We start from the raw sequence: 421,513 nt of genomic DNA, 5'->3' as shown, positions 1-421,513 counted from the left end.
TTGCCTGCGATAGGGCCAGTGACCATTCCGAAAAAATCACTGGCAAAACCCCACAGGTCTATGCGCCACTAGCGCCATTCCTTAATAGTGCGTAAAGGTCGGCGCCCATCGCCGACCCGTCTGGAGATTCCCGTTATGAGCGAGAGTGTGTTTGCCGATCGCATCGTGCAGAACTTGCTCGACACCGACTTCTACAAGCTGACCATGATGCAGGCGGTGCTGCACAACTACCCGAATGTGGAAGTTGAATGGGAGTTTCGTTGCCGTAACAGTGAAGACCTGCGCCCGTACCTGGCGGAAATCCGCTATCAGATCGAACGCCTTGCCGAGCTGAGCCTGAGCCCGGACCAGCTTGGTTTTCTTGAACGCATCAGCTTTATGAAGCCGGATTTCCTGCGCTTCCTCGGGCTGTTCCGCTTCAACCTGCGCTATGTGCAAACCGGCATCGAGAACGGCGAGCTGTTTATCCGCCTGCGTGGGCCGTGGCTGCACGTGATCCTCTTTGAAGTGCCGATGCTGGCCATCGTCAGCGAAGTGCGTAACCGCTACCGCTACCAGACCGTGATCCTTGAGCAGGCCCGCGAGCAGCTGTACCGCAAGTTCGACTGGCTGACGGCGAATGCCAGCAGCGACGAGCTGTCGGAGCTGCAAGTGGCCGACTTCGGCACGCGTCGGCGCTTCTCGTACCGGGTGCAGGAAGAAGTGGTGAGCGTGCTCAAGCACGACTTCCCCGGCCGTTTCGTCGGCACCAGCAACGTGCACCTGGCCCGCGAGTTCGATATGAAGCCGCTGGGCACCATGGCCCACGAATGGATCATGGCCCACCAGCAACTCGGCCCGCGCCTGATCGACAGCCAGATTGCCGCGCTCGACTGCTGGGTCCGCGAATACCGAGGCCTGCTGGGCATCGCCCTGACCGACTGCATCACCACCGACGCTTTCCTCGGCGACTTCGACTTGTACTTCGCCAAGCTGTTCGACGGCCTGCGCCACGACTCCGGCGACCCGGTGCAGTGGGCCGAGAAAGCCATTGCCCATTACCACAAGCTCGGTATCGAGCCGATGAGCAAGACGCTGGTGTTCTCCGACAGCCTGTCGCTGCCCAAGGCCCTGGAGATTTTCCGCGCGTTGCGTGGTCGCATTAATGTGAGCTTCGGTATCGGTACCAACCTGACCTGTGACATTCCAGGTGTCGAGCCGATGAGCATCGTGCTTAAAATGACCGCCTGCAATGGCCAGCCCGTCGCTAAAATCTCCGATGAAGCGGGCAAGACTCACTGCACCGATCCGAATTTTGTCGCCTATTTGCGCCACGTTTTCAAAGTACCTGCCCTACCCAGCAAGGAGTGAATCATGCAAGCCGTACAGCGTGAGATTGCGCAGCAGCTCAAGGTCCAAGCACCGTTCAACGACCAGGCCGCGCTTGAAGCCGAAGTGGCCCGCCGCGTGGCGTTTATCCAGGATTGCCTGCGCAATTCCGGGCTCAAGACGTTGGTGCTGGGCATCAGCGGCGGCGTCGACTCCCTGACCGCAGGCCTGTTGGCCCAACGCGCCATGAAAGAACTGCGCGCCAGCAGCGGCGATGACGCCTACCGTTTTATCGCCGTGCGCCTGCCCTACGAAACCCAGTTCGACGAACACGACGCCCAGGCCTCGGTGGACTTTATCGAGCCGGACGAGCGCCACACCGTGAACATCGGCCCAGCGGTTAAATCCCTGGCCAATGAAGTGGCGGCGTTCGAAGGCAAGGCGGCGGTGTCGCGCGATTTCGTGCTGGGCAACACCAAGGCGCGCATGCGCATGGTGGCGCAATACACCATCGCCGGCGCGGCCGGTGGCCTGGTGATAGGCACCGACCATGCAGCGGAAGCGGTGATGGGCTTTTTCACCAAGTTTGGTGATGGCGCCTGCGATTTGGCGCCGTTGAGCGGGCTGGTGAAAAACCAGGTACGCGCCATTGCACGGCACTTTGGTGCGCCGGAGTCGCTGGTGGAGAAGGTCCCGACGGCCGACCTTGAAGACCTGTCGCCGGGCAAGCCGGACGAAGCGTCCCATGGCGTGACCTACGCCGAGATCGACGCCTTCCTGCATGGCCAGCCGGTGCGTGAGGAAGCGTTCAAGATCATTTGCGATACGTATCGCAAGACTGAGCACAAGCGGGTCATGCCATTTGCGCCGTGAGGTAGATCGCTATCGCAGGCAAGCCAGCTCCCACAGTTGACCGAGTTCCAGCATGAGAATGGGATCGAATGTGGGAGCTGGCTTGCCTGCGATGAACGATCACGCGGTGCTACCGACCGCCCACAAAAAAGCGCCCCGAGAGGCGCTTTTTTTTTGCAGCTGGAACCTGATTATTTCAGGGTCACAGTGCCTTTCATCATCGAGATGTGGCCTGGGAACGAGCAGAAGAACGCGTAATCCGTACCGGCAGTCAGTTTCGACACATCAAAGGTCACGGAATCTTTCTCGCCAGCACCGATGATCTTGGTGTGGGCGATGATGCGGGTGTCGCCGTCTTTCAGGTAGTTCTTGTCGATACCGGCGGCCATGCCGTCGCTGGCAACGCCCGGCATGTCGGCGGCCGAGCTCAGCACCCAGTTATGGCCCATGACGTTTTTCGGCAAGCTGCCGGAATGGGTCAGCTCAACGGTGAACGTCTTGCAGCTTTTGTCGATTTCAATGGCCTTGGTGTTGAAGGACATTTGGTCGGTGGAGTCGACGGTGACCTTGCACTCTGCAGCAAGCAACTGGCCGCTCGCCAGAGTCAGCAGGGAAACAGCAACGAGTTTGGCAAACATGTGAATCTCCAAGGCAGGGTTTAATAAACGCGTATTGCGACAAGGGTGCCTCAAGCAGGCTTGAATTCTTATGATCTGCATCAACAGATTGTATACAACTTTAGGCTATCAGACTGATCAACACAATCTACCAGCCAAAGTTCGCCTGCCTGTTTATGATCGGCTCATCACCCCTCGGAGCCCGCGCCATGCATCTAAATCAACTGTTCAACGGCCTGCTGGCTGCGTACGCCTGCGGTAAGTGAAGGCCACGCGCGGTGCTAAGCTGCTACCATAGCGACCCAAGGCAGCTGCGCGCCGCCCACCCTCACCTTCGACCCTAGAGGATCGCCCATGGCCAAACCTAATTACTCCTTCGCCAAACGTCAGAGAGACTTGGCCAAGGAGCAGAAGAAAGAGGAAAAGCTGCAACGCAAGAAAGCCGCTGCAGATGAAGAAGCTGGCGCACTGAACCCGGATGCTGAAGGTGAAGTGGCGACTGACGAGACCGAGACACCGAAAGACCCGGCGGAATAAATGATCGTTCCCACGCCCTGCGTGGGAATGCAGCCTCGGACGCTCCGCGTCCCGGCGCACCGCAAGGTTCGAAGCCTGTGCAAGCGTGACGCAGAGCGTCACAACAGGCATTCCCACGCAGAGCGTGGGAACGAGCCTTGAGGTTCTATTCCAGCGGCATCACCGTCACCCGCACCTCCGGGTCATGGCTCCCACCTCCCAGAATCACCCCCCGCAACGGCGACACATCCGAGAAATCACGGCCCCAGGCCAGGGTGATGTGCTCCAGTGCCGGCTGCACATTGTTGGTCGGATCAAAATCTACCCAGCCCGAGACCGGGCAATACACCGAGACCCACGCGTGGGACGCATCGGCGCCGATCAGCCGTGGCTGGCCGGGCGGTGGCTGGGTGAGCAGGTAGCCGCTGATGTAACGCGCCGCCAAACCGCGCGAGCGCAAGCAGGCGAGCATCAAGTGGGCGAAGTCCTGGCACACGCCGCGACGGCGCTCCAGCACTTCCACCAGCGGCGTAGCCACCTGGGTGGCTTCGGCATCAAAGGTGAATTCGCTGAAAATCTTCTCCATCAACGCCTGCACGCCCAGCAGCAATGGCTCGCCGGGTGGAAAGCAGCTTTCGGAGAACTCGACGAAGGTTTTTTTCAGGTGCACGTAGGGCGATTCGAAGCGATAGCGGCAGGCTTCGATCAGCTCGGCGGACATGGGCAGGCTGCTGTAGGTCAGGCTGTCGCGGGTCTGGTCCCAGGCGGGTGACTGCTGGAAATCCAGCGCAGGCCGCGCCAGCACTTCCACGGTCAGCCCGGCATTGACCAGCAGCTCGTCATGGGGCCGCTCGAACGCCAGGCGGGTGATCGGGTTGCCGAATACGTCCAGCTCGTCGCGGCGCGCAGTCGGCTCGGGGCTGATTTCCAGTTGCTGCGAACTGCAACGCTGCCAGGCGCACGGCCGTGGCCACAGGTGCGCCAGCTGCTGGGCCAGGGACACCGGGCTGTCGTAGTGGTAGTGGGTATCGTGGAAAATCTGGTAGCGCGCACTCATCACACCGACACCGTTTGCTGGCTGACATCATCCACATGGGCAAAATGGCGCAAGGCCAGGCGATCCGACACTTGCCCACTCTCATCGGCGACCGCTTGCAGCAGGTCAGCCAGGCCATCCAGCGCAGCACGCACGCTGGACTCGCCGAACAACGGGTTCTCCAGGCAGCCGAGGTCGAAGCGCGCCAGACGGTCGACCAACGGCGCCAGCCCGGTTTCACGTGGCACACCAAAGTCATCGTTGAGGCGTCGCAACGTGCGGCTGACCAGCTTCAGCTGGAACAGCACCGCGTGCGGGTTCTGCTCATCCAGCAACAACAGGTCGAGTACCGGGATTAATTGCGGCACCGCCAGGTAGCGCGAGCGATAGGTGATGCTGCTGTTGCCCAGCTCAAGCAACCACTCAAGCCCGGCCTGATCAAACACCGCCACGCCGCGCAGGAACGCCGCAAGGCTGCTACTGAGGAATTGCAGGCGCTCGATACGCCGTCCCATCATCAAGAAGCGCCAGCCTTCGTCACGGGTCATGTCGTCCAGGGCAAAGCCGGACAGTGCCGCCAGGGACATCACCAAGCGGTTGAGGAAATCCAGCAGCTCGCCGAAGTCCGGGCTTTCGCGTTCCAGCTCCAGGGCTTCGCGCTGCAGCTCGACCAGGGCCTGCCAGTTTTCCCGGGACAACTTGCCGCGCACCTGCGACGCCGCCCACTGCAAGCGCTGCAGGTTGGCTCGCAGGCTCGACGGCCAGTCATCGCCAAGCAAGGCAGCCAGCAGACGCTCGGGTAACTCGCCCTCCTCCGGCAACAAGCGCAAGGTCTCGCCCAACTCCACAGCGGCTTGCAGCGCCCGCGGGTCGTCGCCGTCGACATACCGCGCCAGCACAATGCGCAGCCAGCGCGCGCTGTCATCACAACGTTCGCAGTAGCGGCCAAACCAGAACAGGTTTTCCACCACGCGCGACGGCAGATACGGATCGCGGCGCACCAGGTCGTGTGCACCAATGGGCCGCTGCGCACGCCAGTGTTCGCCACCGGCAGCGCGCTCACCCAGCACCCAGGTGTCTTTGCTCGCGCCACCGCGCTGCATCGACACCACTTCGGCATCGGCCTCGGCGGCCACGCGGGTCAGGCCGCCAGGCAGCACGCGGTAGCCTTCATCGCTGGCCACGGCGTACACGCGCATGCCGATGGCGCGGTGTTGCAAGTGGTCCTCCACGGTGTGCCACACCGGCGCCTGGGACAATTGCGCCAGCTCCTGGGCGACATACGCATAAGGCCGCGCGCGCATGCGTTCGGCCAGCGCCTGGCGTTGTTCGTCGTTCAAATCGCGGCCAAATACCGGCGTGAAGCTCTGCGACGGAAACGCGGGTTTGATCAGCAATTCCGGGAGTTTTTCCAGGGCTTCGGCGAGCACCGGCGCCTCACCACACCACCACGTGGCGATGGACGGCAGGATCAATTCTTCGCCAAACAGGAACTGGTTGATCTTCGGCAAAAAGCCGAGCAACCCCGGCGACTCCAGCACGCCACTGCCAAGCGCGTTGGCCACCAGCACATTGCCTTGGCGCACGGCATCCAGCAGGCCGGGTACGCCGAGGGCCGAGTCGGTGCGCAGCTCCAGCGGGTCGCAGAAGTCGTCGTCCAGGCGGCGCATGATCGCGTGCACCCGGCGCAGGCCACTGAGGGTTTTCAGGAACACGGTGCTGTCGCGCACGGTGAGGTCGCCACCCTCCACCAACGGGTAGCCGAGCTGGCGTGCGAGGTAAAGGTGTTCGAAATAGCTTTCGTTGAAGCGCCCCGGCGTGAGCAGCACGATCAGCGGCGACTGGTCATCACTCGGTGCCTGGCGGGCCAGGGTTTCCTGCAGCGTGCGGAAGAAACCGGTGAGGTGCTGCACTTGCAGGTCGCGGTACAAATCCGGGAATGCGCGGGACACGATAGTGCGGTTTTCCAACGCGTAACCTGCGCCCGACGGCGCTTGGGTCCGGTCGGCCGTGACCCACCAGCAACCGTCCGGCGTGCGCGCGAGGTCCACGGCGTACAGATGCAGGAACGCACCGTCGGGCGGCTGGATACCCTGGCACGGCCACAGGAAGTTGTTGTGGCCGAACACCAATTCCGCCGGCAACAAACCTTCTTTGATCAGGCGTTGCGGGCCGTACAGATCAGCCAATACGGCATTGAGCAGGCGCGCACGCTGGGCGATACCGGCTGACAGGTGCTGCCACTCTTCAAAGGCCAGTACATGCGGGAGCAAATCCAGTTCCCACGGGCGGTCGGCGCCTTTGGGGTCGGCGTAGACGTTGTAGGTCACGCCGTTTTCCTGGATCTGCCGGGTCAGCAGCGCCTGGCGCTGGGCCAGTTGTGCGGGCGTGCTGCGTTGCAGGTGATCGAGCAAACGCCGCCAATGGGCACGCACCGCGCCACTGTCGTCGAGCAGTTCGTGATAAGTGCCCGCAGTCAGCGGGTAACGGTCGAGCAAGTCGGGCATGGAACGCTCGGCAGGGGCAAGGGAGTTCAGTTTAAATCAAATTCACCGCAATCTATTGTGGGAGCTGGCTTGCCTGCGATAGCGGTTTCGCTGTCAGCTTGTTGGCTGATTGATACACCGCTATCGCAGGCAAGCCAGCTCCCACATTTTTGATCGCGTTTAGTCTTTTTTATTGGGGAAACGCCGCAAATCCAGGGTCATGGGTAGTTCATCATTGATGACTAAAGGGGGCACGGGGAGTTTGCCCGGGCTATGCCCCAAGCGGAAAAACCGCGCCATGCGCCGACTCTCCGCCTCATTGGCATTCACCGGCAAGCTGTCGTAATTACGCCCGCCCGGATGGGCGACATGGTACTGGCAACCGCCCAGCGAGCGCTGCATCCAGGTATCCAGCAAGTCGAACACCAACGGCGCATGCACCGGGATAGTCGGCTGCAGGCAGTTGGCCGGTTGCCAGGCGCGATAACGCACGCCGGCGACGAACTCACCAATACGCCCGGTCGGCTGCAACGGCACCGGGATGCCGTTGCAGGTCAGCAAATAGCGCTGCGGCGGCAGCCCGCTCAACTTCACCTGCAAGCGCTCAAGGGATGAATCCACGTAACGCACCGTGCCGCCCACCGCGCCTTCCTCGCCCAGCACGTGCCAGGGTTCCAGGGCTTGGCGCAGTTCCAGTTCGATACCGCTGACGGCGTAGTCGCCGACCTTGGGGAAACGAAACTCCAGGTGCGCCGCAAACCACTCGGCCCGCAGCGGGTAACCGGCGGCATTCAGCTCGACGATCACGTCGGCAAAATCCTGCTCGATAAAGTGCGGCAGCAGGAAGCGGTCATGCAGCTCGGTGCCCCAGCGCGCCAGTTTCGGCGGCGCGTACGGCTCACGCCAGAAGCGCGCGACCAAGGCGCGCAGCAGCAGTTGCTGGGTCAGGCTCATGCGCGCATGGGGCGGCATTTCAAACGCGCGCAGTTCCAGCAGGCCCAGGCGGCCGGTGGCACCGTCCGGCGAGTAGAGTTTGTCGATGCAGAATTCGGCGCGGTGGGTGTTGCCCGTCACGTCGATCAGCAAGTTGCGCAGCAGACGGTCGACTAACCACGGCGGGCACTCTTCGCCGGGTTCGGGCATTTGCGCGAAGGCAATTTCCAGCTCGTACAACGCGTCGTTACGCGCCTCATCCACCCGTGGTGCCTGGGAGGTCGGGCCGATAAACAACCCGGAAAACAGGTACGACAGCGACGGGTGGTTATGCCAGTAGCTGATCAAACTGCGCAGCAAATCGGGGCGGCGCAAGAACGGCGAATCCTTGGGCGTCGCGCCGCCGAGCACAAAGTGGTTTCCGCCGCCGGTGCCGGTGTGGCGGCCGTCGATCATGAATTTTTCAGTGGTCAGGCGGGTTTGCCGCGCTTCTTCGTAGAGGAATTCGGTGCGTTCGACCAACTCGTCCCAGGTCGCGGACGGCTGCACGTTGACCTCAATCACGCCCGGATCCGGCGTGACGCGGAAGTTGCTCAGACGCGTGTCGAACGGCGGCTCGTAGCCTTCCAGCAACACCGGGCAATGCAACTCCTCGGCAGTGGCTTCGATGGCGGCCACCAGCTCCAGGTAATCCTCGACGCGCTCCAGCGGCGGCATGAACAAGTAGAGGCGCCCTTCCCGCGCTTCGGCACACAAGGCGGTGCGGGTCAGCCAGTCGGCGGATTCGTCGACTTTTGGCACGCGCTCATCGCTCGGCGCGGGTTCGCCATGACTTTGCAGCTGCGCGGTGGTCGGCAGCTCCGGCTGATCCTGGTTCGGGTCGGTCGGATGCACAAACGGATACTCCGCCGCCGTCACCCAAGGCTGCGAAGCCAGGGGCAGGCGATAGCCCAGCGGCGAGTCGCCCGGCACCAGGCGGCAGTGGTTGTCGCGCAAGTACCAGCGCCCGCTCTGCCAGCGATCATTGGCGGCGGTGCGTGCCAGCGGCAGCACTTGGCCGATGATTTTATCCAGGCCCTGGCTGAACACTTTACGCAGGCGTTCGCGCTCCAGATCGTCACTCAGGCGCGGGTCCTGGGCAGTGACGTTTTGCGGCAGCGCACCTTCGCGCCACAGGTAGTAGAAGTTGTCTTCGAAGGCCGGGAATACAAAGCGCGCGGGCAGCTTCAGGCGCTCGGCGACACTGGCCAGGAAGCGCCCGGCCATCTCGCCGTCGGCGCCGTAATCCTGCTGCTCATCGGCGATCAGCGCGCTGTTGTGCCAGATCGGCAACCCGTCGCGGCGCCAGTAGCAGTTGAGCGACCAGCGCGGCAGCTGCTCGCCGGGATACCATTTGCCCTGGCCGAAGTGCACCAGGCCCTCGGGCGCATAGTGCTTGCGCATGCGCTGAAACAGCTCGGCGGACAGGCGACGCTTGTCCGGCCCCAGCGCGGCGGTGTTCCATTCGGCGCCGTCGGGGTCGTCGATGGAGACGAAGGTCGGTTCGCCGCCCATGGTCAGGCGTACATCGTCTTTAAGCAGGTCACCGTCGATCTGCCGGCCAAGGGCCTGGATCGCCAGCCACTGTTCTTCGGTATAGGGCTTGGTGACGCGCGGCGCTTCCCAAATCCGCTCAACCGACATTTCGTGGGTAAATTCGCACTCGCAAGGTTCCACCAGCCCACTGATCGGCGCGGCGGACGATGGATCAGGACTACAGGCCAACGGGATATGCCCTTCACCGGCGAACAACCCGGAAGTGGCGTCGAGGCCGATCCAGCCGGCACCGGGCAAATACACTTCGCACCAGGCGTGCAGGTCGGTGAAATCCACGTCGGTGCCGGACGGGCCGTCGAGGGCTTTGACATCGGCGGTCAGCTGGATCAGGTAGCCGGACACAAAACGCGCGGCCAGCCCCAGGTTGCGTAGCAATTGCACCAGAAGCCACGCCGAATCGCGGCACGAGCCGGACGCGTTTTCCAGGGTGAATTCCGGGGTTTGCACGCCCGGCTCCATGCGGATCAGGTAGCCGATATCCGCCGCCAGGCGCTGGTTCAGCCCTACCAGGAAATCCACCGCAGGCAGTGGCGTGCGGTCAATGCCGGCCAAGTAGGCGGCAAACTTCGGCGTCAGCGGCAAGGTTTCCAGGTACGGCGCCAGCTCACGCTGCTCATCGGCGGCGTAGCTGAAGGGGATTTTTTCGGCGTAGGGTTCAAGGAAAAAGTCGAATGGGTTGAACACCGCCATCTCAGCGACGAGGTCGACTTCGATGCGCAACTCGTCAGTCTTTTCCGGGAACACAAGACGCGCCAGGTAATTGCCCTGGGGGTCTTGCTGCCAATTGATGAAGTGCTGCTCGGGCAACACTTTCAGTGCGTAGGACAAAATCCGCGTGCGGCTATGGGCGGCCGGGCGCAAACGCACGATCTGTGGGCCGAGTTCGACAGCGCGGTCATAGCGGTAATGCGTAACGTGGTGCAACGCGACATGAATCGACACGGCGGCCTCCTGCGAGCCAGGGCATGGAAACAAAGCGCGCAAGACTTATGCCAGTGCGGCCGTCATTGCGCTTTATCGTAAGACCCGGTGCAGTACAGCACCAAAAGGGCGCCACCGTGGGGACTGTGGTGCAAGCGTTGCACATATTTGTGGCGTAAGTGTGAGGCCAGGTGGCGAATCTACCCAGTCAGCGTGCTTTGTGCTTGGCGATAATGGCTTCGCGCAGGTGGCGGACTTCAAGCAGTTTCTGGCGCATTTCGCGGTGGCGTTTACTGTTGATTAACAACAAACCCAACAATGGGAAGAACATAGCTGAGCCATAAACCAGCTTGTGTACTGGGTACTGGATCATCGGCAGCACAAACAGCAGGCAACATCCCAAGTAGCCCGCCACCAGGCTCGTGGCCCACGCGCGGCCCCGTGCAATCATTACGTTGCCAAATACCAGCACCGCCACCAGCAGCAGAATCGCCAGGCCGGAGTAGTCGGCTTTGAGCGCCGGATCCACGCCACGCAAATAGGTCACGCCGGCGAGCGATACAGCGGACGCCCCGGAAAAGATCGCCATGAAGATCGTGCCGATGAACACCGGAAAATAGCGGGCGAGGAAGCTGCCCATGTCGGGGAAGCCTTTCATTCCGTGAGGTCCTCATACAAGCCGATAGCAATAGTGCTGGCGCTGCCCACGCTGCCGGTGCGGTAGCTGCCCCATATGCCCAATAGGCCGCCCAGCGCGTCTTTCATTTGCGTCAACGTCGCATGACGGATTTCGGTGGAGCTGTAGCTTTTGGTCAGTTTCCCGGCACGTTGCTGCAACTTGAGCAGTTTGGGCGTGAGGCTTGGGTCGCGCAGGCTCAGCAACTCCTTGGTCAACTTTTTGCGCTCCTGCCGGCTCAAGCCCTTGAGCAGTTCAAACCAACTTTTGCCCAGCGCCGCGGCCTTTTTGGCTTTCAAGAGTTTTACCGTGGTCAGCGCGCCGGTTCCAATCCCCACCAATGACGCTGCATCAAGGATCGGTGAGACAGCGCCATACCATTCGGCGTCGTCCATGCGGTCGTTTGCATCAGGGTCAAGGATCTCGTTGTAGGTACGCGCCACGCCAAATCCGCACTGCGCACTACTGGCCAATGCCGCCGTCACGCCAATACCCACTACAAACGCACTGGCACCCGCCGTGAAGGGCACGGCTACGCTGCCACTGAACACCACAATCCAACCGATAATAGCGGCGGTGCAAGACAACCCCATATCAAACGCCTCTTTCCTCAGGCGCCCTTCCCGTGGGTCGGTCTTCACTTGTTCCACAAACTGTGCAGGCGAAATGTACTTTTGCGCTTCACGAAGAATGATGCGCTTGGGCTTGATGCTGCAGAGGGGTTTGAATTCGCGCAGGGTGACGACGTTGAAGTCGGCGTCGATATAAACCACGCCCGCGCCGACAATGCCGGGGTCGGCATCAATGGCCGCAAACAGCCGTGGCAGGTTGATCTGGCTTTCGATGCGCTGGCGCGCCATGAATTGGGAGCGGTTGAAGTCCATGCCGATGTTGAGCAAGGGGTTGCTCATAAGTGTTCTTCCTTGTAGGTGATGGTGGCCGGGCGGGCCTCATCGCGGGCAAGCCCGACTCCCACAGGGGAATGCATTCCAATGTGGGAGCTGGCTTGCCTGCGATGGCGATCTAATGGGCGCCACCTTAACAAACAGGCTACCCACCGGCTAGAAAGCAAAACGCCAGCACGAGGCTGGCGTTTTGCATATCAGGCTACGATCAACGCGGCACGACCGGCTTACGGGCGGGCTTGCCACCCTTGCCCTTGGCCGCATCGGCGCGCTCCTTGGCCGCCTGCTTGTTGCGCGCCATGGCCGCGGCCTTGGCTTGTTCGCGCTTGTCCCACGGGTTGCTGCCATCACTGCCACGCGGCGGCAGGCCGGTGTGCTGGGTGAGGATCTTGGTGGTGGTTTCCTTGGCGACCTTGTGGCTGCCGGCCGGCGTCGAGTTCTTGCGACGCGCGCTCTGGTAGCTGTCGGTGGCAGGCTGATGCAACGGGATCAACTGGTCCTTGCCCGGCCCGATCAGGTCGGCGCGGCCCATGCGGGTCAGCGCTTCACGCAGCATCGGCCAGCCTTTCGGGTCGTGGTAGCGCAGGAACGCCTTGTGCAGACGGCGCTGCTCTTCGCTCTTGACGATGGTCACCGCGTCGCTCTTGTAGGTGACCTTGCGCAGCGGGTTCTTGCCCGAGTGATACATCGCGGTAGCAGTGGCCATCGGCGACGGGTAGAACGCCTGCACCTGGTCGGCGCGGAAGCCGTTGCCCTTGAGCCACAGGGCCAGGTTCATCATGTCTTCGTCGGTGGTGCCCGGGTGGGCGGCGATGAAGTAAGGAATCAGGTACTGCTCCTTGCCCGCTTCCTTGGTGTATTTCTCGAACATGCGCTTGAACTTGTCATAGCTGCCAATGCCCGGCTTCATCATCTGGTTGAGCGGACCTTCCTCGGTGTGTTCCGGGGCGATCTTCAGGTAGCCACCGACGTGGTGGGTGACCAGCTCTTTCACATACTCCGGCGACTCGACGGCAAGGTCGTAGCGCAGGCCGGAAGCGATCAAAATCTTCTTCACGCCCGGCAGGGCACGGGCGCTGCGGTACAGTTGAATCAACGACGAGTGGTCGGTGTTCAGGTTCGGGCAGATGCCGGGGAATACGCACGATGGCTTGCGGCACGCGGATTCGATTTCCGGGCTCTTGCACGCGATGCGGTACATGTTCGCGGTCGGGCCGCCGAGGTCGGAAATCACGCCAGTGAAGCCTGGCACTTTGTCGCGGATCTCTTCGATTTCGCGAATGATCGACTCTTCGGAACGGTTCTGGATGATGCGGCCTTCGTGCTCGGTGATCGAGCAGAAGGTGCAGCCGCCGAAGCAGCCACGCATGATGTTCACCGAGAAGCGAATCATGTCGTAGGCCGGGATCTTCTCCTTGCCGTACACAGGGTGCGGGACACGGGCGTAAGGCATGCCAAACACGTAGTCCATTTCTTCGGTGGTCATCGGAATCGGCGGCGGGTTGAACCACACGTCGACTTCACCGTGCTTCTGCACCAGGGCGCGGGCGTTGCCTGGATTGGTTTCCAGGTGCAACACGCGGTTGGCGTGGGCGTAGAGCACCGCGTCACCACGGACTTTCTCCACCGACGGCAGGCGGATCACGGTTTTGTCGCGGGTCATCTTCGGGCTGGCCAGGATTTGTACGACCTTGGCTTCTTCCGGGTCTTCAACCGGCCCCTTTTCCTGCTCGATGGCGCAGGCCTGGGTGTCCTGGGTGTTCACGTACGGGTTGATGATCTTGTCGATCTTGCCCGGACGGTCGATACGCGTGGAGTCCACTTCGTACCAGCCCGCAGGCGTATCACGGCGAATGAACGCGGTGCCGCGCACGTCGGTGATGTCTTCGATCTTGTGGCCCCACGACAGGCGCTGGGCGACCTCAACGATGGCTCGCTCGGCGTTGCCGTACAGCAGGATATCGGCGGTGGCGTCGATCAGGATCGAGTTACGCACACGGTCCTGCCAGTAGTCGTAGTGGGCGATGCGGCGCAGCGAGGCTTCGATGCCGCCGAGCACGATCGGCACGTTCTTGTAGGCTTCCTTACAGCGCTGGCTGTACACCAGGCTCGCGCGGTCCGGGCGTTTGCCGGCCATGCCGCCTGGGGTGTAGGCGTCGTCGGAACGGATTTTCTTGTCGGCGGTGTAGCGGTTGATCATCGAGTCCATGTTGCCGGCCGCGACGCCGAAGAACAGGTTCGGCTCGCCGAGCTTCATGAAGTCGTCTTTGGACTGCCAGTTCGGCTGGGCAATGATCCCGACGCGAAAGCCCTGGGACTCCAGCAGCCGGCCGATGATTGCCATGCCGAACGAGGGGTGATCCACGTACGCATCACCGGTAACGATGATGATGTCGCAGGAATCCCAGCCAAGCTGATCCATCTCCTCCCTGCTCATTGGCAGGAATGGCGCAGGACCGAAACATTCGGCCCAGTACTTGGGATAGTCAAATAACGGCTTGGCTGTTTGCATGACGGTGACCGGTGTTGAGATGAAAAATCGCGGGCGCGGAATATAGCACAAAATTTGACCAATTCCGACGGTAATGGTCGGAATTGTGCTGACGCCATCGCAGGCAAGCCAGCTCCCACATGTGAACTGTGAACACCTTCAAATGTGGGAGCTGGCTTGCCTGCGAAGAGGCCCTTACAGGCGCTGGGGAATTACTCGTCGTCGTCGAAGTTATAGCTGCCCGGCGCGAGGTTCTCGAAGCGTGTGTACTTACCGATGAATGCCAGGCGGATAAAGCCGATCGGCCCGTTCCGCTGCTTGCCGATGATGATCTCGGCAATGCCTTTGTGCTCCGTCTCGGGGTGATACACCTCGTCGCGGTACACGAACATGATCACGTCAGCATCCTGCTCGATCGCTCCGGATTCCCGCAAGTCGGAGTTCACCGGGCGCTTGTTGGGGCGTTGTTCCAGGGAACGGTTGAGCTGGGACAGCGCCACTACCGGGCAGTTGAATTCCTTGGCCAGGGCTTTCAGGGACCTGGAAATTTCAGAAATCTCGTTGGTCCGGTTGTCACCGCTGGAACCGGGGATCTGCATCAACTGCAGGTAGTCGATCATGATCAGCGCGATGTCACCGTGTTCACGCACCAGTCGGCGAGTACGCGCACGCATCTCCGACGGGCTGATACCGGCGGTGTCATCGATGAACAGCTTGCGGTCGTTGAGCAGGTTGACGGCCGAGGTCAGGCGCGGCCAGTCGTCGTCTTCCAGGCGGCCGGCACGCACTTTGGTCTGGTCGATACGGCCGAGCGACGAAAGCATCCGCATGATCAGCGATTCGCCTGGCATCTCGAGGGAGTAAACCAGCACCGTCTTGTCGCTGCGCAGCACGGCGTTTTCCACCAGGTTCATCGCAAAGGTGGTTTTACCCATGGATGGACGGCCGGCGACGATGATCAAGTCGGACGGCTGCAGGCCGCTGGTCTTCTCGTCGAGGTCGGTGTAGCCGGTGGAAATGCCGGTGATGGCGTTATCGGTGTTGAACAGCGTGTCGATACGGTCGATGGCCTTGGTCAACAAATCGTTGACGCTGACCGGGCCGCCGGTTTTCGGCCGGGCCTCGGCGATCTGGAAGATCTGGCGCTCGGCTTCGTCGAGGATTTCGGCGGCAGTGCGGCCTTCGGGGTTGAAGGCGCTGTCGGCGATTTCGGTGCTGATGCCGATCAACTGGCGCAGGGTCGCGCGTTCGCGAACGATCTGGGCATAGGCCTTGATGTTGGCGACGGACGGCGTATTTTTCGCCAGTTCACCCAGGTAGCCCAGGCCACCGACTTGGGAGGTCTGGCCTTCCTTGTCCAGTTGCTCGGCCAGGGTCACCACGTCGATCGGCGAGTTCTGGTCGGCCAGCTTGGCGATGGCGCGGAAGATCAGGCGGTGGTCATGGCGATAGAAATCACCGTCCGAGACTTGATCCAGCACGCGTTCCCAGGCGTTGTTGTCCAGCATCAAGCCACCGAGCACGGCCTGTTCGGCCTCGATGGAATGCGGCGGCACCTTCAGGGCAGCGGTTTGCAGATCGTATTGCTCAGGAGCTGAAATATCGTTCATGGCCACTTGGAATTAGGGATTCGTAGAAAAACAAAAGGCACGACCTGTAAACAGGATCGTGCCCGATGTTAACCGCCCGGCACGCGAGGTGCCAGTCAGTTAGGTACTGCTTAAGCAGCTACCACAACAACGCGTACGGTTGCTTCGACTTCAGCGTGCAGGTGCACGGCTACATCGAATTCGCCAACGTTGCGGATGGTGCCGTTCGGCAGACGAACTTCGCTCTTCTGCACTTCAACGCCGGAGGCGGTCAGTGCATCAGCGATGTCGTGGGTGCCGATCGAACCGAACAGCTTGCCTTCGTCACCGGCGGTGGCAGTGATAGTCACTTCCAGCTCAGCCAGTTGGGCAGCGCGAGTTTCGGCCGAAGCTTTTTTGTCTGCTGCTGCTTTTTCCAGCTCAGCACGACGCTCTTCAAACGCAGCCAGGTTGGCAGCGGTTGCAGCGGTGGCTTTGCCGTATGGCAGCAGGTAGTTACGACCGTAACCGGCCTTAACGTTCACTTTGTCGCCCAGGTTGCCCAGGTTGGCGACTTTTTCCAGAAGGATCAGTTGCATGTGAAAATCCTCTAACTTTTAACCTTCACCGTTCGCGTTATCGGCGTCTTTCGACGCTAGACGACCGCGAAAATCAATCAGGCCGTCGACAATGGCCAAAACCACGAGTAACGGATAGATCAGCTGCATGAATACCAACAGCACTACGTACAACCCCACCAGCCAGAACGTGGCCAGGCGCTTTCGCGCCACCAGCCCATGAATCAGGGCCAGCCCGGCAAACACCAGCGGTACGCTGCAAATCGGCGCCAGCAAGGCCATCTGTGGGCCGAAATTCGGCCCGACAACCATGCACGCCAGCAGCAACATCGCCGGCCCCGCAGGGATTCTGATACTGCGAAATTCGCGACCAAAACCACCCGGGTTGTACAACAACGCCTGCCAATAACGCCCAAGAATCAGGCTCAGCACGCTGAGGACCTGCAACAACGCCGCAATCAGGCCGGTCAGGACCGGGGCAATCAGTGAAGCCAACCGCGCTCGCTCATCTACCGACAATTGCTGGTAGAGATCCCCGAGGGCCAATGGCAGGATCTTGACGATTTCCTGCGACAGCACCTCGATTTGCGGGCGGAAAGCCGCGCCAAGCATCACTGAGTACACCAACCCCAATGCCACGCTGACCAGCAGCGTGCGGACCCAGGACTCACTTGCGCGCAAAACCAACGCAAGGCTCGATGAACCCAGCAGTACCAGAAGTACCCGTGGATCACCCATTTGCAGCCACCAGATCAAGGCCGGCAACAATCCCAGGGCAAGAACGCCAAAGGCGTCCTTCAAACCGCGCCGCAGCAGCACAAGGCAAACCGCAGCAGCACCCAACCAATAAAGCAACGGCAATGCCGCACATCCAGCCACTACGAGAGTGGCTTGCACGCGACCGCGCATGATGAACTCAGCTAAGGCGCGCATGCATTCAATCCCTTACTACTTGTCGACTGCCCGGTCTCAGCGGCCGTGGCTGTCGGTGTAGGCCAGCAGGGCCAGGAAGCGGGCGCGCTTGATAGCGGTGGCCAGCTGACGCTGATAACGTGCTTTAGTACCGGTGATACGGCTTGGAACGATTTTGCCGGTCTCGGATACGTAGGCTTTCAGAGTGTTGAGATCTTTGTAATCGATCTCTTTCACGTCTTCAGCGGTGAAGCGGCAGAATTTACGACGACGGAAGAAACGTGCCATTTGATAGGCTCCTTAAAAGGTCCGTGGATTACTCGTCAGCGTTATCGCTGTTGTCGCTGTCATCACTATCAGCGCTTTCAGCGCCTTCGTGCTCAGGACGGTCGCGACGCTCACGGCGCTCACTGCGGTTTTCTTCAGCCTTGAGCATCTCGGATTGGCCGGTAACGGCTTCTTCGCGACGGATGACCAGGTTACGGATCACTGCATCGTTGTAGCGGAAGTTGTCTTCCAGCTCGGCCAGGGCCTTGCCAGTGCACTCAACGTTCAGCATCACGTAGTGAGCCTTGTGAACATTGTTGATTGCGTAGGCCAGTTGACGACGGCCCCAATCTTCCAGACGGTGGATTTTGCCGCCGTCTTCTTCGATCAGCTTGGTGTAACGCTCAACCATGCCGCCGACTTGCTCGCTTTGATCCGGGTGGACCAAAAAGATGATTTCGTAATGACGCATGAATGCTCCTTACGGGTTGTAGCCTGCCGCTCAAAAACGGTCAGACAAGGAGTGAATGACACTTATGGATCTTGCCGCAGGGAGGCACATCGGTGCCTGCCAGGAAGGCAAGGGGCGCAATTGTAGAGAAGGGGGAGAAACGGCGCAAGGTGATTGGTGATTATTTGAACAATCACCACCCGCTCAAGCGATCGCGTGACGCGGAGCGTCACAAGAGGCATTCCCACGCGGAGCGTGGGAACGATCAACACAAAACAAATGTGGGAGCTGGCTTGCCTGCGATGACAATGGCACAGGCAACATCTCTGCTGACTGACACACCGCCATCGCGGGCAAGCCCGGCTCCCACAGGGTTAAGCCTTATTTCTTGGCTTTGGCCTTGGCACCACGCTGGCGCTGGGCCTCAAACAGGCAGACGCCAGTGGCAACCGACACGTTGAGACTGCTGACGCTACCGGCCATCGGCAAGTGCACCAGGTAATCACAATGCTCACGGGTCAGGCGACGCATGCCTTTGCCTTCGGCGCCCATGATCAGGATGGTCGGGCCGGTGAGGTCCTGGTCATAAATGCTGACCTCAGCCTCGCCTGCCGTACCCACGACCCACAGGCCGCGCTGCTGGAGTTTCTCCAGGGTGCGCGCCAGGTTGGTCACGGCGACCAGCGGAATCACTTCCGCCGCGCCGCACGCCACTTTACGCACGACGGGCGTCAGGGTGGCCGATTTGTCTTTGGGCACAATCACCGCCAGCGCGCCGGCAGCATCCGCCGAACGCAGGCAGGCGCCCAGGTTGTGCGGGTCAGTCACGCCGTCCAGCACCAGCAGCAACGGCGCGCCTTCGGTGCGATCGAGCAACTCGTCGAGCATCGCCTCGCCCCAGACCTGGCTCGGGCTCACGTCCGCCACCACGCCCTGGTGAACGCCTTCTACCCACACGTCCATTTCGCGGCGCTCGGCCTGGCCGATGGCAACCTTGTTTTGGGTGGCCAACTCGACCAGCGCTTGCACGCGTGGCTCGCTACGGCCTTCGGCCAACCACACCTGCTTGACGCGCTTGGGGTGATGACGCAGCAGTGCTTCTACGGCGTGAACGCCGTAGATTTTTTCCAGACTCATGACTTGGCCTTAGGTTTGCGCGACCCGCCGCTTTTCGCGGGAGCCGAACCCGCTTTTGGCGGGCCTTTACGGTGTTTACTCGGTTTGCTCGACGGCTTTTCCGCCTCGCGGGACTTTCCCCCAGACGCCGCTTTACCACCGCTTTTGGCTTCGTTGAGCAACTGCTGCTTCAACTCGCGACTGCGGCGCAGCTCGGCGTTTTTCGCCGCTGCATCGCTTGGGCGGTAGGCTTCAGGCGCCTTTTCCTTGGCCGACGAGCGACGACCCGCCTTGGCAGGCGCTGGCTCGGCGACCGCTGCTTTCGCAGGAGTACCTTTGCCTTTGGCGGCCGGCGCTGCGGTTTCGCCGCCACGTTTTTTGCGGCCAGTCGGTTCGGCGGGTTTATCAGGCATGCCGAAGTCGATCTTGCGTTCGTCGAGGTCGACGCGCATGACCTGCACTTCCACCGTGTCGCCCAAACGGAAGCTGCGACCGGTGCGCTCGCCCGCCAGGCGGTGATGCACAGGGTCGAAGTGGTAGTAATCGCCCGGTAAGGCGGTGACGTGCACCAAGCCTTCGACGTAGATATCCGTCAGCTCGACAAACAGGCCAAAGCCGGTCACCGCGGTGATCACACCTGGGAACGTCTCGCCCACGCGGTCTTTCATGAACTCGCACTTGAGCCAGTTCACCACGTCGCGGGTGGCTTCGTCGGCGCGGCGCTCGCTCATGGAGCACTGCTCGCCCAGCTGTTCCAGGGCCGCTTCGTCGTACGGATAGATCCGCGCTTTCGGAATGGTCATGGCACCGGCGCGCTTGACGTGCGGGGTGTTCTGCTTGGAATGGATCACGCTGCGGATCGCCCGGTGCGTGAGCAGGTCCGGGTAACGACGAATCGGCGAGGTGAAGTGGGTGTACGCCTCGTAATTCAGGCCGAAGTGGCCCTGGTTATCGGCGCTGTACACCGCCTGGCTCAGGGAGCGCAGCATGACGGTCTGGATCACGTGGTAATCCGGACGGTCCTTGATGCTCGCGAGCAGTGCCTGGTAATCCTTCGGCGTCGGGCCGTCCTTGCCTTTGTGCAGGGACAGGCCGAGCTCACCGAGGAACGCGCGCAGCTTCTCCAGACGCTCCGGCGGCGGGCCGTCGTGCACGCGGTACAACGCAGGAATCTCGTGCTTTTTGAGGAACTCTGCAGTGGCCACGTTGGCCGCCAGCATGCATTCCTCGATCAGCTTGTGCGCATCATTACGGGTGGTCGGGGTGATTGCGGCGATCTTGCGCTCGGAACCGAAGACAATCCGGGTTTCCTGGGTTTCAAAATCGATCGCGCCACGCACGTGACGTGCGCCCAGCAGCACCTTGTACAGCGAATACAGCTGCTTGAGGTGCGGCACCACGCCAGCGTATTCGGTACGCAGGGCCTTGGCTTCGCTGGTCTTCGGCGTTTCCAGGATGGTGCTGACCTTGTTGTAAGTCAGACGTGCCTGGGAGTGGATCACCGCTTCGTAGAACTGATAGTCGGTCATTTCGCCGGTTTTCGAGATGGTCATCTCGCACACCATGGCCAAACGGTCGACTTTCGGGTTCAGGGAGCACAGGCCGTTGGACAGCTGCTCAGGCAGCATCGGAATCACGCGCTCAGGGAAGTACACGGAGTTGCCGCGCACCTGAGCTTCGTTATCCAGGGCCGAACCGATCTTCACGTAGCTGGACACGTCGGCAATCGCGACGAACAACTTCCAGCCGCCGGAGAACAGGCGCAGCTTGCCAGGCTTGGCTTCGCAGTAAACCGCATCGTCGAAGTCGCGGGCATCTTCGCCGTCAATGGTGACGAACGGCAGATGGCGCAGGTCGATGCGTTTTTCTTTGTCTTTCTCTTCCACTTCCGGCTTGAGCTTGGCGGCTTCTTTGAGCACAGCCTCAGGCCAGACGTGAGGGATATCGTAGGTGCGCAGCGCAACGTCGATTTCCATGCCCGGCGCCATGTAGTTGCCGACCACTTCAACGATATCGCCTTGCGGCTGGAAGCGCGCAGTAGGCCAGTGGGTGATTTTCACCTCGACGAACTGGCCGACCTTGGCAGCGCCATTGCGGCCCGGGGTGATCAGCACTTCCTGCTGGACCTTCGGGTTATCCGGCACAACAAAGCCAATACCGCCTTCTTCGAAGTAACGGCCAACGATGGACTCGTGGGCACGCGACACCACTTCGACGATCACACCTTCACGACGACCGCGACGGTCGAGGCCGGAAACCCGCGCCAGGGCACGGTCGCCATCGAACACCAGGCGCATTTGCGCAGGGCTCATGAACAGGTCGTCGCTGCCGTCATCCGGGATCAGGAAGCCGAAGCCATCACGGTGACCGGCGATGCGGCCAAGGATCAGGTCGAGCTTATCCACAGGCGCGTAAGTGCCACGGCGGGTGTAGATCAGTTGAGCATCGCGCTCCATGGCACGCAAACGGCGGCGCAGGGCTTCGAGCTGGTCTTCGGTGGTCAGACCGAATTCTTCAACCAGCTGCTCGCGGCTAGCAGGCGAGCCCCGATCGGCGAGGTGCGCCAGGATCAGTTCGCGGCTAGGAATAGGGTTTTCATATTTTTCCGCTTCACGAGCGGCCTCGGGATCGAGGGACTGCCAATCGGCCATTAGAGAGTTTTCACCTTGTCTATATGCGGGTTAGTTTGGCATACGCGTATTGAAACGGGAAATTTCAGTCCTCAACAAGCGTTTTAAAGGCCTTTGTCGCCCTCGTAACGCACCTTGGACGACCATTGGCGAAATTTTCCAGACTTTTTTCATAGCAGGGCTTTACAGCTCAAAATCGCCTCCGTATAGTGCGCGCCATCGACGACGGCAACGTTGTTGATGCTGCCCAGGTGGTGAAATTGGTAGACACGCCAGCTTCAGGTGCTGGTGATCGCAAGGTCGTGGAAGTTCGAGTCTTCTCCTGGGCACCAATTTCAAACTCAAGGTTCTGCCTCGAGTCTCCAAAAACCCGCGAAAGCGGGTTTTTGCGTTTCAGGCCTTTGATTTTTAACGAGAATCTTGATTTATATTTTTGAATCAGGGGTTTACAGATCAAAAAGCCCTCCGTATAGTTCGCTCCATCAACGGCGCAAGCGTTGTTGATAATGCCCAGGTGGTGAAATTGGTAGACACGCCAGCTTCAGGTGCTGGTGATCGCAAGGTCGTGGAAGTTCGAGTCTTCTCCTGGGCACCAAATTCAGATCAAACCCGCGAAAGCGGGTTTTTTCGTTTCCGGGGTTTGAAAACCTGCCTGCCGATTTCCCCCTTGTCCGCACTTGAGAAGTTTTATCGTTTATCCTTGTAAGGATTTGTTGCACTCAAGTGAGGAAAACCCCGGATGATGATCCGCGATACCCGTCTCAAGACATCCCTTCTGCGTGGCCTGACCATCACTCTGCTCGGCCTGACCCTGCTCTCGCCCGCCGCCTATTCCGCCGACAAGGTCTCACTGACCCTGTACAACGGCCAACACAAGGAAGTCGGCGATGAACTCGCCAAAGCCTTCGAAGCCAAGACCGGCATTCACGTCAACGTGCGCAAAGGCAGCAGCAACCAGCTGGCCAGCCAAGTCGTCGAAGAAGGCGACCGCTCCCCCGCCGACGTGATCTACACCGAAGAATCGCCGCCGCTGAACAAACTCGGCGAACAAGGCCTGCTCGCCAAGATCGACGCCAGCACCCTCGACGTATTGCCCAAAGACTATGTCGGCAGCAACGGCGACTGGATGGGCGTGACCGCACGCACCCGCGTCGTGGCATTCAACCCGAAGCTGATCGCTGAAAAAGACCTGCCCAAATCGGTGCTGGATTTCGCCGGCCCCGAGTGGCAAGGCAAAGTCGGCTTCGTACCCACCAGCGGCGCATTCCAGGAACAAGCCGTGGCGATCATCAAGCTGCACGGTCGCGAAGCCGCTGAAGAATGGCTGACCGGCCTGCGCGCCTTCGGCAAGGTCTACAGCAACAACATGGTTGCGCTCAAAGCCGTGGAAAACGGCGAAGTCGCCACCGTGCTGGTGAACAACTACTACTGGTTTGCCCTGAAGAAAGAAAAAACCAACCTGGATTCGCAACTGCACTACTTCACCAATGGTGATGCCGGCGGCCTGATCACCGTGTCGTCCGCTGCCGCACTGAAATCCAGCAAGCACCCGAAAGAAGCCCAGCAGTTGCTGGCCTTTATGGCCAGCGAAGAAGGCCAGCGCGTGATCACCAACACCTCGGCCGAATACCCGCTGCGCAGGGGCATGGAATCGAGCCGCGGCCTCAAGCCTTTCAGCGAGCTGCAACCGCCGAAAGTCACGCCTGCGGACCTTGGCAATGCCGAAGAAGCCCTGGACCTGGAACGTGACGTTGGCTTGAACTGATGAACCCATCGCTCCCCGCCCTCGCCTTGCGCGGGGGTTTCAGCCCGCGTCGCAAGCGCCCATCGATCTGGCTGCTGATTCCCGTCCTGTTCCTGGTCTGCTTGAGCCTGCTGCCCTTGGTGTATGTCGGGACCAAAGCCTGGCAAGCGGGTTGGGCGGAAGCGGTGCATCTGCTGTGGCGGCCCTATGTATTCGGGCTGCTGCGCAACACCCTGGCGTTGATGATTGGCGTGACGGTGGCTTGTGGCGTGATCGGCCTGTCCCTGGCCTGGCTGCTGGAACGCAGCAACCTGCCGGGGCGACGCATCTGGGGCGTAATCCTGTGCCTGCCATTTGCGGTGCCGGCGTTTGTCAGCAGTTTTACCTGGGTGTCGCTGAGCGCCAACTTCGAAGGGCTGGGTGGGGCGATCCTGGTGATGACCCTGTCCAAGTACCCGCTGGTGTTTCTGCCGGTGGCGGCGACGCTGCGCAATCTTGACCCGTCCCTGGAAGAATCGGCCCGCACCTTGGGGCTGAATCGCTGGGGCGTATTTTTTCGCATCACACTGCCCTTGCTGTGGCCTTCATTACTGGCCGGGGCGCTGCTGATTGCTCTGCATATGCTGGTGGAATTCGGCGCGTTGTCGATCATCGGCCTGCAGACTTTCACTACCGCGATTTACCAGCAATTCGAATTGGAATTCAGCAATGCCAACGCCGCGATGCTCTCGGCGGTATTGCTAGTGATGTGCCTGACGCTGCTGTGGCTTGAGCTACGCGTACGCGGCAAAGGCCGACACGTGCGCATCGGCCAGGGCGCGGCGCGGCATGCTGAGCAGGTCAAGCTGGGCAAGTGGGCGCCACTGGGCCAAGTGTATTGCCTGGCGCTGGCGATCATTGGCAGCGGCATTCCGCTGGGGATGCTCGGGTATTGGCTGGCGGTGGGTTCGTCGGCGGCCTTTCCCGTGGCCGAGATCGGTGAGGCACTGCTGTCTTCACTGGCACTGTCGCTGGGTGGCGCAGCCCTTTGCCTGGTGTTGGCCGTGCCTGTGGGGCTTCTGGTGGTGCGCTACAAAGGCCAACTGGCGATCTGGGCCGAGCGCCTGCCGTACCTGCTGCATGCCCTGCCCGGCCTGGTGATCGCATTGACGCTGGTGTATTTCGCACTGCATTACGTGCCGGCGCTTTACCAGACGTCCGCGCTGCTTTTGATCGCCTATGCGCTGCTGTTCCTGCCACTGGCGCAGGCGCCGATTCGCACGGCCCTGAACAAGGCTGCACCGCAGCTGGAAGAGGCTGCGCGCACACTGGGGGCGTCGTCGTTCAGCGCGTTTTGCCGGGTGACGTTGCCGATTATTTTCCCGGCTTTGGGCGCGGCGTTTGCGCTGGTATTTCTGGACGCGATGAAGGAATTGACGGCGACATTGCTGCTCAGCCCGACGGGGTTGAACACCCTGGCCACCGCCGTGTGGGCGCATACCTCGAATGTGGAGTTTGCGGCGGCAGCGCCTTATGCGGCGCTGTTGATTCTGGTGTCGGGGTTGCCGGTGTATTTGCTCACGACGCGGATGTATCTGAGCCGCTGAAACAGCGATCGCAGGCAAGCCTGCTCCCACAGCTGACCGAGTTCCAACCTTGGAATGCAGGCAAATGTGGGAGCTGGCTTGCCTGCAATAGCGCCGGTACAGGCACCACTAAGCCCGAAACTGCCCCAAACTCGCCTTAAGCTGCGCCGCCAACCCATCCAGCACCTTGCCACTCGCCGTGGTCTCCACCACCGCCTGCGCCGCACGCTCAGCCTGGGCATGAATCACCTCGACCCGGCCACGCACCGCATGCGCGCCTTGCGCCTGATGCTCAGCCGCACGCGTCGCCAAGCCAATCGCCGCATGCACCTGTTCCACTGAAGCCTGCACCGTCTGCTGCAGGCGCACACTGTCACGCAACACCAGCAAGCCTTCGTTGGCTTGCCGCCCGGCCTTGCTGATGGTTTCCACCGCCTCACGCGCGCCCTGCTGCAACGCCACGATATGCGCCTGGATATCACCCGTGGAGCTCTGGGTTTTACTTGCCAGCGCACGCACCTCGTCAGCCACCACCGCAAAACCACGCCCGGTCTCACCGGCCCGCGCAGCTTCGATGGCCGCGTTCAGCGCCAACAGATTGGTCTGCTCGGCGATGCCATGAATCACCGTCAGCACCACTTCAATTTGCTCGCTTTGCTGGGCCAGGCGCTCAATGACCTGGGAGCCGGCCTGAACCTGCCCAGCCAAGGCCTCGATCAAGCTGCCGACCTCCGCCGAGGTGCGCGAGTTTTCATCCGTAGCCTGGCGAATGTCCACCACTTGCTGCAACGCCGCCTGCATCGCATGGCTTTCGGCCTGAGCCTCATCGGCCATCTGCGACAGCGCGCGCAGGCTCTCGGCCACCTCATCGCGCTGCAAACCGGCGGCCTTGTCAGCGCCGGCATTGCGCAAGGTCATGGCACCGATTTCCACGCCCGTGCGCTGGGCCACATCACCTGCCTCACGCACGATGGGCTGCAACTTATCCACAAAGCGATTGACCGCCGAAGCCATGTCGCCGATCTCGTCCTTACTGCTGATTTGCACGCGCTTGGTGAGGTCGCCCTCGCCCGCCGCCAGGTCATCCATGGCCGCGATCAACAGCTTCAGGCGATTGACCACACGCCGGCCCAGCACGATGGCGATCAGCAGTAATACACCGAACCCGACAATCGCCAGCCCCATGCCGATGCGCCAGCGCAAGGTGCCTGCAGCCTCCTGCACGGCGCTGGTGGTGTTGGCGGTCATCTGCGTGGCGGTGGTTTGTGCAGACTGCAGGCGCGCGCCCATGGCCGCTGCGCTGTCGGCAGCCGCGCCCTTGAGGCTGTCACCCACCAACTGATCACTGCTGGCAATCAGCGCCGCAAACCGCTTGTCCAGCGCCGCCAGGTCTGTCTCGACCGCCGTGGTCGAAACCCCCATGCGGACTTTGCCGATCTCTACGCCGTTAGGGCTGATGGAGGCCTCGACGTAAAACACCGAAGGATCATTTTTCGCCGCATCCAAGACCTTATCCAGGGCACGGTCGCCCTGACCTTTGGCCAGCAATGCCTGGTTGATCGGGTTGTCACGGTTCAGATAGCGGGTCAGATGCTCCCCGGCGGCATCGTCGTAGACCACGAACAATACGTTGGGATTGCGCTGGGCACGCCGGGCGAATTCCGACAACGTCGGCACGTCGCTGTCCCACATGGCGCGCGGCGCCACCGAGGCCAGCAGTTGCGCCATGTCGTTGGCAGAGTCTTGCAGGTCTTTTTCCAGCGTCGCACGCAGTTGCTTCTGCTCATCTTTCAGACGCGTCGAGAGCCCTCCGGTCAGACGTTGGCGCGTGCTGGAAGACAAGCTGTCCAGACTGGAGGTGACTTCCTTGCCGGCTTGCGCCAGCTCACCGGAAAGTTTCTGGCTGTCGACGCCCAGGCGGTTGCCCAAATCAGCTTCCAATGCAGTCACAGTGCTTCGCGTCAGGGCGACGGCCACCAGCACTTGCACCAAAAGAGCGATACCTAGGGTAACGAACACCGGCCGCAACAGTCGGCTTTGTAACAATGAGAGAACGGCAGACACTGGGAATCCCTCCACCACGGGTGCCATTAATTTGATAGCACCGCGAAAGAAAGAACCATAGCAAGGGTCGTGCCGTTTGCCAGCCAGACACGACAAAGGGCTCCCGAAGGAGCCCTTTGCTTTTTACATCAACAGCTTATTAAGCGAACGGGTGACGCAGAACGATGGTCTCGTTGCGGTCCGGGCCCGTCGAAATAATGTCGATTGGCGCGCCGATCAGCTCTTCAACGCGCTTGATGTAAGCACGCGCATTGGCAGGCAGCTCTTCCAGGGTTTTGGCGCCCACGGTCGATTCGGTCCAGCCTGGCACTTCTTCGTACACAGGCTGCAGGCCTACGTAGCTGTCAGCGTCGGTTGGGGCAACATCTTTACCGTCTGCATCTTTGTAGCCGATGCAGATGTTGATGGTTTCCAGACCGTCGAGCACGTCCAGCTTGGTCAGGCAGATGCCCGAGATGCTGTTCACATCGATAGCGCGACGCAGGATAACGGCGTCGAACCAGCCGCAACGACGAGCACGGCCAGTGGTAGCACCGAACTCGTGACCTTGTTTGGCCAGGTGTGCGCCAACGTCGTCGAACAGCTCAGTCGGGAACGGGCCCGAACCTACGCGAGTGGTGTAAGCCTTGGTGATGCCCAGGATATAGTCCAGGAACATCGGGCCAACACCCGAACCGGTCGCCACGCCACCAGCGGTGGTGTTGGAGCTGGTCACGTACGGGTAGGTGCCGTGGTCGATGTCGAGCAACGAACCTTGGGCGCCTTCGAACATGATGTCTTTGCCGGCGCGACGCAGGTCGTGCAGCTCAGCGGTCACGTCGAGCATCAGCGGCTTGAGCAGCTCAGCGTATTCCTTGCACTCGGCCAGGGTCTTTTCAAACTCGATGGCCGGCTCTTTGTAGTAACCGACCAGCATGAAGTTGTGGTAATCCACCAGTTCACGCAGCTTGTCTTCAAAGCGTGGCATGTTGAGCAGGTCGCCCACACGCAGGCCACGACGTGCAACCTTGTCTTCGTAGGCCGGGCCGATGCCGCGACCGGTCGTACCGATCTTCAGCTCGCCACGGGCCTTTTCACGGGCCTGGTCCAGCGCAACGTGGAAGGACAGGATCAGCGGGCAGGACGGGCTGATACGCAGGCGCTCACGCACCGGTACGCCTTTCTCTTCCAGCTTGGTGATCTCACGCAGCAGGGCGTCAGGTGCAACCACCACACCGTTGCCGATCAGGCACTGCACGCCTTCGCGCAGTACGCCCGACGGGATCAGGTGCAAGACGGTTTTTTCGCCATCGATGACCAGGGTGTGGCCAGCGTTGTGGCCACCTTGGTAGCGCACTACGGCGGCAGCATGTTCGGTCAGCAGATCAACGATCTTGCCTTTGCCCTCATCACCCCATTGGGTGCCCAGGACTACGACATTCTTACCCATAACACTTGTCCTCATTCGCGCAAACTTGGTGCCGGCGATGGCCGGCAGGAAAACTCAAGAAGCCAGTGGCGATACTTGCCAAAGCCCGTTCTGCAGAATCAATTGCCGGTCGCAGTCCGCATCACGGGCGGCGGCCAATGGCTGGCCAGGCAACGCCTGGACAACACGCTGACCCTCACTGCGCAACTGGCAAACCTGCTGCCAGAGTGCTGCGTCCGTACTGTCGGGCATCCAGATGCCACCAGACGGCAGCTCGACCTCAGCACGCCCCAGGGTCACCAGGGTTTTCAAATCGGTGGAAAAGCCAGTCGCCGGACGCGCGCGACCGAAGTCGGCGCCGATATCGTCATAACGACCGCCTTGGGCGATGGCCTGGCCAACACCCGGTACAAACACCGCGAACACCACACCGGTGTGGTAGTGGTAGCCGCGCAATTCACCCAGGTCGAAATACAGCGGCAACTCCGGGAACCGCGCCGACAAACGCTCGGCAATCGCCAATACGTCATCCAGCGCGGCCAGAACTGGCGCCGGCGCATTGGCCAGACGCTCACGTGCAGCCACCAGCACTTCACGGCCGCCGCACAGGTTCACCAGTGCGCGCAGCATGTCAGCCAGATCGGCAGGCACGCCAGCGGTCAGGGCAATGACTTCATCGATGGCCTTGCGCTGCAGGGCATCGAACAATTGTTGCTCCACTTCACCGGACAAACCGGCCGCACGGGCCAGGCCACGGTAGATACCCACGTGGCCCAGGTCCATGTGTACATCCGGCACATCCGCCAGTTGCAGCATGGCCAGCATCAAGCTGATCACTTCTACGTCGCTGCTCGGGCTGGCATCGCCGTACAACTCGGCACCCAACTGGATCGGGCTACGCGAAGACGACAAGGCACGCGGCTGGGCATGCAGCACGCTGCCGGCGTAGCACAGACGGCTCGGGCCTTCGCGACGCAGGGTGTGCGCATCGATACGCGCCACTTGCGGCGTGATGTCGGCACGAAAGCCCATTTGCCGGCCCGATTGCGGGTCGATGACCTTGAAGGTGCGCAGATCGAGGTCCTGGCCCGCGCCGGTCAGCAGGGATTCCAGGTACTCGATATGCGGGGTCACGACAAACTCGTAACCCCAGCTCTGGAACAGATCCAACACCTGGCGACGCGCTACTTCAATGCGCGCAGCTTCTGGTGGCAGTACTTCTTCGATGCCATCTGGCAGCAGCCAGCGGTCTACCGTTGCCATTACGCCATTCCCCTATGATCCGGGCGACCAGCCTTCGGCCGAGCCCTGAGTGAAGCAGAAAATGCCCGGCCCCTGCATAAACAACGCGCAAGAACGACGTGACGAAATGGCCTGCTAGCGGCCTCGTCGGGAACTTTCCTCGAAAAACCTGTCACGCCTGCCGAATCCAACATGCAGACGCAAAAAAGCCGGGAATTTCCCGGCTGCCGCATCATACACCCGTTTTCTGAAAGGATCACCCCGCCAGGCATTTTAGCCGCCCGACGGAGTGGGCCCTACAGAATCACCGGCTGGTTACTTGGACTTTTCCAGGTAGCGGAAGAAGTCGCTGCTTGGGTCCAGCACCATGACGTCGGTTTTGTTCGCGAAGCTTTCACGGTAGGCACGCAGGCTACGGTAGAACGCGTAGAACTCCTGGTCCTGGCCGTAAGCCTTGGCGTAGATCGCCGCGGCTTGAGCGTCGCCATCACCACGGGCCTCTTCAGACTCGCGATAGGCTTCTGCCAGCAGTACACGGCGCTGACGGTCGGCATCTGCACGGATACCTTCAGCCAACTCGTTACCCTTGGCGCGGTGCTCACGGGCTTCACGCTCACGCTCGGTGCTCATACGCTCGAACACGCTGCGGTTCACTTCCTTGGGCAGGTCGATCGCCTTGACCCGGACATCGACAACTTCGATGCCCAGCTCTTTTTCAGCCATGGTGTTCAACGAACGCGTGATATCCGCCATCAGCGCATCACGCTCACCGGATACCACCTCGTGCAGGGTGCGTTTACCAAACTGGTCACGCAGACCCGATTCCAGACGGCGCGACAAACGCTCGTCGGCAATCTGCTTGAGGCCGGAAGTCGCGGTGTAGAAGCGCTCGGCATCCTTGACGCGCCACTTGGCGTAGGCGTCAACCATCACGGCTTTCTTTTCCAGGGTCAGGAAGCGCTGTGTCGGTGCATCCAGGGTCATCAGGCGGCCATCGAACTTGCGCACCTGGTTCACGTAGGGGACTTTCACATGCAGGCCCGGCTGGACATCCGCCTGGACCACACGACCGAATTGCAGCAACACCGCGCGCTCGGTCTGAGACACGATGTAGAAGCAGTTCCAGGCAGCGATGACCACGACGACGCCCACAATCAGGGCGGTCAGCGATTTATTGCTCATCAACGACTCTCCCTGGTACGTGTTTGCTGTTGCAGCAAGTCAGCGGCCGCACGGGCACTGGCTTCATTGGCAGCCGACGTAGAACTGCTGGACGGCGCATTGCTGCCGCCACTGCTACGACCACCTTCGATCATCTTGTCCAGCGGCAGGTACAGCAGGTTGTTCTGCCCACCTTTGCTACCGGTCACGAGAACCTTGCTGGTGTTGCTGAAGACTTCCTGCATGGTGTCCAGGTACAGACGCTCACGCGTGACTTCCGGAGCCTTGCGGTACTCGGCGACCAGCTTGGTAAAGCGATCCGCCTCACCCTTGGCGCGGGAGACCACTTCGTCGCGGTAACCGTTGGCATCTTCAAGGATACGCTGGGCCTGACCACGGGCTTCCGGCACGACGCCGTTGGCGTAGGTTTCAGCCTGGTTGCGCGAACGCTGCTCGTCTTCACGGGCACGGATCACGTCGTCAAAGGCTTCCTGCACTTCGCGCGGTGCAGCTGCGCTCTGTACGTTCACCTGGGTGACGGTGATACCGGTGCGATACGTATCGAGGAACCGTTGCAGGCGCTCCTTGATCTCGCTGGCCATCAATTCACGACCTTCGGTCAGCACCTGGTCCATGGCGGTGGAACCCACCACGTGGCGCAGGGCACTTTCGGTTGCGTGTTGCAGGCTAATCTCTGGCTGATCAACGTTCAGCACGAAATCCTGCAGGTTGCTGATCTTGTACTGCACGGTCAGCGGCACTTCGACGATGTTCTCGTCTTCGGTCAGCATCTGGCCCTGCTTGGTGTAGGCACGCTCACGCGTGACGTTCTCCATGTACTTCTTGTCGATCGGGGGGAAGTAGATGTTCAGGCCCGGGCCGACAGTCTCGTAGTACTTGCCGAAGCGCAGCACTACGGCTTGCTCCTGCTCGTCGACTACGTAAACCGCGCTGTACAGCCACACGGCTGCGAGCACGACAAGACCCAGGCCCAGCAGGCCATAGCCACCGCCCTTGCTTGTGCGACCGCCGTCGTCACCACCACGTTTTTTCCCACCACCGAACAACCCATTCAGGCTTTCCTGCAGCTTTCGGAAGGCCTCGTCGAGATCTGGTGGCCCCTTGCGGTCGCCATTATTGCGGCGTTTACCACCCCAAGGATCCTGATTATTCGAGTTGCCACCCGGCTCATTCCAAGCCATAGCGCTCTCCATCTGATAAAGCAAAGACGCACCCACGGCGCGCCGACCAATGCTACAGAATGCCTGCTGCTGCGGCACAACCGCTTTAGAAGGCTTTTATTGCAAAGTGTGTTGTTCGATGAACTCCGTCGGCACAACGCCTTCACGGCTGACCAGCCGATTCAGCTCCGAGCGCGGCAATCGAACGGCCAGCAAGCTGACACCCTCTTCGTCGTATTCTTCTTTCTGTACCGCGCCCAACTCGAAAAACTGTGCACGCAGTCGAGCAAAACGCTGAGGCAAGCGCAAGGTGCCGACAAACAAATCGCTGCCCAGCAGCTCGGCAATGGCTTGTTCAAGCAATTCCAAACCACTGCCGTCACGTGCCGACAGCCAGACCCGCTGGGGCTTGCCCTCTTCGTCGCGCTGGATTTGTGGCTCAACGCCTTCAAGCAAATCGAGTTTGTTATAGACCTCGAGGATCGGCAAGTCCTGTGCACCAATCTCGCCCAGTACCACCATCACCTGTTCAATCTGCAGCATGCGATCCGGTTCGGCCGCATCGATCACGTGCAACAGCAGGTCGGAATTGCTCGACTCTTCGAGCGTAGACCGAAACGCCTCGACCAGCTTGTGGGGCAGGTGACGAATGAAACCCACGGTATCGGCCAGGACAATCGGCCCCAGGTCGTCCAGTTCCAGACGGCGCAAGGTCGGGTCGAGGGTAGCGAACAGTTGGTCGGCCGCGTAAACGTCCGATTTCGTCACGTTATTGAACAGTGTGGATTTACCGGCGTTGGTATAGCCCACCAGGGAAACGGTAGGGATATCCGCACGCATACGGCCACGGCGCGATTGTTCGCGCTGGCTGCGGACTTTTTCCAGGCGGCCCTTGATCTGGCGCAGGCGAACCCGCAGCAGACGGCGGTCGGTTTCGAGCTGGGTTTCACCCGGCCCGCGCATGCCGATACCGCCACCCTGACGCTCAAGGTGAGTCCAGCCGCGAACCAGCCGGGTGCTCATGTGGTCAAGCTGGGCCAGTTCTACCTGGAGCTTGCCTTCATGGGTACGGGCGCGCTGGGCGAAAATATCGAGAATCAGACCGGTGCGGTCGATCACGCGACACTCGAAAACACGTTCGAGGTTACGTTCCTGACTGGGCGTGAGGGTGTGATTGAAGATCACCAGATCGGCTTCTTCAGCGTGGACCAGGTCGCGCAATTCCTCGACCTTGCCGCTGCCAATCAGAAATTTGGCGGTTGGCCGATGACGCGGCACGTTAAAAAACGCAACGGTCTCGGCGCCGGCCGAATTTGCCAACTCCTGAAACTCCTGCGGATCTTCGCGCGCCTCAGGGTCCTGTCCATCCAAGTGAACGAGGATTACTCGCTCACCACCACCGTGGCGCTCAAAGAACAAAGGAGACTCCTATCAGGCGTTACCTGGCTCAGCGTCACCGGCTTCGTCACCCGCTGCGCTAGGCAGACGGATAGGACGAACTGGAACGACTGTCGAGATAGCGTGCTTGTAAACCATCTGGCTGACGGTGTTTTTCAGCAGGATCACGAACTGGTCGAACGACTCGATCGTGCCTTGCAGCTTGATCCCGTTGACCAGGTAGATGGAAACCCCCACTTTCTCTTTACGTAAAGTATTCAAGTAAGGGTCTTGTAGCGAATGCCCTTTTGACATGTGCCGCACTCCTTTAAGGATCAATAATAAAATTCGGAAAATAGATAGCTTATGGCCGTCACACCCCCAAGGATAGACGGCAATTGCAAGGACTCAGCTCAATATGGAGACCGATCCCAAGTATTTCAAGGCGCGTGACAGATTGTCGCTGTCCAGGCTGTCCAGCCAGTGCAAATCGCTCCAGCTGCGCAACCAGGTGAACTGGCGTTTCGCCAATTGGCGCGTGGCAATGATGCCGCGCTCCTGCATTTCGGCTGACGTCAGCTTGCCATCCAGATGATCCCAGACTTGGCGGTAGCCAACAGCACGTATCGACGGCAACCCAGCATGCAGGTCACCTCGGGAACGCAGTGCTACGACCTCGTCCACAAACCCCTGTTCCAACATAATTGTGAATCTTTGTGCAATTCGTTCATGCAACACCTGGCGATTTGCCGGAGCAATGGCCAGATTCGCCACAGTATAGGGTAATACTGCCTGCCCAGATGCGCCTGCGTCAGCACTTTGCGCAGTTTGTTTCAGCCGATGTTCAGTCATGGTCTGGCCGCTGACCCGCCAAACTTCCAGCGCGCGAGTAAGGCGCTGCGGGTCATTGGGGTGAATACGCGCTGCCGACACCGGGTCAACCGCCGCCAATTGGTCGTGCAGGGCTTGCCAGCCAAGGCGTACAGCCTCTTCCTCAAGCTCAGCACGCACCTGGGCGTCTGCCGGCGGCATATCCGCCAGGCCTTCCTGCAAAGCCTTGTAATAGAGCATGGTGCCGCCCACCAGCAGCGGAATATTGCCCCGCGCGGTGATTTCGGCCATGGCCGCCAGTGCATCCGTGCGGAAATCCGCGGCGGAATAGCTTTCGGCCGGGTCGATGATGTCGATCAGCTTATGCGGATACTCGGCCAGCAGGGCTTTGGAAGGCTTGGCCGTGCCGATGTCCATGTCCCGGTAAACCAGGGCAGAGTCGACACTGATCAGCTCGCACGGCAACACCTTGGTCAGCTCGATAGCCAGGTCAGTCTTGCCGGCGGCCGTAGGGCCCATCAGGAAGATCGCGGGGGGCAAGGCGCTCATCAACGGCCGCGCAAAAACAGTTTGTCCAGATCGTCCAGGCCCATTTGGGTCCAGGTCGGTCGGCCATGGTTACATTGCCCACTTCGCTCGGTGTTTTCCATATCACGCAGCAAACCGTTCATTTCCGGCAAGGCCAGGCGGCGGTTGGCGCGGATCGCACCGTGGCAGGCCATGGTGCCGAGCAGTTCATTGATGTGGGCCTGGATGCGGTCACTGGTGCCGTATTCCATCAGGTCCGCCAGCACGTCTGCGACCAGACGGTTGGCTTCGGCCTGCTTGAGCAGCGCGGGAATCTGGCGGATTGCAAGGGTTTCCGGGCCCAGGCGCTGCAATTCGAAGCCGAGTTTCTGGAACACGCCGTGGTGTTCTTCTGCGCAATCGGCTTCACGCTGGCTGACGGCCAGGGATTCAGGCACCAGCAACGGCTGACCACTAAGGCCTTCGCTGGCCATGGCGATCTTCAGGCGCTCATACATGATCCGCTCATGGGCGGCATGCATGTCCACCAGCACCAGGCCGTGGGCGTTTTCCGCAAGAATGTAGATGCCCTTGAGCTGCGCCAGCGCATAACCCAGTGGCGGGATATCACCGCCGCCTTCCGGCAACGCGACCGCACTCGGCTCGGCACCCGGCAGCGGCGCAAAAAATTCGCGATAGGCCGCCTGGGCTTCTGCCACCGGCACTGCCGATTGCGGGCGCGGCGTGTATTGATACTGATAGCCCGCACCAGAACCGGAACCCGCCGGCGTCGTATAGCTCGGCTGCGAATGTGGCGACTGCAGCAAGTTGGCTGCCAGGCTCATTTCGCCTTGCGGGCCAAACTCACCGGCCTGCGGGCCACTCGGCCGCACCACCGCCGTTACGATCGGCGCAGACAGCTGGTCATCCGGCCGCACATCGCCCAAGGCGCGGTGCAGCGTGCCGTAAAGGAAGTCATGCACCATGCGCCCGTCACGGAAGCGCACTTCGTGTTTGGTCGGGTGCACGTTGACGTCGACCACCGACGGGTCGACTTCAAAAAACAGTACAAACGTAGGATGCCGCCCGTTGAACAGCACGTCGCGGTAGGCCTGGCGCACCGCGTGGGCCACCAGCTTGTCGCGTACCGCACGGCCATTCACGAAGAAATACTGCAAGTCCGCCTGGCTACGCGAGAAGGTCGGCAAGCCCACCCAACCCCACAGGCGCAAGCCATTGCGCTCGATTTCAATCGGCAGCGCCTGCTCCAGGAAGCCCGCGCCGCAAATTGCCGACACACGCCGCGCGCGTGCTGCGTCGTCATGGGCTTCGTGCAGGCAGAGGATGGTCTTGCCGTTATGGCGCAGGTGAAACGCCACGTCGAAACGCGCCAAAGCCAGGCGTTTGATGACTTCTTGCAGGTGATCGAATTCGGTTTTTTCAGCTTTGAGGAATTTGCGCCGCGCCGGGGTGTTGAAGAACAAGTCCCGCACTTCCACCGAGGTGCCCACCGGGTGCGCCGCCGGCTGCACGCGGGGCGCCATGTCGCGGCCTTCGGTTTCCACCTGCCAGGCCTGCTCGGCGCTGCGGGTGCGCGAGGTCAGGGTCAGGCGTGCCACCGAGCTGATCGACGCCAGGGCTTCACCACGAAAACCCAGGCTCATCACCCGCTCAAGGTCTTCGAGGTCGCGAATCTTGCTGGTGGCGTGACGTGCGAGTGCCAGCGGCAGGTCATCAGACGAGATGCCGCTGCCGTCGTCGCGCACGCGCAGCAGCTTGACGCCGCCCTGCTCCACATCCACATCAATGCGCTTGGCGCCGGAGTCGATGCTGTTTTCCAGCAGCTCCTTGATCACCGACGCCGGGCGCTCAACCACCTCACCCGCGGCAATCTGGTTGGCCAGGCGCGGGCTGAGCAGCTCAATGCGCGAACCGCTGTTCAAGACTGATTCGCTCATTATTGCGCCGCCAATTCGGTGCCAGGGATAGTCAACACCTGGCCGACTTTCAACTCATCGGTTTTCAGGTTATTGGCGCTGCGCAAGGTAGCGGCCGAGACCTGGAAACGCACGGCCAGCATAGCCAGGGTGTCGCCGGGCTGCACGCGATGGTCACGCGGGCCCTGGGCGATTTTCCCGGAGTCGCGCAGCCAGGCAATGTAGGTGCCCGGTGGCGGGTTCTGCTGGAAGAACTGGCGAATGCCCGCGCTGATCGAACGCGCCAGCGCCTGCTGGTGGCTGGCACTGGCCAGCTTCGAGGCTTCGTTGGAGTTGGAGATAAACCCGGTTTCCACCAGGATCGATGGAATGTCCGGCGACTTCAACACCATGAACCCGGCCTGTTCCACGCGCTGCTTGTGCAAGGACGTGACACGACCGATGTTGCTCAGGACTTTCTGGCCGACGTTCAAGCTGGAAGTCAGCGAAGCGGTCATCGACAGGTCGAGCAGTACACCGGCGAGCATTTTGTCTTTGTCGTCGAGGGACACGTTGCCGGCCCCGCCGATCAAGTCGGAACGGTTTTCGCTGTCGGCCAGCCAACGCGCAGTCTCGGACGTGGCACCGCGATCCGACAGCGCAAACACCGAGGCACCGAAGGCCGCGGCCGAGGGTGCGGCGTCGGCGTGGATCGACACGAACAGGTCGGCGCCCTTCTTGCGCGCGATTTCGGTACGACCGCGCAACGGGATGAAGTAGTCGCCGGTACGCGTCAGCTCGGCGCGATAGCCTTTCATGCCATTGACCTGACGCTGCAGTTCACGGGCGATGGCCAATACCACGTCTTTTTCATGCTGGCCGCGCGAGCCGGAGGCGCCCGGGTCTTCACCGCCGTGGCCGGCGTCGATCACCACGATAATGTCACGCTTGCCCGCCGGCGCTGGCGGCGGCGGTGGCAGCTTAACCTGCGGTTGCGACGGGTTGACCGGCACGGCCGGCACCGTGGCCACGCTCGGGGTTGGCGCAGGCGGCGGCGCGGCATCGGCGGCGTTGTCGAACAGGTCGACCACCAATCGGTTGCCGTATTGGGCGTTAGGCGCCAGCACAAAGCTTTTCGGGGTCACGGCCTTTTTCAGGTCGATGACCACACGCAGGTCGGTGGGCGTGCGCTGGGCCGAGCGCATCGCGGTAATCGGCGTGTTGGCCGTGGAGACCTTCAGCGGCGCGGCCAGGGTCGCACCGTTGATGTCGATCACCAGGCGATCAGGCGCCGTCAGGGTAAAGACGCTGTGCTGGACCGGGCCAGACAGGTCGAACACCAGTCGCGTGTTATCCGGCGCTCGCCACAGGCGAACACTTTTCACCTGTGAAGCAGCCAGAGCATTGAAAGTCATTGCCGCAAGCAACACCCCTACGACAGCAACCATCGCGCGAAAGCGCATACCTAACCCCACCAATTATTTGAATTCCAATGCCAAAGCGGCGCACCACGACTGACCGCGCGCGCTTTGGGGCAACAACTTCAGCTGACGTCCAGATTCATGCGGCGTAATGGTAATGGTCAGGTCCGGCTTTGGCAAAAAGCCTGTGCCTTTATCTGGCCACTCGATCAGACACAACGCGTCTTCGTCGAAGTAATCACGGATACCCATGTACTCCAGCTCTTCGGGGTCGACCAGGCGATAGAGGTCGAAGTGGAAAGCCCGCAGCTCACCGATTTCGTAGGGTTCGACCAGGGTAAACGTCGGGCTTTTTACCGCGCCCGCGTGGCCCAACCCGCGAATAATCCCCCGCGACAGCGTGGTTTTACCGGCGCCCAAGTCGCCTTCAAGAAAAATCAGCCCAGCGCCCTTCGTCACCTGGGCGATGCGCTGACCGAGCGCAACCATCGCGTCTTCGTCGGCCAGAAAAAGGGTTACTTCAGACACGGTGACTGCTCCTCCAGCAATTGACGAATGGCAGGTATCAGGTCGCTGGCAGCCAGCCCGCGACCGAAAGTGCCTTGGCGATCCCCCGCCGTGGCGTGCAGCCACACGGCCAGGCAGCTGGCCTCATAGGCTGGCATGCCTTGGGCCAGCAATGCGCCGACCAGCCCGCTCAATACATCCCCCAGGCCCGCCGTGGCCATCGCCGGGTGGCCCTGGTCGCAGCGTGAAACCCGCCCGTCCGGGCTGGCAATCAAACTGCCAGCACCCTTGAGGATAGCCACTGCATTGAATTTCTGGCTCAACGCGCGCGCCACCTTAAGGCGATCGGCCTGAACCTCGGCTGTCGTGATGCCCATCAAGCGCGCGGCCTCACCAGGGTGTGGCGTGATCACCGAGTGGGCCGGCAAGCTGACACTGCCCGTGGCCAGCTGGTTCAAGGCGTCAGCATCCCAGACCTGCGGCTGCTTGGCGTTGGCGGCAACGGACAACAGGCTTTTACCCCAGGAAGCATCACCCAGCCCTGGGCCGATGACGATCACCGAGATTTTTTCCAGTAGCCCCATCAACTGGTTGGCCGAACTCACGCCCACCGTCATGACTTCCGGCAAGCGCGCCAACGCGGCCGGCACGTGTTCAACACGGGTCGCCAGCGAGACCATGCCCGCGCCACTGCGCAGGGCACTTTCTGCGCTCAATAGCGCAGCGCCGCCAAAGCCGCGGTCGCCACCGATGACCAGCAAGTGGCCGAACTGGCCTTTATGGGCGTCCGGGGAACGTGCCGCCAGTTGCGGCAAATGGCCGTGCAATAAGGGTTGTACGTCGGTTATTGCGTGTTTTGTCTGCGGCATGCGTCTTCAAGCTCCGATGTCTGGCAGAATTATACCTATCTAACCTGCGGTTTCCCTTGTCTCATGCCTGCCATCACCACCGATCTGCCTGCCCTCGCCCAATCGATCAAAGACTGGGGCCGCGAGCTGGGCTTTCAACAAGTCGGCATCAGCGGCCTGGACCTGGCCGAGCATGAGCAGCATCTGCAACGCTGGCTCGACGCGGGCTACCACGGCGAGATGGATTACATGGCCGCCCATGGCAGCAAACGCTCGCACCCCGACGAGTTGGTGCCCGGCACGCTCCGTGTGGTGTCGCTGCGCATGGACTATCTGCCTGGCGACACCCAAATGGCGCAATTGCTGGCCAAGCCAGAAAAAGCCTACATATCCCGTTACGCCCTCGGCCGCGACTACCACAAGCTGATCCGCAAACGCGTGCAGCAACTGGCCGACCGCATTCAGGCGCAGATCGGCCCGTTTGGCTTTCGCGCGTTTGTCGACAGCGCGCCGGTGCTGGAAAAAGCCATCGCCGAGCAGGCCGGTCTCGGCTGGATCGGCAAAAACACCCTGGTGCTCAATCGCAAGGCCGGCAGCTATTTCTTCTTGAGCGAACTATTTGTCGATTTGCCCTTGCCGGTCGACGCCCCGCACAGCACCGAGCACTGCGGCCGCTGCACCGCGTGTTTGGACATTTGCCCCACCAATGCCTTCGTCGGCCCCTATGTACTGGACGCGCGACGCTGCATTTCCTACCTCACCATCGAACTCAAGAGTGCCATCCCTGAAGACTTGCGCCCGCTGATCGGCAATCGCGTGTTCGGCTGCGATGACTGTCAGATCGTTTGCCCGTGGAATCGTTTCGCCCGCGCCACCACTGAGGGCGATTTCAAGCCACGGCATAATCTGGATAACGCCGAGCTGGCCGAACTGTTTATGTGGGACGAGGATAAATTCCTCAGCAGCACCGAAGGCTCGCCCCTACGCCGCGCCGGTTACGAGCGCTGGCTGCGCAATTTGGCGGTCGGCCTGGGCAATGCGCCGTCGAGTATTCCGGTGCTGGAAGCCTTGAAGGCGCGCCGGGATTATCCCTCGGACTTGGTGCGCGAACACGTGGAGTGGGCGCTCAACAGGCACGCTACGCGTTAGTGCACGTCGTCGTTGTAGACGAACTTGGGCATTTCCCAGTGAAAACGAATCGCCAGTAGACGCAGTAGAAAGCCACTGAACAACGTCAGCAGAATCGCTTGCTCGCTCGGCAGCTCCAGGTAAAGGCACAGCATGTAGAACCACGCGGCCAGGAACGACACGCTGGCATACAGCTCACGGCGGAAGATCAGCGGGATGTCGTTGCAGAAAATATCTCGCAGGATGCCGCCGAACACCCCGGTGATCACGCCGCTGACCGACGCCACCAACATGCCGTGGCCCATTTCCAGGGCGGTCATGCAGCCGATCAAGGTGAACGCCACCAGGCCGACGGCGTCGAGCGCCAGGAACAGCGAGCGCAGGTGGCGCATCAACGGCGCGATAAAGATCGTCACCAATGCCGCGATGGAGGTCAGCACCAGGTATTCCGGGTGCTTGACCCACGTCAGCGGGTAATGCCCCAACAGCACATCGCGCACCGAACCACCGCCCAGGGCGGTGACGCAGGCGATCAGCACCACGCCAAACCAGTCCATACCGCGCCGCCCGGCGGACAGGGCGCCGGTCATGGCTTCGGCGGTGATGGCGATGAGGTAGAGCATCAACAGCATGATGGCGATCCTTGCAAAGAGGCGCGCAGTCTAATCATTTGGTGATGGCACCAAAAGGGGGCGTTTGGCGAAAGACCGAGGCGCCCCTATCGCAGGCAAGCCAGCTCCCACCTTTTGATATGTGAATACATTCAAATGTGGGAGCTGGCTTGCCTGCGATGAGGCCAAAGCAGGCCCTGCAAACTTAAGCCTTGATGAAATGCTTGCGGTAATGCTGCAGCTCGGCGATCGACTCGCGAATATCATCCAGCGCCAAATGGGTGCTGCCCTTATGGAAGCTGTCTTTAACTTCCGGCGCCCAACGTGCAGCCAGCTCTTTCAAAGTGGACACATCCAGGTTGCGGTAGTGGAAGTAGCTTTCCAGCGCCTTCATGTGCGTATAAAGGAAGCGGCGATCCTGGCAAATGCTGTTGCCGCAGATCGGCGACTTGCCCTTGGGCACCCACTTTTCCAGGAAGGCGATGGTTTCAGCTTCGGCGTCAGCCATGCTGATGCGGCTGTCGCGCACGCGCTGGGTCAGGCCGGAGTTGCCGTGGGTGCGGGTGTTCCACTCGTCCATGGTGGCGAGGACGGCGTCGCTGTGGTGAATGGCGATCACCGGACCTTCGGCCAAGGTGTTGAGGTTGCTGTCGGTGACAATCGTCGCCATCTCAATGATGACGTCGGTGTCGGGGTTCAGACCGGTCATTTCCAGATCGATCCAAATCAGGTTCTGTGGGTTTTGCATGGCTTGATTCTCTTGGCACCTTGGCTTAGCTGCGCAGTTTAGCAGGCGGGGCCGTGCTAGACTCGCGACCGTTTTACCCAACCTTTGCATTATCGACACGGAACACCAATGGCCAAACGCCAGCTCAACCGTCGCCAAAACTGGCGCATCGAAAAGATTCAAGGTGAACGCGCCGCTCGCGCCGCCAAACGTGAATCCTCCGCCGTGGAAGCGCTCGAGGGCGGCGACCTGGGCCCCGAACAAACGGGCCTGGTGATCGCGCACTTTGGTGTGCAGGTCGAAGTCGAGGCGCTCGAAGGCGAACTCGCAGGCTCTGTTTCCCGTTGCCACTTGCGCGCCAACCTGCCTGCGCTGGTCACCGGCGACAAGGTGGTGTGGCGTGCCGGCAACCAGGGCATCGGCGTGATCGTCGCCCAGTTGCCACGTACCACCGAATTGCGCCGCCCCGACAGCCGCGGCCAGCTCAAGCCGGTGGCGGCCAACGTCGACATGATCGTGATCGTGTTCGCACCGCTGCCAGAGCCGCATGCCAACCTGATCGACCGCTACCTGGTCGCAGCCGAACATGCGGGCATTCGCCCACTGTTGCTGCTGAACAAATTCGACCTGATCGACGAGCAGAACGCCCCGGCGCTCAACGCGCTGCTGGCGGTCTACCGCACGCTGGGTTACCCGGTGCTGGAAGTTTCAGCGCATCACGGCAATGGCATGGAACAGCTGCAACAGCAGTTGGACGGGCGCATCAGCGTGTTCGTCGGCCAGTCGGGCGTCGGCAAGTCGTCGCTGGTCAACAGCCTGCTGCCGGAAGTCGACACCCGCGTCGGCCCGCTGTCGGAGCTGTCCGGTCAGGGCACCCACACCACCACCACCGCGCGGTTGTTCCACTTCCCCGGCGGCGGTGAGTTGATCGACTCCCCAGGCATCCGTGAATTCGGCCTCGGCCACGTCAGCCGCAGCGACGTGGAAGCGGGCTTCATCGAGTTCAACGACCTGATCGGCACCTGCCGCTTCCGCGACTGCAAACACGACCGCGAGCCGGGCTGTGCGCTACTCAAGGCCCTGGAAGACGGCCGCGTGCAGCAGCAGCGGATGAACAGCTACCGATCGATTATTGCGAGCTTGCCGGAGAGCAGTTACTAAACCGCACCTACAAAAAGGCCGCGATCATCGCGGCCTTTTTGTATCTGGATTACGACCCAGGCGCAGGCACCGTCGGATCTTTCACCCCACCGTCATCAAACAGGTTCAGCTTCTGTCGCAGCTCATGCGCCGGCAGCGGTTCCTGCCCTGGCGGGATGGCGTTCGGGTCGGCCGGCACTTCGCCTGGCGCGCCTTCGCCTTGGGTCGGTGCCGTCGGCGCTGCGCCTTGATCGCCTTCAATCGCGCGCTGGGCCTTTTTGGTCAGCACGACGATATCGATACGACGGTTGATCGGGTTGAACGGATCCTTGGGATCAAACAGCTGCGAGGACGCAAAACCCACCACGCGGGCCACTTGCGGGTCCGGATAGCTGCCCGCGACCAGTGCTCGGCGGGCAGCGTTGGCGCGGTTGGCGGAAAGCTCCCAGTTGCCGAAGTCGCCCTGGCCCGCATACGGCTTGGCGTCGGTGTGGCCGCTGATGCTGATCTTGTTCGGCACCGCCTTGATGGTGTCGGCCATGGCCAGCAGGATGTCCTCAAAGTACGGCTTCAAGCGCGCGCTACCGGAATCGAACATCGGCCGGTTGGCGGCGTCGGTGATCTGGATGCGCAGGCCTTCCGGGGTGATTTCGAAGGAAATCTGGTCCTTGAATTTCAGCAGCTGCGGGTTCTCTTCAACCTTGGTCTGCAACTCCTGCAGCAACAGCTCCAGGCGCTCTTGCTCAACCTGCTCGGCCATGGCCTCGACGGTGTCACGCTCAATCGGGATTTTTTCCTGCGGTGCTTCCGTCTTGACCTCGGGGTTGATGGTGCGCTCAGGCGCCAGTTGCGGCGAGCCGCCCAGGTCGATCACAAACGGGGTGCCGCTTTCCGAGAAGCCAATCGGGTCTTTGAAGTAACCGGCGATGGCGATCTTCTGTTCGGGCGTGGCGGTAGACATCAGCCACAGCACCAGGAAGAACGCCATCATCGCCGTCGCAAAGTCGGCGAAGGCGATTTTCCAGGCGCCGCCATGGTGCCCCGCAGCGAAGCGCTTGACGCGCTTGATGATTATCGGCTGGTTGTTTTCCATGACTTAGCGACCGCGAACCGCTTGTTCCAGCTCGGCAAAACTCGGGCGATGTTTCGGGTACAGCACCTTGCGCCCGAACTCCACCGCCAGCGACGGCGGCATGCCGGATGCCGAAGCCACCAGGCACGCCTTGATCGCTTCGTACAAATTCACTTCTTCCTTGGCATCGTGGGCCAGGGAAGTCGCCAGCGGCCCGAAGAAACCGTAGGCGGCGAGAATACCGAAGAAGGTACCTACCAGTGCCGCACCCACGTGCATGCCGATGGCCTTCTGGTCGCCCTCACCCAGGGACGCCATGGTCACCACGATACCGAGTACCGCCGCAACGATACCGAAACCGGGCATGCCGTCGGCAACGCCGGTCACGGCGTGGGATGGGTGTTCCAGCTCTTCTTTAAGGCTGAACAACTCCATGTCGAACAAGCCTTCCAGCTCGTGCGGCGCCATGTTGCCGGAGGACATGATGCGCAGGTAATCACAGATGTAGGCGGTCATGCGCTCATCTTTGAGCACTGCCGGGTACTTGGCGAAAATCGGGCTGGCGGCGGCGTCTTCGATGTCGCCTTCGATGGCCATCATGCCTTCGCGGCGGCTCTTGTTGAGGATCTCGTAGATCAGCCCCAGCACTTCCAAATAGAAGGTGTGGGAGAAGCGCGAGCTGAACATGCCCAGCGACTTCTTGATCACGTGCATGGTCATGTAGCCGGGGTTGGCCTGCAGGAATGCGCCAAACGCGGCACCGCCGATAATCAGCACTTCGAAGGGCTGGATCAGCGCAGCAATTTTACCGTGGGACAGGACGTACCCACCGAGCACACTTGCGATGACGACGATGATGCCGATAATTTTAGCCATAGGAGATTGGTACTTGCGCCGTCGGGTTCATGGACATATTGGGTGAAGCTGAAAACTCTTGTTCTACTTATCGGCAAAACTGCGCCAGACTATAGCCCGTTAAGGCGAAAAGCCAATTCGGCCCGTTCCGGGCGTGTTGAATGCAAGTGATGATCGCGCCCCAATCATGGCTAATGAAACGACAGTTCCAACGACAAAACCCACCACACTCGCCGCTTGGATCAAGCGCCTGGACGAGGTGCTGCTGCCCGTTCCCCAGGCCAGCCACGAGCGTGTGTGCAAAGCCATTCGCGATAGCCGCAGTTCATTGCGAGATATTGCCGAGCTGATGCAAAACAGCCCGGCGCTGGTGCTCAGCGTGATGCGTGAGGCCAACAGCCACACCCACGGCAGCATGGCCGAACCGGCGGAAAACCTTGAAGTGGCGCTGAACCGCCTGGGCCTCAAACGCGCCGAAGAGTTGCTGGCGCGCCTGCCCTCGGTGCCGGAAAAAGACATCCCGGTGGCCCTGCGCCAATTGCTGCTGGTGAGCCAACACGCGTCCCAGCAAGCCAACGGTTTGTTCGCCAGCCGCCTCGCGCGGTTGTGGCAGGACATTCACTGGGGCAGCCTGCTGTTTCTGTCGCCACTGTGGCCGATGGCCGTCGCCTTTCCCAAGCTCCTCGAAGAATGGGAATTGCGGGTGATCCACAAAGGCCAGCCGGCACGCAAGGTCGAGCAGGAATTGTTCGGTGTGCGCCTGCTGGACCTGTGCCTCGGCTTGACCGAAGCCTGGCACCTGCCGATCTGGGTCTCCCAGGGCTACAACCTGCTGCTGACCGAACAACGCCTGCTGGTAAAAGCGCTGCACATCGCCCGCGAAGACGACGCCTTGCGCCACCAGCAATTGCTCGACGCCGAACCCAACCTGCGCCGCTGGCTCAACCAACCAGCCAACACCGTGCTGCTGGCGAACGGCCTGGCGATGTCGGCCCAGGAATCCTGGACCTGCCCGCACACCGAGCGCTGGCAATACCTCACCGCGCTGTACCTGCAAGCGCCGCTGGGCGACGTGCAGCAGCAGGTTCACCAGCAAGCGGTGACCAGCGCGCGCAGCACCTTGATGCCGGACCTATGGCACCCGGCGCTGTCGCTGATCTGGCCGTGGCATGTGCAGAAAATCCATCGCGGCCTGCTGCCGGCGCCGCCGCCCACTGCCGAAGCACTGGCCGTGTGGCGCAAGCGCTGCACCGAGCTGCTGGTGGAGCCGAGCCGTTTTGCCAACGCCATGCACCTGACTACGTGTGCCAAGGAAGCCTTGGTCGCCAGCGGCATGCAGCGGGTTTTGCTGTTTATGGCCGACCGTGCGCTGAGCACCTTGCGCGTGCATCAAGCCGATGGCTTGCCCAAGGACGCCGCCAACCTCAGCCTGGACGTGGTCAACAGCACGCTGTTGCAACGCCTGCTGGAGAAGCCTGCCCAGGTGCGCCTCACGCCGGACAATCACGCACAGTTCTCGGCATTGCTGCCGCCGATCCTGCGCCGCCTGTTCACCGGCGAACACCTGTTGCTACGCTCCCTGAGCTGCAACGGCAAGGTGGTGATGCTGATGGTCGCCGACCAGGGCGGCGGGCCGTTCTCGGAAACCACCGTGCAGGCGTTCGGCAAAACCGCTCAATGCATCGAGAAAGCCCTGCACAGCTTTACCAACCGCAGCGCTTGATGCTTGCGCTACAATCGCCCTCTTTTACCGCCAACATTTGTGCCCAGGAGACCTCACATGCCTGACTTCTCTGGCTTGCCGCTGGTGATCGAGTCCAGCGACCTGCTCGGTCAACTGGATGCCGAACACCTGATTCTGGTGGACCTCACCAGTGCCGCCCGCTACGCCGAAGGGCATATCCCCGGCGCGCATTTCGTTGACCCCAAGCGCACCCAACTGGGCCAGCCACCCGCGCCCGGTTTGCTGCCGAACAAGGCCGACCTGGAAAAACTCTTCGGCGAACTGGGCCACACCCCGGACGCGACCTACGTGGTCTACGACGACGAAGGCGGTGGCTGGGCCGGGCGCTTCATCTGGATGCTCGACGTGATCGGCCACCAGAAATACCACTACCTGGACGGCGGCCTGCTGGCATGGCTGGACGGTAACCACCCGCTGTCCACCGAGGTGCCCGCCCCGGTCGGCGGCCCGGTCAGCCTGACCTTGCACGACGGCCCCACCGCCACCCGCGAATACCTGCAAAGCCGGCTCGGTGCTGCCGACCTGGGCATCTGGGACGCACGCGGCCCGCTGGAGTATTCCGGCGAAAAAGTCCTGGCGGCCAAGGGCGGCCACATCCCCGGCGCCGTGAATTTTGAATGGACCGCCGGCATGGACAAGGCGCGCAACCTGCGCATCCGCCGCGACATGCCGCAGATCCTCGAAGACCTCGGGCTGACCAAAGACAAAGAAATCATCACCCACTGCCAGACTCACCACCGCTCTGGCTTCACCTACCTGGTGGCCAAGGCGCTCGGTTATCCGCGAGTCAAAGGTTATGCCGGTTCCTGGGGCGAATGGGGCAACCACCCCGACACCCCCGTTGAGATTTAAGGTTTAAAGGACAGTTAATGAAAAAGCAGTTGTTTATCCTCAGCCAGTATTTGCTGCCGCACCACTTGCTCTCGCGCTTGGCCGGCTGCATTGCCGAGTGCCGCGTGCGCTGGTTCAAGAACGCCTTCACGGCGTGGTTCGCCAAGCGCTACCAAGTGGACATGTCCCTGGCGCTGGTTGAAGACCTGACCGCCTACGAGCACTTCAACGCCTTCTTCACCCGCGCGCTGAAAGACGGCGCCCGCCCGCTGGATCAAACCCCAGGCGCGGTATTGAGCCCGGCCGACGGCGCCGTCAGCCAGTTGGGCCCGATTGAACATGGCCGGGTGTTCCAGGCCAAGGGCCACAGCTTCAGCGTGCTGGAACTGCTGGGCGGCGATGCGGCAGTGGCTGCACCGTTTATGGGCGGCGACTTCGCCACCATCTACCTGTCGCCGAAGGACTACCACCGCGTGCACATGCCGCTGGCCGGTACGCTGCGCGAGATGGTTTATGTGCCGGGGCGGATTTTCTCGGTCAACCAGACCACCGCCGAAAACGTGCCGGAGCTGTTTGCACGTAACGAGCGTGTTGTCTGCCTGTTCGACACCGAACGCGGCCCGATGGCGGTGGTGTTGGTGGGTGCGATGATCGTCGCGTCGATTGAAACCGTGTGGGCCGGGCTGGTAACGCCGCCGAAACGCGAGCTGAAAACCTTCCGCTACGACGAAGCCGCACGCGCGCCGATTCACTTGGAGAAAGGTGCCGAACTGGGCCGCTTCAAGCTGGGTTCGACTGCAATCGTGCTGTTCGGGCCAGACCAGGTGAAGTGGGCTGAAGAACTGGTGGCGGGTACGCCGGTGCAGATGGGCCAGGGCATCGCCGCGCCTAAAGCCTGATTAAAGCCGATTGAAGATCAAAATGTGGGAGCGGGCTTGCCCGCGATGACGGAGTATCAGTCGATACATCATTGACTGATCCACTGCTATCGCGGGCAAGCCCGCTCCCACATTTTTTACTGCATTTCTACAGTGCGAACCGCTTACAGCTGACCGTCGCGGTCGCGAAAGCCCAGCAGATACAACACACCGTCCAACCCCAAGGTCGAAATCGCCTGCTTGGCCGACTGCTTGACCAACGGCTTGGCGCGGAACGCCACACCCAGCCCGGCAATCGCCAGCATCGGCAAGTCATTGGCGCCGTCGCCGACCGCAATGGTCTGCTCCAGACGCAAGCCTTCCTTGTGGGCCAATTCCTTCAGCAGATCCGCCTTGCGCTGTGCGTCGACAATCGGCTCCACCGCCACGCCGGTCACCTTGCCATCCACCACTTCCAACTCGTTGGCGAACACATAGTCGATGCCCAGCTTGGCCTGCAATTGCTTGGCGAAGTAGGTGAAGCCACCTGACAGTATGGCGGTTTTGTAGCCCAGGCGCTTGAGTTCGGCGAACAAGGTTTCGGCGCCTTCGGTCAGGCGCAGCGACGCACCGATCGAGTCCAGCACGCTCACATCCAGGCCTTTGAGCAACGCCAGGCGCTCCTTGAAGCTCGCGCGAAAATCCAGCTCACCAGCCATGGCGCGCTCGGTGATTTCCGACACCTGCTCACCCACACCGGCAGCCTTGGCCAACTCATCGATGACTTCGGCTTCGATCAGCGTGGAGTCCATGTCGAATACCGCCAGGCGGCGGTTGCGGCGGAACAGCGAGTCTTCCTGGAAGGCGATGTCGACATTCAGCTCCTGGGCCACGCTGAGGAATTCAGCGCGCAGGGCTTGCGGATCAGCCGGCTCGCCGCGCACCGAGAACTCAATGCAGCCCTTGCCCTTGTCGGCTGGCGTATCCAATGGCATGCGACCCGACAAACGGTCGATGTGGTCGATATTCAAACCGTATTGCGCAGTGATCGAACTCACGCGCTGCAACTGTTCGGCGGTGACTTTGCGGGTCAGCAGCGTGACGATGTGGCGTTTTTTGCCCTGGCCTTCCACCCAATGCTGGTAATCGGCTTCGGACACCGGCGTGAAACGCACCTGTTGATCGAGCTTATACGCCGTAAACAGGATGTCCTTGAGCACCGACGAAGCCTGCTCGGTGCTCGGGATTTCCACGAGGATGCCGAACGACAGGGTGTCGTGGATCACGGCCTGGCCGATGTCGAGAATGTTCACACCACCCTGGGCCAGCACACCGGTAATGGCTGCGGTGAGACCCGGGCGGTCTTCGCCAGTGATGTTGATCAGGACAATTTCGCGCAAAGCGCACCCCCAGGCTGGAAAAAAACCGCATTCTACCCACTTTCAGTGACCATCGGGCACAGCCAGCGCTTTGCCGGTCCCAGGCCTGTCGCTATACTGCGCGTCAACTTCACGGACTAAAGAGCCGAGCTCAAGTGAACCGGCCTACGCCAGTAAAAACCGATAACTTCTTCCTGCTGATCTTCCGGGCACTGCGCCACCGCCGTGTACCGATCGCATTACGCATCGCCAGCCATAACGTGATCCTGGTCGCTCTGGCCTTGGTGATCTACGCCTGTGTGATGGGTTTGCAGTTCAAGCAGGCCATGCACGAGCAAGCCGACGCCCTGGGCGAGAGCTTGACCACTCAGACCGCCACCTCGGCGACTGAGCTGCTGGTGTCCAATGACATCCTCAGCCTCAACGTGCTGCTCAATAACCTGACCAAGAACCCGCTGGTGGCTCACGCCGCTATCTATAGCGTGGACAACCGGATCATGGCCGAAGCCGGGCAGCGCCCGAAAAACGGCCTGTTGGGTGAGGCCGAAGGCCTGTACCAGAGCAACATCACGTTTCAGGATGTGAAGGCCGGCCAACTGCGCATCAGCCTCGACATGCAGCAATTCCAGCAGCCGATGACCATCAGCCTGCAGAGCATGGGCATCCTCAGCGCGATCCTGCTGGCCTTGGCCCTGGCCCTGAGTTTGCGCCTGGGTCGGCATATCTCCACGCCGTTGATGCAACTGCGCATCTGGCTGCGCGATATCGACGAACACACCCCGGCCACTGACCGCCAGGATGAGATCGGCGACCTCGCCCGCCAACTCCACGCCAGCTTCGCCCCGGAACCGGTAGTGCCCGAGGTTGAACCGGAGCCTGAGTACGACGACACCGACTACGACGAAGACGAACCCGAGTTTGAAGTGCGCGACTTGCGTGACCCGGGCTTTGACGAAAGCGCGCCGGTGGCCGGCCTCAAGCCTGCAACGCGCCAGATCATCAAGGCCGAGGAAGATGAACTGGATGATGAAGATCCGTTCTCCGACCTGCGCGACACTTCGGCTGCCGCCCCGGCCGTTGCGCCAAAGCCTGCACCGGTGAAGAACACCGAACCTCAGCACAGCGCCGTATTGGCCGTGCAACTGGGTGCCCAGGACCAATTGCGCCGCCTGCCGCGTGCGCGCTTGACCGAACTGCTGGAACGCTACCGTGACTGCCTGGACCAGGCTGCTTCGCTGTATCAGAGCGAGCTGCACACCCTGAACGATGGCAGCACGCTGATGTTGTTCCATAGCGAAGACAGCGGTGAAGACTATCTGACCAACGCGATCTGCTGCGGCGAGTTGTTGCGCGCCCTGGGCCATGCCCTGCAGATCGAAGTGGCCGACAGTGGCATCACCTTGCAGCTGCAGCTTGGCCTGACCGTGGGCGATGATCTGTTCGGCATGAGCCAGATCGACCTGCTGCTGACCGAGATCGCCCAGGACGCACTGGCCTTGTCGCAACACAGCCGCAACCTGTTGCTGGTGGAGCGCAAGATCAGTGAAGACACCTTGATCCGCCAGCGCGCGCGTATCCGCCCGATCGCCAGCCCTGAAGGCGCGAGCTGTGTGGAGCGGTTGATGGAGCCGTATCCATCGATGCTGGAACGGCAGTTGGCGCGGATGCATGAGACCCGTACAAAACTCTAAAGACCACCCGCTGATCGTTCCCACGCTCTGCGTGGGAATGCCTCTTGGGACGCTCAGTCCCAGGCCATGTGCGAGGGTGACGCAGAGCGTCACTGGCTGCATTCCCACGCAGAGCGTGGGAACGATCAACAAAAAGGCCCGCTGAGTAAGCGGGCCTTTTGTTTGTGCGCTATTCAGATCAGAACCTGAACACTTCCATATCCGTACGAATCGGCGTAGCCATGGGCATCTTCGGCTTTTCCGGGGCTGCCGGCTTGGCCTGCGCCGGCGCCTGCTTACGCGGAGCTTCGGCAACCGACGGCTGGTTAGCCAATGGCTTGAGCGCCACCGATAACTGCTGCGCGAGATGCTGCAACAACACGCCCTGGGCCTGGACCTGGGACGCGGTAGTGCCGGTGTGTTCTTCCTGCAGGTGCACGATGCGGTTATCGCGCACCTGGCCACGGCGGTCGATCAAGCGCCACTGCGCATCCAGGATCGCCGGCTGCGAAGCACCCGAGTCAAGTCGGGTAATGGTCAGCAACACCTGCACATCCGGGGTGAACCCGGCTGGCGCAGGCGCCAGCACCACGCGCTGGCTGTCCAAATGACCCGCCACCTGACGCAACATCAGCTGGTTGATATCGGACGACAAACTGCCCGCCCAACGGCCATCGGTGGAACCTTGCAAGCTGCCGTCGTTCTGACGTTGCAGCAGGGTTTCGCGTTGCAGGTAGTCAGCAACCACTACCGGACCCAACAACACAGCCATGCCAGCGGATTGGGCTGGCTGAGCCGGACTTCCGCTGTCCAGCTGGTACAGCGACACCGGCTGGTGTGTGCTGCAACCCGCCAGCCCCAAAAGGCCAGCGAGCATCAAAAATAGAGGAAGGCGTGGAGCAGTCATCATCCCATCCAGGTGGCTGCCACAAGGCGAACCACAATGTAATACTAAAAATAACCTAAACACGCTCGGCCACGCCGGCGCTGGAAAGGCCATATCATCCGTGAATATGCGCCATGACTCCAGCGCGAAAGCGTCGATCTACGCGTTAAATCGTAGATCGAGGGCTCTAATACGCTTTAAACCGGCGTTTCAACCAACAAAGCGTCCACTCGCTGGAAGCCGCGCGGCAGTTTGTTACCGCGTCGGCCACGCTCACCCTTGTAATGTTCCAGGTCGTCGGGGCGCAACGACAGTGTGCGTTTGCCTGCCTGGAGTACCAGGGTAGAGCCTTCCGGGATCACCGCGATGTCGGTCACGTACTCTTCGCGACTGGCCACTCGCTCCCCGGGAATGCCAATAATCTTGTTGCCCTTGCCCTTACCCAGCTGCGGCAAGTCACTGATCTTGAACACCAGCAAACGCCCTTCGGTGGTCACCGACGCCAGCCAGTTGCTCTCGCGGTCTTCCACCGTACGCGGCAGGATCACCTTGGCGTTGTTCGGCAAACTCAACAATGCCTTGCCCGCCTTGTTCTTGGCCTGCAGGTCTTCACCCTTGACCACGAAGCCGTAGCCCGCGTCGGAGGCGATCACATACAGCGAATCATCGTCCGGCAGCAGCACACATTCGAAATTCGCCCCCGGTGGCGGTGTGAGTCGCCCGGTCAGCGGTTCGCCCTGGCCACGTGCTGAAGGCAAGGTGTGCGCCGGCACCGAGTAACTGCGCCCGGTGGAGTCGATAAACACCGCAAACTGGTTGGAACGCCCGGCAGCAGCGGTCTTGAAGCCATCACCGGCCTTGTACGACAGGCCGGTGGCGTCAATATCATGCCCCTTGGCGGAACGAACCCAACCCTTTTCCGACAGAACGACGGTAATTTTCTCGTTAGGCAACAGCTCGGTTTCTGTCAGAGCTTTCGCTTCAGCACGCTCGACGATTGGCGACCGACGGTCATCACCATAGGTTTCGGCGTCTTTGATTAATTCAGTGCGCACCAGCTTCTTCAGCTTGGCTTCGCTGCCCAACAAGGCTTGCAACTTGGCTTGTTCCTTAAGCAGTGCGTCCTGCTCATCACGCAACTTCATCTCTTCCAGTCGCGCCAACTGACGCAAACGGGTGTCGAGGATGTAGTCGGCCTGGATCTCGCTCAGCTCGAAACGCGCGATCAGCTCGGCTTTCGGGTGCTCGGCGGTACGAATGATGTGGATCACTTCATCCAGGTTAAGGTAGGCAATCAGCAAGCCGTCCAACAGGTGCAGGCGGCGCTCGACCTTGTCGAGGCGGAATTGCAGGCGGCGGCGCACGGTCTGTACGCGGAACTCCAGCCACTCCACCAGCAAGTTGCGCAGGTTTTTCAGCTGCGGCTTGCCGTCCAGGCCGATGATGTTGACGTTGACCCGGTAGCTCGACTCCAAGTCGGTGCTGGCAAACAGGTGCTGCATCAGCACTTCGTGGTCGACCCGGCTGTTGGTCGGGATGATCACGATGCGGCACGGGTTTTCGTGGTCGGACTCGTCACGCAGGTCGGCAACTTGCGGCAGTTTCGACGGCTTGGCCTGCATCAGTGCGGCGATCTGCTCGAGCACTTTGGCGCCGGACACCTGGTGCGGCAGCGCGGTGACAATAATGTCGCCGTCTTCGATGTGGTACACGGCGCGCATGCGCACCGAGCCTTTGCCGGTTTCGTACATCTTCAGCAGGTCGGCGCGCGGCGTGATGATTTCCGCTTCGGTCGGGTAATCCGGGCCCTGAATATGCTCGCAGAGCTGCTCGACCGTGGCCTTTGGCTCATCGAGCAAGCGCACGCAGGCGGTGGCGACTTCGCGCAGGTTATGCGGCGGCACGTCAGTGGCCATGCCGACCGCGATGCCAGTGGTGCCATTGAGCAGGATATTCGGCAAACGTGCCGGCAACACCAGCGGCTCGTCCAGCGTGCCGTCGAAGTTAGGGCCCCAGTTCGCGGTGCCCTGGCCCAACTCGCTGAGCAGCACTTCCGAGTAACGCGACAGGCGCGCTTCGGTGTAGCGCATGGCGGCGAAGGACTTGGGATCATCCGGCGCACCCCAGTTACCCTGGCCGTCTACCAGCGTGTAGCGGTAGCTGAACGGCTGGGCCATCAGCACCATGGCTTCGTAGCACGCCGAGTCGCCGTGCGGGTGGAACTTACCGAGCACGTCACCGACGGTACGCGCCGACTTCTTGTGCTTGGAATCTGCGTCCAGGCCCAACTCACTCATGGCGTAGATAATGCGCCGCTGTACAGGCTTCAGGCCGTCGCCGATATGCGGCAAGGCACGGTCCATGATCACGTACATGGAGTAGTTGAGGTAGGCATTTTCGGTGAAGTCAGCCAGCGACCGGCGTTCTACGCCATCTAAGCTGTCTGCGAGGATGTCACTCATGCGGGCCTCATCATTGTTTGGTCTGGCGCAGCAGCAATGTGCCGCTGCGCTGGGTAAATTCAAGTTGTTTCAATGCACTCATGCCCAGCAGCACCTGTTCCCCGTCCAAGCCCGGCGCGACTATCGCGCGCACGTCCTGCAGGACGATATCGCCCAGTTTCAGGCGGTCGAGGTGGGTGCGATAGCCCTGGACACGGCCGTTGGCGGTGCTCAAGGTCACCGGCAGGCCACGCTTAAGCCCGAGGTGGTCGGCCAATTCGGCCGGCACCGCCACATCGGTCGCCCCGGTATCGAGCATAAACACCACCGGCTGAGCGTTAATCTGGCCGCTGGCAACAAAATGCCCCTGGCCATTGCCCAGCAATTTCACTTCGATGTAACCCTCATGTTGCTCCGAGGTCACCACGGCATTGGGATTTTCCTGACGCGCCTCCCACTGCCCAAAAAACCGCGTAGCCAAAAACAGCCCGGCGCCCCACGCCACAAACATCAATACGCGTCCGGCGCGCTTGCCAGGCGGTTGCCCGCTCATGGCTGGGCGCTCCAACCACCTGCAGGGGCGGCGAAACGATAGACCACAGGGCGTTTTTCACCATCGGCGCGCGGGCCGAAATTGTTGTCGATACCCAACCAGGCGCCGTCGGCATCTACCACCAGGGCTTCGGCCAGGCCATACGGCTGAGCATAACGCCGGTTTGGCGCCAGGGTTTCATCGGCAAACGACCAGCACAGCTCGACTTTGGCCGTGACCGCATCGCGCCGGCAAATCTGGAACGCATTGCGTTCCAGGGTAAACAGCTTGCCGTTGAACAGCACCAGGTCGGCGAAATCCTTGGACACCGCCTTGGCATTGGTGAACTGCGCCGGCTGCACTTCCTGGCCGGCTTCGCTCAACAACACGCAAGGGCCGTCGCAATCCCAGACGCTTTGCCCGCGCTTGATCGAGATCAGGCCACGCCGCTCACGCTCGGCCGCCAGCCAAATCTGATTGCCTTGCGGGTTAATCGCCAGGCCTTCAAACAACGCGTTGAAATGCAGCAACATGCCGCTGGCCCGGGCTTCACGCACCATGCTCGGGGCAATCTTCAACCACTGCACCGCGCCCTCCACCGGCACTTGCAGCACGGCCGCGTGGGCCTCACTGACAATGTAACGGTTACCGGCTGCGTCACAGGTGATGCCTTCAAAATCCAGGTCGCCACCACGAATGAACGACGCGGCCTTGGTGCGCGAGCGCAAACCCCAGGGCAAACCGGACTCGGGCACCGGTGGCACGTCGATCTTTACCGTTTCGGCTTGCCAGGTCGGCGCGCTGATATCCAGGCGATAGATTTGATCGTCATCGCGGTCTGAAACCGTCCACAAGTCCTTGCCACACAGCGCCAGGCCCGAGAGGTTGCCGCCGCGCATGCCGTCCACCGGGTGTTCGGAAACCAGCTTGAGTTCAGCCACGGGCGCGGCAGCCACTGAGGTGGCCGCCAACCCGCTTAACATCAGGATCGCCAGGGCGAAGCCTGTGCGCATCAGCCCAGAACCTCGGCCAGGTTGCCTTTGGATTCCAGCCAGGCTTTACGGTCCGGGGCACGCTTCTTCGCCAGCAGCATGTCCATCATTTCCGAGGTGCCGGCGAAGTCTTCCAGGGTCAACTGCACCAGGCGCCGCGTGTTCGGGTCCATGGTGGTTTCGCGCAGCTGCGGCGGGTTCATTTCACCCAGGCCTTTGAATCGCGTGACCTGTGGCTTGCCGCGTTTTTTCTCGGCGACCAGGCGGTCGAGGATGCCATCGCGCTCGGCTTCGTCCAGGGCGTAGAAAATCTCTTTGCCGAGGTCGATGCGGTACAGCGGCGGCATGGCGACGTAGACGTGGCCGGCATCCACCAACGGGCGGAAGTGCTGGACGAACAGCGCGCACAACAAGGTAGCGATGTGCAAACCGTCGGAGTCAGCGTCGGCGAGGATGCAGATTTTGCCGTAGCGCAGCTGGCTCATGTCCGCCGCGCCGGGGTCAACGCCGATGGCCACGGCGATATTGTGCACTTCCTGGCTGGCGAGGACTTCGCTGCCATCGACTTCCCAGGTGTTGAGGATCTTGCCGCGCAACGGCAGGATCGCCTGGAACTCCTTGTCCCGCGCTTGCTTGGCGGAACCACCGGCGGAGTCACCTTCCACCAGGAACAGCTCGGAACGCATTGGGTCTTGCCCGGCGCAATCGGCCAGCTTGCCAGGCAATGCAGGGCCTTGGGTGATGCGCTTGCGCTCGACCTTCTTGCTGGCTTTCAAACGACGGCCGGCGTTGTTGATCGCCAGTTCCGCCAGGGCCAGGCCCAGTTCCGGATGCTCGTTGAGCCACAGGCTGAACGCGTCCTTGACCACACCGGAAACAAACGCCGCCGCCTCACGGGACGACAGGCGTTCCTTGGTCTGGCCGGAGAATTGCGGTTCCTGCATCTTCATCGACAGCACGAACGCGATGCGCTCCCACACGTCTTCCGGCGCCAGCTTCACGCCGCGCGGCAACAGGCTGCGGTATTCGCAGAATTCGCGCATGGCATCCAGCAAACCCTGGCGCAAACCGTTGACGTGGGTGCCGCCCTGGGCCGTGGGGATCAGGTTGACGTAGCTTTCCTGCACGCTGTCGCCACCTTCCGGCAACCACAGCAGCGCCCAGTCGACGGCTTCTTTATTACCAGCCAGGCTGCCGCAGAACGGCTCGTTGGGCAGGCGCTCGAAGTCGCTGACGGAGTCTTCCAGGTAGGAGCGCAGGCCATCCTCGTAATGCCACTCGACCTTTTCGCCGGTGCCTTTGTCTTCAAAGCTGACGAGCAAGCCCGGGCACAACACGGCCTTGGCCTTGAGTACATGCTTGAGGCGGCTGATGGAGAATTTGGGGGAATCGAAGTATTTCGGGTCCGGCGCGAAGTACACGCTGGTGCCGGTGTTGCGCTTGCCAACAGTGCCGACCACTTCCAGGTCGGTGGCTTTGTAGCCATCGGCGAACGTCATCTGGTACTCGTTGCCGTCGCGCTTGACCTTGACCCGCACCAGGGTCGACAGGGCGTTGACCACGGAAATGCCCACACCGTGCAAGCCACCGGAGAACTGGTAGTTCTTGTTGGAGAACTTGCCCCCGGCGTGCAGCTTGGTGAGGATCAGCTCGACGCCCGACACACCCTCTTCCGGGTGGATGTCCACTGGCATGCCGCGACCATCGTCGGACACTTCCAGGGAGTGGTCGGCGTGCAGGATGACCTGCACCGACTTGGCGTGCCCGGCCAAGGCTTCGTCGACACTGTTGTCGATGACTTCCTGGGCAAGGTGGTTCGGCCGGCTGGTGTCGGTGTACATGCCGGGGCGTTTGCGCACCGGGTCGAGGCCCGAGAGGACTTCGATGGCGTCGGCGTTATAAGAGCTAGCGCTGGGAGTGGCCATGGGGTCTCGTCGTGAGTCGTTCGATTAAAAAGTGACCTGCGATTTTTACAGTGAAGAAAAATCGAAGGATTGATACTGATCTGCGCCAATGCCGGCAAAGCTCAACATGGCCGGCAATTGCTGGGCGAAACCTTGGTAACCGTGGTCGCCACCCGCCTGGATGCGCAAGGCACAGGCCCGGTAATACTGCTGGGCGAGGCGATAGTCCAGGGTTTCATCGCCGGTCTGCAACCACACCTGGTAACGCCCGGCGTCCTGCGGGGCCGGCACTTCCAGTTCGGCCAGGGCCGTGACGTGGTCGTGGGTCAATTCCCAGGTTTCATCGGTGTAGAGGTTCTTCTGGGTGCCCAGGTAACCGTCAAACATCCGATGAGGGCTGACCGCCGGGTTGACCAACAGCGCCTTGAGGCCATGGCGTTCGGCAAGATGGGTTGCATAGTAGCCGCCGAGTGAGCTTCCGACCAGCAGCGGCCGCCCCAGTTGCTCAATGGCCTCCTCCAATTGAGGAATCGCCTGACGGGGATGATGATGCAGGGCCGGCACGCGCAATTGGTCGGCCAGGCCGAGGCTGTCCATCACAGTGATCAACTGGCTGGCCTTGTTGGAGGCTGGCGCGCTGTTGAAACCGTGGATATACAAGATCGAAGCAGACATGCCGGGCTCTCCGTGCTTCAGCCAAAGAGGCGCAGTTTACAGGGATCGGGGTGGTGTGTGAGACCCTCTATCCAAAGGACACAGAAGATCCACTGTGGGAGCAGGCTTGCCTGCGATGACGGTGTATCAGTCACACATTTATCAACCGGTGCACCGCTATCGCAGGCAAGCCAGCTCCCACACTTTTAACCAGTGTTTGCAGTGGTTAGTAGCCGTTGCTGCCGTAATCGATGGTAAATGCGAAACCTTCGACCCGCTCTACCCCGGTCTCCAACCGTCCGTCGGCATGCAGGCGCAGCCAGCGGTAACCCGGCGCTTGTTCGCTGACCTTGAAATCTTCACTGCCCGGCGCGAATTGGATGCACGTCGACGGCGACGCCAGCAGGCGAACGCCGTTGCGCTCGCGGTCGATTTCCTGGTGCACATGGCCCCAAAGCACCGCCTTGACCTGCGGAAAGCGGTCGAGCACGGCAAACAAAGCGTCGGGGTTGCGCAGGCCGATGGGCTCCATCCACGCACAGCCGATAGACACCGGATGGTGGTGAAAGCACACCAGATGGTGGCGGCTCGGCGCTTCGCTCAAGGCTTGCGCGAGCAATTGCAGTTGCTGGTCTTGCAAGTAACCCGGCACCGAACCGGGCACGGCAGAGTCGAGCAGGGTCACGCGCCAATTGCCGATGTCGACCACCGACTCAAGCAAATCACTGTGCTCGGCGGCGTGGGCCATGATCTGCGGCTCGTCGTGATTGCCGGGGATCCAGCGCGCCGGGGCATCGATCTGCCGGGTCAGCTCGCGAAACTGTTGATAGGACTCAAGTGTGCCGTCCTGGGACAAATCCCCCGTGGCCAGCACCAAATCGATCTGCGGTTGCTGCTCGCGCACCAACGCGATCACCCGCTGCAGGCTCTCGCGGGTGTTCATGCCCAGCAGCGCGCCGTCGGCCTCGGCAAACAGGTGGCTGTCGGACAGCTGCACCAGCAGCGCCGACGCGTCAGGGTTCACAGTGGATACGCTCGGCAAGGCGCTCTCCCAAGGCAATCACAGGAATGGATGTGTGGCGTGATTATGCTAGGGCAGGACACAAAGAGGAAAGACGCAGTTCACATCTACCGCACGACTTCAAACTCGTGCCCCAGGGCCAGGCAGTGGCTCAACCATTCACCGAGGAACACATTGAGCTGTGCTTTCTCATCGGGCTGGTGCATGAACACATTCGGGTAAGGATAGATGCTGCGAAAGCGTCGCGCATGTTCGGCGCTGATCACTTCGGCCATGCGCGCATCGTGATACACCTGCACTTCCAGCTGCGGCACCGGCAGCCACGGCAGGCTGTGTTCCTGGCGCACACGCAAGGTGGTGGTGTACGGGCAGTTGACGATGACCTCAAGGGTCAGCACGCCGAGCATCTGGTCGCCGTGGGTCACGGCAATGCGCCGCGCCTCGGGCGTGTGGCGCATGTCGGGAAGCAAGCGCATCAGCCGCGCATAGTTGGCCTCGCAGGCGGCTTGCAGCCCGATCAGGTCGACTCGATAACGTTCCCGTTCCTTTACTGCCATAACCCCCTCACTTCCGCGCGATTAAGCGCAAGCCATTGCAGGGCGATGATGCTGGCTGCGTTGGAAATTTTGCCGTCACGCACCGCTTGCAGGGCATCTTCGAACGCCCAGGTGTTGACGCGGATATCTTCTGCCTCTTCTTCCAGTCCATGGACGCCACCGGCCCCCGAGCTGTCGCAACGGCCAAGGTACAAGTGCACGAATTCAGTACTGCCACCGGGCGACGGAAAATATTTGGTGATCGGCCACAGCGCAGAGAACGTCAGCCCAGCTTCCTCCTCGGCTTCGCGGTGTGCAACCTCCTCCGGTTCTTCATCCTTGTCGATCAGGCCGGCGACCATTTCCACCAGCCACGGGTTATCGGTGCGGCCCATGGCGCCGACACGGAACTGCTCGATCAGCACCACTTCATCGCGCTGCGGGTCGTAAGGCAGCACGCACACGGCGTCATGACGCACGAAGACTTCGCGATTGATCACCCGGCTCATGCCGCCATCGAATTTTTCGTGGCGCAGCTGCACGCGATCGAGCTTGTAGAAGCCCTTGTAGGCATTGTCGCGCTGAACAATTTCGATTTTGTTCGGCGTCGATTTGGCAATGTCCGTCATATTCTTCCTCGTTAAGGCCGTGCGATTCGCGCCATCCTAACGCGCCCATGCCGGTTGGTGCAGCCCCTTTGCAGTTGCCGGGATAGACGGCGGGCGTCAAACTCACTCTAATAAGCTTAGTGGCGAACTGACTGCCTTGTCGGTAGTCGAAGCTCCACTCTTTTCGCTTTCCATCGATTTCCGAAGGACACACATGTCGCTTTTAAAAATCGCCTCCGTGGCCTGTATCGCCTTGACCCTGGGTGCCTGCCAAAGCCTGTTCCAGCCCAGCTACCTGAAGCCGCTGGACGCCAAACCGGACGCCTCGGAACAGATAAAGCCCGGCTGTGACAGCCCGGATTGCCCGCTGGTGAACATCGACACCGTGCATTTCCCCAGCGAGCCGCAACTCGACACGATTGTGGAACAACGCCTGCTGCAAATGACCCGCACCACGCCCGGCGCCAGCGTGCCGCCGACGCTGAATGCCTACCGGGACAAGTTCCTGCGCGAGTCGCCAGACCGCAACAGCATGTACTTGCAGGCCAAGGTACGTGATCAGCATGACGGACTGGTGATCATTGAAGTGTCCAGCTACCTGGACACCGGCGCCGCCCACGGCGAGCCCGGCCGTGGCTTCATCAACTATTCACGCTTGCTGCACAAAGAGCTGAGCCTGACCGACATGTTGCTGCCGGGCCAGGAACAAGCGTTCTGGAACACTGCGAAAGTCGCCCACAACAGCTGGCTGATCAACTCGCAAATGGACCGTGACCCCGAGTTCGTGAAGAACTGGCCGTTCCAGAAAACCCCGAACGTGGCCCTGACAAGCGCCGGCGTGGTGCTCAAGTACAACGTGGCCACCATCGGCCCGTACGCATTGGGGCTGATCGAAATGACCATCCCCTATGCGCGCCTCACCGGCGTGCTCAAGCCTGAGCTGATGCCCGCGCGCCACTGACGGCCCGCCCCAGGATCAACTGCAACAGCCCTGCCAGCAGCAATGCCGGCAGGGTTGCGCCAACATCCGGATACAGGTTGGCGAGCAGGTGATACGTGGCGATGCCGCCCAGCCAGGCCACCAGCGCCGGCCAATGCAAAGTGGCGACTGCGCCCTGGCCACGCCGGCGCAGGATGAAATGATCCACCAGCACCACGCCAAACAACGGCGCAAACACCGAGCCAATCAGCAACAGGAAGTTCTGGTACTGCGCCAGCGGTGCAAAGCAGGCGATCAAGGTGCAGATCACACCAATGGCCAAGGCCAGGTGCTCGACTTTCAAACGCAGCAAGATCCCACTGGACACCGCCGCCGAGTGAATATCGGCAAAGGCGTTTTCCGACTCGTCCAGCAGGATCAGCAGTAGCGGAATGCCCAGGCCGGCACCGGCCAGCGCCAGCAACAGCGCATTCACTTCACCGCTTGGTGCGAACGCCAGGGTGTAGGCCACGCCCAGGCTCATCAGCCAGAAATTACCGATAAAGAAGCCCAGCGCCGTGCCGCCGAACACGCTTTTGGCACGCTTGCCGAACCGTGAGTAGTCGGCGATCAGCGGCAGCCACGACAACGGCATGGCGATGGCGATGTCGAAACCCACCGCAAACGGCATCGAGCCGTCGCCGGACTTGGCCCACAGCGCAGCGAGGTCAGCCTTGGCAAACAGGTTCCAGGTCAGCCACAGGCAGGCGGCGAGCAGCAGCCAGATGCCCCACTTGCGCAGGATTTGCCGCACGAACGTCAGCGGGCCGCTGACGGCGAGCAACGTTGCCAAACCACCGAAAAACACTGTCCACAGCAACGGGCTGGCCAACAGGCTGCCCTCGCTGAATGCTCGCGTGCCCAGCAGGCTGGCGGCGTCACGCATCACGATGATTTCGAACGAGCCCCAGCCGATCAGCTGCAGCAGGTTCAGCAACGCCGGCAGGCTTGCGCCTTTGGCGCCGAGGCTGAGTTTGAGCGCAGCCATGGCGGACAGGCCGGTGTCGCTGCCGATCACGCCGACGGCGGCCAGCAAAAGCACGCCCACCAAGGTACCGAGGAAAATCGCCAGCAACGAACCGGACAAGCCCAGGCCCGGCGCAAGCAAGGCGCCGGTTTGCAGGACCATCAGGCCGATGCCGAGGGAGAACCACAGGGAAAACAGGTCGCGGGCGCCGAAGACGCGTTTGTCGCTCGGCACTGCGATATCAGGAGAGTAGGTACTCGGTTGAATGCTCAAGGGTGTTATCTCTGAGGGGCTGATCGTTCCCACGCTCTGCGTGGGAATGCCGCTATGGACGCTCTGCGTCCGCCTTTGTGACGCAGAGCGTCACGGGATGCATTCCCACGCAGAGCGTGGGAACGATCATCGGGGTCAGACCTTTTTGTAAAGCTGGCTGCCTTCCTGCTTGAACCGCTCCGCCTGCTCGGCCAAGCCCTTGGCCACGTCCACATCCACCGCTTCAATGCGCTGGTTGGCGGCGTACTCACGCACTTCCTGGGTGATTTTCATCGAGCAGAATTTCGGCCCGCACATCGAGCAGAAATGCGCGACCTTGGCCGAGTCTTTCGGCAAGGTTTCGTCGTGATAGGAACGCGCAGTGTCCGGGTCCAGGCCGAGGTTGAACTGGTCTTCCCAGCGGAACTCAAAGCGCGCCTTGCTCAAGGCGTTGTCGCGAATCTGCGCGCCGGGGTGCCCCTTGGCCAGGTCCGCTGCGTGGGCGGCGATCTTGTAGGTGATGATCCCGGTCTTCACGTCATCCTTGTTCGGCAAGCCCAGATGTTCCTTGGGCGTGACGTAGCAGAGCATGGCGCAACCGAACCAGCCGATCATCGCCGCGCCGATACCGGACGTGATGTGGTCGTAGCCCGGCGCAATGTCGGTGGTCAGCGGGCCGAGGGTGTAGAACGGCGCCTCGTCGCAGCACTCCAGTTGCTTGTCCATGTTCTCTTTGATCAGCTGCATCGGCACATGGCCGGGGCCTTCGATCATGGTTTGCACGTCGTGCTTCCAGGCGATCTTGGTCAGCTCGCCGAGGGTTTCCAGCTCACCGAATTGCGCGGCGTCGTTGGCGTCGGCAATCGAGCCTGGGCGCAGGCCGTCACCGAGGGAGAAGCTGACGTCATAGGCCTTCATGATTTCGCAGATTTCGTCGAAATGCGTGTAGGTGAAGTTCTCTTTGTGGTGCGCCAGGCACCACTTGGCCATGATCGAACCGCCACGGGAAACGATGCCGGTGACGCGCTTGGCGGTCAGCGGCACGTAGCGCAGCAGCACGCCGGCGTGGATGGTGAAGTAATCGACGCCCTGCTCGGCCTGTTCGATCAGCGTGTCGCGGAACAGCTCCCAGGTCAGGTCTTCAGCGGCGCCGCCGACTTTTTCCAGGGCCTGATAGATCGGCACGGTACCGATCGGCACCGGCGAGTTGCGGATGATCCACTCGCGAGTTTCGTGAATGTGTTTGCCGGTGGACAAGTCCATCACCGTGTCCGAACCCCAGCGAATGCCCCAGGTGAGTTTCGCCACTTCTTCTTCGATGGACGAACCCAAAGCACTGTTGCCGATGTTGCCGTTGATCTTCACCAGGAAGTTACGGCCGATGATCATCGGTTCGAGTTCGGTGTGGTTGATGTTGGCCGGGATGATCGCGCGGCCACGGGCGATTTCTTCGCGGACAAATTCCGGTGTGATGATTTTCGGCACGCTGGCGCCGAAGCTGTGGCCGGCGTGTTGCTGGTCAAGCAGGCCGCTGGCGCGGGCTTCTTCGAGCTTCATGTTTTCGCGGATGGCGACGTATTCCATCTCGGCGGTGATGATGCCTTTGCGCGCGTAGTGCATCTGCGTGACGTTGGCGCCGGCCTTGGCGCGGCGCGGGTTCTTCACGTGGGCGAAACGCAGCGCGGTCAGTTCGGCATCGCTGAGACGCTGCTGGCCGAAGTGCGAACTCAGGCCGGACAGGCGTTCGGTGTCGCCGCGCGACTCGATCCACGGCGAGCGCACATCGCCCAGGCCTTTGCGCACGTCGATGATGACGTTTGGGTCGGTGTAGGGGCCGGAGGTGTCGTAGACCACCACGGGCGCGTTTATTTCACCGCCGAAATCGGTGGGGGTCACGTCCAGGCTGATTTCACGCATTGGCACGCGAATGTCCGGGCGAGTGCCGGGTACGTAGATTTTTTGCGAGCGGGTAAACGGCTGCACGGAACCGGAGTCGACCTTGGCCGATTCACTCAGGTGCACGGTGTTTTTCGGTTTTGTACTTTTTATTTCTGCGTTCATCACGGGCTCTCCAACTATCCAGGCGGTGGATTTTTGTCGGAGCGAACCTGTGACGGATGGACGCACTGAAACCAGTGCTGTGCTGACGCACGAGGGCTGTTCGATTGTCGAACAACATCCCGGACGAAGCACAAGAGGACTCGCCGGGTGACGAGAAATCTTGTTCCCTACGCAGGCGCTAACCTGATCAGGTTCAACGGGATCCGGTATTTACCGATCTCAGCCTTCCAACAAGGCACCCCGACAAGAACGCGGCCAGTCTAGACCATGGCGTGGGGAAATTGCCAATGGCGGTGCATTCAGCGTGATGAATGGCGTGATTGCGGGATTGTTGCGCCGGGTCAGCAACACTACACTCGGTTGCCGCCACAATGGCTTGACGCCAGAAATGGCCCGCCTTAGCCTTGGGCGCTAAATTATCGCCGTAATATTCACACTAGGGATCGCCTCATGCTGCGCAAACTCTCACTGGCTCTTGCCGTGTCTTGTGCGACCAATGGAATGGTCTGGGCAGCTGAAGCGCCCTTGTCCGCCAAAACCGACTTGGTCAGCGTCTACCAGGAAGCGGTGAACAACAACGCCGACCTGGCCGCCGCCCGCGCCCAATATGGCGCGCAAAAAGAAGTGGTGCCCCAGGCCCGTGCCGGCTTGCTGCCGAACCTGTCGGCCGGTGCCGACAGCAATAACGTGCGTACCCAGATCGACCAACCGGCGGCCACCGTCAACCGTGACGCCCACTCCTGGCGTGCGACCCTCAGCCAGCCGCTGTTCCGCGCCGATCGCTGGTTCCAGCTGCAAGCCGCCGAAGCCGTCAACGAGCAGGCCTCGCTGCAACTGTCGGCCACCGAGCAGAACCTGATCCTGCAAAGCGCCGAAAACTACTTCGCCGTGCTGCGCGCCCAGGACAACCTGGCCTCGACCAAGGCCGAAGAAAATGCCTTCAAGCGCCAGCTCGACCAGTCCAACGAACGCTTTGATGTGGGCCTGTCGGACAAGACCGACGTGCTGCAATCCCAGGCCAGCTACGACACCGCGCGCGCCAACCGCATCGTCGCCCAGCGCCAGGTCGACGACGCCTTCGAAGCGCTGATCACCCTGACCAACCGCGACTACAACGCGATCCAGGGCATCGTGCACACGCTGCCGGTGCTGCCACCGGCGCCGAATGACGCCAAGGCCTGGGTCGAAACCGCCGGCCGCCAGAACCTCAACCTGCTGGCCAGCAACTACGCCGTCACCGCCGCCGAAGAAACCCTGCGCCAGCGCAAGGCCGGCCACTTGCCGACCCTCGACGCCGTGGCGCAATACGAAAAGGGTGACAACGACGCGCTGGGCTTCAGCAACCCGAACCAACTGCCGATTCCTTACGGCGGTGATGTGTCGCAACGCACCATCGGCCTGCGCCTGAACATCCCGATCTACAGCGGCGGCCTCACCAGCTCGCAAGTGCGCGAATCCTATTCGCGCCTGGACCAGAGCGAGCAGCAACGCGAAGGCCTGCGCCGCCAGGTGGTGGAAAACACCCGCAACCTGCACCGCGCGGTCAACACCGACGTGGAGCAGGTACAGGCACGCCGCCAGTCGATCATCTCGAACCAGAGCGCGGTCGAAGCCACGGAAATCGGTTATCAGGTGGGTACGCGCAACATCGTCGACGTGCTCGATGCACAGCGCCAGCTTTACTCGTCGGTGCGCAACTACAACAACAGCCGCTACGACTACATCCTCGACAACCTGCGCTTGAAACAGGCGGCGGGCACGCTGAACCCAGGGGATTTGCAGGACTTGTCGCGTTACCTCAAGTCTGACTACAACCCGGACAAGGACTTCCTGCCGCCGGATTTGGCCAAGGCTGCGGCCGAGCAATTGAAGGCCCGCCCCGGCTACTAAGCACACTACAAAACCAATGTGGGAGCTGGCTTGCCTGCGATGCAGACACCTCGGTACTGCTGATACACCGAGGTGATGCTATCGCAGGCAAGCCAGCTCCCACACAAGCCCGCTCCCACATTTGGATCAGCGTTGAATCAGCCTGTCCAAGCCATCCAGCAAACGCTTCAGCGCGCCCTGGTTGGCCTGCATCACCGCAAGCCCCGCCTGCGCCATCTTGCGCGCATCCTGCGGCAGCTCGAACAGTTGCCGCACGGCTTCGGCCAAACCCTCGGCGTCATCCACCTCACGCAGCGCCCCGGCGTCGCGCATCATCGCGCTGATTTCGAGGAAGTTGAACAGGTGCGGCCCCATGATCACAGGCTTGGCCAGCGCTGCCGGCTCCAGCGGGTTATGCCCGCCAGTCGGCACCAGGCTGCCACCGACGAAGGCACTGTCGGCCAAGGCATAGAGAAACAACAACTCGCCCATGGTGTCGCCGAGCAGCACCGAAGTTTGCGCCGTCACGGGCTCGCCACTGGAGCGACGCACCGTGGTGAATCCTTGTTGCTCGCATAACTCAAACATCGGGCCGAAGCGTTCCTGGTGACGCGGCACCAGGATCAACAATGCATTGGGATAGCTTTCGAGCAGTTGGCGATGCGCAGCCAGTACCACGTCGTCTTCGCCTTCATGGGTGCTGGCCGCGATCCATACCGGGCGCTCGCTGGCGCCCCATTGCTCACGCAACGCCGCTGCCCGCACGGGAAGCTCTGGGTCGATGGCCAGGTCAAACTTGATCGAGCCGGTGACGTCGACGGTTTCCGCACGCGCGCCCAGGCTGAGGAAACGCTGGGCTTCGGTATGCGTCTGCACCGCGAACAGGCTCATTTCAGACAGCATCGGCGCCGTCAGCTTGGCAAAGCGTGCGTAACCTTTGGCCGAACGCGCCGACAGCCGCGCATTGGCCAGTGCCACCGGAATACCGCGCTGAGCGCAGGCGTGAATGTGGTTAGGCCACAGTTCGGTTTCCATGATCACCGCCAGCCTGGGCTGTACGCGGTCTAGAAAACGCTTGGCCGCGCACGTCAAGTCGTAGGGCAGGTAGCAATGCTGAATGCGCGGCTCATTGGCGAACAACGCCTGGATGCGCTCGGAACCGGTCGGCGTCATGCAGGTGACGGTGATCGGCAACGTCGGATGCCGCGCCAGCAGCCCACGAATCATCGGCGCGGCGGCGATGCTTTCGCCCACCGACACGGCGTGCACCCAGATCCCGCCCGGCTGCATCACCGGCAGGCCGTAGGAAAAACGCTCGCCAATGCGTTGGGCGTAGGCCGGCGCCTTGCGCGCACGCAGCCACAGACGTAAAGCCACCAACGGCAGCGCCAGGTAAAACAGACAACTGTAGAGAGTTCTATTCATGGCGGCGGAGTTTATCGGCTTTTTCAGTCGATCGCCTGCAAGCACTCGGCAAATCGCTCGGCCAGGAAGCGCGCGGCAGGGCCGAGGTGTTCGTCGCGACGCCAAACCAGCTCCACCACCAACGCGGGCGGCGTCCATTCGCTGTCCAATTCCACCATTTGTTGTTGATAGGTCGGGTACTGCACGATGTGCCGCGGCAGCCAGGCCCAGCCCAGGCCGCTCATCAGCCATTCGGCCAACACGTAGAAACTGTCGGCACGCCACACCAGCGGGCTTGCGGCTTCGCTGCCGGGGTAGACGCTGGTCTGGGTCGACATCAACAGCTGGCGAAACTGCGCCAAGTGCTGGCAGGTCACGTACTGTTCCTTGGCCAGCGGATGGTTCACACCGCACACGGTGACCATTTCCACACTGCCGACCACGCGCCGCTCAAGGGCTTCGGAGATTTGGTCGTGATAGAACAACAGGCCCAGGTCGGCTTTGCGCTCGACCAACTTGCGCGCCACATCGCCCTGGGCGGCACTGGACAACTGCACCTCCAGCAGCGGGTATTGCCCGGCCAGCGCTTCGAGGCTGTCGAGCACTGGTTGGAACAGCATGGCTTCGTCCTGGGCCAGGCGCAGGCAGGCTTCTTCGCCGCGCGTCAGTGACAGCGCGCGGCCATTGAGCCGCTCACACTGGCGCAGCACCTCGCGCGCTTCTTCCAGCAGCACGCTGCCGGCTTCGGTCAGGCGCGGCTGGCGGCCACTGCTACGGTCAAACAGGCTCAGCCCAAGGTCAGCCTCAAGCAAGGCAATGCCATTGCTCACCGCCGATTGTGCCTTGCGCTGGTCGCGCGCCACCGCCGAAAACGAACGCTGTTCGGCGACGCTGACAAACAGGCGCATCTGTTCCAGGTTCCACTGCACGCTCATGGCTCAACCCATCTTTAAATCGGATAGGTAATGACTTTACCCCATCTTTTCAGGCGTTAGAATGCCGACCTTATCAAGCACGCCCACACCGAGGATTACCCCATGAATATCGCCTATGTTTACCTGGCCATTGCCATTTGCTCGGAAGTGATCGCGACCGTGTCCATGAAAGCGGTCAAGGGTTTGAGCACGCCGATCCCGCTGCTGCTGATGATTGTGGGTTATGGCGTCGCGTTCTGGATGCTCACGCTGGTGGTGCGCACCGTGCCGGTGGGCGTGGCCTATGCGGCCTGGGCGGGGCTTGGGATTGTGATGGTCAGCGTCGCCGCGCTGTTTATCTACGGCCAGAAGCTGGATGTTCCGGCGATGCTGGGCATGGGCCTGATTGTGCTGGGCGTGGTGGTGATTCAGCTGTTCTCGAAAACCGCCGGGCACTGATCAGCGCTCAACAGCCTGTATACTGCGCCTCTTGTCTTGAACACTGAGGTCGCCCATGCCATCCGTTATTTCCACCGACGTTCTGATTGTCGGCGCCGGGGTTGCCGGCCTCTGGCTCAATGCGCGCCTGCGCAGCCAGGGGTTTTCCACGGTGGTGGTGGAAAGCGCCACCTTGGGTGGCGGGCAAAGTGTGAAGTCCCAGGGGATTATTCACGGTGGTGCGAAATACGCCCTGCACGGCGCCCTCACCGGCGCCTCCGAAGCGATTGCCGATATGCCGCGCCGCTGGCGCGAAGCCCTGGCCGGTAACGGTGAGCTGGACCTGTCCGGTGTGCGCTTGCTGTCCGAAGCCCATTACCTGTGGTCGCCCGGCACCATCGCCGGCAACCTCACCAGCTTTTTCGCCAGCAAGGCCGTGCGCGGCCGTGTCGATCAGGTCAAGGGCGATGAATTGCCGCCTGCCCTGCAAGACCGTCGCTTCAAGGGCAAGGTCTATCGCCTGGCAGAGCTGGTCATCGATGTACCCAGCCTGATCGAACGCCTGGCGCAACTGGCCGGTGACGGCTTGCTCGCCGGGCAACACATCGAACCGCTGCTGGAAGGCGACACGCTGGTGGGCTTGAAGGTGGATGGCCGCGAGATCCGCGCCCAGCGCATCGTGTTGAGTGCCGGTGGCGGCACAGCTGACCTGCTCAGCGCCCTGGGCCTGAGCCAGCCGGCCATGCAAAAGCGCCCGCTGCACATGATCATCGCCAAAGGCCCGGGCCTGAAGCCGTTGTACGCCCACTGCCTGGGCGGCGGCACCAAGCCGCGCCTCACTATCACCACCCACCCGGCGGCCGATGGCAATTGGGTGTGGTACATGGGCGGCGACATTGCCGAGGCGGACGGCGTAGCGCGCACGCCTGAAGAACAGATCGCCACCGCGCAAAAAGAGCTGGCGCAATTACTGCCGTGGATCGACATGAGCCAGACCCAGTGGGCCACCCTGCGCGTCGACCGTGCCGAGCCGCTGCAATCGGGCCTGAGCCGCCCCGACAACGCTTTCCTCGCCGAACAGGGCCGCCTGTTAGTCGGCTGGCCGACCAAACTGGCCCTGGCGCCGGACTTCGCCGACCGCGTGCTCAGCGCGCTGGAGCGCGACGGCATCCACCCGAGCGCCAACAGCGAAGCCCTGCCCGACCTGCCAAAACCGGCCATTGGCCAACCTGCCTGGGAGCAACTGTTGCCATGAGCCTGCCCACTCTGCATGACCTGCATCGCCCTTTGGGCAGTACCGGCCTGATGGTCTCGCCGCTGGGCCTGGGCACCGTCAAGCTCGGTCGCGACCAAGGGGTGAAATACCCCAACGGTTTCCAGATTCCCGACGACGACGAAGCACGGATGTTGCTGCGCCAGGCCCGCCAGTTGGGCATCAACCTGATCGACACAGCCCCGGCCTATGGCCGCAGCGAAGAACGCCTGGGACCACTGCTGCGCGACCAGCGCAAGGATTGGGTGATTGTCAGCAAGGTCGGTGAAGAGTTTGCCGATGGCGTGTCCCGGCACGACTTCAGCGCCGCCCATACGCGGATGTCGATCGAACGCAGCTTGAAACGACTTGAAACGGATTTTATCGACCTGGTGCTGGTGCATTCCGACGGCAATGACCTGCATATCCTCAATGATTGCGAGGTGTACCAGACCCTGGCCGAGCTGAAAAAAGAGGGCAAGATTCGCGGCTACGGCTTCTCCGGCAAAACCGTCGAAGGCGGCGTTAAGGCTCTGGAACAAGGCGATTGCGCCATGGTCACCTACAATTTGAACGATCAGACGGAGAAAGCCGTCATTGATTACGCAGCGGCTCACGGCAAAGGCATCCTGGTGAAAAAAGCCCTGGCCAGCGGCCACGTGTGCCTGGAGCCAGGAATGGATCCAATTCACGCCAGTTTCATGTTGTTGTTTGCGCAAACGGGCGTCGCCAGTGCTATTGTCGGGACCATTAATCCGCTGCACCTGGCCCATAACGTGGCGACCGCTGCCAAGGTCATTCGTCAACTCTGATGCCGCCCACGCGGCCGACCCCGTCGCAAGAAGGAGCCGACATGCCGCGCACGCTTATTAGAAAAAACCCCAGCAACTTTAAAACACTGCCGCTGCACGTCGAAGCCACACCCGAAGGCCTGAGCTACCAAAGCGTGGGCATGCCGCTCAACTTTGCCCAAACCCTGCAGCGGCGCAAGCCGGTGGAAGTGGCAGACCCCGAGCGTTTCGCCCTGGAGCTGGCGAACCTCGGCGTGTCGGTGCGCCTGACACTGCATTGGCAAAACAAGGATTATTGGGTGCTGGTGCGCCAGCGTCGCCAGGACCGTGGCGACGTGGTGCTCAAGCTGATCTCCGGCTACGTGCCGGCTCACGAACTGAACCTGCCGCTGCACACCGCCATCCAGGAAATAGCCGAAGAGTGCCTGCTGGAAACGCCCGAAGGCTGGCTGGGCGGGCGCTTCAATGACACCTGGCTGCCGGCGCCCTACTCCGCCGCCCTGCATTACCGCGAAGCCCTGCCGTTTCGCTTGAGCCCGTTGTCGGGCGCCGCACGCCCGGTACGCTGCGCGACCACGCAACTGATCGAACGCCCACGGGCTTACGTGCACCTGCCGACCGCATCGCTGCAATTGATTTATGACTTGCGTTTGGAAGTGCCGAAGGAAGCCAAGTCCCTGAGCCTGTTTCATGTGGATGAGCGGCTTGAAGGTGACCAGTTAGTGGCGCGCCTGGACCGCCAGCGGCCCGACCTGTACCTGATGCCGCTCAAAGATGGGCAACCGTTGGCCGAGCTGTACACGGTGAAGAAAGACCAGCTGTATCCGGCCAGCACCCGCGGCTTATACCTGGCCGAGAGCTTTGCCCAGCAGGAAGGCTGGCTGGTGCGCGATGAGCGGATTCGCTGGAAGGATTGGCTGAGGCAGCAAGGGCTGGCCGAGCCGGAGAAAGAATCGAAACTCAAGCGCCTGACCGGCAAGGCGCGGCAGATGTTGCGCAAGATTGTGCCGAAGAAAAAAGCCAGCCGCTGACACCCGTCGATCGTTCCCACGCAGAGCGTGGGAACGATCACAAGGCTCAGCCGTTGAGTAACCGCTCCAGCCCGACCTTCAACGGGGTCGGTTCAGGCAGCTTGAAGCTCGCCAACAGCCGCTGGTTATTCGCCCGCGAATGCCGAATATCCCCTGAACGCGCCGGCCCGTAAGTGATCGCTGGCAACTGGCCGACCACTTCTTCCAACGCCTGCAACACCTGCTTGAGCGTGGTGGTGCGGTTCCAGCCGACGTTGATCGCCCCCAGTGGCGCTTCAGGCGCTTCGATGGCCTGCACCAGCACATCCACCAAGTCTTCCACGTACATGAAATCACGGGTTTGCTCGCCGTCACCGAACACGGCAATCGGCAAGCCCTGCTGCACCCGCTCACTGAAGATGCTGATCACCCCCGAATACGGCGATGACGGATCCTGGCGCGGCCCGAAGATATTGAAGAAGCGGAAGATCACCGGCTCCAGGCCATGCTGGCGGCGGTAGAAATCGAAGTAGTGTTCACCGGCCAATTTGTCGGAAGCATAGGGTGTCAGCGGCGCCTTGGTGGTCGCTTCGTCAATCGAATCGCCCTCGCCGTTGTTGCCATACACCGCCGCACTGGAGGCGTACACCACACGCTTGACGCCCGCCTTGCGCATGGCCTCGCAGACATTCAGGGTGCCGACGAAATTACTCTGGTGAGTGCTCACCGGGTCGTCCACCGAGGCTTGTACCGACGCCACTGCTGCCAAGTGCACCACGGCGCTTGCGCCAACGGCGGCTTGCGCCACCCGCTCGGCATCGGCCACATCACCTTCAATCAACTGTACGCGCGGGTTATCCAGCGGCAAGTTGCTGCGCTTGCCGGTCGACAGGTCATCCAGCACCCGCACGGCATAGCCGTTGGCGAGCAAGGCATCGACCAGGTGCGAACCGATAAAGCCGGCGCCGCCGGTGATCAGGACCCACTTATCAGCGTTACTCATTGTTGCGAATCTTCTCGACAATCGCCGTGGTCGAGCTGTTCTCAACCAGCCCCAGCACTTTGACCGTGCCGCCGTAGGCGCTGACGATATCGGCACCAACGACCTGGTCGACGGAGTAGTCGCCGCCTTTTACCAGCACGTCAGGCTTGACCTGGGCCAGCAGGTTTTCCGGGGTGCCTTCAGAGAAGCTGATCACCCAGTCCACCGCGCCCAAACCCGCCAATACGGCCATGCGCCGGTCGACACTGTTGATCGGACGGCCCGGGCCTTTGAGGCGGCTGACCGAATCATCGTCATTGACGGCAACGATCAGGCGGTCGCCTTGGGCGCGCGCCTGTTCCAGGTAAGTCACGTGCCCGGCATGCAGGATGTCGAAGCAGCCATTGGTGAACACAATGCTTTCGTTGTGAGCACGCGCATCGTCAATCGCCAGCAGCAACTGCTCGATGGTCAGCACACCGCGCTCGGAGCCTTCGGAGCGCTGGATCGCGCGGCGCAGCTCAGGCGCGCTGATGGCGGCAGTACCCAGCTTGCCAACCACGATGCCCGCCGCCAGATTGGCCAGGGCCACGGCGTGGGGCAACTCTTCGCCGGCTGCAATCGAGGCGGCCAGGGTAGAAATCACCGTGTCGCCGGCGCCGGTCACGTCGAACACTTCCCGCGCACGCGCCGGCAGGTGCATCGCCGGGTGGCCGGGGCGCAGCAGGGTCATGCCGTGCTCGCCCCGGGTGACCAGCAAGGCGCCCAGGTCGAGATCGGCCATCAGCGTGGCGCCCTTGGTCACCAGTTCGTGCTCATCGGCGCAACCGCCGACAATGGCTTCGAACTCGCTGAGGTTTGGCGTGATCAGGCTGGCGCCTCGATAAATCGAGAAATCCTTGCCCTTGGGATCAGCCAGCACTGGAATGTTGCGGGCCTTGGCGGCCTTGATCAGTTCCTGGTGGTTCTTCAAGGCGCCTTTGCCGTAGTCGGACAAGACCAGCACCTTGATGCCTTCGAGCAACGCGTCGACCTGGCCGCTGAGGGCCAAGGCGTCGGTGGCGAAGGGTTCTTCAAAATCGATACGCAGCAGTTGCTGGTGACGGCTCATGACCCGCAGCTTGACGATGGTCGGCTGATGGGCAATGCGCTGGAACAGCGCGCGCACGCCGGCGCCGCGCAGGCTGTTGGCCAGGCTGTCGGCGGCTTCGTCGTCGCCGGTCACACCCACCAGGGAGGCCGGGGCGCCGAGGGCGGCAATGTTAAGGGCAACGTTGGCAGCGCCGCCTGGACGGTCTTCGATTTGCTCGACCTTGACGACCGGCACCGGTGCCTCAGGGGAAATCCGTGAGGTTCCGCCATGCCAGTAACGGTCGAGCATGACATCGCCGACCACCAAGACAGGGGCTTGATCGAATCGCGGCATGGACAACTTCATGGAGCAACCCACATACAAAATGAACAGGGGCGCGATATTAGCACAGGGTTATGGAAGGCTTGTGGAGGGTGTGCACAGAAGATAGTGCGACGGGCCTGCCATTGAATCCACTGAGGAACACCTGTGGGAGCGGGCTTGCCCGCGATGGCGGTGAATCAGTCGAAACATTCGGTGACTGATACTCCGCTATCGCGGGCAAGCCCGCTCCCACAAGGTTTTAGGTGATGTCGGCCGGGACCGGTGCATCCAGGCCCATGGCATGCAGGCGGGCGTAATAGCCGTTCTGCGCCAACAGCTCGCCGTGGGTGCCGCGCTCGACAATCCGACCGTCGTCCATCACCAGGATCAAGTCGGCCTGCTCGATAGTGGACAGGCGGTGCGCGATCACCAGGGTCGTGCGCCCTTGCATGACCTTGTCCAGGGCCGCCTGAATGTGCCGCTCCGATTCGGTGTCGAGGGCCGAGGTGGCCTCGTCGAGAATCAGCAGCGGCGCGTTCTTCAGCAAGGCCCGGGCGATTGCCAGGCGCTGGCGTTGGCCGCCGGACAACAGCACGCCGTTTTCGCCAACCTGGGTATCGAAGCCTTTGGGCAACTGGTCGATGAAGTCCTTGGCGTAGGCATCTGCCGCAGCCGCTTCAACGTCCGCCCGTGGCGCGCCAGCCAGGTCGCCGTAGGCGATGTTGTTGGTCACGGTGTCGCTGAACAAGGTCACGTGCTGGGTCACCTGGGCAATGTGCTTGCGCAGGTTGAGCAGCTTGTAGTCTTCGATCTCTACGCCGTCGAGCAGGATGTCGCCGCTTTCATGATGGTAGAAACGCGGAATCAGGCTGGCCAGCGTCGACTTGCCGCTGCCGGAACGGCCCACCAGGGCGATCATCTGCCCAGGCTCAGCGGTAAAGCTGATGTCCTTGAGCACATGGCGTTCGGTGCCGGGGTAGGTGAAGTTGAGGTTGCGCACTTCGAGGCGGCCACTGACCTTGTCGCGCTCGACGGTGCCGCCGTCAACTTCCTGCTCTTCGTCCAGCTGTTCGAAAATGCTTTCAGCGCCGGCCACACCCTTCTGGATGGTCGAACTGACTTCCGACAACTGGCGGATCGGCTTGGGCAGCAAGCCGGCCAAGGTGATGTAAGCCACCATGTCACCGGCCGACGCGTCACCGCGAAGGTAAAGCACCAGGAACATCAACACCGCCATGGCGGTGTAGATCACCAGTTGCAGCAACGGGGTGTAGATCGCCCCGGTGCGGGTCATGCGCAGTTGCTTGTCGGTATTGCCCTGGCTGGCCTTGAGGAAACGTTTTTCCTCGTAGACTTCGCCGCCGAAGCTGCGCACCACGCGGTAACCCTGGATGGTTTCGGAGGCAACGTGCGTCACGTCGCCCATGGCCACCTGGATCTTTTTGCTCTGCTTGCGGAATTTCTTACTGGCCGTGCTGACCATCACCGCAATCAACGGCAGGATGGCGATCATCACCAGCGTCAGGCGCCAGTTCATGAACAGCAGCGAGGCGAACAGGAAAATCACCGTCATGCCTTCGCGGATCACCACCTTGATGGCATCGGTCGCAGCCCCCGTGACCATGGTCACGTTGAAGGTGATGCGCGAAATCAGGTGCCCGGAGTTGTGGTTGTCGAAGTAGCGGTTGGGCAGCGTCAGCAGGTTGTTGAACAGCTGCACCCGCAGGTCGTGGACCAGGCCCAGGGAGACCTTGGCCAACAAATAGTTGCCCAGGAACGAACCCAGGCCCTGCCAGGCTGCGATCAGAATGATCAACAACGGCACGGCTTGCAGCAATTGCAGGTCACGCAGGAACGGTACGCTGGGGAACAGCACCGCTTCGGGGTTGGATAGGCCGTCGACGAAGTACTTGAGGATGTACCCCAGCATGGGCTGGGTCGACGCGAAAATCAGAAATCCGACGATACTCAGCGCGAACAAGCCGGCGTAGGGCTTAACGTACATGAGCAGGCGGAAGTATATTTTCAAGCTCGAAGGGCTTGCGCTCGGACTGGAGTCGGTCATATCACGCGGCGTTTTGAAAAAGGAGGCTGACTTTAGCACAGCTTCTCTGTTGTACTTGCACCCGGCATGACCCCCGGCCCGGTTGGATCCAGCCGGCGACATTATATAGCCACTACTTTAAGATGGTCGGCTTTCTCTTTCTGGAATGGCTTTATCGTATGCACTCCAAGCGCCTTACCTATGGCTCAAATCGCGTTTTCGACTTCCTGGTCCTCTGGATTTTGCCCATTGGCTTGTTGTTGCTGCTGAGTTCGCTGTTCTACGTCACCAATCGCAATGTCATGCACCGGTTCTACTCCGGCTTCTTCAGCGTGCCGACCTTGCTGTTGCTGTGCCTGCGCCCGCGAGAACTCAAGGAGCTGTTGCGTGAGCCGCTGGTGATTGCCTTCGTGGCGTTTTGCGCCTGGGCGATGACCAGCGTGTTGTGGAGCCCGGAACCTACCGGCGACTCCAACCTGTTCAAGGTGCCGCTGCAAACGTTCATGCTTTTTGCCGGCTGCGGGATGTTGCTGCATTACCGCAACGAACTGTTCAAGCCGATCTTTTTCAGTGCTGCCGCGATCGCGCTGGTGGTGTGCCTGTGCAACCTGGTGGCATTCGTCAAAGGCTTTCAGCCGGGCATGCGCATGATCGGCGGCTTGGGTGCCCTCGACAACCCGCTGCTCAGCTCGCACATGTTCGGCTTTTTCTGCGTGTACTGGCTGTACGTCTGCATGACTACCCGGCGCTTGCAGGTGTTGTGGTTCAGCGTGCCCGCCCTGGCGATCATGGCGGCTGCCATCCTGGCTACCGGGTCACGCACGCCGCTGGTGGCGCTGACACTGACTATCCTGTGGATGAGCTTTATCAGCCGCAATCGACGCTCTGCGCTGCTGATCGCCGCCATGGTCGCGGGGGCAGCCGGGCTGCTGTTGATCTATCCCGAGGCGATCACCGAACGCGGCAGCTCGTTGCGCTTTGAATTGTGGGGCATGACGCTGGAGCGCATTGCCGACCACCCCTTCATCGGCCACAGCTACGACTCCGAGCTGTACCTGACTCTGGGCGATGGCTACGAACTGCGCGAACCCCATAACTTCGCCCTCGGCGTGCTGTATTACGTCGGCATCATCGGCTTTATCCCATGGATCTACATGCTCGGCTGGGGCTTGTACAAAGGGCTCAAGGAGCGGGCACAGCCGTTGTTTATCCTGGCATCCTCGCTGCTGGCGTACGGCATCGGCGCAGGCCTGACCGAAGGCGGTGGCATTCTGTCGCGGCCCAAGGAGCACTGGTTCCTGTTGTGGATTCCACTGGCGCTGATCGCCGGCCTGAGCATCGCCCAACGCCGCCACAGCCTGCTGCGCAGGCCAGTGGAAATGCCCAAGCCACAGGCCTTTGAAGCACTGTGCAACGGCGCCCACGTCGTCGAAGAAGATGGCCTGGGACCGAAGGTGCTGCGCCTGGAGGATGGCAGCTTCCTCAAACTGTTCAGGGCGCGCCGCTGGTACACCTCGGGCCGGTTTAATCCCTATTCGGAGCGCTTCGCCAGCAACAGCGAACAGCTGCAACAAACAGGTATTGCTTCACCGTCGATTCTCAACCTCTACAGCCTGCACGACGGCAGCAGCGCCGTGCGTTATCAGCCGCTGCCGGGGCTGACGCTGCGCCAAGCCTTGCAAAGCCTGGACAGCAGCCTGCGCGAATCGCTGATCGAACGGTTTGGCCGCTTCATGGCGCAGTTGCACGAACGCGGGGTGTACTTCCGCTCACTGCATCTGGGCAATGTACTGCTGTTGGAAGATGGTGAGTTCGGGCTGATCGATGTGGCCGACATGCGCATTTACCCGTCAGCACTGCGCAACACGCTGCGCCAGCGCAACTTGAAGCACATGCAACGTTACCCACAGGACCGCAATTGGCTGTTCGAAGCGCACTTTGAGCAATTGGCCAAAGGGTATGCCTGCGTTGCGTCACCGCAAGCCACGATGAAAATCCGTGAGCAGGTGCTGACACTGGCGCGCCCGACCGCCTGATCGGCGAGGTTGTGCGCCCCAGGGCGGGGCGCACACAACGCGGTCAGTCTTTTTCCAGCGGGGAGAAAAACAACCGGCTCAAGCCGCGCCAGGTTTTCTTGTTCCAGGCCCGGAACGGGATCTGTGCCAGCAGCTCGCGCGCCAACTTGCGATCACGGTTGGCGGTCTTGAGGAACATGGAGCTGAGGAACTTGTAACGCACCTCGTCATAGAGCGGGTGGTCGCTGAACAACGCGTAGGAACGCAGGATATTGTCGATCATGAATCGATGGTTCTTGTACGAGTTGGTGGCGTGCTTGCGATAGCGGGCCATGACCAGGTTCAAGCCATCGATGAAGTACCCGGCATGGGTAATCTTCAACTCGATCAGCAAATCTTCCAGACGTATCTCAGGATCAAACCCACCGACCTTTTCCAGTGCTTCGCGCCGGATCATCAGCGTCGGTGCAGGCGGATAAGGCTTGCGCTCCAGGAACATGTCGTCGAAGTCCAGGCGCCGAAACGGCACGTCGCGACGCTGGCGCTTCTCGGGAAACAACTCGCCCTGGGCATCGATCAGCTCGATGTTACCCGCGCAGATACCGACCTCCGGCTTGCCATCCATGTAGGCCACCTGGGTCGCAATCCGCTCCGGCAACATGATGTCATCGGAGCCGAACGGCACGATCAGCGGGCCCTGGGAGCGTGCAATCGCGCCGTTGAGCGTGTTGGTCAGCCCCTGGTTCTGCTGCACGCGAAAATCGAAGCTGTGCTGCTCCTGCAAGCGACGAATACGCTCGACGCTGTCGTCTTTGGACCCGTCGTCAATCACCAGCAGTTCAATATTGGGGTACGTCTGGTTCAAGACGCTGAGGATGCTTTGCTCGATGTACGGAGCATGGTTGTAAGACGCAATGATCACCGTGACCAAGGGTTGACTCTGGTTCATACATTGTTCCTGCGCACTTGAGCCAATCCCGAATCAATCAATTCCAGGTATTCCTGGCGGAACACCTCAATGTCGTGTTGCGCCTGCAAATACTGGTAGGCCTGCTCGCCCTTCTGCGCCAGCGCTTCGTCGGGCAGTGCCAGGTAGGTGTCCAGCGCCTGGGTCAGCGCGGGCACGTTGGCCGGCTCTACCGCCAGGCCGCCTGCGCCTTCAATCAGCGGCAGCATGGCCGGAACGCTGGAGGCGATCACCGGCAGGCGCCCACTCATGCCTTCCAGCAGCGCCAGGCCAAGGCCTTCGGCCAGCGAAGGCATGGCCCAGATGTCGAAGGCACGCACGTACTGCAGGGCGTTTTCCTTGAACCCCAACAAGTGCACGCGCCCATCAAGGCCCAGGCTGCGGATTTGAGCGGCCAGGTTGGCCTCTTCACGGCCCGCGCCAATGATGGCGAGCTGCGCCGTGGGGTACTTGTCTTTAAGTGCAGCGAACGCCTGCAGCAAATACGTGTGGCCTTTGACCGGCACCAGACGGCCCAAGGCGCCGATCAAGCGCACCGAAGGGTCGATGCCCAGCAATTCGCGCGCGCGTTCACGCGAATGCTGCAAGGCTTCGGCCTGCTCGATGTCGATGGCATTGGTAATGGCGAAGGTATTGCTGTCGGTAAACCCGCACTTGCAGTCCAGCAGGTATTGCTTGACCGCCGGCGACACACCGACAAAACGCCAGTGCGCGTCGATCCAGCGCTGCGCCTGCTTGCGGCGGTACAGGCGGTCATATTCACCGAAGCCGTGGGAGATGCCGATACACAGCGGAATCTTCAACCAACGGTTCAGTTGCAACATCATGTTGACCGGCTTGAAGCGATTGCACACCACGACGTCAAACTTTTCCCGGCGGCAGAACTTGTACAGCTGCCACATGGCCCGCAGCCTCAAGCCCTTGAGCGACTTGTCGGAGAACTCGAAGTAGACCGAGGTGGCGGCGCGACTGACCGGGCCACCCGGCGCAGGCCGACCGCGCAGGAACGCGGCGGTGACTTCATAGCGGTCCGCAGGCAATGCCTTGACGATCTGTTCGGCCAGGTCGGCAAAATCATGGGATTTAACATTGTAGTCAGGCTGCAATTGCAGAACCTTGAAACGCCGACTCATAACTCTCCTCGATGGAATCCTGTGGCATCAACGACCCAGGATGTCTCGGCGGCCAGCGCCTCGATGTACTCGGCACTTGGCTGTGGTACCAGCGGCCATTGATTACGCTTCCAGCAGACAAAATGGAAATACGGAAATTCCCGGTCGCCGTCCCTGTCATTGGTCAAGCGACCGTTGTTCCAGAACCATTGGTGCGGAAAACGATCAGTGCCATCGTGCCACTTGATCACACCACCCGGCGTACTGAACGCCTCGGTGAACTCACTGCGACGGCGCCACGGGTTGAGCTTGCCGACCAGTTCGAACAACGGCTTCGGGAAGTTCTTGCGCCACAGGAAAATCCTGCTGAACGCGCCTTCATCCAGCGCATGATGCTCCTGATCGGTGAAACGTGCTTCCCAATCCTTGATCTGCATGAACACCTGGCGCTTTCGGGCGGTGTTGCGCATCAGGCACAAATGGCCGGCGACCCGCCGCTCATGGGTCGAAAACAAGTCATAGCCCGCCAGGCGGTCAGCGGTGAAATACCGGCGCAGGTTGCCATAGATCAGGTCCAGGTCGCCAAACGCCCAAAAATCGTAGCCGTCGAGGCGATCAACATGGATATGCCCCAGCGCCGGCTTGATGTCACACAGTTTGTAAGCCGCCTGAGGCGCAAAATTGATCTTCAGCCGCTGTGAGACCAGCGCGCAGTAATCGGCAAAGGTGATGCTTTCAATCCTGACGTTGCCGGGCACGTTGTCGGGTATCGGGCAGTCGCTGAACAACAGCCAGTCAATATCCGCATTGTGCCGGCAGCTTTCGAGGAAAAACGGCATCCAGAAAGGCCATTGGCCAAAGTAAGGAATGATGAAAAGGATGCGGGGGCATGGATTGATCACTGGGGACTCACTGTCATTTTTACGGGAGCACTCAGCGCTCCACCACGTTGTTTAACGTTACTTGTGCTTGATGAACCAAAAAAGTTCATGCCGCCGAATGGCCTTGCGGAAAAACTCATTCTCACCCCAAGGCGAGACAGCCCTCCCCGCCAGCAACCGCTGGATGACCCGGCGTAAACGCCGCTTGAACGGCATACGGGGTTGCAAGTCATGCATCATGCCCAGCGACATGGCCTTGTCACACTGCCGATCTTCGGACAACGGCAAGCAATAAGGCTGCAAAGTGTACGTCGAATCAAAGGATGGTGGCAAAGCGACACCAGCGCCCGAATCACCCATCGGCCACCGGTCATTGTCGTGCAGGTGATTGGCGTAACCGAGCAACGTCGTCGGCTGCCATTCAAGCCCCTGCAAGGCTTCCAATACGGCTTGCTGCGCGCAGATATGATCCGGGTGTGGGTCGAGCACCGGATGCGGCAGCACGATGACCTCGGGGCGAGCCATCAACAGCACGGCGCGCAGGTCGGCCAGCAGATTGTTCCAGGTGGGCTGGCCATCGGCATCCGCCGGCAACGGGAACGGGTTGAATTGGCGGAATACACGGATGTCGCTCAACTCGGCTTCTCGGGAAGCCACGGCCCGTTCAGGCTCGGCCTTCATTGCCGCCAATTGCAGGCAGAAATACCCCAGCTGTACGCAATGTTCCTGCGCCACACCCGCCCAACGCGGCACCGCGATGCTGTCCCAGGCGCGCAAACGGCCCTTGAGGCGTGCAGCCTCGGGCTTGCCCAGGCCCATGTGCTGATAGTGTTCGGCTTCGATTTCGCCGGCAGTCAGCGTTACGATCCAGGGTTGCGTCGCCTGGCTGTACAGGCCAAAGGCGGCCAGTTCGGCGTCATCGGCATGCGGCGCAATGACCATCACCCGTTGCTTGCGCACATCGGGCTGGCGGAACACCGACAGCACCGGCGTACCCTGCACACGGCAGAAACGAGGCTGCAACAGCAGTTGCCCATCGAGCAGCGCTTGCGTCTGGCCGGTGAGGTTCAGGTAGCGCAGGCCACTGACGCCGCGTTCGAAGACCTGGCGATCAGCGCCCGGCAACGCAATAAACGGGTCGATAAAGCGGCCCAACAGACTGCTCTTGAGGCGCAGCGCGAGGATCAGGGTCTCATTGCCCGCCAGCGCCAGCGCCTCGTCCAATACCAGCCGGCCGTTGGCCAGAGTGACCTTGGGCTGCTCGGTATCCGCCGCGAATTGATACTGGTAGTCGTCCTTGGGCGAGTAAAACAGGTGGTCGGCAAACCACGCTTCATGGGCCACCCAGGCCAGCACGGCCAGCACCAGCGGCAGCCACCAGGCCACCAGCACACCGACGCCAATCAACAGCAGCAGGCCAATCAGCAAGCTGATGCGTTTGTTGCGGCGATGGCGCTTGAGCAGCGCCTGTTTACGGCTTGTCGACTCACTCATACATTGAATACCGGTACAGGGTTGCACCAACGGTCCTTGTACTCGCGATCCGCTCGGCCAAACGAAAAACGCAGTGGCTTGCCCGCTTCACGCGCCTGCTCCCAGGCACTTTGCGTGTTGAGAAAACTCAGCACGCTGCCCGGGCTGAACGCGCGGGTTTCAGGGTCAACGCCGCCATTGATGTACTCGACGCTGATCCACTCCGGGGCTTCAACGCGGTAGACCAACTGGATAGCTATCGGCGCATCGTTGAGGAAAATCACCGAGCCGATCAACCATTCACGCAGCAACTCGATAACCTGCGCCATGCGCTCGGCGCCCGTGGCAGGGAAGCCCCAGCGGCGCTGGAACAAATCGCAATAGATCGCCGCCAGCTCGGCACTGGAAAACCCCTGCACCGGCCGCACCACACCGCCCGCCTCTTCCAGCAGGCGCAGCTCGCGGCGCTGGTTATAGCGAAACTTTTTCGACAATTCTTCCGGGGTGCGCGCCATGGCCAACTGCTCGGCCTGCAGCTTGAGGCCGGCAAAACGGCCTTCGTTCAGCGCCGACAGGTAGCGCGCGCGATGCCGCAAAGGCGCCTGGGCATCCGCGGCGGCAGGCAGGATCAACTCGGCGTTGCCCAAGTCGAACAAGCCCTTTTTGCCATGCCGCTTGAGCACGTCCTTGGACAAGGCCAGGTCGCGCCCCCACGTCGCAATGCACGCCTTGAGTTCGCCGCCCTGCTCCCACGCCAGGTAGCGCACCGGAATATCGGCCAGCCCGGCCAGACGCTCAACCACCTGCGGATGGGTGGCAACACTGCCGCCATAACGCTGCCAGGCATCGCTGTAGGTGGACGCATCGACGACGGACCAGCCACGCTCGCGCCAGCCTTGGAATCGATTGAGCATCAAGCCCCCGCGGTCAGTTCAGTAACGTGCGGCAGTGCCCAGAAAGCAGTACGAACCGCCTGATCCGAGAAGCGCTCATGCAAGCGCTCCAGCATCATCTCGGCGCATTGCTGCTGTTGTTGACGGTCCATCGCCGCCAGGTGCCGAAGCCCCTGGCCCAGGTGTTCGGCGTCAGCGAAGGGAAACAGGATCCCCACGCCTTCGACCACTTCCCGCGCGCCGCCACACGCCGTTGCCAGCAACGGCACGCCGGCGGCCATGGCCTCCAGCAACACCATGCCGAACGGTTCGTGATCGGAGCTCAGGGCAAAGGCGTCGAACGCACGGAAATACCGGCGCGCATCCGGCACCTGGCCGAGGAACAGCACCTGCTCGGCAATGCCCAACTCGCGTGCCAAGGCCTTGAGGTTTTTCTCCAGTCGCCCGGTCCCGAGGATCGCCAGGCGGCTTTGCGCCGGCAAATGCGGCAACGCCAAGGCAAAGCCTTTGAGCAAGGTGGCCTGGTCTTTGTCCGGGTGCAGACGACCGACGTTGCCGACCACCCACTCATCCGGCGACAGCCCCAGGGCATCGCGCGCCGCGTCGGCCGGAACCTGCAGCGCCTGCATGGCGTCGACATCAATGCGGTTGTACAAGGTCTGGATACGCGCCGCAGGCCAAGCCGGCAGGCAGCGGCGCATGTCATCACGCACCGCATCGGAAACACCGAGCAGGCTCAGGCGTTTGCGGAATATCGACGCAAACAGCTTGCGGCTGCGGCGCTGGTAATCACCAAAGGCGTGATGCACGCCGATCACCGGCAGGCGCGTGCCGAGCAAGGCGATATAGATCGGCTTGAACCGGTGGGCAATGCAAAAACTGAAGTTGCGCGACGCGGCGATCTTGCGCAGCTCGCCAATGGCACCCAGCTTCAGGCCACGAATGGCCTTGGAGCTGAATTCCATAAACAACACTTCGTCCGAGGCACAACCGGCGGCAACCTCGGGGTCAGCGACCCCGGTGAGGAACACCGTGGTCACTTTATAGCCGGAGCCTGCGAACAGGCTGGCGTATTGCCGCGCGCAGTCCAGAAACGGCCCGTCATAGCCGTGGCAGAACTGCAGGACGTGGCGCTCAGCCGACCGAGTCATAAGGGTCCACGCCGTCTTTGACGACCAGGATGTCTTCCATGATCAGGTATTGCAGGTCGGAGCCGAAGAACATGTTCAGCGCGTCGGTCGGCGAGCAGATCATCGCTTCGCCACGGCGGTTGAGCGAGGTGTTCAGCGACACGCCGTTGCCGGTCAGTACTTCCAGCTCTTTCATCATGTCGTAGTAGCGCGGGTTGTATTCGCGCTTGAGCACCTGGGCACGGGAAGTGCCGTCTTCATGCACCACTTCCGGTACACGAGTCTTCCACTCTTCCGACACTTCAAAGGTGAAGGTCATGAACGGCGCCGGGTGATCGACCTTGATCATCTGCGGGGCCACGGTGTCGAGCATCGACGGGCAGAAAGGCCTCCAGCGCTCGCGGAACTTGATCTGGTGGTTGATGCGATCCGCCACGCCGGTCGCGCTCGGGCAACCGATGATCGAACGACCGCCCAACGCACGCGGGCCAAACTCCATGCGGCCCTGGAACCAGGCCACCGGGTTGCCGTCGACCATGATCTTGGCAATGCGCTTAGGCATGTTTTCGATCTTGCGCCACACCGGCTTGCTTTCGTGCTTGGCGCACGCGGCGATCACGTCTTCGTTGCTGTAGGACGGGCCGAGGTAGACGTGTTCCATCTTCTCAACCGGTACACCACGGGCGTGGGACACATAGGCTGCCGCGCCAACCGCGGTGCCGGCATCGCCGGACGCCGGCTGCACGAACAGTTCTTTGACGTCGTCGCGAGCAATGATCTTCTGGTTCAGCTTGACGTTCAGTGCACAGCCACCGGCGAAAGCCAGCTTGCCGGTGTCTTTGAGGATGTCGCCCAGGTAGTGGTCGATCATCTGCAACGCCAGCTTCTCGAACAGCGCTTGCATACTGGCCGCGTAGTGGATGTAAGGCTCGTCGGCGATGTCGCCTTCGCGCTTGGGACCCAGCCACTCGATCAGTTTTGGCGAGAAGTAGAAGCCCTTGCCCTTCTCTTTGTAGCGGCGCAGGCCGATGACGTTGGCGTAGTCGGTGTTGATCACCAGCTCGCCGTTTTCAAACGAGGCCAAACGCGAGAAATCGTATTTGCTGGCGTCGCCATACGGCGCCATGCCCATGACCTTGAACTCGCCGTCGAGCATCTCGAAGCCGAGGAACTCGGTGATCGCGCCGTATAGGCCGCCGAGGGAGTCCGGGTCGTAGAATTCCTTGATCTTGTGGATCTTGCCGTTTTCGCCGTAGCCGAAGAACGTGGTGGCGTACTCACCTTTACCGTCGATGCCGAGGATCGCGGTTTTCTCCTGGAAGCCGGAGCAGTGGTAGGCGCTGGAAGCGTGGGCCAGGTGGTGTTCAACCGGCTCGATCTTGATTTTCTTCGGATCGAAGCCCAGTTGTTCCAGGCACCAGACGATCTTGTTGCGATAGCGCTTGTAGCGACGGTTGCCCATCAGGATCGCGTCGAGGGCGCGGTCCGGGGCGTACCAATAACGCTTGGCGTAGTGCCAGCGCGCCTCGCCGAACAGGCTGATCGGGGCGAACGGAATCGCCACCACGTCAACGTCGGAAGGCTTGATGCCGGCTTGTTCCAGGCAGAACTTCGCCGATTCGTAGGGCATGCGGTTCTTTGCATGTTTGTCGCGTACGAAGCGCTCTTCTTCGGCGGCCGCGATCAGCTTGCCGTCGATATACAAGGCTGCGGAAGGATCATGGCTAAGGGCGCCGGACAGGCCAAGAATCGTCAATGCCACAGGGGTCTAGCCTCTTTTAGTCTGCATGCAGGCGGGTTGCGCCTGAAAAAAGTGTGCCTCTCGCCTGGACGAGAAACAGCTAAAGGGCGGGATTATAGCGTAAACCTGATGGGAATATCCCTGTGGTAATTAGCCCCGTGTCGAGGGCAATGGCCGCGCCCGGCCTTAGCGGATGATGATGCTGCCGTCGGCGCTTTGCCGGTAAATCGTATACGGCAGCAGGGCAGTATCCAGAATCCCCGAAATCAAAGAGTCTACGAATACAAACGGGACAAAGTTCAGGTGGCCGTCAAACGTTCCGTCAGGATTCGGCTCTCCATTGAGCCGGCAGAAGTTGTAACTGACACCGCTGTACACACGGGGAATCGACTGGCAGTAGGTTTTCTGGCTTTTGAGGTCGCGGGCAGCGACACCGTCCTCACGCATGACGGTATTGATCGTCCCGCACCCGGCAAGCGCCATGCACACTGCAACCCATAAGACGTTCGACGCACTCCTCACGAACCACTCCTTTATGACCTTTCGGCCCTTTCTCATTAGCGGGGCTGACCACGCTACCATCGAAGGTGCCGGAGCCCCAGCGAGGATGATGCCGTTACAACGTAGGACGATTCTCAAATGCTAAAAATCGCCTGAACCACTAAACTCGCGCGCTTTTGCGCGTTTATGTCCTACGCGCCCCGTATTTCGGCTGCCCCGATGAAAACCCTGACCCGCTTCACCCTGTTGCTGCCCAGCCTGCTCGCCCTGTGCGACACCGCCCAAGCGGACGACGCGCCCCTGATCCTCGACCCCAGCGTGGTCACCGGCTCACGCAGCGCCAGCCCGACCTTCGACCTGCCGTATTCGGTGGACAGCATCAGCCATGCGCAGATCAGCGACGGCCAGCTCGGCATCAACGCTTCTGAAGTACTCGCGCGCGTGCCCGGCCTGGTGGTGCAGAACCGCCAGAACTACGCGCAGGACCTGCAGATTTCCTCGCGCGGCTTCGGTGCCCGTTCGGCATTTGGTGTGCGCGGCATCAAGCTGATTGCCGACGGTATCCCCGCCAGCACCCCGGACGGCCAGGGCCAGGCCGCCACCTTCAACCTCGACACCGCCGAACGCATCGAAGTCTTGCGTGGCCCGGCGGCCACCTTGTATGGCAGCAACGCCGGCGGCGTGATCCAGATGTTTTCCCGCGACGGCGAAGGCCCGCCGCGCATCGGCGCCGAAACCCTGGTGGGCAGCGACGGCCTGAGCAAGCACCACCTGACGGCCGAAGGCGCCGCCAACGGCGCGGGCTTTGTGCTCGACGCCTCGCGCATGGACACCGACGGCTACCGCGACCACAGCAGCGCCCGGCGCGACCAGACCTTTGCCAAGCTCAACATCGAGCCGGATGACGACAGCAAGCTCGCGCTGATCTACAGCAGCCTGGAGCAGAACGGCACGCAGGACCCGCTGGGGCAGACCTGGGCAGCGTATAAGGCGGACCCGCGCTCGGTGGCGCCCGCCGCATTGCAATACAACACGCGAAAAAGCATCGATCATCAGCAATTGGGCCTGAATTACGAGCGTTATATCGGTGATGCGACGTTGCAGGTGAATGCCTATACGGGGCGGCGGAGTGTGATTCAGTACTTGTCGATTCCGGACAAAATCAAGGGCCAACCCAACCCTGCCAATGCACGCGGCGGCGTGGTGGACTTCGACCGCACTTTTTACGGCGGCTCCGTCCACTGGCTGCAACCCATCACCAGCGCCCCCGGCGACCTGACCCTGATCACCGGCCTTGACTACGACCGCAGCCAGGATGATCGCCAAGGCTATTCCAACACCCTCAACGGTGTGCACGGCGTCAAAGGCGCCCTGGGCCGCGACGAACTCGACACCGCCACGAGCCTCGACCCGTTTGTGCAAGCCAACTGGCTGCTGGGCGACTGGACCCTGCAAGCCGGCCTGCGCCACAGCACCATGAAGATGGACGTGGACGACCACTTCCTCAGTGACGGCAACGACAGCGGCAACAAGACCTACCAGAAGAACACGCCTTCGGTCAGCGTCATGTATGCCTTCACGCCAGACCTGCATGGCTATGTGAGCGCGGGCAAAGGCTTCGAAACCCCGACACAGGCCGAATCGGCCTATTCCAGCACCTCAAACGGCTTCAACTTTGTGCTCAAGCCATCGGTCAGCAAGCAGTATGAAGTCGGGTTGAAAGCGCGGATTGGCCAAGATACGCGCCTGAACGCTGCCCTTTTCCAGATCACCACCGACGATGAATTAGTGGTGGCGCAATCCAAAGATGGGCGCACGACCTATCAGAACGCCGGCCGCACCCTGCGTCGCGGGTTAGAACTAGGCATCGAAAGCCAGCTCTCGGAACAATGGAGCACCAACATCGCCTACACCCGCCTGCAAGCCACGTATGACAGCGACTTCATCGGTGGCGGCAAACCCATCGACAAAGGCAACTACCTGCCCGGCGTGCCGCAAACCACGCTGTTCGCCGAGCTGAACTGGAAGCCCCGCGACTGGGTCAGCACCGCCATCGAGGGCATGTACCGCAGCAAGGTGTATGTCGAAGACACCAACCAGCAACGCGCCGCACCGGGCTACAGCGTGTTCAACTGGCGTGCGCGCTTCGAGCAGAAGGTCGAGCACTGGACCTTCCACCAGACCCTGCGCCTGGACAACCTGCTGGACCGCCAATACGTGGGTTCAGTGATCGTCGGGGACGGTAACTTCCGCTACTACGAAGCCGTGCCGGGCCGCTCGTGGTATGCCGGGGCTGGCGCGGAATATCAGTTCTGACGCGCACCGTTCAAGAAGCCTGGGAGTCAGCCGAAAGGTTTGATCGCCACGGAACCCTTCTGATCGTCCCACGCTCTGCGTGGGAATGCCGCCCCGGACGCTCTGCGTCCCGCCTTGTGCAAGGTGACGCAGAGCGTCACCGGATGCATTCCCACGCGGAGCGTGGGAACGATCATGCAACCGTTGTCGGCAGGCGCTGATCTATCAGTTGGTACAACGCGCTGCTCTGGGGCCAGTTGCGCATAAACCGCGCGCGGTCCTTGGCATACGCCGGCGCGAAGCTGGCGACTGAGCTGTGTTGGCACATGGCGTCGAGGTCGATCAATGCCCAGCGGTCTTCGTGCCAGAACAGGTTGTGGCCTTTGAAATCGCCATGGCTGATGCGCTCGCGAATCAGCTCGGCAAACAGATGGTCGAGCGCCAGCAGTTCGTTTTCGGGCGCATCACCGTGTTCAACATACGGCGCAAAACGCTCGATGATGTCCGGCCCCGGCAGGAACTCAGTCACCAGATAGGCCCGGCTGCGCAGCCAGAAAAAGCGTTTTTCCAACACCGCCAGCGGTTTGGGTGTAGCAATGCCCAGGAACGCCAGGCGATTGCCTTCGCACCACGAATGCCAGGCACGGCTTGGGCGCCAGAAGCGCTTGAGCCAATGGGCAAAACCCTTGATGTTGTAGCGCTTGATCACCAGCGGCCGACCGGCCACCTCGACCTTGCCGACACTGGCCGCACCACCGGTTTTGTACAGGTGGCCTTGATCGAGCAACGCATCAGCCTGTTCCAGCACCGGCAGCATCGCGGCCTCTTCCTCGCGACGAATCGCACGCAAGGCAAAGGGGCCACGCACCACGCTGAACAGCGTGCATTCACGGCCGACTTTGTTCAAAAAGTCCTTCAAGCGCCAGGCGCTGACTTTGCGCACCTGCTTTTCCAGGGCTTCCAGCGGCAAGGCGTGCTCGCCGTTGCTCAGCAGGTAATACACCAGCAATTCTTCGGTGAACGGCGCGAGATTTTTGGGCAGCTGGGCGAAGAACACGCCGAGGTTTTCCAGCACGCGGTTGCGCGACAGCGGTTTGCCCGCCTCTTCCACGCGAATTCCGGCACCGTCAATCAGGTACAGCTTGCCGTCTTGGCGTAACAGGTTGTCCAGGTGCAGGTCTTCCTGCCACAAGCCCTTAATATGCATCTGCGCAATCGCCGCCAATGCTTCAGCGAGCACGGCGGTTTGTTCGTCGGCCAGCGGCGGCAGGCCTTCGACGGCCTGCCAGGCATCGGCAAGGCTTTCGGCGCCTTCGATAAATTCGAACAGCAACCAGCCACCCTCGCCTTCCTGCAGGCCATCGGCAAGCAACAGGGGCGTGGTCAGGCCTTGCTCGGCGAGCAAGCGCACACCGCTGAGCTCACGCTGAAAGTGACGTGCGGCCTTGCTGCCCACCAGCAACTTGGCCAGCACCGTGCGCCCGCGCCAGACGCCAGCGCCCACATAGCGCTCGCCCGGCATCACGCGCAACAGGCTGAGCAGTTGCAACTGCCCGGGGCCTGCGGCGTCTGCCAGTTCGATGGTCAGCGGCAGGCCGGGCGTGCGGCCGGCTTTTTTCAGCTCGGACAAACGCATCAGCGCTTCTCCTTATGGCTGCGCCGCGCCGTCAGACGCTCAAACCAGGCGCTGACCAGCGAGCTGTCTTGCGGTTGATCAAGATAGGCCGCCAGCAATTGCCGCACCTGCGCATCCGACCACTGCGGCGCGCGGCGCAACAGCGGCTCCAGGTCCTTGACCCGGTCACGTCGGCCGAACAGCAGCGGGCGGGTTTTCTCCAGGTCGATCAGTTGCGCGGCGTAACCGTCGCCGACCGCCTGCAGGAAAATATGCTTGGGGTAAAAGCAGCCATGCACCTGCCCGACGCTGTGCAGGTGTCGCGCCAATTGACCACAGGCCAGCAGGATCGCGCGGTGCTGGGCGTCGCTCAGTTGCGACCATTGCTCCAGCAACGAATCCAGGTCATTCCAGCCGTCGAGGGCACGCGTAAGCAGCATCGCATGGCGCTCGCCGTTGACCTTGCGCTCACCAAAAAACGCCGCCTGCAACGCCGGAATACCGAGCTGCTGGTAACGGCTGATATTGCGAAATTCGCGGGCAAAGGTGGGTTCGCCAAATGGCGAATGCAGCGTGCGCGTCAGGTAGTTGCTCTGGCGCTTGAGGTAGTAACCCTGGCCCTCAAGCTCCAGGCGAAACACGCTGCTCCAGCCGCCCTCACTGGTATTGGGCTCATCCACCGCGTCCAGTTGCCTGGCCCACAGGGCGTCGAAGGTTGCGAGGCCGTGGCGCTCAAGCAGAGCGCGGTCTTCGGCCGCCAGGAAATCACTCATTCGCGTCCCTCGAAAAACTTCACCACATGGCGAATACGCTGTTTGTCTGACGCCGTCAGGTGGGTGCGTTGGCGGTATTGCATGTAGAAGCGCAAGCGCTGGGTGGCCGACAAGTGATACTTGGCGACCTTGTCCAGGCAGGCCAGGTCCTTGGTAATCCGGTACTTGAGCCAGAAGCCGCGCCAGAAATCGCCATTGGGGCAGTCGATCAGATACAGCGTTTGCTGGTCGTCGACCAACAGGTTGCGCCACTTCAAATCGTTATGCGTGAAGCGGTGCTCGTGCATGGTACGGGTGTATTCGGCGAGCTGGCGGCTGACTGCGTTGACCCATTTCGGGTCTTTCAAACAGGCATCGTGACGGTCGGCCAGCGCCGACAGGTCTTCGGTTTTCGGCAGCTCGCGAGTGATCATCGCGCCACGGTCATAGGCCAGGCCCTTGCGTTCCAGGCCCCAGGCCACCACATCGGCCGTGGGAATGCCCCACTTGGCGAAGCGCTTGAGGTTCTGCCACTCGGACTTCACCCGTGGCTTGCCCAGGTAGCGGCGCAGGCCTTTGCCGGCGCCGACGTAGCGCTTGACGTAGTAATTGACCCCGTCGCGCTCGACCCGAATCACTTCCGACAGCGGGTCGCGGGTCAGGCGTTCGCCTTGCAGGGCAAACACCGCCTCAAGGCTGCCAAAGTCATCCGCCAGGGCGGCGTAAGCAGGTTCCAGGTTCCAACCCGCCATCAGATCGCATCCCCTAAGCGCTGCTTGCGCGCGTACAGCTGGTCGGCCTTGCGCTGCAGCAGGCTCAAGGACGCCGACTGTTCGACCAGGATCTGGCGCAGTGGCTGGCGGAAGTAACCTTTGAGGAAGCGCAGCTTGTCACGCTGCGTCAGGCCGATATCCAGCGCCGAGTAGTACAGCGCGGACAAGTCTTTGTCACGCCAGCGCAGCGGCAAGTGGGCACGCAATTGGGCGCGGTGCAGGTCGATCACCGACAGCTTGATGTTACGGGCGTCGATGGGTTGCGCGGTGTCGAGCAGGAAGTGGCACAAGTAGCAGTCGCGGTGATTGACGCCGCCACGGTGCATGTCGCCGACCATTCGGGCCAGTTCGGCCGTGAGCGCCAGGCGCAAGGCGAACGCCGGCGGCTCGGCCACCCAATTGACGGTCAGGTCTTCCAGGCTGATCGTCGGGGCCAGTTCTTCGGTGATGATGAACGAGTGCTGGTCCGCCGGGTTGCTGCCCTTTTCGCCGAACGCCACGCCGGTCATGGTCGGCACGCCGAGTGCTTGCAGGCGGTGAATCGCCGCCCACTCAAGGCCGGCGCCGAGCACCGGCAGTTTGGCGGTGATCAGGTTCTTGAAGATTTCGCCCCAGCCGATGCCACGGTGGATTTTCACGAAATACGGGCGGCCCTCCACCTCGGTGCGCAAGGTGCGACGCGCAGCCAGTTCGCGAAATACCTGGCCTTGCAGTTTTTCGACTTCGGCAAAGGCGTCACGCCCCGCCCATAAAGTCTTGAACGGTTCGGCAAGAATCAACTTCATCGTTTTGGCTCCGCCAGAATCACATCCGCCGCGTGCTGCGGCATGCTGTAGAGGTCGGCCGTCTCGGCGAAGGCCAACCCATTGCGGCTCCAGGCCGCGCGCTGTGCAGTGTCAGTGAGCATTTGGGTCAGGTACCCGTTGAGCTGCGCTTGTTCGAACGGCTCATCCAGCACCAAACCACTGTCGGCTTCAGCGATGTAATGCGCATAACCGCACACGGCCGAGACCAGCACCGGCAAGCCGGCCACCAGGGCTTCGAGCAACACGGTGCCGGTGTTTTCGTTGTACGCCGGGTGGATCAACAGGTCGGCGCCCAGCAGGAAACGCGGGATATCGCTGCGCCCCTTGAGGAACTGCACGTTATCGCCCAGCCCCAACGTGGCGCTCTGCAATTGGAATACTTTGGGGTCGTCCTGGCCAATTACAAACAGCCGGGTGCGTTTTTTCAGTTCCGACGGCAGCGCGGCCACGGCCTTGAGGCTGCGGTCGACGCCCTTGGTCTTGAAGCCCGAACCGATTTGCACCAGCAGCAAGTCGTCGTCGGCGAGGTTGAATTCCTTGCGGAAACCTTCGCGGATTTCGGCGGCATTCGGCGGCGCGCGGCGGTCCTGGGCGATGCCTGGCGGCAGCAGGTGGAAGCGCTCCAGCGGCGTGTCGTAGTGCTTGATAAACAGCGGTTGCTGTACTTCGGAAATCATCAACACTTCGGTCTTGGCGTCCTTGGCAAACACCGCGCGCTCGTACTCGGCGAAGTGCTTGTAACGGCCAAAACGTTTGTACAGCGAATGACGCAGGTTTTGCGCCTTGTCTTCAAAGCAGCCGTCGGCGGCGTAGTACACGTCCAGGCCGGGCATTTTGTTGAAGCCAATCAGGCGGTCGACCGGGCGCTTGGCCAGGTCGGCTTCCATCCACGCGCTGAGTTTTTCATTGCGCCGATGGTTGAAGAACGCCTTGACCGGCGCCACCAGCACTTCGAAGCCGGGCGGGATGTCGCCTTCCCAGATCAGCGTGTAGACACGAATCTGGTGGCCGCGCTGCTGGCACTCCAGGGCGATGCGCATGAAGTCGCGCTGCAGGCCACCGAAGGGAAAATATTTGTACAGAACAAAAGCCAGTTGCATCAGTGCAGCTCCTCAGCCAGTAACAACGTGCTCAGCCGGCTTGCCACACGCTCAGGGTTCAAGCGCGTGAAGCACAGGGGCGACTCGCGCTTGATGTCGAACCGACGCGCATCGTCGGCCGTGGGTTGATAGGTACAGTGTTTTTGCAGGCACGGCGCGCACGGAAAATCGCTGGCCAGGTGAATCTGGCCCTTGCCGTAGGCGCCGGTGAGGCCAGGGTTGGTGGGGCCGAACAGGGAAATGGTCGGCACGTCCAACGCGGCGGCCAAGTGGCCGAGGCCGGTGTCGACCGCCACGCAGGCGCGGGCGCCGGCCAGAACACGGGCGACGCCGGCCAGGTTCAGCTTGGGCAGCACTTCGGCGTTGGCCAGGCCTTGGGCCAGGCGTTCGGCGCGGGCTTTTTCGGCGGCATTGCCCCACGGCAACTTCACGTCCACGCCCAGGCGGCCCATGCGCTCGGCCAGCTCGCGCCAATAGGCTTCGGGCCAATGCTTGGTGTCCCAGGTGGTGCCGTGCAGCAGCAAGACGAACGGTTTTTTCGGTGGCAGGCCGAGCAGTTTGTCGACGCTCAGGCCATAGTCACCAAGGCCTTTGGGCAAGTCATAGCCCAGTGCCACGGCGAACAGCTGGCGCAACCGCTCCACCGCGTGCTGCCCACGGGCCACGGCCAGGCGGCGCGAGTAGAAACGCGCAGCGATGGGTTCGCGTGCGGAATGCTTGTCGAAACCTGCCACCGGCGCACGCACATAGCGCGTCAGCCATGCACTTTTCAGCAGGCCCTGGGCGTCGATCACCAAGTCGTATTTAGTCGACTGCACGCGCTGCTTGAAACGCCGCCACTCGCCGCTCTTGATGGTTTGCCAGATATTTTTGCGCCAGCGACGAATCGCCACCGGGATGACCTTGTCCACCGCCGGGTGCCAGGTGGGGATCTCGGCAAAGCCTTCTTCCACCACCCAATCAAAGCGAATGCCGGGGATCGCCCGCGCTGCGTCGGTGAGTGCCGGCAAGGCGTGGATCACGTCGCCCAGGGATGAGGTCTTGATTACCAGAACGCGCAAACTAACGAACCTCGACCACAGAGCCCTGCAACCGCTGCAAGGCATCGCTGACCGGTTGCGGCAGCAACTGGCGCAGGCAATTGTAGTGGCCGAAACGGCAGGTGCGGTCGAAACACGGGCTGCAGTCCAAACCCAGGCGCACCACTTCGACCTTGTCGGCCAACGGCGGGGTGAAACCCGGCGAGGTCGAGCCGTACACCGCCACCAGTGGGCGGTTCAACGCGGCGGCTACGTGCATCAGGCCGGAGTCGTTGGACACCACCGAATCGGCGCAGGACAACAGGTCGATGGCTTCGGCCAGGGACGTGTCGCCACTGAGGTTCACGGCTTCTTCGCGCAGGCCGGGAATCAGGCGCTGGCGGATGTCCTCGCCCACAGAGTGATCGTTTTTCGAGCCGAACAACCACACCTGCCAGCCTTCGCGAATCTTCATCTCGGCGACTTTGGCGTAATGCTCCGACGGCCAGCGTTTGGACTCGCCAAACTCCGCGCCTGGGCACAGCGCCAGCACCGGGCGGTCGAGCTGCAGGCCGAACTTGGCCAGCGCCGCGTCGCGGGTCACCGGGTCGATCTGCAGGCTCGGGCGCGGGTATGGCGTAGGCAACTCGGCACCGGGTTCGTAGGCCAGGGCCATGAAGCGTTCGATCATCAGCGGGTAGCGGGCTTTGTCGAGGGTGCGCACGTCGTTGAGCAATACGTAGCGAAACTCGCCGCGCCAGCCGGTGCGCTTGGGGATGCCGGCAAAATACGGCACCAGCGCCGACTTGAGCGAATTGGGCAGCAGGATCGCCTGGTCGTACTCGCCGACCATGGATTTGCCGATGCGTCGACGCGTCGACAGCTCAAGGGCGCCGTGGCCGAGCGGGAAGCTCAAGGCCTTGCGCACCTCGGGCATGCGTTCGAGGATCGGCCGGCTCCACTCAGGGGCGAGCACGTCGATTTGGCAGTCGGGGTGACGCTGTTTCAGGCACTGGAAGAGTGTCTGCGCCATCACCATGTCACCGACCCAACTGGGCCCAACGATCAGAATATTCATGTAGTTTCCACAAACGATGCGGGGAGGCTTATGCCTCCCCGCATCGACAATGATTGTAGATCGCGCTTTTTGTGGGAGCTGGCTTGCCTGCGATGGCATCGCTTCGGTATGGCTGAAGTACCGAGGCGCCTGCATCGCGGGCAAGCCCGACTCCCACATAAAGCCGATTTCCACATTAAATTGGAGCCACTTAATTAATCAGCTTAAACCCAGTTCATTCCAGATTCGCATCACCTGACGCCGTTCGTCGGCGAACTGATCCCCAGCCACTGTGCCGGCCTCATTTTGCAAAGCCTGGCGGTGTGCGGCGGAACGGTAGGCCTTATACACCTCACGCAACAGATGGGCATCGGCGGCGGGCATCAGCCCGACCTGCTCCAGGCCCTCCAGAATGCGGATATTGTCGGTATAGCGCAGCAACGATGGATGTTGCGCAGACCACGCCAAAGCCGCGTATTGCACCATAAATTCAATATCGACGATACCTCCGGCGTCCTGCTTGAGGTCGAACGCCGCCGTGGGCTCGAAGGCATTGACGCCGGTGCCGGCCGCCGTCGACTTGGTGCCCAGGTTGTCGCGCATCTTGGCGCGCATCTCGCTGACTTCCTGGCGCAACTTGGCCAAGTCGCGCTCACGCCCGAGTACTCTAGCGCGGACCTGCTCGAATGCATGGCCCACATCCTGGCTGCCCACCAGCACCCGCGCGCGGATCAGCGCCTGATGCTCCCAGGTCCAGGCTTCATTTTCCTGATAGCGCTCGAACGCCCCCAGCGAACTCACCAGCAAACCGGACGCGCCGGAAGGCCGCAGGCGCATGTCCACTTCATACAGCTGGCCGGAGTTGGTCTGGGTGGTCAGCAAATGGATGATCCGCTGGCCCAGGCGCGTGAAGAACTGCGCGCCGTCGATCGGCTTGGCGCCGTCGGTTTCGGCTTGCGGGTCGCCGTCGTGGACAAATACCAGGTCCAGGTCGGAGCCATGGCCCAGTTCGATGCCGCCGACTTTGCCATAACCGACGATGATAAAACCGGGGTCGCACAGCGTGCCGTCGACCCGCTGCGGCGAGCCGTAGCGCGCCACGGTCTGGCGCCACGCCAGGGCCAGCACTTGTTCAAGGATGGCTTCGGCCAGCCAGGTCAGGTAGTCGCTGACTTTCATCAGCGGCAGGCTACCGGCGATTTCCGACGCGGCCACACGCAGGCGGTGGGCCAGCTTGAAGTGGCGCAAGGCCTCCATCTGCTGTTCAAGGTCATCTTCAGGGATGCGCGTAAGGCGCTCGCGCAGTTCGGCGGCGAGTTCCGGCGCCAATGGCGGCTTGAACAGGCGGCCTTCGTTGAGCAGTTCGTCGAGCAACAGCGGGAAGCGCGTGATCTGCTCGGCGATCCACGGGCTGGCGGCGCACAGGGTCAGCAGGCGACGCAGGGCGTCGGGGTTTTCCGTGAGCAGCACCAGATAAGCCGAACGGCGCGCGACGGCTTCGACCAGCGGCAATACACGCTCCAGCACCAGGTCCGGGTTGGCGTGTTCGACGGCCTGGGCCAGCAGGCGTGGGATAAACGCATCGAGCCGTTCGCGGCCCAGGCGCTGCATGGCCCGCAGTTGCGGGCTGCCGCGCAGGCCAGTCAATGCTTTGAGGGCTTTGGGCGCATCGGTAAAACCACCTTCGGCCAATTGGCGGCAAGCAGCGTCTTCGTCCTGTGACTCTTCCCACAGCGGCAGCCATTCGCCGCCTACGACCAACTCGCTTTCTTCGCCCTCTTCTTCGTCAGGGTCGGCGATCACTTGGCGGAAGTGCCAGTCCACCCGGCCACGCCAGTACATCAGGCGCTCGTGGAAGGCGGCCCAATCGGCGAAGCCGAGCATAAAGGCAATGCGCGCCTGGTCTTCGGGGCTGTCGGGGAGCATTTGCGTCTGGCGGTCGGCAATTGCCTGGATCGCGTGTTCGGTGTAACGCAAGAATTCGTAGCCATTGCGCAGCTCGGCGATCACCGCCGGCGGCAAATAGCCCTGGCCTTCCAGGGTGCCGAGCACTTTGAGCAACGGCCGCTGTTGCAGGCTGAGGTCGCGGCCACCGTGGATCAGCTGGAACGCCTGGGCGATGAATTCCACTTCGCGGATGCCGCCCGAGCCCAACTTGATGTTGTCGGCCATGCCCTTGCGCCGCACTTCCTGCTGGATCAGCTGCTTCATGGTGCGCAGCGCTTCGATGGCGGAAAAGTCCAGGTAACGGCGGTAGACGAACGGGCGCAGCATATCCAGCAGTTGCGCACCGGCCACCTGGTCGCCGGCGACGACGCGCGCCTTGATCATGGCGTAGCGTTCCCAGTCGCGGCCCTGGTCCTGATAGTACTGTTCCAGGGCGTTGAAGCTGAGCACCAAGGCGCCGGCCGAACCGTAAGGGCGCAGGCGCATGTCGACGCGGAACACAAACCCGTCGACCGTCATCGGGTCGAGGGCCTTGATCAATTTTTGACCAAGGCGAATAAAAAACTCCTGGTTATCCAGGGCGCGCTTCACGCCCACCGTCTCGCCGCCTTCGGGGTAGGCGAAGATCAGGTCGATATCGGACGACAGGTTCAGCTCCACCGCACCGAGCTTGCCCATGCCGAGGATGACCATGTGCTGGGCTTCGCCGCTGCGCCGGCCGGTAGGCGTGCCGAATTGCACGCAATGGCGTTGGTACAGCCATTGATAAGCCTGATCGATGCTGGCGTCGGCCATGTCGGAAAGGTCACGGCAGGTTTGCACCAGGTCGGCCTGGCGCGTCAGGTCGCGCCAGATGATGCGCACTTGCTGGCGCGTGCGTTGGCGGCGCAGAACGCGGCCCAACTCATCTTCTGTTTCGGCCTGTTGCACGGCGCCGGCGATCTGGCCGCACAGCTCACCGGGCGCAAAGCCGCGGTCCAGCTCGCCCCAGGCCACCAGTTCGAGCAACATCAAAGGGTCACGCAAGCTCTGTTCAATGACGAAATCACTGGCGGCGCACACGCGGACGAATTCAGCCCACCGTTGCGGCGTCCACTCAGAAAGGCCATGATCGGCGTCCAGCGCGGCCACTGCGTCACGAAATGACTGCTCGGCCCGCTGGGCGAAAGGCAAGAGAATGGCCGGTAGTTCGGCCAGCGTTGGAAGGCTCATGGTCTATCCTTGATCGGCGCGTAAATGGCGTGTTGCTGTGAACGCAAGAACCACGCTCGGTGAAGGACTGTCGAACAAAGGTTATAAATAGCTGAAATTAAATTAATCTTGGCAGGCAACATCAAACTTTCACCTTTTCTTGTTCGCAAAAGATCAACAATAACGATTATGCTCACCAGCCAGACCGAGCCATACGCTCAGTCTTGTGTAGTTTTACTACTCGTATATACATTCGAAAGGCTGAAATGGCCGACGATTTGTAGTAAAACTACAGGACGCCGAAGCAACCTTCGGCCATCCAAGAATTTATGTCGTCTGCCCACAAGGCCAGTCGCAAACTTCAGGCAACCGATTCTGGTAGCCTTTCCGCCCTGGAGCAAGCCATGCAAGACCTCGATCCCGTCGAAACCCAGGAATGGCTGGACGCCCTGGAATCGGTTCTCGACAAAGAAGGCGAAGACCGTGCTCACTACCTGATGACCCGTATGGGCGAACTCGCGACCCGCAGCGGCTCGCAACTGCCCTACGCCATCACCACGCCATACCGCAACACCATCCCCGTTACCCACGAAGCACGCATGCCTGGCGACCTGTTCATGGAACGCCGCATTCGCTCGCTGGTACGTTGGAACGCCATGGCGATGGTAATGCGCACGAACTTGAAAGATTCTGACCTGGGCGGTCACATCTCCAGCTTCGCTTCCAGCGCAACCCTGTATGACATCGGCTTCAACTACTTCTTCCAGGCCCCGACCGACGAACACGGCGGCGACCTGATCTACTTCCAGGGCCACACTTCTCCAGGCGTTTACGCCCGTGCGTTCATGGAAGGCCGCATCACCGAAGAACACATGAACAACTTCCGCCAGGAAGTGGACGGTAACGGCCTGTCGTCGTACCCGCACCCTTGGCTGATGCCTGATTTCTGGCAGTTCCCGACTGTATCCATGGGCTTGGGCCCGATCCAGGCGATCTACCAGGCTCGCTTCATGAAGTACCTGGAAGCGCGTGGTTTCATCCCTGAAGGCAAGCAGAAAGTCTGGTGTTTCCTGGGCGACGGCGAGTGTGACGAGCCGGAATCCCTGGGCGCAATCTCCCTGGCTGGCCGCGAGAAGCTCGACAACCTGATCTTCGTCATCAACTGCAACCTGCAGCGCCTCGACGGCCCGGTTCGCGGCAACGGCAAGATCATCCAGGAACTCGAAGGCGTGTTCCGCGGTGCTCAGTGGAACGTGACCAAAGTCATCTGGGGCCGTTTCTGGGACCCACTGCTGGCCAAAGACGTCGACGGTATCCTGCAACGTCGCATGGACGAAGTCATCGACGGCGAGTACCAGAACTACAAGGCCAAAGACGGCGCGTTCGTACGTGAACACTTCTTCAACACGCCTGAACTCAAGGCGATGGTTGCCGACTTGTCCGACGACGAGATCTGGAAACTCAACCGTGGCGGCCACGACCCGTACAAGGTCTACGCGGCGTACCACGAAGCGGTCAACCACAAAGAACAACCGACCGTCATCCTGGCCAAGACCATCAAGGGTTATGGCACCGGTGCCGGCGAAGCGAAAAACACTGCGCACAACACCAAGAAAGTTGATGTTGAAAGCCTGAAGCTGTTCCGCGATCGTTTCGACATCCCGGTCAAGGACGAAGAGCTGGAGAACCTGCCGTTCTTCAAGCCGGAGCCTAACAGCGCCGAAGCCCGCTACCTCAGCGAGCGTCGCGCTGCACTGGGCGGTTTCGTGCCACAGCGCCGCGCCAAGTCCTTCGATATTCCGACCCCGCCACTGGATACCCTCAAGGCTATCCTCGACGGCTCGGGCGACCGTGAAATCTCCACCACCATGGCCTTCGTGCGGATCCTCGCGCAGCTGGTCAAGGACAAGGAAATCGGCTCGCGTATCGTGCCGATCATCCCGGACGAAGCCCGTACCTTTGGTATGGAAGGCATGTTCCGTCAGTTGGGCATCTACTCGTCCGTCGGCCAGCTCTACGAGCCAGTCGATAAAGACCAGGTGATGTTCTACAAGGAAGACAAAAAGGGCCAGATCCTCGAAGAAGGCATCAACGAAGCGGGCGCCATGAGCTCCTTCATCGCTGCCGGTACTTCGTACTCCAGCCACAACCAGCCGATGCTGCCGTTCTACATCTTCTACTCGATGTTCGGCTTCCAGCGTATTGGCGACCTGGCGTGGGCAGCAGGCGACAGCCGTACCCGTGGCTTCCTGATCGGCGGCACCGCCGGCCGTACCACGCTGAACGGCGAAGGCCTGCAACACGAAGACGGTCACAGCCACATCCTGGCTGCCACCATCCCGAACTGCCGCACCTTTGATCCAACCTACGGCTATGAGCTGGCGGTGATCATCCAGGACGGCATGAAGAAGATGACCGAAGAGCAGCAGGACGTTTTCTACTACATCACCGTGATGAACGAGTCCTACCAGCAACCAGCCATGCCGGCCGGTGTTGAGGAAGGCATCATCAAGGGCATGTACCTGCTCGAAGAAGACACCAAGGAAGCGGCGCACCACGTGCAGCTGATGGGCTCCGGCACCATCCTGCGTGAAGTGCGTGAAGCGGCGAAGATCCTGCGTGAGGAGTTCAACGTCGGTGCTGACGTGTGGAGCGTAACCAGCTTCAACGAACTGCGTCGCGACGGCCTGGCCGTAGAGCGCAACAACCGCCTGCACCCAGGTCAGAAGCCAGCGAAGAGCTACGTCGAAGAATGCCTGGCCGGCCGTAAAGGTCCAGTCATCGCCTCTACCGACTACATGAAGCTGTTTGCTGAACAGATTCGCCAGTGGGTCCCGTCCAAGGAATTCAAAGTCCTGGGCACCGACGGTTTCGGCCGCAGTGACAGCCGCAAGAAGCTGCGTCACTTCTTCGAAGTTGACCGTCATTTCGTGGTGTTGGCAGCCCTGGAAGCCTTGGCTGACCGTGGTGAGATCGAACCCAAGGTGGTGGCTGACGCTATCGTCAAGTTCGGGATCAACCCGGAAAAACGCAACCCACTGGACTGCTGAGGAGATTTTTTGTGAGCGAACTCATTCGCGTACCTGACATCGGCAGCGGTGAAGGTGAAGTAATCGAGCTGTTTGTGAAGGTCGGCGACAAAGTCGAAGCCGACCAGAGCATCCTGACCCTGGAATCGGACAAGGCGAGCATGGAAATCCCTGCTCCCAAAGCCGGTGTGGTCAAGAGCCTGAAAGTGAAGCTGGGCGACCGCCTGAAAGAAGGCGACGAACTGCTGGAACTGGAAATCGAAGGTGCCGCTGATGCGGCCCCTGCGCCAGCGCCTGCTGCCGCTGCTGCACCCGCACCGGCTGCTGAAAAACCTGCTGCTGCCGAGGCTGCTCCAGCCCCGGCCGCTGCACCTGCCGCCGCCACCGTTCAGGACATTCATGTTCCGGACATCGGCTCGTCGGGCAAGGCCAAGATCATCGAGCTGCTGGTCAAGGTCGGCGACACCGTCGAAGCCGACCAGTCGCTGATCACCCTGGAGTCCGACAAGGCCTCCATGGAAATCCCTTCGCCGGCTGCCGGCGTGGTGGAAAGCATCGCGGTCAAGCTGGAAGACGAAGTCGGCACTGGCGACTTCATCCTCAAGCTCAAAGTACAAGGCGCTGCGCCTGCCGCCGCACCGGCACCCGCCGCCGCTGCTCCGGCTGCCAAGGCTGAAGCGGCTCCGGCTGCTGCGCCTGCGCCAGCTGCAAAAGCCGAGGCCGCACCGGCCCCTGCGGCTGCCGCACCTGCGCCAAGCGGTGCCAAGGTTCACGCCGGCCCTGCCGTGCGTCAGCTGGCCCGTGAGTTCGGCGTTGAGCTGAACGCTGTGTCGGCCACTGGCCCACACGGTCGTGTGCTGAAAGAAGACGTGCAGGTTTACGTCAAAGCCATGATGCAGAAAGCCAAGGAAGCGCCGGCTGCTGGCGGCGCGACCGGTGGTTCGGGCATTCCGCCGATCCGCACCGTCGACTTCAGCCGCTTCGGCGAAATCGAAGAAGTGCCGATGACCCGCCTGATGCAAATCGGCGCGGCCGGTCTGCACGCCAGCTGGCTGAACATCCCGCACGTGACCCAGTTCGACCAGGCCGACATCACCGACCTGGAAGCTTTCCGCGTTGCGCAGAAAGCCGTGGCCGAAAAAGCCGGCGTGAAACTGACCGTGCTGCCGCTGCTGCTCAAGGCCTGCGCGCATTTGCTCAAGGAGCTGCCGGACTTCAACGCCTCGCTGGCGCCAAGCGGCAAGGCGATTATCCGCAAGAAGTACGTGCACATCGGTTTCGCGGTAGACACCCCGGATGGCCTGCTGGTACCGGTCATCAAGAACGTCGACCAGAAGAGCCTGCTGCAACTCGCTGCCGAAGCCGCTGCACTGGCTGCCAAGGCCCGCGACAAGAAGCTCACCCCGGACGACATGCAGGGCGCGTGCTTCACCATCTCCAGCCTCGGGCACATTGGCGGCACTGGCTTCACGCCAATCGTCAACGCGCCGGAAGTGGCGATCCTGGGTGTGTCCAAAGCAACCATCCAGCCTGTGTGGGACGGTAAAGCCTTCCAGCCGAAGCTGATGCTGCCGCTGTCGTTGTCCTACGATCACCGTGTGATCAACGGCGCCGCTGCTGCACGCTTCACGCAGCGTCTGAGCCAACTGCTGAACGACATCCGCACCATCTTGCTGTAAGCCTCAACGGGCCTCTGCTTCACCGCAGAGGCCTGGTTGCACCGATTTTCGAGCGCCACGCTCGTACCTCAACCCCGCCAATTGGCGGGGCTTTTTTTGGCCGGCTGTTTTGTAGGGGCAAAGGGCTTCGTACCTGCGTCAATGCGCCACCCATCACCTGGATTGTAGAAACCGCTCCGGCGGCCGATAACAGCCATATAGCACTTAGCCTTCATCCTCTCTTGTCAGTGCGTGCTGCATGATGCAACCTTGCCGCTGGCGACAGTAAAGAGGGCGTGAGCCCGGCGCCGTGCGCATTTTCCCAAGCGAGTTTCCCCATGAAAAGCCAACCCGATGTCGCCCGTATGGCGGCCGAGGTAGTGACGCAGTTACCGGTGCCCTCGCGCCTCGGTATGCTGCGTTTCGAGCGGCTTAATGAGGCAAGCTGGGCGCTGCTGTACCTCGACCCCAATTGTGAGCGCCAATTCGGTCTGCCGGCGATGGAACTGTGTGCATTGGTCGGCACACCCTACGCCAGCTTGATGGAACCTCAAGCGCGCTACCAGCTGCACGATGCGATCCAGCAGCAACTGACCCAGACCCCGAATTACCTGGTGCGCTACACCCTGCACACCAACGACGGCCCGCTGAGCCTGCTGGAAATGGGCGAGGCCTACAAACAACACAACCGCCACCTGCTGCGCGGCTACCTGATGGTGGTCGACGGGCTGTTCAGCGAAATCCCCACCGCCGCCCCGACGGCCGACCTGGAAAACCAGAACAGCCGCCTGCAGATCGCGCTGGAACTCAACCAGCGCGCCCAGCAGGAACAATTGCAGCATCTGGAACGCGTGCGCGCCCAACAGGAGCTGATCCTGCTGCTGGCGCGCCAGCGCTACACCACGCCCAATTCGTTGCAGGAAGCCGCCGAGCTGATCACCCGCAGCGCCTGCGATATCTACCAGATCGATTGCGCGAGCATCTGGAACCTTGAAGGCCAGCGCCTGGTGCCGATCTCGGCGTACCACCGCGACGACCAACAGCACCACTTGCCTGAAGCGATCGACGCCAGCGGCTTCCCGGACTACCTGGAAGCCCTGCATTCGAGCCGCGCTATTGACGCCACCCATGCGATGCGTGACCCGCGCACCCGGGAAATGGCCGAGAGCCTGCGCGCCAAAGATGTGCACGCCATGCTCGACGCGAGCATCCGCGTCGATGGCCAGGTGATCGGCGTGTTGTGCCTGGAGCAACGCGGCAGCTCGCGTGCCTGGCAGGCCGATGAGATCGCCTTTGCCGGCGAGCTGGCGGACCAATTCGCGCAAGTGATCAACAACCACAACCGGCGCACCGCCACCAGCGCGCTGCACCTGTTCCAGCGAGCCGTGGAACAAAGCGCCAACGCCTTTTTGCTGGTCAATTGCGACGGCGTGGTGGAGTACGTCAACCCCAGCTTCACCGCGATCACCCAGTACAGCGCCGAAGAAGTCCATGGCCATCGCCTGGCGCAGTTGCCGGCCCTGGAGAACCTCAGCGAGCTGCTGTTCGACGCGCCGTCGAGCCTGGCCAAGAGCAACAGTTGGCAGGGTGAGTTCAAGAGCCGACGCAAGAACCTCGAACCCTACTGGGGCCAGCTGTCGATTTCCAAAGTGTATGGCGACAACCGTGAGCTGACCCACTACATCGGCATCTACGAAGACATCACCCAGACCAAGCTGGCCCAGCAGCGCATCGAGCGCCTGGCCTACACCGACAACCTGACCAACCTGGGCAACCGCCCGGCGTTTATCCGCAACCTGGACGAGCGCTTTGCCCGCGACAGCGACAGCCCGATCAGCCTGTTGCTGGTGGACATCGACAACTTCAAGCGGATCAACGACAGCCTTGGCCACCAAACGGGCGACAAGCTGCTGATCAGCCTGGCGCGCCGCCTGCGCAACAGCCTGAGTGCCAGTGGCAGCCTCGCGCGGTTTGCCAGTAATGAGTTTGCGGTGTTGCTCGACGACACCGACCTGGAGACTGGCCAGCAGGTCGCCAGCCAATTGCTGGCGACCCTCGACAAACCGATGTTCGTCGACAACCAGTTGATCAGTGTCACCGGCTCCGTGGGCCTGGCCTGTGCGCCTCTGCATGGCCGCGACCCGCAAACCCTGATGCGTAACGCCGGGTTGGCGCTGCACAAGGCCAAAGCCAACGGCAAACACCAGGTACAGGTGTTTACCGAGGCACTGAATGCCGAGGCCAGTTACAAGCTGTTCGTGGAAAACAACCTGCGCCGCGCCCTGACTCAGAACGAGCTGGACGTGTTCTACCAGCCCAAACTGTGCCTGCGCAGCGGCCGCTTGCTGGGCATGGAAGCGCTGCTGCGCTGGAACCACCCGGAAAAGGGCATGATCCGCCCTGATCAATTCATCAGCGTGGCAGAAGAAACCGGCCTGATCATCCCGATCGGCAAATGGATCGCCCGCCAGGCCTGCCGCATGAGCCGTGAGCTGACCGCCGCAGGCATGGGCAATTTGCAGGTGGCGATCAACCTGTCGCCCAAGCAGTTCTCCGACCCGGACCTGGTGGCCTCGATTGCCACCATCCTCAAGGAAGAAAAGTTGCCGGCCAACCTGCTGGAGCTGGAGCTGACCGAAGGCCTGCTGCTGGAAGCCACCGAAGACACGCGCCTGCAACTGGACCAACTGAAGAGTTTTGGCCTGACCCTGGCCATGGACGACTTCGGCACCGGTTACTCGTCACTGAGCTACCTGAAAAAATTCCCCATCGACATCATCAAGATCGATCGCAGTTTTATCCACGAAATCCCGGACAACCAGGACGACATGGAAATCACCTCGGCGGTGATCGCCATGGCCCACAACCTCAAGCTCAAGGTGGTGGCCGAAGGCATCGAGACCGCCGAGCAACTGGCGTTCCTGCGCCGGCATCGCTGCGATGTGGGCCAAGGCTACCTCTTCGACCGGCCGATCCCCGGTGCAGAGCTGCTGGAGAAGCTTAAACGCTACCCGCGCGGGCCAATCGCCTGACAGCGCTGTAACACTCGGGCACACTGGCTGTCTGAATCTTTACCGCTAACTCAACCTGACGAGAGGACTGATCATGGTCTTGCGCTCGGAAATTCTGGTGAATAAAAACGTGTTGCCCACTCAAGAACAAGCTTTGCCTGGCCGTGAAACCCCGATGGCGCTGCCAGAGACGCATTTCGTCAACGGCAACCCGCTGCTCGGCCCGTTTGTCGACAACGTAGAGTTCGCGATCTTCGGTCTCGGGTGCTTCTGGGGTGCCGAACGCCGGTTCTGGCAGCGCGACGGCGTGGTCAGCACCGTGGTCGGTTACGCCGGTGGTTACACGCCGAACCCGACGTACGAAGAAGTCTGCTCGGGCCTGACCGGCCATAGCGAAGTGGTACTGGTGGTGTTTGATCAAGACAAGATCAGTTACGAAGAGCTGCTCAAAATGTTCTGGGAACTGCACAACCCGACCCAGGGCATGCGCCAGGGCAACGACATCGGCAGCCAGTACCGTTCGGTGATCTACGCCGTGAAACCTGAGCACCTGGAAGCGGCCAAGGCCAGCGCCGAGGCGTATCAGGCTGAGCTGACCAAGGCTGGCCTGGGCACCATCACCACGGAAATCGAAGAAGCGCCGACGGTGTACTTCGCCGAGGCGTATCACCAGCAGTACCTGGCGAAAAATCCGCAGGGGTATTGCGGGATTGGCGGCACCGGCGTGACCTGCCCAATCTAAGATTTGCGCAGTTGATCGTTCCCACGCTCCGCGTGGGAATGCCGACAGGGACGCTCTGCGTCCGCTCTTGAGGCGTGACGCGGAGCGTCACAAGATACATTCCCACGCAGAGCGTGGGAACGATCAGTTACTCAGCGATAAGCCAGTCCATCTGCCACCCGCCTTGGGTCTGGCCAAGTTTCTTGGACAGCCACGGCAGCAGCTCACGCAACTCCTCTTCCAGCCCCCAAGGCGGGTTGGCAATCGCCAGGCCCGAGCCCGTCAGGGTATTGGGCGTGTCCAGCGGATGCACCAATAACTCCACCCGCAGCAACTTCGGTGCACCCGTTCCGGCCAGGTCCTGGTAGAAGCGACGCAACATGCGCTGGTCTTTCACTGGATACCAGATCGCTGCAACAGTCTGGCGCATGCGGCTGACTGCTTCCTTGAGGGACGCTGCACAGCGCTGCATTTCGTCGAGCTTTTCAAACGGCGGATCGATCAGCATCAACGCGCGCTTTTCCGGCACCGGCAGCAAGGCGCGCGGCACATGCCAGCCTTCGCCCAAATGCACTTTGACGCGGCGATCGCCCTTCATGTTGTCCTTGAGCAGCACGCCGTCTTCCGGGTGTTTTTCATTCAGCAGCACACGGTCCTGAGGCCGTGTGAGGCGGCGCGCCAGCTCCGGCGAACCAGGGTAATAGCGCAACTGGCCATCCGGGTTCATCTCGTGCAGCACGCGCATGTAGTCGGCCGTCAGCGGCGGCAGGTCACTCTCGCCCCACAGGCGGGCGATGCCTTCCAGGTATTCACCGGTGCGGTTGGCCTGATCACCTTGCAGGTCGTACAGCCCGATCCCGGCGTGGGTGTCGAGGTAGGCGAACGGCTGCTCCTTGCGCGACATCAAGGCGATGAGGCGGGTCAAGGTCAAGTGTTTGAAGACATCGGCGTGGTTGCCGGCGTGAAAGGCGTGACGATAATTCATGGTTGCTCCTGCGCAGGGGGCGAAGTTTACCTTCTACCGGAGCAAAGGGGCAGAGTGTGGCGAGCGGGCTTGCCCCGCGCTGGGCTCAATTCATCTCTAAGGTCAGGTACTCAGTCAGTGCTTCATGACTGATACCCGGCCTGCGCGCAAAGTAGGCGACCTTGTGGCGCAAGGTTGCAGGCGTGAAGGCGGTATACAGGTCGGGTCGCTGTTCTTCGAGCCATTGCAGCAGGTTGTCGATCAGCACGTAGGGTGATTGCTCCGCCAGATGCGCCAGTAACGAGGCAGGCACTTGCCACCATGGGCTGGTGTTGGCGGCCGTGACCGGGCCAGTCGCCACGACCAGCGGTTGGCCATTGATCAGATAGCGCTGGAATACCGGCAACACCTTCCCCGCCGCGTCGCCCAAGGTTTGCACAATCGGCAGCCATTGAGCGCCATCCCAGAAACGTAAAAATACCTGCTGGCCGTCAGGCAGCAGAACCTTGGTCAGGCTTTGCAGGTGCGCCACCACGGTTTCCAGCGGGCTGGATGATACTGCCAGCCAGCCCCAATCCGTTGAGTCGGTGGTGGCGACCCAGTCGAGAAAGGCGCTGCCGGGCTCGATGACAGCAACGTAGGGCATTACTTCATTCCATTGCGCGTAGGCGCTGCCTGCCCAGATTGACTGGGGCGGCAGTCCGACGGCCATGGCTTGCCAGGCGGCATAGGGTTTAGCGTCGCTGGCACTGCCCAATACCGCGAAAATTCGCTCATCGGGCAGCAAAGGAAATTCGGCCAGCCAGGTGTGTGGAGTCAAGGAGTGACGCATACGGGTAAATTCCTTTTAAGGGCGAACCTGGGTGTGGTCGGCGATATCACATTGGCCGTTCTTGCACCGCTCACACTCTTCGCAAAATGGCGCGCTGCGTTTCAGGCTGGCCACTTGCACGCGGCTGAGCGGTGCGGGAACAACCGCCGCCAGCGCTTCCTTGATGCCCGGTAGTAACGGCACAGCTGCAGCAGCGGGTGCACCACCCAGTTGAATCGGCACGCTGCTGAAAATGCCGCCCGCCGACAACGTGATCGACTGCCCGCCCGCCTGGATCGTAACGCTGGCACCGGCGTCGATAACAACGCTTTGCCCTGCTCCGATCTGAATCGTCCGCCCCGCGCGCATCTGCTGCGAACCTCCGACCATCAAGTGATCATCCTGCTTGAGCTCGGTGAGGCGGTTGCCATGGGTAATGCGCTGCTCTTCGCCTTGCAGCTCGTGATGCGACTCGCCGCCCACCTTCACCCGGCGCACGTTATCGACCTGCACCTGCTGGTCATTCAGCACGTGCTGGGTCCAATCGCGCTGGGCACGCAGGTAGATTTCCTCGGCGCCCTTGCGGTCTTCAATGCGCAGTTCGTTATAGCCACCACCGCCAGGGCTGCTGTGGCTGCGCAAGATGCTGCGGGTCTTGTCCGCCGGCAGGTCGAGGGGCACGGGGTTGGCCGCGTTGGGCAGGCAACCCATCACCAGCGGCATATCCACGTCGCCGTTGGCGAAGCCGACCAGAACCTCCATGCCGACCCTGGGAATCAACACCGCACCATAACGGTCATGAGCCCAGGCACTGGCGACGCGCAGCCAGCAGCTGGAATGCTCGTTATGCTCGCCGTCACGGTCCCAGGCCAGCTGTACTTTGACCCGGCCGTATTCGTCACAGTGAATCTCACTGTCGGCGGGGCCGGTGACTACCGCGTTCTGGTAGCCGGAGATCTGCGGCCGCGACAGGATCAAGGGCGATCGAAACTGCACGTCCCAAGGCGTGGCAGTAAAATCGTTGTCGTAGCCCTGAGGCAACTTATCGCCATATATTTCCGGGGCAGACTCCTCCAGCACTTGAGGCTGATGCCCCACGTGGTACACATGGGTGACCAACCACAAATCATTCCATTCCTGACGCGGATGCCCGGCCATCTTCAGGAACTGCCCGGTGACCAATGCCGGTTGGTTGCTGGAGCCTCTGGCCAGCCGATAATCGCTGCGATGGCGCTCCAACCGGCGCTGCGCCAGGTACTTGCCATGCTCACGATCCGTAAAGTCTCCAGGGTAGCGCTGCTCATCCAGGGAGGGGCGTTGCCCACCGGACGCTGCGCTTTCCAATGCCAGGCTCGGTTTCTTGAAGTCGTAGTCGCGCAGGTTCACACCCGTTGTACGGGTTTCCAACCGCAGGCTGAAGCGCTTGATCGCGGGCGTATCGGCCACCATCCCGGTGCCGGGCGAGTACGGGGTGGCTTGATCCTGCCGGACAAACACGCTTTGGTCATCGCCAAATACCAACAGGTGGCGCTCGGGGCTGTGCTGGAAGTGGTAGTGAATGCCCGACTCGTCACATAAGCGTTGAATGAACTCCAGATCGTTTTCGCCGAACTGAACACAGTATTCACGCTCCGGATACTTTCCACTCAGCTGAAACGTGAACGTGTCGGCCTGGATAGCCTGGGCTTCCAGCACCAACGCGATGATCTGGGGCACGGTTTTGTTCTGGAAAATCCGCTGGTGCGTACTGTTGTGCAGATACGCCAACTGCGGTACCAGGCTGATCTGGTAACGGGTAAGACGCTTGCCCGCATCGCCTTGGGCCACTTGATAGACCAGGCCGTGAATACCATGACCTTCAGCGTCAAACCCCAGGAACGCCTGCCGGTGCATCAGGCTCTCGAGGTCCAGATCGGCCTGTTCGCTGACCAACTCCAGGTCAAAACGAAAAGGCAGGCTAATAAACTCATCACCTGTGAACCCATGGACCTTCAGATCGCTGGGCTGCCCATCGAGGGTCAGGGTAAACGCGCTTTCATTGGCAGGAGCGAACATCCGGTGTTTCTCTGCGAGGGGGTGGGCGGTCGATTCTGCACCAGCTTTTTGCCCTCCTGAGCGCCGCGCGGCCAAATCAGTATGTTCCTACGCCATGAGTGCCCGATTCTTCATGTTCCCTGCGTCGAAAGCACGCCAACGCCGTGCTAGCGTAATTGTCCCTTTCTCGCCGGATCACTGGAAAAAGCATGGCCATCCGCTACGCAAAAATCATCTTGACCCTCGCCCTCGCCGCCTTCGCCAGCATGGTTGCGTTCAACAACATCACGGACTACGGCTCCAACTTCGCCTTCGTCCAACACGTGCTGAGCATGGACACCACGTTCCCCGGTAACGCGGCCATGTACCGTTCAATCACCACGCCATGGCTGTGGCACGCGGCCTATGCGCTGATCATCCTGGGAGAGGCGCTCTGCGCGCTGCTGCTGGCCTGGGGTGCGCTGTCACTGTGGCGCGCGCGGCACGCAAGCGGTGGCGACTTCAACCGCGCCAAAGCCCGCGCAACCAGCGGCCTCGCCCTCGGTTTTGTGGTGTGGTTTTTTGGTTTTATGGTGGTGGGCGGGGAATGGTTCTTGATGTGGCAATCCCATCAGTGGAACGGCCAGGAAGCGGCGTTCAAGTTCTACATGGCGATTCTGGGCGTGCTGATTTTTCTTAATCAAGCGGATGCTGACTGAACCCGCCATAAAAAAGGCCCGCCATCCGTAGGATGCGGGCCTTTTCTTCAACTCAACGGGCGCTAGGCACCCGAAGAATTACTTGTTGAGGTTGTAGTCTTTTTCCGCAGCATCAAAACGCTCGACCATACCGGCAGTCGGTGCGCCCAGCTTGCTGACGACGTAGATCGCCAGGCTGGCGAAGATGAAGCCAGGGATGATTTCGTACAGGCCCAACAGCTCGAAGTGCTTCCACACAATTACCGTGACCGCGCCGACCAGGATGCCGGCCAGTGCGCCGTTGCGGGTCATGTGTTTCCAGATCACCGAGATCAGCACCACAGGCCCGAACGCGGCGCCGAAACCGGCCCAGGCGTAGCTCACCAGGCCCAGCACGCGGTTGTTCGGGTTGGCGGCCATGGCGATGGCGATCAGCGCAACCAGCAACACCATGGCGCGGCCGACCCACACCAGTTCAACCTGGGAGGCGTTTTTGCGCAGGAAGGTTTTGTAGAAGTCTTCGGTCAGCGCGCTGGAGCACACCAGCAGTTGGCAGCTCAGGGTGCTCATCACCGCCGCCAGGATGGCCGACAGCAGCACACCGGCAATCCATGGGTTGAACAGCAGCTTGGCCAGCTCGATGAACACACGTTCGTGGTTTTCATTAACCGGGCCAGCCACTTCCGGGTGCGCCGAGAAGTAAGCGATACCGAAGAAACCCACCGCCACGGTGCCGCCCAGGCACAGGATCATCCAGGTCATGGAGATGCGGCGTGCCTTGGCAATCGACTTCACCGAATCCGCCGCCATGAAACGCGCGAGGATGTGCGGCTGGCCGAAGTAACCCAGGCCCCAGCCCATCAGCGAGATGATGCCGATGAAGGTGGTGTTTTTCAGCATGTTGAAGTTGTCAGGGTTCTTGGCTTCGATCGCCAGGAAGGTGGTGTCGACGCCACCGGTGGCCAGCAGCACGATGATCGGCGTGAGGATCAGCGCGAAGATCATCAGTGTGGCTTGCACAGTATCTGTCCAGCTGACTGCCAGGAAACCACCGACGAAGGTGTAGGCAATCGTCGCGGCAGCACCGGCCCACAGCGCCGTCTCGTAGGACATGCCGAAGGTGCTTTCAAACAGACGGGCACCGGCGACGATGCCGGACGCGCAATAAATAGTGAAAAACACCAGGATCACCACGGCAGAGATGATCCGCAGCAGGCCGCTTTTATCTTCGAAACGGCTGGAGAAATAATCCGGCAGCGTCAGGGCGTCCCCGTTGTGTTCGGTCTGCACCCGCAAGCGGCCAGCCACGAACAACCAGTTCAGGTATGCGCCGACGATCAGGCCGATGGCGATCCAGCTTTCCGACAGGCCGGACATGTAGATCGCGCCCGGCAGGCCCATCAACAACCAGCCGCTCATATCGGAGGCACCGGCCGACAACGCGGTGACCACGCTGCCGAGGCTGCGACCGCCGAGGATGTAATCGGAGAGGTTGTTGGTGGAGCGATAGGCCATGAAGCCGATCAGCACCATTGCTGCGATGTAGATCACAAACGTGATCAGGGTGGGGTTGCTAACGCTCATAAGAAGTGACGCCCTGGCTTTGTTTTTATGTAGCGACGGTCTGAGTCAGACGGCCACCCGTGGATAACCGGGTAGACGAAACTGCGTGCCGTGCATTTATGACTGGCGTTTCCCCAGGAAAGCCGCCAGCCGATGAACCGAACCTTGCAGCTGGTTGCACCTTGGGCGCGAATGCTATTCAACAAAGTAAATAAGGTGCAACCAGTTTCTTGAGAATAAGTTGCACCTTAGTATGTTTAGGGCAAAACATCGGTTTTTTGCTCCTTTTCGGAGCAAGAACAGCCGATCTCAGAAGTAAACGCACCAAGGGGGAGCGGATTCCGTCGAAGGCCGGATTTTTTCCCGATCACGATCAAAAAAATCCTGAACAATTTGGGTTGCACCCGGTTGCACCTCTGCATGCGCAAAGCTAATCTTGCCGCCAGCAGATGCCACGCAGTAGTGGCACCCATGAGGATAAAAAGATGGCTACGACCACCCTTGGGGTCAAACTCGACGACCCGACCCGCGAACGCCTCAAGGCCGCCGCGACCTCCATTGATCGCACGCCGCACTGGCTGATCAAGCAGGCGATTTTCAATTACCTGGAGAAACTCGAGGGTGGTGCAACCCTGACCGAGCTCAATGGCTCGGGCAGCAAGGACGCTGAAGACGCAGGCGAAGTCCAGCCGGACCACGCCCACCAGTGCTTCCTGGAGTTCGCCGAAAGCATCCTGCCGCAGTCCGTACTGCGCGCCTCGATCACCGCCGCCTACCGCCGCCCCGAGCCGGAAGTGGTGCCGATGCTGATCGAACAGGCCCGCCTGCCACAGCCGATGGCTGAAGCGACTAACAAGCTGGCCGCCTCGATTGCTGAAAAACTGCGCAATCAGAAGAGCGCCGGCGGCCGTGCCGGTATTGTTCAGGGCCTGCTGCAAGAATTTTCCCTGTCGTCCCAGGAAGGCGTGGCATTGATGTGCCTGGCCGAAGCGCTGCTGCGCATCCCGGACAAGGGCACCCGCGACGCGCTGATCCGCGACAAGATCAGCACCGGCAACTGGCAGCCGCACCTGGGCAACAGCCCGTCGCTGTTCGTCAACGCCGCCACCTGGGGCTTGCTGCTGACCGGCAAACTGGTGGCCACGCACAACGAGGCAGGTTTGACCTCGTCCCTGAGCCGTATCATCGGCAAGAGCGGCGAGCCGATGATCCGCAAGGGCGTCGACATGGCCATGCGCCTGATGGGCGAGCAGTTCGTTACCGGCGAAACCATCGCCGAAGCCCTGGCCAATGCGAGCAAGTTCGAAGCCAAGGGCTTCCGCTATTCCTACGACATGCTCGGCGAAGCTGCACTGACCGAACACGATGCCCAGAAGTACCTGGCCTCGTACGAACAAGCCATTCACTCCATCGGCAAAGCTTCTCACGGCCGTGGGATTTATGAAGGCCCGGGCATTTCCATCAAGCTCTCCGCCCTGCACCCGCGTTACAGCCGCGCGCAGTACGAGCGCGTGATGGATGAGCTGTACCCGCGCCTGCTGTCCCTGACCTTGCTGGCCAAGCAGTACGACATCGGCCTGAACATCGACGCCGAAGAAGCCGACCGCCTTGAGCTGTCGCTGGACCTGCTTGAGCGCCTGTGCTTCGAGCCGCAACTGACCGGCTGGAACGGCATCGGTTTCGTGATCCAGGCGTACCAGAAGCGCTGCCCGTATGTGATCGACTACGTCATCGACCTGGCGCGCCGCAGCCGCCATCGCTTGATGATCCGCCTGGTGAAAGGCGCGTACTGGGACAGCGAAATCAAGCGCGCCCAGGTCGAAGGCCTGGAAGGCTACCCGGTCTACACCCGCAAGGTGTACACCGACGTTTCCTACATCGCCTGTGCACGCAAACTGCTGTCGGTGCCGGAAGCCATCTACCCGCAGTTCGCCACGCACAACGCCCACACGCTGTCGGCGATCTACCATATTGCCGGTCAGAACTATTACCCCGGCCAGTACGAGTTCCAGTGCCTGCACGGCATGGGTGAACCGCTGTACGAGCAGGTTGTAGGCAAAGTTTCCGAAGGCAAGCTGAACCGTCCGTGCCGCGTGTACGCACCGGTCGGCACCCACGAAACATTGCTGGCTTACCTGGTGCGTCGCCTGCTGGAAAACGGCGCCAACACCTCGTTCGTCAACCGCATTGCCGACCACACCATCTCGATCCAGGAGCTGGTGGCCGACCCAGTGGCCAACATCGAGCAGATGGCAACGCTGGAAGGCGGCTTCGGCCTGCCGCACCCGCGTATTCCACTGCCGCGTGACCTGTATGGCAGCGACCGCGCCAACTCGGCGGGCATCGACCTGGCCAACGAACACCGCTTGGCGTCGCTGTCCTGTGCCTTGCTGGCCACCGCGCACAACGACTGGAAAGCCGCGCCGATGCTGGGCTGCGCGTCCAGCAATGAAGCCGCTGCACCGGTGCTGAACCCGTCCGACCTGCGTGACGTGGTCGGCCATGTACAAGAAGCCACTGTTGAAGACGTCGACAACGCGATCCAGTGCGCCATCAACGCCGGCCCGATCTGGCAGGCCACCCCGCCCGCCGAGCGCGCCGCGATCCTGGAGCGTGCCGCCGACTTGATGGAAGGCGAGATTCAGCCGTTGATGGGCCTGCTGGCCCGCGAAGCCGGCAAGACGTTCGCCAACGCCATCGCCGAAGTGCGTGAAGCCGTGGATTTCCTGCGCTACTACGCCGTGCAGGCGCGCAACGACTTCACCAACGACGCCCACCGCCCGTTGGGCCCGGTGGTCTGCATCAGCCCGTGGAACTTCCCGCTGGCGATTTTCAGTGGCCAAGTTGCTGCGGCACTGGCTGCCGGTAACCCGGTATTGGCCAAGCCTGCGGAGCAAACCCCGTTGGTGGCGGCACAAGCCGTGCGCATCCTGCTGGAAGCCGGTATTCCGGAAGGCGTGCTGCAACTGCTGCCGGGCCAGGGCGAAAGCGTCGGTGCGCGCCTGGTGGGTGATGATCGCGTCAAAGGCGTGATGTTCACCGGCTCCACCGAAGTCGCGCGCCTGCTGCAACGCAGCGTCGCCGGTCGTCTGGATGCCCAGGGCCGCCCGATTCCGCTGATCGCCGAAACCGGTGGCCAGAACGCGATGATCGTCGACTCTTCGGCGCTGACCGAGCAAGTGGTGATCGACGTTGTTTCGTCGGCCTTCGACAGTGCCGGCCAACGCTGCTCGGCTCTGCGCGTGCTGTGCCTGCAGGAAGATTCGGCAGACCGTGTAATCGAAATGCTCAAAGGCGCGATGGCTGAATGCCGCCTGGGCAACCCGGAGCGCCTGTCGGTAGACATCGGGCCGGTGATCGACGCCGAAGCCAAGGCCGGTATCGAGAAACACATCCAGGCCATGCGCGACAAAGGCCGCAACGTCTACCAAGTGGCAATCGCCGATGGCGAAGAAATCAAGCGCGGCACCTTCGTGATGCCAACCCTGATCGAGCTGGAAAGCTTCGACGAACTGCAACGCGAGATCTTCGGCCCGGTGCTGCACGTGGTGCGCTACAAGCGCAAAGAGATCGACCAGCTCATCGCGCAGATCAATGCCTCCGGCTATGGCCTGACCCTGGGCGTGCACACCCGCATCGACGAGACCATCGCCAAGGTGATCGACAACGTGCATGCCGGTAACGTGTATGTGAACCGCAACATCGTTGGCGCAGTGGTTGGCGTGCAGCCATTCGGCGGCGAAGGCCTGTCGGGCACTGGCCCGAAAGCGGGCGGGCCGTTGTACCTGTACCGTTTGCTGTCGACCCGTCCTACCGATGCCATCGAACAATCCTTCGTAAGGGGCGACAAGTTGGCCGCGCCGGACGTGCGCCTGCGCGATGCCATGAGCCAACCGCTGACCGCCCTGAAAACCTGGGCCGACAGCAATAAGTTCAGCGAGCTGAGCGCGCTGTGCAGCCAGTTTGCCGCGCAGTCGCAAAGCGGTATCACCCGCCAACTGGCCGGCCCGACTGGCGAGCGCAACAGCTACGCGATCCTGCCCCGCGAGCACGTGCTGTGTCTGGCGGACGTCGAAGGCGACCTGCTGACGCAACTGGCGGCAGTGCTGGCCGTCGGCGGTTCGGCGGTATGGCCGGAAACTGACCTGACCAAGGCATTGTTCCCACGCCTGCCGAAGGACGTTCAGGCGAAGATCAAGCGCGTGGCCGACTGGACCAAGGACGAAGTGGTGTTCGACGCAGTCTTGCACCACGGCGACTCCGACCAACTGCGTGCGGTGTGCCAGCAAGTGGCGCAACGCGGTGGCGCGATTGTTGGCGTGCATGGTTTGTCGCAAGGTGAGACGGCGATTGCGCTGGAGCGCCTGGTGATTGAGCGGGCGTTGAGTGTTAACACCGCTGCGGCGGGCGGTAACGCCAGCCTGATGACCATCGGCTAACTGACGAAACGCGGTCAAAATGTGGGAGCTGGCTTGCCTGCGATAGCGGCGGGTCAGTGACAAAGGTGTCGGCTGGTACTGCCTCATCGCAGGCAAGCCAGCTCCCACATTGACCGCATCCCACCTTCGACCCTCGTTCTGCCTCTGCATCACGCAAATCAATCTTGCTATCCAGCCTCTATTCGCGCACTTAGACTCAGGCCTATCCCCACACAGGTAAGCCGCCATGTCCGAGACGCTGCTCAGTTCCCGCAATCTGGCTTTCGAGCTGTACGAAGTCCTCGATGCCGAGGGCCTGACCCAGCGCGAGCGGTTTGCCGAGCACAACCGCGAGACCTTCGATGCGGCCATCAGCACCGCGCGTAGCATTGCCGAGAAGTACTTCGCGCCGCATAACCGCAAGAATGACGAAAACGAACCGCGCTATGAAGACGGCCAGGCGATCCTGATTCCGGAAGTGAAACCGGCCGTGGACGCGTTTCTCGAAGCGGGCTTTCTCAACGCCGCGCGCAGTTTCGAAGCAGGCGGCATGCAGCTGCCGACGTTGCTGTCCCAGGCATGCTTTGCGCACTTTCAGTCGGCCAACGCGGCTTCGACCTCCTACCCGTTCCTCACAATGGGCGCGGCCAACCTGATTGAAAGCTTCGGCACCGAGGAGCAGAAGCAGCGCTTCCTGCAACCGATGATCGACGGCCGCTTCTTCGGCACCATGGCGCTGACCGAGCCGCATGCCGGCTCGTCCTTGTCGGATATTCGTACACGGGCAGAGCCTGCGGCTGACGGCACTTATCGGCTCAAGGGCAACAAGATCTTCATCTCCGGTGGCGACCATCCGCTGTCGGAAAACATCGTGCACATGGTGCTCGCCAAGCTGCCGGACGCGCCGGCCGGGGTAAAGGGCATTTCGCTGTTTATCGTGCCCAAGTTCCTGGTCAACGAGGATGGCAGCCTGGGCGCGCGCAATGACGTGCTGTTGGCCGGGCTGTTCCACAAGATGGGCTGGCGCGGCACCACGTCCACGGCGCTTAACTTCGGCGATAACGGTAATTGCGTCGGCTATCTGGTAGGCAAACCGCACCAGGGCTTGAGCTGCATGTTCCAGATGATGAACGAGGCGCGCATCGGCGTGGGCATGGGCGCAGTCATGCTAGGTTATGCCGGCTACCTCTACTCGCTGGAATACGCCCGCGAACGCCCGCAAGGTCGCCTGCCGGACAGCAAAGACCCCAGCACCGCGCCGGTCTCGATCATTCAGCACGCCGATATCAAGCGCATGCTGCTGACTCAAAAAGCCTACGTGGAAGGCGCCTTCGACCTTGGCCTGTATGCCGCGCGGCTGTTCGATGACACCACAACCCTGGAAACCGACGCCGAACGCAAGCAAGCCCACGAACTGCTGGACCTGCTTACGCCTATCGTCAAATCCTGGCCATCGGAGTTCTGCCTCAAGGCCAACGAGCTGGCGATCCAGATTCTCGGCGGCCATGGCTACACCCGCGAATACCCGGTGGAGCAGTACTACCGCGACAACCGCCTGAACCCGATCCACGAAGGCACCCACGGCATCCAGTCGCTGGACTTGCTCGGGCGCAAGCTCGCGCAGAATGGCGGTGCGGGCCTCAAGCAACTGATCCGTTTGATCGCCGAAACCGGCGCACGGGCGCAGCAGTACCCGTCACTCATGGCCCTGCGAGAACCTCTGGAGCAGTTGGTTAATCGCCTGCAAAGCGTGACGATTGGCCTGCTGACGGATCTCGCCCAGGGCAAGGTCAACAGCAGCCTGGCAAATTCGGCGCTGTACTTGAAGGTGTTCGGGCACACGGTGATTGGCTGGCGCTGGCTGGAACAGGCGATTCGCGCCGAGGAAGGCTTGGCCAAGGGCCATACGGCGGATGTTGCCTTCTATAAAGGCAAGCTCCAGGCCGCTCGGTACTTCCTGACCTGGGAAGTGCCGAGCTGCCATCATGAACTGGCGATTCTGGAGGCACGCGATGACACGTGCCTGGGGATGCAGGATGCGTGGTTCTAAGGCGTTCCGATCGCCTTGGAAATCACTTCGACCGTGGCGCTGACTTGCTCTTGGTAACGGTCGAGTTCCTGCTGGTGATGCTTTTGCATTTCGATCTGCTCGGCGCACAGGTTCAGCGCGGCCAGTACCAATAATTTGTCACCGATCAGGGTCGGGTACTTTTTCTTGGTGGTGGCCAGGGAGGCCTTGAGCATGGTCACGGCGTGCATCAGGGTTTGATCTTCCCCTTCCGGCGCCTTGATCGAGTAATCCTCTCCGAGAATCGAAACGACCTTTATCCCTTCATTCATGCGCCGACAGGACCTGCGCTCACACGCTCAACCAGGGCCTGGATGCGCGCGGCAGTGGCGCCGTGTTTTTCTTCCTGTTCCATCAGGTTCAGTTGCAGGCTGTCGTTTTCATCCTTGGCACGGGCCAGTTCCGCCTTGAGGGATTCATTGCTGCCGAGCAGGTCCTGGTTTTGTTGTACGAGGTCAGTGACAAGCTGTTCAAGCTGGCTGAGGGATGCTTCTAACATTTTGATTTCTCGGGCTTTTTCAAAGGGCGGTGACGATAAAGAAAAATCACCTCGGAAGCCAGGGTTATCCCCGGCGCGCAGCCCGATTTTTAAGGGCCGGGCCGCGCTTTCGAGCCTTAGTGACTGCATTTACCCCATCTGGTTCCTGAATCCGTCCAACCCCTCGTCAGATGCGACAAAAGCGCGCGCCCCCTTAAGACTTTAGTCGCATGGCCGATAGAAGATGCACACCCCGTCTCATGGCCGCACGGATCGCGCTTCTCCCCAGGACTCCAGCATGTCTCTTCGTAATATGAATATCGCGCCGCGCGCCTTTCTTGGCTTTGCGTTTATTGGTGCACTCATGTTGTTTCTCGGTGTGTTCGCCCTGAACCAGATGAGCAAGATCCGTGCTGCCACCGAAGACATCACCCAGTCCAGCGTGCCAAGCATTCGCGCCCTCGACGAATTCACCCAGCTGACCCTGCGCCTGCGCGTGCTGTCGTACCGCTTGCTGACCAACCGCGAGCCGGACGTGCAGCAAAAAACCCTGGAAGCCTTTGAACTGCGCAACCAGCAGATCCGCACCGCCCAGGGCGTGTACGAAAAACTCATCGAGAGTGGCGAAGAGCGCGCGGCCTACGACGAATACGTGCGTTTGCTCGGCCAGTACCACCAGATCGAAGAGCGCATGAAGAGCTTGTCTCGCGCCAACCAGATCGACGACCTGCGCAACTTGCTCAACACCGAATTGCTCAGCAACTCCGAGCAGGTCAACGCTGTGCTGACACGCCTGCTGGACATCAACAACAAGATGGCCAACGCCACCAACCAGCAAGCCAAAGACCAATACGACATGGCGTTTGAGCTGGTGGTGGGCCTGCTGATCGTGGCCACGGCGCTGACCTTGTTGTTCGCCTGGCTGCTGACCCGCAGCATCACCGTGCCGATTTCCCAGGCACTTGAGGCCGCCGAGGAAGTCGCCGAAGGCAACCTGACGCGCCCGATCAAGGTCGACGGCAACGACGAAGCCGGCCGCCTGCTGGCCGCCATGGCCAAGATGCAGGACAAGTTGCGCGACACCCTGCAACGCATCGCCGGTTCCGCCACCCAGCTGGCGTCGGCGGCCGAAGAGCTGAATGCCGTCACCGACGAAAGCGCCCGTGGCCTGACCCAGCAGAACAACGAAATCGAACAAGCCGCCACCGCCGTCAACGAGATGACCAGCGCCGTCGAAGAAGTCGCGCGCAATGCGGTCAGCACCTCCGAAGCCTCGCGCGCCGCCACCACTTCTGCTGGCGATGGCCGTGATTTGGTGCAGGAAACCGTCAGCGCCATCGAACGCATGAGCGGCGACGTGCAAGCCACGGCCACCTTGATCGGCGACCTGGCGAATGAATCGCGGGATATCGGCAAGGTACTCGACGTGATTCGCGGCCTGGCCGACCAGACCAACCTGCTGGCGCTGAACGCCGCCATTGAAGCCGCGCGCGCCGGTGAAGCCGGGCGTGGGTTTGCCGTGGTGGCGGATGAAGTGCGGGCCCTGGCTCATCGCACCCAGCAGTCGACCAGCGAGATCGAGCGCATGATCGGCAGCATTCAGGCCGGCACCGAGCACGCGGTGGATTCGATGCGTAACAGCACCGAGCGGGCCGAATCGACGCTGAACATCGCCAAAGGCGCCGGGATGTCGCTGGACACCATCAACACCGCAATCGTGGAGATCAACGAACGCAACCTGGTGATCGCCAGCGCAGCCGAAGAGCAGGCGCAGGTGGCGCGGGAAGTGGACCGCAACCTGGTGAACATTCGTGATTTGTCGGTGCAATCGGCCACGGGCGCCAGCCAGACCAGTGCGGCGAGCAGTGAGCTGTCGCGCCTGGCGGTGGATTTGAATGGGATGGTGGGGCGTTTCCGTCTGTAACCGACACCGGTGATTGATCGTTCCCACGCTCCGCGTGGTAATGCAGCCTGTGACGCTCCGCGTCACGCCTTAAAAGCGGACGCAGAGCGTCCAGCGAAGCATTCCCACGCAGAGCGTGGGAACGATCTTTTGACAGCGCAGCAATTCAACAGGTTAGAATCGCTGGCACGCAGACTGCATGGTCAGTTTGCGCCCCGTCTTCCCAGCTCTGGAGTACTGCCTTTGAATGCGACGACCATCAACAGCCTGTTCTTGATCGGCGCGTTGCTGGTGGGTGCGAGCATTCTGGTGAGTTCTCTTTCGTCCCGCCTGGGGATCCCGATTCTGGTGATCATCCTGGCCGTGGGCATGGTCGCCGGCGTCGACGGCGGCGGCATCATTTTCGACAACTACCCGACCGCCTACCTGGTGGGCAACCTCGCCTTGGCAGTGATCCTGCTCGACGGCGGCTTGCGTACGCGGGTGGCGAGTTTTCGTGTAGCACTCTGGCCGGCGTTGTCGCTGGCGACGGTGGGGGTGTTGATCACCACCGGCCTCACCGGCATGGCCGCGGCCTGGCTGTTCGACCTCAATATCATTCAAGGCTTGCTGATCGGCGCCATCGTCGGCTCAACCGACGCCGCCGCGGTGTTCTCGCTATTGGGCGGCAAAGGCCTGAACGAACGGGTTACCGCCAGCCTCGAAATCGAATCCGGCAGTAACGACCCGATGGCGGTGTTCCTCACCGTCACCCTGATCGACATGCTCGCCACAGGCCAGACCGGCCTGCACTGGAGCCTGCTGACCCACCTGATCCGCGAATTCGGCATCGGCGGCATCGTCGGCCTGGGCGGCGGCTGGCTGATGCTGCAGATGGTCAACCGCATCAACCTGGCCACCGGCCTGTACCCGATCCTGGTGATCGCCGGTGGCCTGGTGGTGTTCGCCCTGACCAACGCCTTGCACGGCAGCGGTTTCCTCGCCGTATACCTGTGCGGCCTGGTGATCGGCAACCGCCCGGTGCGCAGCCGTCATGGCATCTTGCATATGCTCGACGGCATGGCCTGGCTGGCACAGATCGGCATGTTCCTGGTGCTGGGCTTGCTGGTCACGCCCCATGACTTGCTGCCCATTGCCCTGCCGGCGTTGGGCCTGGCGCTGTGGATGATTCTGTTCGCACGGCCGCTGTCGGTGATGGTCGGCCTGCTGCCGTTCAAGGCGTTCCACGGGCGCGAAAAAGCCTTTATCGCCTGGGTCGGCCTGCGCGGCGCGGTGCCGATCATTCTGGCGGTATTCCCGCTGATGGCCGGCCTGCCCCACGCGCAGCTGTACTTCAACCTGGCGTTCTTTATCGTGCTGGTCTCGCTGCTGGTACAGGGCACCAGCCTGCCGTGGGTGGCCAAACTGCTGAAAGTCACCGTACCGCCCGACCCCGCGCCGATTTCCCGCGCGGCCCTGGAAGTGCACGTCACCAGCGAGTGGGAGCTGTTCGTCTACCGCCTGGGCGCGGAAAAATGGTGCATTGGCGCAGCCCTGCGAGAATTGAAAATGCCCGAGGGCACACGGATCGCAGCGCTGTTCCGTGGCCAGCAACTGCTCCATCCGTCGGGTAGTACGGTGCTGGAAGTCGACGATTTGCTCTGCGTGATCGGCCACGAACACAACCTGCCGGCCCTGGGTAAACTGTTCAGCCAGGCGCCGCAACGTGGCCTCGACCTGCGCTTCTTCGGCGATTTCGTCCTCGAAGGCGACGCCCAGCTGGGCGCGGTGTCGGCGCTGTACGGCCTCAAGCTCGAAGGTATCGACCCGGATATGCCACTGAGCCGCTTCATCACCCAGAAGGTCGGCGGTGCGCCGGTGGTGGGCGACCAAGTGGAGTGGAACAACACGCTGTGGACCGTCGCGGTCATGGACGGGAACAGAATCGGAAAAGTCGGCGTCAAATTCCCCGAAGGAAGTCGTCCAGGCCCTGGACTCTTCCTCTAAACTGCGGGGCTAGGCGCCACGCCCCCACCTTCTTTACCTTGCTCGACCGGTATCCATGACAACTCTGCGCACTTTTTTAGCCACTGCCCTGCTAGGCCTGACCCTTTGTGTGGGCAGCGTTTACGCCGCCGATGCGCCCAGCGCCGAGGCCATCCAGCAAACCCTGGACAAGCTGCCCGACCGCAAGCTGCCCGACGCCGACATGAAGGCGCTGCAGACCATCCTGCAACAGACCCTGACCTACCTGGGCAACAAGCAGGATTACGAGCAGCGCCTCACCGACCTCAAGCGCCAGCTGGAAGACGCCCCGCGCCAGACCACCGATAACCAGCGCGAACTGGTGCGGCTCAAGGCCACCAAAGTCATCCCGGTGGCGCAACGCTATGCCACGCTGCCCGTGCCGCAGCTCGAACAATTGCTGGTGCAGCGCACGACCCAGCAAGGCGACCTGCAAAAGGACATGGCGGATGCCAACAGCATGTCCATCGCCGCCCAGACCCGCCCCGAGCGCGCCCAAACCGAAATCAGCAACAGCCAGACCCGCATCCAGCAGATCAACGCCACCCTTAAAGCCGGCAAAGATAACGGCAAGCCCCTCACGGGCGACCAGCGCAACCTGCTGAACGCCGAACTCGCCGCCCTCAACGCCTTGATTCCGCTGCGCCGCCAGGAACTGGCGGGCAACAGCCAACTGCAAGACCTGGGCAATAGCCAACGCGACCTGGCGACCGAGAAGACCAGCCGCCTGGAACAGGAAATCCAGGACCTGCAAACCCTGATCAACCAGAAACGCCTGGCCCAGTCCCAGCAGACCGTGACCCAGCAGTCCATCGAGGCGCAAAAAACCGGCGGCAGCAGCCTGTTGGCCACCGAAAGCGCGGCCAACCTGAAGCTCTCCGACTACCTGCTCAAGAGCACCGACCGCCTCAATGACCTGACCCAGAAAAACCTGCAGACCAAGCAGCAACTGGACACCGTGACCCAAAGCGACTCGGCACTCGATGAGCAAATCAACGTGCTCAAGGGCAGCCTGCTGCTCTCCAAGATTCTTTATAAGCAAAAACAGGCACTGCCGCGCCTCACCGTGGACCGCGACCTGGCGGACGACATCGCCAACATTCGCCTGTACCAGTTCGAGATCAACCAGCAGCGCGAGGCGATCAGTTCGCCCAGCGCCTATGTGGATAACTTGCTGGCCAACCAGCCGCCGGAAGACGTCACCCCGCAACTGCGCCGCACCCTGCTGGAGCTGGCAATTACCCGCAGCGACCTGCTGGAGCGCCTGAGCCGTGAGCTGAGCGCGCTGCTGAACGAATCGATCACCCTGCAACTGAACCAGAAACAACTGCTCAGCACCGCCACCACTCTGCGCGCGACGCTGGACGAGCAAATGTTCTGGATCCCCAGCAACAAGCCGTTGGACACCGAGTGGCTGGAAACCGTACCGGCACACCTGAGCAAGCAAATCACCACCCTGCCGTGGGCCTCCAGCGTCAGCGAACTGTACGACGGCCTGACCCAGCGCCCGCTGCTGTTCCTGCCGTTGCTGCTGTTGATCGGCGCACTGCTATGGCGGCGCAAGGCGCTTTACCAGCGCCTCAACAAAGTCCACCTGGACATCGGCCACTTCAAGCGCGACAGCCAGTGGCACACGCCGCAGGCCATCCTGATCAATATCCTGCTGGCGATGCCGGTTTCCCTGGGCCTGGCGCTGTGCGGCTACGCACTGCAGATCGACGCCCGTGGGCAGAACGCCAACCTCGGCTCGGCCCTGCTGCAGATCGCCCAGGCGTGGCTGGTGTTCTACACCGCTTACCGGATCCTCGCGTCGGGCGGCGTGGCGGAACTGCACTTCCGCTGGGAAAAACCCCAAGTCGAATTCCTGCAAGGCTGGGTGCGCAAGCTCGGGCTGGTGGTACTGGCCCTGGTGGCCGTGGTGGCCATTGCCGAACACCAACCGGCGGCGCTGGCCGACGACGTGCTGGGTATCGGCGTGGTGCTGACCTGCTACGCGCTGATGGCCTGGCTGCTGGGCCGCCTGCTGCTGCACAGCCCGACCCACGAAAAAGCCTCGCTGTTTCGCAAAGCCGTGGGCCTGGTGTTTACCGCCCTGCCCGTCGCCCTGTTTATCGCTGTGTGCTTTGGCTACTACTACACCGCGCTCAAACTCAGCGACCGCCTGATCAACACCCTGTACCTGCTGATGTTCTGGCTGGTGATCGAAGCCACCTTCGTACGCGGCCTGGGCGTCGCCGCACGGCGACTGGCTTACGCGCGTGCCCTGGCCAAACGCCAGGCGGCCAAGGAAGCCGGTGATGGCGAAGCGGTGATCGAAGAACCGACCCTGGACATCGAACAGGTCAACGAACAGTCGATGCGCCTGATCCGCCTGGCCTTGCTCGGCGGCTTTATCGCCGCGCTGTACTGGGTGTGGAAAGACCTGATCACCGTGTTCTCCTACCTGGACAACGTGACGCTCTACGAATACACCAGCGGCACCGGTGCCAATATCAGCATGGTGCCGATCAGCATCGGCGACTTGCTCGGTGCGTCGATCATCGTCGGCATCACCTTCGCCCTGGCGCGCAACTTGCCCGGTTTGCTGGAAGTACTGGTGCTGTCCAAGCTGGATTTGGCCCAAGGCAGCGCCTACGCCACCACCACCTTGCTGTCGTATGTGATTGCCGGCGTCGGCTTCGTCTCCACCCTGTCCACCCTCGGCGTGAGCTGGGACAAGTTGCAATGGCTGGTGGCGGCGCTGTCGGTGGGGTTGGGTTTCGGGATGCAGGAGATCTTCGCCAACTTCATCTCCGGCATCATGATCCTGTTCGAGCGCCCGGTGCGTATCGGCGACACCATCACCATCGGCAACCTGTCGGGCACGGTGAGCAAGATCCGCATCCGCGCGACGACCATCACCGACTTCGACCGCAAGGACATCATTGTCCCGAACAAGACGTTTATTACCGGGCAACTGATCAACTGGTCGCTGACCGACACCATCACCCGAGTCACGCTGAAACTCGGTGTGGACTACGGCTCCGACCTCGACCTGGTGAAGGAACTGCTGCTCAAGGCCGCGCGCGAAAACCCACGGGTGCTCAAAGAGCCGGAACCCCACGTGTACTTCCTCAACTTCGGCGAAAGCACCCTCGACCACGAACTGCGCATGCACGTGCGCGACCTCGGTGACCGCAACCCGGTGATCGACGAGGTGAACCGCTTTATCAACCGCGAGTTCAAGAACCACCACATCAACATCTCGTTCCGCCAGATGGAGGTCTACCTCAAGAACCTCCATGGCCAGGAATACAAACTGGTGGAAGTCGACACCCCGGCCAAACCCGCCAACGACGGCGGCGTGCAGGAACCGCCGCCGAGCAAACTCGACTAACGCGCCTATCCCCAGCAGAATGCTCGGACATTCTGCTGGAGATGGCCGGTGAAAGCCCTCGACGAACTGACCTTCGACAACCGCTTCGCACGCCTGGGCGACGCGTTCTCAACCCACGTATTGCCTGACCCCCTCGACGAACCGCGCCTTGTGGTGGCGAGCAGCGCCGCCATGGCCCTGCTCGACCTCGACCCGGCCGTGGCCGAAACACCAGTGTTTGCCGGGCTGTTCAGCGGGCACAAGCTGTGGGCCGAAGCGGAACCACGGGCGATGGTCTATTCGGGGCACCAGTTCGGTGGCTACTCCCCGCAACTGGGCGATGGCCGTGGGTTGCTGCTGGGCGAGGTGTACAACGAGGCCGGCGAGCATTGGGACCTGCACCTCAAAGGCGCCGGGCTCACGCCTTACTCGCGCATGGGCGATGGCCGCGCGGTGCTGCGCTCTTCGATCCGTGAGTTTCTCGCCTCCGAAGCCCTGCACGCCTTGGGCATCCCCAGCAGCCGCGCCTTATGCGTGATCGGCTCCGACACGCCGGTGTGGCGTGAGAAACAGGAACGCGGCGCCATGGTGTTGCGCCTGGCGCACAGCCATGTGCGCTTCGGGCATTTCGAGTATTTCTACTACACCAAGAAGCCCGAGCAGCAGAAAGAATTGGCTGAACACGTGCTTTCGTTGCACTACCCCGAGTGCATGGAGCAGCCCGAGCCTTACCTGGCAATGTTCCGCGAAATCGTCGAGCGCAATGCCGAGATGATCGCCAAATGGCAGGCGTACGGTTTTTGCCACGGTGTGATGAACACTGACAACATGTCGATCCTGGGCATCACCTTCGACTTCGGGCCGTTTGCGTTCCTCGATGACTTTGACGCGCACTTCATCTGCAACCACTCCGATCACGAAGGCCGTTACTCCTTCAGCAACCAGGTACCGATTGGGCAGTGGAACCTCAGCGCACTGGCCCAGGCACTCACGCCGTTTATCAGCGTCGACGCCTTGAAAGAAACCCTTGGCCTGTACCTGCCGCTGTACCAGGCCCACTACCTGGACCTGATGCGCCGCCGACTGGGGCTGACCACGGCTGAAGACGATGACCAGAAACTGGTGGAGCGCCTGCTCAAGCTGATGCAGAACAGTGGCGTGGACTACACGCTGTTCTTCCGCCGCCTGGGCGATGAACCTGCAGCGCTGGCCGTGGCGCGGCTGCGTGATGACTTCGTCGACCACGCCGGTTTTGACGCCTGGGCCGAACAGTACACAGCCCGCGTTGCACGAGACGGGGACTACAGCGAAGCGCAACGCCGCGAGCGCATGCACGCGGTAAACCCGCTGTACATCCTGCGCAACTACCTGGCACAAAACGCCATCGCTGCCGCCGAGTCAGGCGATTACAGCGAAGTGCGGCGGCTGCATGAGGTACTGAGCAAGCCGTTTGAAGAGCAGGCGGGGATGGAGCAATACGCCCAGCGGCCGCCGGATTGGGGCAAGCATTTGGAGATTAGTTGTTCATCGTAATGCCTCAGATGATCGTTCCCACGCTCTGCGTGGGAATGCCACCTGGGACGCTCCGCGTCCCGCCTTTGGCAATGATCTGCATCTGCGCACGGGTGACGCGGAGCGTCACGGGATGCATTACCACGCGGAGCGTGGGAACGATCATATAACGGCACTAAATAAAGGTTTCTACTGTTACGCCAAAACGTTCGGTCAACCAACGAATTTGCCGCTGGTTGAGCTTACGCTTACCGCTCAAAATTTCCGAAACAACCGACTGTGTTCCTACTCCTGGCAGATCACTCTGGTTCAAACCGTGCTCGCGCATCATTGCGCGCAGCACGTCGACACCACTGGCGACAGGCATTGGGCGGTGCTCGTGATCGTAGGCTTCGATCCAGTCACCGATGAGGTCCACCAACCCCATAAGAGGATGAGTTTCGTCTTCCCCAACGATATCCAGTAATTCATCGAGCGCCTCGGCCAAGGTGTCGTAGTTCGCCTCGGACTGGGGTTTGCTCAGCAGCGGCGAGACAAAGGGCCAGTGTTCAATCACCCGCTTCAAGTTGTCGTTCATGTTTCATCCTTTTCATCTGGTCTTGATAAACCTCGTTGCCGGCTCCAGATTGAACCTATTGGCCACATCCAAGGAGCCCCCGATGTCCGAACCTCTTGTAATCCCCTGCCCACATTGCAACGGCCTCAACCGCATCCCCGGCGAACGCCTGGGTGATGCGCCCAAATGCGGGCGCTGCAAGCAGCCTGTGTTGCTGAGCAAGCCTTTTGAATTGAAACAAGGCGACTACGCCAGTCAGATCAAGGGCGACCTGCCGCTGCTGGTGGATGTGTGGGCTGACTGGTGCGGGCCGTGCAAGTCGTTTGCGCCGGTGTTTGAGCAGGCGGCTGGGCAGTTGGAAGGCAAGTGCCGGTTGGCCAAGCTGGACAGTGAGGCCAATCAGCAATTGTCGGCGCAGTTGGGGATTCGCTCGATTCCCAGTTTGATTCTGTTCAAGAACGGCCGCGAAGTGGCGCGCCAGAGTGGGGCGTTTCCGTTGCCGCAGTTGATGAGTTGGTTGCGTAGCCAAGGGGTGTAAACCAGTCCGCCCATCAACTGGATCAACTGTGGGAGCTGGCTTGCCTGCGATGGCATCACCTCGGTGTACCTGGCAGACCGAGTTGCCTGCATCGCAGGCAAGCCAGCTCCCACAGTGATTGTGTTTTAGGCTTGGGCTAAGGGGGCTTCGCGGTCCATCATCTGGCCTACGAGTTGTACGCCGAGTTCGCTTAATTGATGGATGGCCAGGGCGACATCGCGGTGTTCGCCGGTGAGGTCGTTGGATAGTTTGAGTAGTAGCGTGCGCACGGAAGAGAAGGTTTCGTAGCTGTTAAGCACGAGGGTTTCGGTGGGGAGGTTGGGTGCAACGGTATAAAGGTTAACCATGGATCGTCTCCGAGTAGGGGGACGTCTCACCACGGGCTACTAAACCCGATCACTGAACATTCAGCGACCGAAGAACCTTAAAGACGCCCATCCAGACGCACAAGCCGGGCGATTCTGGCTTATCTGTAGGCAGCGAGACAAGGCACAACCCCGCTTGCCAGACGCTTCCTACAGCCTTTGTGGGAACAATCCAAATCCCCTATCGGAATGCAAAACCAAAATGTGGGAGCTGGCTTGCCTGCGATAGCATCACCTCGGTCTAACTGGCAGACCGAGTTGCCTGCATCGCAGGCAAGCCAGCTCCCACAGAGGGATGGGTGTAGTGTTTAGATCAGGCGTTTTCCAGCAGGTTATGCAACTCCACAAACTGCTGCGTCAGCTTGTGCCGAGGGTCCAGGTGGATCAGCGGTTTGTTTTCCTGATGCGACTCGCGCATGCGCACGGAGCTGGCCAGGTACACCGGCAGCACCGGCAGGCCTTCGGCAATCAGTTCGTCGAGCATCTGCTGCGGCAGGCTCGCCCGAGCCTGGAACTGGTTGACCACGATGCCTTCCACTTCCAGGCCTTCGTTGTGGTCTTCCTTCAGTTCTTCGATTTCCGCCAGCAGGCCATACAGCGCCTGGCGCGAGAAGCTGTCGCAATCGAAGGGGATCAGCACACGATCAGCGGCAATCAACGCCGAAACCGCATAGAAGTTCAGCGCCGGCGGGGTATCCAGGTAAATCCGGTCGTAATCCTCGCTCAGCTCATCCAGCAGCTTTCGCAGCTTGTTGATCTTGTGCTTGGCCTCAAGCTTGGGCTGCAGGTCCGCAAGCTCCGCGGTCGCGGTGATGACGTGCAGGTTATCGAACGGCGTTTCGTAGATGTCCACGCGGTTTTTCTTGGAGAACGGCCCGGAAGACAGGGTTTGCTTGAAGAACTCGGCAATGCCCATCGGGATATCGTCGCCGGTCAGCCCGGTGAGGTACTGGGTTGAGTTGGCCTGTGCATCGAGGTCCACCAACAGGGTTCGATAGCCTTCACTGGCGCTGACCGCCGCCAGGTTGCAGGCGATGCTGGACTTGCCAACGCCGCCTTTCTGATTGAACACCACACGCCGCATGGAAAAACCTCCGTGTATCAATGAATGTCCGAGTGTAGAGGGCAAAAGCGCCTGTTAGCTACCTCGTTCATCCATGCACGGCTGCATCGGTGGGCCAATTCGCTTCGACCGTCATACGTCGCCTACACATGAACAGGAACTGTCCTACAACCCAAATCAACCCCGGGTAAAGGACAATCTGTAAATCCTTGCCGCCAAATTGTAATCAGCCGTGAACAATTCTTTACCAAAGTTTGCTAGAACCCCGCAGCACCGGGATAATGCGCGCCATTCGGCGATTGCTCCCTGTCCCGGTATTCGGGGCCAATGGCCGCACATGGAAGCCCGCAGGGGCGGGATATCTTCTCAGTGATCACTTTCAACATCGCCCAATGGCGCGCCTGGGCGCCCAGCCTGGAAAGTGCGGACGACTGGCACGCCTGGTGCCAGGCCCCGGTGTTGCTGCCCGCCAGCGAAGAATCCCCCGATGTGTCCTTCCTGCCGGCCATGCAGCGTCGGCGCCTGAGCCGCCTGGCGCGCATGGCGTTCAGCGTGGGTTGGCCGCTGGCCGAAGGCCGTGAAGACCTGCCACTGGTGTTTATTTCCCGGCACGGCGAAACCCCGCGCACCCTCGACATCCTCAGCGACCTGGCCAATGAGCAGCCGCTGTCGCCGACCCAGTTCAGCCTGTCGGTGCATAACGCAGTGATTGGCCTGTGGTCGATCCTGCGCAATGAAACCAGCGAAATGACCGCCCTCGCCGCCGCCGGCGATGGCCTGGAGCACGGCATGCTTGAGGCCGCCGCGCTGCTCAACGAAGGCGCCCCGGCAGTATTGCTGGTGATTACCGAAGAACAGCCGCCCGCGGCCTACGCCAGCTGGATTAATGACGTGCCCTTCCCCTACGCCGTCGGCCTGCTGCTGACACCGGGCGACGAGTGGCGATTGGAACTAAACAGCGGCGCTGTCCAACTCACTCAAACAACTCAGTGGCCCCATGCCCTGAACCTGCTGCGCACCCTGCTCACTGAACAGGTCGCCTGCCAACATGCCTGGAAGAACCGTGTATGGAACTGGCAACGCAAGCCCTGACCGACAAACCACGGGACGCCTACTACTGGCGCCTGTTCGCCACCGCCGCCAGCTTCTTCATGTTCGGCGTCGGCGGGCTGTGCCTGCGTTTACTGGTGTTCCCGTTGCTCAGCTGCCTGCCGGGCAGCGCGGCAAAACACCAGCGCCGCGCTCGCCACACCATCAGCAAACTGTTCTGGTTCTTCATCCGCCTGATGCAACGCGTCGGCGTGCTGACCTACAGCGTCGAAGGCGCAGAAAAACTCGGCCGCCCAGGCCAGATGATCATCGCCAACCACCCGTCGCTGATCGACGTGGTGTTTTTGATCGGCCTGACGCGCCAGACCAATTGCGTGGTCAAGCAAAGCCTGTTCCAGAACCCGTTCACCCGCGGGCCGGTGCGCGATGCGGGCTATATCAGCAATGACGGCAGCGCCGACATGCTCGATGCCGCCGCCAGTGCCCTGCGCGAGGGCCAAACCTTGATCATCTTCCCCGAAGGCACCCGTACCACGCCCGGCGCGGCACCCGCCTTTCATCGCGGTGGCGCCGCCATTGCACTGCGCGGTGCGACAATCATCACCCCAGTGGTGATCAAGGTCAGCCCCACCACCCTGACCAAGGCAGAACCCTGGTACCGCATTCCCAAACGTCGATTTCATTTCAGTTTGCGCGTGGGTGCCGATATAGAACCACACGCCTTTGCCGCACTCGGGCCCGCGCCCCAGGCTTCACGCAAGCTCAACGATTACCTGCACCACTATTTTATTAAGGAGCTCGCCGAAGATGAGCGACCAACACCGCCTTGAGCACGACATAAAGACGCTGATCATCGAGGCCCTGGGCCTGGAAGACATCAGCGTCGACGACATCGGCAGCGAACAAACCCTGTTCGGCGAAGGCCTGGGCCTGGATTCGGTCGACGCCCTGGAATTGGGCCTGGCGATCCAGAAAAAGTACGGCATCAAGATCGATGCCGACGCCAAAGACACGCGCAATCACTTCACCAACGTGGCCAGCCTTGCGGCGTTCGTCACGGCCAGACAGGTAGCTTGAGACCGGACCATGCAAACTCGTGACGATATTTTCAACACCCTGCGCGACGCCTTGGTGGAACTGTTTGAACTGGAACCCGAACGCGTCACGCTCGACGCCAACCTGTACCAGGACCTGGAAATCGACAGCATCGACGCCGTTGACCTGATCGACCATATCAAGCGCCAGACCGGCAAGAAGATCGCCGCCGAAGAATTCAAGACGGTGCGCACCGTAAACGACGTGGTTGAGGCGGTGTACCGTCTGGTCACGCCTGCCGCATGAGCCGGCTGATCGGCCTTGGCCTGTTGCTGGCGGGGCTGCTGTACCCTTTTGCGGTGTATTACGGCACCGAGCACTTTGCGCCGTGGCAATTCGGCCTGTTGCTGGGCAGCCTGTGGCTGTTGCGCGTGCTGACCGGTGCACGGCGCCCCGGCAGCCGCTGGATGGCAGTGGCGGTGATCGTGTTTTGCCTGTTGCTGGCCTGGTTCGACAACCCGCAGTTGCTGCGCTGGTATCCGAGCCTGGTCAGCGCGTTCATGCTGGCGCTGTTCGGCCTGAGCCTGAAATACGGCCCGCCGATGGTCGAGCGCCTGGCGCGCATGAGCGACCCGCAACTGCCGCCCAGCGCGGTGGTGTATACGCGCCAGGTCACCGTGGTGTGGAGTGTGTTTTTTCTGTGTAATGGCCTGCTCGCCGCCGCCCTCACCCTGTGGGCGCCGCTGAGCTGGTGGACGTTGTACAACGGCCTGATCGCCTACGGGCTGATGGGGTTGTTGTTTGCCGTGGAATGGCTGGTACGACAAAGGGTTCGAGGCCGCGTATGAAAGGGTTGAAACTTGAGCACCTGTTGCTTGAGCCGCTGGAACACCGTTTGGTCACCACCGAACCTGAGATGAATCACGCCCAGCTATGGGAGCAATCCCTGAGCCTGGCGGCGGGCCTGCAGGCGCGCGGCATCCAGCGTTTGGCCGTGCACCTGGAAGACGCAGGCACCCTGGCCATCGCCCTGCTGGGCGCCTGGCGCGCCGGGGTCAGCGTGTTGCTGCCCGCCGACCTGCAAGCGCAAACCCGTCAGCGCTGGGACGCCGCCGTGGACGCCTGGCTGGTTGAAGCCGCCGACCTCGACGCGCTGTATCAGGCGCCGTTGAGCGCTGCGGCTCTCGACCTGGACACCTGCCAACTGAGCCTGTGCACCTCCGGCTCCAGCGGCGAGCCCAAGCGTATCGACAAAACCCTGCGCCAATTGGCCAACGAAGTAGAGGCGCTGGAAGCCTTGTGGGGCGCCGACCTTACCGACGCGTGCATCATCGGCAGCGTTGCCACCCAACACATCTACGGTTTGTTGTTCCGGGTGCTATGGCCGCTGTGTGCCGGTCGCACCTTTGTGCGCAAACAACTGGCCTTCCCCGAAGACCTGCAGCGCGCCAGCCGCGAGCACTCACAATTCGCCTGGGTCGCCAGCCCTGCGCTGCTCAAGCGCATGGGCGACAACCTCGACTGGCCGGCGCTGAGCCAGGTGTCGCGGGTATTTTCGTCCGGTGGCGCGTTGCCGATTGAGGCGGCTGCCAGCCTGTACGACCGCTTGCAGCAATGGCCGACGGAAATCCTCGGCAGCTCGGAAACCGGTGGCATTGCCTGGCGCCAAGGCGCACAGCCGTGGCAACCATTTGCCGAGGTCGAGCTGAGCCAGGATGCCGACGGCGCGCTGCGCATTGCCTCGCCTTACCTGCCGGCCGGGCATATCGAACAGACCGCCGACGCCGCCCGCATTCATTCCGATGGCCGCTTTGAGCTGCTCGGCCGCCTGGACCGCATCGTCAAGCTGGAAGAAAAACGCATCTCCCTGCCGATGCTCGAACAAGCGCTGATGGCCCACGCCTGGGTCGCCGACACCCGCCTGGGCGTGGTACAGGAAAACCGTGCCTCCCTCGGCGCGCTGGTGGTGCTGAGCGCCGACGGCCTGCATGCCCTGCGCAATCAGGGCCGCCGCACCGTCACCCAAACCCTGCGCCAGCATTTGAGCCAACATTGCGAAGCACTGGCGCTGCCACGTCGCTGGCGGTTGCTGCGCCAGTTGCCGCTGAACAGCCAGGGCAAGCTGCCGCAGGCCGAGGTAGAGGCGTTGCTGCTGGCACCCCGGCCAAAAGCGCCGGAAGTGCTGGAGCAAGTCGAGGCTGACGGCGAATGGACCGTGCAACTGAGTATCCCGCCGGACCTGGCGTATTTCAGCGGCCACTTCCCGGTCACGCCGGTGTTGCCGGGGGTGGTGCAAGTGGAATGGGCGTTCAACCTCGGCCAGCAACTGCTGGATGTGCCCACGACCTTTGCCGGCATGGAAGTGCTCAAATTCCAGCAACTGGTGCGCCCCGGCGACCAGGTTGAACTGCACCTGCGCTTCGACCCGGCACGCGGCAAGCTGTACTTCGCCTACCGCAACGGCGTGGCGGCCTGCTCCAGTGGCCGCATTCAACTGGTGGCCGTGCATGCATAATCCAGGTGAGCGCTTCGCGCTCAATCGCGGGCAAGCCCGCTCCCACATGTTGCCGTGTGAACACATTCTAATGTGGGAGCTGGCTTGCCTGCGATGCAGGCGACTCGGTCCATCAGGTGCCCACCCTCATGCATAACCCCTGCGCCCTGATCCCGGTCTACAACCATGAAGCCGCCGTGCCCGCCGTGGTCCACAGCCTGTTGAACAGCGGCCTGCCATGCCTGCTCGTCGACGACGGCAGCAGCCCGGCCTGCGCAGCGGTACTGGCGCAATTGGCGACACTCGAACACGTCACCCTGCTGACCTTGCCCAACAACCAGGGCAAAGGCGGTGCGGTGATGGCCGGTTTCCGCGAAGCCGCGCGCCTGGGCTTCAGCCACGCCCTGCAAGTGGACGCCGACGGCCAGCACGACCTGCGCGAAGTCGAGAGCTTCCTCGACGCCTCGCGCACGCACCCAGACGCGGTGATCTGCGGCTACCCCGAATACGACGACAGCGTGCCCAAAGGCCGCCTCTACGCACGCTACCTGACCCACGTGTGGGTGTGGATCAACACCTTGTCACTGCAAATTCGCGATTCGATGTGCGGCTTTCGCGTGTACCCGCTGGCGCCCACATTAGCCTTGATGAACACGGCCTACATCGGCACGCGCATGGATTTCGACTCCGACATCCTGGTGCGCCTGGCCTGGCGTAACCAGCCGATGCGCTGGCTGCCGACCCAGGTGCATTACCCCGCCGACGGCTTGTCGCACTTCCGCCTGTTCCGCGACAACGTGCGCATTTCGGCCATGCACACGCGGCTGTTCTTCGGCATGTTGGTACGCGCGCCGATGATCCTGTGGCGACGGTGGCAGGCATGAGCGACAGCAACAAACACTGGGCGGACCGCGAAGAGCGCGGCAGCTTCTGGCTGATGAAACTCACCGCCGTCGCCGCCAAAGTCCTCGGCCGCCGCCTGCTGAGCCCGCTGCTGTATGGCATCGTGTTGTACTTCTTCCTGTTCGGCCGCACCGCGCGCCACAGCGCCTGGGAATACCAGCAGCGCCTGGCCGCCTGGAGCGGGCGCGATGAGCTGCGGCCTTCGCATAAAAGCGTCTTCGGCCAGTTCATGGCATTTGCCGACTCGTTGCTCGACAAGCTCGACGTGTGGAACGGCAAGCTGCGCATCGAACAGATCGAAATCAACGACCCGGCGCAGTTGCGCGGGCAACTGCGCGGCGAGCGCGGGCAGATGCTGGTCGGCGCGCACTTGGGCAACCTCGAAGTGTGCCGTGCGCTGGCCGAGATCGGCGAACAAGTCACCATGAATGTACTGGTGCACACCAAGCACGCCGAGCAATTCAACCGCCTGCTGGGCGAAGCCGGGGCCACGCATTTGCGCCTGATCCAGGTCAGCGAACTGGACCCGGCGACCATGCTGCTGCTCAGCCAGCGCCTGGACGACGGCGAGTGGCTGGCGATTGCCGGCGACCGCGTGCCACTGCACGGCGGGCGCAAGGTGCGCGTGGATTTCCTCGGCCATGACGCGGCGTTCCCGCAAGGTCCGTGGCTGCTGGCCGGGCTGCTCAAATGCCCGGTGAACCTGCTGATGTGCCTCAAGCACGACGGCCGCTATCGCCTGAGCATCGAGCCGTTCGCGCAATTGATCGAATGGAAGCGCAGCACCCGCGAGCAGGTCATCGCCCTGTGGACCGCGCGCTACGCCGCACGCCTGGGCCAGTTCTGCCTGCAAGCGCCCCAACAATGGTTCAACTTTTACCCTTTCTGGAAGACCGATGACGACGCATCTTGAGCCGGTAACCTTTGGCGAACGCGCTTTGCGCATTGAAGACGTGCTGGCCTTGGCCAACCGTCAGGCGCCCACGCAGTTGCAGGGCGACGCTGCGTACCGCCAGCGCATTGCCAAAGGCGCGCAGTTCCTCGACTCGCTGCTGGACAAGGAAGGCGTGATCTACGGCGTCACCACCGGCTACGGCGACTCGTGCGTGGTGGCCGTGCCGTTGCAGCACGTCGAGGCGTTGCCGCGTCACCTGTATACCTTTCACGGTTGCGGGCTGGGCAAGTTGCTCGACGCCCAAGCCACCCGCGCGGTGCTGGCGGCGCGTTTGCAGTCGCTGTGCCACGGCGTTTCCGGCGTACGTGTGGAGTTGCTGGAGCGCCTGCACGCGTTTCTCGAACACGATGTGCTGCCGCTGATTCCGGAAGAAGGCTCGGTGGGCGCCAGCGGCGATTTGACGCCGCTGTCCTACGTGGCCGCGACCTTGTCCGGCGAGCGGGAAGTGATGTTCCGTGGTGAGCGCCGCCAGGCCGCCGATGTGCACCGCGAACTCGGTTGGGAGCCGCTGGTATTGCGCCCCAAAGAAGCCCTGGCCTTGATGAACGGCACCGCCGTGATGACCGGTTTGGCCTGCCTGGCCTTCGCCCGCGCCGATTACCTGCTGCAACTGGCCACGCGCATCACTGCGCTGAACGTGGTGGCGCTGCAAGGCAACCCGGAACACTTCGACGAACGCCTGTTCGCCGCCAAGCCGCACCCAGGCCAGATGCAAGTTGCCGCGTGGCTGCGCAAAGACCTGGCGATTGATGCGCCGACCGCGCCGCTGCACCGCCTGCAGGACCGTTATTCGCTGCGCTGCGCGCCCCACGTGCTGGGCGTGCTGGCCGACAGCCTGAACTGGCTGCGTTCGTTTATCGAAATCGAACTGAACAGCGCCAACGACAACCCGATCATCGACGCCGAAGAAGAGCGCGTGCTGCACGGCGGGCACTTCTACGGCGGGCACATTGCCTTTGCCATGGACAGCCTCAAGACCTTGGTGGCCAACGTCGCCGACCTGCTCGACCGCCAGCTCGCCTTGCTGGTGGACGTGCGTTACAACCACGGCCTGCCGAGCAACTTGTCTGGCTCACCGGCTGACCGCGCGATGATCAACCACGGCTTTAAGGCCGTGCAGATCGGCACCAGCGCCTGGACCGCCGAAGCGTTGAAAAACACCATGCCGGCCAGCGTGTTCTCGCGCTCCACCGAGTGCCACAACCAGGACAAAGTGAGCATGGGCACCATCGCCGCCCGCGATGCGATCCGCGTGCTGGAGCTGACCGAACAAGTCGCCGCCGCCACGCTGCTCGCGGCCAACCAAGGCGTGTGGCTGCGCGCCCAGGCTGAAGATGCACGCGCCCTGCCGCCGGCCTTGGCCGCCATGCATGCAGAACTGGCCAAGGACTTCCCGCCGGTCATCGAAGACCGTGCGCTGGAAGGCGAACTGCGCCTGTGCCTGAAACGTATCGCCGAGCAACACTGGAGGCTGCATGCGTAGCCAGGGCGTGCTGCATTGCGACACTGAAATCCTCGTGCCGTTTTTCGACGTCGACACCATGAACGTCGTCTGGCACGGGCATTACGTGAAGTACCTGGAAGTGGCGCGCTGTGCGCTGCTGGACAAGCTCGGCCACAACTACACGGCAATGCTCGAATCCGGCTACGCCTGGCCGGTGATCGACATGCAACTGCGCTACGTGCGCGGCGCGGTGTTCGGCCAGACGATCAATGTGCGCGCCAGTTTGGTGGAGTGGGAGAACCGTTTGAAGGTCAATTACCTGATCACCGATTTGGCCAGCGGCGAACGCCTGACCCGCGCCAGCACCGTGCAAGTGGCGGTAGAAATCGCCAGCCGCGAGATGCAACTCGCCTCCCCCAAAATATTTACAGACGCCGTAGAGAGAGCCCTGAAATGCTGACTCCTGTGGGAGCGGGCTTGCCCGCGATGGTCGTTAACGATAACGCGAACCGCCTGACACTGCGCAGCGCCCTCAGGTACATCGCGGGCAAGCCCGCTCCCACAAGGATCCTGCTAATCCTGTTGTTGAGCATTCCAGGCCTGGCCCACGCTTTTGATCTACAGCAGCTCAGCGATCAACTGGCAAAACCGTCCGTCATCCACGGCACCTTCACCCAGGAAAAACACCTGCGCGCCCTGCCCCAGCCCCTGGTCAGCAAAGGCACCTTCGTGCTCGCCAAAGATCACGGCCTGCTGTGGCTGCTGAAAACACCGTTGCAACAGGACTACCGCATCAGCGCCCAGGGCATTGCCCGGCGCGATGTCAACGGCTGGCAACTGCTGCCGAACAAGAGCGCCGGTGCCGAGCAGAACCGTCTGTTCCTCGCGGTACTCCAGGGTGACAGCAGTGGATTGCAGCGCGACTTCGAACTGCAACTGCAGGGCGAAGCCAACCAGTGGAAGCTGACGCTGATCCCACGCTCACTGCTGCTCAAACAGGTCTTCACCCAAATCAATATCGACGGCGGCGAGCTGGTGCAAACCATCCAACTGCTGGAAACCCAAGGCGACAGCACTGTGCTGCGCATGCAGGACAGCACGGCCGACCAACCGTTGAGCGACGCGGAGCAACATGACTTTGCCCAGTGAGCGCCTGCTGCCGCGCCTGTTCCTGATCCTGCTGGTGGCCGTGCTGGCCCTGGCCGGTTGGCAGTGGCGCCATGGCGCGCCGCTGTCGGCCAACCTGATGGAACTGGTGCCAGGCAATACGCCAGACGCGCTGGAGCTCAAGGCCGAACAGCGCATGCAGGAACCGCTGAACCGCGAAATGCTGGTGCTGGTGGGGCATGCCGATCGGCAAAAAGCCGTGGCGGTCGCGCAACAATTGGGCGAGCGCTGGCAGGCCAGCGGGCTGTTTGAAAAGGTGCAGTGGAACCTGCAAGCCGACTTGCCGGCGCTGCGCGAGCAACTGCTGCGCGGGCGCCTGGCGATGCTCTCGGCCAAGGACCGCGAGCAACTGATCGAGCAACCCGCGGCGTTTATCCAGCAGCGTGTACAGGCACTGTTCGACCCCTTCACCGGGTTCAGCCTGGTGCCCAGCCAGGACGACTGGCTGGGCCTGACCGGGCGCATCCAGAACAGCCAGCCGCAGCATGGTTCGGTGCAGCTGGACATCGGCAGCGGCGCGTTGATCGCCGATGCCGACGGCAAAAGCTGGGTGCTGCTGCGTGCGCGCACCACCGGCAACGCCTTTGATATGAAACTGCCGGTGCAAGTGGCGGATTTGCTCCAGGCCAGCCGCACGCAGGCCAGTGAGCAAGGCGCGCAGCTGCTCGCCGCCAGCGGCTTGCTCTATGCCGCTAATGGGCAGCAACAAGCGACGCGGGAAATCACCTGGGTCGGCGGCGGCGCCACCCTGGGCATCCTGTTGCTGCTGTTGCTCGCCTTCCGCCGCTGGCGGGTGTTGCTGGCATTTGTGCCGGTGCTGGTGGGCATGCTGTTTGGCGCGGTGGCCTGTGTGGCGCTGTTCGGCCATATGCATGTGATGACCCTGGTGCTGGGCTCCAGCCTGATTGGCGTGGCCGTCGATTACCCGCTGCACTATCTGTCCAAAAGCTGGAGCCTGCAGCCCTGGCGCAGTTGGCCGGCGTTGCGCCTGACGCTGCCGGGGTTGAGCCTGAGCCTGGCCACCAGTTGCATTGGCTACCTGGCGTTGGCCTGGACGCCGTTCCCGGCGCTGACGCAAATCGCGGTGTTCTCTGCCGCAGGTCTGGTCGGCGCCTACTTGTCGGCCGTGTGCCTGTTGCCCGCGCTGCTCAAGGGCGTGGAACTGCGCCCGGCGCAATGGCCGCTGCGCATCGCCGAAGGCCTGTGGCTGTTGCGCGCCGCCTTGATCAAACGCGTACCGAGCCCGCTGCTGCTGGCACTGGTGCTGCTGTTCTGCGCGGGCGGCCTGTGGCACTTGAACAGCAAAAACGATATCCGCCAATGGATCGGCGCCCCGCCGCAGTTGCTCCAAGAGGCGCAGGCCGTGGCGCGCATCACCGGGTTCCAGCCCACCAGCCAGTTTTTCCTGGTGCGCGCGGATAACCAGCAGCAGTTGCTGGAACGCCAGGCGGCCTTGGGTCAACGCCTGGACCAACTGGTGAACATGGACAAGCTGCAGGGCTACCTGGCGCTCAATCAACTGGTCAACTTGCCCGCCGAGCAGCAACAGTTGCGTGATGCGCTGAACCAGCTGCCGCAACACTGGCAACCGCTGCTGGACCTTGGCGTGCCCGTCAGCGCCTTGCAGGCCGAAGTTGCGCAGCTGCAAGCGCTGCCCACCGAAGACATCGACGCCGCGCTGGTCGGCCCGCTCGCCGAACCCTGGCGCACACTGTGGCTCGGCCCGGTGGACGGCGGCGTGGCGGCGATGGTCAGCCTGCAAGGCTTGAACAACCCGGCGCTGCTGCGCGTGCAGGCGCTGGATTTGCCCGGCGTGCAATTGGTCGATCGCCTGGGCGACTTGAACCGGGTGTTCGCCGACACGCAGATCAGCGCGGCGGAATTGAAATTGATGTCGTGCGTGCTGATCGTGCTGTTGCTGATCCTGCCGTTCGGCGTTGGCGGTGCCTTGCGCATCGTCGCCCTGCCGTTGCTGGCCGCGCTGTGCAGCCTCGCCAGCCTCGGTTGGCTGGGCCAGCCGCTGACCCTGTTCAGCCTGTTTGGCCTGCTGTTGGTCACGGCCATCAGCGTCGACTACGCGATCTTGATGCGCGAGCAAATCGGCGGCGCTGCCGTGAGCCTTTTGGGAACGCTGTTGGCGGCGCTGACGACCTGGTTGTCGTTTGGCCTGCTGGCGGTGTCGAGTACGCCAGCAGTGAGCAATTTCGGCCTGTCGGTCAGCCTGGGCCTGGCGTTCAGCTTTATGCTGGCGCCGTGGGCCGGGCATCAGAAGCACGCCTTATGAATGTGATTATCGCCATAGCGGCAAGGAGCCCTCGTGCCCACAGTTGAAATGGAACGTCGCCAGGTGGTGGTGATCGGTGCCGGTCCGTCCGGTGCCATCGCCGCCGCGCTGTTAAAGCGCAACGGGCATGATGTATTGATTATCGAGCGCCAGCATTTTCCGCGTTTTTCGATTGGTGAGAGCCTGCTGTCGCACTGCATCGATTTTATCGAAGAAGCCGGCATGCTCGACGCCGTGCAGGCGGCGGGTTTCCAGGTAAAAACCGGTGCCGCGTTTGCCTGGGGCGAGCGCTACAGCGCATTTGATTTTGGTGACACGTTCAGCAACGGCAAGCCCACCACCTTCCAGGTGCAGCGCGGCGAATTCGACAAATTACTGGCCGACCAGGCAGCGCTGCAGGGCGTGGACATTCGCTACGGCGAAACCATCGTCGGCGTCGACTTTGGCGGTGAGAGCCGCTACCTGCACGTGCGCCGCGAGAACGGCAGCGAGTACCACCTCAAGGCCAAGTTCGTGCTCGACGCCAGCGGTTACGGCCGTGTGCTGCCGCGCCTGCTGGACCTGGAAGCGCCGTCGAATTTCCCGCTGCGCCAGGCGGTGTTCACCCACGTTGAAGATCACATCGAACATCCCGGCTTCGACCGCACCAAGATCCTCGTGACCACGCACCCCACCCAACGCGATATCTGGTTCTGGACCATCCCGTTCAGCAACGGCCGCTGCTCGGTGGGCGTGGTAGCGGCCAAAGAGCATTTCCACGGCCGCGACAGCGACCTCGACGCCTGCCTGCGCAGCTTTATCGACGAAACCCCAAGCCTGGCCGGCGTGCTGCAAAACGCCGTGTGGGACACACCTGCGCGCACCATCGGCGGCTACTCGGCCAACGTCAAAACCCTGCACGGCCCTGGCTTTGCGCTGCTGGGCAATGCGGCGGAGTTTCTCGACCCGGTGTTTTCTTCCGGGGTGACTATCGCCATGCGTTCGGCGAGCATGGCGGCCGGGCTGTTGCATCGCCAGCTCAAAGGCGAGACCGTGGACTGGCAAACCGAGTTCGCCGTGCCGTTAAAGCGTGGTGTCGACACCTTCCGCTGTTACGTCGAAGGCTGGTACGCGGGGACGTTCCAGGATGTGATTTTCCACCCTGGCAGCTCGCCAGAGATACGCCGGATGATCAGTTCGATCCTGGCCGGTTATGCGTGGGATGAGCGCAACCCGTTTGTCAGTGAGCCCAAGCGGCGGTTACGGATGTTGTCGGAGATTTGTGCAGGGGATGCCGCGTGAGCAGTCAGTATTTAAGTAACAACTACGTCGAAGAAACCAGGTTCGGCTTCTGGTTCCTGCGCAGCCACACGTGGCAGCACCATGTGTTGCGCGTGGCGATCAACGACCTGCGCAGCTTGTTCACCGAACCGTTGCCGGTGGCGCCGGTGTTGCTCGACGCCGGTTGCGGCCAGGGCAAGTCGTTCCAGTATTTGCAACAGGTGTTCGCGCCGCAGCGCCTGATCGGCCTGGACGCCGACCCCCACAGCCTGGAACTGTGCCAAGCCGAGGCCGCGCGCCAAGGCCTGGCCATCGAGCTGATCGGCAGCGACTGCGCGACCCTGGCGGTGCCGGACGAAAGCGTCGACATCCTGTTCTGCCACCAGACCTTCCATCACCTGGTGGAACAGCATCGCGCCTTGAAAGAGTTCTACCGTGTGCTCAAGCCGGGTGGCTACCTGCTGTTTGCCGAGTCCACCGAAGCCTACATCGACACCTGGGTGATTCGCTGGCTGTTCCGCCACCCGATGCACGTGCAGAAAAGCGCCGAAGAGTATTTGCAGATGCTGCGCGAGCAGGGCTTTGAGTTTGGCCCGCAGAACGTCTCATACCCGTATTTGTGGTGGAGCCGTTCCAGCGATTTCGGCCTGTTGGAGCGCTGGGGCCTGCGCAACCCGCCACCGGTGGGCCAGCGTGAAGAGACCCTGGTCAACTGCGTGGTGCGTAAACCGTTAGAGAGTGCTGCGCCATGATGCGGATGCTGTTGATCGGTTGCCTGTTGCTGCTGAGCGCCTGCGCCAGCCAGCCGCCGCTGCCCGAGAAAACCCCGGCGCTGGCCTTGCCGATGCAGCTGCACGTGCAGCGCCTGGCGGACGGCCAGAGCCAGGACTGGTTGCTGGTGATTCAACGCGAAGGCGCTGGGTTGCGCTGGTCGATGATGGACCCGCTGGGCATTCCCCAGGCCCGGCAAAAACTGATCAACGGCCAGTGGCAGGCTGACGGCCTGCTGCCGCCTAACCCGGCGGCCCGCGAGCTGTTTGCCGCGCTGCTGTTTGCCCTGACCTCGGCGGATGACGTGCGCGCGCTTTACCCGAGTGCCCAGGCCATGGACCTTACGCGCACCCTGCCGGGCCACTGGCAGATCGTCTACCAGTCTTCAGAGGTGTTCAGCGTGAACATGGCGGGCCAGCCGTTGAGCTATCGCATCACCCCGCTTGGGGTTGCTCGATGACCGCCTATCTCAATGCCCTCGGCGTGATTTGCGCCCTGGGCCGCGGCCAGGACGAAGTCAGCCGCAACCTGTTTGCCGGCGACTGCTCCGGCATGCGCGCCGAAAGCGGCTGGGTGCCGGAACGCGTGTTGCCGGTGGGCGGTGTGCACGGTGAACTGGCGAGCATTCCCGCGGAACTGAACCAGCAAAGCAGCCGCAACAACCAGTTGCTGCTGGACGCCGCGTTGCAGATTGAAGGCCAGATCCGCCAGGCGATCCACACCTACGGCCCCTCGCGGGTCGGCATTGTGTTGGGCACCAGCACCTCGGGCATCGACGAAGCCAGCCGGGGCATCGCCCATTACCTGCGCGACCAGCAGTTCCCCGGCAACTACGACTATCAACAACAGGAACTCAGCGCGCCAGCCAACTTCCTCGCCGATTGGCTGCAACTGAGCGGCCCGGCCTATGTGATTTCCACCGCTTGCACCTCCAGCGCCCGCGCGTTGATGAGTGCTCAGCGCCTGCTGGCCCTGGGCGTGTGCGATGCGGTGATTTGCGGCGGCGTCGACAGCCTGTGCAAGCTGACGCTGAACGGGTTCACTTCGCTGGAGGCCGTCTCCAGCGAGCGCTGCAATCCGTTTTCGGTGAACCGCAACGGCATCAATATCGGCGAAGCGGCGGTGCTGTTCTTGATGACTAAAACACCGGCACCGATTGCACTGTTGGGCAGCGGCGCCAGCTGCGACGCACACCATATCTCGGCGCCCGAGCCCACCGGCAAAGGCGCGTTGCAAGCGATGCGCAAGGCCTTGGCCAGCGCAAAACTTGCGCCCGAGCAGATCGGCTACCTGAACCTGCACGGCACCGCCACCCAACACAACGACGCCATGGAAAGCCTGGCCGTCGCCAGCCTGTTTCCCGACGGCGTGGCCTGCTCATCGACCAAACCCATGACCGGCCACACCCTCGGTGCGGCCGGTGCATTGGAAGCGGCGTTCTGCTGGCTGAGCCTGTCCCACGGCTTGGTCCCGCCACATGTGTGGGATGGCCACGCCGACCCGGCCCTGCCTGCGTTGCAGTGGGCGCAGGCCGGCGACACCTTGAAAAAGCGCTGCCTGATGAGCAACTCGTTTGCCTTCGGCGGTAACAACGTCAGCCTGATAATCGCAGAGGCCCCATGATCGATTGGCCACTCGCCGAACTGCTGCCCCACGCGGGCGACATGATCCTGATCGACCAGGTGCTGTCGTTCGATGAAGAGCAGGTGCACACCCGCGCCACCGTCAAGCCCGGCGGCCTGTTCAATCGCCCGGACGGCAGCCTGCCGGCGTGGGTCGGTATTGAACTGATGGCGCAAAGCGTCGCCGCTTATGCGGGTTGCCGCGCGCGCCAAAAAGGCGAAGCGGTGGAACTGGGTTTCCTGTTGGGCACACGTAAGTTCGAGTGCAACGTGGAACATTTCCCGGCCGGTGCCGAGCTGCGCATCCACGGCCTGCGCTCGCTGGAAGACGACAACGGCATGGGTGTGTTCGAATGCCACCTGACCGGCGACGGGATCCAGGCCAGCGCGCGCTTGAACGTATTTCGACCGCCCCAGGCGGCCAACTATTTAGATGAATCGAAGGACGAAACGCCATGACTGAATCCGTACTGGTCACCGGCTCCAGCCGTGGCATCGGCCGCGCCATTGCCCTGCGCCTGGCGCAGGCCGGGCACGACATCGTGCTGCATTGCCGCAGTGGCCGCGTTGAAGCGGACGCGGTCCAGGTCGAGATCGAAGCCCTGGGCCGCAAGGCGCGAGTGCTGCAATTCGATGTGGCGGATCGCGCCACGTGCAAGCAAATCCTTGAGGCCGATGTGGAGCAGCATGGCGCCTATTACGGCGTGGTACTCAACGCTGGCTTGACCCGTGACGGCGCGTTCCCGGCCTTGTCCGAAGATGATTGGGACGTGGTGATGCGCACCAATCTGGATGGTTTCTACAACGTGCTGCACCCGGTGATGATGCCGATGATTCGTCGTCGCGCGGCGGGCCGTATTGTGTGCATCACGTCTGTGTCGGGGTTGATCGGCAACCGTGGCCAAGTGAATTACAGCGCCTCCAAGGCTGGCCTGATCGGCGCGGCCAAGGCGCTGGCCATCGAGTTGGGCAAGCGCAAAATTACCGTCAACTGCGTGGCACCCGGCTTGATCGACACCGCCATGCTCGATGAAAACGTGCCGGTGGAAGAGCTGATGAAAATGATCCCGGCGCAGCGCATGGGCACCCCGGAAGAAGTCGCCGGTGCGGTGAATTTCCTCATGTCGGCCGAGGCCGCTTACATCACGCGCCAAGTCTTGGCGGTGAACGGGGGCCTGTGCTGATGAAACGCGTCGTCGTCACCGGCATGGCCGGCATGACCTCCCTGGGCTGCGACTGGGACACCATCGCCGCCAACTTTCGCGCCAACCGCAGTGGCATTCGGCGCATGGACGAGTGGGACCGTTTTACCGAATTGAACACGCGCCTGGCCGGGCCGATCGATGATTTCGTCGTGCCTGCGCACTGGACGCGCAAGCAACTGCGCAGCATGGGCCGCGTCTCGCGCCTGGCTGTTTGGGCTGCGGAGCAGGCGTTGCAGGACGCCGGTTTGCTCGGCGACGAGTCGATCAAGGACGGGCGCATGGGCGTGGCCTGTGGCTCGTCCACCGGCAGCACCGATGAGATCAAGGCCTTCGGCAATATGCTGCTGAACTCGGTGGCCGAGGGGCTTAACGCCAACTCCTATGTGCGCATGATGCCGCACACCACGGCGGCGAATATCAGCATTTTCTTTGGCCTCACCGGGCGCCTGATCCCCACGTCCAGCGCCTGCACCAGCGGCAGCCAGGGCATCGGCTATGCCTACGAGGCGATCAAGTTCGGCCGCCTGCCGTTGATGCTTGCCGGCGGCGCCGAAGAGCTGTGCCCCACTGAAGCGATGGTGTTCGACGCGCTCTACGCCACCAGCCTGAAAAACGACGCGCCACAGACCAGCCCGCGCCCCTATGACAGCGGCCGTGATGGCCTGGTGATCGGCGAAGGCGGCGGCATGCTGGTGCTCGAAGAGCTCGAACACGCGCTGGCACGCGGTGCGCACATCCACGCCGAGCTGGTCGGTTTCGGCAGCAACGCCGACGGCCAGCACACCACGCGCCCGGAGCAGAAAACCATGCGCCGCGCGATGGAGCTGGCGCTGGAAGATGCCGGGCTTGAGCCTTCGGCCATCGGCTACGTGAACGGCCATGGCACCGCCACCGATCAAGGCGATATCGCCGAAACACTGGCCACCAGCAGCCTGTTCGGCAGCCGCATGCCGATCAGCTCGCAGAAGAGTTTCCTCGGCCACACCTTGGGCGCGTGCGGCGCGCTGGAGTCCTGGTTCAGCATCGAAATGATGAACCGCGACCAGTATGTGCACACCTTCAACCTCGATTCGGTCGACCCGCAATGCGGCGAGCTGGATTACCTGCAAGGCGGGTTTCGCGAGATGCACAACGACTACGTGATGAACAACAATTTTGCGTTTGGCGGCGTCAACACTTCGCTGATTTTCCGCCGCTGGTCCTGAATTTTTAATCGATTGGAGAAAACGGAATGTCTTCCTTGCTACGCGCCACCCTGATCACCCTGGCCCTGCTGACCACCGCCGGGTGCACCAGCAAACCGGTGCTCAACACCCAGCACGCGCTGCCGGCCGACGCTCAAGTCAGCGAAGAAAAAATGAAGCAGGTGATCGTCACCGCCCTGCAAAAACGCGAGTGGACCGTGCAACGTTTCGGCCCGCAACTGGTGCAGGCCGAGATCACCGTGCGCAACCAGTACTACGCTGCAATCGACATCCGCTACACCCGCAACAGCTACGCCATCACCTACCGCGACAGCCGCGACCTGGGCTACAAGGACGGCAAGATCCACCGCAACTACAACCGCTGGGTGAACAACCTGGACAGCGACATCATGGCGGGTTTGCGCAGCAATGGCGTGAATGAGGCCGGGTCGGCGGCGCAGTTGTTTGAACAGACGGGGACGTCGAAGTAGAACTGAGCATTTCAGTTCACTGGTGGCGAGCGGGCTTGCCCCGCGTTGGGCTGCGTAGCAGCCCCAAAACCTGCCCATGAGATCTGACAGAAAAAACGCGGTGACTGTATCAGGGCCGCTTCGCGCCCCAACGCGGGGCAAGCCCGCTCGCCACCAGTAGCTCCACAAACGCCTTGGCCATCGGGGTTTGCGCGCCTTGGCGCTGCACCAACCACACGGCCGTCACCGCGTTCTGATCGAGCAACGTGCGATACACCACCCCATCAATTCGAATCCGCTGGTAAGACGCCGGCAGCACCGACACTCCCAAGCCCGCCGCCACCAACCCGATGATGGTCATTGCCTCCCCGGCTTCCTGGGCGAAGTGCGGGCTGAAACCGGCGTCACGGGCCAGGTTGAGCAGTTGGGCGTACAGGCCGCTGCCATAGGTGCGCGGGAAGAATACAAACGGTTCCTGCGCCAGTTGCGCCAGGTGCAGGCCGCGCTCGCTGCCGTCCACCAGCGGGTGACCGGCGTTCAGCACGGCGACCAGCGGTTCGCGCATCAGCTCGATGACATTCAGCGAATCCGGCAACGGCAGCGGGCGCATCAGGCCCACTTGGATCGACTCATCCACCAGCGACTCGGCCACTTCGGTGCTGCTCATCTCCTGCAGATTCAGATGCACCGCCGGGAACGCCTGGCGAAACGCGAAGATCGCTTGGGGAATACTGGCGTTGAACGGCGCCGACGAGGTGAAGCCGATCTTCAGCTCCCCCAGTTCGCCCAACTGCGCACGCCGCGCCACGTCCGACGCCTTGTCGACCTGCGCCAGCACCAATCGCGCCTCGTGCAGGAACAAACGCCCCGCCTCGTTCAGCTCGACCCGACGGTTGGTGCGCTCAAACAAGCGCGCGCCCACCTCGTGCTCCAGCGCCTGGATCTGCTGGCTCAACGGCGGCTGCGAGATGCCCAGCACCTGCGCGGCGCGGCCAAAATGCAGTTCTTCGGCGATGGCGATGAAGTACCGCAGGTGACGCAATTCCATGCAAGCCTCATTAAGTCGTAAAAGCTATCAAACAGGTCGAACAATATATTGGAAAGAATCATTAGGCAGCTATATTCTTTTTTGCATTGCCAGTTCTGGCAGGCTTTCCCTCGCCGAGGTCCCCGTGAAATCTGCTGTCGCTCCATTTGCTCAAAAAGTCCCGCCTACCGCCCTGGATGAGGTGGTGGCCCAGCTCAACGAGGCGTACATCGAAAAAGGCACGCCGATGTTCATGCGCACGGTGCTGGCGCTGTTTTCCGGGGGGTTCGCCACCTTTGCGCTGCTGTATTGCGTGCAGCCGATGATGCCGGCGCTGTCTCACGAGTTTTCCATCAATGCCGCGCAAAGCAGCCTGATCCTGTCGGTCGCCACGGCGATGCTGGCGTTAGGCTTGCTGGTCACCGGGCCGATTTCCGACCGACTGGGGCGCAAGCCCGTGATGGTGTCCGCGCTGTTCTGCGCCGCGCTGGCGACCATCGCCAGCGGCCTGATGCCGACCTGGGAAGGGATTCTGCTGATGCGCGCGCTGGTGGGTTTGTCCTTGAGCGGCCTGGCCGCCGTGGCGATGACCTACCTGAGCGAAGAGATTCACCCGCAACACATCGGCCTGGCGATGGGCCTGTACATTGGCGGTAACGCCATTGGCGGCATGAGCGGGCGGTTGATCATCGGCGTACTCATCGACTTCGTCAGCTGGCACACCGCAATGCTGATCATCGGCGCGCTGGCGCTGATCGCGGCGACGGTGTTCTGGAAGGTCCTGCCCGAATCGCGCAACTTCCGCACCAGCAGCCTCAAGCCGCGCAACCTGCTGAATGGGTTTGTCATGCACTTCAAGGATGCGGGCCTGCCCTGGTTGTTTCTTGAAGGCTTCCTGCTGATGGGCGCTTTTGTCACGATGTTCAACTACATCGGTTATCGCCTGCTGGCAGAGCCGTACGGGCTGAGCCAGGCGGTGGTCGGCCTGCTCTCGCTGGTGTACCTGACCGGCATCTACAGCTCGGCAAAAATCGGCTCGCTGGCCGACCGCCTCGGCCGCCGACGCGTGTTGTGGGGCACGATTGTGTTGATGCTCGCCGGCATGAGCCTGACCCTGTTCACCCCGTTGTGGCTGGTGGTACCGGGCATGCTGATCTTCACCTTCGGCTTCTTCGGCGCGCACTCGGTGGCCAGCAGCTGGATCGGCCGCCGCGCGGTCAAGGCCAAGGGGCAGGCGTCGTCGCTGTATTTGTTTTGCTACTACGTGGGGTCGAGTATTGCCGGTACGGCGGGCGGGTTCTTCTGGCACTTTGCCGGGTGGAACGGGATTGGCGGGTTTATCGTGGCGCTGTTGATTGGCGCGCTGTTGGTGGCGTTGAAGCTGGCGAAGTTGCCGCCGCTGCAACAGGCCAAAAGTTAGTTACACCTGCGCCTCTGGCGGTTCTGACCGGCCAAGGTACACTGACGGCATTCGTCAGTCATGGTAAAGGAAAGCCAGAATGCGCCTGGACCAGCTTCATATTCAGAATTTTCGTTGCTACGAAGATGCCACTTTCAACTTTCAGCCGGGTTTCAATCTGGTGGTAGGGGTTAACGGGAGCGGTAAGACTTCATTGTTACAGGCAGTAGCTGCCATTTTTGAGGACTTCGCCGCCTCAACTGGTGTTCATCAAGACTCGCTCAACGAAAAAGATGCCCGTTTTATCATCGATAACTACAACGGACGAATTCGCTTTGAACGCCAATACCCTATTTTTCTTGAGGCGAACGGTTACGTATTCGGAAACCGCTCTTGGTCGAGAAAAAAACTGAGGGGTGAGGAGCACGCCCATCCAGACGGAGATCTTGTTGCCGCTGTTCACCGGAAAACTGATGAAATTAATCAAAGTAAGCCTATAAATCTACCCCTGCTGTCGTTCTATCAAGCCAATCGTCGCTGGACCACTGCAAATGTATCCGCCGAATTTTCTGCAACTCAGAAAATATCGAGATTGGACGGCTATAAAAATTGGTATGACGCAGCATCTGACATTAAGGACTTTGAAAGCTGGCTTATTGGGAAGACTCTTGAACAGCTCCAGTCTGTACATCGATCTCCCAATGTAATGTCAGTCTTTGACGATGAACTGTGCTGGATTAACACAGCACTAAAATCCGTCTTACCAAATTCAACTGGCATCTATTACGACCTTCCTCTCAGAAGCCTTCTCGTCAACCTGGAGGGGTATGGTTTCTTGCCGTTCAACGAATTAAGTGATGGTCAGCGGGGGTTAGTGGCTCTAATCGCGGACATCGCCCGCCGAATGTGTATCCTCAACCCGCACATGGGTAAGAACGTCCTGAAAAACACATCAGGCGTAGTCATCATCGACGAACTGGACATTCACCTTCACCCAGCATGGCAGCGCGGCATTGTTCCAGCACTGAAAGAAGCATTTCCCAAAATTCAGTTCATCGCTGCAAGCCACTCTCCACAAATCATTGGCAGCCTAAAACCCGAAGAAGTCATTGTTCTGAACAACGGCGGTGCATCCCACCCACGAGTCACATACGGCCTCGACTCCAGCAGTGTGTTGGAGGAGGTCATGGGCGTGACACAACGTGAGCCCGAAATTGAAAAACTGCTGTCAGAGTTGTTTTCAACGCTGGAAGACAACGACGTCAAAAAAGCAAAAATCCAGCTTGAAGCGTTGAAGAAAAAAGCACCTGACCTCCCAGAGTTTGCGGGAGCCGAAGCGCTGATGAGGCGCAAGGAGATTCTCGGAAAATGAAGCGAGTGCTCAAAGGAACTGAACCCACTTCATTTACAGAATGGAAAAACTCGGCAAACGACGAATGGTGCCCCACTTACCCTGCGTTGCGAAACCCGGAAAAACAGGCTCTTCACAACAGCCTCCTACTCGAACAAGGTTTCTTTTGCTGCTACTGCGGTAGAGAAATAGATGCTTCCGACAGCCATATCGAGCATTTCAGGCCTCAAGAACAGTTCGAAGAATTGGCATTGGACTATCAGAATCTCCATGCCTCTTGTCTGCGCGAGACAAAACCCGGCAACCCATTGCACTGCGGCCATCGCAAGAGCAACTGGTTCGACGAAGCGCAGCATATCTCTCCAATGGACGAACGATGTGAACTGCGCTTCCGTTATCTGAGAACTGGTGAAATCCAACCTAAAGACTCTGAAGACCTGCCCGCTTCGAAGATGATTGAGGTCTTGGCTCTAGACATTTCCTATCTGAATAATCGTCGCCAAAACGTAATCCGGCTGCTGTTCGATGAAGAGTTCCTGAGCCAGGCAAGCGAGGAAGACCTGACTCGACTTGTTACCGCAATTCGCTCTGCAGATATCCACGATCAAAAACCTTTCGACCACATCATCGCCCGCTACGCCGAACAGCTCCTTGACCTTTAAAACCAACACAAACAAAAAACGCCCGGCATAAGCCGGGCGTTTTTTATTCGGTTGTACTCAGTCGTGGTACTGCGCCGACAGCTCATGCACCGCGCGCAGGAACGCACCAGCATGCTCCGGATTCACTTCCGGCGTAATGCCATGGCCGAGGTTGAACACGTGCCCGCTGCCCTTGCCGTAGCTGGCCAGGATGCGGCCGACTTCGGTGCGGATTGCTTCCGGCTTGGCGTACAGCACGGTCGGGTCCATGTTGCCTTGCAGCGCGACCTGGCCGCCAACGCGGCGGCGCGCTTCGCCAATGTCGCAGGTCCAGTCCAGGCCCAGCGCGTCAGCGCCAGCATCGGCGATGCTTTCCAGCCACAGGCCGCCACCTTTGGTGAACAGGATGACCGGCACTTTGCGGCCTTCGTGTTCGCGGATCAGGCCACTGACGATCTTGCGCATGTAGGCCAGGGAGAATTCCTGATAGGCCGCCGACGACAGGTTGCCGCCCCAGGTATCGAAGATCTGCACCGCTTGCGCGCCGGCCATGATCTGGCCGTTGAGGTAGCTGGTGACCGATTGCGCCAGTTTATCCAGCAGCAGGTGCATGGCTTGCGGGTTGTCGTAGAGCATGGCCTTGGTCTTGCGGAAGTCTTTCGACGAACCGCCTTCGACCATGTAGGTGGCCAGGGTCCAAGGGCTGCCGGAGAAGCCGATCAGCGGCACGCGGCCGTTGAGCTCGCGGCGGATGGTGCTGACGGCGTCCATCACGTAACCGAGGTCTTTGTGCGGATCAGGGATCGGCAGCGCTTCGATGTCGGCCAGGGTGCTGACAACCTTTTTGAAACGCGGGCCTTCGCCGGTTTCAAAATACAGGCCTTGGCCCATGGCGTCGGGGATGGTGAGGATATCGGAGAAGAGGATGGCCGCGTCCAGTTGTGGGTAGCGGTCCAGCGGCTGCATCGTGACTTCGCAGGCGAACTCCGGGTTCATGCACAGGCTCATGAAATCACCGGCATTGGCGCGGCTGGCGCGGTATTCCGGCAGGTAGCGACCGGCTTGACGCATCATCCATACAGGCGTGACGTCTACAGGTTGCTTGAGCAGGGCACGAAGGAAACGGTCGTTCTTGAGGGCAGTCATGTCGGCATCCGCAAAAAAAGTGCGGGCATTTTCTCAGAGCGCGACGCAAAAGGCACGGAGTGAGCCGTGCCTTTTGTCTATCGGGTCAATTTGTCGCGGTGATGGAACGTCACACTTGAGCTTCTTCTCTGCAAAGATTTGAAACTAAGGGTCACATTTGCTCGCACTCTTCCAACCTCGGTTTAACCGCAAATTAACTGCTCGTTCCTAGCATCCATGCCTCTTTATGGAGGCATGTCGATGTATAGAAAGCTGCGTTTCGCATCCGCTTCAGTGGTGTTGGCCATTGCTGCGAGCGGTTGCACCCAGGCACCCGAGCCGCAGGCATCCGCCCCCGTAAAGGTGAGCACAGAAACCCTGCAAGCCAAACCCATTTCCATCAGCAGCGAGCTCAGTGGGCGCATTGCCGCACCACGAACGGCCCAGGTAAACGCTCGGGTGGCTGGGGTGGTGCTCAAAAGTGTGTTCGCGCAAGGCGGTGACGTGAAACAGGGTGACGTCCTGTTCTACATCGACCCGGCGCCGCTGCAGGCGGATCTGGACAGCGCCCTGGCCGGGCTTAAACGGTCGCAAGCCGATACTTTGCGCGCACGTCAGCAAGAACAGCGTTACCGCCAGTTGATCTCAGCCAAGGCGATCAGTGCCCAGGAGTATGACAACGCGCGCGCGGCCGCACGGCAGGCTGAAGCTGACGTCGCAGCCAACGAGGCCAAGGTGCAACGCGCGCGCCTGAATTTGAGTTATGCCACCGTGACCGCGCCCATCTCCGGGCGCATCGGGCGTGCCCTGGTGACCGAAGGTGCCTTGGTCGGACAGAACGAATCAACCCCGCTGGCGCTGATCCAGCAGTTGGACCCGGTCCATGTCGACCTGACGCAATCGACCCGTGAACTCAACGAACTGCGCCGCGCATTCCGCTCCGGCCAGTTGCAACAACCGGGCCCGGGCCAGGCCAAGGCCACCTTGCTGCAGGACGACGGCAGCGCGTACCCGTTGCCCGGCAAGCTGCTGTTCAGCGACATCTCAGTAGACCCCGGCACCGGCCAGATCATCCTGCGCAGCGAGTTTCCCAACCCCGACCTCGATTTGCTGCCCGGCAGCTTCGTGCGAGTGCGGCTGGAGCACGCCATCGACCAACAAGGTATCAGCGTGCCGCAGCGCGCCATCCTGCGTAACAGCGCCGGGCAGGCTCAAGTGCTGCTGGTGGATGAGGAACTGCGTGTGAGCCTGAGAACCGTGGAACTGGGCGCCGTGCACCAGAACCGGTGGATTGTCACCGACGGCCTCACATCCGGCGACCGAATCGTCGTCGAAGGCTTGCAACATGCCCGCCCAGGCGAACACGTGGTGATCGACAACGGCGCTCTTCCACTCGACCAGGCTATTGGTCAGTCAAAAGGACGCTAGCGCATGCCGCAATTCTTTATTGACCGCCCGGTATTCGCCTGGGTGATTGCCCTGTTTATCCTGCTGGCGGGTGTTCTGGCGATTCCACAGCTCCCCGTGGCGCAGTACCCCAACATTGCGCCGCCGCGCATCGAAGTCGTCGCCAACTACCCCGGTGCTTCGGCGCAGGCGATGGACCAAAGTGTCGTCAGCCTGATCGAAGAAGAGCTCAGCGGGGCTGATCACCTGCTGTATTTCGAATCAAGCAGCAGCCAAGGCACCGCCACGATCACTGCGACATTCAAGCCAGGCACCTCTGCGGATCTTGCGCAGGTCGATGTGCTCAACCGCCTGAAAGCCGTCGAATCGCGCCTTCCACAAGCAGTGATCCAACAGGGCTTGCGCGTGGAGAAAGCGTCCACCGGCTTTCTGCTGTTCGTTTCGCTTATCGGCACCGACGAGAATGTCACCAGCATTGACCTCAGCGATTACTTGGCACGTAACGTCATCAACGAAATCAAGCGCGTGGAGGGGGTTGGGAAAGTCCAGTTGTTCGGCGCTGAGCGAGCCATGCGTATCTGGGTCGACCCGCAAAAGTTGATCGCTTTCAACCTGACACCCGCAGAAGTCAACGCAGCAATCGCGGCTCAAAACACCTTGATAGCCGCCGGCAGCCTGGGCGAGTTACCCGCTGCCAATACCCAGGAAATCACCGCGACCGTCCTGGCTGAGGGCCAACTGTCGAGCCCGCAAGCGTTCGCCGACATTGTGCTGAGAGCCGAGCCCAACGGGGCTGTCGTGCGCCTTGGCGATGTTGCCCGGGTTGAAATCGGCAGCCAGGAATACCAGTTCGGCACCCGACTCAATGGCCGACCGTCCAGCGAATTGGGCGTGCAATTGACGCCTGACGGCAATGAGTTGAGTACGGCAACACGCGTGCGCGAGAAGATGGACGAGTTGTCACGCTACTTTCCTGCCAGCATGAAGTACCAGATCGTTTACGACAGCTCGCCGTTCGTCAAAGCCTCAATTACTAAAGTGGTGTACACACTGCTCGAAGCCATGGTGCTGGTGTTCGCGGTGATGTACTTGTTCCTGCAAAACATTCGTTACACATTGATTCCGACCCTGGTTGTACCGGTCGCATTGATGGGCACCTTGGCGCTCATGTTACTGATGGGATTTTCCATCAACGTGCTGACCATGTTTGGCATGGTGCTGTCGATCGGCATCCTGGTGGACGACGCCATTGTGGTGGTGGAGAACGTTGAACGCATCATGCTGCAGGAGCGGCTCTCGCCCAGGGAAGCCACGCGCAAGGCGATGAAACAAATCAGCGGGGCTATCGTCGGCATTACTTTGGTGCTGGTGGCGGTATTTATCCCGATGGCATTTATGCAGGGGTCCGTCGGGGTCATTTACCAGCAGTTTTCGCTGACCATGGCCACCTCCATTCTGTTCTCGGCGCTCCTTGCGCTGACGCTCACACCCGCGCTTTGCGCAACCCTGCTCAAGCCTGTGGCCGCGGGTGATCACACCTCTGCACGGTTCTTCGCCGGGTTCAACCGCCGGTTCGAACAACTGACCGAGCATTACCAAGGCTGGGTGACTCATGCCTTGAAACGCAGCGGGCGCTATTTGTTCATCTATGCAGCCCTTCTGCTCGTGCTGGCAGTGAGCTTCAGCCAGCTGCCCGCCTCGTTTCTTCCGAAAGAAGACAAGGGCTTTGTGATCATCGACATTCAACTCCCCCCCGGAGCGAGCCAAAGTCGCACGTTAGAGGTCGTCAAACAGGTCGAAACACATTTCGCCACGGAGCCTGCCATGGACAACAGCACATTCGTTCTCGGCTACAACTTTTCCGGCAATGGGCAGAACGCGGCGTTGGGTTTCGCGGTGCTCAAGGGTTGGTCCTGGCGGGGCAGTAATGACTCTGCAGCCGCAATCACCGACCGTGCCAACGCGGCCTTGAGTCAAATCAAGCAAGCCGAGGTGCTGGTGGTGTCGCCGGCACCGATTCGCGGTCTCGGCAGTTCCAGCGGTTTCGAGTTGCGTTTGCAGGATCGTGGCAGCCTTGGCTACGCAGCCTTGATGCAGGCTCGCAACAATTTACTGGAAGCGGCGCAAGCCAGCCCGATCCTGACAGATGTGCGCGAAAGCGCGCTGGCCGAAGCCCCCCAGGTCAAACTCAATATTGACCGCCGACATGCTAACGCGCTCGGTGTCTCCTTCGCCGACATTGGCAACCTGATGTCCACCGGCATCGGTTCGGCCTACATCAATGACTTTCCCAACCAGGGCCGTATGCAACGGGTGGTGGTGCAGGCCGAAGGCGACCAACGTCAACAGGTTAATGACTTGCTGAAGATGCACGTACGCAACAACGCAGGACAAATGGTGCCCCTTTCAACATTCGTTAAAGCCACATGGACTCAAGGGCCTGCGCAATTGAATCGTTACAACGGCTACCCCTCGGTGAGCATCTCCGGCGAACCCGCGCCCGGCTACAGTACCGGCGAAGCCATGGCCGAAATCGAACGCCTGGTGGCCCAGGGGCGCGCGGGCATTGGGCAGGAATGGACGGGGTTGTCTTTGCAGGAGCGCTTGTCCGGCAACCAGGCGCCGATCCTGATCGGCCTATCGCTGCTGGTGGTGTTCCTGTGCCTGGCGGCGCTGTACGAGAGCTGGTCGATTCCCACATCCGTGTTGCTTATCGTGCCGCTTGGTGTGCTGGGCGCTGTTCTGGCAGTCACGCTGCGCGGGATGCCCAACGACGTATTCTTCAAGGTCGGTTTGATCACGATCATTGGCCTGTCGGCGAAGAACGCAATCCTGATCATCGAGTTCGCCAAGACACTTTACGATGAGGGCTACGACCTGATCGACGCCACGCTGCAAGCCGCTCGGCTGCGCTTACGTCCAATTGTGATGACTTCGATGGCGTTTATTCTAGGCGTGGTGCCGCTGGCCATTGCCACCGGCGCCGGCTCGGCAAGCCAGCAAGCCATTGGTACGGCCGTGATCGGCGGGATGATCAGCGCAACACTGGCCGTGGTGTTTGTACCGGTGTTTTTTGTGGTGGTGATGAGGCGCGTTAAAAAACGTAAGCAATAAAACGCAAAAGCGGGCTTGTCCGTAAGGAACAAGCCCGCTTGTGTTAAGCGTACCGAGGCTTAAACGCAGAGGTAATCCAGGATCCCTTCAGCGGCATTGCGGCCTTCGAAGATCGCCGTCACCACAAGGTCAGAACCACGCACCATATCGCCACCGGCGAAGATTTTCGGGTTGCTGGTCTGGTGCTTGTACTGGCCTTGTTCCGGGGCGACGACGCGGCCCTGGCTGTCGGTCTGGATTTCGAACTGCTCGAACCACGGCGCCGGGCTTGGGCGGAAGCCGAAGGCGATGACCACGGCGTCGGCCGGGATGATCTCTTCGGAGCCCGGGATCGGCTCGGGGCTACGACGGCCACGGGCGTCCGGCTCGCCGAGACGGGTCTCGACCACTTTCACGCCTTCGACGCGGTCTTCACCGACGATGGCGATCGGCTGGCGGTTGTAGAGGAATTTCACGCCTTCTTCCTTGGCGTTCTTCACCTCTTTGCGCGAGCCCGGCATGTTGGCTTCGTCACGGCGGTACGCACAGGTCACCGACTTGGCGCCCTGGCGGATCGACGTGCGGTTGCAGTCCATCGCGGTGTCGCCACCGCCAAGTACCACGACCTTTTTGCCTTTCATGTCGACGAAATCTTCCGGCGACTTTTCAAAGCCCAGGTTGCGGTTGACGTTGGCGATCAGGAAGTCGAGCGCGTCATACACGCCCGGCAGGTCTTCACCGGCAAAGCCGCCCTTCATGTAGGTGTAGGTGCCCATGCCCATGAACACCGCATCGTATTCGGCGAGCAGTTGTTCCATGGTGATGTCTTTGCCGATTTCGGTATTGAGACGGAACTCGATACCCATGCCGGTGAACACTTCACGACGGTTGCTCAGTACGGTTTTTTCCAGCTTGAACTCGGGAATACCGAAGGTCAGCAGGCCGCCGATTTCCGGGTTCTTGTCGAACACCACCGGGGTCACGCCGCCACGCACCAGCACGTCGGCACAGCCCAGGCCAGCCGGGCCTGCGCCGATGATCGCAACGCGCTTGCCGGTCGGTTTGACCTTGGACATGTCCGGGCGCCAGCCCATGGCGAACGCGGTGTCGGTGATGTATTTCTCGACCGAACCGATGGTCACCGCGCCGAAGCCGTCGTTGAGGGTGCAGGCACCCTCGCACAGACGGTCTTGCGGGCACACCCGGCCACACACTTCCGGCAAGGTGTTGGTCTGGTGCGACAGCTCGGCGGCGGCGAGGATGTTGCCCTCTGCCACCAATTTCAGCCAGTTGGGAATGAAGTTGTGCACCGGGCACTTCCATTCGCAATACGGGTTACCGCAACCCAGGCAGCGGTGGGCCTGGTCGGCCGAGTGCTGGGGTTTGAAGGGTTCGTAGATTTCCACGAACTCTTTCTTGCGTTGACGCAACAGTTTCTTCTTCGGATCTTTGCGCCCGACATCGATGAACTGGAAGTCGTTATTCAGACGTTCAGCCATGTTAAAACCTCATCAAACTGTTCAGGCGCATATCACTGCGGGTTGGCACGGATGCTGGAAAGCAACGATTTCAGGTTGGCAGCCTTGGGCTTGACCAGCCAGAAACGACGCAGGTAATCATCGAGGTTTTCGGCGAGGTTACGACCCCATTCGCTGCCGGTTTCCTCGACATACTCATCCAGCACGTGCTGCAAGTGGTTCCGGTAGGATTCCATGGCTTCGCCGCTGATCCGCTGGATCTCGACCAACTCGTGGTTGACCTTGTCGACGAAGGTGTTGTCCTGGTCGAGCACGTAGGCGAAACCGCCGGTCATGCCCGAACCGAAGTTGTAACCGGTCTTGCCCAGTACCGCGACAAAGCCTCCGGTCATGTACTCACAGCAGTGATCGCCAGTGCCTTCCACCACGGTGTGGGCACCGGAGTTACGCACGGCGAAACGCTCACCGGCCGTACCGGCGGCGAACAGCTTGCCACCGGTGGCACCGTACAAGCAGGTGTTGCCGATGATGGCACTGTCCTGGGTCTTGTAGATGCTGCCTTTAGGCGGAACGATCACCAGCTTGCCGCCGGTCATGCCCTTGCCCACGTAGTCGTTGGCATCGCCTTCAAGGTACATGTGCAGGCCGCCGGCGTTCCACACGCCGAAGCTCTGGCCGGCAGTGCCGTTGAAGCGGAACGTGATCGGCGCTTTCGCCATGCCTTGGTTGCCGTGCTTGCGCGCGATTTCGCCGGAGACGCGTGCGCCGATCGAACGGTCGCAGTTGCAGATATCCAGGGCAAAGTCGCCACCACTCGCATCGTTGATCGAGGAACTGGCCATTTCGACCATCTTCTCGGCCAGCAGGCCTTTGTCGAACGGCGGGTTGCGATCCACCTGGCAGAATTGTGGCTTGTCTGCCGGGATGTGATCGCTGCCCAACAGCGGCGTCAGGTCCAGGTGGTTTTGCTTGGCGGTCTGGCCTTCGAGGATTTCCAGCAGGTCGGTACGCCCGATCAGCTCTTCCAGCGAACGCACACCCAGCTTGGCCAGCCACTCACGGGTTTCTTCGGCGACGTAGGTGAAGAAGTTCACCACCATGTCGACGGTACCGATGTAGTGATCCTTGCGCAGCTTCTCGTTCTGAGTGGCGACGCCGGTGGCGCAGTTGTTCAGGTGGCAGATGCGCAGGTATTTGCAGCCCAGGGCGATCATCGGCGCAGTCCCGAAGCCGAAACTTTCGGCGCCGAGGATCGCGGCCTTGATCACGTCGAGGCCGGTTTTCAGGCCGCCGTCGGTTTGCACCCGCACTTTGCCGCGCAGGTCGTTGCCGCGCAGGGTCTGGTGGGTTTCCGCCAGGCCGAGTTCCCACGGTGCACCGGCGTACTTGATCGAGGTCAGCGGCGAAGCGCCAGTGCCGCCGTCGTAGCCGGAGATGGTGATCAGGTCGGCATAGGCCTTGGCCACGCCAGCGGCGATGGTGCCCACGCCGGCTTCTGCTACCAGTTTCACCGAGACCAGCGCCTGCGGGTTGACTTGTTTCAGGTCGAAAATCAGCTGCGACAAGTCTTCAATCGAATAGATGTCGTGGTGCGGCGGCGGCGAAATCAGGGTCACGCCCGGCACTGCGTAACGCAGCTTGGCGATCAGACCGTTGACCTTGCCGCCTGGCAGTTGCCCACCTTCACCGGGCTTGGCGCCCTGGGCGACTTTGATCTGCAGCACTTCGGCGTTGACCAGGTATTCCGGGGTTACGCCGAAACGGCCGGTCGCCACTTGCTTGATTTTCGAGCTCTTGATGGTGCCGTAGCGCGCCGGGTCTTCGCCGCCTTCGCCGGAGTTGGAACGCGCACCCAGGCGGTTCATGGCTTCGGCCAGGGCTTCGTGAGCCTCAGGCGACAAGGCGCCAAGGGAAATACCCGCGGAGTCGAAACGCTTGAGGATCGATTCCAGCGGCTCGATCTCGCTGATGGCCAGCGGCGTGTCGAGGGTTTTCACCTTGAACAGGTCGCGGATCATCGACACCGGGCGGTTATCCACCAGTGCGGTGTATGCCTTGAACTTGGCGTAGTCGCCCTGCTGCACAGCGGCTTGCAGGGTGCTGACCACGTCCGGGTTGTAGGCGTGGTATTCGCCACCGTGGACGAACTTGAGCAGGCCGCCTTGCTGGATCGGCTTGCGCGCGCTCCAGGCTTCGGCTGCCAGGGCTTTTTGCTCGGCTTCGATGTCGACGAAACGCGCGCCCTTGATGCGGCTCGGCACACCACGGAAGCTCAGCTCGCAGACTTCTTCGGACAGGCCGATGGCTTCGAACAGTTGCGCGCCGCGATAGGAGGTGACGGTGGAAATGCCCATCTTCGACAGGATCTTCAACAGGCCCTTGGTGATGCCCTTACGGTAGTTCTTGAACACCTCGTAGAGATCGCCCAGCACTTCACCGGTACGGATCAAGTCACCGAGCACTTCGTACGCCAGGAACGGGTACACCGCCGAGGCGCCGAAACCGATCAACACTGCGAAGTGGTGCGGGTCACGGGCGGTGGCGGTTTCCACAAGGATGTTGGAGTCGCAACGCAGGCCTTTTTCGGTCAGGCGGTGATGCACCGCGCCGGTGGCCAGCGAAGCGTGGATCGGCAGCTTGCCTGGGGCGATGTGACGGTCGGTCAGCACGATCTGGGTACGACCGGCACGCACCGCCTCTTCGGCCTGATCGGCGACATTGCGCACAGCGGCTTCAAGGCCGAGGCTCTCGTCGTAATTCAGGTCGATGATCTGACGGTCGAAGCCCGGGCGCTCCAGGGTCATCAGCGAACGCCACTTGGCCGGCGAAACCACCGGCGAGCTGAGGATTACGCGGGAAGCGTGCTCAGGCGATTCCTGGAAGATGTTGCGCTCGGCACCGAGGCAGACTTCCAGGGACATCACGATGGCTTCGCGCAGCGGGTCGATCGGCGGGTTAGTCACCTGGGCGAACTGCTGGCGGAAATAGTCATACGGCGTGCGCACGCGCTGGGACAGCACGGCCATTGGCGTGTCATCGCCCATGGAGCCGACGGCCTCGTAGCCTTGTTCGCCGAGCGGTCGCAGCACTTGGTCGCGCTCTTCGAACGTGACCTGATACATCTTCATGTACTGCTTGAGCTGGTCGACGTCGTAGAAAGCCGAACCGTGGTCGTTATCTTCCATGGTTGCCTGGATGCGCAGGGCGTTCTTGCGCAGCCATTGCTTGTACGGGTGACGCGACTTCAAGCGGTTGTCGATGGCGTCGGTGTCGAGGATCTGCCCGGTTTCGGTGTCCACGGCCAGGATCTGGCCGGGGCCAACGCGGCCTTTGGCGATCACGTCTTCAGGCTTGTAGTCCCACACGCCGATTTCCGACGCCAGGGTGATGAAACCGTTAGTGGTGGTGACCCAACGCGCCGGGCGCAGACCGTTACGGTCGAGCAGGCACACCGCGTAGCGGCCGTCGGTCATAACCACGCCGGCCGGGCCGTCCCACGGCTCCATGTGCATCGAGTTGTACTCGTAGAATGCACGCAGGTCCGGGTCCATGGTCTCGACGTTCTGCCACGCAGGCGGAATGATCATGCGCACGCCACGGAACAGGTCGATGCCGCCGGTGACCATCAGCTCGAGCATGTTGTCCATGCTGGAAGAGTCGGAACCCACGCGGTTAACCAGCGGGCCGAGCTCTTCGAGGTCCATCAAATCGTTGGCGAACTTGGTGCGACGGGCCACAGCCCAGTTGCGGTTGCCGGTGATGGTATTGATCTCGCCGTTGTGGGCGAGGAAGCGGAATGGCTGGGCCAGCGGCCATTTCGGCAGGGTGTTGGTGGAGAAGCGCTGGTGGAACACGCAGATTGCGGTTTGCAGGCGCTCATCGCTCAGGTCTGGATAGAAGGCGGTCAAGTCCGCCGGCATCATCAGGCCTTTATAAATGATGGTCTTGTGCGAAAAGCTGCAGATGTAGTGGTCGGTGTCGGCAGCGTTGGCCACTGACGAGCGACGACGCGAGGTGAACAGCTTGATCGCCATGTCCTGATCGCTCAGGCCATCGCCTGCGATGAACACTTGTTCGATCTGCGGCAGGCGCTCCAGGGCCAGGCGGCCGAGCACGCTGGTGTCGATCGGCACTTTGCGCCAGCCGACAAGTTGCAGGCCGGCAGCCAGGATCTCGCGGTTCATGTTCTCGCGAGCGGCTTCGGCTTTCACCGGGTCCTGGTTGAAAAACACCATGCCCACGGCGTATTGCTTGGGCAGGTCGACTGCAAATTGTTGTTTTGCGACAGCGCGCAGGAACTGGTCGGGCTTTTGAATCAGCAAGCCGCAACCGTCACCGGTTTTGCCGTCGGCGTTGATCCCACCGCGGTGGGTCATGCAGGTCAGGGCCTCGATGGCCGTTTGTAAAAGGGTATGACTGGGCTCGCCCTGCATGTGGGCTATCAGGCCGAAACCGCAGTTATCCTTGAATTCATCGGGTTGGTACAGACCTGCTTTCATAGACACTTTCTCACCAGGCTGCCTCTTATACCGAGGCAAATTTCTTTTCAATTCAACCGGTTACCTTCCACGCCGAACGTACGCCGGCTTAGCGGGGGCAAAAGGGAGGTCATTGTACACACCGACACTAACGCTCACAAATTTAGCGACGAAATGTCGCAAATCTATGTCGCATTTATGAAAGGTTTAAAGCGATATGCTGTGCTAGTCAAAACTTTTTTAATTCTGACCGCTACGACTCAAAAGCTACGTGACGCAGACACCACAAAGCGCGCGGCCTTCAGGGCTGCACGCTTTGTCGTTTTTTTGAGGTGCCGGGAGAGGCGGCCTGGGTAAGGCCGCCGAATCTTCAGCGAGTTGTTGCGAGTTCTTGTTGAACGCTGGCAACAGTGCGAGGCCAAGGTTTACCAGCCTGGACCTTCGCTGGCAAGGCCTTGATAGCGGATTCAGCTGCGGTACGGCTGGAGAAGTTGCCGTAAGTGATCACGTAGAGAGGCTTGCCGTTGAGCACTTTCTTGAAATAACGGTACTCGCCGCCCTGCTCTTTTACGAACGCCTGAGCGTTGGCTTCGGAGCTGGTGCCGAGGATCTGCACCACGAAGTTGCCAGTCGGCTGGCTGGCGTACCAGCTGCTGCCAGCGGCGCCGGCCTTGGCGACAGTGGCCGCTGGTTTCTCAGCAGGCTTGGCAGCCGGTGCCGGTTTGGCGGCTGGCGCAGGTGCTACAGGCTTGGCAACCGGCGCCGGCTTGGCGGTGGCAACGGTCGGAGCCGGGGTCGGCTTGGCAACCGGAGCCGCTGGTTGACCGGCTGGTACGCCCGCAGGCGGCGCGGTCGTGGTCACGGTCGGCGGCGTGGCGCTGGAGCCTTCTACCGGCACACCGTCGTCGCCTTCGGAGATGCCACCGGCTTCTTGGGCGAGCGGGCCGCGCATGACAGGCTGGCCAACCATTGGCAGATTGGTCGGTTGGCCGGAGTTGGCGAATTCGACATTTGGCGTGGGCTTGCCCAGTGGCAACTGCGCCTGTTCGGTTGGCGCGCCGGCGGTGGCGGGTGCCTTGCTGCGACCTGGGATCAACCAGGCGGCGGCGACAGCGACCACGACAACGGCGGAAATAGCCAATACGTGCTTCTTAGGCATAGTAAACCCCATCTTTGGACGCTTAACCGCAGAGCGGCTTGCAATCATGGCTTCGATCAAGGCATCCCGGGCAACCTGGTTGATGGTGCCAGGCCAGCCGTCGGAGCTTTCGTGAATATCAGAGATCTGCGCAGCGGAGAAAAGTTCGATACCCGCCCCAGCGCCCTCAAGGCGTTGAGCCAGGTATTCGCGGGTTTCTTCCTCTTCATATGGCTGCAATTCGATGACGTGAAACAGCTCCTGGTCGCCACTGATCTGCTCCAGATCGGCGATCAACGAAGACTCGCCAAACAGGAACACATGCGGGCGGCCCTCAGGCGTACCCGCCGCCAGCGCCAGCAGCGCTTCCAGGGCGGATTCGTCGAGCTGCTCGGCGTCGTCCACCAGCAGGTAGACTTCCTGCCCGGTCAGGCCCAGTTGCACCACTTGCTTGAGGATCGCGTTCGGCTCGGCGGTCGCCACGTTCAGCGCCTGGGCAACCTGGCGCAACACGCCCGCCGCATCACCCGCACCACGGGCCGACACCACCACGCTCTGTACCGATTGCTTGTTGGTGCTGGCAACCAGCGCCTGGCGCAGCAATGTCTTGCCGCTGCCCAACGGGCCGGTGACCACCAGCAGCAGCTGGCTGTAGCGCGCCAAATGGTGCAACTGGCCGAGCACCGGCTTGCGCTGGGCAGGGAAAAATTTGAAGCCCGGCACCCGCGGAGCAAAAGGGTCGTGGCTTAACTGGTAATGGCCGAGGAACGCCTCGTCGGCATGCAAACTAGTCATCGGGATCTTATTAACCTTTAAGCTGGGCCAGGGCGCGGTAATCCGCTCCCAGCGTGGCCTGTAAAATCTCTTTCGGATAATCGTCGGTCACTACCGCTTCGCCGATGTGGCGCAGCAGCACCAGTCGCAGGCGACCGTCGATCACTTTCTTGTCTATTGCCATATGTTCGAGGAAATCCGCCTCGGTCATCTCCGTAGGTGGAACGACAGGCAAACCGGCGCGCTGGAACAGGCGGATGCCGCGATCGCGCTCTTGGGCGCTGATCCAGCCCAGGCGCTGCGACATGTCCAATGCCATCACGGTGCCAGCCGCCACAGCTTCCCCATGCAACCACACACCATAGCCCATGTGCGTTTCGATCGCATGGCCGAAGGTGTGGCCCAGGTTCAGCGTAGCGCGTACGCCGGACTCCCGTTCGTCGGCATTCACCACCAGCGCCTTGGCGGCGCAGGAACGGGAAATCGCTTCAGTGAGCGCCACTTGGTCCAGGGCGCGCAGGGCGTCCATGTGCTCTTCCAGCCAGGTCAGGAACGGCTCGTCGCAGATCAACCCGTACTTGATGACTTCGGCCAGGCCCGCCGACAACTCGCGCGGTGGCAGGGTGTTGAGGGTCGCCGTGTCGATCAGCACGGCTTGAGGCTGATAGAACGCACCGACCATGTTCTTGCCCAGCGGGTGGTTGATGCCGGTCTTGCCGCCCACCGACGAATCAACCTGGGACAACAAGGTGGTTGGCACCTGGATAAAGTCCACGCCGCGCTGATAGCAGGCTGCCGCAAAGCCGGCCATGTCGCCGATCACACCGCCGCCCAGGGCAACCACGGTGGTTCGCCGGTCATGGCGCGCAGTCAGCAGGCCATCAAAGATCAGTTGCAAGGTTTCCCAGTTCTTGTGGGCCTCGCCGTCAGGCAAGATCACCGAAATCACCGAGTACGCCGTAAGGCTGCGGCTCAGACGCTCAAGATACAGCGGCGCGACCGTTTCGTTGGAGATGATCGCCACCTGCCGCCCGGCAATATGCGGTGCAAGCAGCTCAGGCAGGTCCAACAAACCTTCGCCAATATGGATTGGGTAGCTGCGCTCGCCTAGATCGACCTTAAGTGTCTGCATGTGTCCCCGCGTGAAGATATATGTACGATCGGCAACGCTCGGATCTGACGTCGCCTGATGGCTCTGCGCCACACCCCGAAGGCTGATAGCGCGCCGCCGAGAATAGCGCATTTCGGGTCTGGCTTTAACGGGGTGGCAACTGCTGCAAGCGCTCAAGAATGTCGAGAACCACCATTCGTGGCGGCCGCTCATCGGTTTCCACCACCAGATCGGCGATTTCCCGATAGAGCGGATCGCGCAGCGTCAGCAAATCCCTGAGGGTTTTGGCCGGATCGGCAGTGCGCAACAACGGGCGATTGCGGTCGCGGGCGGTGCGGCCCACCTGCTGCTCGACCGACGCATGCAGGTAGACCACGCGCCCACCGGCGTGCAGCGCCCGGCGGTTTTCATCGCGCATGACTGCGCCGCCGCCGGTGGCCAATACCACGCCGTCGCAGCCGCACAGCTCGGCAATCATCGCCTGCTCGCGGTCGCGAAAGCCCAGTTCGCCTTCCTTATCGAAGATCCATGGGATATTGGCACCCGTGCGCAATTCAATTTCCTTGTCGGAATCTTTGAATGGCAGGCGCAGCTCTTTGGCCAGCAAACGGCCGATGGTGCTTTTTCCAGCCCCCATCGGTCCTACAAGAATCAAATTTCGCACAGAATCAACGACTCACAGCAATCGCCTGGTTATTCATAATACGCGGAGTCAGGAATACCAGCAGCTCGGATTTTCTTTGCGCCACAACATCGCGCCGGAAAAGGCGGCCAAGATACGGCACATCGCCCAAAAATGGCACTTTATCTACCACTTTGCTTTGGGTATTGGAGAAAACCCCGCCGATGACGATGGTCTCGCCGTCCTTGACCAGCACCTTGGCGTTGACTTCGTTTTTCTTGATCGGCGGCACGTCGTTGAGCTTGTTCAGGTAGTCGGGCTCATCCTTGGTGACCTTGACCTCCATGATCACCCAGCCATCCGGCGTGATTTGCGGGGTCACCTCCAGCGACAGCGAGGCTTCCTTGAAGGACACCGACGTGGCGCCTCTGCCGGTGGATTCCTGATAGGGAATCTCGGTGCCTTTGAGGATGCGCGCGGTCTCCTTGTCGGAGGTGACGACCTTGGGCTGCGAGACGATTTCGCCGTTGCCGGTTTTCTCCATGGCCGTCAGTTCCAGGTCCAACAACAGGTTGTCGGTGATATAGGCAATGCCCAAACCAGCAGTGCCGGTGAGTGAGCCCAAGTCAACAAACGGCGAGCTGGACGGGCTCGCCGGTGGTTCAACGCCCTCGGCCAACGGCTTGCCGATGCCGCCCGCGCCCCAATTGCCACGATTAAGGCGCCCGCCCCAGCGCACGCCCAGGCTTTTGTCGTAATCGACATTGGCTTCGACGATGCGCGCCTCAATCATCACTTGGCGCACTGGAATATCCAGCTGCGCCACGATCCGCCGCAGCTCTTCGAGCCGCTCGCCGGTCTGGTAGGCAACGATGTTGTTGGTGCGGTCATCCACCGCCACCGAACCGCGCTCGTCGGTGAGGCCATCCAGGGTCGTCACCGACTGAAACAGCTTGGCCAGGTCCGCGGCCTTGGCGTAATTGACCTGCAACAGCTCCCGGCGCAATGGCGCCAACTCGGCCATCTGCTTGTTCGACTCCAACACCAGCAACTCACGGGCAGCCAATTCTTCAGCGGGCGCCACCAGCAAAACGCCGGCTTTCACGCGCTTGTCCAACCCTTTGGTTTGCAACACCAGGTCCAGCGCCTGATCCCAGGGCACATCCTTGAGTCGCAGGGTGATCGAGCCTTGCACCTCGTCGCTGGTGACCAGGTTGAGCCCGGCCACATCCGCTATCTGCTGCAATACCGCACGCAACTCGATGTTCTGGAAGTTGAGGTTCAGCTTGTCACCGCTATAGGTGCTTGGCACCGCGCTGCCAGGCGGCGGCAGTTGGATCAGATCTACACGGTTGGGCACAGCAAGGGCCATCGGTGTCGTGAACGCTATCCATAGCGCCACACCGAAGGACGAAAAAGTCCTTTTCATTGTTTGATTCCGTTATGAGTTGACGTTTAACACCAGGGTTCGCGAGCGCTCCAGCCAGGCGCCTTGCTCATCCGGGAACAGTTCGGCCAGTTCGATGTGGCCTGCATGAATGGCCATGACTCGACCATGGTTGGGGCCCAGGTAGTCGCCGACCGCCAGCCGGTGCACGCCAGAGGCTGCGCGCAGCAGCGCGAAGGTCTGCACACCACGAGATAACGTGCCGACCATTTCGAACCGGTCGACGGGCACGGCTTCCAGCGCCCCGCGCTTACGCGCTAAATCCGGTGCACGTGTCGGCCGGCCAGGCGCGTGATCGGCCTGTGATGTGGGCGGCTGGAACGGATCGCGCAAGAAAGCCGCGTCGTAGACAAATCGCGGCCCCTGCTCGACAGCCCTGCCAGCCCTGCCGGACGGCAATGTGCTCCGATAAGTCTTGGCCAGAAAATCAAGGCGCAGTAACGGCCCATCAGACCGAAGCACAACGTCGTGCACAGTGACGATCCGCGACAGCCCGCCCAAGCCACTCAAGAATGCTGCCAGGTCGTGGTAGGCGCCAAAAGCACCGAGCTGCACCGGCTCCTCGACATAAAGCGGCTGCAATTGCTCGTCCAACACCGCGACACCCTCGACCACCAAACCGTTGGCAGCCGCCAGCCGAGCGATGTCTTCGAGCAGGCCAGGCATGTCCGACTCGCCGGGCAGTTGTCGTAAAAGACCGGCCACCTGCTCCTGCATCACTTGAGCCTGACGGGTCCGACCCTCAAGACTGTCTGCCAGGCCGGCCTTTTGCGTGAGCGCCTGTTGCAGCGCCGCTGCCTGCGTTTCCAGCGTGTTCAGCCGCTCACGTGCCGGGGCCAGCCGCCAGGTATCGCCCATCAGCCAGACGGACGCCGCCAGCGCACAGGCGAGTAGAACCTTACTCGGCAAGGGCCATTTAGCAGCATTGTGAGAAAGCGTGAACACGTCGAGCCTGGGCAGGCTCAAGGCTGGGCCTCAGTGGATTCGCCTTGGCGCACCATCAATTGAAATTCGTTACCGCCACCCTGACCTTCCGCACGCACGTGCTGCAGCCGAGTGGCGTGGGCGCCTTCAGAGGCTTCCAGGCGGCGCATCAATTGGGCGATATCCTGGCTGGACTCAGCACTGCCGCTGACCTTGACGGTGTTGCCCTTGGCCACCACCTCATGCAGATGCACCCCATCGGGTACCGCACGGGCCAATTGGTCCAATAGCTGGGCACCGGCCGAGCGGGATTCGTGCAGGTCTTGCACGACCTTCATGCGCGCAGCCAGTTGCTGGCTTTGCTCCTGCAAGTCGTCGATGGTCTTGATGCGCGAATCCTGGATGGTGACTTCTTTGCTCAGGTGATTGTTGCGCGTCACCTGCCGGTCAATCGCCTGATCGATCACTTGGTCCGCCAGCCACACCGCCGCGAGCGCCACACCGGCGAAGGCCAGCAGAAATACCAGGAAGTATTTGCGCCGCCGCTCTGCCAGCGCCTGACGCCATGGCAAAAGATTGATTCGTGTCATCCAGCGAAACTCCTCAGGGCCAACCCGCAAGCAATTCCCATCCCGTGGGCATCCACGGCCCATTGTGCGCCATCAACACGATGGCCCGGCGTGAAGCTGGCGAAATCCTGACTGCAAGCGCGCTCCAATGCAAACCCTTCGACATCGACGACTTGTGTCACCAGCCCGGCCGAGGCCAAAACCGCTTCGCGGGCTTCGACTTGTTCCTTGAGGCACGCAGCCAGTAATACCTCGACCCGTGCAGGGTCATGGGCAGATGGGCCGCGTACCTGGAAATCGATGGCGACGTCGTCCAATGGGTAAGGAATGTACTGATCGGCTTCCATCTGGATCATCCAGACCATTTCCTCGTCACTGAGACCTGCTGCCATTTCAATCACTCGGGTGATGACCGATGGGCCTGCCACAGCAACCGCAGCCTGCCGAGCCGAGGTGTTCAGCCGAGACAACGCCAGTTGCAGTACCTGCCCTATGGCTTCAAGGTCCAGCAAAGTACCATCGACGACCGCATTGGCGGGCAACCGCTGGGTGGCGTAGCTCTGAACGCTGTAACCGCTGGAGGAACGGCCCAGCTCGATGAGCTTGATGCCGGTGTCATTGATGTCGACGCCGAGCGTGGTGTCGACTTTTCGCCTGAAAAATCCCTTTCTCATAAAACTCCCTAAAACTTTGTCTGTCATACCGGCAGTCATTGCCTGATTGCCGCCGGGCATCGTGCATTCGGTCGACTTGTTTGAGCGGTGCGAATGACGCCCCAGGCCGAAAATGCTTTAATGCCCAGCGTTTTTTCCCGCTTTTTTCTGCTGCTCGGGTCGATCCATCGTTTGTTATGCATGCCCCGACGCGTAACTCATTCTTTTCTCTGGAAATCCAAAAGCCTTGATTCGTCTGCTGAAGTTTTTCGGGTACTCCATTGTCGCGATCGTCTGCGGGCTCCTGCTCGTACTCAGCGGGGCCTACCTCTACCTTAGTCCGGGTTTGCCCTCCGTAGAGGCACTCAGAAGTATCCAGTTGCAGATTCCTTTGCGGGTCTACAGCAGCGATGAAAAATTGATCGCGGAGTTCGGCGAAATGCGCCGCACACCGATTCGTTTCGCCGACATTCCGCCCAATTTCATCAACGCCCTGCTGTCGGCTGAAGATGATAATTTCGCCAATCACTACGGCGTGGACCCCAGCAGCCTGGTGCGTGCAGCCACCCAATTGGTAAAAAGCGGACACATTCAATCCGGCGGCAGCACCATCACCATGCAGGTGGCGAAGAACTTCTTCCTCACCAGCGAACGCAGCTTTTCGCGTAAAGCCACTGAAATCCTGCTGGCCCTGCAGATAGAACGTCAGCTGACCAAGGATGAAATCCTTGAGCTGTACGTGAACAAGATCTACCTGGGCAACCGCGCCTACGGGATTGAAGCCGCTTCCCAGGTCTACTACGGCAAGTCGATTCGTGATGCCAGCCTGGCGCAAATGGCAATGATTGCCGGCCTGCCCAAGGCCCCTTCGCGCTTTAACCCTCTGGCCAACCCGGCGCGCAGCAAAGAGCGTCGCGACTGGATCCTGGGGCGCATGTACAAGCTGGGCAAAATTGACCAGGCCGCCTATGAAAGCGCCGTGGCCGAACCGCTGAATGCCAGCTACCACGTGCCGACGCCGGAAGTGAACGCACCCTATATCGCTGAAATGGCGCGGGCCGAAATGGTCGGCCGCTATGGCAGCGAGGCCTACACCGAAGGTTTCCGCGTCACCACGACGATTCCGAGCAACCTGCAGGAAATCGCCAACAACGCGGTACGCGACGGCCTCGTCACCTATGACCAGCGCCACGGCTACCGCGGCCCCGAATCACGCCTGCCGGGCAAAACCCTGAGCGCCTGGACCACTGAACTGGGCAAACAGCGCCCGATCAGCGGCCTGGAGCCAGCCATCGTCACCCAAGTGAAGAAAGATGGCGTGCAAGTACTCACCCGCACCGGCGAAGGCCATGTGTCGTGGGACAGCATGAAGTGGGCGCGCCCCTTCCTGAACACCAACAGCATGGGCCCGATGCCCAAGCAGCCGTCGGACGTGGCACAGGTGGGTGATCTGATCCGCGTGCAACGCCAGAAAGACGACAGCCTGAAATTCAGCCAGGTCCCTGTCGCCCAAGGCGCCCTGGTGTCCCTGGACCCGCAGAACGGTGCGATCCGCGCCCTGGTCGGCGGTTTTGCCTTTGAGCAAAGCAACTACAACCGTGCCACCCAGGCCAAGCGTCAACCGGGTTCGAGCTTCAAGCCGTTCGTCTACAGCGCCGCACTGGATAACGGCTACACCGCCGCCAGCCTGGTGAACGACGCACCGATCGTGTTTGTCGACGAGTACCTGGACAAGGTCTGGCGCCCGAAGAACGACACCAATACATTCCTCGGCCCGATCCGCATCCGCGAGGCGCTGTACAAGTCGCGTAACCTGGTGTCGATCCGCTTGCTGCAGGCCATGGGCGTGGGCAAGACCATCGACTACATGACGCGCTTCGGCTTCGCCAAGTCGGACCTGCCGCCCAACCTGTCCCTGGCACTGGGCACCGCGACCCTCACGCCGATGGAAATCGCCACCGGCTGGAGCACCTTTGCCAACGGCGGCTACAAGATCACGCCGTACCTGATCGACAAGGTCGAAAGCCGCAATGGCGACACCCTGTTCACCGCCAACCCGCCACGCGTGCCGGGTGACGTGGTCAATGGCGTGGCGGCGCCCGATGGCATCGCGGCACCGAGCAACGGCGGCATCACCATTGAGCCGACGCCAGGCACAGCGCCAGCGGCCAATGCCACCGCGCCGACCGAGCCACAAGCACCTGCGGTCGCCGAGCGTGTGGTGGATGGCCGTACCACCTATATCCTCAACAGCATTCTGGAAGACGTGATCAAGAAAGGCACCGGCCGTCGCGCCCTGGCCTTGGGCCGCGCAGACATTGCGGGCAAGACCGGTACGACCAACGACTCCAAGGACGCCTGGTTCTCCGGTTACAACGGCGACTACGTGACCACCGTGTGGACCGGCTACGACCAACCGGAAAGCCTGGGCCGCCGCGAGTTTGGTGGCACCGTCGCGCTGCCGATCTGGATGAGCTACATGGGCGCGGCCTTGAAGGACAAACCGCTGCATACCCAGCCTGAGCCGGAAGGCATTCTCAGCCTGCGCATTGACCCGGTGAGTGGCCGAGCAGCGTCGCCAAGCACGCCGAATGCGTACTTCGAACTGTTCAAGAGCGAAGACACGCCGCCGTCAGTCAACGAGCTGGGCAATGGCGTTGCACCGGGCAGCCCGCTGCCGGCGGATGAGGCGGCGCCGATCGATTTGTTCTAACCGCCACTGATCGCTCCCACGCTCTGCGTGGGAACGATCATGTGGGAGCTGGCTTGCCTGCGATAGCGGTCTGCCTGATACACCGCCATCGCGGGCAAGCCCGACTCCCACAGGGTTTACCCGACGTCTGAAGACCGTATTCAAACAGCCACAAAAAAGCCCCGACTCGCGAGAGCCGGGGCTTTTTGTTGGTGCGCTACAACGGCTTAGCCGTTGAACACATCATCCACGCTTTGCAGCGGGTAGTGCTTCGGATACGGCAGGGTGGCCACACCGGTCTCGATGGCGGCTTTGGCCACGGCATCGGAGATCAGGGTGATCAGGCGCTTATCCATTGGTTTCGGGATGATGTACTCACGACCGAACGCCAGTGGAGCACCACCGTACGCATCACATACATCCTGAGGCACCGGCAGCTTGGCCAGTTCACGCAGGGCGTTGGCGGCAGCGACTTTCATCTCTTCGTTGATGCGCTTGGCGCGAACGTCCAGGGCACCACGGAAGATGAACGGGAAGCCCAGTACGTTGTTGACCTGGTTCGGGTAGTCCGAACGGCCGGTGGCCATGATCACGTCGCTACGGGTAGCGTGCGCCAGCTCCGGGGAGATTTCCGGGTCCGGGTTGGAGCAGGCGAACACGATCGGGTTGGCCGCCATGGATTTCAGGCCTTCGGCGCTCAGCAGGTTCGGGCCGGACAGGCCAACGAACACGTCTGCACCGTCGAGGGCGTCAGCCAGGGTGCGCTTGTCGGTCGCGTGGGCAAACATCGCCTTGTACTGGTTCAGGTCGGTACGCTCGGACTGAACAACGCCCTTGCTGTCGACCATGAAGATGTTTTCCAGCTTGGCGCCCATGCTCACCAGCAATTTCATGCAGGAGATGGCCGCAGCGCCGGCGCCCAGGCAGACGATTTGCGCGTCAGCCAGGGTTTTACCGGCGATTTCCAGGGCGTTGATCATGCCGGCCGCGGTAACGATTGCGGTGCCGTGCTGGTCATCGTGGAATACCGGAATGTCGCACTGTTCGATCAGGGCCTTTTCGATCTCGAAGCACTCAGGTGCCTTGATGTCTTCCAGGTTGATGCCACCGAAGGTGATGGAAATGCGCTTAACGGTGTCGATGAAAGCCTGCGGGCTTTCGGAATCGACTTCGATGTCGAAAACGTCGATGCCGGCAAAGCGCTTGAACAGCACGCCCTTACCTTCCATGACTGGCTTGGAAGCCAATGGGCCGAGGTTGCCCAGGCCGAGAATCGCGGTGCCATCGGAAATCACTGCAACCAGGTTGCCTTTGCCGGTGTACTTGTACGCCAGTTCAGGGTCGCGGGCGATTTCACGTACGGGCTCGGCAACGCCAGGGCTGTAGGCCAGCGACAGGTCGCGGGCGGTGGCAGTGGCTTTGGTGAGCTCTACACTCAGCTTTCCTGGACGAGGATGGGCATGATATTCGAGAGCGGCAGTTTTCAAATCAGACATATCGGCATTCCGCTTTTACTGTTGGTCGACGGACCGCCGAGGATACGCGTGTCGCAAAGTCCCTACAAGACTGGGCAGTCACAGGTGTCAAGGGCCCTGCGCTACGACTTTTGGCCAAGAGCCACGGGATACAAGGGTTCAACTGTTCACAATCGACTTAAAAAATGTCTACAATTTTTTGTTTAAATTCGATTTGATCGATGTGCTGCCAAATCGCAGGCACAAAAAAGGCGCCCACAAGGGACGCCTTTTTCAACAGCTGGCAAAAACCCAAAGGGCTTTTGAGCCTTACTCTGCTGGAGTAGCAGCAGGCTTCTTGCCGAAAGCACCAAAGCGATCTGCGAAGCGCTGTACACGGCCGCCGGTGTCCAGAGTTTTCTGCTTACCGGTGTAGAACGGGTGGCACTCGTTGCATACGTCAGTACCCAGTGGCTTGCACAGGTTCGAACGAGTTTCGAACTTGTTGCCGCAGCTGCAGGTGACTTCGATGGTTTCGTACGCTGGATGGATATCGGCTTTCATGGTGACTTCCTCGGGCTAGCGTGCCGCCACTCGACACTATTGTCGAATACCGCACGTAATTATGCCGCGGATTCTACCAGACCTTTTTAAACGCGCAAGCGGCGGTTCCGGCCGATTGGCCACATATAAGCCCCTTTCATCCGAAAAACTGCCGGCTCACCGCGATCAATGTGGGAGCCGGGCTTGTTGTGGCGAGCAGGCTTGCCCTGCCCTGCGCTGGGCTGGGCTGCAAAGCAGCCCCAACAAGGCCAGTGCGATTTTGTAGTTATAACTCACTGCGGGCATCGGGGCCGCTGCGCGCCCCAACGCAGGGCAAGCCTGCTCGCCACAATAGGCCCGGTTCCCACAGAAGTGCTGCCTCGTGCACCACAGACAGGACACCCCCACCGCAGGTCTGCTAGGCTCCCGCCCCTGCGCCACCGCCTGCCTTTATATGAGATTCCCCGCGTGCCCGACGCCATTTTGCGCCTAGCCCTGCCCTCGCCCCTGCGCCGCCTGTTCGACTACCGTGCCCCGGCCGGCGTGCTGCGGGCGCAGTTGCAGCCAGGCATGCGCGTGCGCGTGCCATTTGGGCGCCGAGAGATGATCGGCATTCTGGTCGAAGTGGCCGATCACAGCGAAGTCCCCGCAGAAAAGCTCAAACCCGCCATAGCCATCCTCGACACCACGGCGCCGCTGCCGCCTGCCCTGTTCAAGCTGTGCCTGTGGACCGCCCAGTATTACCAGCACAGCCTCGGCGACACCTTGAGCTGGGCGCTGCCGGTTTTGTTGCGCCAGGGCGAGTTGGCCGAAGCACGCCAGGAACGCTTCTGGTCGATGGTACCCGGCGCGCGCCTCGATGACCCACGCATCGCCCGCGCGCCGCGCCAGCGAGAAGCCCTGGCGACGTTGGCCCAACACCCGCACGGCGTGGCCCATCAGCTATTAAGCAAGCTGATGCTGAGCAAAGACAGCCTCGACCTGCTGCTGGCCAAGGGCCTGGTGCAAGTGGAGATCCGCAAGCACGCCCCGGACCCGCGCCACGACCACTGGCTGGCCCAGCCGGAACTGCCACTGAACCCCGAGCAGCGCGCGGCGTATGAAGCCATTCGCGCTGGTTTCGACAGTTTTCACGCGTTCCTGCTGGCTGGCGTGACCGGCAGCGGCAAGACCGAAGTGTATTTGCAGTTGATCCGCGAAACCCTGCAAGCCGGCAAACAGGCGCTGGTGCTGATCCCGGAGATCAACCTGGGCCCGCAAACCCTGGCGCGTTTCGAGCAACGCTTCAACGCGCGCATCGCCCTGGTGCACTCGGCGGTCAACGACCGTGAGCGCCTAGAATCCTGGCTGGCGGCGCGGGACGGCGAGGCCGACATTATTATCGGCACCCGTTCGGCGCTGTTCACACCGATGAAAAACCCCGGCCTGATCATCATCGACGAGGAGCATGACGGCTCCTATAAACAGCAAGAAGGCCTGCGCTACCACGCCCGCGACCTGGCTCTGGTGCGCGCGCGCCAGGAAGACATCCCGATTGTGCTGGGCTCGGCCACGCCGTCTCTGGAAAGCCTGCACAACGCCTACACCGGCCGCTATGGCCTCCTGCGCCTGAACGAGCGTGCCGGCGGCGCCAAGCAACCGCGCTTTCTGCGCCTGGATGTGAAAAGTCGGCCACTGGACAGCGGCATTTCCGGGCCGATGCAGCAAGCCATCGGCCAGACCCTCGCCGCCGGCCAGCAAGTCCTGGTGTTTCTCAACCGCCGAGGGTTTGCGCCGACGCTGCTGTGCCATGACTGCGGCTGGATGTCGGAGTGCGAACGTTGCGATGCGCGCATGACCGTGCACCAACGCCACGGCGAGTTACGCTGCCACCACTGCGGCCATGTGGAGCGTACGCCGCGCCACTGCCCGCAATGCGGCAAAGTGGATTTGCGTCCCGTCGGCGCAGGCACCGAGCGCGCCGAAGAACGCTTGGGGATTTTGTTCCCGGATTACCCGGTGCTCCGGGTCGACCGCGACAGCACGTCGCGCAAGGACGCGATGAATCAGCTGTTCGCCACCATCCAGAAGGGCCAGCCGTGCATCCTGATCGGCACGCAGATGCTTGCCAAAGGGCACCACTTTCCACGGGTCACGCTGGTGTCGATCCTGGATGCCGACGGCGGTCTGTTTTCCGGCGACTTCCGCGCCAGCGAGCGCATGGCGCAACTGATCGTGCAGGTCGCAGGCCGCGCGGGGCGTGCCGAAGAGCCGGGCAAAGTGATTATCCAGACACACCTGGCCGACCACCCACTGCTGATTCAACTGACAGAACAAGGCTACTTCGCCTTTGCCGAACAGGCGCTGAGCGAACGCCGCTCCGCCGGCCTGCCGCCCTTCTCGCACCTGGCACTGCTGCGGGCTGAAGCGCATAAACCCGGGCAGGCCGAAAGTTTTCTGGATGAAGCCTGCGGCGCCGCCGAACGTTTGCTCGGCGAACTGGGTCTGACCGGCATCGAATTGCTCGGCCCGGTGCCTGCGCCCATGGAGCGCCGCGCCGGGCGTTATCGCGCTCAGCTACTCTTGCAGGCAACGTCCCGCGCACCGCTGCATCGGCTATTAAGTAGCTGGTTGCTTGCCCTGGAGCAAATGCCCAGCGGCCGGCAAGTGCGATGGTCGCTGGATGTGGACCCGGTAGATTTGTATTGATAGCAAAACCGCTGTCGCAGGCAAGCCAGCTCCCACATGTAGAAGTATTCACCCATTAAAATGTGGGAGCGGGCTTGCCCGCGATGAGGCCCGCAGGTCTACCAACCCGTCTGAACGGTTGGCAAGCCCGCCCTCGCCACGGATAATGCCCAGTTTTTCCACCTGCGCATCGCGCGCCGCCGCTTGCGGTCGAAAGAGAACACCATGAAAGACACCATTCGCCAGCTGATCCAACAAGCCATCACCCAACTCGTCAACGAAGGTGTGTTGCCTGAAGGCCTGACGCCGGCGATCCAGGTGGAAAACACCCGCGACAAGACCCACGGCGACTTCGCCAGCAACATCGCGATGATGCTGGCCAAGCCTGCGGGCATGAAACCGCGCGACCTGGCGGAAAAAATCATCGCCGCCCTGCCTGCCGACGAGAGCGTCACCAAGGCCGAAATCGCCGGCCCAGGCTTTATCAACTTCTTCCAGAACACCCAGGCCCTGGCTTCGCGCCTGGACGCCGCCCTGGCCGACGCCAGGATCGGCGTGCGCAAGGCCGGCCCGTTGCAGCGCGTAGCGGTTGACCTGTCGGCACCCAACCTGGCCAAAGAAATGCACGTGGGCCACCTGCGTTCGACCATCATTGGCGACGGCGTGGCGCGGGTGCTGGAGTTCCTCGGCGACACGGTGATCCGTCAGAACCACGTGGGCGACTGGGGCACCCAGTTCGGGATGCTGATGGCTTACCTGCAGGAAAACCCGATCACCAGCAATGAGCTGGCCGACCTGGAAAACTTCTACCGCGCCGCCAAGAAGCGTTTTGACGAATCCGAAGAGTTCGCCGACCGCGCCCGTGGCCTGGTGGTCAAGCTGCAAGCCGGTGACGAGGAATGCCTGGCGCTGTGGGGCCGTTTCCGCGAGATCTCGCTGTCGCACTGCCAAGAAATCTACGAGCTGCTCAACGTAAAACTGACCATGGCCGACGTGATGGGCGAAAGCGCCTACAACGACGACCTGATCAACGTGGTCAACGACCTCAAGGCCGCGGGCCTGCTGGTCGAGAGCAACGGCGCGCAGTGCGTGTTCCTCGACGAATTCAAGACCGCCGACGGCGAGCCGCTGCCGGTGATCATCGTCAAGGCCGATGGCGGCTACCTCTACGCCACCACTGACCTGGCGGCCGTGCGCTACCGCAGTGGCGTGCTGAAAGCCGACCGTGCGCTGTACTTCGTCGACCAGCGCCAGGCCCTGCACTTCCAGCAGGTGTTTGAAGTGGCACGCCGCGCAGGCTTCGTCACCCACCCGATGCACATGGAACACATGGGCTTCGGCACCATGAACGGCGCCGACGGCCGCCCGTTCAAGACCCGTGACGGCGGCACCGTGAAGCTGATCGACCTGCTGACCGAAGCCCAGGAACGCGCCTACAGCCTGGTGAAGGAAAAGAACCCGGAACTGGCCGAGGCCGACCTGCGCAACATCGCCCGCGTGGTGGGCATTGGCGCGGTGAAATACGCCGACCTGTCCAAGCACCGCACCAGCGACTACAGCTTCAACTTCGAACTGATGCTCAACTTCGAAGGCAACACCGCGCCGTACCTGCTGTATGCCTACACCCGTGTGGCTGGCGTGTTCCGCAAACTGGGCAAGGACTTCAGCGAAGTTGACGGCCATATCGTGCTGGACGCACCGCACGAACAGGAACTGGCGGCCAAACTGGCGCAATTCGGCGAAGTGCTGAACAGCGTCGGCGAAAAGGGCACACCGCATATCCTCTGCACCTATTTGTACGAAGTCGCCGGCCTGTTCTCCAGCTTCTACGAGAACTGCCCGATCCTCACCGCCGACGACGAAGCCCAGAAGCAAAGTCGCCTGCGCCTCGCCGCACTGGCTGGACGGACCCTCAAGCAAGGCCTGGAATTATTAGGCCTGGAAACCCTGGAGCGTATGTAAGTTGGCTGCCAAGAAAAAACCTGCACCCAAGCGCGGCGCCAGCCGCTATCAAGCCCCGGCGAAGAAGCCGATCCCGGGCTGGTTGTGGATGGCCATCGGCCTGGCGGTCGGTGCGTTTGTCGTGATCCTGATGAAGCTGGAGCCGGGCAAGGGCGATGACGTCAAACGCGTCAAGCAAGAGCAGCAGAAGGCCACGAAAATGGCCGAAGCCAACAAGACGGCGCCAAGCCCGACCGCACCGGTGAAGCCGAAGTACGACTTCTATACGCTGCTGCCGGAATCGGAAGTGATCGTGCCGCCCGACGCCGTGCCGGAGAAAACCCTGCCGACGCCGCAAGTGCCGACCACGCCGGTCACTCCTGCGGAAGCGGCGAAGATCGACACGGCCCGCGCCCAAGCCGCATTGGCCGGGATCACCCCGCCACCGCCGCCGCCGGTGGCGACCACCAAGGCTGCGCCGGTGACCAAGTTCTTCCTGCAAGCGGGCTCGTTCCCGAAACAGGCGGATGCGGATCGGGTGCGTGCGCAGATTATCCTGCTGGGCCAGGCGGTGACGGTGGAGTCCGGCACGGTGAAGGACGCGACCTGGTATCGCGTGCTGGTGGGGCCGTTCAGCAACCGTGAACAGCTGACCGTGGCTCAAAAGCAATTGGCCGGTGCCGGGTTTAGTAACCTGTTGTTACAACAACGCCAGAGCCGTTGATTCAAGCTTAACGCCGCTCAAAATGTGGGAGCTGGCTTGCCTGCGATGGCGGTGTAACAGTCAATATTTTCAGTGACTGACACACCGTCATCGCAGGCAAGGCAGCTCCCACATTGGTTTTATGGGCCTCTGGAAAATGTATAAGACCCATAAACACCACTCGTCCGCACACCCTTCCTACGGTTGAAATCCCCCCCGCCACCCCCATATGAGATTCCAACAGGGCATTTTCGCCCCGCTGCGTGGAGACTCTCCCCTTGACCACCATCGTTTCAGTACGTCGCCACGGCAAAGTCGTCATGGGCGGCGACGGCCAGGTTTCACTTGGCAACACCGTGATGAAAGGCAACGCCAAGAAAGTGCGTCGCTTGTACCACGGCCAGGTTCTCGCGGGCTTTGCCGGCGCTACCGCCGACGCCTTCACCCTTTTCGAGCGTTTCGAAGGCCAGCTGGAAAAACACCAGGGCCACCTCGTACGTGCCGCGGTTGAGCTCGCCAAAGAATGGCGCACCGACCGCTCCCTCAGCCGCCTGGAAGCCATGCTCGCCGTCGCCAACAAAGACGCGTCCCTGATCATCACCGGTAACGGCGATGTGGTTGAGCCTGAACATGGCCTGATCGCCATGGGTTCCGGCGGTGGCTACGCCCAAGCGGCAGCCAGCGCACTGCTGAAGAAAACCGACCTGTCGGCCCGTGAAATCGTCGAGACTGCCCTGGGCATTGCTGGCGACATCTGCGTGTTCACCAACCACAACTTCACCATTGAGGAGCAGGACCTCGCCGAGTAAGCCGTAGGCTTATTCCGCTTGAGGCCGCCAAACACTATGTCCATGACTCCCCGCGAAATCGTCCATGAACTTAATCGCCATATCATCGGCCAGGACGATGCCAAGCGCGCCGTTGCCATTGCGCTGCGTAACCGCTGGCGCCGGATGCAATTGCCCGAAGAGTTGCGCGTTGAAGTAACGCCAAAGAACATCCTGATGATCGGCCCGACCGGCGTCGGTAAAACCGAAATCGCCCGGCGCCTGGCCAAGCTGGCCAATGCCCCGTTCATCAAAGTCGAAGCCACCAAGTTCACCGAAGTGGGCTATGTGGGCCGCGACGTCGAGTCGATCATCCGTGACCTGGCCGACGCCGCCCTGAAAATGCTCCGCGAACAGGAAGTGACCAAGGTCAGCCACCGCGCCGAAGATGCTGCCGAAGAACGCATCCTTGACGCCCTGCTGCCACCGGCGCGCATGGGTTTCAACGAAGACGCCGCGCCGTCGTCCGATTCCAATACCCGCCAGCTGTTCCGCAAGCGCCTGCGTGAAGGCCAGTTGGATGACAAGGAAATCGAGATCGAAGTGGCTGAAGTCTCCGGCGTCGATATTTCCGCACCGCCTGGCATGGAAGAAATGACCAGCCAGCTGCAGAACCTGTTCGCCAACATGGGCAAGGGCAAGAAGAAAAGCCGCAAGCTCAAGGTGAAAGAGGCGCTGAAACTGGTGCGCGACGAAGAAGCCGGGCGCCTGGTGAATGAGGAAGAGCTCAAGGCCAAGGCCCTGGAAGCCGTCGAGCAGCACGGCATCGTGTTTATCGACGAGATCGACAAGGTCGCCAAGCGCGGCAATTCCGGTGGCGTCGACGTGTCCCGCGAAGGCGTACAGCGCGACCTGCTGCCGCTGATCGAAGGCTGTACCGTGAACACCAAGCTGGGCATGGTCAAGACCGACCACATCCTGTTTATCGCCTCGGGCGCGTTCCACCTGAGCAAGCCAAGCGACCTGGTGCCGGAGCTGCAAGGCCGTCTGCCGATTCGCGTGGAACTCAAGGCGCTGACCCCAGGCGACTTCGAGCGCATCCTCAGCGAGCCGCATGCGTCGCTCACCGAGCAGTACCGTGAGCTGCTGAAAACCGAAGGCTTGGGCATCGAGTTCCTGCCGGACGGTATCAAGCGCCTGGCGGAGATTGCCTGGCAGGTCAACGAGAAGACCGAGAACATTGGTGCGCGTCGTCTGCACACCTTGCTTGAGCGCCTGCTTGAGGAAGTGTCCTTCAGCGCTGGCGACATGGCCGGTGCGCAGAATGGCGAAGCGATCAAGATCGACGCTGACTACGTTAATAGCCACCTGGGCGAATTGGCGCAGAACGAAGACCTGTCTCGTTATATCCTGTAAGCCTTTTAGAAAATGGCTTAGGTAGGAGCCTGGCTTTTGTGGGAGCTGGCTTGCCTGGGATAGCATCACCTCAGTGTTTCTGAAACACCGAGGTGCCTGCATCGCGGGCAAGCCCGGCTCCCACAGAAGCCCTCCTACATTTTTGAGCCGGTTTCTTCAGGATTATTATCAATGTCGAAATTTCCTACTGCTGTAAACCTGCACAAAACCTCCAACACCCTCGGCCTCACCTACGGGCCCGATGAGGTCTACCAGCTCCCCGCCGAACTGTTGCGCACCCACTCGCCTTCCGCCGAGGTGCAGGGCCACGGCAAACCCATCCTGCAATTCGGCAAGCTCAATGTCCGGCTGATCAAGATAGAACCGGCCGGTCAATACGCACTGAAATTGACCTTCGACGACGGCCATGACAGCGGACTGTTCACCTGGGACTACCTCTACCAGTTGGCCGTGCGCCAGGAAGCACTGTGGGCCGACTATCTTGCCGAACTCAAAGCGGCCGGCAAAACCCGCGATCCGAGTGAGTCGGTCGTGCGGCTGATGCTCTAACTCAGGCGTCTTGCTCTTTAGAGGGCATTTTCTAATTTCATCTGCTTGAATGCCCTGTCGCGTGGTCAACGATTGGCCCGCTTGCGAAAAAAATTAAACTCGGGTAACCAATGGAACTGGCAAGTTCCCTGCATTTGACGATGCGGTATCAACGGTCACCCGAGTCGCAGTACCAGGCTGGTGTCGTGTATCGAAATTGGGTGCGCAGCAATCGCCGGTACTCGTCTTTCGGACAATGGAGCGTCGTAGATGAGTAACAAGAATAACGATGACTTGAAACGCCAGGCCTCGGAAAACACCCTGGGGCTGAACCCGATCATCGCGTTACGCAAAAAGGATTTATTGGCCTCAGCGAAGATGGTGCTGACCCAAGCCATCAAGCAACCGTTGCACAGCGTCAAACACGTCGCCCATTTTGGCGTCGAGCTGAAGAATGTGATGTTCGGCAAATCCGTGCTGGCGCCCGAAGGCGATGACCGTCGCTTCAGCGACCCGGCGTGGAGCCAGAACCCGCTCTACAAGCGCTACCTGCAAACCTACCTGGCGTGGCGCAAGGAACTGCACGACTGGATCGGCGACAGCAACCTGTCGGAACAAGACATCAGCCGCGGCCACTTCGTGATCAACCTGATGACCGAAGCCATGGCCCCGACCAACAGCGCGGCCAACCCGGCGGCGGTCAAACGCTTCTTTGAAACCGGCGGCAAGAGCCTGCTCGATGGCTTGTCCCACTTGGCCAAGGACATGGTGCACAACGGCGGCATGCCGAGCCAGGTCAACATGGGCGCCTTTGAAGTGGGCAAGACCCTGGGCACCACTGAAGGCGCCGTGGTCTTTCGCAACGACGTGCTGGAGCTGATTCAGTACAGACCGATCACCGAACAGGTGCACGAGCGCCCACTGCTGGTGGTGCCGCCGCAGATCAACAAATTCTATGTATTCGACCTGAGCCCGGAGAAGAGCCTGGCGCGCTTCTGCCTGCGCAATGGCCAGCAGACGTTTATTGTCAGCTGGCGCAACCCGACCAAGGCCCAGCGCGAGTGGGGCCTGTCGACCTATATCGAGGCGCTCAAGGAAGCGGTCGATGTGGTCACGGCGATTACCGGCAGCAAAGACATCAACATGCTCGGCGCCTGCTCCGGTGGCATCACCTGTACTGCATTGCTCGGCCACTACGCGGCGCTGGGCGAGAAGAAGGTCAACGCCCTGACCCTGTTGGTGAGCGTGCTCGACACCACCCTGGACACCCAGGTGGCGTTGTTCGTCGACGAACAGACCCTGGAAGCGGCCAAGCGCCATTCCTACCAGGCCGGCGTGCTGGAAGGCCGCGACATGGCCAAGGTGTTTGCCTGGATGCGCCCCAACGATCTGATCTGGAACTACTGGGTGAACAACTACCTGCTGGGCAACGAGCCGCCGGTGTTCGACATTCTGTTCTGGAACAACGACACCACTCGTCTACCCGCAGCGTTTCATGGCGATTTGATCGAGCTGTTCAAGAACAACCCGCTGGTACGCGCCAACGCCCTGGAAGTGTGCGGCACGCCGATCGACCTCAAGCAGGTCACCGCCGATATCTATTCCCTGGCCGGCACCAACGACCACATCACGCCGTGGCAGTCTTGCTACAAGTCGGCGCAGCTGTTTGGCGGCAAAGTGGAATTTGTGTTGTCCAGCAGCGGGCATATCCAGAGCATCCTCAACCCGCCAGGCAACCCCAAGGCGCGCTACCAGACCAGCGATGGCCTGGCAGGCAAGCCGCTGGAGTGGCAAGAGAATGCGACCAAGCACACAGACTCGTGGTGGTTGCATTGGCAGGTATGGCAGGCAGAGCGGGCGGGGAAATTGAAGAAGGCTCCTACGAGTTTGGGTAATAAAACCTATGCCGCGGCTGAGGCGGCGCCGGGTACTTATGTGCATGAACGATAAGCACGTTGTGTGGTTGAAATGAGATCAATGTGGGAGCTGGCTTGCCTGCGATTGCGGTGGGTCAGCCAGATGATGAGCTAACTGACAGATTGCTGTCGCAGGCAAGCCAGCTCCCACATAGACCGCGTTCCCACCGATAAATAGCGCCACTTCACAGGGCTTGAGCATGCCGCAACCGTTCATCTTCCGTACCATCGACCTGGATGGCCAGACCATTCGCACGGCGGTACGCCCGGGCAAGCCTCACTTGACGCCGCTGCTGATCTTCAACGGCATCGGTGCCAACCTTGAGTTGGTGTTTCCGTTCGTCCAGGCGCTGGACCCGGACCTGGAAGTGATCGCCTTCGATGTGCCGGGCGTGGGCGGTTCGTCGACGCCGAACCGGCCTTATCGATTCCCCGGCCTGGCCAAACTCACCGCGCGCATGCTCGATTACCTGGACTATGGCCAAGTGAATGCCGTGGGCGTGTCCTGGGGCGGCGCGCTGGCGCAACAGTTCGCCTATGACTACCCGGAGCGCTGCAAGAAGCTGATCCTGGCCGCCACCGCCGCCGGTGCATTCATGGTGCCGGGCAAGCCCAAAGTACTGTGGCTGATGGCCAGCCCGCGGCGCTATATCCAGCCGTCCCATGTGGTGCGCATCGCGCCGATGATTTATGGCGGCTCGTTTCGTCGCGATGCAAAGCTTGCCGCCGAGCATGCGAGCAAAGTGCGCTCGGCCGGCAAGCTGGGTTACTACTGGCAGCTGTTCGCCGGGCTGGGCTGGACCAGCATCCACTGGCTGCACAAGATCCGCCAGCCGACCCTGGTGCTGGCCGGCGACGACGACCCGCTGATCCCGTTGATCAACATGCGCTTGCTGGCCTGGCGCATTCCCAACGCGCAGTTGCACATCATCGATGACGGCCACCTGTTCCTGATTACCCGGGCCGAAGCCGTGGCGCCGATCATCATGAAGTTTCTCGAAGAGGAGCGCCTGCGGGCCGTGATTCACCCGCGACCGGCCGTGTAAGGACTGCACCGCCGCGCAACTTGCCGAGAACCGACTATGGTTCTGAATTGGCGTGCCCGTTGTTGCCTTGACGAAGGAGTGTTGGCTCATGCGAGAAAGACCCGTGACGAACCCGGCGCCCACCCCTGCCGTGTTCATCAATGCGCAAAATGCGATCACCGGCCTGCGCGGTCGGGACTTGCTGGCAACCCTGCGCAGCGTCGCCGCGCACGGCTTGCGCAACCCGGTGCACACTGCGCGTCATGCCCTGGCGCTGGGCGGTCAGCTCGGCCGCGTGCTGCTGGGCGAAACCGTGCATGAGCCCAACCCCAACGACGCGCGCTTCATCGACCCTACCTGGAAGCTCAACCCGCTGTACCGGCGCAGCCTGCAGGCCTATTTGAGCTGGCAGAAACAGACCCGCCACTGGGTCGACGACAGCACCCTCAACGCCGATGACCGCGCCCGTGCCCATTTTGCGTTCTCGCTGCTCAATGATGCCGTGTCGCCCTCCAACACTTTGCTCAACCCGCTGGCCGTCAAGGAGTTGCTCAACTCCGGCGGCAACAGCGTGGTGCGCGGTGTGAGCAACCTGTTTGACGACTTGTTGCACAACAACGGCCTGCCCCGCCAGGTCAGCAAACACGCGTTCGAAGTCGGCAAGACCGTAGCGACCACACCCGGCTCGGTGGTGTTTCGCAACGAGTTGCTGGAGCTGATCCAGTACAAGCCCATGAGCGAAAAGCAGTACGCCAAGCCGCTGCTGATCGTGCCGCCGCAAATCAACAAGTACTACATTTTCGACCTGAGCCCGGCCAACAGCTTTGTGCAGTACGCGCTCAAAAATGGCCTGCAGACGTTTATGGTCAGCTGGCGCAACCCGGATGTGCGCCACCGTGAATGGGGCCTGTCCACCTATGTCGCCGCGCTGGAAGAAGCGCTCAACGTGTGCCGGGCGATCACCGGCGCCCGCGAGGTCAACCTGATGGGCGCCTGCGCCGGTGGGCTGACTATCGCCGCGCTGCAAGGCCATTTGCAAGCCAAGCGCCAGCTGCGGCGCGTCTCCAGCGCCAGTTACCTGGTGAGCCTGCTGGACAGCCAGCTCGACAGCCCCGCCACGCTGTTCGCCGACGAGCAAACCCTGGAGGCTGCCAAACGCCGCTCCTACCAGCAAGGTGTGCTGGACGGTCGCGACATGGCCAAGGTGTTTGCCTGGATGCGCCCCAACGACCTGATCTGGAACTACTGGATCAACAACTACCTGCTCGGCAAGGAACCGCCGGCGTTCGACATCCTGTACTGGAACAACGACAACACGCGCTTGCCCGCCGCGCTGCACGGCGACTTGCTGGATTTTTTCAAGCACAACCCCTTGAGCCATCCGGGCGGCCTGGAAGTGTGCGGCACACCGATTGACTTGCAGAAGGTCACGGTGGACAGCTTCAGCGTGGCCGGGATCAACGACCACATCACGCCGTGGGACGCGGTGTATCGCTCCACGCAATTGCTCGGCGGCGAGCGGCGCTTCGTGCTGTCCAACAGCGGGCATGTGCAGAGCATCCTCAACCCGCCGGGCAACCCCAAGGCTAATTACGTCGAAAACCCCAAGCTGAGCAGCGACCCGCGCGCCTGGTACTACGACGCCAACCACGTCGAAGGCAGCTGGTGGCCGCAGTGGCTGGCGTGGATTCAACAACGCTCCGGCGTGCAGCGCGAAACCCTGACCGCCCTGGGCAACCAGAATTACCCACCGATGGAAGCGGCGCCGGGCACTTACGTGCGCGTGCGCTGAGTCAACGATCACATTAAGAAGACTGGATGAAGACCCGCGACCGTATCCTTGAATGTGCCCTGCAGTTGTTCAACCACAAGGGCGAACCGAACGTGTCGACCATGGAGGTGGCCAATGAAATGGGGATCAGCCCCGGCAACCTCTACTACCACTTTCATGGGAAGGAACCGCTGGTGCTCGGGTTGTTCGAGCGCTTTCAAAATGAACTGGCGCCGCTGCTCGATCCGCCTGCGGATGCGCAGCTGAGAGCTGAAGATTACTGGCTGTTCCTGCACTTGATCGTCGAGCGCATGGCCCATTACCGGTTTCTGTTTCAGGACTTGTCGAACCTGGCCGGGCGTTTGCCGAAGCTGGCCAAGGGCATTCGCAACTTGCTGACGGCGCTCAAGCGCACGCTGGCTTCATTGCTGGCGCGGTTGAAGGCGGCGGGGCAACTGGTCAGTGATACCCAGGCGCTGGGGCAATTGGTGGAACAGATCACCATGACTTTGCTGTTTTCCCTGGATTACCAGCGGATTCTGGACCGGGAGGGCGAGGTGCGCGTGGTGGTGTACCAGATCATGATGCTGGTGGCGCCGCACTTGCTGTTGCCGGCACGGCAGGCGACCGAGAAGTTTGCCCTGAAATATCTGGATGATCTGGATTGAAAATGTGGGTAATAAGATCGCCAATAAAAAACGCCCGACCTTCACAGGCCGGGCGTTTTTTGTGCCCTGAAAAAATCAGGACTGACTGGTTGGCGTCGGGGTTGCCGGCGATGCAGTCGGGGTAGCAGCGGGCGTCGGTGCGGACACCGAGTTGGCTGTCGACGCGGTAGGCGCCGGGGTTGCAGGCTTTGGCGCTGCTGGTTTTTTCGCTACAGCAGGCTTCTTGGCGGCGGCTGGTTTTGCCGCTGGCTTTGCAGCCACAGGTTTTGCAGCAGGTTTAGCCGCGGCGGGCTTGGCTGCAGGTTTTGCAGCGGTCGGCTTGGCAGCCGGTTTAGCGGCGGCAGTTTTAGCCGCAGGTTTCGCCGCAGTCTTGGCGACTGGTTTAGCCGCTGGTTTGGCAGCAGCTTTAGCGGCCACGGGTTTAGCAGCAGGCTTGGCGGCGGGTTTGGCTGCAGCGGTTTTAGCGGCAGGCTTGGCAGCCGGTTTAGCCGCTGCTTTGGCCGGGGCCTTGGCCGCAGGTTTGGCAGCAGCTTTAACCAGTGGCTTGGCCGCAGATTTTGCAGCCGGTTTGGCGGCAGCGGTTTTAGCGGCAGGCTTGGCAGCAGGCTTGGCCGCTGCGGTTTTAGCCGGTGCCACTTTAGCGCCAGTGAGTTTTTCGATTTGCTTGGTCAGGGTATCGACCTTGCTGTGCAGCGTCTTCAGTTCCGCTTTGCTGGGCACGCCCAGTCGCGAAATGGCACTGTTAAGACGCTTGTCGAAAGTTTCTTCCAATTTGCCCCAGGTATCCGAAATGGTCGACTTGGCGGAACCTGCGCTGGCCTTTGCCGCTTCGACTTTTTTACCCACTGTGGTTTTGGTCAACTTCTCGGCCTTCTCGCCGTCTTTAACCAAAGTCTCGAAGTACTTACCGCCGTCACTGCTAACCTTCGAGTACACGCCTAAACCAGCAAGCCAGATCTTACGGGAATATTTTTCAACTTCCCCGATCCACGAGCTGCCTTCTTTCTGAGTAGTCTTTTTAACAGCCATCCCGATGTCTCCTTAGTGTTTACGCGCGACACGTTCTAGCAATGCCGTCAGCTCTTCGAGCTTAGCAGAGAGTGTCTCAACGTCATGTTTAGACGCAATGCCGATCCGATTCAAGGCACTTGCAACACGCGTGTCAAAAGCTTTTTCAACTTTATCCAGTTGAACTTCAACCAAACCTTTGACGCTTGAGACATTACTCTTTACTTGGTCAATCTGACTGTTGGCGGCATCAAGTTGTTCAACCACAACTTTTTTGCCTTTACTTTCAACATGTTGACCGGTCTTAACCAGCTCTTTGAAGTACTCGCCGCCCTCGCTGCCGACCTTGGCATAGGCACCAAGACCCGCCAGCCAGATCTTGCGGGCATAGCTTTTAACGTCACTCAGGGTGGTGGTCTGAACGTCGATTTTTTTCTTCAAAATAACTTTGGCCATGGTGCACCTCACGCAGATTAGGGTCGAGGAACGGCCCACAGGAGTTGAGGGCTTGGGCACAAAGTAGGGTGAAAAATTAGAATCGGCACCCTAAGCGCATTCGGATCAGGCCAGTGCCTTATCCAGGGCTTTTTCGATCTCGGACTTGATCGTGCCACTCATGGCCGACATCAACAGGCCGAGTTCCACATCAATGCGCAGCAAATCATCGGCGACTAACACAGTGCCTTTAACCCCCGAACGCTTGAGGTTGAGGGTATCGCCGGACCACGAAGGCTCCAGGCCATATTGCTCCTTGAGTTTGTTCGCCAACTTCTCAGCCTTCGCCCGCGCACCTTCTTTACCCAGGGAATGTGCACGCTCAACGGTAATACGGGCCATTGCAATGACTCCTCTTTTTAACGACTCAGAACACCTGCCATGCGGCAAAAGGTCTCGGTGACCGCCTATCTTACCTTCAGCCTTGCCAAGACAAAGCAGGCCTTGGGGATTATCATGTCCCGCATTCTCTTTTGGTGACAGCGATATGACTGATCAGCGCAAAGGCAGCGATGCCGAACCCACCACTCACTTCGGCTTCAAGAACGTTCCGGAAAGCCAGAAAGCGGAAAAAGTCGCTGAGGTGTTCCACTCCGTAGCCGCCAAGTACGACCTGATGAACGACGTGCTGTCAGGCGGCATGCACCGCCTGTGGAAGCGCTTCACCATCGAACTGTCGGGCGTACGCACCGGCAACCGCGTGCTGGACATTGCCGGCGGCACGGGCGACCTGGCGGCCAAGTTCTCCAAGCTCGTCGGCCCTACCGGCCAGGTCGTGCTGGCCGACATCAACGGCTCGATGCTCAAGGTCGGCCGTGACCGCCTGCTGGATAAAGGCGTGGCCGGCAATATCGAATTCGTCCAGGCCGACGCGGAAAAGCTGCCGTTCCCGGACAACCATTTCGACTGCGTGACCATCGCCTTCGGCCTGCGCAACGTCACCCATAAAGAAGACGCGATCCGCTCGATGCTGCGCGTGCTCAAGCCGGGTGGCCGCCTGCTGGTGCTGGAGTTCTCCAAGCCGACCAACGCGCTGATGTCCAAGGTCTACGACACTTACTCGTTCGCCTTCATGCCGTTGATGGGCAAGCTGATCACCAATGACGCCGAGAGCTACCGCTACCTGGCCGAATCGATCCGCATGCACCCCGACCAGGAAACCCTGAAGTCGATGATGGTAGAGGCCGGTTTCGACCGCGTGACCTACCACAACATGACCTCGGGCATCGTCGCCCTGCACCGCGGCATCAAGCCCTGATGCTGTTCCAGGGCCTTCTCGCCAGCGTCGAACACGGCCTCAACCGTGTACTGCGCCTGGACAGCACCGCCCTGGCGCGGCTCGCGCACTTGAACGGCAAGGTGATTGCCGTCGACTGCACCAGCCCCGCCGTGCAGCTGTTTATCCTGCCCAGCGATGAAGGCCTGCTGCTCGCAAGCCAGTGGGCCGCCGAGGCCGACTGCACCCTGCGCGCGCCGGCGTCGAGCCTGTTGCACCTGGCACTGAGCCGCAACAAAACCGCCATCCTCCACGGCCCCGAAGTGGAGCTGGAAGGCGACAGCGCGGTGCTGATGGACCTGGCCGCCGTGCTGCAAGACCTGGAACTGGACTGGGAATACGAGCTGTCACGCTGGATCGGCCCCGTGCCCACCCAGTTGATCAGCGGGCACCTGCGCAGCCGCTCGCGCTGGTATCAGCAAGGGTTTGCCAGCCTCAGCCAGAACCTCGCCGAATACCTGAGCGAAGAATCGCGCACCCTGGTCGGAGAACGCGAAGCGCAAGCGCGCTTTCGTGAACTCGACAAGGCCAAAATCGACCTGGAACGCCTTGAGGCACGCTTCGAGCGCCTGAGCCGTTCCCTTGATCCAAGCGATAACGCATGAAGCTGCTCGCCGTCCGCCGTTTGTTTCGTATCCAGCGCGTCGTAATTCGCTACCGCCTCGATGACCTGCTGTTCGCCCTGCCCTTGCCGTGGTTCCTGCTGGCGGTGCGCTACGTGCTGCCGTGGCGCTGGTTCCCGCGCAAACAGCTGGAGCTGAGCCGGGGCGCGCGCCTGCGCCTGGCGCTGCAGGACCTGGGGCCGATCTTTATCAAGTTCGGGCAGATCCTCTCCACCCGCCGCGACCTGTTGCCGGAAGACATCGCCGATGAGTTGATGCTGCTGCAGGACCGCGTGCCGCCGTTTGACTCCCAGCAGTCGATGAAGCTGATCGAAGAGCAGTTGGGCAAGAAGATCAGCGAAGTGTTCCGCCGTTTCGACGTCGACCCGTTGGCCTCGGCCTCGGTTGCGCAAGTGCATGCGGCGCAGCTCAAGACCGGCGAAGAAGTGGTGGTGAAGGTGATTCGCCCCGGCCTCAAGCCGATCATCGGCCAGGACCTGGCGTGGCTGTTCATCCTCGCCCGCGCCGCCGAGCGTTTCTCTGCCGACGCGCGCCTGCTGCACCCGGTGGACGTGGTCGCCGACTACGAAAAAACCATCTACGACGAACTCGACCTGCTGCGCGAAGCCGCCAACGCCAGCCAGCTCAAGCGCAACTTCGAAGGCTCGCAGCTGTTGTACGTGCCGCAAATCTATTGGGACTGGTGCCGCCCGAAAGTGCTGGTGATGGAGCGCATCTACGGCGTGCAGGTCACCGACCTCGCCACCCTGGCCGACCAGCGCACCGACATGAAGATGCTCGCCGAGCGCGGTGTGGAGATCTTCTTCACTCAGGTGTTCCGCGACAGCTTCTTCCACGCCGACATGCACCCGGGCAACATCTTCGTCAGCACCGTCAACCCGTGGAGCCCGCAGTACATCGCGATCGACTGCGGCATCGTCGGCAGCCTGACCCCGGAAGACCAGGATTACCTGGCGCGCAACTTGTTCGCCTTCTTCAAGCGCGATTACCGCCGCGTGGCGCAGTTGCACATCGATTCGGGCTGGGTGCCGGCAGAAACCAAGCTCAACGAATTCGAAGCGGCGATCCGCACCGTGTGCGAGCCGATCTTTGAAAAACCGTTAAAAGATATTTCATTCGGCCAGGTGCTGATGCGCCTGTTCCAGACCGCGCGGCGCTTCAATATGGAAGTGCAGCCGCAGTTGGTCCTGCTGCAAAAAACCCTGCTGAACATCGAAGGCCTTGGCCGTCAGTTGTACCCGGACCTCGACCTGTGGAACACCGCGCAGCCGTTCCTGGAGCGCTGGATGCGTGAGCGCGTCAGCCCGAAAACCTTGCTGGGCAACCTGCAAAGCCAAGTGGAGCAGCTGCCGCACCTGGCCAACATGACCCGCGACCTGCTGGAGCGCATGTCCCAGCCCCACGCCAAAGACCCCGCGCCGCCGTGGCAGAAGCGCAAGGACGACTGGTTCCTGCGCCTGCTGGGCGCCGCGCACCTGGTTGGCGGCGTGATGCTCGCCATCGGCGGGCCGCTGAACCAACTGGGCCACTGGCCGGCCGGCATCATGGTCGCCGTGGGTGTTTATCTGATCGTGCGTCGATAGCCGATCCGGTTATACACTGTCGCAAATTGCCGGAGCGGAACATGAAAGACTGGCTGGACGAGATCAAGTGGGACAGTGACGGCCTGGTGCCGGCCATTGCCCAGGACTACAAGACCGGGCGTGTGTTGATGATGGCCTGGATGAACCGCGAGGCCCTGAGCCTGACTGCCACTGAGCAGCGCGCCATTTACTGGTCACGTTCGCGTGGCAAACTGTGGCGCAAGGGCGAAGAGTCCGGGCACGTGCAAACCCTGCACGAGATGCGCATCGACTGCGACGCCGACGTGGTGATCCTGATGGTCGAGCAGATCGGCGACATCGCTTGCCACACCGGGCGTCACAGCTGCTTCTATCGCGTGTTCGAGAACGGCGAATGGAAGGTGGTCGAACCGGTGCTCAAAGACCCGCACGCCATTTACTCGGCAGGACACTGAACATGAGCGATACCCTCAACCGTGTGGCCCAGGTGCTGGAAGACCGCAAAGGCGCGGACGCCGACAGCTCCTACGTCGCCAGCCTGTACCACAAGGGCTTGAACAAGATTCTGGAAAAACTCGGCGAAGAGTCCGTCGAGACCATCATTGCTGCCAAAGACGCCCAGATCAGCGGCGACTGCAGCGATGTGATCTACGAAACCGCTGACCTATGGTTCCACAGCCTGGTCATGCTCGCCCAACTGGGGCAGCATCCACAGGCCGTGCTGGATGAACTGGACCGTCGCTTCGGCTTGTCCGGGCACGCCGAAAAGGCCTCGCGCCCGTCCGCCTGAATAACTTTTACAGAGGAATTGCAGCATGGGCATTTTTGACTGGAAACACTGGATCGTCATTCTGGTAGTCGTGGTACTGGTGTTCGGCACCAAGAAACTCAAGAACCTGGGCACCGACGTCGGCGAGTCGATCAAGGGCTTTCGTAAAGCCATGAACGATGACGAAAAGCCGGCCGACCCGGTGGTCAACCCCGTCGTTAACCCAGTGCCTCCGGCCCAGCCTGTACACCCACAGGCGACCCAGCCGATCACTGAGCGTCGTACCTTCGACGTACAGGCTGAAAAAGTTGAAGAGCCGACCCGCAAAGACTCGTGAGCACTGACTAATGTTTGGTATCAGCTTCTCTGAACTGCTCCTCGTCGGCCTCGTGGCCCTGCTGGTATTGGGGCCGGAACGCCTGCCCGGTGCCGCACGCACGGCCGGCCTATGGATCGGGCGCCTGAAACGCAGTTTCAACGCCATCAAACAGGAAGTTGAACGGGAAATCGGCGCCGACGAGATCCGCCGGCAACTGCACAACGAACATATCCTGTCGTTGGAGCAGGAAGCGCGCAAGATTCTGTCGCCGGTGAATGAGCCGAGCAAACCGGCCGAGCCCGTGGCCGAGCACAGCATCGCACCGCCAGCTGTGGCGCAAGTTGCTCCTGTGGTAGAACATACCCCGGCAGAGCCCGCCCCGACCGCGCCAGCGCCGACGCCCGTTGCGTCGCCCGCTCCCCATGACCCTACATTGCCGCCGCGAGCCCCATGAGCGCTGATAAACCGGAAAACGACCAGCACATGCCGCTGGTCTCGCACCTCACCGAGCTGCGTACCCGCCTGCTGCGTTGCGTAGCGGCCATCTTCATCATCTTTGCCGGGCTGTTCGCTTTCACCCAGCAGATCTACACCTTCGTCTCTACGCCACTGCGCCAGTACTTGCCGGCGGGCGCGACGATGATCGCCACGGACGTGTCGTCGCCGTTCCTGACGCCACTGAAGCTGACCATGATGGTTTCGCTGTTCCTGGCGATCCCGGTGATCCTGCATCAGATCTGGGGCTTTATCGCGCCCGGCCTGTACAAGCATGAAAAGCGCATCGCCGTGCCGTTGCTGGTGTCGAGCATCCTGCTGTTCTACACCGGCATGGCCTTCGCCTATTTCCTGGTGTTCCCGCTGATCTTCAAGTTCTTCGCCGCCGCCACCCCGGCCGGTGTGGAGATGATGACCGACATCACCAGTTACCTCGACTTCGTGATGACGCTGTTCTTCGCCTTTGGTGTGGCCTTCGAAATCCCGGTGGCCGTGGTGCTGCTGGTGTGGATCGGCGTGGTCGACGTCAAATACCTGAAGAAAGTACGCCCGTACGTGATCATCGGCTGCTTTGTGGTCGGCATGATCCTGACGCCGCCGGACATTTTCTCGCAGACCCTGTTGGCCGTGCCGATGTGGATGTTGTTCGAGATCGGCATTCTGTTCGGCAGCCTGATCAGCAAGCGTGGCGATCACCCGGATGACCAACCCGTCGACGACGACCAGCCGCCAGCGACCCAGCCGTGAACCTGCTGCTGCTTGAAGAGGCCGACTTTATCGCGGCCGACCGGGCGATCCTGCGTGATCGGCGCCTGGTGCACATGCAGGACGTCCACCGCGCAACGGTGGGCGACAACCTGCGGGTTGGCCGCATTGGCGGGCTGATGGGCAATGCACAAGTGCTGCGCCTGGAGGCCAGCGAAGCCGAGCTGCAAGTCAGCTTCGACCTGCCGCCGCCGGCCAAACTGCCGCTGACATTGCTGCTGGCCCTGCCGCGCCCGAAGATGCTGCGCCGAGTGCTGCAAACCGTGGCGTCGATGGGCGTGCCGAAGGTGGTATTGGTCAACAGCTATCGGGTGGAAAAGAGCTTCTGGCAAACCCCGTTTCTGGAGCCTGAGGCGATCCGCGAGCAGCTTATCCTCGGCCTTGAGCAGGCCCGCGATACGGTGCTGCCCGAGATCATCATCGAAAAACGCTTCAAGCCGTTCGTTGAAGATCGCCTGCCAGCCATGACCGCAGGCACCCTCGGCCTGATCGGCCACCCTGGCGATTACCCGGCCTGCCCGCGCGGGCTGGATACGCCGGTAACCCTGGCCATCGGCCCGGAAGGTGGCTGGATCCCCTACGAAGTGGACCTGCTGACCAAGGCCGGCTTGCAACCCGTGCAGCTCGGCGCACGCATCCTGCGCGTCGAAACCGCCGTGACCGCCCTGCTCGCCCGCTTGTTCTGACCCTGACCTACCTGGGAGCGGGCTCTCTGTGGCGAGCGGGCTTGCCCCGCGTTGGGCTGCGCAGCAGCCCCAATAAGATCAACGCAGTGTGTCAGGCAAACCGAGTTGGCAGGTTTAGGGCCGCTTCGCGCCCCAACGCGGGGCAAGCCCGCTCGCCACAGTAAGCCAGCTCCCACAGAGAGGATCAGTGCCGCTACAGAAACTTCCTACGCGGCCGATAGCCTCTGAATAAGTCCAAGCCTTGTTCAAAGGGAGTTCGCAGCATGTATCGTTGGTTAGCCGAAAAACTGGGGAATGTGAGCGTCAACCGCAAGCTGAGCATTGGCTTTGGCTTGGTGTTGATCCTGACGCTGTTGATCACGTTCACCGGTTGGACCGGCTTGGGCGATGTGATCAGTCGCGGTGACAAGCTGGGCTTTATCTCCAGCCTCAACGGCCTGACCAAAGACCTGCGCCTGGCGCGCCTGGACTTTGAAATGCGGCGCGGCGAACAAGGCACGGATGCGGTCAACGGCCTGATCACCAAACTGGACAGTGGCCTGAAAACCGCCGAGACCCTGATCGAGCAACCCAACGACAACGCCCTGGTCGAGCAACAGCTCGAGGCTTTAGGCCAATACAAGAAGGCCTTTGCCGCCATGGTCCAGGCCGGCCTCAAGCGTGAAGGCGCACGCAGTAAGCTCGGCGACACCGCCGACAACGCCGTCGCCAAAACCAATGAAGTCGAAAAAGCCTTGCTGCAAGGTGACAGCGTCACCCAGTTCAACAGCGTGGTCGACCTGAGCAAGCTGATCCAGCAATCGCGCTTCCAGGTGCGCGGCTACACCTACAGCGGCAAGACCGAAGCCGAGCAACCTGCGCTGGATGCCATCGACAATGCGCTGAAGAAAATAACCGAACTCCAAGGCCAACTGCCTGAGCAGTACCACGCCAACCTGCAAGAAGCCGGCGTGTCGCTGCAGGCCTACCGCGCCGCCGTCAGCCAGTACCGCGACTCCCAGGTCGCCAGCGCTGCGGCCCTGAAAATCATGACCGAGCAAGGCGACATCCTGCTCGGCCACAGCGAAAAACTCACCACCTCGCAGACCGCCGTGCGCGATGCCGATGCGGCGCAAGCCAAGCAGCTGTTGTTGCTGGCCACCGTGCTGGCGCTGATCTTCGGCATGGTCGCCGCCTGGGCCATCACCCGGCAGATTGTCATCCCGTTGAACCAGACCCTCAACGTTGCTGAGCGCGTGGCTTCCGGCGACCTGAGCCACAACCTCAACTCCGCACGCCAGGACGAGTTGGGCCAATTGCAGCGCGCCATGCAAAGCATGACCGTCGGCCTGCGCGAACTGATCGGCGGGATCAGCGATGGCGTCACGCAGATCGCCAGCGCCGCCGAACAACTGTCGGCCGTGACCGAGCAGACCAGCGCCGGGGTCAATAGCCAGAAGGTCGAGACCGACCAGGTGGCCACCGCGATGAATGAAATGGCCGCCACCGTGCAGGAAGTGGCGCGTAACGCCGAAGAAGCCTCCGAAGCCGCCGTGGCCGCTGACCAGCAGGCCCGCGAAGGCGACAAGGTGGTCAGTGAAGCGATCGCCCAGATCGAGCGCCTGGCCACCGAAGTCGGCAACTCAACCGAAGCCATGGGCCATCTCAAACGCGAAAGCGACAAGATCGGCAGCGTGCTCGACGTGATCAAGTCGGTGGCCCAGCAAACCAACCTGCTGGCCCTTAACGCCGCAATTGAGGCCGCGCGTGCCGGTGAAGCCGGGCGTGGCTTTGCGGTGGTGGCCGACGAGGTGCGCAGCCTGGCCCAGCGCACGCAGAAGTCCACCGAAGAGATCGAAGAGCTGATCGTCGGCCTGCAAAGCGGCACCCAGCAGGTGGCGACCATCATGGACAACAGCCGTGGCCTCACCGACAGCAGTGTCGAGCTGACCCGCCGTGCCGGCAGCGCGCTAGGCAATATCACGCGCACCGTCTCGACGATCCAGGCAATGAATTCGCAGATTGCCACCGCCGCCGAGCAGCAAAGTGCGGTGGCCGAAGAGATCAACCGCAGCGTGTTGAATGTGCGCGATGTGTCTGAACAGGCGTCCTCGGCCAGTGAAGAAACCGCCGCCTCCAGCGCCGAACTTGCGCGCCTGGGGATCTACTTGCAGACCCTGGTCGGGCGTTTCCGTATTTGATCCATCCTACGCGGCGGCCAGACCAGGCCGCCGCAACTTGTGAAACGTCCTACGCAGTTATCAGCCCGCCATAACCCCAAATCGATTTAGCGTTTGAGCTGTTGCCAAGCGCGCTCCCTGATTTGGAGGTTCACCATGTTTCGGCTGACCCGCTTGCTGGTCAACGCCAGCGTCCCTGTAAAACTTGCACTGGGTTTCGGCCAAGTGCTGATCTTAAGTGTCCTGATCGCCGCGACGGGCTGGCAAGCCTTGAACGCCGTGCTTTATCGCTCCAACAGCCTGACGACCTTGGCTCAACTGGCGCTGGACGCCGAGACCATGCGTGCGGATCGGATCGTGTACCGCACCCTGACGGACGCCGCCAGCCTGACCAAAATGACCACGCAGATTGAAAAGATCGACCAGCGCCTGGCCGACCTTTCAACGCGTCTGAAAGACCCGGCCGACCTGCAGCGGCTGCAGGAAGCGATACGCTTGGTAGCCAGTTTCAAGGCGGCTGTGGCAGCCTTGCCGCCCTTGGTCGAGCAACGCGAGAGCACCCGCCTCGCGCTCAAGAAATCCGCTCTGCAGGCCAGCGACACCCTGGCGCAATTCGCCAGCGACTTGCCCAACCAGGAGGATGAAAAAGCCCTCGATGCCATCGAAAACCTGCGCCAGGCCATGGAACAGGCGGAGGATCGCGCCCAGAGCCCCGCCTGGGCCGCCGAGTCGCTGCAGGCCTACACCGAGGCACTCAGCCAGACCCTCGGCGCCCTGGACGCGGCACAGACCGCGGTGACCGCGCAACCGGTGGACGCGGCACTGCTCAAGACTGACCTGGCCAACTATCGCGAACAGTTGATCAAGCTCAAGCAAGCTCAGCTCAATATCGAAACCGTGCAAAACCGATTTGAACAACAACTCGATGAGTTGCGCGAGCACAGCCATCGGCTGAGCGAAGGCCAGACCGCCAAGCGTGACAACGAAGCCGAGCAGACCCACAGGCTACTCATCTGCGTCACCGTGGTGGCCTTGTTACTCGGTATTCTGGCCGCGTGGTGGATCACTCGGCAAATAGTCGGCCCGCTGCGAACACTGCTCACGGCCGCGCACCGTGTCGCTGACGGTGACTTGAGCCAGAACACTGCGCAGGACCGCCACGATGAACTGGGCCAGTTGCAGCAAAGCATCGGGCAAATGACCCGCAGCTTGCGCAGCCTGATCAGCGGCATCGGTGACAGCGCGCGGCAGATCGCCAGTGCCGCCACTCAGTTGTCGACCGTCACCGAGCAAACCCGCGCCGGGGTTAACGGCCAGCGCGACGAAACCGATCAAGTGGCCACGGCGATGAATGAAATGCTCGCCACCGCCCAGGAGGTTGCCCGACATGCCGAACAAGCCTCGGTTGCCGCCAATGAAGCCGACCAGCAAGCCAGCGCCGGCGACAAGGTCGTGGTGCAGGCCGTTGAACAGATCGGCCACCTGGCCCATGAGATGGCGCGCTCCAGCCAGTCGATGATTGCCTTGCAGCGCGAAAGCCAAAAAATCAGCGGCGTGCTGGACGTGATCAAGTCAGTGTCCCAGCAGACCAACCTGCTCGCCCTGAACGCCGCCATTGAGGCGGCGCGTGCCGGTACGGCGGGCCGGGGTTTTGCGGTAGTGGCCGATGAGGTGCGCAGCCTTGCCCAGCGCACGCAGGAGTCGGCCGAGGAAATCGAAGGGCTGATTTTGGGGCTGCACACCGGCACCCAGCAGGTGGCCGACATCATGGACGGCAGCCGCGCACTGACTGACCACAGCGTCGAACTGACCCACGATGCGGGGGACGCACTGGCAGCGATTATCCGCACCGTGTCGATCATCCAGGAAATGAACCCACAGATTGCCGCCGCTGCCGAGGAACAAAGCGCGGTGGCCGAGGAAATCAATCGCAGCGTGTTGAAGGTGCGGGATGTGTCGGAACAAACCGCGGCCGCCAGTGAAGAAACAGCGGCCGCGAGTGCTCAGTTGACGAAGTTGAGCCTGGATTTGCAGAACCTGGTCGGCAGATTCAAGCTCTGAGGCTTACAGCACTTGGCGCAAAAACGCCTGGGCGCGCGGGTCTTTGGGGGCGTCGAAGAATTCGGCCGGGGCCGCGTCTTCGAGCAGTTTGCCGTGATCGAAGAACAGCACCCGGTCCGCCACTTCGCGGGCAAAACCCATTTCGTGGGTGACACAGACCATGGTCATGCCTTCCAGGGCCAAAGTCTTCATCACGTCCAGCACTTCGCCGACCATTTCCGGGTCCAGCGCCGAGGTGGGCTCGTCAAACAGCATCACCTTGGGTTCCATCGCCAACGCGCGGGCGATCGCCACACGCTGTTGCTGGCCGCCGGACAAGCGCGAGGGGAACTCATTGGCCTTCTGGGCAATGCCGACCTTTTCCAGCAATGCCAGGGCCTTGGCTTCGCGCTCCTGCTTGCCGCGCTTGCGCACGACTTTTTGCGCCAGGCACAGGTTTTCCAACACGGTCATGTGCGGGAACAGGTTGAAGTGCTGGAACACCATGCCAACTTCACGGCGATAGGCGTTCACGTCGGTTTTCGGGTCAGCCAGTTGCAAGCCGTCGATGCTGACGGAGCCTGAATCGAACTCCTCCAAACCATTCAGGCAACGCAGGAAGGTGGATTTGCCGGAACCCGATGGGCCGATCACCACCAGCACTTCGCCCTTGGCAACTTGAGTGGTGACGTGGTCCACCGCGCGCACCACGTGGCCACGGGTGTCGAAGACTTTTACCAGATCGCGGACTTCAATCACTTTGCGCGAGCCTCCGCTCAAGCCGGCTGGCCATTTTTGACAGCGGCAGGTTGATCAGCAGGTACAGGCCTGCCACACAGAACAGGATTTCAAACGGCGAGAACGAGGTGGTGATCACCTCCCGGCCACTTTTGAGCAGTTCGGTAATCGCGATCACCGACACCAGGGACGTGTCCTTCACCAGGCTGATAAATTGCCCGGCCAGCGGCGGCAGTACGCGTTTGAACGCTTGCGGCAATACCACGTGGCGCATCGACTGGCTGGCACTCAAACCCAACGACCGCGCGGCTTCGTTCTGACCACGGGTGATGGACTGCACACCGGCACGGACGATTTCCGCTACATAGGCACCGGTAAACAGCGACAGCGCGGCGATCCCGGCGAATTCCCGCGACAGGTTGAGCACCGTGCCGATGAAGAAGTAGAAAATGAAAATCTGCACCAATAGCGGCGTACCGCGCACCAGTTCGACGTAGATCGTCGACAGATCGCGCAACGTCGGGTTGCTGGACAGACGGCACAAGCCGGTTGCCAACCCGATCGCCAGGCCAAGAATGCCCGACACCACCGACAGCCACAGCGTGGTCCACAAGCCCCACATCAGCGGCCCGAGTGCCCAGTGCCGGGTCACGCCGACCACATCGCCTTCGGCCACGTCATCGCCACGCGACACTTGCAGGCTGTTGTCGGCCACGGTCAGCTTCTGCTCGGCACCAGCGTCATTACGCAAGGTCACTTCGGCGATGTCGCCTTTGCGCACCAGCTCAACGACGGTGGAGATGTCGGCGGCGCGCTGGGACGTCTCGGCCTGGTAGGCGAAGTACTGCGGCACGCGGTTCCAGCGCCATTCGTAGGACATCAGCGAGGTGGCGTAGTACAACGCGCCAGCCAGGCCAACCAGCACGACCACGGTCAGCAGGTGCCAGGGCCATTGGGCTTTTTTCTGTTTCATTTCAGGTTCCGGGATTGATGTCGCCTGTCAGGCCGTCATCGCAGGCAAGCCAGCTCCCACATTTTTGATCTGCGAACACAGTCAAAGGTGGGAGCTGGCTTGCCTGCGATGGGAGCGACTCGGTATTCAGCCTGGCTTATTCCATGTCCTTGAGCCACTCGGAGCTCTTGAACCACTTGTCATGGATGCGATCGTAGGTGCCGTCGTTGCGGATCTGGTGCAGGAAGTTGTTGATGTAGTTGAGGCTGTCGTAATCGCCTTTTTTCAGGCCAAACGCCAACGGCTCAAAGGTGAAGGGTTCTTCCAGGAACACCAGCTTGCCATTACCGACCTTTTTCTCGGCGACCACGTTGTACGGTGCGTCGTAGACGAAGGCATCAGCCTTGCCGTTGACCACGTCCAGCACACCTTCCTGCTCGTTGTCATAGCCGTGGTATTTGGCTTTGGAGATCAGCTTTTTAGCCACCATCTCACCAGTGGTACCGAGCTTGGAGGTCAGGCGGTATTTCTCGTCATTCAGGTCTTTGTAGGACTTGATGGTGCCTTCCAGGTCCTTGCGAATCAGCAGGGTCTGGCCGACCACGATGAAGGGTTCGCTGAAGTTCAGGCGCAGGTTGCGTTCCTGGGTCAGGGTCATGCCACTGCCGATCAGGTCGAACTTGCCGGTCAGGAAGGCCGGGATGATGCCGTCGTAACCGGTGGACACCAGCTCCAGCTTGACGCCCATGGACTTGGCCAGAGCCTTGAGGATGTCGACTTCGAAACCGATGATTTCACCGCGCTTGTCTGTCATTTCGAACGGCATGTAGGTCGGGTCCATGCCGACTTTCAGCGTGCCGCGCTTGACCGCATCATCGATGGCGCCGGCATGCGCCGCAGTGGCCGCGACCAGCGCGGTGACGCCAAGCATCAGCATCGAAAGATACTTTTTCATCATCAAGTCCCCTGAACGATTCTTGTAAGGTCGGCGCGCAAAAGGGCTGCACCAATTCGGGGTGCGATCCTAACCCACTCATTGCCCGTCACAAAGGTTTCGCGGGTAATTGTTAACGGCGTATGTCGGAAAAGCCCCACAAAAGTGCAAGCAAGCGCACTGATAGACACGTCCGGGCGAGCGCGCGGCAATTCATTGATATGTAAGTAGTTATGACGATCAGTCAATTTCCGCCATCCAGGCGGTGTCCTTGAACCACTTGTCGTGCAGCCGATCGTAGGTGCCATCCTGGGCCACCTGGCTGAGAAAGTGGTTGATCCAGTTAAGGCTGTCGTAATCGCCTTTTTTCAGGCCGAACGCCAGGGGCTCAAAGGTAAACGGCTGCTCCAGCGCCAGCAGTGCGTGGTTCTCCGGCCGGGTCATGGCGATCAGGTTGTAGGGCGCGTCATGAACAAAGGCATCGGCTTTGCCTTCCACCACCCGCCGCACGCCCTCCTCCGGGGTTGCGACACTGCTCAATTGGGCCGCCCCCAAAAAACGTTGTGCGGCGGACTCGCCCGTAGTGCCTTCGGTGGCCACGATCCGGTAACTCGCCTCGTCCAGGTCTTCGATACTGGAGATCTTGCCGGCAAGGCTCGGATGCAACAGCACGGTTTGGCCGACGACAATGAAGGAGTCGCTGAAATTGAGCTTCAGGTTGCGCTCTTGAGTGACCGTCATGCCGCTGCCGATCAGATCGAACTTGTTCGCCATCAACCCCGGCACCAAATCGGTATAGGGCACAGCGACCAGTTCAAGTTCGACGCCCAGGGCGCGGCTCATCGTTTGCAGCAAGTCGATCTCGAAGCCGATGATGCGGCCCTGCTTGTCGGTCATTTCGAAGGGGACATAGACAGGCGTGGTGCCGACTTTAAGCACGCCTCGCCGCACCGCGTCATCAAGCGCGCCGGCGCTCAGCCAGCCTGAATAAATCAAGACGGCAGCGCTGATCAGCCATGCCGCACAATACCTTTTGAACATGAATCCCCCTGTGTTCGAGTCAATTTCGGGGGCGATGCTAACCCAGCCGCAGGCACGACAATACGCCTCGGACAAGGGTCTTTTGTTTCGAAATAACAAGGTGCCAAGGGGATCAGGAAGAGGCGTGAAACGCTGTAGGACCAGCGCTTCAAACGCCCCCGAGGTGAGCCCTCGGGGGCGTCAGAATCAGGCCGGTTGGGCCTGCGACGACAGCGGTTGCAGCGGCAGCAACGGCGCGTGCGGATCAGCTTTGATCGATGCACGCCAAGCGCCAAGCCATTCGGCGTGGCCTTCGCTCCACACCTGCTGGTGCAAGCGAGCCAGAGCTACAGGGTCGCTGAGCAACGCCACGCGCTCGCCATTGTTGAGGCCGGCAGGGCCGACTTTCAACGCATGGCGCACACGCTCCTGGCGCAAGTGCTCGATCGGCTCGGCCTCACGGTGACGCGAGGTCGCCAGGGCACAGGCCAGGGCGTTCTGCTGCGGGTCGACAACCGAACGCACAAACCCGTCATTCAGGGCGTGCCAACGGTTTTCATGGGTGTACTTCTCGGTCGACAGCAGGGCTTGCGGCGGATTGTATTCCTCAGGAATCAGGAACAGGCTCTCATCGCGTGACTTGAGGCCCAGCTTCACGCGGCTGGAAATCACCGACACCGGAATCGACAGCATCAGCGAGCCGACGATCGGAATCAGCCACCACAGGAAGCTCGGGTTCAACCACACCACCAACAGCGCCCACAGGAAGCCGAGCAAGGTTTGCGGGCCGTGGCGCTTGACCGCCTCGCTCCATGGCGTGGAGTCGTCGTCACGTTGCGGCGAGTTCCAGGTCGCAGCCCAGCCAAGGAACGCGGCGAGCACGAAGCGGGTGTGGAAGATCATGCGCACCGGCGCCAGCAGCATGGAGAACAGCATCTCCAGCAGCATCGACAAGGTCACCTTGAACTTGCCACCGAACTCTTTCGCGCCCTTGGCCCAGATCAGGATGATGCTGAGCAATTTGGGCAGGAACAGCAGCACGATGGTGGTGGAGAACAGCGCCACCGCCTTGTCCGGATGCCATTGCGGCCACAGCGGGTACAGCTGGCGTGGCGCCATGAAGTACTGCGGCTCCATCAAGGTGTTCACCGCCAGCAACGCCGTCGACAACACCAGGAAGAAGAACCATAGCGGCGCCGACAAGTAGGACATCACCCCGGTCAGGAACACCGCACGGTGCACCGGGTGCATGCCTTTAACCAGGAACAGGCGGAAGTTCATCAGGTTGCCGTGGCACCAGCGACGGTCACGCTTGAGTTCATCCAGCAGGTTCGGTGGCAATTCTTCGTAACTGCCCGGCAAGTCGTAGGCAATCCACACGCCCCAGCCGGCACGGCGCATCAGCGCAGCTTCAACGAAGTCGTGGGAGAGAATCGCACCGGCAAACGCGCCTTTACCCGGCAACGGCGCCAGGGCGCAGTGCTCGATAAACGGCTTCATGCGGATGATCGCGTTGTGGCCCCAGTAGTGGGATTCACCCAACTGCCAGAAGTGCAGGCCTGCGGTAAACAGCGGGCCGTAGACGCGGGTGGCGAACTGCTGCATGCGTGCATACAGAGTGTCCATGCCCGACGCACGTGGCGCGGTCTGGATAATCCCGGCATCCGGCGTGGCTTCCATCAAGCGCACCAGGCTGGTCAGGCATTCGCCGCTCATCACGCTGTCGGCGTCGAGCACCACCATGTACTTGTAGTCACCGCCCCAACGACGGCAGAAGTCGTCGAGGTTGCCGCTCTTGCGCTTAACGCGACGGCGACGGCGGCGATAGAAGATCTTGCCGAAGCCACCGGCTTCGCGGCACACGTCAAGCCAGGCTTGCTGTTCGGCGATGCAGATATCGGCTTCGTTACTGTCGCTTAGCACGAAGAAATCGAAGCGGTCGAGGTCACCCGTGGCGGCCACCGATTCGAAGGTGGCGCGCAAACCGGCGAATACCCGAGGCACGTCTTCGTTGCAGATCGGCATCACCAGCGCGGTGCGGGCATCTTTTGGAATCGGCTCGTCGCCGGCGCTTTTGCCGGAAATTCGGTACTTATCGTGACCGGTGAGCAGTTCCAGAAAGCCCATCAGCGCGGTCCAGAAACCGGCCGACACCCAGCAGAACAAAATCCCGAACATGATCAGGATGCTGGTTTGCAGGGCGTAAGGCAGTACCTGGGTCGCGGTTTGCAGCAGGGTCTGGTTGCGAATCTCGTCGAAGTCGACCAGCGACCAGCCCTGGTACGGCATGATGCCTTTCATGTACCAGCCGGCGACGATGGTCTGGCCGAGCATCAAGATCAGCAGGATGTAGCGACGGATCGAACCGACGGTACGCCAGCGCGCGGCCGGCAGTACACGTTCGTCTTTGGGCGGTTTCGGCGGGTTGGTGCGACCGGTCATCCGGCGCCAACCGCGCACCAGGATGTTGGTGCGCCAAGGCTCGGGCACGACTTTGGTCCGACGAATCGGCGGCGTGGCCTTCAGGCACACCCGGCCACTGGCGTCGAGCGCGAGCATTTCCGCGTCTTGCAGTTCTTCGGCGGTGTTGAGGGTCAGCCGACGGCCAACCGAGGCTTGGGCAGCGTCGGTCGGGGCATCGAAAGTCGCCGACGACAAGCGTTCGTGCAACTCGCTGAAGGACGTGCAGCCCGCCAGTTCGGCGCGCTGCTCTGCGGTCATCGGGAGGTGCGCCAGGTACTCGGACAGAGTCTCTGGCGTGGCTTGAGAATTACTCATCGGCAGGCAACTGATAGCTCCAGGTTTCGGTCAGGACTTGTTCTGTCTTGCTCGGCTCCGGATTAGAGAGTGACGTGGCCGGGGCAGCGTCTGGCTGCTTGGCTTCCTTGTCCTTGGCATCTTTCGCGTCTTTAGCGTCTTTCGCTTCTTTCGCGTCCTTCTTGGCCTGTTTCTCGTGTTGCTTGGCCAGGAGTTTGTCGGCCTTGATCACTTGGGTCGAAGCCTTTTCAGGCTCTGGCTGCGGAATATCCTGGACCAGGGCCGCACGCATTTCGGTCGGCTTGCCTGCGTCTTTGATCTTCATGCGCAGGGTCAGGCGCCAGCCTTTGGTGTGTTCGTTGTAGCGCACGCTGTTTTCAACGATTTCAGCGTTGTCGCCCACGCTCACCTGGCTGCGCACCGGGGCATCCGGCGGCAGAGCTTTAAGGGACGGACCCTCGAAGTCCACCAGGTAAGCCACGCTGCCGTCCGGCTGGCGGATCAGGTTGGATTGCTTCACGTCACCGGTGGAGCGCAGCGTCTGCTTGACCCAGGCACTGTCGGCCGGGTGCAGGGCTTTTTCGTCCATGGTCCAGTGCAGGCGGTAGCTGATGTCCAGCGGTTCGCCGACTTTCGGCAACTCGGCCGGGCTCCAGAACGCAACGATGTTGTCGTTGGTTTCATCGGCGGTCGGAATCTCCACCAGGTCGACGGAACCCTTGCCCCAGTCGCCTTCAGGCTCGATCCAGGCGCTTGGGCGCTTGTCGTAGTTGTCGTCGAGGTCTTCGTAGTGGCTGAAGTCGCGACCGCGTTGCAGCAGACCGAAACCGCGCGGGTTTTCGATGGTGAAGTTGCTGACCGACAGGTGTTTAGGGTTGTTCAGAGGGCGCCAGATCCACTCGCCGTTGCCGGCATGGATCGACAGACCGCTGGAATCATGCAGCTCACGACGGTAGTTGAGCACCTTCGACGGCTGGTTCGCGCCGAACAGGAACATGCTGGTCAGCGGGGCAACGCCCAGCTTGCTGACCTTGTCGCGCAGGAACATCTGCGATTTGACGTCGACAATGGTGTCGGTGCCAGGGCGCAGGGTCAGGCGATAAGCGCCGGTGGCGCGTGGCGAATCCAGCAGGGCGAAGATCACCAACTGCTTTTCACCCGGTTTTGGACGTTCGACCCAGAACTCGGTGAAACGCGGGAATTCTTCACCGGACGGCAATGCCGTGTCGATCGCCATGCCACGGGCAGACAGGCCATACGACTGGCCCTTGCCGACGACGCGGAAGTAACTCGCGCCGAGCATGGTCATGATTTCGTCTTGCTTGTCGTCTTTGTTGATCGGGTAAAGCACACGGAAACCGGCATAACCCAGTTGTTCGGTGGACTTTGGATCGTATTTCACGTCACCGAAATCGAAACGCGTCGGGTCGTATTTGATTTCATGAACGCTGTCGGCGGTGACTTCGTTGATTTTCACCGGCGTGTCGAAGTGCATGCCCTGGTGATAGAAGGACAGCTTGAAGGGCGTGTTCTGATCGGCCCACTCGGCTTTTTCGTTGCGGAAACGAATCTTCTGATAGTCGGCGAATTTCATTTCGCGAAATTCGTTCGGCAGATTGCTGCGCGGAGCTTCGTATTTCTGCCCGGCCAGCTCTTTTGCCTTGGCCGACACATCATCCAGACTGAATGCCCACAGTTGACCCGCGCCGAACAGGCAAAACAGGGCGGAGCCCGTTACCAGTGCGTTTCGTAACCGTTTGGCAGACAATTTTGGTGCATTACAGGGACTAACAATCACGAGCAACCCTCGCCGAAAACAGATCAAAAAACCAACGGCCAGCTATCTATATGCCAGGTTGGCGAGCATTGTTCCGACTCCCCTGGGTCAAAATGATTCCCCAGTGGCCGTCGGACAAGTCTCTACCTAAGTCAAAAATGGACCAAACAACGCTGATCCCCGTAGCGCGCGATTATCTAGTAGCCAGCGAAACAACGCATTAGGGACAACGAACTATTTGTAGCGAAACCCTGCGTTTTTAGGCATTAAAGTCGTTTTTAATACATTCATGTCTGTAAGAGGAAGGTCACAGGGCCATCATTGACCAAATGCACCTGCATATCAGCGCCAAAACGCCCTGACGCCACCTTGCCATGCAATTGTTGCGCTTGTAACAACAAGTGATCAAATAGCGCCGCTCCCAGGGCCGGTGGGGCCGCCGTGGAGAAGCTCGGCCGCAGCCCGCTTTTGGTATCCGCCGCCAGGGTGAACTGCGAAACCAGCAGCAAACCGCCGCCGATATCCTTTAAAGACAAGTTCATCTTGCCCTCATCGTCGCTGAACACTCGGTAGTTAAGCAGCTTGTGAAGGAGTTTGTCGGCACTCTCGGGCGTATCTGAAGGCTCGACGGCCACCAGCACCAGCAAACCCTGGTCAATCGAACCGACAACGTCGCCCGCCACCTCGACCCGGGCGCCACGCACCCGTTGCAACAGGCCCTTCATGCTTCTTCTGGCGGCAAATCAAGCAGGCGCCGTGCCATCTCGCCGGTCGCACGTACCAAGGCATCGGTAATGCCGGGCTCGGACGCCGCGTGCCCCGCCTCGCGAATCACCTGCAGCTCACTGTTGGGCCACGCCTGATGCAGCTCCCAGGCATTGTCCAGCGGGCAGATCATATCGTAGCGGCCGTGAATGATGACACCCGGCAGATGGGCGATCTTGTGCATATCGCGAATCAGCTGGTTGGGCTCCATGAAGGAGTTGTTGGTGAAGTAGTGGCACTCGATACGCGCGATGGACAGCGCGCGCTGCGGCTCGGAAAAACGCTCGACGTGCTGCGGGCTCGGGCACAGGCCCAACATGCGGCCTTCCCAGCCGGACCAGGCTTTGGCCGCGTGCATCTGGGCGATCTGGTCGTTGCCGGTCAGGCGCTTGTGGTAGGCGGCGACCATGTCGTGGCGCTCGTCCGCCGGGATTGGGGCGAGGTAGTCCTGCCAGTAATCCGGGAACATGCGGCTCGCGCCTTCCTGGTAGAACCAATGAATGTCCTGCGGCCGGGCCAGGAAAATACCGCGCAGGATCAAGCCATGCACACGCTCGGGGTGGGTTTGCGCGTAGGCCAACGACAGGGTCGAGCCCCAGGAGCCACCGAACAGCACCCATTTGTCGATGCCCAGGTGTTCGCGGATGCGCTCAAGGTCGGCGACCAGGTCCCAGGTGGTGTTGTTTTCCAGGCTCGCGCGAGGTGTGGAGCGCCCGCAGCCACGCTGGTCGAATGTGACAATGCGGTACAGGTTCGGATCAAAGTAGCAGCGGCTCTGGGCGTCACATCCGGAGCCAGGGCCACCGTGGATAAAGACGACAGGCAAGCCTTCGGGGGTGCCGCTTTCATCGACGTACAGCGTGTGGGTGTCATCGACTGCCAGATCGTGCCGGGCGTAGGGTTTGATCTGCGGGTACCAAGTCTGCATTGCGCGCTCCGTAGGGTGTCGGGTTCATCCCTGAGGGGACGTCTATTATTCTTGCCGTCTGGCATCATAAACCCGAATTGTGCAATGAGCATGTCCTTGAGCACTTAGACCTGTGTCAGCTGTTCGCTCCCCAGGTAAGACAGCAGGTAGTCGTACAGCCGATCCACCTCCGGCGCCTGGCCGCGCGCGCGCAAACAGCCATGGACCAAACCTTTGCCGGGATACAGCACGGCCTCGACGCCCGCTGCTTGCAGACGTTCAGCATACAACCTGCCGTCATCGCGCAGCGGGTCGAACTGGGCCACGGCGATCAGGGCCTTGGGCAAACCGCTGAAATCCTCGGCCAATAGCGGCATGGCATAGGCCGAAGGCTCGCCGCCGCCCAACAGGTAGAGCGCCAGGTAGCAGTCGGTATCGGCACTGCTAAGCAGCGGCGCGTCCATGCAATCGCGACGCGACGGCAAATCGGCCGGCCCACCCAAACCGGGGTAGATCAGGACCTGGGCCTGAGGCAGCGGCTGGCCGTCGTCGCGCAGGCCCAGGCACAACGCCGCCGCCAGATTGCCACCGGCGCTGTCGCCCATCACCACCAGACGCTGCAAGTTGATGGCGTGCGGCCCCTGCCCGGCCTGAATTGCCTGCCAGACAGCGCGGCAATCTTCGTACGCCGCCGGGAATGGATGTTCCGGCGCCAGGCGGTAGTCGATGGCGATCACCAGCACCTGCAGGGCGCTGGCCAGTTCGAAGCAGATGAAGTCATGGGAATCCAGCCCGCCGACCACCCAACCGCCGCCGTGCATATAAAGGAGGCATGGCCAGCCGTGCGCTGGAGTGGCCGTTGCAGGTTGATAGCAGCGAACCTTCACCCCGCCGAGCGCGGCGTCCGAGACTTGCAGGCCTTCGGGCTGCGACGGCGTGAACGCCTGGCACATGCGGTCGTAATTCTGGCGCAAGCCGGCCAGCGATGAGTCTTCGCTGGTGAAGGATTCGGTTTTGGTGACGAAGGCCGCAAGCTGCGAAGAAATCGGATACATGCGCAAATATCCCTAATCGAAGTAGATCAAGTGTGGGAGCTGGCTTGCCTGCGATAGCGGGGTGTCAGCCACCGAATGAATACCTGATACACCGCCATCGCGGGCAAGCCCGCTCCCACATTGGCTTTGTATTGCTTGAACTACCTGAGGCTGGCCTGGACGGCCGCGACACCATCGCTGCCATCAAACGCGTTAACCCCCGCCAGCCAACGCTGCAAATCCTGCGGATGGTCGCGCAGCCATTGCTTGGCGACGTCCTGCGGCGACTGGCGCTCCATGATCGGCACCATCAACTGGCTTTCCTGGGCGGCGGTGAAGGTCAGGTTTGTCAGCAGCCGATTGGCGTTGGGGCAACGCTCGGCGAAGTCCGGCGCGGTGACGGTGGAAACGGTAGCCCGGCCTTCATCGGCACCGAACACATCTTCACTGCCGGTGAGGTAGGTCATTTTCAGGTTGATGTTCATCGGGTGCGGGGTCCAACCGACAAACACCACGAACTCCTTGCGATTCACCGCACGCTGCACGGCCGCGAGCATGCCCGCTTCACCGGAGGCGACCAGCTTGAAGCCGCCCAGGCCGAAGTGGTTGGTGTCGATCATTTTCTGGATATCGGTGTTCGCGCCGCTGCCGGGCTCGATGCCGTAGATTTTGCCGCCCAGTTTGTCCTTGAAGCGCGCAATGTCAGCAAAGGTTTTCAAGCCGGCGTCGGCCACGTATTGCGGCACGGCCAGGGTGGCTTGGGCGTCAGAGAGGCTGGGTGTGTCGAAGACCTTGACCTGTTTGGCGGCCAGAAACGGGGCAATGTTGTTGTCCATCGCCGGTTTCCAGTAGCCAAGGAAGATATCCAGGCGCTTGTCGCGAATGCCGGCAAAGATGATCTGCTGCACGGCGCTGGTCTGCTTGCTGTCGTAGCCCAGGCCGTTGAGCAGCACGTCGGCCATGCCGGAAGTGGCGATGACGTCGGTCCAGCTGACCACGCCCATGCGCACCGCTTTGCACGAGGCCGGCTCAGCGGCCATGGCCTGCGCACTGAGCAGCGCGGCGCCGGTGAGGGTCAACAGGTAACGGTTGAACAGTCTTTTCATGAAAGAGGTCTCACTCGGCAGCTTTATTGTGGGGAGTGGCGTCTGACGCGCCCTGTCCACAACCTTACCCAGCGGGATGTCTGTTAACACGACCTGTGGCGACCGGCAGTTGCACTGCGGCGACCGTCAGGGCCTCATCGCAGGCAAGCCAGCTCCCACCTTGAAACGCAGTCCAACTGTGGGAGCTGGCTTGCCTGCGATAGCAATGTCAGCCGTAACGCCTTTGCCCCCAGGTTAACAACCCTTCCAGCAACTGCCTCAACACCACCCGCGTCGGCTCGGCCAAATCCGGCCGGTAACGGAACGGCTCAAACTCTTCCATATACGCGCTCTGGCACAGCTCCAGCTGCACGGCATGGATGTCCTGCGCCGGGTCGCCGTAATGCCGGGTGATATGCCCGCCCTTGAAACGCCCGTTGAGCACATGGGTGTATTGCGGATGCGCAGCGCAGATGGCATCCAGTTGGCTGGCCAGCTCCGGGTCGCAGGCGGCGCCGTTGAAGGTGCCGAGGTTGAAGTCCGGCAGCTTGCCTTCAAACAAGTGCGGTATCACCGAGCGGATCGAGTGCGCATCAAACAGCAGCGCGTAGCCGAACTCGGCCTTGAGCCGCGCCAGTTCTTCTTGCAGGGCACGGTGGTACGGGCCCCAGATCTTTTGCAGGTAAGTGGCGCGCTCTTCCTGGGACGGCGCCAACCCTTCGCGGAACAACGGCACGCCGTCGAACAAGGTCGCCGGGTACAGGCCGGTGGTGGCGCCGACGTACAGCGGCTTATCGTCCGCAGGCCGGTTCAGGTCGATAACAAACCGTGAATACTCGGCCGACAGCGTGCTGGCCCCCAGCTCCTCAGCAAAGTCATACAGCGTTGGGATGTGCCAGTCGGTGTCCGGCAGACTTTGTGCCTCGGGGATCAACCCGGCCTCGACCGCAGGCGTCAGACGCAGGCCGGCGTGAGGCATGCTGATCAGCAGCGGTACGCGGCCTTGTTTGAAGTTCAGAACCTTATCCACAAAAAAGTACTCCTCAAACAGTGACATCGACGCCGTGGCGCACGACGCGTTTATCCAGTTCGCCGCCCAGCCAGTAGGCCAGGTCGGCGGGGCGATCAATCTGCCAGGCGACAAAGTCGGCGACCTTGCCCACCTCCAGCGAGCCGTGGGTATCGCCCATGCCCAGCGCGGTGGCCGCATGCTGCGTGGCGCCGGCCAGGGCTTCTTCCGGGGTCATGCGGAACAAGGTGCACGCCATGTTCAGCATCAGGCGCACCGACAACGCCGGCGAGGTGCCGGGGTTGAGGTCGCTGGCGATGGCGATTTTCACGCCGTGTTTGCGCAGGGCGTCCATTGGCGGCAACTGGGTTTCACGCAGGAAGTAAAACGCGCCCGGCAGCAATACGGCGACGGTGCCGGCAGCGGACATGGCGATGGCGTCTTCTTCGGTCATGAATTCCAGGTGGTCCGCCGACAGCGCGTGGTAACGCGCAGCGAGGCTGGAGCCGTGCAGCGACGACAACTGCTCGGCGTGCAGCTTCACCGGCAGGCCCAGTTGCTGGGCAACCTTGAACACGCGCTCCACCTGCTCGGTGGAAAACGCCAGGTATTCGCAGAACGCGTCCACCGCGTCCACCAGCCCTTCTGCGGCCAGGGCCGGCAGCATCTCGGTGCAGATGTGCTCGATGTAGTCGTCGGCGCGGTCCTTGTACTCCGGCGGCAACGCATGCGCCGCCAGGCACGTGGCGCGCACGCTGACCGGCAACGCTTCGCCGAGGCGCCGCGCGACCCGCAACATCTTGCGCTCGTTGACCAGGTCCAGGCCGTAGCCGGATTTGATCTCCACCGTGGTCACGCCGTCACGCAACAAGCTGCGCAGGCGCTTGTGGGCGCTGGCAAACAGTTCATCTTCGGACGCGGCGCGGGTGGCGCGCACGGTGCTGGCAATACCACCACCCTTGGCGGCGATTTCGGCGTAGCTCACGCCTTCAAGGCGTTGCTCGAATTCGCCGCTGCGATTGCCGCCGAACACCGTGTGCGTATGGCAGTCGATCAGCCCGGGGGTGACCCACGCGCCTTGCAGGTCATGCACCTGGGCGTAATCCGCCGGTGGCACTTGGCTGCGGGGGCCGACCCACTCAATGAGCGGGCCTGCGGTGACCATGGCGGCATCCTCGATGATCGAGTATTTGCCGCCTGCCATGGTTGCGACGTGGCAGTGTTGCCAAAGCGTTTTCATCAACGCCTCCCTAAGTTAACGATGAGACAAAGCCGGGTCGTAATGGACCTTGGCCGCTTGCCCGGCAGCAGGTTTGACCCACAGCAGATAGGCGACAACCAGCAGCACGATCCACACGGCGCCGACAAGCAAAGCGGCCTGGGTGTCCGGGAAGTAACCCAGCACGCCAAACACGAACAGCATGAACACGATGGCCGCCGCGGGCGCATACGGCCAGAACGGCACCGGGAATTTCAGCTCGGCGACCTGTTCTTTGGTCATCGAACGGCGCATGGCAACTTGAGTGAACAGAATCATCAGCCACACCCACACCGTGGCGAAGGTGGCAATTGAGGCGATCAGCAGGAACACGTTTTCCGGGATCAGGTAGTTGAGCATCACGCCACCAAGCAGCGCTGCGCCCATCACCACCACGGTCATCCACGGCACGCCTTGCTTGGACAGCTGGGCAAAACCCTTGGGCGCCTGCCCTTGCTGGGCCAGGCCGTACATCATGCGTCCGGCGCCGAAGATGTCGCTGTTGATGGCCGAGACGGCCGCCGAGATCACCACGATATTGAGGATGGTCGCCGCCGAGCCAATGCCCAGGTTGCTGAAGATCTGCACGAACGGGCTGCCTTGGCTGCCTATCTGTGGCCACGGGTAGATCGCCATCAACACGAACAGGGTCAGCACGTAGAACAACAGGATGCGCAGCGGCACCGCGTTGATGGCCTTGGGGATCACCCGTTGCGGGTCTTTGGCTTCACCGGCGGTGATGCCGATGATTTCGATGCCGCCGAAGGCAAACATCACCACCGCAAACGAGGCGATCAGGCCGCCAATGCCGTTAGGCATGAAGCCGCCGTGAGCCCACAGGTTGCTGAGGCCGCTGGCCTGGGTTTCACCGGCCGAATGGATGCCGAACAGCATGATGCCGAAGCCGCCGAGGATCATCGCCACAATGGCGCCGACCTTGAGCAGTGACAGCCAGAACTCCATCTCGCCAAACACTTTGACGTTGCACAGGTTCAGGCCGCCGATCAAAAACACGATGCCGAGCACCCACACCCAGCGCGCCACGTCGGGAAACCAGAAGCCCATGTAGATACCGAATGCAGTGACGTCGGCGAGGCAGACGATGATCATTTCAAAGGCGTAGGTCCAGCCGAGGACAAACCCGGCCATTGGGCCCAGGTAGGTGCTGGCGTACTGGCCAAAGGAGCCGGACACCGGGTTGTGCACGGCCATTTCGCCGAGGGCGCGCATCACCATGAATACCGCGGCGCCGCCGATCAGGTAGGCGAGCAGCACGGCAGGCCCGGCCATCTGGATCGCCGAGGCAGAGCCGTAGAACAACCCGGTGCCAATCGCGGAACCGAGTGCCATGAAGCGAATATGTCGGGCGCTGAGCCCGCGTTTCAAACCCTTTTCTTGCTGGTGCATTTCTCGTCCCTATTATTCTTATGAGGAGAAGATCGTTCCCACCTGTGGGAGCTGGCTTGCCTGCGATGGCGGTAGGTCAGTCACAGATGTTTCAACTGAAAGATAGCTATCGCAGGCAAGCCAGCTCCCACACTGGCTTGCGTTGCGGTTACAAGCTCGGCAGGAGTTTGGCCGGCACCAGCTCATTCAGGCAGCGGCTGGCGAGCAGTTCGCTGGCGGCATTGATGTCCGGGGCAAAGAAGCGGTCCTTGTCGTAGAAGCCGACTTGGGCGCGCAGGATGCCACGGGCTTTTTCCAGCTTCGGCGAGGTTTTCAAACCGTCGCGCAGGTCCAGGCCCTGGCACGCAGCCAACCATTCCACCGCCAAAATGCCACGGGTGTTCTCAGCCATTTCCCACAGGCGCTTGCCTGCAGCCGGTGCCATCGAGACGTGGTCTTCCTGGTTGGCGGAGGTCGGCAAACTGTCGACGCTGTGCGGATGAGACAGGGCCTTGTTCTCGCTGGCGAGTGCAGCGGCCGTCACCTGGGCAATCATGAAGCCGGAGTTGACCCCGCCATTGCCGACCAGGAACGGCGGCAGTTGCGACATGTGCTTGTCCATCATCAACGAGATACGGCGCTCACTCAGCGAGCCGATTTCAGCGATGGCCAGGGCCATGTTATCAGCGGCCATGGCCACCGGTTCGGCGTGGAAGTTACCACCGGAGATCACGTCGCCTTCGGCTGCAAACACCAGCGGGTTATCCGACACGGCGTTGGCTTCCACCACCAGTACTTCGGCGGCCTGGCGGAACTGGGTCAGGCAGGCGCCCATGACTTGCGGCTGGCAGCGCAGGGAATACGGGTCTTGCACCTTGTCGCAGTTCTGGTGCGACTGCGACACCTGGCTGCTTTCGCCGAGCAGGTCGCGATAGGCCGCAGCCGAATCGATCTGCCCACGTTGGCCACGTGCGGCGTGAATACGCGCGTCGAACGGCGAGCGCGAGCCGAGCACGGCTTCAACGGTCAGGCCACCGCACGCGAGTGCCGCGGCGAACAGGTCTTCGCCTTCGAACAGGCCGCGCAGTGCATAGGCCGTGGACACCTGGGTGCCGTTAAGCAGCGCCAGGCCTTCTTTGGCGGCAAGGGTCAGCGGCGCCAGGCCTGCGACTTTCAGCGCTTCGGTCGCCTCCAGCCATTCGCCCTTGTAGCGCGCCTTGCCTTCGCCGAGCAGCACCAGCGACATATGCGCCAAGGGCGCCAGGTCACCGGAAGCACCGACCGAACCTTTCAGCGGAATGTGCGGGTACACCTCGGCGTTGATCAACGCGATCAGCGCGTCGATCACCTGACGGCGAATCCCGGAGAAGCCACGGCTCAGGCTGTTGACCTTAAGCACCATGACCAGCCGCACCAGCGCGTCGCTGATCGGCTCACCGACGCCGGCGGCGTGGGACAACACCAGGGAACGCTGGAGGTTTTCCAGGTCTTCACTGGCGATGCGGGTCGAGGCCAGCAGGCCGAAACCGGTGTTGATGCCGTAGGCGGTGCGATTCTCGGCGAGAATCTGCTCCACGCAGGCCACACTGGCTTCGATCTGCGCCGTGGCGCTGTCATCCAGACTGAGGGTTACCGGCTGCTGGTAGATGGCCCGCAGTTGGGCAAGGCTCAGTTGGCCTGGGATCAGATTTAGCGCAGTCACATTCATGCTCCTTGTGAATTATTCTTAGTGCAAATTAGGTAATACGTGGTGCAACAAAGCGGTGTCTTTGAGCAACGCAGCGGCGCTGGCGATATCCGGCGCCAGCCAGCGGTCCTGCTCGTAGGCCGGGACTTTTTCGCGCAGCAAACGCCAGGCGCTGTCGGTGCCTGCGCCGAAACGCTGGTCCTTGAGAAACTCGAAGGCCTGGGCCGCCAGCAGGTACTCGATGGCGAGAATCTGGGTGACGTTGGCCAGCAGCTGATGCAGCTTGAGCGCGGCGTTGGTGCCCATGCTCAGGTGATCTTCCTGCAGCCCCGAGGTGACGAAGTTGTCGAGCACCGCCGGTTGCGCCAGCTGGCGGTTTTGCCCGCACAGCGAGGCGGCGACGTATTGCACGATCATCATCCCGGAGTTGACGCCGGGGTTGCTGACCAGGAACGCCGGCAAGCCGCTGACATGCGGGTTGATCAGGCGATCCAGGCGGCGCTCGGCCACCGAGCCGATTTCGGCCATCGCGATGGCGAGCATGTCTGCCGCCAAGGCCACGGACTGCCCATGCGGGTTGGCCTGGGACACCACGCGGTAGTTGTCCGGAGTGCCGAGCACCAACGGGTTGTCGGTGGCGCTGTTGAGTTCGGTCTCAATCTGGCGCGTGGCGTGTTCAACCTGGTCGCGGGCGGCGCCGTGGATTTGCGGGATCGAGCGGATGCTCAAGGCGTCCTGGGTGCGAATGCCTTTGCTGCTGGCGATCACTTCACTGCCATCGAGCAGCGCGCGCAGGTTGATGCCGACTTGCTGCATGCCGGGGTGCGGCTTGAGGGCGATGATGGCTTCGTCGAACGCGTCGATCTGGCCGCGCTGGGCTTCGAAACTCATGGCGCCGATCACGTCGGCCCATTGCAGCAAGTGATGCGCGTCGGCCAGGGCCAGGCAGCTCAGGCCGGTCATGCACGGCGTGCCGTTGACCAGGCACAGGCCGTCTTTGGCGCCGAGTACCACCGGCCGCAAACCTTCTGCGTGTAAGGCTTCTTGCGCCGTCACGATCTGGCCGCGATAGCTCACCGTGCCGACGCCCAGCAAGGCCACGCCGACATGGGCCATGTGGGTCAGGTAACCCACCGAACCCTGGGACGGCACTTGCGGCGTGATGCCGTGATTGAGCAGGGCCAGCAGCGAATGCACCACCTGCGGGTGCAGGCCGGATTTGCCGTGGCTGTAGTTGATGACGGCCGCGCAGATGATCGCGCGGGTCTGCTCGTCGCTGAGTACCGGGCCGACGCCACAAGCGTGGCTCAGCAGGGTATTGCGCGACAGCTGGCTGAGTTGCTCGCCCTTGAGCGACACATTGCACAACGCGCCCAGGCCGGTGTTCACGCCATAGGCGCGCTCACCGCTGGTGACAATGCGCTGGACGATGGCCTGGGCATTGTCGATGCGCGCCCAGGCGTGCCCCGAGAGTTCGAGCACTGCGCCGTGACGAGCGACGGCGACCACGTCCTGCCAACGCAGGGGGGCGTCGGCGATGATGATTTTTGCTGCCTGGGACATCTCTAGCCTCTTAAGTTGGTCGTTCCCACGCTCTGCGTGGGAATGCCGCCTGGGACGCTCCGCGTCCTGCTGTCAGAAAGTGACGCGGAGCGTCACGGGATGCATTCCCACGCAGAGCGTGGGAACGATCAGCTACACCACCGCCGCGCGGCGCTGAACAAAGCGGTCCACATACTCATCCGCCGGCGAATGCAGAATCTCGCGCGGGGTGCCGACCTGGATCAGCTTGCCGTCCTTGAGAATCGCAATGCGGTTGCCGATACGCACGGCCTCGTCGAGGTCGTGGGTAATGAACACGATGGTTTTGTGCAGGGTCTTTTGCAGCTCCAGCAACTGGTCCTGCATCTCGGCGCGGATCAGCGGGTCGAGGGCGCTGAAGGCTTCGTCCATCAAGATGATGTCGGTGTCGGCCGCCAGGGCGCGGGCCAGGCCCACACGTTGGCGCATGCCGCCGGAAAGCTGGTGCGGGTATTTGTTTTCGTAGCCCTTGAGGCCCACGGTTTCGATCCAGTGCAGCGCGCGTTCGGCGCAGACCTGCTTGGTTTCGCCACGCACCTTGAGGCCGTAGGCGACGTTGTCCACCACGCTCTTGTGGGGCAGCAGGCCGAAGCTCTGGAACACCATGCTGATCTTGTGCCGACGGAATTGGCGCAGGGCTTCCATGTCCAGTTGCAGGATGTCTTCGCCGTCCACCAGGATCGCGCCGCTGGTCGGGTCGATCAGGCGGTTGAAGTGGCGCACCAGCGTGGACTTGCCGGAGCCCGACAGGCCCATGATCACGAAGATCTCGCCGGTGCCGATGCTCAGCGACAGGTCGTTGACGCCGACCACGCAGCCGGTCTCGGCCAGCACCTGGTCCTTGGTCTTGCCCTGGCCTACCAGCGCCAGGGCTTCCTTGGAGCGGTTGCCGAAGATCTTGAAGACGTTTTTTACTTCAATTTTGCTGACAGTAGTCATTTGCTCGCCTCATGCCGTGGACGACCATAGGCCTGGGTAATGCGGTCGATGACCACTGCAAGAATCACAATCGCCAGCCCGGCTTCGAGGCCGCGGCCAACGTTGAGGGTCTGGATGCCGACGAGCACGTCTTCACCCAAGCCACGGGCTCCGATCATCGAGGCGATCACCACCATCGACAACGCCATCATGGTGGTCTGGTTGATCCCGGCCATGATGCTTGGCAGTGCCAGCGGCAGTTGCACGCCGAACAGTTGCTGCCAGCGGTTGGCACCAAAGGCGTTGATAGCTTCCATGACTTCGCCGTCGACTTGGCGAATGCCCAGGTCGGTCAGGCGAATCAGCGGCGGCGCGGCGTAGATCACCGTGGCGAAAATCGCCGGCACCTTGCCCAGGCCAAACAGCATCAGCACCGGAATCAGGTACACGAAGCTCGGCATGGTTTGCATGATGTCGAGCAGCGGCATCAACACCGAACGCAGGCGATTGCTGCGTGCCGACAGAATGCCCAGCGGAATGCCGATCAGCACCGAGATCACCGTGGCGACCATCATCAGCGCCAGGGTCTGCATCAGCTTGTCCCACAGGCCAACCGCGCCCACCAGGAACAGCAAACCGACGATGACGGCCGTGGTCACCACCTTGCGGGTGGCGTGCCAGGCGATACCACCGACGATGGCCAGCATCAGCCACCAGGGCGCCGCGCGCAGCAACCCTTCCAGGTTGACGATGGCCCACAGCAGGGTGTCGGAGATGTGCCGGAACACATCACCGTAGTTGGTGACCAGTGAGTCCACCCAACCGTTGACCCAGTCGGCGATGGAAAACGTAAAACGCTCAGGAAACATATCGTGCTCTCGATCCAGTGGGTTGTAGCCGGGTGCCCGACTAGCCCCTCAGGGTAGTCGGACACGCTTGACCTACAAGGCCGCGTCGATTTTCTTGGCTGCGTCGTCGCTCACCCATGCGTGCCAGACTTCAGGATGTTCCTTGAGGAAAATTTTCGCCAGTTTTGGCGACTCAATTCGCTCTTTGGCCATGCGACCGAGGTTCTGGTTCAACAAGTCGATAGGCAGGTTGACCTTCTCCAGCACGGCCACCAACTCAGGCGCTTGCTCGTGGAAGGTTTTGGACAAGCCGACCTTGATGCTCACGCTTTTATCCACACCGGGTTTTTCTTCCAGCTTGACCAGGTCGACCTGGCCCATCAGCGGCGTTGGCGACCAGTAGTAGAACAGGATCGGCTCACCACGCTTGTAGCTCGACAGCACCGCCGCATCCAGCGCCGGGCCGGTGCCTGGGCGGAAGTTGGTATAGGTGCTTTCCAGGCCGTAGCTTTTGAGCATCTCGCTGTTGTCCAGCTCACAGGTCCAGCCTGCAGGGCAGTTGTAGAAACGGCCTTTGGACGGTTCTTCCTGGTCCTTGAATACCGAGGCGTATTTGGCCAGGTCGGCGATGTTTTTCAGGCCTGGCGCCTTGGGTTCCAGCTTGTGCTTGGCGTCGCCTTCGATCACATAGCGCGGCACGTACCAGCCTTCGACCGCGCCGACTACCGGGGCGCCGACGCCGACGACTTTGCCGGCCTTCTCGGCCTTGTTCCAGACTTCGCTGCGGCCAACCCACTCTTCGGCGAACACTTGAATGTCATTGCTGCTCAGGGCGTTTTCCATGGTGATGGAGTTACCCGGCAAGCTGTCGGTTTTGCAGTCGTAGCCTTTTTCCAAAACGGTTTGCAGGATGTCGGTGAGCAACATGCCGCTTTCCCAGTTCAGGCCGGCGAACTTCACCGGCTTGCCGGATTCGCACCAGCCGGCCGCTTGAGCGCCGGCACTCGCCAACACGCTTGCGCAGAACACAGTAGCCAGCAGGGTCTTATTCATCTTCATTGTTGTGACGCTCCCAATCTTGAAATGGATTACGGCAGTCAGTAGGCGTCCTGCCCTGTCCACGTCCCATCAGGCTTGTGCAGCCAGCCCGTTTGTCGTTGGTGCAGCGCCCTGCTCTATTGGCAGGATCAGGTGTTCAGGAATTGCGCTGTGCCACTTTTTCGCGGCCCAGTAATACAGTGCGGCGGGCACCACCAAACCGATGATCCAGGAGATATCGGTGTCGCCGAGGCTGGCGACCAGTGGGCCGGTGTAGAAATGCGTGGAGATGAACGGCATCTGGATCAGCACGCCGAACACGTAGATGCTGATGCCCATCAGGTTCCAGCGGCCATAGCGACCGTTGGGGTTGGACAGTGCCGGGATGTCGTAGCGCTCTTTGGTGATGCAGTAGAAATCCACCAGGTTGATCGCACTCCACGGCGTGAAAAATGCGAGCAGGAACAGGATGAACGCGGAGAAATCCTTGAGGAACGAGTCCTTGCCCAGCAACGCCAGCGCGGCGGCAATCGACACCATCAGGAAGATGTACAGCAGGCGCACCGCACTCGAAATGTGCCGGCTGCCCCGAAAGCCGCTGATGATGGTGGCGATGGACATGAAGCTGCCGTAGGCATTCAGCGTGGTTACCGTGACCTTGCCGAAGGCGATGCTGAAATACAGCAGCGCCGCGACAATGCCGGTGCCGCCCAGGCCGACGATAAACGAGACTTCGTGGTGGGCGAATTGCGCACCGGCCAGGGCCGCTGCGAATACACCGAACACCATCGACGCCTGCGCCCCGATCACCGAACCCAGGCCAACCGCCCAGAAGGTTTTCGACGCCTGCGTGCTGCGTGGCAAGTAGCGCGAGTAGTCGGCCACGTAAGGGCCGAACGCGATCTGCCAGGACGCCGACAATGAAATCGCCAGCAGGAAACTGCTGAGGGAAAAATGCTTGTTGCCCAGCAACGCACCGACGTCGTTACCGGCCAGCAATTTGTAGAACAGATAAATGAACGCAACCACGCCGAGCACGCTGGCGACGCGGCCGATGCCGTGGATCACGCGGTAACCGAAGACGGTGAACACCATGATCAGCCCGGCGAACAGCACGATGCCGACCCAGTCTTCCACGTGCAGCAGTTGCGCCACCGCCTGCCCCGCCAGCAACGAACCGCTGGCGGAAAAACCGATGTACATCAGGCACACCAGCACCAGCGGGATGACCGCGCCATACACGCCAAACTGCACGCGGCTGGAGATCATCTGCGGCAAGCCGAGTTGCGGGCCTTGCGCCGCATGCAGCGCCATCACACCGCCGCCCAGCAGTTGACCGATCAACAGACCGATCAACGACCAGAACACATCACCGCCGAGCACCACGGCCAAGGCCCCGGTGACAATCGCGGTGATTTGCAGGTTGGCACCCAGCCACAGGGTGAACTGGCTCAATAGACGACCGTGTCTTTCCGCTTCCGGGATGTAGTCGATCGAACGCCTTTCGATCAACGGGGTGGTGCTTGCACGTGCGTCATTTGCAGCCATGTGTGTTCAACCTCTGATGGATTGTTTTTCGGTAGTGCAGGTGAAACATGTCTTGTGTGCACAGCAGGTCAATTGTGGGAGCTGGCTCCCGCATTGAGTTACTTGATCATCGGGAGGTTGAGGCCCTGTTCCTTGGCGCAGTCGATGGCGATCTGGTAACCCGCATCGGCATGACGCATCACGCCCGTGGCCGGGTCGTTGTGCAGTACGCGAGCAATGCGCTCAGCCGCTTCGTCGGTGCCGTCGCAGACGATCACCATGCCGGAGTGCTGCGAGAAGCCCATGCCTACGCCGCCGCCGTGGTGCAGCGACACCCAGGTCGCGCCGCTGGCGGTGTTGAGCAAGGCGTTGAGCAGAGGCCAGTCGGACACGGCGTCGGAACCGTCCTGCATGGCTTCGGTTTCGCGGTTCGGGCTTGCGACCGAGCCGGAATCCAAGTGGTCACGGCCGATCACCACCGGTGCCGACAGCTCGCCGCTGCGCACCATTTCGTTGAACGCCAGGCCGAGCTTGGCGCGCTGGCCCAGGCCAACCCAGCAGATACGTGCCGGCAGGCCCTGGAAGCTGATGCGCTCGCGGGCCATGTCCAGCCAGTTGTGCAGGTGGGCGTCGTCGGGGATCAGCTCTTTGACTTTGGCGTCGGTCTTGTAGATGTCCTGCGGGTCGCCGGACAGGGCAGCCCAACGGAACGGGCCGATGCCACGGCAGAACAGTGGGCGGATGTAGGCCGGTACGAAGCCAGGGAAGGCGAAGGCGTCTTCCACGCCCTCTTCTTGCGCCATCTGGCGGATGTTGTTGCCGTAGTCGAAGGTCGGGATGCCTTGCTTCTGGAACTCGAGCATGGCTTTAACGTGCACGGCCATCGACTGTTTGGCGGCCTTGATCACGGCAGCCGGCTCGGTCTTGGCGCGCGCGCGGTATTCGTCCCAGGTCCAGCCGGCCGGCAGGTAGCCGTTGAGTGGGTCATGGGCGCTGGTCTGGTCGGTAACCATGTCCGGGCGTACGCCGCGCTTGACCAGTTCCGGCAGGATTTCCGCCGCGTTACCCAGCAAGGCGATGGAGATGGCCTTGCCTTCCTTGGTGTACTTGGCGATGCGCGCCAGGGCGTCGTCGAGGTCGGTGGCTTGCTCGTCGACGTAGCGGCTGCTCAAGCGGAAGTCGATGCTGACCTGCTGGCATTCGATGTTCAGCGAGCAGGCGCCGGCCAGGGTTGCGGCCAACGGCTGCGCACCGCCCATGCCGCCGAGGCCGGCGGTCAGTACCCAACGGCCGGTCAGGTCGCTGTTGTAATGCTGGCGACCGGCTTCGACGAAGGTTTCGTAGGTGCCTTGGACGATGCCCTGGCTGCCGATGTAGATCCAGCTGCCGGCGGTCATCTGGCCGTACATGGCCAGGCCCTTGGCATCCAGTTCGTTGAAGTGTTCCCAACTGGCCCAGTGCGGCACCAGGTTGGAGTTGGCGATCAGCACGCGCGGGGCATTGCTGTGGGTCTTGAACACGCCGACCGGCTTGCCGGATTGCACCAGCAGGGTCTCGTCGTCATTCAGGTTGGTGAGGCTCTCGACGATCTGGTCGTAGCACTCCCAGTTACGCGCCGCACGGCCGATACCGCCGTACACCACCAATTCTTTCGGGTTCTCGGCCACTTGCGGGTCGAGGTTGTTCATCAGCATGCGCAACGGCGCTTCAGTCAGCCAGCTTTTGGCGGTGAGCGTGTTACCGCGAGCGGCACGGATTTCGACGTCACGGTATTTTGTAGGCTTGGTCACTGCTAAGACTCCTCGGCGATCGATGCGCGAACATTGATGGTGCGAAGGAGAGTCTTACGCACACATCTTTACTTGTACATACAAGCATATGCAATCGAGCGGCCAACTTTCGGAGGGGGCTGTGCAGATTTTTTTCGAAGGCGTGTGCAAGCCTTGAAAATTCAGGCCTGGAGGCTTGGTGAAATTTCTTGAGGAGGTGTTTTGTGCAGGGGGAGATTGTTCATAACAACGCGGCGTTGCGCCACGCTGGGGCATTCGGTAACAAATTGGTGCGCGCTGGAAACAGGTTCCTTGAACAACACAGAAACAAATATGGGAGCTGGCAAGCCAGCTCCCAAAGTTTTTAGCCGCGCGCGGTCAGTTCGATAATGCAACTGCGGCCGCTGACCGAGATATCCAGCAGGCCAGTGTTACCGTCCACCTGCAGGCAGTCGTGATGGCCCAGTTTCTGGTCCAGCACCTTCACTTCATCCGCCACGCTGAACACCAACACCGTCTGCGCCGTGGTGAAAAAATGCTGCACGCCGTCAATCCACTGAAAACGTGCGTGGTAACGCGCGGGCGAATAAATCAGGTTGAAATCGCGAATCGGGCCGGTGATCAAGCGGCACGAAACCTCACTTTCACCGCTGAACGCAAACGGCTGCAGCGGCAACAAACCACGCTGCTCCTCGCCGTCGACGGTCAACACCATGCCCGCGCCTTTGATCACGGTGATCACGCGCTGGTAACCGGCGAAGGTGGAAAACCCGCCCGACTCGGCGATATCGGCAATCGACAGGCGCCAGCCAAAGCCATCCAGGCCCTGGCCTGCGTCACGGGTGATTTCTTCGGTGCTGCCGCCGCCGTTTTTCCACGGCATGCGGATGTAATCGGCGGCGCGCCAGACTTTCACGCTACTCATTTACTGAAGCGTCCTTCCAGGCTATGACGGGAACCGGGGTGGATCAAACGCGCGGCGGTCACCGGCTGGCGGCCCGACCAGGTGCGGCGGCGAATCAGCAGGCAGGGCTCGCTTGGCTCGATCTGCAGCAGCTTGCACTCTTGCGCGTCGGCGAGGATCGCTTCGACCACGTGCTCGCCTTCGGTCAGCGGCGCAACCTGGTTCAGATAGGCGTAGGGCGTTTGCTGGGTGAAATCCTGCTGCAAGTAGTCCGGCGCCACCAGGGCGTTGACGAAGCGGTCTTCGATTTGCACCGGGATGTCGTTTTCGAAGTGCACGATCAGCGAGTGGAACACCCGCCCGCCTTCGCGCATTTCCAGGGCGACGGCGCGCTCGGAGCCTGCGGCCTCTTCGCACAAGTGGATGACCTGGCAGGTATGCCGATGACCGCGGGAGGCGATCTCATCGGCAATGTTGTGCACTTCAAACAGCGCTGACTGGCTCTTGGGCTCGGCGACGAACGTGCCGACGCCTTGCATGCGCACCAGCAAACCTTCGGCGGTGAGTTCGCGCAGGGCGCGGTTGATGGTCATGCGGCTGAAGCCCAGCTGGCTGACCAGCTCGCTCTCGGACGGCACGCGGTAATGCGGCGGCCAGTTGCCGTTGAGGATCTGCTGGCTGATCATCTGTTTGACGCGGGCATACAAGGGCGCCGGACTTTCGTCCATGTGGGCAGCCAGCGAAGACTTGGCAGGCGGAGTCGGCACAGGGAATCCTTGCAGGGGGAAAAGATGCATAGATTGCCGGAGTTTACCGAGCAGGCAAACGTCTGTATATGTATATACAAATAAACACACGACCGGGGTGCCTTGATCATGTCCGCTTTCTTTGCCGAACGCGCGCTGCTGCCTAATGGATGGGCCAACGATGTACGCTTTGAAGTCAGCGCCGATGGCGCGCTGACCCACGTTGAGCCCAATGCCAGTGCAGACGGCGCCGAACGGCTCAGGGGCCCGGTGCTGGCGGGCATGCCGAACCTGCATTCCCATGCGTTCCAGCGTGCCATGGCGGGCTTGGCCGAAGTGGCGGGCAACCCGAATGACAGCTTCTGGACCTGGCGCGATCTGATGTACCGCATGGTCGGCAAGATCAACCCGGACCAACTGCACGTTATCGCGCGCCAGCTGTATATCGAGATGCTCAAAGCCGGTTACACCTCAGTAGCCGAGTTCCACTACGTGCACCATGACTTCAGCGGCCAACCGTATGCCGACCGCACAGAGCTGTCGCGGCAGATCAGCCAGGCGGCCGCCAGCAGCGGGATTGGCCTGACGCTGGTGCCGGTGCTCTATACGCACTCCGGGTTTGGCGGCCAGGCGCCGAATGAAGGCCAGCGACGGTTTATCAACAGCACCGAAAATTACCTGGACCTGCAAGCGCGTTTGCAGCCGATCCTCGCCGCGCAACCGGCGCAGCAGCTGGGCCTGTGCTTCCACTCGTTGCGCGCCGTCACGCCGCAACAAATCAATGAGGTATTGGCCGCCAGTGACAAGGCCTGCCCGGTGCATATCCACATCGCCGAGCAGCAAAAAGAGGTCGACGACTGCCTGGCCTGGAGTGGCAAACGTCCGCTGCAATGGCTGTATGACAATGTCGACGTCGATGAGCGCTGGTGCCTGGTCCACGCCACTCACGCGGACGCTGAAGAAGTGGCGCGCATGGCCAAGAGTCGCGCGATTGCCGGGCTGTGCCTGACCACCGAAGCCAACCTGGGCGACGGGATTTTCCCGGCGGTGGATTTTCTCGCCCAGGGCGGGCGCATGGGCATTGGCTCCGACAGCCATGTGTCGCTCAGCGTGGTGGAAGAATTACGCTGGCTGGAATACGGCCAGCGCCTGCGTGATCAGCGGCGCAACCGCCTGTATCGCCGTGATCAGCCGATGGTCGGGCGTACGTTGTTTGATGCGGCGTTGGACGGCGGCGCCCAGGCGTTGGGCCAGCCGATCGGTCGATTGGAAGTGGGTAAGCGCGCGGACTGGATCGTGCTGGACGGCAATGATCCGTACCTGGCGACGGCGACTGAGGACGGCATTCTTAATCGCTGGCTGTTCGCCGGTGGTGATCGGCAAGTGCGCGATGTGCTGGTGAACGGCAAGTGGGTGGTGCGCGATGGGCGGCATGCCGGTGAGGAGGAAAGTAGCCGGGCATTCACGCAAGTCTTGAGAGATCTGTTGGGCTAACCGCCGACATAAAACAAATGTGGGAGCTGGCTTGCCTGCGATAGCATCACCTTGGTGTAACTGATACACCGAGGTGTCTGCATCGCAGGCAAGCCAGCTCCCACACAAGCCAGCTCCCACATTAGATTGAGGGTGACTTCAGGTTACTGGGAAGTCTTCGCCATCTGCTTGTCCGACGTACGCCAGATCAGCCGCGTGGTGTCATACCCTTGCTGCCGCGCCCTGCTCAGCAGGTCTTCGCGGGTGTCGGCATTCACCGTCGGCGTGCGCGACAAGATCCACATGTAGCGGCGGCTCGGGCTGCCGACGATGGCGGTCTTGTAGTCATCGCTCACGTACAGCACCCAGTAATCGCCCTTGGCGACGCCCGGCAGCAACGCCGTGAACCAGTTATTGAATTCCACCCAGAGCTTGTCGGTCTTGCCGGGCACTTGCGGCGTGGCCGTGCCCTTGGCTTCTTCCCACTTCCACTCAGGTGTCAGGCAGCGGTTGAACACCGACATGTCGCCATCAGGCAGCAAGGTGTAACGAGCTTCGGACTGCGCGCAGTTGCGCTGGAAGTACATCGGCAATCGGGCCAACTCATACCAGGTGCCCTGGTAACGCTTGAGGTTGACGTTGCTCGCTGTCTTGGGTTGCAGATCATCGCCAGAATGGCTGGCGCAGCCCGCCAAAAACAGGCTGGCACAAAGGCACAAAACAAAACGCATCATTCTTCTTCTCCCGCAGGCTCGCGCCCCGGTTTACTTCAGGCCTTGCCCGGAAAACATCAGAACTTTGTCACCGGCATATTGAACGCTGATAAAGCTGTTTTTATCGCCCCAGGTGCAACTGGACATACCCAGTGCGCCGGAACAATCGGTCGGCTTACCCAGCAACGACTCTACTTCAGCCTTGGCCATGCCAGCCGACAACTTCGCGTAATTTTCTTGGTTGACCTTGCTGCAAGCGGCCAATAGCACGCAAAAAGCCAGCAAAGCGAGACGGCGTAACGACATGGAAAAACTCCTGGAGGGACGAAGCAGCTTGGGTATCTGCCAGAAGCTTAGAAGGGAAAAGAGGTGTCTGGTTCCCGACGGGCGAAAACAAAAAAGCCCCGAAAACGCTGAAACGTTTCGGGGCTTCTTTAAGGGTGAACAGCCTCACAACATGGCGGATAACTGATCGCCGAAACTTACTTCTTGTGGTAACCGGTCACGCGCTCAACTTCTTCCTTCGAACCCAGGAACACCGCCACGCGCTGGTGCAGGCCTTCAGGCTGGATGTCGAGGATGCGCTGGTGGCCGTCGGTGGACGCGCCGCCCGCCTGCTCAACCAGGAACGACATAGGGTTGGCTTCGTACATCAAACGCAGTTTGCCCGGCTTCGACGGCTCGCGGCTGTCACGTGGGTACATGAACAAGCCACCACGGGTCAGGATACGGTGCACATCGGCAACCATCGCAGCGACCCAGCGCATGTTGAAGTTTTTCTTCAACGGGCCTTCTTCGCCCTCCATCAGCTCGTTGACGTAGCGCTTAACCGGTTCTTCCCAGTGGCGCTGGTTGGACATGTTGATCGCGAATTCCTGGGTGGAAGCCGGAATCGAAATGTCTTCGTGGGTCAGCACGAAGCTGCCCATTTCGCGGTCCAGGGTGAAGCCTTTGACGCCGTCGCCCAAGGTCAGCACCAGCATGGTCTGCGGGCCGTAGATCGCGTAACCGGCAGCGACCTGCTCGGTGCCTGGCTGCAGGAAAGCCTTTTCGTTCAAGGCTTCGTTCTGGCTCAGGTATTCATTCGGGCAGCGCAGTACCGAGAAGATGGTGCCGACCGGTGCGTTGATGTCGATGTTGGACGAGCCATCCAGTGGGTCGAACACCAGCAGGTAGGCGCCTTTCGGGTATTTGCCCGGGATCTGGTAGGCATTGTCCATTTCTTCGGACGCCATGCCGGCCAGGTGACCGCCCCATTCGTTGGCTTCGAGCAGGATCTCGTTGGAGAGTACGTCGAGCTTCTTCTGCACTTCGCCTTGGACGTTTTCAGTGCCCATGCTGCCCAGGACACCACCCAGTGCGCCTTTGGACACGGCGTGGCTGATTTCCTTGCAAGCACGCGCCACCACTTCGATAAGGAAGCGCAGATCGGCAGGCGTGTTGTTGCTGCGGGTCTGCTCGATCAAATAGCGACTCAGGGTAACGCGGGACATGTAAGGCTCCGGAGAATGGGGGGCTTATAAACCCGCGCAGTTTAACGCGAGTCGAGGGTTATTTCCTCTAATCAGAGGATTTAACGCCAATAGAGTTCACGGTTTGGCGGCGGGTTGGCGCAACAAACTGTAGGCCATCGCCCCCAGCGCCGCCACACCCAACAGGAGCACGGCCCACAGGCCGAGTTTCTTCCAGTCGGTGCCGGCTTCGGGCGGTGCGGCAACGGTAGCGCTTTTAACCACCGCGTCACCCGAGACCCTGGCCTGGCCCAGCGCCTTGAGGCGCTCGGCGCTGTAGTCGGGGATCAGGGTCGCCAACGGCAGGTTCGCCGCCTTGACCGAGCCGTTGCCCAGCGCCAGGGTAAACGGCGGCTCGCCCCGCGCCAGAAACACCAACTGCGTGGTACGCACGGCAAAGCGCAGGGCCGGCGCTTCCACGCCGAGGCCGCCACCGCGCTCGTCCACCTGCAGTTTGAGTTCGCCAACGACCACACCCGGCAGGTGCAATTCGTCCTGCACCACGTCCTGGCCGTTCTGGGTCAGGCGATACAACACGCCATTGCTCAGCGGCTGCCAGGCTTGATTGGCTTCACGGCGCCCCGCCAGGGTGACCGGCGCCAGCGTGTTGGGCTGCTTCAGCTCGATGCGCAAACGCTCGACGGCCAGCCCCGTCGGCAACTGCCAGCTGTACTCCCCGGCCTTGAGGCGCGTACCCGACAACGGCTGCGACCACACCAACGGCGTCGGCAAGCTGCTGCTGGTCGCGCTCACCAGCTTGGCCGAGGTCAACGTCGGCGCGACCTGGCCTTGCCACAGCAGGCGCAGGTAACGCGCCGATTGCCCAGGCAAACTCACGTCATGCTGCTCGACACGCTCGTCGGCAAATGAAAGGCGCGCCACCTGGCCATCGCCCCAGGATTGCCAGTGCTGCAAGTCATCACTGGCTTCGATACTGAAACGCTGGAAGCCGTCTTGCTCGCGGCTCCAGTCCAGGCTCAGTTGCTGCAACGGCGCCTTGATCGCGCTGGCGTCCAGCACCCAGCCGCGCAGCACTTGCTTGCCGGCCTTGGACGGACGCACTTCCAGCAGGGTGCCCTCGGCGGTGGATTTCATTACCACGTCCGGCACACTTTCACGCGTATCGGCGGCGTACAGCGGGAACCACTTCACGTCAGCCACAGTGCGGCTTTCGGTGCGTTGCGCGGATTGGCGCGACAACGCATACGCCTGGGGCTCACCGGCGGCGTTGAACACGCGCACATCGCTGAGATCGGCCTGGCGCGCGCTCAATTGCACAGACAGCGGCAGCTCCAGGCGGTACCAGGGGCCGCTGCCACTCACCGTCAACGGCACTTGGGTGGTGAAGTCGGCAGGCGTTTCCTGCGCCCACACCGACAAGGTCGTGCACAAACCCAACGCGATCACGCTCAACTTACCGATCAAGAGGTTGCTCCTTCAGTTTCCAACACCGGTTCGGCGCGCTTGGGCGGCAGCGGCGCAAAGTAACCCACCACCAGCAACAGCCCGCCCACGCCGATAAACGACACGATCCGCGCCAGCCCGCCACGGTTACTCAACTCGACAAAGAACAGCTTGGCGACCACCACCGCAATCAACGCCGCGCCGATCAACCACACTTCACGACGATGGCGCAGGTGGCCGCCGATCATCAGCCCGAGGGCGATCAGGGTCCAGACAATCGACAGACCGGCCTGCACCAACATCGACGCCAGCAAGGCATCCAGTTGGAACGGCACGCCCGCCCAATGGTGTGCAGTGCGCATCACCAAGGCTGTAAAGAAGGCAAACAGCGAAACACCCGCGACACCTTGGGCAATCAGTTCAGCACGCGGCCCGCGCTGTGGCGCCACGCTGCGCGACCACAAGTAAATACCCAGCAGCGCGAACAGCAAGCCCAGTTCCAGCGGGTTGAGCAGCGGCACATACGGCAGTGGCTTGGCCGTGCCGTCACTGAAGATATTCGCCAACCAGAACCAGCCGAGCATCAGCACCGCCAGCGGCAGTGCGGCGAGTACACGGTATTCACGCGGATACGCCGACACCGGCCACGGCCAACTGCGCGGTGCCGCCGCCAATACCAGGTACAGGCTTGGCAGAATCGCCCAACCCAGCCAGCGCCAGGCGTTGTACTCGCTGGACAGCAATAACAGGCCGTAACGCAGCTCCAGCGCCAGTACGCCGATCAATATCCAGCAACCCAGCACATGAGCGATGCTCAACACCTTGCTCGACACCACCGCAGCCAGACGGCGCAGCGAGATGAAATGCACCACAAACACCGCCAACCACGCCAGCCAGCCGTAGTGTGCCACCGGGTGGTAGTAATCATTGGCAGACGCCAGCAATACCACGCCCGCCGCCGGCATCAGCAAGGTGCACAGCATACCCAGCGACGCCCAGCGCAACCGGTCGGCCAGCAGCGCCCAGATCGCCACGCTCACTGCCGCGATGCCGAGCAACAGTGGCCCCTGCAACTCTTGCGACGTAAACCGCAACACTTCGCCGATCAACGCCAGCGCCCACCACGCCGCGCCCCACACCAGCAGCAGGTCGGACAGGCGTTGCAGTTTCAACACGCTGAACACCGGCGCATGCGGTTCACGCTGCAAGCGCCAGGCGCCGACCAATGCAGCCAGGCCCAGCACCATCGGCGTCCAGAAACCGCTGTGCGCCAGCGGACGCAAGCCCTCGCCGGTCAACGGTCCGAGCAGCTCCGGCATCGCGAGCAGGAACGAGGCGCCACCGACCAGTTGCAACAGCAGCCCAAACACAAAGCTGACGCGCTGTTGCAGGTACAGGCTCAACCAAATGATCAACAAACCGCTGGCCGCCCACACCCCACTGGCGCTTTCCCACGGCAACACGAACAGCACGGCCAGGTTGATCAGTACCAAACCTGCGAGCAGCACCACCGACAGCGCGCGCAGTAGACGTACGTCGCTGCGCACCCTGTCGTCACGTGCCGCCATGAGCATGCCGCCGACCAGCGCCAGGCCAATCAGCGAAGCGGTGAACAAGCCGGTCCACCCGGCACTGAAGACTGCCGCCCCATCACCGCCCCGCAAGCGCAGCAGGAACAGCGCACCGCCCAGCAACTGCACGGCAAAGGCGGTGAACAGGAAGGTGCGCGAGCCGATGCGCAGGCCGACAAACAGGGTAGCCAGACCGGCGATTGCCCAACTGATGGCGGTGCCTTGTGTCTGTAGCAGCATCGGTGCGAGCAGGTATAAAAAGGTCAGGCCCAGGCTGGCCAGCACGGGCATGCCTTTGCGCTCCCAGGGCGCCGACTGTTCTGCCGTGGCCCTGCGCAACTGGTCGAAGCTGAACAGCAACGCCGCACCCAGCAACAGCGCGCCCAATGGCGCACCGTCGAGCAGGCTATGTTCGTCGATGCGCAGCTCGCTGAGGAACGCCAGCGCCGAGCCCAACTGCAACAACAAGCCAAACGCGCGCGCCAACGGCCGCTGCTGACGCAAGCCGAGCCAGAAGATCCCGGCGCCCTCCACCGCCCACGCGGCAGCCGTCCAGCGCGCGTCGAGCCCCAGGGGAATCGCCAGGCTGGCAAAGATCACGCCGAGCGCCAGGCAAGTTTCCGCCAGCAACAAGGCGCGCCCGCCGTTGAGCACTCGGGCCAGGCCCATGTAGATAAGCCCCAAGCCGAGCGCACTGAAGGCAGCGGCAAATTCCAGGTGCTGCACCAGGGCGAGCTGCAAGCCAAAGCCCACCAGCGGCGGGCCGAACAACAGGCTGCCGTCGACGTAATCACCTTTGGCGGCCGACCAGCGTAGCAAGGCTTCGCGGCCCTCGGGCGCATCGCCCATCTCTTGCAACTTGCGTCGAGCGAACAACAGGCCGATGGCCAGGTACATCAGGAAAAACAGAATCAGGAACGGCTCGGTGCTCCACAGCAGGTCCGGTGTGTAGGCGCGCATGCCCCAGGCGAAACCGATGCCGAAAGTGCCGACAAACCCGATCAGGTTGAGCAACCGCCAGGCCTTGAACCAGGCGATGGCGAGAATGCCGGCGTTGAGCAATGCGAAGTAACTGAACAACGCCACGTGGTTGCCGGCGCCGGTAGAGGTGAGGATCGGCGCGGCAAACCCACCCAGCGCCGCCGCACAGGCGAGGCCGAGGGCGTCCTGGGTGATCGCCAGGATCGCCGAAAATACGGTGACTGCCACCAACAGGCCAAGGGCGGCACTCGGGTCGATCAACGGGTGCAAGCGCATCGCGGCAAATACGGTCAGGTACAACACGGCAATGCCGGTGCCTTGCAGCATCAGGCCGTAATTGCTGTTACGCAGCCGCAACCACCAGCCCAGGCCCAACAGGCCGATGGCAGCAGCGGCAACCCCGGCGTAACGCAGCTCGATCGGCACCACCACGCCTTCGGTGGCATAGCGCAGCAGGAAGGCCAGGCCGAGGAACAACAGCACCACGCCGACGCGCAGCACGGTATTGCCGCCAAACAGCCAATTGCGTGCGCCGCTGAAGGCGCGCTCGATCAGGTTGGGGCCGCGAGGAATCGCAGGCTCTTCAGGTTGTGGTGTCGGCGCAGCCACCCAGACGTCGTCCGGCAGCGGCTGGCTGGCTTCGGCAACCATGGCAACAGGCGCCAGTTCGGCGGGCAGCTCCCAGACAAGTTCGGGCTTTGCAACGGCGGGGGCGGGTTCAGGAATGGGGGACTCGACAATGACACTGCTTGTCGGCGCAGGCACTTCCAGCTGCCGCAGGCGCTCACCCAGCGCTATCAGCGCCTTCTGCGTGGTTTCCAACTGACGCGCTTGCTGGTTCGCTTGAGTCGACAGCCTCGACAGGCGAATCGCCTGGCCAATGCCCAACCCCAACAGCGCACCGAAGCCGGCATCGGTGAACGACTCATCGAGCGTCCAGCCGAGCACCAGGCCAATCAGCATGAAAATCCATTGCATGGTCGATATCCCTAAGCAGCCCGAGGCGGGCAAACCGGGGCCTAGTATATCGACGCGGGGCTAATGTGGGAGCGGGCTTGCTCGCGATAGCGGTGTATCAGTCGACATATTTGCAAACTGACACTGCGCTATCGCGGGCAAGCCCGCTCCCACATTTGGATCAGCAGTGGTTAGTCGAGGGCTTTCCAGATCTCGGTGGCGTATTCGCGGATCGTGCGGTCCGAGCTGAACCAGCCCATCCGCGCCGTGTTCAGCACCGCTGAACGCCACCAGGCCTTGGAATCATGCCAATGCGCCTCGACCCGCGCCTGGGCGTCCCAGTAGGAGTCGAAGTCGGCACACACCAGGAAACGGTCGTAGTCGATCAGCCCGTCAATCAAGCCCACATAACGGCCCGGATCATCCGGCGAGAACACCCCGCCGCGAATCGCTTGCAGTACATCGTTGAGGCGATGGGAGGCGGCAATTTCCGGCCCGGCGTTAAACTCACCGGCGTGCTTGCGCGCTTCCACCTGCTGCGCGCTCAGACCAAAGATGAACATGTGATCGGCGCCCACGCGCTCGTGCATTTCCACGTTGGCGCCGTCCATGGTGCCGATGGTCAGCGCGCCGTTGAGGCCGAACTTCATGTTACTGGTGCCCGAGGCCTCAAAGCCGGCCGTGGAGATCTGCTCCGACAAGTCTGCCGCCGGAATGATACTTTCCGCCAGGCTGACGTTGTAGTTGGGCAGGAACACCACCTTGAGCAAACCGCGCACAGTCGGGTCGTTGTTGACGGTGCGGGCAATGTCGTTGGTTAACTTGATGATCAACTTGGCCTGGTGATAACTCGCGGCCGCCTTGCCCGCGAAGATCTTCACCCGTGGCACCCAGTCGGTCCCCGGCTCGGCGCGGATCGCCTGGTAAAGCGCCACGGTGTGCAGCAGGTTGAGCAACTGGCGTTTGTATTCGTGGATGCGCTTGACCTGCACATCGAACATCGCCGCCGGGTTGACCGAAATGCCCAGGCGCTCGTGGATGATCTCGGCCAGTGCACGTTTACTGTGCAGGCGCTGATCGGCGAAGGCTTTGCGGAAAGACTGCTTCTCGGCGAAGGTTTCGAGCTCCGTGAGGCGGGTTTCCATGGTGTCGAGAATGTCCGGGCCCAGCGCTTCCACGAGCATCTCGGTGAGCTTGGGGTTGGCCTGGTACAGCCAGCGGCGGAAGGTGATGCCGTTGGTTTTGTTGTTGATGCGCTCCGGGTAGAGCTTGTGCAGTTCGGAGAACACCGTGCTGCGCATCAACTGAGTGTGCAAACCGGACACGCCGTTGACGCTATGGGAACCAAGGAACGCCAGGTTGCCCATGCGCACGCGGCGGCCGTTGTCTTCTTCGATCAGCGACACGGCGCGCAGCACGTCGAAGTCGTGAATGCCCTTGGCGCGCAGCGAGTCGATGTGCTGGGCATTGATCAGGTAGATGATCTGCATGTGCCGCGGCAGCATGCGTTCCATCAGGCCTACAGGCCAGGTTTCCAACGCCTCGGGCAACAAGGTGTGGTTGGTGTAGGAAAGGGTTTCAACCGTCACGTCCCACGCGGCTTCCCACGGAATGTCATGCAGGTCGACAAGTTGACGCATCAGTTCGGCCACGGCAATCGACGGGTGAGTGTCGTTGAGCTGGATGGCGGCGTGTTCGCCCAGGCTCAATACCGAGCCGTGCATGTTTTTGTGGCGGCGCAGCAAGTCCTGCAGCGAGGCGGAGACGAAGAAGTATTCCTGACGCAGGCGCAGTTCCTGCCCTGCTTCGGTGCTATCGGCCGGGTAAAGCACGCGGGAGATGCTTTCGGCGCGGGCCACTTCGGCCACGGCGCCCAAGTGGTCACCAGCGTTGAAGCGTTCCAGATGCAGGTCTTCGACGGCGCGTGCACGCCACAGGCGCAGGGTGTTGACGCTGGCGCCGCGCCAGCCGACGACTGGGGTGTCGTAGGCGACTGCGCGCACGGTTTCATTCGGCGACCACACTTGGATCATTTTGCCGGAGGCGTCCGCCAGGGTTTCGACGCTGCCGCCAAAGCCGATCGGGTAAATCACTTCGGCGCGCTCGAATTCCCACGGGTTGCCAAAGTCCAGCCAGCGTTCGGTCTGTTCCTGCTGCCAGCCATCGACAATCGCCTGGCGGAACAAGCCGTGCTCGTAACGAATGCCATAACCGTGGCCGGCAATGCCCAAGGTCGACATGCTTTCCATAAAGCACGCGGCCAGGCGGCCCAGGCCACCGTTGCCGAGCGCCGCGTCGGGCTCCAGCAGGCGGATGCGTTCCAGGTCGACGCCCAGCTCGGACAACGCTTCGCGCGCAATCTCCAGCACGCCCAGGTTGCTCAGGCTGTCGTAGAGCAAGCGACCGATCAGGAATTCGAGGGAGAGGTAATAAACCCGCTTCTGGCCTTTGCGGTAGATACGCCGCGTGTGGTCCATCCAGTGATCGACCATCTGGTCGCGCGCGGCCAGGGCAATGGCTTCGAACCAGTCATGGTCGAAGGCGTGGTCGGGGTCTTTGCCCACCGCGTAGGTAAGTTTGGTCAAGACAGCATCGCGGAATGCGGCTACCTCTGCTTCTCGTGCAAGCGGTTCCTGAGACATCGGTGCGACCTCGGGCGAGATTGAAGGAGTTGCTAGAGCCTAGTCGGTCTGACAGACGGTAGACGGTCTGGTTCGGCAGTTTTTTAACTCATTCACCTTTGCCGGAATTTAATGCAGGGGTCGTGCCCAATTGGCCTTTGCGTAGCCTTCGGGCTGAAAGCCGCAAAATATTGTTCAAAAAATCATCAATCCCGGTATTATCGCGCGCCCGGATATAGCCCCACCTTGGAACCCTGATGAAGCCTCAACTGATCGCCGCTGCGGAACTCGACCGTCTCGAGACCTGGCAGAAATATTCCGCCCACATGTGCGGTGGCTGCGTGTCCAGCTGCTGCACGCTGCCGGTTGAGGTGAAGATCAAGGACCTGATCCGCATTGGCATCGTCGATGAATTCGAACGCGGCGACCCGCCGAAGAACATCGCCAAGCGTTTGCAGAAGGAAGGCATCGTCGAGCGCTTCAATTCCAAATCCGAGATTTTTACCCTGCAGCGCATGAGCAACAACGATTGCCTGTACCTGGATCGTAAGACGCGCTTCTGCACTATTTATGACAAGCGCCCGGATACGTGCCGCAACCACCCAAAAATCGGGCCGCGCCCGGGGTATTGCGCGTATAAGCCGAAGGAAGTGGTGCGCGAGACCAAGTTCAAGACCCTCGACAAGTTCTGATGATCGTTCCCACGCTCTGCGTGGGAACGCCTCTTGTGACGCTCCGCGTCCCGCCTCTTAGTGCGGACGCGGGGCGTCCGGGGCTGGATTCCCACGCAGAGCGCGGGAACGATCAGGCATAAAAAAACGCCCCCGGCCTTTCGACCGGGGGCGTTTTTCATTCAGCCTGAGTTAACTCAGTTCTTGGCTTTCTTGGCAGCGCGGGTACGCTCGCCTTCGTCCAGGATCTTCTTACGCAGGCGGATCGACTTAGGCGTAACTTCGCACAACTCGTCGTCCTGGATGAATTCCAGAGCCTGTTCCAGGGTGAAGCGAACAGGTGGAACCAGAGCGATGGTTTCGTCTTTACCCGAAGCACGCATGTTGTCGAGCTTCTTGCCTTTGGTTGGGTTGACGCCCATGTCGTTGTCACGGCTGTTCAGACCAACGATCTGACCGTTGTAGATCTCTTGACCGTGTTCAACGAACAGCTTGCCACGCGCCTGCAGAGTTTCCAGGGAGTAGGTCAGCGCCTTGCCGGTTTCTACCGATACCAGAACACCGTTCTGACGGCCGGACATGTCGCCGGACTTCATGGTGTCGTAGCGATCGAAGATCGAGGTCAGGATGCCAGCACCGTTGGTCAGGGTCAGGAACTGGTTACGGAAACCGATCAGACCACGAGCAGGGATGTTGTATTCCAGACGTACACGGCCTTTGCCATCCGGCACCATGTTGGTCAGGTCGCCCTTACGCAGGCCCATCTCTTCCATGACCTTGCCCTGGGATTCTTCAGGGGTGTCGATGGTGACGTTTTCGAACGGTTCCTGCTTCACGCCGTCAACCTGACGGATGATCACTTCAGGACGACCAACGCCCATTTCGAAGCCTTCGCGACGCATGGTTTCGATCAGTACCGAGAGGTGCAGCTCACCACGGCCGGAAACCTTGAACTTGTCAGCCGAGTCGCCTTCTTCAACGCGCAGAGCAACGTTGTACAGCAGCTCTTTGTCCAGACGTTCCTTGATGTTACGGGACGTCACGAACTTGCCTTCTTTACCGCAGAAAGGCGAGTCGTTTACCTGGAAGGTCATGGAAACGGTTGGCTCGTCAACGGTCAGAGGCTTCATCGCCTCGACGTTGTCCGGCTGGCACAGGGTGTCGGAGATGAACAGCGAGTCCATACCGCTTACGCAAACGATGTCACCGGCAAACGCTTCTTCAACGTCGATGCGGTGCAGACCGTGGTGACCCATCAGCTTCAGGATACGGCCGTTGCGTTTCTTGCCGTCGGCGCCGATGGCGACAACCGGGGTGTTCGGCTTGACGCTACCACGAGCGATACGGCCAACACCGATAACACCCAGGAAGCTGTTGTAGTCCAGTGCCGAGATTTGCATCTGGAACGGGCCTTCACGGTCAACTTTTGGCGCTGGTACGTTGTCGACGATCGACTGGTACAGCGGGGTCATGTCTTCAGCCATGTCGGTGTGTTCCAGACCGGCAATGCCGTTCAGGGCCGAGGCGTAGACGACTTTGAAATCCAGCTGTTCTTCGGTAGCACCCAGGTTGTCGAACAGGTCGAAGATCTGGTCCAGAACCCAGTCCGGACGTGCGCCTGGACGGTCAACCTTGTTGATGCACACGATCGGACGCAGGCCGGCTTCGAAAGCCTTCTTGGTCACGAAACGGGTTTGCGGCATAGGGCCGTCTTGGGCATCAACCAGCAGCAGAACGGAGTCAACCATCGACATTACGCGTTCAACTTCGCCGCCGAAGTCGGCGTGGCCCGGGGTATCCACGATGTTGATGTGGTAGCCGTTCCAGTTGATGGCGGTGTTTTTAGCCAGGATGGTAATACCGCGCTCTTTTTCCTGGTCGTTGGAGTCCATCACGCGCTCGTCGTTGAGCTCGTTGCGCTCCAGGGTGCCGGATTGACGCAAGAGTTTGTCTACCAGGGTGGTTTTACCATGGTCAACGTGAGCAATGATGGCGATGTTACGTAGATTTTCGATCACTTGTGTATCTCGATCAGAGGATTCGGTGTGCTGACAGGTCGTGGCAGCGATTAACAGTAGAGTCAGGCCTTGCCGTTACAGCTTGACGGCAGAGTCGGGGGGCCGGTGACGCAGGCCACAGGCAAACAGCCCCGGGCTCTTAGCTCGGTCGATAAACGCGCACATTGGCATGCCCCTCACTGAGCAAATGGTGGGCATGCAGGCGACTCATCACGCCTTTGTCGCAATACAGCAGGTACTGACGGCTGTTATCCAGTTCCTTGAAACGCGCGTTCAATGCATAGAACGGCAGCGTTTGCACGTCGATGCCAGCGATTTCCAGTGGCTCATCTTCAGCGGCATCCGGGTGACGGATGTCGACGACGATCTGGCCGGCCAGGGCTTCGCTGACTTCTTCGATTTGCACGTCTTGGCCCAATTCGTCGATTACGCGATCGATCGGCACCATTTTGGCGTTCTCGAGCGCACGCTCCAGAATCGCCATGTCGAACTGTTGTTCTTCGTACTCCACGCGGTTGCGCTTGGCGTGGGTCTTGGGGTTCACCGAAATGACCCCGCAATATTCAGGCATGTGCTTGGCGAAATCCGCCGTGCCGATTTCTTCGGCCAGGTCGATGATGTCCTGCTTGTGACTGGCGATCAGCGGGCGCAGCACCAGCTTTTCGGTCACGCAGTCGATCAGCGACAGGTTCGGCAGCGTCTGGCTGGACACCTGGGAGATCGCTTCACCGGTCACCAGTGCGTCAATCTGCAACTGATCGGCGATTCGGGACGCAGCGCGCAACATCATACGCTTCAATACCACGCCCATATGACTGTTATCGACTTTACCGAGAATTTCGCCGAGCACTTCCTCGAACGGCACGCTTACGAATAGCACGCGTTGGGAGCTGCCGTACTTCTTCCAGATAAAGTGCGCGACTTCCATCACGCCCAATTCGTGTGCACGCCCGCCCAGGTTAAAGAAGCAGAAGTGGCTCATCAGGCCGCGGCGCATGATCTGGTAGGCCGCCACGGTGGAATCGAAACCGCCGGACATGAGAACCAGGGTCTGTTCCAGCGCGCCCAGCGGGTAGCCGCCGATGCTGTTGTGCTGGCTGTGGATCACAAACAACCGTTGGTCGCGAATTTCCATGCGCACTTCAATTTGCGGCGCTTTCAGGGAAATTCCGGCGGCGCCGCACTCGCGACGCAGCTTGCTGCCGACGTATTTCTCGACGTCCATGGAGCTGAAGGTGTGCTTGCCGGCGCGCTTGCAGCGCACCGAAAAAATCTTGCCTTCAAGCTCGCTGCCGTAGTGCAGTTTGCACTTTTCGGTGATGTCGTCGAAGTCGCCCAGCGGGTACTCATCCACCTGCAGGAAATGCGCGATGCCCGGCATGCAGCTCAGGCGCTCGGTCATGTCCTTCAAGGCTTTGGCGTCGGTAATACGGGTTTCCAGCTCGAGATTGTCCCACACGCCGTTCACCACCACAGCCGGGTCCAGGTCTCGGAGCACGGCACGGATGTTCTTGGCCAACTGACGGATGAAACGCGTCCGTACCGGTCGGCTTTTGATGGTGATCTCGGGGAAGACTTTAACGATTAATTTCATGGAAACAGCGCGCGCCGGGCCTGCTGAAAAAGGGGGGCGCGGATTATAGCGGAAATCGCTCAAGGTTTAACCAGTTAATATGCATTGCGCTCTGCACGCACCAAAACGGGTCATTCACTTAAATTAACGCTACATTGCAGTGCGTTATTTATTCCGCTTCAGCGGATTGCACCGTTATAGGGGCCATTTTGAAGCAAAAAGGCCATGTTGGCGCACTGGCATGCAATTTGCTCTCTTGTGAGGCAGGTTGCCTTGGTCGAGTATTCGCGCCGGCATCACCCACATTCTAAGGGCTAACTCCACTACCCCAGCCCGAAGCCACCCGGAGGACACCATGTCGAAGTCGGTTCAACTCATCAAAGATCATGACGTTAAATGGATTGATCTGCGCTTCACGGACACTAAAGGTACTCAGCACCACGTGACCATGCCGGCTCGCGACGCGCTGGATGATGCTTTCTTCGAAGAAGGCAAAATGTTCGACGGTTCCTCCATTGCTGGCTGGAAAGGCATCGAAGCCTCCGACATGATCCTGATGCCGGACGACAGCACTGCCGTTCTCGACCCGTTCACCGAAGACCCAACCCTGATCATCGTCTGCGACGTGATCGAGCCTTCAACCATGCAAGGCTACGATCGCGACCCACGTGCGATCGCCAAGCGTGCCGAGGAATACCTGAAGTCGACCGGCATCGGCGACACCGTATTCGTAGGCCCGGAGCCAGAATTCTTCATCTTTGATTCGGTCAAGTTCAAGTCCGACATCTCCGGCTCCATGTTCAAAATCTTCTCCGAACAAGGTTCGTGGATGTCCGACCAGGACATCGAAGGCGGCAACAAAGGCCACCGTCCAGGTATCAAAGGCGGCTACTTCCCGGTTCCTCCGTTCGACCACGACCACGAAATCCGTACCTCCATGTGCAACGCCATGGAAGAAATGGGCCTGGTCATCGAAGTTCACCACCACGAAGTGGCGACTGCCGGCCAGAACGAAATCGGTGTGAAGTTCAACACCTTGGTTGCCAAGGCTGACGAAGTTCAGACCCTGAAGTACTGCGTACACAACGTGGCTGATGCCTACGGCCGTACCGCTACCTTCATGCCTAAGCCACTGTACGGCGATAACGGTTCGGGTATGCACGTTCACCTGTCCATCGCCAAAGAAGGCAAGAACACCTTCGCTGGCGAAGGTTATGCCGGCCTGTCCGACACCGCCCTGTACTTCATCGGCGGTATCATCAAGCACGGTAAGGCCCTGAACGGCTTCACCAACCCGTCGACCAACTCCTACAAGCGTCTGGTCCCAGGCTTCGAAGCTCCGGTAATGCTGGCCTACTCGGCTCGCAACCGTTCCGCCTCGATCCGTATTCCTTACGTGTCCAGCCCTCGTGCTCGCCGTATCGAAGCGCGCTTCCCGGATCCAGCAGCCAACCCATACCTGGCCTTCGCTGCCCTGGTAATGGCCGGCCTGGACGGTATCCAGAACAAGATCCACCCTGGCGACGCCGCCGACAAAAACTTGTACGACCTGCCGCCTGAAGAGGCCAAAGAGATCCCACAAGTGTGCGGCAGCCTGAAAGAAGCCCTGGAAGAGCTGGACAAGGGCCGTGCGTTCCTGACCAAAGGCGGCGTATTCAGCGACGACTTCATCGATGCCTACATCGAGCTGAAAAGCGAAGAAGAAATCAAAGTACGCACCTTCGTACACCCACTGGAATACGAGCTGTACTACAGCTGCTGATCCGGTAGCGCTGCTTATCGCGGCGTAACGAAAAAGACCTCCTTCGGGAGGTCTTTTTTTTGCCTGGGGTTTGTGCAAACTCACTGCATCGGGCGTGCAAATCCTATTTAAAATGTGGGAGCGGGCTTGCCCGCGATAGCACAGTAACAGCCGCCCGGTGTATTGCTGACACACCGTCATCGCGGGCAAGCCCGCTCCCACAGGAGATCACCCTTGAAGTTTGGATTTGTATTCGCCCTGCTGTTCGTCAGCGCCAGTGCCAGCGCCGCACCGCCCACCCTCGCGCCGTTGCTCGACAGCATCGCCGAGCGCCTGGCCATCGCCGACGAGGTCGCATTGAGCAAATGGGACAGCCACAAGGCCGTGGAAGATCGCCCTCGTGAACAGGCTGTGATCGCCAGCGTGAGAGCCCAGGCACCGAGCTACAAAGTGGCGCCTGACGCGGCGGAGCAGTTCTTCAGTGCGCAGATTGAAGCGAACAAATTGGTGCAATACACCCGGCTGTCGGACTGGCACTTCACCGGCAAGGCACCCGACACCCCGCGCCCGGATCTGGTCGGCAAGATTCGCCCCCAATTGGACCAACTGCAAAAGCGCCTGCTACAGCAACTGGCGGACTTCAGCCCCGAACGCAGCAACCCGCAGTGCCCTCAATGGTTGGCGCAGGCCGTACACGAACCGCTTCGCGACCCGCTGGCCCAAATCGCCATGGCCCGTGCCACAGCCGAGCTGTGCATCTATACGCCTTGACCGACCTGGGCCTGCTTCATTGAAGGCCCATTCCCAGTATTCGTGTTAAACCGCAGAAATGTCTGATACTTCCCAGGGAGTCGAGCTTCTACGATGCAGCGTCCAGCCGCCAGCCGCCGACGTACTTCGCGATGACTCTCAACTGCCAGCTCCTGTGTTCACTGACGCTCGCAATCAGCCAGCTGACCGAAGTACAACCTGCACTCGACTCCGCCTCCGACGCCGAGCCCCACGCCTGGACGGTGGAGACACCCTATCCGGACAGTACGATAATCAACGCCAGAATCACTGGCACAGCCACTCACGCACAAAAAACCAGCATCGCAATCCTGCAAGTCGCCTGCTACAGCTCCCCCTCTCGCCCGATGATTTCGCTGCTGACCCACACCGATAAATTGCGCTTCAACCCCAATATTTACGAAGGCCCGGACGCTCGATCCTCAGGACCACTCAGCCTTACCACCGGCACCCTCCCTGCACGAACTTACCGTGTAAACGGCTACTACAGCGCAGAACCCACCCAGCAGCATGGCGTACTGTTTAAATTCACCATGCCCGCCAATCGCCAAGAACTTCGCGAGTGGATCGCCAACAACACGCACGGCCAACTGATCAAGATGACGTTGCCTTCAGCAATCCCCGGCGACTCGCCGCTGACCGCAGAGTTCGTCCTCCCCCAAAACAGCACTGGCCTGCACGAGATCGTCAAATCCTGCCTGAACAACCGCAAAAACACGCCTAAAAAACCTTCCTGAACAAAGCGCGCAAAACTGCACTATATTGGTGCATTAGGCCGCACCCTTCCCAACCAAACAGCCCATTTTGGTTCGAATCTTCCCGAGCACGCTGGCAGAACGCCACAGTTTCGAGCCTTAAACCCCTGTTTCAGGGCTTTAACGCTTCTTTTCGGAGCTTTGGTTTGGTTTTTGCATTTTCCTTGTATCAGCGTGTGCCTCAAGCCCGCGCCTTGCTCCAAAAGAGGTCCTGATGACCATCAGCGATGCACTGCACCGATTGTTACTCGACAACCTGACCACCGCGACCATATTGCTCAACGACGACCTGCGTCTTGAGTACATGAACCCGGCGGCGGAGATGCTCCTGGCTATCAGCGGCCAGCGCAGCCATGGGCAGTTCATCAGCGAATTGTTCACCGAGTCGGCCGAAGCCTTGAGCTCGTTGCGTCAGGCGGTGGAGCAGGCTCACCCGTTCACCAAGCGCGAAGCGATGCTCACTGCCCTCACCGGCCAGACGCTGACCGTCGACTACGCCGTAACCCCGATCCTGAGCAACGGCGCGACCTTGCTGCTGCTCGAAGTACACCCGCGCGACCGCCTGCTGCGCATCACCAAAGAAGAGGCGCAGCTGTCCAAGCAGGAAACCAGCAAGATGCTGGTGCGCGGCCTGGCCCATGAGATCAAGAACCCCTTGGGCGGGATTCGCGGCGCGGCGCAACTGCTGGCCCGCGAGCTGCCGGACGAGAACCTCAAGGACTACACCAACGTCATCATTGAGGAAGCCGACCGCCTGCGTAACTTGGTGGACCGCATGCTTGGCTCCAACAAGTTGCCGTCGCTGGCGATGACCAACGTGCACGAGGTGCTGGAGCGCGTTTGCCAGTTGGTGGAAGCCGAAAGCCAAGGCTGCATCACCCTGGTGCGCGATTACGACCCGAGCATTCCCGACGTGCTGATCGACCGCGAGCAGATGATCCAGGCGGTGCTCAATATCGTGCGCAACGCCATGCAGGCCATCAGCAGCCAGAACGAGTTGCGCCTGGGCCGCATCAGCCTGCGCACCCGCGCCCTGCGCCAGTTCACCATCGGCCACGTGCGCCATCGCCTGGTGACCAAGGTCGAGATCATCGACAACGGCCCGGGCATTCCTGCAGAGCTGCAGGAAACCATCTTTTTTCCCATGGTCAGCGGCCGTCCGGACGGTACCGGGCTGGGCCTGGCCATTACCCAGAACATCATCAGCCAGCACCAGGGTCTGATCGAATGTGAAAGCCATCCCGGCCACACCACGTTCTCGATCTTTCTGCCTCTGGAACAAGGAGCCCCATCGACATGAGCCGTAGTGAAACCGTCTGGATCGTCGATGACGACCGTTCTATCCGCTGGGTCCTCGAGAAAGCCTTGCAACAGGAAGGCATGACCACCCAGAGCTTCGACAGCGCCGACGGGGTGATGAGCCGCCTGGCACGCCAGCAGCCGGACGTGATCATCTCCGACATCCGCATGCCCGGCGCCAGTGGCCTGGACTTGCTGGCGCGCATCCGCGAACAGCACCCGCGCCTGCCGGTGATCATCATGACTGCGCACTCGGACCTGGACAGCGCTGTCGCGTCCTACCAGGGCGGCGCCTTTGAATACCTGCCCAAGCCCTTCGACGTGGACGAGGCGGTGGCGCTGGTCAAGCGCGCCAACCAGCACGCCCAGGAACAGCAGAACCAGGAAGCCCCGCCGGCCCTGACGCGCACCCCGGAAATCATCGGCGAAGCGCCGGCGATGCAGGAAGTGTTTCGCGCCATTGGCCGCTTGAGCCATTCCAACATCACCGTGCTGATCAACGGCGAATCGGGCACCGGTAAAGAACTGGTGGCGCATGCATTGCACCGTCACAGCCCACGGGCGGCCTCGCCGTTCATTGCGCTAAATATGGCGGCGATTCCCAAGGACTTGATGGAGTCAGAGCTGTTCGGCCACGAGAAAGGCGCGTTCACCGGCGCAGCCAACCTGCGTCGCGGCCGCTTTGAACAGGCGGATGGCGGCACGCTGTTCCTCGATGAAATCGGCGATATGCCGGCCGATACGCAAACCCGCTTGCTGCGCGTACTTGCCGACGGCGAGTTCTACCGTGTGGGTGGGCACACGCCGGTCAAGGTCGATGTGCGCATCATTGCGGCGACCCACCAGAACCTGGAAACCCTGGTGCATGCGGGCAAATTCCGTGAAGACTTGTTCCACCGTCTGAACGTGATCCGCATCCACATCCCACGCATGTCGGACCGTCGCGAAGATATCCCGACGCTCGCGCGGCACTTCCTCAGCCGCGCCGCCCAGGAGCTGGCCGTCGAGCCGAAGCTGCTGAAAAGCGAGACCGAGGAATACCTGAAGAACCTGCCGTGGCCGGGCAACGTGCGCCAGCTGGAGAACACCTGTCGCTGGATCACGGTGATGGCGTCTGGGCGCGAAGTGCATATCAGCGACTTGCCGCCAGAGCTGTTGAGCCTGCCGCAGGATTCGGCACCGGTGACCAACTGGGAGCAGGCACTGCGCCAATGGGCCGACCAGGCCCTGGCACGCGGCCAGTCGAACCTGCTGGACAGCGCCGTGCCGGCTTTCGAGCGGATCATGATCGAAACCGCCCTGAAGCACACCGCCGGCCGCCGCCGCGACGCCGCCGTGCTGCTGGGTTGGGGCCGCAATACCTTGACGCGCAAGATCAAGGAGTTGGGCATGAAGGTGGATGGTGGGGATGATGATGAGGGTGATGAGGGCTGATTGATCGTTCCCACGCTCTGCGTGGGAACGCAGCTCTGGACACTCCGCGTCTCACTTCAAAGTCGTGACGCGGAGCGTCACTGGAGGCATTCCCACGCGAAGCGTAGGAACGATCATCATCTAATGTGGGAGCGGGCTTGCCCGCGATGGCGGTGTGTCAGTCTACCGATGTCTGGCTGACCTACCGTTATCGCAGGCAAGCCAGCTCCCACATTTGTTTTACGCCAAGCCCAAGACCATGCACCGCTTCAATGCACCATGAACTAGCATCGCGCACGGATCCAACGCCTGAAAAACCTGCCTGATTGAAAAAATATTCAACCGTAAAAACACCAAAGCCCCGTATTCCGGGGCTTTGCGCTTTCTGGCAAATTTTTTTGGTGAGAATTGCAAACTCTGGCACGCGCCCTGCAATAACCCCTGCACTACTCAGTTTCGGGGACCTTGGTACAGGCAGGCCGAGAATCCCCTCTTTACACCCGGGGTGCTTGATGCGAACAGCGTCGTGCCCCACACCCGTTTCGGGAACCTCGGTACAGGCAGGCCGGGGATTCCCTCTTTAACACCGAAGCCTTTGGCTTCACCCCGTTTTGGGAGCCCTGGTACAGGCAGGCCGGGAACTCCCTTCTTTACACCCGGGGCTTATGCGGCACAGCGCCCATAGCCCCAGCCCGTTTTGGGAACCTTGGTACAGGCAGGCCGGGGATTCCCTCTTTTATTCCTCGCGCAGATGGATCTGCAGCCGCCAGCGGCCATCGGCCTTCTCCCCCTTCCACTCCCCGCGCAACGGCCGAGCCGCCACCAGGTTCAGCAGCAAGCCCGCATCGGTCTTGCGGGTGCGCCAATTCACATCCTTGTCGTTGACCTTGAGTTGCCCACTGGCGGCCACGCCCTGCGCGTCGAATAACAGCGCCACGGTGCCGTCGATATGCTCGCCGTGCAGCTTGGGTTCGCTGTTGAACCACACCACCAAGCCGTCGGCCGCCGTCTCCACCTGTTGCAGCGCGACCGGGTCCGGCGTGGTCAGGCGACCGATCATCAAGCCGATCATCAAGCCGACAATCGCCAATGAGCCCATGACCCGAGGCATAAGCTTCGGTCTTGGGTCGTCTTCAGGGGTAGAATGCAGCGCATCTTTGCCTTCGGAGCCGTGCATGTTTCACGTCATCCTTTTTCAACCAGAAATTCCGCCGAATACCGGCAACGTTATCAGGCTGTGCGCCAACAGTGGCTGCCACCTGCATTTGATCGAGCCGCTGGGCTTCGACATGGACGACAAACGCCTGCGCCGCGCCGGGCTGGACTACCACGAGTACGCCACGCTCAAGCGTCACGCCGACCTCGCAAGCTGCCTGGAAAGCCTGGGCCACCCACGGCTGTTCGCGTTCACCACCAAGGGCTCGCGGCCGTTTCATGATGCCAGCTTTGCCGAAGGCGACGCCTTCCTGTTCGGCCCTGAGAGCCGTGGCCTGCCGGCCGAGGTGCTTGACGCCCTGCCCGACGGCCATCGCCTGCGCTTGCCGATGCGCGAGGGTTGCCGCAGCTTGAACTTGTCCAACACCGTAGCCGTTGCCGTCTACGAAGGCTGGCGCCAGCTGGGCTTCAAGTAACACACAAAACAAAATGTGGGAGCTGGCTTGTGTGGGAGCCGGGCTTGCCCGCGATGCAAGCACCTCGGTGTGTCAGGCACACCGCGGTGAAGCTATCGCAGGCAAGCCAGCTACCACATAAGCCAGCTCCCACATTTTTTACCGCGTCGACTTACTGAACGGTCGATGAACCTTCTGTTTGCATACGCTGCAGTTCTTGCGCGTACAGCGCATCGAAGTTCACCGGAGCCAGCATCAGCGCAGGGAACGAGCCGCGGGTGACCAGGCTGTCCAGGGTCTCACGGGCATACGGGAACAGGATGTTCGGGCAGAACGCGCCCAGGGTGTGGCTCATGGAGGCTTCGTCCAGGCCCTGGATCAGGAAGATACCGGCCTGTTGCACTTCAGCGATGAACGCCACTTCTTCGCCGTTCTTGACGGTGACCGACAGGGTCAGCACGACTTCGTGGAAGTCGCCTTCCAGTGCCTTTTGACGGGTGTTCAGGTCCAGCGCAACGCTTGGGGTCCATTCCTGGCGGAAGATGGCCGGGCTTTTCGGCGCTTCGAACGACAGGTCACGCACGTAGATCCGCTGCAGCGAAAACTGTGGGCCTTGGTCTTGCGCTGCTTCAGTGTTCTGTTGGTCAGTCATCGCAGATCCTTCTTGATCTTGGGGTCTTTTAGGGTTTAGGAGTCAGACGAGCAGCAGCGCATCGAGTTTACCGGCGCGCTCCAGGGCGAACAGGTCATCGCATCCACCGACATGCTTGTCGCCGATCCAGATCTGCGGCACGGAGGTGCGTCCCGCTTTTTTGGTCATCTCGGCGCGCACTTGGGGTTTGCCGTCGACCTTGATCTCTTCGAAGGCAACGCCCTTTTTCTCAAGCAGAGCCTTGGCTCGCATGCAGTAAGGGCAATAATCGCTGGAATAAACGACAACCTGGCTCATATCACTTCACCAGCGGCAGGTTATCGGCCTTCCAGCTGCCGATACCGCCGGACAGTTTGGCGGCGGTGAAACCGGTCTTGAGCATCTCGCGGGCGTGGGTGCCGGCGTGCTGGCCTTGGGCGTCGACCAGAATGATGGTCTTGGCCTTGTATTTTTCCAGCTCGGCCAGGCGTGCGATCAGCTTGTCCTGCGGAATGTTCAGGGCGCCGACGATATGGCCTGCGGCAAAATCCTTGGCCGGGCGAATATCCACGACAACGGCCTCATCCTTGTTGACCAGTGCGGTCAGCTCCGACGTGCTCAGGCTGCGGCCACCGCGGCTCATTTCATGAGCGATCAGCAGCGCCAGCAGGATGACGAAGGCACCCGCGAGCAGGTAGTGGGCAGTGGCAAATGCAATCAGGTGATCAACCATCAAGGAGGTTCCAGGGCGTTAAAATGGCGGTAAGTATACACAGCCGTCAGGGGGGGCCAACCCCCGTAAAGCGGTGACGTGGTCGGAACTTCGCTTTAAACTGCTACTCCCTTTTAGATTGCCTTCCTTTATTACCGCCGCGAGAGGATCTATGACTACTACGCCTAAACCTTTGGTCCTGATAATTCTCGATGGCTTCGGACACAGTGAAAGCCACCACGACAACGCCGTTTACTCCGCCAAGAAGCCGGTACTCGACCGCCTCACCGCCACCTTACCCAACGGATTGATCTCGGGTTCCGGCATGGATGTAGGCTTGCCGGATGGCCAAATGGGCAACTCGGAAGTCGGCCACATGAACCTCGGCGCCGGACGAGTGGTATACCAAGACTTCACACGCGTGACCAAATCGATCCGCGACGGCGAGTTCTTCGAGAACCCGACGATCTGCGCAGCGGTAGATAAAGCAGTGGCAGCCGGCAAGGCCGTGCACTTCATGGGCCTGTTGTCTGATGGCGGCGTACACAGCCACCAGGATCACCTGGTCGCGATGGCCGAACTGGCGTTCAAGCGCGGCGCCGACAAGATCTACCTGCACGCCTTCCTCGACGGTCGCGACACGCCGCCGAAAAGCGCGCAATCGTCCATCGAACTGCTCGACGCCACCTTTGCAGCGCTGGGCAAAGGCCGCATCGCCAGCCTGGTTGGCCGCTACTTCGCCATGGACCGTGACAACCGTTGGGACCGCGTCGCCCAGGCCTACAACCTGATCGTCGACGGCCAGGCCGAATTCAACGCCGCCACCGCCCAGGAAGGCCTGGCTGCCGCCTACGCCCGTGGCGAGAGCGATGAATTCGTCAAGGCCACCACCATCGGCGAGCCGGTGAAAGTCGAAGACGGCGACGCCGTGGTGTTCATGAACTTCCGCGCCGACCGTGCCCGCGAGCTGAGCCATGTGTTTGTCGACGCCGGCTTCAAGGACTTCGAGCGCGCGCGTCAGCCGAAAGTCGAGTTCGTGATGCTCACCCAATACGCCGCCAACATCCCGGCCCCGTCGGCGTTCGCGCCGGGCAGCCTGGAAAACGTGCTGGGCGATTACCTGGCGAAAAACGGCAAGACCCAGCTGCGCATCGCCGAAACCGAGAAATACGCCCACGTGACCTTCTTCTTCTCCGGTGGCCGCGAAGAGCCGTTCCCGGGTGAAGAACGCATCCTGATTCCGTCGCCCAAAGTCGCCACCTACGACCTGCAGCCGGAAATGAGCGCGCCGGAAGTCACCGACAAAATCGTCGACGCCATCGACAACCAGCGTTATGACGTGATCGTGGTCAACTACGCCAACGGCGACATGGTCGGCCACAGCGGCAACCTGGAAGCGGCCGTCAAAGCCGTGGAATGCCTGGACCTGTGCGTCGGGCGCATCGTCGACGCCCTGGAAAAGGTCGGCGGCGAAGCGCTGATCACTGCCGACCACGGCAACTGCGAGCAGATGTCGGATGAATCCACCGGACAGGCCCACACTGCCCACACCACTGAACCAGTGCCGTTCATCTACGTCGGCAAGCGCGACCTGAAAGTGCGTGAAGGCGGCGTGTTGGCGGATGTGGCGCCGACCATGCTGAAGCTGATGGGGCTGGAGAAGCCGAAAGAGATGACCGGCACCTCGATTCTGGTCTGACCCCGGCATCACCACAAAACCAGTGTGGGAGCGGGCTTGCTCGCGAATGCGGTAGTTCAGTCGATATATTCAGCGACTGACACACCGTATTCGCGAGCAAGCCCGCTCCCACATTGGTTTTGCACCATTTGGAAGATATCTTTTTGCCATACCACCGCCACTCGGCACCTATCTTGCCTCCCAGCCTGAATTGGGCGTTTTTTTTGCCGCGCTTGGCGGGCATACTAGGCTGTCCCTTTCCCTGGTGTCGCCCGCCTCTATGCTTCGCGCCTTGATTACCCTCGCTCTAGTCTGCTTGCTCCAACCGGCGTTTGCCGATGAGCGCGCACAAACCCAACAACAGTTGGACGCTACGCGTCAGGACATTACCGAGCTGAAAAAACTGCTCGGCAAGCTCCAGGAAGAGAAATCCGGGGTGCAGAAAGACCTGCGCGGCACGGAAACCGAGATGGGCAAGCTCGAGAAGCAGGTCCAGGAGCTACAAAAAGAATTAAAGAAGAGCGAGTCGGAACTGGAGCGACTCGACGCTGAGAAAAAAAAACTCCAGAGCGCCCGCGTTGAACAACAACGCCTGATCGCCATCCAGGCCCGCGCCGCGTACCAGAGCGGCCGCCAGGAATACCTCAAACTGCTGCTCAACCAGCAGAACCCGGAAAAATTCGCGCGCACCCTCACCTATTACGACTACCTGAGTAAGGCACGCCTGGCGCAATTGAAGGGGTTTAACGAAACCCTGCGCCAACTGGCCAATGTCGAACAGGAAATTGCCGACCAACAGTCGCAGTTGCTCGACCAGAAAACCGCCCTCGACACCCAGCGCGACCAGCTCGACAAGGTCCGCAAGGAGCGCCAGCAAGCCCTGGCCAAGCTCAATGATGATGTAAAAGCCCGCGACGCCAAGCTGCAAGCGCGTGAGCAGGACCAGGCCGACTTGGCCAAAGTCCTTAAAACCATCGAAGAAACCCTGGCCCGTCAGGCACGTGAGGCCGAAGAAGCGCGGCAAAAAGCGCTGATCGCCCAGCAGGAAGCGGAAAAAAAGCGCCAGCGTGAAGCCGAACTGGCCGCTACGACGGACGCACCGGCACCGCGTAAACCGGCGCATGCAGCCCCTGGCCCGCTGGTTTCCAGCGCCGGCGAGAACTTCGGCGGCCCTTTTGCTTCAGCTCGCGGCAAACTTCCATGGCCTGTTGATGGTCGATTACTGGCACGCTTCGGTGAAACCCGTGGCGATGACACCCGCGCCAAGTGGGACGGGGTGATGATCAGCGCCGCCGCCGGCAGCCAGGTCCACGCCGTCCACGGTGGGCGCGTAGTGTTTGCCGATTGGCTGCGCGGTGCCGGTTTGTTGGTGATTCTTGACCACGGTAATGGCTATTTGAGTCTTTACGGCCACAATCAGACTTTACTCAAGTCGGCAGGTGATGTTGTAAAAGCCGGTGAATCCATCTCCACTGTCGGTAACAGTGGTGGCCAGGACACTCCGGCGCTGTACTTCGCTATTCGTCAGCAGGGCCGCCCGAGCGACCCTGCACAATGGTGCCGTTCCCAAGGATAGGGCCGCATCTACATTAGGAGTTCGTTCGACATGCTGCATTTGTCCCGCCTCACTTCGCTGGCCCTGACGATCGCCCTGGTGATCGGCGCGCCTCTGGCTTTTGCCGACCAGGCTGCTCCAGCTGCGCCCGCCGCCACGGCAGCGACCACCAAGGCGCCGCTGCCGCTGGACGAGCTGCGTACCTTTGCCGAGGTCATGGACCGGATCAAAGCCGCGTATGTCGAACCCGTAGATGACAAGACCCTGCTGGAAAATGCCATCAAGGGCATGCTCAGCAACCTCGACCCGCACTCCGCCTACCTCGGCCCGGAAGATTTCGCCGAGCTGCAGGAAAGCACCAGCGGTGAGTTCGGTGGCCTGGGCATCGAAGTCGGCTCTGAAGACGGCCAGATCAAAGTGGTCTCGCCTATCGACGACACGCCTGCTTCCAAGGCCGGTATCCAGGCCGGCGACTTGATCGTGAAGATCAACGGCCAGCCGACCCGTGGCCAGACCATGACCGAAGCCGTCGACAAGATGCGCGGCAAGCTCGGCCAGAAAATCACCCTGACCCTGGTGCGCGACGGCGGCAACCCGTTTGACGTGACCCTGGCCCGCGCGACCATCACGGTCAAGAGCGTGAAGAGCCAGCTGCTGGAGTCGGGCTACGGTTACATCCGTATCACCCAGTTCCAGGTCAAGACCGGCGACGAAGTGGCCAAGGCCCTGGCCAAGCTGCGCAAAGACAACGGCAAGAAACTCAACGGCATCGTGCTCGACCTGCGTAACAACCCAGGCGGTGTGCTGCAGGCGGCGGTGGAAGTGGTCGACCACTTCATCACCAAAGGCCTGATCGTCTACACCAAGGGCCGTATCGCCAACTCAGAGTTGCGCTTCTCGGCCACCGGCAATGACTTGAGCGAAGGCGTGCCACTGGCAGTGCTGATCAACGGCGGCAGCGCCTCGGCGTCGGAAATCGTCGCCGGTGCCCTGCAAGACCAGAAACGCGGCGTACTGATGGGCACCACCAGCTTCGGCAAAGGCTCGGTACAAACCGTGTTGCCGCTGAACAACGACCGCGCACTGAAGATCACCACGGCGCTGTACTACACGCCGAACGGTCGTTCGATCCAGGCCCAGGGCATCGTGCCGGACATCGAAGTACGCAAGGCCAAGATCACCAACGAGATCGACAGCGAGTACTACAAAGAGGCCGACCTGCAAGGTCACCTGGGCAATGGCAACGGCGGAGCCGACCAGCCAACCGGCAGCGGCGCCAAAGCCAAGCCGATGCCGCAGGACGATGATTACCAACTGGCCCAGGCGTTGAGCCTGCTTAAAGGCCTGAGCATCACGCGCAGCCGTTGATATGCGTTTTGCCCTGATCATTGCTGTGCTGTGCAGCCTGGCCGGGGTCGCCCACGCGACCCCGGCCAGCGAACCGCATAAAGCCTACCTGACCCTCATCATCGACGACCTGGGGCAAAACCTGCCCCGGGATCGCCGCGTACTGGCCCTGCCTGGGCCAGTAACCACCGCGATCATGCCGGACACGCCCCACGCCGCCGAATTCGCCCGCGAAGCGCACAAGGCCGGCAAGATCGTGATCCTGCACATGCCCATGGACCCGGCTACCGGGCCGTTCGCCTGGCACCCGGACCTGCCGATCGAAGAACTCGGCAAGCGCCTGGATGCTGCCTTCAAGGCCGTGCCCTACACCGCCGGCATCAACAACCACATGGGCAGTCGCATGACCGCCCAACGGGACGCCATGGCCTGGTTGATGGGCGAGCTGCAACGGCGCAACAAGTTCTTCGTCGACAGCCGCACCAGCGCGCAGACAGTGGCCGCCGCCGAAGCGCAGAAGATCGGCCTGGCGCATGTGTCGCGGGACGTATTCCTCGATGACGAGCGCACCGAAGCGGCCATTTCCACGCAACTGCAAACCGCGATCAAGCTGGCCCACAAGCAAGGCTCGGTGGTGATGATCGGCCATCCTTATCCGCAAACCCTGGCGGTTCTGGAGCGCGAGCTGCCCAAGCTCAAGGCGCAGGGCATTGACTGGATTGATATCAAGTTGATGATCAGCGTGCGCGGTAATCAGGCCATGGCCGGACACGGCAAGAACGGTCAGTACCGTTAAATAAGATGGCGACATTCCAGTGTGGGAGCTGGCTTGCCTGCGATAGCGATCTTTCAGTGACAAATAGGTCAACTGAACCACCGCTATCGCAGGCAAGCCAGCTCCCACAGTGACTTCTGCCAGTTACAGATACTTGGCCATGATCTCGTCGACTACGCCGTCTTTGCGCAGCTGGTCCAGCGCGGCCTGAAGCTTGGCCACCAGCTCATCCGGCACATCTTTGTTCAACGCAAGATAGAGCTGGGCGCTGTTGAAGCGCAGCACGGTCTTGAGCCCCGTCACGCCCACCTGACGCGCCAGGTAACGCCCGGCGGGATCACCCGTCGCCCATAGGTCGATCTGGCCATCCATGAGCTTTTGCGCGTTGTCCTGGTCGCGTAACACCACCAGCGGATTGAGGCCCTGCTTCTCCAGGGTTTCGGCAATGGCGTCGCCCTTGTAGGCGCCAATCTTGTAGCGCCGGGCGTGTTCAAGGTCCGCCAGCTCTATCTTGCTGTCAGCCTTGGCCAACATCACCCAATCGTCGGGGCCGATGGGACCCACCCATTTGAACAAGGCTTCACGATCCGACAGGCGCGCCATCACGAATACGCCGTAACCGGGTTTTTCCAGGGCGAGTTTGTAGATTCGCTCCCAAGGAAAACGCAGGGTCAGGTTGTAGGAAATGCCGGCACGCTTGAACGTCTCGCGCACGATGTCGACGGCGATGCCTTCGATGTTCTCGTCCTTGGCGAAGTTCTTGCCGTTTTTCGCCATGTTGTAGGGCGGGAAGTTTTCCGTCAGCAACACCAGAGAGGCGTCGGACGGCTCTTCGGCACGGGCCGAGCCTGCCAAAAGCATGGAAGTACTGGCGAGGGCGAGCAGCAGGTGTTTGAACATGAAGGTTACCGGAATCCATGGCAAGCGCAGAGAGTGCCGCGCGCCTGCCATGGTGTCCAGCAGCGTTTAGCGAACGACGATACCGCGCGCCGCCATGTAGGCCTTGGCCTCGGGAACGGTGTATTCGCCAAAGTGGAAAATACTCGCCGCCAGCACTGCGCTGGCATGGCCTTCGATCACGCCGTCGGCCAGGTGCTGCAGGTTGCCGACACCGCCGGAGGCGATCACTGGAATACCCAGCGCATCACTGATAGCGCGGGTTACGCCCAGGTCGAAGCCGTTTTTCATGCCGTCCTGGTCCATGCTGGTCAGCAGGATTTCACCGGCGCCCAGGCCTTCCATCTTCATCGCCCACTCCACCGCGTCCAGGCCGGTCGGCTTGCGACCGCCGTGGGTGAAGATCTCCCAGCGCGGGGTTTCGCCCGGGCCTGAGACTTTCTTGGCGTCGATGGCGACCACGATGCACTGCGAACCGAAGTGCTGCGCGGCCTCACCGACAAACTCCGGGTTGAACACGGCGGCGGTGTTGATCGAAACCTTGTCCGCACCGGCGTTGAGCAGGTTGCGGATGTCTTGCACCGTGCGCACGCCACCGCCCACGGTCAGCGGGATAAACACCTGGCTGGCCATGCGCTCGACGGTATGCAGCGTGGTGTCGCGGCCGTCAACGCTGGCGGTGATGTCGAGAAAGGTAATCTCGTCGGCACCTTGCTCATCGTAGCGACGGGCGATTTCCACCGGGTCGCCGGCGTCACGGATGTTCTCGAACTTGACGCCCTTGACCACGCGACCGTTGTCGACGTCCAGGCAAGGGATGATGCGTTTGGCCAGCGCCATGGTCAGTCCTCAGCCGTTGTAGGCGTCGCAGTAAGCCTGGGCTTCGGCGACGTCCAGGGTGCCTTCGTAGATCGCGCGGCCGGTGATGGCGCCGATGATGCCGGGCGCCTTGGCGTCCAGCAGCGATTTGATGTCGCCCAGGTTGTGAATGCCACCGGAGGCGATCACCGGAATCTTCGTGGCAGCCGCCAAAGCAGCGGTGAACGGTACGTTGCAGCCCTGCATCATGCCGTCTTTGGCGATGTCGGTATAAACGATGGCGGAGACGCCGTCGGCTTCGAACTGCTTGGCCAGGTCGATCACTTGCACGGTGCTGATTTCAGCCCAGCCGTCGGTGGCGACGAAACCGTCTTTGGCGTCCAGGCCGACAATCACCTTGCCCGGGAATGCACGGCAGGCTTCAGCGACGAACGCCGGATCTTTCACGGCCTTGGTGCCGATGATCACGTAGCTGACGCCGGCCTTGACGTAGTGCTCGATGGTTTCCAGGGAGCGGATACCGCCGCCGATCTGGATCGGCAGGTTCGGGTAGCGCTTGGCGATGGCGGTAACCACTTCGCCATTCACCGGCTGGCCTTCGAAGGCGCCGTTCAAGTCCACCAGATGCAGACGACGGCAGCCACCTTCTACCCATTTGGCAGCCATGCTCACCGGGTCATCGGAGAACACGGTGGAGTCTTCCATGCGGCCTTGGCGCAGGCGTACACAAGCGCCGTCCTTGAGATCGATAGCGGGGATAATCAGCATCTGGCAAACCTTATTCGATATTCAGCAATGCTTGGGAAATCAGGGTTTCTCAAGCGACCACAGGTCGCTTTCGATGCTTTCGAACCTTTCTTTAAGGAGCGTCTGCGTGTCGAAAATCGCCCTGTTGTAATAGTGCGGCGCCACTTCGGTGGTGAACAGCTCAAGAATCTCGGCGACCTCGAACGAGCCCAGCTTGAGCTCGAAGCGGTCCTCCATGAAGCGCTTGATCTTGAGGGTAGCCTCACTCTCCTGCTCGGGCGTGAGGTTCAAGATCGGCAACTTCGGTTTCTTGGCCATTTACCAGCGACCATCCCACGCGGCGAAGTTCTGCAGCAATTGCAGGCCATGGGTATGGCTCTTCTCTGGGTGGAACTGCACGGCAAACCGCGAGCCTTCGGCCAGCGCTGCGGCAAAGTCGACGCCATAGTGCCCGCCACCGACCACCTGGCGCGGGTTACCCGCGGCGATGTAGTAGCTGTGCACGAAGTAGAAGCGCGCCATGTCCGGGATTTCATGCCACAGCGGGTGGTCGACGGTGCGGCGCACTTCGTTCCAGCCCATGTGCGGGACTTTCAGGTGTTCGCCGTCTTCGTGCAGGTCTTTGCCGAAGAACTTCACCTGGCCCGGGAACAGGCCGATGCAGTCGACGCCGTCGTTCTCTTCACTGCGGTCGAGCAAGGCTTGCATGCCCACGCAAATGCCGAGAAACGGTCGGTCCTGGCTGACTTCACGCACCAGGCTGTCAAAGCCCAGGCGGCGGATTTCGGCCATGCAATCGCGAATCGCGCCGACGCCGGGAAATACCACCCGGTCGGCTTCGCGAATCACATTGGCATCGCTGGTGATCAGCACCTTGCCGGCGCCTACGTGCTCGAGGGCCTTGGCCACCGAGTGCAGGTTACCCATGCCGTAATCGATAACCGCGACCGTCTGCATTACAGAACGCCCTTGGTCGAGGGCATTTGCCCGGCCATGCGGTCATCCAGCTCCACGGCCATGCGCAGCGCGCGGCCGAAAGCCTTGAACACGGTTTCGATCTGGTGGTGGGTGTTGGTGCCGCGCAGGTTGTCGATGTGCAGGCTGACAAGTGCGTGGTTGACGAAGCCCTGGAAAAACTCCTGGAACAGGTCGACATCGAAGCCGCCCACGGTGGCGCGGGTGTAGGGCACGTGCATCTGCAGGCCTGGGCGGCCGGAGAAGTCGATGACTACGCGCGACAGCGCTTCGTCCAGCGGGACATAGGCGTGGCCGTAGCGACGGATGCCTTTTTTGTCGCCGATGGCCTTGGCAAATGCCTGGCCGAGGGTGATGCCTACGTCTTCCACCGTGTGGTGGTCGTCGATATGCAGGTCGCCCTTGCACTCGATATCCAGGTCGATCAGCCCATGACGGGCGATCTGGTCCAGCATGTGCTCAAGAAAAGGGACACCGATATCAAATCGGGCCTTTCCGGTGCCATCCAGGTTGATCGAGGCTTTGATCTGGGTTTCCAGAGTGTCGCGCTCGACGGATGCCTTACGTTCGGCCATCACCAGCTCCGCAAAATCATTGGGCGAAAAAGGCAGCCATTATAGGGGCGCGGGCGCCAAACAGAAACATCGAAGGGGATAAGACTGATGGAGTGTCGGGGATAGACATGTGCATACAAGTAGGCGCTCCAGAATGGTGCGCCTGAATCTTTAGACGGGTGAAGATCAAGTGTGGGAGCTGGCTTGCCTGCGATGCAGACGCCTCGGTATTTCTGTTACACCGAGGCGATGCTATCGCAGGCAAGCCAGCTCCCACACAAGCCCGGCTCCCGGAGGAGCCGGGCCCACCGGACTACAGCGGTGTTAGTGGAACAATACTGCGGTTTTCTGCAGGGTCACCCACACGCCCCACGCCAACGGAATACCCACCACCAGCCACGCAGCGATCGCCATTGGCACGCTGCCGGACGAGGCTTTCCACTCCAGAGAAGTCGTGGCGTCAGCCCCTTTGTCGTGACCCAGCGCCTGTTCGGCAGCCAGCTGCGCATCGGTCATGAAGTACTTGTCGGCCACCGGGCGAACCAGCAGGTTGCAGATGAAGCCCAGCACCAGCAGGCCTGCGAGGATGTACAAGGTGATGTCGTAAGCCGCAGCGCGCGGAACGCCAATGCTCAGCTGATACTCACGCAGGTAGTTCACCAACACCGGACCAAGCACGCCCGCCGCCGCCCAAGCGGTCAACAGGCGACCGTGGATCGCGCCGACCATCTGGGTGCCGAACAAGTCGGCCAAGTACGCAGGCACGGTCGCAAAACCACCGCCGTACATCGACAGGATGATGCAGAACGCGGCAACAAACAGCGCCACATTGCCCAGGTGTCCCAGGTTCGGAATCAGCGCGTACAGGGCAAAGCCCAGGGCGAAGAACACGAAGTAGGTGTTTTTACGGCCCAGGTAATCGGAGAACGACGCCCAGAAGAACCGGCCACCAATGTTGAACAGGCTGAGCAAACCGGTGAACCCGGCCGCGATTGCAGCAATAGACGCCAGTTGACCGGCATCCAGCTGGCCAAACGTCAGACCATTACCCAGCAACTTGCCACCGAACACTTCCTGCAGCAGCGGCGACGCCATGCCGAGGATGCCGATACCGGCCGATACGTTCAGGCACAGCACCAGCCACACCAGGCGGAATTGCGGTGTTTTCCAGGCCACGTTCACGTGCACGTGACGATGGGTGATCATCGCGTTGTTGGCTTTTTTCGCCGGGGCGGTCCAGCCCTCAGGCTTCCAGCCGGTCGGCGGAACGCGGTAGGACAGTGCGCCACCAATCATGAACACGAAGTAGATCATGGCCATGACCACGAAGCTCTGCCATACGCCCACGCTTGTCGGCGAAGCGAAGTGGCCCATCAGCGCTGCTGCCAACGGTGCACCCACCATTGCGCCGCCGCCGAAGCCCATGATCGCCATGCCGGTGGCCATGCCGCGCTTGTCCGGGAACCACTTGATCAGAGTCGACACGGGCGAGATATAGCCCAGGCCCAGGCCGATACCACCAATCACTCCAGAGCCGATCCACATCAGCCAGATCTGGTGGGTGTAAACGCCCAACGCCGAGATCAACAGGCCGCCGCACCAGCACAAGGCCGATACAACGCCGGCTTTACGTGGCCCGGCATGTTCCAGCCAGCCGCCCCAGATCGCTGCCGAGCAGCCCAGGAAGATGAAGAACAGGGTATAGATCCAGCCCAGCATGGAGATGGGCCAGTCGCACTGGGACGAGAAGACTTGCGCGATAAAGCTCATGTCCGGTGCACAGGCAACCGGTGCGGTGATACCCAGCGCCTTGGACAGTGGCAGCCAAAACACCGAGAAGCCGTAGGCCATGCCGATGCAGAGGTGGATGGCCAGGGCGGCCGGTGGAACCAGCCAGCGGTTGAACCCCGGCTTGGCGATAATGCGCTCCTTGGACAGGAACGCAGGCTGTGCGGCAGTATTGCCAGCCGCAGTGCTTGTGCTCATTGGTGTTTCCCCCAGTTATTAGTATGTGTCCGTCAGGCGCTCTCTCCCTCGGCCTTGCACGCAGAGCGTTGGCCGTTGTTGTTGAGTAAAGCTCCTTTTGAGCGCGACGCTGTGTCGCAGACGACAGACGAACCCGCGCAGATTAGCACCAGTGGATGACAGAAAAACCAAACTGATATCACCTTTTTTACGCAATCTGATTTGTTCGTCGGCAAAATCCGATTTTGCCGACGCTGGATACAATGTAACGATGCGTGAACTGACGCAGGCCGTCGGGCGTTATACTCTGCGGCTAAATTTTGAAATCGACATACAAGGACTCGCCCATGAAAGCGTTCGGCAAAATCCTGGGTCTGGTACTTCTCGGGCTGTTGCTGATCATTGTGGCCCTGGGCTTTGCCCTGACCCACCTCTTCGATCCCAACGATTACAAAGACGAGATTCGCCAGATTGCCCGCGACAAGGCCCACATCGAGCTGACGCTCAATGGCGATATCGGTTGGAGCCTGTTCCCCTGGCTGGGCCTGGAATTGCACGAAGCCAGCGTCGCGACCATGACCAACCCTACCCAACCGTTTGCCGACCTGCAGATGCTTGGCCTGTCGGTGCGCGTGCTGCCGCTGTTGCGCCGCGAAGTGCAGATGAGCGATGTGCGTGTCGAAGGCCTGAACCTGCGCCTTAACCGTGACAAGCAAGGCCACGGCAACTGGGAAGACATCGGCAAGAATGTGACCGAGACCACCGCCGGCGCCCCCGCTGCGGCGCAGCAGCCCGCCGAGCCGGAACCCGAGAAGCCGCCAAAGCCGATCCGCCTGGACATCGACAGCCTGACCATCAACAACGCCCGCGTTGAATACAACGACGAGCAAACCGGCAAGCAGTACAGCGCCGAAAGCATTCAACTGAGCGCCGGCGCCGTGCATGAAGGCGCGAGCATTCCGCTCAAACTCACCGCTTTCCTGGGCAGCAACCAGCCGCTGATGCGAGTCAAGACCGAGCTTAACGGCAACCTGCGCATTCAGCGCGCCCTCAAGCGCTACCAGTTCGAAGACATGAAGCTCAGCGGCGAAGCCACCGGCGAGCCGCTGCAAGGCAAGACCGTGACCTTCTCCACCCAAGGTCAATTGCTGGTGGACCAGGCGGCCAACATTGCCGAGTGGACCAACCTCAAGCTCTCCGCCAACCAGCTGCGCGCCTTGGGTGAACTGAAGGTCAACGACCTGGACAAAACCCCGCAGCTCAGTGGCGCCCTGTCCATTGCCCAGTTTGACCTGGCCAAGTTCCTCGACAGCGTCGGCCACCCGCTGCCGCCGATGGCCGCAGGCAGCCTGAGCAAAGTCGAACTGGTCAGCCGCCTCAAGGGCACGCCTACCAGCGTGGCGCTGGAAGACCTGAACTTGAAACTCGACAGCAGCACCTTCACCGGTCGCATTGCTGTCGAAGATTTCGCCAAGCAAGCCCTGCGCGTGCAGCTCAAAGGCGACACCTTCAACGCCGACGACTACCTGCCGGCCAAGTCCGAGACCGCCAAAGGTGCGGCCGCCGCACGCCAGGCCGAAGTGCAGAACAGTGAAGCGGGCGCGATGGCCGCCGGTGGTACCACACCACTGCCGGATGCACCGACCAAAGGCGCGTGGAGCACCGACAAACTGCTGCCATTGACGCGCCTGCGCACCTTGGACGTGAACGCCGACCTGGCCTTCGGCCAACTGACCCTGAGCAAACTGCCGATCCAGAATGCCGCACTCAAAGCGTCCGGCATCGACGGCCAACTCAAGCTCGACACCCTGAGCGGCGGCCTCTACAACGGCACCTTCCAGGCCAACGGCACGCTCGATGTGCGCCAGGACATCCCGCTGCTGGCGCTGCAAACCCACATCAAGCAAGTGCCGGTTGAGCGAATCCTGCAAGCCCAGGGGCAGAACCCGCCGGTGAAAGGCCAGATCACCCTCGACAGCAACCTCAACGGCCGTGGCAACAGCCAAAAGGCACTGATCGACAGCCTCAACGGCACCGCCAGCTTCGTGATCAATAACGGCATGCTGCTCAATGCCAACCTCGAACAGCAACTGTGCACCGGCATCGCCCTGCTCAACCGCAAGACCTTGAGCAGCACGCCGCAGGGCAAGGACACGCCGTTCCAGGAACTGCGCGGCAACTTGACCTTCCGTAACGGCGTGGCCAGCAACCCCGACCTGAAAGTGCGCATCCCCGGCCTGACGGTCAACGGCAACGGTGACGTCGACCTGCGCGTACTCGGCATGGACTACCGCGTCGGCATTATCGTCGAAGGCGACAAGCGCGACGTGCCGGACCCGGCCTGCCAGGTCGGCTCCAACTTCCAGGGCATCGAAGTGCCGTTGCGCTGCCGTGGCCCACTGGAACTGGGCGCCAAGGCCTGCCGCCTGGACAAGGACGGCTTGACCCAAGTCGCCATCAAGGCGGCCGGCAACAAGCTCAGCGATAAACTTGAAGAGAAGCTCGACAAGGTCAACCCACAGTTGAAAGACGCTCTGAAGGGCCTGTTCAAGCGATGAGAAACGAGCAGTTTTCGCAGGCGGTACTGGACTGGTACGACCGCCACGGTCGCCATGACCTGCCCTGGCAACAGGGCATCACGCCTTACCGGGTGTGGGTGTCGGAGATCATGCTGCAACAGACCCAGGTCAGCACGGTATTGAATTACTTCGACCGCTTCATGGCTTCTTTGCCGACGGTCGAAGCCCTGGCCGCTGCGCCGGAAGATGAAGTGCTGCACCTGTGGACCGGCCTGGGTTACTACACCCGCGCACGCAACCTGCAGAAGACCGCCAAAATCGTCGTCGCCGAATACGGCGGCGAGTTTCCCAAGGACGTCGAAAAATTGACTGAATTGCCCGGCATTGGCTTGTCCACCGCCGGCGCAATCGCCAGCCTGAGCATGGGCCTGCGTGCGCCGATCCTCGACGGCAACGTCAAGCGCGTGTTGGCGCGCTTTACCGCGCAAGAGGGTTACCCAGGCGAGCCCAAGGTCGCCAAGCAGCTTTGGGCGACCGCAGAACGCTTCACGCCACACGATCGCGTCAACGCCTACACCCAGGCGATGATGGACATGGGTGCCACGCTCTGCACCCGCAGCAAACCCAGCTGCCTGCTGTGCCCGCTGGAAAAAGGCTGCGAAGCCCACATGCTCGGCCTGGAGACGCGTTACCCGATCCCCAAGCCGCGCAAGACCATCCCGCAAAAGCGCACGCTGATGCCGATGCTGGCCAATGCCGAGGGCGCGATTCTGCTTTACCGTCGCCCTTCCACGGGCCTGTGGGGCGGTTTGTGGAGCTTGCCGGAGCTCGATGACCTGCAAGACCTGGAACACCTGGCTAACCAGCACGCGCTCGAACTGGGCAAACCGCATGAACTGCCAGGGCTGATCCACACCTTCAGCCATTTCCAGCTGGCCATCGAACCCTGGCTGGTCCAGGTCGAGGAATCCGCCCATCACGTGGCCGAGGCCGACTGGCTCTGGTATAACCTCGCCACCCCGCCGCGCCTGGGCCTTGCCGCCCCGGTGAAAAAACTGCTGAAGCGCGCGGCTGAAGTATTGAACGCAGGAGTTCCGTCATGACCCGCACCGTAATGTGCCGCAAGTACAAAGAAGAATTGCCAGGCCTGGATCGCCCTCCGTACCCAGGTGCCAAGGGCCAGGACATTTTCGAACACATCTCCGCCCAAGCCTGGGGTGACTGGCTGAAACACCAGACCCTGCTGATCAACGAAAAACGCCTGAACATGATGAACGCCGAAGATCGTAAATACCTGGCGGGCGAGATGGACAAGTTCTTTTCCGGCGAGGAATACGCCAAGGCCGACGGCTACGTGCCGCCTGCTCAATAATTGATCAAAAATCGGGGTCGGCACGTAAGCGACGGTAATAATTAAATATTTTTTGAAAACTTGCTTGACGACCCCCTGAAAAACCCGTTTAATGCGCCCCGTTGCCCAGATAGCTCAGTCGGTAGAGCAGGGGATTGAAAATCCCCGTGTCGGCGGTTCGATTCCGTCTCTGGGCACCACTAATACCGAAAAACCCCAAGCGAAGATGATTCCTTGGGGTTTTTTATTGCCTGCGATTTAGTGGCCGGGGGTTATTTATCGCGCGGCTCAATCGTATAGCTGTTACTGAATTTTTTGCTGCAAGGTAGTGTTTAGATGACCCGGTACTTGTTCCGCGCGCTGTTGCTGCTGACGTCGCTGCTCAGTGGCTGCGCCACACAAATGGATGTCTCGATCAACGCAACGCCGGATCCGGACTATCACTTTGATCGACAAGCTACCGTGCTGGTGACGACGTCCGTCGGCGGCAGTGCGCAAAGCACGCTGAATGCCCGCTACTACCTGCGGGACATGGTCAGTGCCATGAAGGACCAAGGCTTTCACGAGGTGTATACCGACGCCACCCTGCCCAAGAACCATGCACCGATCAAAATGACCATCCTCCTTGATGTCGACAGCAAGCAGGTCACTTACCGCTACACCGCCACCGAGTACGGCCAGGTGCCAACCAGCACCACCACCCAGTGCAAGAAGACCAAGAAGAAAGAAGACCAACTGACCTGCACCAGCACGCCAAACACCACCTACGGCCCGGTGGGCACCTCGGAGCGCACCGGCTACACCACGCTCACCACCTTCACCGCCACTGCGCGTGATGAGGCGAGCAGGCGCGCCGTGTATCTGCTCCGGGTGATGTCTTACAACGAAGACTGCCAGGCGGCCAAGATCGAGGCTTTCCTGGTGGAACAGGGCCTGCAGAACCTGAACTTCCAGGATCGGGTGCAGCGCAACTACACCGTCACGATGCCCGAGGGTTACCAGTGCAAATAGGCGCTTGCCTATTTCAGCAGAAACACCATCAGCGGATTGTCATTCAGCCGACCTTCGAAGTTTGCTGCCTGCTGTTCCATTGACGTCCCTTTCAACAACACAGCCTCTTTACGCGGCACAATCACCCAGGATGGCCGGGGCAATGTCGCCAGCTTTTCAAGCTCATTGCCCGCGACAAACAGCGGCTGTTCATCGTGGTCCAGGTTCATCATGTAGCGTATTGCCCAGGTGTCGCGACCGAGGTCGACAAACACCAACGGGCCCGGCTGCGACGCTCGGAGCGCTTCGACCTGGCTGACAAACCGGCGTGTGTCGAATTGCAGGTCTTTGGCCGGATCTATCACCACCACCAGCAGCAGCCACTGCGCCGCCAAGGCGATTGCGCTGAGCCACACCAACCGCAATGGGCGCCGCCAGGCAATCAACGCCGCCGCTTGCAGAACCAGCAGCGCGCCAATCAACAACGGCAACGAAACCTCAGGCCAATATCCGTGCTTCTGCCAGGCATGCCGACACACAAACAGCACAACCACGCACAACGCCGGCAGCGCTGCGACAAGCCATTCATAACAGCGGCGCACGCCAACCAGCCAGTTTTGCGCCTGGAGCAGCCCATAGGCCGCGACAGCGGCAAACATCGGCACCATCGGCAGAATGTAATAAGCGCGCTTGAAGTGCGGCACCGACAACCCGAGCAAGATCATCAAGCCACAGGCGCCCAGCCGCACGATCAGTTGCACTTCGTCACTGACCCACCGCTCAGACCAGCGGTGGCGCAGCGCAATCAAGGCCGCCAACGCCAGCGGCACCACAGGGAAATAACGGTACAAGCTGAGCTTGAAGTAGAAGTAGAACGGCTCGCCACTCTCATCAAGCCGCCCACTGACCTGCATCCTGAACACATCATCGGCAAAGGCATCGCCGCCGCTGAACCGCGCCAGCTTCATCAACATCCACCAGCACGCCACCAGCAACACCAACCCCACGAAACCGTGAATCAGCACCTGCTTGACCCGCTCACCGGGCCGGCCCATTGCCCAATACACGCACACCACGCCACAGACTTCGATCAACCCCAGCGGCCCGCGAATTGCGAATGCCAGGACAAACAGCGGGAACACAGCCAGCTGCCTCACCCGCGAACCCAGGCGCTCGCCACTGTGCAGCAGGTAGAAACTGCCCACGCATAACAGCGCGATCATCAGGTCCAGGCACACCGAACGCGACTTATCGAGCAATTGAGTAGTGAGCAGCGTGAGCAGCACCGTCAGCAATGCCCAAGGCCTGCTGAACGGCGCCAGCAGGCGATAGACCAGGGCGGTCATGCCCGCCGAGGCAAGCGCCGTCGGCAGCACATTCGCCAGGTGGTTCGGCGCGCCAAACAACTTGGCAAAGACAAAACTGAAGAAGGTCGCAGTGCCGGGATAATCAGGGTACGGCTGGCCATAGGTAGTCGGGAAAAGACTCGCGCCATGGCGAAACATTTCCTGCATGAACAGCGCCCAACGTCCGTCAAACCCTTGGGGTTGCTCGTCCCAGATGCCCCAGGTGAACAGCAGCAAAGCGATCAGGAAAATGCCCAGGGACTCCAGGCGAAAACGGCTGCGGTGATCCATCGAATGTCCTTTCAGGTAGGCTGCGCCGACTCCATGGTGCCGACTCAACCCCTGAATAGCGCCTGAACAAACCCGAACATTTATGGATTTATCGACCAGCGCGCCACACCAGTGCCGGAATCAGCCGGATATAGACTAGCTCGCCGATCAGCTCCAGCAGGGTTTGCACAATCACCGCCGTGGCCGCCAGCCCGCGCACGTCGTCGGGCAATGCCAGCGCCAAGGGCAGCACCACCAATGAGTTGCGGGTCGACGCACTGAACGTCACCGCCCGCGCCGTCGTGGCAGGCAACGCGAACAACCGTGCCGCCAACGCCCCCATCAGCGGGGCCAGCAACAGGAAAGCCACATACACCGGAATCACCGGCAGCAACACACCGATATCGCGCACCACCGAAGTGATCTGCGAGCCAATCACCACAAACAGCACCAGCGCCATCGCCGGCACCGGCAGCCAGGCCCAGGTGTTATTCCACGCCCCCATCAGCCTTGAGCGCCGCGCCAGGGCGGTGGTCAGCACCGCCAGCATCATCGGCAGCACAATCAACCACACGAACGCCTCAACAAACGGCCCCACCGCCACCACCACGGCGGATTGCCCACCCAGCATCAAACCCAGGTACACCGGCAACAGCACCAGTTGCAGCAACAACAGCACCGGCGTCGCCGCCAGCATCAGCCGCGAATCACCCTTGCCGATATGGGTGAACACCACCACGTAGTCGATGCACGGCGTCAGCAATACGAGCAGCGCACCGACCAGTAGCGCCGGGCGCTCCACCAGGCCACGGGTGAGCACCCACACCAGCAAGGGCACCAGGATGAAATTGGCCAGCAACAATGCCGCGATGAAGCGCTTGTTGCCCAGGCCTTGGCGCAAGTCCAGAAACGGGATTTGCAGGAACATCGCGTACATCAGCACTGCGATGGCGGGCGTGACCAAAATGCCGAGGCCGTGGGCGGACGTGGGTGCAAACACGCCGAACGCAGCCGCGAGCAGGACGGTGACGAAGTAGATGGGGATCTGGTTGTGTTCGAGGGTGTCGCGGGTCATGAAGTCGCTCTAGCGGTTTGCGAAGGCGTAAGCCTATGCATCTACTCACTCGAGGTCGAGCAGCAAAACCGGTACGCGCATCAGGGATATTCTTGGCGGGCGTGCAGCACTGTCAGTATTTCAATCCAATCCGTAATGCGATAAATCACCAAGTAATTTGGATGCACAACAATTTCTCGAGTACCCAACACTCTGCCCAATCGGTACAGATAAGGATGCTGGGGAAGAGCCGTCGTCGCAGCCTCAATGGCTTCATTCAAATCACGGGCGGCCGCTACATTGCGCTCAACGATATATTCCAGAATTGCTCTGAGTTCAGCCCGGGCTTCAGGCCGCCACTCAACCCGCATCACGCTCTTTTTGTTTCAATTCAATCAGCGTGCGCATCTCGGCCATGACCTGATCATGCGGAATACTTGGGCGAGGATCATCGATTGAAGCCTGCACCTTGGCACGAAACCAACGGTCATAGCTCGCGGCCTGCTCTTCTGTTTCAAACTCTGAAACGATAGGAGAAAGGGGAATACTCATAGAGACCTCCGTAATGGATGCCTGCCAGTCTAATCGGTGCATGGTTGGCTGTCGTTCCTCTCGGATGTATGGCTTTATCAGTGGCCCCGAACATTAGTGACCCTGCCGGAGAGAGCACAAGTACTGGCAAACTGAACAACTGTTACTAAAAAAAATAAAAACCGACACAGGCAGAGAAACAATGAATGTGAATGAAGCCTCTTCGCAAAGGCCTGCCATCAGCTCCAAACCAGGCCACAGCGAACCCTTCAAGGAGCCCGCTGCCGACGGCTATCTCATTGGCGGTTTTACCTGGCGACACCTACGCACCGACTTCGAGCGCCCAGTCGTCATCATCAACGCCGCCACTTCCGTGCGCTGCCGCCACTACTCACGCTTCGCCGACTACCTGTTTGCCAACGGCTTCGACGTCATCACCTTCGACTACCGAGGCATCGGCGAATCGCGCAGTGGCTCGTTACGCGGCTTCAAGGCGTCGTGGTCGGATTGGGGCGTGCTGGATTTCGAGGCGATGTTGCAGCGTGCGCAACGGGAGTTTCCGGGGCAGCCGATTGATGTGGTCGGTCACAGTTTTGGCGGTTGTGCGGCGGGGTTGGGGGCATCCGGCGCAGTGATTCGACGAATCGTCACGGTCGGCGCGCAGTTTGCGTACTGGCGCGACTATGAAGCGAGCGGGCGCTGGCAGATGTTCGGTAAATGGCAAGTGGTGATGCCGTTTGTGACGGCGCTGTGCGGCTACTTCCCCGGCAAACGCCTGGGCTGGCTGGAAGACACGCCGGCCGGCGTGGTACGCGACTGGGGCACGCCGACGCCCAGGTACGAGACGCGCCCCAGCGGGCGCGCCCTTGTTGAGCTGCCGTTTGCCCGCGTGAAGGCACAATTGCTGGCCATCAGCATCACCGACGATCCATTTGGCACGGTGGCGGCTATTGAGCGGTTATTGGGCTATTTCGAAGGCAGCGCGCGTACGCACTTACGTATCGCACCCGAAGAAATCGGCGAAAAAGCCGTCGGGCATTTCGCATTTTTCCGCAGTGAATATCAGGATCGGTTGTGGCCGATTGCGCTGGCGTGGCTGCAACGGGGCGAGTTAGCGCAAGGCACGCCCGGCCAGCGCGTTTAGAATCCCTTGGGATTTCCCCCAACCTGCGCTTCAATACCCCACCCAGATCCTGAACAAAGGACGTGAGCCCATGGCCTCGCCGAACAAGCAGCAAAAACGTGCCCACCGGGCAAAGGCCAAGGCCAAGCAGAACCGTACCCAACGCAGCGTTGCGACCAAGCCGGATGCGTTTGCCGGTGATGACAGCCGCATTGACCTTGAGTCGGTGGATTTGACTGAGCTGTTTGTGGAGATGCGCGCAGCGGGCGAGATTAGCCAACAGGCGCTGTGCGCGGTGTTCCTGGCGCACCCGCTGCTTGCACTGGTGCTGGAGCAGGAAGGCGAAGAAGAGGCTACCGACTTTATCCTCGCGGCACTGATCGAGTATCGGCAGTGGGCGACGGACACCGACGATGAAGCAGCGGCGTTGGCGTGGATTGAGTCGCCGGCGTTTCAAGCCGATTACGTGGCCGCCTCACAAGCACTTGCCAACTCAGCAGACTGACGCAAAACCAACTGTGGGAGCGGGCTTGCCCGCGATGGCGGTAGATCAGCCAGCACATCTGGCGACTGACCCACCGCTTTCGTGGGCAAGCCCGCTCCCACATTTGAATGGCGGTGCCTTGAGCACCGCATTCCACTAAATCAATTGAGTACCGCGGCGCCTAGCTTCTGTGCCTTGCGACGGCTCGCCACAAACAACCCCGCCAACACCACCAGCAAGCTCAGGATACCGGTCGCGATGATCTCGACCCGGTGCGCTTCCTGGAACAGCATGATGGTCAGCGTGCCGACGATGAACACCATCACCGCATAAGTCAGGCCAGGGAACAGCCACATTTTGAAGACGATCTTCTCGCCCGCCGCCGTACGCTTCTGGCGCATGCGCAGTTGCGACACAGCGATCACCAGATACACCAGCAATGCGATAGCACCGGAGCTGGCCAGCAGGAATTCGAACACTGCCGCCGGGGCGACATAGTTGGCGAACACTGCCAGGAAGGCCGCGCCAGTGGACAGCAGCACCGCCCAGTAAGGCGTGCCGCTCTTGTTGGTGCGCTTGGCCACAGCCGGTGCGTCACCGCGACGGCCAAGGGAGAACAGCATGCGCGAAGCGGTGTACAGCGCCGAATTGAGGCAGCTGGTCACGGCAACCAACACCACCAGGTCAACAATCAGCTTGGCATTCGGGATGCCCATGCGTTCAAGCACAGTCTGGTAGGAACCTACCGCGGCCAGCGTCGGATCGTTCCATGGCACCAGGGACACCACGATGAAGATCGACAGCAGGTAGAACAAACCAATCCGCCAGATTACCGAGTTGGTGGCCTTGGTGATTTGCTGGCCCGGGTTCTTCGACTCAGCGGCAGCGATGGTGACGATTTCAGTGCCCATGAACGAGAACATGGTGGTCAGGATGGCTGCCAACACTGCGCCCATGCCATTGGGCATAAAGCCTTGGGTGTCGAACAAGTGTGAAACGCCGCTGACCTGGCTGGTCGGCAGAAAGCCGAAAATCGCCGCCAGGCCGAGGATCACGAAGCCCACAATCGCCACGACTTTGATCAGCGCAAACCAGAACTCGAATTCACCGTAGTTCTTCACGCTGAACAGGTTGGTCGCGGTCAGCAGCAAGGTGATGATCAGGGTAAATGCCCAGATGGCCACGTCGGGGAACCACGCGTGCAGGATGGTCGCAGCGGCGTTGGCTTCCAACGGAATCACCAGCACCCAGAACCACCAGTACAGCCAGCCGATGGTGAAACCGGCCCAGTGACCGATCGCGCGGTCGGCGTAGGTGGAGAACGAACCGGTGTCGGGCGACGCTACCGCCATCTCGGCGAGCATGCGCATTACCAACACCACCAGCGTACCCGCAGCGGCATAGGCCAGCAGTACGGCAGGGCCGGCGGCGGCAATCGCGTGGCCGGAGCCAACAAACAAACCAGCGCCGATGACGCCGGCAATCGACAGCATGGTGACGTGACGCGGTTTGAGCCCCTGTTCGAGGTCATTGGAGCTTTGCGTACTACTCATTGACACACCTTTACGAGGAATTGCGAAAACGGTCCGCCCGGCCTGCGATCTTTCTCGTGAAAAGAAACCAACGGGGCGTTCTTTATTTTTTACGCAAGATTTGCGCCAAAATATTACAGAGCCGCGATTGACGCGGGCTGTAGGACAATTGATCAACCCTCGCAAGTCATTGAGAACAATGGCATTCCGCTATAGCGTTACCGTGCGACCCATTTTAAAGACGTAAACGCGCACCAAAAACACACACAAAAAGTACGTGACGCTCCATAAAAGGGCTGATAAGGACCGTTTGCCCGGTTAACCCTTCCAACCCCCGGCCAAAGCTGGCACCATCGCGCCCTTTTTTACGCGAAGCCTGTGGATTTATCGGGTTCAAACGTCTGTTAGGTTGTTGATGGCGCGACACGCTGCTGCGCTGATGCGACACCCTGCCGCACACCACCTGTTAACCGTCCGTAGCGCTGTTGGCTGCCATCTGAACGCTATGCTAGCTTGGCGCCTCGCCAGGAAGGCGGCCCAACAGCAAGAACGCACTGAACACAATGAGGACCGCACATGGCCGAGGCCGCGCCCGCGCTTGAAATCCGCAACTTGCATAAACGCTATGGTGAGCTGGAGGTACTCAAAGGTATCTCGCTGACCGCCCGCGACGGCGACGTGATCTCGATCCTGGGTTCCTCCGGTTCCGGCAAGTCCACCTTTCTGCGTTGCATCAACCTGCTGGAAAACCCGCACCAGGGGCAGATCCTCGTCGCTGGCGAAGAGCTCAAGCTCAAGGCCGCAAAAAACGGCGAGCTGACAGCCGCCGATGGCAAGCAGATCAATCGCCTGCGCAGCGAAATCGGTTTTGTGTTTCAAAACTTTAACCTGTGGCCACACATGAGCATCCTCGACAACATCATCGAGGCGCCCCGCCGTGTGCTCGGCCAGAGCAAGGCCGAAGCTATAGAAGTGGCCGAAGCCCTGCTGGACAAGGTCGGCATCGCCGACAAGCGCCACGCCTACCCCGCGCAATTGTCCGGCGGCCAGCAACAACGGGCGGCGATTGCGCGCACCCTGGCGATGCAGCCCAAGGTCATCCTGTTCGACGAGCCGACATCGGCGCTTGACCCGGAAATGGTCCAGGAAGTACTTAATGTGATCCGCGCGCTGGCCGAAGAAGGCCGCACCATGCTGCTGGTCACCCATGAAATGGGCTTTGCCCGTCAGGTCTCCAGTGAAGTGGTGTTCCTGCACCAAGGCCTGATCGAAGAGCAAGGATCGCCACAGCAGGTGTTTGAAAACCCGCTTTCGGCGCGCTGCAAACAATTCATGTCCAGCAACCGCTAACGGAGCAACATGCATGCAGAACTATAAAAAATTCCTTCTGGCCGCGGCCGTTTCGATGGCGTTCAGCGCCACGGCCATGGCAGAAACCTTGAAAATGGGGATCGAAGCGGCTTACCCACCCTTCAACAATAAAGACGCCAGCGGCAACGTTGTCGGCTTCGACAAAGACATCGGCGACGCCCTGTGCGCGAAGATGAAAGTCGAGAAGTGCGAAGTGTATGTGTCCGACTGGGACGGCATCATCCCGGCTTTGAACGCCAAGAAGTTTGACTTCCTGGTGTCCTCGCTGTCGATCACCGATGAGCGCAAGCAGGCCGTCGACTTCACCGACCCGTACTACTCAAACAAGCTGCAATTCATCGCGCCTAAGGCGACTGCGGACTTCAAGACCGACGCGTCCTACCTGAAGGGCAAGATCATCGGTGCACAGCGCGCGACGCTGGCCGGTACTTACCTGGAAGACAAGCTGCCGGACACCGAGGTCAAGCTCTACGACACCCAGGAAAACGCCTACCTCGACCTGACGTCGGGCCGCCTGGACGGCATCCTCGCCGACAAATACGTGCAGTACGAATGGCTCAAGAGCAAAGACGGTTCGGCCTATGAGTTCAAAGGCGACCCGGTTGTAGAAAGCGACAAGATCGGTATCGCCGTACGCAAGGGCGACCCACTGCGCGAACGCCTGAACAAAGCCCTGGCAGAGATCAAGGCAGACGGCACCTACAAGAAGATCAACGACAAGTACTTCCCGTTCAGCATCGAATGATCTGAATGGCCTGTCCGGCGCGCTCGACAGGGCGCGCCGGCTTTTAGCAATGCCTGCCGCGATATGAAAACACCATGAATTTCGATCTCTACGGATTCGGCCCGGCGCTCGCTGCCGGCGCGCTGATGACCGTCAAACTGGCGCTCACGGCCCTGTGCCTGGGGCTGGTGCTGGGCCTTGCCGGCGCCCTTGGCAAGACCTCCCCGTACAAGCCGCTGCAATGGCTTGGCGGTGCATACTCGACCATCGTTCGTGGCATTCCCGAACTGTTGTGGGTACTGCTGATTTATTTCGGCACGGTCAATCTGATGCGTGCGCTGGGGGAGTTTTTCGGCAACCCCGACCTTTCTCTAAGTGCCTTTGCTGCCGGGGTGATCGCCCTGGGCCTGTGCTTTGGCGCCTACGCCACCGAAGTGTTTCGTGGCGCAATCCTCGCCATTCCCAAAGGCCACCGCGAAGCCGGTGTGGCGCTGGGGCTGTCGAAGTTTCGGATTTTCACCCGGTTGATCATGCCGCAGATGTGGCGCATCGCGCTGCCGGGCCTGGGCAACCTGTTCATGATTCTGATGAAAGATACTGCGCTGGTGTCAGTGATCGGCCTTGAAGAAATCATGCGTCATGCGCAGATCGGCGTGACCGTGACCAAACAGCCGTTCACCTTCTTTATGGTCGCCGCATTCATGTACCTGGGCCTCACCGTGCTGGCCATGACCGGCATGCACTTCCTGGAAAAACGCGCCGCCCGCGGCTTTGCAAGGAGCACCCAATGAGCGGTGACTACAGCTGGCTGTCGCACTTCGACCTGGGCCTGAATTGGGCCGTGATCATCAAGTGGCTGCCCAAACTGGCCCAAGGCGCGACCCTGACCCTGGAACTGGTGGCCATCGCCGTGATCGCCGGCCTGCTGCTGGCAATCCCGCTGGGCATCGCCCGCTCCTCGCGCCGCTGGTACGTGAGCGCCCTGCCCTACGCCTACATTTTCTTCTTTCGTGGCACGCCGTTGCTGGTGCAGTTGTTCCTGGTCTATTACGGGCTGGCGCAGTTCGACGCTGTGCGTGAGAGCTTCATGTGGCCGTACCTGCGTGACCCGTTCTGGTGTGCGACTGCCACCATGACACTGCACACCGCCGCTTATATCGCCGAGATTCTGCGCGGCGCCATCCAGGCCATCCCGCCGGGTGAGATCGAAGCAGCACGCGCCCTTGGCATGTCCAAGCCGAAGACGCTGTTCTACATCATCCTGCCGCGCGCCTCGCGCATCGGCCTGCCGGCGTACAGCAACGAAGTGATCCTGATGCTCAAGGCCAGCGCCCTGGCCAGTACCGTGACCTTGCTGGAACTGACCGGCATGGCGCGGACCATCATCGCGCGCACCTACCTGCCGGTGGAGATCTTCTTCGCCGCCGGGCTGTTTTATCTGTTGATGGCCTACATCCTGGTACGCGGCTTCAAACTGCTCGAACGCTGGCTGCGCGTCGATGCTTGCCAGGGACGTTGAAGCACGCTTCGCGGCGCTGGATGCGTTCCTGATCGAGCACCAAGGGCTGTGGCGACCACGGCCCTTTACCCATCTGCATTTACCCTGGGAAAACCAGCATCCCGAGCTGGCCCAGTGGCTGCGCCAGCGTTCACTGGCCGATGCCGAAAACAGTCACAACCGCCCCCATGACTTGCCGGCGCCGGCGCCTTTTCCACAGTTGGCTGCGCAGGCGCTGCGGCTCGGTGCTGTGGACAAGTTACCGACACAGGCGCTGGAACCCGCTCGCCATCGGCTGAACGTCGACGTGCCGGGCCGCAAGTGGCAACAGATCGAAGCCTTCGGCGCCGCACTGAATTTCGCGCAAAAGCCTACGCACTGGCTGGACTGGTGCGCCGGCAAAGGCCATCTCGGCCGCCGCCTGCTGCACGCCGACCAGCAGCTGACCTGCCTGGAATACGACCCGGCGCTGATCGCCACCGGCCAGGCCTTGAGCGACCACCACGGCTTACCCGCCAGCCATCGCCTGCAAGACGTGATGGCGGATGTGACGATCAGCCCCGAACACACGCCCGTCGCCCTGCATGCCTGCGGCGACCTGCACGTGCGGCTGCTGCAACTGGCCAGCGCGGCCGGGTGCAAGCAACTGGCGCTGGCGCCCTGCTGTTACAACCGCATCAACGCCGACAGCTATCAGCCCCTGTCCGGCGCCGGGCGCGCGTCGCCACTGAAGCTGTCAATTGATGACCTGGGCCTGCCGCTGAGCGAAACCGTCACCGCCGGCAACCGAGTGCGCCAACAGCGCGACACCTCCATGGCACGGCGCCTGGGCTTCGATCACTTACAGCGACAAGTGCGCGGCCTCGACGAATACCTGCCCACGCCTTCACTGCCAGCCAGTTGGCTGGATAAGCCCTTCGCCGAGTACTGCCAGGAGCTTGCAAGCCTCAAAGCTTTATCCGCAGGTGAACAGGATTGGGCGGCGCTGGAGGCACACGGCTGGCGGCGCCTGGCGCACGTGCGAAACCTGGAGTTGCTGCGCGGCCTGTTTCGGCGCCCATTGGAAATGTGGCTGGTGCTGGACCGGGCGCTTTTTTTGGTGGAACAGGGCTACAAGGTCGAGATAGGCAGCTTCTGCGAACCGGCGCTGACTCCGCGCAACGTGATGGTGCTGGCCGAGCGCGATTAAAGGGCAAAATTTCCTACACGCGCCCTGTGGATAACTCTGTTGATGGAATCTTTACAGAAGCTGTAGTTATCAGTGCTACAGGGCAAAAGCCACGCTGGTCATTTTTTGTTCACAAAATAAAATGCACACAAAACAGGCAGTTGCAGCGTGTTGAGAACGGCTCCACAAAATGGCTGTTTCGTGACAGGTCCGACCAACCGATTGTGCATAAGCATCTGGCGATAAGCGTATAAACCGCACTTTAGGCGGTTGCTTTCGGCGTCTTGAGTACCCGGCAAATCTCATTGATATCGTCACTCGCCAAGCGTTTCGCCACGTTGTCCAACGGGTCTGCGGCAAACGCCAACGCCTCGTTGATCGCCATGTCGCGGTGCACCTCCAGCGGCGCTTTGCCGAGGCGCTGCTTGAACGCCTCAACCATGTCCAAACTGAAGGGGTTGCTCTCATCCACCTGGTTGACCACCACCTGCACCGTCGGTGGGTTCTGGCCCTCAAGGTGCGGAGCGAGCAGCACATCCAGATGATCCAGGGTGCCAAGGCACGCGGCATCGGCCTGCACGATCACCAACACCACATCGGCCACGTTAAGCGCCTGATGGAAGTAGACGTTATTGCCGGCCGGGGTATCGATGATCACCGTTTGCCGCTCGCTCAGGCCCAGTGAGGCAAGCCGTTGAGCCAGCCAGGTGGGCTCATGCTTGAGCCAACGCTCAAGGTTTTCCTGCTGCTGGATGTCGATATCGCCAAAGGTGATGACCTGGCAACCGGCGAAACCGAGCTGCTGTAAAGGGCTCCACTGCCCATGCTCCAGGCTGGTGCGGCCGATACCAGGCAACGCGGCACTCACGCCGAAGTGATGGTGCAAGGCATTTTGTGGGTCCAGGTCCAGCGCCACCACCGATTCGCCATGGCGCTGCAAACCGCTGCTCAACGCCGTGGCCAACGTGCTGCGGCCAACGCCGCCATTCATCGACACTAACGCGACGACTTTCGGGCGCAACGCGGGGATATCAGTCAATTGAGATTGGGGAAGGGTGTTTTCGTCAGCAGGCACGCTGCCGAAAAAGTGCATGCGCGCATTAATGCCTTGGGCATCATGGGTGACGTTCTTGCCGAACAACGCAAGAAGTTCTTCGCTAAGGCTCATAGCCAGCTCCTCACGACGCAGCTAAAGACGTGAAGGTCGGCAAGCAGGCACTTACCGCAGGTCTTATTATTGGCGTCTTAGTGAAGCATTCTGTGACAGGCGTGAGGAAGTGTCATTATTTTGATGTTTTTGCTGGTTGTTTTTTAGACAAACGGTAAATAGTCAAATTAATGGCCGCTTGTGTTTTAACGCAGGCGCGCCCTTAGTGAATGGCACAAGGCATTCACATCCTGGCTGCCAACACTGTCGAGCGCCGGGTCGAGCGGGTCGTGCCCGTAGGCCTGCGCCTCACTGAACGCAGGGTCACGGCGCACGGTGCCCAGCACTGCATCGCCCAGACGCAGCTTGAACACGCCGGCCATGTCCTGGCTGAAAGTATGGCCGCTATCGACCTGGTTGATCACATAAAACCGTTGTGGGGCCGATTCACTGGCGAGGTACGGCGCGAGCACCTCGTCCATCTTCGCCAAGCGCCGAAACGAAGCGGCGTCCGGCTGAACCACCACCAGCACCATATCCGCCATGGACATCGCCTGGCTCAGGTACACCGTGTTGCCTGCCGGCACATCGATAACCACCGTGTCCTGCCCAGTCAAACCGAGCCCGGCCAGACGCTTGCTGAGAAATTCGAGATCCTGCCCCAGCCAGCGATTCAGGCTCTGTTGCTGCACCGAGTCAGTTTCACCAAAAGCGACAACACGGCACCCGGCAAAACCGCGTTTGGGCAAGGCCTGCCAGGTCTGGTTGAGCAGGCTGGTTGCGCCTAAGCCAGGCAGATCAACGCCCGGACACAGGTGATAACGCAGTGCATTTTGCGGGTCCAGCTCCAACGCCAGCGCCGGATTACCCTGGCGCTGCAAACCGTTGGCAATCGCGGCGGCCAACGTGCTGCGCCCCACCCCGCCCGTGGCTGAAACCACCACCACAACTTTTGGTGCCGACGCATCCGAACAGCGCGCCCTACGCGGGGCTTCGACCGCCTCGGGCGACGGCGCAGCACCTTGGTTCAACTGATCCAGCAACCGTTGCAAAGGCTCAGCCACCCACGGCTCGCTTAAAGAGTGCGTACCCAGCGCGGTGTATAGTTTTGAAATGTGATCTGCACGCCCCACTGACTGCTCCTCCCTGTTGAACCGCTGATTAAATGAGGGCCGCATTGTGTGATATCACGATGATGGTGTCAGTATTTTGGTGTTTGTATCGAAATGCTTTCAGATGAGCGGCATGGCGCCAATTTTATGGCCTATCTCCTATGGGTAAATATCTACTTTCAAAACAATGCATTAACCGATTTCTGTACGTTTATTAACCAATTTTGGGTAATGCGCTTCCGACAGCGAGGCCGCTTCGTATCAGCAAGTACAGATAACTGCACGCCGTACATAACGAGACAAAACCCCTGCCCCGCGACACAGCCCAGATACCTCCCAGGCATTCAATGACCTCACCCCACTATTGAAGCCTCAGAGGCCACCACCATGAACCCGAATAACTGGAAAACCCTCATCGCCGCCAGCCTGCTTGCCCTCACGTTCACCGCACATGCCGACAACGGCCACAAGCCGGACATTCATCGCGTGCTGTCGACCACCGAAGACGCCCGCTCAGGCTGCGGCGTAGTGAATGCACAGATGACGTACCTGAATTCGAAGGGCCAGACGCAGGTGCTGAACTACATGAAATTCACCTACGACTGCGGCGACGGGAATTGAGCTGATTTGCGGTGCCCGAGACGACGAAAAAGCCGAGTTCGCAAAAAAACCTTCACTTCTGCAAAAATAGTCAGAATTCAGGGGTTTACAGAAGCTTGCCAATCGCTATAATCGTCGCCCTAACACGCCGGTATAGCTCAGTTGGTAGAGCAACTGACTTGTAATCAGTAGGTCCCGGGTTCGACTCCTGGTGCCGGCACCATATAAGACAAAGCCCTCACAGCAATGTGAGGGCTTTGTTGTTTCTGGGGTTTCAACCCAGGTCAGTCTATGAAATAGACGGCTGCAGCCCCTCCGCTGTTTCCGCCCGCACTTCAGCCTTTATGCAAAATTATGGCTGGGCAATAATTATGGCGTTTCCATAAAACAAATATTTTCATCCGCAGCCAATCCGTGCCGCTTGGATAGGCCAAAAAACAACCAATCCATTTCCCTGATTGCTCCCCTCTCACCGCCACGCTAACCTCCACTCCGTCCCTGCCAATGCAGCGACCGGGCCTGAGAACCCGCTTTTGATGCAGGCGCTAAAAGCGCCACGCATTCGTTGAAACAACGAACGTGGTAGCTCTCACTCGATATGGGAGTCTCACCAATGACCGCTACAAATCCCCCCGCGTTAACCACCCTCGGCGTCACCCCTTTCTCCTTTCACTCCGACCAACCTCTGTTCCGCGTGAACAGTGGCGTCCCCCTGCTCGAAGCCCTGAACCACGTTTCCGATTTGCTCCACGTCGCCAAGCAGCTCGCAGAAGATGCCGCGATGACGAAGGAGACGGACCGTTATGCCTGGGCGTCGCATTATTTGCAGGAGATGGTAAAGGCGGTGATTGATGATGCGGTGAAGGTGTTGGCGTCGCCCTGCAATGCTGAGCAATAAGATGTGAATGAGGTGACCGGGCGGGCGCTATCGCGGGCAAGCCCGGCTCCCACAGGTAATCGGATAGGTAGTTGATGGAGCGCCACGGCCTGGACAGGCCGGGGCGTTTTTTGATCAGTGCCCGGCGCTTTGCCCGCCGTCTACGTGGAGAATCTCGCCGGTCACAAACCCGGCGTTCTCCAGGTAGATAATTGCCTGGGCAATATCGCTCGCTTCGCCCATATGCCCGACCGGGTGCAGGCTGCCTAATGCCGCGTGGGTTTCTTCGCCGTGCATCGGCGTCTTGATAATCCCTGGGCTCACCGCGTTCACCCGAATGCCGCGTTTGGCGTATTCAATTGCCAGGGATTTGGTCGCCGAGTTCAGCCCGCCTTTGGTCAGCGAAGCCAGCACCGACGGCACGCCGTCAATCGCGTGGTCGACCAGGCTGGTGGTGATGTTGACGATGTGCCCGGCGCCTTGTTTGAGCATCTCGGTTATCGCCAATTGGGTGATGTAGAAGAACCCATTGAGGTTCACGGCCAGCACGTTTACGTAGTCTTCGTGGGTGTAGCTGGTGAAGGGTTTGGCGACGAAGATGCCCGCGTTGTTGATCAGGCTGTCGATGCGGCCAAAACGCGCCACGCCTTCGCGGATCACACGCTCGGCGGTGGCGGGGTCGGCGATGTCACCGGCCACGGTGAGAATGTCCGGATCCGTCGACGGTTTGATCGACCGCGAGGTGGCAACCACACGGTAATCCAGCTCACGGTAAGCCTTCACCGCAGCCGCGCCGAGGCCTTGGGATGCGCCGGTAATCACAACGACTTTTTTCGAATTGCTCATGATGAAACCTCTATCTAGAAAATGGGATGGTTCAAGCAGCCGCTGCGGACATTTCCCGCAGCATGTGTTCGTAGTCACTGACGGATTGCGACCCGGAGACCAACTGGCGGCCATTCAGAACCATGGCCGGCACTGAATTGATGCCGTGCTCGCGGTAGAACGCCTCCAGCTCACGCACTTCATCGGCGTAGGCGGCAGAGCCCAGCACCTGGCGGGCGCCTTCGATTTCCAGCCCTGCTTCTGCTGCTAAACGCGCCAGGGTTTCGTGGTCGCTGACGTTCTGGCCTTCGGTGAAAAAACCGCGCAGCAGCGCCCTTTTCAGCTCGATTTGCCGGCCTTGTTGCAACGCCCAAAACAACAACCGGTGTGCATCGAAGGTGTTGTAGAAGTGGCTGCGTTTTTCCAGGTCGAAGGTGAAGCCGATGGCTTCGCCGCGCTCCATCAGCATTCTTTTGCCGCTGGCGACTTCTTCAGCGCTGCGCCCGTATTTGCGCATCATGTGGGCGACGGCGTTTTCGCCCTCGGCCGGCATGTTGGGGTTGAGTTCGAAGGGTTTGAAGGTCAGCTCAACCTTCACTTCGCCCGCCAGGTTGGCGATGGCTTGTTCCAGCGCGGTCGCGCCAAGGGCGCACCACGGGCAGACCACGTCGGAGACGAAGTCGATGGTGACGGGCGCGCTCATGACGGTTTCTCCGCGAGCTGTTTGCGGTATTGAGTGGTGGTAATACCGGCGTAACCCCAGTTATCGGTGTCGACTTCTTCGATGACGATGTGGGTCAAGTCCGGGCGTTTGTTGAGGACGCGTTCGAGGGTTTCGGTGAACTCGGCAATGACCTGGGCTTTTTGCTCCGGGGTAACGCCGTCACGGGTGATGCGCAGGCTGACAAAGGGCATGGCAGTGGCTCCAGTGGCCGACCATCGGGGTGATGGGCTGGCAAGTGGGGCTAATTTAGGCGTGCGCCAGGAGGGGATAAAGGTAGGCTGAAGTACTTCATTAGTGATGCGGTGTAATGAATAAACCCGAACGCTGGTTATTCACGCCCGCCCTTTCAGCCTCCAACGAGACCAGCACGACCAAAAGGGCGAGAGCGCCGACGGGTCAGGCCACTATTTGTTCGATAGACGTAAAATCATGAGTCGATACAACAATCTCGCTGGCCATACGGACGGTTAACTGGTTGAACTCCCGCACGGCGCGCTCAGGCAGGCTCAACACTCTGATAGCGGGCGTATTGAGCGTTTGCGTATCGGTTTTCAAGACTTTGGGAACAAACAAGACAGCAAACCTCGCCGATAGCGGAAAATAGCCCACTACCGTCTCCAGTCGACCAATGTCGTACCCCAGCAGTGGCGCGCTTTCACTCTGTGCCAGATCAAGGTCGAAGCACGGCCTGTCGCTGGTTACAAAGCTGCTCTCGCTTGCCACTAACAACAAAATATTCAAGCCCGCAAAGCGCTCCCTCAATGAAGAAGACATGGCTTGGGACGCGAACTCGAAAGCACTTAGATCAAGCTCAATCGTGCCTCCCGGCCCTTGCGGATGATTCAGCTCGGCTCTTTTCTGCCTCAATGCCGACGGCGTCCTGAAATATGAGATGCAGGCAAAGTTTTTAATACTGTCGGCATAGCGAGGCAGCGTGCACAGCATGCTCACCAAGGTCCTGCAGACGTATTGTTCTTCAGTTTCTCGGGTTGAGGGTGTCTTGCGGTAGTCCGTCCTAGCATTGTCAGCAACAAAAGTAGTGAAAGACATGACTTTGCTCCACGAAGCCTCATGCTCGCCAAACATATTTTCTATGTAGTTATCTGGCTGGCTCGGGTTTTCTTCGTAGAACCATTTCGCGTGCAAAATAGATTTTGAATTACGCGGTTCGGAGCTCTGTTGTTCCAGGAAATGCGCCATTACTTGACGACCCGTCTCAGCGTCACGAGCCCACCCTTGAGGGGTCCATCCACGCAGGTAAACCCGCGGGACGTAATGCTGGTTCTTGGTAAGATTATTTTTCACTGTGAAACATCCCTGAGGGCCATAAAAGCCGGTTAACCATACGAACATTTGTCTCATTTTTCAGTAAAAAAAAACCCCGGAGCCAAAGGCTACGGGGCTTTTTTTCAACCTGTGGTCAGGTTGAAGCGCGACACCGAATCAATTAGAAAACGTTGATCGGGTAGTCGGCGAACAGACGGACTTCGTTACCGCCTACGTTGTAGTCGCTGGCGTTGTTGGAGACGCGCAACCAGGACGCACGAGCGCGCAGGCTCAGGTCTTTGGCTGGGCCGCTCTGAACGACGTATTTGAACTGGTTGAAGATTTCACGCTCGGTGCCACTGCCGCGGTTGGAGCCGTCGTCAATGTTGGTGCCGCGCACGTAGGCGATGTTGTAGGTCAGGCCAGGCACGCCGAAGGCGCTGAAGTCCAGGCCGTAGCCTGCTTGCCAGGAGCGCTCGTCCTTACCGTTGAAGTCGGACCAGTAGGAGTTGGCCAACAGGATGGTGTTGCCGCCGTCGCCGATGCCGCCAGCGTTGCGGTAGCCGCCGTACAGGTAGCCGGTGTCGCCGGTGCTGCGCTGGTGAGCAATGGTGAAGCTGTGCGGGCCGACAGCCCAGGTAGCGCCCAGGCTCCAGATTTTGTTGTCGCGGGCGTCCGCATCACCTTGGTTTTCCAGGGCGAAGCTGCGGTCCAGCTTGGTTTTGTAGCCATTGAAGTCAAAGGTCAACGATTGCTTCTCTGGCAGGGCCAGCACGTAGTTGACGTTGACGTATTGCTTCTTCAGCACGTCTTGCATGTCGGAGGCATACAGCGCGGCCGACAGGCTTTCGGTGAATTTGTAGCTACCACCCAGGTAGTTGATGCTTTTCAGGCCGCCGCTGTCGCTGCCCTCGGTACTCTTGCGTGCTTCCTTGGTGAAGTGACCGGCGTCCAGTTGCAGACCGGCGATTTCTTTGGAAACGATCGAGGTGCCCTCGTAGGTTTCCGACAGCAGGCGCGAGTTGTCGTATTGCAGAACAGGCACGGCGGGCATCTGCTGACCGTATTTGATCACGGTGTTAGAGATGCGTGCCTTGACGGCTGCGCCGCCCTTGGACAGGTCGTCGGCTGCTGCGCCGCTGTCGCCTTGCTTGAAGAAGTCGATACCGCCAGCGCCGCTGCGACCTTTACCACCGTCCAGACGGATAGCGTATTGGCCGATCACATCCACACCCACACCCACGGTGCCTTGGGTGAAGCCGGATTCGAACTTGCCGATGAAGCCTTGGCCCCATTCAGCTTTGTCCTGCTTGCCGTTTTTGTAGTCGCGGCTGATGTAGGCGTTACGTGCGGCGATGTTCAGGTGGCTGTCATCAACGAAACCCTTGGATTGCTCCTGGTCGTTGGCCATGACTGTCGATGCGCTCAAAATCCCCAGAGCGATCAGACTCATCCGTTGTTTCAACATTTTTTTATATTCCTTATTACTGGTTGAGTACGCGCTGTGACACCAGGCTCCGTGTTGCTTTTCTGGTGTCGACTTTTTCCAGAAAAAAGAAGGCCTGCGGACGACTGAACTGCCGCAGGCCTTTTTTTATTGGATGAGTCATGGCGGTTAGCCACAGGCGTTGGGCGCAATCCTATGCGCGGGTTGAACTATGTGTCAATTTCGTGAATCGTCTGTATTTAGTCAAAAAAATTCTAAGCCAGGCATTCCAGAGCCTTCACGCCAGCCTGAAAAATCCTCCGACTCATCAAGAAAACACATCGTGTAACACTTTCCACATCCTACATGTTTGGGAATACATAACGCGCGCAAATGCAAAGCATTACCATTGGCGCGCTTTTTCCCTCCTAACATTTTTGGATACATTCACCCATGCCTGCCCCTCGTCTGACGCCCATCACCCTTGGGCTTTCTGTTCTGCTGTCTGCTGGTTTTGCCTGCGCCGCCACGGTCTTGCCGACAACGTCGATCAGCACCGAAGTTGACGAAGACGACCCACGCGTCAAAGAGACCAACACCGCCACCCGCACCGCCACTTCGGTGCGTTATGTGCCCCAGGCGATTGATTCGGTAAAAACCGAAAGCCTGCGCTCTTACGGCACCAACGACCTGGGCCAGGCACTCAGCGGTATTCCCAACGTAAGCAGCGGTGCCGATACCCGCTTCGACAGCCTGCGCATCCGTGGTTTCGACGCCAGCAACGACTTCTACCTGGATGGCATTCGCGACGACAGCCAGTACGTGCGCGACCTGCATAACATCGAGCGCATCGAAGTGCTCAAAGGCCCGGCGGCGGTGTTGTACGGGCGCGGCGGCCAAGGCGGCATCGTCAACCGCGTGAGCAAATTGCCCACCGCAGGCCATAAATCCAGCATCGAAGCCCAAGGCGGCAGCAATGACCTGCGCAGCCTGTATGCCGACCTCAGCACCGACCCCACCGACACCATCAGCCTGCGCCTGAACATGGGCAACGAAGACAGCAACAGCTTTCGCGATGGCGTCAGCGGCAACCGCAAACTGTTTGCGCCGTCGATGAGCTGGCAGCTCACGCCCGACCTGAATTTGTTGGTGCAATACGAATACAGCGGCTACAACCGCACACCGGACCGTGGCATTCCCGGCGTCAACGGGCGCCCGGCAGACGTGAGCCGCAGCACCACCTATTTCGACAGCCGCGACTACATCGACGACAAATCCCAGTCGCTGCGCTCCAAGCTCGCCTATGAACTCAACGACAACTGGCAACTGCGCCACACCCTCGGCGTGTTCAAGCTCGACAGCGATTTCGATAACACTTACCAGACCGGCTATGACGCCAGAACCAACAAGGTCACGCGCCAGCGCTGGCAGCAAGACCTGACCACCCGCAACGTCTTCAACAACCTTGAGCTGGAAGGTGGTTTCGACACCTTCGGCCTGGAACACCGTCTGCTCACCGGCCTTGAACTGGGCAGTCAGCGCCGCGACCCGAAGCTGTACACCGCCACCGCCGTCAACCGCGGCGGCCAGGCCGTGCCGAGCCTGGACCTCAACCAGCCCAATCGCCACCTGAGCCACACCGGGCGCATGAGCCTTTCCAGTTACAACCACACTGAAGTCGAAAGTCGCGCGGTGTACGTGCAGGACCAATTGCGCCTCAACGATCAATGGCAACTGTTGGCCGGCCTGCGTTATGACCACTTTGAAGTGGACACCACCAGCAAGGTGCTCAACACCCAGCAAGACGTCGAAAGCCGCAGCACCAGCCCGCGCGTCGGCCTGGTGTGGACGCCACTGGAACATCACTCGTTCTATGCCTCGTGGAGCAAAACCTTCTCGCCGGCAGGCGGCGGCCTGATCGGCATCACGCCGAATGCCGCGGGCAGCGTCAACGACCTCAGCCCCGAGCTGACTCGCCAGAAAGAAATCGGCGTGAAAAGCGACTGGCTCGAGGATCGCCTGAGCACCACCCTCGCCGTTTACGAGCTTGAGCTTTATAACCGCCGCACCAGCGACCCGCTGGACCGCACCATCACCCTGCTCAGCGGGCTTCAGCGCTCACGCGGTGTGGAGCTGACGGCGACCGGCAAAATCGTCGGCAATTGGTATGTGCGCGGCGGCATCGGCCTGCAGGATGCCAAGGTCGAGAAGGACAACAACGGCTTTGAAGGCAAGCGCGTCAGCGATGTGGCCAAGCGCAATGGCAGCCTGTTTATCACCTGGAAACCGGAGATGGGCTGGTACGCGGAAACCGGTTTGACGTTGGTGGGCGACCGTTATGCCGACAGCCTCAACACCGTGGTGCTGCCGGGTTATGGCCGCTGGGATGCATTGGCCGGGTTCCGCCAGAAAGAGTGGGATATACGCGCGGCGCTGAACAACATCGCCGACAAACACTATTACGAGTCGGCAACCAGTGTGGCGCAGATCCAGCCGGGCGAGCCGCGCAGTTTGGTGGTGACGGGCACCTACAGTTTCTAAGGTGATCACTATCTAACTGTGGAGCAGGCTTGCCACATGCAGCTCCCACATTTAAATCCCAGTGTGCTTCAGGTTTTCATCAACTCACACAACGCGCGCACTTCATCCTCACTGAACAACCCCGCCGGGTAACGTTCACTCATCACACTGCGCAGGTCAGGCTGTTGCCTCACCTGCCGCGAGCCGTTTGCCTTCAACCAGAGCGCCAGCGCATGGATCGCATCACCATTGACCCGCGTGGGGTGGAACGGGCGCGTGTAGATCAGGTTGATATCGGCATTCATTTCAGCGCTCTCTCCTACTGCGTGAGCGGCTAACTTACTCAAGGTTTGTGACAGAACTGTGCAGTCATCACCTTGGGTTACTGTGGCAACACCGATACAAGAGCTATGCCAATCTCCCGTGTTTATAGGCTTTCGGACACAAAAAAGCCCGCGACCGTGCGGGGCCGCGGGCTTGCTATGCGCGCTATAAACAGGTAGCGCTCAGGTATCGCTCAAACGCTGTTACAACTGCACTCAGTTTTTGTGCGGGGCCGGCTGTTGTTGGGTCAGGCAATGGATATTGCCGCCGCCCAGTAACAGTTCACGCCCCGGCACCATCACCACTTCGTGCTGCGGGAACAGGTTCTGCAGGATTTGCTTGGCCTGGCTGTCCAGCGGGTCGTCGAAGCTGGGGGCAATGATGCCGCCGTTGACGATCAGGAAGTTCACATAGGAACCGGCCAGCCGCACGCTCGGGTTACGCTCCTGGCTGCCGTCCACCGGTTCAACACCGGCGCACTCTTCCTCGGTGGCGTACAGCGGCCCCGGGATCGGCATTTTATGCACCGTGAATGCGCGGCCCTGGGCGTCAGTGCTGCTTTGCAGCACGTCCATGGCGGCGTGGCAGCGCGCGTAGTTCGGGTCTTGCGGGTCATCGGTCCAGGCCAGCAACACTTCACCTGGGCGCACGTAGCAGCAGAAGTTATCCACATGGCCGTCGGTTTCGTCGTTGAACAGGCCGTCCGGCAGCCAGACGATCTTATCCACAGCCAGGTTATCGCGGAGCACCGCTTCGATGGCCGCGCGATCCAGGTGCGGGTTGCGATTGCGGTTCAACAGGCACTCTTCAGTGGTGATCAGCGTGCCTTCGCCGTCGACATGGATCGAACCGCCTTCCAGCACAAAACCTTCGGTGCGATAGCGCGGGGCGCGTTCGATCTCGAGGATCTTGCCACCCACCTGCGAGTCACGGTTCCACGGTGCGTACAGGCCACCGTCAAAGCCGCCCCAGGCGTTGAAATCCCAGTTCACGCCGCGCACTTCGCCGCTGTTGTTGATCACGAAGGTTGGGCCGGTGTCGCGCACCCAGGCGTCGTCGTTGGACATTTCCACCACGCGGATATTGGGCACATCCAGGCGCGCACGGGCGTTTTCGTACTGCCCGGCAGACACCGCGACGGTCACCGGTTCAAACCGCGCAATGGCCTTGGCCACCGCCACATGGGCGGCCTGCGCCGGCTTGCCACCCAGGCGCCAGTTGTCGGGGCGCTCGGGCCAGATCATCCAGGTTTGCGTTTGTGGCGCCCATTCGGCAGGCATGTAGAAGCCATCGGCGCGGGGTGTGCTGTGCAAGGTGGTCATGGCGTTCAGGACTCCGAATGGGGTGAAGGCCGACTTTATAACGGATAAAAATCGGCTTTAACAGCAATAAAATATCATGAATTACAAATATGACAGTTTATAGCCGATAACAATCGACTAATCATAAGTGCTCATCCAACACCTTCGACAGCATGTCGACAAAGAAATCCACGCTGCGTTTGGTGGTGACCATCGGCGGCTTGATCTTCAGGATGTTGAGGTAGTCGCCGGTCGGCTGCATAAAAATCCCCAGCTCGCGCAAGCGGTCACACAACAGCGCGGTTTCTGCTGTGGCAGGCTCCAACGTCTGCCGATCGCGCACCAATTCCAGGCCCAAATAAAACCCGGAACCATGCACAGCGCCCACCAACGGGTGACGATCAATCAGGGCCTCCAGGCGCGCCTTGAAATGCCCGCCCACTACTTGGGCGTTTTCCCACAGCTTTTCTTCCGCCATCACATCGAGCACGGCCATGCCGATCCGGCAACTGACCGGGCTGCCGCCTGATGACGAGAAGAAATAGCCCTCGGCCTCCAGCGCCTCGGCGATGTCGCGCCGGGTGATCACCGCGCCCAACGGCTGGCCGTTGCCCATGCCTTTGGCCATGGTGATGATGTCCGGCACCACGCCTTGTTCTTCAAAGCCCCAGAAGAAATGCCCCATGCGGCCATAACCCACCTGCACTTCATCGGCAATGCACACGCCGCCCTGGGCGCGCACCAAGCCATAGACTTGCTGCAAATAGCCCGGCGGCAGGGAGATGCCGCCGGCATTGCCGTACACCGGTTCGCAGATAAAACCCGCCAATTGGCGCTTACTGGCGGCAATTTTCGCCAGGTTGTGTTCCACGCTTCGCACGTAGTCCGGCGCACTGTCCTGGCCACGGAACTCACCACGATAGGTATTCGGCGCGGTCACCGGGTGCACCCACTCCGGGCGACTGCTCAGTGCCTGTGGGTTATCGGCAATCGAGGTGGAAACCGCATCCGCCGCCACCGACCAGCCGTGATAGGCCTCCAGCACGCTGAGCATGTCGCGCCCGCCGCTGTAGGCCCACGCCAGTCGGATCGCCAAGTCATTGGCCTCGGTGCCGCTGTTGACCAGGAACACCCGGTCCATGCCCTCCGGCGCCAACGCCAGCAGCCGTTCGGAAAACTCGGCAATCGCCGCGTAGTGAAAGCGCGAGTTGGTGTTGAGCAGCGACCACTGCCGCGCCGCCACCGCCGCCATGCGCGGGTGGCCGTGGCCCAGCACAGCCACGTTGTTGAGCATGTCCAGGTAAGAGCGGCCCTGCATGTCGATCAGGTGATTGCGCCAGCCGCGTTCGATGCGCGGCGGGTCAACGTAATAGTGCTTCTGTGAGCGGGCGAAGCTGGCGTCGCGCCGAGCCAGCAGCGCCTCGGGGTCCAGCTCGGGTTCTGCATCACAGGCCAGCCCCAACAGCGTCGCTGGCGATGGGCAGAGGGCCTGCCATGCGTGTGCCCGGGTCGGTGTGCAGAACAGCGGCGGTTCAAGGTCGGCGCGGCAAAGCTGCACGGTAAGCGGCCCATGCACTTCGCCGAGGATTTGCCCTTTGACCAGCACTGCGCCCGGCTTCAACGTAGTGGTGACGCCCCAGAAACGCAGGCTCAACGGGGCATCCTGCACGCACAGCAAACCATCTACGCCCTGGCGTAACGTCCCGCCAAAGGGCGCTTCCAGCACGGTGCCATGGGGCAGATGCAATTCCACGTGCAGGGGCAACGTGTCGGGTTCGACGGCCGTGTCGGCACGGGTACGTGACAGCCGATATTGCCCATATCGGCTGGCCGCCAAACCGTGCACCGCCGCCGCTTCATCCAGCAGGCGCCGGTCGATGCCAGGTTGCTCCCAGTTGCCGGCCTCGAAATGCGGGCTGAGCACGCCCAGGTCAATCAGCGCAAATTCGCGCCCCACCAGGCCCGGCAGTAAGGGCGCGAACTCCTGGCTGGCCATCGGCGACAGGGCCTCACCGACGCAACGCAGAATCGCCGCTTCCATCAACTCGATCGGCACCGAGGTCGCCACATGGAAGATTTCCCACTCGTGCTCGGCGTTTTTCAATAAGTAGGTGTTATCCGGGTCGAGCCGTTGCTGTTGCTCGCTGCTCAGCACCAGCACTGCCGCGCGGGCGACGATTAACGGCCACAGCACTAGCAGCTCGTCGCGTTGCAGCGGCGTCACCGCGTGAAAGGCCTGGATCGCCGGCAAAATCGCAAAGGGGTCGCCGTCAGCATGGTGCAACAGCGCCGCGCAGGTCACCGACAGGTCGGCAATGCGCCAGGTGTGCACCAGATCGCCGAAATCAATCACGCCCTGGACCTGCCAATGCCGCTGGGCATCGCGCTGCCACACCACATTGTCATCGGTGATGTCCATGTGCACGGCTTGCCAAGGCAGCTGCTCGGCCACGGGCCGAATGCGCGCATCGACCTGCCTGGCCGCGCGCTCGATGACCTCGCGGTGGGGCAGGTTCTCCAGGGTGGCCAGCAAATGCGTGATCAGCTCGTGAGCGTGGCGCGGGTCCCATTGCAGCGTGCGCTCCAGGCCCGGGTGCTGGAAACGCGCGAGTGCATGGCTGACTTGCCCGCACAGCTCACCAAAACCTGCGATCACATCGCGGCCCAGGTGTGGCAGGTGAGTCAGGGGCTGGCCGTCGATGTAGTCCAGCACCCGCAGATGTAACACTTGATTATCGACGGTGACCGTCAACAGATCTTCACCGCTCAGCGCGCGCACCACCTTGGGCACGCGCACGTGCGCTTGCAGGTCATGCAGGGCGGCGTGCTGGGCGTGCAGCTCAACGGCTGCATAGTCACCCCGGCAGATTTTCAGCACGAACCGGCCGCGCTCGCTGTCGACTCGGTAGTTGAGGTCCTGCTGGCTGCCCAGCGACAGCAGCGCGCCCGTCAGCCCGTAATGTTGCTCGAGTAGCTGCGCAGCTTGAGCCGCACTCACCTGTGGGCAAGGCAAACTGGCACGATGGATCAATGTGGCGAGCAACATTGTGGCGACCTCTGCTTTTTCAGGCGTCTATATCGCCATTGTTCAGGGCCGTTAATCAACCCCTCGCGCATCCCACGCTTGCACCGGCCCACTTCACAACTCAAGCTATGCTTCATTCGCCCAGTGTCCGTCTAAGGAAAAGGCCCCTCGACATGCGCATTCTCATCACCGGTGGTGCCGGGTTTATCGGCTCTGCCCTGATCCGCCACCTGATTCAACACACTGAGCACGAAGTGCTCAACCTGGACAAACTCACCTACGCTGGCAACCTGGAGTCGCTGACCAGCATCGCGTCCAATAGCCGCTATGAGTTCGTGCAGGCCGATATCATCGACCAGGCCACCGTCAGCGCCGTGCTCGCGCGCTTTGAGCCGCAGGCGATCATGCATTTGGCTGCCGAGTCGCATGTCGACCGCTCCATTGACGGCCCGTCGGATTTTATCCAGACCAACATCGTCGGCACCTACAGCTTGCTGGAAGCCGCCCGCGCCTATTGGCACAAGCTCGACGAGCCGGCCAAAAGCGCATTCCGCTTCCACCACATCTCCACCGATGAGGTCTACGGCGACCTGCACGGCGTGGACGACCTGTTCACCGAAACCACGCCGTACGCGCCCAGCTCGCCGTATTCGGCCAGCAAAGCGGCGTCCGACCACCTGGTACGCGCCTGGCAGCGCACCTATGGCCTGCCGGTGCTGTTGACCAACTGCTCGAACAACTACGGGCCGTTTCACTTCCCTGAGAAGCTGATCCCGCTGGTCATCCTCAACGCCCTCGCGGGCAAGCCACTGCCGGTCTACGGTGATGGTTTGCAGGTGCGCGACTGGCTGTTCGTCGAAGATCATGCCCGCGCCCTGCTAAAGGTTGTGACTGAAGGTGTGGTGGGCGAGACCTACAACATCGGCGGCCACAACGAGCAGAAGAATATCGACGTGGTGCGTGGCATTTGTGGCCTGCTCGAAGAGCTGGCGCCGCAACGCCCGGCGGGCGTAGAAAAATTCACGGACCTGATCACCTTCGTCAAGGACCGCCCGGGCCACGACCAGCGCTATGCGATCGATGCGAGCAAGATCGAACGCGAACTCGGCTGGGTGCCGGAAGAAACCTTCGAAACCGGCCTGCGCAAAACCGTGCAGTGGTATCTCGACAACCTCGACTGGTGCCGCCGGGTCCAGGACGGCAGCTACCAGGGTGAACGCTTGGGCAACACCGAGCCCAAGGACCTGATCGCCTAATCAGGCATAATGCGCCTGTCCCCACAGGCGCATCTCCCATGACTCCACCCCTTCCGCGAAGACCCCGCTGGCGCAGCCTCGCCCTGTTGGCGTTGTGCCTGGCACCGTTGCTGTGGCCGCTGGAGCACTTGGCCGAGCGCTATTACCGCAGCGAACTGGCCGGGCAAAACCGCCAGACCCTCGACCTGTACGTGGCCAACCTGCTCGGCACCTTGCACCGCTATGAAGTACTGCCGCAGATTCTCGGCGACCTGCCGGCCCTGCGTACCGCGCTGGATGCGCCCCACGTCAGCACCAACCTGACCAACGCCAACCTGCTGCTCAAGGACGTCGCCGCCCAGGCCGGGGTGGAAGTGATGTACCTGATGGACACCACCGGCAAGACCCTCGCCGCCTCCAACTGGGATAAACAGGACAGCTTTGTCGGGCGCAATTTTTCTTTCCGTCCGTACTTCAGTGAAGCCATGGCCGGGCGCCTGGGGCGGTTTTTCGGTTTGGGCACCACGTCAGCCAAACGCGGCTACTTCTTTGCGGCCGCCGTGCGTGACGGCGACAAAATCATCGGCGTGCTGGTGGTCAAGGTCGACCTGGACCACACCGAAAGCCTGTGGGGCAACACCCCCGAACAACTGCTGGTGACCGACCACAACGGCGTGGTGATCCTTACGTCGCGCCCGCAATGGCGATTCCGCGCCACCCGGCCACTGACCGCCGAAGAACGCCAGGCGATCATCGCCATTCAACCTTACCCCACACGCGACCCGCAGCCACTGGCGCTGAGCACCACGGCCTGGCTGCGCCAATCCACGGCCATTGCCGAAACCGGCTGGAACGTGGAAATTCTCGCGCCGCGCTCGCTGATCAGCCGCCCGGTGCGCACCGTGGTGGCCGTCGGCGGCGCCACCTTGCTGGTACTGATGTTGCTGCTGGGCTTGATGATGCAGCGCCGTCGGCATTACCTGGAACGCATCGCCTTCGAAGCCAAGGCCCGCCGCGAACTGGAAGCGCGCGTGATCGAGCGCACCAGTGACCTGGAAGGCCTTAACCGTCGCCTCAAACAGGAAGTACTCGAGCGCGAACACGCACAACAGGAGCTGGTGCGCGCCCAGGATGACCTGGTGCAGGCCGGCAAACTGTCCGCGCTGGGCACCATGTCGGCGAGTATCAGCCACGAACTCAACCAGCCTCTTGCGGCGATTCGCAGCTACGCGGAGAACGCCGAGATTCTGCTCGACCATGAGCGCACCAACGACGCCCGCGGCAACCTCAAGCTGATCAGCGAACTGACCGGACGCATGGCCTCGATCATCGCGCACTTGCGTGCGTTCGCCCGGCGCGACCGTCACGCCCCGGAAAGCGTGGCCCTGCAGCCGGCGCTGGATGACGCGCTGGCGTTGCTGGCCAAGCGGCGGCGGTCGATGGAAGTCGAATTGATCCGCGACCTGCCGGAAGCCACCCTGTGGGTGCAAGCCGGCGAAACCCGCCTGCGCCAGGTGCTCGGCAACCTGCTGGCCAACGCCCTCGACGCCCTCACCGAAAAAGGCCCGCCGCGCAAACTGTGGCTGAGTGCCGAAACTACCGAACAGGGCGTCAACCTGTACATTCGCGACAACGGCCCGGGCTTTTGCATGGAAGCCCTGGGCCGCGCCAGCGAGCCGTTCTACACCACCAAGACGCGCACCCAGGGCCTTGGGCTCGGGCTGGCAATTTGTGACACGCTGATGCGTGCTTTTGGCGGCGAATTGCTGTTCGCCAACCACAAGGAAGGTGGCGCGCTGTTAACCTTGAAATTGCGTGCCGGCTCGCCGGGCGTCAGTCTGCAACCGTCCGAGGACCGCAGTGTATGAGTATCGATAACCAGATTCAGGTGGTGTTGATCGACGACGATCCACACCTGCGTCAGGCCCTGTGCCAGACCCTGGACCTGGCCGGGCTGAAAGTCCTGACCCTGGGCGAAGCCACCGGCCTCACTGCGCGCCTGTCCCGCGACTGGCCGGGCGTGGTGGTCAGCGACATCCGCATGCCCGGCATGGACGGCCTGGAGCTGCTCGCCGAGCTGCACGGCCAGGACCCGGAGCTGCCGGTGCTGTTGATCACCGGCCACGGCGATGTGCCGCTGGCGGTGCAGGCGATGCGCGCCGGTGCCTATGACTTTCTCGAAAAACCCTTCGCCAGCGACGCCCTGCTCGACAGCGTGCGCCGCGCCCTGGCCCTGCGCCGGTTGGTGCTGGACAACCGCAGCCTGCGCCTGGCCCTCAGCGACCGCCAGCAATTGAGCACGCGCCTGGTCGGGCACTCGCCGCAAATGCTGCGCCTGCGCGAGCAGATCGGCGCCCTGGCCGCCACGCGTGCCGACGTGCTGATCCTCGGCGAAACCGGCGCCGGTAAAGAAGTGGTGGCCCGCGCGCTGCACGACTTGTCGAGCCGGCGCAGCGGCCCGTTTGTGGCGATCAACGCCGGCGCGCTGGCGGAATCGGTGGTCGAAAGCGAGCTGTTCGGCCACGAGCCAGGCGCCTTTACTGGCGCGCAGAAACGCCGTATCGGCAAGTTCGAATTCGCCAACGGCGGCACGCTGTTCCTGGATGAAATCGAAAGCATGAGCCTGGATGTGCAGGTCAAACTGCTGCGCCTGTTGCAGGAGCGCGTGGTGGAGCGACTGGGCGGCAATCAGCTGATACCGCTGGACATCCGCATTATCGCCGCCACCAAGGAAGACCTGCGCCAGGCTGCCGACCAGGGCCGTTTCCGTGCCGACTTGTATTACCGCCTCAATGTCGCGCCGCTGCGCATTCCGCCACTGCGTGAGCGCGGTGAAGATGCGCTGATGCTGTTCCAGCATTTCGCCGACGAAGCCAGCAGCCGCCACGGCCTGCCGTTGCACGAATTGCAACCGGGCCAGCGTGCGCTGCTGTTGCGCCACAACTGGCCGGGCAATGTGCGCGAACTGCAAAATGCAGCGGAGCGCTTTGCGCTTGGGCTGGAATTGGCACTGGATGCCACGGCGGACAACCCCGCCGCGGGCGTGCTGACGTCAACCACTGGCGGCTTGAGCGAGCAAGTCGAGCAGTTCGAAAAAAGCCTGATCGCCGCCGAACTGACGCGACCCCACAGCTCGGTGCGCAGCCTCGCCGAAGCCTTGGGCATACCGCGCAAAACCCTGCACGACAAACTGCGCAAGCACGGCCTGAACTTCGCCGACAGCGCCAGCCAAAGCACTGACGACGAATGACCCCGCCCACTCGCCAAGAGGCCACCATGAGCCGCGACAGCCGTTACCTGGAATCCATCCTTCACCACGACATCCCGCTCACCCGGGAAATGGGCCTCAAGGTGCTCGACTGGCAACACGGCCAACTGCAGTTGCACCTGCCCTTGCAGGCCAATATCAACCATAAGAGCACGATGTTTGGCGGCAGCCTGTATTGCGGCGCAGTGCTGGCGGGCTGGGGTTGGCTGCACCTGCAATTGCGTGAAGAAGGCATTGAAGATGGGCATATCGTGATTCAGGAAGGGCAGATCAGCTACCCGCTGCCGGTCACGCGGGATGCGACGGTGGTGTGCCAGGCGCCGGAGGAGAAGGTGTGGAAGCGCTTTGTGGCGACGTATAAACGTTATGGCCGCGCGCGGTTGACGCTGGAGACGTGGATCGTGAATGAGGGCAGTGAGGAACGGGCGGTGGCGTTTAGCGGGCAGTACGTCCTGCACCGCTAGAACCTACAATTTAAAATAACTGTGGGAGCTGGCTTGCCTGCGATAGCGGTAGATCAGTCACTCAAGCGGTGACTGTCAGATCGCTATCGCAGGCAAGCCAGCTCCCACAGTTTGATTTTTTGAGGCCTTAAGAACGAGCCAGGTTCAGCAATCGCTCCCGCCACGCGGCCTTGGCCGGCAACGCCAAAAAGAACGGGTTCAACAGTGATTCCCGCGCCGGGTAGCTGAACGGCTCGCCACTCAACTCCAACACTTCGCCCCCGGCGCCCTCCAGCACACCCTGAGCCGCTGCGGTGTCCCACTGCGAAGTCGGCGCCAAACGCGGGTAGCAATCGGCGCTGCCTTCGGCCAACAGGCAGAATTTCAGCGAGCTGCCGATATTCGCCAGTTTCAGTTCCCCAAGCCCTTCGCTCAGGCCGTCCAGCAGGCGCTCCTGTTCCGGGCTGGTATGGCGACGACTGGCCACCACGGTAAAGGCTTCGCCCGCTGCCGGGGTTTGGCGCACTTGAATCTGCTTGGGCGCTTCGCTCACATCCGAACGCCAGGCTCCCAGGCCCGCGCCACCGAAGTAGCAGCGGCCGCTGGTGGGCATCGACACCACGCCAAACACCACGCGGCCTTGCTCGATCAGGGCGATGTTGACGGTGAACTCTTCGCTGCCGGAGATAAATTCCTTGGTGCCATCCAACGGGTCCACCAGCCACCAGCGCTGCCAGCCTGCGCGCACGCTCTGATCGATGTCCGCATCCTCTTCGGACAGCACCGGAATACTCGGATCAAGCGCGGTAAGGCCCGCCAGAATCAGGTGGTGAGCGGCCAGGTCCGCCGCCGTCACCGGCGAATCATCAGCCTTGGAGGTGACCGCCACATCCGCACGCCAGTACGGCAGGATCACTTCACCAGCCTGACGCGCCAGCTCAATCACAGGGGCAATAAACGGGTGGCCTAAAAACAGTTCGCTCATGCGCTAAACGCTCCACGCTGGGTCAACAGGTCTCGTACCAGATACAGTGCGGCCAGGGCGCGGCCTTCGCTGAATTGCTCGTTCTGCGCCAGTTGCGACAACTCGCGCAGGTTGACCCGCTCCACGCGCATCGGTTCGGGCTCGTCGCCTTCCAGGCGTTCTTCATACAAATCGGTGGCCAGCACCACCTGGATTTTCTGGCTCATGTAGCCCGGTGACAACGACAGTTCGGTGATGTGTTCCAACTGCCGCGCGCCATAGCCGGCTTCTTCCTTGAGTTCACGGTCAGCAGCCGCCAGCACGTCTTCGCCGGGCTCGATCAGGCCCTTGGGCAGCGACAACTCGTATTCGTCAGTGCCACCGCAATACTCTTCCACCAGCAACGCATGCTCATCATCGATCATCGCCACGATCATCACCGCGCCGTAGCCGGCACCGCGGCCCACCAGGCGCTCGTAGGTACGTTCAACGCCATTGGAAAAGCGCAATTGCACTTCCTCCACGCGGAACAAACGGCTACTGGCGACTATTTCGCGGGCGAGTACGGTGGGTTTCTGGCGCATAAGCGGCTCCTTGGCGTGATCGGGTTACTATACCGTGGCTTTTCCGATTGTCTGTGTCGGATATCTTTACTTACATGAGAACGCACCATGCCCTCTTTGAACTGGCACGCCATCGACACCGTCTTGCTGGACATGGACGGCACCTTGCTCGATCTGCATTTCGACAACCATTTCTGGATGGAGCACTTGCCCCAACGCTACGCCGAGCTGCACGGGGTGAGCCGGGCCATGGCCGAGCTGGAGTTGCAGCCGCTGTTCGAGCGTAACGCCGGACAGTTGCAATGGTATTGCCTGGATTTCTGGAGCACCGAGCTGAACATTCCGGTGCGCGAACTCAAGTTGGAAACCGCCCACCTGATCGCCCTGCGCCCGGACGCGGATACGTTTCTGGCGGCAATCAAACAGGCCGGCAAGCGCGTGATCCTGATCACCAACGCGCACCGTGATTCGCTGTCGCTGAAGTTGGAACGCATTGAACTGGCGCCGTATTTCGAGCGGTTGATCAGCTCCCACGACTACGGCTTTCCCAAGGAAAACCCGCAGTTCTGGGCAGCCCTGCAAGCCGACATCCACTTCGACCCGGCCCGCAGCCTGTTTATCGATGACACCTTGCCGATCTTGCGCAGTGCCCGGGAGTTTGGCGTGGGGCATTTGCTGGCGGTGAAGGAACCGGACAGCAAGAAGGGGCCAAAAGACACGGCGGAATTTGCGGCGGTTGGGGATTACAGGGACCTGATTGTCGGCCTCTAGATCGCATCGCGGGCAAGCCCGCTCCCACATTTGGAATGCACTCTCCTGTGGGAGCGGGCTTGCCCGCGATTGCCATCACTCGGTAAGAGGCCTCACTCAGGAATACGCAATGTCTGCCCTGGGTAAATTTTATTCACATCTTTAAGCAGCGGCTTATTGGCCTCAAAGATTTTGTTGTACTGGTTGGCGTTGCCATACACCGCCAGGGAAATCGCGCTGAGGGTGTCGCCTTTTTTCACGACTACAAAACGTGCGGCAGCCACGGCCGGGCCAGACACAGTAATCTGGTCTTCTACACTGCCAACTCCGGCGATGTTGCCTGCAGCCAGGATGATTTTCTCTTTCTCTTCCTGAGTGGCGACTTCACCCTTCACGGTGACCTTGTCGCCATCAACGGTGGCAGTAATATTCGGGTTTCCAAGCCCGACAGCGCTGATGTGCTTTTTCAACTCATCACTCGCGTTGGCATTACCCGGCGTCAACAGATCAATCAGCTTCTCGCCCGCTTCCTTAACAAAGCTAAAAATACTCATGGTGCGCTCTCCTTGGGATTTAAGTTCCAGATGCCCAAGACTAGACCAGTCCTGCAGACTCGGGTTCCGGACCGACCAAAGACCCAAACGCGCTAGAATCCCCCGCCATTGGAATAAGCCCGGAGCGAAGATGGACATCAAACAGCTGAAATTCCTCATCGCCCTCGACGAGACCCGCCACTTCGGCCAGGCGGCAGCGCGTTGTCACATCACCCAGCCGACCCTGTCGATGCGCCTGCGCAACCTGGAAGAAGAGCTGGACTTGCCGCTGGTCAATCGCGGCCAGCGCTTCGAAGGTTTTACCGCGCCGGGCGAACGGGTATTGGCGTGGGCACGCACCGTGCTGGCGGCTTATGACGGTTTGCTGGCCGAAGCGGCAGCCTGTCGCGGCAATTTGGTCGGTACGTTGCGCCTGGGCGTGGTGCCGCTGTCGAGCTTCGATCCATTGGCGCTGATGCAACAACTGCATAAAGAGCACCCGAGCCTACGCTTTGAACTCTCGGCATTAAGCTCCGAGCAAATTCTTGAACAGCTGGCGAGCAATCGCCTCGACCTGGGCGTGTCCTACCTGGAGCGCCTGGACAACGAGCGCTTCGACTCGCTGGCCTTGAGCGAGACGCGCATGGGCCTGCTCTACGACCAACGGTTTTTCAGCTTCGGCGACAAACCGTTGAGCTGGGAAGCATTGATCGAACTGCCCCTGGGCATGCTCACCAGCGGCATGCACTTTCGCCAGTCCATCGACCACAACTTCCACAGCCGTGGGCTCAACCCGCAGCCGTTGCTGCAAACCGATGCGGTGCATCAATTGTTACAAGCCGTGCACGGCGGCCTGTGCTGCGCCGTAATGCCACTGGACGGCGGCCTCGACGCCCTCACCGAGCACCTGCGCCTGCAACCCATTGAAGACGCTCACACGCTGGCGCGCCTGGGGCTGATCATGCGCCGCAGCGCACCCCGATCGGCGCTGGCGGAAGCCTGTTTTGCGTTGTTTCAAAAATCGCAGCAAGAGCCTTGATCGACGCCATCTATCGGTAGATCAGTACTGGCAATTAGACGCGACCCTTTGTCGCGCCTAGTCTAAACACTGATCAATCCGCCGGTGGTACTGCCCCATGAACGCCAAGCGCCCAGTCTGCGCGGCGCCCGCCCTTGAAACGCCCGCGCCCGCCGCCGCCCAGAGCTACCAGTTTTGCAATCTTGAACACACAGAAGTCGCCAGCACTGCGTTGGCGGAAGAAGTGGCGTTGGCGATTGCCTACAACGACATCAGCCAGGCCGTGATGCTGGTGACGCCGACGGACCTTGAAGACTTCATTGTGGGCTTCAGCATCGGCAGCGGCATTATCGCCGACGTTAGCGACATTTATGATCTGAAACTCAGCGGTTCAGGCTCAACCCAGTACGCTCAGGTGCAGATATCGAGCCGCGCGTTCTGGAACCTCAAGCAGCAACGCCGCCAATTGGCCGGCACCAGCGGTTGCGGGTTATGCGGTGTTGAAGCGGTAGAACAAGCGCTACCGAATCTTGAAGTGCTGCCCGGCGCGCCATTGCCGCCCGCCGAATGGCTTGATGGCCTGCGCCAGCGCATCAGTGCTTTCCAGCCTTTGGGCCAATACAGCGGCGCGGTGCACGCAGCGGTGTTTATGAACAACCAGGGCGAATTGCTGATGGGCCGCGAAGACATCGGCCGGCATAACGCCTTGGATAAATTGATCGGTGCGCTGATCCGCCAAAAGATTCCGACCGACGGCGGCCTGGCGATTGTCACCAGCCGCTGCAGCCTCGAATTGATCCAAAAAGTTCTGCGCGCAGGCATCCAGACCTTGGTCAGCCTGTCGTCGCCCACCGGCCTGGCCCTGCAATGGGCTCGCCGGCACAACCTCAATCTCATCCACCTGCCGCAGAAAAGTGCGCCGCGGGTCTACAGCCCTGCGATGGAGAACCAGCCATGAGCCAGCATCATCAAGCCGACCAAACCCCGACCCCGCGCTATAAGCCCTACAAAGGCCCGGCGGGCGGCTGGGGTGCATTGATCAGCGTGGCGCAGGCCTGGCTGACCAGCGACAACGCGCTGAAAAACCTGCGCATGATGCTCAAGACCAACCAGAACGGCGGCTTCGACTGCCCGGGCTGCGCCTGGGGCGACTCGCCGGAAAGCGGCATGGTTAAGTTCTGCGAAAACGGCGCCAAGGCGGTCAACTGGGAAGCCACCAAACGTCGTGTGGACGCGGCATTTTTTGCCAAGCACAGCGTCACCGCGTTGCTGGAGCAGAGCGACTATTGGCTGGAATACCAGGGCCGCCTGACCGAGCCGATGCGGTATGACGCCGAGACCGACCGCTATCAGCCCATCAGCTGGGAAGCGGCGTTTGATCTGGTCGGCAAACACCTCAACGCCCTGCCAAGCCCGGACATGGCCGAGTTCTACACCTCGGGCCGCGCCAGCAACGAAGCGGCGTACCTGTATCAGTTGTTCGTACGCGCCTACGGCACCAACAACTTCCCGGACTGCTCGAACATGTGCCACGAAGCCAGCGGCGTAGCCCTGGCGCAAAGCGTGGGTGTGGGCAAAGGCACCGTGACCTTTGATGACTTCGAACACGCCGATGCAATTTTCGTGTGGGGCCAGAACCCCGGCACCAACCACCCGCGCATGCTCGAACCGCTGCGTGAAGCGGTTAAACGCGGCGCCCAGGTGGTGTGCATCAACCCGCTGAAAGAGCGTGGTTTGGAACGCTTCCAGCACCCGCAACACCCGCTGGAAATGCTCACCAACGGCGACAAACCGACCAACACCGCCTACTTCCGCCCGGCGTTGGGTGGCGACATGGCCATCCTGCGCGGCATGGCCAAATTCCTGTTGCTGTGGGAGCGCCAGGCCCAGGCCGAAGGCAAAGAGGCCGTGTTCGACCACGACTTCCTCAACGAACACACGGCTAATGTGCTGGATTACCTCGGCCAGATCGACGACACCTCGTGGGATGAAATCGTCTCGCAGTCCGGCCTGACCCTGGTGGAAATCGAGCAAGCGGCGCGCATGTACGCCAAAGGCAAAAACGTGATCATGTGCTGGGCGATGGGCATCACTCAGCATCGCCACTCGGTGCCGACCATCCAGGAAATCGCCAACCTGATGCTGCTGCGCGGCAACATCGGCCGCCCAGGCGCCGGCCTGTGCCCGGTGCGTGGCCACAGTAACGTGCAGGGCGACCGCACCATGGGCATCAACGAACGCCCACCGGTGGCGTTTCTCGATTCCCTGGAACGTCGCTTCCAGTTTCAGGTGCCGCGCCACAATGGCCACAACGTGGTCGAAGCGATCCACGCGATGCTGGAAGGCCGCTCCAAAGTGTTTATCGGCCTGGGCGGCAACTTCGCCCAAGCCACGCCGGACAGCCCGCGCACCTTTGAAGCATTGCGCAGCTGCGACCTGACCGTGCAGATCAGCACCAAGCTCAACCGCAGCCATTTGATGCACGGTAAAGACGCGCTGATCCTGCCGTGCCTGGGCCGTACCGACATCGATATCCAGGCCGACGGCCCGCAAGCCGTTACCGTGGAAGACTCGTTCAGCATGGTGCACGGCTCCAACGGTCAATTGCAGCCGCTGTCGAAGCTGATGAAATCCGAGCCGGCCATCCTGGCAGGCATTGCCGCCGCGACCCTGGGCAGCAAACCGGTGGATTGGAACTGGCTGGTGGCCGACTATGGGCGCATCCGCGACCTGATCGCCGACACCATTCCAGGCTTCAAAGACTTCAACGAGAAGATCAAAAACCCGGGCGGCTTCTACCTGGGCAACTCTGCTGGCGCACGCCGCTGGAATACCCCGTCGGGCCGCGCAAACTTCCGCCCGAACGTGCTGCCCAAGGACCTGATTCACGAACGCACCCACGCCACGGGCCGCGTGCCGGATTTGATCATGCAGTCGATGCGCTCCCACGATCAGTACAACACCACCATTTACGGCCTGGACGACCGCTACCGTGGCGTGAAAGGTCAGCGTGACGTGCTGTTCGTCAACGAAGCCGACATCATCCGCCTGGGCTTCAAGCCGGGGCAGAAGGCCGACATCGTGTCGCTGTGGGAAGACGGTCGTGAGCGCCGCGTCAAAGGCTTCACCTTGCTGGCATTTGATATTCCAGCGGGGCAGGCGGCGGCTTATTACCCGGAAGTGAACCCATTGGTGCCATTGGAAAGCACCGGGGATGGCAGCCATACGCCGACGTCGAAGTTTGTGGCGATTCGTTTGGAAGCGGCGAGCGCGACCGGCTTGATCATGGCGCGTTCGGCCTGACCGAGACCCGCTCGCCATAACAAGCCGCTCGCCATGACTAATAAAAATCCAAGGCACAAAAAAGGCCGCTTTTGCATAAAAGCGGCCGTTCCGAAGTAGTTAAAGACTCGCAAAAATGACTTAAGTTCCCTATACAAAACAGCAACTTAGCAAATTGTATACAACTCATACCACTGGTCGGTTTTCGATTGTCAGCGTATCGATACAACCTCAGGATCGCGCCGTCATCCTCTTGAGGTCTCTCTATGAAGTTCTCCTCGATTCTCTTGTTGTCCCTTGGCCTGGTCAGTGGCGCAGCCATGGCCGGTGGCACCACCGAAGCCGGTGTGGGCGGCGCATTGGGCGGGGTTTTAGGTTCGGTAGTGGGCCAGCAAATCGGTGGTAACACCGGTTCGGCCATCGGTGCAGCCCTGGGCGGCGCAGGCGGCAGTGCCGTTGGCGCCGACAAGCGCAGCCGTGGCGAAGCCGCTATTGGCGGCGCCCTCGGCGCAGCCGGTGGCAACGTGGTGGGCCGCAGCATGGGCGGCAACACCGGCAGCCTGATCGGCGCAGCCGCCGGCGGTGGCGCAGGCGGTGCGCTGGGCAACTACATGGGCAACAAGAGTGATGACGATGACCGCCGTTATCGCGGCCGGGATAACCGTCGCTATGACCGTGATGACCATCGTGGCCGCGGGCATGCGTATGGGCATCGCAAGAACAAGCACCACTACCGTCATCGGTAAGGTCTAGAGCACACTGCTGGACCAATGTGGGAGCGGGCTTGCCCGCGATAGCGTAGTGTCAGGGAGCACATCCAACCCTGACCCACCGTTATCGCAGGCAAGCCAGCTCCCACAGTGATTTTCGCCGATCACAAAAGTTGTATTACACCACCAACCGCTGCAGCGCCTCACGCAATCTCCCCGGAATCGTCACCGGCTGGTTCGACGCCCGGTCCACGAACACATGCACAAAGCGCCCCGCCGCGCAGGCGTCCTCCTCGCCAGACTTGAACACCGCCAACTCATACTGCACCGAGCTGTTGCCCAGCTTGCCCACCCGCAGGCCAATTTCCAGGCGATCAGGAAACGCGATCGACGCGAAGTAATCGCACGCCGAACTCACCACAAAGCCCACCACTTCCCCGTCATGAATATCCAAACCGCCCTCTTCAATCAGGTAGGTATTCACCGCCGTGTCGAAGAAGCTGTAGTAGGTCACGTTATTCACATGGCCATACACATCGTTGTCGTGCCAACGCGTGATGATCGGCTGGAAGTGACGGTAATCGGCGCGCAACGGCATAGAGTCAGGCATTCGCAGGTCTCGTCAAAGTGGGTTTATAGATCATTCAAATGGGCTTCAGCCCACTCACGCACCTCGGCGTAGGGGTAGTCCTCCAGCGCGGCAAAACCCGGAATGCCGCGCGCTTTGAGCTTGGTAAACAACGGCACGCTGATACCCCCCAGAAATCGCGTCAGCCGTTCCGCACCGGGCAGGCTCCCGGTGTGTTCATGATGCCTGTGGATAAAATCACCGCACAGCCCCATGAAGTTTTTATCCACAAGCGGCGGCAGGCTCGGAGGCGGCGGTAAGTGTGCAACCTGGCCATGGCACACCGAACAATGCCCGCAACGCTGGGGTGCCTGTTCATCACCAAAGTACTTGGCCAGACGCTGCCCAAGGCAATGTTCGGTGGCGAAAAGATCAAGCATGGCGTGAATCCGCGCCACCTCACCGACCTCGTGCTGCTTGAAGCCTGTGTATAACTCGGCGCTCAACGCCTGCGGGTCAAAATCGGCGTTCAACACGCTGTAGACCTCGGTCATCTGCTTGCTTTCCAGCTCGATCAGGCCCTGTTCCTGGAAGTAATCCAGCGCTTTAACCACACGGCTGCGCTCGGCATTGTGTTGCTGGTACAACGCGTCGAAATCCACGGTCGCCCAAGTCCTGGCGCGGTTGCACACCTGGATAATGGCCGCGACAAACTGCTGCCGTTCACCGGAAAAGCGCGCCAGCAAGGCCTCGGGTTCAATCAGGTACTTGAAGCGGTATTCGGCATAAAACGCGTAGCGCGGCGCGATCACACCCTTGAGCTCCAACTGCACCAGCAGGGTCTTCAGCGGCAGTTCGCGGATGTTGCTGTGGTCTGACAGCGACCTCAGCAAGAACTCCCACTGCGCCTCGCCCCGCGCAGCCTGCAACTCATTGAGCACACGAAGAATGCCCTCCTGCTCCGGCGTGTCGCCATACACAAAGTTTTCCAGCACATTGAGGCTGTCGCGGTTGGCCAGCACCAGGCAATCGGACGGCTGCCCGTCACGCCCGGCGCGGCCAATTTCCTGGCTGTAGTTCTCGATGGATTTAGGCAAGTCGAAGTGCACCACATTGCGGATGTCACTTTTATCGATGCCCATACCGAATGCGATGGTGGCGACGATGCAATTGGAGCGCCCGCCCATAAAGCGCTGCTGGATGCCCTCGCGCTTATCGTGGGGCAAACCGGCGTGATAGGCCTCGGCCTGGATGCCGTTGCGGTTCAAGTGTTCGGCAATCTGCTCGGCGGTTTTCTGCAGGGTGACGTAGACGATGCTCGGCTGGTTAGCGCGCTCGCTCATCCATTCGACCAGTCGCCGACGTTTGTCGTGGCCGCTCACCGGCTCTACCAGCAGGTTGAGATTGGGCCGGTAGAAGCCCGTGGTGATCACATCCTCCGGTGCAATGGCGAACTTCGCCTGCATGTCGGCAATCACCTTGGGCGTGGCTGTAGCCGTTAGCAACAAGGCTTGTGGGATATTGAACTGGCGCTGGTAGTCCGGCAGCTTCAAATAATCCGGACGGAAGTTGTGGCCCCACTCGGAAATACAGTGCGCCTCATCCACCACCAGCAGCGAGATCTGCACGCTTTGCAGAAAGTTACGGAAGCGCTCGTTCTTCAAACGCTCCACGGAAATCATCAGGATTTTCAACTCGCCCGAACGCGCACGGGCCATGACGTCATTGGCGTCTTCGCGGCTCTGCGCCGAATCGATACTGCCCGCCGAAATACCGTGGCGCTGCAGGAAACCCAGTTGGTCCTGCATCAACGCCAACAACGGCGACACCACCAGTGTCAGGTGCGGCAGCAGCACTGCAGACAGCTGATAACACAACGACTTGCCCGAGCCGGTAGGAAAGATAGCGGCGGCCGAACGACCGGCCAGTACGGCGCTGACCGCTTCTTCCTGGCCCAAACGAAACTGTGGATAACCAAAGACCTGTTGGAGGGTGTTGTGCATAAGCTGTCACTCCATTGACCGCTGAACGAGCCCAAAACATAGACCAGCACGCTCAGCGAATCGAGAAAGGTCGCAAGGAAAAAAGAGACAGGATGATACACAGGCTGGGGGATGGCCTTGGGCCGAAGTAGGATTGTTCACTCGATTTCGTGAGAAGAACACAAACCAAATGTGGGAGCTGGCTTGCCTGCGATGGCGGTGTATCAGTCGACCCAAGTATCAACTGAACCACCGACATCGCGGGCAAGCCCGCTCCCACATTTTTACTGCTGTGTTAAACCGGATCAGCGGTGTTGCCGGCTTTCTGATAGGCAAGGCCGAGGTTGCCGTAGGCCTTACCGAAGCCATTGTCCAGGTCGATGGCCTGGCGGAACAGGTCAATCGCCTGGTCGAGCTTGCCAGCTTGGTAGGCCGCCTCACCTTGCAGGTTCAGACGCTTCGCATCGGCCTGTGCGGAAGAGCTGACAGCCACAGCCGTGACCGCCACGCTGTCATCCAGCAACGGTTTTACTTCGTTGAGCAGATAATCCCCCACCGTCCCGTGAAGCCGTCATTGCCAAATAACGCGCCCGCGTCATGCATCTCACTGAAAGCAAATGATCGTTCGCTTCGCATGGGAATGATCTGAACCGTACCGACTTAAACCATGCGTTTATTGCTCCACACAGCGCTCACTTCTATGGTTCGCTCCGTCGCTGCAAATTAAGCGGCCGGGCTTGGTCACCCGAATAACAGCAGAGATAAACGTGCCAATTTATTTGGTGTATTTCTTTGAATTTGTATCGGAGTGCCCGTTATGGCAAACCCCAATTTCTCTGCCAATCGCTATCGTATTCTTAGCACCAACTTCACCGACACCCACCCTCTCATCATCGACACCGAAGCCTCCGCCGAAGACATCCAGTCCGCCGCACACCAGCGCATCCGCGCTGCCACCGACTTACTGGAAACCTTCACCTGCCTTACCTACGAACACGCCGACCTTAAAGACATCTCCCACATCGTTAATGCCTTGTACCTGCTTGTTCAGGATGGCTGTGATCTGCTGGAGGCATCGCAACACGTGCATCTGCAACCGACAGTCGATAAGCAAACACAACCAAGCCAGCCGCTGAGTTAAAAATGTGGGAGCTGGCTTGTCGAATCGTCGCGCCGGCTCCCCTATTTGATGGGCGCTGCTCAAAAAATCACTGTCAAACCGTAAATGCCGGAAAGCGCTGTGAGAAACCCTTAAATACGTCGTAGTCCTCTTCCTAAACTGCTTAAAACACCTGCTCAACCCTCTACATAACTCCCCGTTGTATGACGGAAACTAGCGCTCTCACAATTGCGCTGGCAAAAATCTGTGAACATCGAAAGGACTCAATACATCGGCCATTATGGCGTCACCTTCACGGTGATTCGTTTTACCGTGAAACCAAACAACGGGAATGAACTCGCCGAAAAAATCATTTCTGGCGCAGTCGCGCCCCCGATTGGAGTCATTTCCAGCCAAGCAGAATCGATGGTCGAAAATGCTATCAGCGATTTGATCTTCAACAGGCTCCGCAACTTTCATAGCGCAGACATCATTATCGGCCTGAAGGTGCAGGTCGGCGGGCATCGGCCCTCAGCGCTTGAGCCTCTCAATGCATGTGTACTCAGATGACTCATAGTGAATGGTTCTACCTGCAACTGGGCGCATTTTGGGCCGCCTCTCTAGTGTTTCACTACAAAATCACCGACTGCAGGCTCAGAAAACGCTTCGGCGTTGCGTTCATGCTAAGCGGGCTGATCCTATTATTTTGGCTACCCTACGTCGCCATCATCCTCGGCATTCAGCTACTTCCTCTGTTTCTATTCTTGCTAGGCTTAGAACTTTTCATCACCCGAAACAAATTCCGCCGACAACGCAACCATTCCCCTCACCCACTCCTGCGTGCCCCCACCATGAACCTCGCCCCCAACTTCCCCGAAGACCCGGTCATGCAGCAGCTTCTGCAATTGCTGCACGAAGAAATCGGCCTGCCGAAACACAAGACCCTTCGTCTTGAAACCTCGCTCAACTTCGACCTCGGCTGCGACCGCGCCGAGGCCAAGCAATTCATGGAAGCGCTGGAGCAGGACTTTGCCGTCGACCTGGGCGACTACGACGCTTATCGTTACTTCCAGCCGCCGGTGTTCGATGTGTTCCTCAAGCGCCGCGCCAAGGGCCGGGGCGATAAGATCCCGCTGACCATCGGCATGCTCTACCTGGCTATCAAAACCCATAGCTGGGACACGCAAACCCTGGAAAACCTCAGCTGATCCCAAGAACACTGAGGTTCAAATGGGTTCTGCGTTAATCTGGCCAATTACTGACATAACAAGGACTGTACATGGACGTATTAATGGGCCTGCTGGCCGCCCTGCTCTGGGGTGGCACGGATTTCCTCGTGGGCCTCAATGCCCGCGCCGTCGGCGTTAAACGCGCGGTGTACTTCGGCCAAGCCCTTGGCTTTTTGATCATGACGTTGCTGCTGGTCATCTTCCCGACGTTCCTGTTCAAATCCCTGAATGCCCCGTTGAGCGTCTGGCTCCTGGGCATCACCGCCGCCCTGCTCACCGTCTCCGGCGCCCTCGCGCTGTCCAAGGCCTTCGCCCTTGGCAAAGCAGCCATCGTCGCGCCGCTGGTGACGTCCTACGGCGTCGTCACCACGCTGCTGTCCTGGGCCAGCGGCGAACATATCAGCCTGACTCAACTCGGCTGCATTGGCCTGTGCGTCATCGGCGTCATCCTCTCCAGCCTCCACAAGGACGACGGCGTTCCCCACAACAACCCACGCCTGTCCATCGCCTACGCCATGCTTGCCGCGCTGCTCTACGGCACCAGCTTCTGGCTGCAGGGCCGCTACACATTGCCCGCGTTGGGGCCGATCACCATGTTGTGGCTGGGTTACCTCGTAGGCCTGTGCGTGCTGGTGGTGATGGTGCTGAAGATCGAAGATGGCCTGAAGATTCCGCCGCTGAAAAACTGCGCGACATTGACCGGCGCGAGCCTGATGAACCTCGGCGGGTTCTCGGCGTTTTCGTGGGGAGCGATGGCGGGGTCGGTTTCGGTGGTTACGGTGATCAGTACGTTGTCAGGCGGGATTGCGGCGATTCTTGGCTTTGTGTTTTTCAAGGAGCGGTTGTCGGCGGTGCAGGTGCTGGGGGTGGTGTTGGTATTGGTGGGCGCCGTGGTTTTGCACATCGCCGACTAACCCTGCGCGCATAAAAAAGCCGCCCAATTGGGGCGGCTTTTTCACAACAACCGAACCTTACAACTTAGGCCCAGCCGCCTTGATCGCATCGCTCACTTCAAACTTCTTGAAGTTTTCGATGAACAGACCGGCCAGCGCTTTCGCCGCTTCGTCGTAGGCCGCTTTGTCAGCCCAGGTATTACGTGGGTTCAACAGGCCAGTTTCAACGCCCGGTACGGCCAGTGGCACGTCGAGGTTGATGGTGTCGAGGTGTTCGGTTTCAGCACCGATCAACGCGCCGCTCTGGATTGCAGCGATGACGCCGCGAGTGGTCGGGATGTTGAAGCGTTTGCCGACGCCGTAGCCGCCGCCGGTCCAGCCGGTGTTGACCAGGTAAACCTTGGAGCCGAAGCCGCGTACGCGCTTGATCAGCAGTTCTGCGTATTCACCGGCCGGGCGTGGGAAGAATGGCGCGCCGAAGCAGGTGGAGAAGGTCGACTTGATGCCGCTGCCGGAACCCATTTCAGTCGAGCCCACCAGAGCGGTGTAGCCAGACAGGAAGTGGTAGGCCGCTTGTTCTTCACTGAGGATGGACACTGGCGGCAGTACGCCGGTCAGGTCGCAAGTCAGGAAGATCACCGCGTTAGGCTCGCCGCCCAGGTTCTTCTCGGAACGCTTGGCAACGTGTTCCAGCGGGTACGCGGCGCGGCTGTTCTGGGTCAGGCTGACGTCGGTGTAATCGGCGTGCTTGGCGTCGTCGATCACCACGTTTTCGAGCACGGTGCCGTGCTTGATGGCTTTCCAGATAACCGGCTCGTTCTTCTCGGAGAGGTCGATGCACTTGGCATAGCAACCGCCTTCGATGTTGAACACCACGCCTTCGCCCCAGCCGTGTTCGTCGTCACCGATCAGGTAACGGCTCTCGTCGGCCGACAGCGTGGTTTTACCGGTGCCCGACAGACCGAAGAACAGGGTCACGTCGCCTGCTTCGCCGATGTTGGCGGCGCAGTGCATTGGCAGCACGTCAGCAGCCGGCAGCAGGAAGTTCTGCACCGAGAACATGGCTTTTTTCATTTCACCGGCGTAGCGCATGCCGGCGATCAGGACTTTTTTCTGTGCGAAGTTGAGAATCACGCAACCGTCGGAGTTGGTGCCGTCACGCTCTGGCACGCACTCGAAATTGGCCACGTTAAGCACTTGCCATTCATCACGGCCGGCCGGGTTGTACTGGGCCGGGTTGATGAACAGGCAACGACCGAACAGGTTCTGCCAGGCAGTCTGGGTGGTCATTTTTACGGCCAAGTAGTGGTCTTCGGCAGCCCCTACGTGAACATGGGAAACGAAATGCTCTTGCGCGTTGTTGAAGGCCTCGACGCGAGCCCACAGCGCATCGAACTTGTCGGCCGGGAACTTGCGGTTGATTGGGCCCCAGGCAATTGCGTCCTGGGTGGAAGGCTCTTCAACGATGAAGCGGTCGACCGGCGAACGACCGGTACGGTGACCGGTTTCTACGACCAGCGCGCCAGTATCGGCAAGCACGCCTTCACCGCGCTGCAGGGCTTCTTTAACCAGATCGTCAACACTCAGATCGGTGTATACGGCGTTGTTGGCTTGCGTCATGAGGTTCCCCGTCGGCCTATGGCCGAGTGCTCCAAACGTTTTGTAGTAGAAAGTTGCGCACTACTACCGCGAAAAAAGTGGGCCGGATTATGCCAGAAAAGCCCAAAAAGAGTAGGGCCCTCCCGTCAGAACTGCGCTAATCCGGCGTTTGTCAGGTGATTTACCTGTGCTTAAACGTTTTAGTGGCGGGTGTCAGAAGGGGTGTCGATGCCTGCGCCGGCGAATAATTGGGCTACATCGGCCGCATCGAACAGGTAACGCTGGTTGCAGAACTGGCAGTCGATCTCGATATTGCCACCGTGTTCCACCACCAGATTCTGCGCATCTTCCAGGCCCAGGCTGACCAAGGCATTCGCCGAGCGCTCGCGCGAGCAGCTGCAACGGAAGCGCAGGCCCTGTGCGTCGAACAGGCGCACGGCCTCTTCGTGGTACAGGCGATGCAGAATGGTTTCGTTGTCCAGACCCAGCAGCTCTTCCGCGGTCAGGGTGCCGGCCAGGGCAGTCAGTTTGCGCCAGCTGTCGGTGCGCTCATCGTCATCCTTGATGCAATCGGCCGGCAGTTGCTGCAGCAGCAGGCCACGGGCGCGTTTGCCGTCGGCGTTGAGCCAGAACTTGGTGCCGACCTGCTGGGACATCACGAAATAGTTGGTGAAGCAGTCAGACAGGGTTTCGCCGTCGAGGTCGACGATGCCTTGGTAGCGTTGGCCTTCAGTCGGGTCGACGGTAATCGCCAGCACGCCGTTGGCCATCAGGTCGGACAAGGTCGCGTCCGGCGCGATGCGGTCGGCGTCGTAACGGGCCAGGCCGCGGATTTCGCGCTCGCTGGAGCACTCGATCATCAGCATCGGCACCGGGCCTTCGGAACGCGCCTGCAAAATCAGCAAACCGTCGAACTTCATGGTGCCCACCAGCAGCGATGCCGCCGCCATCAGCTCACCGAGCAGCTGCGCGACCGGCTCCGGATAGGGATGCTTGGCAAGGACTTCGGCATAGCTGCGCTCCAGCGAGACCAGTTCGCCGCGGGCGTCGTTCTCGTCGAAGATGAAGCGTTGGGTGAAGTCGGTATCCGGTAGATCAGTCATAGGTCTGGGTATCTGAATTGATGACAAATTGATTACAAGGTTTATAAAATTAACCGCTTTAGCACCATATTGGTGCGGCTTTCTCCTGGAAACGGAGAGCTAAATAGAGCGAAGAGGGACAGTTTATGAACAATCCGGGTTTGTTCCAAGCCAAGTGGAACCTCCGGCGATGGGCTCTGTGCAATCTACTCGCTATCGGCCTGCTGTGTTTTTGGCTGTGGCCCACGGGCCAGATGCTGTGTGTGATTTTCGACGAATGGCTGTTCCATCTGCTTAATGATCCGCTGGCAAGCAATTCGGCATGGCTGCATGTGTGGGCTGTCGCCAGCTTGCGGCCATTTGACGCGGTGGTCGGGGTGATTCTGCTGGCGCTGTTGATTCGCGGTGACTGGGTGTTTAAAGCGGTGCAGGTGCGCCAGGCATTCTTTGGCTTCTTGGGCATTCTGCTGTTGCTGCTGTTCATCCGCATGCTGTTTTCCAAACTCGCGGCGCAGATGGGCTGGCAGCACAGCAGCCCGTCGATGGTGATCAGCGGAGCCATTCATATGAGTGACTACTTCCCAGGGCTTGAGAAAACCTGGGAACTGAAGGACCGTTCAAGCCAGAGCTTCCCCGGCGATCATGCTTCGGTACTGCTGATTTGGGGCATGTTCATGACGGTGTTTGCCAAGCGCATAGCCCAGGTGCTGGTGATCTGGGGTTTGGCGCTGCTGTTCATGATGCCGCGGCTGGTAGCGGGCGCGCATTGGGGGCAGGACGATTACATCGGCGGCGTGTTGCTGGCGCTGTTGGCACTGGGCTGGGGTTATTACACGCCGTTTGCGGCGAAGGTGTCCGGTGCGTTGTTGCGGGTGACGGCGCCGATCTTCGGGTTGCTGGGCAAGCTGCCGGTGGTCGGGCGATTGAGCGTGATGCGCGCCGCCGCGTAACGCAGTAGATTCCTGTGGGAGCTGGCTTGCCTGCGATAGCGGTGTATCAGCGAATGAGAGACTGGCAGAGCTGACGCTATCGCAGGCAAGCCAGCTCCCACTTTTGAAACTCCCTCGTACTGGAAATGTGCGCAATCAATCGTCATTGCCGCTGCCGCGAAACTTGAACAAATCGCGGCGCTGTTTCTTGCTCGGCTTGCCATCGGTGGTCATGCCGGTGGCACCGGCCTTGCGCATGGCCGCCGCGTTTTCGCGCTTGGCAATGCTGGCTTCGGTCTCGGTGTACAGCGCCTGCGCCTCGGGTGCACCACGGCGCACAACGGAAAGCGCCTGCACCACCACGGTCTTTTCATCAAACCCTGCACGAATCTGCAGTTCATCACCGACGCGCGGTTCCTTGCCCGGCTTGCAGCGTTCGCCGCGATGGTGCACCTTGCCGCTCTCGATGGCGGCCTTGGCCAAGGCACGGGTTTTAAAGAAACGCGCCGCCCACAGCCACTTGTCCAAACGGACTTTTTCTTCCTCTTCCTGCTTTTGAGCCACTTGAATTCCTCGCTCTGAAAAATGTCGCAACTTTACCGTTGAAGCTCTTCGACGCATAAACCCCAACGCTCACCTAAGATACGCCAGGCACCACCCTGTTTTCGCGAGGATACGCTGTGACCGACTTCCCCACTTCACTCACCTCGCCCAATCAGCGCTGCGTGGGTTGCCAGCAAAGCGAACCCCTGGGTTTCGATTTTGCGTTCGCCTATCAGCCTATCGTAGACCTTCGCGACCATTCGATCTTCGCCCATGAAGCGTTGGTGCGCGGCCCTCACGGCGAAGGCGCGTTGTCGGTGCTGGATCAAGTCAACGAAACCAACCGTTACCGCTTCGACCAGCGTTGTCGCACCCAGGCGATTGCCGGGGCCGCAGCCTTGGGGATGCAAACCCATCTGTCGATCAACTTCATGCCCAATGCCGTGTACCGACCGGAACTGTGCATTCGAAGCACCCTGGAGGCAGCCCGGGCGCACAACTTTCCGCTCAACCAGCTGATTTTCGAGACGCTTGAAAGCGAGCACGTAGATAACTATCGCCATTTGACCAATATTCTGCGTGAATACCGCGAATTCGGCTTCAAGACCGCCATCGACGATTTCGGCGCGGGCTATTCGGGGCTGAACCTGCTGGCCGATTTCCAACCTGACTTGATCAAACTCGACATGGCGCTGATTCGCGATGTCGACAAGGATCGTGTCCGCCAGGTCATCGTTCAGGGGATTGTCACAATCTGTGAGCAGTTGGGCGTTACTGTCATTGCCGAAGGCATCGAAAGTGCCGGCGAGCGCGACTTCCTGTCCGACTGCGGAATATTTCTGATGCAGGGTTATTGGTTCGCCAAGCCTGCATTCAAAGCCCTGGCCGAGGTTCCACCTCACGCCTGGGCGAACTGATCGGTTACCCATATTGAAGACATTTGACCATTTGACCGTTGTGGGTCTGCGTGAGTGGGTGGCACTTCCCGATTTGGGAGTAGCAGGCCTGCGCGCCAAGATCGACACCGGCGCCAGCACCTCAAGCCTGCACGCCACCGATATCGAGCCGTTTGAGCGCGATGGTGAGAAGTGGGTGCGCTTTACCGCGCACCTGGGCAGCGTGGTGCAACTGCGTCACCGTCGCTGCGAAGCGCCCCTGGTGACGATGAAAACCATCAAGAGCTCCAACGGTCATGCGCAGGTGCGCTATGTGATCAGCACAACGCTGGCGTTGGGTGATCGGGTGTGGCGGGTGGAGTTCACCCTCGCCTGCCGCAAAGCCATGCGTTACCGCCTGTTGCTGGGCTCCAAGGCGTTGATTGACGGCCACCTGGTGGTCAATCCCGGCGTCAAATACGTTCAAGACAAGCCGGTGTTCCCGGTCTCTACTATTTCTGCCCCAGGTGCTGCATGAAGATTGCTGTGCTGTCGCGAAACCCGCGTCTGTATTCCACCCGCCGCCTGGTCGAGGCCGGCACCGAACGTGGCCACGAAATGGTGGTGATCGACACGTTGCGTGCCTACATGAACATTGCCAGCCACAAGCCGCAGATCCATTACCGGGGCAAGCCGCTGGAAGGCTTCGATGCGGTAATCCCGCGTATCGGCGCCTCAGTGACGTTTTATGGCTGCGCGGTGTTGCGCCAGTTTGAAATGATGGGCGTTTTTCCCCTGAATGAATCGGTGGCCATCGCTCGCTCGCGGGACAAGCTGCGTTCGCTGCAACTGCTGTCGCGTCGCGGCATCGGCCTGCCGGTGACGGGCTTTGCCCACTCCCCCGACGACATCCCCGACCTGATCGACATGGTTAACGGCGCGCCGCTGGTGATCAAAGTGCTCGAAGGCACCCAAGGCATCGGCGTGGTGCTGTGTGAAACCGCAACCGCGGCGGAATCGGTGATCGAGGCATTCATGGGTCTCAAGCAGAACATCATGGTGCAGGAATACATCAAGGAAGCCGGCGGTGCGGATATCCGCTGCTTCGTGGTGGGTGACAAGGTGATTGCGGCAATGAAGCGCCAGGCCAAGCCGGGGGAGTTCCGTTCCAACCTGCACCGTGGCGGCAGCGCCAGCCTGATCAAGATCACCCCGGAAGAACGCATGACCGCGCTGCGGGCGGCCAAGGTAATGGGGCTGGCCGTAGCGGGTGTGGATATCTTGCGCTCCAACCACGGGCCGTTGGTGATGGAGGTGAACTCATCGCCAGGGCTTGAAGGGATTGAGACCACCACCGGGAAGGATGTGGCGGGGATCATCATTCAGCATCTGGAGAAGAATGGTGGGCCGAATATGACCCGGACGAAGGGTAAGGGCTGATACACACTCAACCTGCCCGGCAACACGAAACAATTGTGGGAGCTGGCTTGCCTGCGATAGCGGTGGCCCAATCAACAGCGATGTTGAATGTGCCGCCCTCATCGCAGGCAAGCCAGCTCCCACATTTGATTTTAGTTATTGGTTAAACCGCGTCTCTCGGCAGCATCAAGCCAAGCGGCAACCGCACGCGCGCTTCCAGGCCGCCCTCTTCGCGGTTGCGCAGTTCAACATTGCCGCCATGCATCGAGGCAATCCGCCGCACAATCGCCAGGCCCAAGCCTGTGCCCTTGCCACCGCGAGCTCGATCGCCACGGGTGAACGGGTTGAAAATCCCTTCCAGTTCCGCCGGGTCGATGCCCGTGCCACGGTCCATCACGCTCAGCACCACATACGGCGCAGCACTGTCGCCGGACACATACGCTGCCACTTCCACATCGGAACCGGCATGGTGCAAGGCATTGCCGATCAGGTTGTTCAACAGGCGCTTCATCGACACCCGGCGCAACGCGAACGGCTGGATCGGCTCCAGGCGCATACGCACTTGTTCGCCGTTCTGGTTGTAGGGCGCCACGACCTCACGCACCAAGTCCGTGAGATCGACTTCTTCCACGACCTCATCGCGGCCATCACGGATGAACGCCAGGAACTGATCGAGAATCGCGTCCATGTCCTCGATGTCACGCACCATGTCATCGGTCAGGTCGTTATGGTTGCCCATCAATTCCAGGGACAGCCGCAACCGCGTCAACGGCGTGCGCAGGTCGTGGGACACGCCCGCCAGCATCAGCTCGCGCTCGCGGCCGGCCTGCTCGACATCTTCGGCCATCTGGTTGAAGGCGCCGTACACTTCGGTCATCTCACTGGGCGTGTCGCTGACCGGCAGGCGCACACTGCGGCCCTGCCCCAGTTGGCGTGCTGCGAATACCAGGCGTTTGAGCGGTTGGTTAAGCTGACGCACGAAAATCCACGCAGACGCCGTTGAAAGCAGCCCGATGGCGAGGAACCAGCCCAGCACGTTCCAGATCTTCTGCCCACGCAACGGGTGCGGGTACAGCGGCACTTTCAGCCAATCCTGCCCCAGGCTCGGTGCCCGCACCCATAACGCCGGTGACACATGCATACGCAGCCGCACCTCGGTGTCTTCACCCAGTTCGGCCTGCATCTGGCGCTGGTAAATCTCACTGTAAGGCCAATGCTGCTCGCCTTCCGGCACCCCTGCGCCGGCCACACGCACCAGGGTGGCGGCCTTGGCGATCTTTTCGCGGTTCTCTGGGTCGGCCGCCCAATAGGCGCGCAGCGTCAGGGCGACACCGTGGCTGTACTGCCTGTCTACCAGCACGTCTTCGTTCATCAACAGATAAACCAGCGTCAGCGCCTTGGAAAACAGAACGACGATCAGCACCAGCCAAAGGGTGCGTGAGAAGAAACTTTGCGGGAACCACAACGGGGTTTTCATAGGAGACTGCCAGACAGCTTGCAGAAACGAGCGGCGCTCGCAGAAATGCAGACGCCGGGCAGCCCGTTGACCCTTATGGAGTCAAACGCCGGGCTGCCCGCGCCTGCAAATCATCGATTACTTGGTTGCAGTGCCATCCGGCACAAACACATAGCCCACGCCCCACACCGTCTGGATATAACGCGGCTTGGACGGATCCGGCTCGATCATGCGGCGCAGACGGGAAATCTGCACGTCGATGGAGCGCTCCAGGGCGTCCCATTCCCGACCACGGGCCAGGTTCATCAGCTTATCGCGCGTCAGCGGTTGGCGAGCGTTCATCACCAGAGCCTTGAGCACGGCGAATTCGCCGGTGGTCAGCATGTGCACTTCTTCGCCACGCTTGAGCTCACGGGTCGCCAGCGACAGTTCGTAGTCGCCAAAGGTGACGCTTTCATCTTCGCTGCCTGGCGCGCCCGGGACCGGGGCAGCCTGGCGGCGCAATACGGCTTTGACCCGTGCCATCAGCTCGTCCGGATTGAACGGCTTGGCCAGGTAGTCATCAGCGCCCAGCTCAAGGCCCTTGATGCGGCTCAACTCATCGCCCTTGGCGGTGAGCATGATGATTGGAATCTGGTTGTTCGCACCGCGCAGGCGCTTGCAGGCGGTGAGGCCGTCTTCGCCGGGCAGCATCAGGTCGAGCACGACCAGATTGAACACTTCACGCCCCAACAGGCGGTCCATCTGCTCGGTGTTCGGCACCGCGCGGGCACGGTAGCCCTTGGAGTTGAAGAAACGCTCCAGCAGGCTGCTCAGCCCCGGATCGTCGTCAACGATGAGAATTTTTTCGCCTTCAGCAGTTTGTGCAGTGCTGCTCATTAGATGCTCCTCTTATCTCGGCGCGCATTATGGCGTAGCTGCCGTTATACGCACCGTGTGCATTGTTAGCAGATTTTTCCTCTACCGCCAGCGAACCCTTACCCTGCAACCTGCGGCGCATTCCCCACCCGAGGCGGAACGCTGGTTATAATGCGCCGCCTTTGTGCAGGGCAATGTCAGACTTTACTGCTTACTGCCTTATTCGTTTTTTTCAGCGGCGGGCAGCAAATTTCCGATTTCGAGGGTCAATAGGCAGCCTCTTGACCCAGGCAGCGGCGCCAGACGGGCCGCTCAACCAGCCTCGCAAGGCCTTGTTTTCCGGGCCTGCGAGCTGCTTTCAGAATTTCAGGTGGTTTTATGGACAGCATCAACAGCCGCATCGCCGAGGAACTCGGTGTACGCCCCCAACAGGTCGAAGCGGCCGTCGCTCTACTGGATGAGGGCTCCACGGTGCCCTTCATCGCCCGTTACCGTAAAGAAGTGACCGGCAGCCTCGACGACACCCAGTTGCGTCACCTGGAAGAGCGCCTGCGCTACCTGCGAGAACTCGACGAACGGCGTATCAGCATCCTCGCCAGCATCGAGGAACAAGGCAAGCTGACCCCGCAACTGGAACGCGACATCAAGCTCGCCGACACCAAGACGCGCCTCGAAGACCTTTACCTGCCGTACAAACAGAAGCGCCGCACCAAGGGCCAGATCGCCCTGGAAGCCGGGCTGGGCGACCTGGCCGACGGCCTGTTCAACGACCCGTCGCTGACCCCGGAAACCGAAGCCGCGCGCTTCATCGACGCAGAGAAAGGCGTCGCCGACGTCAAGGCCGCCCTCGAAGGCGCCAAGTACATCCTGATGGAGCGCTTCGCCGAGAACGCCGGCCTGCTGGAAAAACTGCGCACCTACCTCAAGCAGGAAGCCACCCTCAGCGCCCGCGTCATCGCCGGCAAAGAGGAAGAAGGCGCCAAGTTCCGCGACTATTTCGAACACGACGAACCGCTCAAGAGCATGCCGTCCCACCGTGCGCTGGCGATTTTCCGCGGCCGCAACGAAGGCATTCTCAGCTCCGCATTGAAAGTCGGTGACGAGCTGCCGGGCACCATGCACCCTTGCGAAGGCATGATCGGTCAACAATTCGGCATCCAGAATCAGAACCGTCCTGCGGATAAATGGCTCGGTGAAGTCGTGCGCTGGACCTGGAAGGTCAAGCTCTACACCCATCTGGAAACCGACCTGCTCGGCGAACTGCGCGACGGCGCCGAAACCGAGGCGATCAACGTTTTCGCCCACAACCTGCATGACCTGCTTCTGGCCGCCCCGGCCGGCCCGCGCGCAACCCTGGGCCTCGACCCCGGCCTGCGCACCGGCTGCAAGGTCGCGGTGGTCGACTCCACCGGCAAACTGCTCGACCACGCCACCGTGTACCCACACGTGCCGCACAACAAGTGGGATCAGACCCTGGCCATCCTGGCTGCACTGTGCGCCAAGCATTCGGTGGACCTGATCGCCATCGGCAACGGCACCGCCAGCCGTGAAACCGACAAGTTGGCCGCCGAGCTGATCAAAAAATACCCAGCCATGAAGATGACCAAGGTGATGGTCTCCGAGGCCGGCGCGTCGGTGTACTCCGCCTCGGAACTGGCTTCCAAGGAATTCCCGGACCTCGACGTGTCGATCCGTGGCGCCGTCTCCATCGCTCGTCGCCTGCAGGATCCGCTGGCCGAACTGGTGAAGATCGACCCTAAATCCATCGGCGTCGGCCAGTACCAGCACGACGTGTCGCAGCTGAAACTGGCGCGCGGCCTGGACGCGGTGGTGGAAGACTGCGTGAACAAGGTCGGCGTGGACGTGAACACCGCCTCGGTGGCACTGCTGGCCCGTATCTCCGGCCTGAACACCACACTGGCGCAGAACATCGTCACTCACCGTGACGAAAACGGCGCGTTCAAAACCCGCGCGGCGCTGAAAAAAGTCGCTCGCCTGGGTGAAAAAACCTTTGAACAGGCGGCCGGCTTCCTGCGTGTGATGAACGGCGACAACCCGCTGGACGCCTCGGCGGTTCACCCGGAAGCCTACCCGCTGGTGCAACGCATTGCCGCCGAGACCGACCGCGATATCCGCTCGCTGATCGGCGACGCCGCGTTCCTCAAGCGCCTGGATCCCAAGAAGTACACCGACGAAACCTTCGGCGTGCCGACCATCACCGACATCCTGCAAGAGCTGGAAAAACCTGGCCGCGACCCGCGTCCCGAGTTCAAGACCGCCGAGTTCCAGGACGGCGTCGAAGACCTCAAGGACCTGCAGCTGGGCATGATCCTCGAAGGCGTGGTCACCAACGTGACCAACTTCGGCGCCTTTGTGGACATCGGCGTGCATCAGGACGGTTTGGTGCATATCTCTGCGCTTTCGGAGAAGTTCATCAAAGACCCACGCGAAGCGGTGAAAGCCGGTGATGTGGTCAAGGTCAAGGTGATGGAAGTTGATATCCCGCGCAAACGCGTGGGCCTGTCGATGCGCATGAGCGACACCCCCGGCGAGAAAATCGACGGTGCCCGTGGCGCACGCCCAGGTTCGGCGCCGCGTCAGTCGCAAAACAACGCGCCACGCAAAGAAACCGCCACCGCAGCGCCGAGCAACAACGCCATGGCGTCGCTGTTTGCCAATGCCAAACAGTTGAAGAAACGTTGATGGAAATCCCGGCCGGTTTGACCCAGAGCGCGTTCAGCGAACTGATCGGCTGCCGCCTGCAACGCCTTGAAGAAGGCGTTGCCGAGGTGGCCCTGACCCTGGAGCCGCACCTGCGCAACCGCGCGGGCAAGCTCCACGGCGGGGCAATTTTCAGCCTGGTGGACATCACCATGGGTCTGGCCTGTTCCAGTGCCCATGGTTTCGACCAGCAGAGCGCGACCATCGAGTGCAAAATCAACTATATCCGCGCCGTGTCGGATGGCGATGTGTTGTGCACCAGCCGCGTGATTCACGCTGGCCGACGTACGTTGGTGGTGGAGGCGGACGTGTTTCAGGACGAAAAACTGGTCGCAAAAGCACAAGGCACCTTCGCTGTCCTATAGCTCCCCGCCCTCGATTTGAGTTAATTTCGGCGCTGCGACAACAGCGTCGGAATTTTCTTGCTGCGCTATAGCCCAATTCATGGAGTGAAGTAGGCTTTTCCAAAGCGGGTCAAATCGACTCAAAACCAGGCGATAACGCCAGTTTCAACTTCACCCTTGTAGACCGTCCTGCCCACCCCCATATTGGGGCGACTGACGCGTGAAGGAATCCAACTTGAGCGAACTTCTCAACCGCCGCCTGGCCTTGCTCGGCAAGCGCGAACACCTCTCCCTGCTAGAGCAGTGCTTGCACGGCATCGAGCGCGAATGCCTACGCGTCACCGGTGAGGGTCGCCTGGCACAAACGCCGCACCCCGAAGCCTTGGGCGCCGCGCTGACCAACGAATTGATCACCACCGACTACTCGGAATCGCTGCTGGAGTTCATCACTCCCGCCCTGCCCAACCCGGCCGATACCCTGAGCAGCCTGGACAAGATCCATCGCTTTGCCTACAGCAAGCTCGGCAACGAGTACCTGTGGAGCCCTTCGATGCCGTGCCCATTGCCGGCCGAAGAAGATATTCCGATTGCCTACTACGGCACCTCCAATATCGGCCAGCTCAAGTACGTGTACCGCAAGGGCCTGGCCCTGCGCTACGGCAAGACCATGCAGTGCATTGCCGGCATCCACTACAATTTTTCGCTGCCGGAAGAGTTGTGGCCGCTGCTCAAGGAGACTGAAGGTTTCGTCGGCACCGATCGCGACTACCAGTCCACAGCCTATATCGCGCTGATCCGTAACTTCCGCCGCTACAGCTGGCTTTTGATGTACCTGTTCGGTGCCTCACCGGCCCTGGACGCCGGCTTCCTGCGCGGTCGTTCGCACCAGTTGGAAGTGCTCGACGCCGACACGCTGTACCTGCCGTACGCCACCAGCCTGCGCATGAGCGACCTGGGTTACCAGAGCAACGCCCAGGCTGGCCTGACGCCGTGCTACAACGATTTGAGCAGCTACACCGACAGCCTGCGCGAAGCGGTGGCAACGCCCTACGCGCCCTACGTAGAAGTCGGCACCCATAAGGACGGTGAGTGGGTTCAGCTCAACACCAACATCCTGCAGATCGAAAACGAGTACTACTCCAACATCCGCCCCAAACGTGTGACTTACACCGGCGAGCGGCCGATCCAGGCGCTGATGGCGCGTGGCATCCAGTACATCGAAGTGCGTTGCCTGGACATCAACCCGTTCCTGCCGATGGGCATCGACCTGCCGGAGTCGCGTTTCCTCGATGCGTTCCTGCTGTATTGCGCGCTGAACGACAGCCCGCTGTTCGCCAACAACGAGTGCGGCAACGCCACCTCCAACTTCCTCAGTGTGGTCAAGGAAGGCCGTCGCCCAGGCCTGCAGTTGCAGCGTCAGGGCCAGCCTGTGGACATGAAGGAATGGGCCACCGAGTTGCTGGAGCAGATTGCGCCGTTGGCGGCGTTGCTGGATGAGAGCCACGGCATCACCGAGCACAGCCAGGCGCTGGACGCCCAACTGGCGAAGGTCAAGGATTCGTCCCTGACGCCGTCGGCCCAGGTGTTGGCGGCAATGGCCGAGCGCAAGGAGAGTTTTGCGCAGTTCTCCCTGCACCAGAGCGAGGTGCATGCCGAGTACTTCCGTAAGGAGCCGTTGGCGGCTGAAGAGCAGGCGCGTTTTGAAACGTTGGCGCGCACTTCGCTGGCGCAGCAGGCGGAGCTGGAACAGAACGAAGTCGGCGATTTTGATGTGTTTGTCGGGTCGTATCAGGCGAGCATTCTGGCGATCAGCAACTAAGCACCACGCCTTCTGTGGTGCCTGGTTTGTGTGGGAGCTGGCTTGCCTGCGATGCAAACACCTCGGTGTATCAGTGATACCCAGGTGATGCTATCGCAGGCAAGCCAGCTCCCACATTTACCCTCTTTGATTTGAACATCTGCTTTCACTCTTCTTCTAATAAGCTAATTCGAAAATGTTATTTATTTTCGGATTCTTAGATCATTTAGTCTCCTCACACGCCGACCCTCGGCCGCCTGATTGAGGAGCTTCCCCTTGAAACTGTTAACCCCTCTGCGCCTCTTGGCCGCATTGTCCCTGGCCGGTGCCAGCCTGTTTGCCCAGGCGGCGGATGTAACCATCGCTTACCAGACCACCGTGGACCCGGCGAAAGTCGCCCAGGCCGACGGCGCGTACGAAAAAGCCACCCACGCCAAAATCGACTGGCGCAAATTCGACAATGGCGCCGACATCATCGCCGCCATCGCCTCCGGTGATGTGCAGATCGGCTACCTCGGTTCCAGCCCCCTGACCGCAGCTGTCACTCGCAAAGTCCCGGTGGAAACCTTCCTCGTCGCCACCCAGATCGGCGGCGCCGAAGCCCTGGTGGCGCGCAACGGTTCGGGGATCAACAGCCCGCAGGACCTGATCGGCAAAAAGATCGCCGTGCCGTTCGTGTCCACCGGCCACTACAGCCTGCTGGCCGCGCTGAAGCACTGGAACATCGACCCCTCGAAAGTGACCATCCTCAACCTCGCGCCACCGGCAATCATCGCCGCCTGGAAACGCGGTGATATCGACGCCACCTACGTGTGGGACCCAGCCCTGGGCGTGGCCAAGGAAAACGGCAAGGTGCTGATCACCTCCGGCGAGCTGGCCAAGTTCGGCGCGCCGACCTTCGACGCCTGGATCGTGCGCAAAGACTTCGCCGAGAAACACCCGGAAATCGTCACCGCCTTCGCCAAGGTCACGCTGGATGCCTACGCCGCGTACCGCAAAGACCCACAAGCCTGGCTCGCCGACAAAGGCAACGTCGAAAAACTGGTGAAACTCTCCGGCGCCAAGGCCAGTGACATCCCACTGCTGCTGCAAGGCAACGTCTACCCGCTGGCCGCTGACCAAGTAACCCTGCTGGGCGCACCGACCACCAAGGCTGTGACTGACACCGCCGCGTTCCTCAAGGAACAAGGCAAGGTCGACGCCGTGCTGCCGGACTACGCCCCTTACGTCAGTGCCAAGTTCATCACCAACTGATTTAAGGAGTTCATTGCGATGGCCTTGCTACAACTGGAGCGCATCAGCGCACAGTACCCAGGCGCCACAGAACCGGTACTGTCTGACATCTCACTCGACCTTGGGCCCCAGCAGTTGCTGGTGGCCCTCGGCCCGTCCGGCAGTGGCAAGACCTCGCTGTTGAACCTGATTGCCGGTTTCGTCGAGCCTTCTGCCGGGCGCATCACCCTCGATGGCGTGCCGGTCAAAGGCCCGAGTGCCGAGCGTGGCGTGGTGTTCCAGGACGACGCCCTGTTGCCCTGGCAGGACGTGCTCGCCAACGTCGGCTTCGGCCTCGAGCTGGCTGGCGTACCCAAGGCGCAACGCGAAGTACGCGCCAAGGAAATGCTCGCCCTGGTCGACCTGGCGGGTTTTGACAACCGCCGCATCTGGCAACTGTCCGGTGGCCAGAAACAACGTGTGGGCCTGGCCCGCGCCCTGGCAGCCGACCCGCGTGTATTGCTGATGGACGAACCCTTCGGCGCCCTCGATGCCTTCACCCGCGAACAGATGCAGGAGTTGCTGCTGCAAGTCTGGCGGCGCACAGCCAAGCCGGTTTTCCTGATTACCCACGACATTGAAGAAGCGGTGTTCCTCGCCACCGACTTAATCCTGCTGGCGCCCAACCCAGGCCAAATCGTCGAGCGTCTGCACCTGGACTTCGGCCAGCGCTACGCCGCCGGTGAGTCGGCCCGCGCGATCAAGTCCGACCCGCGCTTTATCGAAACCCGCGAACACGTGCTGGGCAAAGTGTTCTCGCAACGGCAGGTGTCCGCATGAGCAGCTACGAACTCCCCGTCACCGCCGCCAAGCCGGTAGCCCACCCGGTGATTGCGGTGCGTCGCAGCCTGAGCACGCGCTGGATCAGCGTACTTACCTTGGTCGCCTTGCTGGCGATCTGGTGGGCGGTGACCGCCACGGGCTTGATCGAACCGCTATTCCTGCCGCCACCGTCCGCCGTGCTGCAAAAAGGCTGGCTGCTGGCGACCACGGGCTACATGGATTCCACCTTGTGGCAGCACTTGGGCGCGAGCCTGCAACGCATTGGTCTTGGTTTGGGCTTTGCGGTACTGACGGCCGTGCCGGTGGGCATTGCCATTGGCGCAAACCGTATCGCACGCGGCATTCTCGACCCGCTGATTGAGTTCTATCGGCCGATTCCGCCGCTGGCCTATCTGCCGCTGATCGTGATCTGGTGCGGCATCGGTGAGCTGTCCAAGGTACTGCTGATTTACCTGGCGATCTTCGCGCCCATTGCTATCGCCACCGCGACCGGCGTGCGCACCGTCGACCCGGCCAAATTGCGTGCTGCGCAGTCGTTGGGCGCCACCCGCGCCCAGCTGATTCGCCATGTCATCCTGCCGAGCGCCCTGCCCGACATTCTGACCGGCGTGCGCATCGGCCTCGGTGTGGGCTGGTCGACACTGGTCGCGGCCGAGTTGATCGCGGCCACCAGCGGCTTGGGTTTCATGGTGCAGTCGGCGGCGCAGTTCCTCGTCACCGACGTTGTAGTGCTGGGGATTTTGGTGATCGCCCTGATCGCCTTCGCCATGGAAATGGGCCTGCGCGCCCTGCAGCGCAAATTAGTGCCTTGGCATGGCCAGGCACACTGAGTGAGAACAGCATGAGCAGCCTGACCGTTACCCCGATAAGCACCGCCCTGGGCGCCCTGATCAGCGGTGTCGATATCACCCGGCCGCTGAACCCCGAAGAACGTGACGCCATCGAGCACGCGCTGCTCGAGCACTCGGTGCTGTTCTTCAGAGGCCAAGCCATCACCCCGCAGCAACAGGCGCGGTTCGCGGCGAACTTTGGTGACCTGCACATTCACCCGATTTACCCCAATGTGCCGGAACAGCCTGAAGTGCTGATCCTCGACACCGCCGTGACCGACGTGCGCGACAACGCGATATGGCACACCGACGTGACCTTCCTGCCCACTCCCGCCCTCGGCGCGGTGCTTAGCGCCAAGCTGCTGCCGGCGTTTGGTGGCGACACGTTGTGGGCCAGCGGCATTGCGGCTTATGAGGCGCTGTCGGAGCCGCTCAAGCGCCTGCTTGATGGCTTGACGGCGACTCACGATTTCACCAAATCCTTCCCGCTGGAGCGCTTTGGCAACACTGCCGAAGACTTGGCGCGCTGGGAAGAAACCCGCAAGAAAAACCCACCGCTGTCGCACCCGGTGGTGCGCACGCATCCGGTGAGCGGGCGCAGATCGCTGTTTGTCAGTGATGGGTTTACGACGAAAATCAATGAGCTGGAACCGGCCGAAAGCGAAGCCATCCTCAAGCTGTTGTTTGCTCACGCGACTCGGCCGGAATTCACTATCCGCTGGCGCTGGCAGGAGCATGACGTAGCGTTCTGGGATAACCGCGTGACGCAGCATTACGCAGTGGATGACTACCGGCCGCAACGCCGCGTGATGCATCGCGCCACGATCCTGGGCGACGTGCCTTTTTAGGGCCAGGCCACTACCCAATGTGGGAGCTGGCTTGCCTGCATAGCGGTAAACCAGCCACTACTTCATCGACTGACCCACCGCCATCGCGGGCAAGCCCGGCTCCCACAGTGTTCGAGTAGATCGTTCCCACGCTCTGCGTGGGAATGCAGTCTGCTTCTAGAGCCGTGACGCGGAGCGTCACAGGAGGCATTCCCACGCAGAGCGTGGGAACGATCGGGTGGGTTACTCAGCGGTGGATGGCTTTTCCCACAAGTTAATCCCACCTTCCTGCGCAAACCGATCAATCTCCGCCAGCTCTTCGGCACTGAAGCTCAGGTTCTTCAACGCGCTGACGTTCTCGATGATTTGCTCCGGCCGGCTCGCGCCGATCAGTGCACTGGTCACCCGTGGGTCACGCAGGGTCCAGGCCAGCGCCAGTTGCGCCAGGCTCTGGCCGCGACGCTGGGCGATTTCATTCAGCGCGCGCACGTGGGCGATGTTGGCGTCGGACAGGTGCTTGGCTTGCAGCGAACCCCCCCCTGGGCGATTAACCCGTGCATCGGCCGGTACGCCGTTGAGGTACTTGTCGGTCAGCAAACCCTGGGCCAGCGGCGTGAACGCAATCACCCCGGCACCGAGTTCTTCGGTGGTGTCCAGCAGGTCTTTTTCCACCCAGCGGTTGAGCAGGTTGTAAGCCGGTTGGTGGATCAGCAGCGGCACTTTCCACTCTTGAAGCAGCGCCGCCATCTCACGGGTTTTCACGCCGGAATACGACGAGATACCGATGTACAACGCCTTGCCCTGTTGCACGGCGGTGGCGAGGGCGCTGGCGGTTTCTTCCAGCGGGGTGTCGGCGTCGAAACGGTGGGAATAGAAAATATCCACATAGTCGACGCCCAGGCGTTGCAGGCTCTGGTCCAGGCTCGCCAATACGTATTTGCGCGAACCGCCACCCTGGCCGTAAGGGCCGGGCCACATGTCCCAGCCGGCTTTGCTGGAGATGATCAATTCATCGCGATAGTGCTTGAAGTCTTCGCGCAGCAAACGGCCGAAATTGATCTCGGCGCTGCCGTAGGGCGGGCCGTAGTTGTTGGCCAGGTCGAAGTGGTTGATCCCCAGGTCGAACGCGGTGCGCAGCAAGGCGCGCTGGGTGTCGATCGGGGTGCTGTCGCCAAAGTTGTGCCACAGCCCCAGGGACAGTGCAGGCAGCACCAATCCACTGCGGCCTACGCGGCGATAAGGGATAGATTCATAGCGGTTTTCGGCAGCAATGTACGTCATCGAATCCTCTCTGGGCTTAGGGCAAATAAGGCCTGGGAATAAGGTTATTCCCAGGCCTTTTAACCAGCTGAATCGCTTAACTATGCCCTTCTCTTTTACAGCAATTCCCTACCAGAGTGGAACGACGTAGCTCACATAGAAGCGGTTTTCATCTTGCACGGTGGCACCGGTAATATCCGGGCTGGCATGGGCATTTTTCCAGGTTACGCCCAGGCCTTTGAGGGTGCCGGTGGGTACTTGGTAGGCCACGGCAATGTTGCGTTCCCATTCGCTGGTGGTGCCTTGCGCCGTGCGGATGTCATCGCCGTGTGCGTAGGCCGCAGAGAACGTCAGGCCGGTGAGGCCGAGCTTGCCGAAATCATATTTGTACTGCGCCAGCCAGGTGCGTTCGCCGGCGTGCTGGAATTTGTTCAACTGCATATTGGTCAGCGCCGGGGTGTCGGCGCCCGAGCCTGGGCCCTGGCGCGCGTCGCCGCTGTTCAGGCCGGAATCCAGGTACGGGAAGTCGCTGTCGCCGCTGTTTTTCTGGATACCGAGGCCCACGGTGTGACCGTCCAGGCTGTAACTCTCAAGCAAACTGGCGGTGGTCTGGTTGATGCGGCCTTTGCTGGTGCCGTCACCGTAGAGGCCGGCGCCGGCAAAGTCCTTGTCGCCATCGGCGTTGGCGCCGACACCCAGGCTGCGGAACACGCGCACATCAGTGTCGAATGCACCCACTGTCACCGCGTCATGACGCTTGGCGCCGAGGAAAAACTGCTGGTAGTAATCCTCAAGGTTGGAATACCACAGGCTCACGGTGGTGTTCTGGATGCCGGTGTAGTCCGCACCGCCGAACAGGAAGCGATCGCTCTCTTTGGTGCCGCCGGCGGTGATCATGCCCTGGTCGCCGGTTTCGTTGCGGATCTTGGTCTTGAAGATATCGCCGCCGGTGAAGGTGAAGTCGGTAAGGTCCTTGGACACCAGTTGCACACCGGTATTGGTCTGCTGGTACAGGCGGCCGTCGGTGTTGGCCAATACCGGGTTGTTGCCGTACAGCGTGCCAACACGCAGTTCATCCTTGGCGAAACGCATCTTGAATGTGGGGCTGAGTACACCGAACTGGTCGGCGGATTTGCCGTTGTCCAGCGGGAACATGCTGCCGGGGTAGCGGCCCTGGTGATCCTTGTCGTTAAGGTCGCCGCCGGAGTCGAGTTTCAAGCCGTAGAACGCCTGCAGATCGAGGCCGAAACCGACCGGCCCCTCGGTGTAGCCGGACTTGAAGTTGAACTCGAAACCCTGGCCCCAATCACGCACGCTGTGGGCCTTGGCATTGCTGTTAACCACATCACGCCCCTGCTGGTTGAGGTAGCGATTGAGCAGGGTCACATCGGCGTGGCTGTCGTCGATAAAATCGGCGTGGGCGGACAGCATAAAGCTCGCCATGGCGACACCCACCATGGGGCTTATTAACGTCTTCATTGTTACCGGTCTCCGTCACTGTTCTGAAATGAAAGCGTCAAACGCTTCACACAATTACGCAGTGGCCAGATGACAGTTCGGAGTCAAACCGGGGGTTCAACGAATGAAATTAAATTTAAAAAAAGCCCCGTAGAACGGGGCTTTGCGAGCTGATCGTTCCCACGCTCTGCGTGGAAACGCATCCCGTGACGCTCCGCGTCACCCCAACAGAGGGGCGCGGAGCGCCTCGGGCGGCATTCCCACGCGGAGCGTGGGAACGATCATTTAAGAGCGGGCTAGCGCACCAGGTGCAGGAACTGCAGGTGCCGCTCGTACTGGTCAAGGATGTCGTTGATGATCTGCTCCTTGGTGTAGCCCACCAGGTCGTAGTCCTGGCTACCCTCGCTCAAATGCACTTCCGCCCGATAATAGCGACGGTTGTTGAGCTGCTTGGAGCCCATGCCACCGCGCGCAAAGGACGGCGTGAAGTAGCCGCGCATCTGCACTTGGTAAACGAACGGATGCTCTTCACCGTGGCCGATTTCCAGGCTGACGCTGTCGTTGGACGGGTCAGGCTGAGTGACGACGCTGAGGCCTTTTTCGACAAACACCGCCGTCACTTCTTCGATGGCCGGGCGCACCGTGGTCTCAAGGAACCGGTACACCTCATCACGTGACGGGAAATGCACCGCCTGGCTCAAGCGCTGGCGCCAACCGCCGGTGCCCTTGCGTGAGCCCGACACCGGTGCCAGCGAATGCAACTGCGCGATCTGCTTTTGCGACTCGAGGTAGAAGGCTTTGTGCAGCCCCCACATCATCAGCAGCAAAATCAGCGAGAACGGCAACGACGTCAGCACCACCGCGGATTTCAGTGAGTCGATACTGCCGGCAAACAGCAACGCACTGGTGACCAGCGCGGTCATCGCGCCCCAGAACACCCGCAGCCATTTGGGCCCATCTTCATCGGCATTGCCGCCTTTGGACGACAAGGTCGACAGCACCACGGTGCCGGAATCCGCCGAGGTGACGAAGAACACGAAGCTGATAAACACCGTGACCGCGATGACGGTCTTGCTCCACGGGTAGGTTTCCAGCAGCAGGTACAGACTCATCGACGGGTCATCGATGGCCGACTGGCCGAGGGCGGTCAAACCGTGGTTGAGCACTTGGTCGATGGCGCTGTTGCCGAAGATCGACATCCACGCCAGGGTGAAACCCAGCGGGATCAGCAGCACGCCAAACACGAATTCGCGGATGGTACGGCCACGGGAAATCCGCGCGATAAACAGACCTACAAAGGGCGACCATGCGATCCACCAGGCCCAATAGAACACTGTCCAACCGCCCAGCCAGTCGCTGGGTTTGTCGTAGGCGTACACATCGAAGCTCTTGGTCGGCAAGGCGCCAAGGTAGTCACCGATATTCTGGATCAGGGTGTTGAGCAAGTGCTGGGTGGGACCGGCGAACAACACAAACAGCAGCAGCGCGCAGGCCAGCAGCATGTTGATGTCGGACATCACCCGCACGCCCTTGTCGACGCCGGCGACGGCGACGAGGATCGCGGCGCCCATCATCAGCGTGATCAGGCCGACCTGGATCCACTGGGTGTGGGCAATGCCGAACAGGTAATCCAACCCGGAGTTGAGGTGCAACACGCCAAAGCCCATGTCGGCGCCCAGGCCAAACACCGTGGCGATGATGCCGAAGCCGTCCACTGCGTAGCCGATGGGGCCGTTGATGCGTTTGCCGATCAGCGGGTAGAGCGCCGAACGCAACGCCAGCGGCAGGTTATGCCGGTAGGCGAAGTACGCCAAGGCCATGCCGACAAAGGCAAACACGCCCCAGCCGTGCAGGCCCCAGTGCAGAAACAGGATCTGCATAGCCTGGCGCGCGGCATCGGCGTTCATCGGCGCGCCCTGGGGCGGTTGCACCAGGTGCGTCAGCGGCTCGGACACGCAGAAGAAGAACAGCGTGATGCTGATCCCGGCGGCGAACAACATGCCGGCCCAGGACAGGTAACTGAACTCGGGCTCGTCGTGGTCGGCACCGAGTTTTATCTTGCCGTAGCCCGATAGCGCGGTGACCACCACGAAGACCAGGTACAGCGTCATCGCGAGCATGTAGTACCAGCCGACCGTATTGGCCGCCCAGTTTTGCGCGGCCAGCAGCCAGGCACCGGCCTGTTGCGGAATCGCGATGACAGTGATGCCAAAGAGCAGGATGAAGCTGGCGGCAAAGTAGAAAACGGGCGCATTCATGCGCACCAGGCCGCTGGATGGGGTGGACGATGCACTCATGAACGATGCACCCCGAGGGTGTGGGATGTGGCTGTAAATAACGGACTCAGCAAAGGTAAGCCTCCTGTTGTGAGCGGGCAGCGAACCACCGGTTTAACTTGAACGAACATTCAAGTTAAACATGGATAGGCGGTCTGGGACTAATCGCAGGGCTGAGTGGTAGACAATTCCTACACTAGCTCAAGGATTGGTATGACGGGTGCGCGAGGCAAAACGTTCAGCGATTTCCGAGTGAAAACCTACCCAACTATGAAATGCAGTCCACTGTGGGAGCTGGCTTGCCTGCGATAGCGGTGGATCAGACATACCGCCATCGCAGGCAAGCCAGCTCCCACAGTTGATCCGTGTTTGGCTCAACGACTACTTCTGCGCCCCATCCTCATGCTGCAGATTCGCCTGGGTGATATTCGCCCCCGCCGGCACGCTGCGGGTCAGCCACACATTGCCGCCAATCGTCGAACCTTTGCCGATGGTAATCCGCCCCAGAATCGTCGCCCCGGCGTAAATCACCACATCGTCTTCCACAATCGGATGGCGCGGATGGCCCTTCTGCAACTGCCCATCTTCATCCGCCGGGAAGCGCTTGGCGCCCAAAGTTACGGCCTGGTAGATACGCACCCGTTCGCCAATGATCGCGGTTTCGCCAATCACCACACCCGTGCCGTGGTCGATAAAGAAACTCGGGCCGATCTGCGCGCCAGGGTGAATGTCGATACCGGTGGCCGAGTGTGCAATCTCCGCGCTGATCCGCGCCAGCAATGGCAACCCCGCGCGATACAGGTGGTGCGCCAGGCGATGGTGAATCACCGCCAGAATGCCCGGATAGCACAGCAGCACCTCATCCACACTGCGCGCGGCGGGGTCGCCGTGGTAGGCGGCCAGCACATCGGTATCCAGCAGGCTGCGCAGGGAAGGCAAGGCCAGGGCAAAGTCCTGGATCAGGCGGATGGCCAGGGCGTCGACCTCGCGGTCATCCTGGCCGCCTTGGCGTGCGGCGTAACGCAGCTCCAGGCGCGCCTGGCCGAGCAGGGCATTCAGCGCGACGTCGAGGGTGTGGCCGACGTAGAAATCTTCACTTTCCTCACGCAAGTCCACCGGCCCCAGGCGCATCGGAAACAACGCGCCGCACAGCGACTCGAGAATCTGCGCCACCGCCTCGCGCGACGGCAACTCACGCCCGCCGTGCTCGCCACTCAAGCGGCCATTGCGCGTGCGCCACTGGTCTCGGGCGCTGCGCAGTTGGCTGACGATGGTTTGCAACTGCCAATGGCTGGAACGCTCACTCACGGTATTCACTCCTGACGTAATGGCCATCACTTTACGGTATGCACCCTGGCCGCCCTTAAGAACCAATGGTGTGATGTACAGAACCATACGGAATAAGCGATTGGCGGTTGCCCGATGAAAAGTGCCTGCCTATAGTCGCCCAATCACTTCGCCACCGTGCCTCGCCATGATCAAACAACAGCTCGACCGTTTTAACCGCCTGGAACTGCTGGGCGGCGCCACTGCCCTGGAAAAACTCGAGCGGCTGTCGGCCTGGCTGGGCAGGGACATCTACGTCAAACGCGATGACACCACGCCGCTGGCCATGGGCGGCAACAAACTGCGCAAACTCGAATACCTGGCGGCCGACGCCATCGCCCAAGGCGCCGATACCCTGGTCACCGCCGGCGCGATCCAGTCCAACCACGTGCGCCAGACCGCTGCGCTGGCCGCCAAGCTGGGCCTGGGCTGTGTGGCACTGCTGGAAAACCCCACCGGCACTGAAGACCCTAACTATCTGGGCAACGGCAACCGCCTGCTGCTGGAGCTGTTCGACGCCAAAGTCGAATTGGTCGAGAACCTCGATAACGTCGACGCGCAACTCAACGCCCTCGCCGACCGCCTGCGCAGCAACGGCAAAAAGCCGTACCTGGTGCCTATCGGCGGCTCGAATGCACTGGGCGCGCTGGGTTACGTGCGCGCCGGGCTGGAACTGGCCGGGCAGATTGAAGACAGCGGTATCGAATTTGCCGCCGTGGTATTGGCCTCAGGCAGCGCGGGCACCCACAGCGGCCTCGCCCTGGCGTTAAGCGAAGTGCTGCCGAATTTGCCGGTGATTGGCGTTACCGTGTCGCGTACCGACGAAGCCCAACGGCCGAAAGTGCAGGGCCTGGCCGAACGCACCGCCGAGTTGCTCGGTGTGGACATTCCCGAGGCGTTCAACGTGATTTTATGGGACGAATATTTCGGCCCGCGCTACGGCGAACCGAACGCCGGCACCCTCGCTGCGGTCAAGCTATTGGCGAGCCAGGAAGGCCTGCTGCTGGACCCGGTCTACACGGGCAAAGCCATGGCCGGCTTGCTCGATGGCCTCGGGCGTCAGCGGTTTGAGGACGGGCCGATCATATTCCTGCATACCGGCGGGGCGCCGGCGTTGTTTGCCTATGACTCGGTTCTAACGGACTGAACACGGATCAAATGTGGGAGCTGGCTTGCCTGCGATGGCAGTCTGTCAGCAACCGATGTGCTGACTGACCCACCGCTATCGCAGGCAAGCCAGCTCCCACAGCAGACCAACGACATATTCAAAAATAGAATAACAAATTAATTTTATATTATTTTCAAGTCTTAAAAACTGGCTTTATAGTCGCGCCGAAGGCGAAGACGCGCTTCGCGCTTTAAGGCAGGATACGACTACTGCGTCACCTGCTTCGCTCAACATAAAAACACAGGGGCTGTTCATGACTATTTCTGTATTCCGCCGCACGTTGTTGGTTGGCACATTGGGCCTGGCACTCGGGGCTGGCTGGTTGGGCCAGGCGGTTGCTGGCGAGCAGTTGGATAACATCAAGAAAGCCGGCGAGATCAAGATCGGCCTGGAAGGCACCTACCCGCCGTTCAGCTTTGTCGATGAAAGCGGCAAGCTCAGCGGGTTCGAGGTCGAGCTGTCCGAAGCGCTGGCCAAAGAGCTGGGCGTGAAGGTCAAGCTGCAGGCCACGCCGTGGGACGGCATCCTCGCCGCTCTGGAATCCAAGCGCCTGGACGCAGTCGTCAACCAAGTGACCATCTCCGAAGAGCGCAAGAAGAAGTACGATTTCTCCAAGCCCTACACCGTTTCCGGTATTCAGGCGCTGGTGCTGAAGAAAAACGTCGACACCATCAAGACTGCCGACGATCTGGCCGGCAAGAAGGTCGGCGTAGGCCTGGGCACCAACTACGAACAATGGCTCAAGGACAACCAACCCAAAGCGATCATCAAGACCTATAACGATGACCCAACCAAGTTCCAGGACCTGCGCATCGGCCGTATCGACGCCATCCTGATCGACCGCCTGGCCGCTCTGGAATACGCCAAGAAAGCCCCGGACACCGCAGCTGCCGGCGACGCCTTCTCCCGTCAGGAAGCTGGTATTGCCCTGCGCAAAGGCGAGCCTGAACTGCTCGACGCCGTGAACAAGGCCCTCGACAAGCTGCGCGCCGACGGCACCTTGAAGAAGCTGTCCGAGAAATACTTCAACGCTGACGTCACTCAATAATGGAAGCAGGTTTCCAACTCGCGCTGGACTCCGCGCCCTTTCTGCTTAAGGGCGCGTATTACACGGTGATTCTTAGCCTCGGCGGGATGTTCTTCGGCTTGCTGCTGGGCTTCGGCCTGGCCTTGATGCGCTTGTCGCGCTTCAAGCTGGTCAGTTGGATCGCCCGCGTCTACGTGTCGTTCTTTCGCGGCACGCCCTTGCTGGTGCAGCTGTTTCTAATCTACTACGGCTTACCGCAAGTGGGCATCGAGCTGGATCCGATTCCGGCCGCCATGATCGGCTTCTCGCTGAACATGGCGGCTTACGCCTGTGAAATCCTGCGCGCCGCGATCAGCTCTATCGAACGCGGCCAGTGGGAAGCGGCTGCGAGTATTGGCATGACCCGCGCGCAGACCCTGCGCCGAGCCATCCTGCCGCAGGCCATGCGTACGGCATTGCCGCCGTTGGGCAACAGCTTTATTTCGCTGGTCAAGGACACGGCGCTGGCCGCCACCATCCAGGTGCCCGAGCTGTTTCGCCAGGCTCAACTGGTGTCTGCGCGCACCTTCGAAATTTTCACCATGTACCTCTCCGCTGCCCTGATCTACTGGATCCTGGCAAGCATCCTGGCGCATTTTCAAAATCGCCTGGAAGACCGGGTCAACCGGCATGACCTGGAGTCTTGAAGCATGATCGTGGTTGAAAAACTGACCAAACAATTCAAGGGTCAGGTGGTGCTCAACGGCATCGACCTTGAGGTCAAGGAAGGCGAAGTCGTCGCCATCATTGGCCCCAGTGGTTCGGGCAAGACCACCTTCCTGCGCTGCCTGAATTTCCTCGAAGAGCCCACCAGCGGCCGCATCAAAGTGGGTGACATCGAGATCGACAGCAGCAAGCCGCTCAACCAGCAACAAGGCCTGGTGCGGCGCTTGCGCCAGCACGTGGGTTTTGTGTTCCAGAACTTCAACCTGTTCCCCCACCGCACCGCGCTGGAAAACGTCATCGAAGGCCCGATCGTGGTCAAGAAGATGCCACGCGAAGCGGCAACCGAGCTGGGCCGCAAGTTGCTGGCCAGGGTGGGTCTGGCAGGCAAGGAAGACGCCTACCCACGGCGTTTGTCCGGCGGCCAGCAGCAGCGTGTGGCGATTGCCCGTGCATTGGCCATGGAGCCGGAGGTGATTCTGTTCGACGAACCCACCTCGGCCCTCGACCCGGAACTGGTCGGTGAAGTACTGGCGACCATCCGCAGCCTGGCCGAAGAGAACCGCACCATGGTCATCGTCACCCACGAAATGAGCTTTGCCCGCGATGTCGCCAATCGGGTGATCTTCTTCGACAAGGGCCTGATCGTGGAACAAGGCGAAGCCAAGGCGCTGTTCGCCAACCCAAAGGAAGAACGCACCAAGCAGTTCCTGAGCAAATTCCTCGCCCACTGACACCCGAAAAACCTGTGTGGGAGCTGGCTTGTCTGCGATGCAGGCACCTCGGTGTGTCAGCCGCACCACAGCGATGCTATCGCAGGCAAGCCAGCTCCCACCCAAGCGCGCTCCTACATGAAATCCTCGTGCTAACGAATAAAACGCACCGCCGCACCCACCTTAAAATCCCCCGCCTCGTCAGCTCTTTCTGAATCTGCTCCAGCCCGCCGTTTAGCCTTCTGCCGCCATTGACGCCCCAGGGGCAACCCTCTTATCTAGCACCCAGAGGATTGGATCCTATCCCGGCTATTCACTGAATCGTTCCTTTCGGCACCTGCGCGCAAACGCGTACCGGCGCCGGAACGATTGCTGCTGGCTGCATCAAGGAGATTACTTATGACGCGCACTGCAACCCTGGCCATGCTCACCGCCCCAACCCTGCCCCAGGCCCATCGACACGGCATCAACGCCCTCGCCGCCACCCAATTGCAGGTGGATATCGCCCCGTACCCCGGCATGGAGGAAGGCGACCTGATCGAGCTGTTCTGGAACAACTGCTTTGCCGACTCCCGGCGCGTAACGGCGTGCAAAATCGGCACAGCCACTCACCTGCGAGTACCAGAAAGCTTTGTGCTGGACGGCCCCGCGCAGGTTCACTACCAAGTCATGCAGATCGGCCACGGCCCGGCACGCTCGGCCTTGACGCGGGTGCAGGTGAAAACCAATTATCCGGGTGGCCAGCCGGTGTTTCCGCCCAACCACGAAAACAACGACGAAAACCAGAACCTCGCCCCCGTCGACCTGCCTGAAACCATCCGCCGCTACGGCGTCAACGGTCGCCAGGTATTGCGCGGTATTCCGTTGAGCATCGAACCCTACCTGAACATGGCCAGCGGTGACGCGATCACGTTGCGTTGGGGTGACGTGCGCCTGGACCTGCCGAAAATCGAGGCACAAGACGTCGGCCTGGCGGTGCACGTGTGGGTGCCTTCGACGGTCATTATCGAGGCCGGCGACGACAGCCGCCTGGACGTGACGTACTGCATTCTTGACCGCGTCGGCAATAATTCGCGCTGGGCACCGGCGCGCACCCTGAACATTTCCGCCTGTTCGCCACAGACCCCGCCCCGCCCGGCCAGGGCCGCATCGGCCTACCAACCGCGCCAACCCGGTTCGCCTTGCGAGCCAGGGTGACGGCCCTTCTATGCATATTCCTAGAAGTTAGTTTATTTAAAGATTTAACACGCTTAGGGTATATGCACCGGACCACCGGACATCTCTGATTTTTCTGTTTTTATTTCATTGAATGCGAGGTCGGTATGGTCAGAATTACCCCGGTGCATAACGCCAGGGCATTACGTGCAGCCAAGGAGCGGCGCTGATGTCTAACTTGGCTCTAACACCCCCCCAGAGTGATCTGGATGTAGCCCCACTACTTTTGCCGGCCGCTGTGCTGCGCGACGACGCCCAAGCGTTGCGCGCAGCCCGCGAACTGGCTCAGGCCGCGCGCCTGCAGGCCGCCAAGCGCGACCAGCAGCGCAAGCTGCCTTGGGCGCAGATCGAACAGTTCACCCGCAGCGGGCTCGGCAGTATTTCCATCCCCCGTGAATACGGCGGCCCACAGGTTTCATTCGTGACCCTGGCCGAAGTGTTCGCGATCATCAGCGCGGCAGACCCGGCCCTTGGGCAGATCCCGCAGAACCACTTCGGCATCCTGCACGTGCTGCAGGGCGCCGCCACCGAGCGCCAGAAAAAGCAGCTGTTCCAGAGCGTGCTCGACGGCTGGCGCATCGGCAATGGCGGCCCGGAACGCGGCACCAAAAACACGCTGGAGCTCAAGGCGCGCATCACCGCCGAGGGCGACGGCTATGTCATCAGCGGCCAGAAGTTCTACTCCACCGGCGCGCTGTTTGCCCATTGGGTGGCGGTGAAGGCACTGAACGATGACGGCAAACAAGTCATGGCGTTTGTGCGCCGTGGCACCAAAGGGCTGCGCATCGTTGACGACTGGTCGGGCTTTGGCCAACGCACCACGGCCAGCGGCACGGTGCTGCTCGACCGCGTGCCGGTGGACGCCGAGCTGGTGGTCGACAACTGGCGTATCGGCGAAAGCCCGAACATCCAGGGCGCTGTCTCGCAATTGATCCAGGCGGCCATCGACGCCGGCATCGCCCGTGGCGCCCTGGACGACACCCTCGCCTTCGTGCGCGAACGCTCACGCCCGTGGATCGACGCCAAGGTCGAACGCGCCAGTGATGACCTGTATGTGATCGCCGATATCGGCAAGCTGAACATCGAACTGCATGCCGCCGAAGCGCTGCTGCGCAAGGCCGGCAAGGTGCTGGACGAAGTCAGCGCCGCGCCGATCACTACGCAGTCCGCCGCCCGCGCCTCGATTGCCGTGGCCGAAGCGAAAGTGCTGACCACCGAAGTGTCGCTGCTGGTCAGCGAAAAGCTCTTCGAACTGGCCGGTAGCCGCGCCACCCTCGCCGAATTCAACCTCGACCGCCATTGGCGCAACGCCCGCGTGCACACCCTGCACGACCCGGTGCGCTGGAAGTATCACGCCATCGGCGCCTATCGCCTGAACGGCACGTTGCCGGCTCGCCATTCCTGGATCTGACCGACCAGACATCTGGAGAACATCATGACTTTCTCTACCAACGTCGCGGTTATCACCAGCGATGAACAAGCCCTTATTGTCGCCAGCGACCTGGCGGAAGACTTGCGCCGCGACAGTGCCCAGCGCGACCGCGAACGCCGCCTGCCCTTGCCCGAGCTCGACGTGTTTTCGCGCTCCGGCCTGTGGGGCATCAGCGTGCCGAAGGAACACGGCGGCGCCGGGGTCTCCAACGTCACCCTGGCCAAGGTGATTGCGCTGATTGCCCAGGCGGACGCGTCGCTGGGCCAGATTCCGCAAAACCATTTCTACGCCCTGGAAGTGCTGCGCGTAAATGGCAGCCCTGCGCAGCAACAACGCCTGTACGCCGAAGTGCTCGCCGGCCAACGCTTCGGCAACGCCCTGGCGGAGCTGGGCACCAAGACCGCTCACGACCGCGTGACCGCCATCACCCGCGACGGCGATGGCTTTCGTATCAGCGGCCGCAAGTTCTACTCCACCGGCGCCCTCTACGCCCAACGCATCCCGACCTCGGTGGTGGATGAACACGGCGTGCAGCAACTGGCGTTTGTGCCCCGCGACAGTGAAGGCCTGAGCGTGATCGACGACTGGAGCGGCTTCGGCCAACGCACCACCGGCAGCGGCTCGGTAGTGTTCGATAACGTGTGGGTCGCCGCGCAAGATGTGATTGCGTTCCAGAGCGCCTTCGAGCGCCCGACCACCGTCGGCCCGCTGGCGCAGATCCTTCACGCCGCCATCGACACCGGCATCGCCCGCGCCGCCTTCGAAGATGCGCTGCACTTTGTGCGCACCAAGACCCGCCCGTGGATCGATTCCGGCAACGACAAAGCCACCGAAGACCCGCTGACGCTCAAGAGCTTCGGCCACCTGAGCATTCGCCTGCATGGCACCGAAGCCTTGCTGGAACGCGCAGGCGAATACCTCGACCGCGCCCAGGCTGACAGCACTGCCCAGACCGTGGCGGCAGCCTCCATCGCCGTCGCCGAAGTGCGCGCCCTGAGCACTGAAATTTCCCTGGCCGCCGGCAGCACCTTGTTCGAACTGGCCGGCAGCCAGGCGACCCTGGCCGAACACGGCCTGGATCGCCACTGGCGCAACGCCCGCGTGCACACCCTGCACGACCCGGTGCGCTGGAAGTACCATGCGGTGGGCAATTACTACCTCAACGATGAAAACCCGCCACTGCGGGGGACCATCTGATGGCGAAGAAAAAGATCCTGCTCAATGCCTTCAACATGAACTGCATCGGGCACATCAACCATGGCCTGTGGACACACCCACGGGACACCTCGACGCAGTACAAAACCGTCGAGTACTGGACCGAACTGGCGCAAACCCTGGAACGCGGGCTATTCGATGGTTTGTTCATCGCTGACATTGTCGGCGTGTACGACGTCTACCAGAACAGCATCGACGTGCCGCTCAAAGAGTCGATCCAGCTGCCGGTCAATGACCCCTTGCTGCTGGTCTCCGCCATGGCGGCCGTCACCAAAAACCTCGGCTTCGGCCTTACCGCCAACCTCACTTACGAGCCGCCGTATCTGTTCGCCCGGCGCATGTCCACGCTCGACCACCTGAGCCGTGGCCGGGTCGGCTGGAATATCGTCACCGGCTACCTCGACAGCGCCGCCAAGGCCATGGGCCTGACCGAACAGGTCGAGCACGACCGGCGCTACGACCAGGCCGATGAGTACCTGGAGGTGCTGTACAAACTCTGGGAAGGCAGCTGGGAAGACGACGCGGTCATCAACGACCCACAGGCGCGGGTCTATGCCCAGCCGGGCAAGGTGCACAAGGTTGAACACCACGGCGAGTTCTATCAGATCGAGGGTTATCACCTCTGCGAGCCGTCGCCGCAGCGCACGCCGGTGCTGTTCCAGGCCGGCAGCTCGGACCGTGGCTTGCTGTTCGCCGGTCGGCATGCCGAGTGCGTGTTCATCAGCGGGCAAAACAAAGCCGCGACCAAGGCTCAGGTCGACAAGGTGCGCGCCAGCGCGGTCGAGGCCGGGCGTAACCCGGATGACATCAAAGTGTTCATGGGCCTCAACGTGATCGTTGGCGCCACCGAAGAACAGGCCTGGGCCAAGCATGCCGAGTATCTAAGCTACGCCAGCCCGGAAGCCGGCGTGGCGCACTTCTCGGCGTCCACGGCGATTGATTTTGCCCAATACGAACTGGACGAACCGATCCAGTACGTGAAGAGCAACGCGATCCAGTCGGCCACCAAGAACCTGCAAAACAACGACTGGACCCGGCGCAAATTGCTCGAGCAGCACGCCTTGGGTGGGCGCTATATCACCTTGGTCGGCTCGCCCGAGCAGGTCGCTGATGAACTGGAATCGTGGATCAGCGAAACCGGGCTGGATGGCTTCAATTTGACGCGCATCGTGACGCCGGAAAGCTATGTCGACTTTATCGATTTGGTGGTGCCGGAGTTGCAGAAGCGTGGGTCGTACAAGACGGCTTATGAGCAGGGAACGCTGCGCGAAAAAGTCTTCCATGGCGGCGCCCGCTTACCCGAACAACACACCGGTTCCACCTACCGACACTGAATCAAAACTGTGGGAGCTGGCTTGCCTGCGATGGCGGTGGGTCAGCTAAAAATTTGGGGCTGACAGACCGCTATCGCAGGCAAGCCAGCTCCCACAGTTGACCGAGTTATTTGCACTCACACCTTATGACTGGAAATCGATTATGAAAAAGACCCTGCTCACCCACCCAGTCAAAGCACTGGCCCTGGCCCTTGGTTTATTCAGCGCGGCGGTATTCGCCGCCGATGCACCGCTGAAAGTCGGCACCACCGCCGCCTTCGCGATTCCCCTGGAAGCGGCCGTCGCCGAAGCCGGCAAGCAAGGCCTGAAGGTCGAGCTGGTGGAGTTCACCGACTGGATCGCACCCAACGTCAGCCTGGCCGCCGGCGATATCGACGTGAACTACTTCCAGCACATCCCATTCCTGGAAAACGCCAAGGCCGCCGCCGGTTTTGACTTGGTGCCGTATGCGCCGGGCATCATCAATAACGTCGGGCTGTATTCGAAGAAGTACAAAAGCTTCGACGACCTGCCCCAAGGCGCCAGCGTGGCGATTGCCAACGACCCGATCAACAGCGGTCGCGGCCTGCAACTGCTGGCCAAGGCGGGCTTGATCACCCTCAAGCCGGGCGTGGGCTACAAGGCCACCGAAGAAGACATCGTCGCCAACCCGAAGAAGATCAAGATCCTGCAAGTCGAAGCCGTGCAACTGGTGCGCGCCTATGACGACGCTGACCTGGTGCAGGGCTACCCGGCGTATATCCGCCTGTCCAAAACCTTCGATGCCGAGTCGGCGTTGCTGTTCGACGGCCTCGACCACCCGGAATACGTGATTCAGTTCGTGGTCCAGCCCAAAAGTAAAACCGACCCGCGCGTGATCAAGTTCGTCGACATTTACCAGCACTCGCCGGTGGTGCGTGCCGCTCTGGATAAATCCCTCGGCAAGCTCTACCAAGTCGGCTGGGAAGATAAAAAATGACCGCCGCCCACTCTCAACTGCGCGACCTGGGCTTGCCGCCCAGGGACGCCGAGCAGACAGAACTGCACCCGGATTTGAACCGCGCCCATGTGCGTTTTATCAACCTGGGCAAAACCTATGACGGCAGCGTGCACGCCTTGCAAGGCATCGACCTGGCGATCCAGCGCGGTGAAGTGTTCGGCATCATCGGCCGCAGCGGCGCCGGTAAGTCCTCGCTGATCCGCACCATCAACCGCCTGGAGCAACCGAGCAGCGGGCGTGTGTTGATTGATCAGGTGGATATCGGCGAGTACGACGAAGACCGCCTGGTGGCCCTGCGTCGGCGCATCGGCATGATCTTCCAGCACTTCAACCTGATGTCGGCCAAGACCGTGTGTCAGAACGTCGAGTTGCCGCTGAAAGTCGCCGGCGTACCCAAGCCACAGCGCGAGCAAAAGGTGCGTGAGCTGCTGGAGCTGGTGGGCTTGCAGGACAAGCACAAGGCTTATCCGGCGCAGCTCTCCGGTGGGCAAAAACAGCGCGTGGGGATCGCCCGTTCGCTGGTGCACGACCCGCAGATTCTGCTGTGCGACGAAGCCACCTCGGCCCTCGACCCGGAAACCACTCAATCGATCCTCGCCTTGCTGCGCGAGATCAACCAGCGCCTGGGCCTGACCATCGTGTTGATCACCCATGAAATGGCGGTGATTCGCGAAATCTGCGACCGCGTGGTGGTGCTCGAACACGGGCGCATCGTTGAGCAAGGCCCGGTGTGGCAAGTGTTCGGCAACCCGCAGCATGAGGTCAGCAAAACCCTGTTGGCGCCGCTGCAACACGGCTTGCCGGAAGAACTGCAAAGCCGCCTGCAACTGACCCAAACCCACGCCGACGCCGCGTTGGTGCTACGTTTGCAATTCACCGGCAGCGACACCGATGAGCCCGACCTGGCCGCGCTGTTCAGCGCCCTCGGCGGGCGCGTGCGCTTGCTGCAGGGCGGTGTGGAACGGATCCAGGGGCATGCCCTGGGGCAATTACTGCTGGCGGTGAATGGCTCACCGCACACGGCCGAAGAGCTGCGCAATCGCGCCGGGCGTTGGGCACAACAGGTGGAGGTGCTGGGCTATGTGGTTTGATCGCTTATTGCAGGGCGCCATCGACACCTTGTTGATGGTCGGCGTGTCGTCGCTGATCGCATTGCTGGTGGGCATTCCACTGGCAGTATTCCTGGTCACCAGCGACAAGGGCGGCATCTACCAGGCACCCGCGCTGAATCGCGTGCTGGGCGCATTCGTCAATCTGTTCCGCTCGATTCCGTTTTTGATCCTGATGGTGGCGTTGATCCCGTTTACGCGGCTGATCGTCGGCACCACCTATGGCGTGTGGGCCGCCGTGGTCCCGCTGACCATCGCCGCCACACCGTTCTTTGCGCGGATCGCCGAGGTGAGCCTGCGTGAAGTCGACCACGGCTTGATTGAAGCCGCCCAGGCCATGGGCTGCCGCCGCTGGCACATCATCTGGCACGTGCTGTTGCCGGAAGCACTGCCGGGGATCGTCGGCGGGTTTACGATTACCTTGGTGACCATGATCAATTCATCGGCCATGGCCGGCGCCATTGGCGCGGGCGGCCTGGGCGACATTGCCTACCGTTACGGCTACCAGCGTTTTGATACACAGATCATGCTGACCGTGATCGTGCTGCTGGTGATTCTGGTGGCGGTGATTCAGTTGGGTGGCGACCGGTTGGCGCGGGTGCTGAACAAGCGGTGAGGTATAGTCGGGGCATCTTCGATGCCCGGTATTTCCCGTCATGACCCTCAAGCCCGATGACCTCAACCAGATTACATCCGCCACCCTCGGCCATTACAACAAGGTCGCCGAGGACTTCCGTGAAGGCACCCGCGATCATGATGTGAGCCAGAACATCGACGCGTTGCTGCGGCATATCCAGGGCCCGGCGCCGTTTACCGTGCTGGACTTCGGCTGCGGGCCGGGGCGGGATTTGCAGACGTTCACGCGCAAGGGCCACGTTGCCGTCGGGCTGGACGGTTCCGAGCGCTTTGCGCAGATGGCGCGCGAGGACAGCGGCTGCGAGGTGTTGCAGCAGGATTTCCTCAAGCTGGACTTGCCCGCTGAGCGCTTCGACGGGATCTTTGCCAATGCGGTGCTGTTTCATATTCCCAAGCAGGAGTTGCCACGGGTGCTCAAGCAACTGCACGGCGCGTTAAAGGCCGGGGGCGTGCTGTTCAGCTCCAACCCACGCGGTGACAACCAGGAAGGCTGGAATGGGCCCCGGTATGGGTCTTATCACGACCTGGCGGCATGGCAGGGGTTGCTGACGGCGGCCGGGTTTATGGAGTTGGAGCATTACTACCGACCGGCCGGGTTGCCGAGGGAACAGCAGCCCTGGTTGGCAAGTGTGTGGCGCAAGCTCTAGAACAGTGTTGAATGCTATGGCCTCATCGCAGGCAAGCCAGCTCCCACAATTGCAATGCAATCCCACTGTGGGAGCTGGCTTGCCTGCGATAGGGCCTTACCGGCAACGCTAATCGACCTGATACACCCGCGGTTTTTCCCCCACCACCAGCGCCGTCACACTGCGCCCGGCATAGCCTTGTTTTTCCTGCGCAGCAAAGTTCGCCACCAACCGCGTGCCATCGGCAAACGTGGTCTGCTGCACCTGCCGGTCTGACGTCAGCCAACGAAAATCGGTCATTGCCTGCGTCGCCAAGCGCTCATGCAACGGTCGGAAGAACCGGTCCTGGCGCTGTATCAACGGTATCCGCTGCTTGAGGGTGGCGGCGCTCAAGTGATACAGCGGCGGTACGTTGTACAGCAGTTGGGCCAGCTCGTTCTCAGCCCGCACATTGCTTAATTTCAGGCTGTCGAACAGCCAATGGTGCGTGGTAATCACCGAGCCGTGGAACACTGCCTGATACAGCGGCAGACGCATCGTCGGGTCGAAATACACCGTGCGAAACGGCTCGCTTAGCGGCACCGGTTTGAAGAACACCGTCGGTTGCTCCGGTGGATACCAGTTGCCTACGTAATAGGGCGACTGCTTGTCCTTGGTCATCCCGCGATCACCCCAACCGATCACCGGTGTCTGCATACCGTGGGCGAACAGAATGCCCTGGGCCGTCACCGCGTTGCCGTCTTCGGAACCGGCGGGCAACTTGAGCACAGTGTTCAGCCAACGCGACGCGTCGATATTGCCGGCGGCGTTTTGCGCCTGGGTCATTTCGGCGCCATTTCGATAGCTGTCGAAGACCATGCTGGTCGCATAGGCATCCAGGAACCAGGCGTTGAAACCGGCCTTGGCTTGCACGGCCTTCACGCGGGCCTCCAGCAGCGGCCTTACGCAGCGCGGGTCGGTGTAGTGGCCAGATTGTTGAAAGCCGGTCTTGAGCTTGCCGTCCTTCAACACAATGGCGCAGTCGCGATAGGCCTTGCTGCCCAGGTGGGCGGTGGACCAGTCCGGGTTTTCGCTGCTGGATAACGCAGTTTCATAGGAGTCATACGGCGCCATCAGGTAGCCGGCGTTCACGCCCGCCTGAATCGCTTCAGGGTGCCAGAGGCCGCCTTCCCAGCCTTCGCCCAAGGTTAGCAGCAGGCGCTTTAGCCCAGCGCCTTGCAGCGCTTCGACGGTCTGGGTCGACAGCGTACTGCCCCAGGTGCCGGGGCTGTCGCTCAAGGCGCCGGCAAACGCTATGGCCAGTTCACGGCGCAGTACGCCATAACCGTCAGCAAGCTTGAGCATGTCCGGCTCGTCGGTGGCCTGCCAGGTTTGCCGGGCCTTTTGGTTGATCGCTGCGTTGAGACCACGCAGCAGTACACTCTTTTGATAGCGGTCCAATGGGCGCGTCTGATTCAGTACGTTCAAGGTCTCTTTGTCCAGCAAGCCCTTGAGTGCGTGGCCGCGCAGCACCTTCACCAACAGCGGCCAGTCACGCACATCGTCCGGCCCCAACAGGTCATTGCCCCATAGATAGACATGGCTGGCGCCCAGCAGTTTTTCAGCCTCCGGTGTCTGGCGCAGCTTGTCCGTCAGCGGTTCATAGCGCCCTTGCTCCACCAGCCATTCGCGGTAGCGTTTAGCACCCGCCAAAGGGTCGGCAGCGCCCAAGTGCAGGCGTAACGTCATCGGCGCCCCAGGCTCAAGCGCGGTGAACTGGTGCGCCACTGTCAGCGCCAGCCCACCACCGTCTGCCTGCCATTGCAGGCGGTTGTGATAAGGATTGGTGAGCAACCAGTTAAGCGTGAAGCGGCCATGATCCACGCCCCATAACGGCAGGCTGAGATCCTGCGTTGTGTTGACCTCGCCCTGATCCTGCAAAAACGCGTTCCACACGGCGTTGCCGGCGGGCACGTAATGCCCTTCGGCCAAAGGCCAGATCAAGCCTTTACCGATGGCCTCGGCAGGTTGGCGCAGCAGGTGCAGCTCACCGGGTTCGCGCGCACTGATACTCAGGGCAAGGTCGCGCTGCTCAAGGCGAGCGCTCAGCTGGTAGGCGCCGTTATCCCACTGCCAAGTGACGTTTTCAGCGTCGGCATGCAGCTCAGTGACTGCATGTGCAGCCACACCGCTGGAGGCCTGCACCGACGCCTCGCCCGCCGGCGTGACTCGCAGCGCCAGCGTCGCGGGGTCGATTTCAACATGCCACTGGGCGTTTTCCAGCACGGTGCCAGCCAAGGCCAGCGGAGACAGCAACAGGCAAAAAGCCAACATCAGAGCGCGCATCACACGGGCCTTCCAAATAGGAACAGGCCCGGAGGGTAAAACACTTATGGCCAGCCAAATGTAGGGAAAGTGTTTCCAGGAACCTTCCCACATCGTTGCAGGAAGGCCCCAAGCGTCAGGCCTGTTGTTTTTTCGGCTCGCGAATCTTGTACCAGGCCACGTAAAGCGCCGGCAGGAACAGCAGCGTCAGCAATGTGGCAATGATGATCCCGCCGATCATCGCGTAAGCCATCGGCCCCCAGAACACTTCCCGCGCAATCGGGATCATGCCCAGGCTGGCCGCCGCTGCGGTCAGCAGGATCGGCCGGCGCCGGTGCTCGGTGGCTTCCACCACCGCGTCCCACGGCGTGTAGCCATCGCGCTCATACGCATCGATCTGCGTCACCAGAATCACCGAGTTGCGAATGATGATGCCGATCAGCGCGAGGATGCCGAGGATCGCCACAAAGCCCATGGGCGTGCCCGTGGGAATCAACGCCAGCACCACACCGATCAGCCCCAATGGCGCGACACTCGCCACCAGGAACATCTTCTGCACGCTGTGCAGCTGGATCATCAGGAAGGTCGCCATCAAGAACAGCATCAGCGGCACTACTTTGGCGATGGGGCCTTGGGCCTTGCCGCTTTCTTCGACGGTGCCGCCGGTGGCAACCTTGTAACCCACCGGCAGCTCGGCGCTGAACTTGTCGATCTCGGGTTTGAGTTGCTTGACCAGGTCGGTCGGCTGTATCTCATCACGCACCGAGGCCTTGACGGTGATGGTCGGTTTGCGATCGCGGCGCCACACCAGCGGCTGCTCCAGTTCGTAACGCACCGTGGCGAACGCCAGCAGCGGAATCGAGGTGCCATTGGGCGTGACAATCTGCAGGTTCTGCAGGGTTTCCGGCGTGCCGCGTTCGGCGTCCTCGGCGCGCCCGACCACATTGATAAGGTAGATATCGTCGTGCACCTGGGTCACCGACGCACCACTGACCACGCTGTTCATCAACTGCGCCACGTCTTCCGACGACAGCCCCAGTTGCCGCGCCTTGTCCTGGGCGATGTCCACGCGCAGCACTTTACCCGGCTCGTTCCAGTCGTAGATGATCTCGCCCAGGTGGGTGTTTTTATCCAGCAAGGTCGCCAGCTCAATGGCGTGTTTGCGTACCTGATCGGTGTCTTTGCCGGATACACGATATTGAATCGGGCGCCCCACCGGCGGGCCCATTTCCAGTGGCTGCACATAGCTGCCAATGCCGACAAAGTCATCACGCAGGCGTTTTTGCAGGCGCGCAATCAACGCACCGCGCTCTTCCAGGCCTTTGCTGACGATCACCAACTGCGCGTAATAAGGGTTTTCCAACTGCTGGTCGAGGGGCAGGTAGAAACGAATCGCGCCCTGGCCGATGTAGGTGCTCCAACGGGCAATGTCCGGGTCGTCCTTGATGATCGCTTCGAGGCGGTCGACGGCCTTGCGGGTTTCGTTGATCGAGGCGTTTTGCGGCAGGTTAAGGTCGACGAGGATTTCCGGGCGATCCGACGACGGGAAAAACTGGTTCTGCACAAACTGCATGGAAAACACCGACGCCACAAACAAGCCAACGGTGATGCCAATCGCCCACCAGCGGTTACGCATGGCCCAGAGCATGCCGCCATTGAACGCGCGGCCGATGCGCCCCGGCTCTTTGTTTTCGGGTTTAACGTTGGCACTGAGGATATGCACGCCGATTACCGGCGCAAACAGCACCGCCACCACCCACGACACCAGCATCGCCACGGCAATCACCGCGAACAGGGTGAAGGTGTACTCGCCCGCCGAGCTGGCGTTGAGGCCGATGGGCACAAAGCCGGCCACGGTCACCAGCGTGCCGGTGAGCATCGGGAACGCGGTCGAGGTATAGGCGTAGGTCGCCGCCTGTTCCTTGGTTTCGCCTTTTTCCAGGCGCGTGATCATCATCTCCACGGTGATCATCGCGTCGTCCACCAGCAGGCCGAGGGCGATGATCAACGCGCCCAGCGACACCCGCTGCATGGTGATGCCGCTGTATTCCATAAACACGAACACCAGCGCCAGCACCAAGGGGATCGAGCACGCCACCACCAGCCCGGCGCGCATGCCGAGGCTGATAAAGCTCACCACCAGCACGATGATCACGGCTTCGAAGAGCGCGCTGGTAAAGCCGCCGACGGCCTCTTCCACCACTTCCGCCTGGTCGGAGACTTTGTGCACACCGACGCCCACCGGCAAATCGGCAGTCAGCTCATCCATACGCTGGTGCAACGCCTTGCCGAACGACTGGATATTGCCGCCCTTCTGCATGGCGATGGCCAGGCCAATCGCCGGCTGGCCGTTGAACCGGAACATCGGCCGCGCCGGGTCGACATAGCCGCGGCTGATGTCGGCGATGTCCGCCAAGCGATAGAACCGGTCATTGAGCCGCAGGTTGACGTCAGCCAGGTCTTTCTCCGAGGCGAACTGCCCGGACGTGCGCACGGAAATCCGCTCCGGCCCGGCCTCGATCACCCCGGCGGGCGTTACGGCGTTCTGCGATTGCAGGCTCTGCACGACCTGGCGCTGATCAATCCCCAACGCCGCGAGTTTGCGCGTGGAGAAATTCAGGTAGATCACTTCGTCCTGCTGGCCGATCATCTCGACCTTGCCCAGGCCTGGCACCGAGCGGATTTCGGCGCGCACTTGCTCCACGTAGTCACGCAGCTGGCGCATCGATAAACCGTCGCCGGTAAACGCGTAGACCGAACCGAACACGTCACCGAACTCATCGTTGAACGACGGCCCCTGCAAGCCCTGGGGGAAGGTGCCGCGAATGTCATCGATCTTCTTGCGCACCTGATACCAGATATCCGGGATCGCCTTGGCACTGGTGGTGTCTTTGAGGAACACGAACACCGTGGACTCGCCCGGTCGCGTGTAGCTTTTCACGTAGTCGAGGGAGTCGAGTTCTTCGAGTTTTTTCTCGATGCGGTCGGTGACCTGCTTGAGGGTTTCTTCCTGGGTCGCGCCCGGCCAGCGTGTCTGGATCACCATGGTTTTGATGGTGAACGAGGGGTCTTCCTCGCGGCCCAGGTTCATGTAGGAGAACACGCCCATCAACAGCGCGACGAACATCAAGTACCAGACGAAGGACTGATGCTTGAGGGCCCAGTCGGATAAGTTGAAGCTCCCTTTCATCGCGGGCTGTCCTCGTCGATTTTGACTTTTTGCCCAGGCTTCAGGCTGTTCACGCCAGCGGTGACGATGCGTTCGCCGGGTTTGACGCCGCCGTTGAGCAGCGCGCTGTTGGCGTCACGGCTGACCACCGTGATGTCGCGCGGCTGCACGGTCTGGCTTTGGGTGTCGAGCAGCCAGATGCGGGTCTTGCCGTCGACTTCTTGCAGGGCACTCAGCGGCAGCTCGATACGCGGTGCGATGGCGCTGCTCAAGGTCACGCTGATCGCCGTGCCGAGGCGAAACGCGGGCGGCGTTTCGGTCAGGGTCAAGCGTGCGCGACGAGTCCGCGTGGCGCTTTGGGCCTGGGGTTCGATCTCGCGCACGATGGCGGTGGTGTTGACGCTCGGGTCGAGTTGCCCGGCGACCAGAAACACGACGTCCGGCGGTAGCCGCTCGGCGAGCCCGGCCGGCAGGTCGATCACCGCTTCCTTGATGTCCGGGCGCGCCAGGGTCACCACTTGCTGGCCGGCGCTGACCACTTGGCCGGCCTCGGCATTCCAGGCGGTGACGATGCCGGCGTGGTCGGTGCGCAGTTCGGCGTAGTTGAGCTGGTCCTTGGCCTGGTTGACCGAAGCCTTGGCCTGGTCGAGGGTGGCCTGGGTGGTTTTCAGGTCGGTCTGGGCCACGTCCAGCTGGGCTTGTGCGCCCACGCCACGGTTGAACAATTCCTGCTGGCGGCGGGCGTTGGCCTGGGCATTGATAAATTGCGCCTGCACGCGGGCGAGGTCGCCTTGGGCCGCGCGCAACTGGTTTTGCTGGTCAGTGGGGTCGAGCACGGCGAGCAAGGCGCCCTTCTCGACTTCGGCGCCCACGTCCACCGCGCGCCTGGCGATGCGGCCGGGTACACGGAAGCCCAGGTTGCTTTCGTAGCGCGCCTGGATAGTACCGGCGAAGCGGCCGAGGTTTTCCTGGTCTTCGGCCTTCACTTCCATGGACAGCACCGGGCGCACCGGTTCGGGCGCAGGTTCTTCCTTGGAGCAGGCGGCCAACAACAGGCTGGCGGCGAGCACTGCCGTCAGGCGCTTCATGGCTGGGCTCCTTGCTGGGCGATCTCGACCACCATGCCGGGGTGCAGCAATTGCCCACCGGCCACCACAACTTTTTCGCCGCCCTTGAGGCCGTCGCCGATAATTACTTTGCCGGTGAGGTAACGGGCCACGCTGACGTTGTGCAACTGCGCTTTGCCGTCAGCGTCGATCAACCACACAGCGGGTTCGTTGAGGTCTTTGGTCAGCGCCGACCAGGGCAGCTCGATACTGGCTTTGGCCGGGCCATTGGCAGTCGCACTCACCACCGAGCCCAGCTGCATGCCTTTGGGCAGGGATTGCAGGGCGATCTTGACCTGCACGGTGCCGGTATTGGCCGCCACTGCCGGCGTGACTTCGCGGACTTTGCCTACGGCCTTGATGCTCGGGTTATCCAGCAGGCTCACGGTGATCGGCGCATCCGGCGGCGGCTCTACCAGCAGCGATTCATAGACATTGAACACCGCATCACGCTCGCCATCGGTGGCCAGGCTGAAAATCGGCACGGTGGCTTGCACAACCTGGCCGACTTCAGCCTGGCGCGCAGTAATCACGCCGGGCGCATCGGCGACCAGCGCGGTGTAGCCGAGTTGCTCGCGGGCATTGGCCAGTTGCGCCTGGGCGGCGGCCAGGGCGCTTTGGCTGCTGCGCAGCGCGGCCTGGGCGGCGTCGTATTCGCTGCGGCTGGTGTAGCCCTTGGGCAGCAGTTTTTCCTGGCGCACAAAGGCGGCGGCGGTCTGTTTGACGCGTGCCTGTTCGGCCACGACCTGGGCCTGGGCGGAGTCGACGTTGGTCTGCAAATCCTTGGGGTCGAGCTTGGCCAGCACTTGCTTGGCGGTGACGCGGTCGCCCACGTCGACCATGCGCTGGATGATCTTGCCGCCCACGCGGAAGGATAAATCGGTTTGCACACGGGCCTGGATATCACCGGTCAGGGTCACCGCTGCGGCGAAATCCGCCGGCTGCACGGTCTGCACAAACACACGCGAATGCTCCTTGGGCGCGGCCTTTTCCTGGCCACAGCCGCTCAGCAGCGCCAACACGCCAAGACTGAGTAAAACTATCGAAGTGCGACCGCCCATGCAGGCTCCTTTTGCGTGACGCGATGTGCCAGTGTGTATGCGACTGTGAGCTTAGATCAGGGTTCCTTATCTGCATGGAGGATCCCATACTCCAATGGTTCCCATGTCGACTGATTACTTATGCTGAAAACCCTGGCGGTGGCCAATTACCGCTCGATCAATAAATTGGTGGTGCCCCTGGACCGGCTGAACCTGGTCACCGGCCCAAACGGCAGCGGCAAGTCCAACTTGTACCGCGCCCTGCGTCTGCTGGCGGAAACCGCCCAGGGTGGCGTGATCAATGCGCTGGCGCGTGAAGGTGGGCTGGATTCAACCTTCTGGGCCGGGCCGGAAACCATCAGCCGGCGCATGCGTGAGGGCGAGGTCGCCGTACAAGCCACCACTCGCCAGGATGTGAAGCGTCTGCGCCTGGGATTTGCCGGGGAAGATTTCAGCTACGCCATCTCCATGGGGCTGCCGTCACCCGGCATCAGTTATTTCTCCCTGGACCCCGAAATAAAAAAAGAATGCATCTGGGCCGGCCACCTGTATCGCCCCGCCAGCCTGCTGGTGCAGCGCTCCGGGCCGATGGTTCGGGCACGTGAAGGGCGCAACTGGGATGTACTGGCCCAGCACACGCCCAACTATCACAGCCTGTTCGACCAGGTCGGCAGCCTGCGCGGCTCGCCGGAAGTTTTGCTGCTGCGCGAAAGCATTCGCGGCTGGCGCTTTTATGATCACTTTCGCAGCGACGTGGACGCGCCCGTTCGCCAACCGCAACTGGGCACGCGTACGCCGGTGCTGCATCACGATGGGCGGGATTTGGCGGCAGCGTTGCAGACCATTCGCGAAATCGGCGACCCCGAGGCGTTGCAGCGGGCCGTCAGTGACGCGTTCCCCGGAGCGCGGCTGAATATCGAGCCGTTGCAGGGTGGGCGCTTTGCGATTGAGTTTTATCAGGAAGGCTTGCTGCGGCCCTTGTCGGCGGCAGAGTTGTCGGACGGGACGTTGCGTTATTTGCTGCTGATCGCGGCGCTGCTCACGCCACGGCCGCCGACCATGATGGTGCTGAACGAGCCGGAAACCAGCCTGCACCCGGATTTGCTGCCGGCGTTGGCGCGCTTGATTATCCAGGCTTCCCAGCATTGCCAGGTGTGGGTGGTGTCGCATGCCAGCCGCTTGATTGCGGCGTTGCAGCAGGATGAAGGGTGTAATTCGATTGTGCTGGAAAAAGTGATGGGCGAGACGCGGATTGTCGGGCAGGGGATTTTGGATGCACCGGCGTGGCATTGGCCGGAATAAGTGGAAGGAAGATCGTCCCCACGCTCTGCGTGGGAACGCCTCCTGTGACGCTCCGCGTCACGAGTTTAAAAGCTGACGCGGAGCGTCAAGAGCTGCATTCCCACGCAGAGCGTGGGAACGATCATCAACCCTGCCACTTGCCGCCTTCAACAATCACACTCTCAGGCTTGGTGTCATCGCTCAGCTCTTTACGCACATATTGGTCATACAGCTTGAGCAGGAACTTCTCTTCACCCAACTTCGCCAACTCGGCATTCACCCAGTCACGCAGTTCGATGTTGCCCTTTTTTACCGCGGGCGCAATCGGCGCTTCATCACCGAGTTTTTCTTCCAGCACGCGGTAGCCAGGGTTCTGCTTGGCCCAGCTGAACAGCACCAGGTTGTCCTGCGCATACGCATCACCACGACCAGCCGACAGCGCTTGCAGCGACTCGGAGTTTTTCTCGAACTTGAGCAGTTTCCAGTCCGGGTGGTTTTTGGTCAGCCAGATATCGGCGGTGGTGCCGGTGGTGACGATGGTAGTGCGGGTGGCCAGGTCATCCAGGCTTTTCACCGCGCTGTCTTTAGGCACCAGGGCCTGCACCGCCACTTTCAGGTTGGGGTTGGTGAAGTCCACCGCTTCCTTGCGCTCCGGCGTCACGGTCATGTTGGCGAGGATCAGGTCGACCTTGTCGCTTTGCAGGAATGGAATCCGGCTGGCCGGCTCGACCGCGACGAACTCGACCTTGTTTTCATCGCCCAGCAAATCCTTGGCGAATTGGCGACCGATGTCGGTATCGAAGCCGACGTAGCGACCGGCTTCGTTCACAAAGCCGAACGGCGGCTTGTCGGTGAATACGCCGACGATCAGCTTGTCGCGCGCCTTGATCTTGTCGATGTAGCTCGCCGCGGCAGCCGCAGGTTTGGCAGGCTCTTCGGCCTTTTTATCGCAGCCGGCGAGTAAGGCGACGGCAAACAGTGGCAGCAGTAACTTTTTCATATCAGCTCCAGTTCCTTGGCTTTCTTGGGCAGTGTTGAAACAAAGGAGAACTTCTCCAGGAACTGCTGCGCGCGTGCGGTTTGCGGGTTCGTAAAGAATTCTTCGGGGGTGTTGTGCTCGAGGATGCGACCGGCCTCCATAAACACCACGCGGTCGGCGACGGCGCGGGCGAAGGCCATTTCATGGGTGACGATCAACAAGGTCATGCCATCGCGGGCCAAGTCCTGAATCACCTCCAGCACCTCCTTGACCATTTCCGGGTCGAGGGCGGCGGTGACTTCGTCAAACAGCATCACTTGCGGGTTCATGCACAGCGAACGGACGATGGCGATGCGTTGCTGCTGACCGCCGGACAGCTGACGCGGAAAGGCGTCGCGCTTGTCGGCCAGGCCCACACGTTCGAGGAGTTTTTCCGCTTGGGCGCGGGCTTCGCGGGGCTCGCGTTTTTGCACTTTCAGCGGGCCGAGCAGGATGTTGTCGAGCACACTCATGTGCGGGAACAGGTGATAACTCTGGAACACCATGCCCACGTCCTGACGCACCTGGCGCCAGTCGGTGTTTTTATCCAGCAGCTCCTTGCCGGCAAAACGCAGGCTGCCGCTGTGCGCGACTTCCAGGCCGTTGAGACAGCGCAGCAAAGTGCTTTTGCCACAGCCGCTGGGGCCGAGGATCACCACCACTTCGCCGCTTTGCACGCTCAGGTCGATGCCCTTGAGCACCTGCTGCTCGCCAAAGAATTTGTTGAAACCCTGGAACTCGATCAATGCGCTCATGCTTGGGCCCAGCGCCGTTCCAGCACCTTGGAGGCGGCCGACAACGGGTAGCAGATAAAGAAGAAAAACAGGAACAGCACGCCGTAGATCAGTACCGACTCATAGGTGCGTTCGATGATTTGCTGGCCGACCTTGATCACGTCCACCACGCCGATCAGCACCGCCAGCGAGCTGGTCTTGATGATGCGCGTGTAGACGTTGATGGTCGGCGGCGTCATGCGCTTGAGGGCCTGGGGCAGCAGCACGTAGCCGTACAGCTGCGGGTCGGACAAGCCGATCGACAAACCGGCCTCGCGCTGGCCACGTGGCAGCGAATGCAACGCGCCGCGTACCACTTCGCCGACCTCGCTGGCACCCCACAGCGACAGCACCAGCACCGCGCACCAGAAACTCGGAATGCTCAGGCCAAAGAAAATCGGCAAACCGAAAAACAGCAGGTACAACCACACCAGCACCGGGATCGCGCGGAACAGTTCCAGGTACACCCGCAGTGCCGCGTTAATCAGTTTGTTATTCAGCGTGCGCAACACGCCGTACAAGACGCCGCCAACGGTGCTGAAGGCGATGCTCAAAAATGAAATCGACAGGGTTTGCGCAGCGCCCTTGCCCAGTTGCGGCAACGACACCCACAACAACTCAAGACCCGAACTGGCCATGCTGGAGCCTCCTTTCCAGACGGCTGAGCAGCAGAGACAGCGGCAAGAACAACAGCACGCAGATCAGCGTCAGCACGGCGAGCATTTCGTAGGTTTTGTAGTAGAGCGCGATGTAGCTTTTGGTGGTGTAGAGAATCTCCGGCACCGCCACGGCCGAGACCACGGTGGTCTCCTTGAGCAAAAAAATGAAATTGGCGAACAGCGCCGGCAGGCTGAGTATCCCGGCCTGGGGCAAGATCACGTGGCGCAGCAGTTGCCAGTCGGACAGGCCGATGGACTTGCCCGACTCGATCTGCGCCAGCGGCACCGCTTCCACACCGGCGCGCAGCACTTCGGTGAGGTAGGCGCCGCCGAGGAAGGTCATGGTGATAATCGCCGCCCAGAACCCGGAGATATTGAACCCCAGGGCCGGCAAGGCGAAGTACACGAAGAACAGTTGGATCAGCAGCGGCGTGTTGCGCGCCAACTCCACATACAGCGCCACCAGGCGCGACAGGTAAGGCGTGCGAAACACCAGCAGCGCCGCGTTGATCAGCGCCACCAGCAGCGAGGTGGCAATGGCGATCAGGCCCACTTGCAGCGTCACCCCCACGGCGTTGAGAAACGCCGGCAAGGTGCTGAGGATAAAAGCGAAATCGAAGGTCATCTTGGGTCCATGACGCCGCAAGGGTAATGCAGCGAGCGCAGTACGAGCCGACGTGGGTAACGCCGGGTAGCGCGAACTTTAAAGGTATAAAAAGCAAAATTTAAATACCCAAATAGCATATTGATATCACGCAAAAAGATAACCGCAGGGTTCGCGGGTTTGGCCGCTGGCGGCTATGGTCTTGGGGTCCCAGGAAAGCTGTTTTTTCGAAGGAATGAGAAAATGAACGAAGCGAAACCGATTGATCCGCAGGAGCTTGTGAAGTGGTTGGTGGCGTTGCGTCGGGCGATTAATAGCCGCCCCATCTGACACACCGCTGTTCAATGTGGGAGCTGGCTTGCCTGCGATAGCGATACATCGGCCAGCACATCCGCAGCTGACAAACCGCTATCGCAGGCAAGCCAGCTCCCACAGTTTAAAAGCGTGACGCAGAGCGTCACAGGAAGCATTCCCACGCGGAGCGTGGGAACGATCAACATAAAAAAACGCCGACGCTGTAGTAGCCGTCGGCGTTCAAACCTTGAAGGGGGTTTTGGTTACATCAGAACGCAGGCACTACCGCGCCGTTGTACTTCTTCTCGATGAACGCTTTGACTTCCGGGCTGGTCAGCGCCTTGGCCAGTTTCTGGATCGCGTCGCTGTCCTTGTTGTCCGGGCGGGCCACCAGGAAGTTCACGTATGGCGACTTGGCATCTTCGATGATCAGCGCGTCTTTGGCTGGGTTCAGGCCGGCTTCCAGCGCGTAGTTGGTGTTGATCACATCCAGGTCAACCTGATCCAGCACACGTGGCAGCAGCGCCGATTCCAGCTCTTTGAATTTCAGCTTTTTCGGGTTGCTGGCGATGTCTTTTGGCGTAGCCAGTGCATTGGTCGGGTCTTTCAGCGTAATCAGACCGTTCTTTTGCAGCAGCAACAGGGCACGGCCGGCGTTGGAGCCTTCGTTCGGGATAGCTACGGTGGCGCCATCTTTGAGTTCAGAAATGTTCTTGATCTTTTTCGAGTAACCGCCGATTGGCTCAACATGCACTCCGATCACAGTGACCAAGTTGGTGCCCTTGCCCTTGTTGAAGTTTTCCAGGTACGGCAGGGTCTGGAAGTAGTTGGCGTCCAGACGCTTCTCGGCAACCTGCGTGTTGGGTTGTACATAGTCAGTGAAGACTTTGATCTCCAGGTCCACGCCTTCTTTGGCCAGGGTCGGTTTCACCAGCTCAAGGATCTCGGCGTGCGGGATCGGCGTGGCGGCAACCACCAGTTTCTCGTTGGCCTGGGCGAAGCTTGCAGTCAGGGCAGCCGCCAGTGCGGTAAACAACAGAACCTTTTTCATGCAGTGTCCTTATCGAAATTCCGGGGCGTCTCTGACGACCGTTTTTTTATGGTGTGCCAGCGAAGTGCTATCGCGGCGTGGGATGGACAATACCTAGATTTTTTATTCCCGAACAATATCTTTTATTCACGTTGATATTCCATTTTGCTCATGTAGCCGCTGTTCATTTAAAAAGCTGAGCAAGGTTTGCTGCTCGGCGGGGCTGGCACTGGCGAAAATCCGCTGCACTTGCGCCAGCGGCGAGCCCGCCACCGGCAGGTTCAGGTGCTCGGGCAAAATTTCATCGCCACTGCTGACCAGCAGCGCAAAGTGAATAACGTTTTCCAGCTCGCGGGTATTGCCCGGCCAGCTGTGGTGTTCCAGCACACGCTGGGCGGCGTCGCTGATCAGCGGCACCGGCAGGTCCAGACGCTGGCTGTAGATGCCGAGGAAGTATTCGGCCAGGGGCAGGATGTCGCCGACCCGCTCGCGCAACGCCGGCAGGTCGAGCTGGCCTTCGCTCAAATAATGGAACAGCCGCTCATGAAACTTGCCCGCTGCCACGGCCTGGGCCAGGTCGATGCTGGTGGCGGCGACAAGGCGCACGTCTACCGGGCTGGGCTGATGGGCGCCAACGCGGGTGACCTCGTGGTTTTCCAGCGCGGCGAGCAATTTCACCTGAATCGGCAGCGGCAAGTCGCCGATCTCATCCAGGTACAAGGTGCCGCCGTTGGCCGAACCAAACCACCCCGCCCGGCTGCTCGCCGCGCCGCTGTGGCTGCCGGCTGCGTAGCCGAACAGTTCGGCATCGGCGTAAGTGGGGCTGATCGCACCGCAGTTGACCGAGACAAACAACCCGGTGCGATCGCTGCCACGGTGGATATGCCGCGCCAGCAGCTCTTTACCACTACCGGTCTCACCGCGAATCAACACGGGCAAGGCACGCGGCGCCAGGTTTTCCAGCTGTTCACGCAGTTGGCGCGAGCGCGGGTCGACAAACACCAGTGCCTTGGCGCGGATGCTCAGGGGGCTTTTTTCTGCGTCGGGGAAGGTCAGCAGTGGCTGGCCGAAGGTTTCATGACTCATGGCAGGCTCCCGCCCCAAATCCACTCAGGGACGGGGCGTTGAAAAGAATTTAGGCGCTGCGCCGGGCGTGGTGCTCAAGGCGGTTTTGCAGGCGATAGAGGTAGGCGAATCCCTGCTCCCAACGCTGGTGGCCGGACTTCACATTGATGTGGCCGGCGCCCGACAGGATGCCGGCTTCGGCGCCCCAATTGCGCGCCAGCTCCAGCGCCCGAGGGGCGCTGACGGCGCTGTCGTTGTCGGAACTGACCACTTGGCTGGGAAACGGCAGCAGGTCGGTCGGGATCGGCGCGAAGTTGCGCAACGCCGGTGAACAGGCCGGGCGTTCGACATCCGCCGGGGCCACCAGCAAGGCGCCACGTACCTGACGCAAAAATTGCACAGGCGCGGTGGCCGCCCAATGGGCGACGGTAATGCAGCCCAGGCTATGGGCGATGAGAATGACAGGCGTGCTGTCGGCGGCGATGGCCTCGGCCAGTGCGGCCACCCAGTCTTCGCGACGTGGCGTCAGCCAGTCGGCCTGCTCCACGCGCGCGCTGTTGGGCAGGCTGTTCTGCCAATGACTTTGCCAATGATCTTCTGGCGATCCTTGCCAGCCCGGCACGATCAGATAACGAATCGACTCGCTGTGCATGGGTGTGCCCTCCTGCAGCGTTTAACGTTGCTGACCAGTATAGGGACGGGGGTTATATTCGTTAAGGAATAAGAAGCTATTTATTAATAACCAAAAACTCAAACCCAAAAACAACCAAACTGTGGGAGCTGGCTTGCCTGCGATAGCGGTATGTCAGCCAATACAGCTGTAGCTGAGAGATCGCTATCGCAGGCAAGCCAGCTCCCACAGTGACCGGGTTACACAGTTGAACTTGAGGCGTTGGGCAAATTTCACGCAAAAAAAAAAGGCCGCACCCTGCCAAGGAGACGGCCAAAAAATTGTCGAGGCATTTGAAACTAACGTGCGGTAATCACCGACAACTTGTTGATGCCCGCGCGCTCGATAGACGCCATGGCTCGCGCCACTTCGCCATAATTAACTCCATCGTCAGCCTGCAGTTGCACCCGCACATCGGGGTCCTTGGCCTTGGCCGACTGCAGGTTGAATTCCAGCAAGTCCGGCTGGATTTCGTCCTTGTTGATAAACAGTTTGCCGGCGCCGTCGATGCTTACCACCAGCGGGTCTTTCTGCTCCACCGGGGCCACGGCCTGGGTCTTGGGCAGGTTGATCGGGATCGAATTGGTCAGCAGCGGCGCGGTGACGATAAACACCACCAGCAGCACCAGCATCACGTCCACCAACGGCGTGACGTTGATCTCGCTCAGCACCTCATCACTGTCTTGCGTGGAGAAGGCCATCTCAGGACGCCTCCTTCACTTTTTGCGGGTTGCCGGCCGCGCTTTTGGTCAGCGCAGGGTGCAGCAGCACCCGGAAGGAATTCTTCTGCGCCAGGCTGTAGAAGTCGTGGGCAAAGTCATCCAGGTCGGCAGCCGTCAGCTTCAGGCGGCGCAGGAAGTAGTTGTAGACCAGCACCGCCGGCACCGCGACGGCGATACCGACGCCCGTGGCCACCAGCGCCGCACCAATCGGGCCGGCCACGGTTTCCAGGCTGGCGGAACCGGCGGCGCTGATCCCCTTCAGCGCTTCCATGATCCCCCACACGGTGCCGAACAGGCCGATAAACGGCGAGGTGCTGCCGATACTGGCGACCACGGCCAAGCCGGTTTCCAACGAGCGTCGTTCCCGCACGATCTGCTGGCGCAGGGCGCGCTCAAGGCGGTCCTGATGGTTGATCGCCTGGCTTAAGTCCGCTGCATGCGGCGCATCACCGACCTGGATTGCGGCATAACCGGCCTGGGCCACACGGGCGGCAGCACCGGGTTGGGTTTCGGCCAGTTCGGCGGCTGAGTCGAGACTCGACGCCGCCCAGAACTGTTTGTGGAATTTGCGATCCTGGGCCTTGAGGCGACCGAACTGCAGGCCCTTGAGCAAGGCGAAGCCCCAGGTCGCGACCGAAAAGACCACCAGCAGCCAGATCACCGCGCTTTCGATGGATTCAAGTGGAGATGCTAATGCCATGATGTTTTCCCTCTGTACAGGTCGCGGCGTGTGCAACACACCGCAGCGCAATAGTTAGTGAATCTTGAAATCGATCGGTACGCTGACCCAGCCGTTCTGGGCCACATCGCCCTGCTTGGCCGGCACGAAGCTCCAACGCTTCACGGCGGCCAGTGCGGCGTCATCGAGTTGCTGGCGCCCGCTGCTTTTCTGGATCTGGATCTCACCCGGTTTGCCGCTGGCCAACACATGCACCCTGAGCAACACCGTGCCTTCCCAACCCCGGCGCTGGGCCAGTGACGGGTACTCCGGCGCCGGGTTCTTCAGGTACGCGGCGTTCGCCGAAGCGGGTGTAACCGGTGCCGGCGACGGCGGTGCGGCCGGCGCGGGCGGAGCAGGTGGCGCAGGCTTCGGTGGCGCGGGCGGCTGCTCGACCGGTTTCGGTACGGGTTTGGGCTCGGGCTTCGGAACTGGCTTGGGTTTAGGCTTTGGAATCGGTTTCGGCGGCGCCGGCTTGGCGGCCAACTCATCCACCACCGGCGGCGGTGGCTCAACCACAGGCGGCGGCGGTGGTGGCGGCACAGGCGGTGGCGGTTCAACCACCGGCGGCGCCGGCTGGGAAAATTCGATGGTCATCGGCGGGATTTCCGGCGGCACAATCGGCAGCACCGGCGTCGGCTTCTGGCTCACCCAATAGATCACCGCAGCGTGCAGCGCCAACACCAGCAAGCCCAGCAGAAGGCCTTCGCGGCGACTCGAGAAGCGCTTCGGGGTTTGCTGCAAGCGCAACTGCCCCAACGGTGCGCGGTGCGGCCGGCCAAGGTCGACCAACTCACCACTCGGTGCCTGGCGCCACTGCGCCTCGGGTGCACTGGCGGCGGTCTGGACATTGCCCATTGATTCACTCCCTACGGTTTTGAAACAAAAAAACCGACAGGCCTGCCAAAGCGGCCGTCGAGGGCTGAATCATCGAGTCCAGACGCTTATCTCATAAAGTAATCTTTGAAGTTATACATAGATCAAATTTGAATATGAGAAACATCCTGAAGCGCCAAAACCACGTCCTGCGTGGCCTGTGGCGAAGGCACTGTTTTTCGATGCTTTCCAGGCATAAAAAATATTCAGAAAAGGCATGGATTGTGGCCAGCCCCTCGCCACAAAAACGGCGCTTGTCGACCGTTTCACCCTGGGCTGTTGGCGCATAAATCAAGCAATTGGCGTTGCAACGTCTGCCCGGCGGCACCCAACCCGCTGCGCCCATACAACGCCAGCCGCACGCCTTGCACCCTGGGCAACCCGCTGTCTTCACCGAGTACCACATGCCCGGCCTGCACCACCCGTCGTGGCAGCAAACTGATGCCCAACCCCGCCGCCACTGCCGAACACACACTGGCCAGACTGGCGCTGGAATAGCCGATGCGCCAATGCCAGCCGCCCACTTCCAAGTGGTGCAGCATTTCATTGCGGTACAACCCGCCCACCGGAAACGCCACCAAGGGCAGCGGCTCGCGCCCCAATGACGGCGTACTGCGGCTGTCCACCCAGCACAAGGGTTCCGGCCACGACGCCACGCAGTCGTCGCTGTCACCCATTTGCTTGACCAGCAGCACATCGAACTCGCCCGCTCGGTACTGGCGCTGCAACTGCGGCCCAAGGCCGCTGGTGACTTCCAGGCGCAAGCGCGGAAAGGCCGCCACGAACGCCGACAGCAATGGCATCAGGCGTTCGGCGGCAAAGTCTTCCGGCACACCCAGGCGCAGTACGCCGTCGCTTTGCTGGTTGATCAATACGTCGGCGGCCTCTTCATGCAGCGCGAGGATACGTCGAGCGTAGGCCAGCAAGCGCTCGCCCTCGGCGGTGGCCACCACGCGACGCTGCTCGCGGTCCAGCAACTGGCACGCTACCGCCTCTTCCAGACGGCGGATCTGCTGGCTCACGGTGGATTGAGTCAGGTGCAGGCGCTCGGCAGCGCGGGTGAAATTGCCGCAGTCCACCACGGCAACAAAACTGCGTAACAACACGGGGTCGAACATGGCGCGTCACCATTCCATTTGCCACTGACTGGCATGGTTATATTTAATTTCAGAATACCCCGCCGTATGGCCATACTTCCTGCCTCTTTTTTGCGCACCCGCAGGTCATGCATGCCGCTTAACCCGTCATTCCTGAGCAAACTCGCGGGCTGGGGCCTGCTGGTCGTCCTGGGCCTCAACCTACGTCCCATCCTCAGCTCTATCAGCCCGTTGCTCGGCGAGATTCGCCAGGCCACCGGGCTGAGCTTCCAGAGCAGCGCCCTGCTCACCAGCCTGCCCGTGGTGTGCATGGGCCTGGTGGCGCTGATCGGCGTGCGCGTGGAAGCACGCCTGGGCGAACGGCGCGGCATTGCGTTGGGCTTGATGATGATTCTGCTGGCGTGCCTGGCGCGCTGGCTGATGGGCCAGGCGTCGGCGCTGCTGGTCACGGCGTTGCTCGGCGGTGCCGGTGTGGCACTGATCCAGGCGCTGGTGCCGGCGATGATCAAGCGTGAGTTTCATCAACGCGTGCCGGTGGCGATGGGTGTGTACTCGGCTTCGTTAATGGCCGGTGGTGGCTTGGCCGCGCTGCTCAGCCCGCTGGTGGCCACGTATTTCCAGCAATGGCAGGCGGGGCTCGGCGTATGGCTGTTGCCGGCGCTGGCCGCGTTGCTGCTGTGGGCTTTTTTACCCCTCGGTGCGGCCCGAAGCGCCCGCGCGATGCCGACGTTCAAAGGCCTGCGCAATCGGCGCGCCTGGCTGTTGGCGCTGTATTTTGGCTTGGTGAATTGCGGCTACATGAGCCTGGTGGCGTGGCTGCCTGCGTACTACCAGCAACTGGGCTGGGGCGTGCTGCCGAGTGGTTCGCTACTGGCGTTCATGACCATCTTCCAAGTCATCGCCGCGCTGTTGATGCCGGTGCTGGCGCAACGCGGTATCGACCGACGCCCGCTGCTTGGCATCAGCCTGCTGGCGCAAACCATCGGCTACCTCGGCCTGATCATCGCGCCGCTGGACTATCCGCACCTGTGGGTAGCGTTGTGCGGCTTCGGCCTGGGCGCCTGTTTTGCCCTGAGCCTGTTGCTGACCCTCGACCACCACCGCGACCCACGCCAAGCCGGGCAACTGGCGGCCTTCGTGCAGGGCGTGGGCTTTTTGATCAACGCGGTTTCGCCATGGCTGACCGGCTGGCTGCGTGAACTCACCGGCCACTTTGTCAGTGCCTGGGTGGTGCTGACAGTGACGGCGGTGGCGATGCTGGTGGTGACGCGGGTGTTCAGCCCGGCCACCTATCGCGCGGTGCCCGCTCTATAGATATGCATTTAAGATCTAGTTGAAGGAATAATGCTTCATTGACGGAATAAGCAGCCGCCTTAAAATCGGCGTTCTTTCATAGGACGCCGGGCACGCCATGGACCTTCGCCAACTGCGCTACTTCATAGCGCTTAACGAGCACCGCAGTTTCGTGCGCGCCGCCGACGCCATGGGCATCACCCAACCCGCCTTCAGCCGCAGCATCCAGGGCCTGGAACAGGAATTCGGCTGTGTGCTGGTGGACCGCGCCCATAAAGAACTGCGCCCCACCCCGGAAGGCCAGGTGGTACTGCAACACGCGCTGAGCCTGGTGCAAGGCGCGGCATTGCTTAGCCATGAAGTTACGCGCATGACCAAGCTCGATGCTGGCGAAGTGCGGTTTGGCAGCGATGCGGTGGCGGCTGTCACCTTGGTGCCCGAGGCACTGGCACGCTTTATCGGCGTCTGCCCCAAGGTACGCAGTGTTTTGCAGGTCGCTAACTGGGAACACCTCAGGCGCAGCCTGAGCCGCGACGAAATCGAATTTTTTATCGCCGATGTGCGCCATTTCGAAGCCGACCCAAACTTCCAGGTCCAAGCCCTGAGGCCTCGGCGCAGCGTGTTTTTCTGCCGTAACGGGCACCCACTGCTGGCCAAGGACAGCCTGTCCACCAACGACCTGTTCGACTACCCGCTGGCCACGCCGCTGATCGCACCCGGCATTCGCAAACTGCTGGCCAACCTGAGCGGACGCATCGACTTCAGTCCCGCCATCGAACTTGAGCAGTTCGCCGCGCTGACCCGCATCGTGCGTCAGTCCGACGCCATAGGCCTGGGCGCTGAAGAGGCCTTCGTCGACGCGTTCGCCGGTGGCGACTTGCAGGTGCTGCACTGGCGCAACCTACCGCACGCCCTGGACAATTTGAACAACCGTTGTGGGGTGATCAGCCGCGCTGGGGTGCGTTTGTCGCCTGCGGCGAAGGCGCTGATCGAAACCCTTCTTGCGGTGGAAAACCAAGCCGATTGGCGCGGGCAAACGTGCCGAAATCATTGAAGCGAACGCCCATCTCGCGCATTACGCTGTGCGCCACCCTGGCCGTCATCTGGCGGATGTAAAACGGCTCTTTCACCACAAAATGGTGGATGCCATGGGTGCTGCCGAAGTTGAAGCAGAACGCCTGCAGCGGCCACATCCACCACGGGTTGAGCACTTGGGTTTGCTGGATCACATTGCCCAGCTCCACATCGCCGTAGTAGTGCATGTTGGAGCTGACAAAGTGCAGGCAAAAAGTGCGCAACACGTTGGGGCCGATGATCACTACGGCGGCGATGTCGATCACGTGCATCATCTGCAATGTGCCGGCTGACCACTCGATCGGCGTGCCCGTCAGGCTGGCAATGCCATTGGCGGCATGGAAGCCGAGGAACACATACCACGCGCCCCAATGCAGTAGTGCCAGCGGTGCGTAAACCAGCAGGGAGCGCTTGAGAATCTTGAGTTTGTGCTGCCAGGTCCTGGCGCGCAGCATGCGGATAAAGGCCGACATGACGTTGTCACCCACCATCAGCAACCGCGCAATGCCCCACGGCTCGCCATTGGTGATGGCGCGCTCTTCCATGTCAGTCTCGGTGCCTGACACCTTGTGGTGATTGAGGTGCAGGTGGCGGCGTATCCACGGGTTGATGGTGCTCGGCCGCGCCAGCCACACCAGGCCCATCATCAGGTTGTGCGCAACGCGCTGCTTGCGAAAGTACATGCTGTGGATCAGGTCGTGTTCCAGCTCATGGGTCAGCGAGGCGAAGAAGGCGTTGAGCAGCAGGCACACCCACCAGGCCATATGCCCGGTCATGTACAGCGCCGCAGAGCCGAGCATGCCGAGCAAGGCAAACGCCAGAATGCCCGCGCCCAGCGCGTCCTGGTGCCGCAGCCAGGGGTGCTGCTGGCGCAACCTGAGGCCTTCGGCGAGCACCACTTCACGGATATGTGCTGAACGCTGTTGCGCGTTCATCTGTTGGGGACTTGCAGAAGTACCGTCCATGCTCCCATCCTCTTGTTTACTGATGCGTCCATCCTGCCCCAAGCGATCTGGCAGGACGCTAGCCCCGGACGCCAACTTGTTGACCGCAAGCGCCAATCGTCATGACCGAAGCCACTTCCCTCGCCAGCTGGACCCGCGCCCTGCGTAAACAGCTCGATGCCCTGAACCTCGACAGCGCCGCACTGTGCGCCCAGGCCGGGCTTGACCCGCAGCAGATGGACGACCCGAATGCGCGCTACCCGTTGTCGGCCACCACACGCTTGTGGGCGCTGGCAGTGCAGGCCAGCGGCGACCCGGCCATTGGCCTGCGGGTGTCGCGGTTTGTCAGCCCCACCACCTTTCATGCGCTGGGGTATGCGCTGGTGGCCAGCGGCAGTCTGCGTGAGGTGTTCGAGCGGATCGTGCGTTACCACCAAGTGGTCAGCGATGCCCTGACACTGGAGCTTAGCCGAGAGGGCGAACGCTATCGCTTTCGTCTGCTGCAACCGCCCGGCAGCCCGGCGCCGGCGCTGGAAGCGATTGATGCGTTTGCGGCGATCTATGTGCGCACCTGCCGTAATCGTCTGGGCCGTGAATACGCGCCGCTGGCGGTGTACCTGCGGCGGCCGGAACCGGCTGATCCCAAGCCCTGGCACACGGTATTTCGCGCGCCGGTATTCTTTGGCGCCGAAGAGGACCGCCTGGAGTTTGCCGCGCGGGATTTCGACAGCCACTTGGACGACGCCAACCCTGAGTTGGCCGAACACAATGAAACCGTACTCAAACGCACCCTCGCCCAGCTGCAACCGCTGACCTGGGAGCGCAAGGTGCGCGCGGTTATCGAGGCGCAGTTGCCCGAAGGTGAGCCCAGCGCCGAGCGGGTTGCCCAGGCGCTGCACTTGAGTTTGCGCAGCTTGCAGCGGCATTTGGCGGATGAAGGCTGTCGGTTTGATGCGCTGCTCAATGAGTGCCGGGAGAACCTGGCACTGCTGCACCTGCGCGACCCGCAGTGTTCATTGGCCGAGATCAGCCATTTGCTCGGGTTTGCCGATACCAGCAGTTTTAACCGGGCGTTCAAGCGCTGGACGGGGCTGACGCCGGGGCAGTTTCGGGATGGGTTGCGGTAGGTAGATGTGGGGTGAGTTTGAGGGCCTCATCGCGGGCAAGCCCGGCTCCCGCATTTGACGGTGTTCACACATCAACCTGTGGGAGCTGGCTTGCCTGCGATGGCGATAGCCCCGGCAACCCATAAACTGGATCAGTCAGCGCCCACGATCCCGGCGCAATAATTTCCTTACCCGCGCCACCAGTGCTTTGGCATCAAACGGCTTGAGCAAATAATCATCCTCATGCAATTCCAATCCCCGCAACCGGTCTTCAATCCCGCCCGGCGTGGTCAGGAACAACATCGGCGTCTCACCCTTGAGCCGAATCGCCTGCTGCAACTTCCAGGCATTCAAGCCCGGCAGCATCACATCCAGGATAACCAGCTCGTATTCAGTGCTCTCAACCAGGCGCAACGCCGCCATGCCATTGGCCGCGACTTCGACGCTGTAACCGGCCTCGTTCAAACCCTGGGCCATCCGCCGTGCCTCTTCGGCTTCATGTTCCACTAACAGCACACGCATAACGCACCTCGATTGATCAGGCTTGCAGGCTAACACCCTCAGGTGTGCGCCGCCTCACGCAGTCGCGGCGCATCAAGGATTTCGATCTCGCCATAGCCCAGGCGCACGATGCCTTGGGCCTGCAAGTCCTTGAGCAACGCGTTGGTGGTTTGGCGTGACAGGCTCAACATCGCCGCCAGGTCTTCCTGGGGCAGTTGCAGCACACTTTTTGAGCGCTCGGTATCGCCATAACCTTCCACAATCATCAACAAACGATGAGCCAGGCGAACCGAAGCCGGCATCAGGCTCAACTGTTCGATGTTGATAAAGCTCAGGCGCAGTTTCTGGCTCATCAGCAGCGCCAGGTCGCGCCAGTACTGGGGCGACTCGTCGAGGACTTTCAGCAGCGCGTGCTGCGGCACCTGCAACAGCGTGCACGGCCCGACGGCGCAGGCGTCGTGGGTGCGCGGCAGGCCGTCGAACAGGCAGATTTCGCCAAACCAGTACGGCAGCTCCACCAGGCTCAACAGCGCTTCCTTGCCGTGCTCGTTCACCGCGCTGATGCGCAAGGTGCCGTCGAGTACGGCATACAGGCCACACGGCGGGTCGCCGCGCTTGAACAGATACTGCCCCGCCGCCAGCCGGCGCGGCCGGGCGTGGGCCAGCAGGCTATGCTGAAAAGCAGCAGGCAAGTGGCTGAACCACTGACCGGTGGCCAGCTGCGCGTGCCATTTCTGTGGGTCCATGAGCACTCCGAAGATTGTCGCCCAGCTGACAGTCAGTGGCAGGCCGACAGGGCATGATCAAACATCCTACAGGAGGAACAACAATGAAAAGCCTCGTCGACCACCTCAGTCAATACGCCGCCTACCACCGCGACCCGCGCAATATCGCCAGCCACTTTATCGGCATCCCGCTGATTGTCGTCGCCGTGGCGGTGCTGCTGTCACGCCCCGAATGGGCCGTCGGCAGCCTGTGGATATCTCCAGCGGTGCTGCTCGCGCTGTTTTCGGCATGGTTTTACCTGCGCCTGGAATGGGCGCTGGGCGTGCTGATGACGCTGTTGATGGGCTTGTCGGTGTGGGCCGGGCATGTGTTGGCGGCACAGAGCACGTTGGTGTGGCTGAGCAGCGGGATCGGGATGTTTGTGGTGGGCTGGGTGATTCAGTTTGTCGGCCACTATTACGAAGGCAGGAAGCCGGCGTTTGTGGACGATGTGTCGGGGCTGATCGTGGGGCCGTTGTTTGTGGTGGCGGAGTTGGCGTTTCTGGTGGGGTTGCGGGGTGGTCTGAAAAGCCAGATCGAGCAGCGCTCGGGGCCAGTTGCGCGACGTGATGATCGTTCCCACGCTCTGCGTGGGAATGCAGCCCAGGACGCTCCGCGTCCCAAAGCGTGACGCAGAGCGTCACAAGAGGCGTTCCCACGCAGAGCGTGGGAACGATCTGAGGATCAGGCTTTTTGCCAGACCTTGGGTTTGAAGAACAGGGTCTCGCCACGGGCCAAACCGGTCAGGCTGTCGTGGTCTTTTACCACTTCAGCCTCGATCAGCTCGCTTTGGCCTTCGACCTTCAAGGTCACCCGAGTCGTTGCACCGAGCGGCCGAATATCACGTACTTCAGCCGCATGGTGATCTTCCAGCTCATGCCGCGACAGCGACACTTCGTGCGGGCGGAACAGCACGTGTTTGTCCTCGCCCAAATGCAGGCGGTTGGAATCACCCAGGAAGTGATAGACAAAATCGCTGGCCGGGTTTTCGTAGACGTCACCCGGTGAGCCGATCTGCTCGATCACGCCCTTGTTCATCACCACAATGCGGTCGGCGACTTCCATGGCCTCTTCCTGGTCGTGGGTCACGAACACCGAGGTCAGGTTGATGTCTTCGTGCAGGCGCGCCAGCCAGCGGCGCAGTTCTTTACGTACTTTGGCGTCGAGGGCGCCGAAGGGCTCGTCCAGCAGCAGCACTTTGGGTTCTACCGCCAGGGCACGGGCCAGGGCGATACGCTGGCGCTGGCCGCCGGAGAGCTGTTCCGGGTAGCGATCCGACAGCCAATCGAGCTGCACCATGTTCAGCAGTTCGTGGACTTTTACCGCGATCTGGCTTTCATTCGGGCGCTGGTTTTTCGGCTTCATGCGCAGGCCGAAGGCGACGTTGTCGAACACGGTCATGTGGCGGAACAGCGCGTAGTGCTGGAACACAAAGCCAACGTTGCGATCACGCACGTCGTGGCCCGAGACGTCTTCACCGTGGAACACGATGCTGCCGTCATCTGGGGTTTCCAGGCCGGCAATGATGCGCAGCAAGGTGGTCTTGCCGCAGCCGGAAGGGCCCAGCAACGCCACCAGCTCGCCACTCTGGATGTCCAGATTGATGCTGTTCAGGGCCTTGAAGGCGTTGAAATTCTTGCTGACATTACGGACTTCGATCGACATGACTTATTCCTCACCGGCGCTTTTGCGCAGGCGGTTGATACGGTTCTCGCTCCACTGCTTGAGCAGCAGGATGAAGAGCGCCAGGATCAGCAACAGGCTCGCGACGGCAAACGCGGCAACATGGTTGTATTCGTTGTAGAGAATCTCGACATGCAGCGGCAGGGTGTTGGTCACGCCGCGAATGTGGCCGGACACCACCGACACCGCGCCGAACTCGCCCATCGCCCGTGCCGTACAGAGCACTACGCCGTAGATCAGGCCCCATTTGATGTTCGGCACGGTCACGTGCCAGAACATCTGCCAGCCATTGGCGCCGAGCAGGCGCGCGGCCTCTTCTTCCTGGGTGCCCTGCTCCTGCATCAGCGGGATCAGTTCACGCGCCACAAACGGTACCGTCACGAAGATGGTCGCCAGCACGATGCCAGGCAAGGCGAACACGATCTGTATGTCGTGGTCTTGCAGCCACGGGCCGAAGAAGCCCTGGGCGCCGAACATCAACACGTAGACCAGACCGGCGATCACCGGCGACACCGAGAACGGCAGGTCGATCAGCGTGACCAGGATGCTCTTGCCACGGAACGAGTACTTGCTCACGCACCAGGCGGCGCTGACGCCGAACACCAGGTTGAGCGGCACCGAAATCACCACGGCGATCACCGTGAGTTTCAGCGCCGACAGTGCGTCGGGTTCCAGGATGGCGGTGAAAAACGCGCCGAGGCCATTCTTCAAACCCTGGGACACCACGATAAACAACGGCAGCAGCAGGAACAGGAAGAACACCAGCCAACCCAGGCTGATCAGGATGCGCCGCGACACCGCGCTGCCACGACGGGCAGCGTTGGCCGAAGACGCGGCGGAAATAGACGATTGGGACATGTTCCGCGCCTCCTTATGGGTGTTCGATGCGCCGCTGCAGCAAGTTGATCAGCAGCAGCAGGACAAAGGAAACCACCAGCATCATCACGCCAATGGCGGTGGCGCCGGTGTAGTCGTATTGGTCGAGTTTGACCATGATCAGCAACGGCAGAATTTCGGTTTTCATCGGCATGTTGCCGGCGATGAAGATCACCGAACCGTACTCACCCACGCCACGCGCGAAGGCCAGCGCGAAGCCGGTCAACCAGGCGGGCAGCAACGCGGGCACGAGGATGTAGCGGAACACCTGCAAGGGCTTGGCGCCCAGGCAGGCGGCGGCTTCTTCGATTTCCCGCGGGATGTCGGCGAGTACCGGCTGCACCGTACGCACCACGAACGGCAGCGTTACGAAGGTCAGCGCCAGGGTGATGCCCAGCGGGGTGTAGGCGATCTTGAAGCCCAAGTCGGCGGCGAACTGGCCGACCAGCCCGGTGGGCGTGTACAGCGCGGTCAGCGCGATACCGGCGACGGCGGTGGGCAGGGCGAATGGCAGGTCGATCATCGCATCGATGATCTTGCGACCGGGGAAGGTGTAGCGCACCAGCACCCAGGCCAGCAGTGTGCCGATCACGCCATTGATCAGCGCGGCGTAGAGCGCGGTGCTGAAGCTCAGTTTCAATGCCGCCAGCACGCGCGGTGCGGAAATAATGGCCCAGAACTGATCCCAAGTGAGTTGAGCGGCGTGTACGAACATCGCCGCGAGCGGGATGAGTACGATCAGGCTGAGGTACACCACGGTGTAGCCCAGCGTCAGCCCGAAGCCGGGTATGACGGGGGAAATACGACGCGACATAAGAGTCCTTGGTTAAAAGGTAGAAACCACTGTAGGAGCGCACTCTCTGCGGGACCTGGCTCTTCTGTGGGAGCCGGGCTTGCCCGCGATGCAGGCACCACGGTGTGTCAGGCACACTGTGGTGATGCTATCGCAGGCAAGCCAGCTCCCACATGAGCCCAGCGCCTACAGAAAATCACGCTCCTACAGGTACTTTGGTTTACTGCGCCGAATAGATCTGGTCGAACACGCCGCCGTCGTTGAAGAATTTCGGTTGGGCAGTTTTCCAGCCGCCGAAGTCTTTGTCGATAGTCACCAGATCCAGTTTCGGGAACTGCTGGGCGTATTTGGCGGCGACTTTCTCATCGCGTGGGCGGTAGAAGTTCTTCGCCGCAATCTCTTGGCCAGCCGGGCTGTACAGGTGCTTGAGGTATTCGGTAGCGATTTCGGTGTTGCCCTTTTTCTCGGCGTTCTTGTCGACCACGGCCACTGGCGGCTCGGCGAGAATCGACAGCGAAGGCACAACGATGTCGAACTTGTCGGCGCCGCCGTCTTCCTTCAGGGCCAGGAAGGCTTCGTTTTCCCAGGCCAGCAACACGTCACCCTGACCGTTGTTGACGAAGGTGATGGTCGAACCGCGAGCACCGGTGTCGAGGATCGGCACGTGCTTGAACAGCTCTTTCACGTATTCCTGGGCCTTGGCTTCGCTGCCACCGGCTTTCAGGCCGTAGGCCCAGGCGGCGAGGAAGTTCCAGCGGGCACCGCCGGAGGTTTTCGGGTTCGGGGTGATCACGGACACGTCTTTCTTGATCAGGTCGCCCCAATCCTTGATGCCTTTAGGGTTGCCCTTGCGCACCAGGAACACGATAGTCGAGGTGTACGGGGTGCTGGCGTCCGGCAGGCGGGTTTGCCAGTTCTCCGGCAGGGTCTTGCCCAATTTGGCGATTTCGTCGATGTCACCGGCCAGGGCCAGGGTCACCACGTCGGCGCGCAGGCCGTCGATCACCGCTCGGCCTTGCTTGCCCGAGCCACCGTGGGATTGCTGGATCTTGACGTTGTCGCCGGGGTGGGACTGTTTCCAGAAGTTGGTGAACTCAGCGTTGTAGTCCTGGTACAGCTCACGGGTCGGGTCATACGAGACGTTAAGCAACTCGTAGTCCTTGGCAACAGCGGAACCGGCAAACACAGCGCTGGCCAATGCGGCCAGGGCGTAACGGCGAATCGACGACATAGAAGGCTCCTGAAATTCTTGGGTGTTGGCTTTTCTTATAGTTGCGGGTCTATCGCCGGTGGTGCTTAAGCCGGTTTGTTGCCCGGGTTCTGCAAACGGAATTTTTCCTTGCGTTCGATCTGTACCACTTGGGCGTTGTGCACAGTGATTTCCACCGCGCCAAACCGCAGGTCGCGCAGGGCGCTCTGGATCTCACGCAAAATGGCTGCTTCGTCCTGGCCGTCGACGCTACGTAGAGATGCGCTCATGGTCTCGCTCCTGAAATGAATAGTGCCTGGCAGTGGCGGCACTGCTTGCGGCGTGAGGGCGATAGTAGATAAGCGCGGATATTCTTAAAAATACTATTTAAGAATGTTTATATAACCAGAAAGAATTTTCTGGCAGGACGTGGGGTTGCAAGGGTTTTAGCACCGAAAATACCGTTAACCAGGCGCTGCGTAACCCTGTGGGAGCCGGGCTTGCCCGCGATAGCGGTGTGTCAGGCACAGAACATTTCGCCTGAAAGTCCCTCATCGCGGGCAAGCCCGGCTCCCACATTGACCGAGTTGTGCCTAGCGGATAGCAGGTGCCCGGTACCAATCAATCTCCTGTGCCGGCATCGGCCTGCCAAACCAATACCCCTGCCCCAGATCGCATTCCTGCTCCAACAGGAACCGCGCCTGTTCCACTTGCTCGATGCCTTCGGCGTGCACCTGCATGCCCATGCTTTTTGCCAGGGCGATCACCACGCGCACAATCGCCGCGTCATCCTCATCCCACGGCAACCCGGCGACAAAGCCCTGGTCGATCTTGAGTTTCTGCACCGGCAGGCGCTTGAGGCGCAGCAACGACGAATAGCCGGTGCCAAAATCGTCGATGGCCAGCCGCAAGCCCAGCTCACGCAGGCGGTGCAGTTGCTCGAGGGCGACTTCGGGGTCATCCATCACCGCGCTTTCGGTGACTTCCAACTCAAGGAACGCCGGATCGAGACCGGTGGCGTGCAGCACCTGGGCAACTTGCTCGTACAGCTCGCGCCGGGCAAACAGCCGGCTGGAGACATTCACCGCAACAAAGCTCAGCGGCGCGCCGTCCGCCAGCCATTGGCACATCTGGCGACAGGCCTGATCCATCACCCAGGCGTCGATATCGGCTATCAGCCCGGTGCGTTCGGCGATGGGGATAAAATCCCCTGGTGGCACCAGGCCGCGCTCCGGATGCTGCCAGCGCACCAGCGCTTCGACGCCGATCAGGCGGCTGCCGTGCAGGTCATGCACCGGCTGGTAGTAGACGCGCAGTTCCTGTTGGTCGAGGGCACGGCGCAGCTCGCTGGCGATTTCCACGCGGTTCTGCGCGTGGGCGGTCAACTCTTCGGTGTACAAGGCGTAGCTTTCGCGGCCGGCGCTCTTGGCCTTGAACAGCGCGGAGTCGGCATTGCGCAGCAGTTGCTCGGCGCTCAACGCATCGCTCGGGAACAGGCTTATGCCGATGCTGGCGCTGATAAACAGCTGGTGGCCATCAAAGATAAACGGCTGCTTCATTGCATCGAGCATGCGCTGGGCCAAGGCGGCGGCCTGCACCACCTGTGGACAACTTTCGGCCAGCACCGCGAACTCGTCGCCGCCCAGCCGCGCCAACGTCAGGCCAGGGCCGAACAGGCCTTTGAGGCGCTCGCCCACGGCCTTGAGCAACTGGTCGCCGACGTTATGGCCGAGGCTGTCATTGATGATCTTGAAGTGGTCCAGGTCCAGCAACAGCAAGGCACAGCCACGTTTATGCACCTGCGCCGAGGCCAGTGCCTGCTCGGCACGGTCGGTGAACAGCAGGCGGTTGGGCAGGTCGGTCAGCGGGTCGTGGTGAGCGAGGTGGGCCAGTTCGTGTTCGGAATCCTTGATAGCGCTGATGTCGGAAAACACCGCGACGTAGTGGCTGACCTTGCCTGAGTCGTCGTGGATCACGCGAATGGTTTGCCACTGTGGATAAATTTCACCGCTTTTGCGTCGGTTCCAGATCTCGCCGCTCCACTCGCCCGTGCGCTCCAGGGTCTGGAACACCTGCTGGTAGAAACTCGACGAATGGCGCCCGGACTTGAACAGGCTCGGCCGTTCACCCATCACGTCCTCTCGGCTGTAGCCAGTGATCTCCATAAACGCCCGGTTGACGTGCACGATCAGCCCCTGGGCGTCAGTGACCAGCACGCCTTCTCGGGTGCAATCGAACACGGCGGCCGCCTGGCGCAGGCGTTCGCGGTTTTCTTTCAACGGTTGCTGCAACTGGTGGGTACGCGCAAACCGCGCGCACAGCAGGTAAATCGCCAGCGCACTGAGGGCCACCCACACATAGCCGCTCACCTGCAGCCAGCGCCCCACTGCCTGCGGGTCATCGAGAAAGTTGATCAATAGGTGGTGACTGAGCTGGAGCCACACAATGGAAACCAGCAGGTAGACCAGCCCCACGCGCAGGGCACCTCGGTACGAAAACAGCATATGGTCAGTAATCCTTACCAAAAAAACAAAATCGCCCTACAAAGGCTGCGGATTATAGAATAAGAAACATCCAGTCACTTCTATCTGAAAGGGCGGCTGGTTTTCTCTGTAGGCTTAGTGATAATGCGTGAGCTGGTTTTTTCTTTATCTGAGGGCCATACAGCCTATGTGGTACAACGGTTTTCTTGACCTGTCAGCCTGGCAACTGGTGGCAGTCACTCTGTTGATGACCCACGTGACCATCGTTGGGGTCACCGTCTATCTGCACCGCTATTCAGCCCATCGCTCCCTGGAGCTCAATGCCGGCCTGAAACACTTCTTCCGCTTCTGGCTGTGGCTGACCACGGCGCAGAACACCCGCGAGTGGACCGCTATCCATCGCAAACACCACGCCAAATGCGAAACCGTCGACGACCCGCACAGCCCGGTCGTCAAAGGCCTGTCCACCGTGTTGCGCAAAGGCGCCGAGCTGTACCGCGCCGAGGCCGAAAACCCCGAGACCCTGCGTATCTACGGCAAAAACTGCCCGGATGACTGGATCGAACGCAAAATCTATACGCCTTACCCGCTGTTGGGCGTGGCGATCATGGGCGTCATCGACCTGCTGCTGTTCGGCACCATCGGCATCACCATCTGGGCGATCCAGATGATGTGGATTCCCTTCTGGGCGGCCGGCGTGATCAACGGCCTGGGCCACGCCGTGGGCTATCGCAACTTCGAATGCCGTGACGCGGCGACCAACCTGGTGCCCTGGGGCATCATCGTCGGCGGCGAAGAGCTGCATAACAACCACCACACCTACCCCAACTCGGCCAAGCTGTCGGTGAAAAAGTGGGAGTTCGACCTGGGCTGGGCGTGGATCAAAGTGTTCAGCTTCCTGCGCCTGGCCAAGGTGCAGCGCGTGGCGCCCATCGCTCACCGTGTCGAAGGCAAAGGCCATCTGGACATGGACACCGCGATGGCGATTCTCAACAACCGCTTCCAGATCATGGCCCAGTACCGCAAGTTGGTGATTGGCCCGCTGGTCAAGCAGGAGCTGCAGAAGGTCGATCACTCGGTGCGCCACCAGTTCCACCGCGCCAAGCGCCTGCTGTCGCGTGAAACCAGCTTGCTCGATGACCGCCACCATGTGCGTATCCAGAGCATGCTGGAGCACAGCCACGCGCTCACCGTGATCTACGAGAAGCGCCTGGCGCTGCAGCAGATCTGGCTGAAGACCAGCTCCAATGGCCACGACATGCTGGCCGCGATCAAGGAATGGGTGCACGAGGCCGAGGCCAGCGGCATCCAGTCCCTGCGCGATTTTGCCCACCAGTTGAAGACCTATTCGCTGCGCCCTGCAGCGGTCTGACCCGGCATTCACAGCCCGCTTGTTGTGGTGAGCGGGCTTGCCACAACAAGCCCGCTCGCCACAGTAAAAACACCCAGCAAAACTAGCCCATTCTCCACGAAAATCGGCCTACAACCGGTTTCTGACGCCATTTCTTAGTCAAGCCGCTCACGGAACTTCACCGCAATTCACCTCTCTCAATGAACACTTCGCCATCATGGTGACCCCTTGTAGTGATCGCTGCTCCATCCTGCGACGCGCCCAGAGAGAGTTGTACCGATGGTTCACGAAAACCCCTGTTCACTCGATGCTCCTACGGCCGAGGCTCCTCGCCCGGCGGCGGCGGCAACCCTGTTGGCGCTGATGCACGCCCAGGGAGAGGTCGAACGGTTGAGCGAGCGCGAGCAGTTGCTGAGCTCGCTGCTGGTCAGTGTGAATGCTGTGTTGTGGGCCATTGATTGGGAAACGCGCCGCGTGCTGTACGTCAGCCCGGCCTACGAGCGAATCTTTGGCCGTTCAGCCGGTTTGCTGCTTGCCGACCACCGCGAATGGCGCAACAGCATCCACCCCGAAGACCTCGACTACGCCGAACACAGCCTCGCCCGCGTGCTGGAACAAGGCGCCGTGGAGGACCGCGAGTACCGCATCATTACCGCTGACGGGCAGATTCGCTGGCTGAGCGACAAGTGCTACATCAACCAACAGGCCGAGCCCGGCAAGCCGGTGATTGTGGTCGGCATGGCCGAAGACATCACCGAAAAGAAACAGATGGAGCTGGAGCTGCACCGCCTCGCCACCACCGATGTACTGACGCAGAGCAGCAACCGCCGGCACTTTTTCGAATGCGCCAACCAGGCCTTCGACAGCGCCTGCGCCCAAGGCTCGCCATTGGCATTCCTGTTGCTGGACATCGATGACTTCAAGGACGTCAACGACAGCTACGGCCACCTGGAGGGCGATCAGGTGTTGCGGCGTATCGCAGAGAGCGGGCGCGGCGTATTGCGCCGTGGCGACCTGTTCGGGCGCATTGGCGGCGAAGAGTTCGCCGCCGTGTTGCCCGGTTGTGCGCCGGAGATGGCGTTGCAGGTGGCCGAGCGGCTGGGCAAGGAGATTCAGGCGCTGAGCTTCAGCTTTGAAGGCCGGCAGTTCACCGTGACCGTCAGCCAGGGCTTGGCCAGCTTGCGTGAAGAAGATTCAACCCTGGACAGCCTGTTTGCGCGGGCCGATGCGGCGATGTATGAAGCCAAGCGCCAGGGAAAAAACCGCGTAATCGCGGGTTAACCCGAATCAAAAATGTGGGAGCCAGCTCCCACATAGGCCAGCGCCCACAAGGGGCTGCTAGGCTTTGCGCACCCGCGTCAGCTCTGACAACCCGACCCGCAGCAAGCGCGCCGTCTTACAGCCGGCCAGCGCTTCCAGCCCTTCGTGCTCGGTCAGCCGCGCCATTTGCGCCGCCAGGTTCATCACCAGCGATTCACGCGAATACACCCCGCCTTCGAGCGAGTAGATCGCCGCAATCAGTTGGCGCAGTTCCAACGGCAAGCGCCAACGCGCGCGCAAGGCCGAACCATAAGCGGCACCAAACGTGTCCAGCGACTCACCAATCGCTTCGTCGTCCAACGACCCGCCACCCTGGCGCCAGTCTTCCAGGCAACGCAACAACGCCAAATCGCCCAGCCGATGCAGGATGCCGGCGCTGTAGCAGCGCTCGTGGTCCAGCTCCAGCATGCGCGCCAGGCGGCCGGCATAGTCGGCGGTGTCCTGGGACAACTGCCAATGGCGCTCGGCAAAGGCCAGCAGCGCCGGGTCGCCCAACACGACGTTGTGCTTAAGCGCCAGGCCCAGGATCAGGTTCATGCTTTGCCCGGCCGCCAGTTTGTGCAGCGCCTCCGACAGCGTTTGTACCGGCGTGCCGTGATGGCCGGCGCTGTTGGCGGCGGCGATCAGTACGGCCGTGATCTGCGGGTCCGAGTGCACTCGGTCTTCCAGCTGTTTAAGGTCCAGGCCATCGGGTGTGAGGCTGTGCTGGACGGCGTCTTTGACGTCCACCCGCAACGGCGCGCCGTCGCAGGCGTCACGGCGGCGCTCCAGGAACACTGGCAAGGTCATGCCGGGCGCCAGCGGCGGGATCTCGCAATACACGCTTTCGCCTTCGTTGAGCAGCAGGTCTTGCAGACGCTGCGTGAGGCCTTCCATGTTCAGCGGTTTGGTTAGGTACGCCGTTGGCGCCAGGGGCAAGGCTTCACGCACGCTGGCGCTGTCATTGCGACTGCTCAGCAGGATGAAGGGCAATGAGCGGCGCTTCTGGCGCACGCTGCGCAGCAAGCTCAGGCCATCAACGCCCGGCAGCTCCCAATCCGCCAGGATCAGGTCGTAGGTTTTATCTCGCAGCAGCGTGGCCGCTTGCTGCCCATCTGCACACACGTCCAGCCGTGCGTCGCAGCGCACATTCAACAACACTTGTTTGAGTAAGTCCCGCGACCAAGGGTCCGCCTCGGCAATCAGCACTCGGGGTACAGCCGGTAAATCAACAGCAGTCATCCAGCACGCTCCATCGGCAATGCTGCAACCTTAGACAATCAAGCCCCCTGCGTACAATGAACATGGCCTGAATGTGTTGCATCGGGCACAAAAAAACCCGCCGAAGCGGGTTTTTTCTGTCGATCAGGTCAGCTCGCGCTTACAGCTCGGAGAAGCACTCTTCGATGATCGCCAAACCTTTGTCCAACTGCTCGTCCGGCGAGGTCAGCGGGACCAGCACGCGCAACACATTGCCGTAGGTACCGCACGACAGCAGGATCAGGCCCTTGTCACGCGCCTTGGCCACCACGGAGGCAACGGCAGCGGCGTTCGGCTTGTGGCTGTCGCCACCTTCAAACAGCTCCACCGCGATCATCGCGCCCAGGGCACGCACTTCACCGATCACCGGGTACTTGGCTTGAATGGCTTTCAGGCCCGTCACCAGGCGCTCGCCGACTGCCTTGCAGCGGTCCAGCAGGTGCTCTTCTTCGAACACTTCCATCACCGCCAGGGCCGCGGCGCACGCGATCGGGCTACCGGCGTAGGTGCCGCCCAGGCCGCCTGGGGCGATGGCGTCCATGTATTCAGCCTTGCCGCACACACCGGCCAACGGGAAGCCGCCGGCGATGGATTTGGCGAAGGTGGTCAGGTCGGCGGCAACGCCCATCTGTTCCATGGCGAAGAAGGTGCCGGTACGGCCGGCACCGGTTTGCACTTCGTCGGCGATCAGCAGGATGCCGTGCTTGTCGCACAGTTCGCGCAGGCGCTTCATGAAGGATTTAGGTGCGACGTAGAAACCGCCTTCGCCCTGCACCGGCTCGATGATGATCGCAGCGATATCACGCGGCTCAGCATCGTTTTTGAAGATGCGTTCGATGCTGGCGATGGCATCGTCGTCGCTCACACCGTGCAGTTCGTTCGGGAACAGCGCACGGAACACGCCGCCTGGCATCAGGCCCATGCCGGCCGAGTAAGGCACGACTTTGCCGGTCAGGCCCAGGGTCATCATGGTGCGGCCGTGGTAGGCGCCGGTGAAGGCGATCACACCGGCACGGCCAGTGGCAGCGCGGGCGATCTTCACGGCGTTTTCTACGGCTTCGGAACCAGTGGTGACCAGCAGGGTTTTCTTGGCGAAATCGCCTGGCACCTTGGCGTTGATTTTTTCACACAGTTCCACGTAAGGCTCGTAGGCCAGAACCTGGAAGCAGGTGTGGGTCAGCTTGTTCAGCTGTTCAGTCACGGCAGCGATGATTTTCGGGTGCACGTGGCCGGTGTTCAGCACGGCGATACCGCCGGCGAAGTCGATGAACTCGCGACCTTCAACGTCGGTCACGGTGGCGTTCTTCGCGGATTCGGCGAAGATCGGGTGAATCTGGCCAACACCACGCGGTACAGCGGCTTCGCGGCGTTTCATCAGGGATGCGTTGGTCTTGCTCATAAAGTCCTCATTCGCCACTCATCGGGTGGCGTGGTCCAAGGAATACGTGGCGGGGGGGCAACTACGGCAGCATGCGATGATCGACTGCCACAGCTTTCCCGGCCACTACGAATAACGGTGTGAAACACGCAAAGGGTCAGCGCTCTCGTGCCCTCTGCGTTTGCTGCGATCTCTTACCGGTCAGATGCCCAGGCAGAGGTATTTGATTTCCAGGTAATCCTCGATCCCGTACTTGGAGCCTTCACGGCCCAGGCCCGAGGCCTTGATGCCGCCGAACGGCGCCACTTCGTTGGAGATCAACCCGGTGTTGACGCCGACCATGCCGTATTCCAGGGCTTCAGCCACACGGAACACACGGCCCAGGTCGCGGGCGTAGAAGTAGGAGGCCAGGCCGAACTCGGTGTCGTTGGACATCGCGATCACTTCGGCTTCGTCTTTGAAGCGGAACAGCGGCGCCAGTGGGCCAAAGGTTTCTTCCTTGGCAACGGCGGCGTCTTTCGGCACGTCAACCAGAATGGTCGGCTCGAAGAAGTTGCCTTCCATCACCTTGCCACCGGCCAGCAGCTTGGCGCCTTTGCTCAGGGCATCAGCGATGTGCTCCTGAACCTTGGCCACGGCTTTTTCGTCGATCAGCGGGCCGGTGGTGGTGCCTTCTTCCAGACCGTTGCCGATCTTGAGTTTGGCCACAGCCACTTTGAGTTTCTCGGCGAACGCGTCGTACACCGAATCCTGAATGTACAGGCGGTTGGCGCAGACGCAGGTCTGGCCGTTGTTGCGGTATTTGGAAATGATCGCGCCTTCGACAGCCTTATCCAGGTCCGCATCGTCGAACACGATAAACGGCGCGTTGCCGCCCAGTTCCAGGGAAACTTTCTTGATGTCCTTGGCGCATTCGGCCATCAGCTGGCGACCGATTTCGGTGGAGCCGGTGAAGGACAATTTACGCACGATCGGGTTGCTGGTCAGCTCGCCGCCGATGTCGCCGGCACTGCCGGTGACCACACTCAGCACGCCTTTAGGGATGCCGGCACGGTGCGCCAGCTCAACCAGGGCCAGAGCCGAGAACGGCGTTTGCGAAGCCGGCTTGATCACCATGGTGCAACCGGCGGCCAGGGCCGGGCCGGCTTTACGGGTGATCATCGCGGCCGGGAAGTTCCACGGCGTGATTGCAGCGGTTACGCCGATCGGCTGCTTGATCACGATCAGGCGCTTGTCGGGCTGGTGGCCGGGAATGACGTCACCGTAGATACGCTTGGCTTCTTCGGCGAACCACTCGATAAAGGAGGCGGCGTAGACGATTTCGCCCTTGGCTTCGGCCAACGGCTTGCCTTGTTCCAGGGTCATCAGGCGACCGAGGTCGTCCTGGTTTTCGATCAGCAGCTCGAACCAACGGCGCAGCTTGTTCGCGCGCTCCTTGGCGGTCAGCGCACGCCAGGCCGGCAGCGCCTTGTCGGCGGCTTCGATGGCGCGGCGGGTTTCGGCAGCGCCCATCTTCGGCACAGTGCCGAGAATCTCGCCCGTGGCCGGGTTGTTGACCTTGATGGTTTGACCGTTGTCCGCATCCACCCAAGCGCCATCGATAAAGGCTTGTTGGCGGAACAACTGGGTATCTTTGAGCTGCATGTCGGCTTTCCTTAACAGCACCGCGCGCGCGCGGAGCGAATTAGAGTTGTTGAAAGGCGCCTTGTGGGCTGCCGTCAGGGAAATCAGCCCCAGCGCGCGGGAACAGTGAAAGAGCGCACGGGAGACAGAGCGTTTGAAATCTCAAACGAATCCTAGGATCAATGGGGGTACAGGGCAATAGTCTGTTCGAAAAAAAGAACGAAAACGGCGCATTTGCCTAATCTTTCTGATCAGCGTGATACAGCCGGGTTCCAGCGCCTCGACCACCGGCACCCGGCGCAGAGCCGCTATGCAGCAATTTCCTACCCATAAACGGCCAAAGACCGGCATGGACGCCCAAGGGCGACATGGGTATGATGTCTCCCGCACAAGCATCCGTAGCTCAGCTGGATAGAGTACTGCCCTCCGAAGGCAGGGGTCGTGGGTTCGAATCCCGCCGGGTGCACCATATAGCAGTCTCGGGCTGTCTCGGACAGTCTACGAAACACCCCCAAGAAGCCCGCCCCGTGCGGGCTTTCTTGTTTCTGGCTATCCATCCCTGTCCACCCCTATAACTTCCCGCCGTGTGCCTTTTGCAAAGAGATCTATGATCTGGCCCGCATAACAGGACGAGCCGTCCACAACCCTCTTGAAGGTCTCAGCAAATTCCTGCAATCACGTAGCGCTGAAAACTATGCACACGTTTCGATTGAAGAACTGCCTGCGCTACTTCGAGCGATCAACTCCTACCCTCACGCAAAGGACGTTCGCAATGGGCTTCGCTTGCTTTCCTTATTAGCATCGCGCCCGAGCGAGATCCGCGAAGCATGCTGTGAGAAATCGACCTCTCCAAAAAGCTATGGACGATCCCAGCCGAGCGAATGAAACGTCGTCGCGAACATGTGGTGCCTCTCTCTCGACAGGCAATAGAAGCGCTAACTGAGTTACGGACACTGACAGGTGCGTACCCTCTCCTATTTCCTGGCAGGTAAGAAAGCACAATCCCCCGTAGCAACACCGTCTTTGTTATGGCACAGAAAGAACACTCCAAGATCGAGAAGGAAGCGGCTCATCTGGCAAACACCGTGTTAGAAGAAAAGTGGAACGAGGTCGCGAAAGCGCTACTGGAAACCGGGGGTAAGTTGTGGGCTGCACGCAACCTGATTAGTCGTGATCCGGTTTCATTGATGAAGCTGGATATCCCTGAACAGGGTGAGCGCTTCGGAAGCTGGACCTGGCGAGAGCTCGCAGATCGCTCGCGCCAACACAGCCTGATTGACCTACTGGCAGCCCAACCCACACCTCCCCCGAAGCAGCCTGAGCAAGGCAGGCTGTTTCGGGTCTGCCATCGGTCTAACCATGAATAAACCACTTTCGGCCCAGAGTGTGTAAAAAGGCTTCGCCAAAATTGAAGTGTGCGCGTCTACGTTAAATCTGAAATTTATTGGCCCGTCAGCAGATGTGGATTTCGCATAGAAGCGCGATTTTTAGTCAGGTTTTGAGTACCTGTCGCGCTGAAAAACGTTTTTACACAGCCTCGGCCAGAAGCGGTCGCCTGGGGTCTACGAAGCTAGGGACGATTCAGTAACCTTAACTTTTTTCATATTATTTATTCGCGTTGATTATTGTTGAGTCGTGCGCAATGGCTTTGCTGGATTACCAAGTACTGTTGTATAAGGTGCCACGCTTTTCGTTACAACGGCCCCCATCCCAACAACGGCGCCCTCACCAATGACTATTGGTCTGTCGGGAGAGCCGTGACGAATAATCGCGCCAGTTCCAATGTAGGCATGATCTTCGATTACGACACGTCCATTGCAATGCACGTTAGGGGCGAACGTCACAAAGTTACCAATCACACAGTCATGGGCAACATACGAATAAATATTTGCGTGAAAAAAGTCACCGATTTTTGCATTCGCAGTAATAGTGGTAAATGGGCAGAGGATAGCGCCTTGACCAATAGTATTGTTGCTCAAATTCAGGGCATTCAGAGCTGAAATAGTGAATGGCGTTATGCCCGCTGAAATAAGGCGTTCGGAGATTTCCTGCCTCGGTTTACTGTCAGCGATAGCGATGTTGAAAAACTTTTCCCCCTCCATGCTTAAGAAAGACTCGGTACTCACCACATCATAGCCATTCACGGTGTTATCTTTCAAATTATCGACTACGAAGATAATTTTGAAGTTATCTTGATCTATCACGCTCGACATTGCGTTGACCAGAGGTGCAACCTCACGCCCAAAACCGCCGGCGCCTACAATTGCGTAAATTTTCATCTCCGCTCCTAAAAATTTTTCTGAATTATTCCTGGTCTGAGCGACTCTACAGCCGAAGTTTCCAGTATAGGGAGCGCATTGAGTGTTCTAGTGCGCGGTTCTCGAAATAACTTAGTTATAATTTTCGGATTAAAGCGCCTCCAGCATTCGTTGAATTTTGCTCAAAATCCTTTCTCCCTTTGCGCTCCACACATATTGGGTTGGCTGAGTATTGCGTAACCCCCTGGATGTTGCAATTGCGCTTTCTAGCTCAAGCACGGGGGCGAAATTGCCATCGCGCAGGCACACCTTGATGCCTCGAAATAAGCGCGCCACACCTAGAAACTGGATGTCGGGGGGGAATTGAATAGGGAAGCATGGATGCTCTGTTTGCCTGATTTTCACCGCCGCATAGCAGATACCGTAGCTTGATTGTTGGGCTGGAAAAGCACGTCAACCGTGAAATGTTGTCCCGGGGTTCGCCTTCGGCATCCAGCAGGATAATGCGTGTCGCCGGCCTTCTCGCTGAAGGATGGCGGCAGCTGAATGGGTCAACAGTCACATCTCAAATAATACAGTTCTGTGTAAGGGCCCGTTAGCCCGTCAGAGGTAGGGGCAGTTAGAAGTTGGCGCGATTTCTGCTTAAGCCTTCTTTGGATAATACGGGACGACATTTCATTGACGGCAGTGTGTACCATGAAAAACATCATCAAGTTGTTAGTTCCTGAGGTGCCTAAAGTCGAGCAGATCCTCCCTTACTGGCAGCAAATCGATGAAAACCAGTGGTACACCAACTTCGGCCCGCTTGTAATCGAGCTTGAACGTCGGCTGTCGCTCTCATTTAGTCGGGAGCCAACGCAGGTACACGTTGTATCTATGGCGAATGGTACCTGTGCGCTGCAAATAGCTTTGGAAGCTTTGAAGCTACGCCGCGGGGCCCGCGTGCTGGTGCCCGGATTGACATTCGTCGCCACGGCAACTGCGATCATCAGGGCAGGGCTCACTCCCTTGATCAGTGACGTAAACTCCGAAAGCTGGTTGCTGACGCCCGCTATCGCACGCGCAGCACTCCCTGAAATGCCATTCGACGCAGTGATGCCAGTATCCACTTACGGCTGCCCCCAGGATGTCGCAGGCTGGGACCTGTTCAGTGCCGAAACCGGAATCCCTGTTGTTATCGACGCCGCAGGTGCCTGGGGTAATCAGAAGATCGGCGTGACCACCAAAGTCGCCTTCAGCCTGCACGCCACTAAGGCCCTCGGTGGTGGAGAAGGGGGTTTCGTCGCTTCGCGCAACCATGCCTATGCCCAGAGCATGCGAACGTTGAGTAACTTCGGTATCGATGCACACAGCGGCGGGCTAGTCTTCGAGGCGGGTGAGAACGGCAAGATGAGCGAATATCACGCCGCTGTTGCATTGGCTGCCCTGGACAACTGGCCAACCGTTGCTGAAGCACGCCGCAACCTGCATCAACACTACACCGAGCAGCTTCTGGAAAAAATTCCCGCGCTGAAACTTCAGGCCAAGCCCATGGATGGCGTTTACAGCCTGATGCTGGTGCTACTGCCCGAGGGATTCCGGGCTGCTGATATTCAACTGCGGCTGCTGGGCAAAGACATCGAAACCCGCCGCTGGTACTGCCCACCCTTGCAAGACCATCCGGCCTTTCAGGCGTTCGCGAAGGGCCCGCTGCCAATAGTTGATCTCCTGGCTGAACGCCTGTTGGGTTTGCCATTTCATCTTTCATTGAACGATGCAAGCATCCGAAGAGTTATCGATTGCCTGGCTGAGTCGCTTGCTGAAAAGCAGGTGAGTTAATGACCGTTATGCCTTGTGAAAAGCCTCTGGTCGTCATAGTCACTGGCGCCAATATGGCAAATCATCAGTTCCTGGAATTACTTCGCTCAGGTATACGCCAATGACCCAAGAACTATTACTGGCACCGTGTATGCGATCAGGCCGTACCTGCAACCGCCCAGGCAGTGAAAGCGGCTTAAGCAAGTTCTACCTTCGTCCCTTATGCAAATTGGTATGAGCATGACAAATCCCCTCTTGGCTGAGCGCTTGCCGCTTGTCAGCATCGCGATACCGGCTTACAACCCGCGTTTCTTCGAAGCCGCGCTGAACAGTGCGCTCAACCAGTGCTACGCGAATATCGAAATCGTGATCAACGATGACTGTCGCGGCGATGGTATTCGTTTGATCACCGAACGTCTTGCTGCACAAACCACGGTGCCGATCCGTTACCTGCGAAACGAACAGCAATTGGGCGGCCTGCTTAACCTCACCCGTGGGCTGGAAGAAGCCAGGGGCGAGTACATCAAGTTTCTCAACGACGATGACGTATTACTGACAGATTGTGTAACGCGCATGGCCGCTGTGCTGGATGCTCGCACCGACATATCGTTAGTCACCTCGCGGCGCCGTTTGATAGATGCCCAAGGTGAGACGCTGCCAGACATCCTCGAGACGTCTGAAGTATTTGGCGAAGATGTCTGCCTTCATGGTGCAGACCTTATTTCACTGCTCTGTGACTGGCCCGTTAACTTTATTGGCGAACCCACCACCGTCATGTTTCGACGGGCTCAGTTGGTAGACAAGGTTCCGAATATTTGCGCCCTTGGAGGCGTGCTCGTTGATGCTATCAACGACCTGTCGTTGTATGTGAACTTACTTCAGCGCGGCCACTTAGCGTTTCTAAGTGAGCCTTTGTCGCTCTTTCGCCATCACGCTGAACAGCGCCAGAAACAGCCAGACATGCCAGCTTTGTTCGCAGAGGGTCATGCAAGATTTATCAATCAGATACATGCCCTGGGACTGTATAACCCACAGCCGTTAAAGCAAGTGCGCCGTGCGCCGTTGTCAGCCGATCAGGCCTTTCAACTGTTTCGTTTGCGAGAGGCTTACCTGGCGCCTGATACCCAGAACCTCTATACAGCCAGCAGCATTACCCCCTTTGCCGAGCAGTGCGAAGTCCTCTTCTCAGGTCAGCCTTCGCTTGAAGAAGGTAAGCCGCCAGTCGGTGTCGTTATCCATGCGTATTACCCGAGTGTGCTGCAAGAAATTTTGCTTCGGTTGATGAAATTGAATGAACACCTGCACCTGTACGTAACCTGCGTGGGAGGTGCCGATAAAGAGGTGCGCGACCTGCTGGCAGCAAGCGGGCTGAGCTATTCGTTGTATCGGGTACCCAATCACGGCAGGGATATTTTGCCGTTCCTGCGAGTGTTGCCGTTTTTACGTGCAGACAACATCCACACGCTGATCAAACTTCACACCAAGCGCTCGCTGCACATGGGTGTGGAAGACTCTTGGGCCCAAGACCTTTTCAATGATCTGCTAAACCCGGCGCGCTTCAGCCAATCGGTAGAATACCTAGCTGATCCAATGCACCACCCGCTGATCGGCACTGAGGCGTTCCGGCAGCCCGTAACCCAAAACCTTAATGGACAAAACCGCTCTCACCTACTTTTCCTGGCTAAGCGTGCTGGCATTGACCCACAACGAATGGACCAGGCCGATTTTTTTGGCGGTACCATGTTCTTTGTGCGTACCGAGGTGCTGGCGCACTTAGCACGGATGCAATTGACCGACAAAGACTTTGAGCCTGAATGCGGCCAGTTGGACGGCACGATGGCCCACGCCGTGGAACGGTTTTTCGGCGTGCTGGCAAATGTTGGTAAAGAGCAACGCGATATCAATCTGTATCGTCGCTGGCTGGATACCCGGCAACTATCTGCCGCTGAGTTCGAAGGGTTACCCGCACGGCTTGCGAATTGGCCGCAGCACACAAACATTCTGGTGGTATTGACTGACACCACAGGTGACATAGCGCAGTTACGTTCCAGCTTGGAAAGCATTGATCGCCAGCTTTACGGCGCGGCAGCCATTGCGGTGCTTTCAAACGTCGAGCCTGTAGGGGTAGAAGCTTGCGACAACTTGGTGTGGTTACCACTCGCTGAATGCTGGCCAAGTCAGCTGAATGAGCTGCTGCATGAGATCAATGTCGAATGGTGCTATTTGCTTCGGGGAGGAGACCAACTCGACTCCCACGCCCTGCTGCTACTCGCGGAGGGCATAGCCCTGAACCCAGGTATCAGCGTTTGCTACAGCGATGAAGACACGCTTACCTCAAATGGTTGCCAAGACCCGATATTCAAACCGGACCTGAACCTGGACTTGTTGCGCAGTTATCCGTATGTCGGCCGAGCGTTGGCCTTCAACCGAGCGGCCGCGCTGGGTGTCCATGGCTTCGATCTCGCTTTCGCCGAACTGGCACCCCACGACCTGCTTTATCGGTTGATTGAAGTGAATGGACTGGGCACTGTCGGACACATCAGTGAAGTGCTGGTACATCATGCAATCAACTTGGGCCAATGGCTGGTCGAATCCCAGGTCGTGAAGTACTCCCCGGCTATAGTCGAGGCGCACCTGCAACGCCTGGGCGTCGCTCATGAGTTGCGCCCGGGACCTTTACCGATGGTCAATCGGGTGGTTTACCAACACACCTCGCAGCCGTTGGTGTCCATCGTGATTCCCACTAAAGACCAACTGCCGATGCTGATGCGTTGCGTCGAAAGCGTGATGGAAAAAACCCTTTACACGAACTTCGAACTCATAATCGTCGACAACAACAGTGAAACGGTTGAAGCAAAAAATTGGTTCGCGGGTATGGAGCGTCTGAACAGCGAAAAGGTGCGCATCTTGCGTTATCCCCACGCTTTCAACTATTCGGCGATCAATAATTTTGCCGTCAGACACGCCCGTGGTGATTACCTTGTGTTGCTCAACAATGACACTGCCGTCATTGATGGGGAGTGGCTGGGTGCGCTGCTCCATCACGCTCAGCGGCCAGAAGTTGGGATAGTCGGCGCCAAATTGCTATTCCTCGACGGGACTATTCAGCATGGAGGTGTGGTGCTCGGCTTACGTGGCTTGGCGGACCACGCATTCATCGGCGCTCCTATGCAGTCCAATGGCTACCTGCACCGTCTCCAGGTTGACCAAAATTACAGCGCCGTGACCGCCGCCTGTCTGATGATCCGCACCGAGCTGTACCGCCAGGTGGGTGGAATGGACGAGATCAACCTAGGGGTTTCTTATAATGATGTTGATCTGTGCCTGAAAGTCGGCCAAGCCGGGCAACTGATCGTTTGGACGCCTTATGCGGTGGTCATGCATGAAGCTAACGTCAGCCAGAATAAGGTCGACAAGACGAAGTTAAAAGCCAAGCAAGAGCGTTTCAAGCGCGAGCAATCGGTGATGTACAAGAATTGGCTGCCCCGGCTCGCCAGTGACCCTGCCTACAACCCCAACCTAACCTTGGAAGGCGGCGGCTTTGGCTACGAATGCCGTAGCGACGTCGCCTGGGAACCGCTAGCCGGTCGCTCTTTGCCTTACGCGCTGTGCTGTCCCGCCGACGCTTTCGGCAGCGGAAACTATCGGGTTCGCCAGCCCTTCGCAGCCCTTGAAGCCGCACGCCTGATAGAGGGTACGATAAGTGATGGCCTGCTTCATCCCGTGGAGCTGCATCGCTTGGCGCCAGACACGATCATTTTCCAACGGCAATGCACGACGCCTCAGCTGGAAATCATCCAGAACACCAAGGCATTCTCCAGCGCTTTCAAGGTTTACGAGCTGGATGACTATGTTCTTAAAATACCCAGCAGCAACCCGAGCCGAGAACTGTTTCCCCAGGATATCGCCAAGCGCCTGAAGAAAGCTGTAGGTATGTGCGACCGGCTGGTGGTGTCGACCCAGCCCCTGGCGAGTGCGTTAAAGGGTTTTAACGCTGACATTCGTGTCGTAGAGAATCGCCTGCCAAGTCATTGGTGGAGCGGGCTGATGAGCTACCGTCAACAAGGTCGGAAACCTCGGGTTGGTTGGGCGGGCGGGTCGAGCCACGGCGGTGACTTGCAAGTGATCGCCGATGTCGTTCGTGAACTGGCTGGCGAAGTGGAATGGGTATTTATGGGCATGTGCCCACCTGAGCTTCGTCCGTATGTTCATGAGTTCCATAAGGGCGTCAATATCGAGAAATATCCTGCACGGCTGGCCGACTTGAATCTGGACCTGGCGTTGGCGCCTTTGGAAGACAATTTTTTCAACGCCTGTAAAAGCAACTTACGGTTGTTGGAATATGGCGCCTGCGGCTTCCCCGTAATCTGCTCGGACATCCTTTGTTATCGTGGTGACTTGCCAGTGACTCGGGTCAAGAACACGTCAAAAGAATGGATTGACGCTATCCGCGAACATCTTGCTGAACCACGCGCCAGTGCTCTTGCCGGAGATGCTCTACGCAGCGCTGTAGTCGATAAATGGATGCTCCGGGATGAACACTTGGTTGCTTGGCGAAATGCATGGTTTAGGGATTGACTGATCCGCTTGTGATTTCAATGTCTTATCAATTCTGGAAGTCTTTTTCAGAGCTTCCCTCGTAATCATTAGAAGTACGCAGAGAAAACTATGATCACTCTTCAAGCGCTCAACGAATTTACCAGCGACCCGGCGTTGACTGACAACATCACGCAGATCTGGGAGTTTATCGGCCAGCATTTCGAGCAGGCGCAGGACAGCTTGCCGGCTGAGCTCGCAATGGAGCGTCGCGAGTTGTCGTTCCATGATCAAGTACGTTTATTGGGCTACCTTACCTTTCTGGTTGCCGAGCTGCCGGGTGATGTGGTGGAAATTGGCGTGTGGAAGGGCAAATCGTTGATGCTGATGAATGAGGTATGCAACCACGAGCGTCGTATCATTGGTATTGACCCGTTCGAATTGCCAAACCAGTTCGAAGAGTTTAGTTACTACAAGGACCTGATGTTGCCCAATGCGCAGGTGATCCGGGGCTTTTCGGAACTGAGTGCCGAACGTTTCTACAACCTCGCGCCCAACGTCGCGCTGTTGCATATCGATGGTGGCCACACCCGTCGCAACGTGGTGCTGGACTTCTTGCTGTATTCGCCAAGCGTAGTCTCGGGCGGCTTCATCGTATTAGACGACTACCGCGACTTTCAGCATTCGCCAGAGGTTGGTCCGACTGTCGACCTGCTAAGAGCAACCGGGTTCTTTCAAGGTTTCAACGTGCTGGGTAGTGTGCATGGCTTCGAGAACAGTTACGTGCTGCAACGAATGTAAGCTTTGATTGCGAGCGAACGGGTCGGGTGGTGGTTGCAGGTACCAGGCGAGGTCCGCTCCTCCTAGAACATTCTTGACTCATTCCTGAATGGGACGGGGTAGGAAACCCGCGCGTTCGTGTTAGCGGCTGGATTTTTTAAGTTGGTTGACAGGTTGACGTGGTTGACACCCATCACCATGGTTGACGCCCTTCGGGTGTTCACTATCAGCAACAGATACAGCCACCTTTACAGAAGCTGTAACGATGGGCCTTTTTTCTTCAAGATCCTTTCAATTTCAACGATTGAAATTTCAGTAACCTCCGGCACCTCCCACCAGATTCGGGGTATTTTCTCCGGTCACCCACTGGAGTAGGAAACACCATGCTCTGGCGCAGAGACAAACCGCTGAGGGTAGAGCTGCTTACACCCATCCACGTCACTGCTTCCTCAGCCCCTGCACATCACGAGACGTTAGATGACCCAGCTGCCAAGGAGATGAAAACCAATACAGACTTGGCGTTCAAACTGATTACATTTGGAGCGCTAGCATCGCAGGCTGCGCTGTTGATCTACGGCTTGCAGATTTTAAAAGGTATACCCAGTTAGAAACTGCCGGGGACCTCGAAGCGGTGGATACCGTGGTAACCGACAAGGGCGAACGCCTGGTAGGCCATTTGATCCTGGCGGACAGCAAAAGTACGTTTCTACTCGTGGGCAGAACCCTATTTAAGCTTGATGGTACGACTGGCCGCATAATCCGTGAGACGGAGCTGAAACAACGTCCTCCCGAGATGGAAAAGCTCACACCGAAGGCGTAAATCCAAGCGCAGCAGAAAGGGCCATGTATGCCCACGTGTATGCCTAACCGATACAACGCCTACAAGGCCCAGTAAATACGGCAGCATCACCGCCCAGTTCAAACGACGCCGGGGCACCAGATACAGATGAAAAAGCCCCAGGTCGAAAGGCCTGGGGCTTTTTTGTGGGCGCTATTTACCGCTTCTGCAACACCTCCAACCGCGCAGGCAAGTCTTCCTTGGGGAAGCGCTTATGCAACGCCAGCAGCTTTTCATCCGCCGCTCGGGTTTCGCCAGCCAGGCGCAGATCCACAATCTCCTGCAACCCCTGCTCCAACGACGGCAGCACAATCGCCGCACGCTTGCTGACCTTTGCCGCCGGTTCATCCGCCAACACGCTGGCGGCCTCGGCCTGCACGGGCGGCGCGGCGGCCATGCGGGCCATGGGCGCGGGTGCCGAGAACGCTTGCGGCGCCGGGCGGGCGGCTTCCTGATTGAGCGTGGAGAAGGTGGCTGTGGAGATCTCTGGTTGCGGCACGGGTGAGCGCATCACTACGCCGAGCATCAGCGCTACGCCGGCGACGGTGGCGAATGCCATTTGCCAGCGCGGTTGGCGGCAGGATTGCAGCCAGCGTTGCCACAGGTTCGGCTGTCGCGCGGGGGCTTCATGGCGGGCGGTGTTGAGGATGAAGGCGTCGATGGACGCTGGCGGTTCGCCCTGGCTGTGTTGACGAAAATGCGGGAGCAGCTCGTCGTCAGGTGTTTGGCGTGAGTCGGTCATGCGGGTATCTCCTCGGCCAGCAGGCGGCGCAGTTTCTGCTGGGCGTAGCGCAGGCGGCTTTTTACGGTTTCCAGCGGAGCGCCAGTGAGGGCGGCGATTTGCGGCACTTCGAGGTCGCCGTGCAGGCGCAGCAGGAAGACTTCGCGCTGGTCTTCGGGCAAATCTTGCAGTGCAGCGTCGAGGCGCGCGTGGTCGCGGCTCAGGCTCAGTTGCTGCTCGGGACCGGGGCAGTCATCGGGCTGGGCGTGCAGTTGCTCGTCGTAGCTGTCATGCAGCGGGTTATGCACGCCGTGCTTGCGCCAGTGATCGATCAGACGGTTGCGGGCAATCTGGAAAAGCCATGTACGAAAACTCGCCCGGCCCTGTGGCTGGGTGCTGCTGCGGATCAGGCTGAGCCAGGTCTCCTGGTAAACCTCTTCGGCCAGCTCGGCCTTGTTGCTCAGGGACACCAGAAACCGGTACAGCCCTTGACGGTGCCGCGCGTACAAAACCTCGAACGCGGCGGCGTCACCGCTTCGGTAGCGGGCCAGCAGCGCTTCGTCGCTGGGTGATTCATCTGGAACGGCCATGTAGTGAGCGAACTCCTTTCGAGACGTTAAAACTTTTCAAGTGTGGGAGCCGGGCTTGCCCGCGATAGCGGTGGGTCAGGCAGCATTTGCGGTGCTGACAGACCGCTATCGCTGGCAAGCCAGCTCCCACATTGGAGCTTCGTTGGACTCAAGATCAGTGCTTCAGGCTCTGCGCCAACTCAACCAGTTGCACGAACTCGTTGCGCAACCCGAACGGGTCATCGCCGCGGGCCGAGCGGGCCAGTGCGGCGGTGTCCTGCAGGCTCATGTTGCCAGTGTAGCGGCCATCGCCCTTGAGCTGTTGGGCGAAGGCTGCAACGGCCGCCGAGAAACGCAGGTCGTCGCTGGCCTGGGTCGACACATTGCTGATGGGCCGTTCGATCAATTGGCTGTCACCACCCGCCGCAGGCTTGTAGCGCACGCGCAGCAGCGCCAACTCAGCCGATGTGTTTTCAGCCGCGGGCGCAGCGGCGTAGCGCAATGGCTCCAACCAACCCTTTTGGCCCTTCGGCACAATTTCGTACAGCGCGGTCACGGTATGCCCTGCGCCGATCTCGCCAGCGTCGACCTTGTCGTTGCTGAAGTCCTCCCGCTTCAAGGCGCGGTTTTCATAGCCCAGCAGCCGGTATTCACTGACCTGGGCCGGGTTGAACTCCACCTGCAATTTCACATCCCGCGCCACCACCGCCAGGGTTGAACTGAGCTGGTCGACGAGTACTTTTCGCGCCTCCCGCAGATTGTCGATGTAGGCGTAATTACCATCGCCCGCGTCGGCCAATTGTTCCATCAAGTGTTCGTTGTAGTTATCCACACCGAAGCCCAGGGTGGTCAGGGATACGCCGCTTTTACGCTGGTTGGCGGCCATCTGCTTGAGGCTGTCGAAATCGCTGACGCCGACATTGAAATCACCGTCGGTGGCCAGCAGGATGCGGTTGATACCCTTATCGATAAAGCCGGCGCGGGCCATCTGGTAGGCCAGTTCAATACCGGACGCCCCCGCAGTGGTGCCGCCAGCGGTAAGTTGGTCGATGGCGTTGCGGATCCTGGTTTTTTCACGCCCGGAGGTGGGTTCGAGCACCACACGCGACTCACCGGCGTAGACCACCAACGCCACACGGTCCTGCTCGCGCAGCTGGTCCACCAACAATTTCAGCGTGCTTTTCACCAGCGGCAAGCCTTCGCGGCGGTCCATGGAGCCGGACACGTCCACCAGAAACACCAGGTTGGCTGGCGCCAGGTCCGCCACGGCGCGGTCGCAGGCCTTGATGCCGATGCGCAGCAGTCGGGTGTGCGGGTTCCATGGCGTGGGGGCGACTTCGGTGGTCACGCCAAACGGTGAGCCGTCGGTGGGCAGCGTGTAGTCATAAGGGAAGTAATTGACCATTTCCTCCAGGCGCACAGCGCCGTCAGGCGGCAGGCTACCTTGGTTGAGAAAACGTCTCACGTTGGCATAACTGCCGGTGTCGACGTCTGCACTGAAGGTCGAAACAGGCTGTTGTGCGACGCTGTAGACCGGGTTTTCGGGCAAGTTCTGGTAGTGCTCTGAAGGTTCGACCCGATCCGGCATGGCTGCGTCGTGCATGACCCTTGGCGCAGCCAGTAACGCAGGGACCGCCGCTCGCTTGATCAAAGCCGCCTCGGGACGGGGTGTGGCTGGGGTTGGCGCGGCAGGCTGGGCGGCCTCTTGAGAGGATGACAGCCCGCAACCGGCAAGCGCCACCAGCAGCACGGTAACGACAACGCCGCCAGCGATGGGACGCAAAAATAAGGGAGCTTGTGGCATGGTGCTGAACCTCAACAGTCAATAATCCGTTCACAGGTTCAGACGCAAAACACCTCTGGTTCGGGTTAAGGATCGTCATTCCTCGCCACACGCTCGCCTTTCGGCGGTCGGCGCCTTGTCAGTTCAAAGAACAGAGAGTTGTCAGCACTTCAGCAAAACAAGTTTCAATATAACTTGATGGCCCGTAGGAAACTTCGATAACTAAGGCACTTGACTGTTATATTCTCCTCGCCGCGCCCTAAAACTCTTAACAACAATATTCACACTGTAAAAATTTCTGTATTTCCAAAGAAGACGTACTAAACACAATTTAAAAACACACTTTTTTCTTCTGCAAGCAATGCTTTTAAAATCAATACTCCACACAGGCTGTTTAACGCAAAAATAAACACAATCGCTGTTACCAAGCATGACACACTGCGCCATCAAGACACTCAAGAAACATATACCCCATTGGCAATTCATTTATAGAGTGCGAAGGTATTTCCAGCAAACGGACGTGCACTTCCCCTAAAAAAAGGAATCCATCTCACAACAAAAACATGGATTGCGCTCATGCGAATTGACTTCAGGCCACTTGTATTTCTACAACCGAACCACGCCGAAAATAACCTGGGTCCGACTCTTCGACCGGTGCCTCAATACGCTCCCGGCCTCAGAATTCTTGGTCTATTCCTGCAGCCATTCTTTCGGCATCCCTATATACGCCCTTTCGTACAACCAAGGACCCAGCAGCCCTACGTACACCCCTTCACTGAGCCATCCACAAGACGCCCGCAAAAGCCTGCAACTACACCCCATCCCATCCCGTCCGATACACCGACCAAACGCAGCTGGGACGGTAAAGACCCCACGCTGCGCCCCGACGACCCGTATGTGGCCAACCTGAATAAACGTTCTTTCGATGCACGCCAGGCAAGCGACAACCTCACGCGGGGCAACACCAGGTGGGTTGACCGAAATGGCGACGGCAAAGTCTCGGTGGGTTACTCCTTCAACCGAGGTTTCGGGCAGTTCAACCAGAACCAGCAAGCGATGGCGCGCCGTGCGGTACAGGCGTGGAGCGACGTTTCCAACCTGGTCTTCGAGGAAAATGGCTCACGCGCCGAGGGGAAAATGTCGTTTGGCATATCGGGAGTGCCCACCGCCTTCGGCGCCTACCCAGGAAACCGTCCCGACGCAGGCTCGACCCAGTACAACGCCACCCGGGTCACACCCTTCGACTTGATTCATGAAACAGGTCACGCCCTGGGGCTCAAACATGGCGGCGACTACGACGGCGAACTGCGCCCAGACTCATGGAGCCACGCGCAGGACTCCAAGGCCCACACCGTCATGAGTTACTACAACGCGGCAAAAAGCGGCAAACGATTGGGGGGAGCCAACCCAGGGTCTCCCATGATGGATGACATTTCCGCCATCCAAAAACTCTATGGTGTGAATCGTCAAATCCGTCAGGGCGACACCACGTATGGGTTCAACTCCAATAGCCAGCGGGACCACTACACCCTCAAATCCAACCGCGAAGCTGCGGTGTTCTGCATCTGGGACGGGGGTGGCAATGACACCCTGGACGTCTCCGGCTACAGGGCCAACCAGACCATTAATCTCAGGGCGGGCTCGTACTCCGATGTCGGCGGGCTCAAGGGCAATGTGTCCATCGCCCGGGGCGTCACCCTGGAAAACGCCATAGGCGGTTCAGGCGACGACGCAATAATCGGTAACGACGCCGATAACCGCTTCACCGGCGGCGCTGGGGGCGACCGCATCCGCGGCGGTGGCGGCGCGGATACGTTTGACTACAACAGCGCCAGCGACTCCACGCCGGATAACCCGGACACGCTGATGGATTTCATCAGTGGCAGCGACAAAATCGATGTGTCCAACGCCATGAAGAACGCGAATGTCTCCGCCCTGGCATTTGTCAGCGAAATGACCGGCAAGGCGGGTGATGCGGTCCTCCTGTTTGACCAGACAAGTGGCAAAGGCAGCGTGGCTATTGACCTGACGGGCGACGGCAAAGCCGACCTGCTGATACGCACCCACGGGGAGGTCAAACCCGGGGATATCATCGCGGCCGCAAACACTGGCGACCTTGCTCAGCCGCTCGCTGACCCGAGTATTCAGTCCGCGCTGACACCCAACCAGCGAGTGCGCCGTTCGATTTCACACACTCACGAAAACGCCAGTGATTCGCCCCATCACAATAGCCATCTGATCAACAACTTCGTCAGTGGCAAAGACAAAATCAATCTCACCGAGTTAATAAAAACTTCGGGCACATCACCCACCCGCTTTAGTTAAAGGCATTAACCCCAAGAAAGTTTGTTTACCCATGAGCCATGAAGCTCACGCTTCACTTCGTCTATTAAAAGGATTCAAGTAGATGTTCTCTGTTAATCACAAAACTTACTCGGCACTTTCTTCACCCGAGTCCACCTATCAGGACACGCCCTTGGCGTCCTACACCACCGATCAAGCCGCGAGGCAACTGCTGCGTACCAGCCACACCCGAGGCTTCAAATGGCAAGACAAGAACCGCGACGGCATCATCGACATTGCCTATGAGTTTTTTACGCCACACAACCCGCACGCCGTTAGCAATGCCCCCGAAGGCGCCAGCGAATTAAGTGAGCAACAAAAGAAACGGGCGCGGATGGCCATGCAAGCCTGGGCCGATGTCGCCCGCATCAAATTCTCGCAGAACAGCACCAGCACCGAAGGCCGACTGACCCTGGGCCTTTACGACGGTGACGGCGAGTCCTATGCATCCCTGCCCTTTCCCATGGATTTCAAAAAAGGTGGCGAGGCGTGGCTGGATAACGGCCATGCTCGACCGCAGCCCGACCGTTACGACCGACAGGTCATGGCGCATGAAGTGGGTCATTCGCTGGGGCTGGATCATCCTGGGGACTACACCCGGCAACCCGTCGCACGTCATTACCTCGAGGACACTCAAGCCTACAGCCTGATGAGCTACAACCCCGAGATCAGGAGTGGGCAAAATTTCTCGAAAAACGCTGAGTGGACCCACTACTCGGCGGCGCCCTTGCTGCACGACATTGCAGCGGTGCAGACGCTCTACGGCGCCAACTTCAACACCCGCAGCGGCGATACCGTTTACGGTTTCAATTCCAATACCGAGCGCGACTATTACAGCCTGACGTCGCCGCGGGACGCACCGGTTTTTTGCATATGGGACGGTGGTGGCAACGACACGTTGGACTGTTCCGGCTTCAACCAGAAGCAAACCCTCAACTTGAACGCCGAAGCGTTCTCCGATGTTGGCGGCATGAAAGGCAATGTCTCCATCGCCAAAGGCGTGACGGTGGAAAACGCCATTGGCGGCGCCCAGGACGACACGTTGATCGGCAACCACGCGAACAATCGATTAAAGGGTGGGGGCGGCGCAGACACGCTGGTGGGCGGCGGCGGCGCAGACGTATTTGTCTACGACAAGGCCAGTGACTCGACGGCGGCCAACGCTGACCTGATCACCGATTTTGTCAGTGGCCAAGACAGGATCGACCTCAGTGGCCTGAGCAAAAACACTCGCACGCCACTGCGGCTGGTAAACGCCTACACAGGGCGCACCGGCGACACCGTGGTGAAGTTCAACCCCTACAGCAAGCGGTACTTTGTCGCCATTGACCTTACCGGCAATGGCCACACGGACTTTCTGCTCAAGAGCACCCGATTGATCAGGCCTCACGATATCAGCGGCCTTATCACCTAACGATAACCTTCAGGTAAACGCGCTGCTTGAGCCGCCAGGCGCAAGCCGTCGGGCTGCCTGTGCACGCTAACTGACAGAAGGTAAATAACCATGGTCAGAATCAACCCGAACCCCTTCACTGCTTCTTTGAATACACAGGCTGCCGATTCACCCAGCCAACCGCCCACGCCTCAGTCAGGCCAGGGCAACAACAAGAGGTCCTACAATACCGATCAGGCGGCCGAACAAATCACGCGATTGGGCTTTCGCTGGAAGGACCTCAATGGTGATGGCGTCATACCTATTGCCTACCGGTTTTTCACCCCGTCGCAAGCAACCTTCAATACGCCCAAGGGCGCCAATGAATTTACCGGTGCTCAGAAAGCCGACGCCGTACGCGCGATGCAGTACTGGTCGGACCTGGCCAATATCACCTTTGCACAGGATGCGCCCGACGCCGAAGGGCAGCTGTTATTAGGCAACGACTCCCAACTCGGCCTTGCCGGAACAGGCAGCTACCCCGGCATCTACAGCGACGGCACGCAGGTGTGGATCTCTTCGGATGGCAAGGAAAGGCCCCCCACCCAAGACGGTTTCGGGCAATGGCTTATTAACCACGAGATCGGGCATACCTTGGGTCTGCTGCACCCCGGCCGATACAACGGTGACGGAGACTACGCCTCACGCGCCACCTATGCCGAAGACACCCGCGCCTACAGCATCATGAGCTACTGGTGGGAAGGCATGCTCGGGCATGATTTTGCCAAGCATCGGCGTACCCACTACCCCTCCACGCCGATGATGGACGACATCACCGCCGTGCAAAAACTGTATGGCGCCAACTACAAGACCCGCAACACCGACACCACCTACGGCTTCAACTCCAACACCGGTCGTGACGCGTTCAGCCTGCGGTCCGCAGACGATGCCCCGGTGTTTTGCGTGTGGGATGGCGGCGGCAATGACACCCTGGACTTTTCCGGCTTCCATCAGAACCAGCGCATCAACCTCAACGCCCAGCATCTTTCCGATGTCGGCGGCATGAAAGGCAACGTCTCCATCGCCAGAGGCGTAACGATAGAAAATGCCATCGGCGGTTCGGGCGATGACCTGTTGACGGGTAACAACGCCAACAATCGCCTCAAAGGTGGCGCAGGAGCAGACCGACTGACCGGCGGCGCCGGGGCCGACACATTTGTCTACGACAAGGCCAGTGACTCCACCCTCAGTCGTTCCGACCTGCTGACGGACTTCAGCAGCGGGCTGGACAAAATTGATGTGTCCGGGGCGTTGCGTGAGGCGGGTGTCAACAGCCTGCGTTTTGTCCAACGCTTGAGCGGCCGAGCGGGCGAAGCGGTGCTGGGCTACAACCCGAGTACCCGGGAAAGCAGCCTCTCCATTGACCTGAATGGCAACGGCAACGCCGACCTGTTCATCAGGAGCAGCAGTGCAATCAGGGCCAGCGATGTGATCTCCGGTGGCGCCACTGTGCACCTTCCAGTGACGCCCCCACCACCTGTTCCGGCACCAGCACCGACCGTCACATCGCCTACTGTTTCGCGGATCAAGCGCGATAGCACCCCCTCGCAACGCGCGCCCTTCTCTGTGCAAAACTGGGCCAGTGGGTCGCTTGAGGGTTCAGCCATGCATGCCAGCGCCAAAGCGGTGGGCAGCATTCGCGAAGTGACTGTGCTGCGCGACGCGTGGGGCTACGAGCGGGTTCATTACAACACCTTGGGCACCGGTTCACTGATCGACGGGGGCGCCAGCGTATTGACCAACAAACATGTGCACGACGCCCTTGCCAAAGGCAGCAAGCTCGAGCTGTGGCTGGGTTACACAGAGGATGACAGCGGCCGCATGCGCGTCGAGCGCAAGGTGCCGCTGGATACCCGGCCGCTCAGTAGCGACGCCAACCTGGATTACGCCGAGTTACGGGTCGACTTGCCTCAGGCGCAGATCAACGCCCTGGCCAAGCAGTTCTCGCCGCTCAAATTGGCCGATAACACCCAGGCCCAAGCCGGGCAAAAAATCTTTATGCCCAACCACGGTCAGCAAGGCCTTGGCATTGCCTTCCTGAACGCCGCCGGCAAACCCACCAGCGTTTTGGGGCACAACTCCGACAGCGGCGCCCGGAGTTCTTTCTACCATGACGCCTACAAAGTACCCGGCACGTCGGGCTCTCCGCTGATTTCGGCCGACACCGGGGAAATCATCGGGCTGCACTACGGTTCGATCATCGGCCAAGTGGGCAACAGCCGCGCCTCGATGGGCGCCGCGACGCGAGCAGAGCTGATCCAGCAGCACCGTAACCAAGCCCGCCAATGATGCCGGCACTCAGAGCCGCATCCGCAGCGAAGCCCCATTCAGTCAATGGTTCGATAGGAGTGATTACTTTGAAAACAAACCTCAGTATGCCTTTCAGTCAGCCTCATCCGATTGACACTCAACCGGGCGAGGGAGCCTCGCGCACCTTCGGTTTGCAGCCGTCGAATCAAACCTCAAACCCGCATCGTTTTGTACCCCAGGCATCAGGCCAAAAGGTTGCGGAAAGTCGTCGATGGGCCACCTCGGCAGCGAGCGCTGCAAACACCCCTGGCAGCACGTATGACGCAACCCTGCGTGCAGACGATCCGTACTTAAACAGAGCAAACAGGCAGTCCTTTGACAAACAACGGGCCATAGAGCAGCTCACGCGGCAGACAACCACATGGCAGGACTCGAACCGAAATAACAGAACCGAGATTTCCTACTACTTCAAAAACGAACGGGGTATGGGATTCAACGAATATCAAAAGCAAGAAGCCCGGCGTTCGATCCAGTCCTGGGGCGACGTGGCCAATCTGGCCTTCACAGAAAACGGCGGCGCGGCAGAAGGGCAATTGACCTTCAAAATATTCAACGGCATCGCCGTTGCCGACGGCGCCTACCCTTATAGCCGCTACAACGGCGGTGCTGGCGGTGAAACCCGCTACAACCAGCGTCATGTAACACGACCCACCATGACCCACGAAATCGGTCACGCCCTCGGCCTGAGTCACCCAGGTGCCTACGACGGTCAACCAGACGATAACAAACGTATCTATGCCCAAGACTCCAAAGCCCATAGCGTCATGAGCTATTACAACGCTCAAAGCAGTGGCAAAAATGCCACATACGACGTGGTTGCGCCCATGATGGATGACATCAGCACAATTCAACACAAGTACGGCGCCAACTATCAAACCCGCAGGGAAAACAACACCTATGGCTTCAACTCCAACACCGGGCGGGATTACTACTCACTGAACAGCAACCGCGACTTGGCCACTTTTTGCATCTGGGACGGCGCCGGCAACGACACGCTGGACGTCTCGGGTTACGGCACCAATCAAGTCGTGAACCTCAGGGCGGGTTCGTTCTCGGATGTGGGTCACGGTCAAGGCAACGTCTCAATCGCCCGGGGTGTCACGATCGAAAATGCCATCGGCGGCGCAGGTCATGATGCGCTGATCGGTAACGATGAGAATAACCGGCTCACCGGCGGGGGCGGCGCCGATCGACTCCGCGGGGGCCGAGGTGCCGACAGTTTTGTGTATAACCGCGCCAGTGATTCCACGCTGCAAACCCCGGATGAAATCATGGATTTCACCAGCGGCAGCGACAAGATCGACGTGACGGGTGCGTTGCGCAGTGCGGGCCTGTCTTCCCTGTCTATCGTCCGTGCCTGGAGCGGTAAAGCCGGTGAAGCGCTGCTCACCTACGACGAACGAAGCGGCATGGGTTCCGTGGCCATCGACCTGAATGGCAATGGCAGGGCTGACCTGTTTATCAAGACTCATGGGCAAGTCAGGCCAAGTGACCTCGTGCCCCACAGCGCTGCCGAAGTCGCGACGCGCGCGACCTCACGCAATCGTACCGCCGTGGCAAAACCGCCTTTCATCTTCGACAGCGCCCGCGATTCGACCTATTCCAATGCTCGGTTACTGACGGATTTCACCAGCGGCATAGACAGCATTGATCTGCGCGGGGTGGAGAAAGAAGCCAATACACGCCTCAAGCTCGTTGAGGCATTTACCGGGCGCGTAGGCGATACGATGGTGAAATACAACTCGCAAAGCGGCCGCTATTTCATCGCCATCGACCTGACCGGCAACCGTACGACGGACTTTCTAATAAAAAGTACGCAATTGATCAGTCCCAAGGACATCATGGTTCACTAACAGCGAACAAGCGGCGAAGCATTTACCAACCTGTAAGGGCCGGTAAACGCTCGTTCAGGGTTGTGTAGCCGGTTTAGTCCGTGCCGTACTTCGGGTTACGCGGCCCGTACAGAATCCCGGTGCGTTGCCCTGCCGAGAGCAGGCGCGCACTGGTGATACCGGCAATCGGGTGCGCGGCATCGGTAGAACTGTTGATCACCTGCTTGACCGCCGCCGTGATCAGCATGCCCACCAGGCCGCCGCTGTTGTTGTTGCCTTCCTCGCTGGATGCGCGTGCCGAACCGGTCCACAAGGTGGTGCCGGTGCGCAGGTCGACCAGTTTGGCCGAGGCCGTCACCGAGGTGTCGCTGGAGATCAGCATGTACTTGGTGCCGTACTCACTCACGGTGATGTACAGCGCCGCGTCCGCACCAAAGATGTCATGCAGCTTGGCCGGCGCCACGCCCTGGATATCGTTGGCCGTGGTCAGGCCGTTCTGGCGGAAGGTTTCGTCCACCAGGGCAATCGGCAGCACGTAGTAGCCGGCTTCGGCCAACGGGTAGGTGACTTGCGACACCATGCTGTAGGACGCCTGCACTTCCGGCGATTCATTGATCGGCGGCAGTACCAGGATCGACTTCGGCCGCGCCTGTTTGTAGGCCGTGTAATCAATGGTCTTGGGCGCTGCGCAACCGCCGAGCAAAGCCAGGGCCAGCAAGGCGCCGGTGAGTTTTAACAGGCTCATTTAGTGGCGACTCCGGTCTTGGCGTTTTTCAGCAAAAAGTCCATGTAGGAAGCAGACTCGGGGAACAGCGCCTTCTCGGTGCGGAACTCCTGCACCATCTGGTCATCCTTGCCCATGGTCATGTACAGCATGCCCAAGTGCGCGTGGTAACCCGGCGGCGCTTTGCGGCCACTGGCGTTGATCTTTTGCAGGTCGCGCTCCAGCGCCTCGACCTGCGCTTCCTTGGGCTCGCCCTTGAAGTACTCGTAAACCTGCGGCTGGTAGCTTTCCCACTGATACAGGGGTTGGGGCGCCGTGTGGCACCCGGCGACCGTCGCGATTGCTGTCAGCATCAGCGCCAACTTAACTGCCTTGCTCATCCGTGTACTGCTCCTTGAGGTACTGCTGATCAGTTGCGCGGGTTCCAGGCGCCGGCATTGATGCCGTCGACGAGGCGGTTGATGGCTTCGCGCATGGCCAGGTCCAGGACCTTGCCATTGAGGGTGGAGTCGTAGCTGGCGGTGCCGCCGAAGCCGACCACTTCACGGTTGGACAGGGCGTACTCACCGGCGCCCTGAGTGGAATACACCACTTCGGAAGTGCTGATGTTGACGATGTTCAACGCGACTTTGGCGTAGGCCACTTGGGTTTTGCCACGGCCAAGAATGCCGAACAGCTGGCGGTCGCCGGTTTCTTTGCGGCCGAACTCGGTCACATCACCGGTCACCACGTAGTCGGCGCCTTTAAGCTTCTGCACGGTGCCTTTGATCGCGGCTTCCTGGGAGATTTCGCCCATGTTGTCGCGGTCCAGCACGCTGAAGCGGTTGGTCTGCTGCAGGTGGGTGATCAGGATGGTCTTGGCCTGGCCACCGAGGCGGTCAACGCCGTCGGAGAAGATGCCGCGCATGTAGCTCGAACGGTTATCGAACTTGCCCACGGCGATGGGTACGCGCACGCCGGAATAAGCGACGTTGGCGCTGGCGACTTGTTCCACCGGCATCGCGCGGTTGCTCTCCGTGGCACAACCGGCCACGGTCAGCAGCGCTGCGGCGGTGAGGCCCGACAGCAGGATTTTGGACAGTGTTTTCACAGGGTGCTCCTAGAGTGAGAGTTCAGCCGTTGCAGCAGGTAACGCTAGCGGGACGGGATATTGCGTAAATCGTCGACGATAAAACGGCTCAGCAAGCCGGTGTAAAAGGACTCCACGCTCGAGTTGCCGGAGTTGGTCAGCACACCGGCCACGGTTTTCATGTTCTGCCAGTCGCCGCGGTACCCCCCAGGCATAAGCCCCTGGCGAGCTTGGGAAAAGTGCAGTATCTCGGCATCGGCCTTCTTGATCTTGACCGAATAGTTGAAGTCGACACTGGCGAGGATGGTGTTGTCGTCGACGATGGCGGTCATGAAGCCGCCTTGGGTGTCCTGGATGCGCCGCGTATAGATCACGTCAACATCGAGCAGGTAGTCGGCCTTCTCTTTACTGGTGGCGTAGCGCTTGGCCTGGAGCAGTCGATTGATCAGGTCGACGCCCAATTGCTGGCGAACCTTGGCATCCGGCAGAAAGCGCTCGTTCTTGCCCACAACGTCAACGTCGAAGGTGTCGAGCCAGTAAGTGGCCGTCTTGGGAATGGTGACCGGCGCCGGCGAGATGTAGTAATCCGGCTTGGAGGCGCAGCCGGCCATCAGGCAGATGGCCAAGAGAAAGGCAAAAACGCGCATTGCTTTATTCGTCCCTGAAAGGTGGCATGTTGCTCGTGCCGCGGCATTTTACGGGGTTGCCCAACGTACTCAAGCGGTTTCGGTGCGCAGAGCTGGCGGGTTGTTGATAACAATCGTCTTCGCCAGCATGTCACCCAAGCGGCGGCGCATGCCGAACAACACAAAAAGGCCATCCAACAGGCTGAACAGCAGTTTGGGCACATTGCGCAAAAACGCTTGGAACACGCTGCAGTTGGTGGGGTACGGGTAACCCACCACAGAGGTGCGGCACAGGCGTTTGCCCAGGCTTTGCCCATTGGGCAAGGCATCGCAGAACAGCATGTAACCTAGCGCCAGCCAAAACAGCAGGAAGTGCAGGTAGTGAAACACCACGGCGCTGCCTGCTGAAGAAAAATACACCGCGACGTAATCCAGCCAACCCTTCAAGAACAGCAGGACAAAAACCACGGCCATATCGATGACGTAGCCCAAAATGCGCTTGCCTGGGCTGGCAAGGTCATAGCCGGCGGAGGCCGAAACTGAGTCGTTCATAACGCTGTTGATCCCTACGGTGAGAAAGGCAGGTGTATGCCCCGATTGAAGCGGCGGTTTAACGCCTACTTGGGAATAATGATCGGAATAAACATCGGCGCGGGCGCCGGCGGCGGCTTGATCTGGCCTTCGCTTTCCACCACGGTGATGCCCTTGCCTTTCAGGGTGTCGAACAACCGCTCGGTCGCTGCACCGTCGTCGTAGCCACCGTCATCAATGGTCACGCTAAAGCCCAACAGACGCTGGCTTTCGGTGAGTTGCACCTGCCGTGCGCGGAAGAACGACCAGATCGAAATCTTCTTCAGGGCCGACAACTTCACGTTGGCCAGCGACTCATACTTCATGGTCTTGCCATTCCAGCCCATCACGTACAGGTCGTTGGCCGTGAGCGCAAACGTGCAGAAGTAATAGGCGCCCGTATTGGAGTTGGGTGTGGTCATCACCACGGCACAACGGCCATGTTGAACAATGGGGTCCGTGATGCCTGGGAAGTCTTTCACCAGGTCGGCAGGGTACTGCGCGCGGTCGTAATACACCGTTGCCCGGTCGTAGGGTGTGGTGTTGCAGCCGGCAAGTAACAGCGCAACACCCAGCAAAATCCATGCAGCAAAACGCATTGAGTACTCCCTAGGGCAGCTGGTTTTTTAACGCAGCTGCGCTGTCCATAAATGCTGAGCCTTTGAAGTGATGGCTCTGAGCCACTAGCGTATCGGCAACCCCGTCAAATACATGAGCAATGCTTTTTCGCTTCGTCGACGGGCGGCCGCGTTGGCGAACTGCTCAAGCTGCGGTGTTATGCCGTCATCCACACTCATCGCCATCATCGCGATCAACGTTTAGCGGAGCTACTCGTATCCATACCATGTTTATCTCCCGTCAAAAGAACGAGGGTAACGTGAGGAAAAGCATCAACGCCCACAGCGCCGCGCCCGGCACCATGATCAGGTAGTTCCAGACATTGAAGCGGGCATTGCTCGAGCCATCGGCATCACCGGCCGCAAAGTTGAGCATCGCCTGGCCCTTTTGCATCAGGTAAGCGCGCAGCGGGATCGAGATAAACAGCCAGACCGCAACCGCTGCCGTGCTTTCAATGTGATCAGACAGTCTGTCGACGATATGCCCCGCCACCGTGATCACCACCAGCATCGTCGCCCACTGCTCAAAATCAAAAATATACGAGCGGCCCGTGATGCGAATCTGATGGTCGGCGCGCCGGTACAGCTTATGCACAAAGAAAATACACAGCAGCCCGCGTGCCCAGGGCCAGATGTCGGCCTGGGTGGCCTTCTTGTAGTTGCTCCAGTGCTTGAAGGACCAGAAATACATATAAAGGCCCAAGCTCAGGACCGACAAAATAAACAACTTTCGCTCGGCGATGACGTAAAACTCAGGCGTGACCTGCGCAGCAGTTTGAAGATTGGCAGTGGGTGTGGCGAAAACGTTTTCGGTCATTGTTCAGTCCTTGATGATGAAGTGGAAGCCGCCGGTAAAGGCAGCGCTCAATGCGCTTCTCGCTCGCGCTGCTCGGCGCAAATCTGCTCCCAGCCTTTCACCACAGTGCCGGTGTATTTGCCACAGGTCGCGCCCTCCAGATTCGCGTCGAGCTCGTCGCGCTCAGGCGCAAGCCACAGCGCTTCAACCAGGTAGGCCGCGCCCGCTGCCAGCACCAGTACCAGGGCCAAGCGTGTTGCCAGGTAGCGCGCCGTGGCCCGCGGCGTGCGTGAGCGCTCGAACACAAACGCGAACAGCAGCCCAATGGCGCCCATCAGGAAAACACCCAGCGCCGAGCCGAAAGCGCCGGCGGTGGAGCTGTCGAAGTAGGCCCACGCCAACATAGAGACGCTTGCACTGACGAACATCAGCAGCAGGCAAATTCCCTGCACTAACCGCCATCCCATTACAGGCCGACCTTGAGAGACCGCTCAGACGACCAGGAATCCTGGCCAGCCGGCAATAGCGGCTCGGCAGGAATGCGGTATTTACCAAATGCGGCGATTACGGCCTGGTCTACCTCAGCGTTGCCCGAGCTTTGGATCAATGCGATGTGCGGCACATTCGAACCCGATTTGCCTTGCACTTGCAGGGTCACCGGCTTGCTGACGCTGGCGCGTTGGATGTGCTTGTTCAAGGCTATCTCGATATCCATCGTCGTGCGATTCAGGCTCTTGCGACTGGTATCCGCCCAGACGTCGTTGTAGCGCTGCGTCTGTTCAGGCGTCAGCACCGGCCCTTGAGCGCGAATGCGCTGAATGCCCTTCCACGCGACATCGCCGGCATGCTGGCTGGCCTCCACGTAATACATCATGGCCCCGAACAAATCCTGCGGGCCACCGCGACCCTCCTCCATCAATTTGGCCAAAGCGAGCTTACTTTTATCGCTGTCGCTGCTGGTCAGCGCCAACTGATAAAGCCGGCGCGCCTCCACGTCGTTGCGCGCTTGCCCGTGGCCCTCCTCGGCCATACGCGCCAGCCTCTCGTAACCGATGCCATCCACGGCGGCGACGGACTCATAGAGCGATTTGGCCTTGGCAAAATCTTGCGGTACGCCGCCACGACCGGTTTCGTACAAACCACCGAGCGCGGTCTTACAGCGCACGTTGCCGTTATCGCTTGCGTTACGAATGGATTGAACCTGGTCTGCTGTGAGGCTTTTCGCGCCCTCAGACAGCACGCATTGGACGTTGGCCAGGCTCTGTTCAAAGGAGCTGGGTGGTGCGGAGGCTTGACAGCCTGCGACGAAACCCGCGATTGCCAGTACAACCATTGCCTTGTTCATGGGATGCATCCGTGTAATCAGAAAATAGAGAGCAGGCCAGCATTAACGCACTCGCAGGCTTATTTGAGTTCTTTCACCAGGTACCCACTGGTGATCTGCGTAATACCCGTGAGTGCGCGGCGCAACGCCTCAGGGTCGGTGCGATACGTGAGCGGCGTGTAGCCGTAGACATTCTGGCCATTGAACGGCGTGACCGTCTCCACCGTGCGCCAGAGCATCTCGTCGCCACGGTCCATGCGCGCCACCACCGTGAGCGTCGGGTACACCACGCTGCTGAAACCCTGGGTCAGGCGAAAGCCCCACTCGCCCACCGTGAGCTCAATTTGCGCGTCGGCCGGCTCATCGTCACCCACGACTTTGAGCGATGAGGTTTTACCCAGGGCATCGATAAAGCCCTGCTTGAGCAACACACCCAAGTCGATGTTTTCGGCGTCCATCACCGTGAGGATCGCCGCAGGCGTCGACATTTCGGCCAGTTGCCCAACCTTCATGCCACCGGCAAACCCCGCGCCGCTCAAAGCCGCCGTGCCCAGCTTGCCCGCGCCGCTGGCCATGCCGACGCCCGCGCCAAGCCCGGCGCCCAGTGCCGCGCCCCAGGCTTGTTCACGGCCCATGTAGACCATGTTCTTTTGCCACTTCACGGGCAAAACCTTGACCGTTTTGACCTGCGCACGGTGTTCGGGCGTGAGGGGCTGGCTGACGCAGCCGCCGAGGATGAGGGTGGAAAGCAGAATCAGTAGAAGGTTTTTCACATCAGTCCTTTAATGTTTTATTCAGGTTGAAGTCGTTATGCGACTTGCCTGCCGCCTTCAAAAATCCAGCAGCAAACTCCGCATCCACGTTTAACAACAGCTCCAGCACATCATAAATTTTCCAGCGATGCGGCTCCGGGTTCGCAGCCATCGCCAGCAGATGCTCACGCAGTGCAGGTAGGTATTCGTTGAATTGGTTGCGGCTGACCAACCAAAACATATCGGCGATTTCAAAGGGGCGCCCATTCGACAAATGAATGATCTTAACAATCGGCGCATAGATTTCAGCCCGTGCTTTTTCACCCTCACCCGCATCGGCCAACCGGCAAAAGTAACCCACCAACGACCTCAGCACATACTTGTAGGTCTCATCGTGGCCGTGCAGCCGATGTGAATCAAACCCTTCGAACGTCTGGACGTTGTCAATGATATGAGCGGTATAACTCAAGCCTTCTTGCACGCCCCAACTTGTCAGCAAACGCGCGGCCAACAGCCGCACACCGTCATCGGGATGAGTCCTGAGCAACGCCGTCACGCCGGCGACGCGAGCGTCGGGAATATCTTCCGGGTCCAGGTCTGTCGCATCCACAGCATAATCGGCATGCGGGGGTACGAAGTGCAGCAGGTCATTGAGTTTATCGTCCACGTCTTATCCTTGAGCAGCGCCGGGCTTTGCGGCGTCATAGATGTCGGCAAGGCTGGCCAGAAGGGGTTGCACGTAATGGCAGCCCTGACAAACGATGCGTTCAGGGCGGACGAACAGCAACAACGACCGGGCCTGGGGCCCGGCCGCTTCAAGCGTGTTTAACTCACTTGCTTTCTTTTGCCACGGTGCCCAAGGACGCGTCCTTGACCAGATAACGGCCTTCCACATCGCTCAGCACTTTGAGGCTGTTGCGCGCCACGGCGAAGCCCATTTCGACTTCCTGCTTGAGGTAAACCACCTCACCCGCCTTGACGTTGATCGGCATGTCAGCCCAGTTTTCAGCTTTGGAGCTGATCACGTGCTGGCCCGGCGTCACGAAGAAATAAATGTATTGGTTGCCACGGTTGTAGCCCATCTCCGAGTCGGCTTCCTTGTCATCCAGGAACACGTTGAAGCGCACCATCATCCCCACGTTGCTTGGGCGTACTACGTACACCAGGCCTTTGTCAGCGACAGCAGCCTTGGGCAGCGAGTAGTTCGCCACGTCCGCCTGCATTTTCTCCACCGACGGTGTCGAGGAGCAGCCAAACAGCGTGGCCAGGGACAATACAACAGCAGCTTTGCAGAACAACTTGATCATGTACTTCTTCCTTGTGGTGTAACGGTAGAGCGGGTTGATGCGACGGCGATTGACCGGCGCGGGTGCTTTGACGCGTTTAATCATCGCCAATGTGTCGGCCAGGCAGCTGAAGACATGAGGCGGTGTGCGTGGGCCAGTAGTTTGATGCCTTGCGTGGGTTTGGGTGGGGGGCTTATAGTCCGGCCCGTCGCCCAAATGGCGATCAGGTTTGGCGACCTGACAACAGAGTGCAAAAGCAACCCGCTTCTATGCAGGTGTTTTTTGCACCCGCAAAGCTGTGCATGTTATGGCGGCTGTGCGCGGGAGACCTTCGGGTCTGCCGGTTTTCTCTGTTGCCGGTTCGCCAACCTGCGTACAGCTGCCACCCTTTCGTTTGGCGACGAATGAGTGGTGGCTTAATCCAATAACAGAGAACTGAAAATGAACCAATACATGCCCCTCACGGGTCACGACAGCACCGTCCCCGCTCTGCTCATCGACACCTGTGCGCCCCTCGACGTGCTTCACGACGCCGCCGTGTACCGGATTCGAGCCGTCACCCAACTGCTGGAAAACCTGGCCTTTCGCGAACAGCTCAGCAGCGATGCTGTGGTGCTTCAAGACTTCGCCCAATTGCTGGCCATTCCGCTGCGCGATGGGTGTGATTTGCTTGATGTCATCATGCGCAGGCTCCATGCCGATCCATCCTGAGTAAAAGCCGGGCGGCCCTGGGGCCGCCCAACTGATGTGCGCAACGTCACCCATACAACGTACGAAAATACGCATCAACCCAATCGCTGGACCAAAAAGACCGTTCAGAAAATTCAAACGACTCACACACCGCGATGCAGCCTCTGAGTGGCGCCGGTATATCCTCAATGTTCGCCATAATAGTGGGCAGCAAATACCTGAAATAATCCCCTATCTGGCTCTGCCCCTCATAGCCCACCGGGTAATCTTCATTGGCCACGCTGCCTTCAACTCCATGGTAAACATAAAACCCTTTGACCGACGGCACGTTGTATTCCGTCAACGCCAACTCCGCTGACGAGTGCTCACCTATCAATGCTTCTACGTCTGCTCTTCGGGCAAGGTGCCGATAGGTGCGAGCGGAATACAGGCCAAGTATCGTTTCACCTTGTTTGCTCTCAGGGTAGGTATCGAACTCGGCAGACTCCTCCCACAGGTATTCGCTCAATCGATCCAACTTCGACTCTACATCAGGCAGCGCTAACAACACGGCCGGCAAACGGCCAAAGCAGTTATTCACCATCACGGCGATTGCGCCTGCCTTGTCCATGGCGAACCATGTAACGATCTCGCCAAAGCCGGGGGTCCAGTCTTTATTGATAGACATTTATTGCCTTCCGTTCGTTTTATAGCTGTTGCGATAAGGGAAGCGAATCTATTTTAAAGAGAAATATTGCAACACGTGGCCTGAATTCTATCCCCGTGCTTAATCAACTCCATCCAATAATCATAGGTTTCTCGAAGCCGCCCGCTTGTTCTTGAGCCGTCAGCAAGGCCGCACGCAAATGCATTAATAACACGCACCGGATTGGTCGGGAGTGTACCGGAAGCAGTTATAACAGGCTGGCCATAATCCGCTTGCTTTTTATTACCCTTCAACTGCGACCACGTAAGTCGCGCATTATTTCTAACGGCGACCTCACCGTAATACATACCGACCAAAACAGTTAAAGACTTTTCT

359 protein-coding genes, 5 tRNA genes, 2 pseudogenes and 1 riboswitch (1 of these 367 running past the window's edge) are annotated in these 421,513 nt (G+C 60.7%); of the genes and pseudogenes, 162 read left to right on the top strand and 204 right to left on the bottom strand.

Features of this window, described 5'->3' with window-relative positions; all coding sequences use genetic code 11:
* Positions 1-135: 135 nt before the first annotated feature.
* Together pncB and nadE are read left to right on the top strand one after the other, a co-directional pair.
* A complete protein-coding gene (gene pncB, locus L8I05_RS17780; protein WP_058423444.1) occupies positions 136-1,350 on the top strand; it encodes a nicotinate phosphoribosyltransferase in 1,215 nt (404 codons plus the stop codon).
* Positions 1,351-1,353: 3 nt separating this feature from the next.
* The gene (gene nadE / locus L8I05_RS17775; protein WP_159953899.1) at positions 1,354-2,181 is read left to right on the top strand and encodes an ammonia-dependent NAD(+) synthetase; all 828 of its coding nucleotides are present in this window, start codon (positions 1,354-1,356) and stop codon (positions 2,179-2,181) included.
* Positions 2,182-2,351: 170 nt separating this feature from the next.
* Here the strand turns inward: nadE and azu are convergent, their stop codons facing one another.
* Positions 2,352-2,798, bottom strand: coding sequence for an azurin (azu, locus tag L8I05_RS17770; protein WP_242170638.1), 447 nt, complete (start codon positions 2,796-2,798; stop codon positions 2,352-2,354).
* 333 nt (positions 2,799-3,131) lie between these two features.
* Here azu and L8I05_RS17765 point away from each other — a divergent pair, with 333 nt between their 5' ends.
* Complete coding sequence (locus L8I05_RS17765; RefSeq protein ID WP_034117461.1) at positions 3,132-3,314, top strand: hypothetical protein; 183 nt, start codon at positions 3,132-3,134, stop codon at positions 3,312-3,314.
* A 145-nt stretch (positions 3,315-3,459) separates the two neighbouring features.
* Here L8I05_RS17765 and L8I05_RS17760 read toward each other — a convergent pair whose 3' ends face one another.
* The 13 genes from L8I05_RS17760 to rnr form a co-directional block, all read right to left on the bottom strand.
* Positions 3,460-4,350: a transglutaminase family protein gene (locus tag L8I05_RS17760; RefSeq protein WP_242170635.1), complete on the bottom strand. Its 891-nt coding sequence runs from the start codon at positions 4,348-4,350 to the stop codon at positions 3,460-3,462.
* On the bottom strand, positions 4,350-6,836 hold the full coding sequence (locus L8I05_RS17755) for a circularly permuted type 2 ATP-grasp protein (protein WP_242170633.1): 2,487 nt from the start codon (positions 6,834-6,836) through the stop codon (positions 4,350-4,352). The genes L8I05_RS17760 and L8I05_RS17755 overlap by 1 nt, the downstream gene beginning before the upstream one ends.
* A 159-nt stretch (positions 6,837-6,995) precedes the next feature.
* Entirely contained in the window at positions 6,996-10,286 is a 3,291-nt protein-coding gene (locus tag L8I05_RS17750) for a transglutaminase family protein (RefSeq protein WP_242170631.1), read from the bottom strand.
* Between the two features lie 187 nt (positions 10,287-10,473).
* Entirely contained in the window at positions 10,474-10,923 is a 450-nt protein-coding gene (locus tag L8I05_RS17745) for a hypothetical protein (protein WP_242170630.1), read from the bottom strand.
* Complete coding sequence (locus tag L8I05_RS17740) at positions 10,920-11,852, bottom strand: NAD synthetase (RefSeq protein WP_242170628.1); 933 nt, start codon at positions 11,850-11,852, stop codon at positions 10,920-10,922. The genes L8I05_RS17745 and L8I05_RS17740 overlap by 4 nt, the downstream gene beginning before the upstream one ends.
* Positions 11,853-12,054: 202 nt before the next feature.
* The gene (locus L8I05_RS17735) at positions 12,055-14,358 is read right to left on the bottom strand and encodes a YgiQ family radical SAM protein (RefSeq protein ID WP_242170626.1); all 2,304 of its coding nucleotides are present in this window, start codon (positions 14,356-14,358) and stop codon (positions 12,055-12,057) included.
* 191 nt (positions 14,359-14,549) lie between these two features.
* Positions 14,550-15,947, bottom strand: a complete 1,398-nt coding sequence (gene dnaB / locus L8I05_RS17730; protein WP_017526410.1) for a replicative DNA helicase — start codon at positions 15,945-15,947, stop codon at positions 14,550-14,552.
* A 110-nt stretch (positions 15,948-16,057) separates the two neighbouring features.
* Positions 16,058-16,504 carry a 50S ribosomal protein L9 gene (gene rplI / locus L8I05_RS17725; protein ID WP_003171376.1) on the bottom strand — a complete coding sequence of 149 codons (447 nt, stop codon included), beginning with the start codon at positions 16,502-16,504 and terminating at the stop codon, positions 16,058-16,060.
* Between the two features lie 18 nt (positions 16,505-16,522).
* A complete protein-coding gene (locus L8I05_RS17720; protein WP_242170623.1) occupies positions 16,523-17,416 on the bottom strand; it encodes a hypothetical protein in 894 nt (297 codons plus the stop codon).
* A gap of 36 nt (positions 17,417-17,452) precedes the next feature.
* On the bottom strand, positions 17,453-17,683 hold the full coding sequence (gene rpsR, locus L8I05_RS17715; protein ID WP_002551829.1) for a 30S ribosomal protein S18: 231 nt from the start codon (positions 17,681-17,683) through the stop codon (positions 17,453-17,455).
* A gap of 28 nt (positions 17,684-17,711) precedes the next feature.
* Positions 17,712-18,134 carry a 30S ribosomal protein S6 gene (gene rpsF, locus L8I05_RS17710; protein ID WP_003217491.1) on the bottom strand — a complete coding sequence of 141 codons (423 nt, stop codon included), beginning with the start codon at positions 18,132-18,134 and terminating at the stop codon, positions 17,712-17,714.
* A 360-nt stretch (positions 18,135-18,494) separates the two neighbouring features.
* Positions 18,495-19,250: a 23S rRNA (guanosine(2251)-2'-O)-methyltransferase RlmB gene (rlmB, locus tag L8I05_RS17705; protein WP_010213600.1), complete on the bottom strand. Its 756-nt coding sequence runs from the start codon at positions 19,248-19,250 to the stop codon at positions 18,495-18,497.
* Complete coding sequence (gene rnr / locus L8I05_RS17700; protein ID WP_242170621.1) at positions 19,247-21,880, bottom strand: ribonuclease R; 2,634 nt, start codon at positions 21,878-21,880, stop codon at positions 19,247-19,249. The genes rlmB and rnr overlap by 4 nt, the downstream gene beginning before the upstream one ends.
* Before the next feature lie 224 nt (positions 21,881-22,104).
* Between rnr and L8I05_RS17695 the strand changes: the two genes are divergently transcribed.
* From L8I05_RS17695 to L8I05_RS17680, 4 genes are all read left to right on the top strand, one after another.
* A tRNA-Leu gene (locus tag L8I05_RS17695) sits at positions 22,105-22,191 on the top strand.
* Positions 22,192-22,367: 176 nt separating this feature from the next.
* A tRNA-Leu gene (locus L8I05_RS17690) sits at positions 22,368-22,454 on the top strand.
* Between the two features lie 144 nt (positions 22,455-22,598).
* The gene (locus L8I05_RS17685) at positions 22,599-23,624 is read left to right on the top strand and encodes an extracellular solute-binding protein (protein ID WP_242170618.1); all 1,026 of its coding nucleotides are present in this window, start codon (positions 22,599-22,601) and stop codon (positions 23,622-23,624) included.
* Positions 23,624-25,189 carry an iron ABC transporter permease gene (locus L8I05_RS17680; RefSeq protein ID WP_242170615.1) on the top strand — a complete coding sequence of 522 codons (1,566 nt, stop codon included), beginning with the start codon at positions 23,624-23,626 and terminating at the stop codon, positions 25,187-25,189. Before L8I05_RS17685 ends, L8I05_RS17680 begins: the two co-directional genes overlap by 1 nt.
* Positions 25,190-25,297: 108 nt before the next feature.
* Here L8I05_RS17680 and L8I05_RS17675 read toward each other — a convergent pair whose 3' ends face one another.
* The 12 genes from L8I05_RS17675 to L8I05_RS17620 form a co-directional block, all read right to left on the bottom strand.
* The gene (locus L8I05_RS17675) at positions 25,298-27,232 is read right to left on the bottom strand and encodes a methyl-accepting chemotaxis protein (RefSeq protein ID WP_242170612.1); all 1,935 of its coding nucleotides are present in this window, start codon (positions 27,230-27,232) and stop codon (positions 25,298-25,300) included.
* A gap of 139 nt (positions 27,233-27,371) precedes the next feature.
* Complete coding sequence (locus L8I05_RS17670; protein ID WP_159953886.1) at positions 27,372-28,661, bottom strand: adenylosuccinate synthase; 1,290 nt, start codon at positions 28,659-28,661, stop codon at positions 27,372-27,374.
* 54 nt (positions 28,662-28,715) lie between these two features.
* Entirely contained in the window at positions 28,716-29,903 is a 1,188-nt protein-coding gene (locus tag L8I05_RS17665; RefSeq protein WP_159953885.1) for an ATP phosphoribosyltransferase regulatory subunit, read from the bottom strand.
* A 294-nt stretch (positions 29,904-30,197) separates the two neighbouring features.
* Positions 30,198-31,064: a protease modulator HflC gene (hflC, locus tag L8I05_RS17660; RefSeq protein ID WP_017138460.1), complete on the bottom strand. Its 867-nt coding sequence runs from the start codon at positions 31,062-31,064 to the stop codon at positions 30,198-30,200.
* Positions 31,064-32,245 (bottom strand): FtsH protease activity modulator HflK, encoded by a 1,182-nt coding sequence (hflK, locus tag L8I05_RS17655; protein ID WP_159953884.1) that lies wholly within the window; start codon positions 32,243-32,245, stop codon positions 31,064-31,066. Before hflK ends, hflC begins: the two co-directional genes overlap by 1 nt.
* Before the next feature lie 96 nt (positions 32,246-32,341).
* Positions 32,342-33,643, bottom strand: a complete 1,302-nt coding sequence (gene hflX / locus L8I05_RS17650; protein WP_242170610.1) for a ribosome rescue GTPase HflX — start codon at positions 33,641-33,643, stop codon at positions 32,342-32,344.
* Positions 33,644-33,655: 12 nt separating this feature from the next.
* Positions 33,656-33,916 (bottom strand): RNA chaperone Hfq, encoded by a 261-nt coding sequence (gene hfq / locus L8I05_RS17645; protein WP_159953882.1) that lies wholly within the window; start codon positions 33,914-33,916, stop codon positions 33,656-33,658.
* Positions 33,917-34,009: 93 nt separating this feature from the next.
* A complete protein-coding gene (gene miaA / locus L8I05_RS17640; protein WP_177017365.1) occupies positions 34,010-34,981 on the bottom strand; it encodes a tRNA (adenosine(37)-N6)-dimethylallyltransferase MiaA in 972 nt (323 codons plus the stop codon).
* Positions 34,981-36,882 (bottom strand): DNA mismatch repair endonuclease MutL, encoded by a 1,902-nt coding sequence (gene mutL, locus L8I05_RS17635; RefSeq protein WP_242170661.1) that lies wholly within the window; start codon positions 36,880-36,882, stop codon positions 34,981-34,983. The genes miaA and mutL overlap by 1 nt, the downstream gene beginning before the upstream one ends.
* A 14-nt stretch (positions 36,883-36,896) precedes the next feature.
* On the bottom strand, positions 36,897-38,318 hold the full coding sequence (locus L8I05_RS17630; protein WP_159953879.1) for an N-acetylmuramoyl-L-alanine amidase: 1,422 nt from the start codon (positions 38,316-38,318) through the stop codon (positions 36,897-36,899).
* Between the two features lie 15 nt (positions 38,319-38,333).
* Positions 38,334-38,804, bottom strand: a complete 471-nt coding sequence (tsaE, locus tag L8I05_RS17625) for a tRNA (adenosine(37)-N6)-threonylcarbamoyltransferase complex ATPase subunit type 1 TsaE (protein WP_242170607.1) — start codon at positions 38,802-38,804, stop codon at positions 38,334-38,336.
* Positions 38,792-39,652: an NAD(P)H-hydrate dehydratase gene (locus L8I05_RS17620; RefSeq protein ID WP_177017364.1), complete on the bottom strand. Its 861-nt coding sequence runs from the start codon at positions 39,650-39,652 to the stop codon at positions 38,792-38,794. Before L8I05_RS17620 ends, tsaE begins: the two co-directional genes overlap by 13 nt.
* Positions 39,653-39,715: 63 nt before the next feature.
* Here L8I05_RS17620 and queG point away from each other — a divergent pair, with 63 nt between their 5' ends.
* Positions 39,716-40,780, top strand: a complete 1,065-nt coding sequence (gene queG, locus L8I05_RS17615; RefSeq protein ID WP_197625757.1) for a tRNA epoxyqueuosine(34) reductase QueG — start codon at positions 39,716-39,718, stop codon at positions 40,778-40,780.
* Here queG and L8I05_RS17610 read toward each other — a convergent pair.
* Positions 40,777-41,394 carry a trimeric intracellular cation channel family protein gene (locus tag L8I05_RS17610; RefSeq protein ID WP_169875734.1) on the bottom strand — a complete coding sequence of 206 codons (618 nt, stop codon included), beginning with the start codon at positions 41,392-41,394 and terminating at the stop codon, positions 40,777-40,779. The two genes, queG and L8I05_RS17610, sit on opposite strands and share 4 nt — an antisense overlap.
* Positions 41,395-41,575: 181 nt before the next feature.
* Positions 41,576-42,118, bottom strand: coding sequence for an oligoribonuclease (orn, locus tag L8I05_RS17605; RefSeq protein ID WP_159953874.1), 543 nt, complete (start codon positions 42,116-42,118; stop codon positions 41,576-41,578).
* A 108-nt stretch (positions 42,119-42,226) separates the two neighbouring features.
* Here orn and rsgA point away from each other — a divergent pair, with 108 nt between their 5' ends.
* Entirely contained in the window at positions 42,227-43,258 is a 1,032-nt protein-coding gene (gene rsgA / locus L8I05_RS17600; RefSeq protein ID WP_003171340.1) for a small ribosomal subunit biogenesis GTPase RsgA, read from the top strand.
* A gap of 49 nt (positions 43,259-43,307) precedes the next feature.
* On the opposite strand, the gene motB is transcribed toward rsgA, so the two are convergent.
* Both motB and motA read right to left on the bottom strand, forming a co-directional pair.
* Entirely contained in the window at positions 43,308-44,330 is a 1,023-nt protein-coding gene (motB, locus tag L8I05_RS17595; protein ID WP_242170605.1) for a flagellar motor protein MotB, read from the bottom strand.
* Between the two features lie 3 nt (positions 44,331-44,333).
* A complete protein-coding gene (gene motA / locus L8I05_RS17590) occupies positions 44,334-45,185 on the bottom strand; it encodes a flagellar motor stator protein MotA (protein ID WP_017138472.1) in 852 nt (283 codons plus the stop codon).
* Positions 45,186-45,351: 166 nt separating this feature from the next.
* On the opposite strand from motA, the gene L8I05_RS17585 reads away from it, so the two are divergent.
* From L8I05_RS17585 to asd, 3 genes are read left to right on the top strand one after another with little or no spacing between them, the layout of a single operon-like run.
* The gene (locus L8I05_RS17585) at positions 45,352-46,887 is read left to right on the top strand and encodes an HDOD domain-containing protein (RefSeq protein ID WP_242170603.1); all 1,536 of its coding nucleotides are present in this window, start codon (positions 45,352-45,354) and stop codon (positions 46,885-46,887) included.
* A 57-nt stretch (positions 46,888-46,944) separates the two neighbouring features.
* A complete protein-coding gene (gene rhdA, locus L8I05_RS17580) occupies positions 46,945-47,760 on the top strand; it encodes a thiosulfate sulfurtransferase (protein ID WP_159953871.1) in 816 nt (271 codons plus the stop codon).
* Between the two features lie 17 nt (positions 47,761-47,777).
* Complete coding sequence (asd, locus tag L8I05_RS17575) at positions 47,778-48,638, top strand: archaetidylserine decarboxylase (protein ID WP_159953870.1); 861 nt, start codon at positions 47,778-47,780, stop codon at positions 48,636-48,638.
* Between the two features lie 143 nt (positions 48,639-48,781).
* Here the strand turns inward: asd and serB are convergent, their stop codons facing one another.
* Complete coding sequence (serB, locus tag L8I05_RS17570; RefSeq protein ID WP_017138476.1) at positions 48,782-49,996, bottom strand: phosphoserine phosphatase SerB; 1,215 nt, start codon at positions 49,994-49,996, stop codon at positions 48,782-48,784.
* A gap of 134 nt (positions 49,997-50,130) precedes the next feature.
* Here serB and L8I05_RS17565 point away from each other — a divergent pair, with 134 nt between their 5' ends.
* Complete coding sequence (locus L8I05_RS17565; RefSeq protein WP_242170600.1) at positions 50,131-51,666, top strand: AhpA/YtjB family protein; 1,536 nt, start codon at positions 50,131-50,133, stop codon at positions 51,664-51,666.
* A gap of 178 nt (positions 51,667-51,844) precedes the next feature.
* Here L8I05_RS17565 and L8I05_RS17560 read toward each other — a convergent pair whose 3' ends face one another.
* The 9 genes from L8I05_RS17560 to L8I05_RS17520 form a co-directional block, all read right to left on the bottom strand.
* Positions 51,845-52,552: an ABC-type transport auxiliary lipoprotein family protein gene (locus L8I05_RS17560; protein ID WP_197625767.1), complete on the bottom strand. Its 708-nt coding sequence runs from the start codon at positions 52,550-52,552 to the stop codon at positions 51,845-51,847.
* Between the two features lie 176 nt (positions 52,553-52,728).
* Positions 52,729-54,993, bottom strand: coding sequence for a DNA topoisomerase IV subunit A (gene parC, locus L8I05_RS17555; protein WP_110622558.1), 2,265 nt, complete (start codon positions 54,991-54,993; stop codon positions 52,729-52,731).
* Between the two features lie 10 nt (positions 54,994-55,003).
* Positions 55,004-55,525: a TIGR02281 family clan AA aspartic protease gene (locus L8I05_RS17550; RefSeq protein ID WP_177017357.1), complete on the bottom strand. Its 522-nt coding sequence runs from the start codon at positions 55,523-55,525 to the stop codon at positions 55,004-55,006.
* On the bottom strand, positions 55,522-56,517 hold the full coding sequence (locus tag L8I05_RS17545; protein ID WP_159953864.1) for an esterase-like activity of phytase family protein: 996 nt from the start codon (positions 56,515-56,517) through the stop codon (positions 55,522-55,524). The genes L8I05_RS17550 and L8I05_RS17545 overlap by 4 nt, the downstream gene beginning before the upstream one ends.
* Positions 56,517-58,421, bottom strand: coding sequence for a DNA topoisomerase IV subunit B (gene parE / locus L8I05_RS17540; RefSeq protein ID WP_099548087.1), 1,905 nt, complete (start codon positions 58,419-58,421; stop codon positions 56,517-56,519). The genes L8I05_RS17545 and parE overlap by 1 nt, the downstream gene beginning before the upstream one ends.
* Before the next feature lie 45 nt (positions 58,422-58,466).
* A complete protein-coding gene (locus tag L8I05_RS17535; protein ID WP_159953863.1) occupies positions 58,467-59,075 on the bottom strand; it encodes a YqiA/YcfP family alpha/beta fold hydrolase in 609 nt (202 codons plus the stop codon).
* Between the two features lie 205 nt (positions 59,076-59,280).
* Positions 59,281-60,096, bottom strand: a complete 816-nt coding sequence (gene cpdA, locus L8I05_RS17530; protein WP_242170598.1) for a 3',5'-cyclic-AMP phosphodiesterase — start codon at positions 60,094-60,096, stop codon at positions 59,281-59,283.
* 86 nt (positions 60,097-60,182) lie between these two features.
* The gene (locus tag L8I05_RS17525; RefSeq protein WP_242170596.1) at positions 60,183-60,632 is read right to left on the bottom strand and encodes a DUF1249 domain-containing protein; all 450 of its coding nucleotides are present in this window, start codon (positions 60,630-60,632) and stop codon (positions 60,183-60,185) included.
* Positions 60,623-61,240 carry an NUDIX domain-containing protein gene (locus L8I05_RS17520; RefSeq protein WP_242170594.1) on the bottom strand — a complete coding sequence of 206 codons (618 nt, stop codon included), beginning with the start codon at positions 61,238-61,240 and terminating at the stop codon, positions 60,623-60,625. The genes L8I05_RS17525 and L8I05_RS17520 overlap by 10 nt, the downstream gene beginning before the upstream one ends.
* A 193-nt stretch (positions 61,241-61,433) precedes the next feature.
* On the opposite strand from L8I05_RS17520, the gene L8I05_RS17515 reads away from it, so the two are divergent.
* Complete coding sequence (locus L8I05_RS17515) at positions 61,434-62,180, top strand: RsiV family protein (RefSeq protein WP_159953860.1); 747 nt, start codon at positions 61,434-61,436, stop codon at positions 62,178-62,180.
* On the opposite strand, the gene cytX is transcribed toward L8I05_RS17515, so the two are convergent.
* Positions 62,149-63,438: a putative hydroxymethylpyrimidine transporter CytX gene (cytX, locus tag L8I05_RS17510; RefSeq protein WP_242170591.1), complete on the bottom strand. Its 1,290-nt coding sequence runs from the start codon at positions 63,436-63,438 to the stop codon at positions 62,149-62,151. The two genes, L8I05_RS17515 and cytX, sit on opposite strands and share 32 nt — an antisense overlap.
* A 135-nt stretch (positions 63,439-63,573) precedes the next feature.
* A complete protein-coding gene (gene thiC, locus L8I05_RS17505) occupies positions 63,574-65,478 on the bottom strand; it encodes a phosphomethylpyrimidine synthase ThiC (RefSeq protein ID WP_232109168.1) in 1,905 nt (634 codons plus the stop codon).
* Positions 65,479-65,625: 147 nt separating this feature from the next.
* Positions 65,626-65,731, bottom strand: a riboswitch (TPP riboswitch).
* 197 nt (positions 65,732-65,928) lie between these two features.
* Here thiC and L8I05_RS17500 point away from each other — a divergent pair.
* Positions 65,929-67,368: a TolC family outer membrane protein gene (locus L8I05_RS17500; RefSeq protein WP_242170589.1), complete on the top strand. Its 1,440-nt coding sequence runs from the start codon at positions 65,929-65,931 to the stop codon at positions 67,366-67,368.
* A gap of 126 nt (positions 67,369-67,494) precedes the next feature.
* On the opposite strand, the gene waaA is transcribed toward L8I05_RS17500, so the two are convergent.
* Positions 67,495-68,772, bottom strand: a complete 1,278-nt coding sequence (gene waaA / locus L8I05_RS17495; protein ID WP_242170587.1) for a lipid IV(A) 3-deoxy-D-manno-octulosonic acid transferase — start codon at positions 68,770-68,772, stop codon at positions 67,495-67,497.
* Between the two features lie 23 nt (positions 68,773-68,795).
* The gene (locus L8I05_RS17490; protein WP_242170585.1) at positions 68,796-69,686 is read right to left on the bottom strand and encodes a LysR family transcriptional regulator; all 891 of its coding nucleotides are present in this window, start codon (positions 69,684-69,686) and stop codon (positions 68,796-68,798) included.
* 102 nt (positions 69,687-69,788) lie between these two features.
* On the opposite strand from L8I05_RS17490, the gene L8I05_RS17485 reads away from it, so the two are divergent.
* From L8I05_RS17485 to L8I05_RS17470, 4 genes are read left to right on the top strand one after another with little or no spacing between them, the layout of a single operon-like run.
* Entirely contained in the window at positions 69,789-70,124 is a 336-nt protein-coding gene (locus tag L8I05_RS17485; RefSeq protein ID WP_177017351.1) for a multidrug efflux SMR transporter, read from the top strand.
* A 55-nt stretch (positions 70,125-70,179) separates the two neighbouring features.
* Entirely contained in the window at positions 70,180-71,358 is a 1,179-nt protein-coding gene (locus tag L8I05_RS17480; protein ID WP_242170582.1) for an FAD-dependent oxidoreductase, read from the top strand.
* Positions 71,355-72,167, top strand: coding sequence for an aldo/keto reductase (locus L8I05_RS17475; protein WP_242170580.1), 813 nt, complete (start codon positions 71,355-71,357; stop codon positions 72,165-72,167). The genes L8I05_RS17480 and L8I05_RS17475 overlap by 4 nt, the downstream gene beginning before the upstream one ends.
* Positions 72,168-72,208: 41 nt before the next feature.
* The gene (locus L8I05_RS17470) at positions 72,209-73,177 is read left to right on the top strand and encodes a metal ABC transporter ATPase (protein ID WP_159953852.1); all 969 of its coding nucleotides are present in this window, start codon (positions 72,209-72,211) and stop codon (positions 73,175-73,177) included.
* A gap of 46 nt (positions 73,178-73,223) precedes the next feature.
* On the opposite strand, the gene L8I05_RS17465 is transcribed toward L8I05_RS17470, so the two are convergent.
* The 3 genes from L8I05_RS17465 to msbA all read right to left on the bottom strand — a co-directional run bounded on the left by L8I05_RS17465 (position 73,224) and on the right by msbA (position 77,599).
* On the bottom strand, positions 73,224-74,159 hold the full coding sequence (locus L8I05_RS17465) for an NAD-dependent epimerase/dehydratase family protein (protein WP_197625783.1): 936 nt from the start codon (positions 74,157-74,159) through the stop codon (positions 73,224-73,226).
* On the bottom strand, positions 74,152-75,576 hold the full coding sequence (gene hldE / locus L8I05_RS17460; RefSeq protein ID WP_242170578.1) for a bifunctional D-glycero-beta-D-manno-heptose-7-phosphate kinase/D-glycero-beta-D-manno-heptose 1-phosphate adenylyltransferase HldE: 1,425 nt from the start codon (positions 75,574-75,576) through the stop codon (positions 74,152-74,154). Before hldE ends, L8I05_RS17465 begins: the two co-directional genes overlap by 8 nt.
* 217 nt (positions 75,577-75,793) lie before the next feature.
* Positions 75,794-77,599, bottom strand: a complete 1,806-nt coding sequence (gene msbA, locus L8I05_RS17455) for a lipid A export permease/ATP-binding protein MsbA (RefSeq protein WP_242170575.1) — start codon at positions 77,597-77,599, stop codon at positions 75,794-75,796.
* A gap of 158 nt (positions 77,600-77,757) precedes the next feature.
* Between msbA and L8I05_RS17450 the strand changes: the two genes are divergently transcribed.
* Positions 77,758-79,614, top strand: a complete 1,857-nt coding sequence (locus tag L8I05_RS17450) for an O-antigen ligase family protein (RefSeq protein ID WP_242170572.1) — start codon at positions 77,758-77,760, stop codon at positions 79,612-79,614.
* A gap of 43 nt (positions 79,615-79,657) precedes the next feature.
* On the opposite strand, the gene L8I05_RS17445 is transcribed toward L8I05_RS17450, so the two are convergent.
* The 8 genes from L8I05_RS17445 to L8I05_RS17410 all read right to left on the bottom strand — a co-directional run bounded on the left by L8I05_RS17445 (position 79,658) and on the right by L8I05_RS17410 (position 88,273).
* On the bottom strand, positions 79,658-80,542 hold the full coding sequence (locus tag L8I05_RS17445; RefSeq protein ID WP_242170569.1) for a glycosyltransferase: 885 nt from the start codon (positions 80,540-80,542) through the stop codon (positions 79,658-79,660).
* On the bottom strand, positions 80,539-81,693 hold the full coding sequence (locus L8I05_RS17440; RefSeq protein ID WP_242170567.1) for a glycosyltransferase family 4 protein: 1,155 nt from the start codon (positions 81,691-81,693) through the stop codon (positions 80,539-80,541). Before L8I05_RS17440 ends, L8I05_RS17445 begins: the two co-directional genes overlap by 4 nt.
* Positions 81,690-82,574 (bottom strand): DUF6625 family protein, encoded by an 885-nt coding sequence (locus L8I05_RS17435; protein ID WP_242170565.1) that lies wholly within the window; start codon positions 82,572-82,574, stop codon positions 81,690-81,692. Before L8I05_RS17435 ends, L8I05_RS17440 begins: the two co-directional genes overlap by 4 nt.
* 57 nt (positions 82,575-82,631) lie before the next feature.
* Positions 82,632-84,047 carry a PIG-L family deacetylase gene (locus L8I05_RS17430; RefSeq protein ID WP_242170563.1) on the bottom strand — a complete coding sequence of 472 codons (1,416 nt, stop codon included), beginning with the start codon at positions 84,045-84,047 and terminating at the stop codon, positions 82,632-82,634.
* Positions 84,044-84,940: an antimicrobial resistance protein Mig-14 gene (locus tag L8I05_RS17425; protein WP_242170561.1), complete on the bottom strand. Its 897-nt coding sequence runs from the start codon at positions 84,938-84,940 to the stop codon at positions 84,044-84,046. Before L8I05_RS17425 ends, L8I05_RS17430 begins: the two co-directional genes overlap by 4 nt.
* Positions 84,940-86,070 carry a glycosyltransferase gene (locus L8I05_RS17420; RefSeq protein ID WP_242170558.1) on the bottom strand — a complete coding sequence of 377 codons (1,131 nt, stop codon included), beginning with the start codon at positions 86,068-86,070 and terminating at the stop codon, positions 84,940-84,942. Before L8I05_RS17420 ends, L8I05_RS17425 begins: the two co-directional genes overlap by 1 nt.
* A complete protein-coding gene (locus L8I05_RS17415) occupies positions 86,054-87,811 on the bottom strand; it encodes a carbamoyltransferase (RefSeq protein WP_017138507.1) in 1,758 nt (585 codons plus the stop codon). The genes L8I05_RS17420 and L8I05_RS17415 overlap by 17 nt, the downstream gene beginning before the upstream one ends.
* Before the next feature lie 165 nt (positions 87,812-87,976).
* Complete coding sequence (locus L8I05_RS17410; protein ID WP_242170556.1) at positions 87,977-88,273, bottom strand: YceK/YidQ family lipoprotein; 297 nt, start codon at positions 88,271-88,273, stop codon at positions 87,977-87,979.
* 237 nt (positions 88,274-88,510) lie between these two features.
* Here L8I05_RS17410 and L8I05_RS17405 point away from each other — a divergent pair, with 237 nt between their 5' ends.
* The gene (locus L8I05_RS17405; protein ID WP_242170553.1) at positions 88,511-90,607 is read left to right on the top strand and encodes a TonB-dependent receptor; all 2,097 of its coding nucleotides are present in this window, start codon (positions 88,511-88,513) and stop codon (positions 90,605-90,607) included.
* Positions 90,608-90,779: 172 nt separating this feature from the next.
* On the opposite strand, the gene L8I05_RS17400 is transcribed toward L8I05_RS17405, so the two are convergent.
* From L8I05_RS17400 to glnE, 8 genes are all read right to left on the bottom strand, one after another.
* The gene (locus tag L8I05_RS17400) at positions 90,780-92,222 is read right to left on the bottom strand and encodes a lipopolysaccharide kinase InaA family protein (protein ID WP_242170551.1); all 1,443 of its coding nucleotides are present in this window, start codon (positions 92,220-92,222) and stop codon (positions 90,780-90,782) included.
* Positions 92,222-92,974: a lipopolysaccharide kinase InaA family protein gene (locus L8I05_RS17395; RefSeq protein ID WP_242170548.1), complete on the bottom strand. Its 753-nt coding sequence runs from the start codon at positions 92,972-92,974 to the stop codon at positions 92,222-92,224. The genes L8I05_RS17400 and L8I05_RS17395 overlap by 1 nt, the downstream gene beginning before the upstream one ends.
* Positions 92,971-93,705: a lipopolysaccharide kinase InaA family protein gene (locus L8I05_RS17390; RefSeq protein WP_159953835.1), complete on the bottom strand. Its 735-nt coding sequence runs from the start codon at positions 93,703-93,705 to the stop codon at positions 92,971-92,973. Before L8I05_RS17390 ends, L8I05_RS17395 begins: the two co-directional genes overlap by 4 nt.
* The gene (gene rfaP / locus L8I05_RS17385) at positions 93,705-94,511 is read right to left on the bottom strand and encodes a lipopolysaccharide core heptose(I) kinase RfaP (protein ID WP_242170545.1); all 807 of its coding nucleotides are present in this window, start codon (positions 94,509-94,511) and stop codon (positions 93,705-93,707) included. The genes L8I05_RS17390 and rfaP overlap by 1 nt, the downstream gene beginning before the upstream one ends.
* Complete coding sequence (locus L8I05_RS17380; RefSeq protein ID WP_159953833.1) at positions 94,508-95,632, bottom strand: glycosyltransferase family 4 protein; 1,125 nt, start codon at positions 95,630-95,632, stop codon at positions 94,508-94,510. The genes rfaP and L8I05_RS17380 overlap by 4 nt, the downstream gene beginning before the upstream one ends.
* Positions 95,632-96,693 (bottom strand): lipopolysaccharide heptosyltransferase I, encoded by a 1,062-nt coding sequence (gene waaC / locus L8I05_RS17375; RefSeq protein ID WP_177017334.1) that lies wholly within the window; start codon positions 96,691-96,693, stop codon positions 95,632-95,634. Before waaC ends, L8I05_RS17380 begins: the two co-directional genes overlap by 1 nt.
* 1 nt (position 96,694) lies before the next feature.
* A complete protein-coding gene (gene waaF, locus L8I05_RS17370) occupies positions 96,695-97,729 on the bottom strand; it encodes a lipopolysaccharide heptosyltransferase II (protein WP_242170543.1) in 1,035 nt (344 codons plus the stop codon).
* A gap of 198 nt (positions 97,730-97,927) precedes the next feature.
* Positions 97,928-100,867 carry a bifunctional [glutamate--ammonia ligase]-adenylyl-L-tyrosine phosphorylase/[glutamate--ammonia-ligase] adenylyltransferase gene (gene glnE, locus L8I05_RS17365; RefSeq protein ID WP_242170541.1) on the bottom strand — a complete coding sequence of 980 codons (2,940 nt, stop codon included), beginning with the start codon at positions 100,865-100,867 and terminating at the stop codon, positions 97,928-97,930.
* Positions 100,868-101,250: 383 nt separating this feature from the next.
* Here glnE and aceE point away from each other — a divergent pair, with 383 nt between their 5' ends.
* From aceE to msrA, 4 genes are all read left to right on the top strand, one after another.
* Positions 101,251-103,896, top strand: a complete 2,646-nt coding sequence (aceE, locus tag L8I05_RS17360; RefSeq protein ID WP_242170539.1) for a pyruvate dehydrogenase (acetyl-transferring), homodimeric type — start codon at positions 101,251-101,253, stop codon at positions 103,894-103,896.
* 11 nt (positions 103,897-103,907) lie between these two features.
* The gene (aceF, locus tag L8I05_RS17355; RefSeq protein ID WP_242170537.1) at positions 103,908-105,554 is read left to right on the top strand and encodes a dihydrolipoyllysine-residue acetyltransferase; all 1,647 of its coding nucleotides are present in this window, start codon (positions 103,908-103,910) and stop codon (positions 105,552-105,554) included.
* Positions 105,555-105,871: 317 nt separating this feature from the next.
* Positions 105,872-108,565, top strand: a complete 2,694-nt coding sequence (locus tag L8I05_RS17350; RefSeq protein WP_242170535.1) for a GGDEF and EAL domain-containing protein — start codon at positions 105,872-105,874, stop codon at positions 108,563-108,565.
* Positions 108,566-108,638: 73 nt separating this feature from the next.
* The gene (msrA, locus tag L8I05_RS17345) at positions 108,639-109,286 is read left to right on the top strand and encodes a peptide-methionine (S)-S-oxide reductase MsrA (protein ID WP_159953826.1); all 648 of its coding nucleotides are present in this window, start codon (positions 108,639-108,641) and stop codon (positions 109,284-109,286) included.
* 127 nt (positions 109,287-109,413) lie between these two features.
* On the opposite strand, the gene rlmJ is transcribed toward msrA, so the two are convergent.
* The 3 genes from rlmJ to L8I05_RS17330 form a co-directional block, all read right to left on the bottom strand.
* Complete coding sequence (rlmJ, locus tag L8I05_RS17340; RefSeq protein ID WP_016975658.1) at positions 109,414-110,250, bottom strand: 23S rRNA (adenine(2030)-N(6))-methyltransferase RlmJ; 837 nt, start codon at positions 110,248-110,250, stop codon at positions 109,414-109,416.
* Positions 110,251-110,335: 85 nt separating this feature from the next.
* A complete protein-coding gene (locus L8I05_RS17335; RefSeq protein WP_242170511.1) occupies positions 110,336-111,061 on the bottom strand; it encodes a DUF4123 domain-containing protein in 726 nt (241 codons plus the stop codon).
* A 15-nt stretch (positions 111,062-111,076) separates the two neighbouring features.
* A complete protein-coding gene (locus L8I05_RS17330) occupies positions 111,077-113,095 on the bottom strand; it encodes a type VI secretion system tip protein VgrG (protein WP_242170508.1) in 2,019 nt (672 codons plus the stop codon).
* A gap of 188 nt (positions 113,096-113,283) precedes the next feature.
* Here L8I05_RS17330 and L8I05_RS17325 point away from each other — a divergent pair, with 188 nt between their 5' ends.
* Positions 113,284-113,772 carry a DUF2165 domain-containing protein gene (locus L8I05_RS17325; RefSeq protein ID WP_242170505.1) on the top strand — a complete coding sequence of 163 codons (489 nt, stop codon included), beginning with the start codon at positions 113,284-113,286 and terminating at the stop codon, positions 113,770-113,772.
* Between the two features lie 78 nt (positions 113,773-113,850).
* Here L8I05_RS17325 and putP read toward each other — a convergent pair whose 3' ends face one another.
* Positions 113,851-115,335, bottom strand: coding sequence for a sodium/proline symporter PutP (putP, locus tag L8I05_RS17320; protein ID WP_159953822.1), 1,485 nt, complete (start codon positions 115,333-115,335; stop codon positions 113,851-113,853).
* Between the two features lie 464 nt (positions 115,336-115,799).
* Between putP and putA the strand changes: the two genes are divergently transcribed.
* Positions 115,800-119,753, top strand: coding sequence for a trifunctional transcriptional regulator/proline dehydrogenase/L-glutamate gamma-semialdehyde dehydrogenase (gene putA, locus L8I05_RS17315; protein WP_242170502.1), 3,954 nt, complete (start codon positions 115,800-115,802; stop codon positions 119,751-119,753).
* Positions 119,754-119,979: 226 nt separating this feature from the next.
* Positions 119,980-121,782, top strand: coding sequence for an acyl-CoA dehydrogenase (locus L8I05_RS17310; RefSeq protein WP_242170499.1), 1,803 nt, complete (start codon positions 119,980-119,982; stop codon positions 121,780-121,782).
* Here L8I05_RS17310 and L8I05_RS17305 read toward each other — a convergent pair.
* Positions 121,779-122,072: a cell division protein ZapA gene (locus tag L8I05_RS17305; RefSeq protein ID WP_159953819.1), complete on the bottom strand. Its 294-nt coding sequence runs from the start codon at positions 122,070-122,072 to the stop codon at positions 121,779-121,781. The genes L8I05_RS17310 and L8I05_RS17305 overlap by 4 nt on opposite strands.
* Positions 122,069-122,299 (bottom strand): hypothetical protein, encoded by a 231-nt coding sequence (locus L8I05_RS17300; RefSeq protein ID WP_138817172.1) that lies wholly within the window; start codon positions 122,297-122,299, stop codon positions 122,069-122,071. The genes L8I05_RS17305 and L8I05_RS17300 overlap by 4 nt, the downstream gene beginning before the upstream one ends.
* A gap of 277 nt (positions 122,300-122,576) precedes the next feature.
* On the opposite strand from L8I05_RS17300, the gene L8I05_RS17295 reads away from it, so the two are divergent.
* The 4 genes from L8I05_RS17295 to selO all read left to right on the top strand — a co-directional run bounded on the left by L8I05_RS17295 (position 122,577) and on the right by selO (position 131,073).
* Positions 122,577-124,202 carry a methyl-accepting chemotaxis protein gene (locus tag L8I05_RS17295; protein WP_242170496.1) on the top strand — a complete coding sequence of 542 codons (1,626 nt, stop codon included), beginning with the start codon at positions 122,577-122,579 and terminating at the stop codon, positions 124,200-124,202.
* 222 nt (positions 124,203-124,424) lie between these two features.
* The gene (locus L8I05_RS17290) at positions 124,425-126,167 is read left to right on the top strand and encodes a potassium/proton antiporter (protein ID WP_197625817.1); all 1,743 of its coding nucleotides are present in this window, start codon (positions 124,425-124,427) and stop codon (positions 126,165-126,167) included.
* Positions 126,168-126,222: 55 nt separating this feature from the next.
* Positions 126,223-129,561: a mechanosensitive channel MscK gene (mscK, locus tag L8I05_RS17285; protein WP_197625819.1), complete on the top strand. Its 3,339-nt coding sequence runs from the start codon at positions 126,223-126,225 to the stop codon at positions 129,559-129,561.
* Between the two features lie 48 nt (positions 129,562-129,609).
* Positions 129,610-131,073, top strand: a complete 1,464-nt coding sequence (selO, locus tag L8I05_RS17280) for a protein adenylyltransferase SelO (RefSeq protein ID WP_242170494.1) — start codon at positions 129,610-129,612, stop codon at positions 131,071-131,073.
* A 154-nt stretch (positions 131,074-131,227) separates the two neighbouring features.
* Here the strand turns inward: selO and L8I05_RS17275 are convergent, their stop codons facing one another.
* Entirely contained in the window at positions 131,228-131,629 is a 402-nt protein-coding gene (locus tag L8I05_RS17275) for a transcriptional regulator (RefSeq protein WP_242170492.1), read from the bottom strand.
* An 82-nt stretch (positions 131,630-131,711) separates the two neighbouring features.
* Between L8I05_RS17275 and trxC the strand changes: the two genes are divergently transcribed.
* Positions 131,712-132,146 carry a thioredoxin TrxC gene (gene trxC / locus L8I05_RS17270; RefSeq protein WP_124402846.1) on the top strand — a complete coding sequence of 145 codons (435 nt, stop codon included), beginning with the start codon at positions 131,712-131,714 and terminating at the stop codon, positions 132,144-132,146.
* Positions 132,147-132,271: 125 nt separating this feature from the next.
* Here the strand turns inward: trxC and L8I05_RS17265 are convergent, their stop codons facing one another.
* Together L8I05_RS17265 and L8I05_RS17260 are read right to left on the bottom strand one after the other, a co-directional pair.
* The gene (locus tag L8I05_RS17265) at positions 132,272-132,493 is read right to left on the bottom strand and encodes a DUF6124 family protein (protein ID WP_242170489.1); all 222 of its coding nucleotides are present in this window, start codon (positions 132,491-132,493) and stop codon (positions 132,272-132,274) included.
* A 331-nt stretch (positions 132,494-132,824) separates the two neighbouring features.
* Positions 132,825-133,595: a ParA family protein gene (locus L8I05_RS17260; protein WP_012721840.1), complete on the bottom strand. Its 771-nt coding sequence runs from the start codon at positions 133,593-133,595 to the stop codon at positions 132,825-132,827.
* 348 nt (positions 133,596-133,943) lie between these two features.
* Here L8I05_RS17260 and L8I05_RS17255 point away from each other — a divergent pair, with 348 nt between their 5' ends.
* The 20 genes from L8I05_RS17255 to L8I05_RS17160 all read left to right on the top strand — a co-directional run bounded on the left by L8I05_RS17255 (position 133,944) and on the right by L8I05_RS17160 (position 151,439).
* A complete protein-coding gene (locus L8I05_RS17255) occupies positions 133,944-134,666 on the top strand; it encodes a beta-ketoacyl synthase chain length factor (RefSeq protein WP_242170487.1) in 723 nt (240 codons plus the stop codon).
* Complete coding sequence (locus L8I05_RS17250) at positions 134,642-135,454, top strand: lysophospholipid acyltransferase family protein (protein WP_242170484.1); 813 nt, start codon at positions 134,642-134,644, stop codon at positions 135,452-135,454. The genes L8I05_RS17255 and L8I05_RS17250 overlap by 25 nt, the downstream gene beginning before the upstream one ends.
* Positions 135,432-135,701, top strand: a complete 270-nt coding sequence (locus L8I05_RS17245; RefSeq protein WP_197625826.1) for a phosphopantetheine-binding protein — start codon at positions 135,432-135,434, stop codon at positions 135,699-135,701. The genes L8I05_RS17250 and L8I05_RS17245 overlap by 23 nt, the downstream gene beginning before the upstream one ends.
* Positions 135,702-135,710: 9 nt before the next feature.
* Positions 135,711-135,965 carry an acyl carrier protein gene (locus tag L8I05_RS17240; protein WP_159953808.1) on the top strand — a complete coding sequence of 85 codons (255 nt, stop codon included), beginning with the start codon at positions 135,711-135,713 and terminating at the stop codon, positions 135,963-135,965.
* Complete coding sequence (locus L8I05_RS17235) at positions 135,962-136,507, top strand: hypothetical protein (RefSeq protein ID WP_242170481.1); 546 nt, start codon at positions 135,962-135,964, stop codon at positions 136,505-136,507. The genes L8I05_RS17240 and L8I05_RS17235 overlap by 4 nt, the downstream gene beginning before the upstream one ends.
* The gene (locus L8I05_RS17230) at positions 136,504-138,174 is read left to right on the top strand and encodes an acyl-CoA synthetase family protein (RefSeq protein WP_242170478.1); all 1,671 of its coding nucleotides are present in this window, start codon (positions 136,504-136,506) and stop codon (positions 138,172-138,174) included. Before L8I05_RS17235 ends, L8I05_RS17230 begins: the two co-directional genes overlap by 4 nt.
* Before the next feature lie 128 nt (positions 138,175-138,302).
* On the top strand, positions 138,303-139,037 hold the full coding sequence (locus tag L8I05_RS17225) for a glycosyltransferase family 2 protein (RefSeq protein ID WP_159953805.1): 735 nt from the start codon (positions 138,303-138,305) through the stop codon (positions 139,035-139,037).
* Entirely contained in the window at positions 139,034-139,969 is a 936-nt protein-coding gene (locus L8I05_RS17220; protein ID WP_242170475.1) for a glycosyl transferase, read from the top strand. The genes L8I05_RS17225 and L8I05_RS17220 overlap by 4 nt, the downstream gene beginning before the upstream one ends.
* Positions 139,953-141,494 (top strand): aromatic amino acid ammonia-lyase, encoded by a 1,542-nt coding sequence (locus L8I05_RS17215; protein WP_242170472.1) that lies wholly within the window; start codon positions 139,953-139,955, stop codon positions 141,492-141,494. Before L8I05_RS17220 ends, L8I05_RS17215 begins: the two co-directional genes overlap by 17 nt.
* On the top strand, positions 141,487-141,915 hold the full coding sequence (locus L8I05_RS17210; protein ID WP_159953802.1) for an acyl-CoA thioesterase: 429 nt from the start codon (positions 141,487-141,489) through the stop codon (positions 141,913-141,915). The genes L8I05_RS17215 and L8I05_RS17210 overlap by 8 nt, the downstream gene beginning before the upstream one ends.
* A 26-nt stretch (positions 141,916-141,941) precedes the next feature.
* Complete coding sequence (locus L8I05_RS17205; RefSeq protein WP_242170659.1) at positions 141,942-142,604, top strand: outer membrane lipoprotein carrier protein LolA; 663 nt, start codon at positions 141,942-141,944, stop codon at positions 142,602-142,604.
* Positions 142,594-144,906 carry an MMPL family transporter gene (locus tag L8I05_RS17200; protein WP_242170656.1) on the top strand — a complete coding sequence of 771 codons (2,313 nt, stop codon included), beginning with the start codon at positions 142,594-142,596 and terminating at the stop codon, positions 144,904-144,906. The genes L8I05_RS17205 and L8I05_RS17200 overlap by 11 nt, the downstream gene beginning before the upstream one ends.
* Before the next feature lie 33 nt (positions 144,907-144,939).
* Positions 144,940-146,187 carry an NAD(P)/FAD-dependent oxidoreductase gene (locus L8I05_RS17195; RefSeq protein ID WP_242170469.1) on the top strand — a complete coding sequence of 416 codons (1,248 nt, stop codon included), beginning with the start codon at positions 144,940-144,942 and terminating at the stop codon, positions 146,185-146,187.
* Positions 146,184-146,918, top strand: a complete 735-nt coding sequence (locus tag L8I05_RS17190) for a class I SAM-dependent methyltransferase (protein WP_159953799.1) — start codon at positions 146,184-146,186, stop codon at positions 146,916-146,918. The genes L8I05_RS17195 and L8I05_RS17190 overlap by 4 nt, the downstream gene beginning before the upstream one ends.
* Entirely contained in the window at positions 146,915-147,397 is a 483-nt protein-coding gene (locus L8I05_RS17185) for a hypothetical protein (RefSeq protein WP_242170465.1), read from the top strand. Before L8I05_RS17190 ends, L8I05_RS17185 begins: the two co-directional genes overlap by 4 nt.
* On the top strand, positions 147,394-148,560 hold the full coding sequence (locus L8I05_RS17180; RefSeq protein WP_242170461.1) for a beta-ketoacyl-[acyl-carrier-protein] synthase family protein: 1,167 nt from the start codon (positions 147,394-147,396) through the stop codon (positions 148,558-148,560). The genes L8I05_RS17185 and L8I05_RS17180 overlap by 4 nt, the downstream gene beginning before the upstream one ends.
* On the top strand, positions 148,557-149,018 hold the full coding sequence (locus L8I05_RS17175; RefSeq protein WP_159953796.1) for a hotdog family protein: 462 nt from the start codon (positions 148,557-148,559) through the stop codon (positions 149,016-149,018). The genes L8I05_RS17180 and L8I05_RS17175 overlap by 4 nt, the downstream gene beginning before the upstream one ends.
* On the top strand, positions 149,015-149,743 hold the full coding sequence (gene fabG, locus L8I05_RS17170; protein WP_197625837.1) for a 3-oxoacyl-ACP reductase FabG: 729 nt from the start codon (positions 149,015-149,017) through the stop codon (positions 149,741-149,743). Before L8I05_RS17175 ends, fabG begins: the two co-directional genes overlap by 4 nt.
* Positions 149,743-150,969: a beta-ketoacyl-ACP synthase gene (locus L8I05_RS17165; protein WP_094949280.1), complete on the top strand. Its 1,227-nt coding sequence runs from the start codon at positions 149,743-149,745 to the stop codon at positions 150,967-150,969. Before fabG ends, L8I05_RS17165 begins: the two co-directional genes overlap by 1 nt.
* A gap of 26 nt (positions 150,970-150,995) precedes the next feature.
* On the top strand, positions 150,996-151,439 hold the full coding sequence (locus tag L8I05_RS17160) for a hypothetical protein (RefSeq protein WP_242170458.1): 444 nt from the start codon (positions 150,996-150,998) through the stop codon (positions 151,437-151,439).
* A 109-nt stretch (positions 151,440-151,548) separates the two neighbouring features.
* On the opposite strand, the gene L8I05_RS17155 is transcribed toward L8I05_RS17160, so the two are convergent.
* Positions 151,549-152,466 (bottom strand): LysR family transcriptional regulator, encoded by a 918-nt coding sequence (locus L8I05_RS17155; RefSeq protein ID WP_242170455.1) that lies wholly within the window; start codon positions 152,464-152,466, stop codon positions 151,549-151,551.
* Between the two features lie 172 nt (positions 152,467-152,638).
* On the opposite strand from L8I05_RS17155, the gene L8I05_RS17150 reads away from it, so the two are divergent.
* The 3 genes from L8I05_RS17150 to L8I05_RS17140 all read left to right on the top strand — a co-directional run bounded on the left by L8I05_RS17150 (position 152,639) and on the right by L8I05_RS17140 (position 155,857).
* On the top strand, positions 152,639-153,865 hold the full coding sequence (locus L8I05_RS17150) for an MFS transporter (RefSeq protein WP_242170653.1): 1,227 nt from the start codon (positions 152,639-152,641) through the stop codon (positions 153,863-153,865).
* Between the two features lie 79 nt (positions 153,866-153,944).
* Complete coding sequence (locus L8I05_RS17145) at positions 153,945-155,216, top strand: AAA family ATPase (protein ID WP_242170452.1); 1,272 nt, start codon at positions 153,945-153,947, stop codon at positions 155,214-155,216.
* On the top strand, positions 155,213-155,857 hold the full coding sequence (locus tag L8I05_RS17140; protein WP_242170450.1) for a retron system putative HNH endonuclease: 645 nt from the start codon (positions 155,213-155,215) through the stop codon (positions 155,855-155,857). Before L8I05_RS17145 ends, L8I05_RS17140 begins: the two co-directional genes overlap by 4 nt.
* 57 nt (positions 155,858-155,914) lie before the next feature.
* On the opposite strand, the gene hemE is transcribed toward L8I05_RS17140, so the two are convergent.
* Positions 155,915-156,982 (bottom strand): uroporphyrinogen decarboxylase, encoded by a 1,068-nt coding sequence (gene hemE / locus L8I05_RS17135; RefSeq protein WP_242170446.1) that lies wholly within the window; start codon positions 156,980-156,982, stop codon positions 155,915-155,917.
* A 240-nt stretch (positions 156,983-157,222) separates the two neighbouring features.
* Between hemE and L8I05_RS17130 the strand changes: the two genes are divergently transcribed.
* Both L8I05_RS17130 and L8I05_RS17125 read left to right on the top strand, forming a co-directional pair.
* A complete protein-coding gene (locus tag L8I05_RS17130; RefSeq protein ID WP_242170443.1) occupies positions 157,223-158,389 on the top strand; it encodes an efflux RND transporter periplasmic adaptor subunit in 1,167 nt (388 codons plus the stop codon).
* A 3-nt stretch (positions 158,390-158,392) separates the two neighbouring features.
* On the top strand, positions 158,393-161,482 hold the full coding sequence (locus tag L8I05_RS17125) for an efflux RND transporter permease subunit (RefSeq protein WP_242170441.1): 3,090 nt from the start codon (positions 158,393-158,395) through the stop codon (positions 161,480-161,482).
* A 59-nt stretch (positions 161,483-161,541) separates the two neighbouring features.
* On the opposite strand, the gene L8I05_RS17120 is transcribed toward L8I05_RS17125, so the two are convergent.
* The 9 genes from L8I05_RS17120 to pilM all read right to left on the bottom strand — a co-directional run bounded on the left by L8I05_RS17120 (position 161,542) and on the right by pilM (position 174,676).
* On the bottom strand, positions 161,542-162,960 hold the full coding sequence (locus tag L8I05_RS17120; protein ID WP_242170439.1) for an FAD-dependent oxidoreductase: 1,419 nt from the start codon (positions 162,958-162,960) through the stop codon (positions 161,542-161,544).
* A 32-nt stretch (positions 162,961-162,992) separates the two neighbouring features.
* On the bottom strand, positions 162,993-167,438 hold the full coding sequence (gltB, locus tag L8I05_RS17115; protein ID WP_242170437.1) for a glutamate synthase large subunit: 4,446 nt from the start codon (positions 167,436-167,438) through the stop codon (positions 162,993-162,995).
* A 349-nt stretch (positions 167,439-167,787) separates the two neighbouring features.
* Complete coding sequence (locus L8I05_RS17110) at positions 167,788-169,350, bottom strand: AAA family ATPase (RefSeq protein ID WP_242170434.1); 1,563 nt, start codon at positions 169,348-169,350, stop codon at positions 167,788-167,790.
* Between the two features lie 10 nt (positions 169,351-169,360).
* Complete coding sequence (gene aroB / locus L8I05_RS17105; protein ID WP_242170432.1) at positions 169,361-170,461, bottom strand: 3-dehydroquinate synthase; 1,101 nt, start codon at positions 170,459-170,461, stop codon at positions 169,361-169,363.
* Between the two features lie 124 nt (positions 170,462-170,585).
* Positions 170,586-171,104, bottom strand: a complete 519-nt coding sequence (aroK, locus tag L8I05_RS17100; RefSeq protein WP_017138567.1) for a shikimate kinase AroK — start codon at positions 171,102-171,104, stop codon at positions 170,586-170,588.
* Between the two features lie 4 nt (positions 171,105-171,108).
* Positions 171,109-172,434, bottom strand: coding sequence for a type IV pilus secretin PilQ family protein (locus tag L8I05_RS17095; RefSeq protein ID WP_242170650.1), 1,326 nt, complete (start codon positions 172,432-172,434; stop codon positions 171,109-171,111).
* Positions 172,435-172,503: 69 nt separating this feature from the next.
* Complete coding sequence (locus tag L8I05_RS17090) at positions 172,504-173,475, bottom strand: pilus assembly protein PilP (protein ID WP_242170430.1); 972 nt, start codon at positions 173,473-173,475, stop codon at positions 172,504-172,506.
* Positions 173,472-174,023, bottom strand: coding sequence for a PilN domain-containing protein (locus L8I05_RS17085; RefSeq protein WP_242170428.1), 552 nt, complete (start codon positions 174,021-174,023; stop codon positions 173,472-173,474). The genes L8I05_RS17090 and L8I05_RS17085 overlap by 4 nt, the downstream gene beginning before the upstream one ends.
* Positions 174,020-174,676, bottom strand: a complete 657-nt coding sequence (gene pilM / locus L8I05_RS17080; RefSeq protein ID WP_242170648.1) for a type IV pilus assembly protein PilM — start codon at positions 174,674-174,676, stop codon at positions 174,020-174,022. Before pilM ends, L8I05_RS17085 begins: the two co-directional genes overlap by 4 nt.
* A gap of 226 nt (positions 174,677-174,902) precedes the next feature.
* Between pilM and L8I05_RS17075 the strand changes: the two genes are divergently transcribed.
* On the top strand, positions 174,903-177,368 hold the full coding sequence (locus tag L8I05_RS17075) for a penicillin-binding protein 1A (protein WP_159953781.1): 2,466 nt from the start codon (positions 174,903-174,905) through the stop codon (positions 177,366-177,368).
* 206 nt (positions 177,369-177,574) lie between these two features.
* Here the strand turns inward: L8I05_RS17075 and L8I05_RS17070 are convergent, their stop codons facing one another.
* On the bottom strand, positions 177,575-178,843 hold the full coding sequence (locus tag L8I05_RS17070) for a malic enzyme-like NAD(P)-binding protein (RefSeq protein WP_159953780.1): 1,269 nt from the start codon (positions 178,841-178,843) through the stop codon (positions 177,575-177,577).
* A gap of 288 nt (positions 178,844-179,131) precedes the next feature.
* Positions 179,132-179,365 (bottom strand): 50S ribosomal protein L31, encoded by a 234-nt coding sequence (gene rpmE / locus L8I05_RS17065; RefSeq protein ID WP_005784030.1) that lies wholly within the window; start codon positions 179,363-179,365, stop codon positions 179,132-179,134.
* A 447-nt stretch (positions 179,366-179,812) separates the two neighbouring features.
* Between rpmE and L8I05_RS17060 the strand changes: the two genes are divergently transcribed.
* The 10 genes from L8I05_RS17060 to L8I05_RS17015 all read left to right on the top strand — a co-directional run bounded on the left by L8I05_RS17060 (position 179,813) and on the right by L8I05_RS17015 (position 192,746).
* Positions 179,813-182,032: a primosomal protein N' gene (locus L8I05_RS17060; RefSeq protein ID WP_242170425.1), complete on the top strand. Its 2,220-nt coding sequence runs from the start codon at positions 179,813-179,815 to the stop codon at positions 182,030-182,032.
* Positions 182,033-182,236: 204 nt separating this feature from the next.
* Positions 182,237-183,973: an arginine--tRNA ligase gene (argS, locus tag L8I05_RS17055; RefSeq protein WP_242170422.1), complete on the top strand. Its 1,737-nt coding sequence runs from the start codon at positions 182,237-182,239 to the stop codon at positions 183,971-183,973.
* A gap of 1 nt (position 183,974) precedes the next feature.
* Positions 183,975-184,676, top strand: a complete 702-nt coding sequence (locus tag L8I05_RS17050; RefSeq protein ID WP_053253947.1) for an SPOR domain-containing protein — start codon at positions 183,975-183,977, stop codon at positions 184,674-184,676.
* A 257-nt stretch (positions 184,677-184,933) separates the two neighbouring features.
* On the top strand, positions 184,934-185,464 hold the full coding sequence (gene hslV, locus L8I05_RS17045; RefSeq protein WP_010563201.1) for an ATP-dependent protease subunit HslV: 531 nt from the start codon (positions 184,934-184,936) through the stop codon (positions 185,462-185,464).
* Positions 185,465-185,500: 36 nt separating this feature from the next.
* Positions 185,501-186,838, top strand: a complete 1,338-nt coding sequence (gene hslU, locus L8I05_RS17040) for an ATP-dependent protease ATPase subunit HslU (RefSeq protein WP_242170419.1) — start codon at positions 185,501-185,503, stop codon at positions 186,836-186,838.
* Between the two features lie 171 nt (positions 186,839-187,009).
* A complete protein-coding gene (locus L8I05_RS17035) occupies positions 187,010-187,387 on the top strand; it encodes a DUF971 domain-containing protein (RefSeq protein WP_159953777.1) in 378 nt (125 codons plus the stop codon).
* A 249-nt stretch (positions 187,388-187,636) separates the two neighbouring features.
* Positions 187,637-189,316 (top strand): class II poly(R)-hydroxyalkanoic acid synthase, encoded by a 1,680-nt coding sequence (gene phaC / locus L8I05_RS17030; protein WP_242170415.1) that lies wholly within the window; start codon positions 187,637-187,639, stop codon positions 189,314-189,316.
* 166 nt (positions 189,317-189,482) lie between these two features.
* A complete protein-coding gene (phaZ, locus tag L8I05_RS17025; protein WP_242170412.1) occupies positions 189,483-190,328 on the top strand; it encodes a poly(3-hydroxyalkanoate) depolymerase in 846 nt (281 codons plus the stop codon).
* A gap of 88 nt (positions 190,329-190,416) precedes the next feature.
* Positions 190,417-192,099, top strand: coding sequence for a class II poly(R)-hydroxyalkanoic acid synthase (gene phaC, locus L8I05_RS17020; protein WP_197625875.1), 1,683 nt, complete (start codon positions 190,417-190,419; stop codon positions 192,097-192,099).
* Between the two features lie 26 nt (positions 192,100-192,125).
* Positions 192,126-192,746: a TetR/AcrR family transcriptional regulator gene (locus tag L8I05_RS17015; protein WP_177017290.1), complete on the top strand. Its 621-nt coding sequence runs from the start codon at positions 192,126-192,128 to the stop codon at positions 192,744-192,746.
* A 75-nt stretch (positions 192,747-192,821) separates the two neighbouring features.
* Here L8I05_RS17015 and L8I05_RS17010 read toward each other — a convergent pair whose 3' ends face one another.
* From L8I05_RS17010 to L8I05_RS17000, 3 genes are all read right to left on the bottom strand, one after another.
* Positions 192,822-193,775, bottom strand: a complete 954-nt coding sequence (locus L8I05_RS17010) for a phasin family protein (protein ID WP_242170409.1) — start codon at positions 193,773-193,775, stop codon at positions 192,822-192,824.
* A 12-nt stretch (positions 193,776-193,787) separates the two neighbouring features.
* A complete protein-coding gene (locus L8I05_RS17005) occupies positions 193,788-194,210 on the bottom strand; it encodes a phasin family protein (RefSeq protein WP_242170406.1) in 423 nt (140 codons plus the stop codon).
* Positions 194,211-194,315: 105 nt separating this feature from the next.
* On the bottom strand, positions 194,316-194,591 hold the full coding sequence (locus L8I05_RS17000) for a polyhydroxyalkanoic acid system family protein (RefSeq protein ID WP_242170404.1): 276 nt from the start codon (positions 194,589-194,591) through the stop codon (positions 194,316-194,318).
* A 145-nt stretch (positions 194,592-194,736) separates the two neighbouring features.
* Here L8I05_RS17000 and ubiE point away from each other — a divergent pair, with 145 nt between their 5' ends.
* From ubiE to L8I05_RS16945, 11 genes are all read left to right on the top strand, one after another.
* Positions 194,737-195,507: a bifunctional demethylmenaquinone methyltransferase/2-methoxy-6-polyprenyl-1,4-benzoquinol methylase UbiE gene (ubiE, locus tag L8I05_RS16995; RefSeq protein WP_003171186.1), complete on the top strand. Its 771-nt coding sequence runs from the start codon at positions 194,737-194,739 to the stop codon at positions 195,505-195,507.
* Entirely contained in the window at positions 195,507-196,130 is a 624-nt protein-coding gene (locus tag L8I05_RS16990; RefSeq protein WP_242170400.1) for an SCP2 domain-containing protein, read from the top strand. Before ubiE ends, L8I05_RS16990 begins: the two co-directional genes overlap by 1 nt.
* Positions 196,127-197,731, top strand: coding sequence for a ubiquinone biosynthesis regulatory protein kinase UbiB (gene ubiB, locus L8I05_RS16985; RefSeq protein WP_242170397.1), 1,605 nt, complete (start codon positions 196,127-196,129; stop codon positions 197,729-197,731). The genes L8I05_RS16990 and ubiB overlap by 4 nt, the downstream gene beginning before the upstream one ends.
* Positions 197,732-197,772: 41 nt before the next feature.
* The gene (gene hisI, locus L8I05_RS16980) at positions 197,773-198,165 is read left to right on the top strand and encodes a phosphoribosyl-AMP cyclohydrolase (protein WP_058423690.1); all 393 of its coding nucleotides are present in this window, start codon (positions 197,773-197,775) and stop codon (positions 198,163-198,165) included.
* Positions 198,166-198,167: 2 nt separating this feature from the next.
* Complete coding sequence (locus tag L8I05_RS16975; protein ID WP_003209299.1) at positions 198,168-198,500, top strand: phosphoribosyl-ATP diphosphatase; 333 nt, start codon at positions 198,168-198,170, stop codon at positions 198,498-198,500.
* A gap of 25 nt (positions 198,501-198,525) precedes the next feature.
* Entirely contained in the window at positions 198,526-198,816 is a 291-nt protein-coding gene (locus L8I05_RS16970; RefSeq protein WP_177017286.1) for a twin-arginine translocase TatA/TatE family subunit, read from the top strand.
* A gap of 10 nt (positions 198,817-198,826) precedes the next feature.
* On the top strand, positions 198,827-199,252 hold the full coding sequence (gene tatB, locus L8I05_RS16965) for a Sec-independent protein translocase protein TatB (protein WP_242170395.1): 426 nt from the start codon (positions 198,827-198,829) through the stop codon (positions 199,250-199,252).
* Complete coding sequence (tatC, locus tag L8I05_RS16960) at positions 199,249-200,040, top strand: twin-arginine translocase subunit TatC (RefSeq protein WP_159953765.1); 792 nt, start codon at positions 199,249-199,251, stop codon at positions 200,038-200,040. The genes tatB and tatC overlap by 4 nt, the downstream gene beginning before the upstream one ends.
* Positions 200,037-200,744 (top strand): 16S rRNA (uracil(1498)-N(3))-methyltransferase, encoded by a 708-nt coding sequence (locus L8I05_RS16955; RefSeq protein ID WP_242170391.1) that lies wholly within the window; start codon positions 200,037-200,039, stop codon positions 200,742-200,744. The genes tatC and L8I05_RS16955 overlap by 4 nt, the downstream gene beginning before the upstream one ends.
* Before the next feature lie 263 nt (positions 200,745-201,007).
* Positions 201,008-202,924, top strand: a complete 1,917-nt coding sequence (locus L8I05_RS16950) for a methyl-accepting chemotaxis protein (protein WP_242170388.1) — start codon at positions 201,008-201,010, stop codon at positions 202,922-202,924.
* 135 nt (positions 202,925-203,059) lie between these two features.
* On the top strand, positions 203,060-204,964 hold the full coding sequence (locus L8I05_RS16945; protein WP_242170386.1) for a methyl-accepting chemotaxis protein: 1,905 nt from the start codon (positions 203,060-203,062) through the stop codon (positions 204,962-204,964).
* A gap of 3 nt (positions 204,965-204,967) precedes the next feature.
* Here L8I05_RS16945 and L8I05_RS16940 read toward each other — a convergent pair whose 3' ends face one another.
* The 22 genes from L8I05_RS16940 to hutC all read right to left on the bottom strand — a co-directional run bounded on the left by L8I05_RS16940 (position 204,968) and on the right by hutC (position 231,634).
* Positions 204,968-205,702 (bottom strand): amino acid ABC transporter ATP-binding protein, encoded by a 735-nt coding sequence (locus L8I05_RS16940; RefSeq protein ID WP_057724449.1) that lies wholly within the window; start codon positions 205,700-205,702, stop codon positions 204,968-204,970.
* A complete protein-coding gene (locus L8I05_RS16935) occupies positions 205,695-206,654 on the bottom strand; it encodes an amino acid ABC transporter permease (RefSeq protein ID WP_197625902.1) in 960 nt (319 codons plus the stop codon). The genes L8I05_RS16940 and L8I05_RS16935 overlap by 8 nt, the downstream gene beginning before the upstream one ends.
* A gap of 136 nt (positions 206,655-206,790) precedes the next feature.
* Positions 206,791-207,588: a transporter substrate-binding domain-containing protein gene (locus tag L8I05_RS16930; protein WP_242170383.1), complete on the bottom strand. Its 798-nt coding sequence runs from the start codon at positions 207,586-207,588 to the stop codon at positions 206,791-206,793.
* A 219-nt stretch (positions 207,589-207,807) separates the two neighbouring features.
* A complete protein-coding gene (locus L8I05_RS16925) occupies positions 207,808-208,608 on the bottom strand; it encodes a transporter substrate-binding domain-containing protein (protein WP_242170379.1) in 801 nt (266 codons plus the stop codon).
* A 186-nt stretch (positions 208,609-208,794) separates the two neighbouring features.
* Positions 208,795-211,365, bottom strand: coding sequence for a glucans biosynthesis glucosyltransferase MdoH (gene mdoH, locus L8I05_RS16920; protein WP_177017278.1), 2,571 nt, complete (start codon positions 211,363-211,365; stop codon positions 208,795-208,797).
* On the bottom strand, positions 211,358-213,142 hold the full coding sequence (locus L8I05_RS16915; protein WP_347341220.1) for a glucan biosynthesis protein G: 1,785 nt from the start codon (positions 213,140-213,142) through the stop codon (positions 211,358-211,360). Before L8I05_RS16915 ends, mdoH begins: the two co-directional genes overlap by 8 nt.
* A gap of 266 nt (positions 213,143-213,408) precedes the next feature.
* Positions 213,409-213,846 (bottom strand): D-aminoacyl-tRNA deacylase, encoded by a 438-nt coding sequence (dtd, locus tag L8I05_RS16910; protein WP_242170376.1) that lies wholly within the window; start codon positions 213,844-213,846, stop codon positions 213,409-213,411.
* The gene (gene pip / locus L8I05_RS16905; protein WP_159953755.1) at positions 213,843-214,814 is read right to left on the bottom strand and encodes a prolyl aminopeptidase; all 972 of its coding nucleotides are present in this window, start codon (positions 214,812-214,814) and stop codon (positions 213,843-213,845) included. The genes dtd and pip overlap by 4 nt, the downstream gene beginning before the upstream one ends.
* A 104-nt stretch (positions 214,815-214,918) precedes the next feature.
* Positions 214,919-215,848, bottom strand: a complete 930-nt coding sequence (locus tag L8I05_RS16900) for an alpha/beta hydrolase (protein WP_242170373.1) — start codon at positions 215,846-215,848, stop codon at positions 214,919-214,921.
* A gap of 140 nt (positions 215,849-215,988) precedes the next feature.
* Positions 215,989-216,933: a choline ABC transporter substrate-binding protein gene (locus L8I05_RS16895; protein ID WP_242170370.1), complete on the bottom strand. Its 945-nt coding sequence runs from the start codon at positions 216,931-216,933 to the stop codon at positions 215,989-215,991.
* Between the two features lie 208 nt (positions 216,934-217,141).
* Positions 217,142-217,942: an N-formylglutamate deformylase gene (gene hutG, locus L8I05_RS16890; RefSeq protein WP_242170367.1), complete on the bottom strand. Its 801-nt coding sequence runs from the start codon at positions 217,940-217,942 to the stop codon at positions 217,142-217,144.
* A gap of 13 nt (positions 217,943-217,955) precedes the next feature.
* Entirely contained in the window at positions 217,956-219,161 is a 1,206-nt protein-coding gene (hutI, locus tag L8I05_RS16885; RefSeq protein ID WP_242170364.1) for an imidazolonepropionase, read from the bottom strand.
* Between the two features lie 15 nt (positions 219,162-219,176).
* Positions 219,177-220,586: an amino acid permease gene (locus L8I05_RS16880; RefSeq protein WP_242170361.1), complete on the bottom strand. Its 1,410-nt coding sequence runs from the start codon at positions 220,584-220,586 to the stop codon at positions 219,177-219,179.
* 148 nt (positions 220,587-220,734) lie between these two features.
* On the bottom strand, positions 220,735-222,273 hold the full coding sequence (gene hutH / locus L8I05_RS16875) for a histidine ammonia-lyase (RefSeq protein WP_242170358.1): 1,539 nt from the start codon (positions 222,271-222,273) through the stop codon (positions 220,735-220,737).
* An 18-nt stretch (positions 222,274-222,291) separates the two neighbouring features.
* Positions 222,292-223,815: a histidine ammonia-lyase gene (gene hutH / locus L8I05_RS16870; RefSeq protein ID WP_242170355.1), complete on the bottom strand. Its 1,524-nt coding sequence runs from the start codon at positions 223,813-223,815 to the stop codon at positions 222,292-222,294.
* A gap of 132 nt (positions 223,816-223,947) precedes the next feature.
* Positions 223,948-224,772 carry a glycine betaine/L-proline ABC transporter ATP-binding protein gene (locus L8I05_RS16865; protein WP_159953747.1) on the bottom strand — a complete coding sequence of 275 codons (825 nt, stop codon included), beginning with the start codon at positions 224,770-224,772 and terminating at the stop codon, positions 223,948-223,950.
* Complete coding sequence (locus L8I05_RS16860; protein ID WP_242170353.1) at positions 224,769-225,620, bottom strand: proline/glycine betaine ABC transporter permease; 852 nt, start codon at positions 225,618-225,620, stop codon at positions 224,769-224,771. Before L8I05_RS16860 ends, L8I05_RS16865 begins: the two co-directional genes overlap by 4 nt.
* A 72-nt stretch (positions 225,621-225,692) precedes the next feature.
* Positions 225,693-226,658: an ABC transporter substrate-binding protein gene (locus L8I05_RS16855; protein WP_242170351.1), complete on the bottom strand. Its 966-nt coding sequence runs from the start codon at positions 226,656-226,658 to the stop codon at positions 225,693-225,695.
* A gap of 69 nt (positions 226,659-226,727) precedes the next feature.
* A complete protein-coding gene (locus L8I05_RS16850) occupies positions 226,728-228,185 on the bottom strand; it encodes a cytosine permease (protein ID WP_242170349.1) in 1,458 nt (485 codons plus the stop codon).
* A gap of 98 nt (positions 228,186-228,283) precedes the next feature.
* Positions 228,284-229,954, bottom strand: a complete 1,671-nt coding sequence (gene hutU, locus L8I05_RS16845; protein ID WP_159953743.1) for a urocanate hydratase — start codon at positions 229,952-229,954, stop codon at positions 228,284-228,286.
* 343 nt (positions 229,955-230,297) lie between these two features.
* A complete protein-coding gene (locus L8I05_RS16840) occupies positions 230,298-230,858 on the bottom strand; it encodes a HutD family protein (protein WP_159953742.1) in 561 nt (186 codons plus the stop codon).
* On the bottom strand, positions 230,855-231,634 hold the full coding sequence (hutC, locus tag L8I05_RS16835) for a histidine utilization repressor (protein WP_177017268.1): 780 nt from the start codon (positions 231,632-231,634) through the stop codon (positions 230,855-230,857). The genes L8I05_RS16840 and hutC overlap by 4 nt, the downstream gene beginning before the upstream one ends.
* 78 nt (positions 231,635-231,712) lie before the next feature.
* Here hutC and L8I05_RS16830 point away from each other — a divergent pair, with 78 nt between their 5' ends.
* Positions 231,713-233,077: a formimidoylglutamate deiminase gene (locus L8I05_RS16830; protein WP_242170347.1), complete on the top strand. Its 1,365-nt coding sequence runs from the start codon at positions 231,713-231,715 to the stop codon at positions 233,075-233,077.
* Between the two features lie 143 nt (positions 233,078-233,220).
* Here L8I05_RS16830 and L8I05_RS16825 read toward each other — a convergent pair whose 3' ends face one another.
* From L8I05_RS16825 to L8I05_RS16800, 6 genes are all read right to left on the bottom strand, one after another.
* Positions 233,221-233,790: a lipocalin family protein gene (locus L8I05_RS16825; RefSeq protein WP_159953739.1), complete on the bottom strand. Its 570-nt coding sequence runs from the start codon at positions 233,788-233,790 to the stop codon at positions 233,221-233,223.
* Positions 233,791-233,820: 30 nt separating this feature from the next.
* The gene (locus L8I05_RS16820; protein ID WP_017849914.1) at positions 233,821-234,075 is read right to left on the bottom strand and encodes a hypothetical protein; all 255 of its coding nucleotides are present in this window, start codon (positions 234,073-234,075) and stop codon (positions 233,821-233,823) included.
* A gap of 176 nt (positions 234,076-234,251) precedes the next feature.
* Entirely contained in the window at positions 234,252-235,262 is a 1,011-nt protein-coding gene (locus tag L8I05_RS16815; RefSeq protein WP_177017266.1) for a class 1 fructose-bisphosphatase, read from the bottom strand.
* 96 nt (positions 235,263-235,358) lie between these two features.
* The gene (locus tag L8I05_RS16810; RefSeq protein WP_242170644.1) at positions 235,359-236,702 is read right to left on the bottom strand and encodes a DUF3999 domain-containing protein; all 1,344 of its coding nucleotides are present in this window, start codon (positions 236,700-236,702) and stop codon (positions 235,359-235,361) included.
* A complete protein-coding gene (locus L8I05_RS16805) occupies positions 236,702-240,214 on the bottom strand; it encodes a DUF2339 domain-containing protein (RefSeq protein WP_242170345.1) in 3,513 nt (1,170 codons plus the stop codon). Before L8I05_RS16805 ends, L8I05_RS16810 begins: the two co-directional genes overlap by 1 nt.
* 170 nt (positions 240,215-240,384) lie before the next feature.
* The gene (locus L8I05_RS16800; RefSeq protein WP_106577485.1) at positions 240,385-242,835 is read right to left on the bottom strand and encodes a glycogen/starch/alpha-glucan phosphorylase; all 2,451 of its coding nucleotides are present in this window, start codon (positions 242,833-242,835) and stop codon (positions 240,385-240,387) included.
* Between the two features lie 236 nt (positions 242,836-243,071).
* On the opposite strand from L8I05_RS16800, the gene L8I05_RS16795 reads away from it, so the two are divergent.
* The gene (locus L8I05_RS16795) at positions 243,072-243,506 is read left to right on the top strand and encodes a YkgJ family cysteine cluster protein (RefSeq protein WP_017529542.1); all 435 of its coding nucleotides are present in this window, start codon (positions 243,072-243,074) and stop codon (positions 243,504-243,506) included.
* Positions 243,507-243,682: 176 nt separating this feature from the next.
* Here L8I05_RS16795 and typA read toward each other — a convergent pair whose 3' ends face one another.
* Positions 243,683-245,503: a translational GTPase TypA gene (gene typA / locus L8I05_RS16790; RefSeq protein ID WP_003217997.1), complete on the bottom strand. Its 1,821-nt coding sequence runs from the start codon at positions 245,501-245,503 to the stop codon at positions 243,683-243,685.
* A 139-nt stretch (positions 245,504-245,642) separates the two neighbouring features.
* Positions 245,643-247,097: a tRNA uracil 4-sulfurtransferase ThiI gene (gene thiI, locus L8I05_RS16785; RefSeq protein ID WP_159953736.1), complete on the bottom strand. Its 1,455-nt coding sequence runs from the start codon at positions 247,095-247,097 to the stop codon at positions 245,643-245,645.
* 334 nt (positions 247,098-247,431) lie between these two features.
* Between thiI and glnA the strand changes: the two genes are divergently transcribed.
* The 5 genes from glnA to ntrC all read left to right on the top strand — a co-directional run bounded on the left by glnA (position 247,432) and on the right by ntrC (position 253,094).
* A complete protein-coding gene (gene glnA, locus L8I05_RS16780; RefSeq protein WP_034117297.1) occupies positions 247,432-248,838 on the top strand; it encodes a glutamate--ammonia ligase in 1,407 nt (468 codons plus the stop codon).
* Positions 248,839-249,051: 213 nt separating this feature from the next.
* Complete coding sequence (locus L8I05_RS16775) at positions 249,052-249,588, top strand: chorismate mutase (RefSeq protein ID WP_242170343.1); 537 nt, start codon at positions 249,052-249,054, stop codon at positions 249,586-249,588.
* A 131-nt stretch (positions 249,589-249,719) separates the two neighbouring features.
* Positions 249,720-250,343 carry a hypothetical protein gene (locus tag L8I05_RS16770; RefSeq protein ID WP_242170342.1) on the top strand — a complete coding sequence of 208 codons (624 nt, stop codon included), beginning with the start codon at positions 249,720-249,722 and terminating at the stop codon, positions 250,341-250,343.
* Between the two features lie 232 nt (positions 250,344-250,575).
* Positions 250,576-251,661, top strand: coding sequence for a nitrogen regulation protein NR(II) (gene glnL, locus L8I05_RS16765; RefSeq protein ID WP_016979130.1), 1,086 nt, complete (start codon positions 250,576-250,578; stop codon positions 251,659-251,661).
* Positions 251,658-253,094, top strand: coding sequence for a nitrogen regulation protein NR(I) (ntrC, locus tag L8I05_RS16760; protein ID WP_003218003.1), 1,437 nt, complete (start codon positions 251,658-251,660; stop codon positions 253,092-253,094). The genes glnL and ntrC overlap by 4 nt, the downstream gene beginning before the upstream one ends.
* Before the next feature lie 715 nt (positions 253,095-253,809).
* Here ntrC and L8I05_RS16755 read toward each other — a convergent pair.
* Complete coding sequence (locus L8I05_RS16755; protein WP_242170340.1) at positions 253,810-254,250, bottom strand: hypothetical protein; 441 nt, start codon at positions 254,248-254,250, stop codon at positions 253,810-253,812.
* Here L8I05_RS16755 and L8I05_RS16750 point away from each other — a divergent pair.
* The gene (locus L8I05_RS16750) at positions 254,249-254,704 is read left to right on the top strand and encodes a tRNA (cytidine(34)-2'-O)-methyltransferase (protein ID WP_003171120.1); all 456 of its coding nucleotides are present in this window, start codon (positions 254,249-254,251) and stop codon (positions 254,702-254,704) included. The genes L8I05_RS16755 and L8I05_RS16750 overlap by 2 nt on opposite strands.
* Positions 254,705-254,855: 151 nt before the next feature.
* On the opposite strand, the gene secB is transcribed toward L8I05_RS16750, so the two are convergent.
* The 3 genes from secB to L8I05_RS16735 are packed head-to-tail and all read right to left on the bottom strand — an operon-like array spanning position 254,856 to position 256,047.
* Positions 254,856-255,335, bottom strand: coding sequence for a protein-export chaperone SecB (gene secB, locus L8I05_RS16745; RefSeq protein ID WP_106577478.1), 480 nt, complete (start codon positions 255,333-255,335; stop codon positions 254,856-254,858).
* 42 nt (positions 255,336-255,377) lie between these two features.
* Entirely contained in the window at positions 255,378-255,632 is a 255-nt protein-coding gene (grxC, locus tag L8I05_RS16740; protein ID WP_053253893.1) for a glutaredoxin 3, read from the bottom strand.
* Position 255,633: 1 nt separating this feature from the next.
* Positions 255,634-256,047 carry a rhodanese-like domain-containing protein gene (locus tag L8I05_RS16735; protein WP_053253892.1) on the bottom strand — a complete coding sequence of 138 codons (414 nt, stop codon included), beginning with the start codon at positions 256,045-256,047 and terminating at the stop codon, positions 255,634-255,636.
* 151 nt (positions 256,048-256,198) lie between these two features.
* On the opposite strand from L8I05_RS16735, the gene gpmI reads away from it, so the two are divergent.
* The 4 genes from gpmI to L8I05_RS16715 all read left to right on the top strand — a co-directional run bounded on the left by gpmI (position 256,199) and on the right by L8I05_RS16715 (position 261,402).
* Complete coding sequence (gene gpmI / locus L8I05_RS16730) at positions 256,199-257,725, top strand: 2,3-bisphosphoglycerate-independent phosphoglycerate mutase (RefSeq protein ID WP_242170338.1); 1,527 nt, start codon at positions 256,199-256,201, stop codon at positions 257,723-257,725.
* A gap of 259 nt (positions 257,726-257,984) precedes the next feature.
* Positions 257,985-259,280: a murein hydrolase activator EnvC gene (locus tag L8I05_RS16725; protein ID WP_242170335.1), complete on the top strand. Its 1,296-nt coding sequence runs from the start codon at positions 257,985-257,987 to the stop codon at positions 259,278-259,280.
* A gap of 30 nt (positions 259,281-259,310) precedes the next feature.
* A complete protein-coding gene (locus L8I05_RS16720) occupies positions 259,311-260,627 on the top strand; it encodes a S41 family peptidase (RefSeq protein WP_242170333.1) in 1,317 nt (438 codons plus the stop codon).
* Position 260,628: 1 nt separating this feature from the next.
* Positions 260,629-261,402, top strand: coding sequence for a divergent polysaccharide deacetylase family protein (locus L8I05_RS16715; RefSeq protein ID WP_197625931.1), 774 nt, complete (start codon positions 260,629-260,631; stop codon positions 261,400-261,402).
* Between the two features lie 123 nt (positions 261,403-261,525).
* Here L8I05_RS16715 and L8I05_RS16710 read toward each other — a convergent pair whose 3' ends face one another.
* From L8I05_RS16710 to L8I05_RS16680, 7 genes are all read right to left on the bottom strand, one after another.
* A complete protein-coding gene (locus L8I05_RS16710) occupies positions 261,526-262,281 on the bottom strand; it encodes an ABC transporter substrate-binding protein (protein ID WP_242170331.1) in 756 nt (251 codons plus the stop codon).
* Positions 262,282-262,347: 66 nt separating this feature from the next.
* Complete coding sequence (gene hisF, locus L8I05_RS16705) at positions 262,348-263,118, bottom strand: imidazole glycerol phosphate synthase subunit HisF (protein WP_003171107.1); 771 nt, start codon at positions 263,116-263,118, stop codon at positions 262,348-262,350.
* 9 nt (positions 263,119-263,127) lie between these two features.
* Positions 263,128-263,865 (bottom strand): 1-(5-phosphoribosyl)-5-[(5-phosphoribosylamino)methylideneamino]imidazole-4-carboxamide isomerase, encoded by a 738-nt coding sequence (gene hisA / locus L8I05_RS16700; RefSeq protein WP_003187784.1) that lies wholly within the window; start codon positions 263,863-263,865, stop codon positions 263,128-263,130.
* Between the two features lie 39 nt (positions 263,866-263,904).
* Entirely contained in the window at positions 263,905-264,162 is a 258-nt protein-coding gene (locus L8I05_RS16695) for a DUF2164 domain-containing protein (RefSeq protein WP_159953725.1), read from the bottom strand.
* Complete coding sequence (hisH, locus tag L8I05_RS16690) at positions 264,163-264,801, bottom strand: imidazole glycerol phosphate synthase subunit HisH (RefSeq protein WP_159953724.1); 639 nt, start codon at positions 264,799-264,801, stop codon at positions 264,163-264,165.
* Entirely contained in the window at positions 264,801-265,394 is a 594-nt protein-coding gene (gene hisB / locus L8I05_RS16685) for an imidazoleglycerol-phosphate dehydratase HisB (RefSeq protein ID WP_100940330.1), read from the bottom strand. Before hisB ends, hisH begins: the two co-directional genes overlap by 1 nt.
* A gap of 303 nt (positions 265,395-265,697) precedes the next feature.
* On the bottom strand, positions 265,698-267,359 hold the full coding sequence (locus L8I05_RS16680) for an OFA family MFS transporter (protein ID WP_242170329.1): 1,662 nt from the start codon (positions 267,357-267,359) through the stop codon (positions 265,698-265,700).
* A gap of 326 nt (positions 267,360-267,685) precedes the next feature.
* Between L8I05_RS16680 and L8I05_RS16675 the strand changes: the two genes are divergently transcribed.
* From L8I05_RS16675 to L8I05_RS16655, 5 genes are all read left to right on the top strand, one after another.
* A complete protein-coding gene (locus tag L8I05_RS16675) occupies positions 267,686-269,896 on the top strand; it encodes an AsmA family protein (protein ID WP_242170327.1) in 2,211 nt (736 codons plus the stop codon).
* Positions 269,893-270,960, top strand: coding sequence for an A/G-specific adenine glycosylase (gene mutY, locus L8I05_RS16670; RefSeq protein ID WP_242170324.1), 1,068 nt, complete (start codon positions 269,893-269,895; stop codon positions 270,958-270,960). The genes L8I05_RS16675 and mutY overlap by 4 nt, the downstream gene beginning before the upstream one ends.
* Positions 270,957-271,229: an oxidative damage protection protein gene (locus L8I05_RS16665; protein WP_177017255.1), complete on the top strand. Its 273-nt coding sequence runs from the start codon at positions 270,957-270,959 to the stop codon at positions 271,227-271,229. Before mutY ends, L8I05_RS16665 begins: the two co-directional genes overlap by 4 nt.
* Before the next feature lie 103 nt (positions 271,230-271,332).
* Positions 271,333-271,408 (top strand) — tRNA-Phe (locus L8I05_RS16660).
* A gap of 136 nt (positions 271,409-271,544) precedes the next feature.
* Entirely contained in the window at positions 271,545-272,219 is a 675-nt protein-coding gene (locus L8I05_RS16655) for a hypothetical protein (protein ID WP_242170321.1), read from the top strand.
* A gap of 8 nt (positions 272,220-272,227) precedes the next feature.
* On the opposite strand, the gene L8I05_RS16650 is transcribed toward L8I05_RS16655, so the two are convergent.
* From L8I05_RS16650 to L8I05_RS16635, 4 genes are all read right to left on the bottom strand, one after another.
* Positions 272,228-273,835 carry a glycosyltransferase family 39 protein gene (locus L8I05_RS16650; RefSeq protein WP_242170319.1) on the bottom strand — a complete coding sequence of 536 codons (1,608 nt, stop codon included), beginning with the start codon at positions 273,833-273,835 and terminating at the stop codon, positions 272,228-272,230.
* An 88-nt stretch (positions 273,836-273,923) separates the two neighbouring features.
* Positions 273,924-274,889, bottom strand: coding sequence for an arsenic resistance protein (locus L8I05_RS16645; protein WP_242170316.1), 966 nt, complete (start codon positions 274,887-274,889; stop codon positions 273,924-273,926).
* A gap of 80 nt (positions 274,890-274,969) precedes the next feature.
* On the bottom strand, positions 274,970-275,239 hold the full coding sequence (locus tag L8I05_RS16640) for a type II toxin-antitoxin system RelE/ParE family toxin (protein ID WP_242170313.1): 270 nt from the start codon (positions 275,237-275,239) through the stop codon (positions 274,970-274,972).
* Entirely contained in the window at positions 275,229-275,420 is a 192-nt protein-coding gene (locus L8I05_RS16635; RefSeq protein ID WP_242170311.1) for an antitoxin, read from the bottom strand. The genes L8I05_RS16640 and L8I05_RS16635 overlap by 11 nt, the downstream gene beginning before the upstream one ends.
* 181 nt (positions 275,421-275,601) lie before the next feature.
* Here L8I05_RS16635 and L8I05_RS16630 point away from each other — a divergent pair, with 181 nt between their 5' ends.
* Together L8I05_RS16630 and L8I05_RS16625 are read left to right on the top strand one after the other, a co-directional pair.
* Complete coding sequence (locus L8I05_RS16630; RefSeq protein WP_242170309.1) at positions 275,602-276,543, top strand: alpha/beta fold hydrolase; 942 nt, start codon at positions 275,602-275,604, stop codon at positions 276,541-276,543.
* A gap of 70 nt (positions 276,544-276,613) precedes the next feature.
* Positions 276,614-277,027, top strand: a complete 414-nt coding sequence (locus L8I05_RS16625; RefSeq protein WP_242170307.1) for a hypothetical protein — start codon at positions 276,614-276,616, stop codon at positions 277,025-277,027.
* A gap of 140 nt (positions 277,028-277,167) precedes the next feature.
* Here the strand turns inward: L8I05_RS16625 and gabP are convergent, their stop codons facing one another.
* On the bottom strand, positions 277,168-278,559 hold the full coding sequence (gabP, locus tag L8I05_RS16620) for a GABA permease (RefSeq protein ID WP_159953701.1): 1,392 nt from the start codon (positions 278,557-278,559) through the stop codon (positions 277,168-277,170).
* Between the two features lie 555 nt (positions 278,560-279,114).
* Between gabP and L8I05_RS16615 the strand changes: the two genes are divergently transcribed.
* The 5 genes from L8I05_RS16615 to L8I05_RS16595 all read left to right on the top strand — a co-directional run bounded on the left by L8I05_RS16615 (position 279,115) and on the right by L8I05_RS16595 (position 283,320).
* Positions 279,115-279,888, top strand: coding sequence for an ABC transporter ATP-binding protein (locus tag L8I05_RS16615; protein ID WP_197625952.1), 774 nt, complete (start codon positions 279,115-279,117; stop codon positions 279,886-279,888).
* A gap of 13 nt (positions 279,889-279,901) precedes the next feature.
* Positions 279,902-280,654, top strand: a complete 753-nt coding sequence (locus L8I05_RS16610; RefSeq protein WP_242170305.1) for an ABC transporter substrate-binding protein — start codon at positions 279,902-279,904, stop codon at positions 280,652-280,654.
* Positions 280,655-280,728: 74 nt separating this feature from the next.
* Positions 280,729-281,424 (top strand): ABC transporter permease, encoded by a 696-nt coding sequence (locus tag L8I05_RS16605; RefSeq protein ID WP_242170304.1) that lies wholly within the window; start codon positions 280,729-280,731, stop codon positions 281,422-281,424.
* 38 nt (positions 281,425-281,462) lie between these two features.
* A complete protein-coding gene (locus L8I05_RS16600) occupies positions 281,463-282,152 on the top strand; it encodes an ABC transporter permease (protein ID WP_026013808.1) in 690 nt (229 codons plus the stop codon).
* On the top strand, positions 282,133-283,320 hold the full coding sequence (locus L8I05_RS16595; protein ID WP_242170302.1) for a methyltransferase: 1,188 nt from the start codon (positions 282,133-282,135) through the stop codon (positions 283,318-283,320). Before L8I05_RS16600 ends, L8I05_RS16595 begins: the two co-directional genes overlap by 20 nt.
* Before the next feature lie 241 nt (positions 283,321-283,561).
* On the opposite strand, the gene bcsQ (L8I05_RS16590) is transcribed toward L8I05_RS16595, so the two are convergent.
* Both bcsQ (L8I05_RS16590) and bcsQ (L8I05_RS16585) read right to left on the bottom strand, forming a co-directional pair.
* Positions 283,562-284,467, bottom strand: a complete 906-nt coding sequence (gene bcsQ, locus L8I05_RS16590; RefSeq protein WP_242170300.1) for a cellulose biosynthesis protein BcsQ — start codon at positions 284,465-284,467, stop codon at positions 283,562-283,564.
* A gap of 185 nt (positions 284,468-284,652) precedes the next feature.
* Positions 284,653-285,510, bottom strand: coding sequence for a cellulose biosynthesis protein BcsQ (bcsQ, locus tag L8I05_RS16585; RefSeq protein ID WP_242170296.1), 858 nt, complete (start codon positions 285,508-285,510; stop codon positions 284,653-284,655).
* Between the two features lie 435 nt (positions 285,511-285,945).
* On the opposite strand from bcsQ (L8I05_RS16585), the gene L8I05_RS16580 reads away from it, so the two are divergent.
* The 3 genes from L8I05_RS16580 (at position 285,946) to L8I05_RS16570 (ending at position 287,056) form a co-directional block, all read left to right on the top strand.
* Positions 285,946-286,179: a DUF2790 domain-containing protein gene (locus L8I05_RS16580; protein ID WP_242170293.1), complete on the top strand. Its 234-nt coding sequence runs from the start codon at positions 285,946-285,948 to the stop codon at positions 286,177-286,179.
* Between the two features lie 126 nt (positions 286,180-286,305).
* Positions 286,306-286,381: transfer RNA gene (locus L8I05_RS16575), tRNA-Thr, on the top strand.
* 390 nt (positions 286,382-286,771) lie between these two features.
* A complete protein-coding gene (locus L8I05_RS16570) occupies positions 286,772-287,056 on the top strand; it encodes a DUF3077 domain-containing protein (RefSeq protein WP_242170290.1) in 285 nt (94 codons plus the stop codon).
* A 114-nt stretch (positions 287,057-287,170) separates the two neighbouring features.
* Here L8I05_RS16570 and L8I05_RS16565 read toward each other — a convergent pair whose 3' ends face one another.
* The 5 genes from L8I05_RS16565 to L8I05_RS16545 form a co-directional block, all read right to left on the bottom strand.
* Positions 287,171-287,881: an SDR family oxidoreductase gene (locus L8I05_RS16565; protein WP_242170288.1), complete on the bottom strand. Its 711-nt coding sequence runs from the start codon at positions 287,879-287,881 to the stop codon at positions 287,171-287,173.
* 31 nt (positions 287,882-287,912) lie between these two features.
* Positions 287,913-288,563, bottom strand: a complete 651-nt coding sequence (locus L8I05_RS16560) for a DsbA family oxidoreductase (protein WP_242170285.1) — start codon at positions 288,561-288,563, stop codon at positions 287,913-287,915.
* Positions 288,560-288,775 carry a 4-oxalocrotonate tautomerase family protein gene (locus tag L8I05_RS16555; protein ID WP_197625970.1) on the bottom strand — a complete coding sequence of 72 codons (216 nt, stop codon included), beginning with the start codon at positions 288,773-288,775 and terminating at the stop codon, positions 288,560-288,562. Before L8I05_RS16555 ends, L8I05_RS16560 begins: the two co-directional genes overlap by 4 nt.
* 205 nt (positions 288,776-288,980) lie before the next feature.
* Positions 288,981-289,889: a DUF4238 domain-containing protein gene (locus tag L8I05_RS16550; RefSeq protein WP_242170282.1), complete on the bottom strand. Its 909-nt coding sequence runs from the start codon at positions 289,887-289,889 to the stop codon at positions 288,981-288,983.
* Positions 289,890-290,031: 142 nt separating this feature from the next.
* On the bottom strand, positions 290,032-291,318 hold the full coding sequence (locus L8I05_RS16545; RefSeq protein WP_242170281.1) for an OprD family porin: 1,287 nt from the start codon (positions 291,316-291,318) through the stop codon (positions 290,032-290,034).
* Between the two features lie 411 nt (positions 291,319-291,729).
* On the opposite strand from L8I05_RS16545, the gene L8I05_RS16540 reads away from it, so the two are divergent.
* A complete protein-coding gene (locus L8I05_RS16540; RefSeq protein ID WP_242170276.1) occupies positions 291,730-293,817 on the top strand; it encodes a TonB-dependent siderophore receptor in 2,088 nt (695 codons plus the stop codon).
* Between the two features lie 68 nt (positions 293,818-293,885).
* Here the strand turns inward: L8I05_RS16540 and L8I05_RS16535 are convergent, their stop codons facing one another.
* The 3 genes from L8I05_RS16535 to L8I05_RS16525 form a co-directional block, all read right to left on the bottom strand.
* Positions 293,886-294,101, bottom strand: a complete 216-nt coding sequence (locus tag L8I05_RS16535) for a hypothetical protein (protein ID WP_197625977.1) — start codon at positions 294,099-294,101, stop codon at positions 293,886-293,888.
* A gap of 234 nt (positions 294,102-294,335) precedes the next feature.
* Complete coding sequence (gene aguA, locus L8I05_RS16530) at positions 294,336-295,442, bottom strand: agmatine deiminase (RefSeq protein ID WP_242170274.1); 1,107 nt, start codon at positions 295,440-295,442, stop codon at positions 294,336-294,338.
* Positions 295,443-295,563: 121 nt separating this feature from the next.
* Positions 295,564-298,467: an aminotransferase gene (locus L8I05_RS16525; protein WP_242170272.1), complete on the bottom strand. Its 2,904-nt coding sequence runs from the start codon at positions 298,465-298,467 to the stop codon at positions 295,564-295,566.
* A 152-nt stretch (positions 298,468-298,619) separates the two neighbouring features.
* Between L8I05_RS16525 and rfbB the strand changes: the two genes are divergently transcribed.
* From rfbB to L8I05_RS16505, 4 genes are read left to right on the top strand one after another with little or no spacing between them, the layout of a single operon-like run.
* Positions 298,620-299,702, top strand: coding sequence for a dTDP-glucose 4,6-dehydratase (gene rfbB / locus L8I05_RS16520; RefSeq protein WP_177017232.1), 1,083 nt, complete (start codon positions 298,620-298,622; stop codon positions 299,700-299,702).
* Positions 299,703-299,740: 38 nt separating this feature from the next.
* The gene (locus tag L8I05_RS16515) at positions 299,741-301,549 is read left to right on the top strand and encodes an ATP-binding protein (RefSeq protein ID WP_242170271.1); all 1,809 of its coding nucleotides are present in this window, start codon (positions 299,741-299,743) and stop codon (positions 301,547-301,549) included.
* Complete coding sequence (locus tag L8I05_RS16510; RefSeq protein WP_242170269.1) at positions 301,546-302,931, top strand: sigma-54 dependent transcriptional regulator; 1,386 nt, start codon at positions 301,546-301,548, stop codon at positions 302,929-302,931. Before L8I05_RS16515 ends, L8I05_RS16510 begins: the two co-directional genes overlap by 4 nt.
* Before the next feature lie 26 nt (positions 302,932-302,957).
* Positions 302,958-303,413 (top strand): YiiD C-terminal domain-containing protein, encoded by a 456-nt coding sequence (locus L8I05_RS16505; protein ID WP_159953681.1) that lies wholly within the window; start codon positions 302,958-302,960, stop codon positions 303,411-303,413.
* A gap of 127 nt (positions 303,414-303,540) precedes the next feature.
* On the opposite strand, the gene cysQ is transcribed toward L8I05_RS16505, so the two are convergent.
* Both cysQ and nudE read right to left on the bottom strand, forming a co-directional pair.
* Positions 303,541-304,377, bottom strand: a complete 837-nt coding sequence (gene cysQ, locus L8I05_RS16500; RefSeq protein WP_159953680.1) for a 3'(2'),5'-bisphosphate nucleotidase CysQ — start codon at positions 304,375-304,377, stop codon at positions 303,541-303,543.
* On the bottom strand, positions 304,374-304,940 hold the full coding sequence (gene nudE, locus L8I05_RS16495; protein ID WP_242170267.1) for an ADP compounds hydrolase NudE: 567 nt from the start codon (positions 304,938-304,940) through the stop codon (positions 304,374-304,376). Before nudE ends, cysQ begins: the two co-directional genes overlap by 4 nt.
* An 87-nt stretch (positions 304,941-305,027) precedes the next feature.
* Here nudE and yrfG point away from each other — a divergent pair, with 87 nt between their 5' ends.
* Positions 305,028-305,690 carry a GMP/IMP nucleotidase gene (gene yrfG, locus L8I05_RS16490; RefSeq protein ID WP_159953678.1) on the top strand — a complete coding sequence of 221 codons (663 nt, stop codon included), beginning with the start codon at positions 305,028-305,030 and terminating at the stop codon, positions 305,688-305,690.
* A 92-nt stretch (positions 305,691-305,782) separates the two neighbouring features.
* On the opposite strand, the gene lysM is transcribed toward yrfG, so the two are convergent.
* Positions 305,783-306,223, bottom strand: a complete 441-nt coding sequence (gene lysM, locus L8I05_RS16485) for a peptidoglycan-binding protein LysM (RefSeq protein WP_177017227.1) — start codon at positions 306,221-306,223, stop codon at positions 305,783-305,785.
* Between the two features lie 130 nt (positions 306,224-306,353).
* On the opposite strand from lysM, the gene L8I05_RS16480 reads away from it, so the two are divergent.
* From L8I05_RS16480 to L8I05_RS16465, 4 genes are all read left to right on the top strand, one after another.
* Positions 306,354-307,241 (top strand): LysR family transcriptional regulator, encoded by an 888-nt coding sequence (locus L8I05_RS16480; protein WP_242170264.1) that lies wholly within the window; start codon positions 306,354-306,356, stop codon positions 307,239-307,241.
* A 97-nt stretch (positions 307,242-307,338) separates the two neighbouring features.
* Positions 307,339-308,178 carry a formate dehydrogenase accessory sulfurtransferase FdhD gene (gene fdhD, locus L8I05_RS16475; protein ID WP_242170262.1) on the top strand — a complete coding sequence of 280 codons (840 nt, stop codon included), beginning with the start codon at positions 307,339-307,341 and terminating at the stop codon, positions 308,176-308,178.
* Entirely contained in the window at positions 308,175-310,523 is a 2,349-nt protein-coding gene (locus tag L8I05_RS16470) for an FdhF/YdeP family oxidoreductase (RefSeq protein WP_242170259.1), read from the top strand. The genes fdhD and L8I05_RS16470 overlap by 4 nt, the downstream gene beginning before the upstream one ends.
* Before the next feature lie 245 nt (positions 310,524-310,768).
* Entirely contained in the window at positions 310,769-311,248 is a 480-nt protein-coding gene (locus L8I05_RS16465; RefSeq protein WP_012721700.1) for a YMGG-like glycine zipper-containing protein, read from the top strand.
* 142 nt (positions 311,249-311,390) lie between these two features.
* Here L8I05_RS16465 and L8I05_RS16460 read toward each other — a convergent pair whose 3' ends face one another.
* From L8I05_RS16460 to L8I05_RS16450, 3 genes and pseudogenes are all read right to left on the bottom strand, one after another.
* Entirely contained in the window at positions 311,391-311,822 is a 432-nt protein-coding gene (locus L8I05_RS16460; RefSeq protein ID WP_177017223.1) for a thioesterase family protein, read from the bottom strand.
* A gap of 23 nt (positions 311,823-311,845) precedes the next feature.
* Positions 311,846-313,783: a RecQ family ATP-dependent DNA helicase gene (locus L8I05_RS16455; protein ID WP_242170257.1), complete on the bottom strand. Its 1,938-nt coding sequence runs from the start codon at positions 313,781-313,783 to the stop codon at positions 311,846-311,848.
* 283 nt (positions 313,784-314,066) lie between these two features.
* Positions 314,067-314,306 (bottom strand): annotated as a pseudogene (locus L8I05_RS16450) (tetratricopeptide repeat protein); the annotation flags it as partial.
* Between the two features lie 273 nt (positions 314,307-314,579).
* Between L8I05_RS16450 and L8I05_RS16445 the strand changes: the two are divergent.
* From L8I05_RS16445 to L8I05_RS16430, 4 genes are all read left to right on the top strand, one after another.
* Positions 314,580-314,903 carry a hypothetical protein gene (locus L8I05_RS16445; RefSeq protein WP_242170255.1) on the top strand — a complete coding sequence of 108 codons (324 nt, stop codon included), beginning with the start codon at positions 314,580-314,582 and terminating at the stop codon, positions 314,901-314,903.
* Between the two features lie 225 nt (positions 314,904-315,128).
* Positions 315,129-315,431 carry a hypothetical protein gene (locus L8I05_RS16440; protein WP_242170253.1) on the top strand — a complete coding sequence of 101 codons (303 nt, stop codon included), beginning with the start codon at positions 315,129-315,131 and terminating at the stop codon, positions 315,429-315,431.
* A gap of 281 nt (positions 315,432-315,712) precedes the next feature.
* Positions 315,713-316,069 carry a DUF1493 family protein gene (locus L8I05_RS16435; RefSeq protein ID WP_106577415.1) on the top strand — a complete coding sequence of 119 codons (357 nt, stop codon included), beginning with the start codon at positions 315,713-315,715 and terminating at the stop codon, positions 316,067-316,069.
* Between the two features lie 71 nt (positions 316,070-316,140).
* Complete coding sequence (locus L8I05_RS16430) at positions 316,141-317,004, top strand: DMT family transporter (RefSeq protein WP_242170251.1); 864 nt, start codon at positions 316,141-316,143, stop codon at positions 317,002-317,004.
* A 57-nt stretch (positions 317,005-317,061) separates the two neighbouring features.
* Here L8I05_RS16430 and L8I05_RS16425 read toward each other — a convergent pair whose 3' ends face one another.
* Positions 317,062-318,603 carry a phosphoenolpyruvate carboxykinase gene (locus tag L8I05_RS16425; RefSeq protein ID WP_159953666.1) on the bottom strand — a complete coding sequence of 514 codons (1,542 nt, stop codon included), beginning with the start codon at positions 318,601-318,603 and terminating at the stop codon, positions 317,062-317,064.
* 179 nt (positions 318,604-318,782) lie between these two features.
* Entirely contained in the window at positions 318,783-319,685 is a 903-nt protein-coding gene (hslO, locus tag L8I05_RS16420; RefSeq protein ID WP_242170250.1) for an Hsp33 family molecular chaperone HslO, read from the bottom strand.
* 125 nt (positions 319,686-319,810) lie between these two features.
* Between hslO and L8I05_RS16415 the strand changes: the two genes are divergently transcribed.
* Complete coding sequence (locus L8I05_RS16415; RefSeq protein ID WP_242170247.1) at positions 319,811-320,614, top strand: phosphatase PAP2 family protein; 804 nt, start codon at positions 319,811-319,813, stop codon at positions 320,612-320,614.
* A 135-nt stretch (positions 320,615-320,749) separates the two neighbouring features.
* On the opposite strand, the gene L8I05_RS16410 is transcribed toward L8I05_RS16415, so the two are convergent.
* A complete protein-coding gene (locus L8I05_RS16410; protein WP_053255749.1) occupies positions 320,750-321,157 on the bottom strand; it encodes a S4 domain-containing protein in 408 nt (135 codons plus the stop codon).
* A gap of 116 nt (positions 321,158-321,273) precedes the next feature.
* Here L8I05_RS16410 and L8I05_RS16405 point away from each other — a divergent pair, with 116 nt between their 5' ends.
* Genes L8I05_RS16405 through rimK form a run of 3 tightly spaced genes read left to right on the top strand, consistent with a single transcriptional unit; the run spans position 321,274 to position 323,451 of the window.
* Positions 321,274-322,053, top strand: coding sequence for an EAL domain-containing protein (locus L8I05_RS16405; protein WP_197626015.1), 780 nt, complete (start codon positions 321,274-321,276; stop codon positions 322,051-322,053).
* Positions 322,054-322,084: 31 nt separating this feature from the next.
* Positions 322,085-322,549: an ATP-dependent zinc protease gene (locus L8I05_RS16400; protein ID WP_174245656.1), complete on the top strand. Its 465-nt coding sequence runs from the start codon at positions 322,085-322,087 to the stop codon at positions 322,547-322,549.
* The gene (rimK, locus tag L8I05_RS16395) at positions 322,546-323,451 is read left to right on the top strand and encodes a 30S ribosomal protein S6--L-glutamate ligase (protein ID WP_025855543.1); all 906 of its coding nucleotides are present in this window, start codon (positions 322,546-322,548) and stop codon (positions 323,449-323,451) included. The genes L8I05_RS16400 and rimK overlap by 4 nt, the downstream gene beginning before the upstream one ends.
* A 142-nt stretch (positions 323,452-323,593) precedes the next feature.
* On the opposite strand, the gene L8I05_RS16390 is transcribed toward rimK, so the two are convergent.
* Entirely contained in the window at positions 323,594-324,907 is a 1,314-nt protein-coding gene (locus L8I05_RS16390; protein WP_159953661.1) for an ATP-binding protein, read from the bottom strand.
* Between the two features lie 117 nt (positions 324,908-325,024).
* Positions 325,025-325,765, bottom strand: a complete 741-nt coding sequence (gene ompR, locus L8I05_RS16385) for a two-component system response regulator OmpR (protein ID WP_053255745.1) — start codon at positions 325,763-325,765, stop codon at positions 325,025-325,027.
* Between the two features lie 357 nt (positions 325,766-326,122).
* On the opposite strand from ompR, the gene L8I05_RS16380 reads away from it, so the two are divergent.
* The 7 genes from L8I05_RS16380 to tauD all read left to right on the top strand — a co-directional run bounded on the left by L8I05_RS16380 (position 326,123) and on the right by tauD (position 334,340).
* Positions 326,123-328,447, top strand: a complete 2,325-nt coding sequence (locus tag L8I05_RS16380; protein WP_159953660.1) for a Tex family protein — start codon at positions 326,123-326,125, stop codon at positions 328,445-328,447.
* Positions 328,447-328,830: a PaaI family thioesterase gene (locus L8I05_RS16375; RefSeq protein ID WP_159953659.1), complete on the top strand. Its 384-nt coding sequence runs from the start codon at positions 328,447-328,449 to the stop codon at positions 328,828-328,830. The genes L8I05_RS16380 and L8I05_RS16375 overlap by 1 nt, the downstream gene beginning before the upstream one ends.
* Positions 328,831-329,044: 214 nt before the next feature.
* The gene (gene gshA / locus L8I05_RS16370) at positions 329,045-330,628 is read left to right on the top strand and encodes a glutamate--cysteine ligase (RefSeq protein ID WP_177017215.1); all 1,584 of its coding nucleotides are present in this window, start codon (positions 329,045-329,047) and stop codon (positions 330,626-330,628) included.
* Between the two features lie 255 nt (positions 330,629-330,883).
* Positions 330,884-331,861, top strand: a complete 978-nt coding sequence (tauA, locus tag L8I05_RS16365) for a taurine ABC transporter substrate-binding protein (protein WP_242170245.1) — start codon at positions 330,884-330,886, stop codon at positions 331,859-331,861.
* 18 nt (positions 331,862-331,879) lie between these two features.
* Positions 331,880-332,659, top strand: coding sequence for a taurine ABC transporter ATP-binding subunit (gene tauB / locus L8I05_RS16360; protein WP_159953657.1), 780 nt, complete (start codon positions 331,880-331,882; stop codon positions 332,657-332,659).
* The gene (tauC, locus tag L8I05_RS16355) at positions 332,656-333,492 is read left to right on the top strand and encodes a taurine ABC transporter permease TauC (protein WP_242170242.1); all 837 of its coding nucleotides are present in this window, start codon (positions 332,656-332,658) and stop codon (positions 333,490-333,492) included. Before tauB ends, tauC begins: the two co-directional genes overlap by 4 nt.
* Positions 333,493-333,503: 11 nt before the next feature.
* On the top strand, positions 333,504-334,340 hold the full coding sequence (gene tauD, locus L8I05_RS16350; protein WP_242170239.1) for a taurine dioxygenase: 837 nt from the start codon (positions 333,504-333,506) through the stop codon (positions 334,338-334,340).
* 222 nt (positions 334,341-334,562) lie between these two features.
* On the opposite strand, the gene mgrA is transcribed toward tauD, so the two are convergent.
* The 4 genes from mgrA to epsC form a co-directional block, all read right to left on the bottom strand.
* Positions 334,563-335,600, bottom strand: a complete 1,038-nt coding sequence (gene mgrA / locus L8I05_RS16345; RefSeq protein WP_242170237.1) for an L-glyceraldehyde 3-phosphate reductase — start codon at positions 335,598-335,600, stop codon at positions 334,563-334,565.
* Positions 335,601-335,708: 108 nt separating this feature from the next.
* A complete protein-coding gene (locus L8I05_RS16340) occupies positions 335,709-337,037 on the bottom strand; it encodes an OprD family outer membrane porin (protein WP_242170642.1) in 1,329 nt (442 codons plus the stop codon).
* A gap of 296 nt (positions 337,038-337,333) precedes the next feature.
* Positions 337,334-339,295, bottom strand: a complete 1,962-nt coding sequence (gene betT, locus L8I05_RS16335; RefSeq protein ID WP_174245655.1) for a choline transporter BetT — start codon at positions 339,293-339,295, stop codon at positions 337,334-337,336.
* 399 nt (positions 339,296-339,694) lie between these two features.
* Positions 339,695-340,621 (bottom strand): serine O-acetyltransferase EpsC, encoded by a 927-nt coding sequence (gene epsC, locus L8I05_RS16330; RefSeq protein WP_159953652.1) that lies wholly within the window; start codon positions 340,619-340,621, stop codon positions 339,695-339,697.
* 166 nt (positions 340,622-340,787) lie between these two features.
* Between epsC and L8I05_RS16325 the strand changes: the two genes are divergently transcribed.
* The 12 genes from L8I05_RS16325 (at position 340,788) to L8I05_RS16270 (ending at position 352,816) form a co-directional block, all read left to right on the top strand.
* Positions 340,788-341,786, top strand: a complete 999-nt coding sequence (locus L8I05_RS16325) for a D-cysteine desulfhydrase (protein WP_242170235.1) — start codon at positions 340,788-340,790, stop codon at positions 341,784-341,786.
* 274 nt (positions 341,787-342,060) lie between these two features.
* Positions 342,061-342,855 (top strand): cystine ABC transporter substrate-binding protein, encoded by a 795-nt coding sequence (gene tcyJ, locus L8I05_RS16320; RefSeq protein ID WP_242170233.1) that lies wholly within the window; start codon positions 342,061-342,063, stop codon positions 342,853-342,855.
* Entirely contained in the window at positions 342,855-343,520 is a 666-nt protein-coding gene (gene tcyL / locus L8I05_RS16315; protein ID WP_106577395.1) for a cystine ABC transporter permease, read from the top strand. The genes tcyJ and tcyL overlap by 1 nt, the downstream gene beginning before the upstream one ends.
* A 3-nt stretch (positions 343,521-343,523) precedes the next feature.
* Positions 343,524-344,270: an L-cystine ABC transporter ATP-binding protein TcyN gene (gene tcyN / locus L8I05_RS16310; protein WP_242170231.1), complete on the top strand. Its 747-nt coding sequence runs from the start codon at positions 343,524-343,526 to the stop codon at positions 344,268-344,270.
* A gap of 378 nt (positions 344,271-344,648) precedes the next feature.
* Positions 344,649-345,446 (top strand): hypothetical protein, encoded by a 798-nt coding sequence (locus tag L8I05_RS16305; RefSeq protein ID WP_177017211.1) that lies wholly within the window; start codon positions 344,649-344,651, stop codon positions 345,444-345,446.
* Between the two features lie 187 nt (positions 345,447-345,633).
* Positions 345,634-346,875 (top strand): SfnB family sulfur acquisition oxidoreductase, encoded by a 1,242-nt coding sequence (locus tag L8I05_RS16300; protein ID WP_242170229.1) that lies wholly within the window; start codon positions 345,634-345,636, stop codon positions 346,873-346,875.
* A 24-nt stretch (positions 346,876-346,899) separates the two neighbouring features.
* Positions 346,900-348,093 (top strand): SfnB family sulfur acquisition oxidoreductase, encoded by a 1,194-nt coding sequence (locus L8I05_RS16295; protein ID WP_242170227.1) that lies wholly within the window; start codon positions 346,900-346,902, stop codon positions 348,091-348,093.
* Complete coding sequence (locus L8I05_RS16290) at positions 348,093-349,445, top strand: LLM class flavin-dependent oxidoreductase (protein WP_242170225.1); 1,353 nt, start codon at positions 348,093-348,095, stop codon at positions 349,443-349,445. Before L8I05_RS16295 ends, L8I05_RS16290 begins: the two co-directional genes overlap by 1 nt.
* A gap of 142 nt (positions 349,446-349,587) precedes the next feature.
* Positions 349,588-350,403, top strand: a complete 816-nt coding sequence (locus L8I05_RS16285; RefSeq protein ID WP_159953644.1) for a MetQ/NlpA family ABC transporter substrate-binding protein — start codon at positions 349,588-349,590, stop codon at positions 350,401-350,403.
* Positions 350,400-351,515 (top strand): ATP-binding cassette domain-containing protein, encoded by a 1,116-nt coding sequence (locus tag L8I05_RS16280; RefSeq protein WP_242170224.1) that lies wholly within the window; start codon positions 350,400-350,402, stop codon positions 351,513-351,515. The genes L8I05_RS16285 and L8I05_RS16280 overlap by 4 nt, the downstream gene beginning before the upstream one ends.
* Entirely contained in the window at positions 351,505-352,149 is a 645-nt protein-coding gene (locus tag L8I05_RS16275; protein ID WP_071482532.1) for a methionine ABC transporter permease, read from the top strand. The genes L8I05_RS16280 and L8I05_RS16275 overlap by 11 nt, the downstream gene beginning before the upstream one ends.
* A 40-nt stretch (positions 352,150-352,189) precedes the next feature.
* The gene (locus L8I05_RS16270; RefSeq protein ID WP_242170222.1) at positions 352,190-352,816 is read left to right on the top strand and encodes a class I SAM-dependent methyltransferase; all 627 of its coding nucleotides are present in this window, start codon (positions 352,190-352,192) and stop codon (positions 352,814-352,816) included.
* A gap of 108 nt (positions 352,817-352,924) precedes the next feature.
* Here L8I05_RS16270 and L8I05_RS16265 read toward each other — a convergent pair whose 3' ends face one another.
* From L8I05_RS16265 to L8I05_RS16250, 4 genes are all read right to left on the bottom strand, one after another.
* Positions 352,925-355,120, bottom strand: coding sequence for a glycoside hydrolase (locus tag L8I05_RS16265; RefSeq protein WP_242170219.1), 2,196 nt, complete (start codon positions 355,118-355,120; stop codon positions 352,925-352,927).
* Positions 355,121-355,235: 115 nt separating this feature from the next.
* Positions 355,236-358,289 (bottom strand): efflux RND transporter permease subunit, encoded by a 3,054-nt coding sequence (locus L8I05_RS16260; protein ID WP_242170216.1) that lies wholly within the window; start codon positions 358,287-358,289, stop codon positions 355,236-355,238.
* A complete protein-coding gene (locus L8I05_RS16255; protein WP_242170212.1) occupies positions 358,286-359,356 on the bottom strand; it encodes an efflux RND transporter periplasmic adaptor subunit in 1,071 nt (356 codons plus the stop codon). Before L8I05_RS16255 ends, L8I05_RS16260 begins: the two co-directional genes overlap by 4 nt.
* On the bottom strand, positions 359,353-360,435 hold the full coding sequence (locus tag L8I05_RS16250) for an efflux RND transporter periplasmic adaptor subunit (RefSeq protein WP_242170209.1): 1,083 nt from the start codon (positions 360,433-360,435) through the stop codon (positions 359,353-359,355). The genes L8I05_RS16255 and L8I05_RS16250 overlap by 4 nt, the downstream gene beginning before the upstream one ends.
* Before the next feature lie 120 nt (positions 360,436-360,555).
* Between L8I05_RS16250 and L8I05_RS16245 the strand changes: the two genes are divergently transcribed.
* Positions 360,556-361,716, top strand: a complete 1,161-nt coding sequence (locus L8I05_RS16245) for an AAA family ATPase (RefSeq protein ID WP_159953637.1) — start codon at positions 360,556-360,558, stop codon at positions 361,714-361,716.
* A 124-nt stretch (positions 361,717-361,840) separates the two neighbouring features.
* Here the strand turns inward: L8I05_RS16245 and L8I05_RS16240 are convergent, their stop codons facing one another.
* The 11 genes from L8I05_RS16240 to L8I05_RS16190 form a co-directional block, all read right to left on the bottom strand.
* Positions 361,841-362,695, bottom strand: coding sequence for a transporter substrate-binding domain-containing protein (locus tag L8I05_RS16240; protein WP_159953636.1), 855 nt, complete (start codon positions 362,693-362,695; stop codon positions 361,841-361,843).
* On the bottom strand, positions 362,692-363,468 hold the full coding sequence (locus L8I05_RS16235; protein WP_242170205.1) for an amino acid ABC transporter ATP-binding protein: 777 nt from the start codon (positions 363,466-363,468) through the stop codon (positions 362,692-362,694). Before L8I05_RS16235 ends, L8I05_RS16240 begins: the two co-directional genes overlap by 4 nt.
* Entirely contained in the window at positions 363,465-364,124 is a 660-nt protein-coding gene (locus L8I05_RS16230) for an amino acid ABC transporter permease (RefSeq protein ID WP_242170202.1), read from the bottom strand. The genes L8I05_RS16235 and L8I05_RS16230 overlap by 4 nt, the downstream gene beginning before the upstream one ends.
* Positions 364,105-364,770, bottom strand: coding sequence for an amino acid ABC transporter permease (locus L8I05_RS16225; protein ID WP_064450163.1), 666 nt, complete (start codon positions 364,768-364,770; stop codon positions 364,105-364,107). Before L8I05_RS16225 ends, L8I05_RS16230 begins: the two co-directional genes overlap by 20 nt.
* 541 nt (positions 364,771-365,311) lie before the next feature.
* The gene (locus tag L8I05_RS16220; RefSeq protein WP_242170199.1) at positions 365,312-366,094 is read right to left on the bottom strand and encodes a MetQ/NlpA family ABC transporter substrate-binding protein; all 783 of its coding nucleotides are present in this window, start codon (positions 366,092-366,094) and stop codon (positions 365,312-365,314) included.
* A 126-nt stretch (positions 366,095-366,220) separates the two neighbouring features.
* Positions 366,221-367,159 carry a sigma-54 dependent transcriptional regulator gene (locus L8I05_RS16215; protein ID WP_242170196.1) on the bottom strand — a complete coding sequence of 313 codons (939 nt, stop codon included), beginning with the start codon at positions 367,157-367,159 and terminating at the stop codon, positions 366,221-366,223.
* Between the two features lie 49 nt (positions 367,160-367,208).
* Positions 367,209-367,790 (bottom strand): alpha/beta hydrolase, encoded by a 582-nt coding sequence (locus L8I05_RS16210; protein WP_185704535.1) that lies wholly within the window; start codon positions 367,788-367,790, stop codon positions 367,209-367,211.
* A 317-nt stretch (positions 367,791-368,107) separates the two neighbouring features.
* Complete coding sequence (locus tag L8I05_RS16205) at positions 368,108-368,509, bottom strand: biopolymer transporter ExbD (RefSeq protein WP_242170194.1); 402 nt, start codon at positions 368,507-368,509, stop codon at positions 368,108-368,110.
* 1 nt (position 368,510) lies between these two features.
* Positions 368,511-369,233 carry a MotA/TolQ/ExbB proton channel family protein gene (locus L8I05_RS16200; protein WP_242170640.1) on the bottom strand — a complete coding sequence of 241 codons (723 nt, stop codon included), beginning with the start codon at positions 369,231-369,233 and terminating at the stop codon, positions 368,511-368,513.
* A gap of 51 nt (positions 369,234-369,284) precedes the next feature.
* A complete protein-coding gene (locus tag L8I05_RS16195; RefSeq protein ID WP_242170191.1) occupies positions 369,285-370,106 on the bottom strand; it encodes an energy transducer TonB in 822 nt (273 codons plus the stop codon).
* 284 nt (positions 370,107-370,390) lie between these two features.
* Entirely contained in the window at positions 370,391-371,242 is an 852-nt protein-coding gene (locus L8I05_RS16190; protein ID WP_242170189.1) for a LysR family transcriptional regulator, read from the bottom strand.
* A 111-nt stretch (positions 371,243-371,353) separates the two neighbouring features.
* Between L8I05_RS16190 and L8I05_RS16185 the strand changes: the two genes are divergently transcribed.
* Both L8I05_RS16185 and L8I05_RS16180 read left to right on the top strand, forming a co-directional pair.
* Positions 371,354-372,535, top strand: coding sequence for a CynX/NimT family MFS transporter (locus L8I05_RS16185; RefSeq protein WP_242170187.1), 1,182 nt, complete (start codon positions 371,354-371,356; stop codon positions 372,533-372,535).
* Positions 372,536-372,632: 97 nt separating this feature from the next.
* Entirely contained in the window at positions 372,633-373,568 is a 936-nt protein-coding gene (locus L8I05_RS16180) for a LysR family transcriptional regulator (RefSeq protein WP_242170184.1), read from the top strand.
* Here L8I05_RS16180 and L8I05_RS16175 read toward each other — a convergent pair.
* Entirely contained in the window at positions 373,459-374,553 is a 1,095-nt protein-coding gene (locus tag L8I05_RS16175; protein ID WP_242170181.1) for a fatty acid desaturase, read from the bottom strand. The genes L8I05_RS16180 and L8I05_RS16175 overlap by 110 nt on opposite strands.
* Before the next feature lie 101 nt (positions 374,554-374,654).
* On the opposite strand from L8I05_RS16175, the gene L8I05_RS16170 reads away from it, so the two are divergent.
* The gene (locus L8I05_RS16170; RefSeq protein ID WP_197626067.1) at positions 374,655-375,659 is read left to right on the top strand and encodes an AraC family transcriptional regulator; all 1,005 of its coding nucleotides are present in this window, start codon (positions 374,655-374,657) and stop codon (positions 375,657-375,659) included.
* Positions 375,660-375,794: 135 nt separating this feature from the next.
* Here L8I05_RS16170 and L8I05_RS16165 read toward each other — a convergent pair whose 3' ends face one another.
* Positions 375,795-376,160, bottom strand: a complete 366-nt coding sequence (locus L8I05_RS16165) for a response regulator (RefSeq protein WP_159953619.1) — start codon at positions 376,158-376,160, stop codon at positions 375,795-375,797.
* Between the two features lie 38 nt (positions 376,161-376,198).
* Positions 376,199-376,885 carry a Crp/Fnr family transcriptional regulator gene (locus L8I05_RS16160; RefSeq protein ID WP_242170179.1) on the bottom strand — a complete coding sequence of 229 codons (687 nt, stop codon included), beginning with the start codon at positions 376,883-376,885 and terminating at the stop codon, positions 376,199-376,201.
* 83 nt (positions 376,886-376,968) lie between these two features.
* Here L8I05_RS16160 and L8I05_RS16155 point away from each other — a divergent pair, with 83 nt between their 5' ends.
* Positions 376,969-377,535, top strand: coding sequence for an Mpo1-like protein (locus L8I05_RS16155; RefSeq protein ID WP_242170177.1), 567 nt, complete (start codon positions 376,969-376,971; stop codon positions 377,533-377,535).
* A gap of 53 nt (positions 377,536-377,588) precedes the next feature.
* Here L8I05_RS16155 and L8I05_RS16150 read toward each other — a convergent pair whose 3' ends face one another.
* The 6 genes from L8I05_RS16150 to dibA form a co-directional block, all read right to left on the bottom strand.
* On the bottom strand, positions 377,589-378,569 hold the full coding sequence (locus L8I05_RS16150; protein WP_028615256.1) for a sulfate ABC transporter ATP-binding protein: 981 nt from the start codon (positions 378,567-378,569) through the stop codon (positions 377,589-377,591).
* A 3-nt stretch (positions 378,570-378,572) separates the two neighbouring features.
* Positions 378,573-379,445, bottom strand: a complete 873-nt coding sequence (gene cysW, locus L8I05_RS16145; RefSeq protein WP_159953616.1) for a sulfate ABC transporter permease subunit CysW — start codon at positions 379,443-379,445, stop codon at positions 378,573-378,575.
* A 13-nt stretch (positions 379,446-379,458) separates the two neighbouring features.
* Positions 379,459-380,277, bottom strand: coding sequence for a sulfate ABC transporter permease subunit CysT (cysT, locus tag L8I05_RS16140; RefSeq protein WP_242170175.1), 819 nt, complete (start codon positions 380,275-380,277; stop codon positions 379,459-379,461).
* 199 nt (positions 380,278-380,476) lie between these two features.
* The gene (locus L8I05_RS16135) at positions 380,477-381,487 is read right to left on the bottom strand and encodes a sulfate ABC transporter substrate-binding protein (protein WP_159953614.1); all 1,011 of its coding nucleotides are present in this window, start codon (positions 381,485-381,487) and stop codon (positions 380,477-380,479) included.
* 65 nt (positions 381,488-381,552) lie between these two features.
* Positions 381,553-381,735 carry a sulfur starvation response protein OscA gene (gene oscA / locus L8I05_RS16130; RefSeq protein WP_010565387.1) on the bottom strand — a complete coding sequence of 61 codons (183 nt, stop codon included), beginning with the start codon at positions 381,733-381,735 and terminating at the stop codon, positions 381,553-381,555.
* Between the two features lie 303 nt (positions 381,736-382,038).
* The gene (gene dibA / locus L8I05_RS16125) at positions 382,039-383,949 is read right to left on the bottom strand and encodes a phosphodiesterase DibA (protein WP_242170173.1); all 1,911 of its coding nucleotides are present in this window, start codon (positions 383,947-383,949) and stop codon (positions 382,039-382,041) included.
* A gap of 166 nt (positions 383,950-384,115) precedes the next feature.
* Between dibA and desA the strand changes: the two genes are divergently transcribed.
* Together desA and L8I05_RS16115 are read left to right on the top strand one after the other, a co-directional pair.
* The gene (gene desA, locus L8I05_RS16120; RefSeq protein ID WP_159953612.1) at positions 384,116-385,300 is read left to right on the top strand and encodes a delta-9 fatty acid desaturase DesA; all 1,185 of its coding nucleotides are present in this window, start codon (positions 384,116-384,118) and stop codon (positions 385,298-385,300) included.
* Positions 385,301-385,558: 258 nt separating this feature from the next.
* Positions 385,559-386,560 (top strand): sensor domain-containing diguanylate cyclase, encoded by a 1,002-nt coding sequence (locus tag L8I05_RS16115; protein ID WP_242170172.1) that lies wholly within the window; start codon positions 385,559-385,561, stop codon positions 386,558-386,560.
* A 57-nt stretch (positions 386,561-386,617) separates the two neighbouring features.
* On the opposite strand, the gene L8I05_RS16110 is transcribed toward L8I05_RS16115, so the two are convergent.
* From L8I05_RS16110 to gabD, 3 genes are all read right to left on the bottom strand, one after another.
* Positions 386,618-387,820: an HDOD domain-containing protein gene (locus L8I05_RS16110; RefSeq protein ID WP_242170170.1), complete on the bottom strand. Its 1,203-nt coding sequence runs from the start codon at positions 387,818-387,820 to the stop codon at positions 386,618-386,620.
* 139 nt (positions 387,821-387,959) lie between these two features.
* A complete protein-coding gene (gabT, locus tag L8I05_RS16105; RefSeq protein ID WP_106577350.1) occupies positions 387,960-389,237 on the bottom strand; it encodes a 4-aminobutyrate--2-oxoglutarate transaminase in 1,278 nt (425 codons plus the stop codon).
* Positions 389,238-389,417: 180 nt separating this feature from the next.
* The gene (gene gabD, locus L8I05_RS16100) at positions 389,418-390,860 is read right to left on the bottom strand and encodes an NADP-dependent succinate-semialdehyde dehydrogenase (RefSeq protein ID WP_177017180.1); all 1,443 of its coding nucleotides are present in this window, start codon (positions 390,858-390,860) and stop codon (positions 389,418-389,420) included.
* A gap of 371 nt (positions 390,861-391,231) precedes the next feature.
* On the opposite strand from gabD, the gene L8I05_RS16095 reads away from it, so the two are divergent.
* From L8I05_RS16095 to L8I05_RS16085, 3 genes and pseudogenes are all read left to right on the top strand, one after another.
* Positions 391,232-391,308, top strand: a tRNA-Arg gene (locus L8I05_RS16095).
* A gap of 125 nt (positions 391,309-391,433) precedes the next feature.
* Positions 391,434-391,828, top strand: a pseudogene (locus L8I05_RS16090) (tyrosine-type recombinase/integrase); the annotation flags it as partial.
* Between the two features lie 39 nt (positions 391,829-391,867).
* Complete coding sequence (locus L8I05_RS16085) at positions 391,868-392,206, top strand: hypothetical protein (RefSeq protein ID WP_242170168.1); 339 nt, start codon at positions 391,868-391,870, stop codon at positions 392,204-392,206.
* Between the two features lie 255 nt (positions 392,207-392,461).
* Here L8I05_RS16085 and L8I05_RS16080 read toward each other — a convergent pair whose 3' ends face one another.
* Positions 392,462-393,118: an acetyltransferase gene (locus L8I05_RS16080; RefSeq protein WP_242170166.1), complete on the bottom strand. Its 657-nt coding sequence runs from the start codon at positions 393,116-393,118 to the stop codon at positions 392,462-392,464.
* A gap of 675 nt (positions 393,119-393,793) precedes the next feature.
* On the opposite strand from L8I05_RS16080, the gene L8I05_RS16075 reads away from it, so the two are divergent.
* The 3 genes from L8I05_RS16075 to L8I05_RS16065 all read left to right on the top strand — a co-directional run bounded on the left by L8I05_RS16075 (position 393,794) and on the right by L8I05_RS16065 (position 400,231).
* The gene (locus L8I05_RS16075) at positions 393,794-394,915 is read left to right on the top strand and encodes a DegT/DnrJ/EryC1/StrS family aminotransferase (RefSeq protein WP_242170162.1); all 1,122 of its coding nucleotides are present in this window, start codon (positions 393,794-393,796) and stop codon (positions 394,913-394,915) included.
* 213 nt (positions 394,916-395,128) lie between these two features.
* Positions 395,129-399,472, top strand: a complete 4,344-nt coding sequence (locus L8I05_RS16070) for a glycosyltransferase (protein WP_347341219.1) — start codon at positions 395,129-395,131, stop codon at positions 399,470-399,472.
* Positions 399,473-399,562: 90 nt separating this feature from the next.
* Positions 399,563-400,231, top strand: coding sequence for a class I SAM-dependent methyltransferase (locus L8I05_RS16065; RefSeq protein WP_242170156.1), 669 nt, complete (start codon positions 399,563-399,565; stop codon positions 400,229-400,231).
* Between the two features lie 974 nt (positions 400,232-401,205).
* Here L8I05_RS16065 and L8I05_RS16060 read toward each other — a convergent pair.
* The 3 genes from L8I05_RS16060 to L8I05_RS16050 all read right to left on the bottom strand — a co-directional run bounded on the left by L8I05_RS16060 (position 401,206) and on the right by L8I05_RS16050 (position 404,142).
* Entirely contained in the window at positions 401,206-401,790 is a 585-nt protein-coding gene (locus L8I05_RS16060) for a hypothetical protein (RefSeq protein WP_242170154.1), read from the bottom strand.
* Positions 401,787-402,359 carry an RNA polymerase sigma factor gene (locus tag L8I05_RS16055; RefSeq protein WP_242170152.1) on the bottom strand — a complete coding sequence of 191 codons (573 nt, stop codon included), beginning with the start codon at positions 402,357-402,359 and terminating at the stop codon, positions 401,787-401,789. Before L8I05_RS16055 ends, L8I05_RS16060 begins: the two co-directional genes overlap by 4 nt.
* Before the next feature lie 154 nt (positions 402,360-402,513).
* A complete protein-coding gene (locus L8I05_RS16050) occupies positions 402,514-404,142 on the bottom strand; it encodes a VWA domain-containing protein (RefSeq protein ID WP_242170150.1) in 1,629 nt (542 codons plus the stop codon).
* 876 nt (positions 404,143-405,018) lie between these two features.
* Between L8I05_RS16050 and L8I05_RS16045 the strand changes: the two genes are divergently transcribed.
* The 4 genes from L8I05_RS16045 (at position 405,019) to L8I05_RS16030 (ending at position 412,059) form a co-directional block, all read left to right on the top strand.
* Positions 405,019-406,446, top strand: a complete 1,428-nt coding sequence (locus L8I05_RS16045) for a M10 family metallopeptidase C-terminal domain-containing protein (protein WP_242170149.1) — start codon at positions 405,019-405,021, stop codon at positions 406,444-406,446.
* A gap of 82 nt (positions 406,447-406,528) precedes the next feature.
* On the top strand, positions 406,529-407,878 hold the full coding sequence (locus L8I05_RS16040) for a M10 family metallopeptidase C-terminal domain-containing protein (RefSeq protein ID WP_242170146.1): 1,350 nt from the start codon (positions 406,529-406,531) through the stop codon (positions 407,876-407,878).
* Between the two features lie 90 nt (positions 407,879-407,968).
* Entirely contained in the window at positions 407,969-410,185 is a 2,217-nt protein-coding gene (locus L8I05_RS16035) for a M10 family metallopeptidase C-terminal domain-containing protein (protein WP_242170142.1), read from the top strand.
* Positions 410,186-410,253: 68 nt separating this feature from the next.
* A complete protein-coding gene (locus L8I05_RS16030) occupies positions 410,254-412,059 on the top strand; it encodes a M10 family metallopeptidase C-terminal domain-containing protein (protein WP_242170140.1) in 1,806 nt (601 codons plus the stop codon).
* A 73-nt stretch (positions 412,060-412,132) separates the two neighbouring features.
* On the opposite strand, the gene L8I05_RS16025 is transcribed toward L8I05_RS16030, so the two are convergent.
* The 12 genes from L8I05_RS16025 to L8I05_RS15970 form a co-directional block, all read right to left on the bottom strand.
* Complete coding sequence (locus tag L8I05_RS16025) at positions 412,133-412,783, bottom strand: DUF799 domain-containing protein (protein WP_083355843.1); 651 nt, start codon at positions 412,781-412,783, stop codon at positions 412,133-412,135.
* The gene (locus L8I05_RS16020) at positions 412,780-413,142 is read right to left on the bottom strand and encodes a DUF4810 domain-containing protein (RefSeq protein ID WP_110622924.1); all 363 of its coding nucleotides are present in this window, start codon (positions 413,140-413,142) and stop codon (positions 412,780-412,782) included. Before L8I05_RS16020 ends, L8I05_RS16025 begins: the two co-directional genes overlap by 4 nt.
* A gap of 29 nt (positions 413,143-413,171) precedes the next feature.
* Positions 413,172-413,852, bottom strand: coding sequence for a CsgG/HfaB family protein (locus L8I05_RS16015; protein WP_098465532.1), 681 nt, complete (start codon positions 413,850-413,852; stop codon positions 413,172-413,174).
* 44 nt (positions 413,853-413,896) lie between these two features.
* Entirely contained in the window at positions 413,897-414,478 is a 582-nt protein-coding gene (locus L8I05_RS16010) for a hypothetical protein (RefSeq protein ID WP_242170138.1), read from the bottom strand.
* 69 nt (positions 414,479-414,547) lie between these two features.
* Complete coding sequence (locus L8I05_RS16005) at positions 414,548-415,009, bottom strand: RDD family protein (protein ID WP_242170136.1); 462 nt, start codon at positions 415,007-415,009, stop codon at positions 414,548-414,550.
* Between the two features lie 65 nt (positions 415,010-415,074).
* On the bottom strand, positions 415,075-415,626 hold the full coding sequence (locus tag L8I05_RS16000) for a hypothetical protein (RefSeq protein WP_242170134.1): 552 nt from the start codon (positions 415,624-415,626) through the stop codon (positions 415,075-415,077).
* 259 nt (positions 415,627-415,885) lie between these two features.
* Positions 415,886-416,461 carry a hypothetical protein gene (locus L8I05_RS15995; protein WP_242170133.1) on the bottom strand — a complete coding sequence of 192 codons (576 nt, stop codon included), beginning with the start codon at positions 416,459-416,461 and terminating at the stop codon, positions 415,886-415,888.
* 47 nt (positions 416,462-416,508) lie between these two features.
* Positions 416,509-416,907 (bottom strand): hypothetical protein, encoded by a 399-nt coding sequence (locus L8I05_RS15990; protein ID WP_242170131.1) that lies wholly within the window; start codon positions 416,905-416,907, stop codon positions 416,509-416,511.
* Positions 416,907-417,785, bottom strand: a complete 879-nt coding sequence (locus tag L8I05_RS15985; protein WP_242170129.1) for a sel1 repeat family protein — start codon at positions 417,783-417,785, stop codon at positions 416,907-416,909. The genes L8I05_RS15990 and L8I05_RS15985 overlap by 1 nt, the downstream gene beginning before the upstream one ends.
* 59 nt (positions 417,786-417,844) lie before the next feature.
* On the bottom strand, positions 417,845-418,537 hold the full coding sequence (locus L8I05_RS15980) for a hypothetical protein (RefSeq protein WP_145159659.1): 693 nt from the start codon (positions 418,535-418,537) through the stop codon (positions 417,845-417,847).
* A gap of 1 nt (position 418,538) precedes the next feature.
* A complete protein-coding gene (locus tag L8I05_RS15975) occupies positions 418,539-419,183 on the bottom strand; it encodes a hypothetical protein (protein WP_242170127.1) in 645 nt (214 codons plus the stop codon).
* Between the two features lie 163 nt (positions 419,184-419,346).
* Positions 419,347-419,739 (bottom strand): DUF2846 domain-containing protein, encoded by a 393-nt coding sequence (locus L8I05_RS15970; protein WP_169876735.1) that lies wholly within the window; start codon positions 419,737-419,739, stop codon positions 419,347-419,349.
* Between the two features lie 516 nt (positions 419,740-420,255).
* Between L8I05_RS15970 and L8I05_RS15965 the strand changes: the two genes are divergently transcribed.
* Positions 420,256-420,513, top strand: coding sequence for a hypothetical protein (locus tag L8I05_RS15965; RefSeq protein WP_083360333.1), 258 nt, complete (start codon positions 420,256-420,258; stop codon positions 420,511-420,513).
* Positions 420,514-420,559: 46 nt separating this feature from the next.
* Here L8I05_RS15965 and L8I05_RS15960 read toward each other — a convergent pair whose 3' ends face one another.
* Together L8I05_RS15960 and L8I05_RS15955 are read right to left on the bottom strand one after the other, a co-directional pair.
* Positions 420,560-421,159: a hypothetical protein gene (locus L8I05_RS15960; RefSeq protein ID WP_242170125.1), complete on the bottom strand. Its 600-nt coding sequence runs from the start codon at positions 421,157-421,159 to the stop codon at positions 420,560-420,562.
* 53 nt (positions 421,160-421,212) lie between these two features.
* A protein-coding gene (locus L8I05_RS15955) for a hypothetical protein (RefSeq protein ID WP_242170123.1) crosses the window boundary here: on the bottom strand, positions 421,213-421,513 show its 3' portion. The gene runs 263 nt beyond the window's last position; the window shows 301 of its 564 coding nt (coding positions 264-564); its start codon lies off the right edge, out of view; it ends in the stop codon at positions 421,213-421,215.

Source organism: Pseudomonas sp. MONT-RG-20F-20-E-7-02 (assembly GCF_022662395.1).
Taxonomy (GTDB): Bacteria; Pseudomonadota; Gammaproteobacteria; order Pseudomonadales; family Pseudomonadaceae; genus Aquipseudomonas.
This window is presented reverse-complemented; position numbering and strand designations above follow the sequence as displayed.

Coding starts and splice junctions, on each gene's coding strand:
- L8I05_RS16715 (WP_197625931.1), top strand. CDS start 260,629: ATGCGTTTTGCCCTGATCATTGCTGTGCTGTGCAGCCTGGCCGGGGTC.
- hisI (WP_058423690.1), top strand. CDS start 197,773: ATGAAAGACTGGCTGGACGAGATCAAGTGGGACAGTGACGGCCTGGTG.
- L8I05_RS16460 (WP_177017223.1), bottom strand. CDS start 311,822: ATGCCTGACTCTATGCCGTTGCGCGCCGATTACCGTCACTTCCAGCCG.
- L8I05_RS17465 (WP_197625783.1), bottom strand. CDS start 74,159: ATGAGTAACGCTGATAAGTGGGTCCTGATCACCGGCGGCGCCGGCTTT.
- L8I05_RS17445 (WP_242170569.1), bottom strand. CDS start 80,542: ATGAACCAGAGTCAACCCTTGGTCACGGTGATCATTGCGTCTTACAAC.
- L8I05_RS16000 (WP_242170134.1), bottom strand. CDS start 415,626: ATGCGTTTTGCTGCATGGATTTTGCTGGGTGTTGCGCTGTTACTTGCC.
- L8I05_RS15960 (WP_242170125.1), bottom strand. CDS start 421,159: ATGTCTATCAATAAAGACTGGACCCCCGGCTTTGGCGAGATCGTTACA.
- gabP (WP_159953701.1), bottom strand. CDS start 278,559: ATGAGTAGTACGCAAAGCTCCAATGACCTCGAACAGGGGCTCAAACCG.
- L8I05_RS16230 (WP_242170202.1), bottom strand. CDS start 364,124: ATGGCCAGTTCGGGTCTTGAGTTGTTGTGGGTGTCGTTGCCGCAACTG.
- L8I05_RS15965 (WP_083360333.1), top strand. CDS start 420,256: ATGCCCCTCACGGGTCACGACAGCACCGTCCCCGCTCTGCTCATCGAC.
- L8I05_RS17585 (WP_242170603.1), top strand. CDS start 45,352: ATGGCTAATGAAACGACAGTTCCAACGACAAAACCCACCACACTCGCC.
- L8I05_RS17175 (WP_159953796.1), top strand. CDS start 148,557: ATGATCGATTGGCCACTCGCCGAACTGCTGCCCCACGCGGGCGACATG.
- L8I05_RS16555 (WP_197625970.1), bottom strand. CDS start 288,775: ATGCCCTTTGTCAGCCTGCGCATCACCCGTGACGGCGTTACCCCGGAG.
- L8I05_RS16655 (WP_242170321.1), top strand. CDS start 271,545: ATGACCCGGTACTTGTTCCGCGCGCTGTTGCTGCTGACGTCGCTGCTC.
- putA (WP_242170502.1), top strand. CDS start 115,800: ATGGCTACGACCACCCTTGGGGTCAAACTCGACGACCCGACCCGCGAA.
- L8I05_RS17240 (WP_159953808.1), top strand. CDS start 135,711: ATGCAAACTCGTGACGATATTTTCAACACCCTGCGCGACGCCTTGGTG.
- L8I05_RS16850 (WP_242170349.1), bottom strand. CDS start 228,185: ATGGCTGCAAATGACGCACGTGCAAGCACCACCCCGTTGATCGAAAGG.
- L8I05_RS17260 (WP_012721840.1), bottom strand. CDS start 133,595: ATGCGGCGTGTGGTGTTCAATCAGAAAGGCGGCGTTGGCAAGTCCAGC.
- tatB (WP_242170395.1), top strand. CDS start 198,827: ATGTTTGGTATCAGCTTCTCTGAACTGCTCCTCGTCGGCCTCGTGGCC.
- L8I05_RS17740 (WP_242170628.1), bottom strand. CDS start 11,852: ATGAGCAACCCCTTGCTCAACATCGGCATGGACTTCAACCGCTCCCAA.
- L8I05_RS16595 (WP_242170302.1), top strand. CDS start 282,133: ATGCTTGCCAGGGACGTTGAAGCACGCTTCGCGGCGCTGGATGCGTTC.
- aguA (WP_242170274.1), bottom strand. CDS start 295,442: ATGACCACCTTGCACAGCACACCCCGCGCCGATGGCTTCTACATGCCT.
- L8I05_RS17140 (WP_242170450.1), top strand. CDS start 155,213: ATGAAGCGAGTGCTCAAAGGAACTGAACCCACTTCATTTACAGAATGG.
- L8I05_RS16525 (WP_242170272.1), bottom strand. CDS start 298,467: ATGTTGCTCGCCACATTGATCCATCGTGCCAGTTTGCCTTGCCCACAG.
- hslU (WP_242170419.1), top strand. CDS start 185,501: ATGTCCATGACTCCCCGCGAAATCGTCCATGAACTTAATCGCCATATC.
- queG (WP_197625757.1), top strand. CDS start 39,716: ATGCCTGCCATCACCACCGATCTGCCTGCCCTCGCCCAATCGATCAAA.
- L8I05_RS16245 (WP_159953637.1), top strand. CDS start 360,556: ATGCTGAAAACCCTGGCGGTGGCCAATTACCGCTCGATCAATAAATTG.
- gltB (WP_242170437.1), bottom strand. CDS start 167,438: ATGAAAGCAGGTCTGTACCAACCCGATGAATTCAAGGATAACTGCGGT.
- L8I05_RS17165 (WP_094949280.1), top strand. CDS start 149,743: ATGAAACGCGTCGTCGTCACCGGCATGGCCGGCATGACCTCCCTGGGC.
- L8I05_RS16840 (WP_159953742.1), bottom strand. CDS start 230,858: ATGAGTAGCGTGAAAGTCTGGCGCGCCGCCGATTACATCCGCATGCCG.
- mgrA (WP_242170237.1), bottom strand. CDS start 335,600: ATGACGTACATTGCTGCCGAAAACCGCTATGAATCTATCCCTTATCGC.
- L8I05_RS16560 (WP_242170285.1), bottom strand. CDS start 288,563: ATGAGCGCGCCCGTCACCATCGACTTCGTCTCCGACGTGGTCTGCCCG.
- L8I05_RS17665 (WP_159953885.1), bottom strand. CDS start 29,903: ATGGCAACGGTAGACCGCTGGCTGCTGCCAGATGGCATCGAAGAAGTA.
- L8I05_RS16110 (WP_242170170.1), bottom strand. CDS start 387,820: ATGACTGCTGTTGATTTACCGGCTGTACCCCGAGTGCTGATTGCCGAG.
- parE (WP_099548087.1), bottom strand. CDS start 58,421: ATGGCCACTCCCAGCGCTAGCTCTTATAACGCCGACGCCATCGAAGTC.
- L8I05_RS16975 (WP_003209299.1), top strand. CDS start 198,168: ATGAGCGATACCCTCAACCGTGTGGCCCAGGTGCTGGAAGACCGCAAA.
- hutI (WP_242170364.1), bottom strand. CDS start 219,161: ATGAAAACGCTTTGGCAACACTGCCACGTCGCAACCATGGCAGGCGGC.
- L8I05_RS16830 (WP_242170347.1), top strand. CDS start 231,713: ATGTCCGCTTTCTTTGCCGAACGCGCGCTGCTGCCTAATGGATGGGCC.
- aceE (WP_242170539.1), top strand. CDS start 101,251: ATGCAAGACCTCGATCCCGTCGAAACCCAGGAATGGCTGGACGCCCTG.
- L8I05_RS16035 (WP_242170142.1), top strand. CDS start 407,969: ATGGTCAGAATCAACCCGAACCCCTTCACTGCTTCTTTGAATACACAG.
- mdoH (WP_177017278.1), bottom strand. CDS start 211,365: ATGAGTAATTCTCAAGCCACGCCAGAGACTCTGTCCGAGTACCTGGCG.
- rsgA (WP_003171340.1), top strand. CDS start 42,227: ATGGCCAAACGCCAGCTCAACCGTCGCCAAAACTGGCGCATCGAAAAG.
- L8I05_RS16880 (WP_242170361.1), bottom strand. CDS start 220,586: ATGCACCAGCAAGAAAAGGGTTTGAAACGCGGGCTCAGCGCCCGACAT.
- L8I05_RS17275 (WP_242170492.1), bottom strand. CDS start 131,629: ATGAACGACAACTTGAAGCGGGTGATTGAACACTGGCCCTTTGTCTCG.
- L8I05_RS16070 (WP_347341219.1), top strand. CDS start 395,129: ATGAGCATGACAAATCCCCTCTTGGCTGAGCGCTTGCCGCTTGTCAGC.
- L8I05_RS17070 (WP_159953780.1), bottom strand. CDS start 178,843: ATGTCTGATTTGAAAACTGCCGCTCTCGAATATCATGCCCATCCTCGT.
- L8I05_RS17535 (WP_159953863.1), bottom strand. CDS start 59,075: ATGTCTGCTTCGATCTTGTATATCCACGGTTTCAACAGCGCGCCAGCC.
- phaZ (WP_242170412.1), top strand. CDS start 189,483: ATGCCGCAACCGTTCATCTTCCGTACCATCGACCTGGATGGCCAGACC.
- L8I05_RS16115 (WP_242170172.1), top strand. CDS start 385,559: ATGGTTCACGAAAACCCCTGTTCACTCGATGCTCCTACGGCCGAGGCT.
- rpmE (WP_005784030.1), bottom strand. CDS start 179,365: ATGAAAGCCGATATCCATCCAGCGTACGAAACCATCGAAGTCACCTGC.
- L8I05_RS16710 (WP_242170331.1), bottom strand. CDS start 262,281: ATGTTCAAACACCTGCTGCTCGCCCTCGCCAGTACTTCCATGCTTTTG.
- gpmI (WP_242170338.1), top strand. CDS start 256,199: ATGACTACTACGCCTAAACCTTTGGTCCTGATAATTCTCGATGGCTTC.
- phaC (WP_242170415.1), top strand. CDS start 187,637: ATGAGTAACAAGAATAACGATGACTTGAAACGCCAGGCCTCGGAAAAC.
- L8I05_RS16425 (WP_159953666.1), bottom strand. CDS start 318,603: ATGACGCAAGCCAACAACGCCGTATACACCGATCTGAGTGTTGACGAT.
- L8I05_RS17000 (WP_242170404.1), bottom strand. CDS start 194,591: ATGGCCCGTATTACCGTTGAGCGTGCACATTCCCTGGGTAAAGAAGGT.
- L8I05_RS16535 (WP_197625977.1), bottom strand. CDS start 294,101: ATGAATGCCGATATCAACCTGATCTACACGCGCCCGTTCCACCCCACG.
- L8I05_RS16040 (WP_242170146.1), top strand. CDS start 406,529: ATGTTCTCTGTTAATCACAAAACTTACTCGGCACTTTCTTCACCCGAG.
- L8I05_RS17735 (WP_242170626.1), bottom strand. CDS start 14,358: ATGCAAACAGCCAAGCCGTTATTTGACTATCCCAAGTACTGGGCCGAA.
- L8I05_RS16865 (WP_159953747.1), bottom strand. CDS start 224,772: ATGACTACTGTCAGCAAAATTGAAGTAAAAAACGTCTTCAAGATCTTC.
- L8I05_RS16055 (WP_242170152.1), bottom strand. CDS start 402,359: ATGGCCGTTCCAGATGAATCACCCAGCGACGAAGCGCTGCTGGCCCGC.
- dnaB (WP_017526410.1), bottom strand. CDS start 15,947: ATGAACGATATTTCAGCTCCTGAGCAATACGATCTGCAAACCGCTGCC.
- mutY (WP_242170324.1), top strand. CDS start 269,893: ATGAGAAACGAGCAGTTTTCGCAGGCGGTACTGGACTGGTACGACCGC.
- pncB (WP_058423444.1), top strand. CDS start 136: ATGAGCGAGAGTGTGTTTGCCGATCGCATCGTGCAGAACTTGCTCGAC.
- L8I05_RS16470 (WP_242170259.1), top strand. CDS start 308,175: ATGAGCCAGCATCATCAAGCCGACCAAACCCCGACCCCGCGCTATAAG.
- nadE (WP_159953899.1), top strand. CDS start 1,354: ATGCAAGCCGTACAGCGTGAGATTGCGCAGCAGCTCAAGGTCCAAGCA.
- L8I05_RS15985 (WP_242170129.1), bottom strand. CDS start 417,785: ATGAACAAGGCAATGGTTGTACTGGCAATCGCGGGTTTCGTCGCAGGC.
- L8I05_RS16285 (WP_159953644.1), top strand. CDS start 349,588: ATGAAAAAGACCCTGCTCACCCACCCAGTCAAAGCACTGGCCCTGGCC.
- L8I05_RS16505 (WP_159953681.1), top strand. CDS start 302,958: ATGAGCCGCGACAGCCGTTACCTGGAATCCATCCTTCACCACGACATC.
- thiC (WP_232109168.1), bottom strand. CDS start 65,478: ATGAACGCAGAAATAAAAAGTACAAAACCGAAAAACACCGTGCACCTG.
- L8I05_RS17230 (WP_242170478.1), top strand. CDS start 136,504: ATGAAAGGGTTGAAACTTGAGCACCTGTTGCTTGAGCCGCTGGAACAC.
- glnL (WP_016979130.1), top strand. CDS start 250,576: ATGACCATCAGCGATGCACTGCACCGATTGTTACTCGACAACCTGACC.
- L8I05_RS16545 (WP_242170281.1), bottom strand. CDS start 291,318: ATGTTGAAACAACGGATGAGTCTGATCGCTCTGGGGATTTTGAGCGCA.
- L8I05_RS17395 (WP_242170548.1), bottom strand. CDS start 92,974: ATGAGTGATTTCCTGGCGGCCGAAGACCGCGCTCTGCTTGAGCGCCAC.
- L8I05_RS17620 (WP_177017364.1), bottom strand. CDS start 39,652: ATGCCGCAGACAAAACACGCAATAACCGACGTACAACCCTTATTGCAC.
- orn (WP_159953874.1), bottom strand. CDS start 42,118: ATGCAAAACCCACAGAACCTGATTTGGATCGATCTGGAAATGACCGGT.
- tauB (WP_159953657.1), top strand. CDS start 331,880: ATGGCCTTGCTACAACTGGAGCGCATCAGCGCACAGTACCCAGGCGCC.
- rimK (WP_025855543.1), top strand. CDS start 322,546: ATGAAGATTGCTGTGCTGTCGCGAAACCCGCGTCTGTATTCCACCCGC.
- L8I05_RS16540 (WP_242170276.1), top strand. CDS start 291,730: ATGCCTGCCCCTCGTCTGACGCCCATCACCCTTGGGCTTTCTGTTCTG.
- L8I05_RS17760 (WP_242170635.1), bottom strand. CDS start 4,350: ATGAGTGCGCGCTACCAGATTTTCCACGATACCCACTACCACTACGAC.
- L8I05_RS16935 (WP_197625902.1), bottom strand. CDS start 206,654: ATGAAACAGAAAAAAGCCCAATGGCCCTGGCACCTGCTGACCGTGGTC.
- rlmB (WP_010213600.1), bottom strand. CDS start 19,250: ATGAGTCTGGAAAAAATCTACGGCGTTCACGCCGTAGAAGCACTGCTG.
- L8I05_RS17525 (WP_242170596.1), bottom strand. CDS start 60,632: ATGGCAGTAAAGGAACGGGAACGTTATCGAGTCGACCTGATCGGGCTG.
- L8I05_RS16805 (WP_242170345.1), bottom strand. CDS start 240,214: ATGCAATGGATTTTCATGCTGATTGGCCTGGTGCTCGGCTGGACGCTC.
- L8I05_RS16390 (WP_159953661.1), bottom strand. CDS start 324,907: ATGAAAACCCCGTTGTGGTTCCCGCAAAGTTTCTTCTCACGCACCCTT.
- L8I05_RS16820 (WP_017849914.1), bottom strand. CDS start 234,075: ATGTCGTTACGCCGTCTCGCTTTGCTGGCTTTTTGCGTGCTATTGGCC.
- hisF (WP_003171107.1), bottom strand. CDS start 263,118: ATGGCGCTGGCCAAACGCATCATCCCTTGCCTGGACGTCGACAACGGT.
- L8I05_RS16650 (WP_242170319.1), bottom strand. CDS start 273,835: ATGGATCACCGCAGCCGTTTTCGCCTGGAGTCCCTGGGCATTTTCCTG.
- L8I05_RS16375 (WP_159953659.1), top strand. CDS start 328,447: ATGGAAATCCCGGCCGGTTTGACCCAGAGCGCGTTCAGCGAACTGATC.
- L8I05_RS16225 (WP_064450163.1), bottom strand. CDS start 364,770: ATGACCTTCGATTTCGCTTTTATCCTCAGCACCTTGCCGGCGTTTCTC.
- L8I05_RS17180 (WP_242170461.1), top strand. CDS start 147,394: ATGACCGCCTATCTCAATGCCCTCGGCGTGATTTGCGCCCTGGGCCGC.
- L8I05_RS16280 (WP_242170224.1), top strand. CDS start 350,400: ATGACCGCCGCCCACTCTCAACTGCGCGACCTGGGCTTGCCGCCCAGG.
- L8I05_RS16260 (WP_242170216.1), bottom strand. CDS start 358,289: ATGAAAGGGAGCTTCAACTTATCCGACTGGGCCCTCAAGCATCAGTCC.
- L8I05_RS16020 (WP_110622924.1), bottom strand. CDS start 413,142: ATGAGCAAGGCAGTTAAGTTGGCGCTGATGCTGACAGCAATCGCGACG.
- L8I05_RS17245 (WP_197625826.1), top strand. CDS start 135,432: ATGAGCGACCAACACCGCCTTGAGCACGACATAAAGACGCTGATCATC.
- L8I05_RS17560 (WP_197625767.1), bottom strand. CDS start 52,552: ATGACTGCTCCACGCCTTCCTCTATTTTTGATGCTCGCTGGCCTTTTG.
- L8I05_RS16580 (WP_242170293.1), top strand. CDS start 285,946: ATGAACCCGAATAACTGGAAAACCCTCATCGCCGCCAGCCTGCTTGCC.
- argS (WP_242170422.1), top strand. CDS start 182,237: ATGAAAGACACCATTCGCCAGCTGATCCAACAAGCCATCACCCAACTC.
- pip (WP_159953755.1), bottom strand. CDS start 214,814: ATGCAGACTTGGTACCCGCAGATCAAACCCTACGCCCGGCACGATCTG.
- ntrC (WP_003218003.1), top strand. CDS start 251,658: ATGAGCCGTAGTGAAACCGTCTGGATCGTCGATGACGACCGTTCTATC.
- yrfG (WP_159953678.1), top strand. CDS start 305,028: ATGCCCTCTTTGAACTGGCACGCCATCGACACCGTCTTGCTGGACATG.
- L8I05_RS16770 (WP_242170342.1), top strand. CDS start 249,720: ATGACTCTCAACTGCCAGCTCCTGTGTTCACTGACGCTCGCAATCAGC.
- L8I05_RS17670 (WP_159953886.1), bottom strand. CDS start 28,661: ATGGGTAAGAATGTCGTAGTCCTGGGCACCCAATGGGGTGATGAGGGC.
- L8I05_RS16080 (WP_242170166.1), bottom strand. CDS start 393,118: ATGAAAATTTACGCAATTGTAGGCGCCGGCGGTTTTGGGCGTGAGGTT.
- L8I05_RS16300 (WP_242170229.1), top strand. CDS start 345,634: ATGTCTAACTTGGCTCTAACACCCCCCCAGAGTGATCTGGATGTAGCC.
- L8I05_RS17205 (WP_242170659.1), top strand. CDS start 141,942: ATGGTCGTTAACGATAACGCGAACCGCCTGACACTGCGCAGCGCCCTC.
- motB (WP_242170605.1), bottom strand. CDS start 44,330: ATGGAAAACAACCAGCCGATAATCATCAAGCGCGTCAAGCGCTTCGCT.
- tcyJ (WP_242170233.1), top strand. CDS start 342,061: ATGACTATTTCTGTATTCCGCCGCACGTTGTTGGTTGGCACATTGGGC.
- L8I05_RS16415 (WP_242170247.1), top strand. CDS start 319,811: ATGAACAATCCGGGTTTGTTCCAAGCCAAGTGGAACCTCCGGCGATGG.
- aroB (WP_242170432.1), bottom strand. CDS start 170,461: ATGCAGACACTTAAGGTCGATCTAGGCGAGCGCAGCTACCCAATCCAT.
- L8I05_RS16290 (WP_242170225.1), top strand. CDS start 348,093: ATGGCGAAGAAAAAGATCCTGCTCAATGCCTTCAACATGAACTGCATC.
- hisH (WP_159953724.1), bottom strand. CDS start 264,801: ATGCAGACGGTCGCGGTTATCGATTACGGCATGGGTAACCTGCACTCG.
- L8I05_RS17310 (WP_242170499.1), top strand. CDS start 119,980: ATGTCCGAGACGCTGCTCAGTTCCCGCAATCTGGCTTTCGAGCTGTAC.
- rpsF (WP_003217491.1), bottom strand. CDS start 18,134: ATGCGTCATTACGAAATCATCTTTTTGGTCCACCCGGATCAAAGCGAG.
- L8I05_RS16900 (WP_242170373.1), bottom strand. CDS start 215,848: ATGTATCCGATTTCTTCGCAGCTTGCGGCCTTCGTCACCAAAACCGAA.
- desA (WP_159953612.1), top strand. CDS start 384,116: ATGTGGTACAACGGTTTTCTTGACCTGTCAGCCTGGCAACTGGTGGCA.
- L8I05_RS17350 (WP_242170535.1), top strand. CDS start 105,872: ATGAAAAGCCAACCCGATGTCGCCCGTATGGCGGCCGAGGTAGTGACG.
- L8I05_RS16220 (WP_242170199.1), bottom strand. CDS start 366,094: ATGAAAAAGGTTCTGTTGTTTACCGCACTGGCGGCTGCCCTGACTGCA.
- L8I05_RS16645 (WP_242170316.1), bottom strand. CDS start 274,889: ATGACCCGCGACACCCTCGAACACAACCAGATCCCCATCTACTTCGTC.
- L8I05_RS17420 (WP_242170558.1), bottom strand. CDS start 86,070: ATGACTCGGTCGGCTGAGCGCCACGTCCTGCAGTTCTGCCACGGCTAT.
- L8I05_RS16465 (WP_012721700.1), top strand. CDS start 310,769: ATGAAGTTCTCCTCGATTCTCTTGTTGTCCCTTGGCCTGGTCAGTGGC.
- L8I05_RS17425 (WP_242170561.1), bottom strand. CDS start 84,940: ATGCTCAATCGATTCCAAGGCTGGCGCGAGCGTGGCTGGTCCGTCGTC.
- hutH (WP_242170355.1), bottom strand. CDS start 223,815: ATGTCCCAGGCAGCAAAAATCATCATCGCCGACGCCCCCCTGCGTTGG.
- L8I05_RS16195 (WP_242170191.1), bottom strand. CDS start 370,106: ATGGGCAATGTCCAGACCGCCGCCAGTGCACCCGAGGCGCAGTGGCGC.
- L8I05_RS16325 (WP_242170235.1), top strand. CDS start 340,788: ATGATCAAACAACAGCTCGACCGTTTTAACCGCCTGGAACTGCTGGGC.
- L8I05_RS17125 (WP_242170441.1), top strand. CDS start 158,393: ATGCCGCAATTCTTTATTGACCGCCCGGTATTCGCCTGGGTGATTGCC.
- miaA (WP_177017365.1), bottom strand. CDS start 34,981: ATGAGCGCCTTGCCCCCCGCGATCTTCCTGATGGGCCCTACGGCCGCC.
- L8I05_RS16430 (WP_242170251.1), top strand. CDS start 316,141: ATGGACGTATTAATGGGCCTGCTGGCCGCCCTGCTCTGGGGTGGCACG.
- L8I05_RS16720 (WP_242170333.1), top strand. CDS start 259,311: ATGCTGCATTTGTCCCGCCTCACTTCGCTGGCCCTGACGATCGCCCTG.
- L8I05_RS16340 (WP_242170642.1), bottom strand. CDS start 337,037: ATGGTGGGTGTCGCCATGGCGAGCTTTATGCTGTCCGCCCACGCCGAT.
- putP (WP_159953822.1), bottom strand. CDS start 115,335: ATGAGCGTTAGCAACCCCACCCTGATCACGTTTGTGATCTACATCGCA.
- L8I05_RS17130 (WP_242170443.1), top strand. CDS start 157,223: ATGTATAGAAAGCTGCGTTTCGCATCCGCTTCAGTGGTGTTGGCCATT.
- gabT (WP_106577350.1), bottom strand. CDS start 389,237: ATGAGCAAGACCAACGCATCCCTGATGAAACGCCGCGAAGCCGCTGTA.
- L8I05_RS16250 (WP_242170209.1), bottom strand. CDS start 360,435: ATGGGCGGTCGCACTTCGATAGTTTTACTCAGTCTTGGCGTGTTGGCG.
- L8I05_RS17440 (WP_242170567.1), bottom strand. CDS start 81,693: ATGAGTCGGCGTTTCAAGGTTCTGCAATTGCAGCCTGACTACAATGTT.
- L8I05_RS16270 (WP_242170222.1), top strand. CDS start 352,190: ATGACCCTCAAGCCCGATGACCTCAACCAGATTACATCCGCCACCCTC.
- dibA (WP_242170173.1), bottom strand. CDS start 383,949: ATGCTGTTTTCGTACCGAGGTGCCCTGCGCGTGGGGCTGGTCTACCTG.
- L8I05_RS16725 (WP_242170335.1), top strand. CDS start 257,985: ATGCTTCGCGCCTTGATTACCCTCGCTCTAGTCTGCTTGCTCCAACCG.
- motA (WP_017138472.1), bottom strand. CDS start 45,185: ATGGCTAAAATTATCGGCATCATCGTCGTCATCGCAAGTGTGCTCGGT.
- tcyN (WP_242170231.1), top strand. CDS start 343,524: ATGATCGTGGTTGAAAAACTGACCAAACAATTCAAGGGTCAGGTGGTG.
- L8I05_RS16640 (WP_242170313.1), bottom strand. CDS start 275,239: ATGCGGGTTGAGTGGCGGCCTGAAGCCCGGGCTGAACTCAGAGCAATT.
- L8I05_RS16175 (WP_242170181.1), bottom strand. CDS start 374,553: ATGGACGGTACTTCTGCAAGTCCCCAACAGATGAACGCGCAACAGCGT.
- L8I05_RS16675 (WP_242170327.1), top strand. CDS start 267,686: ATGAAAGCGTTCGGCAAAATCCTGGGTCTGGTACTTCTCGGGCTGTTG.
- L8I05_RS17015 (WP_177017290.1), top strand. CDS start 192,126: ATGAAGACCCGCGACCGTATCCTTGAATGTGCCCTGCAGTTGTTCAAC.
- L8I05_RS16050 (WP_242170150.1), bottom strand. CDS start 404,142: ATGCCACAAGCTCCCTTATTTTTGCGTCCCATCGCTGGCGGCGTTGTC.
- oscA (WP_010565387.1), bottom strand. CDS start 381,735: ATGAGCGCATCTCTACGTAGCGTCGACGGCCAGGACGAAGCAGCCATT.
- L8I05_RS16800 (WP_106577485.1), bottom strand. CDS start 242,835: ATGTCTCAGGAACCGCTTGCACGAGAAGCAGAGGTAGCCGCATTCCGC.
- tcyL (WP_106577395.1), top strand. CDS start 342,855: ATGGAAGCAGGTTTCCAACTCGCGCTGGACTCCGCGCCCTTTCTGCTT.
- hflK (WP_159953884.1), bottom strand. CDS start 32,245: ATGGCTTGGAATGAGCCGGGTGGCAACTCGAATAATCAGGATCCTTGG.
- L8I05_RS16825 (WP_159953739.1), bottom strand. CDS start 233,790: ATGATGCGTTTTGTTTTGTGCCTTTGTGCCAGCCTGTTTTTGGCGGGC.
- L8I05_RS16570 (WP_242170290.1), top strand. CDS start 286,772: ATGACCGCTACAAATCCCCCCGCGTTAACCACCCTCGGCGTCACCCCT.
- L8I05_RS17545 (WP_159953864.1), bottom strand. CDS start 56,517: ATGCGCACAGGCTTCGCCCTGGCGATCCTGATGTTAAGCGGGTTGGCG.
- L8I05_RS16210 (WP_185704535.1), bottom strand. CDS start 367,790: ATGCACAGCGAGTCGATTCGTTATCTGATCGTGCCGGGCTGGCAAGGA.
- L8I05_RS16240 (WP_159953636.1), bottom strand. CDS start 362,695: ATGAAAAAGTTACTGCTGCCACTGTTTGCCGTCGCCTTACTCGCCGGC.
- secB (WP_106577478.1), bottom strand. CDS start 255,335: ATGACTGACCAACAGAACACTGAAGCAGCGCAAGACCAAGGCCCACAG.
- fdhD (WP_242170262.1), top strand. CDS start 307,339: ATGAACGCCAAGCGCCCAGTCTGCGCGGCGCCCGCCCTTGAAACGCCC.
- L8I05_RS16970 (WP_177017286.1), top strand. CDS start 198,526: ATGGGCATTTTTGACTGGAAACACTGGATCGTCATTCTGGTAGTCGTG.
- L8I05_RS17410 (WP_242170556.1), bottom strand. CDS start 88,273: ATGGCGCTTGCCGGGTGCGGGACGATCAATACCGTCATGCGTGAGGAC.
- ompR (WP_053255745.1), bottom strand. CDS start 325,765: ATGAGCAGCACTGCACAAACTGCTGAAGGCGAAAAAATTCTCATCGTT.
- L8I05_RS17295 (WP_242170496.1), top strand. CDS start 122,577: ATGTCTCTTCGTAATATGAATATCGCGCCGCGCGCCTTTCTTGGCTTT.
- rplI (WP_003171376.1), bottom strand. CDS start 16,504: ATGCAACTGATCCTTCTGGAAAAAGTCGCCAACCTGGGCAACCTGGGC.
- L8I05_RS16065 (WP_242170156.1), top strand. CDS start 399,563: ATGATCACTCTTCAAGCGCTCAACGAATTTACCAGCGACCCGGCGTTG.
- L8I05_RS17335 (WP_242170511.1), bottom strand. CDS start 111,061: ATGCGTCACTCCTTGACTCCACACACCTGGCTGGCCGAATTTCCTTTG.
- L8I05_RS17145 (WP_242170452.1), top strand. CDS start 153,945: ATGCGCCTGGACCAGCTTCATATTCAGAATTTTCGTTGCTACGAAGAT.
- L8I05_RS16165 (WP_159953619.1), bottom strand. CDS start 376,160: ATGCGTGTGCTGTTAGTGGAACATGAAGCCGAAGAGGCACGGCGGATG.
- L8I05_RS16750 (WP_003171120.1), top strand. CDS start 254,249: ATGTTTCACGTCATCCTTTTTCAACCAGAAATTCCGCCGAATACCGGC.
- phaC (WP_197625875.1), top strand. CDS start 190,417: ATGCGAGAAAGACCCGTGACGAACCCGGCGCCCACCCCTGCCGTGTTC.
- L8I05_RS16795 (WP_017529542.1), top strand. CDS start 243,072: ATGAAGCCTCAACTGATCGCCGCTGCGGAACTCGACCGTCTCGAGACC.
- L8I05_RS17380 (WP_159953833.1), bottom strand. CDS start 95,632: ATGCAACTGGCTTTTGTTCTGTACAAATATTTTCCCTTCGGTGGCCTG.
- L8I05_RS16075 (WP_242170162.1), top strand. CDS start 393,794: ATGAAAAACATCATCAAGTTGTTAGTTCCTGAGGTGCCTAAAGTCGAG.
- L8I05_RS16635 (WP_242170311.1), bottom strand. CDS start 275,420: ATGAGTATTCCCCTTTCTCCTATCGTTTCAGAGTTTGAAACAGAAGAG.
- L8I05_RS17005 (WP_242170406.1), bottom strand. CDS start 194,210: ATGGCCAAAGTTATTTTGAAGAAAAAAATCGACGTTCAGACCACCACC.
- L8I05_RS17520 (WP_242170594.1), bottom strand. CDS start 61,240: ATGACGGACATTGCCAAATCGACGCCGAACAAAATCGAAATTGTTCAG.
- msrA (WP_159953826.1), top strand. CDS start 108,639: ATGGTCTTGCGCTCGGAAATTCTGGTGAATAAAAACGTGTTGCCCACT.
- L8I05_RS16990 (WP_242170400.1), top strand. CDS start 195,507: ATGCTGTTCCAGGGCCTTCTCGCCAGCGTCGAACACGGCCTCAACCGT.
- bcsQ (WP_242170300.1), bottom strand. CDS start 284,467: ATGAGCCTTAGCGAAGAACTTCTTGCGTTGTTCGGCAAGAACGTCACC.
- L8I05_RS16860 (WP_242170353.1), bottom strand. CDS start 225,620: ATGTTTCCTGAGCGTTTTACGTTTTCCATCGCCGACTGGGTCAACGGT.
- rlmJ (WP_016975658.1), bottom strand. CDS start 110,250: ATGAATTATCGTCACGCCTTTCACGCCGGCAACCACGCCGATGTCTTC.
- L8I05_RS16435 (WP_106577415.1), top strand. CDS start 315,713: ATGAACCTCGCCCCCAACTTCCCCGAAGACCCGGTCATGCAGCAGCTT.
- L8I05_RS17515 (WP_159953860.1), top strand. CDS start 61,434: ATGTCGCTTTTAAAAATCGCCTCCGTGGCCTGTATCGCCTTGACCCTG.
- L8I05_RS17120 (WP_242170439.1), bottom strand. CDS start 162,960: ATGGCTGAACGTCTGAATAACGACTTCCAGTTCATCGATGTCGGGCGC.
- L8I05_RS17685 (WP_242170618.1), top strand. CDS start 22,599: ATGATGATCCGCGATACCCGTCTCAAGACATCCCTTCTGCGTGGCCTG.
- hldE (WP_242170578.1), bottom strand. CDS start 75,576: ATGAAGTTGTCCATGCCGCGATTCGATCAAGCCCCTGTCTTGGTGGTC.
- L8I05_RS16895 (WP_242170370.1), bottom strand. CDS start 216,933: ATGAAAAGACTGTTCAACCGTTACCTGTTGACCCTCACCGGCGCCGCG.
- L8I05_RS16605 (WP_242170304.1), top strand. CDS start 280,729: ATGAATTTCGATCTCTACGGATTCGGCCCGGCGCTCGCTGCCGGCGCG.
- L8I05_RS16085 (WP_242170168.1), top strand. CDS start 391,868: ATGGCACAGAAAGAACACTCCAAGATCGAGAAGGAAGCGGCTCATCTG.
- rfaP (WP_242170545.1), bottom strand. CDS start 94,511: ATGAAGTTGATTCTTGCCGAACCGTTCAAGACTTTATGGGCGGGGCGT.
- L8I05_RS17400 (WP_242170551.1), bottom strand. CDS start 92,222: ATGCGTTTGTCCGAGCTGAAAAAAGCCGGCCGCACGCCCGGCCTGCCG.
- ubiE (WP_003171186.1), top strand. CDS start 194,737: ATGACTGATCAGCGCAAAGGCAGCGATGCCGAACCCACCACTCACTTC.
- L8I05_RS16630 (WP_242170309.1), top strand. CDS start 275,602: ATGAATGTGAATGAAGCCTCTTCGCAAAGGCCTGCCATCAGCTCCAAA.
- hutC (WP_177017268.1), bottom strand. CDS start 231,634: ATGCATCTTTTCCCCCTGCAAGGATTCCCTGTGCCGACTCCGCCTGCC.
- tatC (WP_159953765.1), top strand. CDS start 199,249: ATGAGCGCTGATAAACCGGAAAACGACCAGCACATGCCGCTGGTCTCG.
- cysQ (WP_159953680.1), bottom strand. CDS start 304,377: ATGAGCGAACTGTTTTTAGGCCACCCGTTTATTGCCCCTGTGATTGAG.
- L8I05_RS17210 (WP_159953802.1), top strand. CDS start 141,487: ATGCGTAGCCAGGGCGTGCTGCATTGCGACACTGAAATCCTCGTGCCG.
- cysW (WP_159953616.1), bottom strand. CDS start 379,445: ATGTCCCAATCGTCTATTTCCGCCGCGTCTTCGGCCAACGCTGCCCGT.
- L8I05_RS17085 (WP_242170428.1), bottom strand. CDS start 174,023: ATGACACGAATCAATCTTTTGCCATGGCGTCAGGCGCTGGCAGAGCGG.
- ubiB (WP_242170397.1), top strand. CDS start 196,127: ATGAAGCTGCTCGCCGTCCGCCGTTTGTTTCGTATCCAGCGCGTCGTA.
- L8I05_RS16930 (WP_242170383.1), bottom strand. CDS start 207,588: ATGAAAAAGTATCTTTCGATGCTGATGCTTGGCGTCACCGCGCTGGTC.
- pilM (WP_242170648.1), bottom strand. CDS start 174,676: ATGAGAAAGGGATTTTTCAGGCGAAAAGTCGACACCACGCTCGGCGTC.
- L8I05_RS16255 (WP_242170212.1), bottom strand. CDS start 359,356: ATGAAGCGCCTGACGGCAGTGCTCGCCGCCAGCCTGTTGTTGGCCGCC.
- L8I05_RS16625 (WP_242170307.1), top strand. CDS start 276,614: ATGGCCTCGCCGAACAAGCAGCAAAAACGTGCCCACCGGGCAAAGGCC.
- L8I05_RS17110 (WP_242170434.1), bottom strand. CDS start 169,350: ATGACTAGTTTGCATGCCGACGAGGCGTTCCTCGGCCATTACCAGTTA.
- rpsR (WP_002551829.1), bottom strand. CDS start 17,683: ATGGCACGTTTCTTCCGTCGTCGTAAATTCTGCCGCTTCACCGCTGAA.
- asd (WP_159953870.1), top strand. CDS start 47,778: ATGAAAAAGCAGTTGTTTATCCTCAGCCAGTATTTGCTGCCGCACCAC.
- L8I05_RS17155 (WP_242170455.1), bottom strand. CDS start 152,466: ATGGAATTGCGTCACCTGCGGTACTTCATCGCCATCGCCGAAGAACTG.
- L8I05_RS15990 (WP_242170131.1), bottom strand. CDS start 416,907: ATGGGATGGCGGTTAGTGCAGGGAATTTGCCTGCTGCTGATGTTCGTC.
- L8I05_RS17300 (WP_138817172.1), bottom strand. CDS start 122,299: ATGTTAGAAGCATCCCTCAGCCAGCTTGAACAGCTTGTCACTGACCTC.
- L8I05_RS16235 (WP_242170205.1), bottom strand. CDS start 363,468: ATGAGCGCATTGATCGAGTTCCAGGGTTTCAACAAATTCTTTGGCGAG.
- rhdA (WP_159953871.1), top strand. CDS start 46,945: ATGCCTGACTTCTCTGGCTTGCCGCTGGTGATCGAGTCCAGCGACCTG.
- fabG (WP_197625837.1), top strand. CDS start 149,015: ATGACTGAATCCGTACTGGTCACCGGCTCCAGCCGTGGCATCGGCCGC.
- L8I05_RS16610 (WP_242170305.1), top strand. CDS start 279,902: ATGCAGAACTATAAAAAATTCCTTCTGGCCGCGGCCGTTTCGATGGCG.
- L8I05_RS17250 (WP_242170484.1), top strand. CDS start 134,642: ATGGAACTGGCAACGCAAGCCCTGACCGACAAACCACGGGACGCCTAC.
- grxC (WP_053253893.1), bottom strand. CDS start 255,632: ATGAGCCAGGTTGTCGTTTATTCCAGCGATTATTGCCCTTACTGCATG.
- L8I05_RS17095 (WP_242170650.1), bottom strand. CDS start 172,434: ATGGCCCTTGCTGTGCCCAACCGTGTAGATCTGATCCAACTGCCGCCG.
- L8I05_RS16265 (WP_242170219.1), bottom strand. CDS start 355,120: ATGCGCGCTCTGATGTTGGCTTTTTGCCTGTTGCTGTCTCCGCTGGCC.
- azu (WP_242170638.1), bottom strand. CDS start 2,798: ATGTTTGCCAAACTCGTTGCTGTTTCCCTGCTGACTCTGGCGAGCGGC.
- L8I05_RS16815 (WP_177017266.1), bottom strand. CDS start 235,262: ATGTCCCGCGTTACCCTGAGTCGCTATTTGATCGAGCAGACCCGCAGC.
- L8I05_RS17225 (WP_159953805.1), top strand. CDS start 138,303: ATGCATAACCCCTGCGCCCTGATCCCGGTCTACAACCATGAAGCCGCC.
- L8I05_RS16945 (WP_242170386.1), top strand. CDS start 203,060: ATGTTTCGGCTGACCCGCTTGCTGGTCAACGCCAGCGTCCCTGTAAAA.
- glnE (WP_242170541.1), bottom strand. CDS start 100,867: ATGAGCCTTCCAACGCTGGCCGAACTACCGGCCATTCTCTTGCCTTTC.
- hisB (WP_100940330.1), bottom strand. CDS start 265,394: ATGGCCGAACGTAAGGCATCCGTCGAGCGCGACACTCTGGAAACCCAG.
- L8I05_RS17475 (WP_242170580.1), top strand. CDS start 71,355: ATGAGCCTGCCCACTCTGCATGACCTGCATCGCCCTTTGGGCAGTACC.
- L8I05_RS17630 (WP_159953879.1), bottom strand. CDS start 38,318: ATGCGCTTTCGCGCGATGGTTGCTGTCGTAGGGGTGTTGCTTGCGGCA.
- L8I05_RS17450 (WP_242170572.1), top strand. CDS start 77,758: ATGCACTCCAAGCGCCTTACCTATGGCTCAAATCGCGTTTTCGACTTC.
- L8I05_RS16150 (WP_028615256.1), bottom strand. CDS start 378,569: ATGTCGATCGAAGTCCGTAATGTCAGCAAGAATTTCAACGCCTTCAAG.
- L8I05_RS16755 (WP_242170340.1), bottom strand. CDS start 254,250: ATGCACGGCTCCGAAGGCAAAGATGCGCTGCATTCTACCCCTGAAGAC.
- L8I05_RS17010 (WP_242170409.1), bottom strand. CDS start 193,775: ATGGCTGTTAAAAAGACTACTCAGAAAGAAGGCAGCTCGTGGATCGGG.
- L8I05_RS16855 (WP_242170351.1), bottom strand. CDS start 226,658: ATGAAGATGAATAAGACCCTGCTGGCTACTGTGTTCTGCGCAAGCGTG.
- L8I05_RS17235 (WP_242170481.1), top strand. CDS start 135,962: ATGAGCCGGCTGATCGGCCTTGGCCTGTTGCTGGCGGGGCTGCTGTAC.
- L8I05_RS17220 (WP_242170475.1), top strand. CDS start 139,034: ATGAGCGACAGCAACAAACACTGGGCGGACCGCGAAGAGCGCGGCAGC.
- L8I05_RS16025 (WP_083355843.1), bottom strand. CDS start 412,783: ATGAGCCTGTTAAAACTCACCGGCGCCTTGCTGGCCCTGGCTTTGCTC.
- L8I05_RS17470 (WP_159953852.1), top strand. CDS start 72,209: ATGCCGCGCACGCTTATTAGAAAAAACCCCAGCAACTTTAAAACACTG.
- L8I05_RS17405 (WP_242170553.1), top strand. CDS start 88,511: ATGAAAACCCTGACCCGCTTCACCCTGTTGCTGCCCAGCCTGCTCGCC.
- L8I05_RS17305 (WP_159953819.1), bottom strand. CDS start 122,072: ATGAATGAAGGGATAAAGGTCGTTTCGATTCTCGGAGAGGATTACTCG.
- L8I05_RS16155 (WP_242170177.1), top strand. CDS start 376,969: ATGAAAAGCCTCGTCGACCACCTCAGTCAATACGCCGCCTACCACCGC.
- L8I05_RS16185 (WP_242170187.1), top strand. CDS start 371,354: ATGCCGCTTAACCCGTCATTCCTGAGCAAACTCGCGGGCTGGGGCCTG.
- L8I05_RS16950 (WP_242170388.1), top strand. CDS start 201,008: ATGTATCGTTGGTTAGCCGAAAAACTGGGGAATGTGAGCGTCAACCGC.
- msbA (WP_242170575.1), bottom strand. CDS start 77,599: ATGACCGACTCCAGTCCGAGCGCAAGCCCTTCGAGCTTGAAAATATAC.
- L8I05_RS16665 (WP_177017255.1), top strand. CDS start 270,957: ATGACCCGCACCGTAATGTGCCGCAAGTACAAAGAAGAATTGCCAGGC.
- L8I05_RS16135 (WP_159953614.1), bottom strand. CDS start 381,487: ATGTCGTCGATTCGCCGTTACGCCCTGGCCGCATTGGCCAGCGCTGTG.
- L8I05_RS16515 (WP_242170271.1), top strand. CDS start 299,741: ATGACTCCACCCCTTCCGCGAAGACCCCGCTGGCGCAGCCTCGCCCTG.
- L8I05_RS16680 (WP_242170329.1), bottom strand. CDS start 267,359: ATGAGCACAAGCACTGCGGCTGGCAATACTGCCGCACAGCCTGCGTTC.
- L8I05_RS16060 (WP_242170154.1), bottom strand. CDS start 401,790: ATGACCGACTCACGCCAAACACCTGACGACGAGCTGCTCCCGCATTTT.
- mscK (WP_197625819.1), top strand. CDS start 126,223: ATGACAACTCTGCGCACTTTTTTAGCCACTGCCCTGCTAGGCCTGACC.
- hemE (WP_242170446.1), bottom strand. CDS start 156,982: ATGACTGCCCTCAAGAACGACCGTTTCCTTCGTGCCCTGCTCAAGCAA.
- L8I05_RS16925 (WP_242170379.1), bottom strand. CDS start 208,608: ATGTTCAAAAGGTATTGTGCGGCATGGCTGATCAGCGCTGCCGTCTTG.
- L8I05_RS17185 (WP_242170465.1), top strand. CDS start 146,915: ATGATGCGGATGCTGTTGATCGGTTGCCTGTTGCTGCTGAGCGCCTGC.
- L8I05_RS15995 (WP_242170133.1), bottom strand. CDS start 416,461: ATGACCGAAAACGTTTTCGCCACACCCACTGCCAATCTTCAAACTGCT.
- dtd (WP_242170376.1), bottom strand. CDS start 213,846: ATGAAGGGCCTGTTGCAACGGGTGCGTGGCGCCCGGGTCGAGGTGGCG.
- L8I05_RS17390 (WP_159953835.1), bottom strand. CDS start 93,705: ATGGCGGGTTGGAACCTGGAACCTGCTTACGCCGCCCTGGCGGATGAC.
- L8I05_RS15970 (WP_169876735.1), bottom strand. CDS start 419,739: ATGCAGGCGGACGTGGCGAACTACTCGCTGCCCAAGGCTGCTGTCGCT.
- cysT (WP_242170175.1), bottom strand. CDS start 380,277: ATGTCGCGTCGTATTTCCCCCGTCATACCCGGCTTCGGGCTGACGCTG.
- L8I05_RS17490 (WP_242170585.1), bottom strand. CDS start 69,686: ATGAGCGTGCAGTGGAACCTGGAACAGATGCGCCTGTTTGTCAGCGTC.
- L8I05_RS16305 (WP_177017211.1), top strand. CDS start 344,649: ATGACGCGCACTGCAACCCTGGCCATGCTCACCGCCCCAACCCTGCCC.
- L8I05_RS17550 (WP_177017357.1), bottom strand. CDS start 55,525: ATGAGCGGGCAACCGCCTGGCAAGCGCGCCGGACGCGTATTGATGTTT.
- L8I05_RS17480 (WP_242170582.1), top strand. CDS start 70,180: ATGCCATCCGTTATTTCCACCGACGTTCTGATTGTCGGCGCCGGGGTT.
- L8I05_RS16735 (WP_053253892.1), bottom strand. CDS start 256,047: ATGGTTGATCACCTGATTGCATTTGCCACTGCCCACTACCTGCTCGCG.
- L8I05_RS17215 (WP_242170472.1), top strand. CDS start 139,953: ATGACGACGCATCTTGAGCCGGTAACCTTTGGCGAACGCGCTTTGCGC.
- L8I05_RS16510 (WP_242170269.1), top strand. CDS start 301,546: ATGAGTATCGATAACCAGATTCAGGTGGTGTTGATCGACGACGATCCA.
- L8I05_RS16480 (WP_242170264.1), top strand. CDS start 306,354: ATGGACATCAAACAGCTGAAATTCCTCATCGCCCTCGACGAGACCCGC.
- L8I05_RS17330 (WP_242170508.1), bottom strand. CDS start 113,095: ATGTTCGCTCCTGCCAATGAAAGCGCGTTTACCCTGACCCTCGATGGG.
- rnr (WP_242170621.1), bottom strand. CDS start 21,880: ATGGCCGATTGGCAGTCCCTCGATCCCGAGGCCGCTCGTGAAGCGGAA.
- L8I05_RS17160 (WP_242170458.1), top strand. CDS start 150,996: ATGTCTTCCTTGCTACGCGCCACCCTGATCACCCTGGCCCTGCTGACC.
- L8I05_RS16275 (WP_071482532.1), top strand. CDS start 351,505: ATGTGGTTTGATCGCTTATTGCAGGGCGCCATCGACACCTTGTTGATG.
- lysM (WP_177017227.1), bottom strand. CDS start 306,223: ATGAGTATTTTTAGCTTTGTTAAGGAAGCGGGCGAGAAGCTGATTGAT.
- L8I05_RS17430 (WP_242170563.1), bottom strand. CDS start 84,047: ATGAGTGAGTCGACAAGCCGTAAACAGGCGCTGCTCAAGCGCCATCGC.
- L8I05_RS16005 (WP_242170136.1), bottom strand. CDS start 415,009: ATGAACGACTCAGTTTCGGCCTCCGCCGGCTATGACCTTGCCAGCCCA.
- L8I05_RS17720 (WP_242170623.1), bottom strand. CDS start 17,416: ATGCGCGCCTTAGCTGAGTTCATCATGCGCGGTCGCGTGCAAGCCACT.
- L8I05_RS16180 (WP_242170184.1), top strand. CDS start 372,633: ATGGACCTTCGCCAACTGCGCTACTTCATAGCGCTTAACGAGCACCGC.
- L8I05_RS17500 (WP_242170589.1), top strand. CDS start 65,929: ATGCTGCGCAAACTCTCACTGGCTCTTGCCGTGTCTTGTGCGACCAAT.
- L8I05_RS16295 (WP_242170227.1), top strand. CDS start 346,900: ATGACTTTCTCTACCAACGTCGCGGTTATCACCAGCGATGAACAAGCC.
- L8I05_RS16190 (WP_242170189.1), bottom strand. CDS start 371,242: ATGTTCGACCCCGTGTTGTTACGCAGTTTTGTTGCCGTGGTGGACTGC.
- trxC (WP_124402846.1), top strand. CDS start 131,712: ATGTCCGAACCTCTTGTAATCCCCTGCCCACATTGCAACGGCCTCAAC.
- hutH (WP_242170358.1), bottom strand. CDS start 222,273: ATGAATGTGACTGCGCTAAATCTGATCCCAGGCCAACTGAGCCTTGCC.
- waaF (WP_242170543.1), bottom strand. CDS start 97,729: ATGAATATTCTGATCGTTGGGCCCAGTTGGGTCGGTGACATGGTGATG.
- hflC (WP_017138460.1), bottom strand. CDS start 31,064: ATGAGCAATAAATCGCTGACCGCCCTGATTGTGGGCGTCGTCGTGGTC.
- L8I05_RS16455 (WP_242170257.1), bottom strand. CDS start 313,783: ATGCACAACACCCTCCAACAGGTCTTTGGTTATCCACAGTTTCGTTTG.
- L8I05_RS17755 (WP_242170633.1), bottom strand. CDS start 6,836: ATGCCCGACTTGCTCGACCGTTACCCGCTGACTGCGGGCACTTATCAC.
- L8I05_RS17035 (WP_159953777.1), top strand. CDS start 187,010: ATGTCGAAATTTCCTACTGCTGTAAACCTGCACAAAACCTCCAACACC.
- tauD (WP_242170239.1), top strand. CDS start 333,504: ATGAGCAGCCTGACCGTTACCCCGATAAGCACCGCCCTGGGCGCCCTG.
- rfbB (WP_177017232.1), top strand. CDS start 298,620: ATGCGCATTCTCATCACCGGTGGTGCCGGGTTTATCGGCTCTGCCCTG.
- L8I05_RS17680 (WP_242170615.1), top strand. CDS start 23,624: ATGAACCCATCGCTCCCCGCCCTCGCCTTGCGCGGGGGTTTCAGCCCG.
- betT (WP_174245655.1), bottom strand. CDS start 339,295: ATGAATGCGCCCGTTTTCTACTTTGCCGCCAGCTTCATCCTGCTCTTT.
- parC (WP_110622558.1), bottom strand. CDS start 54,993: ATGAGTGACATCCTCGCAGACAGCTTAGATGGCGTAGAACGCCGGTCG.
- L8I05_RS16565 (WP_242170288.1), bottom strand. CDS start 287,881: ATGAGCAATTCGAAAAAAGTCGTTGTGATTACCGGCGCATCCCAAGGC.
- L8I05_RS17485 (WP_177017351.1), top strand. CDS start 69,789: ATGAATATCGCCTATGTTTACCTGGCCATTGCCATTTGCTCGGAAGTG.
- L8I05_RS16205 (WP_242170194.1), bottom strand. CDS start 368,509: ATGGCCTTCTCCACGCAAGACAGTGATGAGGTGCTGAGCGAGATCAAC.
- L8I05_RS16010 (WP_242170138.1), bottom strand. CDS start 414,478: ATGCGCGTTTTTGCCTTTCTCTTGGCCATCTGCCTGATGGCCGGCTGC.
- thiI (WP_159953736.1), bottom strand. CDS start 247,097: ATGAAATTAATCGTTAAAGTCTTCCCCGAGATCACCATCAAAAGCCGA.
- L8I05_RS16160 (WP_242170179.1), bottom strand. CDS start 376,885: ATGGACCCACAGAAATGGCACGCGCAGCTGGCCACCGGTCAGTGGTTC.
- L8I05_RS16445 (WP_242170255.1), top strand. CDS start 314,580: ATGGCAAACCCCAATTTCTCTGCCAATCGCTATCGTATTCTTAGCACC.
- hisA (WP_003187784.1), bottom strand. CDS start 263,865: ATGCTGATTATCCCCGCTATCGATCTCAAGGACGGCGCTTGTGTACGC.
- nudE (WP_242170267.1), bottom strand. CDS start 304,940: ATGCGCCAGAAACCCACCGTACTCGCCCGCGAAATAGTCGCCAGTAGC.
- hslO (WP_242170250.1), bottom strand. CDS start 319,685: ATGACTGATCTACCGGATACCGACTTCACCCAACGCTTCATCTTCGAC.
- L8I05_RS16695 (WP_159953725.1), bottom strand. CDS start 264,162: ATGGCCAAGAAACCGAAGTTGCCGATCTTGAACCTCACGCCCGAGCAG.
- L8I05_RS16170 (WP_197626067.1), top strand. CDS start 374,655: ATGACCGAAGCCACTTCCCTCGCCAGCTGGACCCGCGCCCTGCGTAAA.
- L8I05_RS16215 (WP_242170196.1), bottom strand. CDS start 367,159: ATGAGTCATGAAACCTTCGGCCAGCCACTGCTGACCTTCCCCGACGCA.
- L8I05_RS17325 (WP_242170505.1), top strand. CDS start 113,284: ATGGCCATCCGCTACGCAAAAATCATCTTGACCCTCGCCCTCGCCGCC.
- L8I05_RS16380 (WP_159953660.1), top strand. CDS start 326,123: ATGGACAGCATCAACAGCCGCATCGCCGAGGAACTCGGTGTACGCCCC.
- tauC (WP_242170242.1), top strand. CDS start 332,656: ATGAGCAGCTACGAACTCCCCGTCACCGCCGCCAAGCCGGTAGCCCAC.
- glnA (WP_034117297.1), top strand. CDS start 247,432: ATGTCGAAGTCGGTTCAACTCATCAAAGATCATGACGTTAAATGGATT.
- L8I05_RS17765 (WP_034117461.1), top strand. CDS start 3,132: ATGGCCAAACCTAATTACTCCTTCGCCAAACGTCAGAGAGACTTGGCC.
- L8I05_RS16615 (WP_197625952.1), top strand. CDS start 279,115: ATGGCCGAGGCCGCGCCCGCGCTTGAAATCCGCAACTTGCATAAACGC.
- gabD (WP_177017180.1), bottom strand. CDS start 390,860: ATGCAGCTCAAAGATACCCAGTTGTTCCGCCAACAAGCCTTTATCGAT.
- waaA (WP_242170587.1), bottom strand. CDS start 68,772: ATGAATAGAACTCTCTACAGTTGTCTGTTTTACCTGGCGCTGCCGTTG.
- L8I05_RS17745 (WP_242170630.1), bottom strand. CDS start 10,923: ATGAAAGGCTTCCCCGACATGGGCAGCTTCCTCGCCCGCTATTTTCCG.
- L8I05_RS17265 (WP_242170489.1), bottom strand. CDS start 132,493: ATGGTTAACCTTTATACCGTTGCACCCAACCTCCCCACCGAAACCCTC.
- hfq (WP_159953882.1), bottom strand. CDS start 33,916: ATGTCAAAAGGGCATTCGCTACAAGACCCTTACTTGAATACTTTACGT.